Origin of the sequence: Sorangium sp. So ce834, from assembly GCF_051521425.1 — a bacterium.
Classification (GTDB): domain Bacteria; phylum Myxococcota_A; class Polyangia; order Polyangiales; family Polyangiaceae; genus Sorangium; species Sorangium cellulosum_D.
In genome coordinates this window covers 3,485,001-3,946,373 of sequence record NZ_CP150351.1, presented here as the reverse complement: position 1 = coordinate 3,946,373, position 461,373 = coordinate 3,485,001, and the positions used below count along the sequence as shown (strand labels likewise).

Here is a 461,373-nt window from a genome sequence, read left to right as displayed (position 1 = left end):
GCGGAAAGATCTCCTCTCGCGGCGGGCGACGCCATGGGGATATCCTGCGCCCAGAGAGCGGACGTAATCGGACGTGAGCGGACGATACGCGGACGACACGCGGACGACGACGGAGCGGAGGCAGGATGAAGAAGCTCATCAATGCGCCGGACGATCTGGTCGGCGAGGCGCTCGAGGGCATGGCGCTGGCCCACGGCGAGCTCCTCCGGGTGAACGCCGCGCCGCGCTTCGTCACGCGGGCGGAGGCGAAGGCCAGGGGCAAGGTCGCGCTCCTCTCGGGCGGCGGCAGCGGGCACGAGCCGCTGCACGCGGGGTTCGTCGGGCGCGGCATGCTCGACGCCGCCTGCCCCGGCGCCGTGTTCACGAGCCCGACACCCGACCAGATCTTCGAAGCGACGCGGGCCGTCGACGGCGGGGCCGGCGTGCTCCACATCATCAAGAACTACACCGGCGACGTCATGAACTTCGAGATGGCCGCCGAGCTCGCCGGCGAGGCGGGGATCGCGGTCGAGGGCGTGATCGTGAACGACGACGTGGCGGTCGAGGACAGCCTCTACACGGCGGGGAGGCGCGGCGTCGGGACGACCGTCCTCGCCGAGAAGATCTGCGGCGGCGCCGCCGAGGCGGGCCTGCCGCTCGGCGAGGTGGCGGCGCTGTGCCGGCGGGTCAACGCGCACGGCCGCAGCATGGGCATCGCGCTCTCCGCCTGCACCGTGCCGCACGCCGGCAAGCCGTCGTTCGAGCTCGGCCCGGGCGAGATGGAGGTCGGCATCGGCATCCACGGCGAGCCCGGCCGGCGTCGAGCCCAGCTGGAGCCGGCGGATCGCGTGACCGAGCTCCTGATGGATCCGATCCTCGACGACCTGCCGTTCAAGCCGGGCGACGGCGTGCTCCTGTTCGTCAACGGCATGGGCGGGACGCCGCTCATCGAGCTCTACGTCGTCTACCGCAAGGCCCACGCGATCGCGCGCGAGCGCGGCCTGAAGGTCGTCCGCAGCCTCGTCGGGTCGTACATCACGTCGCTCGAGATGGGCGGCGTGTCGGCGACCGTCCTCCGGCTCGACGACGAGATGATCCGCTTCTGGGACGCCCCGGTGCACACGCCGGCGCTCCGCTGGGGGGCCTGAGCCATGCAGACCCTGAGCGGCGAGCACATCGCGGCGTGGCTCGAGCGCGCGGCCGAGGTCCTGGAGCGCGAGAAGGCGTTCCTGACCGAGCTCGACGCGCCGATCGGCGACAGCGATCACGGGGTCAACATGGCGCGCGGCTTCGCGGCGGTGCGCGATCGGCTCGGCCGCCTCGATCGCGGGGACATCGGCGCGCTCCTCAAGGACGTGGGGATGACGCTGCTGTCGACCGTCGGCGGGGCGAGCGGGCCGCTGTACGGCACGCTCTTCCGCGACGCGGGCCAGCGCGCGGCCGGCGCCGCGGCGCTCGACCTGGCGGCCCTGGCGGGCTGCCTCGAGGCGGGCCTCGAGGGCGTGAGGCGCCGGGGGAAGGCGTCCCCCGGCGACAAGACGATGGTCGACGCGCTCGTCCCCGCGGTCGACGCGCTCAAGGCCGCGCTGAGCGCGCCCCAGGCCGCGGACGGCGCCGCGCTTCGAGACGCGCTCGGCCGCGCCGCCGACGCGGCGCGGGCCGGGGTCGAGGCGACCGTGCCGCTCGTCGCCCGCAAGGGCCGTGCGAGCTACCTCGGCGAGCGCAGCGCTGGGCACCAGGACCCCGGCGCCACGTCGTGCTGGCTCTTGCTGCGGAGCCTGGCCGCGACGGCAGGCGCATGAGCGGGGCGGCGGGCCGCGTCGGGCTCGTCCTGGTCTCGCACAGCCGCGCGCTCGCCGAGGCCACCGAGACGCTGGCCCGCCAGATGACCGGCGAGTCGGTCGCCATCGCGTGCGCGGCGGGCGCGGGCGACGGCGGCGCCGAGCTCGGCACCGACGCGACCGCCATCGCCGCGGCGATCGAGCGCGTCTGCGGGCCGGCCGGCGCCGTCGTGCTGATGGACCTCGGCAGCGCGATCCTGAGCGCCGAGACGGCGCTCGAGCTCGTCGATCCGGAGCTCGCCGCGCGCACGCGCCTCACCGGCGGGCCGATCGTGGAAGGCGCGGTCGCCGCCGCCGTGCGGGCGGCGGCGGGCGGCACGCTCGATCAGGTGGCCGCGGAGGCGCGGCAGGCGCTCGAGCCGAAGGCCGCGCAGCTCGGCGAGAGCGAGCGTCCCGCGGCGGCGCCTGCGGCGGACGCGGCGGGCGCGGGCGCTCCGGCCGTGACGGCCGACGTCGCGATCGCCGATCCGAGCGGCCTGCACGCCCGCCCGGCCGCGCAGCTCATCGCGCGCGCGGCGGCGTTCGACGCGGCGATCACCCTGGAGAACGTGACGGCCGGCCGCGGGCCGGTGGCGACCTCGAGCCTGATCGCGCTCGCCTCGCTCGGGGCGCGCCGCGGCGACGTGCTGCGCCTGCGCGCGACCGGCCGGCAGGCGGCCGAGGCGGTCGCGGCGCTCGCCGGGCTCGTGCGGCGCGCGGCGCCGGCGGGCGCGGCGGCGGCGCCCGCCACGTCGGGCCTCGCCACCCCCGTCGCGCCGGGCGTCGCGCTCGGGCCGCTCGTGCGGCTCGTGCGCGTGCTCCCGGACGTCCCCGAGACCACGGTCGACGACCCCGCGGCCGAGGCCGCGCGGCTGCGGCGGGCGCTCGAGATCGCGGCGCAGGACCTCGGAAACGCGCTCCGCGGCAGCGACATCCTCGAGGCGCACCAGGCGCTGCTCTGCGACCCGGCCCTCGTCGACGAGGCCCTGTCGCGCATCGATCGGGAGCGCTGCAACGCCGCCTGGGCCTTTCGCCTCGCCATCGAGGCCGCGGCGGCGATCTACCGACAGCTCGACGACCCGTACCTGCGGGCGCGCGAGGCGGACATCCACGACGTGGGCGCCGCGGTGGTGCGCGCCCTGCTCGGCGGCGCCGGGGCCACGCTGCCCGAGGGGCCGCCGGCCGTCGTCGTGGTCGACGACCTCACGCCGTCGGAGGCCGCGCGGCTCGACGCGGCGCGCGTGCTCGGGGTCATCGACCGGCGCGGCGGCCCGACGTCGCACGCCGCCATCCTGCTGCGCGCCGCCGGCATCCCCGCGGTGGCGGGGGCCGCGGCGCTGGTGCCCGACGCCGGCGGCGCGCGCGCCGGCCTGGACGGCGCGACCGGCGAGGTGTGGCTCGATCCCGATCCCGAGACCGCGACCGAGATCGAGCGGCGGCGGGCGTCCCTCCGCGCGTCGCGGCGCCCGCCGGGCGCCCGCGACGGCCGCCTGCGCCTCGCTTGCGGGCGCGAGGTCGAGCTGTGGGCGAACGTGGCCGGGCCCGCGGACGCGCGCGCCGCGCGCGAGGCCGGCGCCCTCGGGATCGGGCTGCTGCGCACCGAGATGCTGTTCCTGGGCCGCGTGGACGAGCCCGGCGAGGCCGAGCAGGCGGAGCTGCTCGCCGAGATCTTCGCGGTGTTCGCGGGCGCGCCGATCGTGGTCCGCACGCTCGACGCGGGCGGCGACAAGGCGCTGCCCTACCTCGAGCTCGACGCCGAGACGAACCCCAGCCTGGGCGTCCGCGGCGTCCGCCTCTCCCTGGCGCGGCCGGCGATGCTCGAGGCGCAGCTCCGCGCGATCCTCGTCGCCGGGCGCGGCCACGACGTCCGCGTGATGATCCCGATGGTCTCGACCGCCGCGGAGGTGGTCGCGGTGCGCGCCGCGCTCGAGCGCGCGCACGAGGCGCTCGCGGCCGCGGGCCTGCCGCACCTCTGGCCGGTGGCCACGGGGATCATGGTCGAGGTGCCGTCGGCGGCGCTGATGGCCGAGCGCCTCGCGCGGCAGGCCGATTTCTTCAGCATCGGCACCAACGATCTGACGCAGCACACGCTGGCGGCCGAGCGCGGCCACCCGCGGCTGCACGCGCTCTCGGATCCGGCGCACCCGGCGGTGCTGCGGCTCGTGCGCGCGGTGGTGGAGGCGGGGCACGCCGCGGGGCGGCCCGTCTCGGTGTGCGGCGAGGCCGCCGGCGATCCCGGCGTCGCGCCGCTCCTGGTCGGCCTCGGGATCACGCGGCTCAGCATGTGCGCCTCCGCGTTCGACGCGGTGGAGGACGCGCTCGCCGGGGCCTCGTTCGCGGAGCTCGCCGCCGTGGCCGAGGAGGCGCTCGCGGTCGACGACGCGGCGGCGGCCCGCGCCGCCCGCGCGGCGGCGCGGCGTCCGGGCTGACGGCCGGCGGCGCGGAGAGGTCCAGCGCGCAGCGCGCCGGCAGGGATCGCGCTCGGCGACCGCGACGCCGCGCCGACACAGCCGGACGTCGCGAGCCGCTTCTGCATCTGCTCCGCGCGGGAGTCTGCCCCGAGATCTACTCCTACGTTGGCAGCCTCCCGCTACCCCTGCGTATCAGGTGCAGGTTCGTCGCGGCGACGATCGAAGATCATCACAATAGACTCGGCCATCGCCCGCAGCTCCTGGGGCGGCTGGCGCGCAGTCGTCCACTCCTGCACCAAGGCGCCCAACCTACGGACGAGGTCACAGTCAGCCTGCTGCACGATCAGCGTCGTCGTTACCTCTCTTGACCGGATCGCATCGAAGGCATCTCCCATCGCGCGCAGAGCCCCTGACCACTCGTCCCTCGGGAGCTCGGACGACGGTGCGCCGACATCGAGCGCTTCCACGATCGCATGGAGGCAGTTGAGTCCCTCGGAGAGCGCCTGCGCTACTTGCCGTTCACGCGTCATTCGTCCGCCCCCTATTTCTCGAACGAGTATCGACAAATCCAGGTTCCGATCGGATTGATGATAGTACAGTTATCTCCATTTGAATACTGATAAGAACATGTCCACGTGGGCCTGCCTCCTTTACACCAGTACAGATCGCCGATTCCGCTGCTATGGCTATACGGATGCGATGCTCGATGAGGGCAGTAGGCGCCGATGGCCTCGCACTGCTCTACGCACCTATTGCTCCCGGGAGACACGCAAGAAACCTGAGCTGCCGCCTCAACGGCTTCGCTGCATTCGGAACGCTCCATCGCGTCTCGCGGCTCCGGCGGCGCATCTCCAAAGCCTCCGGCCCCACCCGAGGTGATGGTACCGGCGCCGACGCCTTCACCACGACCATCCCGCAGGTAGCACTCCCCCATGTCGTAGTTGCAACCGGCAAAGACGCCACAGAGCAGAATCAAACCGCCCTTCATCCCGCCTCCAGTCGCAGCACTGCATGAGGCGCGCGACGACAACAATATAGGGGGCCTCTGCGTGACGCAATGCGCACCTTAGAATCCGCCGGGGACGGTCGAAGCTGGTTGACTCCGCGCCGAGGAGGCCCCCTGACGAGTGACGCTGGTGCCTCGGTCCGTGGTCCTTCCCTGCTTCTGCGGACAGTGTCACGATGCCGCGAACGCGGCCACGTAGCTCTTCAGTTCGAGCACGACCGGGCTCATGTGGGCGAGCCGTGAATGCCGCCGTTTCAGATTATGGAAGCTGTCGATGTAGTCTCCGGCCGAGGCGATGGCTTCCGCGCGCGTCGACTAGGATCCGACCCCTGTTTCCAGTTCTCCTGGAGCATGGTCCGTAGCTCAAAGAAGTGTCACCGCGGTCGCCGGTCCGAAGCGTTATCAGGGCTCCGCTCATACCCACCTGGCCAGGCATCGCCGGGTACCTGGCCCGGCATCGCCCGGCACCTGACCAAGCATCGCCGGGTACCTGGCCAGGCATCGCCCGGTACCTGGCACGGCATCGCCCGGCACCTGACCAAGCATCGCCGGGTACCTGGCCAGGCATCGCCCGGTACCTGGCCAGGCATCGCCCGGCACCTGACCAAGCATCGCCGGGTACCTGGCCAGGCGTCCGGCACCGCCGCGGCGGCGCAACGCCACGGGCGCGCCGGCCACTCCGCGCCCTTTGCTACAGCGGCCCTGCCGGCAGCGCGTCCTCGTGCGTGGAGCGCGCGGTGGCGTCCTCGGCCGGCTGCGGCCCGCGGACGGGGTGGCCGAGCAGGCACGTGCCCTCGCCGGGCAGCTCCGTCGCCGGATCGCACTCGGCGAGCTCCCAGCCGCGCGCCTGCTCGGCGTCCGTCCCGGAGAGGTCGGCGCCCCGGAGGTTCGCGGCGCTCAGCTCGGCGCCCTCGAAGGTCGACTCGATCAGGGCGGCGCCCGAGAGGTCCGCCCCCACGAGGCGCGCATTCCGGAAGCTCACCTGCGTGAGATCGGCGCGGGAGAGGTCGAGCCCCGACAGATCCAGCCCGTCGAAGCTGCGATGGCCGCTCCGCGCGAGGAGGCGCACGGCCGCGGCCCTGTGCGCGGGGTCGCCCGAGGAGAGCGTGGCGCGTAGCCGGAAGACGGCGAGGCGCGACGGATCCAGGCCGTGGACGAGCGTCGCGGCGAGCGCGGCCAGCACGAGGCGGGCGCCGAGGGCGCGCGCGGCGCCGCGCTCGGCGCCGAAGGGCGGCAGCGCGAAGGTCAGCAGCGCCGCGCCCAGCGCGCCGCCGGCCTGCGCCGCCCAGAGGAGCCCGGGCGGCGGGACCTTCGCCAGCGCGACCGCGGCCGCCAGGGCGAGGAGCAGCGCGCCGCCGGCGAGCGCGAGGCGGACCTCGAGCGACCGCGCGAGCAGGGGCGCATCCGGCGCTGGGCGTGAGCCGGCGGCCACGGCGGCGCGCCGGGAGGCCCCGGCGGCCGCGCCGGGCCGGCGCGCATCAGGCGAACCGGTCAGCCGCTGCGATTCGGGCGGCGCCGACATCCGTTGCGAGGACGGCGCCGCCCCCAGCCGCTGCGAGTCCGGCGCTGCCCCCAGCCGCTTCGATTCCGGCGGCGCCGACATCCGTTGCGAGGACGGCGCCGCCCCCAGCCGCTGCGAGTCCGGCGCTGCCTCCAGCCGCCGCGGGTCCGGTGCCGCCCCCAGCCGCCGCGAGTCCGGCGGCGCGGTGCGGCGGCTCCGCTCGGCGCTCGCCGGGCCCGCGTCCGCGCTCACGAGCGCCTCGCGCAGCGGCGACGCGAACGAGGCGATGTCGTCGAACGACGCGCCCGCGCTCGCGAGCGCCAGGATGGCCTCCTCGTCGAGGCCGGAGCGCGCGCACGCCGCCGAATCGACGCGCGCGCCCGCGAGCGAGCTCGCCGACGAGAACGAGCGCGGGAGCTTCGCCCCGCGCAGATCCGCGGCCGTGAGCAGCGCCCCGCCGAGCAGCGCGCCCGAGAGATCGGCCCAGCGCAGGTCGGCGCCGGTGAGATCGGCGTTCACGAGCGACGCCGTGTCCAGCCGCGCCCCCGCGAGGTTCGCGCCGGGGAGCTTGGCCCCGTCGAGGCGCGAGCCGGCGAGGTTCGCGCCCTGGAGATCGGCGCAGGGCAGGTGCGCTGCCGCGAGATCCGCGCCGGGGAGCTCGATCGCGGTGCTCTCACCGCCGCGGCGCGCCGAGAGGGCGCCGAACAGCCTGTGCAACGCTGCGGTATCCACGGGCGCGCCGCCTACTCGTCCGGGTCGATGGAGCCGATCGCGCTCGCGAACACCACCTGCCCGTCCTTCATGTAGCCGTCCAGCGCGAACCACGCGTGGGTGCCGTCCGCGTCGAGATCGCCTCGCGCATAAGCGGCCCACCTCCGGTCCAGCGGCACGTCCTCCGGAAAGTGATTGACCGACACGGGCATGGGAGAGCCGCCGAGTCGATATCGATACTGGTACGACTGAGGGTGGTTGACCTCGAATCCAAGGCACATCCAGCCCGCCGTCGGGCTCCCGGTGTTGTAGTCCACGCCCGGGCGCGGGTCGGGCCGGTATTTGACGCCCTGCACGCGATAAAACGCGTTGGGCACCGTGACCGCATCGCTGCACAGCGGCTGGGACGCGGCGCCGTCCGACCTCGCCTGGAGCCGGTCGGCCGACGTGACGACCGCCCTGGCGATGCCGCCGATCGTCTGCTTGGCCTCGGCCGACGTGGCGAACACCAGATATTTCGACACCCCCTGGGTGGCGAGTGCGGCCAGGAGCGCCACGAGCCCGCCCACGAGCATCACCTCGACGAGAGTGAAACCACGTCGTCCCCGCCCCCGAGATGCCATATCGACTCCAGGTCGGAAATTCCTTACCACGATACACCTATAACCGGAGCCTTGCTCGCTGAACAGGCAGATCCCTGGGAGATGGGCCACAGCAAACGCTGTTTGGTCGGGTGTTGTGGGGAGCGCGGCCTTTCAGGCGGCGCCTCTCCCACGTCAGCCACAGCGAACGACGTTGGGTCGGGTGTCGTGGGGAGCGCGGCCTCAGAGGCGGCGCGATCCCAGGGGGGTCTATATGTGGAGAGGCGCGGCGGGCGAGCCGCTCGGAAAGGCCGCGAGCGCTGCGGCGGGACGTCGGCTCAGGCGCGCGGGCCGGCGGTCTTCGGCGGCGGGTCGCCGGCGAGGAAGGCCTCGAGCGCGTCGGCGATGCGCTCGCCCGTCTTGCCGTCCCACCCCTCGGGCACCGTGCCTCGCTTGCCGCGGCCGTCGAGGATGGCGTCGACCTCGCGCGCGATGAGCGCGGCGTCGAGCCCGACCACGGTGTTGGTGCCCTGCGTCACGGTGATCGGCCGCTCGGTGCCCTGGCGCATCGTGAGGCACGGGATCCCGAGCGCGGTCGTCTCCTCCTGGATTCCGCCGGAGTCGGTGGCGACGAGCAGCGCATTGCCCATCACGGTCACGAAATCGTCGTACCCGAGCGGCTCCATGATCCGGAGCCCCTTCGTCTCCCGGAGGCGCGACGACAGCCCGAACGACTCGGCGCGCGCGACCGTGCGCGGGTGGACGGGGAACACGGTCGGCAGGCGCTCGGCGATCGCGGTGAGCGCGTCGAGCGTCTCCGCGAGCCGCTCGGCGCTGTCGACGTTGGCGGGGCGGTGGAGCGTCGCGATCGCATACTTCTTCGGCTGGAGGCCGAAGCGCGAGAGCGCGTCGGTCTGCCGCTTCAGCGCGTAGTGGACCGAGTCGATCATCACGTTGCCGACGAACCGGATCCGCTCCGGGGCGATGCCCTCGGCGAGCAGGTTGGGGTGGGCGTCGTGAGAGGGCGTGAGCAGGAGATCGGAGAGCTGATCGGTGAGGACGCGGTTGATCTCCTCCGGCATGGTCCAGTCGCGCGAGCGGAGGCCGGACTCCACGTGGACGACGGGGATGCCGAGCTTCGACGCCGCGAGCGCGGCGGCGAGGGTGCTCGTGACGTCGCCGACCACGACGACCACCTTGGGCCGGTGCTCGATCAGGTCGGCCTCGGCGCCGACGAGGACCGCGGCCGTCTGCTGGGCGTGCGAGCCGCCGCCCGCCTTGAGCGTGTGATCCGGCGTCGGCAGGCCGAGGTCCCGGAAGAACACGTCGCTCATCGTCGTGTCGAAGTGCTGGCCTGTGTGGAGCAGCCGCATCGGGAGGCCGCGCGCCTTGAGGGCGCGGCAGATGGGGGCGAGCTTCATGAAATTCGGGCGCGTCGCGGCGACGAGGTAGATCATGTCGACCGAGGAGCATGCCGCGGTATGCGGCGCGGCACCAGCGTTTTGAGGGCGCCGGGAGGGCGCCGACGCGCGCCGAGATCCGTCGCTAGGCGCCGCGGTTCGCGACCGCGCCGTGGTTCGCCACCGCGCTCGCCACGCCGCCCACCTCGGACGCGGGCGTCTTCCGCTCGCGCTCCGCCGCCGACAGCCGCGCCCTTCGGGTGCGCCACCACCGCTCGGCGGTCATCACGGGCAGGATCGACATCGCCACCAGCGTCGCCTTGACCCACGCGTCGAGCGAGAGCGGCGCCGAGCCGAACAGCGTGTGCATGAACGGCGCGTAGACGAAGCAGAGCTGCAGCGCGAGGAGCGCGCCGATCCCCACGTAGACCCACGGGTTCGTGAAGAGCCCGATCTTCAGCATCGAGTCGCGCAGCGACCGGCAGTTGAGCACGTAGAAGATCTGGAACAGCACCACCGTCGTGACCGCCGCGGTCTGCGCCTCGCGGTAGGCGAGGTCCGAGACGACGCCGCCGCGCACCTCGGTGAAGTACTCGTAGAAGAAGAGCCCGATCGCGCCCGCCGTCATGAGCACCGCGACGATCGCCGTGCGCACGAGGACGAACCGGCTCAGGATCGGCTCGCTCGGATCGCGGGGCGGGCGGCTCATGACGTCCTTCTCCATCGCCTCGAACGCGAGCGGCAGGGACAGCGCCACCGTGGCCACCAGGTTGACCCAGAGGATCTGGACGGCCGTGATCGGCATGAGCGGCGCGCCCCCGACGATCGGGAACGTCATCACCGCCACGAGCAGGATCAGCGCCTCGCCCAGGTTCGTCGGCAGCACGAACGCGAGCGCCTTGACCAGGTTGTCGTAGACGCGGCGCCCCTCCTCGACCGCCGCCCGGATGCTCGCGAAGTTGTCGTCCGTCAGCACGACGTCGGCGGACTCCTTCGACACCGCCGTCCCCGTGATCCCCATCGCCACGCCGATGTTCGCCTGCTTCAGCGCCGGCGCGTCGTTCACGCCGTCGCCCGTCATGGCGACGACCCTCCCCTGGGCCTGCAGCGCCCTCACCAGGCGGAGCTTGTGCTCCGGCGCCACGCGCGCGAACACGTTCGTCGACGTCGCCGCCGCGCGCAGCTCGTCGTCCGACAGCCGCGCGAGCTCCGTGCCGTTCATCGCCCGCCCGCCCTCGCCCACGAGCCCGAGCTGCTGGCCGATCGCCCGCGCGGTCGCCAGGTGATCGCCCGTGATCATCTTCACCGTGATCCCGGCGTCATGGCACGCCTTGATCGCGTCGATCGCCTCCGGGCGCGGCGGGTCGATCATCCCCTCGAGGCCGAGGAGCGCGAACCCCTCCGGGAGGTGCGCCTCGTCGAGCGACGCCGCGCCGCGCTCCGCGGGCCGCGACGCGACCGCGAGCACCCGCATGCCCTGCGCCGCCATCCGCTCGACCTGCGCCATCACCTGGGCCCGCTCCGCGTCGCCGATGGCCGCGCGGCCGAGCACCGCCTCCGGCGCCCCCTTCATGAAGATCACCCGCTCTCCGCCGGGCGCCTCGTGGAGCGTCGCCATGAGCTGCCGCTCGGACGAGAACGGCACGGCGTCGATGCGCGGGTACTCCCGCCGCGTCCCGTCGACGTCCACGCCGAGCTTCTGCGCCGCGACCACGAGCGCGCCCTCGGTCGGATCGCCCTCGATGCCGCACGCCTCGCCGTCGCGCTTCATCCGCGCGTCGTTGCAGAGCAGCCCCGCGCGGAGCAGCGCGCGCACCGCCTCCGGCGCCTGGCCGTCCGGCGCGCCGCCGCGGCGGAGCTCGCCGACCGGGGCGTAGCCGACGCCGGTCACCTCGAGCACCTCCTCGGCCCCCTCGCCGGACGCTCCGGCGGAGGGCGTCCACAGGGCGCGGACCGTCATCTCGTTGCGGGTCAGCGTCCCGGTCTTGTCGGAGCAGATGACGCCCGTGCTGCCCAGCGTCTCGACCGCGGGCAGCTTCCGGATCACCGCCCGGCGCCGCGCCATCCGCTGCACGCCGATGGCGAGCGAGATCGTGATGATCGCGGGCAGCCCCTCCGGGATCGCGGCGACCGCCAGCGAGATGCCGGCGAGCATCGCGTCGACCGGCGGGTAGCCCCGGAGCAGCGCGACCCCGACGATGAGCAGCGCGACCGCCACGATCGCGATCGTCAGCACGCGGCCCACCTTGGCCATCGAGCGCGTGAGCGGCGTCTCGATCTCGGTCGCCTCGTGGAGCATCGACGAGATGCGCCCGAGCTCGGTCGCGGCGCCGGTGGAGACGACGACCGCGGTGCCCGTGCCGCTCGTCACGAGCGTCCCGCCGAAGGCGAGGTTCTTGCGGTCGCCGACGCCGGCGTCCTCGGGGACGACCGCGACGTGCTTGTCGGCAGGGACCGACTCGCCGGTGAGCGCCGACTCGTCCACGTGGAGGTTCTTCACCGAGAGCAGCCGCGCGTCGGCGGGGACCTTGTCGCCGGCCTCGAGCACCACCACGTCGCCGGGGACGACGTTCGCCGCGGGGATCACGCTCCGCTGGCCGCCGCGCACGACCGTGGCCGTCTGCGGCACCATGTCGACGAGCGCCTCGATCGCCTTGCCCGCGCGGAGCTCCTGCACGAAGCCGATCGCCGTGTTGAGCACCACGACGGCCAGCACGACCGCGCCGTCGATCGCCTCGCCCATCGCGATCGCGAGGGCCGCCGACGCGAGCAGCACGTAGATGAGCGGATCGTTGATCTGACGGAAGAGCAGCTTGAGCGCGCCGTCGCCCTTGGCGCGCTGGATCACGTTGGGCCCGACCTCCGTGAGCCGCCGTGCGGCCTCGTCGTCTGCGAGGCCCGCCTCGGCGCTCTCGATCTTGGAGAGCGCATCGCCGACAGACAGGTTGTGCCAGGCGATCGCGGCCGATGGGGGGAGGACGCGTTGGGACATGGAGTCATCTCCTGCGGTGTGCAGCCGCGCTGTGCGCGCTGCGCTCACCGGCTATGGCAGCCTCAGGTCACGTGGTTCGCACGCGACTGCGGCGTTGTCGGCACGCGCCATGCCAGCGCCTCGCCGGGCTGTTCAGCATCCCGACCAGCTTCCCCCTTGGCGTCACGCAGGGCCTTTTCACCCCGGTGAGGAATTTTGCCCCGCTCCGTGCACCCGCGCGTTTCCGTCACCGGGCGGTGACCGCGCGCGATCCGGCGGAGCTAGCCGCGCGCGTAGGCGAAGGTTCCGTCGATGTTGAGCAGCCGCGTGGCCTGGACGAGCTCGGCCACGGTCACCCCGAAGCGCTGGACGAGCCGGTCGGCGACCTCGCGGCGGAGGATGTCCCTGCGGAAGACGCGCAGCGGGCGCGGGGCGAAGTACCCCTCTCCTGCCCGCGCGACGCCGGCCTGCGCCGTCACGGCTGCCCCACCGCCCACCCCGGCAGGCGCTGGACCCCCCAGCGCACCGCCTTGAGCAGCCCGAGCGCCACCGTCTGCTCCACCGTGAGCGGGCGCTGCGGCTTCCGCCGCGCGAGGTAGTCGTCGAGGTAGCGCAGGAACTCGGGATCCGGCTCCATGCCGCCGACCTCGCGCCGGATGCGCCGGTACTTGCGCGTCTTCCAGATGAAGTTCTCCCAGCTGTCGAAGTAGTCGTGCCGCATCAGGAGATCCGGCACGTAGACGACCCGCATGTCGGGGAACGCCCTGGCGATCCGGTAGACCAGGTAGACCCCCTCGGCGCCGTAGAACTGGTCCGGGAAGCCCCCGGTCTCGAGGTAGATGCCGCGCCGGATCGCCATGTGCCCCTCGGTCGCGAGGACGTCGTCGATCATGTCGTCGCCGCGATCGTAGTGCCCCGCGAGCGTGCAGAAGTAGGGGTGCTCCTTGGGGATGATCCGGCCGCGCATCGCGGCGATGCGCGGGTCCTGGAAGACGCGGCAGACGACCTCGACGAACGTCGGCGCGATCAGGCCGTCGTCGTCGATGAAGGCGACGTGCTCGCCCCGCGCCCAGGCGATGGCCGCGTTGCGCGCGGCGTTCAGCGGGATGCCGTCGGTCAGGCGGAGCTCGACGTCGACGAGCGGCGCGGAGCGCGGCCTGAGGTGCTCGATGCCGCCGCTGTCGGCGAGCAGGATCTCGTACGGCACGTCGAGCGCCGCCGTCTGGCCGCGCGCGTGCTGGAGGCACTCGATGAGGTAGTCCTTCGCCTTGTACGAGATGATGATCAGCGTGAGCTTCGGCGACGGGACCTCGCGCCGCACGATGAGCTCCTTCACCTCGGGCGCGTACTTCGCGCGCCACGCCTCCTGGAGGGCGCGCTCGCCCTCGGGGAGCCCCGCTCGATCCTTGGGAAGATGGTCAGGCATCGCGGCTCGCATGCCACGGCGGCCGCCGCGCAGGCAAGGACGTCGAGCGGGCGCCGCGCGAGAAAGGACGGCGCGCGCGCCGCGCGCGGCCGCTGCGAGGAAACAGGGCGGCGCGCGGCGTCAACCCGCGCCGCGCGCCGCGACCTCGTCGAAGAGGCGCGCGAGCGCGCCCGCCGCTGCGCGCGCGCTCAGCCTGGCGAGCGCCGCGCCGTCGGGCTCGACGAGCGGCCGCCCGGCCGCGCGCGCGTCGACGGCGTCCTCGATGCGGCGCTCGATCCCCGCGGCGTCGCCGGCCGCGTGCGTCCAGCCGAGGCGCGTCGCCTCGAGGATGCGCGCGACCTCGGGGGACGGCGAGACCGCGAGCACCGGCGCGCGCGCGAGGAGGTAATCGTAGAGCTTGCCGGGCAGGAGGTACGGCTCGTCGCCGAAGCCGGTGAGCAGCGCGAGGTCGGCGCCCGCGACGAGGCCGAGCCCCTCGGCGTACGGCAGGACCGCGCGGTGCTCGAAGAGCCGCGACACGCCGAGCTCCTCGGCGAGGCGGAGATCGCTCCCGGCGACGCGCCCCAGGTTGAGCAGCCGGATCGCGCCCGGGCCGAGCGACCGCCGGCGCGCGACGGCCGCGAGCGCGCGGACGAACGGCGCGAGCGTGCGCTCGCTGTAGCAGTTGCCGAAGTGCACGAGCGTCACCGCCCCGTCGCGCCGCGGCGCGACCGCCGCGTCCGGATCGAAGCCGGTCCGGATCGAAACGACGCGGCGCGCGATGCCCCGCGCGGCGTACGCGTCGCGGGTCATCTCGGACGTCACCGTGAGCGCCGCGGCCGCGCCCACCGCGGCCCGCTCGACGAGCGCCACCGCGGCGCGGACCCACGCGGGCCGCGTCGCCATCACCGGACCGAACGACCACGGATCGCGGAAGTCGACGACGACCGGCCGGCCGACGGCCCTGCCGGCGAGCAGCCCCGCGAGCACCGTCTCCCAGGGCGCCCCGCTCGCGAAGATGACCTCGGCAGAGGCCTCGCGGGCGAGGCGCGCGATGCGGGCCGCGAGGGCCGGGATGCGGCCCGCGTCCGGGCCGATCACCCGGACGTAGCGGAGCTCGGCGGCGACGCGCGCGAGCCCCCGCCGGCGCGCGACCGGCAGCGGCGCCTCGGTCGGCGCCTCCACGGTGCCGTCGGAGCCGAGCGCGCGGCGCGGCATGCGCGCGAGCTCGGCGTCGGTGAGGTAGTCGCGGCGCACGTCGCACGCGGGCAGGTCGGCCTCCGCGAACGACGGATCCAGCCGCTCGCCGGGAGGCGGCCTCGCCGTGAGCACCGTCGCCGCCCAGCCGTGCTCCGGCAGAAATTTCGCGAAGCGGTACGCGCGCTTACCGCCGACGCTGAACCGCGGGGGAAAGTAGTAGCTCACGAGGAGCGCGCGCCTCATCGCCGCGCCTATATCACGGCCGAGCGGGGCCCCGCGCGGCCCCCGCGGGAGGCCGCCCCGCCCGCGCATGTGCTACCGAGCCGCCATGCGGGACGAGCAGCCCACCCCGGTCGAGCCGAGCGCGCCCCCGCGGGCGCCCGAGGCCGCGGGGACCGCGCCGGTCGTCGAAGACGCGCCGCGCCCCGATGAGGCGGCGGGCGCGTCGCTCGCCGACCGGATCGGGATGATCGTCGGCGGGCAGTTCGTGAACACGCTCATCGTCCTCGTGCAGGGCGTCGTCGTGGTGCGGCTGCTCGGCAAGTCCGAGTACGGCGCGCTCGCGTTCGCGACGATGCTGTTCATGACGGGGCGCGATCTCGCGCAGCTCTACCTGCCGGAGTCGTTCCTCTATTTCGCGCCCAAGGTGACCCGCCCCGAGCTCAGGGGGCTCGTGCGTCAGAGCCTGCTGCTCCTGCTCGGCCTCGGGGCCCTCTCCGCGCTCGCCTTCGCGGCCTTCGCCCTCGTCCCCGGCGTCTTCCTCGACGTCCGCGAGGGCGCGACGCCGCTCCTCCTGCTCATCGGCCTGATGAGCGTGATCGCCTACCCCGCGAGCGTCTTCGGCCCGCTCTTCATCGCCACGAACAACCACCGCAAGTCGGCGGGCGTCGCGCTGGTCGTCACGCTCTCGAGCGCGGCGGGCGCGATCGTCCCCGCCGCGCTCGGCTGCTCGGTGGCCTGGATCCTGGCCGCCCAGTGCGCGGCCCAGGCGCTCCGGCTCGGGCTCTCGTACCGGCTCTACGCGCGGCTGTTCCGGGACGTCGCGACGGCCCCTTTCCCCGGCGGCGTCCGGGCGCAGCTCGCCTACGCGCTCCCGCTCTCGGTGACCCGCTTCGCCAGCCTCTTCAACCAGAAGCTCGACAAGTTCGTCATCGGCCTCTTCTTCAGCGCGGGGCTCTACGCCGAGTTCGCCGTCGGCTCGCAGGAGCTGCCGCTCGTCAGCGTCCTCGCCTACTCCGTCGCCTCCACGATGCTCCCGGACCTCGTCGCCCGCGCCGAGGGCGGGCCGACGCCCGCGCAGGGCGCGCGGGCCGCGATCGCGCTGTGGCACTCGGGGATCCGCAAGACGACGCTGATCATGCTCCCGGTCGCGGCGTTCCTCCTCCTCTTCGCCGAGCCGCTCATGCGCACCGTCTACGGCGACGCCTACGCCGGCGCCGCGGTCCCGTTCCGCATCTACTCCGCGCTCCTGCCGCTGCGCGTGACGGCGTACGCCATCATCCTGATGGCGTTCGGGAGGACGTCGATGATCCTGCGGATCCAGGTGCTGTCCATGGCGTTCAACGCCGCGGCGAACCTGGTCCTCCTCCCCACGCTCGGCATGGTCGGCGCGCCGATCTCGGCCGTCCTGACCCAGGCGCTCGGGATCGTCGTCATGGTCGCGACCATCGCGCGCATCTCCGGGGTCGGCCTGCGCGGCGTCTTCCCGTGGCGCCACTACGGGCGCGTCGCGGCCACCGCGCTCGTCGCCGCGGCGCCGCTCACCGCGTTCCTGGTCACGGGCGCGGTCGACGAGCGCCCCGCGCTCTGCCTCGCGCTCGGCGCCCCGCTCTACGCGGGGCTCTACCTCGTGGCCGCGTGGGTCACCGGCGTGCTCGCCCCCGAGGACCGCGCGTTCGTCGCGCGCTGGCTCCGCCTCGAGCCGCTGCGCAGCCGCCATGGCTGACGCGCCCGCGAGCCCCGCGCCCGGGCGATCGACCTGGCCGCTCGAACCACGGTTCCCCACGTTCGCTGTCTCGGGCGGCAAACCGCGGATCCGGCCGTGGGATCCGCGCAGGCAGCCTGGAAGCGCGGGCAGCCTGGAAAGGCTGGCAGTGGTCCGATGGCCCCTCTCGTGGTTCCCGGCTTCGTGTGGATTTCCCGCCGATCGGTGTTCTAGGCTTACTCGCCGGCCTCATCGGCGCCTTGTGCGATGGAGACGACCATGAGCGAAGACCAGGCAGCCGGATTCGTCCTCCGGGTCATCTCGGGCCCCCTGGCCGGACAGACCGCGCACATCCCTGGCGACCGTCCGCTGCTCGTCGGCCGCGCGCCCGAATCGGATCTCTCGATCTCGAGCGACGGCGAGCTCTCCGCCCTGCATTTCTCGGTGGAGCAGATCGACGGCAGCTACCTGCTCCGCGACCTGGGGAGCCGCAACGGCACGCAGGTCAACCGCGAGCGCGCGCGCGAGGTGTCGCTCCGCGACGGCGACGAGATCCGCGCGGGGGCGACCCTGTTCGCGGTGGTGCGCCACGAGCCGAGCCGCCGCTATGCGCCGACCGAGCCGGCCCCGCCCTCGCGGCGGGCGCGGACCGAGCCCGTCCCGTCCTCGCGGCGGGCGCGGACCGAGCCCGTCCCGTCCTCGCGGCGGGCGCGGAGGACCGGGATCCCCGCGACGGGCTCGCCGTTCACCGCGTCGGCGCGGGCGCGGCTGCGGCAGGAGCGCTCGCCGCTCTTCGCGGTGCTCGACGCCGCCCGCGATCCGCGCATCCGGCTGCTCCTCGGCGAGGCGGGCGAGCAGACCGCCTCGCTCTACACCGGCTTCCAGGGCGAGATCCTCGCGGACGTCGGCCCCACGCTCGTGCACCTCCCGCCGGGGTCGACCCTGCTCGACGCGCTGGTCGACTGCGGCTGGGGCGACAGCTGGGGCGTCTTCCTGACGAGCAACCGCCCGTTCGGCGACGTGCGGAAGCACCTCCGCCGGTTCCTCCTGGTCGAGAGCGGCACGGGCAAGCAGCAGTACTTCCGGTTCTACGACCCGCGCGTGCTCCGCGGCTTCTTGCCCACGTGCGGTCCGCGCAAGATCGAGGCGCTGTTCGAGGAGATCGAGGCCTTCGCGATGGAGGCCGAGGATCCGGGCAAGCTGCTGCGCTTCACCGCGCAGGGCGGCAAGGCGATCCGCGAGGAGTCGGCGCTCGAGCGAGGGAGCTGAGGGCGGCGGACGCGCCGGGCGTTCAGCGCGGCGCGCCCCCGTCCTGAACGGGCAGGTCCCAGGCGATCACGCGCAGGAGCTCCGCCACGCTGAACGCTTGAGCGAAGCAGCCGCCGGGGTGGTGCGGCGCCTCCCCGGACGCGACCTCGGGCACCTGCCCGAGCGCGATCTCGTTCGCGGCGGCGGACGCCACGAGCCTGTGGAGCAGCGGGAGGACGTGCTCCCCGAGCGCGGAGGAGTGCCGGGCGGCGCGCGCGTAGAACCCGAGCAAGAACGGCCAGACCGTGCCCTGGTGATAGGCGCCGTCCCTCGCCTCGGGGCCGCCCTGGTACCGGGGCGCGTAGGCCGGATCGGCGGGCGAGAGCGTCCGCACGCCGACGGGGGTCACGAGCTCCAGGCGGGCCCGCTCGAGCAGCGCCGCGGCCTGCTCCGGCGTGAAGCAGGCGGGATCCACGGCCACGGCGATCACCGCGTTGGCGCGGATCGACGCGTCGCGGAACGCGCCCTCCCCCTCCGCGTTCTCCGAGACGACGTCGTACGGGTAGCTGGTCTCCTTGCACCAGAAGCGGGCGGCGAAGCCCCGGCGCGCCGCGCTCGCGGCCGCCTCCGCGCGCTCCGCGAGGCGATCGTCGCCGGCTGCCCGCGCGAGGCGCGCGAGCGTCTCCGAGCCCTTCGCCCACAGCGCCGTGAGCTCGACCGGGCAGCCCGCGCGCGGGGTGACCGCGCGGCCCGCGATGCGCGCGTCCATCCACGTGAGCCCGTCGATCGCACCCTCGCCGCGGCGGCCCGCGGCGAAGAGGCCGTCGGCCGTGATGTGGATGCCGTTGCGGGTCCCGCGCAGGGCGGCCTCGAAAGCGTCGCGGAGCGCGCCGAGCAGCTCGCCCGTGACGAACGGGTGCGCGTCGCCGATCGCGTCGGCGAGCAGGCGGGCGGCCTCGAACAGCCAGAGGGTTGCGTCCGCCGCGTGGAAATCCGGGGGCTCGCCCGCGTCGGGGAGCCGGTTCGGCACCAGGCCGTCCTGCATGGAGTCGATGATGGCGCGGAGGACGCGGATCGCCCCCTCGGTCTTGCGCGGCACGAGGTACAGGCCGGGCAGGGAGATGAGCGCGTCGCGGCCCCACACCTCGAACCACGGGTAGCCCGCGATGACGCTGGGCCTCGCGGCCGCGTCGGCGCGGAACGCCTCGGCCGCGATGCAGAGCCGCCGCTCCAGGAGCGGCCGCCGGGGCCCCGGGTCCTCGGCGCGGATCGCCGCGCTCGCCGCGGCGAGTAGGTTCTCCGGCTCGTCCTCGGGGAGCGCGCCCACCGCCACGAGCAGGTGGACGGGCTCGGGGCCGATCACCGTCTCGAAGTGGCCCGGCGTCCAGAGATCCTCGAGGAAGTCGAGGCCGCGATCCTGCTCGCCGAGGTACTCGAAGCGGCGCCACCAGTCCTGCGAGCCGACGAACGTGCCCTGGTAGCGGAAGCAGATCCGCGGCAGCGCGCGGTTCGGCTGCACCCGGACCTCGCCGATCGAGGGGCTCGGTCGCCCCGAGCCGGCCTCGGCGCGCGCGGCGCCGGCGCGCAGCTCGACCTTCTGGGAGATGCCGCCGTTCTCGCGGAGCAGCTGGTGCATGTGGCGCGCGGCGAGGAGCGGGCGCAGCGTCAGCATCACCGGATCCGCCCCGCTCCAGGCGTAGCGCAGGACGGCGGCGTTCTCGCCGCGCACGAGGCCGAGCGTCACCTCGAGCTCGCCGCCCGGGAGGGCGTACGCCCAGCGCGGGAGCGGATCCTGATCGAAGCGCTCGAGGTAGAACGAGCCGTTCTCCGGGTCGATGCCCGGGAACTGGTGCTTGGAGAGGTCCCACCGCGGCCACGCCGCCCGGCGCTCGGTCGGCGCGCCCTGCTGCCGGATCGGGCGGACGCTGGCGTCGACGTGCGAGAGCATCACGTGCCGGCGCCGCGGCGGGTCGAGCGCCGCGACGAGCAGCCCGTGGTAGCGGCGCGTGTGCATGCCGGCGATCGTCGAGCTCGCGTAGGCGCCCGCGCCGTTCGTGTGCAGCCACTCCTTGCGCGCGATCGAGAGCTGGCCGCGCACCTCGACGTGGGGCCAGGGCGACGCGTGCTCCAGCGCGGCGCCCTGGGCGCGCGACGCCGCGGGCGCGGGCGAGAAGGCTTCGTGAGGCGGAGCGTACCTCCGGGATCCGTCAGAGCTCATCGACCGCCGGTGGCCTTCCTGAGCGAGTCCTCGGCGGCGGCGCGCATCACCTCGACCGGCGCCGGGAGGCCGGTCCAGAGCGTGAAGGACTGCGCCGCCTGGCCGACCAGCATGCCGAGCCCGTCGGACGCGCGGAGCCCTCGCTCGCGCGCCATGCGGAGGAACGGCGTCACCGGCGGGTTGTAGACCACGTCGTAGAGGCAGGCGCTCGGCGAGAGCGAGTCCCACGGGATGATGCGGGTGACCTCCTCGCCCGGCGGCCCCCCGAGCATGCCGGCGCTCGTGGCCTGGATGATCAGGTCGGCGGCGACGGCGAACTCGCTCCAGTTGAGCCGCAGCGCCACCGAGGACTTGCTGCTGATCGACCGCTCGGTCGGGATCGGCCAGGGCGCCGTGAGCGCGCCGAGCTCGGACGCGCGCTGCCCCGCGGGCGACTCCAGCATCGCCTCGGTGCTCGTCCACGACCGGGTGGTCACGCTGATGAGGTGGTAGCCGAGCATCTTGCAGGCGGCGATCGCCGCGAACGCCGCGCCGCCCGCCCCGATGATCAGCGCGCGCTGGCGCGGGCTCGAGGGCGCGCCGCCCCGCCCCGCCGGATCGTCGCCCTGGGGCGGGGCGGATCGCAGGAGCAGGTCGAGCTCGTCGCGGAGCGCGATCACGTCGGTGTTGTGCGCGGTCACGCGCCGCGGCTCGGCCGCGCAGAGGACGTTCGCGACGCCGACGTCGACCGCGCTCGAGTCCACGTCGTCGACCATCGACATGATCGCGCGCTTGTGCGGGATGGTGACGTTCGCGCCCGCGATGAGGCCGCTCCGGATGTCGCTGACGAAGCGCGCGAGCTCCGCGCCGGTGGGCACGTCGAACGCGCTGTAGATGTGGGGCAGCTGGTGGGCCCGAAACGCGGCCGAGTGCATGGCCGGCGAGACCGAGTGGCCCACCGGGTGCCCGACCAGACCGAACATTCGCCGCTCAGGGTTCGACATGACGCCTCTCCTCCGGGCCGGCCTCCGCTCCGCCCTGCCCCGCCGAGACCTGGCCCGAGGCGCCCGCGCGACCGAAGGCCGGGGCGCGCTCGTCGGCCGCGAAGCCGAGCCCGAGCTGCTCGCACGCGGGCGCGCCGGGCTGCGCCCTGCGCCTCGTCGCGCGGCCGGCCGCCGGGGCGCGCGGCCCGCCGCTCTGGCGCGCGGGCGGGGCGGGCGCCGCCGCCTCGGCCGGCGCGGGCGCCGCGGGCGCCGCGGGCGCGCCGCGCTCGACGAGCGGCTCGTCCGGCCCCGCGGTGGCCACGACCCGCGCGAGCAGCGCGCCGTGGTGGACGCGCACCGTGATGGGATCGCCCGGCGCGACCTCGCGGTGATCGCGGACCGCGCGGCCCGACGGGTCGGTCGCGATGGCGTAGCCGCGCGCGAGCACGCGGAGCGGCGACATCGCCTCGAGCCGGGCGACGTCGCTCGCGAAGCCCTCCCGGAGCAGGGCGACGTGGCGGCGCGCGGCGGCGGCGAGGCGCACCGACAGCGGCCTGAGCGCGCCGCGCGCGCCGGCGAGCACCGCGCGCGGGTGGCGCGCGGCGAGCCTGCGCTCGAGGCGCTGGAGCCCGGCGCGGTCCTCCACGACGATCCGCTCCATCCGGCGCCGGAGCCTCGCGACGGCGTCGTCGATCCGCTGCTGCGGCTCGGCCAGGATCTGCGCGGGCGAGCCGAGCCGGGCGCGCTGCCGGTCGACGTCGGCCCGCGCGGCCCTGAGCCGGTGGGCGATCGCGCGGCGCATGCGGGCCTCGAGGTGCTCCAGCGCCGCGCGGCGCGCGGCCGCGTCCGCGACGAGCATCTCCGCCGCCTGCGACGGGGTCGCGGCGCGCGCGTCGGCGGCGAGGTCGGTCAGCGCGACGTCGATCTCGTGCCCGACCGCGCTCACGATCGGCACGCGCGCGGCCGCCACCTTCCGGACGACGATCTCCTCGTTGAACGCGCTGAGGTCGTCGGCGGAGCCGCCCCCGCGCCCCACGATGATCACCTCGATGCCCGGGAACTCCTCGAGCAGCGCGATCGCGCGGACGATCCGCTGCCCCGCGCCGGCGCCCTGCACCGGCGTGCGCGCGAGGATCAGCCGGGCGGCGCCGCGGCGGAACGCGACGGTCACGATGTCGTGGATCGCCGCCCCGTCGCCGCTCGTGACGACGCCGATGATCTGCGGATCGACCGGCAGCTTGCGCTTGCGCTCCGGCGCGAAGAGCCCCTCGGCGGCGAGCTTCTCCTTGAGGCGGAAGAGCGCCTCGAGGAGCGCGCCGCGGCCGGCGAGGCGCGCGTCGTCCGCGCAGAACTGGAGCCGGCCGCGCGGCACGTAGACCGTGGCGCGGCCGGTGAGCACGACGCGGGCGCCGTCGGCGAGCAGCTTGCGCGCGCGCGGCGCGGCGGTCCGGTACATCACGCAGTCGATCGCCGCCTCCTCGCTCTCGTCCTTGAGCGTGAAGTAGGCGTGGCCGCTGCCCACGACGCGCAGGCCCGAGATCTCGCCCTCGACGCGCACGTCGGCCGTCGAGCCCTCGAGGATCCGCTTCAGCCGGCGATCCAGCTCCGCGACCGAGACCACCTCCGGCTCGGCGCCCCTCTGCCGGCGCGAGGGCGGCGGGCTCGTGAGCTCGCGAGGCTCGGCGGCGGGAGGGGCCGCAAACGAGAGCTCGGGCGGGATATCGCGGCGCTGCACAGGGCAGACCTACCCTTTTGCTCGGCCTGGGGAAAGACTCTCGCGGGCCTGATCCCGCGTCGGGCCGCGACGAAGAACGCGCGGCTCCAGGTGGAGCACCCCATCGCCGAGTGGACGACCGGCGCCTGGATCGCGCGGCGTCGTCGCGCGCCCACGGCCGGCTGCTGCCGAGCACGCCGTCGCGGGCATCCGGGCGAGCCTCTTCTTTGACGGGATCTCCTCTCGCACCCCGAGTTCCAGGCCGGTCGCCGGCGACACGGGCTCCGCCGGCGAGCCCCCGCGGAGCGCTGCGGCGAGCCCCGCGGAGCGCTGCGGGGACCACACCGCGGTACCGTGAGGACGAGGCCTCGCTCGTCGCCGCGCTCGCCGTCGGGGCTGCAGGCCGAGCCGCCGCCTGCTCGCCAAGCGGCCCTCGATCCGGCTTCACCGCGACGCTCGCGGCGGGTCGTCCATCACGTTCAGGCGAAGCCTGCGCGGGAGCCCTGCGATGCCTCCGGGCCGTCAGGCGGCGCCGGGGCCCTGCGACCGGAGCGCAGCCTGCAGCGCCTTCCCGCGCCGCCCCGAGGTGGTGGCTCCGGCCAACGCGCCGCCTACGCGGCGCGTCGCCCCAAAGTCTCTCTCGCTCCGGCCCCGCTCGATGCTATCCTACCGCCGAACTTTCGGCTGGGGTGGAGGTGCGATGGGACGCGAGGCGAAGGGCCAGAAGGACCCTCTTGGGTCCGTCGCCACGCTCCCACCGATCGAGGCCCGCGCGCAAGAGCCTCCGCCTGCGACAGGCTGGCCGGCCGCTCCGCTCGCCGGACAGCCGGCGAGCGACGAGGCCGTGACGCCTCCCCCCGAGACGCGGTGGTTCGACGCCACCGCTCCCGACCTCTCGCCGGCGCGGGGAGCAGGCGCTCGACGGCTCTGGTCGATCCCGCTCCTCGTGGCCGCGCTCGTGCTGGTCGCGACCGCGCGCAGCGTGACGGTCCGCGTGCTCTTGCCGGTCGCGCTCGTCGCGGCGGCGGGGGCGCTGCTCGCGCGGGGGCGGCGGCACCTCCTGCCGGCAACGCAGGCGAGCCGGCGCGGGCTGAGCCTCGACGGCGATCGGCTGCTCCTCCGGGGCAAGGGCAGCGCCGGGGAGCACGTGCTGCTCACGACCCGCGAGCGGTTCGGCGTGACGCTCCTCGCGACGCCGCGCCGCGATCGCATCGTCGCCCTGCTCACCTCCAGCGCCGGGATGTCCTCCGTCGGGGCCAGCTTCGACGGCCCCGCGCGCCGCGCCTTCGCCGCGCTGCTCGACCGCGCGTCCGTCGTGGGCTCCGACGAGGTCGGGCTCGAGGCGATCGGCCCGGACGGCGAGCCGATCTCGCTCGGCCCCGCGGTGCTCGCCGCGCTGCTCGAGGAGCTCACGCAGCGCTCGCCCGGGTGCCTCGATCGCTTCCTCCTGACCGACGCGCGGGGCGCGACGCTCAGCCTCGACAGCCGGGAGCTCCGCGCCGGCGGCCGCGTCTTCGATCTGACCGCGCCGCTCGAGTGGCGCGCGTTCGTCTTCCAGGAGGCGCTCGGCCAGGCGGTCGCGGTGTACCAGGGGACGTGGGTGCGCCAGGGCACGAGCGAGATCTTCCTCGTCTGCCTGCTCCCTGCGATGACGCCGGCGCTCGACGGGCTGGGCGCGTCGGTCGGCCCGCTCGATCGCGGCGCGCTCCGCGATCTCCGGCTGATGCAGGGCACCCCGGAGAGCCCGCCGCCCGCCGAGCAGCGCGTCGCCATCGATCGCCTGCTGATGGTCCCGATCCGCTCCGCGCTGGACAAAGCGCCCCGGCCCGCCGCGCAGACGTACCGCGCGCGCGCATGAGAGCGGCGCCAGGCGCGCCCTGACGGCGCGTACGGCGCGATGGACACGGCGTACGTGCCGCGTCCCAACGTCCCGATGCGAGCGCGCCAGAGCGTCGGCCTTCGCTTGACGCGCGCGTGCGAGCACGGGTAAACCGCGCACGGTACCCAGGCGTTCAAGTCACCACGTCCCCTACGAGATCCGGAGGCGATCCATGGCCGTCGATATCCAGAGACTGTTCAACGAAGAGCTCCCTGCTGCCCTGGCGAAGCATTCCGACACGGCCAAGCAGATCGGCGGGAAGTACCAGATCAACGTGACCGGCGAGGGCGGCGGCGAGTGGCTGATCGACCTGTCCGACACCGGGCCGAAGCTCGCTTCGGGCAACCCGGGCGGCGCGGACGTCACGATCTCGCTCACCAGCGAGGACTTCCAGAAGCTGTACGAGAACCCGCAGGCCAACTCGATGCAGCTCTACTTCGCGGGCAAGCTGAAGGTCGCGGGCAACCAGATGCTCGCGATGAAGCTCCCGAAGCTCTTCCAGCTCAGCGCCGGCTGATCCCGGCGCCGGAGGCGCCCCGACTCCCCGGCGCCGGCGACGAGCCTCTCTTGGATCGCAGCCCCCTGCGATCACCTCCCCGATCTCTCGGAGCCCGCTTCAACGCCGCGCGCGGGCGCGACGGCGTCCGTTCTCTTCCCCCTCGATCCTCGACCCCTCTCGCGCCACGACAGGGAGGCCTCCATGCGCCCGCTCACCGATACGCGCATCCTCGATCTCTCGAGGCTCCTGCCGGGCCCCTTCGCGACCCTGGTGCTGGCGGATCTCGGCGCGACGGTGGACAAGATCGAGGACGTCGCCGGCGGCGACCTCCTGCGGCAGCTCCCCCCGCAGATCGCCGGTGAATCCGCGGCGTTCCAGCTCTTGAACCGCGGCAAGCGCAGCGCCCTGCTCGATCTGAAGAGGCCCGAGGGGCGCGACGCCTTCCGCCGGCTCGCCGCGACGTACGACGTGCTCTTCGATCAGTTCCGCCCGGGCGTGCTCGATCGGCTCGGGCTCGGCCACGCGGCGCTCCGCGCGGACAACCCGCGGCTCATCGTCTGCGCGCTGACCGGCTACGGCCAGACCGGCAGCCTGTCGGCGCGCGCGGGGCACGATCTGAACTACGTCGCGCGGGCGGGCGTCCTCGGCGCCCAGGGGCCCGCCGACGGCCCGCCGCAGGTGCCGGGCTTCCAGGTCGCCGACATGAGCGGCGGGATGTGGTGCGCGATCGCCATCCTCGCGGCGCTGCGCGAGCGCGACCGGACCGGGCGGGGCACGGTGCTGGACATCGCCATGACCGACGGCGCGCTCGGCTTCGCCCTCCCCACGCTCGCCGCGGCGCTCGCGGGCGGCGAGCCGGCGCTCCGCGGGCAGGACGCGGCGGAGCGCGCGCGCGCAGCGGGCGACGAGCCGCTCACCGGGGGGCTCGCGCCGTACAACACCTACCTCTCCAAGGACGGTCACGCGATGGCGCTCGCCGCGCTGGAGCCGAAGTTCTGGCGCGCGTTCTGCGAGGGCGCAGGGCTCGAGCCCGATCCGAGCGCGCTCGTCCCCGGACCGCACCAGGACGGGCTCAAGCGCGAGCTCGCCGCGGTCTTCCGGCAGCGGACGCGCGCGGAGTGGGAGGCGCTCGCCGCCGAGCGCGACTGCTGCCTCGAGCCGGTGCTCGATCCGCGGCGCGCCCCGTCCGATCCCCACCTCGCGTCGCGCGATCTCCTGTTCGAGATCGCCTCGCCGCGCGGCCCTGTCCCCCAGCTCAGGACGCCCGTCACACCGGCGGGCGCCGCGTTCGCGCCGGCGCCTCGCGCCGGGGAGCACACGCGCGCCGTGCTGCGCGACGCGGGCTTCTCGGACGGGGAGATCGACGCGCTGGTCCGCGCCGGCGCGGCGCGCGAGGCGGGCTGAGGATCGCGCCGCTCGGGGCGCAGTGAAGATCGCGGCGCGCGGCTCGGTGAAGGTGCGGCGCGCGGCGCGGCGAACATCGCGCGGCGCGCCTCCCTCGCGTCAGATCTTCTTCAGCTCGTCCACGAACTCCCAGTCGGCGATGAGGTGCTTCTTCAGCAGCAGCGACAGGAGCGCGGCGAACATCGCCTCCCAGCGCACGTTGTTGCCGAGGATCTCGCTCGCGTCGGCGCCGTGCGAGACGGCGCGGAGCGCGGAGACGAGATCGCGCGCCGTGAGGCCCGGATCGTCCGCGGCGGGCGCGGGCGGCGGCTCGGACTGGGCCGCCGCCCGCGCCGGGGCTGGCTGCCGCTGCTGGGCCTTGGTCCCGCGCGCGGGGAGCGTGATCGTCGTCCCGTCGAGGAGCGTGAGCGACACCATCCGCCGGCGACCGCGGCCCTGCGGCGCGGGGATGTTGCGCACCTCGCGCTCGCTCGGGGGCTCGTCGCCGTGGTCCGGGGCGCTCTCCGCGGCGGTGCGCGCGGCGCTCTCCGCGGCGGTGCGCGCGGCGCTCTCCGCGGCGGTGCGCGCGGCGGCGCTCTCCGCGGCGGTGCGCGCGGCGCTGGCGCGCCCGAGCACGGCGCCGAGGAGCGCGGCGGCCGGCGTGCTCGACGTGGGCGGCGCCTCCGTGCTCGGCGCGGCCTCGCTGGCGGGCGGCGTCAGCGGCCCCGGCGCCGAGCTCGGGCGCAGCGTCTTCCGGCGCTCCGACGGCGCGGCCTGCGCCGGCTGCGCCGGCTGCGCCGGCTGCGCGGATTGCGCGGCCTGCGCCGCCGCGAGCAGCTCGGGCGACGGCGCGACCTTCAGCGTCGGCCGCGAGCGCTGCTCGTCAGGACGGCCGCGGATCTGCCGCTCCTCCGGCCGCCCGCGGGCCTCCCGCTCCGCCGGCCGCGCCGCGGGGCGAGGCGGCTCCCAGGCGAGCTCGTCGTCGATGGCGCCCATGTCGCTGGCGTCGACCTCGGAGGTCTCGATCGCCGGCACCGCGTCGTCGACCAGCCGCGCCCCGGAGCGGAGCGCGGGCCTCGTCAGCAGCAAGGGCTCCGGCGTCGACGAGACCTCCTCCGAGTGCCTGGCGGTCTCCGGCGCGCCGAGCTCGGAGGACGGCGGCGGATCGACCGGGCGCGCCCGCGACGGCGGCTCGTTCGCCTGGGCCCGCTGCGCGGGCGCCGGCGGCGGCGCGGAGCGAGCGCGCGCCCCGTAATAGACCCGGATCGCGTTCCGGATGTCGCTCGGCGGAGCGATCATCGCGCGCACGGGCAGGCCCGAGAACGCCATGCACTCCTTCATGCCGTCCTCGTTCGTCGGATCGTCCATCGCGACGTAGAGCGTCTCGCCCTGGTTGCGGACGTGGCGCACGTAGATCGGGACGAGGCAGTAACGCTCGGCCACGTCGTGCGGGACGAGGTTGAGCAGCTGCCGCGAGAACTCGATGTGCAGCAGCGACACCCAGGGAACAGCGAGCTGGTGCGATAGGATCTGCGTCAGCTGGGTTTCGTTGATGAGACCTTGCTCGACGAGGAGCGTCCCCAACCGCCGGCCGTCCGTGCGCTGCAGCTCCAGGGTCCTCTCGAGGGCGTCCTGGGTGATCATCCGCGCGTCGACCAGGAGCTGACCGAGACGTAGGCGAGGCGTAACCATCGCGCCCGAGGTTACCCCAAGTGGGATCCAGGACCTAACAGACGGCAGGACGAGCCCCCCCGCCCCCCTCCGGGCGAGGCCCCGGGGCCCCAGGGAGACCTCGACTCCAATCGCTATCCCGAACGTGGTAAGGTCCCGCGCGTGTCCACAGTGGTCTGCCCGCAATGCGCGAATCCGTGCGAGCAGGCGCACAAATTCTGCCCGGTGTGCGGTTTCCCCATCTCGGAGTTCAACCGGACCTCCGACGACCCGCTGATCGGCACGACGCTCCCGGGCAACTACGTGATCCTGGAGCTCGTCGGCGTGGGCGGCATGGGCCGCGTGTACAGGGCCGAGCAGAAGGCCCTGGGGCGCACCGTCGCCGTCAAGATCATCCACCCCCACCTCCTCGGGGACGAGAGCGCGTCGGTCCGGTTCATCACCGAGGCGCGCGCCGCGAGCCGCCTCAACCACCCGAACTCGGTCGGGGTCATCGACTTCGGTAAGAACGGCGGGCAGCTCTACCTCGTGATGGAGTTCCTGCGCGGGCGCGACCTCGCCCGCGTCGTCTACGAGGACGGCCCGCTCCCCTTCCGCCGCATCGTCGACATCCTCTGCCAGGTGCTCGCGGCGCTCGCCGAGGCGCACCACCTCGGCATCATCCACCGCGATCTCAAGCCCGAGAACATCGTGCTCGAGCCGATGCGCTCGGGCGGCGACTTCGTGAAGGTCGTCGACTTCGGCCTCGCGAAGATGAAGGCGGAGGTCGCGACGACGAACATCACGAGCCCCGGCATCGTCTGCGGGACCCCGGACTACATGGCCCCCGAGCAGGGGCGCGGCGATCCGATCGACGCCCGGAGCGACCTCTACGCGTGCGGCGTCATCCTGTTCCAGCTGCTCACCGGCCGGCTCCCCTTCGAGGCCGAGTCGCCGACGCAGGTCGTGCTGATGCACCTCTCCTTGCCGCCGCCCGACCCCGCCCTGGTCGCGCCGGAGCGCGAGATCCCCGAGCCGCTCGTCGAGGTCACCCTGCGCGCGCTCGAGAAGGAGGCGGCGCGGCGCTACCAGACCGCCGACGAGTTCTCGGCGGCGCTGCGCGCGGCGGTCGGGACGTTCGACACGCCCTCCGGCCGCTTCTCGTTCGCCGAGGCGACGGTCATCTGCGCCTCGTGCCGCGCCATCGTGCCGCGGGGCCAGAAGTTCTGCGGCGAGTGCGGCGCCAGGATCGCGCAGGCGCAGGCGCACTCGCCCGCTCCGGCGCCGCGCGCCGCGCCCCAGGCAGCGCGGCGCGATCGCTCGTCGGCGGCGCCCCCGCTCCCGCTGCCGTTCGCGGCGCGCGAGGAGGATCTCGCGTGGCTCGACGCCTGCCTCGCCGACGTCGAGGGCTCGGTCGTCGCCGCGCGCATCGTCGGCGAGCACGGCGTCGGCAAGACCCGGCTCCTCCGCGAGTTCCTCGACGTCGCCGCGAGCCGGGGCGACATCGTGATCCAGACCGGCCCGGACCCGTGGGGCGCCGAGGTCGGCTACTACGCGCTCCGCTGGGCGATCGCCGGGCTCGCCGAGCTCCCGCACGACGGCGGCAACGCGTCGAACTGGAACGGCGCGACGCCGGAGGCGCGGCGCGGGCTGCTCGAGATCTTCGGCAAGGGCGACCGCGCGGCCGACGTGCGCAGGCACGCCTGGAACAAGCCGGCCGCGGGCGGCCTGTCGCCCGACGATCGGCGCTTCATCGCCGCGGAGGCGCTGCGCTGGGCGCTCTCGCGCGCGCAGCAGTCCGCCTTCCCGCACCGCGTCCTGCTCGCGATCGACGACCTGCACGCCGTCGACGGCGCGAGCCGGAACGCGTTCGCCGACGTGATCGCGGAGCCGCCGCTCGCGGCGCTGCTCATCGTCGCGAGCCACACGCCCGGCTTCGAGCCGGGGTGGGGCGGGGCCGTGCGCGCGCTCGGCGGCCTGCCGAAGGACATCGCGCTCTCGCTCCTCCGGAGCAGCGTGAGCCTCGATCACCGCGCCGCCCGCAAGACGCCGCAGAGCACGGGCGGGGCGCGGCCGTCGCCGCGGCGCGATCCTTCGGACGGCGCCACCGCCGATCACGTCGCGCTGGGCCTGCCGCCGAGCGCGGCGACCCCGGCCGGCCTCGGCGGCGACGCCGCGACGGTGCCGCCGCTCTACATCGATCAGCTGGTCCGCTACACCCTCGAGGGCGGCAGCGATCCGCCCGCGCGCATGGCCGACCTCGTCGCCGCGCGCATCGAGCGGCTGCCGCAGGACGCGCGCCGCACGCTGCAGGCGCTCGCCGTCATCGGGGACGCGGCGGACCGGGCCACGTTGCAGCGCCTCTTGCCGGACATCCGCGCCTTCGACGAGCTGCTCAACAAGCTCGCGGCGGCGGGCATGATCGAGGAGCACTCGAGCGGCATCCGCACCGCGCACCCGCTGCTCCGCGACGTGACGCTCGCGACGATCCCGGCCGGCGTCCGGCGCGATCTGCACGCCAAGGCGACGTTCGACAGCGCGGGCGATCCGCTCGCGCTGCCGCTCGAGGTGCAGGCGATCCACGCCTACCACGCGCAGAACGCGTTCGTCGCGCTGATGCTGCTCGAGCAGGCGGCGGATCGGTCGGCCGCGCGCGGGGACACGGCCGGCAGCGTGCTCGCGCTGCGCCGCGGCCTCGACCTGGCGCGGCGCGAGATCTTCCGGGGCGAGCTCGACGATCCGGTGCGCGCCGTCCTCATCTTCAGCCGCAAGCTGGGCGAGGCGCTCGCCCGCGCCGGCGATCTCACCGACGCCGACGGCGTGCTGCGCGAGGCGCTCGACCTCGCCGGCCCCGGCGGCCCCGACCGCGCGCTCGTCCTGGGCGCGCTCGCGCACGTGGCGCACCAGCGCGAGCGCACCAGCGAGGCGTCGATGTACCTCCGCGAGGCGATGGACCTCGCCCGGCAGGGCGCCGACAGCGACGTGGTGCAGTCGCTCGACAAGATGCGGCGCGAGTGGATGGCGCGCTGAGCGAGAGACGGTGAGCGGCGAGGAGCGAACGCAAGGGCCCCGAACTCCGGCGAACGCAGCGGCGCCTGCGGGGCGCGCGCCGTTCATCGCGCGGTGGGATCTCGACAAGACCTACCTCCGGACGGACTTCGACACGCTGCGCGATCTCGTGCGGACCGCGATCGAGCGGCCCGATCAGAAGCGCACCGTGCCGGGCGCCGGGTCGCTCCTGCGCGAGCTCGGCCGCGCGGGCGTCGAGACGCACATCCTCTCGGGCAGCCCGGAGCAGCTCCGCTCCCGCATCGAGCAGAAGCTGCGGCTCGACGGCGCGCGCTGGGCGTCGCTCACGCTGAAGCCCAACCTGCAGAACATCCTGCGGCTGCGCTTCCGCGCCCTGCGCGGCCAGCTCGGCTACAAGCTGCCCGCGCTGCTCCAGCGGCGCTGCGAGCTCCCGAGCCAGCGCGACCCGAGCGGCGCGCTGATCCGCGAGGTGCTCCTCGGCGACGACGCCGAGGCCGACGCGTTCGTCTACTCGCTGTACGCCGACGTCTGCGAGGGGCGGGTCACCCCGCTGGAGCTCGGCGAGGTGATGCGGCTCGGCCACGCCTATGACGACACCATCCTCGACGCGATCCGGTTCGCGAGCTACGTCGAGAAGGGCCCCGTCGTCGAGCGCATCCTGATCCACCTCGATCGGCAGTCATCTCCCTCGGATTTCCGGATCTTCGGCGACCGGGTCGTCCCCTTCTACAACTACCTGCAGGCGGCCTTCGTGCTCCACGAGGACGGCCGGATCGCCGCGCACGCCGTGCTCCGCGTCGCGCAGGACCTGGTCGTCGCGCACAACTTCGACAGCGTCGCGCTCGCGCGGAGCTACGTCGACCTGTCCCGCCGCGGGCACGTCTCGGGCAAGGGCATCGCGTCGCTCGAGGCCGCCTACGGCGAGCTCGCGCAGCGCAGGGCCGCGGGCGCGAGCGACCTCGGCGCGATGATCGCGGAGCTCACGCGGCTCTGCAGCGATCTGCGCCCCGCCGTGAGCCGGCCGCACGCGGCCATCGACTACCGCGCGCTCGCGGCCGGCCACAACCGCCGCTCGAAGCGCGGCCGCTGACCGCTCGCTTCACACCCAGGCGTTGTTGAGGATCTCACCGACGCCGCCGGCGCCCGGGACGATGTACTGGATGGCGTTCAGGCCGCGCTCCTCGTCCCAGTGCGTGCCCGGCTCGGTCTTGAGGACGCGCGCCGGCGAGAGGCCGCGATCGAGCCGGAGCGCGTAGATGATGGCGTCCGGGTGGGCCTCGGTGACGCGGCGGATGTACTCGGGCGTCACGATGAGGTGCATGGCGATGCACTTGGCCGGCCGCCCCTCGAGCGCGGTCTTGTAGTACGTCATGGCGCTGACCATCGACGTGCCGGTGGCGCCCATCGGATCGGGGAAGAGCACGTGGCGCCCCTCGACGTCGCGCCCGATCTTGGCGTCGTGCCAGGTGGCGCCGACCACCTCGCCGAGCTCGTTCGTCTGCCGGCTCATGAACAGGTGGTCCTGCCGCACCAGCGCCGGGTCGAGGACCTCGTTCATGAGCTCGTAGACGACCTGGGAGGGCATCGTCCCGGCGCGCGCGATGCCCACGGTGACGACCTTTGTCGCGCGGGACAGCGCGGTGCCGCGATAGACGGCCTCCGGGTGGGACGAGATCATCCGGGTCGGGACGTCGACGCGGGTGCGCTCCAGCTCGGCGGCGAGGACGGCGCGCGCCAGGGTCTGGTAGAGGAACCCGACGAGGCGCCCCACGTCGGGCTGAACGGTCTCCGGGGAGCAGGCGCGGGCCAGCAGAGTCCACGCGAGCGGGTCGTCGAGGAGGTGCACGCCCGGACCGTATCGGTGCGCAATTTCCGGGGGCCGGAATCGGCTCTCAGCGTACGCAACGTCGACCATCGTTTTTCTGTTACACTACCTGGCCCGGCGCGGGGTATTCCTCCGGGTGCGCGCCGGTGCTCTCCCCGGGAGCGAAGCGGTTTTCGAAGCGATGAGGGCGCCCGCCCAGCGGGCTGTCCGGTGGACTTGCAAAGGAAGGGATGTTCGGTGGATAGCGACCTTGCCGAGTCGGTTACGGCGCTCAAGGATGCCTTTGCCCGAAGAGGTATCCCTGCGAGGTTCGGAAAGGCGGCTCCAGCGGTGGTGGAAGAGCTGCGCAGGACGCTGCGGGTGCCCGCCAGGTACCGCGCTTTCCTGCAGGAGGCCGACCCGCTCGACGTCGAGACGGTGACGCCGGTCGAGCGCGTACGCCTCATCCCCTCGGAGAAGCTCGCGGCCGAGCAGCAGGCGAACGGCGGCGACAGCTCCCTCCCAGGCTGGCGCAAGAGCTGGATCCTCATCGCGCGCAGCGCGCTCCTGGGAGACCCTTACTTCCTCGACATCTCGAAGCTCGACGCCGAGGGAGACTGTCCCGTGTTCACCTGCATGACGGGGACCGACTCGCTCAAGCCGGAGCTCTGCGCGTCGAGCTTCCAGCAGTTCCTTCGCATCCTCGCGACCTCGATGGAGGTCGCGTCCGGCTTCGGCGAGAGCGGCCTCGACGACGACGACGAGGCCATCTTCCGCGAGGCGCTGGCGCCGAAGATCAAGACGATCGACTCCGCGGCCCTCCGCGCGGGTCACTGGACGTGACGCAGCGCCCGCGGCGCGCCGCGCGCGGCCGCCGCGGGTCGAGCTGACCGCGCCATGGCCAGGTGCCCGGTTTGCAACGCAGAGGCCCCGGGCTCTGCGCGGTTCTGTGTGGCGTGCGGCGCGCCGATCGCCGCGAGGGACGCCGTCGCCGCCCCTTCGGCACCTCCTCCGCCCGGCCCGCGGGCGACCGTCCCCGGGAAGCCGCTGCTGGAGGCGCTGCTGCCCGAGGATCCGTCGCGCCGGGTCAGCGCGCCGGCCTTCGGGGCCGGCGGCGCGAACGGGCCCGCGGCGGCGCCGCACGTCATCCCCGCGCCGCTGGCGGGCTCGCTCCCGCGGCGCTCGCCGGGGGGCCACCTGCCGGCGGGGACGCTCGTCGATCAGAAGTACGTGGTCGAGCGGGTGCTCGGCGAGGGCGGCATGGGCGTCGTCTACCTCGCCCGGGACGTCCACACCGGCCTGCACGTCGTCCTGAAGGCGGTGCGGCAGGAGCTCGGGCATCGGCCCGACGTGCGCGCGCGGACGCTCGCCGAGGGACGCGCGCTCGCGCAGATCGATCATCCGAACGTCGTCCACCTGAAGGCGGTGGTCGCGGAGCGGGACGAGCTCTGGCTCGTCATGCAGTACATCGACGGCGAGAGCCTCGAGCAGGCGCTCGCCAGGTACGCCGACGAGCGCCGGCCGATGCCGCTGCCCGAGGCGCTCTCGATCTTCCGGCAGATCGCCTCCGGCATCGCCGCCGCGCACCGCGAGGGGGTGATCCACCGCGATCTCAAGCCGGCCAACGTCCTCCTCCGCGGCAAGGACGGCGTCGCGAAGGTCACCGACTTCGGCATCGCGAAGGCCGAGGCGGACGCGCTCGCGGGGCGCGGGATGACCAAGGGGATCATCGGCTCGCTCTATTACATGTCGCCGGAGCAGGTCCTCGGGCGCCGCGATCTCGACAAGCGGGTGGACATCTACGCGCTCGGCGTCGTGCTCTACGAGATGCTGGTCGGGCGGGTGCCGTTCGACGCCGAGAGCGACGTCGAGATCATGCGGCAGCACGCGGAGGCGCCGCTCCCCAGGGTCAGCGCCGTGCGCCGCGACGTCCCTCCGGAGCTCGACGCGTTCCTCCAGAAGGCGTGCGCCAAGGACAGGGCGGATCGCTTCGCCAGCTGCGAGGAGATGCTCGCGGCGCTCGACGTGATCGCCCGCCCTCCGGCGCCCGCGACCTCGGCGCCGCTCGGCGCGTCGAGCCGCCCGCCGCCGCCCGCCGTCACGACGGTCGACGAGGTCCGCGACGCGGCGCGCTCGCCGGGCGGCGCGGCGCTGGCGAGCCGGCCGGCCCCGCCGCAGCGCGCGCGCGGCTCGTGGCTCGCGATCGGCGCCGGGGCGCTCGTGATGTTCGGCGGGGCTGCGGCGCTGCTCGCGCTGGGCGTGCTCGACAGGCCGCGCGACGTCCGCCGGAGGGGCGCCTCGGCGCAACCGCGCCCGACGGCCAGCGCGAGCAGCGCCGCCCCGGACGCGGGCGTGGAGCCGACGCACACGTCGCCGCTCGCCGGCCTGACGGGCCTGTGGGTCGGCAACGGGCGCGAGCTCGAGGCCGTGCTGGCCGGCGAGGCGCTCGAGTTCCGGGTCCGCCGCCCGGAGCAGTTCGCCCCGCAGGACTACGAGGAGGGCGAGGCCCGCTTCTCGCTGCGCGAGATCCCCGGCGAGAGCGGCGTGTTCGCCGTGGAGGACCGGCTCCGCTTCATCGCGCCCGAGTCGCGCCAGTTCGACCCGGCCCGCTCGCGCGGCACCTGCCAGGACGTCCGCAGCGACGTGGACGGCCGCCCCCTGCGCGCGAGCTTCGACGGCGCGCGCCTGAGCGTCGAGTTCGCGAAGATCGAGCCGACCACGAGCAACTTCGTCATCGAGCGCAACAAGGTCGTGAGCTGCGTCGGCCTCAGCGCCCTCCCCGCCACGCGCGTCGTGAGCACGCTGTCGAGGATGTGAGCCCGCTCAGAGCCCGCCGACGGCCGGTACTGGCTGCGGCTTTCCGGCGTGGATGACCGCGCAGCGGACGGTGGTGGACGACGTCGGCGCGCTCGCCCGCCCGCCCCCGAGGACGAGCGTGCCGAAGACGTCGCGCGCCGCCGCGTCGACCTCCGCGGCGCCGCGCGGCGGAACCGGGTTCCCGCTCGCGTCGAACACCGTCACGGCCTGCACGACGCCGCGGGCGATCTCGCTGTCCGGGAAGGACATCATCACCGTGATGCGGACGTAGGCCGACGCCCCCTCGACGATCCCGAAGCTGTGCGGCTTCTTCGCGAACGATCCGCAGAACCCGCTCGTGCCCATGCCGCCGTTCGGGCCGTAGTTCGCCGACGCCCACTGCCCGACGTTGACCGTGAGCCCGCTGTCGCCCGAGCCCTGCGCGTACTGGACGCACTGGGCGAGCGCGGGATCCCACATCGCGCCCGTCGGGCACTGCCCCACCTTGGCGCAGGCCTGGCCGGTCCAGACCTCGTCGCGCGCGCAGGTCTGCGAGAGCGGGACGCACGCGGCGGTCGGGCCGTCGACGATGAGCTGCTGGCCGGGCGGGCATCCGAGCTTCTGCCCGGCGCCGATGGCGACCCCGGCGTTCGTCGCCACCTGCTCGCGCGACACGCAGAGGCCCGTGCTCTGGTCGATCTCGTCGCCCGGCCGGCAGCGGTCGGGGGCGCACCCGCCGGCCTCGTAGTGGCGCCCCACGCCGCAGTAGGCGTTCGCCGCTTGAGGCGTGAGGCACTGGCCCGCGATCGAGAGGTAGCCCTTGAGGCAGCGGCAGCGGTTCTGCTTTGTGTCGAAGCCAGCCCCGTCGCTGCACGACGAGATCGAGCAGCGGCAGCTGCTGCCCTGGCAGATCTTGAGGAAGCAGGAGTTCTCCGGGCACCCGACGAGGACCAGAGGCGCGAGCGCGAGCAGCGCGATCGAGAGCGCGGCGGGGGCGAGGCCGAACGAGCCGGACCGCATGGGGCGACCCTACTCGATCCGCTCGGGCCGGCAAACTCGCGGAGCGACGCGCGCCCCGCGCGCAGCGCCGGGCGCGCCGCGCGCAGCGACGCGCGCCCCGCGCGCAGCGCCGGGCGCGCCGCGCCGCAGACGCAGCGCGCGGCCCGCCGTGCGCGGCCGACGTACCGGCGGCCGGGGTGCTGTGGTACGGGGTGTCGCCGTCCGCGCGGAGATCCCGCCGCGCCGGTCCACCATCAAGCCATGCTGCCCATCTACATCGAAGGTTCGCCTGAGTTCGAGTCCACCCTGTCTGCCCTGCGCACCCGCGGCACGGGCGATCTCGCGAACGTCACGCCGGCCGTGACCGAGATCATCGACAACGTGCGCCGCGGGGGTACGTCCGCCGTCCTCGGCTACATCGAGAAGTTCGAGCGGAGGACGTCGAAGGCGCTCGTCCGCCACGCGGGCCCCGAGGCGGAGGGCGGCTTCGGCGGAGCCGAGGCGCTCGCGCGGCTCCCGCAGGACGTCCGCGCCTCGCTCGAGACCGCGGCCGCGAGGATCGCGCGCTACCACGAGCGGCAGCGCGACGCAGGCGACCTCGGGCCCGCCGAGGCGGCGGCGAGCGGCCCCGCGCTGCAAGCCGGCTTCAGCTACGAGGACGAGGGCGTCCTCCTCGGCATGCGCGTGCGCCCCCTGCGCCGGGTCGGCGTCTACGCGCCGGGCGGCAAGGCCCGCTACCCGTCGAGCGTGCTGATGTCCGCCATCCCCGCCCGCATCGCCGGCGTGTCCGAGATCGTCCTCGCGAGCCCGTCGGCCGACGACGTCACGCTCGCGGCGGCGCACCTCTCCGGCGTGACGACCCTCCTCGACTCGGGTGGAGCGCAGGCGATCGCGGCCTTGGCCTACGGGCTCCCGGAGCTCGCGCCGGTCGACAAGATCGTGGGGCCCGGCAACGCCTACGTCGCCTGCGCGAAGAAGCTCGTCTTCGGCGACGTGTCGATCGACGGCATCGCCGGACCGAGCGAGATCCTGGTGCTCGCCGACGACGCCGCGGATCCGCGGCTCGTCGCGGCCGATCTGCTCTCGCAGGCCGAGCACGACGAGGCGTCCTACGCGCTCCTCGCGACGACCTCGGCCAAGCTGGCGGAGGCGGTCGCGCGCGAGCTCGACGCCGCGCTCCCCGAGCTCACGCGGCGCGCCATCGTGCAGGCGTCGCTCTCGACGCACGCCGCCGCGCTCGTCGTCGGCTCGCGCGCTCGCCTCGCCGAGGTCGCCGATCAGCTCGCGGTCGAGCACGTCGCGTTCCACGTCGCCGACGCCGAAGGGCTGTTCTCGGAGATCGGCACGCTCGGCGCCGCGCTCCTCGGCAGCCTCACCCCGGTGGCCGCGGGCGACTACCTCGCGGGGCCGTCGCACGTGCTCCCGACCGGGGGCTCGGCCCGCTTCGGGGCGCCGCTCGGCGTCTACGACTTCGTGACGCGCGCGAGCCTCATCCGGTACTCCGGCGCGGCGCTGCGGGCGCAGGGCCCGATCATCGAGAAGCTGGCGCTGGCGGAGGGCCTGCAGGCGCACGCCCGCGCCGTGTCGCTCCGCCTCTCGAGCACCGCGGCCGATCCGGCAGCGAAGCGCGCTCCGCAGTCCTGACGCCCCCGCGCCGCCGCCCCGCGCGCCGCGCCCTCGAGGGCGCGGCGCCGGGACGCGGCCCGGCGCGCTTCGAGCGCGGGCCCCGTCCTGCGTCTGTCCGCCCGCCCCCCTCGACCGCGGGCGCACGCTCGCCCGCGTCCCCTCGACCGCGGGCGCGCGCTCGCCCGCGGTCAGCCCGCGTAGGGCGGGCACACGCCGAGCGATCGAGCCGCGTCACGCGGCCTCGCGGCGACTCGCGCGTGGGCCCGGCTCACTCGACGCGGAGGTAGCCCGCGTTGATCATCTTCAGCACGGATTGCGCGGTCTCCAGATCCGTCGCGGGGCTCTTGTTGAGGACCATCGCGAGGTGCCCGTGGTTGTAGACGACCTGGAGGACGTCCAGATCGACGGGCGAGAGATCGCGGAGCAGCGGCTTGAGCGGCTGGGGGATGACCAGGCGCGCCGACAGATCCGGGAGCTGGTGGCGGATGTTGTTCAGCTCGTCGATCTGCCGGAGCCCCTCCATGAGGAGCTCCTGCACCGTCGCGCTGATCTCGCCGGTCATGACCCGCTCCTCGGCCGGCTCCAGGTCGAACGTCCCGCCGGCCCACGTGAGGATCCGGTAGACGCTCTTGAGCGGCGGGACGTCGGTCAGATCGTTGATCGTCGCAAAGGTCACGATGCCCTTGCGCAGGTAGATCTTGCCGACGTCGTCGTCGGAACGGACGACGAGGACTCCGCTCTTCTTCGATGTGCCGAAGAGCTGAAGCAGATCGGGGAGCGGGATCTCGTCGATCGACCCGGACATCGACCGGGTCTGACCGCTCCTGAGCGAGGGCTCGTCCATCCGGCGGCGCGCCGGGGGCGCGCTCGGATCCGTGGAGACGACCTTGAGGATGCTGGTGCCGATGAGCACCCGGTCACCCTCCTTCAGGGTCGTCTTCTTGATCTTCTCGCCGTTGACGAACGTGCCGTTCGTCGAGCCGAGATCCTCGATCACGATCTGCTGTTCGGTACAGGCAATCCGGGCGTGGCGCCGGGAGACCATGTCCTCGACGAGGACCATGTCGAGGTCGCTGGAGCGACCCACGACGATCTCCTGCTGCTCCCCGAGGGGAAATTCGCCGCCTTGGTACTTCCCGGAGATGAAGCGCAACGCCAGTTGCCGCGTTGCCGACACCTTGGGAGCGTGGTTATCCATCGCAGGGAGTAAAAACCTTCGAGCGCTACGCGAGCGCCAGCAGGGGGCAAAGTCTAGTTTCACCGAGCAAAGGTGGTCAAGAGATCCGGGCGGTTCTTTCAAATGAGTTGGCTCGTTCGTCCTGACGCAGCGCGCCGCGCCTCGCCCTCGCCCCTCGTCTCCCGTCCCCGACCGCCTCCCCAGCCTCTTCCTGACGCCGCCCTCCGCGCGGCGCAAGTGCGTCCAATCCGCGGGGAAAAGGCCGATCGGCGCCGACCGGGCGGCCGGCTCCGGGCCCTCTGGGCGAGAGGGCCGGGCCGCCTCAGCGAAGCGGACCGCCGCCGCTCGGCTCATTGCCCTTGCTTTCGGGCTCGGCATGTTGAACGGCCTCGGCGTGAGCTCCGAAGCGACGCAACGCACCCTCGCCGCAGGCGATCCGCTGGGCACGCACCGCGTGCTCGATCCACCGGGAGCCCTGCCGCAACCCGCAGAGCGGCTGGACGCTGACGCCTCGCGCAGCTTCGAGACCGAGATCGTCGTCGAGGTGCAGACGCTGAACATCGACGCCGCGAGCTTCCGCCAGATGGAAGAGGCCGCCGGCGGCAGCCCGGACGGCGTGGCGCGGCTCGTCCTCGAGACCGTCGCGCGCCGGGGCAAGCAGCACAACCCGGTCACCCGCTCGGGCGGCATGCTGCTCGGCGTCGTGCGCCGGGTCGGCTCGCTGGTGGAGCACCGCGGCGTCGCCGTCGGCGATCGCATCGCGACGCTCGCCTCGCTGTCGCTGACGCCGCTCTCGCTCCGCCGGATCGTCGCCGTGCGCCCCGCGTCCGCGCAGCTCGACGTCGAGGGCACCGCGATCGTCTTCGCGTCGGCGCCGCTCGCGCGGATGCCGACCGACATGCCCGAGCGGCTCGCCCTCGCGCTGCTCGACGTCGCGGGCGCGGCGCCCCAGGTGGCGCGCCTCGCCGGCCCGGGCGACAGCGTGGCGGTGCTCGGCGCGGGCGGGAAGTCGGGCCTCCTGTGCGCGGCCGAGGCGCGGCGGCGCGTCGGCCCCGGCGGGCGCGTGATCGGGGTCGAGGCGTCGGCCGAGTTCGCCGCCGACCTGCGCGCCCTCGGGCTCTGCGACCACGTCGCGGTCGCCGACGCGCGCGATCCCATCGCGGTGCGCGACGCCGTGCTGCCGCTCACGGGCGGCACGGGCGCCGACCTCACGCTCTCGTGCGTGAACGTCCCCGGGGTGGAGCTCAGCGCGATCGTCGCCACGCGCGACCGCGGCAAGGCGTACTTCTTCGCGATGAGCACGAGCTTCACCGCCGCCGCCCTCGGGGCCGAGGGGATCGGCAAGGACGTGGACCTCTACATCGGCAACGGCTACGCGCACGGCCACGCCGACCACACGCTCGCGCTCGTGCGCGAGCGCCCCGCGCTCGCGGCGCTCATGGCGTCGCGCTACGGCTGAGCGCGCGCTCGGCGGGAGCGCCGCGCCCTGCCGGGGGTCGCGGAGGCTTCAGCCGGGCCGCTCCTGAGGCGCCGGCTCGGCCGCCGGGAGCGCCGCCGGCGACGGCGCGGGCGGCGACGCGCCCAGCTTGTCGACGGCGGCCGGGAGGATCACCGCGAAGGTGCTCCCCTTCCCCTCGTACGAGCGGACCTCGATGCGGCCGCCGGCGCTCTGCGCGATGCGCTGGCTGATCGACAGCCCGAGCCCCGTCCCCTTGTCCTTCGTGGTGAAGAACGGCAGGAAGATGTTCGCGAGCACCTTCTGCGAGATCCCCGGGCCGTTGTCGGTGACGTTGAGCTCGACGAACGGCTCGTCCGAGCCGGAGCCGGGCCGCGTGCCGCGGCCGAAGCGGACGCGCGTGGAGATCACCACCTTGCCCCGGCCTTTCATGGCCTGGACCGCGTTGCGGAACAGGTTCATCAGCACCTGCCGCAGCTGCTCGGGATCGATGGCGACCCGGGGGAGATCGGGGTCCAGCGTGACCTCGACCTCGAGCTGGTCGTTCCTGCGCTCGATCGAGAGCACCTGGAGCGTGCGGCGCACGATCGCGTTCACGTCGGTCGGGACGACCGAGCCCTGCGCCGGCCGCGCGAGATCGAGCACCGAGCCCACGACGCGGTCGAGCCGATCGACCTCCTCGAGGATGATCCCGATGAACTCGCGCGACGCCGGATCGATCTCCGCCTCCGGCACGGGATCGGCGAGCAGCTGCGCCGCGCCCTTGATCGCGCCGAGCGGGTTCCTGATCTCGTGGGCGAGCCCGGCCGCCATCTGGCCGAGGAGCGCGAGCCGGTCTCGCTCCTTCATCTGCGCGTAGAGGCGCGAGTTCTCCAGGACGACGCCGATCTGCGCGGCGAGCGTCTCGAGCAGGGTGAGCTCCTCGGGCGAGAACGCGTCGCGCACGCGCGTGTCCGCCACGACGAGCAGCCCGATCGGCTCGCCCTGCTCGTCCCGCGCGCACAGCACCACGCCCGAGCAGAGGCTGCCGAGCACCTCGGCCGCCGCGAGCACCGCGTCCTCGGGGACCTGCGGCCGCACCTCGGTCCGCCGCGCGAAGTTGCCGTCGTCGGCCGCGTCGCTGCGGCTCCGGCGCGCCCGCCGCTCGCGCGCCTCGCGCTCGAGCTCCTCCATCGCGAGCGGCCCACGATCGAGGCGATCGAGCAGCGCCCGCGCCGTCGCCACCTCGATCCGCTCGGGGACGCGCGGCCCGAGCGACGCGAGCCGATCGAAGCCGGTCCCGTCCTGATCGCGCAGGTAGAGCGCCGCCGCCGTGACGCGGCGCGACTGCTCGAGCGCGCTCATCACGATCGCGCCCATCTCGTCCACCTCGAGCGTGTGCACGAGGCGCCGCCGGGCGTCCGCGAGCGAGCGATCGAGATCGAACCGCTCCCGCAAGAAGAGGCGCTGGAGCTGCTCCTCGACGCGCTCCCGCAGCGGATCGAAGAGCACCAGGATCACGATCGCGGCGAGCACCGCGTTCAGGTACATCGTGTTGAAGCCGCCGATGAACGTGAGCAGGAGATAGAAGATCAGCGCGATCAGGAACGCGACCGCCGTGGCGACCAGCAGGCGCGCGAGCATCTCGTAGGCGTCGAGGAGGCGCTCGTGCCGCAGGGCCTGGGCGAGCACGAACAGGAACACGATCGAGAGCGCGGCGCCGACGGGCGGCGGCTCCGCGCCGAGGAACCAGGCGAAGTCGGCGACGCTGGCGAGCGCGGCGAGCGCGCCGATCACCACGAGGAACCGCACGCGCCGCTGCGTCGCGCGCGAGGAGCTCTGCTTGCCGCGCTGGCCGAGCGTGTACAGCCCGGCGGTGAGCAGCGCGAAGACGTAGAGGAAGATGCAGCCGCGCGTGAGCCAGTCGAGCCACGAGCCCTGCTCCCGGCTCACCAGCACGAGGACGAACAGCGGGATGGCGAGCACCCCGGCGAACCGGAGCAGGCGCGAGCGGCGATCCCCGTCGTGGGGGATCATCGCCTCGAAGAGGTGCAGCGCGAACTGCGGGAGCAGCACGGCGAGGATCGCCGTGAAGCGCTCCCAGATGGAGGCCTGGAAGAAGCCGAAGAGCGACTGGGAGAGGTACCAGAGCCCGACGTCGGCGGCGAAGGCGGCGAAGAAGAGGTGCACGCGCCGGACACGCCCCCGCAGCAGCGTCGAGGCCGCGATGGCGAGGGCCAGGGCCCCGCAGACGAGGGTCGTCCGTGTGCGGAGATCGATCCCGAGCGGCGCCACGCGCGAAGGCTACCGCAGCGAGCCGCGCGGCAACCCCAAAACGAGCCGGGGCGCTAGTGGACCAGCGCGCTAGGGCGTCGCGCGCGGCCGCACAGGCCCGGCGGCGGCCTGCGGCTCAGCGCGTCCCGTCGCCGTCGCTGCTGCCCTGAGGGTGCCAGGGGAGCGGCTCCGGCATCTGCTTGTCCTGCGATCGCACGTACGTCCGCGTCCTCGATCCCTCATCGCCGCCGGCCGGAGGCGAGGCCTCGCGCAGCCGGAGCCGCGGCAGCGCCGCGCGTTCGGCGGCGGGGGCGGCGACGTCGCGCTTGATGTCGTCGCCGCCTGTGTCCGAGACGAGCGCCTCGTCGGAGCTCGTCGGCTCGAGCTCGCTCCACGCGTCGTCTGCCTGCTCGTCGCGCTCCCCGGGCGCGAACGCGCACCCCGCGAGCAGCGCAGGGGCCGACAGCGCAAGCGCGAGGCCCCCGGACAGCCAACCCCTCCTGCAACGTCGCATCACTTCAATCCTCCGACGTCCCGCCAAAGCCATACTGTTTCACAAGCTGCGAAAGACGTGGTCTCTTCATACCCAAGAGCACCGCGGCGCGCGTGATATTCCCGCGACTTTCGTCGAGCGCCCGGGCGATGCACTCGCGCTCGATCTCGCGCTTCATGTCGCTCAGGCTGACCCCTCCTCGGACATGCGCGTACGCGAGCTCCAGCGGCGTGCGATCCACGGGCGCCGACGGGGCCACGGGCGCCGACGGTGGGTGAGACTCGGGCTCCGCCCGCTCGGGCGCGGAGGAGCGAGGGCCGCTCGACGGCTCGACGGCAGGGAAAGCAGGCTGCATGCCAGCCCTCGGTGTCATCGGAGCGCTAGCCGGTTCCAGGGCCTCGAGGTCCCGCAGCCCCTCGACGTTCGCCGTGAAGTCCTCGAGCTCGATCACCTCGCCGTCCGCGAAGATCGCCGCGGCGCGCAACGCGTTCTCGAGCTCGCGCACGTTGCCCGGCCAGGCGTGCCGCGAGAGGGCCGAGATGGCCCTGCTGGAGAGGCGCTTCGGCGCCGTGCCGCGCTCGGCGGCGATCCTCTCCAGGATCGCGGCGGCGATCACCGGCACGTCGCGCGGCCGCTGCCGGAGCGCCGGGACCTCCAGGACGACCTGCCGGAGGCGGTAGTAGAGATCTTCCCGGAACTCGCCGCGCGCGACCATCGCGCGCAGATCGCGGTGGGTGGCGCAGAGGATCCGGACGTTGGCGCGCAGCGGGGTGACACCCCCGACCCGCTCGAAGGTCCTGTCCTGCAGGACGCGGAGCAGCGCGACCTGCGTTCGCGGCGAGATGTCGCCGATCTCGTCGAGGAAGAGCGTCCCTCCCTCGGCGAGCTCGAACCGCCCGCGACGGCGCGCCGCCGCCCCGGTGAACGCCCCCTTCTCGTGCCCGAACAGCTCCGAGAGCAGCAGCGTCTCGACCAGGGCGGCGCAGTTCACCTTGATCAGCGGCCCGACCCGCCCGCTCGCCTCGTGGATCGCCTCGGCGACGATCTCCTTCCCCGTGCCGCTCTCGCCGTGGATCAGCACGGTCGCGTCGCTCGCGCCGACCTTCTCGACCTGGTGGAGGAGGCTCAGCAGCGCCGGCGCCGTTCCCACCAGCCGCTTGATCGCGGGCACCACGGCGGACGACCGGTGCGCGCGCGCGGCGATCCGCGCGCACCCGGAGCACGCGCTCGATCCGCACAGCTCGCAGCCCCTCGGCTCCGCCTCGGCGGCGATGCGCGCCGACGCCTCGAGCCGGCCGAGCTCCGCGAAGAGCCGGCGCGCGAGGAACCTGCGCGCGATGTCGGGGGGCAGCGACGCGGCGATGCGATCGCGGAGGTGGATCGCCGCCTCGAGGTGCGACCGCGTGGCCGCGGCGTCGTCGTCGGGCGCGCGCGGCGGCCGATCCCCGGACGCCGAGGCGTGGTGGAGCAGCACGTGCGCCTCCAGGGCGCGCTCGCGGCCGTGGTCCTTCCGCGAGAGCGCGAGCGCCTCGGCGGCGAGCTGCCCGAACGGCTCGCCGGCGGCGCGCGCGCGGAGCGCCTCGAGGAGCGCGACCTCGGCGATGTGCCGATCGGACCTCGCCTCGGCGCGCGCCGCCTTGATCATCTGCGCGGCGAGCAGGAGGTCGCCATCGTCGAGCGCGATGCGCGCGGCCACGGCGTAGCACTCGCCGAGCTTCGGGCCGGCGCCGTACGCGAAGGCGGCGCGGAGCTCGTCCCCGGCCTCCTGGGTGCGGCCGCGCTCGAGGTGGATCTGCGCCGAGACGTAGGCCACGTGCGTGATCCACACGCCGGGGATGCCCGGGCCAGAGACCTTGCGCGCGAACGCGAGCGCCTGCTCGGCCTCCTCGAGGAGCCCGAGCTGGAGCCGGAGCTCCGCGAGGTTCGCGATGAGGTTCACGAGCGCGACCTTGTCGCCGATCTTGCGGAAGATGCCGATCGCGCGCTCGAAGAGGCGCAAGGCCTCCGGGTACTCGTGCTTCAGGTGGGCGATGACCGCGAGGTTCGTGAGCGCGTAGCCGGTCGCGACGCGCTCGCCGCGCCGCTCGCCGTCGTCGAGCACCGCCGAGAGCATCGCGCGCGCCTCGTCGAGCCGGCCGCTGGAGAGCAGCGCGATGGCGCGGTTCAGCCGGGCGCGCAGCTCGCTCACGTGCTCGCCGGCGCGCGCCGCCTCCCACGCGTCGGCCGCGAAGTGCCGCTCCGCCTCGGACCAGGCCTGCTGCGTGAGGAGCAGCTTGCCGAGGATGTTGCGCGCCTGGAGGCGCGTCGCGATCTCGCCCGCGCCGGCGAGCCCCTCCTCCGCGTGCGCCTTGGCCGCCGCGAGGTCGCCCGTCTTGCAGCAGAGCTCCGACGCCTCCACGGCGCCGCGCGCCCGCTCCGCGGGCGTGGCCGCGGCGGCCGCCGCGCGCGAGAGCACCATCGCGGCGGTCGTCAGGTCGCCGCGCGCGCTCGTCGCCCGGCCGTGCACGAGCAGCGCGGCGAACGACTCTCCCTCCCGCAGGGCCGCCGAGGAGAAGTCGAGCGCGAACTCGACGTCGCCGAGCCGGAGCGCGAGCTCCGCGGCCCGGAGCAGCCGCTCGCCGGGCGGCGAGCCGGGGAGCGCGCGCATCGATCGGGCCCAGCGCTGCCAGAAATCGGCGCGCGCCGACGGCTCGCCGACCGAGGAGATGGCGAGCGTCGCCGCGGCCTCGGCGCGGTCGGCCCGGCCCAGCGAGGCGAAGAGCTCGCTCGCGCGCGAGAGGCTCCACGGGTCGGACGGCTGCTCCTCGAGCGCCTCCGCGACCGCGAGCACGTCCTCCGGGCCTTCGCCGGCCGGATCGGCGGCCGCGCGCCGCGCCGTCACCCACCCGCGATCGTCGGCCTCGATCAGCCCGAGGCCCGCGAGCTCGTCGCCGGCGAGGGGGCACGCGACGGCCCCGGGCCCCTGCTCCGCGCGCCGCGGCGCGAGCCGGCCGAGCTGCGCGGACGGCCAGGGCCGCTGGCTCAGCGCGAGCCGATCGAGCAGCCGCCTGGCCTCGAGGCTCGGCTGCTGCGGCAGGGGGCGCGGCTCGGCCGGCGCGGCCAACACGGCGGAGCACCAGCCCTCGAGCGCGTCCAGCCGGTCGAGCTTCGCGACGACCCGGCGCTCCGCCTCCGCCGCGAACGCCTCCCAGAACCGGTGCAGGTCGTCGGGCGACGCGACGCCGTCGATCGCGATGGCGCTCGTCCACGGCCGCCGCGCCGCGTCGCTGCACACGATGACCAGCGCGGAGCTCGACCCTTCCGCGATGAGGCGGGAGACCTCCTCGAGCACGAGGCTCCCCCAGCTCGTGGGCTCCCCCTCGGCGACGAGGAGGATCGCGCCCTCCGCGGCGGCGCTGATGCCCTGCGCGACCGCGACCGGATCCGCGGAGGCGACGCCGCAGCGCAGCGCGAGATCGCGCCAGGGGTCCCGACCCGCGGCGTGCGCGGCCGAGATCAGCGAGCGCCCCACGCCTCGAGCGCGACGCGCGAGGTGGGAGCAAACCGCATCCAGGATCGGCCGCTGTCCATGGACGTGGAGCACCCCACGCGACGCGGCTTCACGGACGCGCTCATCGAGCGCCCGGAAACCCCCGGCATCGCTCGTGGTGGCAGAAGGAACGCAGGCTGCGGCAACAGATCCCAAGGCAATGGAAGCGTACCTCTCGGCTGGAGCACGCATCAACGGATCCTGCCGTCGAGCATCAATAAGTATCTGCCGCACCAATAGAAAATTTCAGTGCGACTACCTGGTTCCGTCCAGGACCTGCTGGATTGCGTCGAACGCGTCCGGAGGTGCTTCGCCCAGGGCGCGGGCCAGCGGGAGCTGCGTGGCCGCGGCGGCGACGTAGAACGGGACGAGGTGCGGCGCGAGCCGGCGGAGCGTCTCGAGGTGCCGCGCGACGCCGGGCGCGTCGCCGCGCCGGACCGGCCCCGTGAGCGCCTCGGGTACGCCGAGCACCTCGACGTTGTCCGCGACCGTGCGGAGCAGCGGGCCGAGCATCTCGGCGGCGGTCTTTCGCTCGACGCCGGCGCGCTCGAGCAGGTCGACCCCGGCGGCAGCGAGCGCCGCGGCGCCGTTGGCCACGAGGCCCGCGGCGGCGTGGTAGGCGACGCGGTCGAGGCCGGAGAACGTGCGCGGCGTCATCCCGAGCCGCACGCCGAGCGCGCGCGCGGCGCGCACGGCGGCGGGATCGCCGTCGATGTGGAGGTGGCCGCGCTCGAGGAAGGGCACGAACGCGGGCGAGGCGAACGAGATCAGCGGGTGCATCTGCGCGACCGAGACGCGGCGGCCCCGCACCGCCGCGAGCGCCTCCGGGCCGAGCGCGCCGGCGCAGTGCACCACCGCGACGTCCCGGTGGCCGACGAGCTTCCGGTCGCGCATCGCCTCGGCGGCGGGCGCGATGTCCCGATCGCGCACGGCGAGGATCACGAGGTCCGCCTCGATGCGCTCCGCCGGCAGCCCGTCCCGCGCGGGCCGCAGCGTGACCGACAGCCCCGCGTCGCGGCTCGCGCGCGCGAGCCCGCGGCCCACCTTGCCGGCGCCGTAGATGAACACCTCCGGGAGGGCGCTCTCGTCCCGGTGCATCGGCGACGGGCGCGTGCTGTCCATCTCGTTCATGCGCCGCTCCCGTAGAGGCCGTGCGCGAGCGCGTAGTCGAGCACGTCGCGCGGCACGCGCTGGCGGACGGCCTCCAGATCGCCCGCGGCGAACGCCAGGCGGATCTCGCTGCTCGAGATCTGCGGGAGGAGCACGTCCGCGGGGCGCAGGAGCGGGCGCGGGTCCGCCGCCGCGTCGAGGCGCTCCGCGGCGGTCGCGGCGAAGCCGGAGCGGCCGAGGACGATCGGCGGCGCGATCTGCTCGATGCGATCGAAGCGGTGCCAGCGCGGGAGATCCGGGAGCACGTCGGCGCCGACGAGCAGGCGCATCGCCCAGCCGGGGTGCGCCGCGGCGAGGTGCTCCAGCGTGCGCAGCGTGAGGCTCTCGCCGCCGAGCTCGCGCTCGACCGCCGAGACCGACACCCCCGGGAGCCAGCCGAGCGCGAGCTGGCACATGGCCAGGCGATGCTCGAACGGCGCGAGCTCCTTGGAGAAGGGGTGGCGGTAGACGGGGACGACGAGCACCTCGTCGATCGGCGCGACGGAGATCGCGTAGGTGGCCGCGAGCACGTGCGCCACGTGGGGCGGGTTGAAGCTGCCGCCGAAGATGGCGACGCGGCGCGCCTCTGACGCTGACCCGCGCGCGCGCACGCCCTTCGCGTCCGCGGCTCCCTCAGCCGTGCGAGCCACCCTGAACCCTCAGCTTGGGGCCGGCCGCGGGCGGACCCACGATCTCGCGCGCGGTCACCGCGCCGCTCGCGTTGATCACCTCGATTCGCACCCCGCCGTGCCCGTCGTCGAGGAGCGCCCGGCCGCCCTCGGAGCCGATCGGCCCGGGAGAGAAGAACGTCCGTGGGCCGACCTTCTTGATGAGCGGCTCGGAGCTCTTGCCGAAGACGAGGAGCGACGCCGCGACGATGTCCTCCTCGTCGAGCGCCGCCTTGTCGAACACGAACAGCGCGACGCGCCCGTCCAGGATCTCGATCGTGCGCTGGCCCGGCGGGAGGCTCATCAGCACCTTGAGGCGCAGCCGGGCCCGCTCGGACGCCACGAACGCGTCGATCTGCTCGGGCGTCGCGGCGGCGCAGCGCGCGGCCCGATCGAACAGGGCGCCCTCGGCGGGGTTCGCGCCGACCAGGCTCTGCGCCCAGCCCTCGACGACCCGGTCGAGCGCGTCGTCCTCGGCGACGTAGATGACCCGCTCGGCGTGGCCTTCGTCGAGCAGGTGCTGCACGCCACGAGCGAGCGCGGGCAGATCACCCTGTGCAGGGCCGAGGACGCCGAGGCGCATCGGCCACAGCATAGATCAGCGCGCGAAGCGGAGGGCACCTTCTCCGCGCCGCGCGCTCGCGCCGGCGACGCCGCGCGTTTTCCCTGCCGCTCCCTGCCGCTCCCTGCTGCTCACCTGCTGCTCCCCTGCCGCTCCCTGGCCGCTCCCTGGCCGCTCGTTTGCGGCTTCCCTGCCGCTTCGTTCCCGTGTTTTCCCAGGCCCGCGGCGCGCGCGCCCGGCGCGCGTCTGCTAGCGTCCGCCCATGTTTCGGCGAGGTCGCGCGCTCCGGGATCCGGTCACCATCACCCTCGACGGAGCGGACGTCCCGGCGGAGCGGGGAGAGCCGCTGGCCGTGGCGCTGCTCGCCTCCGGGCGCGTGACGCTCGCGCGGAGCCCGAAGCTGCACCGCCCGCGCGCGCCGACCTGCCTGCGCGGCGGCTGCGACGGCTGCCTGGCGCGGGTCGACGGGGTGCCCAACGTGATGACCTGCCTGCGGCCGGCCGCCGGCGGCGAGCGCATCGAGGCGCAGAACGTGGTCGGCTCGCGGGAGGCGGATCTGCTGCGGGTGACCGACTGGTTCTTCCCGCAGGGGATCGACCACCACCACCTGATGGCCGGCATCCCCGGGCTGTCCCGGGTCATGCAATCGATCGCGCGCAAGCTGGCGGGGCTCGGCCGGCTGCCGAGCGCGCCGCTCCCGCCGGAGCCCGCCGCGCGGCTCGATCTGGACGCGGCGGTGATCGGCGCCGGGCCCGCCGGCGTCGCGGCGGCCTCGGCGCTCTCGGCGCGCGGCCTGCGCGTCGCGCTGATCGATGACGGCGTCGCCCCCGCCGGGTCGCTCGCTGGGGCGCCGCGCCGGGCGGCGGAGCTCCGCGCGCGGCACCCGCTCGACGGGGTGCGCGTGCTCTGCCGGCACGTGGCCGCCGGCGTCTACCTCGGCGAGCTCCTGGTCGCCGGCGACGCGGGCGCCACCGTGATCGAGGCGCCCGCGCTGGTCTTCGCCACCGGGGCGCACGACGGCGTCGCGGCGTTCCCGAACAACGATCTGCCCGGGGTCTTCTCGGCGCGCGCGCTCTGCCGGCTGCTCGCCTGCGGCGTCGAGCCGACCGGCCCCGTCGCGATCGCGGGCGAGGGCTTCTGGGCCGACGAGCTCGCGGGCGCCCTCGGCGACCGGATCGCGGCGCGGATCCCGCTCGCCGCGCTCGCCGCGGTGAACGGGATCTCGCAGGTGAAGAGCGTGACCGTGCGCGGCGCGCCCTTCGCCCCGGGCAGCCCGACGAGCGATCTCAAGGTGGTGGCGCTCGCCGTGGAGGCGCCGGCCGCGCCCTCGTTCGAGGTCGCCGCGCAGGCGGGCGCCCGCGTCGAGGTCGACCCGCGCGCGGGGTACGCCGTGCGGGTCGACGCGCGCGGCCGGGCCGGCGACGGCGTGTGGGCGATCGGCGAGTGCACCGGCGCCGCGCTCGATCTCGACGGCGTCGAGCGGGCGGCGTCGCTCCTCGCCGACGACGTGCTCGCGGCGCGCGGCGCGGCCGCGTGAGCCTGCGATCGCCGGCGCGCGGCGCGCCGCGATCGCCGCGGCCCAGCTGCGCGGCGCGCCGCGATCGTCGCGGCGCGGCCGCGCGGCGGGTCAGCCCTCGATGATCAGATCGAAGAGGCCGATCCCGCCCGCGATGAACACGACGTCGAACACGCCCATGAGCGCCACGTAATCGGTGAGCTCGCCGAGCGTCGCGCCGCCGAAGAGCTCCCGCGTCCCCGCGACCGCGGCGAGCAGGGTCGGCGCGAGCAGCGGGAAGAGGACGCTCGCGAGCACGAGATCGCGGGCGCGCGTGCGCACGGTCATGGCCCCGAACAGGGTGCCGCTCGCGGCGATGCCCGGCGTCGCCGCGAGGCAGAAGAGCGCGAGCCCCGCGCCCGTCTTCGCGAGATCCACCGCGAAGAGGAGCGCCGCGGCCGGGATGATGATCGCCTCGACCGCGATCACGAAGACGCACAGCCCGAGCGCCTTGCCGGCGAACAGGGCGCTCCTCGCGATCGGCAGGACGAGCAGGCCCGAGAGCGCGCCGTCCTCGCGCTCCCGCTGCCACGTGCGGCTCAGCGCGAGCACCGACGCGAACGCCACGCTCACCCAGATCACGCCGGGCGCGACCCGCTCGGCCGCGTCCTGCCCGGCGTAGAACGCGAGCGACGCGATCACGGCGACGAGCACCGCGAAGAACCCGCTCGTCGTGACGATCTCGCCCGTGGCGAGCTCGATCGCGAGATCCTTCCGCGCGACGAGCATCGCCTGGCGCACCCACCCGGGCCGGCGCCTCGAGAGGGACGCCGGGCCCGCGGGCGCCGTGGTCTCGGAGAGCACGGCGCGGCTCAGAGGCTCAGGTACGTCTGATCCTTGAGCCCCCGCTCGTAGTCGGCGAGCAGCCGCATGCCCTCGGTCGGCTTGAGGAGGTCCTGCTTGATCGCGCCGTCCACCTGGGCCTTCACCTTCCCGACGAGATCGCGGTTGTCGTACTGGGTCAGCGCCAGGACCTCGTGGATCTTGTTCCCGGCGATCGTCTCCTCGATGTAGTACCCGCTCTCCTCGTCCTCATCGAGGAAGACGTGCACCTCGTTGACGCGGCCGAAGAGGTTGTGGATGTCGCCCATGATGTCCTGGTACGCGCCGGTCAGGAAGATGCCGACGTAGTACGGCTGCTCGCCCACGATCGGGTGCAGCGGGATCGTGTCCTTCACGTCGTTGAGATCGATGAACTTGCTCACCTTGCCGTCGGAGTCGCAGGTGATGTCGACGAGCGTGCTGTCCGCCGCGGGGCGCTCGTTCAGCCGATGGATCGGCACGATCGGGAAGAGCGCGCCGAGCGCCCAGTGATCGAGCAGCGACTGGAACACCGAGAAGTTGCAGATGTACTGGTCGGCGAGCTGCTTGCGGAGCTCGCCGAGATCGTCCGGCACCTCCTCGGGATCGAGCTCCGACGCGATCTTCTGCATGGCCTCGGCGATCTCCCAGAAGAGGATCTCGACCCGGGCCTTCACGTCGAGGTTGAGCAGGCCGAGCTCGAACATCTTCTGCGCCTCCTCCTTGATCTGGAGCAGGTCGTGCCACGACTCGCCGAGGTTCGGCCCGGAGAGGTTGTCCTTGATGTAGAGGAGGTTCTGGATGAGCTTGTGCTCCTCGGTCTGGATGTCGATCGGCGACATCGGCGTCTTCTCGATCGAGCCGAACGCCTGGACGACCAGCACCGAGTGGTGCGCGACGATCGCGCGGCCGGACTCCGAGACGATGTTCGGGTGAGGCACCCGCTCCTCGTCACAGATGTCCGCGATGTTGTGCACGATGTCGCGCGCGTACTCCTCGACCGAGTAGTTCATCGAGGAGTGGAAGGTCGAGCGCGAGCCGTCGTAGTCGATGGCGAGGCCGCCGCCGACGTCGATGTACTCGATGCGCTGCCCCATCTTGCGGAGCTTCGCGTAGTAGCGCGTCGCCTCGCGCACGGCGCGCTTGATGATCAGGATGTCCGGCACCTGCGAGCCGATGTGGAAATGGAGGAGCTTGAACGAGGCGCTCATCCCGGCCTCGTCCATGATCCGGATCGCCGCGAGGATCTCGGCGGTGGAGAGCCCGAACTTCGCGTTCTCGCCGCCGGACGTCTTCCACTTGCCCGCGCCCTCGGTGAGCAGCCGCACCCGGAGGCCGATCATCGGCTCGACGTTCATGTCCTTGGCGACGCGGGTGATCATCCGCACCTCGGAGAGCTTCTCCGCGATGAGGATCACCTTCTTGCCGAGCTTGCGCCCGATCAGCGCCGTCCGGATGAAGTTCTCGTCCTTGTAGCCGTTACAGACGATCAGCGACTCGGGGTCGTGATGGACCGACAGGCCGGCGAAGACCTCGGGCTTGGAGCCGACCTCGACGCCGTAATGGTAGGTCTTTCCCGCGTCGAGGATCTCCTCCACGACCTCCCGGAGCTGGTTCACCTTGATCGGGAACACGCCGCGGTACGTCCCGCGGAACTTGCTCTCGGCGATCGCCTTGTTGAAGGCCTCGTTGAGCGACCGCACCCGGTGGTGGAGCAGGTCCTGAAAGCGGATCAGGAGCGGCGTGCGGAGCCCCTGCTCGAGCGCCGCGTCCACGACGTCGCGGATCGCGATCTTGCTGCCGCGCTCCTGGAGCGGGGCGACGGTGAGGTTGCCGTCCGGGCTCACGTCGAAATAGCCGCGACCCCAGCGGTCGATCATGTAGAGCGACTTGGCGTCTTCCGTGGTCCAGACGCCGGTCTCGATCTCGTGCGCGCTGCTCACAGTCGTTCTCCTTGGCGGGGCTCGCGGCGGGCGACACCCACCTTTCTGGGAGGGCCCACGGGGGGCTTCAGGCTCATCAGGGGGACGTCAGATCGTCGGTCCGACGCTGGACGGCTGGACGCCGCGCGCTGGCGACGCGGCTCAATTACGATAGGAACGCCGGACCTTCAAGGGCGGGCAGCCCGGTCCGGTCCGGCATGGACGGCGCGCTCGACGAGCGAGCGGCTCAGGCCTGAGCCTTCGGGGTCGCCGAGGCGGCCTTCGCCCGCTTCGACGCCGACTGGTAGAGGTCGTAGAGGCGCGGCACCGGGTACGCCTCAAGGCGCTTCCTGTAGCCCTGGTCCTTCGACCGGTTCAGGACCGTCAGCGTCTCGTCGATGAGCTTCGCGCGCGTCCCGAACTTCTCCTTCACCGTGCTGAACGTCGCGTGCAGGCGGAGGAGCTTGGCGTTCGACACGTGCTCCAGGCCCTTGGAACCGCCCCGATCCGAGCTGACGCGCCCGAGCCAGAGGTCCTCGGACGCGAGCCCTTTCACGGCCTCGACGAGCTTCGCCTTGTCGCCGAAGCGCTCCTTCACGATCGCAAGCGGATTTTTGCTGGCCATTGCTGAGACTCCCACGGGCAGGCGGGGCCTGCGCCGGAAATGCGCGAGATGACTCGCGCGGCATTGAAGAGGGAGCGCGATCTAGCAGAGCGGCCCGGGTCACCGCAAGGGCGCGCCGCGGAGGGACCGCGCCGGCGCCGGAGGGCGCGACGGCGGGGAGGTACCGGCGCCGACGGCGGAGGGCGCGAAGACGGCGGAGCCCGCGCGTCGGCGCTGTGCTGGGCCGCGGATCATGGTACAGGGCGCGCCGATGCTCAACCTGGGGAGCTGGCTCGTGGCGCACGTCGACCGGCTCCGGCCGCTCCGGCCGCTCTCGGACGCGAGCGCCCGCCTCGCCGAGCCCTCGTCGGCCCTGGCGAGCACCCTGCTGAAGGCGCTGTTCCCGGTCGCCGCGTTCATCGCGCTCGCGCCCGTCCTCTGGCTCTTCTTCCGGCGCACCTGGCGGGAGCTCGACGTCGAGGCCCACGAGCACCAGCGGCGCACCCTCGCCGCCGGGGGCTACGATCGCCGCCCCGCGGTCCTGTTCACGATCACCGCGGTCGTGCTCATGCTGCAGCAGTACTACGGCGGCCGGGCGGTCTACGACGAGCACATCCGGCCGTGGCTGCGCGAGCTCGAGCTCGCCCAGGCGCTCTCGCCGGGCGGGGTGATCGTGCCGATCTCGCTCCGCCGCTACGGCGAGCTCTACAGCTACGTGTGGTGGTCGTTCACCCGCGTCTTCGGCTACGTGGCCATCCCCATGGTCGCGTGGAAGGTCTGCTTCCCCAGGGACAGCCTGCTCGACATGGGGCTGCGCGTCCGCGGGCTCGCGCAGCACGCGTGGATCTACGTGCTCTGCCTCGCCGTCGTGGTCCCGGCGGTGTTCATCGTCGCGAGCGCGCCCGACTTCGGGAGCTACTACCCCTTCTACAAGCAGTCCTCCCGCTCCTGGTTCGACCTCATCGCCTGGGAGGCGATGTACTTCGCCCAGTTCTTCGCGCTGGAGATCTTCTTCCGCGGCTTCTGGCTCGCCGGCCTCCGCCACACCCTGGGCTCCGGCGCGATCTTCGCGATGGTCGTCCCCTACTGCATGATCCACTTCGGCAAGCCGTACCTGGAGGCGGCCGGCGCCGTGGTCGCCGGGATCGCGCTCGGCTCGCTCGCGATGCGCACGAAGAGCATCTACTCGGGCTTCCTGGTCCACGTCACGATCGCGCTGCTCATGGACCTCGTCGCGCTGTCGAACCGCGGCGCGCTGCCGCGATCGTTCTGGGGGACGTGACGCCGGCGAGGCCGGCGCCGCCGGCCCTCGCGCGGCGGCTCAGCCGAGCGTCCGGGTCAGCTTGCGCATGATCTCGGCGCGGCTCCGGTCCCGGATCTCGCGCCGGTACAGCGCCTCCAGCCCGACGGCGGCCGCGCGCGCCGCGTCGCGGTGCTCGCCTTCCCAGGGGAGCACCGCGAGCCGCCGCCACAGGATCTTCTCCAGGAGCCGGGGCCTGCGCCTGGCGAGCGCGCCGCTCGCGAGCTCGATGACGCGGGCGGAGGCGGGGTCGGCCCGCATCGCGCGCACGAAGAAGCCCACGGCGGCGGTGACGCGGCGGCCGCCGCGCATCGCCTGCACGCCCGCGTCGCACAGCGCCTCGGCCCGCTCGCGCGGGGTCGCGGCGCGCCGCGCGCGCTCCCGCGCGGCCTGGACCTCGGCGCTCAGCGCGTCCCGGCGCCGCCGGGCAGGGCGCATCTTGATGACGAGGAACAGGATGAAGAGGGCCGCAACCCCCGCGAGCACGTGTCGCCAGCCGATCTCCATGGCGCCCGACTTAGTACAGCGCCCGGGACGTGCTCACCAGAGCGAGCTTCCGCGCGGACGCCCCGCGCGGTGGACGGCCTCGCGCGGCCGTCCTCGGAATGGCGCCGCGCGCCGCGGCGTTCGCCACGACGTTCCTTTGACGTTCCTTTCCGCCGCCACGGTGCGGTTTGCACGAGCAGGCGATCCCAACCTATGCTGAGCCGAGAAATGCCCGTCCAGTCGACCTCCGGCTCCTCCGTTCGCGCGCCCCTGCGGGCCCTCGTCGCCGCGCTCGGCCTCGCCGCCCTCGCGCTGCACCCGGGCAGCGCGCTCGCCGATATCTTCACGTACACCGACGCGGATGGAACGGTGCACTTCTCGAACCGCGCCGCTGGCGACGGGCGGTTCAAGCTGTACATCAAGGGCGACGGGCGTCGCCCCGGGGCGCGCCCCGGCGTCGCGCCGGTGGCCCCGAGCGACAAATCCCTCGAGCGGTTCAGCCGCTACGACACGTGGATCCGTCAGGCCGCGACGCTCTACCAGATCCCCGAGGAGCTCGTCCGCGCCGTCATCAAGTGCGAGAGCGACTACGATCCGCGCGCGGTCTCGCCCGTCGGCGCGCAGGGGCTGATGCAGCTGATGCCCGAGACTGCCCTCCGCATGCAGGTGCGCGACCCGTTCGACGCGCGGGAGAACATCTTCGGAGGAACGCGGTACCTGCGCATCCTGGCCAACCTCTTCAACGGAGATCTCGATCTCACCATCGCCGGGTACAACGCGGGCGAAGGGGCGGTGATGCGGTACGGCGGCATCCCGCCTTACGAGGAGACCCAGGCTTACGTGACGCGCGTGCGGACGTATTACGCGCGCTACCGCACCACCCGGGACACCACGGTGGCCTCCATCGAGCCCTGATCGGCTCGCCCGCCGCACCGCCCCTCCGCGCGCCAGCCGGACGCGCCGCTCGACCGCGCGGCGTAGCGCACACCGCCCCCGACAGGGGTACCGCGATGCTACGATCCCAGGAACGGCTGCCGCAGCCGCCGCCGGGCAGGCCCCGGGAAGCGCAGGTGCGGGCAGGCGGCCACCCCTCACGCTCTCTTTGCTCCGCACGGGCAAGGGTCCACGATATGACGACCACCTCGAGCCTCATCGAACTCACCAAGCGAAGCCCCGACATCGCGCCCCTCAAGCCGCCGGTAGATCCGGCGTCGCTCCAGCACACCCAGCTGCTCGAGGTGCCCGACTTCCGGAGGATCCCGGCGTACGCCGAGGTGACCGACGAGCAGTTCATGGATCACCGGTGGCAGGCGAAGAAGTCGATCACCCGCCCGGACAAGCTGCTCGACACGCTGCGCGGGATGGTGTCGGACGACTTCATCCGGGACGCGACCGAGGGCTTCGCGCACGCGCCCATGAGCGTCCGCGTCTCGCCGTACATGCTCTCGCTGATCGACTGGAACGATCCGTACGGCGATCCGCTCCGGACGCAGTTCATCCCGCTGGCCTCGCGCTTCCTGCCGGATCACCCGAAGCTCGGGCTCGACTCGCTGCACGAGCGCGCCGACGCGCCCGTCCCCGGGCTGACGCACCGGTACGCCGACAAGGCGCTGTTCCTCCCGCTCGACACCTGCCCCGTGTACTGCCGCTTCTGCACGCGCAGCTACGCGGTGGGCATCGACACGGGGGAGGTCGAGAAGACCCACTTCAAGGTCGACGAGGAGCGGTGGAAGCGCGCGTACGCGTACATCGCGTCGCGCCCGGAGCTGGAGGACATCGTCGTCTCCGGCGGCGACGCGTACAACCTGCGGCCAGAGCAGATCAGCGCGATCGGCGAGGCGCTCCTCGGGATGCCGAACATCCAGCGCATCCGCCTCGCCACCAAGGGCCCGGCCGTGATGCCGCAGAAGATCCTCACCGACGACGAGTGGATCGACGCGGTGACGCGCACGGTGGAGCTCGGACGGAAGCTGCACAAGGAGGTCGTGATCCACACGCACTTCAACCACCCGAACGAGATCACCGGCGTCACCCGCGACGCGATGAACAAGCTGTTCGAGCGCGGGATCACGGTGAGGAACCAGTCGGTGCTGCAGCGCGGGGTGAACGACACGCCCGAGACGATGAAGCTGCTCGTGAAGCGCCTGGGGCACCTGCACGTGCACCCCTACTACGTCTACATCCACGATCTCGTCCGCGGCGTGGAGGACCTCCGGACCACGCTCGCGACCGGGCTCATGATCGAGAAGCACGTGCGCGGCTCGACCGCCGGGTTCAACACGCCGACGTTCGTCGTCGACGCGCCCGGCGGCGGCGGCAAGCGCGACGCGCACTCGTTCGAGCACTACGACCGCACGACCGGGATCTCGGTGTTCGAGGCGCCGAGCGTCAAGCCGGGCCAGCGGTACACGTACTTCGATCCGATCGATCAGCTCCCGCCCGAGGGGCGCGCCCGCTGGGCGGACCCGGCGGAGCACCAGAAGATGATCGACGAGGCGCTCCGCGCGTCGCGCTGAGGCGGCACGCGCGCGCGGTGTGGAGGGGCCGCGCGCGCGGGCGCGGTGGAGGGGCGCGTGCGGCAGCGCTCGCGCGGGAGCTGGCGGCGGCGGCGCGCGCTCGCGCGGGAGCTCGCGGCGGCAGGCGCGCCCGCGAGGCCCTACTGGCCCTCGGCCTGCCCCGAGCCCTCGGCCGGCGGCGGCTCCGCGTAGCGGGCGAGCGCGCCGGCGAGCTCGCGCTTCACGCGGTCCACGAGGTCGGGCGGCTCGACCACGCGGGCGGTCTCGCCGAAGCCGAGCACCCACGTCGCGAGCTCGGTCATGTCGCCGATGTGCATCGTGAGCCGCACGCCGCCGCCGGGCAGCTGCGTGATCTCCTGGGAGGGGTGCACCTTGCGCGTCCGCACGAACTCGGTCACGCGCTCGTCGAAGTCGATCACGACGCGCCGGGGCTCGCCGCCGCGCCAGATGCCGAACTGGCCCTGGAAGTAGTCGTCGATGGAGAAATCAGGGGGCAGCTCGAAGCGCTCGGTGACCGCGCACTCCGTGTCGCGCATGCGATCGAGCAGGAACGTGCGCACCTCGCCGCGGCTGACGTGGAGGCCCACGCAGTAAATCGCGTCCTTGTAGAGGACGAGCGCGTACGGATGGATGAGCACCCGCTCCTCGCGCCCGTCCCGCGAGCGGCGGTAACGACACCGGAGCGGGCGCAGATCGGCGACGGACTGGAACAGGTCGTCGAGCTCCTCGGTCCGCGCGGCATAGTCCTTCGGGGCGAACGGGAGGTAGAGGAAGCGCTCCTCCAGCCGCGCGTCGGCGACGCCAGCGTTCGGGCCGCGCCCTGGCCTGCGCGCGACGCCGAGCAGCCGCTGCGCGGCGAGGTCGATCTCCTCGAAGAGCGTCGAGCCGCGCATCGGCTCGAAGAGGCGGCGGGCGGCGAGCAGGGCGTACGCCTGCGTCCGCCGCACCTCGACGCGCCGGGGCGCCTCGCTCGGCGAGAGGCGCCAGAGGCGAGGGCCGCCGGGGCGCGTGGCGACCGACACGAGATCGAGCTCGCGCTTGACCTCGACGAGGTAGCGCCGGAGCGAGCGCGGCGTGACGTTGAGCTCACGCGCGAGGTCGTAGATCGTCAGGCCGGCAGGGTGCTTCTGCAGCAGGCTGCGCAGCGAGTCGAGCCGCCGGTGCTGCGTGAACGGGCCGCGCGGCCGGCCGCGCCGCGGGCCGCCCTTGGCGTCGTCCTCGTCGTCCTCGTCCTCGTCGTCCTCCGGCGCAGGAGGCTTCTTCGAGGCGGCCGCAGGAGGGGGCGCGTCCGTCCGCGCCGGGGCCGCTGGAGGGCGCACGCTCGGCGGAGGGCGCACGCTCGGCGGAGGGCGCACGCTCGGCGGAGGGCGCACGCTCGGCGGAGGCGGGGCCGCCGTGCTCGGCCTGACGTCCGGCGCCGCGTCCCCCGTGAGCCGCGGCGTCACGCCCGCGCGCGGCTTCGAGGGCGGCAGCGCGCTGCTGGAGAACGGGTCGGCGGCCTGGCCGACGCGCCCGCGGGATGCGCTCGCGGCCCCGCTCGAGCCGGCGGCCCCCCGCGCGCGAGCGGGCGAGGTGGCCGGCGCAGGGGCACCCCCAGGGCCTGTGCGAGCAGCGCGCGCCATCAGCTCAGGGCTCTATCGCATCACCCCTTCCCATCCAAGATGTTTGTCCCGCGCTCCGCCGGCCGGACGGCGACCGCGGCGCGGGCGCACGAGGACTCGCGCATCGCGCGCCGCACGCCGGGCTCTGGCCGCGGGCCGCGCGGGTGCACGAGGACTCGCGCATCGCGCGCCGCATGCCGGGCTCCGGCCACGGCGCGGGGGGCTCGCGCGGGCGCTGCGCACCGACAAATCTGTTAGTTATCCTAACTTATCTACACGTGAGCCGCAGCGACGCAGCGACGCAGCGACGCAGCGGCGCGCTGGGCGCGCTGGGCGCGCTGGGCGCGGGGGCGCCCGGTCGGCGCGGCGGGCGGCTCACCAGGGACGATCGCGCATCGTCTTCTTGTACTGCTCCTTGTAGAGGTCGTGGCACTGCTTGCAGCTCGCCTTCGCGCCGTCGATGTCGCCGGCCGTCGCCTTGGAGGCGCCGGCCTTGGAGATCGCCGCCCAGCTGCCCATGCCCGGCGGCGGCTTGCCGGCCACGTACTGGAGCGCCGCCGCGATCTTCTCGCCGTCGCCGCTCGAGGTCGCCGAGGCCATCGTGCTCTTCATCCAGGCCTGCATCGGACAGAGCTTCTGGCCCTTCGCGCCGCACTCGAACTTCTTCTCGCCCGCCTGGGCCGCGCCGGTCGCCGCCGGCGCAGCGGCCGACGCCGCCGCGGTCGCCTTCGGGGCCGCCTCCGCCTTCGCGTCCGCCGCGGCCGCCTCCGCCTTCGCGTCCGCCGCGGCCGTCTCCGCCGGCGCGGCCGCCGCGGCCGCCGCGGCCGCCGAAGGTTCGGCGGTGGCGGCGGCCGGCGTCGTGGCCGGCGCGGCCGTCGTCGCCGCCGCGGCCGCGCTCTCGGTCGGCTTGCCCTCGGCCACCGCGCCCGGGGTCGTCGCGTCGTTCCCCTTGCTGTCGCAGCCGAGCGTGGCGAAGGACAGGCTCGCGAGCAACAGCGCGAGCGGGGTGATCGTTCTCCTCATGCAGTCTCCTTGGTGATGAACAGAAGCGCTCCTTCGAGCGCGACCGAGGGATGCGTGCCGCGGTCCCCGGCTCGACGCGCAGTGTAAACGGGTCGCCGTCCGTCCGCTGCGTTCGCGCGCCCCCCGGACGCCGCCCGCGCCCCCTCGATGCCGCCACCCGAGGGCCCGCCGCGAAGGTGCCGCCGTCAGAGGCGACGTCCGACGACATGAACCTCTCCGCCGGTCAGACCGCGCTCGATCCCCTCAGTCGCGCCCGGCGTCGCGGCAAAGGCCGACCACCGGAAGTTGTCGAGGAGGGCGACGGAGTCGTTCCAGGGATCATTTGTGTCCCAGATCACAAACCGTAGCTCCATGATCTCTCCGGGGACGACGTTGCCGTTCATGACCAGCCAGCCGGTCCCGCCGCCGGCGCGCTCGCTCGTGCCGCACCAGCCGGGCTCGCCCTCGATCTGCGCAGGTGGCCTCGTGATGTCGAACCCCGTCCCGAGGAGCTGACCGACGCCCGTGCAGGTGGTCGTCGAGCCGGCCTTGGCGCCGCCGCCGCACCCCGTCGGCCCGTTGACGCACTGGGTGAAGAGCCCGGTATCGCCGAATGCGAGGTTCACGCCCAGCGGGTAGACCGAGCCGCCGGCGGGCGGGGGATCGTAGAACGCGAGGTTCTTGTCCTCGGGGTTCGCCCTCTCGCCCGGAAAGGGCTCGAACGTGGAATCGAGGAGCGCGAGGAAGAAGTCGTTGAACCGGCTGCACACCCACTCCGGGTATTCGGACGAGAGAAAGAACGTCGAGACGCTGAACGAGCTCGCGTTCGTCGGCACGCGCACGCGCAGCCGCAACATCACGGGATCGTGGGCCGTCGTGCCGCCCAGCGGCTCCGGACAGCCGGGCGTGTTCGGGAGGCGCTCGCCGTTCGCCTCGATCCAGTCCGCGGGCATGCCGCTCGACGTCCCCATGTTCTGGCCGCCCTGGAACGGGGCGAAGCTCGGCCGCGTGTTGTTCGGCGACGCCTGGGCCGCAGCCACGCCCGTCGAGAGCACCGCGAGCCGCGCGCCCCGGAGCGGCAGGATGCCGGAGCCGAAGCCCCGCCGGATCGACCGCTGGGCCGCCACGGGCGCGCCGGTGCCGTCGGCGAGGCGGAAGCTCGCCGAGATGACGCCCCACGTGCGCCGCGACGCCGTCGTGGTGGCGCAGAGATCCATCGCCTTCGCGTAGTCGAGCGCGGTCGCCGAGTCGCTCGCGAGCCCCTCGTCGCAGGGCGAGGCGTTGTCGACCGCGCCATCGCAGTCGTCGTCGATCCCGTTGTCCGCCACGTCGAAGGCGCCAGGGTTCATGAGGGACGGAGGGCCGCACCCGTCCAGCGAGGAGTCGCAGCAATCGCCCTCGCAGATCGTCCACCCGTCGCCGTCCTCATCGGGCGGGTTGTCGACCGTGCCGTCGCAGTCGTTGTCGATGCCATCGTCGCACGCGTCGAGCTCCGGCAGCACCTGGCCGAGGCACGGCCCCCAACCGAGGCCGCTCGGCCTGCACGTGGAGACCCCGGGGGCGCAGGGACCGACCCCCTCGGAGCCGGGCCTCCCCTGGTAACACGCCCTCGTCTCGCCCGGCGTGCACGAGCACGGCCCGCGCGCCCCCTCGTCGTGCTCGCACCCGTCCGCCGGGTCCTCGTTGCAATCGAGGAAGCCGCTGTCGCAGGCGCTGAGCACGCAGCCGCCCGCGACACAGGCGCTCTCGCCGTGCGCCAGATCCGGGCACGCCCGACCGCACAGGCCGCAGCTCAGCGCGTCGGTCTGGAGATCCCGGCAGAGCCCGTCGCAGCACGAGGCGCCGCCGTCGCACGGACGCGTCGGCGAGCAGCCCTGAGCGCACTCGCCCTCTCCGGTGCACAGCGTACCAGGAGGGCAGTCGCCGTCCGTGACGCAGGCAACACAGGTGTGCTTGGCGGGATCGCAGTGGAGCGGAGCAGGGCAGTCGGACTGGGATTCACATCCGGCCACGCAGCGCTTCTCCTCGGGATCGCACACCTGGCCGGCCGGGCACGCGTCCGGGCCGGGGAGACACGCGACGCAGCTGCCCGTCGCCCGGTCGCAGAGCGGAGCGGCGGGATCCGCGGAGCAGTCGGTCGGGCACTCGGCCCCGCCCTCCCCTCCGCCGCCCAGGGGAACTCCCGGGGATCCGGCGCCGGCGGCGCAGGACGGCGCCGCCGCGGACGCGAGCGCGAGCCCCGCCAGGGCGACGAGCCCTCCGGTCCAGGCCAGGGGGCGGCGACGGACAGCGCAGGTTCTGGTCGACATCGGCGAGCTGCTCCCCTCCGCGGAGGCGGCGCACCCGAGGGGTGCCCGACCGCGAGGATCGTAGAATACCCCGCCGGCGCCGCGGACGATGACGGATCCGCGGAGATCGGCTGCGCCGCTCGACGGGCGATGGCGCGCGCGGCGCGATCCGCCGAGCTGGACGGAGGTGCGACCGAGACGGCGATCAGCGCGTGCGCTCGTACAGCGTGAAGGCGCCCTCGCGATCGATCCGGCGAAACGAGGTGTGCGCCGCGGTGAATACCGGCCTCTCCGGCCGCTCGTTGCGGAGGATCACGTAGTCGTACGCGACGCCGTGGACATCCGGCTTGAACCGCTCGCCGCGGTTCGACGGCGGCGCGGGGAGCCGGCGCTTCAGCTTGAAGGGGAAACCCACGTTGTGCCAGCCATCCGCGCTGAAGCCCCCGCGCATGACCTGCACCCACGAGGAGAAGTGGTTCGTGCCCTCGATGATCAAGGCCTCGTCGGTCCGCGGGGGCAGCGACACGAAGAGGACCTCGGCGCCCGGCGGGATCCGCGCCACCATGCGGGCAAACGGCTCGATCCGCTCGTCGAAGCTCGCGTATTTCTCCGAGAGGTGGAGCGGTAGCACGAGCGCGGCCGCCGCGGCAGGCGCCATCAGCAGGCGAGAGCGGCCCCGGAGCGGCGCCGGGATGGCCAGGAATCCGAAGAAGCAGATGAGCGGCGAGAAGCGCCCGCTCACGAACCACCAATCGAACGGGCGAGCGAGGTGCAGCGGCACGAGAAAATAGCAGGCCACCATCGCGGCGCAGAGGGCGAGGGAGCGGTGGTGGTGCAGCCGGCCGAGCGGCGAGCTGGCAGGCGGGACCGCGTCCCGTCCGGGGAGGAGCAGGCCGAAGCGCCGAGCCAAGCTCCAGAGCGAGAGCAGCGACGCCACCGCGAGCAGCACCCAGAAGAGCTGGGTGTCGAGATCGCCCGACACCGAGTCGAGCGTGTACTCGGGGAACGAGCGGAGCATCTCGTGCCAGGGGACCCAGGCGCCCTGGAACCGCGGGCCGCTCCGCAGGTCGACCATGGGGCTCTTGAAGGCGATGAGCTGCCAGGCGAGGAGCGCGACGGCGGGCGCGAAGAGCGGCAGCGCGCGGGCGATGCGAGACCACCGGGGCAGATAGCAGAGCATCAGCGCGGCGACGCAGACGTAATAGCCAAAGAGGATGAGCGGATGGCTGAGGCCGCAGCCGACGCTGAGCAGCGCCACGGCGGCGGCGCGCCCGGGGCTCGGCCGCTCGAGAGTTGCGTCGAGCGCGACGACGCCGGCGAGCAGCACCGCGATGCCGACGAGGAACGGCAGGAAGCCGCACGCCCACGAGAGGCTGAACGCCAGCGGGAAGGTGAGCAGCGAGAGCCAGGGGCTGCGCCGCGTCCGGTGCGCCCAGCCGAGCGCGGCCGCGGGGATCCCGAGCACATACCCGGAGAGCACGATCCGGTTCGCGTCCTCGAGATCGACGGCGTAGGCGAGGAGGTGCGTCAGGATGTGATAGGCGCCGTACGGGGCCGGACGGAGGCTGAGCTCGTAGAAGTCCCGGTAGCGAGTCCACGGCTCGTCGAAGTGGTGCCAGATATGAACGGCCGCGAGGTGGTTCGGCAGATCGAGCAGGGGCAGGAACCGCACGCGCCATATCGGCACGACGGCCGCGACGGCGAGGAGCGCGAAGAACGCGACGAAGACGCGATCGCTCGCCCAGCCGGGCCACCGCCGCGACGCGGGGGGCTCCGCCGCGACGTCGCGCCGGGGCGGCGCCGCGGCGGGCGTGAGGGCGCTGTCGGGCGGGCTCGAACCGGGCATTTCCATGAGAACGGTGGCCCTCCCCTTCCCTCCGCGCGCGGCGCGAGCTGCGGAGAGGCCCGCGAGGGGCTGCGAGCCTTACCACAGGACGCGGCGCCGATTGCAGCGCCGCGTGTCTTCCTCTAGTTTCCCGGCCACCTCGCAGGCAAACACGGCACGCGATGACACCCACCGGCCATCCGGAGCGGCACGGGGCGCTCCACGCAGCCCTCCAGGAGACCTGAAGCCATGAGGCACCTTGCTTGCGTCGCAGGCGGCGCCGCCGTCCTGCTCGCCCTCTCCTCGCCGCGCGCGCAGGAGCCCGCGGCCGAGGCGCCCGACGCCCCAGCGCCGGCCGAGGCGCAGGCGCCGAGCGGCGAGCCGGCCGATGAGCCGGAGCGCGCCGAGCCGCCCGCCGCCCGCCCGAGCGCGCCGGTGAGCCAGCGGCCGCGGCGGGACGCGCCGGCGCAGGCGTCGCCGGCGCCCGCGCGCGGCGACCTCCTTGCGCCGGGCTTCCGGGAGCGGATGCGCGTCGCGCTCGGGCCGCTGGAGGTCGCGCCGATCGCGCTGCTCGCGCTGCAGGCCGCGCCCTACGTGGGCGACGACGCGCTGAACCAGGCGGGGGACAGCGCCGAGCAGCCCGGCTTCCGGCTGCGCCGCGCCCGCGTCGGGCTGCGCGGCGACGTCGCGGGGCTCGTCCGGTTCGCCGTCTCGACGGAGCTCGCCGGGGGCGACGAGGGGACGGCGCGCATCCACGAGGCATGGGCCGGCGTCACGGCGGAGCGCGCGCTCGAGGTCTACGCGGGCGCGCGGACCGTGCCCTTCTCGCGCTCGGCGATGCTCGGCGCCGGCGACGGGGCGCTCACCGAACGGCCGCTCGCCGTCCGCGCGATGGCGCCGTTCACGCAGGTCGGGATCCAGGCCGAGGGGCACTTCCAGGACCGCGCCTTCAGCTACCACGCGGGCGTCTACAACGCCTTCCAGCGCGCCGATCAGTTCTACGCGGGTCACTCGGAGAGCCTCGCCCCCCTCGGCAACCGCTTCGAGGGGATCGCCTTCGCCGGCAGGCTCGCCACCGAGCCGCGAGGCCCGCTCGGCCGCACCCTCCAGGACGTCGCCCACTCGCCCTTCCGCCTCGGGGTCGGCGCCGACGGCTTCTTCAGCAACGGCGGCGCGCGCACGCTCTACGGCGCGAGCGCCGATGTCCTGCTGCACGCCGCGGGGCTGCACGCGCTCGGCGAGGTGCTCTGGACCGGGGCGAGCCCCAAATCGGTGCCCACCCAGCCGATCTCGCAGGTCACGTCGGTGTCGTCGCTCGCGCTCGTCTTCGAGGCAGGCTACATGATCGTCGCCCGGAAGCTCGGCGTCTCGGGTCGGGTCGAGTGGATCGATCCCAACGTCGATGTCGACGACGAGGGGGACAACGTCGCGCTCACGGGCGGCGTGAGCTACCATGCGTACGACGATCTGCTGAAAGCGCAGCTCGATTACACGCATCGCGAAGAGCTCGGCGGGCTCTCGCTGGCGAACGACGCCGTCATCCTGCAACTCCAGCTCTCGCTGTAGGAGAGATCGCTGTGCGGCGAACACACCGCTGGTTCACGAGGGTCGCGCTCCTCCCGCTCGCCGCCGCCGCGCTCGCCGCCCCCGCGCTGCCGAGCTGCGGGGGCGACCGGCTGCTCCGCGCAAAGCAGATCGAGCACCGGGCCGAGCTCGTCGGCGGCCCGGTGGCGATGGCGGACGTCGGCGACTTCCTGCTCGAGAACGACCAGATCCGCGTGGCCATCCTGGGCGGGCGGGACTCGCCCGGGCCGGGGATCTTCGGCGGCGCCATCGTCGACGTCGATCGGCGCCGCGGCCGGATCGGCGAGGAGGGCGGACAGGGGCGAGATCGGTTCGCGGAGATGTTCTCGCTCGCCAACCTGATCGTGCCCGACCCGACGGCGACCGACGTCTCGGTGCTCGCCGACGGCTCGGACGGCGCCGAGGCCGGGATCCGCGTCGAGGGAGATGGGGAGTTCCTGTTCGAGGCGATAGGCCTGCTCCGGGCGCAGGAGGACCTGCTCGGCCTCTTCTTCCCCAACGTCCGCTCCAGGATCCGCTTCCGGACAGACTACCTCCTTCACCCGGGCGATCGGTTCGTGACCGTGCGCACGGTGCTCCTGCTCGACGACAAGCCGCCGCCCGGCTGCGAGGCCCCGAGGAGCTGCGAGCCGTGCCCGGACGGGTACCAGCAGGACCCGGGCGGCTGCCTGACCTGCGCGTGCAGCGACGTCCTGCCGCTCGACAACGCCACGGCCCCCGTCTCGGTGCTCGGCGGCGTCCTCGGGGATCCGGCGGACCAGGCGCAGGAGGAGGCGGCGCGCCGCGCCGGCATCGTCGCCGGAGACTTCGTGTTCTTCGGCAACCAGAACGACGTCTTCGCGCCCGGCGCCGGCTTCGACGAGGACACGGCGGTCCAGGACGCCTGGAACGCCGGGCGGAACTCGTTCTCGGAGCCGCTCACGTTCGATTTCGTGGCCGCGGCGGGCGGGGACGTCAGCTACGGCTACTTCACCAAGGCGCAGGAGGGCGCGGCGCCGTCCGTGGTCAACGTGCCCCTCTTCGCGAGCGCGGCGACGGCGTTCGTGTCCGCCAGCCGATCGTGCCTGTTCAGCGAGGAGGACGACGCGGCGTGCGACGCGCACCGCGCGTTCAGCTACGAGCGCTACCTGGCCGTGGGCGACGGCGACATCGCGAGCGTGACCGACGTGATGCACCGGCTCCGCGGGACCGAGACGGGCACGGTCCACGGCCACGTGCTGTGGGAGAGCACGCTGGAGGCCGCGCCGAACGCGCGGGTGTTCGTCTTCTCCGATCCGGATCCGTCGCGGCCCTTCGGCTCGCTCGACGAGCTCGTGGCGGCCAACCGGGAGGCGCGCGGCGACGTGGGCCTCATCAACGAGGTCGACGCCGACGTCGGCCTCGATCCGTCCGAGGACGGCGATTTCCGCGCCGCCCTGCCGCCCGGCAGCTACGTGCTCGTCGCGCGGAACGCGGCGGGGACGGCGATGTCGGCGCCCGTCCGGGTGCGCCTCGGGGCCGGAGAGCAGGTCGCGGTGTCGCCGCGCCTGCCCACGCCGGCGACGGTGCGCTACCGCGTCGCGGACGAGGCCGGCCAGCGGATCCCGGCCAAGCTCGCCTTCATCTCGCTCGACGACGCGGGGCGGAGGCTCCCGGGCGACGGCCGGCGCAGGGTCTACCTCGGCGACGGCCGGCTCGGGAACGGCAACCGCGCCATCGAGGTCACGGCCACGGGCGAAGGAGAGGTCGAGATCGAGCCGGGGCGATACCAGATCACGGTGTCGCGAGGCATCGAGTACGGGATCTACGTGGAGCGCGACGTGACGCTCGCGCCGGGGCGCGCGTTCCAGCTCGACGCCACCCTCGTGCGGGAGGTCGACACGACCGGGTGGATGTCGGCCGACATGCACCTCCACTCCAGGCCGAGCTTCGACAGCGGCATGCCGCTGCCGCGGCGGGTCGCCACGGTGGCGGCCGAGGGCGTGGAGCTCGCGGTGTCGACCGACCACGACGTCGAGACGGATTACCAGCCGACCGCGCGCGCGCTCGGGCTCGCGCCCCACCTCGCCACCGCGATCGGGGCGGAGATCACGACGCTGGAGCAGGGGCATTTCATCGGCTTCCCGCTCAAATACGACGAGCTCGACGTCCCGACCCACGGCGCGCACGACTGGACGTGCGAGCCCGGCGGGACGATCCTCGACGCCATCCGCGCCTCGGGCGACGGCACCGTGGAGCCGCTGACGATCGTCGCCCACCCGCGCGACGGCTTCTTCGGCTACGTCGAGCAGCTCGGCGTCGACACCTACACGATGGATCGGACGCCGACGTTCCTCGAGGAGAACAACCCGGTGTTCCGGACGGCGAGCTGCGCGTTCGACGCGATGGAGGTCATCAACGGCAAGCGGTTCGATCTGGTGCGCACGCCGAGCGTGGCCGAGGTCGTCGACTGGAATCGCTGCCTCGCGCGGCTGAACGCCGCCCAGGGCGAAGGCGAGATCGAGGCGGCGTGCCCCGAGGTGGCGGGCTGGCTGCGCGCGCCTTGCGCGGCCCCCGGCGGGTCGGCGCCGGCGCCGGGCGGCGCCTCCGGCTCGCCCTCGAGCGCCGCGGTCGCGGTGGCCATCGCCGACTGCAAGCGCCGCGCGCGCACCGAGCTCGCGTGGGCGCTCACGAAGCGGATCCTCGCGCGAACGCCCGACGAGCAGGAGAAGAACTGGGGCTTCCCCGGCACGAGCCCCGACAGCCAGGAGCTCTGCGGGCCCGCTGCGCTCGGCGACGGGCCGATCGCCGCGGAGGCGCGCGACGAGCCCTGCACGTTCCGGGCGGGCCAGGTGGACGACTACTTCCGTTACCTCGAGCGGGGGTTCTTGCCGGCGCAGATCGCCAGCAGCGACGGCCACGACGGCTCGAAGGAGCCGGGCTTCCCGCGGACCTATTTCCGCAGCGCGACCGACTCCCCGGCGGCGCTCGAGACGCCGGCCGCGGTCGAGAGCCTGCGGGGCGCGCACGCCTTCGCGACGTACGGCCCGTTCATCCGGGCGACGATCGGCGGCAAGACCTACGGCGAGGTGGCGGGGGCGCGCGCCGGCAAGCCGCTCGAGCTCCTCTTCGATGTGCAGACGGCGAGCTGGTTCGGCGTCGATCGGGTGGAGATCTACCTGAACGGCAGGATGATCCGCCTGCTGGAGCCGGACATGCCGCCGAGCGCGCTCGTGGACGTGCGCGGCAAGGTCACCTTCACGGTGCCGGAGCGCGACTCCTGGGTGGTGATCATCGCCATGGGCCTCGAGGACAGGAACCTCATGAGCCCTGTCTCCCTCGACGTCCCGTTCGGGGAGATCCAGCTCTCGCGGCTGGCGAGCGACGGGTTCGGCAGGATCCCCGCGATCAGCGCTCTGTTCGCGCCCACGCCGACGGTGCCCGACTGGTCGCCGGTCCCGCCTTATGCGGTGACCAACCCGATCTACATCGATGTCGACGGCAACGGCCGCTACGACGCTCCGCTGCCGAGGCCCGACTTCTGCTCTCGCCCGTGCGATCCGGCGGTCCTCGATCCGGAGCAGTGCCCGGCGGAGCAGGATTGCCTGCTCGAAGAGCAGGTCTGCGGCTTCCCGATCCCCGGCAAGTGCGACCATCGCCGCCCGGCGCTCGGGCATCACGACGACTGAAGGCCGCGGCGGGCTGCGCTCGCCGCGCGCGAGCGCCGCCGTCCTGCTAGCGCCGCCCTCTCGCGAGCGCAGCCATCTCGCGAGCGCAGCCATCTCGCGAGCGCCGCCGTCCCGCGAGCGCAGCGCCCGGCGCGCGCTCGCGCGGCCGGCGAGGCCCGTGGGATCGCGGAGAGGGCGCCGGCGCGCACGTGGCGAGGCACGCGCGCGCCGGCGTCGACGGATCGCCGATCCGGCCGGCCGCTCCGGGCGGAGCTTACCGGCCCTCGATCGACTGCGACTTGATGTGGAACTCGACGCGCCGGTTGCGCTGCCGGCCTTCCGGCGTGTCGTTGGCCACGAGCGGCCGGCGGGAGCCGTAGCCCACGGAGGTGAGCCGCTCCGACTGGATGCCCTTGTTGATCAGGTAGACCCTGACCGCGATGGCTCGGTTGTGCGCGAGCCGGTCGTTGTAGTCGATCGTGCCCTGGTTGTCGGTGTGCCCTTCGATGCTGAGCAGCTTGATCTCCGGGTTCGCCTTGAGCAGCCGCACGACCTCGTCGAGGATCGGATAGCTCTGCGGGAGGATCCTGGAGCTGTCGAACTCGAACTCGACCTGCTTCATGATCTCGATCTCGGCGGAGCCGGAGATCCTGCGGATGTAGTACGGGCAGCCGTTCTTTTCGGGCTCGTCGACGACGACCTGCCCCGGCTCCTTCGGGCACTTGTCCTCCGCGTCGGGGATGCCGTCCTGGTCCGCGTCCTCCTCGGGGCAGCCGTCGCGGTCGTCGATGCCGTCCTTGTCCTCGGGCTCGTCGGGGCACTTGTCGACGACGTCCGGGATGCCGTCGCCGTCGCGATCGGGCATGTCCGGGCAGCCGTCGGCCGGCTTCGGCTGCTTGCCGTCCTCGGGGTCCTCCGGGCAGAGGTCGATGACGTCGGGGTAGCCGTCGCCGTCGGTGTCCTTCTCCTCCTCGATGACGTAGTTGAAGCCGGGGGACCGGGTGGCGGAGTCGGCGATGCTGAACGAGTAGCCGACGACGGCGACCCCCCGGAAATCGGGCGCGTAGCCGCCGCTCATCCGGGTGCCGACGCCGGCGCCCGCGTAGAGCGCCTTGTCCTTGGTAAGGGCCATCCGGCCGTTCAGCTGCCACTCGATGGGGGAGGCGTCGAGCTCGCCGAGCGTCTCCTCGCGGAGGCCGAACGAGCCGAAGACCTCGGCCCCGACGCGGATCGTGTCGTCGCGCAGCGGGACGTAGCCGCCGACGCCGTACGTGAGCTCGCTGCCGACGCGGAGCTCGTGGAGCCGCACGGGCGGCCGGATCGCGACGCCGGTGTTGAGGGTGACGAAGAAGTCCTTGAAGTCGTATTCGGCGCCGAGGCCGAACGCGCTGCTCACGGTCCGGTCGCCGCCGAAGGAGTAGACGTTGCCGACGGGCACGAAGACCGCGGCCGTGAGCCCCAGCCGGAAGCGCCGCTCGTCGAGCTCGAGCGCGACGAGGCGCGCGTCGAGCCGGAGGTCCATCGGGGTGGCGGTCTTCAGGTTGACGCACTGGTCCAGGCCGAGGGGCCGGTCGGGGTGGCAGGTCTGGTTGCCGTCCTGGAACGCGACGATCGGGAACGAGGCCTGGAGGGCGCCGCGGCCGAGGATCTCGACGCCGGCGTTCAGGTAGGTGATGAGCTGCGAGGTGACGGGCCCGTCGCCTTCGAGCTGCTCCTCGACGGCGAGGTCGTCAACGTAGTTGTCGTTGCGGAGCGGGTGGACCGAGACGCCGACCCCGAGCTGCCCGAAGAGGCGCGTCTTTTCACCCATGTGGGGGCGCCAGACCCCGATCCCGTCGTCGGGGGCGCCGGCCATCCTGAGGCGATCGAGGTAGAAGGTCCGTTCCTGCGCGCGCGCGGCGGAGGGCGCAAGCGCGACGAGGGCCGGTGCGGCCAGGGCTGCTGCGGTCAGCGCGCAGCGAAGGCGCGACGGGGGTCGCGGCTTACCGCCCGGCAGGGTTCTTCGATCCATCACGGTGAGCTGTCCTCCAAGCAACGCTCGAAAAACGAGGTTGACGCGGGCGTTCCGCCGCATGCGGGCCGGCGTCCGGGCGGGAGATTACTCGGGCCGGGGGAGGATGTCTCCTGGGTCGAACCAGGAGGTGCGAGGCGCCCGCCGGGGCGGGGCCGGCTGTGTCCGGGGCGCGCGGGGGCGGGTGGGGCGTCCTGGCGGGTCGCGGCACGCGGAGCGCGGCGCCGGTCGCGAGGGAGAAAGCACGATGCGTGCGTCACGCAGAGCGCTGCGGATCGCGACGCCGCCGGGGCAACGTCGCTGCTGCGGCTTCGCCTTGACGAAGGGAGGCGATGTGCTCCAGACGAGCGGGGGCGGCGGCGACGACGGCGCGGGTGATGGTCAGCAGGGACGCACACTCCCATATCTGAGCCGACCGATGCTATTGGTTGAAGTGGGACACCCGGCCGAAGCTACGCAGCGTCTACGCGGCAGCGTCCGCCGCTGAGAGCAAGCTCTCAACCTCAACGAGAACATACCGCATTAACTTCACCAAAACCGATGTTCACACGAGCGCAATCGAAGGCCAAGACTCGTCTAGCAACGACGCGACAATTGCTGATTTTTCTTGCATCAGCCCTGGCTACCGCCGGATGCGGGCTCGTTCTCGGGCTTGATGAGTTCGACGACGCTCCCGGCGTCGGTATGGGCGGCAGCAGCGCGAGCTCCGCAGCCGGAGAAGCGCCATGCGGCGATGGCGAGCGAGACTGCGTGGGTGACGTGCCGCGACAGTGCGCCTCGGGAGAGTGGGTCGCGCAGCGGCCGTGCAGCGGAGAGCAGCCGGTATGTTCACGAGGGCACTGCGTGGAGTGCCGCGAAGGAGAGCGCGGCTGCAGCGGCCGCACGCCGCGCCAGTGCGTTGATGCGTCCTGGAGAGACGAGACGCCCTGCGCAGCACCGTTTCCTGGGTGTCGGCTCGGCGCCTGTGTCGCGCCCAGCTGCCAGGGGTCGGGGCCAGGTGCGGGAGCCGACTGCGGACGCAGCTCAGGCGCCGACTGCTGCGGTGCCGCGAGCATTCCCGGAGGGACGTTCGATCGTCTCAATACTCCCATGTACCCGGCAACCGTCAGCGCGTTCCGGCTAGACATCTACGAGATCACCGTCGGACGTTTCCGCGCGTTCGTGGAAGCAGGAAAAGGCACTCAAGCCGATCCCCCGGTCTCCGGCGCAGGCACCCATCCACAAATTCGAGAAAGCGGCTGGAACTCAGGCTGGAACAGCGAGCTGGCTCCAGACAAATCAGCCTTGAAAGTGGCGCTCAGATGCGAATACTCGCACTGGACGGACTTTCCGGAACAAAACGAGCGCCATCCCATGACATGCATGACATGGTTTGAAGCGTTCGCTTTCTGCATATGGGATGGCGGGCGCTTACCCACCGAGGCGGAATGGAACTATGCGGCAGCAGGAGGCGCAGAGCAGAGGTTGTATCCCTGGGGAGAGTCAATCGACGCGTCGAAAGCAGCCTACAACTGCCTCGGCAATGGGGACCATGCAGCAGAATGCAGCATACAGGACTTCCTAGCCGTGGGGTCAAAATCTCCGGATGGTGACGCCAGGTGGGGCATGGCTGACATGGCGGGCAACGCAGGAGAGCTGGTATTGGACGTTGGCCAGCTAGGGCTTCCGAATCCGTGCAACGATTGTGCTCAACTTGAAGGTAACACGGCGAACCGTGTAGTCCGCGGGGGTACGGCGTGGACCAGCGGGCTATACGTTGCTACAGACGCTCAGTCAGCGGAAAATCCGCGCAACAGGAACGGCTTCGTCGGAGCACGCTGCGCGAGAGATCTCCCAGTCGATGCTGCTCCATGAAACGAGCTCGTGCCTCTATCCAGTACCGGTGCTCTGGTCGACCCGGACGGTGTGCAGCGGACCCCCGGCGAAGGAGGTCCCCTTCACGACGCCCCAATGTGATGCGCTAGGAGAGCAGCATCGAAGCGCTGCGCTAGTGCTTTCAGTGGTCGCTACTCACGCGTGTGTGAGACCCAGCCGCAGCACCGCTACTGCATGTAGCTCAGGTCATGGGGCCGCACGAACTACCCCGAGGCCGGTGCTTGATCGCCGGCCTCGAGGAGGCTCGTTCGTGCTCGATCACTCGTCGAACAAATCCTAATTGGCCGTGGGGGGTATCTCGACCTCATTGATTGGCAGGAACCCAGCACCGGCAGGATAAGCGTAGGAGACGCGATAATTCTGCTGGATCGCACCCCATCCCCAGACCGTGACGCCGAACGGAAGGTCGCTCCGCATCTCGTGTCGACCGTTGGCGCAATCGCCCACCGATTCGAAGTTCCCCGTCGTGAGATCGACGATGGTGTACTCGTAATCGCCGATCGGCTCCCACCCACTGAGCTTGCCGACGCAGTCCAGCTCTACGTCTGCGAATTCACCGTTCAACTTCGACCGGGTACGAACGACGGCGAGGCTCGTCTCAGGATAGGTCGGATCGGTAAAGAATACATAATAATCCAGAAACTGAGACGGCGGAACCACATTCACCCAATCGGGATCTCCGATGAACATGTACGGATCGCCGCTAGTCATATACTGACCAACATAGAAGGGATTATTCACCCCCTGGCTCCTGACAACAAAGGGTTCGCCTGTATCAAACTCATACACTTCGCCGAGGTTGATGGTATCCGGCGCGCCGTTCGGTTTGGACGGCTCCCAGATGAGCTCCGTACCGTCGACCATCCCTACGACGCGCCAGGGCGGCGACTCCTCGAGCTCAGCGACGCGGTTCTTGTAGCGAACCGCAACGTATTCGCTGCCAGTAGCCCTGACAGGGGCGATTTGCTGTTGACCTGAGTCACAGTCGCCACCGTTACTCGGCACGACCATACAAGCATGAGCTCCAAACACACCAATGGGCTTCGTCGACTGGATGGGGCTCCCGGTCAACTCCTCCGACTGGGTAATCTGCAGGAATTCACCAGCGTTCAACTTGTAAGTCTTCGCCTCGTTGCTGCTCGCTGGCTCGACGTTGGTACCTGCTTCGATGTCCACCTTCGGCAGGATGGTCACGTCGGTTTCATCCTGATGGGCGACGATGGCCAGCGAGGGATAGGCTCCAGGAAAATCGGGGGACTCTGATGACGAGTAGCCGTTGATGGCGACGTAGTTGGTATGCCAGGCGCTTGTCGGCAGGAGCAGGGTCGCGGAGGTCATGGCGGCCTGCCCCCCACCGTAGGGGAGCATCTGGTAAGCCACGACCGGATAGTCCGTCGTAATATGAAATGCGGTGCCGCGGCCGGTTCCCGCTACGCCAGTTTCCAGATCCAGCGCGCCGGTCTTGGGGCAATCCACAACGCTCGAGCCGGGAGACCGTCGCGAAAGGAAAAGGACGGCGACCTCACCGACACCAAGCCCAGTCTCCGGGTTGTAGGGATTATACTGAATATCCTGAATGGATCCCTGCCCGACCGGAATATAGGCGAACTTCTCTACCTGAAGTGGCTGTCCGCCGCGTTCGACACTGATATGAACCGGCAGCTCCCACGTGTTCGCAACGATCGCAGCGAAACAGGCGCCCTGCGTCGTCGGCCGGAGCGCCGTCTTCAGCGCCCAGTAGTCGCACCCGTACGAGCTCTTCGACTTCTCCGCCGCCTCGCACGGGTTCGGCTCGCACTTCGCGTTGACGCACCCGAACTCGGGCCCGCACTCCTCGATCGTCACGCCATTGCAGCTGATGACCTTCTTCAGATCATTGGAACACGTGTACTCGCACTGCCCCCCCTGACCGAAGGTCCCCGTGCTCCCCCCCTCGCCGCCCTGGCCGCCGGTGCCGCCGCCGCCCGTCCCGCCGGGCCCCGAGCCGCTGCCGGTGAGCTCTCCACGGTACGAGTCCGAGCACCCGGCGAACGAGCCCGTCACACCGGCTGTCGCTGCAAAAATACCCACAATCGCGTGTCGACGGTATCTAGCTATGTTCGCCATCTCCACAGGGCTCCTTCCCCCACAAGCATCCTGAAAAACTTCGCGAATGCGAGCCTAACACGGTTCGCCCGCCCTGGGGAGGCCCGCGAAAGCGCACGCGATTTTTCAGCGGCCTCATGAGAGAGGGCTCTAGCTTTCAGGAATGCAATGCGCGCCTGACCTCGCACCATCGCCCTCTAGCGCCAGGACGGACAGAGAGGCCCTGTTCAGCGAACCGACCTCCCACCGCTCCCCTCTCCATGGGTGGGACGAGGTGGTCCGGCCAATTCGACTCCCGCGACTTCCGCGTACCTCGCCCCTACTCCCGCTCAATGAGCGTCTTCGCTGTCCGTCGCAGCCCCCGCCCGGCCGCTGCCGAAGACGCGGAAGAGCACGTACAGCGAAGGGAACAGCAGCACGAATCCGACGCCCAGGACCCAGACAAGCAATCGCAACGTCCTCGGGTTCGCCGCCGCCCCCGCGAGCGTCACGTCCGGCACCACCAGGTACGGGTACTGCGAGGCAGCCCAGCCCAGCAGGATCAGCGTGACCTGCGCCGCCGCCGCGAAGCGCGCCAGACGGAAGCGGCGCGTCCACAGCCCGAAGAACGCCGCCGTGGCCGCAATGCCCGTGGTGACGTGGAGCGGCCACGTGATCGGATGATCCGTCAGCCCCTCTCGGATGAGCGGGGCGCCCTCGAACGAGGCCGCGAAGGACGCGAGCGCGAGCGCCGCGACCACGCAGCCCGAGACGAGCGCGCGGAGACGGAAATCGTCGACGAGCGCGGGCTCCGTCGCCTCGTTGGTCAGGTAGACCGCCGCGAGGAACGCAAAGAGCGAGAGCGCGAACAGCCCGACCATGAACGGAAACAGCGAGAGCCACGGCGCGAAGAAGCCGCTCGTCACCACCCCCGACGCCACCCGGATCCGCCCCGAGGCCACCGCGCCGACGATCATGCCGAGCAGCACCGGCGCGATCACGCTCGCCAGAGAGAAGAGCAGCCCCCAGCGCTTCTGCCGCCGATCGCGCCGCGAGTCGTAGCTGCGGAAGCTGAACGCCGAGCCGCGGAACACGACGCCGAGGAGGAACAGCGTGAGGGGGACGTGCAGCGCGACCGAGATCGCCGCGAACGCCGGAGGAAACGCGGTGAAGAGCAGCACCACGACAAGGATGAGCCACACGTGGTTGGCCTCCCAGATCGGGCCCATGACCCGCTCGATGAGCGCGCGCTGCTCCTGCTTGCGCGGGCCGGAGGCGAGCAGATCCCAGACGCCGCCGCCGAAATCCGCCCCGCCGAGCAGCGCGTACAGCACGAGCGCCGCCACCATCACCCCGCCGAGGAACCACTCAACGACCATCGGCCGCGCCTCCCCCGAGCGCGCGCAGCCCGCCGCCGCCCGCCGGCCCGGCCCCGCGCGGCTCGCCGCCGCCCGCCGCCCCGTCCCCCGGCGGCGCGGCGTCTCCCGTCACCGCCAGCGGCGCCGCACGGAGCTGGCGCACGAGCAGGTAGACCACCACGACGCCGAGGAAGACATAGAGCGCCGTGAACGTCCAGAAGGGCGCCTCGAGGTGCGGGAACGGGGTCACCGCGTCGCGCGTGCGCATCGCCCCCCGCACGATCCACGGCTGGCGGCCGAACTCCGTCACCAGCCAGCCGGCCTCCATCGCCACGATGCCGAGCGGGCTCGAAACGACCACCGCCCAGAGGAACGGGCGCTGATCCGGGATCCCCCGGCGGCGCCACGCGAGCGCCGCCGCGACAAGCGCGAGCAGCGCCATCGCGGAGCCCGCGCCCACCATCACCTGGAACGAGAGGTGCGTCGCCGTCACCGGCGGCCACTCGTCGCGCGGGATCGCGTCGAGCCCCGGCACCACCGCGTCGGGATCGGCGTGCAGGAGCATCGACAGGCCGCCCGGGATCTCGAGCGCGTAGTCGACCTCGCCCCGCTCCACGTCGGGCAGGCCGCCGACGAGCAGCGGCGCGCGGGCCGAGGTCTCGAAGTGCGCCTCCATTGCCGCGAGCTTGGCGGGCTGCCCCTCGCCGACCTCGACCGCCGCGAAATGGCCGACGAACGGCTGCGCCAGCGCCGTCACCCCGGCGATCGCGAGCGTCACCGCGAATGCCTTGCGGAACAGCGGGCTCTTTGGGTGCCGCAGGAGCACGAGCGCGTGGATCCCCGTCATCACGAACGCCGTCGCCTGATAGCACGCGAGGATGCCGTGCAGCGTCTCGTGCTTCCACGGCGGGCTGAACATCGCCGCCACCGGGTCGATGTCGGCCGGGCGGCCCCCCACCATCGTGAACCCGGCAGGATCGTTCATGCACGCGTTCACCAGGATCACGAAGAACGCCGAGAGCGCGCCGCTCAGCGCCACCAGCGCGCCCGAGAGCAGGTGCAGCTTCGGCGGGAGCTTGCCCCGCCCGTAGAGGTAGATGCCGAGGAAGATCGCCTCCGTGAAGAAGGCGAACCCCTCCAGCGAGAACGGGAGCCCGATCACCTCGCCGAACGTCCCCATGAAGCTCGGCCACAGGAGCCCGAGCTCGAACGAGAGCACCGTCCCCGAGACGGCGCCCACCGCGAACAGGATCGCCGTCCCCTTCGCCATGCGCTTCGAGAACTCGAGGTAGTCTCGATCGCCCGTCCGGTGCCAGAGCGCGTCCGCGATGACCATGATCAGGGGCAGCGCCACCCCGGCGGCCGCGAAGATCATGTGAAATGCCAGCGAGAGGCCCATCTGGGCCCTGGCATAGAGGAGGCTGTTCATGAGGCCCCGTACGGCTCCCTTCTCCGGCGCGACCGCGACCGGCGCCGCGTCCGCTCTCCCGCGGCGGCGGCCCGCGCGCTCCCGGCGACCATAGGGATGCGCGCGCCGGGGACAAATAGGGTCGAACACGGCTAAGCTCCAGGGCGATGCAGACCCTTGTCGAGCTCGTCGCGCGGAAGCGCGACGGCGGGCGGCTGTCCGAGGACGAGATCGCGCGGCTCGTCCGCGCCCACGGCGACGGCGAGCTCGCCGACTACCAGATGAGCGCGCTGCTCATGGCCGTCTTCTTCCGCGGCATGGACGACGCGGAGACCGTCGCGCTCACCCGCGCGATGCTCCACTCGGGCGACGTCCTCGACCTGTCCGACGTGCCCGGACGCAAGGTCGACAAGCACTCCACCGGCGGCGTCGGCGACAAGGTCTCGATCTGCCTCGCCCCCCTCGTCGCCGCCTGCGGCGTCCCCGTGCCGATGGTGTCCGGCCGCGGCCTCGGTCACACGGGCGGCACCCTCGACAAGCTCGAGGCCATCCCGGGGTTCGACGTGGCGCTCGACGCCGCGACGTTCGCGCGCGTCGTCCGCGACGTCGGGACGTGCATGATCGGGCAGACCGCGCGGATCGCGCCGGCGGACAAGCGCATCTACGCGCTGCGCGACGTGACGGCCACGGTCGAGTCGATCCCGCTCATCGTCGCGAGCATCCTCTCGAAGAAGCTCGCCGAGGGCATCGACGCGCTCGTGCTCGACGTCAAGGTCGGGCGGGGCGCGTTCATGAAGACCCTCGACGACGCCCGCGCGCTCGGGACCGCGCTCGTGCGCGTCGGGACCGCGGCCGGAAAGCGCGTCTCCGCGCTGCTCACCGACATGAGCGCCCCGCTCGGGCGCGCCGTCGGCAACGCCATCGAGACCCGCGAGGCGATCGAGGTGCTGCACGGCCGCGGGCCGGGCGACCTCGTCGCGTGCACGCTCGCCCTCGGGGAGGAGATGCTGATCGCCGGCGGCGCCGCGGCGAGCGCGGCCGAGGCGCGGCCGAAGCTCGAGGCCGCCATCTCGAGCGGCGCCGCGGCCGAGGTCCTCGCGCGGATGATCGCGGCGCAGAATGGCGATCCGGCCGTGGTGAACGACCCCGGCCGGCTGCCCGGCGCCCCGGTCGTGATCGACGTCGCGGCCGAGGGCGAGGGGTACGTCGTCGCCGTCGATCCGCTGGAGATCGGGCTCTCCGCGGTCGCGCTCGGCGCCGGGCGGACGCGCGCCGACCAGCGCGTGGACCCCGCCGTGGGCGTCGAGCTCGCCGCCGTGCGCGGCGATCGCGTGGGCCGCGGGGCGCCCCTCGCCCGCATCCACGCCCGCCGGGCCGACGACGCCCGCGCCGCGGCCGATCGCGTCCGCGCCGCCTTCCAGCTCGGCCCGGCGCCCGCCCCGGCGCCCGCGCTCGTGCTCGAGCGCATCGAAGCGTAGTCCGCTCGCGGCCGCCGCGCCGGCCCACTAAGCTCCCGGCATGCGGACCCCGCGGCGCGACCTCACCACGCTCGGCTACCGGCGGATCATCCAGCTCCTCGTCTACCTGGTCATCATCCCCGGCGTGCTCCTGTCGGGCGTCGGCTTCCTCCTCCTCGTGCTCGGCGAGGCCCAGTACAACCTCATCGTGGGGATCCTGGTCCTCACGTTCTGCGGGACGCTCGCGACCGGGGTCATCCTCGTCTGGGTCTTCCTCCGGCGCGAGCGCAACCTGTCCGAGCTCCAGGCCGATTTCGTGTCCAAGGTCTCGCACGAGCTGCGCACGCCGCTCACGTCGATCCGGATGTTCACCGAGACGCTCAAGCTCCGGCGCGGCGACGCGCACAGCGAGGATCGCTGCATCGACGCCCTCACCAAGGAGAGCGCCCGGCTCCAGCAGCTCATCGACCGGCTGCTCGACTGGGGGCGGATGGAGAGCGGCCGGCGCGTCTACGAGCTCTCGGAGCAGGACCTCGGGGTGGTCGTCCACGAGGCGATCCACGCCTTCGAGCCGACCCGCGAGAAGCGCAGCGTCGAGCTCGACGTCTCCGTCGACGCGAACCTCCCGCCCGTGATCTGCGATCGCAGCGCGCTCGTCGACGCGATCGTGAACCTGCTCTCGAACGCCTACAAGTACGGCGGTCAGCCGAGGAAGATCAGCGTCTCCGCCCATGTCAGCAAACGGTCGGCGCTGATCACCGTCCGCGACAACGGCAAGGGCATCGCCCGCAAGGAGCACAAGCGGATCTTCGAGAAGTTCTACCGGGTCGACGACCTCCTGGCCCGGCAGCAGGAAGGCTCGGGGCTCGGGCTGTCCATCGTCAAGCACGTCATCCGGGCGCACGGGGGTCGGATCCTCGTCGAAAGCGAGCCCGGGAAGGGCAGCACCTTCACGCTCGTGCTCCCGCTCCGGGGCTCGGCGAGGGCGACCGCCGCCGCGAGGCCGCCGGCCGTCGCCAAGGCGCCCCCCGAGGCGGCGGATCACGGCGTCAGGGCGGACGCATCGCCGTAGGCGCGGCCGCCTCCGGTCCGGACATGGACATGCTAGAGGACGTGCTCAGCATGACCCGGAACCCTCAGGCACCGGCCCGGACCGTCCTGCTCGTCGAGGACGATCCCAGCATCGCTATGGGTCTCGAGATGAACCTGACCGCCGAGGGCTACCGCGTCGAGGTGGCCGAGGACGGCGAGCGCGGGCTCGCGCTCGCTCGCGCCGGCGGGATCGACCTCATCATCATCGACGTGATGCTGCCGCGCCTGAACGGCTTCGAGCTCCTGCGCATCCTCCGGAACGAGCGGCGCACCCTGCCCGTGATCATGCTGTCCGCGCGCGGCGCCGAGATGGACAAGGTGATGGGCCTCGAGCTCGGCGCCGAGGACTACATCACGAAGCCGTTCAGCCTGGCCGAGCTGCTCGCCCGCGTGAAGGCGGTGCTCCGGCGCGACGCGATCGCGCGCGCGGACGGGGCGCAGCTGCGGGCCGGCGACATCGTGATCAACGCGGCGACGCGCGAGGTCCGCCGCGGCGAGGCGCTGCTCGAGCTCACGGCGACCGAGTTCGACGTCCTGCTCTGCCTCGCCGAGGCCGGCGGCCGGGTGCTGTCCAGGGAGCAGATCCAGGCCAAGGTGTGGGGCCCGACGCACCACGGCACCCCGCGCACCATCGACAACTTCATCCTCCAGCTCCGCAACAAGCTGGAGGACAACGCGACCGCGCCGCGCCACATCCTGACCGTGCGCGGCGTCGGCTACCGCTTCGTCCCCTGATCGCGGGCCTCGCCGGCCGCGTCGCGTCGGCGAGGGCGCGCTCGGCCGGCGCGCGCCCTCGTCGACGCGCGCGCCCTTCCGGGCGGAGCGCCCGTCAGGGCGCCTGACAGAACTTGTTGATGTTGTCGACCAGCGGGTCTTCCTGCTTGATCGCCTTCTCGATCGCGGCCTGGGCGGTGTTGCTCTTCTCGGCGTCGTTCGCGTCCGCGGCGGTCGCGAGATCGCGCGCCGCCTTGGCGACGTCCTTCGCCATGGCCTGGTACTCGCCCGAGAACTTCTGCAGCTCCGGGGTGGTCAGCTTCACCTGCGCCGCGTCGGCCGCCACCTTGTCCATCGCGTCGGCCATCGCCTTCAGCTCGCTCGACCCGCCCTGATCGGCGCCGGTCTTGGTGCCCTTCTCGATGCTCTGGACGCCCTTGTTGATGACCTCGATGAGCGCGTTGCACTCCGAGACCTTGTTCTGGCCGCAGCCGCCAGCGCCGGCGACGAGCCCGAGCGCGGCGACGAGCGCCGCGAGGGTGACCTGGGTGCGCATTCTGCTGTGTCTCCTCATGTGGTGAGCGAGGCCGGTCCGCCCATCCCTAAACGCCACGGCATGAACCCACATTTTGCGGGTATGTTTCAACATGGAATCGGCGTCCCGCGTCCGCGGGCGCCGCGCGGGTCATGCTCGAACCCGCCAGTTGCCCTGGAAAGTTCGGCCGATGTCGTCGGCTGTGGGATCCGTGATGATGAGCTCCGGCCGGCCGCCTTGCGCGAACACGATCGTGTTCTGCCGGAAGACGCGGCCGAAGGCGATCGCCTCGTCCCGGTCCATGCCGTGGACGAGCCAGGCCGGCTCGCGCCAGATGCCCTCCGGCTCCGCCTCGGAGCCGACGCACGGCTCGACCCGGTAGCACCCGAGGATCAAGAGATCGCGGAGGACGTGGTGGCGCTGATCGTTGACCCGGCGGGGGATCAGCATCGAGCGCGGGTTGTAGGCGGTGAGCACGGCGAACTTGCGGGTCAGGAGGTCGGGGAGCCCGGCCTGATCCTGGACGATCTCGCCGTCCAGCGAGACGCGCAGCGTCCCCGCCGCCGTGGGGAACTCGTAGATGGTCGAGAAGTACGACCGGAGGAGCGTCTGATCCATCGTGAAGCGGTGGGTGTGAGGGGGCCGCGGCGCTCGGCGCACCGGGTGCGTCGCCTTGCAGAGGGGCCCGTGGCGTGAGCGCCCGGGCCGCCGGGCGCGACGGCGGAGGGTTACCAGAGACGCGCGGCTCTGGCTACTCGCCGGCGTCCCGCGCCGCCGGCGGCGCGCCGGAGCCGGCGCGCGCTTCCCCTGCCCCGCCCGGTGCGCTAAGCGTTCCGCGCGATCGCCCGGCCTGCCCGCGCGGGCCGCGCCGGCCGCCCTGACCCCCTGCGCTCCGATGTCCCGATGATCGAGGTCGAGCACCTCTCCAAGTCCTACGGCGCCCACCTCGCGGTGAGCGACCTCTCCTTCCGGGTGAGCCAGGGCGAGATCGTCGGGTTCCTCGGGCCGAACGGGGCGGGCAAGAGCACGACCCTCCGCATCCTCGCGGGGTTCCTGGGCGCGACCTCCGGCCGGGTGCGGGTCGCCGGCCACGACATCGCCGAGGAGCCGATGCGCGCGCGGGCGTCGCTCGGGTACATGCCCGAGACGTCGCCGCTCTACCCGGAGATGCGCGTCGCGGAGTACCTCGCGTTCCGCGCCGAGCTGAAGCTCGTGCCGCGGCGCGCGCGCCGCGAGGCGGTCGCGCGCGCCCTGCGCGACGCGCGCGTCGAGGACGTCGCGAGCGTCATGATCGGCCACCTCTCGAAGGGCTACCGCCAGCGCGTCGGCCTCGCGGACGCGCTCGTCAGCGATCCGCCGCTGCTCATCCTGGACGAGCCGACGGCGGGCCTCGATCCGAACCAGATCCGCGAGGTGCGCGCGCTCGTCCGGAGGCTCGGCCGCGACCGCACGGTGCTCCTCTCGACGCACATCCTCTCCGAGGTCGAGGCGACGTGCACGCGCGCGGTCGTGATCGCCCGCGGCAGGCTGGTCGCGGAGGGCTCGATCGACGAGATCCGCGCGATGCGCCGCGCGTCCGGCGTGCGCGTCGCGGTGCGCGGCGCGGCGGACGCGGCGCTCGCGGCGGCGCGCGGCGCGGCGGGGGTGCGCTCGGCCGAGGCGGAGGCGGCCGGCGACGCGGCGCGGCTCACGGTCGAGTTCGACGCCGGCGCCGACCCGGGCGAGGCGACCGAGCGCCTCGTGAGCGCGCTCGTCGGCGCGGGCCTCGGCGTGCGCGAGCTCGTCCCCCGCGCTCCATCCCTGGAGCAGGTCTTCTCCGAGCTGACCGCCCAAGGCGACGCGCAGGGCGGCGCCGGCGAGCCGGGCGCGGCCGCGGCGGGCGACGCCGACGCGCGCGCCGGACGAGCGGCCCGGAAAAAGGCGAGCGCGGCGCGGCGCGGCGCGGGCGGCGCGGCGAAGGAGCGGCGGTGAGGGGCTTCTGGCCGATCTTCAAGCGGGAGCTCTTCTCGCTCTTCGTGACGCCGCTCGCGTGGGTGCTGATCACCACGTTCCTGCTCGTGCAGGGCGTGCACTTCTTCCTGATCGCGACCCAGTTCGCGGGCGAGGCGGAGCTCTCCGCCGACACGGGGCCCGTGCAGGTCTTCTTCGGCCAGACGATCCTGATCTACCTGCCGCTGCTCTTCGTGTGCCCGCTGCTCACGATGCGCCTCTTCGCGGAGGAGCGCCGGAGCGGCACGATCGAGGCGCTCCTCACGGCGCCGGTGGGCTCCGCGGGCGTCGTGCTGGCGAAGTACGCCGCGGCGCTCGTGACGTACATCGCGATGTGGGCGCCGACGCTGCTCTACGTGGTGCTCATCGCCAGGACGGGCGAGCTCGACTGGCGGGTGGTGGGGTCGAGCTACCTCGCCGTCGTCGCGGTCGGCGCCGGCTACCTCGCGATCGGGACGATGACGAGCGCGCTCACGAAGAGCCAGCTCATGGCCGCGGTGCTCAGCACGATGGCGGTGATGGGCCTGTTCATCCTCGGCATCGGGGAGTTCATCTTCCCGGACGGCCCGGCGCACGACCTCTGCTCCTACGTCTCGGTCTGGACGCAGATGAACGATTTCTCCCGCGGGATCGTCGACCTGCGCCGGCTCGTGTTCGACGCGACGGTGGTCGCGCTGCCGCTGTTCGTGACCGTGCGCGCGGTGGACGCGTGGAGGTGGGGCTGATGGGCGACGAGCGGCCCGATCCTCCGTCTGCGCACGATGAGAGCCCGCCTCCGCGGGTCCCTCCGGGTACTTCGCTCGGCGAGAAGCTCTCGACGAGCGTCGGGATCATCGCGGCGATGGTGCTCGCGGTGCTCGTCAACCTGCTCGTCGCCCGCCACTACAAGCGCTGGGACTGGACGCAGGGCGGCCTGTACACGCTGAGCGACGCGACCGTCTCGACGCTGCGCGCGCTCGAGGAGCCGATCCGCGTCTACGTCCTGCTCTCCGAGGCCGACCCCCTGACGCTCTCGGTGCGGCACCTGCTCGACGCGTACCGGGCCGAGACGACGCGGCTCGAGGTCGCGGTGACCGACCCCGACCGGCGCCCGGCGGAGTTCCTCGCCGTGCAGCAGCGCTACGGGGTCGTCGCGGGCAAGACCGAGGACGGGCGGATCGTCACGGACGCGGCGATCATCGTCGCGCGCGGGGACCGGCCCCATTTCCTCAGCGCGAGCGACCTCGTCGAGGTCGAGGACGAGGACGACCTGCGGGCCCGCCCGCGGCTCGAGCAGGCGCTGACCGGCGCGATCCGGAGCGTCCTCCGCAGCGACCGACCGAGGGTCTGCTTCGCGAGCGGCCACGGCGAGAAGTCGATCGACGTCGGCGGCGCCGACGGGCTCGCGGCGCTCAAGGACCGGCTCAACAAGAACAACTACGAGGTCGTGGAGCTCGGCGGCGGCCGCGGCGGCCACGACCACGGCGACCACGACCACGGCGACGAGCCCGGCGCCGCGCCGGAGGAGCCGGCGCCCGAGGCCGATCTCGGCCGCTGCCGCGTGCTCGTCCTCGCCGGACCGAGCCAGCCGGTGCCCCCCGGCGACGTGGCCCGCTACCGCGCGTTCATCGAGGAGGGCGGCAGCGCGCTGCTCGCGATCGGCCCGGTGCCGGACGAGAGCGAGCAGCGGTACGTGGACCTCGGGCTCGCGGGCCTGCTCGCCGTGGCGGGCGTCGAGCTCCGGTCCGACTTCGTGTTCGAGCTCGACCCGAAGCTCCGCTCGACGCAGGGCTTCGGCGAGACCTTCGCGCCCGTCGTGAGGCCGCACCCGATCACCGAGGGGCTCGTCAAGGCGGCCGACCAGGGGCTCGGCCCGGTGCTCACGGTGGCCAGCTCGCTCGGGCCCGCGGCGAGCGGGCCCGTGGCCCCGGCGCCGCTGCTCGTCACGAGCGACAAGGCCTTCGGCATGGTCGACTTCTTCGGCTGGGCCCGCGACCCGTCCGAGCCGAAGCCGCGCGACGGCGATCACCCGGGGCCGCTCACGGTCGCCTACGCCGCGGAGCTGCCGAAGCCCGCGGGATCCAGCGCCGCGCACGGGCCGCGCGTCGTGGTGATCAGCTCGCCCAGCGCGCTCTACAGCGCGAACTGGCAGAGCCCCGAGCTCCGCGGGACGGCCGTGTTCGTCGAGAGCGCGCTCTCCTGGCTCGCCGCGAGCCCGCCCATGCTCGACATCCCCGACAAGCCCGCGGTCACCGCGGGCCTCCGGCTCAGCGAGGACGCGCTCGCCGGCGTCTTCCGCTACGTCGTCGTCTACATGCCGCTCGCCGCGGCCCTCCTGGGCCTCGCCGTGCACCTCTCGCGGCGCGGCTCCGAGCGCCGCCCCGGCGGCCCCGACGACAAGCGCGGCCCCGGGTCGCCGGCCGGGCGCGGCGCGCCGGGCGGGGCCGAGCGCGAAGGGGCGCCGTGACTCGCATGCGGCGCCTCCGCCGGCACGCGACGACGCTGATCCTCGTCGCGCTCGCCGCCGCGGCGGCCGTCGCGCTCTTCGTGCTCGACCGGGGCGCGGTGTCGACCGACGAGGCCGAGCGCCGCAAGAAGCACCTGTTCGAGGCGTGGCGCCCCGACGAGATCACCGAGCTCACCGTGACGGTGGCGCCGCCCGGCGCGCCCCCCGCCGCGCAGCAGACCGCGCGGCTCACCCGCGGCGACGTCGACGACGCCGGCCAGCGCCCGTGGCGCGTCGAGATCGACGGCCAACGCTACCCCGCCGACGAGCCCACGGTCGATCGGCTCCTCGGCACGCTCGAGTTCGCGACGGCGGAGCGCCGCGTCTCCGCGGAGGCGAGCGACCGCGCCGCCCTCGGCCTCACCGCGCCCCGGCTCACGATCGCGCTCTCGATGGGCCCGCGCCGCGAGCGGCTGCTGCTCGGCGGCGGCGCCCCGACGCCGCCCGGCGCGGTCTACGCCGAGGTCGCCGGCCGCGGCGTCTTCGTCATCACGAAGCAGCTCGCCGCCGCCCTCGACGTGCCGCCGGATCGCTTCCGCACCCGGAGCTTCGTCCCCTACCTCCCGTCGGAGCTCTCGGGGCTCACGCTCGAGGGCGCGGGCGGCTCGCGGCGGTTCTCGCGCGCCCCGTGGGGCGGCGGCCGCGGCGCCGGCTTCCGCTTCGCCGAGGGCTCGCCCGAGGGCAGCGGCGTCCGCGTCAGCGCGCCGGCGCTCGAGCTCGTGCTCTCGGCGCTCGGCCGCATGCAGGCCGAGGCGTTCCTCTCCGACGAGGAGGCCGAGCAGGCCGCGGCCTCCGGCGGCCCCCGGGTCACGCTGACGCTCCTGCCGAGCGATCCCTCGGCGAAGCCTGGCGTGATCGACGTCGGCGGCGCCTGCCCCGACAGGCCCGACCACGTCGTCGCGGTGCGGCGCGAGCCCACGCGCGCGGCCGCGTGCGTGCCCGCGAGCGCGCTCGATCCGCTCACCGAGGAGGCGTCGCGCTTCGTCGACCTCGCCCTCGTCGCCGCGCCGCTCGACGAGGTCGCCGAGGTGAAGCTCTCGGCCGGCGAGCCCGGCGCGCCCTCGCTGGAGCTCGCGCGCGCCGGCAGCGAGTGGCACCTGCGCGCCCCCGAGGACCGCCCCGTCCCGACCGAGACGGGCCGCGCCCTCGTGCAGGCGATCCTCGACGTGCGCGCGGCGCGCCTCCTCCCCGCGGCGAGCGACCCGAAGGCGCTCGGCCTGGAGCCGCCGCGGGCCACCCTCCGCGTCGTGTCGACGCCCGCGGCGGCCGGCGAGGGCGAGCCGCAGGAGCGGATCGAGACGCTCGAGATCGGCGCCGAGCAGGCCGGCGTGGTGCGCGTCCGGCGGCTCGAGGACGGCGCGATCGCCGAGCTCCCGGCCGCGGCCGCCGGCGCGCTCCTCCCCTCCGCGGTCTCGCTGCGCTCGATGGAGGTGTTCGATTTCGCGCCGGATCAGGTCAGCGCGCTGCGGATCGAGCGCGCCGGCCTGGTCCAACGGCTCCGCCGGACGGGCGAGGGCGCGTGGCAGCTCGTCGAGCCGACCGGCGCGGGCCTGGCCGCCGACGGCGGGCTCGCGGACGAGCTCGCCGCGCAGCTCGCCGGCCTCAAGGCCGAGCGCTGGGTCGCCTCGGACGCCGCCCAGGGCTACGGGCTCGCCGCGCCCCGGCTCGTGATCGAGGCCGAGCTCACCGCGGCGCCGGAGGACGGCGGCGCGGCGTCGGGCACCGCGCGGGTGGAGCTCGGCGCGCACGCCGGTGCGGGCTCGTTCGCGCGCGCCGGCGGCGGCGCCGCCGTGTTCGTCGCGCCGCCGTCGCTCGAGGCCGCGGCCGGGCGCCTGCTGCTCCGCCGCGACGTCTTCCTCGTCGCGCCCGAGGACGTCGCGCGGGTGACGCTGACCCCGCGGGACGGCAAGCCGGTCGTGCTCGAGGGCTCTCCGCACGGCTTCACCGTCGCGGGGGCGGCCGATCCGGCGAGCGCCACCGCGACCGCCGCGCGCGTCCGGGACGCGCTCGCCGATCTGCGCGCCGAGGGCGCCGTGGCCCTGGGCTCGCCGGAGCGGCACCACGGCCTCGACCCGCCGCGGCTCCGGGTCGCCATCGAGCTGGCCCGGCCGCAGCCCGCGCCGGCGGGCGCAGGTGGCGCGGGCGCGCCGCGCTCGTCCGAGGGGTCGTTCACGATCGCGATCGGCGCGGGCGACGCTTTCCGCGGCACGAACGTCTTCTATGCCCGTCGCGACGGCGTGCGCGCGGTCTACGCCATCGCGCGGTCCCGGGTGAGGCCGCTGCTCGAGGCGGCGGGCGTCTCTGGCGCGGACTGAGCGGCCCTGCTCGGCGGAGCGGACTGTTTCGTACTATTTCGTTCTGGCGACCCAGCTGTGCTAGGCGACGTGGTGGACATGGCGAAGGCGGACATGGCGAAGCGGCAGCGCCCGCTGACGGTCGACATCCCCCGTCCCGGCGACGAGCAGCCGGTCTGGTCGCGGGTCGGGGTGATCGCGCTCGTGGGGTTCGTCGTGGGCGTCGCCTGGCCCAAGCTCGCCGGGGTCCGCATCGGCCCGAGCGTCCCCGGCGACCTCAAGCCGACCGCCGAGACGGCGGCCGCGGCGGCCGCGCCCCCTCCCGCGGCGGCCGCGCCCGGGACCGCGGAGCCCGAGGCCAAGCCGCCGGAGCCCGCGCAGAACCAGCAGCAGGTCGTGGTCGGCCCCGGCAGGATCACGCGCTGCTCCGACAAGAAGAACAAGAAGATCGAGGACTGCGGAGAGCTCCAGTTCGACCCGATCGCGCTGCCCCGGCTGAAGGAGCTGGCCCAGTGTCCGGCGGCGCTCGGCGCCGACGGCAAGCTCCCGATCGGCTTCGAGCTGAACTTCGAGAAAAAAGAGGTCCAGGTCGTCAAGGGGAAGAAGACGAGCCTGCCCGCCTCGACGGTCAGCGGCATTCTCCAGTGCGCCGCCCGCGAGTTCTCGAACGTCTCGCTCGAGGAGGTCCCGCACAAGTACCGCCGCTACTCCCTCGTTTACACCGCCACGTTCCACCCCCCCGGCGCGGCCGCGGAGGCCGCGAAGACGGAAGCCGGCGGCGAGGAGCAGGAGCGCGCCGCCGGCACGACCACGAGCGAGACCGCCGTGAGCGGCCTGGCCACGGTGAGCTGGGACACCGCGCTCGTCCGCGGGGCGCCCAAGGAGGGCGATGTGGTCATGCGCCTCGTGCGCGGCACGCGCGTCAAGCTCATTGGCCGGCAGAACGACTGGTACAAGGTCGAGCACCGGGGAAAGACGGGCTGGATGTACCGCGGCGCCATCGGCCTTTAGCCGTCCGGCGCGGGCGCTGCCCCGCGCGGGCGGCGTCGTCAGGCGCGGATTCCAGACCCACGACCGGGCGAGCGCGCGTCGGTTCGCGTAGAATGGCGGTGTCCGATGACGCGCAAGCTGTCGCTCCCGCTGATTTCCATGGGCCGCCCCGATCGCGCCGCGTCCGCCGCCGCGAAGCCCACGGTCGACGCGGTGCGCGAGCGCCTCGGCGGGCGCGCGTCGAGCGAGCCCGGGGTGGGCGAGCTGGTCCTGCTGACCACCGCCGCGGGCAAGGCGCTGCCCGGGGTGGTCCTCTTCCGGCGCGGCGCCGTGGTCGATGTGTGGATCGACGCTGCCGAGGCAATAGTTTCCGTCCAGGACACAAGCAAGCGCACCGTTCCTGGGCGTTCCGCGGCCCACCGGGGGCTGGTTCGCCGGGCCCGTCCTTCGGACCTCGCGCCGTTGCGCGCCCCTTCCCCGGAGTCGCTCGTCGCCGTCGCCGCGGACGCGCGCGTCTTTGCCGCCCTGAGCGAGGGTCAACGCATCCGGTTTCAAGACGGCAGCGATCTCGCCGAAGGCATGCTTGTCGAGAAATGCCGCTTCGGCGGGCTGGTGCAGCGCGACGACGGGGTCATCGTCGGCGTCGGTTTCCGCCGTCTCTGGCCGGCGCAGGCCGAAGGTGCCCCGCGGAACTGACATGCTCATGCGGGCGCGCCGGCCCCCTGGCGCGCCCGCGCGCAACCCACGTCCGGCTTGTACCTCCTCCGCGAACGCGATAAGAGGGGCGGCGTCATCGTAGCTCGCGCGCCGCGCGGCCAGGTTGGAGGAAACCGCCCTTGAAGCTCGCCCTCTCGTTCACGGTCGCCCTCGCGCTCGCCATGCTCGCGGGCTGTGGGGCCTCTCCCTCGGGTCTGTGCGAAGATAAGTGCGATTGCACCGGATCGTGCAGCGAGAGAGACGAGGTGGAGTGTATCGACGCCCTCGAGGACGCCGAGCGGACTTCCGAGTACGAAGGCTGCGAGGACCAGTTCGACGAGGCGATCTCCTGCATCGACGACGAGTTCGTGTGCGACGGACGTGACGTCGATATCTCCGGATGCAACCGGCCGCTGGAGAACCTCGGTCGGTGCGCCGGACCGCTCGTATCCCTCGCGGTTTACGCTCAGTTCGAGTGATTGAGCACGGGCTACGCGTGCCATGCGCGGCCCGCGTAGCCCCTTCAGCCCACCACGACGCGCCCCCCCTCGCCGGCGGTGGACCGTCCTGCCGGGCGCGCCCCTGCCGGCTGAGCCGTGCGCGTCGCTCGGCATCCGTCGATGCGCCCTCGCGTCGACTGCGACGCTGCCTGTAGAGCCCCAGCGGGCAAGAGGTGTGCTGTGGAGGTCCTCTCGGAGAGAGGGAACGCCGGAGCGCCCGGCCGCGCGCCGGGGACGCGAGAGGGGCTATTCGCCGAGGTGGGTGCGGACCTTCATGAGCAGCGTATCGCTGTCAAAAGGCTTGATGAGGTAGTCGGTGCATCCGTTGGCGAAGCCGATCTTGATGCTCGTCTGATCGCTCCTCGTCGTCATCATGATGATCGGCACGGTCTTGGTCGCGTCGAACGCGCGAAGCCACCTGCAGGCCTGAAAGCCGTCCATCGCAGGCATGACGACGTCCATCAGGATGAGGTCGGGCCGCTCCGACACGGCCTTCGCGATGGCCTCCTTGCCGTTGCGCGCGATGACGATGTCGTAGTCGTCCTCACCGAGCGTCAGCTGCTGTGACAGCAGCGAGGTCAGCGAGTCGTCGACGACGAGGATCTTCTTCTTTCGAGCGGTCGCGCTGGGTTCGCTACTTGGCGCGGACGGCCGGCTCCGCGGCGCCGAGTCGGAAGCGGAGGCCGTTTCCGGAGAGCTCTTTCGCGAGGAGTCGACACGACGATCGGCCATGAGGGAGCCTCCATGAGGAGGCGCCGTTCCCTAGGGCGCCTCCGGAGTGTTCAGGTTGCAACGAGTGGTCCCCCCGTCACCTTACCAGGATCGCTACCGCACAGGAACCAAGTTCCACTGTCACCTGATGTGGCCAAACCCGCGAAAGCACTCCTGAACCGTCCGCCGGGGCGCGCGCGGCGGATGCGCGGCGCGCCAACCGTTGAGACCGCCTGGCTCCCTGGACGAAAGGCCGAGTCGCCCAGGTGTCCACGGCAACTTCAACGCCGGACGGCGCAGAGGAGCACGCAGGGGTGTGACGAAGGGGCAGCGAGCGCCTGCTCGCCGAGACAAGAAAGAAAGGGTAGTGCCCAGGGACGGAATCGAACCGCCCACACGAGGATTTTCAATCCTCTGCTCTACCAACTGAGCTACCTGGGCTTGCTGCGGGCCCCGCGCTTGCGCCGGGGCGTCGGTCACGGGCGGGCTACGTTACGCGGATGTGGGCGTATGTCAAGGAATTCTTCGGCCCGTCCTGCTCGTGCCTCGTCGGAGGCCGAGGGAGCGCCGGCAAGCTGCCCGCGCGGCGCGCGGCGCGCTCACCCCCCGGGGTCTTCCGCTCCCGCCGCCGAGCGCGGCGCGAGCTCCTGCGCGGGCGCGGAGCGATCGACCAGGCGGAGGGCGGCCGCGAGCCAGGAGGCGCGCAGGTACGCGGCGGCCGCGAGCGCCGCGAGCTGCGCGGCGAACGCGGAGGCGACGCGCGGGCCGGTGCCGGCGCCGGCGAGGTGCACGCCCCACGCCCCGCCGGCGAGCGCCACGGCGGCGAGCGCGCCCCGGGACGCGCAGGCCCAGGCGGCCGCGAGCGGCGCGGCACGCAGCGCGTCGAGGCCCCGGGCGACGGCGGTGTAGAACCCCCGTTGCTCGGCGACGAGGGCGGCCCGCGCGAGGTCGTGGAGCAGGCCGATCGCCGCGACGTGCGCCAGCGCGACCGCGGCGACGGCCCCCGCCGCGAGGTCGCGGCTGCGCGGCACGGAGAAGAGCGCGGCGCAGAGCTTCGTCCCGGGGAGCAGGACGAGCGCGGCGGCCGTGACCTGCGCCGCGAGCGCGACGCCCCAGAGCAGCGCGAGCGGCCCGAGGGCGCGCGCGGCGCGGCCGCCCACGGCCTGCGCGGAGAGCGGCCCCGGCTGGCTGAGCGCGGCCAGGAGCAGCGCGAGCGGGACCAGCCCGAGCGCGGCGGCGAGCAGGGCGCCCCCGCCGAGCTGCGCGGCGAAGGCCCCGGCGGCGCGCGCCCCGAGGCGCGCGAGCTCGCTGAGCATGAGCCCGCCGGGATCGAACAGGATCGCATCGCCGCGCGGGTGGTCGCCGACCACCTGGGCCGCGAAGACGGACAGCGGCGCGGCGACGACCAGCGAGGCCAGCGCCCGGTAGCCGAAGTAGAGCCCGACCGCGCCGAGCCGCTCGTGCGCGGCGGGGCGCCGCGCGGCTGGCCGGGCGGACGGCGGATCGGCGCCTGCGGCCGCCGCCCCGCCCGGAACCGTCGCGCCCTCCTCCGCCGGCTCGCTCATGGCCCGAGGAGCGTGAGCGCGATCCCCACGGCGAAGCTCGCGCGCGCGAGCACGCTGGGCGCGAGGAGGTCCGGGTCCACCCGGAGCGCGTTGTTCGCGAGGTCCTCGTCGAGCAGCACCCGACGATCGGGGTCGATCACCACGGCGACGAGCGGCGAGGCGCCGGCGTAGGGGATCCTGGCGGCGCTCTCGTGCGCCGGCCAGGGGACCCGCTGCACGACGCCGTCCGCGCCGTGCAGGGCGACGTCGACGGGGAGCGCGAGCGGGCCGCGGCGCCGCACCACGGCGTGGCCGCGGTAGGCCGCTCTCTCGTGGCCGCCCTCGCCCGGAGCGGGCTCCGCGGCGTCGGCGGGCCACGAGTGGAACGTCGCGACCGCGTAGTCGACCCACGCGCGGTCGAAGAGCCCGGCGCGGAGCGCCTCGGCCGCCGGGTCGCCCACCTCCCGCCGCACGGCGTCGAGCAGCGCCTCGGGGCCGGGGTGACCGAACCGGTTCTCGCGCGCGTAGCGGCCCACGGCCCGTCGAACGAGGTCCTCGCCGTACACGCCGGCGAGGGTCGCGAGGAGGATCGCGGGCCTCCCGTACACGAGCCCGGCGTAGTCCGCCCCGTCGACGAAGCTCGTCGCCGGCTGCGCGACGGCGCCGCTCTGGCCCGACGCGAGCGCGTCGGCGCGGTACTGCGTCCGGAGGTCGATCTCGAGCCCCGGCAGCCGCGCCGCCGAGCCGTCGCCGTAGCGCGCGCGGAGCGCGCCGATCTCGGCGTAGGTGGTGAGGCCTTCGTCGAGGAACGGGTAGCGGTGCTCGTCCGTGGCGACGAGGCCGTAGAACCACTGGTGCGCGAGCTCGTGGATCGTGACCGCCTCGACGAAGCGCACGCCCGCCGCGGGCCAGAGCCAGCTGCCGCCGGTCGTGATGAGCGTCGGGTACTCCATCCCGCCGGCCTCTTCGGCGCCCTCCGGCGGGTGCACGATCGTGAGCGTGCCGTACGGGTAGCGGCCGAACGCCGCGCCGAGGTGCGCGAGGCCGAACCGGGCCAGGTCGATCTCGAGCGCCGCCTCGCGCTCGCTCCCCTCGGGGAAGAGGCACCGGATGGCGACGCCCTCGTCGGTCGTCGCGCGCACCTCGCGGAAGCGGTCCCACGCGGCGAAGGCGAAGTCGTGCACGTCCTCCTGCACGAACCTCCGGATCGCGCGGCCGTCCCGCCGCTGCTCCTCGACGAGCCGGCCGGTGGCGCCGACCGTGAACCCCTCCGGGACGTCGACGGTCACATCGTAGGCCCCGAAGTCGGCGTAGAACTCCGAGAGCCGGTGGAAGGCGAAGTGCGCCCAGGTCCCGTCGGGCTCGAGGCGCGCGATCTTCGGGAACCACTGCCCCACCATGTGAAAGCTCCCGTAGTGGCCCGTCCTGAGCGCGAGCGACGGCAGGCGCGCGTCCCAGGCGAGATCGATCGTGATCGCATCGCCCGGAGCGACGGGCCGCGGCAGCTCGACGCGGATGTCGGTCTCGTCGTCGGGATCGCCGGGCGTCGTGGGTTTCCCCTGGGGCCAGACGTCCGCGCCGTCCATCTCGCGGACCGCGAACCGTGTCACCTGGATATGCCCGTAATCGCTGAGGATCTCGTTGCCTCGAAAGCCCCCGATGGCCGACCTCAGGAACACGGTGCGCTGGTCCTTGAAGCCGTTCAGGTAGAGGTGGACGAACAGCTCGCGCTGCGGCTCGCGCGACGCGTTCCGCCAGACCAGCGTGCCCTCGCCGCGCATCGTGTGCTGCGCCGGATCGAGGGTCGCGCGCAGCGTGTAGCTCGCGATCGGATCGGCGCGCGGCGCGAGCTCGGCGTCGGCGGGAGGCGCCGGCACCGGCGGCGGCGTCGCGCGGGCGGCGTCCGCGGCGCCGGCGTGGCCGGCGCCGGCGGCGGGCGGCGGCTGCGCCGGAGCGTCGAGCGCGATCGCGGCGAGGAGGGGCGCGCCCGCGCGGCCCGCGAGCAGCGCGAGGAAGAGACCGACAGCGGCCTGGAGAGCCGTGCGCACCGGTGCACCCTAGCGAGCCAGCGTCATCGCGGAAAGGCGCGTCGGCGGACGCGGCGGCCCGCTCGGCGCGGTTCGAGGCGAGGCAGGGACCTCAGGCGACGCCGGCGCCTACACGCCGCAGACGATCCCCTCCTGCACGAGCTCGTACAGGAGCCGCAAGGCCTCGAGCGTCTGCATGCCCGACACGTCGAGGATCTCGTCGATCGAGCTGTACCCGTCGATGCACGACAGCAAGAAGCCCGCGCGGTGATCGAGGTTCAGCGAGCGGAGCTGGTCCGGCGGCACCGCGAGGCGGAGCACGCGCGAGCCGTCGCCGAGGCGCGACTGGTACATCTGGCGCAGCATCTCGACGCAGCTGTCGGCGTACTGCCGCGCCATCCAGTCCTTCGGGTTCTCCTCTAGCAGCCCCTCCGCGAGGACGAGCGCGCCGCCGAAGTCGCCCTGATCGAAGCGGTGCTGCATCTGCTCCCGCGGCCCCGGCGCGCTCATCTGGGGCTCGGTCGTCCGGGAATGAACCCCCTTGTCCACCCGCGCGACCACCGCCGGCGCGCGATCCGTCTCGGTCCGGCGCGGCGGGCGCGCCCCGCCCTGCGCGTCGCCGGAGACCCGGTACGAGGTGGAGCCGGCGAGCGCGCCCGTCCCGCCGCGGAAGGCGGGCTCGTCGTCCTCCACGATCAGGCCGTAGCGGAGCGTGCCGGGCGGCGGCGTGACCGGCTGCTCGTCCGCGGCGGGGATCGGCTCCTCGAAGCCGAGATCGAGCCGGAAATCGATGCCCAGCGGGCCGCCCTCGTCCGAGCCGTACCCGCGGCCCCGCGCGCTCGATGGGAGGTGGACGTCGCGCGCGTCGACCGGAGGGCCGCCGAAGACGTCGATCTCGCCGAAGCTGTGCGGGTACGGCTGGCTCGGCTCGCGCAGGAGATCGTCGTCGAGGTCCCGCCCGAACTCGTGGTCGCCCTCGAGCGACCCGAAGCCCATCCGGCCGCCGGGCCGCGACGGGACCCCGGGCTCGTCGCACTCCAGCCCGAGCCGCCCGGCCTCCAGGCCGGGCGCGCCGTGCCTGCTCGAGAAGCTGCTGCCGGGCGGCGGCTCCCAGGGGATCGTCCTGCGCGGCGGCACCGGCGGGTACTCCTCCGGTGGGGGCTCGGGCGGGCGCGGCCGCTGCGCGGTGATCTCGGAGCTCGAATGAGAGCGGCGGGTCATCATCTTTGCCACGTACTCGCTGACCGGGATCGGCGGCGGAAGGGTGATCTTGCCCTCGGAGTCCGGCGGCAGGGGCGAGCCGGAGGGCGGGGTCGCCCCCAGCCGGGACGAGCCCGGCTCCCCGCGCGCGAGCGCGGTGAGCGCGAGGATCTCCTCCGAGGCGACCGGCTGGGTGTCCTCGAGCTCGTCCACCTCATCGTGCCCCCAGGAGGAGTCCAGGGTCTTGGAGTCAGGCGGCACCGACCGCATCGTCTTCCCTCATCGCGGCCACCGTTCACCCCTGTGGCCTGGCTACGACACCCTTGAACATCCGGTGGGTGCGCGAGAGCGCCTCCATCTGCTCCTTGACCGCGGCCGCGTCGCGCCGGCCGATGGCCTGGCGCGAGCGGTCGACGATCCCGCGCGCCTTGCCGATGGCGTCGCGGCCGAAATCGCTGGACGCCACGATCTGCTCGACCTGCGGGAACATCCGCTCGATCTCGGCGATGAGCTTCTCGGCCTCCTGCCGGACGCCCTCGAACTGGTCGCTCGCGCGGCGATCGACGAGGTACTCCTTCGCGGCCTCCATCATCTCGCCGACCTCCTCCTTCGTGAGGCCGCTCGACGCGGTGACCTGGATCGACTGCTGCTGGCCGGTCTCGAGATCCTTCGCGCTCACGGAGACGATGCCGTCGCTGTTGATCTCGAACGTCACCTCGATCTCGACCTGGCCCTTCGGGGCGCGGCGCAGGCCCGTGAGGATGAACTCGCCGAGCAGCTCGTTGTCCGTCGCCTTCTGGTGCTCGCCCTGCATGACCAGGATCTTCACCGCGGTCTGGTTGTCGCGGCTCGTCGTGAAGATCTTCGACCGGCTCGTGGGGACGGTCGTGTTCTGGGGGATGAGCTCCTCGAAGTTCGACCCGAAGGTCATGATGCCGAGCGCGTGCGGCGTGACGTCGAGCAGGATCATCTGCTTCGTCTCGTCCACGAGGGCGGCGCCCTGCACCGCCGCGCCGAGCGCGACCACCTCGTCGGGGTGCACCCCCTTGCACGGCTCGCGCTCGAAGAAGTCGCGCACGGCCTCCTGCACCCGCGGCATGCGCGTCATGCCGCCGACGAGCACGACGTCCTCGATCTCGTCGCGATCGAGCCGCGCGTCCTCGAGCGTCTGGCTGCAGATCTCGATGCACCGCTCGACGAGGTCCTCGCACAGGTCCTGGAGCGTGGCCCGCGAGAGCGTGCGCTGGAGGTGGAGCGCCTCGTTCCGCGCGCTCGAGATGATGAACGGCAGGTTGATCTCGGTCTCGAGCACGCTGGACAGCTCGCACTTCGCCTTCTCGGCCGCGTCCTTGAGCCGCTGGAGCGCCATCCTGTCCTGCCGCAGGTCGACGTCGTGCTGCTCCTTGAAGCCCTGCACGAGCCAGTCGATGACCCGCGCGTCGAAATCCTCGCCGCCGAGGAACGTGTCGCCCGCGGTGGCGATGACCTTGAAGACGCCGCCCGCGCCGATCTCGAGCACGGAGATGTCGAACGTGCCGCCGCCGAGGTCGAAGACGGCGATCGTCTTCTCGACGTTCTTGCCGAACCCGTACGCGAGCGCCGCCGCCGTCGGCTCGTTGACGATGCGGATGACGTCGAGCCCAGCGATCTGACCCGCGTCCTTCGTCGCCTGCCGCTGGTTGTCGTTGAAGTAGGCGGGGACGGTGATCACCGCCTTCGAGACCGGCTCGTTGAGGTAGTCCTCGGCGAACAGCTTCATCTCCTGGAGGACCATCGCGCTGATCTCGGGGACCGAGTACGTCTTGTCGCGCAGCTGGATGCGGACGTCGCCGTGCGGGCCCTCGACGATCTTGTACGAGGCTGTCAGGATCGCGTTCTTCACCTGCGGGGACGACCACTTCCGACCGATCAGCCGCTTCGCGGCGTAGACCGTGTTCTCGGCGTTGGTGATCGCCTGCCGCTTCGCGATGTGCCCGCAGAGCCGCTTGCCGGCCTCGGTGATCGCGACCATGGACGGCGTCGTCTTGTACCCACCGCGATTCGGGATGACGGTCGGGACGCCCTCCTCGACGATGGCAACGCACGAGTTCGTGGTGCCAAGGTCAATGCCGATGACACGCTCCATCGATGCCGCTGCTCCTCTTGTGATCTTCGGCTTGTGATCTTCGGCCCGAACGGCCGCCGAGGTCACGATGCTAGACCGTTTCGCGGTGCCGAGCGGGCCAATCGTGCGCGGCCCGCTCCGGAAGGCGCCGCCGCCGGCCCGACCCGGCTGCGCCCCGCGGCGCTAGACTTGCTTCCCGTGCCTCTTGGCCTGGTCGCGCGTCTGGGCGATGAGGCCGCGCAGCCTGGCGTCGCTCCCCGCGAGCTCGGCAGCTCGGTCGAACTCGCCGTTCGCGCTCTTCGTGAGCCCCGCGGCCGCGTACGAGAGCGCGAGCGTCAGCCGGTATTCCACCGAGGAGGGCACGAGCTCCACCGCCCGACGCGCGAACTCCACCGCCCGACGCGTGTTCTCCCCGGCCTGGAGCGTCGCATAGGCGACCCGCTCGTGCGCGCTGGCGTCGTCGGGGCGACCGTTGCACACCTTCGCATAGCTCAGCGCCGCCTCGACCCAGCGCCCGTTCTGTGCCTCGTACTGGGCCTGCTTGAGGTAACCGTCCGCCAGCGCCACCGCCGCGAGGCGCTGCACGTCGGCCGACGCCTTCTGGAGCGCGGCGTCCTCTGGCGCGAGCGACGCGGCGATCCGGTACGCGTTGGCCGCGCTCGCGTAGTCGTTCCGCTCGAGCGCGCCCCGGGCCGCCTCGGAGTACCGCGCGATCTGGTTGCGGACGGCCTCGTTCCGGGCGGAATCGTAGCGCGCCTTGAGCACCTCGACCGCCCGCATCGACTCGGGCGAGCGTACGCCGCCCGGGGGCCTCGACACCGCCGCCCCCGCGGCCGGCGCCGTCGCCACCGACGCGGCCGGCGCCGTCGCCACCGACGCGGCCGGCGCCGTCGCCACCGACGCGGCCGGCGCCGTCGCCACCGACGCGGCCGGCGCCGTCGCCACCGACGCGGCCGGCGCCGTGGCCGCCACCGCAGACGCCGCAGCGGACGCGCCCGCCGGACCGCGCCGCAGGCCTCCAGTGAGCTTGCGCGCGAACATCTCGCGCCGATCCTTCGCGCTGGGGGCGGACGCGACGGGCATGGTCGCCGCCGCGCTCCGCGCCGGCGCGCCCCCCGGGTCCGGCGCGATCGCCGCCGCGCTCCGCGCCGGCTTGCCCGCGCCGTCCGGCGAGCTCGCCTCAGGGGACGGCTGCGCCGGCGCCGCTGCCCGGGCGAACGCCGCGGCGGGGGCCTGCTCCGCGGGGGTCCGCTCGGAGGAGTAACGCCCGGGCGACCCGACCACGTCGCGCGGATCGGCGAACGCGGCGCGCACCGAGGCGTCGACGGCGGTGGTGATCGTGGCGATGTCGCGGGGCGTCTGCTCGATCAGCGCCGCCATCGCCCGGTTCTTGTGGGTCTGCTCGAGGTACGCGTCGTACTCGGCGCGCCGCTGCTTCGACGTCAGCGTGTCGTGCGCCAGCGTGATGCGCGTGAAGATGGCCTCGATCTTCTGCTTGTACGAGCCGAGCTGCTTGCGGAAGTAGGTGTCCGGATGAAACTCCGGCGCGAGCTGGTAATAGGCGCTCTTGATCTGCTTCTTGTCCGCCTGATCCGCGACGCCGAGCAGCGCGTAATAGCTGAGATCCTCGAGCCGGTAGTAGAGGTCGAGGATCCGCCGCTTCCGGTCCGGGGCGAGCTCGACCGGCTCGTCGAGCTCGGCAGGATCGTAGAGCGGCGGGGACTCCGCCTGCTGGAGCGCGTCGCGGCCGAGCGGGAAGGGCTCGCCGCCGGACGCCATCGGCCGCTCCGTGTCCACCCCGCGCCGCGCGGCGTCGGCCGCGCCCCGCTGCGGAGGCGGGCCCGAGGGCTCGCCGTCCAGGAGGATCGCGCCGAACTCGCGCAGGCGGCGCAGCGCCTCGACGGTGTCGCCGTGCGACATGCCCGTGATCAAGGACAGATCCCGATCGGTCAGGACGCCGTCGATCCGGGACAGGAGGAACGCGTCCGCGGGTTTCAGCGGGAGCGATTTGACATCGTACCCGGGTTTCGGCCTTGGCACACGGAGCGTCATCGCGTCGGGCAGCGGCCCCCTCCGGCCGAGTCTAGCGAGGAACGCTCGCCCGTCGCAATTGGAGACCACGGCGGTCGCGCGCTTCAGCGCGGGTTTTCCTGGGCGCCCTTCAGGGCCTCGGTAATAACGTGATCCTGGATCGAGATCGCCCGCTCCAGCAGGCCGACCGCGCGCGCGCGGGCCTGTGCCGCCGCCTCGCGATCCCCCTTCTCGTCGAGCGCCTTCGCGCGGCGCTCCTCGACCACGCCCGCGACCTCGTAGAGGTGGCCCTCGTAATGAGAGGGCGCCGGCGCCAGCTTGAGGCCCGCGTCGACGTCGCGCGCCGCGGCGTCGAAGTCGCCGGCCTCGCTCCGGAGCTCCGCCAGCCGGGCGTAGGTGTCCGCGGTCACCTCGGCGGCCTCCGGCGGCGCGCCGGGCGGCCTCGGCGCGCCGATGAGCCCCTCGAGGGCGCGGATCGCAGCGACGGGATCGCCCGCTCCGAGCGACACGTCGGCGGCGTGGTGCGCCGCGCGCGCCCTGGAGAGGAAGGCGAGGAGCGTGGGATCGACGATCTGCGCCGGGGCGCACGCGCACGCCGGATCGCCCGGGGCCGCGCCGGCGCGCGCCGGCTCGTCGTCTCGAGCGCACCCGAGGTGCGCCGCCGTGAGGAGCCCCAGGAAGGCGGCGAGGAGGCGCGCGCTCCACATCAGCGCACTCCCCACGCCGCATAGCGGTTCTGGCGCAGATCCGACGCGCGCGCGGCGGCGATGCGATCGATCCGCTCGGTCTGGCCGCCCTCCCTCGGAAACGGCGCGGCCGGATCGAAGAGCGCGGTGGTCGATCGCGCCTCGATGAGCGGGAGCCGAGGCGCGGCCGCCCCGACCGGCGCGGCCCCCGCCCCGGGCGCGCGCGCGACCGAGGCGCGCTCTTCCCGGAGCTGGCCGAAGATCAGCGCGGCGGCGGCCGCCGCCGCGGCGAGGGTCGAGAGCGCCGCCATCGTGACCGGCGCGATGCGCCGGGCGCGCGGCGCGGGCGCGGCGCGGAGGGCCCCCTCGACGAGCGCGCGGTTCCGGAGCTCCGCGAGGGGCGCCGGGCGCCACGCGGCCCGGAGCGCGGCGGCGAGCTCCGCGAGCTCGTCGCGCGCGCCGGGCGAGGCGAGCTCGCCGGAGCTGCCGCCCCGCCCGGACCCGGCCCCGCCGGCGGCGCCGGGATCGAGCGCCTCGCGCAGGCGCTCGGCGGCGCGCAGCTCGGCCTTGGTCGGCGGCGCGCCCTCGTCGCCGAGCGCGCGCGCGAGCAGCGCTTCGTGGTCCGCCCGGTCGAGCCCTCCGGGCCGGGCCGCGGCCCGGAGGGCCGCCGCGAGCGGGACCTCGCCGCGATCGAGCGCCTCCGCGAGCTCCCGCGCGGCGCGGCGCTCGCCCTCGGACGCGGGCGCGAGCGGCTCCGCCTCGGGCGCGCGCGGCGCCGCCCCGGGCGCGACGAGCGCGAGCCGACGGCCGCGATCCGGGCCGGCGCGGCGCTCCACGGGCCCGTCTCCGGTCGGCGGGGGGCGCGGATCCGAGGGCCGCCGCGGCTTCATCGCGCCCCTTCCTTAAGCTCCGCGCGCGGCGCGGCAACCCCCGCGGCGAGCACCTTCTTCAGCGCGGTCATGGCGCGGTGCAGGACGACGTCGAACGTGGCCACGCTGACGCCGAGCGCGAGGGCCACCTCGTCGCGGGGCCGCTCCTCGAGCACCCGGAGCCGGATCGCCTCGGCGTAGCGCGGGTTGAGGCGCGCGAGCGCGTCCTCGACCCGCGCCCGCGCGTCGGCGAGGTCGCGCTTCTCGCAGAGCTCGACCTCGCCGCGGGCGGTGAGATCGGTCTCGGCGGCGTCGATCTCGCGCTGCAGATCCTCCGGCTCGAAGAGCGCCTCGCGGCGGCGCGCGCGGAGCATGTCGAGCGCGATGCGCAGCGCGATCACGCGGAGCCAAGGGTAGATGCCGCAGCTCTGCCACTGGAACTGGGAGAACCGCTCGACCACGCGCGCGTACGTCTCGGCCAGAGCGTCTTGCGCGGCCGCGTCGGAGCCGAGGCGGGGCAGGAGCACCGCGCGGTAGAGCGAGGGACCGTACTTGCGGAGCAGCTGGCCGAGCGCGGCGCGATCGCCCTGCGCCGCGCGCTCGCACTGCAGGCGCTCCGCCTCGAGATCGGGCCTCGCTGCTGCCGCCGCGGTCACGACGGTGACGATACCCGGACGTGGAGTGGTCCGCACCGGTGTCCACCTTGCGCCCGCGGCGGGGCGGCGCGCCCCCCGGCCGTGGAGAAGCGCGGGCGCGCCGCCCGGCCGGCGCCCCGCGCCGCCGCGCGGGCGCCACGCGGCGGCGGGGGCCGAGCGCGGGAGGGGTGCCGCATTCACACCTCGACAACGGCCCAAAGCCGTGGACCTTACGGCCCGAAGACTCCACATTGTGCCGGCCTCGGCGCGGAGCGCCCGATCGTGCCGGCCTTGGCGCGGAGCGTCCGCCGTGAAAGGAGCCCTCGTGACCCTCGATACAACGTTCAGGTCTCGCGCACGCCTCCGGGTCGGGCCGCGGGTCGGGACCGGCCTGTGACGGCGGGGCCGTCCGGCGAGCGGCGGCGCTCGCTGAACTGCGCGCGCTGCGGCGCCCTCAACGGGAGCGACTTCAGCCGCTGCATCCGCTGCGGCGCGCCGCTGCTCGCGCCCGCCGTCCACGCCCCGCCGGCGCGGGGGCTCCTCGACGGGCGGAGCCTGCTGGCGACAAAGATCCTCGGCGCGCTCACGTCGTTCGTCTTCGTCGGGCAGCTCGTCGCCGCGCATTCCCGGGATCTCGGCCTGCTCTCGGCGTGGGACGCGTCGAACTATCTCCGCTTCGGCGCGCTCCTCATCGTGCCCGGCGCCCCGTTCGAGCCGTTCCGCCTGCTCTCCGCGGTGTTCGTCCACATGGGCGTCCTCCACTTCGGCATGAACATGATGACGCTCGTCATGCTCGCCCGCGCCGCCGAGCCCGCCGTCGGCTCGGCGCGGTTCGCGATCGCCTACGTGCTCACGGGCCTGGTCGGCTTCGCCGCGAGCGCGGCGTGGAACGTCTTCGTGCAGCCCGAGGTCGTGTGCACGGCGGGCGCGAGCGGCGCGGTGTTCGGCGTGATGGGCCTCTTGCTCGGCTGGCTGCTCCGCCGCCGCGACCCGCGCTGGAAGGACCTCGCGCTCCAGGCCGTGTTCTACATCGTCCTCTTCGGCTTCGTCGTGAACGCGTCGAACACGGGCATCCGCATCAACAACGCGGCGCATATCGGGGGCCTGGTCAGCGGCGCGCTGCTCGGGCTGAGCTACGCCGGCCCGGCGCGGCGGAGGCTCGAGGGCGTGATGAACGTCGGCGCGCTCGCCGGCGTGCTCGCCTGCGTCGCCGCGCTCGGGCTCGCCCAGCGCTCGCCGCTCTGGCGTGCCGCGGCGTCGATCGACGGGCTCTCGCGGCTCGAGGCGCCAGGGCGCGAGGGGCGCGACGCGCCCGGGGGCGCCGCCGCGGGGAGCGCTCCGGGCCCCGCGGCCGGCGGGGCCGCCCGCGCCGGGCGCCCCTGACGAGGCGTGACGCTGATTGCCGCGCCCTGCCCGACCGTCTAAGCGCCATCGTCGCATTCACGTGGGGGCGGGCGGGACCGTCCGTTCCCTCTCAGGAGACGTCATGGTCCGAACCTCATCGCGCATCGCCTCGTGCGTGCTCGCCGCGTCCCTCCTCTGCGGCTGCCATGTCACCATCCAGAGCGGCAGCAAGCCGGCAGAGACGTCGCCGCCGCCCCCCCCTCCCCCCGCCAAGACGGCCTCCCGGTCGCGCAAGCCGGCCAAGCCCGATCCGGAGCCGGCGCGCCGCAAGACCGCGAAGTGGCGCCTGCCCACGCAAGGCGCCCCGCGCATCACCGCCCCGATCGCGTTCGGCAACGGGGAGGGCGGCGCCTTCCGGGGGCTCGCGTACGTGATCCCCGAGAACAGCCAGAAGCTCCCGAGCTTCGACGGGCTCGTGCCGTTCGCGGTGCTGTACACCGACAAGTTCGAGGTGAAGTCGCAGGACTTCTCCGGCGGCTTCCCGGGCGCGCTCGCGCAGAACGAGTGGTTCGCGATCCGCTTCGAGGGCGAGTTCAAGGCGCCCGAGGAGGGCGTGTACCAGCTCCGGCTCACCTCGGACGACGGCGCGATCCTCTACATCGACGACAAGCGCGTGCTCGCGAACGACGGGGTCCACAGCGCGAAGACCACGGACGGCGAGGCGCGGCTCACCGAGGGGACGCACCGGCTGCGGCTCGACTACTTCCAGGCGCAGCGGGGCCAGGTCGCGCTCATGCTGCAGATGGGCCAGAAGGACAAGCTCGAGCCGCTCGTCGGGGTCCGATGACGCTGGGCCACGCCGGGCCGGCCTGTCGGGGCCCGGCTGGGCCGCCCTGACGCGTGCCCGCGCACGCCCCGGCACCCTCGATCCCCTTTTCGTGTATCGTCGCCGCCGCCCATGGCGTCGGTGAACCCACTGTCGCGCGAGCTCGTCTTCAAGATCGTCTATTACGGGCCCGGCCTGGGCGGCAAGACGACCACCCTGGAGTACCTGCACGCCACGGCGAAGCCCGAGTACCGCGGCAAGCTCGTCTCGCTCGCGACGCCGGTCGACCGGACGCTCTACTTCGACTTCCTGCCGGTCCGGCTCCCCCAGCTGCGCGGGATGAACGTGCGGCTCCAGCTCTTCACGGTGCCCGGGCAGGTCTACTTCAACGCGACCCGCAAGCTGGTGCTCACGGGCGCCGACGGCATCGTGTTCGTCAGCGACTCGCAGGCCGTCCGCGCCGACGCGAACGTGGAGAGCCTGGAGAACCTGCGCGAGAACCTGGCCGAGCAGGGGCGGGAGCTGCAGCATGTCCCGCTCGTCTTCCAGCACAACAAGCGCGATCTGCCGGACCTCCTCCCCCTGGAGGAGCTCGACGCGATGTTGAATCCGTTCCGCGCCGTCTCGCTGGCCACCTCGGCGAAGACGGGGCTCGGGCTCTACGAGGGGCTCGAGGAGATCAGCGCCACGGTGCTGCGCGCCTTCGAGAGCCGCCTGCCCGACGCGATGGGGAGCGGGCTCGGCGGGTTCGACGCGATCGAGGGCGGGCTCGTCACCGCCCTGCGCGACGCGTCGCCGCCGCCGTCGGCGCCGCTCGACGCGGTGATCTCGCGGCTCGCTCCGCCCAGCAGGCCGTGGTCGACGATGCCCCCGAACTCGACGATCGGCGACCCGAGCGAGGGCGAGGCCGCGCCCGGCGCGGCCGCCCCGCCGAGCGCCGGCGCCGCGCCGCGCAGCGCGGGCGTCAGGGATCCGGTGAGCCGCGGGATACCGTCGTCGCTGCGGCTCGCCGCCCGGCGGCTCGCCGCGTCGGCGGAGGCGCCGGCGACGGCCCGCGCGGACGGCCCATCCGCGGCGACGAGGCACCTCGCCCAGCCGGGCCTCTCGTTCGTCGCGCTGTGGCCGACCGCCGAGCGCGAGGCGGTCGCGGAGATCGAGGCGGCCATCGCCGCCGAGCGGTACGCGGTGGCGCTCGAGCGCTGCGGCGCGCTCGTCTCGGGGATCCTCGCCAAGGCGGCGGAGCTCGCGGGCGCGACCGACGCGCCGCGCGACCCGGCGACGGTGCCGGCGCTGCTCGGCCTGGACGGGCGCCGCTACCTCGGCTTCCGCGCCGCGGTGCGGAGGGCGCACGCCGGCGGCGAGGTCACCGAGCGCGACGCGCTCAAGGCGTTCGCGTTCGTGATCGAGGCGCGGCTCGCAGAGAGCGCGATCTGACGCGGCAGCGGCGCCGCCGCCGTCACAGCCGATCGAGCGAGGCGACGCCGGAGTAGCGGCGCATCGACACGCTCATGAGCAGCGCGATCGCGACCATCACCGTGGTCACGCTCGAGCCGCCGTACGAGAACAGGGGCAGCCCGACGCCGACGACCGGCACCACGCCCGAGGTCATGCCGATGTTGATGATCGCGTGCCAGAAGATGATCGCCGCGCAGCCGACGCCGAGCACCGCGCCGAAGCGGTCCTTCGCCATCGACGCGATGCGGATCCCCCACACGACCAGGAACGCATAGAGGCACACGAGCACCACGCCCCCGACGAACCCCCACTCCTCTGCGAAGACCGGGAACGGGAAGTCGGAGAACTGATCCGGCAGGAAGAGGAACTGGTTCTGGGTGCCCCGGAGGTACCCGTTGCCGAACAGCCCGCCGTTGCCGATCGCGACCCGCGAGTGGTGGGCGTGCCAGCCGCGGTGCAGGAGGTCCTCCTCGGGGTGGAGGAACACGAGGACGCGGGCGCGCTGGTAGTCGAGCAGCACGTACTCCCAGACGATCGGGAGCGCCACGAGGATGGACACGACGAACAGCGCGGCGCTCCGCCACCGCACGCGCGTGAGCGCCGCGATCGTCAGGAAGACGAACACGAGGATGAGCGCCGTCCCGAGATCGGGCTGCTTCAGCACGAGCAGCGCCGGGACCGCGGTCAGCGCCGCCGGGATCGCCAGATCGCGCAGGGTGCGTCCCTCGTTGCGCGGGTCGTCGTGCAGGAACTTCGCCAGCGCGATGACCAGGAACACCTTCATGAACTCGCTGGGCTGGAAGCGGAACGCGCCGAACTCGATCCACCGCGCGGAGCCGCGCACGTCGCGCGCGAGCACGAACACGAGCGCCAGCGAGAAGACGCCGAACGTGTAGAGCACGTAGCCGAGGCGCTCCAGGTGCCGGTAGTCGATCGCGATCAGGACGCCGCCGATGATGCCGCCCATGAACAGCCAGTAGACCTGGCTGATGTAGAGCTCCGCGCGCGCCCCGGAGTAGACGCTCGTGGCGCTGTAGAGGTTGACGACGCCGAGCACCGCGATGGAGACCGCGGCGATGAAGAGCGGCCAGTCGAAGTGGTCGCGATCGCGAGAGGAGAGAGAGTCGCCCCGGATCATGGCGTGCGCCCCGACGCGGCGGGCGCGCGGCCCGCGCTGCTCTTGCCCGCGCGCGGCCCCTCGTTCGGGCCGCCGCGCCGCTCCTTCGCGAGCTCCTGGTACGCGCGGACGACCTCGAAGGCGACCGGCGCCGCGTGCTTGCCGCCCGTGCCGCCGTGCTCGACCAGAACGACCACGGCCACCTCGGGCGCGCGCGCCGGCGCGTAGCCGGCGAACCAGGCGTGCTCGCGGTTGAAATACCAGACCCGCTCGGCCTCGACGCCGCGCGTGAGCCGGTGCGAGACCTGCGCGGTCCCGGTCTTGCCCGCCATCTCGACGCCGGCGACGCGCGCCTTGAAGGCCGTGCCGCCCTCCTCGTTCACGCCGGCGACCATCGCCCGGTGCACGAGGGTGAGGTTCTCCGGCCGGATGTCGATCTGACGGCGCACGCGCGGCGTGAACTCCTGCACGACCGTGCCGGCGCTCGTCTCGACGGCGCGCACGATCTGCGGCTGGTAGAGCGTGCCGCCGTTCGCGAGCGCCGCGTACGCGAGCGCGAGCTGGAGCACGGTGACCGTCGTCGCGCCCTGGCCGATCGCCGCGTTCAGGCCGAACCCGAGGCGGAACTGGCCCTTGTTCCGGAGCGTCATCCACGCCCGGGTCGGCATCCTGCCGCCCGCCTCGGCGTTGATGCCGAGCCCCGTCCGCGCGCCGAGCCCGTAGCGCTGGCCCATCTCGGCGATGACGTCCATGCCGACGCCGTACTCCGCGGCGAGCTTGTAGAAGTAGACGTTGCACGACTCGGCGATCGCCTTCTGCATCGCGACCGGCCCGTGCACGTGCGTGCACCGGAAGGTGCGCTTGCCGAACGTCAGCGCGCCCCGGCACCGCGTCGACTGCCGGGGATCGATGAGCCCCTTCTCGAGCGCCGCCAGCGCGGTGAACGGCTTGAAGGTAGAGCCGGGCGGGTACGCGCCGGAGAGCGTCTTGTCGAGGGCGGGCTTCAGCGGATCGGAGTAGAGCCGCCGGAAGGCGTCGCGGATGACCTGCTTGCCCGAGCCGCCCGAGAGCGCGTTCGGGTTGTAGCCGGGCTTCGAGTAGAGCCCGAGGATCCTCCCGGTGCGCACGTCGACGACCGCGACGCCGCCGGCGAGCTCCCCGCGCATCGCCTTGTCGATCGCCTTCTGGATGTCGGCGTCGAGCGTCAGCCGGAGGTCGCGCCCGGGGATGGGATCGACCCGCCGCGGCTCCTCGATGATGCCGTCGCCGCCCGTCCGGCGCCGCCCCTTGGCGTCGACGAGCACCTTCTCCCAGCCGCGCGTGCCGCGGAGGTAGCTCTCCCAGGCGCGCTCGATCCCGGTCACGCCGATGCGGTCGCCCTCGATGTAGCCGACGCTCCGGAGCGACGCGAGCCGCTCGGCGTCCACCTCGGCCATGTAGCCGAGCACGTGCGAGCCGACCTCCTCGTAGGGGTAGTAGCGCACCGGGACCGGCACCACGTCGACTCCCGGCAGCTCGGCGTCGTGCGTGGCCAGGGTCGCCACGGCGTCGCGCGAGATGTCCTCCTTCAGCAGGATCTGCTGGTTCTTGCGCGGGCCGTCGTCGGCGCGGATCGAGGTGATGAGCGCCTCGAGCCGCGCCCGCTCCTCGATGCCGACGCCGAGGTACTCGACGACCTTCGGCCAGGTCGTCTCCATGTCGAGGCGCCGCGGAACGACGTACACGTTGTACGCGGGCCGGCTCGCAGCGAGCACCTTGCCGTTCTTGTCCCGGATGATGCCGCGCGTGGTCGCGAGCGTCACCCGCCGCACGATGTTCTCGCGGGCGATCGCCTTGTTCTCGTCGACCTCGAGGATCTGGAGGTAGAAGAGGCGCCCGACGAGCACCATGAAGCCGACGACCATGCCGAGCGCGATCCACCGGAAGCGCCGGCGGAACTCGCTCACGTCGGAGCGCTGGACGAGGAGGCTCACCGCGGGCTCTCCCCCGGCCGCGGGACGTTGATCGTCGCCTGGTGCACGCGCTCGGCCAGCCGGAAGACGAACGGCGCGAAGAGAGCGGTCGAGACCGCGTGCGGCGCGACGAGCAAGGCGAGCGCGCGGGGGCGCGCCGCGTCGCCCCCGAAGATGGCGGTGAGGATCACGATGAGCACCCCCTCGACGAGGCCGAAGACGAAGGCCAGGGCGATCTTCGTGAGCAGCGTCTGCGCGGCGAGCCGCACGCCGGCCGCCCGCGACACGACGAAGGTCGCCACGGTGATGAAGGTGAACAGACCGACGGGCGCGCCGGTGAAGAGATCGAGCAGGTAGCCGAGCAGGAACGCGAGCGCCGCGCCGCGCGCGATCGAGTACTCGTGCACCCCCATGAACACGACGAGCGGCAGGAGCAGGCTCGGCGTCGAGCCCGGGATGTTCAGCATGCCGATGAGCCGGAAGAGGTTCGACTGAACGATCAGCAGGGCGGCCCCCATCGCCAGGAACGCGGAGTTTCTCATCGCGTCACCTCCGCTGCGCCTGCGGCGGGGCCTCCTCCGGAGGCGTCGTCGTCACGATGAGCACCTCCTCCAGCCGGGAGAAATCGACGGCCGGGGCGACGTAGACCTGCTGGTAGATGCCGAAATCGCGGCGGATCACCTGCGTGACGGTCCCGACCGGGATCCCCTTCGGGAAGCGCCGGCCGACGCCGCTCGTCACGAGGAGATCGCCGACCTCGATCTCGTCGGTGCGCTGCACGTACTCCACGCTGCAGGAGTACTTGCTCTCGTCGCCGGTGCCGCGGACGAAGCCGCGCGCGCCGGTGCGCTCGACGACCACGTCGACGCCGCTGCCCCCGTCGACGACGAGCCGCACGTCGACGGTGTCGCCGGCGCTCTTCAGCGTCGTGCCGACCACGCCGTCCGCGGACAGGACCGGCAGGTTGGAGCCGATGTCCCGCGCCTCGCGATCGAGCGTGACCCGCACCACGCGGAAGAAATCGTTGGTGCTCTTGCCGACGACCTGGGCGCTCACCACGTCGGTGCGGAGGCTCTGGCGCAGATCGAGCAGCCGGCGCAGGCGCCGGTTCTCCTCCTCGAGCGCCTCGAGCTTCCGCACCCGCTCGCGGAGGCGGGCGATCTGCGAGGCCTGCCTGGCGTTGTCCTCCTTGACGTCGACCAGGTAGATGTAGTCGCCCCAGAGGTTCGAGATGCCGCGCGCCAGGGTCGCGGCCGCGTACTGGATCGGCGCCGCGATGCTGATGATGATCCGGTCGGCCCCCGTGTTCTGCTTGGGGTCGCGCATGCTCGCGCGCAGGAACCAGAACGGCACCGCGAGCGCCAGCAGCACGATCACGAAGTCGCGGTAGCGTTTCAGGTTCACCGTGGCTCCCGGACCCAGGTAGTACGGGGCGCCCCGCGAGGCCACCCCTGTCGTCGCCGCGCGCGGCGCGCGCCGCCTCGGGGCGCGCGCCGCAAGAGAGCCCCGCCGGCAAGCTCACGGGCAGGGCGTGAAACCAACCTTCAGCTGATCGTGACCTCTTTCAACAGCTCGAGGTGATCCAGCGCTTTGCCGCTGCCGAGCACCACGGCGCTGATGGGGTCGTCGCACACCATCACGGGCAGCCCCGTCTCCTCGCGGAGGAGCACGTCGAGGTTCTTGAGGAGCGAGCCGCCGCCGGTGAGCACGATGCCCTTGTCGACGATGTCGGCCGCGAGCTCCGGCGGCGTGCGCTCCAGCGCGATGAGCACGGCGTCCACGATGGCGTTCGTCGGCTCGCTCAGCGAGTCGCGGATCTCGTCGGAGTTGACGACGACCGTCTTGGGGATGCCCGCGACCATGTCGCGCCCCTTGACCTCCATCGTGAGCTGCTGCTCGAGCGGGTACGCGTTGCCGATCGTGATCTTGATGCGCTCCGCGGTCTGCTCGCCGATGGCCATGTTGTACTTGCGCTTCATGTAGGCCATGATCGACTCGTCCATCTTGTCGCCGCCGACGCGCACGCTCTGCGAGTAGACGATGCCGGCGAGGGAGATGACGGCGACCTCGGTCGTGCCGCCGCCGATGTCGACGACCATGTTGCCGCTCGGCTCGGTGATCGGCAGCCCGGCGCCGATCGCCGCCGCCATCGGCTCCTCGATCAGGAAGACCTCGCGCGCGCCCGCGCCCTCGGCGCTCTCCTTCACCGCGCGCTTCTCGACCTCGGTGATGCCGAACGGGACGCAGATGATGATGCGCGGCTTGACCAGCGTGCGGCGGTTGTGCGCGCGCGCTATGAAATACCGGAGCATCGCCTCGGTGATCTCGAAGTCGGCGATGACGCCGTCGCGCAGCGGCCGCACCGCCTGGATGTTGCCGGGGGTGCGACCGAGCATCTCCTTCGCCTCGCGGCCGACGGCGAGCACCTTCTTGCCGCCGCGAGCATCGCGCTGGACGGCGACCACCGAGGGCTCGCAGGACACGATCCCCTTGCCCTTCACGTAGATGAGGGTGGTGGCGGTGCCGAGGTCGATCGCGAGATCGTTCGAGAACAGGCCGTAGAGCCAGTCGAAGATCATCGCTTCGCCCTAACAATGGACAAGGTTAAGCCGAGCACCGCGAGGGCGCAGAGCCTGACCCGAGGCCCGCATGCGCGGGCCCCGGGCGGCAACGGCCAGCTGCGCAGCGTGCAGCCTGGCCTAGCCCTTCGAGATCTTGCCTTCTTTGTGCTCGGTGTGCTTGCGCTCGGTCGGGCAGAACTTCTTGATGACGAACTTGTCCGTCATCGTCCGCTTGTTCTTCGTCGTGTGGTAGTTCGCGCGGCCGCAGTTGCCGCACGTCAGCTTGATGATGTCGCGCATCGGAGGTCTCCGAAGACAGGGCCGACCTGTTTCACAGGCGGCCCTGGTTGAACCTAGGCACGGGCAGCACGGGGGCGCTGACACCGCAACCGGCAGGGCACCAGGGGTGCGTGAGCGGGGTCAGCGACGCCCGACCGCCCGTCTGGAGGGCGCCTACCCTACGGGAAACGGTGCAGTTGTCAACCGGGAGAGCTCATTCGTCGTCCCAGTCGTCCCCACTGCGGCCGCGATCCCAGTTCTTGTTGTTGGCGCGACGGCCGCCACCACCGCCGCCGCCGCCGCCGCCGCCTCCGGGAGGACCGTCGCCGTCATGACCGCCGCGCCGCCGGCGATCGTCGAACGTCTTGCGTGCAGGCGGCGGAGGCCCGCCGCCGAAGCCGCCGCCACCGCCGCCGCCGCCGCCGCCGAAGCCGCCGCCGCCGCCGCCGCCGAAGCCGCCACCACCGCCGCCGAAGCCGCCGCCGCCGCCGCCGAAGCCGCCGGGGCGCTCCTCGCGCGCGGGCCGCTCGCCCTTCGGGTGAGCGAGGTTGACGACGAGCCGCCGGCCGCGGACGTCCACGCCGCGCAGCGCATCGATCGCAGCGCGCGCCGCCTCGGCGCTGGCCATCGTCACGAAGCCGAACCCGCGCTTGCGACCGTCGGGATCCATGGGCAGGTGGACCCGCACCACCGGCCCCGCGCCCGTCGAGCCGATCAGCCCCTCGACCTCCTCGACGCTCGCGTCATAGGGGAGATTGCCGACGTAGAGGGTCCGATCGGGCGCCGCGGCCGGGCCGCCGCCCATACCGCCGCCACCACCGCCTGGGCCAGCACCGGGGCCGCCGCCGGGGCCGCCCATCGGGCGCCCCTCGCGGCGCGGCGGCTCGGCCTGGAAGGGGCGGACCGAGATGGACTTGCCGCCCTGAAAGGACCCGTCGAGCGACTCGCGCGCGGCGTTGGCTTCGCCGGTCGTCGAGAGCGTGACGAAGCCGAACCCGCGCGGACGACCTGTCGCGCGATCTTTCGGAAGACTGACCTCGACGACGTTGCCGCCGGTGGCCTCGAAGAGCTGCCGCAAAACGTCTTCGGTGATGGAGTCGGGCAAGCCCGCCACGAACAACTTACGCGAATCTTCAGCCATTGTAGAAAAACCTGGGGTTGGCCCCTGCGTTCCCTCTTATTTGGTCCACTCGCTCCGTGATCGATGTCGATGATGCGGAGCCTTTCGCGAGCGCGCCTCGATCGCCCCCCCTCTCGGCGGAAGGGGCAACCGAGCTCAATCGAGCGAAGGTCGGCGGGCCGACCCTCTGGTGCAAACTCCACCCCACGATATCTAGCGCCCCAGGCGCGTCAAGGGACCCGCCACGGGCGAGCGAGCCAAAAGAGGCCCGTACGAGCCGTCCTGACCCCCCGACGCGAAACGCGCAGCTCCGGCGGACCTGGAAGGCCGCTTCGCCCGCGCTCCGTCAGAGGCAGGCGGCGCCGGCGCAGGCAGGCGGCGCCGGACCGGCGTCAGGAGCGCAGCGCCCGGGAGGCCGCCGCGTCCGGCGCCGGCCGGATCACGAGGGCATCGCGCGGCGCGGATCTGTCCGATACGACGCGGAGACGGTGCGCAAGCCCCCGGAAATCCCGAGGATCCACGCGGGCGCCGCGCCGGCCCGCCCGGACGATTACCGGCCCGCCCGAGCGCGGGAGGAACGGGGCTCCTCGGTTTCATCGCCCTCGTCGTCTTCGTCGTCGTCGGATGCGTCGTCGTCCGCGACGCGCGGAGCGCCGTCGAGCGGGCCCACCCCGGCGCTCGACGGCTCGCCGCGCGCCGCCATGCGCAGGAAGTAAAGGCCCAGCGCGAACAGACCGAAGCACGCCCACTGCGCGGGGGTGAGGCCGCCGTAGCGCGGATCGCCGCCGACGAGCGTCCCCTCCCGCTCGCGCAGGAAGTCGAGGCCGAACCGCACCGGCGCATACGCGGTGCACATGACCCCGGTGTAGAACCCGAGCGGGCGATGAGGGTTCCGGCGCCAGAGCACCGCGAACGCGATCGCGAGCGGGATCGTGAGCACGCACTCGTAGAGGCCGAGATCGAACCGGCCGACGATACCGTTCCCGAGCGGGTACTTGACCGCGTACCACGCGTCGGAGAGGCGGCCCGGATGATCGTGGACCGACGCGCAGCCGGCGCGCCCGAAGACCCACGCGAGCGGAAACGCGCTGTTGACCACCTCGCAGTAGGGCAGGATCCTCTCGCGGCGGTAAAAGCGCCACGAGGCGGCGCCGAGCAGCGCGCCGGTGAAGCCGCCGAAGCTCGACAGGCCGTCCCAGAGCGCGAAGAGGTAGAGAGGATCGCGGGCGACGCGCTGCGGGTGGTAGAAGATCGCGTCGAAGACGTGGCCACCGATGAAGCCGGCCGCCACGACCCAGAAGATGAACTCGCTCATCTTCTTCTCGTCCAGCTTCCGCTCGCGCGCGTGCCGCGTGGCGACCACGGCGCCGATGTAGACGCCGAGCGCCACCAGCGTGCCGAACGGCTTGATCGAGGGCGGCTTCGCCGGATCGATCAGCTGGCCCACGAGCGGGATGTGCTCGAGGAACGAGAGCGGGATCTCGGGGAGCTCGATGTAAGGGATCAGAGGGCCGGACACGCCGCTCCCCTAGCGCAGCGGCGATGCGAAAGCCATCCAACGTCAACGACATCACCGTGACGCCGGGCGACGGAGCGCTCGCCCCTGATGCTCGCCCCTGATGGCCGAGGGCCGATGGACGGCGGCCGGCGGCGCGCACTCCGCGGCGCGGGCGGACAGGAAGCGCGGCGCGGGCGGACAGGAAGCGCGGCGCGGGCGGACAGGAAGCGCGGCGCGGGCGGACAGGAGGCCCGAGGGCCGCCCGCGCCCGGACGGCCGCGGCCTTCGCGGGGAGGCCCCGCGACGATCGCGCCGGCGTCACCAAGAGGTCGCCATTCGCCGGCGAGAGGCGTAGATCTGCCGCATGAGCCGCTCCCCCGTGCGCGTCGCCACGCTGACGCTCAGTGACACCCGCACCCTCGACGACGACGAGGGCGGACATCTCCTCGGCGAGCTCCTCAAGAACGCCGGCTTCACCGTGACGTCACACGCTGTCGTGCGCGAGGAGCCCGAGCTCCTGCGCGCGGCGATCGAGCAGATCGCGGGCGCGGGCTCCGCCGACGCGATCGTCACGACGGGCGGGACCGGGATCGCGCCGCGCGACAGGACCGTCGAGGCGCTCGCGCCGCTCTTCGAGAAGACGCTCGACGGCTTCGGCGAGGCGTTCCGGCGGCTGAGCTGGGACGCCATCGGGCCGAACGCGATCCTCTCGCGCGCCGCCGCGGGCGTCGTGCGCGGGCTCGTGGTGATCGCGCTGCCCGGCAGCCCGAAGGCGGTGGAGCTCGCCGTCACGCAGCTCATCGGCCCCGTCCTCGCGCACGCGGTCGCGCTCGCGTCCGGCAAGGGAGGCCACCACCACCGGCACGCGCAGCCGGCGAAGGACGGCGCGCGCGACGAGGGGCAGCGCGGATGATCCCCTTCGAAGAAGCGCTCGCGCGGCTGCTCTCGGCCGCGGTCCCGGTCGGCCCGGAGCGGGTGTCGCTCGACGACGCGGTCGGGCGCGTGCTCGCCGAGGACGTCGCCGCGGCCGACGCGATGCCCGCGTTCGATTACAGCTCGATGGACGGCTACGCGGTCGCCTCGGGCGAGCTCGCGGGCAGCGGGCCCTGGACGCTCCCCGTGCGCGGCGAGAGCGCGGCGGGCCGCCCGCTGCCGACGCTCACGCCGGGCACCGCGTGCCGGATCTTCACCGGCGCGCGGCTGCCGCCCGGCTCCGACGCGATCGTGCCGCAGGAGGACGCGGCGCGGAGCGGCGACGAGATCACCCTGAACGAGGCGCCGCGCGCCGGCGCCTGGGTGCGGCGCCGGGGCGCGGATCTCGCGGAGGGCGCCGTCGCCCTGCGGAGGGGCGCGCGCCTCACGCCGGGGAAGGTGGCGCTCGCGGCGGCGCTCGACCGCCCGAGCGTCCTCGTCGCGCGCCGCCCGGTGGTCACGGTGCTGTGCTCCGGCGACGAGCTGCGCGGGCCCGGCTCGCCCGGCCCCGCCGGCACCGTCGCGGAGTCGAACAGCTACTTCATCGCCGCGACCGCGCGCGCCGCGGGCGCCGCGGTCCGCGTCGCGCCGTTCGTCCCCGACGACGCGGCCCGCGCCGCCGAGGCCGTCTCCACGGCGCTGCGCGGCTCGGATCTGGTGGTGACCGTGGGGGGCGTGAGCGTCGGCGACCACGACGTGGTCCGCCCCGCCCTCGAGGCCGCGGGCGTGACGCTCGACTTCTGGCGCGTCGCCATCAAGCCGGGCAAGCCGCTCGCCGTGGGGCGCGCCGAGCTCTCGCGCGGCGGCGCCGTGCACGTGATCGGGCTGCCGGGCAACCCGGCCTCCGCCTCGCTCACGTTCGTCCTCTTCGGCGTGCCGCTCCTGCGCGCGCTGCAGGGCGACGCCGCGCCGCTGCCGCCGCGCGTGCTCGTCCGCGCGGCCGGCGCGCTGCGGCGCCAGACCGGGCGCGCCGAGTTCCTCCGCGCGCGCCTCGAGATCTCGAGCGGCGAGCTCGTCGCGCGCATCGCCGCGAACCAGGCCTCGGGCGCGGTCACGAGCTTCGCCGAGGCCGAGGCGCTCGTCCTCGTCCCGGCCGATCGGGAGCGCATCGACGAGGGCGATCGCCTCGAGGCCATCCGCCTCGCCGAGATCTGACCGCGCGCCGGGCGCGCCTTGACCCTCGCGCGCCCGCGCGCCGGGCGCGCCTTGACCCTCGCGCGCCCGCGCGCCGGGCGCGCCTTGACCCTCGCGCGGGGGCGCCCGAAGATGGCCGAAACATGCTCATCCTCGGGATCAACGCCTATCACGGCGACGCGTCGGCCGCGCTGCTCGTCGACGGACAGCTCGTCGCCGCGGCGGAGGAGGAGCGGTTCAGCAGGATCAAGCACTGCGCCGGCTTCCCGCGGCTCGCGGTCGAGTACTGCCTCGGCGCCGCCGGCGCGCGGGTCGAGGACATCGATCACATCGCGATCGGGCGCGACACGCGCGCGCACCTCGGCGACAAGCTCCTCTACGCGCTGACGCGGCGCTCGCCGGCGGGGCTCCTCAAGGGCGCGCTCGGCGCGAGCGCCCCGAAGGTGCACCTCGGCGCCGCGCTCGGCGTCGACCCGAAGCGCATCCGCGCCGAGTCGCACAACGTCGAGCACCACCGCGCGCACCTCGCCTCCGCGTTCTTCCCCTCGGGCTACGACGAGGCGGCGGTCGTCTCGATCGACGGCTTCGGCGACTTCGTGAGCACGATGTGGGCGCGCGGCCGCGGGAGCAAGCTGGAGATCCTCCGGCGCGTCGCCTTCCCCCACTCGCTCGGGCTGTTCTACTCGGCCATGACGCAGTACCTCGGCTTCCCCAAGTTCGGCGACGAGTACAAGGTCATGGGGCTGGCGGCCTACGGCCAGCCCGAGCTGCTCGACAAGCTCCGGCAGGTGGTGCGCGTCAAGGACGGGGCCTTCGAGCTCGGGCTCGAGTACTTCCAGCACCACACGAAGGGCATCTCCATGACCTGGGAGGGCGAGCCCCGCTACGGCACCATCCACTCCGAGCGCCTCGTCGAGCTGCTCGGCCCCGCGCGCAGCCCGAAGAGCCGGATGGAGGACCGCTTCAAGGCGGTCGCCGCCTCGGCGCAGGCGGCGTTCGAGGAGGTCTACTTCGAGCTGCTCGCGACCGCGAAGCACCTCACCGGCTCGCCGCGCCTCGCCCTCGCGGGCGGCTGCGCGTACAACAGCGTGGCCGCCGGGAAGATCCGGCCGAAGGGGCTGTTCGAGGACGTCTTCGTCCAGCCCGCGGCCGGCGACGCGGGCACGGCGCTCGGGGCGGCGCTCTACGTCCACCACCACAAGCTCGGCAACCCGCGCGCCTTCCACCAGACCCACAGCTACTTCGGCCCGGCGTTCTCGCAGGACGCCATCGACGAGCTGCTCCGGAAGGAGCAGGTCGCGTTCGAGACGCTCCCCGACGAGGACCTCATCCCGCGCGTCGCCAGGGCGATCAGCGAGGGCAAGGTGGTCGGCTGGTTCCAGGGCCGGATGGAGTACGGCCCCCGCGCGCTCGGCAACCGCAGCATCCTCTGCGACCCGCGGCGGCCGGACATGAAGGACGTCATGAACGAGCGGATCAAGCGCCGCGAGATCTTCCGCCCGTTCGCGCCGGCGCTCCCGCTCGAGCGCGTGGGCGACTACTTCGAGCAGACCTCGCCGGACCCGTTCATGGTCATGGTCTACAAGGTCAAGCCGGAGCGCCGCGACGAGATCCCCGCCGTGACCCACGTCGACGGCACGGGTCGCCCCCAGACGGTCACCGCCAAGGACAACCCGCGCTACCACGCGCTCCTCCTCGAGTTCGGCCGGCTGACCGGCACGCCGGTCCTCCTGAACACCTCGTTCAACGCGAGCGAGCCGGTCGTTTGCACCCCCAAGGAGGCGCTCGACTGCTTCCTCCGGACGAAGATGGACGTGCTCGTCCTCGAGCACGCCTACGTCGAGCGCGCGCAGACCCCCTAGCCGCGCTGCACAGCCCGGCGGCCCGCCAAAAGCGCGCAGGAAGCGGCCTGGAAATCTCAGGCGAAAGTTCCTGGTTGACGTGGAGCGTGGGGACGGCAAATGGGCGTCTCCGGCATGTGGAAGAACGGGACGGCGGGCGCGATGCCCACCTCGACGGAATGCCGGAGCAGGCGGCTCCAGCGACCGGAGGTGCTTGGACGCCCAGCCTCGATCATGATGCCGGCCCGCCGCGCAGCGCGCGCGCGGACCGGGTACCCCACGGGCCCACGGCGCAGCACGCGCTCGCGGCCCCTCCTGCGTAAGGGTCCGCGCCGCGGCGGCCCAGGCGGTCAAAGAGGATGGATGCGAATCGGATGAAGCTCGTACTCGAAGACGGCACGACCATGACGGGCCGGTGCTTCGGCGCCCCGCGCGCGGTGAGCGGCGAGGTCGTGTTCAACACCGGCATGACGGGGTACGTCGAGACGCTCACGGATCCCTCGTACAGAGGCCAGATCCTGACGATGACGTACCCGCTCGTGGGCAGCTACGGCGTGCCCGCGCCGCGGCAGGCAGGCAGCGTCGACGGGCCCTACGAGGCCGACCGCATCCAGGTGCAGGGGCTCGTCGTCCAGAACTACATCGAGCGCTACAGCCACCACGCCGCGGTCCGCTCGCTCGGCGCCTGGCTCGCGAGCGAGGGCATCCCGGCGATCACCGGGATCGACACGCGCACGCTGACGCGGCGGCTCCGGGAGGTCGGCACCATGAAGGGCTGGCTGTTCCCGGCCGAGATGGACCTGGATCGGGTGAAGCGCTCGGCCGAGGCCGTGGACATGCGCGAGGAGGTGTTCCGCCTCGTGTCGCCCCGCGAGCCGATCACGTACGAGGGCGGCCCCCTGAAGGTGCTCCTCATCGACGCGGGCGCGAAGGACAACATCGTCCGCTCGCTCCTCCGGCGCGGGGTCACCGTCGTCCGCGCGCCCTACCACGCGCCCATCGCCGAGCTCGCCGAGGCCGCGGACGGCGTCCTCATCGGCAACGGCCCCGGCGACCCGAAGGACCTCGGCCAGCTGGTCGCCGCGGTGCGCGGCCTGCTCGGCACGTACACGAAGCCGATCTTCGGGATCTGTCTCGGCAACCAGATCCTCGCGCTCGCCGCCGGCGGCGACACCTTCAAGCTGCCGTACGGCCACCGCGGCGTGAACCAGCCGGTGCAGGACCTCCTGAGCCGCCGCTGCTACGTCACGAGCCAGAACCACGGCTACGCGGTGAAGCACGAGTCGCTCCCCGCCGAGTGGGAGCCCTGGTTCGTCAACATCAACGACGGCACGAACGAGGGCATCCGCTCGCGGCTGCGCCCGTTCTTCAGCGTCCAGTTCCACCCCGAAGCGACGCCCGGGCCCGAGGACGCCGGCTACCTGTTCGACGACTTCCTCCGCCTCTGCGGCGCGATGAAGGGGTCGGCCGATTCGCGACTCAAATCCGCAGGGGCCGCCGGCGCGGATCCCCGCCCCACCTCCACCGCAGGAAGGAGCTGAGCCATGTACGGCGCCTATCTCCCCAAGAAACCCCGGCGCGTGCTCGTGCTCGGCTCCGGCGCGCTCCAGATCGGTCAGGCCGGCGAGTTCGACTACTCGGGGTCGCAGGCGATCAAGGCCCTCAAGGAAGAGGGGATCGCCACCGTCCTCGTGAACCCCAACATCGCCACCATCCAGACGAGCGAGGGGCTCGCCGACCGCATCCACCTCTGCGCGGTCACCCCGGAGTTCGTCGAGCGGATCATCGTCAAGGAGGAGGTCGACGCGATCGCCCTCTCCTTCGGCGGGCAGACCGCGCTCAACTGTGGGCTCGAGCTCCACGACGCCGGGATCCTCGACAAGTACGGCGTGCGGGTGCTCGGCACGCCGATCAAGGCCATCCGCGACACCGAGGATCGGCGGCTCTTCATCGATCGCCTCGACGAGATCGGCGTGAAGACGGCCCGGAGCCGCGCCTGCCGCACGCCGGCCGAGGCCATGGCCGCGGCGCGCGAGATCGGGTTCCCCGTGATGCTCCGCGGCGGCTACGCGCTCGGCGGCAAGGGAAGCGGCATCGTCGAGAGCGAGCGCGACCTCGACGACGCCGTGCGGCGCGGCTTCGCCGGCGGCGTGCCCCAGGTGCTCGTCGAGGAGTGCCTCCGCGGCTGGAAGGAGATCGAGTACGAGGTCGTCCGCGACGGTCGCGACAACTGCATCACCGTCTGCAACATGGAGAACCTCGATCCGATGGGGATCCATACCGGGGAGTCGATCGTCGTCGCCCCGTCGCAGACGCTGAACGACGAGGAGTACCAGCTCCTCCGCTCGGTCGCGCTGAAGACGATCCGCCACCTCGGCATCGTGGGCGAGTGCAACATCCAGTACGCGCTCGACCCGAACAGGGTCGATTACCGGGTCATCGAGGTGAACGCGCGCCTCTCCCGGTCGAGCGCGCTCGCCAGCAAGGCGACGGGCTACCCGCTCGCGTACGTCGCGGCGAAGATCGCCGTCGGCTACACGATGCCGGAGATCGCCAACGCGATCACCCGCAGGACGACCGCGTTCTTCGAGCCGGCGCTCGACTACCTCGTCTGCAAGGTCCCCCGCTGGGACCTCGGCAAGTTCCGCGGCGCCTCGATGCGGATCGGCAGCGAGATGAAGAGCGTCGGCGAGGTCATGGCCATCGGCAGGACGTTCCCCGAGGTCATCCAGAAGGCGCTCCGGATGCTCGACATCGGGGTGAAGGGGCTCGACCCGGACGCGTTCACCTTCAAGGACCTGCCCGACGAGCTGAAGAACGCCACGCCGCTCCGGATCTTCGCCGTCGCCCGCGCGCTGCAGGAGGGGATGTCGGTCGACGAGATCCACGATCTCACCAAGATCGACCGGTGGTTTTTGCACCAGATCGAGCCGATCGTGCGGATGCACCGGGACCTCAAGACGCTCCGGGTGGCCGCCCCGGCGCAGGCCGACAAGCCCGCGGCGGCGCAGGAGCCCGCGCTCGACGAGGCGACGCTCCGGGAGGCCAAGCTGCTCGGCTTCAGCGACCGGATGATCGGCACGCTGACGGGCGCGCCGCGGGGCTCGCTCCGGGAGCTCAGGAAGCGGCACGGGATCGTGCCGCACCTCGCGCAGATCGACACGCTCGCGGCCGAGTTCCCCGCCGAGACGAACTACCTCTATTCGAGCTACCACGCGTCGGCCACGGACGTCGCGCCGTCCTGGCGGAAGAAGATCATGGTGCTCGGGTCCGGCGCCTACCGCATCGGCTCGAGCGTCGAGTTCGACTGGTGCTGCGTCAACGCGATCCGCGCGGCCTCGGAGCTCGGCTACGAGACCATGATGCTGAACTACAACCCGGAGACGGTCAGCACCGATTACGACACGTGCGACAAGCTGGTCTTCGACGAGATCAGCCTCGAGACGGTGCTCGACATCTACGAGCGGGAGCAGCCGTACGGCATCGTGGTCAGCATGGGCGGGCAGGTCCCGAACAACCTGGCGCTCCGGCTGCACCAGGCCGGGGCGCGCATCCTCGGCACGAGCGCGGGGAGCATCGACGCGGCCGAGGACCGGAAGAAGTTCAGCGATCTGCTCGACCGGCTGGAGATCGATCAGCCGCGCTGGGCGCACGTCGTCGACGCGGCCGAGGCGGGCGAGATCGTGAACAAGCTCGGCGGCTTCCCCGTCCTCGTGCGCCCGAGCTACGTGCTGAGCGGCGCGGCCATGAGCGTGGCGCACGAGCCCAACGAGCTCGATCGCATCCTCGCCAGGGCCAAGGCGGTGTCCCCGGCCTACCCCGTGGTCGTCTCGAAGTTCGAGACCCACGCCCGCGAGGTCGAGATCGACGCGGTCGCCGACCGTGGGGAGATCGTCCTCTGGGCGATCAGCGAGCACGTCGAGAACGCCGGCGTCCACAGCGGCGACGCGACGCTCGTCCTGCCCCCGCAGTCGCTCTACATCGCGACGATCCGCAGGATCAAGCAGATCGCCCAGCAGCTGGCGCGGGCGCTCTCGATCACCGGGCCGTTCAACATGCAGTTCTTGGCCAAGCACAACACGGTGAAGGTCATCGAGTGCAACCTGCGCGCGTCGCGGAGCTTCCCGTTCGTGTCCAAGGTGACGGGGAACAACTTCGTCCGGGAGGCGATGCGCCGGATGCTCGGCGTGTCGCAGCCGGTCGAGAACCGCGGGCTCGATCTCGATTATGTCGGCGTGAAGGCGCCGATGTTCTCGTTCTCGCGCCTCGTGGGGGCCGACCCGATGCTCGGCGTGGAGATGGCGAGCACCGGCGAGGTCGGCTGCTTCGGGGACGACGTGCACGAGGCGCTGCTGCACGCGCTGCTCGCGACCGGGTTCCGGTTCCCGAAGAAGGGCGTCCTCCTGTCGCTCGGGCCGCTCGAGGACAAGTACTGGTTCGCGGACGAGGCGCGCATCATCGCCGAGCACCTGAAGCTCCCCATCTACGCGACGCCGGGCACGGCCGAGGCGCTCCGGGCGCTCGGGCTCGAGTGCACGAGCCTCGCGAAGCAGCTGGAGGAGGGGGAGACGGCGATGAGCGCGATCGAGCAGGGGAAGGTGGATCTCGTGATCAACATCCCCCGCGAGTACGACCAGCTCGGGCGTCCGGACGGGTACCTGATCCGGCGGCGGGCGGTCGACGCGAACATCCCGCTCATCACCGATCTCCAGCTCGCGCGGGCGGTCATCGAGGCGATGCGCGCGAAGCGGATCGAGGATCTGCGGACGCTCGCCTACGACGAGTACATCGCGCGGAGCCCGGTGGCGCTGCGCTGACGGGCAGGCCCGCGCGCCCTCGGAGGGGGCGCGCGGGCACGCCCCCTTTCCGAAGCACCACGAGACGGCTGCCGCGGCTCATCGAGCTCACCACCTCGGGAGCTACGCGAGCCAGCTGCGTTGAGCGAGCTTATCGCCCTCGCGGACTCGAGCGCGAGGGGATCGCCCTCAGTCGTTCGTGACGATGAACCAGCCGTTCACCATGCTGCCGGCGGTCGTCGAGCTCGCTCCCTGGATCGCGCTGCCCCCCTCATTGCGGAGGCACATGCCGACATTCCAGTTGCCCTCTGTCAACGAGGTCGTGCCAGAGACAGAGTAGGTGGTGCGCGTCGGCGTGAAATAGTGGTTCGCAAAGGCGCCTCCGAAGAAGTTGACGAGATCGCCCCCGACGCCCGCCTCGTCGACCGGCTGGTAACAGAGGCCGACCACGGCGAGGAGCGGTGCGCTGGACGGCGCCAGACCAAGGACCGCAGAGGCCGATCCGGTCACGCGCTTTCTCCCGGTGATGCCCACCGACCCCGGAGGACCGACGAAGACGTATTCGGGGCTGTTGCCAGAAAAAGAGGTGGCAATATTGCCCGCAATCGCGATCGTCGCGAGCACCCCCGACGGGCCGACTGGCCCCTGAGGGCCCTCGGGACCTGGCGGCCCAGGAGGACCCGGGTGACCCTCAGGGCCCACCTCGCCAGGCAGCCCCTGAGGCCCCTGAGGCCCCTGAGCCCCCTCGGGCCCAGGAGGACCCGGAGGACCCTCAGGACCCGCCTCGCCAGGCAGCCCCTGAGGCCCCTCCGGCCCAGGAGGACCCTGCGGCCCCGCGACCCCGGTCGGGTTCCCGACCCAGTTGCCGTTCTCGTCGATGACGACCTTGTCGCCGATCTTCACCAGCTTCGGCGTGATCTCACCAACGGCGTTGTTCGCGACCATCGCGTACGGAACGCTCCCGATCGCCGCGCGAGGCTCCATCTCCGGATCGTTCGCGACCTTGATTCCAAGGTAACGGACCGAGCCGTTGAAGACCTTCGCGGCCTGCTCCTCCGTGAAGTCGAGCACCGTTGAGAAATATCCGTCGTCGAACGAGATCGAGATCGTCTCGCTCCAGAGCGGCGCCTCGCCATCCTCGGGCGCCTCGGCGGCGTACACCGAGAACGTCACCTGGAGCGCGTCGTTGACCGGCTCTCCGTTCGCCGTGAAGAGCCGACCCTGGTGCGTGATCTGCGTCGGCACCGCGGCAGACGCGCCGCGCACGAGGCCGACCGAGGCGGCGAGGAGGACACAGATCGCGAGGACACGCCGTCCCATCCCGTTCATGGCAAGCTCCCATTCGCCCCGACCAGCCCGCCCTGCATGCGGTAGCTCGGCGAGGTCGTCTTTCCCTGATTCTGCGTCGGCTGACCGAGGGTGAAGACCATGCGGTAGCTCGGGCTGCTCACGACCTCGCCCGCGCTGACCACATCGCTCGCGGCGACACCCCGGTCCGCAACCTCAGCCTTACCCCCCTCCCCGCCCCCGCCATTCGACGCCACCGAAGGGCCAGCCCCCGCACCGCCAGCACCCCCGACCCCGCCACCGCCCGACCCGGCCCCGGTCACCGTCACCTCGTCACCGGCGCAGCTGCAGCCAGGAGACACGACAAGCGATGCAATAAACAGGCCAAACCAGGTAAAAAATTGCGGTCGCGCCATCAACGTGTTCCCCTCTGCTTCTGGGGCTTACGATCGGGAACAACAAGGTACGCGCGCCGCCACCAAGGTTCAATCGAATCCCGAACCCGCGTGAAGCATCGCCGCTTTACGTCGCGGTCGACGGGAGGCGCAACGAGCACGACAGGACGCCGGAACGCTCACGCCTCAAGAAGATGTCCAAGCGAGGTGCGTTACGAGAAACATCCGCTCTCCGGTGGAATGCTCTCGCTGCCTCTCTCCACCTCTGCGCCTGCGCGCGGCGTGGAGCCGGTCCAGCCATGAGCGCCAGAGCCGCCCATCGGTGTTCATCGGCGCGTCCGCCGCCCTGATTGCTGAGCACGCTGATCGCCGTCGCGCTCGCCGAGGCGGTCGACTCGCGCATCGACCCGCGCTGGACTCGAGGGCTCGCCGGCGCCCTGCTCATCGTCATGGGCGCCATCGACCTGCGCGGCGCGATCCGCCCGGCCGCGGGAGAGCCCGCGCCGACGCGGCGATGCCGCGCCGCTACAGCGCGCGACCGGGCGGGCCCACGCCGCCGATCCCGTCGACCGCGTCCGCCGGCGGGCCCGGCGCCCCGCCGGCGGCGGCCCGCAGCTCCTCCGAGACCGCCGCGGGGTTGAACGTCACGAACCACCGGAGCGACCACCAGAGCAGGTTGAACCAGGCCGGCGCAGGCAGCCGGCGCGTCACGCCGACCTCGGCGATCCCGGCCGCCGCGAAGAAGACCGGCAAGAGGGTGCCGAGATCCGCGCGGTAGTCCATCGCCTCGCGCACATCCGCGTTGATCCCGGCGACGGCGTGCGCGACGGCGCGCGCGACGCGCGTCGGGCCAGGGTGGCCCTCGGGCCGCGGGGCGGCGAGCGGGCGGCCGTCGTCGTCGCGCGCCGCGCCGACCAGCTCGGCGAGCCGGGCGCGCAGCCGCTCCGCGTCGAGGCCGCCGTCGAGGCGCTCGACGATCACCGAGCCCGTGATCGGTCGGACCTTCACGACCTCGCAGCCGGGATCGGCCGCGAGCTGCTCCGCGACGCGCTCGCACGCGCGACGATGGCCGGCCAGCGCCGGGGCGCGCAGGCGGACGCGCCGCTCCAGGGCGTGGACCAGGAGCACCGGCGGCAGCCTCATGACGACGGCTCCCCGTGGAGCTCGGAGGCGCCGTTGCTCCGGCGCGCGGCGCGCGCGCCCCGCTCCGCGCCGCCGGCCTTGTGCCGCACGCGCTCCGCGATCTCGGCCCAGAGATCCTCGGCGTGCTCCCGCTGGCGCTCGACCAAGGCGAGGCCGAGCCGGCCCAGGTGGAGCCCGAGCGCCGCGATCTCGACGACCACCGGCCGGAGGTGCTGCTTCTTGCCCATCAGGAGGACGGCGCTGCCGACCCCGAGGGCGAACGACGGTGGATGAAACCTCATGATGCCGTATCCCCCTTCCGCGAACAGGCGGCGCGCGCGGCGCGCGCACCGTCGTCCGAGGGCTCGACGTTGACGAGGCCGACGGTGTCGACCCGGTGGACGATGACGATCTCGCGGCCGGCGCCGGCGGCGCGCCCCAGGGAGCCGCGCGAGAGCGAGGGCAGCGCGCCCGCGATCACCGCGAGCGCGAGCTCGCCGGCGCCGAGGCGCGGCGCCCCGAGCAGGCGGCCGAGGGAGCGGGAGCCGAGCGCGAGCGCCTGGAGCGCGGCGGTCGCGGCGAGCGCGCGCGCGACGTGCGGGTTGTCCCGGCGCGCGATGGGCCCCGGAGCGCCCTCGGCGGCGCCGGCGCGGCAGGCGAGGATGTGGAGCAGCTGCGCGGTCACGAGCGCGGTGAACGCCCTCGACCCCGCGGTCGCGCGGCCGCCGAGCGCGTACGCCGCGAGCGAGGCCCCGGACATCATGGCCGCGTCGAGCCCCAGCGCGCGGAGGTCGCGGCGGCCGAGCAGCGGCGCGGCCGGGTCGCGCGGGGGGCGCCGCATGACGCCGGGCTCGGCAGGCTCCAGCGCGAGGGCGAGCGCGGGCGCGATGTCGGTGAGCAGGTTGATCCAGAGGAGCTCTAGCGGCGTGAGCGGCGAGGCGCCGGCCAGGGCGCCGGCCAGCATCGTGAGCACCTCGCTCGCGTTCGTGGCGACGAAGTACGCGATCGCGCGGCGGACGTTGTCGTGCAGCCGCCGGCCCTCGCAGACCGCCTCGGCGAGGCTCGGCAGGTCGTCCTCGGCGAGGACCACGTCGGCCACCGCCCGCGCGATGTCCGTGCCGCGCTTGCCCATGGCCACGCCGACGTCCGCGGCCTTGAGCGCGGGGCCGTCGTTCACGCCGTCGCCCGTCATGGCGACGATCGCGCCGCGCTGCTGGAGCGCCCGCACGATGTCGAGCTTCGCCTCGGGCGTGACCCGGCTGTGCACGGCGTCGGCGGGGATGCCGAGCGCGGCGCCGATCGCGCGCGCGGTCCGCTCCTGATCGCCCGTGAGCATCAGGGTGCGGATGCCCGCGCCGGAGAGGGTCGCGAGCGCCTCCCGCGCGCCTTCGCGCGCCGGGTCGCGGAGCCCGACGAGGCCGGCGAGCTCGAGCGGGGCGTCGTCGTCCGGCCGGCCGTCCCGCCGCCACGCGAGGGCGAGCACGCGCAGGCCGCGCGAGGCCATCGCGTCGTTCTGCCGGAGCACCTCGTCGCGGCTTGCGCCGCGCGGGGCGTCGCAGCGCGCGACCACCTGCTCGGGCGCGCCCTTCACGAGCTCGATCTGCCCGAGCTCCGGGTGATCGTGGACCGTCACCATGAACGCGCGCTCGGCCGATCGGCGCTCCTCGCTCACGCGCCGCGCCGCGAGGCGCCGCGCCGACACGGGGTAGCCGGCCGCGAGCGCGAACTCGACGAGCGCGCGCTCCGTGCCGCTGCCCTGGACGACCTTGCCGACGTCGCTCAGCTCGACGTCGGCGTTGAGCGCGGCGATGCGCGCGAGCGCGTGCACGCGCGGGGCGCTCACGGCGACCTCGCGCGCGTCCTCGCCGACGAGCGCGATCTCGCGCGGCGGCCCCGCGCCGCCGCGATCGCCGCCGCCGCGCTCGTCGCGCGCGGCGCGGGCGACCCGCAGGACGCCCTCGCCGGGGAGGAAGATCTCCGCGACCCGCATGCGGTTCTCGGTGAGCGTGCCGGTCTTGTCGGCGCAGACGACGCTCACCGCGCCGAGCGTCTCGGCCGCGGCGAGGCGGCGGATGACGATGCCGCGGCCGCGCAGGCGGCGGCTCGCCAGCGCGAGCGCGGTGGTGCCCACGGCAGGGAACCCCTCGGGGATGGCGGCGACGCCGAGGGCGACGGCGCTCCGCGCGAGCGCGCGGAGCGGCCGCCGCCGCGCGAGGCCGACGACCACCACCGCCGACGAGCTCGCGAGCGCGAAGGCCGCGAGGCGCCGGCCGATCCAGGCGAGCTCCCGCTCGATCGGCGGGGCGCGCTCGCCCTCGCGGGAGAGCGCGCGCTGGATGTCCCCGAGCGCGGTCCGCCCGCCCGTCGCGACGACCACCGCCGCGCCCTCGCCCGAGGCGACCGTGGTGCCCGCGTACACCATGCCGCGGCGCTCGGCGAGCGGCGCGCCGGCGTCGACCTTCGCGGCGCCCTTCTCGACGGGCTCGCTCTCGCCGGTCAGCGTGCTCTCGTCGACGGCGAGGTCGCCCGCGGCGACGACGACGCGCGCGTCCGCCGCGACCGGCTCGCCCGCGCGGAGCGCGAGCACGTCGCCGGGCACGATCTCCGACGCGGCGAGCCGCAGCTCGCGCCCGTCGCGCACGGCGCGCGCCCACCCGACCCGGAGCGCGCCCCAGGCGTGCAGGAGCTCCTCGGCGCGCGACTCGGTGTACGTGCCGATCGCCGCGTTCGCGCCGACGACGAGGAGGACGGCGCCCGCGTCGACCAGATCGCCGAGCGCGAGCGAGAGGCCCGCCGCGCCGAGGAGCAGCGCGGTGGGCACGGTGAAGAGCTGCGCGGCGAGGATCTCGAGCGACGAGCGGCTCGCGACGCCGGCGAGCTCGTTGGGGCCGACCTCGCGGAGGCGGCGCAGCGCCTCGGCGGCGGTGAGGCCCGCGGCCGGGTCGACGCCGAGCGCGCGGGCGACCTCGCTCGCGTCCTCCGCGTGGGCCCGGTCGACGGCGGCGCGTCCGTACAGATCACGCTCGACGGCCGGCGCGCGCTCGCCCCGCGCGGCCCACGCCGCCCCGCCGCCGCGCTCGCGCTCGGCCGCGCCCTCGCGGCGCAGGCGGCGGCACGCGCCGCGGACGAGCGCGCCCACGCCCTCGGCCAGGGCCAGCGCGGCGCGCCGCGCGGACGGCGGCGGCGGGGCGCCGGGCACGGCGTGGGCGGCGAGCACGGCGGCGGCCAGATGGGCCGCGTCCTCCCGCACGCGCACGAGCACCCGCCCGGTCCGCGCGCTCGCCCGCGCGGACGCGACGCCGGGGACCGCGGCGAGGTCGCGCTCGATGCGCGCGGCGCGCGCACCATCGCCGAAGAGGCCGGCCACCTCCGCGCGCAGCCGCGCGATCCCGGCGCGCCCGTGCAGATCGCGCCCAGGCGAGCGGCGGAGCCGCCGCGCGCTGGCGCCGCCGCGGCTCCTCCCCGCGCCGGCGAGACCGATCCAGCCCGTCCCCGAACGCCCCATGATCCTCCGCGCTGGGCTCTGGGCCTTTTCAAAGGTCGAGCCAGCGCCGGTGTGCGGGCGGGCCACATCGCTCGGCCGGGCCGGCGCGGCGGCCCGGAGCCCGGCGAGGCGCCGCCGAGGTGGTCGGCTTGTTGCGGTCAGGGCGCGGGGTTAGCGGGCCTGGCCGGGGTCGGGTCGCTCCCGGCCTACGTGGCCTCCAAGCACGGCCTGGTCGGGCTCAGCCGCGTTCCTCCTCTCCGACCGCGCGACGTACATCAACGGGCGCGCGATGGCCGTGGACGGCGGGTGGACCGCCTGGAGATCGATCGTCGAGGCGGCCCGCTCCCGCCTCCGCTCACCCCCGCGCCGCGATCGAGGCGAGGACGGTCTGCAGCGCGCTCGGCTCGATCGGCTTGACGAGGTGCATGGCGAAGCCGGCCTCCTGGGCCCGGCGTCGATCTTCCTCCCGGCCATAGCCGGTCAGCGCGATCATGAGCGAGGGGGAGGTGCCCGGGCTCCCCATCAGGGCGCGCGCCACGCCGTACCCATCCATCCCGCCGGGGAGGCCGATGTCGCACAAGACGACCTCCGGCAGGAACGCGCGGGCCGCATCGACGCCGGCGGGCCCGGACAGGGCCACCTCGACCCGGTGGCCCTCCATGGCGAGCAGCGCTTGCAAGGTCTCCGCGGCGTCGACGTTGTCCTCGATGATCAGGATGCGCAGCGATCGCGCCGCGAGGTCCGAGGCCGGCGCGGCGCCCCCGGAGGGCAGCGCGACCTCGCGCGAGAGCGGCAGGCGGAGGACCACCTCCGTCCCGCGGCCGATCCCCGCGCTCTCGGCCGAGACCGCGCCGCCGTGCAGCTCGACGAGCCCCTTGACCAGCGCGAGGCCCAGCCCGAGCCCGCCCCGGCTGCGGTCCAGGCTGCAGTCGGCCTGGCTGAACGGCTCGAAGGCGCGCGCCAGCATCGCCGCATCCATGCCGATGCCGGTGTCGCGGACGCGGATCGCGGCCGAGCTCTCCGGCGCCGGCGACAGGGCGACCGTCACCCGTCCGCCGGCCTCGGTGAACTTGCTCGCGTTGTGCAGCACGTTGCCGATGGCCTGCGACAGGCGGGTCGGGTCGCCGTGGATCCACAGCGGCTCGGCCGGGATCTCCAGCGCGAGCTCGAGGCCGCTCGCCTCCAGCGTGCTGCGGTAGTCCTCGGCGGTCTGCCGGAGCAGGTGCGCGAGGTCGCAGCGCTGCTTGCGCAGCTCGATCCGGCCGCGGGCCACGCGCGAGACGTCGAGGAGATCGTCGACCAGCCGGGCCATGTGCGAGACCTGCCGCTCGAGCACGCCGCACGCCCACGCGGTCGACGGCTGCTGGGGCCCGGACCGCCGCAGGAGCTCGGCGGCGTTGCGCAGGGGCCCGAGCGGGTTGCGCAGCTCGTGGGCGAGCATCGCCAGGAACTGGTTCTTGCGCTGGTCCGCTTCCCTCAGCGTGGCCTCGGCGCACTTCCGATCGTGGATGTCCGTGCAGGTGCCATACCACTTCACGATCTCGCCCGACGGCCCATGCACGGGCACCGCGCGGCCCAGGTACCAGCGGTGCTCGCGGGCAGCGAGGACCCAGAAGCGGTACTCGAGCTCGAACGGCTCGCCGGACAGGACCGAACGGCGCCAGCTGCCAGTGCACGTCGGGCGATCGTCCGGGTGCACGAAGGAGATCCAGCTGTCGCCGGTCGCCTCGCCCTCGCTCAGGCCGCAGATCTCGTACCACCTGCGGTTGTAGTAATCGACGCTGCCGTCCGGGCGCGCCGTCCAGGCGATCTGCGGCATGGCGTCGGCGAGCGTCCGGAACTTCGCCTCGCTCTTCCGGACCATGTCGTCGACCTGCTTCCTCTCGGTGATGTCGTGGGCGATGCTGATGACGAGCCGCCTGCCCGCCGCGTCCTTGCCCAGCGGCGCCCCGCGGAAGAGCCACGTGCGCTGCTCGCCGTGCGCCGTGATGACCGCGGCCTCGAGCTCGCCGGTGGAGGCGGCATCCAGCGCGTACAGGGCCTTGACCCTGGAGCGGATGGCGTCCTTCTGGGCCGGATGCGCCCTGTCGATCCACGCCTCGATGGTGGGGATCTCCTGGCTGGCGTAGCCGGCGATGTCGGTCCACGCGGGGTTGACGCTGACGACCTGGCCGTCGTCGGCGTGAATCATGATCGGGAACGGGATCGCCATCACGGCGCGACGGAATCGCTCCTCGCTCTCCTGGAGCAGGAGCTCGGCCTGCTTGCGCTCGGTGATGTCGATGACCGAGCCGACGTAGCCGAGGAACTCGCCGTCCGGGCCGAGCCGCGGCGAGCCCGACGCGATGCACCAGCGGTACTCGCCGTCGCGCCGGCGCAGGCGGTAATCCAGCCGGAAGGGCTCGCGCCGCGCCTCGGCCCGCCGGAAGACCTCCATCGTGGCCTGGCGATCCTCGGGGTGGATCGCGTCGAGCCAGCCGAAGCCGACGTAGGTCGCTGCGCCCTGATCCGTGAACTCGGACCACCACCGGTTGCCGTAAGTGGCGCGGCCGTCGGAGTCCGTGATCCAGATCATCACCGGCGATTGATCGGCCATGTTGCGGAAGCGCTCCTCGCTCTCCCGGAGGGCCAGCTCCGAGAGCTTCCGGGGAGTGATGTCCCCGACCACGCCCACCATCCGCAGCGGGCGACCGCCGTGATCCCGCTGCACCAGCGCGCGGCTGTAAACCCAGCGCACGCGCCCGTCGGCATGGAGGAAGCGGAACTCGACGGAGTAGTCCGTCTCGCCGCGAAACGCGCTCTCGACCTGCCCCCAAACCGCGTCCCGGTCGTCGGGGTGCAGGCGCCGCGCGAAATCGTCCACGGTGCCGCCGAACTCTGCCTCGTCGGCGCCCGCGCACTCGAGCGCCTCCTCCGACCAGAAGAGGCGCCCGCTCGGCACATCCCACTCCCAGATGCCGAGATGGCCGCCCGCGAGGGCCAGCCGCAGGCGCTCATCGCTCTCGCGCAGGCGCTCCTCGCCGGCCTGATCCAGGAGGGCGGCCCTGGGATGCAGCTCGGCCTCGCTCGGGCCGCGCGGCGCGCCCTCTCCTCGCGCCCGCTCGTCGATGTCGGTCGCCGTGCCGAGCCAGCGGCCCGCCCGGCCGCCCGCATCCTCGATGATGGGCTCGGCTCGACCGCGGAACCAGCGGTAGGCGCCGTCATGCCGCCGCAGGCGGACCTCCAGCTCGAGGGCCGCGCCCCGCTCGACGGCCGTCCGCCACGCCGCGATGCAGCGCACCGCATCCTCCGGATGGATGACGGCGGCCAGACCGAGGCGCATCACCTGGTCCGCGGCCGGGCCGGTGTACTCGCGAAAGCGGCCGTTGACGTAATCGCACGAGCCGCCGCTGCCGGCGACCCAGACCAGCTGCGGGATGCTGTCGGCGAGCAGACGGAACTGCGGATCCACCCGGCGCGGCTCGGCCCCCCGCGGCTCGGCCCCCCTCGGCTCGGCCCTGCGACCCTGCTTCGTGGAGATCACACTCATTCGATTCGCGTCGCGCGAGTCCGCCCGGCGTGACGGGCGAGACGCCGTGGACGCTTTGTCTGCGCTCACCTCGTTCCGCAAGGGCCGGAGACGCACCGCCGATGCGGAGTTCCCGGCACGCCATCCGGAGAGAGCTCAACGCAAAGGCGCAAAGGCGCAAAGGAACAAATATTATATATTTTTCGTCTTTGCGCCTTTGCATCGAACTTTCTCTTCGCTCGCGAGGCAGATCCCTGGCGGGGTTTCTGACGCACGGAACTAGCCGCGTCCGAACCGCTCCACGAACTGCCGGTGCGCCTCGAGCTCGGGCGCGTCTCCGCTCCAGAGCTCCTTTTCGCGGTAGCCGGTCGCCACGGACAGCACCTCGATCCGCCGCCCCTCGGCCCTGAACCGCACCCGCCACGAGGTCACGGCGAGCCGCATCGCGTCCCCGTCGGCGCGGATCCTCCGGTAAGGGTGCGGCTGCGGGCCGAGCGCGAGCGCGCGGTCCACCCGCTCGCGCAGCGCGACCCCGTGCGTCGCGTCGAGCCAGGCGGCCTGCTCGGCCGCGCGCTCGCCCCAGACCACCTCGAAGCCCGGCTCCGGATCCGCCGGCGCCTCGCCCGGCGCGAGCGGCGCGACCCAGCCGGTGCGCGCGTGCGGGTAGGCGTCGGCGTAGGGCACGTACGGCTTCAGATCGAGCACCGGGGTGCCGTCGATCATGTCCACGCCGCTCACGCGCAAGGTGAGGCCGTCCACCCCGAGGAGCTTGACCACGCTGAGGCCGATCGGGTTCGGGCGGTGCGGCGAGCGCGTCGACAGCACGCCGCGCCGCTTGCCGGCGCTCCGCGGCGGCAGGACCTTCGGGCGCCAGCCCTCGTTGAGGTGGAACCAGAAGACCACCCAGAGGTAGTCCCACCCCTCGATGTCGCAGAGCGCGTGCTCCAGGCCGCGGCCGGGCACGAGCTCGATCGTGCCCTCCGCCCCGGCCGCGGCGTGCGGCTGCCGCGGCGCGCTCACGCGGTCGGGGAACGGGGTGCGCACCACGCCGATGGGCGTGAACGTGACGGGCTTCAGCATCGCGCCGGAGCCTAGGGGATCGACAGGGTGGATGCGATCGGCGCCGTCGGTGGGCTCGACGTGATCGGGGCGCTCGGCGCGACCGGCGTGTTCGACGCGCTCGGCGCCGGCGGCCCGATCGCCGCCGCCGGCGTCACCGGAGCGGCACCTCGACGATCAGGACCGCCGGGCCCTCGAACGCCGCCCGGCCGCGCTCGATCGGCGCCCGCTGCGCCGCGCCGCCGAACCGCGGCTCCTCGCTGAACGCGAGCACCCGCGCCTCCGGGCGGCCGAGGTCCAGGGCGAGCGCGCCGCGGAGCGCGACGAGCGCGACCACCGCGGTCTCGCCGCCGCGGCGCTCGATCCGGACCGCGTCCGGGGAGAGCGCCTCGGCCGAGAACGCGTCGCGCGCGCGGCTCCGCAGCGCGGGGTGCGACGCGCGCAGGCCGAGGAGTTCGCGGGACCAGGCGAGCACGCCGGCGTGCTCCGGCCGCTGCCGCTCGGTCCAGTCGAGCTTCGAGCGCTGGAACGTCCGCGGATCCTGCGGATCCGGCACCTCCGCGCCGCCGAACGACGTGAAGTACTGGAACTCGCGCCGGCGGCCCTCGGTGACGAGCCGGCCGAGCTCGTCGTGGTGATCGGTGAAGTACTGGAACGGCGTCCGCGCGTTCCACTCCTGGCCCATGAACAGGAGCGGCGTGTACGGCGTGAGCAGGAGCAGCGCCGACATCGTCCGGAAGGCCGCCGGGCTCACCTTGTCCCCGAGCCGGTCGCCGAGCGCGCGGTTGCCGATCTGATCGTGGTTCTGGATGCAGTGCACGAACCGCGGCGGCGGCACCGGCTCGGCGGGCGTCCCGCGCGGCTTGCCCGAGTGCTTCGAGACCTGCCCCTCGTAGAGCCACCCCTTGCGGATCGTCGCGGCGATGTCCTCGGCCGTGCCCCGGTGATCCTCGAAGTAGCCGTCGCGATCCCCGGCGAAGAGCACGCGGAGCTCGTGGTGGAAGTCGTCGGCCCACACGCCGTCGAGGCCGTACCCGCCCTGCTCGACGGGCGTCACGAGGCGCGCGTCGTTCATGCTGTCCTCGGCGATCACCACGACGCGCCGCCCCTCGCCGGCCGCCCGCGCGCGCTCGGCGATCTCCCGGAGGATGTGGGGCTCGGTGTCGTCGAGGATCGCGTGCGTCGCGTCGAGGCGGAGGCCGTCGATGTGGAAGTCGCGGATCCACATCTCGGCGTTCGCGATGGCGAGCGCGCGCACCTGCTCGGCGCCCTCGCCGTCGTAGTTCACCGCGTCGCCCCAGGGCGTCATGTGGCGATGGGTGAAGTAGCGCTTCGCGTAGGCGCGGAGGTAGTTCCCGTCGGGGCCGAAGTGGTTGTAGACGCAGTCGAGGATCACCCCGAGCCCGGCCGCGTGGGCCGCGTCGACCAGGCGGCGGAGGCCCTCCGGGCCGCCGTAGGCCGCGGCCGGGGCGAAGAGATCGACCCCGTCGTACCCCCACCCGCGCTCGCCCGGGAAGCTCGCGACAGGCATGAGCTCGATGGCGGTGATCCCGAGCTCCCGCAGGTCGGCGAGCCGCCCGATGAGCGCGTCGAACGTGCCCTCCGGCGTCGCCGTGCCGACGTGCACCTCGTAGAGGACGAGCTCCTCGAGCGCGACGCCCTTCCACCCCGCGTCGGTCCACGCGAACGAGGGGTCGTCGACCGCCGACGGGCCGTGCACGCCGAACGGCTGCGCGCGCGAGTAGGGGTCCGGGAACGGCCCCTCCCCGTCGATCCGCACCTTGTAGAGCGCGCCCGCCCCGAGGCCCGGCGCCGTCGCCTCGAAGTAGCCGCCGCCGGTGGGGGTCGCGGGCAGCGCGCCCGTGATCTCCTCGCCGTCGTTGGCGTAGGTGACGATCTCGATCCGATCGTGGTCGGGCGCCCAGACCCGGAAGCGGACCGCGCCGCCCTCGAGCCATGCGCCCATCGTGCGAATCGCCTTCATGTCACTGACCTCGCTGGGTCGCCCGCACGAGCAGGGCGACGGGAAAATCGGAGAGCACGCGGTCGAGCGGGAGCACCGCGCCGTCCTTGGGCTCGGACGTCGCGACGGCATCGCGCGGCAAGGAAGCGGAAGGCGACGCCTCGATCTCGGCGCCGGTGAAGAGATCCGTGTAGAGGCCGGGCTCCACGTCGACGAAGGTCCCCGCCCACGCCTTCCCCGTCGGCGGGGCGCAGGCGCCGCCGAGCAGCCGCGCGCTGAACCGGGGCGCGATCACGACGGCCGAGCGCCCGTCCTTCGGGTCGCGACGCGCGAAGGCGACGACGTGCGTCTCGCGCTCGCCGATCACGGCGCGCGGGGCGTAGGCCCCGTCGGCGCCGAAGAGCGCCGGGTGCCGCCGGCGCAGATCGAGCGCCACGTGCGTGACGAAGAGCTTGATGCGGCCGTCGCGCGCCGCGCCGCAGAGCTCGCGCGCGAGCGCGAGGTCGCCGCCGTTCCACCGCGCGCGGATCTCCGCGAGCGCCTCCTCGCGCGACGCGTAGTCGACCGCGCGGCGGTTGTCGGGGTCGACCAGGCTGAAGTCCCACACCTCGTTGCCCTGGTAGATGTCCGGCACGCCCGGCGCCGTGAGCTTCAGGAGCGTCTGCGAGAGCGAGCCCCACATGCCGTGGTAGGCGACCACGCGCGCGAGCGGCAGGAGCGCGCCCAGGACGTCCGCGGACGCGATCGCCTTGCGCACGAACGCCTCGACGGCGGCGTCGTACTCGGGCTGCGCGTCGATCCAGGACGTGTTGACCTTCGCCTCCTTCGTGGCCTTGCGCATGTAGTCCACGAGGCGATCCGTGTAGGCCGAGAGCGCGTCGCCCTCGGGCGCCCGCGGGCCGCTGGAGGCGCCGAGCAGCGGCTCGATCGGCAGGCTCCCGAGGAGCGTCTGGTAGAAGAGGTACTCCTCGTTGCTGTCCGGCGCGAGGCGGCCCTCGATCTCGGCCTTGAGCGGCGCCGCGGCGGCGGCCGCGCGGTGGAGCGTCTCCTCCCACGCCGACGGGATCTCCGAGAGCACGCTGATCCGCGCGCGCACGTCCTCGCTCCGCTTCGTGTCGTGCGTCGACGTCGCGAGCATCGAATAGGGCCACGTCTTCTGCCGCTGCACGTTGGCGCGGTGGAACGCGAGCACGCTCGCGCCGTAGCGCTCGGGCTCGCCGCCGACCTCGTTGAGCGACACGAGCCGGTTGTAGATGTAGAACGACGTGTCCTCGAGCCCCTTGGCCATCACCGGGCCGGTGAGCTGCTGGAACTTCATCACGAACTCGCAGAAGGGGCGCCGGTCCCCGTCGCGGGACAGATCCGGGTCGAGCATCAGGACCGAGCGCAGGAACGTGAAGATCGTCGCCTCCATCGTCGGGTTGCGCCGGCGCGCGAGGGCGACCGCGCGGCCGATCGCGACCCGGTCGTGGTCCGAGATCGTCGGCGTCCGCTCGTTGACGTACGTGCGGTAGACCGGGAAGCACGCGATCACCTCGCGAAGGGCGTCGTTGAGCGAGCCCAGGGTGAAATCGCGGAAGCGGCGGTCGCGCTCGGTGAGCCGGTTCAGCGCGTGCGTGAGCACGTTGAGCTCGCTCGCCAGCGCCGTCCGCAGGATCACCTTCTTCTTCTCGTAGACGAGCGTGTCGAACTCCAGCTGATCGCCGATGAACCGCTCGTAGATCGCGGTCATCGACGCCTCGCTCGAGGAGTCGACGAAGAGCTCGCCCACCGCCGCCGTGAAGTCGTAGCCGCTCGTCCCGTGGATGGGCCACGCCTCGGGCAGCGTCTCGCCGCGGGCGAGGATCTTCTCGACGACGACGTACATCGGCCGCTCGATCGACGGGCCGCGCGCGCCGTGCGCCGCCCCGGCGGCCACGCGCTCCTCGAGGGCCGCGCGGATCGCCGGCTCCAGCTTGGCGAAGCGGGCGGCGGCCGGCGGCCTCCGGCGCGCTTCGTCGAGGCTGCGCGGCTCCGGCTCGCCCGCGGCCTCGGCGAGGAAGCGGCGGCGGCAGCGCTCGACCAGGTAGCCCCGCTGCAGGTCCTCGAAGTAGCCGATCGGGTCCCAGAGGCCGTCGGGGTGATCGATGCGCAGGCCCGTGACCTGGCCGCGCTCGCAGAGCTCGAAGACGAGCCGGTGCGCCTCGGTGAAGACCGGCCGGTGCTCCATCCTGATCGCCGCGAGCTCGTTGATGTCGAAGAACCGGCGGTAGTTGATCTCCTCGGCGGCGGTGCGCCAGAAGCTCAGCCGGTAGGCCTGCTCCTCGAGCAGCGCCTCGAGCGCGTCGAAGCTCCGCGGATCGCCCGCCTTGCCGTTGATGCGCTCGACGCCCTCCGCCACCGCCGCCGCGATCTCGGGCGAGTCCGCGACGAGCGTCGCGAGCCGCCGCTTGAGGACCTGCTTCTCGCGCCGCCGCTCGATCACCTTGGCCCGCTGCGTCTCCGTCCGCGGCGGCAGGTTGCGGAGCCCGGTCAGGATGCTCTGCAGCTCGAGGAGCGCGTCGTGCTCCTCGCCGAGCGCGGCGGCCAGGTTGGGCACGAGCGGCCCGATGACCATCCCGTACGTCCGCGGGTTCACCGGGAAGACGTGATCGAAGTACCGGAGGACGCACGCGCCGTTCTCGAACTCGATCTTGAGCTCGCCGCGCTCGAGCACGGGCCCGTAGTGGTCGCCGAGCACGGGGAGCAGCACCTTGTGCTTGAGCTCCGTCTTGAGCGGCGCCCAGTCGATGTCGAAGAACGGCGCGTAGAGCGAGCTCGGGCCGTTCTCGAGGACGTCGTTCCACCAGGCGTTGTCGGACGTGCCGACGCCCATGTGGTTGGGCACGAAGTCGAGCACGAGGCCCATGCCGTGCGCCGCGAGCTCGCCCGTGAGCCGGTCGAGGTCGTCGCGGCCGCCGATCGCGGGGTTCAGCGCGTTGTGATCGACGAGGTCGTAGCCGTGCAGGCTCTCCGGGCGCGCCTTGAAGAAGGGCGACGAGTAGAGATCGCTGACGCCGAGCGCGTCGAGGTAGGCGACGACGCGCCGCGCCTGCTCGAAGGTGAAGTCCTTGTTGAGCTGCACGCGGTACGTGGCGCGCGGCAGCCGCGGCGCCACGCCGTCGCACGCCGCCTCGACGAGCCGCGCCGCCTCTCGTGCGGCGCCGTCTGCTTGGCTGCTCATCTTCTGATCGTCCGACGCTTCCGTCATTCGTCGTGTGCCTCCCGCGCAGAATCTACTTCGAACAAGGCTTCGTGCAGGCAGCCATTTGTCACGGTCGCCACGCGATCCCGCGGCTGCGGATCGGCCGATGAAGGAATAACCTGAGGCTCATAGGGAATCGCAGCAGAGGCGCGCCCGTCGCCGCACGGACCTGCGCTGAGCCCAAAGCACCATTCTCTGGCGCGCCGTCGCGGCGCCCGGGCGGCGGCGCCCGCGCGGGCCGTCCTCGATCTCGATTCGCGTCCGCTCCTCTGCGTCATGACAGGTCTTCACTCCGGTGTGCCGGCGCGGAGCGCTCCGGCCGATGTGTGGCTTTTCGTCTCAGTGACGTTTTGCCTCAATGGACGCCCTCACCGGCCGCCGCAGCGCCGCGCCGAGCGGCAATCGAGGGCGCGCGAGCATGGCGCGCCCTGCGCGAGCGCGCCATGCTCGCGCGAATGGGACAACAGCGTGGCGCGCCGAGCTGGCAGGAGATCCGGCACATGGCGCGCGAGCGGTTCGGCGTGAAGACCTTCCGGCCGGGCCAGCGTGAGCTCATCGAGGCGGTGCTCGCCGGGCGAGACGCCCTGGGGCTCCTGCCGACGGGGGCGGGCAAATCGCTCTGCTATCAGCTGCCGGCGCTCCTCCTGCCGCGCCCGGCCGTGGTCGTCTCGCCGCTCATCTCGCTGATGCAGGATCAGCAGGAGAAGCTGGCGCAGGCGGATATCCCTGCTGCAAAGCTCAACTCCACGCTGACCACGGCCGAGGAGCGGGAGGCCGCCCAGGGGATCCAGAGCGGCGACCTCCCGCTCGTCTACGTGACGCCGGAGCGGCTCGAGAACCCGGAGTACATCGACCTGCTCCGGCGCTCGGGCGTGTCGCTCTTCGTGGTCGACGAGGCGCACTGCGTCTCGCAGTGGGGCCACGACTTCCGGCCTGCGTACCTCGGGCTCCGCGACGCGATCGCCGCGCTCGGGCGGCCGCCGGTGCTGGCCCTCACGGCGACGGCGACGCCCGAGGTGGCGAGCGACATCGTGGAGCAGCTCGACATGCGCGCCGCGGCCGTCGTGAACACCGGCATCGACCGCCCGCAGCTGTCGCTCGAGGTGATCCGCACGCCGAACGAGGAGAAGAAGCGCGAGCGGCTCCTGCGCGTCCTCGAGGAGGAGCGCGGCGTCGGGATCGCGTACACGGCGACGGTCCGGACCGCGAACGATCTCCACCGGTGGCTCGCGGATCAAGGGATCTCGGTGGGCCGCTATCACGGGCAGATGCGCCCGAGGGAGCGGGAGGAGGCCCAGCAGCGGTTCATGAGCGACGAGTACCGCCTCATCGTCGCCACGAAGGCGTTCGGCCTCGGCATCGACAAGCCCGATATCCGCTACGTCGTCCACTACCACTTCCCCGACTCGCTGGAGAGCTATTATCAGGAGGCCGGGCGCGCCGGGCGCGACGGCCGCCCGGCCCGCGGCGTCCTGCTGTACCGCGTGGAGGACCGGCGAATCCAGGCGTTCTTCCTCGGGGGCAAGTACCCGCGCCCCGACGAGAGCTACCGAGTCTACGAGACCCTCGGCCGCCTCGAGGCGCAGCGGGCCGAGGGCAAGAGGCGGGCGGGGGTGCCGGTGAAGGCGCTGGCGGAGGTCGCGGACCTGCCGGAGCGCAAGGTGAAGGTCGTGGTGGCGCTGCTCGAGGCCGCCGGCATCGTCGACCGGAGCCGCGGCGTGCGCCGGCTGCGCGACTTCGCCGACGAGGCGGAGCTCGACGCGTTCCTCAAGGCCTATGAGGAGCGGCGCGCGGGCGACCGCGAGCGGCTCGAGGCGGTGATGCGCTACGCCGAGAGCCCGGCGTGCCGGATGGCGGCCCTGAAGACGTATTTCGAGGAGCCCGGCGAGGCCGCGGCCGGAGAGGGCGCGCCCGACTGCGGCCGCTGCGACAACTGCCGGCACACGGCCGACTCGAACCGCGCCGTGGTCGACCGCCTGACGGCCTCCGCGACGCCCTGAGCCCTCCGCCGCCGCGGTGTTCCTCGCGGCGCCGCGCGCGGGCCCTCGCCTCCGCTCTCCCCTCCTCGCAGATGCGGTGACGGGCCGCTCGGCGCCCCGGCGCCGGCGCCCGCGACTTCCGTGTCGAGAAGTTTCCTGGTTCGGTGCCCGGCCGCGCCCCCTCGCCCGGTGAGAGGCCGAAGGCGCTAGGCGAGCTGCGATATGTTCGCATATGGCCCCGCCCGTGCGGGCGGCGCCAGACAGACAGACAGCGCTCGTCCTACAGAATCAGGAGATGCATTGATGACCAGCTCTTGGCGATTCGTCGCGCACTCAGACGCACGGCGCAGGGCCCTTCAGTATGCGAAACAGGCCGCGTCCGCGGACTGCTCGGTCCTCATCGTCGGGCCGACCGGAGCGGGGAAGGACATCCTCGCGCGCGACATCCACCATCACAGCAGGCGCTCGAAGCACCGGCTCATCACGGTCAACTGCGCAGCGCTGACGCAGACGCTCTTCGAGAGCGAGCTGTTCGGCCACGTGCGCGGCGCCTACACGGGGGCGACGGCCTCCAAGCGCGGCGTCGTGGAGCTCGCCTCCGGGGGCAGCCTGTTCCTCGACGAGATCGGCGAGCTGCCGACGGAGGCGCAGGCGAAGCTCCTCCGCTTCCTCGCGGACGGCTCGTTCTGGCCCGTGGGCGGCTGCGAGGAGAAGAGCGTGGACGTCCGCATCCTCGCCGCCACGAACCGCGATCTCGCCGCCGGGCTCGACACGACGTTCCGGTCCGACCTGTTCTTCCGGCTCAGCGTGTTCACGATCGTCGTGCCGCCGCCGAGCAGGGACGACTTGCGCGGCCTCACGCGGGTGCTCGCCGTGGAGCTGAGCGAGCGCTACCGCACGACCGCCTCCGCGCGCGAGGTGAGCGCCCTGGGCGAGCTCGCGAGCAGCGGTGTTTACAGGGGCAATGTCCGCGAGCTCCGCAACGCCGTCGAGCGGTACTTCCTCGTGCGAGACCCGGAGCGGAGCGTCGAGGAGAACTGGCGGGCCGCGTGCGCGCTCGACCTCCTGGCCCAGCAGAGCGAGCTCGCAGACGATGCCGCCGCGGCCCCGCAGATTCAACCGCAAGAGATCGAGAAGCTCGACGATCTCCTGTTCTTGAAGTGCGCGCGGGAGACGGGGAGCGCGCGCGAGCTGTCGCGCAGGATGAACCGCTCGTTACCGTACGTTTACAGCCGCCTGGCAAAGCTCGGCATCAAGCCGAAGGACCTCCAGAGCGCCGAGAGCCTCGAGCGCACCTCGGCGAAGATCCGCGCTTCGCTCGCCCCCTATCGCTCCACGTTTCTGCGTCTTCTTAAAGAGTTCTAACAAAACGATCGCGCTCGCTCGATGCCACCCGCCGGAATGCCCGCACGGCTCGCTGGTACAGCCTTTGCCGTAGGGACGAAAACGACGAACAGGACGGCGAACGTCCCAACCGAAGGATGGAGGAGCGCATGCTGACTCTGGGCCTCGCCGGAGGCTTGGATCCCGTCTACGACTGCCGTTACGACGCGCCGCAATACTTCACGTACGACGCGGCGGCCGTGCTGGTCGAGGACGGGCAGGTGGTGGCCGCGATCGAGGAAGAGCGGCTGAACCGCGTCCGCCGGACGAACAAGTTCCCGTTCGACGCGCTGCGGGCCTGCCTGCGGCAGCGGGGCGTCTCCCTCCAGGACGTGGACCGGATCGCGTATTACTCGAGCGAGGAGACGGCCAATTTCCTCGTCGGGCGCCTGCGCGCGGCGTTCCCCGAGCTCGCCGGCGTCCCCGACGCGCGCGGCCTGCTCCAGGCGGCCATCCAGCGAGAGATGAAGTGCGCGATCGATCCGGAGCGGATCGTCTTCGTGCCGCACAGGCTGACGCACGCGGTGAGCGCGGCGGCGATGTCGGGCTTCGAGCGGTCGCTCGTCTACGTCATCGACAACGAGGGCGGGGTCTTCACCGGGACATCGACCCGCGGCGCCCGATCGTGCCTCACGGAGCTCGCGGCCTTCCCGCCGCAGAAGTCGCTCGGCGAGCTGTGCCACCGCACGATCCGAGCGCTCGGGTACAGCCCCTTCGACGAGGCCGAGGCGATGGAGCTCGCCCCGCACGGCGACCCGGCCGTGCACCGCGCCGCGATGCGCGAGGTGTACAGGCTCCTGCCGGACGGCGACTACGACCTCGCGTTCCAGCACCTCGCGGCCGTGGTCTCGAAGGCGCCGGGCAGGCTGCGCGGCGAGCCGGTCGAGCAGGCGCACAAGGACGTGATCGCCGCGCTCGAAGAGGCGATCTCCGAGATCGTGCTCCACGTGCTGCGCCACCACCGCACCGCGAGCGGCGTCCGGCGGCTGTGCCTGGCCGGAGGGGGCGCGCAGATCTGCGCCGTCAACTCCCGGGTCCTCGCGAGCGGCCTGTTCGACGAGGTGTTCGTCCAGCCCGCCGCGCACGACGCCGGCTGCGCCCTCGGGGCCGCGCTCTACGCGGCCGACGCGGCGCCGCGCGGCGCCGCGCTCGATCACGTGGCCTGGGGGACGGACCTCGGCACCGCCGACGCGGTGCCCCCCGCGCTGCGCCGCTGGGGCGCCTTCGTGACGGCGGAGCGCAGCGCCGCGCCGGCCCGCGAGGCCGCCGCGCTCATCGAGGGCGGCGCCGCCGTCGGGTGGGCGAACGGCCGCTCGGAGATGGGGCTCGTGGCGCTCGGGCGCCGCGTGATCGCCGCGGATCCGCGGGACGAGCGGCAGCGGGCCGCGCTGAACGAGATGAAGCGGCGCGCGCCGCACCGGCCGCTCTCGGTCGCGATGCTCGCCGAGGACGCGGCCGAGTGCCTGATGCTGCCGTGCCCGGCCGAGCAGCTGCGCTGGAAGAGCTTCGCCCTCCGCGTCCGGCGCGAGCGCAAGGCGGCGCTCGCCGCGGCGCTGCACGCGGACGGCACGGTCCGCGCGCAGGTGGTGCTCGAGGAGGCGGATCCTCGGCTGTTCGCGCTGCTCGGCGCGTTCAAGGAGCGCTCCGGGGTCGGCGCGCTGCTCGTGACGTCGCTCGACGATGGGGCGGAGCCGCCGGCCGAGACGGTCGACGACGTTGTCGCGCTGCTCCTGACGAGCGGCCTCGAGGCCGCCTTCGTGGACGACGTGCTCGTCCGCAAGAAGAGCGCGTCGGTCGAGGACAGGCTCCGCATGGCCGTGTCGCTCCCGCGCTCGACCCAGGTGGTCCGCACGCACGGGTGGCACGACGGCGCGCGCCCGGGGGACGCGTGGGAGCTGCGGACGAGCTACGACCGCGGGCTCCGCCGCAAGATCTCCGGAGCTGCGTACGACGTGCTGGCGAAGGCCGACGGGAGCCGGCCCGTCGCGGCGCTGCAGGGCGGCGCGGGGGCCGAGGTCATGCGCGAGCTCTGGGCCCTCTGGACAGAGCGGCTCATCCAGCTCGCGCCGGCCGAGCGCGCGTGAGGCGCACATGAAGCGCACGCGTGAGGCGCGCGCGCCGGGCCGGGATCGCGGGGTTGAAACACGACGGATGCAAGGAGAAGAGCGGTGAGCTCGGATGACATGACCATGGGCGCCGGGCGCAGGGCGCGCCCGCGGATCGACCTCGAGCGGCAAACGGAGCTCGCGGAGGAGGCGCTGAAGAAGGCGCTCGCCGAGCGGGATCTGCCGGCCTTCTACCGGGTGTTCCGGTCGACGGATCTGCCGTTCTTGGGGCTCGTCTACGAGGGGGACGCCCCGGGCCTGTTCCGCGCGTGCGCGCACGTGCTGCACCGGCTCGGGGGCGTCTCCCCGGCGGTCGCGCTCGCGGTGGAGAACCACTTTTACGTGAGCTCCGCGATAGCCACCTTCCCCATCGGCGACGACGAGCGGCTCGACGCGCGGCGGCGCGCGCTGCTCGCCGAGATCGTCGAGAAGCGCCGGCTCGTCGCCAACACGAACTCGCGGGTGCACGGAGACCGCGTGGGCGCGGTGGGGACGCGGGCCCGGAAGGTCGCCGGCGGATACGTGGTGAGCGGCGCCGCGTCGTACACGTCGCTCGCGACCGAGGGGGATCTCCTCATCTTCACGACCGCGCTCGAGGAGGGCTTCCCCGCGGTCCTGATGACGCGGCCGCGCGGCAACGCGGCGGTGGAGATCGGCCCTTACCTGTTCCCGGACGCGATGATCGACTCCGATACGCGCCGGATCGTCTTCCACGACCTCTTCGTGCCAGAGGAGGACTTCCTGCTCGGCGGCCAGGCGCCGGAGGTGATTCAGCTCCTCCTGTTCGAGATGGTCTGGCACCAGGCGCTGATTCCATCGCTGTACCTCGGCGCCGCGGCCCGGGCGATCGAGGAGTCGCGCCGGTTCCTCCGGACGGTCCGCGCCCGGGAGGGCGGGCCGCTCGCCGAGCTGGACGGCATGGTCGTCGACGTCGGGCGCCTCGTGATCCGCTACCGCGCCGCGTGCGCGGCGGTCCGCGAGGCGGGCGAGGCGATGGGCGCGATCCGCGGCGCGCGGGACCGCGCCGAGCGGCTCCCGCGGCTCTACGACCTCGCCGGGGCGGCGAAGTACGTCGGGACGAGGTGCGCCGAGGAGATCGTCGCGGCGGCGCGCGGCATCGTCGGCGCGCGCGCGTACGCCGGGGACAGCGTCCTCGAGCGGCTGAGCAAGGAGGTCGTCTTCGGCCCGCTCGGACCGGAGGTGAACGCCGTCATCGAGCGCGCCCACGGGCGGCGCGCGCTCGGAGAGGGCGAGTTCGACGGCGCGGCGTCGTCGCCGTGGCTCGATGGCGCGATGAGCGCGAGCGGCAAGGAGGAAACATGCTGACGCTGGGGCTCTCTGGCGGGCTGAGCTTCGCCCACGAGGAGATGTACGACATCCCGCAGAGCTTCACGCACGACGGCGCGGCCGTGCTCGTGGAGGGCGGAGAGATCGTCGCGGGGATCGAGGAGGAGCGGCTCAACCGCATCAAGCACTCCAACAAGTTCCCGATCGAGGCGATCCGCTTCTGCCTCGCCCGGCGCGGCGTCGACATCGACCGGGTGGACCGGATCGCGTTCTACGCGAGCGAGGAGTACTGCAACGCGCTCCTCGGGCGGGTGCGCCTCCTGACCGGCGGCGCGCTGCCGCGCATCGACGCGCGCACGCTGCTCGCGGCGAAGCTCGGCCAGGGGTTCGGGCGCCCGATCGACCGGGACAAGATCGTCTTCGTCCCGCACCACCAGGCGCACGCGGCGAGCACCTACCTCCTGTCGGGCTTCGACGACAGCCTGATCGTGGCGATCGACGGATCGGGAGACTTCCTGTCCGGGCTCGTGGCCGTGGGCTCGGGCGACCGGATCGACGTGCTGTCGACGATGCCGGAGTCGAAGTCGCTCGGGAACTTCTACGTCGCGGTCATCAACCTCCTCGGTTACGGCGTGTTCGACGAGTACAAGGTGATGGGCCTCGCGCCGTACGGCGATCCCGCGCGGTACCGCGCGCAGATGAGCGCGCTCTACACGCTCCTGCCGGGCGGCGATTACGAGGTGTACCGCGACCGCGTGGGCGCGCTCGCGCAGGTGATCGAGGTGCGCCGCAAGGGCGGCCCCTTCACGCAGCAGCACCGCGACGTCGCGGCGTCGCTCCAGGAGGCGCTGGAGGCGATCGCGCTGCACGTGCTCCGCCACCAGCGCGAGGCGACGGGCAAGACGCGGCTCTGCCTGGCCGGCGGCGTCGCGCACAACTGCACGATGAACGGGAAGATCCTGTATTCGGGCCTGTTCGAGCGCGTCTTCGTGCAGCCGGCGGCGCACGACGCGGGCTGCGCGCTCGGGGCCGCGCTGTACACGAACCTCGCCGCGGGCGCCCTCACGTCGCGGCGGCGGCTCGAGCACGTGTTCTGGGGCAGCGACGTCGGCGGAGAGGCGGAGATCGGGCGCGAGCTCGCCGGGTGGTCCCGCTTCGTCCGGAGCGAGCGCGTCGCGGACCTGCCGGGGCGCGTCGCCGACGTCATCGCGGCCGGGGCCGCCGTGGGCTGGGCACAGGGCGGGTCCGAGTTCGGGCCCCGGGCGCTCGGACACCGCAGCATCCTGGCCGACCCGAGGCCGGCCGCGAACAAGGACCTCGTGAACGCGATGGTCAAGAAGCGCGAGGCCTACCGCCCGTTCGCGCCCGCCGTGCTCGCGGAGGACGCGCGCGAGTTCTTCGAGCTCCCGCCCGGAGAGGGCGAGTTCCCCTTCATGATCTTCGTGCTCAAGGTCCGGGAGGACAAGCGGAGCGTCCTCGGGGCGACGACGCACGTGGACGGCACGGCCCGCGTCCAGACGGTGTCACAGCGGTCGAACCCGCGGTTTTACGGCCTCCTCAAGGCGTTCAAGGACCGGACCGGCGTGCCGGTGCTGCTCAACACCTCGTTCAACAACAACGTGGAGCCGATCGTCGACTCCGCGCACGACGTGGTGACGAGCTTCTTGACGACCGGGCTCCATTACCTCGCGATCGGCGGCTACTTCGTCGAGAAGCGGCCGTGGACGTGGGAGGACCTCGCGACGCTCGCGCTCGAGATCCCGAGGCACGTCCGCGTGGACCAGATCCGCAGGTTCGTCGCGATGGATCGCGCGGCCTCGGTCTTCGAGCTGCGGAACACGTACGACGCCGGCGCGCGGGTGAGCGTGTCGCCCGACGTGGGCGAGGCGCTGATGCGCGCGGACGGCGCGCGCTCGATCGGCGAGCTGCTCGCGGAGGCCGGCGCCGGCGAGCCCGCGCGCATGCAGAAGGCGGTCCTGGAGCTCGAGGGGCTCTGGTCGCAGCGGCTCGTGTCGCTCCGCCCGCGAGAGGCCTAGTTCGTGAGTGCCTGTCCAGCGCCCAGAGGGTGGTAAAGCCTGCATGCTTCATCAAGAACAACTCCTGACGCGGGCGGCCACGCTCGTCAGCATGCTCCGCGAGACGCCGGTCGTGCGGCTCGACCACGAGCGCCTCGAGCTCTTCGTCAAGCTCGAGTACTGCAACGCGGTCGGGAGCATCAAGGATCGCCCCGCGCTCTGGATCCTGAAGTCGGCGATCGATCGCGGCGAGATCGACCCGCGGACGACGGTGGTGGAGTCGTCGTCCGGCAACTTCGCCATCGCGCTCGCCGCGTACGCGCAGCTCCTCGGGCTCGACTACATCCCCGTGATCGATCCCCACATCTCCTCGGTGAACGAGCACGTGCTCCGCTCGCTCTGCGCGCGGGTCGAGAAGGTCGAGGAGCGGGACGACACGGGGGGGTTCCTCAAGACGAGGCTCGCCCGCGTGCAGTCGCTCTGCGCCTCGCTCCCGCGGGCGTACTGGCCCAACCAGTACAAGAACCCCGACGGGATGATGGCCCATTTCCACACGACGGGCCGGGAGATCTGCGAGGCGTTCACGGAGCTCGATTTCGTGTTCGTCGCCGTGAGCTCGGCGGGGACGATCGCCGGGCTGTCGCGGCGGCTGAAGGAGCACTTCCGCGGGGTGAAGATCGTCGCGGTGGACGCGGAAGGGTCGGTGATCTTCGGCGGCCCGCCGCGGCCGCGCCGTATCCCGGGGATCGGCGCGGGGGTCGTGCCCGACCTCCTGCGAGAGGCGCTGATCGACGACGTCGTGATCGTCCCAGAGGTGGAGTCGATCGCCGCGTGCCGGACGATCCTCGACCGCCACCGGCTGCTCGTCGGCGGCTCGACGGGGACGGTCTACGCGGCGATCCAGCGCTATTTCGGCCGGGCGACCGGCCTCACGAGGCCGAGGGTCCTGTTCCTCTGCGCGGACCGCGGCGTGCCTTATCTCGACACCGTCTACAACCCTGCGTGGGCGTCGCGATACGCCGAGGGATGATCGATGCGCTTTGGTGTGGTCTCTGGCAATGTCATCCGTCGCCTCATCGAGGAGAGCCCCGAGGAGTGCGTCAAGGCGGTCGAGGGCGCGTACCTCGCCGGCCACCGCGGTGAGGTGGTCTGTCCGAACAGCTATTTCCTTCGCTTCCCCGACCGGCCGGACGCGCGGATCATCGCGCTCCCGGCCCACCTCGGCGGCGGAGAGCCCGTGTCGGGGATCAAGTGGATCGCCAGCTATCCGGCGAACATCCGGCAGGGCATCCCCCGGGCGTCGGCGGTGATCGTCCTGAACCGCGCGGACAACGGGTATCCGTTCGCGTGCCTCGAGGGCTCGATCATCTCGGCGGCGCGCACCGCGGCGTCCGCGGTCTCCGCGGCGGCGGCGCTGTCCGGGGGGCGGCGCGCGCGCGCGCTCGGCATCGTCGGGACGGGGCTCATCGCCCGGTACGTGGTCTCGTTCCTGTCGCGCCTCGGCTGGGAGATCCCCGAGGTGCTCCTGTTCGACACGAACCCCGCCGAGCCCGAGCGGTTCCGCGCGACCGCCTTCGACCCGGAAGATCGCCGCGAGATCCGCGTCGCGAAGGACCTGGAGACCGTGGTGCGGCGGAGCGATCTCCTCGTCTTCACGACCTCGGCGGCGACGCCGCACGTCCACGACGCGGGCTGGTTCTCCCACAACCCGGTCGTGCTGCACCTGTCGCTGCGCGACCTGTCGCCCAGCATCGTCCTCTCCTCGTTCAACGTGGTCGACAGCGTCGAGCACGTGCTGAGCGCCGGCACCTCGCTCCACCTCGCAGAGCAGGAGTCCGGCCGGCGCGACTTCGTCACGGGGACGATCGCCGAGGTGCTCCTCGGGCGGTGCGCGGCGCCGCGGACGAGGCCGATCGTGTTCTCGCCGTTCGGGATGGGGATCCTCGATCTCGCGGTGGCGCGGTGGGCCTACGCGCGCGCCGAGGCCGCGGGGGACGTGACGTGGATCGACGACTTCTTCGACATGACGCGCTGACGCCGGGCGGGCTTCGCAGAGGGCGAGAGAGCGCGGGAGCTTTTCGATGAGCGGTGTTTTGCTGGGTGAACTGGATCGCTGCGCGACCCTGGTTGATCTCCTTCGGCTGCGCGCCGAGGCCCAGGGCGATGCCCTGGTCTTCCGGTTCCTGACGACGGGAGACGTGGACGGCGGCTCCGAGGAGTGGACGTACCGCGATCTCCACGTCCGCGCGATGGGCATCGCGGCGTCGCTCCAGGCGGCCGGGGGCGCCGGGGAGCGCGCGCTGCTCCTCTATGCGCCGGGGCTCGATTTCATCGCGGCGTTCATGGGCTGCGTCTACGCCGGCGTCATCGCCGTCCCCACGTACCCGCCGAACCCCGCGCAGATGGATCGCACCCTGCCGCGGCTCCGCGCCATCGCCCGCGACGCGGGCGCGAGGTTCGTCCTCTCGACCGCGATGATCGCCTCCATGGCGGAGGCCCTCGGGCAGCAGGCGCCGGAGCTCGGAGCGCTCCGCTGGATCGCCACCGACGCGCTCGAGCCCGGCGCGGCCTCGGCGTGGCGGCCGCCGGCGATCTCTGGGGAGACGCTCGCGTTCCTCCAGTACACGTCCGGCTCCACCGGGCACCCCAAGGGCGTGATGGTGAGCCACGCGAACGTGATGGCCAACGAGCGCGCCATCCTCGCCGGCTTCGAGCACGACGCGGGCTCGTCGGGCGTCGGGTGGCTGCCGCTCTTCCACGACATGGGGCTGATCGGCAAGGTGCTGCAGCCGATCTTCGTCGGCTTCCCGTGCACGCTGATGTCGCCGCTCGCGTTCCTGGAGCGGCCGATGCGGTGGCTCAAGGCGATCTCGCGCTTCCGCGCCACGACGAGCGGCGGGCCGAACTTCGCCTACGACCTCTGCGCGCGCAAGGCGACGCCCGAGGATCTGGCGGCGCTCGACCTCCGCTCCTGGACGGTGGCGTTCAACGGCGCGGAGCCGGTCCGCGCCGAGACCCTGGACCGGTTCGCGGCCACGTTCGCTCCCTGCGGCTTCCGCCGGGAGGCGTTCTACCCGTGCTACGGGCTCGCCGAGGCGACGCTGTTCGTCTCGGGGGGCCTGCGCGCCGCGCCGCCCGCGTGCGTGAGCGTCGACGCCGGCGCGCTCGCGCGCGGGGTCTCGCTCGAGGTGGACCCGGCGTCGGCGGGCGCGGGCGCGCGGCGGCTCGTGTCGTCGGGGGCGCCCCGGGCGCGCGTGGCCGTCGTGTCGCCGGAGGGCGGCGAGCGCCTCGCGGACGGGCAGATCGGCGAGATCTGGGTCGCCGGCCCGAGCGTCGCCGGCGGGTACTGGGGCCGCGCCGAGGAGACGGCGCGCACGTTCGGCGCGCGCCTGCCGGGCGACGGCGCGACGCCGTACCTGCGCACCGGGGATCTCGGCTTCCTCTCGGGCGGAGAGCTGTTCGTCACCGGGCGCATCAAGGACCTCATCGTCATCCGCGGGCGGAACCTGTACCCCGACGACATCGAGCGCACGGTGGAGGCCGCGCACCCGCGCGTTCGCCCCGGCTGCTGCGCGGCGTTCTCGATCGAGGTCGGCGGCGAAGAGCGGCTCGGGATCGCGGCCGAGATCGACGCGCGGGGCGGGGGCGAGCCGCCGCCGGACGCGGTGGAGGCGGTGCGGTCCGCGGTCGCCAGGGAGCACGACGTGCAGCCGCACGCGGTGCTGCTGCTCCGGCCGCGCACGATCCCGAAGACGTCGAGCGGCAAGATCCAGCGGCACGCGTGCGCCCAGGGGTTCCGCGACGGGACGCTCGAGGCGCTCGTCGCGTCGCTGTCCCCGGCGGCGCCGGCCGGCGCGGCGGCGGCGCCGGCGCGGCCGGCGGCCGATCCGGCGCGGATGCTGCGGCTCGCGCTGCGCGCGGTGCCCGCCGCGGGGAGGGCGGCCCTGCTCGTCGAGGCGGCGCGCGAGGAGCTCGCCCGGCTCGCGCGGGTGGACGCCGGGAGCATCGCCCCGACCTCGAAGCTCATGGCGCTCGGGCTCGACTCGCTGGCGAGCATCGAGCTGCAGGCGCGCTTCGAGGAGCTGCTCGGCGTCCCGGTGCCGGCGCAGCTGCTGTGGCAGGCGGCCACGGTCGAGGATCTCGCGGCGGCGCTCGCGGGGGCGCTCGAGGCGCCGGCGCGGGCGGAGGCGCCCGCCGCGCCGCCCGCGGCGGCGGCGGGGGAGCCGGTCGAGCTCTCGTCCCACCAGCTCCGCCTCTGGTTCTTCTGCAAGTTCGCGCCGGAGAGCCCGCTCTATCACGTGGTGTTCGGCGCGCGGATCGTCGGCGCGCTCGACGAGGCGAAGCTCGAGGAGAGCCTCGCGGCCGTGGTCCGCCGGCACCCGGCGCTGCGCACGGTGTTCCGCGAGATCGCCGGGGAGCCGCGGCAGATCGTGCTCCCGGAGGCGGCGGTGCCCCTCGCCCGCGCGCGCGTCGAGGCGGCGGGGGCCGAGGAGCGCGAGGAGCGCCTGCGCGCGCTGGCCGCCGAGTGGGGGCAGCGGCCGTTCGCGCTCGACGAGGGGCCGCTGCTCCGGGTGTGCCTGGTCTCGCTCGGCGAGCGCCACCACGTCCTCCTCTTCGCGCAGCACCACCTCGTGACCGACGGCCGATCGATCGAGGTGCTCGTGCGCGACCTCGCGGCGGCCTACGCCGCGAGCGCGGCCGGCCGCGCCGGAGCGGCGCTGGGGCCGGCCCCCGGGTACGACGGCTATGCGCGCGCGCAGCGGGCCGCGCTCGCGCGCATGGACGCGGAGCGGGCGTACTGGAAGGCGCAGCTCGAGGGGCTGCCGCGGCTCGACCTCGGCGCCGAGCGGCGGCGCCCGGCGGCGTCGCCCTTCGCCGGCGGGACGGTGCGGTTCTCGCTGCCCGCGCCGCACGTCGAGGCGGCGCTCGCCGCCGCGCGGGCGGAGAACGCGACGCTCTTCGTCGCCCTCGCTGCCCTGTACGCGGCGCTGCTCCACCGCACGACCGGGCAGGAGGACCTCGGGATCGGCGTCGTCATCGCCAACCGCAGCCGCCCGGAGCACCAGGAGATCGTCGGCTTCTTCGCGAACACGGTCGTCCTGCGCGTCGATCTCTCCGGCAGGCCGACGTACCGCGAGCTCGTCCGCCGCGTGCGCCGGACCATGGCCGAGGCGATGGAGCACGCCGAGCTGCCGTTCGACGAGGTCGCGCGCGCCGCCGGCGCCGGGCGCCCGGGCGAGCGGGACGCGCTGGTCCAGGCGAGCTTCGTGCTGGAGAGCGTCTCGGAGCCGCCCGCGGGCGCCGAGGGGGCGCTGTGGCGGCCCGTGCTCTGGTCCCCGGACGGGGCCGTGGAGGGCACCGCGAAGTTCGACCTGGGGCTCAGCGTGGCCCGCTTCGATAGCGAGCGCGGCGAGCTCGCGGCCGCGCTCGAGTACCGCGAGGACCGCTTCGCGCGCGACGAGGTCGAGCGCATGGCCGGCCACCTGGCGGTGCTCCTCCGCTCCGCCGCCGAGGATCCGGACCGGCCGGTCGACGAGCTCGCGCTGCTCCCGCCGGACGAGGAGCGCACCCTGATCGCGGGCTGCAACGACACGGCGGCGCCCGTCCCGGAAGGCGTCTGCTTCCACGACCTCTTCCGGCAGCAGGCCGCCCGGACGCCCGACCGGATCGCCGCCGCCTGCGGCGACCTCCGGCTCTCCTACGCGGAGCTCGACCGCCTCTCCGATCAGGTCGCGCGCGCGCTCACGGCGCGCGGCGTCGGCCCGGATCGCCTGGTCGCCCTGCTGACGCGGCGCGACCTCGATTTCATGGTGCTCGCGCTCGGGGCCTTCAAGGCGGCGGGCGCGTACGTGCCGCTCGACCCGGCGCACCCGGTGCGGCGCAACGCCGACATCCTCACGCGCGCGGGCGGCCCTCCCCTCCTCGTGGGCGACGCGATCCCGGGCGCGCTGCGCGACGAGATCGTCGCCGCGTGCGCCGCCGCGCCGGAGGCGCTCTCGGCGGGCGAGCTGCTCGCCGAAGGCGCGGCCGCGCCCGGCGCCGCGCCCGCCCGCGCGCGGCCGGAGCACCTCGCCTACGTCATCTTCACGTCGGGATCGACCGGCGCGCCCAAGGGGGCGATGGTCGAGCACCGGGGGATGCTGAACCACCTCTTCGCGAAGGTGCGCTCCCTCGGGCTCGGGCCGTCGGACGTCGTCGCGCAGACCGCGCCGGTCAGCTTCGACATCTCGGTGTGGCAGCTGCTCTGCGCCCTGCTCGCGGGCGGGACGTGCCGGCTCGTGCCGGACGAGATCGCGACCGACCCGGCGCGGCTCCTCGAGGCGGTGGGCGACCTCGGCATCACCGTCCTGGAGATCGTGCCGTCGCTCCTGCGCGGGGCGCTCGACGAGCTGGAGTCGCGCCCGAGCTTCCGGCCGCGCCTCGACGGCCTGCGGTGGCTCGTCCTCACCGGCGAGGCGCTCCCGCCCGATCTCGCGCGGCGGTGGCTCGCGCTCTACCCGTGGATCCCGCTGATGAACGCCTACGGCCCGACCGAGTGCTCGGACGACGTCGCCCAGCACGTCCTCGTCGAGCCCCCGCCCGAGGACGCGGCGTACGTGCCGATCGGCCGCCCGATCCAGAACACGCAGCTCTACGTGCTCGATCGGCGGCGGCGGCCCGTGCCGCTCGGCGTCGCCGGCGAGCTGTACGTCGGCGGCGACGGCGTCGGCCGGGGCTACCTCCACGACCCCGAGCGCACCGCGGCGGCGTTCCTGCCGGATCCGTTCGCGCCCGGCGCGGGCGCGCGCCTGTACCGGACCGGCGACCTGGTGCGGCGCCTGCCGGGCGGCGATCTCGTGTTCCTCGGGCGGATCGACCACCAGATCAAGCTCCGCGGCTTCCGCATCGAGCTCGGCGAGATCGAGGCGGCGATCGCGCGGTGCGCGGGGGTCCGCGATGTCGTCGTTGTCGCCCGCGAGGACGCGCCGGGCGATCCGCGGCTCGTCGCGTACGTGGTCCCGGAGGCCCCGTCCTTCGACCCCGGCGCCCTCAAGGAGCAGCTCTCGTCGCGGCTGCCGGCGTACATGATCCCGGCGGCGATCGTCCCGCTCGACGCGCTCCCGCTGAGCGCGAACGGCAAGGTCGACCGCAAGGCGCTGCCCGCGCCGGCGTGGGGCGCCGCGGGGGAGCTCGCGGCGCGGACGGCGCCGCGCACCGGCCTCGAGCAGGCGATCGCCGAGGTGTGGCGCGCCGTCCTCGGGGTCGAGCGCGTCGGCGCGCACGACGACTTCTTCGCGATCGGCGGGCACTCGCTCTCGGCCACCCGCGCGGCGGCCCGCCTGCGCGACGTGCTCGGCGTCGACGTCGCCGTCCGGTCGATCTTCGAGGCGCCGACCGTCGCCCGGCTCGCCGCGCACGTCGAGCGGCAGGCCCGGGGGGGCGCGCGCCCTGCGCCCCGGCCGCTCTCGCCGGCGCCGCGCGAGGGCGAGGCGCCGCTCTCGTTCGCGCAGCAGCGGCTCTGGTTCCTCGATCAGCTCGAGCCGGCGAGCGCCACGTACAACATGCCCGCGGCGCTCCGCCTGCGCGGCGCGCTCGACCCGCAGGCGCTCGAGCGCGCGATCGCGGAGGTGGTCCGGCGGCACGAGGTCCTGCGCGCCGCGCTGCACGCCGTCGACGGCCGCCCGGTCCAGCGCTTCCACGGCGCGCCGGAGGCGTGGCCCCTCCCCCTCGTCGACCTCTCGGGGCTCCCCGCGCCAGAGCGGGAGGCGTCCGCGCGGCGCCGCGCGTCGGAGGAGGCCGCGAGGCCGTTCGATCTCTCGCAGGGGCCGCTCCTGCGCGCGGCGCTCTTCCGGCTCGCGCCCGACGACCACGTGCTGCTCGTCACGCTCCACCACATCGCCTCGGACGGGTGGTCGCTCGGCGTGCTCGCGGACGAGCTCACCGCGGCCTACGAGGCGTTCGCGCGCAAGGAGGAGCCGCGGCTCCGCCCGCTGCCGATCCAGTACGCCGACTACGCCGCCTGGCAGCGGCAGGAGCTCACCCAGGACGTGCTGGAGGCCGAGCGGGAGGTCTGGCGCCGCCGGCTCGACGGCGCGCCGCCGCTGGAGCTGCCCACCGACCGCCCCCGCCCCGCCGCGCGCTCGTCCCGCGGGCGCACGCACAGGTTCGAGCTGCCGCGCGACCTCACCGCCGCGCTCCGGCGCCGGAGCCAGGAGCTCGGGGCCACGCTGTTCATGACGCTCCTCGCCGCCTTCGAGGCGCTGCTCCACCGCTACAGCGGCCAGGAGGACTTCTGCGTCGGCACGCCGGTGGCGGGCCGCGGGCGGACCGAGCTCGAGCCGCTCATCGGGCTGTTCGTCAACACGCTCGTCCTGCGCGCGCGGCTCGACGGCGACCCGAGCTTCGAGGAGCTCGTCGGCCGCGTGAAGGCGGACGCGCTCGAGGCGTACGCCCACCAGGATCTCCCCTTCGAGATCGTCGTCGACGCGCTCGCCGTCGAGCGGGATCTCAGCCGGAACCCGCTGTTCCAGGTGATGTTCGCGCTGCAGAACGTCCCCCCGCCCGCGCTCTCGCTGCCGGGCGTCGAGGTGTCGCCGGTCGAGCTCGACGTCGAGCAGGCGCGGTTCGACCTGACGCTCTTCCTCACCGAGTCCGGCGACGTCATCGAGGGCGCCCTCGAGTTCGATCTCGACCTGTTCGACCCCGCGACCGTCGCGCGGCTCGCGGGGCACTACGAGACGATCCTGCGCGCCGCCGCCGAGGCGCCGTCGGCGCGCGTTGGCGAGCTCCCGCTCCTCACGCCGGCCGAGCGGAACGAGGTGCTCGTCTCGTGGAACGCCACGAGCGCGCCGCCGCCGCCCGCCGCGTGCCTGCACGAGCTCTTCGACGCGCAGGCCGCGCGGTCGCCCGACGCCGTGGCCGTGGTGTCCGACGACGGCGAGCTCACGTACGGCGAGCTCCGCCGCCGCGCCGACGCGCTCGCGCGGCGGCTGCGCGCGCTCGGCGTGCGGCCCGAGGTCCGCGTGGGCCTGTGCGTGCGGCGGACGCTCGACATGGTCGTGGCCCTCTGGGCCATCTTCAAGGCCGGCGGCGTCCACGTGCCGCTCGACCCGGGTTACCCGCGCCAGCGGCTCGCGGTCATCCTGGAGGACGCGGCGGCGCACCTGCTCGTGACCGAGCGCGCGCTCTCGGGGCTCGTGCCGGCGGGGTCGTCCGAGGTCCTGCTGCTCGACAAGATCGCCGCCGGCGCAGGGGACGAGGCCGGCGCCCTGATCGACGCCGGGCGGCCGGAGCAGGCGGCGTACCTCATCTACACCTCCGGCTCGACCGGCCGGCCCAAGGCCGTCGTGATCGAGCACCGCCAGGCCGTCGCGCTCGCGTGGTGGGCGCGGCGGGCGTTCTCGGACGAGGAGCTCGCCGGCGTGCTCGCGTCCACGTCCACGTGCTTCGACCTCTCGGTCTTCGAGCTCATCGTGCCGCTCTGCTGGGGCGGCAAGGTCGTCCTCGCCGACAGCGCGCTCGAGCTGCCCGCGCTCCAGCACGGCCGCGAGGTCACGCTCCTCAACACGGTGCCGTCCGCGGCGGCGGCGCTCCTCGCGGCCTCCGGCATCCCCGCGTCCGTGCGGACCGTGTGCCTCGCCGGCGAGCCGCTCCGCGCCTCGCTCGCGCGCGACGTGCTCGCGCTGCCGCACGTCGAGCGGCTCCTCAACCTCTACGGACCCAGCGAGACCACCACGTACTCGACCGGCGCGACCGTGACCGCCGAGGCGCGCCCGACGATCGGCCGGCCGATCGACCACACCCAGGTCTACGTGCTCGACGCTCGGAGGCAGCCGGTGCCCGTCGGCGTCGCCGGGGAGATCTACATCGCCGGCGCCGGCGTCGCGCGCGGCTACCTCGGGCGCGACGAGCTCACGGCCGAGCGGTTCGTCCCGTGCCCGCTCGACGAGGCCCGCGGCGCGCGCATGTACCGCACCGGCGACCGCGCGCGCTGGCTCGCGAGCGGCGAGCTCGAGTACCTCGGCCGTCTGGATCACCAGGTGAAGATCCGCGGCTTCCGCATCGAGCCGGCGGAGACCGAGGCTGCGCTCGCCGCGCACCCGGACGTCCGCGAGGCGCTCGTGCTCGCGCGGGACGACGGCCCCTCCGGCCGCTGGCTCGTCGCCTACGTCCTCGCCCGGCGGCCGATCGACGCGGAGGCGCTGCGGGCGTTCGTCGCCGAGCGGCTCCCGGAGCCGTTCGTCCCGTCCGCCTTCGTCGAGCTCGACGCCTGGCCGCTCAACGCCAACGGCAAGGTCGACCGCAAGGCGCTCCCGGCGCCCAGCCGGCCCGGCCCCGCGGCCCCGGCGCAGCGCGCGCCGGCGACGCCGACCGAGCAGGCCCTCGCCGGCGTGTGGAGCGAGGTCCTCGGCAGAGACGGCATCGGGACGACCGACGACTTCTTCGCGCTCGGCGGCCACTCGCTCCTCGCCGTCCAGGTCGTCGCGCGCGCGCGGCGCCTGTTCGGCGTCGACCTCCCGCTGCGCGCCGCCTTCGACGCGCCGACGATCGCCGCCCTCGCCGAGCGCGTCGATCGGGCGAAGCAGGACGGGCGCCGCGCCGCGCCCCGGCCGCTCTGCCCGGCGCACCGGGGCGCGGACGCGCCGCTCTCCCACGCCCAGCAGCGCCTCTGGTTCGTCGAGGAGCTCCAGCCGGGCACCGCGGTCTACAACATGCCGATCGGGGTCCTGCTCCGCGGCCCGCTCGATCGCGCCGCGCTCGAGCGGAGCCTCGAGCAGCTCGTCGCGCGCCACGAGGTGCTGCGCACCCGGTTCGAGGTGCGCGGCGGCCAGCCGCTCCAGGTCGTGCTCCCCGAGGCGCGGATCGAGCTGCAGCACGTCGACCTGTCCCGCGTCCCCCGGCAGGATCGCGATCGGGCCGCGCGGCGCGCGGCGGAGGAGGAGGCGCGCCGGCCGTTCGATCTCGCCTCGGGCCCGCCGATCCGCGCGGCGCTGATCCGCCTCGCCGACGAGGAGCACGTCCTCCTCGTCACCGCGCACCACATCGCCTGCGACGGCGGCTCGATCCCCGTCCTGTTCCGCGACCTGTCCGCCTTCTACGAGGCGGCGCGCGCGGGCCGCGCGCCGGATCTGCCGCCGCTCCCCATGCAGTACGCCGACGTGGCGATCTGGCAGCGCGCCCAGGCCGACGCGTGGCGCGGCCAGCTCGAGTACTGGAAGCGCGCGCTGGCCGACCTCGAGCCGCTGGAGCTGCCCACCGACCGGCCGCGCGGCGGCGCCCTCTCCCACCGCGGCGACACCGTCCCCGTGCGCCTGCCCGCGCCGCTCGTCGAGGCGCTCCGCGCGCTCGGCCGGCGCGAGGGGGCGACCATGTTCATGCTGCTCCTCGCCGGCTACGTCGCCCTCCTGCACCGGTACACGGGCCGCGCCGGCGTGGCCGTCGGCTCGCCGACCGGCGGCCGCACGCAGGTCGAGATGGAGCCGCTCATCGGCTTCTTCGTGAACATGCTCGTCCTGCGCGTGCGCGTCGACGACGACCCCACCTTCGCCGAGCTCGTGCGGCGGGTCCGGCAGGTGACGCTCGAGGCCCAGGAGCACCAGGACGTCCCGTTCGAGCAGGTGGTGGACGCCCTGCAGGTGAAGCGCGACCTCGGCCGCACGCCGCTCTTCCAGGCCGCCTTCGCGTTCCAGGGCGCGCCGGAGCGGCCGCGGGCGCTCGGAGGGCTCGAGGCCTCGCCGTTCGAGGTCGACACAGCGACCGCGAAGTTCGACCTCCTGCTCGCGCTGGAGGAGGGCGAAAACGACATCTCCGGCGGGATCGAGTTCAGCGCCGAGCTGTTCGATAGGTCCACGATCGAGCGCTGGCGAGGCCACCTCGAGACCCTGCTCGCGGCGAGCGCCGCGCAGCCCGAGCTGCGCGTCGGCGACCTGCCGCTGCTCGGGCGCGAGGAGCGCGATCTCGTCGCGCGAACGTTCAGCGACGGCGGCGCGGCGCAGCCCGCCCCTCAGGCCGCGTGCGCGCACCGCCTGTTCGAGGCGCAGGCCAGCGCGGCCCCCGAGCGGACGGCGCTCCTCTTCGAGGGCGCGCCGGTGAGCTACGGCGAGCTGAACCGCCGGGCCAACCAGCTCGCGCACCACCTCCGCGCCCGCGGCGTCCGGCGCGGCGCGCTGGTCGGCGTGTGCATGCCGCGCTCGCCCAACATGATCGTGGCGCTCCTCGCGGTGCTGAAGGCCGGCGGCGCGTACGTGCCGCTCGACCCGACCTACCCGCGCGACCGGCTCGCCCTCATGATCGAGGACGCGCGCCCCGCGCTGCTCATCGCCCAGCCGGAGCTCCTCGAGGCGCTTCCCGCGGCGCTCCCGCCGGTCGTGCGGCTCGGCGAGGGCGAGCCCGCCTTCCCGCACGAGCGGGCCGACGATCCCGACGCCGGCGCGCTCCCCGAGGACCTCGCCTACGTCATCTACACCTCAGGCTCGACGGGGCGCCCCAAGGGCGTGCTCATCGAGCACCGCTCGCTCTCCGCCTTCGCCGAGGCGCAGCGCAAGCAGCTCGGCGTCGAGCCGGGGACGCGCGTCCTCCAGTTCACCCGGCTCAGCTTCGACGTCTCCGTGATGGAGATCTTCGTCCCGCTCTCCGCCGGCGGCGTCGTCTGCCTCGCGCGCGCCGAGGCGCTCATGCCCGGGCCCGGGCTCATCGATCTCCTGCGGCAGGAGCGCATCCAGATCGCGATGCTGACGCCCTCGGCGCTCATGGCGGTCGGCTTCGACACGCTCCCCGACCTGCGCGTCCTGTGCGTGGCGGGCGAGGTGTGCCCGGTGGAGCTGCCGCGGCGCTGGGCGCGGGGCCGGCGGTTCCTCAACGGCTACGGCCCCACCGAGGCCACGGTGCTCGCGACGTCGGCCGAGTACACCGCCGACGTCGCGCGGCCCACGATCGGCCGCCCGCTGCCGAACACGCAGGTCTACGTGCTCGACGGCCGCGGCCAGCCGGCGCCCGTCGGCATCCCCGGCGAGCTCCACATCGGCGGCGTCGGCCTCGCGCGCGGCTACCTGAACCGCGACGACCTGACCGCCGCCCGCTTCGTGCGCGCGGCGTTCCCCGAGGCCGGGGGCGCGCGGCTCTACCGCACGGGCGACCTCGTGCGGTGGCTGCCGAACGGCGAGATCGACTTCCTCGGCCGGCTCGACGAGCAGGTCAAGATCCGCGGCTTCCGGATCGAGCTCGGCGAGATCGAGGCCGTGCTCGCGTCCCACCCGGACGTGGCCGAGGCGGCGGTGGTCACCCGGGAGCACGCGCCCGGCGACGTGCGGCTCGCGGGCTTCTTCATCCCGCGCGGCGGGCGCGCCGACGCCAACGCGCTGCGCCGGTACCTCGCCGCTCGGCTGCCCGACTACATGGTCCCGCCGGCGCTCGTGCCGGTAGAGCGGTGGCCGCAGACGCCGAGCGGCAAGATCGATCGCCGGGCGCTCGCCGCGTCCGCGCCCGCGGCGCTCGCGGCGCTCGCCGAGGGCGCGCACGTCCCGCCGCGGACCCGGATCGAGCTCGAGCTCTGCGCGCTGTTCGAGGAGCTCCTCGGCGCGCCCGGCGTCGGCGTGACCGACGACTTCTTCTCGCTCGGCGGGCACTCGCTGCTCGCCGTGCGGCTCATGACCGAGATCCGCGGCCGCTTCGGCCGCGATCTGCCGCTCACCAGCCTGTTCCGCGCGCCCACGGTCGAGGGCCTCGCGGCGCTCCTGCGCGACGGGGGCGGCGCGCCGCGGGGCCGCGCCTCGGTCGTGGTCCCGCTCCACACGCGGGGCGCGCGCCCGCCGCTCTTCTTCGTGCACCCCGTGGGCGGCAACGTCCTCTGCTACGCCGACCTCGCGGCCGCGCTCGGGGACGATCGCCCCTTCTACGGCATCCAGTCGTACGGGCTGGAGACCCCCCCGCGGCCGCTCGGCAGCGTCGGCGAGATGGCCGAGGCGTACTGCGAGGAGCTCCGCCGCGTCCAGCCCGAGGGGCCGTACCTCCTCGGCGGCTGGTCGATGGGCGGCGTCGTGGCCTTCGAGATGGCCCGCGTCCTCGAGCGCGGCGGGCGCCGCGTGGCCGCCGTCGTCCTCCTCGACGCGTACCTGCCGCCGTTCGACGAGCCCGGCGACGAGCTCCCGCCGATCGCTCAATTCGCCGCGGATCTCGCGGGGATCTCGGGCGCGTCGGCCGCCGCGGCGCTCGCCGAGCTGGGCGACGGCGCGCCCCACGCCGCGTGGCTGCTCGATCGCGCGCAGGAGCTCGGCGCCCTGCCCCGCGGCACCACGCTCGCCGAGCTCGAGGCGCTGCTCGACGTCTTCCAGCGGAACGCGGCGCTGCTCGCGCGCTACGCCCCCGGCGGGGTGTCGGCCCGGGTGGAGCTCTTCCGCGCCGAGGCCTCGCCGCGCCGCGACCCGCGCCCCGCCTGGTCCAGGTGGGCCCCCGGCCTGAGGGGCCACGTCGCGGCCGGCGACCACTACACACTGCTTCGCAAGCCGCACGTCGGCGCGCTCGCAGAGCGCCTCCGGGCGGCCCTGCTCGAGGCCGACGCCGGCGCGACCAGCGAGGGCGCCGCCCGGCCGCCGGGGTGATCGCCGCTCGCGCCGCCGCGCTTCACCGCCCTGCCGCGCCCGTCGCCGGCAAGGGCCTTTGACCGACTCGTCTCGAATCCATCAACCGAATCGAAGAGGACCATCATGCCCAACATCGCCGTGCTCACCAACGACCTTCAGTACGAGTTCATCGACAAGATGCCTGGAGGTCGCGAGCTCCTCTCCCGGGTGGCGCCGCAATTCAACATGTTCCTCGGCGCCATCCGCGCCCTGGGGCACGTCGTCGTCCACCTCCAGCTCATCAACGATCCGAACGATCCGCAGATCCAGCGGCGCTTCCGCGGCAAGGAGATCCCCGCGATCAAGGGGACGCCGAACGCCGAGCTGATCAAGGACTTCGTCCATCCGTCCGATCTCGTGATGGTCAAGGGCCGCGACAGCGGCTTCTACGAGACGCCCCTCGACGACAAGCTGAAGGAGCTCGGCGTCAAGACGGTGCTCGTCACGGGCATCCAGACTCAGATCTGCGTGCAGACCACGGCGGCGGACGCGTTCTTCCGCGGGTACAAGGTGTGGGTCCCCGAAGACTGCGTGTTCTCGCTCAAGGAGGAGGACAAGAAGCGCTCCCTCGAGTGGATGGCGTCGTACTGCGCCGCGATCGCGCCCGGCGCGGAGATCATCAAGCGCCTGCGCCAGAGCGACGACCTGCCGAGCCGGGAAGAGCTGCTCGGCTGACGGCGCGCGACGGGGCCGAGGGGCGGGCGGCCTCGTCTCTTTTACGCACGTTTACGCACCCCCCACCGCACACCTGCGGAATCAACGCTGGAGCCTCACATGACGAAAGAACACGCCAGAGAGAACGAAGAGGTCGTCCTCGACCACGGGACCGGCGCCCGCCTGAGCCGGGAGCTCGTCGAGCGGATCGCCGCGACGCTCGGCGACACGTACATCGGCGCGATGGAGGACAGCGCGATCCTCGACGTGCCCGCGGGCCGGATCGCCATGACCACGGACTCGTTCGTGGTCACGCCGCTGTTCTTCGGCAACGGCGATATCGGCAAGGTCGCCGTCTGCGGCACGGTCAACGATCTCGCGGTCAGCGGCGCCAGGCCGCTCTACCTGACCCTGGGCCTCATCATCGAGACCGGCTTCCCGATCGCCTCGCTGATCCGCGCCCTCGAGTCGGCGCGCGACGCGGCGAGGGAGGCCGGCGTGAAGATCGTCGCCGGCGACACGAAGGTCGTCGGCAAGGGCGAGGCCGACCGGCTCTTCATGAACACGACCGGCGTCGGCGTCTTCGAGCGCCCGCCGCTCGTGAGCCGCGCCGTGCGGCCCGGCAACAAGATCATCGTGAGCGGGCAGCTCGGCAACCACTCGATCCACCTGCTCTCGGTGCGCGAGGGGCTCGGCTTCGAGAAGCGGGTGCAGAGCGACTGCGCGCCGCTGAACGGGCTCATCGACGCCGTCCTCCGGGGCGTGCCCCAGGGCGCCGTCACGGCGATCCGCGACGTGACCCGCGGCGGCCTGTGCGCCGTCCTGCACGAGTTCGCCCGCGCCTCGGGCGCCGAGCTCTCGTTCGCGCGCGCGGCGCTGCCCGTGCTGCCGGAGGCCGTCATGGCCGCGGACATGCTCGGCATCAACCTCATCCACCTCGCCAACGAGGGGTGCCTCTGCCTCTTCGTGGAGGCGGACAAGGCGGGCGACGTGCTCGGGATCCTCCGCGCGCACCCGTACGGCCGCAACGCGGCGGTCATCGGAGAGGTCAAGAGCGCCCCGGCGCCGGCCGTCTCCATGACCGAGCCCGATGGGACCCAAACCCTGCTCGAGGAGCTCTATGGAGCCGAACTCCCGCGACTCTGCTGAGCCGCAGCCGGCGCTCGTGACCCGCCGTTTCCGGGTCTCGGGCATCGTCCAGGGCGTCGGCTTCCGGCCGTTCGTGCACCGGCTCGCGCGCGCCGTCGGCGCGCGCGGCTGGGTCCTCAACGACTCTCAGGGCGTGCAGCTCGAGCTGCAGGCCCAAGACGCGGAGATCCAGTCGTTCCTGCGCGCCCTCGTCGAGTCGCCGCCGCCGCTCGCGCGGATCACGGCCGTCCGCGAGGAGGCGCTGACCGAGCCCGCCCCGCGGTACGACGACTTCCAGATCCGCGGCAGCGTCGATCTGCGCTACACGGACACGCTCATCCCGCCCGACTCGGACGTCTGCGCCGACTGCCTGCGGGAGCTGCGCGACCCCGCGGACCGCCGGTATCGCTACCCGTTCATCAACTGCACCCATTGCGGGCCGCGCTACTCGATCATCTGCGACATGCCGTACGACCGGTCGCAGACCACGATGCGCAGCTTCCCGATGTGCCCCGCCTGCGCCCGGGAGTACGAGGACATCGAGGATCGGCGCTACCACGCCCAGCCGAACGCGTGCCCCGCGTGCGGCCCCCGGCTCACGCTCACCGATCGGCTCGGCGCCCCGATCGCCGCCGAGGATCCGGTCCGCTTCACGATCGCCCGGCTGCGCGAGGGCGCGCTCTTCGCGGTCAAGAGCCTCGGCGGGTTCCACCTCGTCGCGGACGCCCGCAACGAGGCGGCGGTGCGGGAGCTGCGCCGGCGCAAGCGCCGCGACGCCAAGCCGTTCGCGATCATGGTGGCCGACGCCGAGGCGGCGAGCCGCTATGTCGTGCTCAGCCCGCCCGAGCGGGCGCTGCTCGAGAGCCGGCAGCGCCCTATCGTGCTCCTGCGCCGGCGGCCCGGCTCCCTCCCCGACGCGGTCGCCCCCAGGAACCCGAGCTTCGGCGTCATGCTCCCCTCGACGCCGCTGCACTACCTCCTGCTCGAGGATCCGGCGCTCGACGTCCTCGTCATGACGAGCGGCAACCTGTCCGGGCACCCGATCGCGTTCGACAACGACACGGCGCTCGCGCAGCTGCGCGACATCGCGGACTACTTCGTCCTGCACGACCGCGACATCCGCACCCGCGTCGACGACTCGGTCGTCCGGCTCACCGAGGCGGAGGGCCTCGACGGCCCGCTGCTCTCCTTCATCCGGCGCTCGCGCGGCTACGCCCCGTACCCGATCCACCTGTCCCAGGGCGTCGGCGCCGTCGTCGCCCTCGGCGGCGAGCTCAAGACCACGGTCGCCGTCGGCAAGGACAACCAGGTCTTCATCAGCCAGCATATCGGCGATCTGAAGAACGACTCGACGTTCGGCGCCCACGTCGACTGCTCGTCGCACGTCCAGCGGCTCCTGTCCGTGCAGGCGGACACGGTCGCCTGCGACATGCACCCGGCGTTCCGCTCCACCCGGGCGGCGAAGGACCGGAGCGGCATGCAGGTCGCGTCGGTGCAGCACCACCACGCCCACATGGCGGCGTGCATGGCGGAGAACGGGCTGAACGAGCGGGTGATCGGCGTCATCTTCGACGGCTCGGGCTACGGCCTCGACAACACGATCTGGGGCGGCGAGTTCCTGGTCGGCGACTACCGCGATTTCGTGCGCGCCGGGCACCTCCGGCCGATGTACCTCCTCGGCGGCGACAAGGCGGTCAAGGAGCCCATCCGCGTCGCCATCTCGCTGCTCGTCGAGACGTTCGGGGACGCGCTCGGCGGGCTCCGCGTCCCCGCGCTCGCGGACATCGCCGAGGAGCGCCGCGACGTCTTCGTGAAGATGGCGCAGCGGCGGCTGAACGCGACGGCGACGACGAGCATGGGCCGGCTGTTCGACGGCGTCTCGTCGCTGCTCCGCGTCTGCCACGAGGTCGAGTACGAGGCGCAGGCCGCCATCGAGCTGGAGGCGCTGCTCGAGCGGGACTTCGGGACCGCGCCACCGCTCGAGTACGGGATCGAGGAGCGGGACGGCCGGCTCGTGGTCGACTACCGGCCGCTCGTACGGGATCTTTTGCGCGCGATCGAGGAGCCGGGCGCCACGCCCGCGCACCTCAGCCGCCGGTTCCACTCGACGGTTGTGGATGTGATCGCTAACGTGTGCTTGCGCCTGGCCGAGCGGTACGACGTGCGCCGCGTGGTCATGAGCGGCGGGGTCTTCATGAACGAGTTCGTCGTGATCAACGCGCTCCGCCGCCTTTCGCGGGAGGGGCTCGCGCCGCACTGCCACCGGCTGGTCCCGCCGAACGACGGCGGCATCTCGCTCGGGCAGATCCTCGTCGCGGCCGCCCGCGCGCGCGACGCCGCGCCGGTGCGGGGAGAGCGCCCCGCCACCCCCGATCGTCCATGAAGCTCGTCTCCTTCATCGCCGGCTACTCCCGGCGGATCCTCGTCCTCGCGGTCATCGCGGGGGTGCTCTGCGGCGCCTGCAACACGGCGCTGCTCGTGCTGATCAACCGGGCGCTCCAGGGCGAGCGCGGCGCGGTGATGTGGGGCTTCGCCGCCGTGTGCCTCTTGCTCCCGTTCGCCCGGTACCACTCGGAGATCCTGCTCACGCGCCTCAGCCAGGGGGCGCTCTTCGACCTCCGGGTGAAGATCTGCCGCAAGATCCTCGGCGCCCCGCTCCGCCAGCTCGAGGAGATCGGCCCGCCGCGGGTGCTCACGGTGCTCACGGACGACGTCCCGGTGATCACCGCGGCGCTGCAGCACATCCCGATCATCTGCATCAACCTGGTCGTCGTCGTCGGCGGCCTCCTCTACATGGGGTGGCTGTCGCCGATGATGCTGGCCTCGGTGATCGCGCTCATCGTCCTCGGCGTCGTCGGGTACCAGCTCCCGATGAGCCGGGCGACGCGCCACTTCCGCCGCGCGCGCGAGGCGACCGACGAGCTGATGAAGACGTTCCGCGCGCTCACGCGCGGCGTGAAGGAGCTGAAGCTCCACGCGCGGCGCCGCGAGGCGTTCCTCGCGACGTCGCTCGACGAGGAGGCGGGGGCGGTCCATGCGAGCAACCTGCGCGGCATGGTCGCGCTCACCGCCGCGAACGGGTGGGGCCAGGGGATGGTGTTCGCCATCGTCGGCGTGACGCTCTTCGTCCTGCCGCTCTTCCAGGTGGCGAGCGCGGAGACGCTCGTCGGATATGCGATCATCCTCCTCTACCTGATGACGCCGATGCAGGTCCTCATCGGCTCGCTCCCGGCGCTGAGCCGCGCGGGCATCGCCGTGCAGAAGGTCGAGGATCTCGGCGCGGGCCTCGCGGTCGACGCGGGCGAGGCCGAGGCGCCGGCCCCGCTCCCCGAGAAGTGGAAGCGGCTGGAGCTCGCCGGGGTCACCCACGCCTACCGGTCCGAGGGCAAGGACGACACCTTCACGCTCGGCCCCATCCACCTCACCGTGCGGCGCGGCGAGCTGATCTTCCTCGTCGGCGGCAACGGCAGCGGCAAGACGACCCTGGCGAAGCTGATCACCGGCCTGTACACGCCCGAGGCGGGCGAGATCCGGGTCGACGGCGAGGCGATCACGGACGAGAACCGGCAGGCCTACCGGCAGCTCTTCTCGGTGGTGTTCTTCGATTTCTACCTGTTCGAGCGCCTGATCGGGCTCGACTCTCCGGAGCTCACCCGGCGCGCGCGGGGGTATCTCTCTCGCCTGCAGCTCGATCACAAGGTGTCTGTCGAGGGGGGCGCGCTCTCGACGACATCGCTGTCGCAGGGGCAGAGAAAGCGCCTCGCGCTGCTCACGGCGTACCTGGAGGACCGGCCGGTCTACCTGTTCGACGAGTGGGCGGCGGACCAGGATCCGGTGTTCAAGGACGTCTTTTACCGCCAGATCCTCGCGGAGCTCCGGTCGAGCGGCAAGACGATCATCGTCATCAGCCACGATGAGAAGTATTTCGGGCTGGCGGATCGCGTGATCAAGATGGACTTCGGCCAGCTCGTGGGCGAGGCGCCGGCGGCGCGTTCGGACGAGACGCGCGCCAGCGCATGAGATAAAACCCGCCGCGTTCGTCGCGGGGCGGCGAGCCGACGGGAGGTGTCATGGAACCGCTGGTCCTGTATCTTGGTACGAAGACGTACTCGACATGGTCGCTCCGCGCCTGGCTCGCGCTGAAGCACACGGGCGCCCCCTTCTCGGAGGAGGTCATCGCGCTTTACCAGCCGGGCTCGCGCGAGGCGCTCCTCCGGCGCTCGCCGTCGGGGCGCGTCCCGGCGCTGCGGCACGGCGATCTCGTCCTCTGGGACTCCCTCGCGATCTGCGAGTACGTCGCCGAGCTCTTCCCCGAGGCGCGGCTCTGGCCGGCCGATCGCGCGGCGCGCGCGCTGGCCCGGTCGGTGTCGAGCGAGATGCACTCCGGGTTCGTGGCGCTGCGCAGCGCCATGTCGATGGACCTGCGCCGGGAGATCGCCCCGATCGCGCACGACGCGGCGGCGGACGCCGACATCAGCCGCGTCACGTCGATCTGGAACGAGTGCCGGGGGGCGCACCGCGACAAGGGAGAATATCTATTCGGGCATTTCACGATCGCCGACGCCATGTTCGCGCCGGTGGTCACGCGGTTCCGCACGTACGCGGTCCCGCTCACGGGCGCCGCGGCGGAGTACGCCGAGACGATGTGGCGGCACCCGGGGCTCGCGGAGTGGGTGGCCGCGGCGCAGGCGGAGTCGCTGACGGGGTAGCGTCTCGCCGGCCGACGAGTGGACAGCGCTACTTGCGCAGCTCTTCGATGGCCGCGGCGAGCTCCGCGGGGGGCAGATCGTCGGCGGCGCGCCAGGGCGGCATGCGCAGCGGCGAGGTCGCGGGCTCCTGCAAACGAAGGATGGCCGCGTCCTTCGTCTCCCGCGACATGCCGTCCAGGTTCTTCACGTTGAAGTTGGCACGGCTCAGCGCCGGGTTCACGCGACCATCGTGGCAGCGCGAGCAGAGCTGCGTGAGCACGGCGCGCCCGCTCGCCCCCGGCGGCGGCACCAGGCCCAGCTTCACCTTCGCGTCTGCGGAGAAGAGGTCGCGCGCGTCGAGCAGGGATTGTCGCGGGGCCGCGCCCGTCACAACGTCGAGGTAAGACCGGGTCCGCTCCGCGCGGAGCGCGGGATCCGTCACGTCCACGAGCGGGTAAGGCACCGAGATCGAATCGCCCGCCAGCGACACGGCGAACTGCTTCTCCCAGGTCGGGCTCGACGCGCCGCCCTTGATCTCGGCCTCGATGCGCGGGTCGAACGCGTTCGGCTGCGCCGACTGCCCCTCGGCGACGAGCAACGCCTCGAGGTGCGCGCCGCTGCCCTCGTCGATGGCATTCTGGATGGTCGCGATGGGGATGCCACCGTACTGCGCGTCGTGCGCGTGGGCTTCCACGAACTGCGCCGTGAGCACCCGATCGGACTCCGTGCGCTGCACGAAGCGCTGCGGGAACCAGTGCATCCAGGGGAACTCCAGCTCCTGCATGCGCAAGATCTTCTTCGTGCCGTGGCCGTCGGGCTGGTGGCACGAGCGACAGTCGAACGACGTATTCTCGACGTCCTCCTCGCTGTAAACGCTGAACGCGGTCCAGCCGTGCTCTACCTCTTCGGTGAGCAGGCTCGCGAGATCGCAGCCGCCGTCGTAGTCACACTGCCGCTCGAACGTGAACAGGTAGAAGTTGTAGTCGCCGGTCGAAACATCGCGGCTCGCGATCTCGACGAAGGGCTCGCCGCGGACGAAGCCGATCGCGGTCATTTCAGCAGGCTTCTCGCGCATCTCGGACACGCGCGGAAAGATGATGATGCGCGGATTGACGGCCGAGACGGCCCTCTTCACGAGCGAGGTGGAGTTGCCGGTGAGCGCGAAGGCGCGATGTTCGTCGAGCTTCGCGACCCTGAGCAAGCTGGCGAAGTCGGTGATGTTCGGCCGCGGCGTGGCGCACACCGCCCGGAAGAAGCTGTCGCCGCGCGGCGTGGCGCAGAACGCGCGGTACTGCGCCTCGCGCGTGGGCAGCATCCACAGCTCCGGGTCGGGGGCGCTCACGGGCGGCAGCGTGTCCCAGTCGATCGTCGCCTGGTCCGTGGCGAGCTCCTCGCCGATGTCGCCGACGACGCACGCGGTCAGCAGCAGCGAAGCCAGGCACAGGCTCGGAAGGTACTTCATGACGGCCTCCTGCGGCGGGCGCCGAACGTCATCAAACCAGCCGCGAGCGCGAAGGCCAGGAGCGGCGCGCGGCCATCGGAAGGCCCGCCCGTCGCGCTGCAGCCCAGGCCCAAGAAGCCACCGGCCTCGCTCGGCGCCGGCGGGTCCTCGCTCGGCTCCGCGTCGACGGTGCCGTCCAGCTGCAGCACGTAGGCGATGAGCTGCCCGAGCTCGGCTTCGCTGAGCCCGCTGATGAAGGCGTGGCGATCCTCGGGGTTGGCCGTGACGAGGACGTCGCGCAGCGTCGGCGCGGAGCCGTCGTGCAAGTACGGCGCCGACTCCCACACGCCGTTCAGCGTCGGCGTGTCGATGCCGAGCAGCGGCTCACCCGCGCGCATCCCGGAAGACGGCTTCACGGTGCCCACGTCGTGCAGCTTGCCGCGCGCGCTGTCGGTCCCGTCGGGCCCCGTGTGGCAGAAGTCGCAGCCCAGGCGCTTGAAGATGGCGCGACCCGCGACGCCGTCCTCGGTGAGCGAGCCGTCGGGGTTGCGAAAGGGGCTCGGGCGGTACGTGTCGAGCGAGCCGAGGAACGCCGCCAGCGCGTCGAGCTCGGGGCTCAGGCCGGCCTTCTTGTCCCCGCGCGGCGTACCGACGGTCCCCACGGCGAGCTGCTCGGCGGTCAGGAAGCCCTTCCCGCCGAACAGGTGGCGGATGTTGTCGTCCGAGTCCTGGATCTCGTCGAAGCTGCCGCTCCAGTTCACGTTGCCGTGGCCCGAGCCGCGCCGCCCCAGCAGCGAGACGGTGTTGCGAAGCCCCTCCCCCGCGCTGCCGAAGTCCCAGACCCGCCCGTCCTCCGCGCCGTCGAAGTGACACGACGCGCAGCTGATGTAGCCCTGATCGCTCATGCGGATGTCGGCCGAGTTGAAGAACAGCTGCTTGCCGCGCAAGACCTGCGGGTCGAGCTTCTCCGCGGCGACGGTCGGGATCTCGGCCAGCTTCTTGGTGATGAGGTCGTGCGAGCTGACGATATCGGCGACGTCGTAGACCGTCACCGTGCGGCTGAGCGACGCGTGTACGAACAGCTTGTCGGTCTCGGTCAGCGCCAGGCCCCGCGGAGCGAAGCCCGTCTCTTTCAGCGCGGTCACGAACTCGCCCGTGTAGGCGTCGCGGACCTCCACCAGGGCCGAGCCGGCGACGCTGACGAACGCATAGTCGCCGAGCGGCGTGAACACGACCTGGTTGGGCAGATTGCGATCGTCCAGATCGATGCGCCGCGCCACGTCCTCGACGCCCTCCGCGAGGTTCAGGAGCGCCACGAGCGGCCGCACCGTGTTGTCGTCGGTGAGATCGAGCTGATCGCGAAAAGGACCACGAAAGATGTTGTCCTTCTTGCCCGGCACCCACGCGAACGCGCCGTCGGGCGAGAGCCCCACCGAGAACAGGTAGTTCGGCAGGCCGCGCCCTTGTTGATCCGTGTCCTCCGTCGTGGTGTCCGCCGCGAGCGCGAAGCGCGCGCTCACCTGGAAGGTCGCCGCGTCGATGCGCGCCACCTCGCCGTGGCTGTCCTCGGAGATGAAGCGCGTGACGTAGATCTGCGAGCCGTCGTGCGACACCGAGACGCCCCGCGGCGTGCCGCCGAGCCAGAGCTCGGCCACGACGGCGCCGCTCGCCACGTCCAGCTTCAGCACCTTGCCGACCGCCATCAGCGTCACGTACGCGGCGTCCCCGATTGGGCTCATCGCGAGGCCCATCGGCTGCGACGCGTACGGCAGCGTGATCTCGCGCTCCACCGAGAGCGACGCGGTGTCGATGATGGAGACCGCGTGCGCGTCCCGGTGCAGCACCCACAGCTTGCCTTGCGCGGTGAGCGCGAGCCCGACCGGGCCGCGCGCCACCGGCACCTCCGCGAGCTTGGTCAGCGCGCTCGCGTCGAGCACGCTCACGCTGTCGTTCTCGTAATTGGCCGTGTAGACCTTCGCGCTCGGCGGGTCGTAGACGAGGTCGGTCGAGCCCGCCGCGCTGCCCGCGACCAGCGGCCGGTGCGCCGTGTGCACGAACGAGACGCTGGTGAACCCGACATCGTCTTTGACCGTCGCCAGCACCGGATAATGGCCGGGAGCGGCGTAGGTGTGCACCTGCTGCACGTCGTCGACCGTGAACTCGGTGCGCGTCTCATCTCCCATGTCCCAGCGCACCTGCACTGGGCCGACCGCGTCGCCGATCGTCAGATCGAAGGTGACGGCCTCGCCGGCGAGCGAGGGCGCGCGCTCGGCGACGCTGGCCGTGATGGCCAGCGCCTCGGCCGGCCAGGCCGCGACCGAGCAGATGCCTCCGAGCAGGCCGAGGAGCTTCGGGAGCGAGCGCATGACTCAGGGACCGGTCGTGAACGTCGACTTGAACTCGGCCGCGATCCCGTTCCCGACGAGATCTCTCATGCCGCCCTTCGGCAGGACGATCTCGTAAGTCGTGTTCGGCATCAGGTCCTCGTCGGGGTCGAAGTTGACGATGCCCATGTACAGGCCGAACTTGCCCTTCACCTGCTGCCCGCCGACCGGCCGGACGATGAAGCTGCCGTGGTGAACCGTGGCGATCTCGACGTTGTCGGTGAGGCTGAGGCCGATGCGCGACTTCCTGGACAGACCCGTCGCCCCGTTCTTCGGCAGCACCGTGTCGACCGTCGGGGGCGTGGTGTCCGGCTCGGTGGAGTGCGCGGCGATGACCATACCGCGGTAGGGCAGCTCGTCGTCGGCCAGCACCAGCAGGCTGCCGACCGGGATCGAGAACTGATCGTCCCCGTTCGTGAACTCGAGCCGGCCCCAGATGCGGCTCTCGATCGACATCTGCTTGACGTTGCGCACGTCGATCTTGGAGACGCCGGCATCCGGCCGCAGGTGACCCAGGAACATATAGCCGTCGGAGAAGCTCATGTACTCGGACCCGGCGGGGTAGCCCTTGGCCCTGAACGCCGAGTCGGGCAGCGTGGCGAGGGGTGCATTGGCCGCGCCGATGTCGGTGGGATCGGTCAGCACGTCCCACACGCGCAGCGGCGACTGCACGTAGATGTGCTTGCCGTACAGGCCGCAGATGTAGCTCTTGCTCGGGGCGATGAAGTCGAGCGCGACCGGGTTCATCGGATCGCTGATGTCCATCGTCGCGATGCCGCCGTTGTCCTTCGGCGTCGTGATGACGAGCGTATTGCCCACGGCCCACAGCGGACCGGCGCTCACGCCGCCGAACTGTGAGATCGGGATCTTCCTAACGAACTTCACGTCCTCGGGATCCGCGGCGTCCAGGATGTGCAGACCCGTGTTGGTGCCGCCGACGTAGATGACGCTGCCCTGCCAGTACATGCCCCAGACGGCGTCGGTGAAGTCTCCGTAGTTGATGCCCTCGAGCTTGACGAGCTTCACGTGACGAGGCGCGCGGGCGTCGGTGACGTCCCAGATATCGACGCCCGTGCCCGAGGTGGTGACCTGGTAGAATTTGTCACCATAGCGGCCGAGCGACGTCTGGTGCGACTCCGCCTCGCCGACGCCCTTGGGCCCTCCCCTGGGATCGAAGCCAGGGCTCAGCATGCGCGAGAGCAACTTCGGATTGGCCGGATCGGCGATGTCGTAGAAGACGATCTCGGCGTTGCCGGCGCCTTGAACGTAGCCGTTGATGACGATCGGCTGGTTCTGATGGTGGCCCGCCTCGACCGTCGGCGAGATCAGGCCGTCTCGCCATTTGTCGCGCGGCAGATTGACCTTGTTCGCCGGCATCGGGACGTTCGGTAGCTTGCCTTCCGGGGCGGTGATCATGTCCGGCTCGATGCCGTCCGGGCCGCCGCCGGTACCAGCCGCCGTGGTGCCTCCACCCGAGCCGCTCGTGGAGCTGCTGCTCGTGGAGCTGCCGCTCGTGGAGCTGCTGCTCGTGGCTCCCACCGTGGACATCGGCGCCCCGCCGCCAGCGCCCGTCACCACGGAGGTGGTGTCGCCGGTGCCGCCGCCATCTCCTTCCGGCGTCGGGCCGAGGTCGGCGCCGCCGGAGCACGCCGCGAGCAGGGCGGCGAACGAAGGAAAGCCGAGCCAACGCATTCGTATCGTCTTCGAACGCATCCCTATCCTCTTCTGTAGGCGTAAGTAATGATGGATGGCCAGCCTGCGAAAGCTTGACGCCGGCGGTATCCACCGCTGTCGCAGCGGACACGCCGGGCCCGCGGACACGCGAGGCGACCCGTTGAGAGCCAATGTTAACGTTAACATGGCCGATGTCAACCGCGAACGCTTGTTCTACGTTTCAAGGAGAAAATTATTGTTAACGTTAACATTCACGCACAGCAGCGCGCCCTCGCGCCGCGAGGGATGCCATGCACCTCATCGCGTTCGCCATGCCTCCTTCGGGCTGGCGCGCGTCGCCAGACGCAGACGACGGAGTCCAACGTTGGCAGGCGTGCTCGCGGGCTGGCGTGGGCGGGGCGCGGCGCGGGGGGCGCGGCGCCCGGCACCCGGTCGTCGAAGGTCACCCCGGCGGCCGCAGGAGAGGCCGCGCGGGGCGCGGGGGCGTGCTGGCCAGTCGGCTACGTCCGCGCCTTCACGCGCTTGACCTTCTTCTTCTCCTTGCGCTCCAGGAGCCGCAGCACCGCCACGGACCTGTCGACGAGCAGATAGCGCTCGCCCCCTGCCCTCGCCGGCACCGTGCGCGCCGGCTCCTCGGCGGTGCGGGTGTCGACGAGCACCTCCCACCGCTCGCCGAACTCGATCGCGGGCAGCACGAACTCCAGCGGCGAGTGGTTCGCGTTGATGAGCACGAGCAGCGTGTCGCCCGTGATCGGCTCGCCGCGCGGGCCGCACGACCAGAGGGCGTCGCCGCCGAGCAGGTAGCCGATCGCGCGCGCGTTCGGGTGGGTCCAGTCCTCCGGCGTCATCTCGGCGCCATCGGGGCGGAACCACACGATGTCCTTGAGCCCGCTCCCGTGCACGTAGCCGCCCGAGAAGAACGTCCGCCGGCGCAGCACCGGCTGGCTGCGCCGGAGGGCGATGAGCCGGCAGGTGAACTCGAAGAGCTGCCGCCGCCGCTCGTCGAGATCCCAGTCGTGCCACGAGAGCTCGTTGTCCTGGCAGTAGGCGTTGTTGTTGCCGAGCTGCGTCCTGCCGATCTCGTCGCCGGCGTTGATCATCGGCACCCCCTGCGACAGGAGCAGCGTCGCGAGGAGGTTGCGCTTCTGGCGCTCGCGCAGCTCGACGACCGCCGGGTCGCTCGAGGGGCCCTCGACCCCGTGGTTGTAGCTGTGGTTGTTGTTCGTGCCGTCCCGGTTGCCCTCGCCGTTCGCCTCGTTGTGCTTCTCGTTGTACGAGACGAGATCGTTCAGCGTGAAGCCGTCGTGCGCCGTCACGAAGTTGACGCTCGCGTACGGCCGGCGCCCGCTCGACGCGTACAGGTCGCTCGACCCGGTGAGCCGGTAGCCGAGGTCGGCCGCGAGCAGATCCCCCTTCCAGAAGCGGCGGACCGAGTCGCGGTAGCGATCGTTCCACTCCGTCCAGAGGACGGGGAAGTTGGCGACCTGATACCCGCCCTCGCCAACGTCCCACGGCTCGGCGATGAGCTTGACCCGCGAGAGGACCGGGTCCTGGTGGATGATGTCGAAGAACGAGCTCAGGCGGTCGAAGTCGTGGTGGCCGCGGGCCAGGGCCGACGCGAGGTCGAAGCGGAAGCCGTCGACGTGCATCTCGGTCACCCAGTACCGCAGGCTGTCCATCACCAGCTTCAGCGTCTGGTAATGGCGCGTGTTCACCGTGTTCCCGCAGCCCGTGAAGTCCATGTAGTAGCGCGGGTTGTGCGGCACGAGCCGGTAGTAGGCCCAGTTGTCGATCCCCTTCAGGGAGAGCGTCGGGCCGAGGTGGTTGCCCTCGGCGGTGTGGTTGTAGACGACGTCGAGGATCACCTCGATGCCGGCGGCGTGGAGCGCCTTCACCATCGCCTTGAACTCGGCCACCTGCTGGCCGAGCCGCCCGCTCGACGAGTAGCGGCCCGCGGGCGCGAAGTACGAGAGCGTGTTGTAGCCCCAGTAGTTGATGTGCCCGCGCTCCCAGATCTCGCGCTCGCTCGCCATCTCGTGCACGGGGAGCAGCTCGAGCGCGGTGACGCCGAGCTTCTTGAAGTGGGCGATCGACGCCTCGGAGGCGAGCCCCGCGTAGGTGCCGCGCAGGTGCGCGGGGACGCCGGGGTGCCGCTGGGTGAACCCCTTGACGTGCACCTCGTAGATGATCGTGTCCTGCCAGCGGGTCGCCGGCGGCCGGTCGCCGTCCCACGCGAAGCGGTGGTCGACGACGACGGACTTCGGCGCGCCCCAGGCGCTGTCGCGATGGCAGATCTCGAGGTCGTCGAGCACGGTCGGCGGCGGCGGCGTCGACGCGCCCTGCTTCACGCGCGGCTCGGCGGCGCGGCGATCGCTCGCCTTGCCCGCGCGGCCGCCCTCGCCCTTGTCGGCCGCCGCGCCGTCGCGCCCCGCCTCCTTGGGCCGGCCGGCGCCGCCGCCGTCGCCGCGCTCGGGGGGCCCGCCGCGGTCGTAGGCGTAGAGCGGCGCCTTCCAGTTCGGCTCGCCGGAGAGCGCGTACGCGTACGGATCGACGAGGAGCTTCGCCGGGTTGAAGCGTTGCCCGGAGCGCGGATCGTACGGCCCGTGCACCCGGTAGCCGTAGAGCTGGCCGGGCTTGAGCCCCGGCACGTACCCGTGGAAGACGTGGGCCGTTCGCTCGGGGAGCTCGATGCGCTCGCGCTCCACGACGTCGTCGACGGCCTCGAAGAGGCAGAGCTCGACCTTCGTGGCGGACTGAGAGAACAGCGTGAAGTTGACTCCCTCGCCGTCATAGACGGCGCCGAGGGGGGTCGGCGTGCCGGGCCATATGCGTCTGGTCATCGGAAAAACCTGTGGAGCCGCCCTATTCGCGAAATCGGCGCCGCTGTCGAGACACAAGCGCGGCCGGCTCGATTTTTCGCCCCCGGAGCCCGGATCGCCCGCCGGGATCAGGCGCCGCCCGCCGCCGGGATCGGGCGCCGCCTGCGCGCCTGCCCGGTCCCGCGCCGACGCGCGCAGGCAGGGCGATGACGCGGCGGCGCCGGGGCGGCCCGACGAGCAGATGGAGCATCGCCAAGCGCGCGAGCCGGGATAGACTCCGCCCCGAACGCCTGGAGCCAAGCGAAAAACGCCCATGTCTTCCCCCTCTGCCGAAAATCAGTCCCAGGGCTCGTCCCAGAGCTCGCCTCCTCCGTCCGGCGCGCGCCGTCGCATCTCCGGCGTGACGGTGCCGCTGTTCTCGCTCCGCAGCGATCGCTCGTGGGGCATCGGCGAGATCGGAGATCTCCCCGAGTTCGCCGCGTGGATGCGCGGCGCGGGGCTCCGCCTCGTGCAGCTCCTGCCGCTCGGCGAGGTGTCGGGCGGCGAGACGTCGCCGTACATGGCGCTCTCCGCGTTCGGCATCGACCCGATGTACATCTCGCTCTCGGCCGTGCCCGAGCTCCCGGCGGAGCTCTACGGCGAGGCGCTCGGCGACGACATGGCGGCGCTCGATCGCGCGAAGCAGAGCGCGCGCGTCGACTACGATCTCGTGCGCCGCGTGAAGGGGCGGGCGCTGCGCTTCGCCTTCGACAGGTTCGAGCGGGAGCACCACGCGAAGCAGACGCCGCGCGCGGCCGAGCTGGCCGAGTTCGTGAAGCGGCAGTCGGACTGGCTGCCCGACTACGCGCAGTTCCGCGCGTTCAAGGACGGCTTCGGCGGCGTCGCGTGGTGGGACTGGCCCGAGGAGATCCGCGAGCGGAGGCCGGAGGCGCTCGAGAGGCTGCGGCGGGAGCGCGCGCGGGACATCCTCTACTACGAGTACGTCCAGTGGCTCGCGCACGCGCAGTGGGAGGCGGCGCGCGCGGATCTCCGGGAGAAGGGGGTCGAGATCATGGGCGACCTCCCGTTCATGGTGTCGCGCGACAGCGCCGACGTGTGGGCGCACCAGGGCGAGTTCCGGCACGACATGTCGGTCGGCGCCCCGCCCGATCAGTTCGACACGGAGGGGCAGAACTGGGGGCTCCCGCCGTACTACTGGGCCCGGATGCGCGAGAACGGCTTCGCGTGGCTCAGGCGGCGCTGCCGCTACACCGGGCTGCTCTGCGACCGGTTCCGGATCGATCACCTGGTCGGCTTCTACCGGACGTACATCTTCCCGGAGCGCAAGAGCCAGGGGCAGGGCGGCGAGCGGCCCAGGGCGACGTTCGATCCGGCGGAGGAGCCGGAGCAGCGCGAGCACGGCGAGCGCGTGATGCGGGCGATGATCGAGGGGGCGGCGGAGACCGGGGCGCAGCTCGTGGCGGAGGATCTCGGCGCGGTGCCGCCGTGGGTGCGGGCGTCGCTGACGGCGCTCGGGGTGCCGGGGTACAAGGTGCTGATCTGGGAGAAGGACGACGTGGTGTTCCGCAATCCGGCGGAATACCCGCCGCTGTCGGTCGCGTGCTTCGGGACGCACGACACCGACTCGGTGGTGGCGTGGTGGGAGTCGCGGGACGACCGGGAGCGCGCGGGGGTGCTCGATCTGCCGCAGCTCGCGCCGCGGCGGCACGAGTTCGGGCGGGAGTTCACGAAGGAGACGCACCGGGCGCTGCTCGACCTGATCCACGGGTCGAAGAGCGAGCTCGTGCTGCTGCTCGTGCAGGACGTGCTCGCGACGCGGGACCGGATCAACACGCCGGGGACCGTGGGGCCGGAGAACTGGTCGCTGCGGCTTCCGGCGCCGCCGGCGGAGATGGACCGGGATCCCGAGGTGCGGGGGGCGCTCGGGCGGGTGCGGGAGAGCGTCCAGGCGAGCGGGCGCGGCTAGGTAGCGCCGGGGCCGGGTGAGCTGAAACGCCCGGCCCGAGGGGAGTGAGCTCGTGGGGGCGCGGCGCGGGGGCCCCGCCGAACTCGCCTGAGATGTGAGCCATCCGGCAAGCCGGATGGCTCACATCTCAGGCTCAAACATCGGCCCATCCCCCGCACCGCGCCCCCACGAGCTCACCCCCTCGGGCCTACCGATGTGCAGAGGGGCGGCGGACATCGGGCCCCTCGAGAGCACAGACCCTCGGCCATCGCGCGGAGCGATCGCGGACTTGCTTGACAGGCAACCGGATGGTTGCATATTGACATGCAACCGATCGGTTGCATGATGGGGCCGGTGAGCGGCTCGATGGACAAGGTCTTCAAGGCGCTCGCGGATCGGAGCCGCAGGAAGCTGCTCGATCGGCTGCACGCCGAGAACGGGCAGACGCTGGGGCAGCTCTGCGAAGGGCTGGACATGACACGGCAGGCGGTCAGCAAACACCTGGCCGTGCTCGAGGACGCGAACCTCGTCGTCGTCGTCTGGCAGGGGCGCGAGAAGCTCCACTACCTGAACCCGGCGCCGATCGGCGAGATCTACGAGCGATGGATAGGCAAATACGAGCGCCAGCGCGTGCGGGCGCTCGACGCGCTCAAGCGCGCGCTGGAGGGAGAGAGCAACGATGAGTAAGCCCGAGTTCGTCTACGTCACGTACATCGCCTCGACCCTGGACAAGGTGTGGGAGGCGCTGACCACCGGAGAGTTCACCCGGCAATACTGGGGCGGCAGGACCATCCAGTCCGAGTGGAAGCCCGGGTCCGCCGTGAAGCACGTCAAGGAAGACGGCTCCTCCGACTGGGAAGGCGAGGTCCTCAAGGCCGAGCCGCCGAAGGTCCTCTCCTACACATGGAGCAACGCGCACGGGGAACGCTCGTCGCGCGTCACCTTCGAGCTCGCCCAGTTCGGCGCGCACGTGAAGCTCACCCTCACCCACGACCAGTTCGAGGAGAACAGCAAGGTGCTCCCCGCCATCAGCAACGGCTGGCCCGCGATCCTCTCGAGCATGAAGAGCCTCCTCGAGACCGGGAAGGCCCTCTACCCAGAGTGGCGGTGACCCCGCCGGCATGTGGCCGCACTGCAAATCCATCGACCCGCTGGAAACGCCGGTCCGCCCCGCGCGCCGGCGGTTGGGGAGCCCACGCGGCCTGACTCGCTGCGTCGTGGTGGCATGATTCACGAGGTCGTGAAGTACATACCGGCGAAACATTCCGGAAAACTGCCTCCTCTTACCTTCGCCGTCGAGGAGGCCACCAGTGAACGAAATCAACGCCTCGGACACCACCTGGCTCCTGGTCTCGTCGGCAATGGTCCTGCTGATGACGCCAGCGCTGGCCCTGTTTTACGGGGGCATGGTCCGAACCAAGAACACGCTCAGCACCTTCATGCATAGTTTCTTCGCCATGGGCATCGTGACCGTGGCGTGGGTGACCATCGGGTATTCGATGGCGTTCGCCGAATCCAAGGGCGGGCTGATTGGCGGCCTCGATCACGCGTTCCTGAACGGCGTCGGCACCGAGCCGCGCGCCGGGATGACCGTGCCTCACCTCCTGTTCATGGCGTTCCAGATGATGTTCGCCATCATCACGCCGGCGCTGATCTCGGGCGCCTATGCCGAGCGCATCAAGTTCTCGTCGTATGTGGTGTTCACGCTGCTCTGGTCGCTCGCGGTCTACAGCCCCATCTGCCACTGGGTCTGGAACCCGGGCGGCTGGCTCCTCGCGCGCGGCGCGCTCGACTTCGCCGGCGGCACCGTGGTGCACCTCGCCTCGGGCGCGAGCGCGCTCGTGATGGCGATCGTGATCGGCAAGCGCAAGGGGTACCCGACGCGCAAGATCGTGCCGCACAACCTCACGATGACGCTGCTCGGCGCCGGCCTGCTGTGGTTCGGCTGGTTCGGCTTCAACGGCGGCTCCTCGCTGGCCGCGAACGGGCTCGCCTCCGTCGCGTTCGTGAACACGCACATCGCGGCCGCCATCGGCGCGCTCGCCTGGGCGCTCATCGAGGCCGTGCGCTTCGGCAAGCCGTCGCTCCTCGGCGTGGCGTCGGGCCTCGTGGCGGGCCTCGTCGCCATCACGCCGGCCGCGGGCTTCGTCGGGCCGATGGCGTCCGTCGCGATCGGGCTCGCGGCGGGCGCGGTGTGCTACGGCGCGGTGATGCTGAAGGGCAAGCTGGGCTATGACGACAGCCTGGACGCGTTCGGCATCCACGGCGTGGGCGGCCTGCTCGGCGCCCTGCTCACCGGTGTGTTCGCCTCGAAGGTGTGGAACTCGGCCGGCCAGGACGGCCTCATCAAGGGCAACTCGGCGCTGCTCACCGAGCAGGCGATCGCCGCCTTGGTCGCGGCCGCCTACGCGGCGCTGGTCACCTTCGTGCTCGTGAAGGGCATCAACGCGGTGATGGGCTTCCGGGTCGATACCGAGACGGAAGACGAGGGCCTCGACGGCGTCCTCCACGGCGAGGAGGCCTACGCGCTCGGCGAGGGCAGCGCTCACGCCGTCGAGTCGATCCCCCCGACCTCCTCCGCGCCCGCCCCGTCGCCGGTCCTGGCGCGCGAAGGCGCCTGATCCAGCGCAGCGGAAGCGCGCCCGCGAGGGCCGCCTGGCACCTGCCGGGCGGCCTTCGCCGCTTTGTCCCCCCCCCCGCCCTTCGCCAGCAGCGGCGCGAGGCGCCGGAAGGGCGCGCCGCCTCAGCTCGCGGCGCGCAGCCACTGCCGCGAGAGCTCGAGCACGCGCGCGTTCTCGGGGATCTCCCCGAGGAAGCTCCGGCGGTGCGCGGCGGGCAGCCGCTCCGCCCGCGCGCGCAGCCGCTCGCCCACGCCGGCGACCACCGCGCACGCGGCCTCCCGCTCGCCCGCCGCGTGGAGCGCCTCCGCGTGGACGAGGTGCGCGAACGTGCCCTTGTAGCCGGGCGCGCCCCAGCGATCGTGCGCCGACACCACCTCCGTCGCCGTGGCGAGCGCGTCCTCGACGCGGCCCGCGGCGAGCTGGATCGAGGAGAGCAGCGCCCGCGCGCCCGCCTGCTCCAGCGGCAGGAACGCGAGCAGATCGATCGCCGTCAGCGCCTCGCGCTCCGCCGCCTCGAGATCGCCCTCGCGGCGGAGCAGGCTCGCGAGCGCCCAGCGCGCGAACCCCTGCTGCAGCGGGTTGCGCCGCTCCAGCCCCATGCCCAGCATCGCCCCCGTCTCGGCCCGCGCCCCGTCGAGCGCGCCGCGATCGATCAGCATCTCGATGCGCAGGAACGTCCGCAGCCACGACACCGGGCCGAGCTCCTCGCCCGCGGACATCGTCTCGAACAGCTCGCGCTCCGCCCGGTGGAGATCGCCGAGCAGCCGGGCGTTCATCCCGATCGCCACCTGCGACACGATCGACCCGCGCCAGTAGCCCGCCTGCACGAAGCTCGCGCGCGCCGCCTCGGCCTGGCACAGCCCCGCCCACAGATCCCCGTCCCGCCACGCCTCGTGGAACGCCTGCGCGATCTGCAGCCACCCGCGCGCCACGGGCTCGCGATCGGCGACCGGCTCCGCCACCGCACGCACCCGCCGCGTCAGCGCCTCGGCGAGCCGGAACTCGCCCAGCTGGGCCGCGTAGTAGCTCCCCACCCCGAGCGCGAACGCCGCCACCCCCGTCGCCTCCGGCGCGAGCTCCACCGCCTGCAGCGCGCGCATCGTCGCCGTGAACTCGTCCATCCGACCGAGGTGGATGTCCGCGGTGATCTTCGCCGGCACCGTCCGCACCCACGGCATGCTCCCGGGCATCAGGAAGCGCTGCGCCTGCTCGAGGTAGAGCAGCGCGTAGTCCCACTCGCTGCGCCACGCGTGCACCTCCGAGAGCACGCCGAGCAGGCTCAGCTGCACCGCGTCCGGCACGCCGCACTCGAGCCCGCGCCGGGCGCGCGCGATCGCCGCGTCCGCGTCGCTCCCCCGCAGCGCCTGCTCGGCCGCGCGCAGGTAGAAGCTCCCCGCGCGCAAGAGGTCGAGCCCCCGCTCGTAGTGCTCGGCGAGCGTCGTCGGCTCGCTCGCGCCGTTCTGCTCCAGGAACGCCGCGGCGAGCCGGTGCCCGAGGACGCGATCGGTGTCCGTGAGCATCTCGTAGGCCCCCTCCCGCAGGAGCGCGTGCCGGAACATGAACTCCTCGTCCCCGGGAAACCGGCTCTCCGTGCGGCGGACGAGCACCTCCCCGTCGCAGAGCTCCGAGAGCACGTCGTGCGGAGCGGCCCACGGCTCCGCGCTCCCGAGCAGCGCCTCGACGCCGCCCCGCCAGAAGACGTCGCCGAAGACGCTCGCCGCGCGCAGCACCTTGCGCGCCTCGCCGTCGAGCGCGGCGAGCCGCGCCTGGACCATCGCCAGCACCGTCTCCGGCAGCACGTCGCCCTTGCCCTCGGCCACGGCCCGGATCAGCTCCTCCAGGTAGAACGCGTGGCCGTCCGCGTGCGCCACGAGGCGCGCCACCGTCGCCGCGTCCAGCTCCTCGCCGAGCGCGTGGCGCACCAGGCGCTCGCACGCCTTCTTCGGCAGCTTCGCGAGGTGGATCACGCTGAGCGCGCGCCCGCTCCAGAGCGACGGGAACAGCTCGTGGACCTCGGGGCGCGCCAGCCCGAGCACCATGAACGGCTGCTCGCCGAGCGCGCCGAGCACCGCGTCGACGAAGCGCACGGTCGGCAGATCGCCCCAGTGCAGGTCCTCGAGCACGAGCAGGACGGGGTGCGCCGACGTCTCGGCGGTGAGGAAGTCCTCCCACGCGCGGCGCATCTGCTTGCTCATGGTCTCCGCGTCGTCGCGGGCCGCCCGCAGGAGCGCGCTCTCGGCGCCCGGGAACGGGACGCCGGCGATCTCCCCGAGGAACACGGCCACGCGCTCGCGGTCGGGGCCGGGGACGTGCCGCGCGACCCGCGCGAGGATCTTCTGCTGGCGGGCAGCGGCCGCCTCGCCGCCGTGGATGCCGCACGCGCCGCGGATCGCCTGCCCGAGCAGGCCGAACGCCGAGCCCACGCGCAGCGCGTCGCCGCAGCCGGTCCAGATCTCGACCGGGCCGCCCTCGGCGCGGAGCGCGCGCGTGAACTCGTGGGCGATCCGGGACTTGCCGATGCCGGGGGGCGCCGTCACGAGCACGGCGCGGGCGACCGGCATCTCGACGCACTCGGCGAAGATCGTCTGCAGCGTGAGCAGCTCGCGATCCCGCCCGACGCACGCGCTCGCCCTGCCGAGCAGCGTCTGCGCGCCGCCCGCGCGGTCGCGCTCGCCGTGGAGCTCCCGCCGCTCGCCCTCGCCCGACACCTCGAACCGCGCGCCGAGGAGCCGGGCCGTCACGTCGTCGATCGCGATCGGCGGCGCGCGCGTGTCGAGGTGCCGCTGGGCCGCCCGCCGCGCCGCGCAGGCGCCGAGCAGCCGCGCGGCCCGGTCGATCGCCTCCCCCATCGGCAGCTGCCGCGCCATGTGCGCCCGGCCCGTGGAGAGCGCCATCGGCCGGGTCGGGGCCAGCTTCCGCAGCGCCAGCGCGCAGCGCGCCGCGTGCGCCGCCTGATCGGTCGCGTCCCGGCTCGCGACGATGGCGATCACCGCCGAGCCGTCGGCGAGCGCCTCCATGTGCCCGCCGTGCGCCTCCACGACCTGCCGCAGCTGCGCGTCCACGGTCACCTGCAGCGTCTGATCGGGCGGCGCGGTGTCGGCCTCGGGCTGCGCGGGCTCCTTCCCCACGAGCAGCACGGAGAGCAGCCGCAGCTCGCTCGAGGTGAGCGCCTCGGGGCGCTCCGACGCGGCCCCGCGCGGCGGCCCGCAGCCGGCGGACCGCAGGGTGCTCAGGATCACGGCGACGGTCGCCCCGTCGCTGAGGCGCTCTTCCGGCTCCTTCGCGAGCATCAGGTGGATCACCGCGTCGAGCTGCGGGGGGACCTCGGGGCGGAGCGAGCGGACCGCGGGGACCTCGCCGAACAGGATCTTCGCGAGGATCGCGGGGATGTTCTCGCCGACGAACACGGGGCTGCCCGTGAGGCACTCGAAGAGCACGCAGCCGAGGGCGAACACGTCGGCGCGCGGCGTGAGCGCGTTGTACCCGACGCGCGCCTGCTCCGGGGCCATGTAGGCCGGCGTCCCGAGGGCGACCCCCGTCAGGGTCATCGGCGTCGCGTCGAGCCGGCGCGCGATCCCGAAGTCGAGGATCTTCACCTGGTCTATCTGCCCGTCGACGAGGAACAGGTTGCTCGGCTTGAGATCGCGGTGGACGACGTCGTGGGCGTGCGCGGCCGCGAGCGCCTCGCCGGCCTTCACCCCGAGCGTCAGCGTCTCTTCGACGCTGAGCCGGCCGCGCAGGAGGCGCCGCGCGAGATCCTCGCCTTCGAGCCACTCCATGGCGAGGTAGGACTTGCCCGACGAGGCCCTCCCGTGGGCCACGTGCCGCACGATGCCCGGGTGGGAGAGCTCCGACAGGAGCCTTGCCTCCCGCTCGAACCGCGCCTCGTGCGCGCCCTCGCCGAGCACCACCTTGAGGGCGACCGTCTCGCCGGTCGCCCGATCGCGGGCCCGGAACACCTCCCCCATGCCGCCGGAGCCAGCGAGCGTGAGGAGCTCGAACCGCTGCCCGACGACGTCGCCGACACGCATGAAAGAAGTATTGCCCGGTTGCCGATGCGCTGTCCAGCGCGCGAGAAGGAGAGTCGGTTCCTCGCGTGGTTCGCGCGGCTCGCGTGGCTATGGTTGCGATCCTCGTATGATTTCTCGCTCTACGTCTCTCGTGCTCGACAATCACGCTGGCAGCCGACATGCACGTTCATGACGTGCTTATGTCCAGGCGTGTCCACGCCGAGCGACGCGCGAGCGTGGGAGTCCACAGCGCTGCGCGCGCGCTCAGCGCGGGCCGCGGAGGGTCACTCCGAGCCTCGGCGACGGCCCGGATCCGGCCGCGCGCCGCGCGGCGGCGCCTCGCCATTACGTCTCGTGCGGAGCGCGCGGAGCCCCTCGGACGCGAGGCCCTCGAGCGCGGACGACAGCGACTGATGCGTGGACAGATCGCCGAGATCGATATCGAGGGCGACCAGGCTCATCGCGATCTCCGGGCGCACGCCGACCAGGATCACACGGGCGCCGAGCAGGGCAGCCGCGCGGTGGATCTGCTCCAGCGCGTGGGCGGCCGGGGCGTCGAGACGCGGGACGCCGGTGATGTCGAGCAGCACGCAGCGCGCCCGGTGCCGGTTCACGCCCTCGACCACGCGCTCGAGCACCTCCCGGGCGCGGCCGGTGTCGAGCTCGCCGATCAGCGGGACGAGCAGGACGCCGCGCAGGAGCGGGATGAGCGGGCAGCCGAGCTCGCGCACGGCCGCCGAGAGCGCGCGCTCGCGCAGATAGGCCTCCTCCAGGCTCGCGTGCTGATCCGAGAGCGACTGCAGCAGCGCGTCGCGCTCGAGGGCCGCGCTGAGGAGCGCGCCCCAGATCGCGACGGTGCCCTCGTCGCCGGCGCTCTCGATCGAGCCCGGGCCGACGATCGCGAGGACCCCCCAGTCGCGGTGGAGCGTGCGAATCGGCTGGAGGGTCACCATGAATGGGCCGCCGGCGGTCGAGGGCGGCAGCAGCTCGGCGGGCGGGAAGGCCTCTCGCGCGTAGACGTCGCCGAGGGCGGGAGTCGGGGTGCCATCGCGGCTGTAGGCGCCGGTGACGACGAGGCGCTCGCGGGTCATCGGGTCTTCCCAGAGCCCGAGGCACCCCCAGACCGCGGTGGTCGAGTCGAGCCACGAGAGCGAGCGGGACTCTTCCTGGGTGCCGCCGAGCAGCGCGAGGCTCACCTCGTGATCGGACCGCACGACCACGCCGAGCTCCTCGACGAACTGCCGCTCGGCCTCGATCCGCGCCAGGGTGAGCGAGAGGCGCAGTCGCTCCAGGAACTCCTCGACGCGCGCCTCGGCCGACTCTGAAGCTCCCGCGGTCCGCCCCGCGCGCGGGCCGCGGTGCCGGCCGAGGAGGCGGGCGATCCCCATCAGGCTCTCCACGTCGGGTGTGAGGCGGACGGCCTGCTGACAGGCCTCGTCGATCGCGCCCGACGGAGGGGGGCTCGTGCCCTCGAGCGCCGCGAGGTGCCCCTCGATCACCGCGGCGACGCCGGGCCACACGGCGGCGGGGGGCGTATCGGACGGGAGCGGATGGCCGATGAGCAGCTCGACCATCTGCCGGGCGAGGACGCCGCCGGCGACCTCATCGGGCGCGCCGCCCCGCCGGTGCAGGAAGCTCTGGAGCATGTTGCACCCGCAGGTCCGCCGCGGGACGAACGAGGTCGGCGCGAGCACGGGCCCGGGCGGGACGGCCTCGCCGGCGAGCTGCGCCAGCACGAGATCGCACGCGATCTTCCCGAGGCCGTCGAACCGCTGGCGCACGGTGGTCAGGGGTGGGGTGGACCACTGGGCCTCGGTGATGTCGTCGAAGCCGACGATCGCGAGATCGTCGGGGATGCGGCACCCCGCGGCCTGGAGGACGGACATCATGCCGAGCGCGTTCTTGTCCGTGGCGACGACCGCGGCGGTGAATTCGCCCCGGCGCGCGAGGATGGCCTCTGCGGCCCTGGCGCCGCCGGATTGCCAGTTGTTCTCGGCCTCGAAGACGAGCCCGGGGTCGAAGGGGATCCCGCTCTCGGCGAGCGTCTCCTTGTAGCTCTCGAAGCGCTCGCGGATGTCGTCCTGGTCCATGAAGCCGACGTAGGCGATGCGCCGGTGCCCGTGCTCGACAAGGTGGCGCACCGCGGCGCGCATGCCCTTGCGGTTGTCCGGCATCACGGTCGGGCAGCCCGCCTCCGGGGCGCAGGTGCTGATCGTGGCGAGCGGGACGCGCGTCGCCGCGAGCCGCTCGATGCCGTCGGTGGCGAGCACGACGATCCACCCATCCACCTGGTCCCGGGCGAGCGAGGGAGCCTGGATGAAGTCGGGGGTGCCGCATATCACCACGACGCGGTGGCCGCGCTGCTGCGCTGCTTGGTGGACGCCTTTGAGGATGGCGCTGAAGTAGAAGCCGTCGAGGAAGGGCGTGAGGACGCCGATGGTGGTCGGGCGGGAGGGCATGGGGGGTGCGGACGCGCCTGGCGTCCGCATCGTCGCGGTCCGGGCGTGGGCCTCGTCGGTGCTCATCCTACCGGACATCGCACCACCGGAGGAACGCCCGCGGCGGCGAGATCGCCTCGCGCGCCGAGCGCAAATCGTGCTCCCCGCCCGCGGCGCGAAGCGCGCAGCGCCGCGCGGAACGCCGGGGCACTCGCCGCCTCGCCGGCGTCGGCGCGCGGCCCGCGAGCCTTCCCCATCCGAGTCTCCTCGTGTACACGCGATGGAAGCGAACCAGCATCGGCGCCCGTAAATCCTGTGTGACTTGTGATCCACCCGCGTGTACACAGGCCCCCTACAATTTGGCGACTGAGCTAACATTTCTCTCCGTGATGACGCGCCGCACCCCACGAAATCGCCCCCTCCCCCGCCGCGAGCCCGGTCCGCCGGCGCGAAGGGGGCGGCGGTGAGCGGTCCGGCCGTACGTACGCTGATGTCGGTCCTCGGCGCCTGCGTCGCGCTCGCCCCGGCCGGGGCGCGGGCCGAGGAGTGCGACCGCGGGGCCGCCGACGTGTCGTGGGTGCGCCTCGCGGGCGCGGAGGCGCAGTGCCCCACCGCGGCCCAGTTCCGCGCCGAGATCTCGCGGCGGCTCGGGCGCGATCTCGTCACCACGGGCAAGGTCGCCTCGATCGAGGCCGTGGTGCAGGGGCAGCCCGGCGCCTGGTCGGCCACGATCCGGACCCAGCTGTGCGACGGCGCCCCGCCGACCGTCCGCGAGTTCTCCGACCACGGCCAGAGCTGCGGCGGGATCGTGGCCGCGGCGGCGGTGCACATCATGCTCACCACCGATCCCGAGGCCGCCCTCTCCCCCCCGGCCGAGGCCCCCCCGCCGCCGGCCGCCGCGCCAGCGCCGCCGCCGGCCGCCGCGCCAGCGCCGCCGCCTCCGCCGGCCGCCGTGCGGGCGCCGAGCGCGCCGGCGGCCGTGCGGTCGCCGGAGCCGCCGTTCCCCTGGCCGGCCGAGACCCGGGCCGCGCCGCCGCCGGCCGAAGATCCGCCGTCCGCCGGGCTCTCGGTCGCCTGGCGCGGGTTCGCCTCGGTGGGCCTGGTCCCCTCGCCCGGCGCCGGCGTCGCCCTCTCGGGCGAGTGGGCGGTCCTGCCGCGGTGGAGCCTCGAGACCGGGGCCCTCTGGCTCCCGGAGCAGCACGCGACCCAGCGGACGTTCGCCTTCGGCCTCACGGCGGGCTGGCTCGGCGGCTGCCTGGAGGCGGTCCGGAGCCGATCGCTCGCCCTCGGGCTCTGCGGCCGCGTGGTGGCGGGCGCCATCTACGCGGTCGTCTACGGGGACGAGCAGATCACCCCGACGATCCTGCCGACCGACGTCGGCTCGCGGGCCTGGGTCAGCCTCGGGGCCGGCACGCGGCTCGGCGTCCGCATCGTCGGGCCGCTCCGGCTCGAGACCGGGATCGATCTCTTCGTTCCGATGACGCGGTACAGCTTCCAGCTGCAGGACGGGCAGCCGGCGGGCTTCGAGCAGCCCGCCGTCGGGGGCGCGGCGTTCGCCGGGGTCGGGGTCACGTTTTGATGAAGGATCCCACGGCTGGCGGCATTCACCGGACCGTGGAGCAAGCTTTACGAGCAGAGGTCCTGGGCGGCGCCAAGCCGTCGCCGCGGAGCCTCGTCGCCCTACACGCCGAGCACGGCGGATTCGTCTGGGCCACCCTGCAGCGGTTCGGCATCCAGCATCCGGATCTGGAAGATGCCTTCCAGGACGTCTTCATCGTCGTCCAGCGGCGGCTCCCGTCCTTCGACTGGGCCTGCCCCATCACGACCTGGCTCTTCGCCATCTGCCGCCGCGTCGCCGCGTCGCACCGCCGCCGCGCGCACACGCGGCGGGAGCGCCTCGGCGAGGTGGTGGACGACGTGCCGGACTCCGCGCGCGGCCCCGAAGAGATCACCTCCCAACATCAGGCGAGATTGCAGCTCGATGGCATCCTCGAGGCCATGGATCTCGACCGAAGAGCCGTGTTCGTCATGTTCGAGATCGAAGAGATGCCCTGCAACGAGATCGCGAGCCTGGTCGGCGTCCCGGTCGGCACCGTATACTCGCGCCTCCACGCGGCACGAAAAGAGTTCGCGACGCTGTTGAAGAAGAGCGAGGCCGAGCGCGCCCGCAGGGGGGTCCAATGAGCGATCCGAAGCGATGGAAGCAGGAAGGTGGCGGCGCCCCGCTGGGAGCGCGCGAGCTCCTCCTCGCCGCCTCGCGCCCGCGCCCGATGACCTCCGCCGAGCTCGCGCGCACCGCGGCCCGGGTGGCGCCGCTCGCGACGAGCGCGGGCGCCGGGGCGACGGTGCCGATGTGGATCAAGGGGATCTTCCTCGCGGTGGGCCTCGGCGCCGGCGGTGCCGGGCTCTACGCCTCCCTCGACGACGGCCGGAGCGCCGCCGCGCCGGTCGCGCCGCTGACCGACCTGCCGCTGGAGCAGCTGTTCTCGAGCGCGCGGGGCGGCCTGCCCACCGCCGCGCCGCCGCCCGCGCCCGAGCCGGCGCCCGCCCCCGCGCCGGCGGCGGAGCCGGCGCCCGTCGCCCGCCGGGAGGCGCCGCGGAACACCCGGCCGGCCGCGCCGGCGCCCGACGCGATCGCCGCGGTGGACAACGACGACCTGGTCCGGGAGTCGAACCTCGTCGACCAGTCGCGGGCCGCGCTCGCGCAGGACCCGGCGGCCGCCCTCGCCGCGCTGGCCCGGCACGAGGCCGATTTCCCCCGGGGGCGGCTCGCGGAGGAGCGGGAGTTCATCGCGATCCGCGCGCTGATGCGCCTCGGGCGCGCCGACGAGGCGCGGGCGCGCGCGGCGGCGTTCATGGCGCGCTACCCGTCCAGCTCCTTCACCGAGCCGGTGCGCCGGATCGTCAGCGCGGCGCCGTGACGCCGTGACGGGCCGAGGGCCGCGAGGCCGCGGCGCCATGGCGGGCTGAGAAGAGCGAAGCGCCCCTCACGATTTCGTGAAGGGCCAGCGAGCTCGGCAGCATTCACGGGGCATGCGGCGATCGTCGACGAGGTTGGGCCGGCGCGCCGGGCCTGGCGGCCAGGTTGGCCCACCCGGGGCGGCCGTCGTCCGCCCGGCGGCCTCCGCGCCCCCGCCCGCCGCGTGCGCGGCCGACGCCGCCGTCGTCGGCCGTGAAGCCGAACCCCGCCGACGACGGCCATGGCGGCGAGATCCGTACACCGCCCCATGAACGTGGGCGATCGCGGGACAGGCATCTTCCTGGACGCGGAGCTCTTCCCTATCGACGACCGCGGCTCGGGCAGCGAGCGTCGCGCGTTACTAGCGCTTCACATACGAGCTCCCTGCGACGTTCGAGCACATGAGCGGCGATTCCCTCGTCTACGCGAGCGATGGTGGTCTGTTCATCGATGGCCGACAGGCGCCGCGCGCGCGGCGCCTGGCATGTCACGAACACGACATCGGATAAGGCTTGATCGGGACGTAAATACCACTAATATTCAGCCCGCGTTCACGGGCAGCCGCTCCGGGAGATGACGGCGTCTTTTCGCCTCATCGCAGAGCCGTAGGCTCGACGCTATCCATGCACGTCGTGCCCCGCTCGGGCGCGCGATCGATTCGTGTCTTCGTAGGCCGACGCGCGCGCTCGCCCGCGGTCGTCGGGCTCTGTCCGCACGTTCATCCATCACCCGGGAGCGCGCGCGCTGCAGCGCGGGCTCCGTCGTTTGTCGTCGTCGTTCTCAGGAGGTTTCATGTTCTCTAAGCCGTCGAGTTCGAGCAGTCCGGTGCGCCCTCATGTTGGTTCTGCCCCCGCCGGAGCGCTCCGGCGGGCGCGGCGCGCCGCGCTGGTCTCGCTCGCGATGCTGCCGGTCTCCTGCGCGGATCTCTCGCCGACGGGCGGCGATCCGGCCGATCTCGCGGAGGGCGACGTCGCGTCCGCCGCACAGGAGCTCTCCCTGGCGTTCCCGATCGAGGGGCGCAAGTCGCTCGTCGTCACGAACGCCGATATCCTCAGCGCGTTCACGCTGAAGGACGTGCTCCAGCAGCTCATCGATCAGGCGGGCGTCAGCCTGACGCCCCTCCAGCTGTTCCAGCAGCTCATGGACACGAACCGGAAGGCCGCGGACGGGCTCGGGCTCGGCCCGAACTGCGATGACGTGGTGATCCCCGGCTCGGACGGGTCCATCAACGGCTGGCCGATCGACTGCCCCCGCGCCGTGGGCTTCGAGGCCGACCGGGATCCCTTCGCCGACGAGACCGCGGACAACGCGTACGTCGCCACGACCCTGTCGAACCGCTTCGACCTCGCCCCGCCGGACGGCGCCAACTGCGGTGAGTACCGCGTGGTCTTCGCGAGGCGCTCGGGCATGACCCCGGGGGCGTTCCAGCTGCGCAACTTCATCATCTTCGAGGCCCGGCTGCCCAACCCGACGCCGAGCCTGGGCCGGGAGGGCTGCCGCCCGATCGTCGATTTCTGGTACGGCCTGTCGGACCCGTCGAAGAGCCTCGCGACCCGGAAGGACGCGCTGCACGACTTCTACTTCGACGGGCTGCCCGGGTTCGAGCCCGTCATCCACATCGATCACTACGGTCAGAACACAGGGCCGTTCGGCGGCCAGATCCGGACCAACGAGTTCCTCTTCGCCCCCGAGGTCGTCGGGGATCCGCCCGTGCCCTTCACGACGTGGAACCTGCGGGAGTTCAGGCTCCTGCACAGCGGCTCCGGGACGAGCGCCACGCTGGTCGCGACCCCGTCGTTCGTGAAGGACACCCCGGCCGCGCCGCTCTTCGATCCCGCGTCGACCGACGCGCGCGCCGTCACCTTCCGGAGCACGTCGTTCCCGAGCCTGGTGGAGCGGCTCGCCGCGGCGGACGACATCAACCGCTTCGCGTTCGAGCCGGGCTACCCGACGACCATGAACGCCGGGGAGAGCCAGATGATCGGGCTCCAGAACAACTACTTCGCCACGTTCGGCAGCGGGACCTCGGCGCTCAGGACCAGCATCCAGAACAAGCTCACCGCCATGGGCAGCACGCTCACGCCGGACCAGATCGTCGGGCGCGCGTTCTCGCTGTCGTGCAGCGGGTGCCATGAGCCCATCGGCGACGCCACGGGCTCGCCCACCGTCGAGCTCGACCTCGGCACGACGGATACGCTGGCCAAGACGGCCCCGTTCGTCCAGACGACCGAGCAGCTCGAGAGCGACCCCATCGAGGGCGGGCAGCGCTTCGCCATCTCGGAGGCGCTCACCGAGGTGTTCATCCCGTTCCGTGAGGACGTGATGGCGGACTTCCTCCTCAACAACCCGATCCTCGGGTTCGAGAAGCCGGGCGCGTGGACGTCGACGCAGGCCCAGCTCTCGGTGCACACGGGCCGGGTCGTGGAGGGCATCTCCTCCCTCCAGATCCTGACGCCGGGCACGTTCCACGCGATCGTCAGCCCGAATTTCAGCACCGCGGGCCTCACGATCGGCGACAAGATCACGGTCGACCTCTTCGTGTCCCCCGCGCAGCCGAACCCGAGCTGGGTCGGAAACCTCGAGGTGCTGATCTCGATCCCGTCGGCCGGCATCAACAACCAGTGGGCCGGGAACGTGCCGCTCACGCCGATCACGCGGGGATCGTTCCAGAGGATCCAGTTCGCCTCGCTGCCGACGGCGACAAAGAACGCGCTGAGCGCGACGCCGCGGCCCACCGATGTGAAGCTGCAGTTCAACTTCAACGTGACCAGCGACTCGGGCCCGTACTACCTGGACAACGTCCGGTTCGAGAATTAGCGGGGGCGGGCGCTCGCGCACGCGAGCGCGCGCTCAGGAAGAGGCGCCGGTGCTCTCCCCCCCCGACCGGCGTCCTCTTCCTTTTTTCTTTTGTGGCCCGACCGTCGACCCTCCTCACGCGCGCCCGCGCCCGGCCACGCCGCGAGGCGCTCGCTCACCAAGGAAGCTTCGCGCAGGATTTCGCTTCCCGGTGAACAGGGCCGGCCAAATCCGTGCTCTCTGCCGATCGGATGAAGGATAGCCGCGGTCGCCACATCCAGGGATCAGGTGGCATGATCGACGACCGGGACGGCGCGGCAGGCCAAAGCAGAAGCGGTGCCAAGGCCCGATGGGGCGCCGTGCAGGTGCATGTAGGCGCCAGGGAACGCCATGACAATCACCGTTTCCGCAGGCTCACGCGCAGGAGGGCCGCAGCAGCGATCCGTCGGGCACAATCCGCCAAGACGGACAAATCATCCGTTATAGTAGACAAGCGCCGTGGGCTTTGTTATGACGCGCTCATGTCAGGCATTGCCATCATCACTGGAAGTGTTTCCGCCCGTTCGAAGACCGCCGCGCTGGCCGCCCGGATCGCGGCGCGGCTCGGGCGCGAGGGGTTTCGCGTCACCACCGTCAACGTCCGCGATCTCCCCGCCGAGGACGTCCTCTTCGGCCGCGTCGATTCGCCCGCCGTCGCGGACGCGGCGAGGATCGTCGCGGAGGCGTCCGGGGTCGTCATCGCGACGCCCATCTACAAGGCCTCGTACACGGGCGCGCTCAAGGCGTTCCTCGACCTCCTGCCGCAGTTCGGGCTCGCGGGGAAGGCCGTGCTGCCGCTCGCCACGGGGGGGACGCTCGCGCACGTGCTCGCCATCGATTACGGGCTGCGCCCGGTCCTCCAGTCGCTCGGCGCTCGGCACGTGCTCCCCGGGCTCTTCCTCCTCGACAAGGCGCTCCGGCTCGGCGAGGACGGGGCGCTCGAGATCGATGACGAGCTCGGAAGCAAGCTGGAAGAGGTCGTGAGGCCCTTCATCGACAGCGTGCTCCGCGAAGGCCTCCCGCTCCCGGCGCGCGACGTGGCCGCCTGAGGTCCGGCCGGGGAGGAGGGCGGCGCGCGGCGCCCTCCGGTTCGATCGCACGGAATCGCAAGACACCCGCCAACAATTCCCGGTGCTTCGAGGTAGACCATGCGCTTGCTCACCCTCCCCACCCCGGAATCGACCACGGCCCCGACCGAGCGCGCCACGGCGCTCGCCTTCGAGGATCGCCGATCGCACCAGCTGCTCCAGCGCGTGAAGCAGGCGGCCGCGGGCGACGCGGCCGTGCTCCTCGCCGGCGAGACCGGGACGGGAAAGGAGATCCTCGCGCGCTACGTGCACGAGCTCGGCGCGCGCCGCAGCCGGCCGTTCATCGCCGTGAGCTGCGCGGCGCTGTCGCCCGCGCTCGCGGAGAGCGCGATCTTCGGCGTCGAGCAAGGGAGCGGCGCGAGAGGCCCCGCCCCGAAGCGCAGCCTCGTCGAGGCCGCCGAGGGCGGCACGCTCTACCTCGACGAGATCGGGTATCTGCCGCTCGGCGCGCAGGCCGGGCTGCTGCGCTTGCTGCAGGATCGCGAGGTCGTCCGGCTCGGCGCGCGGCAGCCGGTGCCCGCCGACGTGCGCGTCATCGCCGCGACGAGCGTCCCGCTCGAGGACATGGTCGCCGTCGGCAGGTTCCGTGAGGACCTGCTCTCCCGGTGGAGCGGCGCCGCGATCGCGGTCCCGGCCCTGCGCGAGCGGCCGGGCGACATCCTCCCGCTCGCCCGGCATTTCGTCGCCGTGTACGGGCGCCGCCTCGGCCCCGCGCCGTGCGTGCTCGCGTCGTCGGCGATGGAGCGCCTGCTCGCGCACCCGTGGCCGGGCAACATCCGCGAGCTGGAGCACGTCATTCAAAAGGCGCTCCTCGTCTGCCGCGCCGGCCGCGTGACAGGCAACGATCTGCGGCTCGCGAGCCTCCCCCCGAAGGCGCCTCCGCCCCCGCTCCCCGGCGCATCGAGCGGAGTCGACGCCTGGATGGCCACGCTCGAGAGCGCCATCACCGCCCTGTTCGAGGGCGACCTTCCCAACGTGCACGAGCGCGTCGAGGAGATCGTGATCCGCGCCGCCTACCGCCGCTGCGAGCGCAACCTGGGGCACACGGCGAACCGGCTCGGCGTCAGCCGCGACCTCGTGCGCGCGCGCCTGCTGCAATCCGGCGAGCTCGCGGCGCCCCCCACGTCGGAGTCCCCGGCCACGCCGTCGAGGGCCGGGGAGGCGCGCGCGGCGGTGCGAGAGCTCCTGGCCCCCGAGCCCTGACCGCGCGCCGCGCGCGCGCACGGTCGGCGCCGCCCGGAGCAGCCCGGCGGCGCGCGCGACGCGGCGCTCTGGCCGGCTCAGCTCTGCGACCGCTGGGGGAGGATGTCGTTGGCGATCACCTCGCCGAACGGCCCCGTGAGGTTGGTGCGGACGTCAGGCCCCTTCCGCGCGATGGAGAGCCGCGGGAAGAGCAGCTCGGCGACGCGATAGGCCTCCTCGAGGTGCGGATAGCCCGACAGGATGAAGGTGTCGATCCCGAGCTCGCCGTACTCCCGCATGCGGAGCGCGACCGTCTCCGGGTCGCCCACGAGCGCGGTGCCGGCGCCGCCGCGCACGAGCCCGACCCCGGCCCAGAGGTTCGGGCTGATCTCGAGCGCCTCGCGCCGCCCGTCGTGCAGCGCCGCCATGCGCCGCTGGCCCTCGGAGTCGAAGCGCGCGAACGCCTGCTGCGCCGCGGCGATGGCGCGGTCGTCGAGGTGCCGGATGAGGTCGTTCGCCGCGGCCCACGCGGCCTCGGCCGTCTCGCGCACGATGACGTGCAGGCGGATCCCGAAGCGCACCTCGCGCCCCTCCGCGGCCGCGCGGCGGCGCACGTCCGCGATCTTCTCGGCCACGGCGGCCGGGGGCTCGCCCCAGGTCAGGTAGACGTCGTGGTGGCGCGCGGCCAGCGCGTGCCCCGCGGGCGACGATCCGCCGATGTAGAGCGGCGGGTGCGGCGCCTGGATCGGAGGATACAGCAGCTTCGCCCCCTTGACGCGCAGGTGCTTGCCCTCGAAGTCGACCGTCTCGCCGGCCATGACGCGGCGCCAGATGGTGAGGAACTCGTCGGTCACGGCATACCGCTCATCGTGTCCGAGGAAGACGCCGTCGCCCTCGGCCTCCGCGGGATCGCCGCCGGTCACCACGTTGAGGATCAGGCGGCCGTCGGAGAGCCGGTCGACCGTGGACGCCATGCGGGCAGCCCACGTGGGCGAGACGATGCCCGGCCGTAGCGCGACGAGGAACCGCAGCCGCTGCGTGAGCGGGATCATCGCCGACGCGACCGCCCAGGCATCCTCGCAAGACCTCCCGGTGGGGAGCAGCACGCCGTAATAGCCGAGGTCGTCGGCGGCCTGCGCGATCTGGCGAAGGTAGGAGAGCGAGACGGGGCGCGCCGCCTCGGCGGTGCCGAGATAGCGGCCATCGCCGTGCGTCGGGAGAAACCAGAAGATGTTCATGAAATCGTGGGCTCCTCGCCCGTGGATCACCGGGCCGGCGGCCCGCAGGCACGTTTCGCGCCGCAGCCGCGATGTCATGGGATTCCGGCCGAGCGCCGGCCGCCGTCCGGGAGCGCCTGCGCGCACCGCGCCCCTGCCGCTGCTGCTGGAGCAGCAGTTGCTGCTGGAGCAGCAGCGCGCGCGCAGCGTCTGCTGCTGGAGCAGCAACGCCGGACAGGCTTCATGGCGCAACGACCGAGTCCGGGCGGGCTTCACGGTGGCACGGCTCGTGCCTAGTTGTAAGGCCATTTCCGACTTTAGCCAGTGATGTGCCCATGGCGCGCGACGTCGCGACATCGCATGTCCACTGAGGCCGAGGCATGCAGGGCGAAGTGGCTCACGCAAGCAATGGACAGGCGCCTCCGGCGCCGGGCGGCGCGCTCGAGGTCGCCGACGATCTCGCGCGCGCCTTCGCCGCGACGGCCGTCGAGCGGGACAAGCGCGGCGGGACGCCCAAGGAGGAGCGCGATCGGCTGCGGCGGAGCGGGCTCTTGTCGCTCTCGGTGCCTGCGTCCCTGGGCGGCTGGGGAGCGCCCTGGAGCGTCGTGCTCGAGGCGGTCCGGCGCATCGCCCGCGCCGACAGCGCGGTCGCTCATGTGTTCGGCTTTCATCACCTGATGCTCGCGACGCTGCGGCTGTTCGGGAGCGCGGACCAGGCGAGCCGGCTCCAGGCCGCGACCGTCTCGGAGCGCTGGTTCTGGGGAAACGCGCTGAACCCGCTCGACACGCGCGCGCGCCTCGTGCGCCGCGGCGACGGCCTCGCCGTGCGCGGCGCGAAGAGCTTCTGCTCCGGGGCGAGCGACTCGGACATGCTCATCGTGTCGGCGCTCGACGACGCGACATCCAAGCTCGTCGTCGCCGCCATCCCCACCCGTCGGCCGGGGATCCGGGTGCTCGACGACTGGGACAACATGGGACAGCGGCAGACCGACAGCGGCACCGTCGAGCTCGACGACGTCGAGGTGCGGGCGGACGAGCTCCTCACGACGCCGGGGCCGCTCGGCTCGCCGTTCGCCTCGCTGCGCCCCTGCCTCGCCCAGCTCGTGCTCGTGAACGTGTACCTCGGCCTCGCCGAAGGGGCCTTCGAGGAGGCGCGGCGGTACACGAGCACGCGGCGGCGCCCGTGGATCGCCGCCAAGGGGACGCCCGCGACCGAGGACCCGTACGTCCTCCTCCGGTACGGCGACCTGTGGCTCGCCCTCGAGGGGGCGCGGCTGCTCGCCGATCGCGCCGGGGCGGCGTTCCAGGCGGCGTGGGAGCAAGGGGATCGGTTGAGCCCCGAGCAGCGCGGCGGGTGCGCGATCGCCGTCGCCGCGGCGAAGGTGGCGACCTCGCGCTCGGGGCTCGATATCACGAACGGCATGTTCGAGGTGATGGGGGCGAGCGCGACGGCCGCCAGCGCCGGGATGGACCGGTTCTGGCGGAACCTGCGCACCCACACGCTGCACGACCCGGTCGATTACAAGTCGCGCGAGCTCGGCGCCTATGCGCTGAACGGCGCGATCCCGGAGCCGAGCTTCTACTCGTAAGGGAGCGCGACACGACCGGTCCGGGCAGCGAGCCCTCCCGGGATGGCGACGTCGGTGCGCGGCGCGCGCGCCGCGGGGCGCGGCCGGGGCCGGCGCTCGCCGGACCGGATCTTGGCAAGAGCGATCGGCGCGCGTGCGCCGCCATGAGGAGAGAGAGAGATGGCGAGACGAGATGATGCAGCGATCCGCGAGCGCGTGGGGGCGATCGTCGCCGCCGTGATCGCGCCGAACGCGGAGCGGATCGATCGCGAGGGGATCTTCCCGCGCGAGAACCTCGACGCGCTCGCGCGCGAGGGGTGGAATGGGGTGCTCCTGCCCGAGGAGCTCGGCGGCCTCGGGCTGGGCCATACGGCGTTCGCCATCGCGGCCGAGGAGATCGGGCGCGCCTGCGCGTCGACCGCCCTCGTCTACGTCATGCACATCGGCGCGGCGCAGACGATCGCGCTCTACGGCAACGACGACCAGAAGGAGCGGTGGCTCAAGCCCGCCCGGCAAGGGCTCGTCGGCACCTACTCGACGAGCGAGAAGGCGTCGGGCGGCCACTGGTGGTTCAACTTCAGCGAGGCGGCGCGCGACGGGACCGATTACCTGATCTCCGCCGAGAAGTCGTTCACGACCAGCGCCGGGAAGGCCGACTATTACGTCCTCCAGACGCGCACGCCGGGCGCGAAGGGGCCGACCGACATCACCTTCTTCATCGTCGACGGGAAGCGGCCCGGCATCGAGGCGGGCCGCTGGGACGCCCTCGGGGTGCACGGCAACCACAGCGGGCCGCTCCGCTACACGAACGTGCCCGTGCCGCGCCGGGATCGGCTCGGCGCGGAGGGCCAGGGCAAGGACATCATCTATCACGGCGTCTCGCCGGTGTACCTCATCGGGCTCGGCGCCGCGTGGCACGGCGTCGCCCGCGGCGCGCTCGCGACCGTGACCCAGTACGCGCTCGGCACGGTGCACCGCGACTTCAATCGCCGGCTCGCCGATTACCAGGTCCTCCGCCAGCAGCTCGGGGAGGCCAAGGTCCTCGTCGAGAGCCTCCGCCCCTGGCAGGCGGCGCTCGCCGAGCAGCTCGACGAGCTCCAGGCGGCGGGCAAGCCGCAGGGCGAGCTGCTCATGCCGCTCACGGAGTTCAAGGTCCACGCCGCCGAGGTGGCCAACAAGGTGGCGCGCCTCGCGCTCGACGTGAGCGGCGGCTACGGCTACCGCCGCGGGCCGCTCGAGCGCGCCTTCCGCGACGCGCGCGCCGCGATCGGCATGGGGCCGTCCAACAACATCGCGCGCGAGTGGATCGGCAAATCCCTCGTCGGCTTGCCGCTCGAGCTCTTCGAGGCCGGCGGAGAGTGAGCCCCCGCGGGCACGCCTGGAGGAATGAAATCATGAGTGATCACGGAAATATCCCGCTGACCGCGCTGGCCTCGACGGCGCCTTCGCGCGGCCCTGTGAAGTTCGCGTACTGGGTGCCGAACGTCAGCGGCGGCCTCGTTGTGAGCAAGATCGAGCAACGGACGCACTGGGGCATCGACTACAACCGCAAGCTCGCCCGGCTCGCCGAGAACAGCGGCTTCGAGTACGCGCTCAGCCAGGTCCGGTACATGGCGAGCTACGGCGCCGAGTATCAGCACGAGTCGACGTCGTTCAGCCTGGCGCTCTTGCTCGCGACCGAGCGGCTCAAGGTGATCGCGGCGGTCCACCCGGGGCTTTGGCACCCCGGGGTGCTCGCGAAGCTCGGCGCGACCGCCGACGACCTGTCGGGCGGGCGGTTCGCCGTCAACGTCGTGAGCGGCTGGTTCAAGGGGGAGTTCACCGCCCTCGGCGAGCCGTGGCTCGAGCACGACGAGCGATACCGGCGCTCGGAGGAGTTCATCCGGGCGCTCCGGGGCATCTGGACCGAGGACAACTTCTCGCTGCGGGGCGACTTCTACCGGATCAACGACTTCACGCTGAAGCCGAAGCCGGTGCAGAAGCCGCACCCCGAGATCTTCCAGGGCGGGAACTCGAAGGCAGCGCGGCAGATGGCCGCCCGCGTGTCCGACTGGTACTTCATGAACGGCAACTCCATCGAGGGCGTCCGCGCGCAGGTGACCGAGATCCAGGAGCACGCGGCGCGGGCGGGGCGCCGCGTGAAGTTCGGCCTGAACGCCTTCATCATCGCCCGCGACACGGAGGAGGAGGCGCGGCAGGTCCTGCGCGACATCATCGCGCACGCGGACGTCGAGGCGGTGAACGGCTTCGGCGACGCCGTGCGGCAAGCCGGCCGCGCGTCGCCCGAGCGCGAGGGCATGTGGGCCAACTCCAATTTCGAGGATCTCGTGCAGTACAACGACGGCTTCCGCACGGGCCTCATCGGCACCCCCGAGCAGATCGCGCGGCGGATCGTGGCGTATCAGGCGGCCGGGGTCGATCTGGTGCTGGGCGGGTTCCTGCATTACCTCGAAGACGTGGAGCAGTTCGGGAAGAAGGTCCTGCCGATCGTCCGCGAGCTCGAGGCCGACGAGGCGCGCAAGGCGGCCTGACGGCGGCCGGCGCCCGCGCGGGCGCCGGCGCCTTCAGGCGAGCTCGGTCCGGGCGGCGCGGGCGCCCCGCGGGCGGTCGGCCCGCGATCAGCCCTCCTCGTCGCCCGGACGGCGCACCATGCACCCGTACATGAACGGCGGATAGTCGGCGTCCTCACCGTGGTTGCGCCAGGCGGCGACGGGGGTGATTCCATCGCTCGTCAGCCGCCACGGGCCGAGCAGCCGGCGGATGGCCTCCGGGGCGCGCATGTGAAACCGGAGCCCCGGCGCCTCGAGCAGCTCGACGATCCGCGGGTACCGGAGGCACATCTCGCTGTCGAAATCGAGCGCCATCAAGCTGCCGGCCGGCGCCAGGTCGTAGAGCGACGCGAACGTCGCCGCCAGCTCCTCGTCGGCGATGAAGGCGGCGACCCCGACGAACACGATCCCGAGCCGCCGGATCGGCCCGAGCGCGCGCTCGACCGACGCCCGATCGAGCGTGGTCAGGTCCGAAGCATCGCAGTAGGCATACGCGGCGTTCGGCAGGCCGGCGAGGATCCGCTGCCCCATCGCGATGTTGATGCGATCCACGTCGGTGTAGAGCACCCGCGCGTCCGGCACGGCCTCGTGGACGTTCCCGGAGGTCGGCAGCCCGGCGCCGAAGACGAGGAATTGATCGACCCCCTCCGCGCGGATCGCCCTCGCGGCGCGCCCGATGTACGCGCGCAGGACGCGGAAGATGCCGCGGAAATCGCCGTACGCGGCCTCGTATTCCTTCGCCGCCTCGACGTCGACCGGCAGGTAGTGAATGCCGCCGAGCCAGTAATCGATCATGCGCGCCGCGTTCGCGTGAGCGAACCGGCGCATGGCTGCTGAACCGCTCATCATCTGTCATCTCCGCGTCGCGCGCCGGCCGGCCCCGGTAAGGCGCCTCATCGGCGCGCGACCAAAAGGACGCCATCGTCGCCGATCGTGCTCGGCTTCCTCGCGAAATGGGCCCGCAGCTCGCCTGCGAGCCGCCTCTTCATGAGCTCCGCCGCCGGGTGCCGGTCGTACCAGAACCGCTGGAGGACCTCCGCGGCGCTCGCTATCCTCTCCTCGAGATCGGCCTCCTCGCAGCGGAGCTCGACGTTCACCCTCGTCATCTCGATGCTCCTGAAGCCGCGGTCGAAGAGCACCTCCGCGGCCGTCGCGAGCAGGTATCCCTGATGATCGGCCGCGTCGCCGGCCACGGCGCAGCAGTTCCTGTTCAGCAGGCCGATCATCTCGTTGTCAGGGGCCCCCTGCACGATCAAGATCCTCGACCCGCGCTCGTCGCACACCCGGATCATCTCCTCCACGGCCCTCACGACGTCATCGACGTAGTGGAGCACCCAGGTCGATACGACCGCATCGAACGTGTCGTCCTCGATCGGCAGGCGCTCGGCCTTGCCGCGCAGCACGCGGATCCTGTCGCCCGCTCGCCCCTCCCCGATCGCGGAGGCGCTCGCCGCGTCGGGCTCGACGGTCGTGCACCCGCCGAGCGCCTCCGCGATGCGCCGCACGACCACCCCGGTCCCCCCGCCGATATCCAGGATCCTCGTGCACCCCTCCAGCCGGTCGAGGATGGGCGGGATGTCGTTGCGGACGAACCGGTGCGACGCGAGGGCCCAGGCCTGGTGGGTCAGCCGATGCGGCCGGCGGAGGCGCGCGGGCATCGCCTCCGGCGCACCGCAAAGAGGATAACGGCTGACGTCGAACCCGATCATGGCCTCTCTTGTCGGCGTCACGACGCGCCGCCCCGCGCTCGGATCTCGTGGATGACGTGCGCGTGAGGCCCGTCGTCGTCGCGGCGCACGATCCGGGACGTGTACCCGAGCCGCGCCGCGATCGCGCCCGGATCGTTCTCTGCTCCCGCCATCTGCGAGAAGGGCATGAGAATGACGGAATCGCGCCCCACGAAGCACCTCGCCTGGATCAGGAACCGCTCGATGATGGCGCGGCCGCCGTCGCGCTTCATGCCGAAGACGCCTCCCGGGGTCGTGCTGGGATAGAAGGGCTGATTGAACACGATGAGATCGAACGTCGTGGAAGCCGCGATCGACGCGAACAGATCGCTCTCCACCGCGCGAACCCGGAGCGGCGGGTTCCTCGCCACGTTCGCCATCGTGCACGCGATCGCCGGCGGATGGTTGTCCACCGCCCAGACCTCTCTGGCTCCGTTCTTGCTCAGCACCAGGGCGAGGTACCCAGAGCCGCAGCCCATATCGAGGGCGCGACGAGGCGTGTACCGCCCGAGGACGGCCGCGAGCCGACGTGGCGAGTAGCCCAGATCGGGAGGAAAGACGTCTTCTGCGACCCAGATCCGAAGTCCGTCGACGTCGATCGCGTACGGCTGCCGGCGGCGAAGCGCGCGGAGCTCGGCGTCGCGTCGAGTGTGCTCGCTCGACAACATGCCTCATCCATATAAGTACGAGATGCGCCGCAACAAGAGAGGATGCGCGACTTCGTGCGTGCGCGAGGGCGATTGTGGGTCGCGAGGTGCGGCGTCGCGTCCTGGTCGGTTGCTCAGGACAGACGGCGAGCCCTCCTGCTCTGCTCCAGCGCGTAAGCGATCCCGCTCTGCAGGGTCCCCTTCGTCACGATCGCCCCGAAATCGATGTCCAGCGCGACCAGCGTCTGCGCGACGTCGCCGCGGACGCCCGTGATCACCGCCTGCGCGCCGAGCAGCCGGAGGGCGTTCGCCGTGCGGATGAGCGAGGCGGCGACGCTCGTGTCGATCGATTTCACGCCGGTGATGTCGAGGATCACGACCTGCGTGCTGTTCGCGTCGACCCCTTGCAGCGCCGTGTGCAGCACCTGCTGGGCGCGCGCCGCGTCCATCGTCCCGATGAGCGGCATCACCATGATGCGATCGGTGATGGGGATGAGCGGCGTGGACAGCTCGGCCAGCCTGTCGTTCTGGACCCGGATGATCTCCTCCTGGAGCGACGCCCGGGTCTGCTCGGAGCGCGCGCGCTCGGCGAGCTCGAGCTCCAGCCGCTCGCCGGCCACGCGCAGCTCCTCGGTGCGGTGCTGCAAGTGCGCGTAGAGCAACGCGTTCTCCACGGCGATGGCCGCCTGCGACAGGAGCAGCCCGAGGAGCTCTATCCGCGCCGCCGTGAAGGCGTTGCTGACGGCGTTGTTCTCCAGGTAAAGCACGCCCGTGAGCCGGCCCCGGTGGACCATCGACATGCAGAGGACCGACCGCGGGCGGCTCGCGACGATGTACGGATCGGCCGCGAAGCGCGCGTCCTCGGTCGCGTCGCCCAGGACGACCGGCTCCCGGGTCCGGGCGACGTACTGCACGACCGAGACGGCGATGTCGGCGCTGTCCTCGACGGGCGTCGTCATGCCCGTGCGGATCGCGTCGGGATCGACGGTCGCGAGCGCCTCGACCACGAGCCGCTCGCCGCGATCGAGGACGAGCGCGCCCCGCTGCGCCCCCGCGTTCTCCACGGCGATCCGCATCAGCTGCTCGAGCACGTTGTCGAGCTCGACCTCGCCGGCGATCACCTGCGCGGCGCGGATCATCGCGGTCACGTCGAGCACCCCTTTGCGCCCGGTGCTCGCGGTCGAGGAGCTCGACACGGTGAAGGACACCGGCGAGCCCGCGCGGTCCGAGCCGGCCGCGGGCTGGAGGGCGAGCGCTGGATACCTGTCCACGAGGGCCTGCGCCTTGGCCGTGGCCCCCCAGCGGATATACCCGTAGCACGCGCTCGCCAGGTAGAACCGCGCCGTCTTGCGCCTGCCCTTCGCGAGGTGGAGCTTCGCGCAAAGCTCGCTCGCGAGCGCCTCGTCCCTGACGAACCCGCTCTCTTGCGCGGCCTCGATCGCCTCTTCATAGCGCGCCATCGATCCGAGCTCGTCGCCGGACGCGCGGGAGCGCTCGGCGACGACCAGGAGGTGCTTGTGCCGGTAGTTCTCCGGGCAGCTCTCCGCCCAGCGCGCGAGCCTCGCGTGATGCTCCTCGAGCATCGCCGCGCTCCGCGCCGGCCCCTCCGGCGCGGCCTCGCCCAGGGCGAGCAGCGTCAAGCAGATGTAGAACGACAGCTCGGTCGTGGAGAAATACCCCATGCTGCTCGCGAGGGCCCGCTCGGCCGCGAGCGCCTCCGAGAGCGCGGCGGCGTACTCCTCGTCCAGGAACAGGAGCTGTAGCTTGACCACGTGATACCAGAAGGCCGTGAACATGGCGCTCGGCGCGCCGAGCGTCGCCGCGAGCGCGGCCTCGTCGAACTCGTCGTCGCCGAGCGAGGCGCCGCCGTCGGTGCGCCCCTCGAGGCAGGCGACCATCTGCCGCGCGACGGAGAGGAAGGCCGTCGACAGGGCGTTCTTGGTCCGCGCCATGAGGCCCAGGAAGCGGTCGATCTCCTTCCTGACCGACGCGAGCTCGTCGCCGAGCCCGAGCCGGGCCATGACGATCGCGTTGCACGTGTACGAGAGGTAGGCGAAGTCCGCGGACACCATCCCTGCCTCGAGCGCGCTCCGGAGGTGCTCGACCGTCTCGCGGAGCGGGGAGAAGAAATGCGCGTAGACGCCGAACGTGAAGTGGATCTTGCAGGCCAGCTCGACGTTGTCGAACCTCCGGTTGAGCTCGATGCCGAGCCGCCCGAACCGCCGCGCCTCGTCGTACCGGTCGCGCAGCACCGCCATGTAGAGGCCGTACAGCACGAAGCCGAACGCGGACACCTCCGAGTGCCCGCGCCGGAGCGAGAGGTTGACCTGCTTCGCCGTGACGAGCGCCGCGAGCCTCGCGTCGGTGAGGTACGCCGGCGAGGAGAGGTTCGTCAGGAGCTTCAGGACGACCAGCGTCTCTCGGTCACGGAGCGCCGGGGCGGAGGCCAGGTCCTCGATCCGCCGGCCCCCGAGGTTGACGGGCACCTCCGCGAGCTCCGCGTCGAGCGCCGCCTGGACCTGGTCCTCGGAGCGAGGCAGCTCGATCCCGAACAGCGCGAGGCCCGCGCGCCCGACGCTGATGCAGTCCGCGACCTTGAACAGGGTGAGGTAGAGGACGATCCGCAGGTTGTGGACCTGCGCTCGCTCCAGGGTGGAGCTCGCGCGGGACAGCAGGAGATCGAAGAGCGACTCGGCGCGATCGAAGTGACCGCACATGTACTCGCACTCGGCGCGCGTCACGGAGAGCGCGAACATCAGCTCGCCGTCGCGGGCCCACGCCTCCTCGCCGAGCAGCGACGCCCCGACCGCGAGGTAGCCGGCGGCCGCCTGGTGGGCGTTCGCCGCCTTCGCCCTCCTCCCCGCGGCGAGGTTCAGCCTGGCGAGCTCCGCGCGCTCGCCCGGATCGGAGATCAGGTCGGCGGCGAGGTTCATCTGGTGGACGACGGCGAACAGGGCGTCGTCGCGCGGGCTCGCGCCGGCCTGCGAGAGGAGCAGCCTGCCGATCCGGAGGTGCGCCGCCCTCCGGCGCTCGTCGTCGAGCAGCGAGTAGGCGGCCCGCTGGACGCGATCGTGCAAGAACCGGTAGGACACGTTGAACCTGGTCGAGGGCACGTCGTCCGCCGCGTCGCCGCGCGAAGAGTCGTGGACGAAGCGGTACTCGGTGCCCGTGGGCTGGATGAGCCCGTCCCGTAAGGCCTCCCAGAGATCGCCGGCCGTGTCTCGGCGCGATCGATCGCAGATCGCCGAGAGCACCTCCAGCTCGAACTCGTGGCCCAGGCACGCCGCGAGCATCAGGGCGCGCTGGGTGTCCGGCGCGAGCTTCTGGAGCTTGCCCGCCATCAGCGCCACCACGTTGTCCGTCATCTGCATCGCCTGGATCGTGGCGAGATCCCATGTCCAGGCGCGGGAGCGCGCGTCGAAGCGCAGGAGATCGTCCTGGCGGAGCGACCGCAGGAACTGGCTCACGAAGAACGGGTTGCCGCGGGTCTTGTCGAAGACGACCTCCGAGAGCGGCGCCGCCTGCTCCGCCGCGCAGTCCAGCGCCTCGGCGACGAGCTGAGCGACGGCGGACCGCGGGAGCGGCTCGACGGCGATCGCGTGGACGGCGACGCTCGCGCTCCGCAGCGCGTCGACCAGCAGGCGCAGCGGGTGGGCCGCGGCGATCTCGCCCTCCCGGGTCGTGCCGATGACCAGGAGATGCGCGGTGCCCGGCCCGGTCATGAGCGTGTGGATCAGCGTGAGCGAGGCCGCGTCCGCCCACTGGAGGTCCTCGAGCGCGAGCACGACCGGGTGCTCCCGCGTCGCGAAGACGCGCAGGAAGTTCTGGAACACGAGGTTGAACCGGTTCTGGGACTCGGTAGGTCCGAGCTCGGCCACGGCCGGCTGGGGGCCGATGACGAGCGCGAGCTCGGGGACGAGGTCGAGGAGCACCTGGCCGTTCGGGCCGAGCGCCTCGAGCAGCCTCGCCTTCCAGAGCTCGAGGGCGCTCGTGCGCTCGGCCAGGAGGCTCCGGACGAGGCTCCGGAGCGCGCTCGCCACGGAGGCATACGGCGTGCTGCGGCCGATCTGCTCGAACGCGCCTTCGATGAAGTACGCGCGGCGGTGCGCGATCGCCTTGTGAACCTCCTGCACCAGCGCGGATTTGCCGACGCCCGCCTCGCCCGAGACCAGGAGGAGCTCGACCGCGCCCCGGCTCGCGCGGTCGAACGCCGCGAGGAGCGTCGCCGTCTGCTCTTCGCGACCGTAGAGCTTCTGGACGATCCGGAGCTCGCCGACGCGGTCGTAGCGCCCGAGCGCGAACGGCTGTATCTCGCCGGTCGCCTCCAGCTGGCGCAGGCACTCCTCGAGATCGGCCTTGAGCCCGGCGCCGCTCTGGTAACGCGCCTCGGCGGTCTTGGCGAGGAGCTTCATCACGATTTCGGAGACGATCTGCGGCAGCTGCGGGCTCACCTCCGCCGGCGGCGCCGGCCTCCTCGCGATATGGTGGTGCACGAGCTCCAGCGCGTCGTTCGCCTGGAACGGGAGCACGCCGGTGAGCATCTCGTACAGGGTGACGCCGAGCGAGTAGAGATCGCTGCGGTGATCGACCACGCGGTTCATCCGCCCGGTCTGCTCGGGCGACATGTACGCGAGCGTCCCCTCCAGCGCCTCCGGCGCCAGCGCGGCCTGGCTCTCGCGCGACAGCCGCGTGGCGATGCCGAAGTCGATCAGCTTGACCTGCATCGTCTCGGGGTCGACGAGGATGTTGTGCGGCTTGATGTCCTTGTGAATGACGTGGCGCTGGTGGACCGAGTCGATGATGTCGGCGACCGACGCCGCGATCCGCAGCGCCGACGCGAGGCTGAGCCGCTGCGACCGCATCATGTCGCTCAGCGACCGCCCGCCGCTGTCCTCCATGATCAGCGCGAGGCCGTTCCCGTGCTTCCCCACCTCGAGCACCACGGGGATGCCCGGGACGCGGAGGTCCCGCATGAGCGCGTGCTCGTGCCGTATCTTGGCGAGCTCTCGCGGATCCGGGTACTCGCTCTTGAGGAGCTTCACCGCGACAGGCAGCCGATCCGCGTTGCGGTGACCACGATAAAGAACGGACGTGATGCCCTCGTAGATCTTTTCCGTGGCAGTGTAGTCCTGAAGAATCAGCATGTAATGAGCCCCTCTGGGCCATCGTACAGCAGCCGAACGCTTGAGTTCCACCTGCCCTGTTGAACAGCGCTGTGTGAAGAGGCGACGGAATGAGGTGTGGAGTCGGGCCGCGTCGCTCCCCGCGCGCGCTCGATCGCGTTTGACTGCGACGGTCTCGGACCGTCCACTACGAAACTGGCGACGCGCCGCGTGAATCGCCTTACCATGCGCGGCATGTCCAACCAGCAACCCGAGCTCGCCCCGGTCCCGCCCGAAATCAGGGCGGGACGGGCGAGCCGCGCCCTCGACGCGCTCGAGCGGGCGGGCAACAAGCTCCCCGACCCGGCTCTGCTCTTCGTCGTGCTCGCCGCCGTGGTCGTGGTCCTGTCGGCGGCGCTCGCGCCGCTCCAGTTCAGCGAGATCGACCCGAGGACGAAGCAGCCGCTCGTGATCCAGAGCCAGCTCTCGGGCAAGGCTGTCACCGAGTTCCTCGCGAGCATGGTCCCGACCTTCACGGGCTTCCATCCGCTCGGCGTGGTGCTCGTGGCCTTGCTCGGCGTCGGGATCGCCGAGCACTCGGGGTTCATCAACGCCGGCCTCAAGAAGCTCCTCGCGGTGACGCCGAGGGCGTTGCTCACGCCGATGCTGATCGTCGTGGCCATCGTCAGCCACACGGCGGCCGACGCGGGCTACGTGCTCGTCATCCCGCTCGGCGCGGTCATCTTCCACACCGCGGGCCGGCACCCGCTCGCCGGCATCTCCGCCGCGTTCGCGGGCGTCTCCGGGGGCTTCAGCGCCAACTTCATCCCTTCCAGCCTCGACCCGCTGCTGCAAGGGCTGACCCAGGCCGGCGCCGGGATCCTCGATCCGAAGCGCGCCGTCAACCCGCTCTGCAACTGGTTCTTCTGCAGCGCCTCATGCCTGCTGGTCGTCGGGCTCGGCTGGTTCATCACCGACCGCGTGATCGAGCCGCGCATCGCCCGCACGCCCGTCGACGCCGCGCCGGAGCAGGAGCCTCGCGCGGCGGACCTCACGCCGCGCGAGGCGCGCGCGCTCTGGGCGGGGCTCGCGGCGATGGCGATCTGCATCGGCCTGCTCGTCGCGGCGAGCGCGCCCGCGTCGTCGCCCCTGCGCGCGCCGGGCGGTCAACTGACGATCAGCACGGCGCCGCTCATGAACGCGATCGTGCCGCTCATCTTCCTGTTCTTCTTGATCCCCGGGATCGTCTACGGCTACACGGCCGGCACGTTCACGAGCCACCGCGACGTGATCGGCGGGATGAGCAAGACGATGGGCACGATGGCCTATTACCTCGTCATGGCCTTCTTCGCCGCGCAGTTCATCTACCTGTTCAACAAGTCGAACCTCGGCGCGCTCGTGGCGCTCAAGGGCGCCGCGGCGCTGCAGGCCATGGCGCTCCCGAGCACCGTGACCATCGTGGGCATCATCGCCCTCACCGCGACGGTGAACCTCTTCATCGGCTCCGCGTCGGCGAAGTGGGCGCTGCTCGCGCCGATCTTCGTGCCCATGCTCATGTCGCTCGGCATCTCGCCGGAGCTCACCCAGGCGGCTTACCGCGTCGGCGACTCGACCACGAACATCATCACGCCGCTCATGGTGTATTTCCCCTTGGTGGTGGTCTACTGCCAGAAATACGTGAAGGGCACCGGGATTGGCACGCTCATGGCGCTGATGCTGCCGTACTCCGTGACGTTCCTCGTCGCGTGGAGCCTGTTCCTCCTCGCCTACTGGCAGCTCGGGCTCCCCCTCGGGCTCGACGCCCCCTACGTCTACCCCTGAGCGCCTGCGCCCCCCGGGCCGCGCCGCCCTCTCCGCCGCGCACGCGCGGCGGAGAGGGCGCAGCCGCGCGCACCCACCTCTGCGCCTTCGGTGCGCCTCGGCGCGGCCGAGATTTCGACGAACGCGCATCGATTGCGTGCCCCGCGCGACAGATGCGCACGCGATGCGGCCTCAGCCGTCAGAACCACGTGGGCTCGCGTATTTAGCCGACGGCGCGCGGCGTGCAAGCACGGACGGTATGCAGGGCCGGACGGCAAAACGAGGAGGGTGTTTGTATGAGCTCAATGCATCGCGGTGCGGCAACGAACGCTGTCGTGGTGTCCTCGACGCCCCTCCTGACCGGCGGCGGGTCGGTCGTTCCTAACGCAACGGGGTGTGCGCCCGCTGACAAGGATGCCGAGCCGCCAGCCTCGGTCGCGCGCGCGCTGGCCGCCGCAGCGCAGGCCCAGGGCGCTGAGCGCTCCGAATCCTGGGAGCTGTGCGGCGTGCTGCTCGCCGTCGCCACCGGGTGGCTCGCCTGGTCGCTTCCCGCGCCGAACGCGCGCGACGTCCTGCTCGTCGCGCTCTGCTTGACGCTCGTCACGCTCGAGTACCGCCGCGCCGGGGCGCGGTTCCGGAAGGCGATCGCCGCGGCCGCGGGGGCCCGCGGGTTGACCGCCGGCGAGGCGGCGCGCGAGGCGCGGCGGCTCGACGCGGCCTTCCGCACGGCCCGCGCCGCGGGGCAGGCCGCGCCGGACGCTGACGCAGAGCGCCGCTGAGCGGCCGCCTCCCCGCCAGCTATCCGCACCGCGGGCGCCAGCCGCCCCCCACGTCACGCTCGCGGAACTCGGCGCGCAGCTCGCTGCGCGCGTCGGCCGCGAGCAGCTCGCACGGGTCGAAGTAATGCGGCGTCCGGGCCTGCGCGGCGATGGGCGGCAGCGCGCCGGAGAACTCCGGCACCCCGGGGCAGCGATGGTGCCAGAGGGCATAGCGGTCCGGCACCTCGCCGAAGCAGAGCACCTCCTTGACCCCGCCGTTGCAGTTGGTGCTCACGACGAGCACCGGACCGGGCAGCGGCGCGAAGCGATGAATCCGAATGACCACGTCGTGGTGGAACTCGCCCTGCGTCCAGTGCGCCAGGAGGTCGAACTCTCCATGTCGATCCCGGACCTCCTGCAGCAGCGAGCCGAGATCCAACGCATCGGCGAGGGCTTGAACACACGCATTCCCCATGGCGCACGCTCCTTCACGGCAGGCCTTGCTCACGTTGTAGCACAGCGCCCGCCCGGCCACCGGACCTGAGCCGCACGACCCCCTCGCGAGGCGCGCGCGACGACGGTGCGACGCGATTCCACTGAAATCAGGAGCGCTGATGGCCACCGGTCAGGCCTCGCCGCGGCCCCGGCGAGGATCGACCTCACGGCCGCCGGCGCCGAACGCCGCTGGCGGACGCGCCCGCTTTTCATGAGATACTCGATCGCGCATGACACCGGGGGAGCGCTTGGGGGCGCGCTACACGATCGAGCGGCAGGCCGGCAAGGGCGGCCTCGGGACCGTCTACCGCGCGCGCGACGTCGAGAGCGGCGCGCCGGTGGCGATCAAGGTGCTTCGGGAGCCGACCGAGGAGAAGCGCAGCCGGTTCGCCCGCGAGGCGCGCGCGCTCGCCGCCCTGTCGCACCCGAGCATCGTCCGGTACGTCGCCCACGGGACGACGCCGGACGGCGAGCTCTACCTGGTGATGGAGTGGCTCGAGGGGGAAGATCTCGGGGCGAGGCTCGCCCGGGGCCGGCTGGAGGCGACCGCCGCGCTCAGGCTCCTGGTCCGGGTGGCCGACGGGCTCGCGTTCGCGCACGCGCAGGGCATCGTCCACCGCGACATCAAGCCCCAGAACATCTTCCTCCCGGGCGGAGAGATCGAGCGGGCGACGATCGTCGACTTCGGCCTCGCGCGCCTCGAGGACGCGACGTCGTCGCTGACGCGCACCGGGGCGACGGTGGGCACGCCGTCGTTCATGGCGCCCGAGCAGATCATCGGCGATTGCGAGGTCGACGCCCGCGCGGACATCTACTCGCTCGGGTGCGTCCTGTTCGCCTGCCTGACCGGTCGGCCGCCCTTCGCCGCGCCGCACCCGCTCGCCCTGCTGGCCAGGGTGGTCTTCGAGGACGCCCCGCGCCCGAGCGCGCTCGTGGCCGGGCTGCCGCGGGAGCTCGACGCGTTCGCGACGCGGCTGCTCGCCAAGCGGCCGGGCGATCGCCCCGCCGCGCGGGCCGCCGTCGACGAGCTGCGCGCGCTCGCCGAGCGCGTCGCCGAGTCGTCCTCGACCGCGCCCGCCTCGGTCGCCGGCCTGACGCGCCGCGAGCGGCGCCTCGTCAGCGTCATCCTCGCGTCCGAGGCGCCCGGCGGCGGCCAGGTCCCCGCGCGCGCCGACTCCCTCGAGCTCACCGCCTCGCTCAGCGACTCCCCGCTGCTCAGCACGCTCTTCAACACGTCGCAGGCGCTCCGGCAGGTCGCCGCCCGGCACGGCGCGCAGCTCGAGCTGCTCCGGGACGGCTCCCTCGCGACCGTCCTCGCCGGCTCGGGCTCGCCGACGGATCTCGCCGTGAGCGCCGCGCGCTGCGCCCTCGCCCTCCGCGACCTCCTGCCGCACGCGCGCGTGGCGCTCACGACCGGCTGGGACGAGCTCGAGAAGACGCAGCCGATGGGGCAGGTCATCGACCGCGCGAGCGCGCTGCTCGCGGCGAGCTCGGCCGGCGCGGCCCCCGTGTTCCTCGACCGGATGACCGCGGATCTCCTCGGCGACCGCTTCGAGGTGTCCGTCGAGGGCACGGGGCTCGCGCTCGTCGGTGAGCTCGAGCCCGCGGACGAGGCGCGCAAGCTGCTCGGCAAGCCGACGCGGTGCGCCGGGCGGGAGCGCGAGCTGCTCCTCCTCCAGGCGACGTTCGACGAGTGCGTGGCCGAGTCCGAGGCCCGCGCGGTGCTGGTCACGGCCGAGGCCGGGGTGGGCAAGTCGCGCCTGCGCCACGAGCTGGTGCGGCGCCTCGCCGGCCGCGGGGAGCCGTTCGAGCCGTGGATCGCGCGCGGCGACCCGATGCGCGAGGGCGCGCCGTTCGGCATGCTCGGCCAGGTCGTGCGGCGCGCCGCGCGGCTGCTCGACGGCGAGCCGCTCGACGCGCGGCGGCAGAAGCTCGCCGCGCGCGTCGCGGCGACCGTCGCCGAGCCGCTGCGGCGGCAGGTCGCGGAGTTCCTGGGCGAGATGGCGGGCACGCCCTTTCCGGCGGACGACAGCGTGTTGCTCCGGGCGGCGCGGCAGGACGCCAAGCTCATGGGCGACCAGATGCAGGCGGCGTGGGTGGAGCTCGTGCGCGCCGAGTGCCGCGCGCGGCCGCTCCTGCTCGTGCTGGAGGACCTGCACTGGGGCGACCGGCCCACGGTCGAGTACGTCGACGCGGCGCTCCGCCTCCTCGAGGGCGAGCGGCTGATGGTCCTGGCGCTCGCGCGCCCCGAGGTGCGCGAGGCCTTCCCGGCCCTGTGGAACAAGCGGGCGCTGACGGATCTGCGGCTCACGGCGCTGCCGCGGAGGACGTGCGAGAAGCTCGTGACCGAGGCCCTCGGGGGGCTCGACGCCGAGACCGTCGCGCGGATCGTCGATCGCTCCGGGGGGAACGCGTTCTTCCTGGAGGAGCTCGTGCGCGCCGCGGCGGAGGGCCACGGCGGCGGCGTCCCGGAGACGGTGCTCGCGATGATGCAGTCGCGCCTGGAGGGGCTCGCGCCGGACGCGCGGCGGGTGCTGCGCGCCGGCAGCGTGTTCGGGGGCGCGTTCTGGCGCGGCGCGGCGCGCGCGCTGCTCGGCCCCGAGGCGGACGAGGCGCTCGTCGACGACTGCCTGGCGGAGCTCGCGCGCAGCGAGCTCATCTCCCGGCTGCACGAGTCGACGCTCCAGGGCGAGGTGGAGTACGCCTTCCGGCACGCGCTCGTGCGCGAGGCGGCCTACGAGATGCTGACCGAGGAGGACCGGCGGCTCGGCCACCGCCTCGCGGGCGCGTGGCTCGAGCAGGCCGGCGAGACCGACGCGATGGTGCTGGCCACGCATTTCGAGCGCGGCGGCGAGCTGGAGCGCGCGGTCGGGTGCTACCGGCGGGCGGCCGAGCAGGCGCTCGGGGGGAACGACTACGCGGCGGCGATCGAGCGCGCCGAGCGCGCGGTCGCGTGCGGCGCGGCCGGCGAGGCGCGCGGCGAGATCGAGACGATCCGGGCGGAGGCGTGCCGCTTCCGGGGCGACAGCGCGGCGGCCGAGCAGCACGCGACGGCCGCGATGCGGGCGCTGCCCGAGGGGGGCGCGTGGTGGAGCCGCGCGGTGGGGGTGGCGCTCTGGACCTTCCAGCTGGCGGGGCGTGGGGCGGCCGTCATCGCGCTCGCCAGGCAGCTGTGCGCGCGGTGGTCGGAGGAGGCGGTGACCGGGCCCCAGCTCGTCTCCATGGCGCAGGCGGCGCTGGCCCTGCACTACATGATCGGCCAGAGCGAGGAGACGGAGGCGCTGTGCCGCCGGCTCGACGCGACCTTCGACCGTTTCCGGCACGACCCGACCGTGAGCGCGACGGTCCTGCGGCTGCAGACGCACCGCGCGATCCTGTCCGGGGATCTCGGCTCCGCCCGCGAGCTCGGGGAAGCGTCGGTGCGCTGCTACGAGGCGGCGGGCGATGTGCGCAACAGTTGCGTCGCGCGCGGCAACGCCGGCCATTTCTGCAACGAGATCGGCGCGTACGCCGAAGCCGTGCGCCTGCTCCGCGCCTCGCTGGCCGACACGGAGCGGCTCGGCATGCCGTACATGGCGGCGTTCGTGAAGGAGAACCTCGGCCGCACGCTGCTCCACCTCGGCGATCTCGACGAGGCGCGTGGTCTGCTGGACGACTCGCTGCGGTCGTTCGTGGCCTCAGGCGACCGGCGCATGGAGGGCGGCACCTACGTTTACCTTGCGGAGGCATCCCGCCTGGCGGGAGATCTCGCCCGCGCCGAGGCGGAGGCGCGCCGCGGCTGCGAGCTCCTCGCCGAGTGTCCGCCGCTCATGCCGTGCGCCCTGGGCACGCTCGCGGGGGTGCTGCTCGCCGCGGGGCGCGCCGCCGAGGCGCTCGAGGCGGCGGACCGGGCCGCAGAGCTCGCCGCCCCGATCATCGCCTCGCAGGGCCACCTCGAGGAGGGCGAGTCGCAGATCTACCTGGTGCGCGCGGAGGCGCTCGCCGCGTGCGGCGCGCACGGGGAGGCCCGCCGCGCGATCGCGATCGCCCGCGACCGGCTGCTGGAGCGCGCGTCGAAGATCGCGAACGCCGCGTGGCGGGCGAGCTTCCTGGAGAACGTCCCCGAGAACGCCCGCACGCTCGCGCTCGCCCGCGCGTGGCTGGACGAGCAAGACGGCGCGCCGCTCGGGTAGGCGCCGCGGCCGGCGGGGCCGCCGTCCTGCCGCCGCCGGCGGCGGGGGCTCGCCTCGCTCCTGGCGAGGGCTCGACGTGGGTGGCAGGAGCGTCGCCCGGGCTCGTTCGTGGTTGGAGGAGAGAGGGAACCACAGAGAGGCACAAAGGAGAGAGAGCGCCGTCTTCTCACGCCTTTTATCTTTCCTTTTTGCGCCTTTGCGCCTTCGCGTCTTTGCGTTGAACTCTCCCCCACGAGATCGAAGTTTTCAGCCCAGCAAAACACATCAAGCGATCCAGCAAACCATGGTTGCCAGCCGCTCGATCCGCGACGCACCGGCGAGCCCGCAGGCCATTGCCCTACCATGCACCACAAATTCAGCCGCTCCGCCGATCTTCACAGCGACATGGTCCCGTGAGCGCGAGCGCTCGACACGCGCTTTCCTCACCGCGGACTCCCGCGCTTGCGTCCGAGAGACGCGCCGCGTATCGTCGGCAGTTCGAGAGCCCTCCGCGGCGGTGAAAGCGCGCGGGCCAGCCGAGATCACGCTGTGCAACCGCCCTGGCCCCTCCCAAGTGTCGCCCTGACGCCGGCCTCCTGCGGGGCCGTGCTGTGGCGCATGCAGGGCGCAGAGCGGCTCACCGTCATCGTCAAGGCCACGTTCGCCCTCGTCCCCGACCGGCTCGCGGAGCTCGCCGCCCCGGCGCCGCTGCTCCGCTCGGACCCGCTGCGCGAGGGGCGCGGCAGCCTGGAGGAGGCGTGTGAGACAGCGCCCTACCTGCCGGGCGCCGGGGTCCTCGTGCGCGGACACGCGGCCGCGCCCGCGGGGACGACCGCGACCGCGCTCTCGGTGCGGATCGCGCTCTTCCGCGAGGATCGCTGGGTGCTCGACAAGGAGCTCCACGTCTACGGCGAATCCACGCGAGAGGCGCTCGAGCGCCTCCACGGCGACGAGTGGATCTTCCTCCAGGGGCTGCACCCGCACGCGCCGTGGATCCGGTCCAGGCTGCCGTCGGCGCGCGCGCTCGCGCGGCTGCATCGGATCGGGCCGGGAGGCGACGACCCGGGGCAGCCGATCGAGCTCGTCGCCGACACGCTGACCATCGACGCGGATCGCCTGCTCTGCTCGCTGATCTGGCGGGGGAACGCCGCCCTCCTGCCGGGCGATCAGCCGGCCCGGATGCGGGTGGTCGCAGGCGTCGAGATGCCCGGGAGGCCCCTCGCCTGGCCCTCGGCGGCGGGTGTCGAGCCGCCGCTCGCGCCCGTCGCGATCATGGATCCGGGGGGTGCGCTCGCGCCCCGGGGGGCGGCGCTCCCGGCGGGGCACTGGAGCGCCGTCACGCAGCAGGTGACGAAGCTACCTGGGCTGCCCCCGTTGCCGTTCTCGCAGCGGCAGGAGCCGCACTGGAGCGCCGTCACGCAGCAGGTGGCGCCGCTGCAGCCGCCGCCTCCCCTGCCCTTCGTGCAGCGACAGGAGCCGCACTGGAGCGCCGTCACGCAGCAGGTGGCGCCGCTGCAGCCGCCGCCTCCCCTGCCCTTCGCGCCCGCGCCCGAGCCGCCGCCGCGCTCGGAGCCTGCCCCGGGCTCCGTGCCGTTCGCGATGCCCTTCGCCGCATCGGGGACCCATGCCGCGCCGCCGCCCCGGGTGCAGCCGCCGCTCGCCAGGCTCGACCAGACGCACCCCGTCATCGACCCGCCGCCTGGCGAGGCGGGCGCCGTCACTGGACCGCCGCCCTCGCAAGCGCAGCCGTTGCCCGCTCCGGTCCACGAACCCGGCCCCGCAGCGGACGAGACGCGCTCTCCGGACGCCGCGCCGCCCGCGGACGAGATGCCCGCGCCCGCCGGCGCCACCGCGCCCGTCGACGCGGCTCCCGCCGATGTCGCGCCCCCTGACGCCCCCGCCGCGGACGCCTCTCCCGCCGACGCCTCTCCCGCGGACACCTCCCCCGCCGAACCGCCCTCGCCCGAGCCGGAGGCGCGCGGCCTGCGCGCGGTGGTGCTCGCCCGCCTCAAGAGCGGCCAGCCGCTCTACGACCTCGAGCTCGCGGGCGCCGAGCTCGAGGGCATCGACTGGAGCGGCGCCTCCCTCGAGCGCGTCAACCTCGCCGGCGCGACGCTCGCCCGGTGCAACTTCACCTCCGCGCGCCTCGCCAGGGCGAACCTGAGCGGCGCCGACCTCACCGACGCGCGCTTCACCGACGCCGACCTGACCCGCGCCGATCTCTCCCGCGCCACGCTCGACCGCGCGCAGCTCTCCTCGGCGACCCTCAGGAGCGCGGACCTCACCTCGGCCAGGGGCGCGCACGCGCGCTTCGACGGCGCGTCGCTGGACGGCGCCGACCTGCGGCAGGCGCGCCTCACCGACGCCGTCTTCGACGGGGCCAGCCTCGCCGACGCCAACGCGACAAAGGCGGAGCTCTCCCGATCGAGCTTCGCGAACGCGAGCCTCGCCGGCGCCATCCTCCGCGCGGCGAAGCTCAAGGAGGCGAGCCTCCCCCGCGCCAACGTCGATGGCGCCGATCTGCGCGAAGCGGACCTCGCGGGCGCCAACCTCTATGGGGTCAAGCTCGCAAACGCGAAGTCGAGCGGCGCCATCCTGCGGTCCATCGTAGAAATACCGCCGGAGGGAGAGGACATTAACGTTTCTTCACAAGGTTGACTCGCGGACTCCTTTACGTCTAGCTCCATGGAACGCGCTCCCTCGGGAACGAAGGCGGAGCATTCACCCCCTCGCACCCTGGAAGAGACACGACCATGAGCGACCTCATCACGTTCTCCTCGAGCATCCTGCAAGGCCCGACGCGCGTCGTCGGCTTTCGCGGCGTGGAGGCGATCTCGCGCCCGTATCGGTTCGAGATCTTCCTGTCGGTCCCGAGCGAGGGCGAGGACGACACGGACTTCGCCGAGATGGTCGGGGCCAAGGCGCGGCTCTCGATCGACCGCCAGGACGACACGAATCCGCCCTACGTGTTTACCGGCGTGCTCGCCGGCGTCGACCTCGTGCACGAGTTCGGCGGCCGCGCGCTCCTGCGGGCGGTGCTCGTGCCGCGGCTCTGGGGGCTCACCCTCTCGAAGCACAGCCGCATCTTCACGAAGAAGACCGTGCCCGACGTGATCAAGCTCGTGCTCGAGGAGAACGGCATCACGGGGAGCGACGTCGAGCTCAACCTCGGCAGCTACGAGACCGAGGAGCACATCTGCCAGTACCGCGAGAGCGACTTCGACTTCGTCTCGCGCTGGATGGAGCGGGAAGGCATCTTTTACTATTTCGAGCACACCGAGGACGGCGAGAAGCTCGTCCTCTGCGACGACAAGAGCTACCCCGCGGGGCCGCTCGGCGCGCCGGTCCGCTACCACCCGCAGACCGGCGAGGACCGCAGCGCCTCGGCCTCGTTCCGCACCTTCTCCTGCCAGCACGGGGCGCTGCCGTCGCGGGTGAAGCTCAAGGACTACGACTACGTCCGGCCGCACTTCCCCCTCGCGGGCTCGGCCCCGGTGTCCCAGTACGGCACCGGCGAGATCAGCCTCCATGGCGAGCGCTTCTTCAGCGCCGACGCCGGCAAGCGGCTGGCCCAGCTGCGCGCGGAGGAATACCTCGCCCGCGAGGCGGTCTATCAGGCCACCGGCGCGCGGCTCCACCTGCGCTCCGGGTATACGTTCGAGCTCGAGGACCACCCACGCGCGCGGTTCAACACGAAGTACCTCGCGGTCGAGCTGCGCCACCACGGCAACCAGTCCGCGGGGCACGGCGACTTCGAGGAGCTCGCCGGGCTCACGCACGAGGAGGTCTATTTCGTCGAGGTCGCGGCCATCCCGGCGTCGACGCAGTTCCGGGCGGAGTCGCGGACGCCGTGGCCGCGCATCTACGGTTACGAGAACGGCACGGTCGACGGCTCCGCGGCGAGCGAGTACGCGCAGATCGACGAGCACGGGCGCTACCTCGTCAAGCTCAAGTTCGACGAGGCGAGCCCGCGCGACGGCAGCGGCTCCACGTACGTGCGCATGATGCAGCCGCACGGCGGCGGCGTCGAAGGGTTCCACTTCCCGCTGCGCCGGGGGACCGAGGTCTTGCTGAGCTTCCTCGGCGGCGACCCGGATCGGCCGGTGATCTCCGGCGTGGTGCCCAACGTGCTCACGCCGAGCCCGGTCACGAGCGGCAACCACACGAAGAACGTCATCCAGACCGGCGGCAGGAACCGCCTCGAGCTGGAGGACCAGGCCGGGGCTCAACGCATCACGCTCTCGACGCCGTACTCGAACACGTACCTGCGCATGGGCGCCCCCAACGACAGCCACGAGCTCATCGCCAAGACCGACGCCAACAGCGTGTGGGACTCCGGGAGCAACTTCGACGTGAACGTCGGCAAGCAGGGCGGCGGCAACTGGTCGGTCAACGTCCGCGACCACGTCACGATGGACATCGAGGCCGGCAACTACATGGCCAAGGCGAACGCGGGGGGCATGGAGTTCTACGCGGCGCAGAAGGTGACCTGGGAGAGCGCCGGCGAGGGCAAGGCCATCCTGGGAGACAAGACCGATCTGATCAAGGGCAACCACACCGTCTTGCGCATGGGCGAGTTCCTGGTCTGGACCGGCGGAACGGTGACCACGGCGACGTACGGCGACAGCACGACCTACACGGTCGGCAACGTGAAGACGGTGAACTACTCCAACACCGAGGAGACCAAGCAGGGCAATTTCAAGAGCGTCGTCCACGGGAACACGAACGACGAGAAGCACGGTAATTTCAAGACGACCACGAAGGGCTCCGTCGTCTCGCAGACCGTCGGCTCGACGGTCGACACCAAGCTCGGCATGTTCATCTCGGTCGCGGCCGGCTTCGTCTTCGACATGAAGGCCACCGCGAACATCAACATGTCCCTCGGCGGGGCGTTCGAGCTGAAGGCGGCGTGGAACATGGAGACGACGCTCGGCTTCAAGCTGACGGTGAACGCGGCGGGCTCGAACGAGAACACCCTCGGAACCAAGGTATCGACGAACGCGGGCGTGACGCTCGACATGAAGTACGGCACCACGGTGACGGCCAAGGCGGGGGCAGAGCTCGTGATGGAGAACGCGCGGCTCATCAAGCGGAACGTCACCATCGAGTCCCTGCCCACATCCATCCGTTCGCGGGCGCTGTCGCTGCAAAAATCCGGATTCACTGTCATCTGACGGACGGCGACGGGCGCCGAGGCGGAGCAGGGAGCGACACGTGACATGATGAGGAAGCGATCCGGCGCCGGGGACCGCCCGTCGGTGGGAGCGATGCCCGACCTGGCAGGGACGCGGGAGGCGCTGCGCGGCGCCGACGTGGAGCTGGAAGCGACGCTCCAGCGGGCCCTGTCCGAGGGGCCGGCCGATCCCCGCGCGGCGCTCGCGGACGCCGTCCGGGCGCTGCGGCAGGCCGCGATCCCTGCGCAGAACGGGTCCTCGCGTCGGGGCGGCGGCGCGCCCGCGGCCGGCGCCGGCGGCGCCCTCCTGCGCGAGATCGCCGCAGGCGCGGCGCTCGCGGCGGCGCACCGGGCGACCGAGGAGCCGGCAGATCCAGAGAGCGTGGCCAGGGGGCGCCGCGCGCAGGCGGCCCTCTCGGCCGCGCCCGCCCTGACGGAGCGGCTCGTCCCCGCGGAGGTGCTGGAGGCGCGCGCGCCGCGGGCCGAGCCGTCCCTGCGCGCTGCGGTGGAGCGGGCCGCCGCTGCTGGCGAGTCGCTCGCCCGCCGGGAGCTCCAGGACGCCGACCTGCGCGGCTTGGTCCTGTCCGGGGTCGACCTGAGCGAGGCTTCGCTCGAGGGCGCGAACCTGTCCGGCTGTGATCTCTCCGGGGCGAACCTCGCCGGGGCCGATCTCACCCGCGCCCGGCTGGCGGGCGCCCGGCTCCCGAACGCCAGCCTGCGTGGAGCGCGGCTCGCGGAGGCCCAGGCCAGCGGCGCGGTGCTGAGCGGCGCCGATCTCCGGGGCGCGGTGCTCCAGAGAGCGTGGCTCGAGGGGGCGCGCCTGTCCGGCGCCGATCTGCGCGGCGCCGATCTCTTCGGCGCGATCGCGCGGGGCGCCGATCTCGACGGCGCCCGCGCGGACGCTTTGCTCTTCTCGCACGTCGACCTCACCGGGGCGCGCTTCACGCGCGCGAACCTCGAAGGAGCGGTCTTCTTCCGGTGCGAGGCGGCGGGGGCGGACTTCGCCGAGTCGCTGCTCGAGGGCGCCACGCTCACCGGCGTCCGCGCCGAGCGCGCCAGCTTCCGCAAGGCCCGGGCGCGCGCGCTCCGGGTGGATCCGGCGTCCACGCTTCGCGGCGCCGACCTCTCCGAGGCGGCGCTCGATGGGGCGCGCCTCCGCGGGATCGACCTGGAAGGCGCGCGCCTCGACGGGGCCTCGGCGGACGGCGCCGACCTGCGGGGATCGCGCCTGCGCGACGCGAGCCTCACCGGCCTCGCCGGCCACGCGAGCCTGGATGGAGGCCGACCGTGACGCGCGTCGTGCGGCCCATTCGCCTCTCTCTCAACCAGCGCGTCGTCACGATCCGGCGCGCGCACCACCTCAGCGTGGGCCTGATCATGTACTTCCCCCTCGAGGCGCCGGAGGTGGCCTTGCCCGAGGTCGGGATGTGGCAGCAGGTCGCCAGGGCGCTGGGCAAGGACGCGATCCTCGACGAGGGGTTGCCCAAGCCGCGGGGCGAGGTCCTCGTCTTCGGCCGGGCGTACGCCCCCGGCGGGAGGCCGCAGCCGGCGTTCTCGGCGCGGCTCCAGGTGGGCCGCGACGAAGCCCCCCTCGTCGACAAGAGCCTCTATGTCATCGGCAAGCGGCGCTGGCAGCGCGGCGGCCCGACCGAGCCCGAGCCCATCACCGAGATGGACCTCGCCTGGGAGAACGCCTTCGGCGGGCCCGACTACCCGCCCAACCCGAAGGGCATGGGGCTCGCTCCCGTCGACGAAGACGGGGCCCGGGTGCACCTGCTCCCGCGCCTCGAGCACCCGCAGCACCTCGTGACGTCGCCCGGCGATCGGCCGGCGCCCGCGTGCTTCGGGGCGCTCGACCCGACGCTCGCCGGGCGCATGGCCAAGATGGGGACCTACGGATCGAAATGGGTCGAGCAGGACTTCCCCGGCTTCGCTCGGGACCTCGATCCCGAGTACTTCCAGGTGGCCCCCGAAGATCAGCGGCTGCCCGGCTATTTCGAGGGGGGAGAGCCCCTCGTGCTGGAGAACATGCACCCCACGAAGGCGCGCCTTCAGGCCAGGGTGCCCAGCGTCCGCGCGCGCTGCTTCATCCAGCGCGAGGGGGACGCCGCGGCGCGCGGGGATGCGCCCCTGGAGGAGGTCGCGACGCGCCTGGAGACCGTGATCCTCCTCCCCAACGTGGAGCGGGGCGTCGCGATCTTCCGTGGCGTGATCGACGTCGCCGAAGACGACGCGGCGGACCTGGCCGTGCTCCTCATCGCCCTCGATCGCGCCGACGCCCCGAGGCCGGTCGAGCACTACCGCGAGGTGCTCGCGCGGCGGCTCGACAAGGAGAGGGGCCATGTCCACTCCCTGCGCGACAAGGATCTGCTGCCGCAGGCCGATCCGGGCGCGCCGGCCGTCTCCTTCCCGGACGACCGCCTGAGCGACATGGACGAGCTGCTCGCGCGGCGCGGGCACATGGAGCGGCGATCGCGCGCGCGCGCGCAGCGCGAGCTCGATCGAGCGCGCGCGGCGGCGGTGTTGCTCGGCCAGGAGCCGGACGAGGCGCTGCCGGCGGAGCTGCCAGCCGCCCCGGAGCCGCCCGGGCTCGACGAGATGGCCGAGTTCGTGGAGCGCATGGAGGCCGAGGCGGGCGCGCTCGCGAACGAGGCGGAGGCGGAGAGGCTCTCGGCCGAGGAGCAGGCGCGGAGGGCGTGCGCCGACCAGGGCATCGACTTCGACGCGATGGTCGAGAAGGGCCGGCGCGAAGGGGGCGGCCCGCCGACGTTCCGCGCAGCGGAGGAGATCGCGCGCCTCCGCGAGCTCGCGGAGGCGGGCCGCGTGGGGGGCGTTCCGATGGAGGACCTCGAGGCGAAGCTCGCGGATCCGGCCTTCCTCGACGGCCTGCACCGCACCGAGGCGGCGCTGCTCACGTCGTACCGCGCCTCCGCCCACCTGCTTGCGCCCGCCGCGCCGCGGGGCGAGGCGGCCCAGTCCGCCCTCCGCGCGGACGTCGAGCGCGCCCTCGCGGAGGGCGCGTCGCTGGCGCGGCGCGATCTGACCGGCGCCGATCTGCGGGGCCTGCGCCTCGCGGGCGCGGACCTCCGCGAGGCGCTGCTCGAGGGCGCCGATCTCACGGCGTGCGATCTCGCGGGGGCCGAGCTGTCGGGCGCGGTGCTCGCGCGCGCGCGGCTCGAGCGCGCGGCGCTGACCGGCGCCCGGCTCGTCGAGGCGAACCTCGGCGAGGCCGAGCTGGCCGGCGCGATCTTCGAGGGCGCCAGGCTGTCCAGGGCCAACCTCCACAAGGCCCGGCTCGCGGGGGCGCTCTTGTCGAACGCCGACCTCGAGGGCGCAGATCTCTACGAGACGGTCCTCTCGGGCGCGGATCTCCGCGGCGCGGACGCGGACGACGTGCTCTTTTTCCGGGTCGATCTCTCGGAGGCGCGCTTCGCGGGCGCGAAGCTCCGGAAGGCGACCTTCTTCCAGTGCACGGGCCGGACGATCGATTTCAGCGACGCGCTGCTCGAGCAGGCGACCTTCGTGCAGATGCGCGTGGAAGGCGCGTCTTTCCGGCGGGCCCGCGCGGCGAACCTGCGGCTCGTGCCCGCCTCCGCGCTGCCGGGCGCGGACTTCTCGGGGGCCGAGCTCGCCGCGGCGCACCTGCGCGGCGCCGACCTCGCGGGCGCCAGCTTCGAGGGGGCCGCGGCCGACGAGGCGGATTTCAGCGAGGCGAACCTGCGCGGCGCGCGCCTCGCGTCGCTCCGCGGCAAGGGAGCGCGGTTCATCCGGGCCGATCTGACCGACGCGGACCTCTCGAGCGCCAACCTCATGGACGCCATGCTGCAGAAGGCCAAGCTCGCCGGGGCGAACCTCACGCGGACGAACCTCTTCGCCGCGAACCTCCTCCAGGCCAAGGGGGACGAGCGGACGACCTTCGCCGACGCCCACATCAAGCGCGTGCTCTTCACGAGGCAGGACGGATGAACCGCGACGAGTTGACCGAGAGGGTCGAGGCAGGCGAGCCGATCATCGAGGAGAGCCTCGCCGGGCTCGACCTCTCCGGGCTGGACCTGTCGGGGGTCCTCTTCGAGAAGGTCTCGTTCCGGGGCGCGACGCTCGCGGAGGCCAACCTGGAGGAGTCGGTGCTCAGCGCGTGCGACCTCGCCGGCGTCGACCTCGCCGGCGCCAGGGCGCGCCACAGCGCCTGGACCCGGTGCGCGCTGCTCGGCGCCTCGTTTGCCCGCGCCGATCTCCAGTCCGCCGACTTCGTGGAGTGCGACGCGTCGGGCGCCTCGTTCGACGGCGCCGGGCTGACGCTCGGGAACATGGTGAAGGGGCGCGCCGACCGGGCGAGCTTCCGCGCGGCGAACCTCGACCGCTTCGCGTTCGTGGACACCGAGGTGGCAGGGATCGTGCTCGAGGAGGCGAGGCTCCATCAGGCGTGCCTGCTCAACACCGACCTGTCCACGGCGCGGCTGCGCGGCGCCTCGATGCACATGACGGTGCTCGCCGGGGCGCGCCTGCGCGGGCAGGACCTCTCGGGCATGAACCTGACGATGGCGCAGCTCGTGGACGCCGATCTCGCCGGGTGCGACCTGCGGAGCGCCACGCTGATCCAGGCGAACTTCAAGGGCGCAGATCTCACGGCGGCGAAGCTCGACGGCGCGAGCGCCGAACGGGCCATCTTCTTCGGCGCACGGCTCGCGGGCGCGTCGGCCGCGGCGCTCCGGGCGCGCCAGGCGATCTTCATGGAGGCCGAGCTCGAGGCGGCGAACCTCGGCGACGCCGACCTCTACCAGGCCATCTTTCAGCGGGCGAAATGCCCGCTGGCGAGCCTCCGCGGCGCGGATCTCACCTACGCGGACTTCTCGCACGCGAGCGTCGAGAAGGCCGATTTTTCGCACGCGAAGCTCTTTCGCGCTCGCTTCCACCAGGCGCGGGACGCGGGCGCGGTCTTCACGAGCCGAGCCGCGGCGCTCGGCGACGACCAGGAGCTCCTGGAAGCCGAGCGCTGGACGCCGTGAGGGGATCCTCCTTTATCGACAGCGGGAGACAAACGATGCGAGACAATCTGGCGAGACAGCGGATGGAGACCCTCGCGACTCAGGAGGTCGGCGCGGTCATCGGGGCGATGGGCCGGACCTTCCAGGTGCGCGTCGGGTCGGGCGACTACGCGGCGAAGCGCGCGGTGAGCTGCCTCGTCGAGCCGGAGCTCGGCGATCGCGTCCTCGTCGCGCTGCACGACGGGGGGTGCCACGTGCTCGCCGTGCTCGACCGCGAGCGCGAGGCGCCGACGCGCCTCGTGGCCGAGGGGGATCTGCAGGTGAGCACCCCGGGCGGGCGGTTCACGGTCACCGCGGCGGAGGGCGTGAGCATCGTCACGCCGGCCGAGGCGGCCGTGGCCGCGGGCAAGGTGCGGGTCGCCGCCGACGAGGGCTCGCTCGCCCTCGGGGCGCTGACCTACGTCGGCGAGCAGCTCGTCGCGCAGGTGCGCCGGGTGAAGACGGTCGCGCGGTCGGTCGAGTCGGTCGCGGACCGCTGGGTGCAGCGCCTCGACCGGGCGTACCGCTTCATCGCCGAGTCGGAGCAGGTGCGGACGCAGTACTATGAGGTCAAGGCCAAGGCGGCGGTGAACATCAAGGCGGAGGCGACGCTCGTCTCCAGCGGCGAGCTCACCAAGATTGACGGTGGGCAGATCCACCTCGGCTGACAGGAGGCACCGATGTTCGCGAATTCGCAGATGGGAGGCATGGCCCTCGGGGGGCCGGACGTGTGCCTGACGCCTCCGGCGCACCTGCCGGTGCCTTATCCCAACCTGGCGGCGCAGCCGATGGGGGTACCGGCGGTCTACAACGTGCTGCTCACGTGCGCGCCGGCGCACAACATGACGACGCAGGTGCCGCTGACGAACGGCGACAACGCCGGCCTGGAGACGGGCGTCGTCTCGCACACGGTGATGGGCCCCTCGCGGCACGTCACCGCGGCGTTCACCGTGCTCGTGGGCGGCGCGCCCGCCACGCGGATGACGAGCATGACGATGCAGAACTCCGTCAATGCGGTCGGGGTCAGCCTCGTCCCGAGCCAGGTCAAGGTGCTGCTCCTCGCGCCATAGCCCGCCCATGAAAGAGCACAACCGGCTCCGCATCGAGCGCCTCACGGCCCGCTACGCACGGCGCATCGAGGGGGCGCGCGCCCCCGCGGAAGCCGATTTCATAAGTGAATTCGTAGACTTGCGCGAGCGCGTGCTCCGCCCCCCGATGGAGGAGTTCGCCGCCGAGCTGAGGAAGGCGGGCCACGCGCCGCGCATCGTGATCGACGAGGGGCACGACACGCCGAGCATCGAGCTCGCCCTCGGCCTGCGCGAGGCCAAGGCGAGCCGCAACGTGGTCGGCTTCTGCGTCATCCGCTGGACCGGCTATCCGCTCCAGATCCTCGCCTACCTCGAGGTCAACCCCACGCCGTTCGATCTGGAGCGGTTCGCCCGCGCCGCGGACATCGGGCCCGACCGCGTCGAGCAGCTCCTCGTCGAGGCGATCGAGCAGATCATGGTCTGCAACGCGCCCTGAGCGGGGCGGGAGCAGCGGAGTCAGCAGGAGGCGACGGGCAGAGCTCGACGCGGGAGCGAGGGCGCGGAGCCAGCGGCCGGCCGTTCAGCGACAGGGGTGGGTTTCGGGGCTATGCTCCGCGGATGAGTACCCAAGAGCTCAGCGCGGCGAACTTCGAGCAGACGGTCGAGTCGAACGACATCGTCCTCATCGACTGGTGGGCGCCCTGGTGCGGCCCTTGCCGGGTCTTCGGGCCCGTCTTCGAGAAGGCCTCCGAGAAGCACGCGGACATCGTGTTCGGGAAGATCAACACCGACGAGCAGCAGGAGCTGGCCCAGGCCTTCGGCATCCGCTCGATCCCGACGCTGTTCATCTTCCGCGAGAAGGTCCTCCTGTTCGCGGAGGCGGGCTCACTGCCCGCGTCGGCGCTCGATCAGGTGATCGAGAAGGTGCGCTCGCTCGACATGGACGAGGTGCGCGCGAAGATCGCCGAGGAGGAGGCGAAGGGCGCCGCCGACGGAGGCCAGGCCGCCGAAGGGTCTTGAGGGCCAGGCGGCCGCGAGGGGGCGCCGGGCGCCGGCGGGAGCGCCGGAGTCGTTCTACCGGGATTGGCGCGCTGACGCCGCGAGGAACGCGGCCAGCCGCGACGCGGCGTTCTCCCGGAGGTTCATGAAGAAGAGCTGGAACTCGATCGCGTGGTAGTTCTCCTCGCCGAGCACGCGATCGAGGATGCGGCTCGGCAGGTCCCGGGGCGTTTCGCCGACGTCGTGCACGATGAGCGTGCCGTCCACGCACTGGGCGTCGCCCGCGAGCCTCGCGCGCGGCGCCCTGTCGTCACTCTCGAGGAACACCGCGCCGAGGTTCAGGTCCGCGGGCGCGCGGGCTCCGTCCGTTCGCCATGACAGCGGGTTGGTGCAGAGCCGCTCCCGCGGGTCCGGCCGGTGCATCTCGAAGTCGCTCGGCACGTACGCCGCCCCGCGCGCGTTCCACGCGACGGCGCAGCGGACGTCGTCGGCCGCCCGGCACGGTGGAACGTCGGGCGCGCGCTCGCGCAGCCCGTCGACGGTGACGGCGCCGCCGATGAGGTAGGCCGCCACGAGCTGGTCCCGGAGCGCGGAGCCGGAGATGGCCTCGCGCAGCAGCCGCTCGGCCATGACGGTCCCCTGGCTGTGGGCGGCGAGGAGGAACGGACGGCCGGCGCCGCGCCTCGCGTTGAAGGCGTCGAACGCCCGCCGGACATCGCCGTAGGCCACGTCGATCGCGCGGTCCCCGTCGGCGGAGGATCGCGTGAACGCCATGCCGTTCGCCTGCCGGTACCGGGGCGCGTACACCGCGCAGCAGCCGTTGAACGCCGTCGCCTGGATCCCCGTGGCGCCTCGATCGGTGGCGTCGTTGACGGCTGTGTCGTTCGTGTCGGCGTTCCAGGAGCGGCCCACGTAAGAGGTCGAGTGAACGTAGAAGACGTCGGCGGCGGCGCGGCGCTGGTCGACCGCCGGCGCGGCGGGCGGCGCCGCGTCGCCGGCGTCGTCGCGCTCCGGGAGCGCGCTCCAGCTCCGCGGCTCCGCGTAGTCCGGCGCGGGCGGGAGCGCCGCCGCGTCGAAGGGAGCCCCCGGCGTCAACGCGCTTCGAGTCAGCGCGCCGACGTTCAGCGCCGCGATCGCCCCGCAGGCGATGACGCCCAGCGCGACCCGGAGCGCGATCCTCACCGATCTCTTCATGGGGATACCTCGCCTCGGGGCATCTAGACTACGTGGTGGTCTTGGCGCCGCGGTAGTCGGTGGCCCCGGGGATGGCGGGCAGCCAGGGAACGCGGTGCACGGTCCAGAGCTGGAACGACGGCGGCGGCAGATCGCCCGGCCGGTCCATCGTGCCGAGGAAGATGTCGAGCTCCCGGGCCCCGTCACGGCGCCAGAAGAGCGACGAGCCGCAGGTCGCGCAGAACTGGCGGACCGCGAGGCTGGACGACCGATAGGTCGCGGGGGCGCCGGAGAGCAGCTCGAACTGCTCGTCGGGATAGGTGGCGAACGACGGCATCGGCGCGCCGGTCTGGCGTCGGCACTGGCTGCAGTAACAAACGTTGACGCTCACCGGCGCGCCGCGGGCGCGGTAGCGGATCGCGCCGCACAGGCAGCCGCCGGTGTGGTGAGCCTCGGTCATGGACGTCGCCTCCTTGCTCCTGGAACTCGCGCTCGCCAGCCTGGCCCCTGCCGGCGCACCGCGCAACCGGCGCGCGGCGCGGCGGCGGGGCGGCGCGGCGGCGCGTCACGCAGCGACGCGGAGCGGCCGGCAGAGCGCGAGACCGAGGGCGCAGCCGACGGCGTACAGCGCGAAGTCGGCGGGATCGAACCCGCCGTTCGCGCCGAGCAGGAGCCGCCCCGGGGTGGTGCTGCGCGCGGCCCACAGCCAGGGCAGCTCGCTCAGCTGGAGCAGCTCGATCGCGCACGTCGCGGCGAAGACCGCGAGCGAGAGCCGGTGGGTGCGGGCGGAGATCCACACGAGCTGCGCCGCGGCGATCCACACGACCTCATAGAGCACGGCGCCGGCGCTGTTGCGCAGCCAGACCGGACCGCCGTGGAACCGGGCGATGAGGCCCACGGGAACGACGGCGACGATGAGGAGGGCCAGCGCGAGGCGCTTGCGGGCGGCTTCCGGCATGCGCCGAGCCTAACCGCAGCCTCTCCGCCAGTGCAGCTCCCGGCAGCCGGCCGTTTGGAATTGACAAGCAAAATGTAAACGCTCACAATGCGGTCCTCAAGGGCATCTTTGCTTCGCACCGATCGTGGCAGAATGATGCCTGACCGACGCGGAGGCTCGCGTGATGTCCCGCGAGACGCGAGCCATGGGCCGAGTTCCTTACCTCACTGGCCGGTTCGACCGGCTCGGATCTGCACCGTTTGCAGCAGGAGCGACGATGAAGCTTGCGAGGTTTGCCGCCGCCGCGGTGGCCATGGCCCTGGCCGCGGGCATGAGCGCCTGCGACTCCAGCGAGAAGACGGCCGACAAGGGTGCGTCCGGCGCCAAGACGAGCGCCCTCGTCGGCGTCAGCATGCCGACCAAATCGTCGGAGCGCTGGATCTCCGACGGCAACAACGTCAAGGCGACGCTGGAGAAGCTGGGCTACCAGGTCCACCTGCAGTACGCGGAGAACGACATCCCGACTCAGGTGAACCAGATCGAGACCCAGATCACCAAGGATGCCAAGCTGCTCATCATCGCCTCCATCGACGGCACGGCGATCACCACGCAGCTGCAGCAGGCGGCGGACAAGAAGATCCCGGTCATCGCGTACGACCGGCTCATCCGTAACTCGCCGAACGTCGACTACTATGCCACCTTCGACAACTACAAGGTGGGAGTGCAGCAGGCCACTTCGCTCCTCGTGGGCCTCGGGTTGAAGAAGGAGGACGGCTCCGACGGCGCCGCCCAGGGTCCGTTCAACATCGAGCTGTTCGCCGGCTCGCCCGACGACAACAACGCGACCTTCTTCTTCAACGGGGCCATGGACACGCTCAAGCCCTACATCGACAAGGGCACGCTCGTCGTCAAGAGTGGTCAGAAGGACTTCAAGACCGTGGCCATCCTCCGGTGGGACCCGGCGACCGCGCAGAAGCGCATGGAGGATCTGCTCACCACGACGTACACCGGCGGCGCGAAGGTCGACGGCGTGCTGTCGCCCTACGACGGGCTGTCCATCGGCATCCTGTCGGCGCTGAAGAGCAACGGCTACGGCGCCGGCGGCCAGAAGTACCCGATCGTCACCGGGCAGGACGCCGAGAAGGCGTCGGTCAAGTCGATCATCGCCGGCGAGCAGTTCGCCACCATCTTCAAGGACACTCGCCAGCTGGCAGAGGTCACCGTGAAGATGGCCGACGCGGTGCTCAAGGCCGGCAAGCCCGAGGTGAACAACACCAAGGACTACGACAACGGCAAGAAGGTCGTGCCGTCGTACCTGCTCGAGCCGATCATCGTGTACAAGAGCAACTACAAGAAGGTGCTGATCGACAGCGGTTACTACAAGGAGGACGAGCTCAAGTAGCCGCGTCGCGGCACCGGCCGCGCAGGGCCGGCCGGCCTCGAGCGGCGCGATCGCCGCAGGCCGGCGGGCCGCCTGGGACCGCAGCCGGGCCAGCGCCGCCCGGCTCGCGCGCGCGACCCCCCTCAAGGAGGCAGACCGGGATGGCCGACGACGCGATCCTCGAGATGCACGGAATCACCAAGACGTTCCCGGGTGTCAAGGCGTTGCAAGACGTCAGCTTGTCGGTGCGCCGCGGCGAGATCCACGCGATCTGCGGCGAAAACGGCGCCGGCAAGTCCACCCTGATGAAGGTGCTCTCGGGCGTCTACCCGCACGGCTCGTACGCGGGTGAGATCTACTTCGACGGCGAGCTCTGCAAGTTTGGCAGCGTGCGGGACAGCGAGAAGCGCGGCATCGTGATCATTCACCAGGAGTTCGCGCTGAGCCCCCACCTGTCCATCGCCGAGAACATCTTCCTCGGCAACGAGCGGGTCCACCGCGGGCTGATCGACTGGAACCGCACCAACGCGGAGGCCGAAGTCCTCCTCGCCCGGGTCGGGCTGCCGGAGAACCCGGTGACTCCGGTGATGGACATCGGCGTGGGCAAGCAGCAGCTGGTCGAGATCGCCAAGGCGCTGTCGAAGCGAGTCCGGCTGCTCATCCTCGACGAGCCGACCGCCGCCCTCAACGACGACGACTCCGCGCATCTGCTCGACCTGATCCGGGGGCTGCGCAATGACGGCATCTCCTGTGTGATCATCTCCCACAAGCTGAACGAGATCGAGGCCATCGCCGATTCGACGACGATCCTGCGCGACGGGCGGACGATCGAGACGCTGGACATGAAGAGCGGTCAGGTGACCGAGGACCGGATCATCGCCGGCATGGTCGGCCGGGATCTGGAGCACCGCTTCCCGCCGCGCGAGCCCAAGATCGGCCCCGAGGTGCTGCGGATCGAGGACTGGACCGTGCACGACCCGACCCGGCACGGGCGGGTGGCCGTGTCGGGCGCGAGCCTCATGCTGCGCGCCGGTGAGATCGTCGGCCTGGCCGGCCTGATGGGAGCGGGCCGCACCGAGCTGGCGATGAGCGTGTTCGGGGGCAGCTACGGCGTCCGCGCCGGCGGGCGGATGTTCAAGAACGGCGGCGAGATCCGCCTGCGGACGGTGAGCGACGCGATCGATCAAGGCATCGCGTACGCGACCGAAGACCGGAAGGCCTATGGCCTGAACCTGATCGAGGACATCAAGCGCAACGTCTCGGCGGCCGCCCTGCGGAAGCTCGCCGACCTGGGCTGGGTCGACGACAACGAGGAGTACCGCGTCGCCGACGAGTACCGCAAGCGCCTGAACATCAAGGCCCCCAGCGTCCTCACGGTCACCGGCACGCTGAGCGGCGGCAACCAGCAGAAGGTCGTCCTGGCCAAGTGGATGTTCGCGGACCCCGACGTGCTGATCCTGGACGAGCCCACCCGCGGCATCGACGTCGGCGCCAAATACGAGATCTACACGTTCATCAACGCGCTCGCCGACCAGGGCAAGGCGATCCTGGTCATCTCGTCGGAGCTGCCCGAGCTGCTCGGCATCTGCGACCGGATATACGCCATGTCGGCCGGGCGGATCACCGGTCAGCTCGCCCGCGCCGACGCCACCCCGGAACGGCTGATGCAGTACATGACCAAGGCAAAGGAGTAGCGGCGAGATGGCCAGCCTCGCGCCCACCGGCAGCACGGCTCCCACAAGCAAAGCCCTGCCCGCCGACATGCAGTCACCTCCCGAGCGACCGCTGAACCACCGGTTCTCGATCAACCTGCGGCAGAGCGGCATCTACGTCGCTTTCGCGCTGATCGTCGTGCTGTTCACGGGCCTGACCGGCGGTCAGCTGCTGGCGCCCCAGAACATCTCGAACATCATGGTCCAGAACTCGTACATCCTGATTCTGGCCATCGGGATGATCCTGATCATCATCGCCGGCCACGTCGACCTGTCGGCCGGCTCGGTCGTGGCGGCGACCGGCGCGGTCGCGGCCGTGCTGATGGTCGAAAACCACGTGCCCTGGCCCCTGGCGGCCGGCATCACCCTAGTCGTGGGCGCCCTGATCGGCGCCTGGCAGGGCTTCTGGGTCGCCTACTTCCGCATCCCGGCGTTCATCGTGACGCTCGCCGGCATGCTCCTGTTCCGCGCCGTGACCCTCACGATCCTGGGCAACCAGGGCATCGGCCCGTTCCCGGACGAGGTGCGCACGCTGGCCAACGGCTTCACCGAGGGGTACCTGGGCAACATTCGCCTCGGGGCGCTCGGCGGGGCCGACGTGGTCACGCTGCTCGTCGGGGCGGCCGGCGTGGTCGGCATCGTGGCCACCCAGTGGCGCGCCCGGGCCGCCCGGCTCGGCTACAGGCAGCAGGTGGACGCGCTGCCGGTGTTCGTCGCGAAGCTCATCGCCGCGTCGGCCGTGGTGATGTTCGTCCTCGTGCAGCTGGCCCGGTTCAAGAACCTGCCGTGGGTGCTGATCCTGCTGACCGCCCTGGCGCTGGGCTACACGCTGCTGACCAACCGGACGATCTTCGGCCGCCACATCTACGCGGTGGGCGGCAACGTGCACGCCGCGATGCTGTCCGGGATCAAGGTCAGTTGGGTCACCTTCTGGATCTTCGTGAACATGGGCGTTCTCGCCGCGGTCGCGGGGATCATCTTTGCCGGGCGGCTGAACCAGGCGGGCCCGACCGCTGGAATCAACTTCGAGCTGGACGCGATCGCCGCGGCCTTCATCGGCGGCGCCGCCGTGCAGGGCGGCGTCGGCAAGGTGGCCGGCGCGATCACCGGCGGTCTGATCATGGGTGTGATCAACAACGGCATGTCGCTGATCGGCTCCCCGTCCGAGCGGGTGATGCTCGTCAAGGGCCTGGTGCTGCTCGCCGCGGTGGCCTTCGACGTGTGGTCGAAGCGACGCGCCGGGGCGACCCGCTGACCGCCCGCGCCCCGCTTCACTCCATCACGCGCCGCCGCGCGCGGGGCGGAGCGCGAGCGGCGCGGTGCCGGTGAGCAGCCCCGCCGCGAGGGCGACCACGCCGCCGAAGCCGACGCAGGCGCAGCCGAGGGCGCCCGTCAGCGCGGCGACGCCGCACGCCGAGGCCCAGGAGGCCCCGAGCCGGTCCGACCGGCGCAGCGCGCGCGAGAGCAGCACGCCGGCGGCGACCCCGCCCGCCATGCAGGCCGGAACGCAGATGGAGACGCACCCCTCCGGCGTGCAGAGGTGACCGTAGACGCGCGCGGCGTGCGCCGCCGCGAAGGGCACGAGCCCCGCCGCGACGCCGGGGAGCACGCCCCGGCCGAGCTCCCGCCCCCGCCACGAGAGCAGCGCCGCGGCGATGTACAGCGCCGCGCCGATGATCGCGGTGGTGAGCGGACGGTCGCTCATCAGCGCGGCGACGAGCGCCACTGCGAGCGTCGGGGTCGCCGCCCAGGCCGCCTGTCGCGCCCTCCCGCGCTCGTAGGCACGATAGGCCCTCTCCTTCAGGCCGGCGAGCGCCTCAGGTTCCATAAATCCTCCTCCACGCCTCCCGGAGGCGGGCAAATGCGCGCTCGCGGCGCTTGCGAAACGCCGCGCCCGAGACCGAGGGATCGCGATCGCCCTCCAGCAGCGTCGCCCTCAGCGTCTCGCGATCCGCCTCGGCCAGCGCGCCGAGCACCTCGCGCGCCGCGTCGTCCAGATCCCGCGCGATCGCCGCGTCCTCCGGCGTGGGCATGTCGGCCGCGAGCGATGGGAGGTGCTCGTCCGGCGCCTCCCGCGAGCGGGTCCGCCGCCGCCGCGCCGTGCGGCACTCCCACGCTGCGATGGCGAGCGCCCAGGTGAGCGCGTCCGCCTCGGGATCGAACGAGCTGGCGCGGTCGAACACCTTGAGGAGCGCCTGCTGCGCCGCGTCCTCCGCGTCCGCGTCGCCCCCGAGCATGCGGCTGCAGAACGCGCTGATCGCCGGCCAGAGGGCGGCATAGACAGGGTCGAACGCCGCGCGATCGCCGTCGGCGAGGCGCCTCATCGAGGCGTTGAGCAGCGATCGCGCGCGCGGTTCCAAGGGGCTGGGGCCTCAGCCGCAGGGGCAGTCCGGGCACGGGCAATCCGCGCACGGACAGCCGCCGGCGAGCTGCGTTCCAGCATAGGCCATCGCCGGGATGCCGAGGACGGCCGCGAACAGGGTCACCTTGAGCCAACGACGCATGGGAGGTCTCCTTGTCTTCTCCGGCCGGCTGTCCTCACCGGCCTTCCTCGGCTCTAGGCGCGAGCGGGGCCGAGCGTGACACCCGCGCGATCGAAATCGTGGCGACCGGACGCGACCTCACCGACGCGGTGGCGAGGAGCTGCGCCGCCGGCCCGTCGCGGCATCGGCAGAACATTCCGCCGGGCAGGCTCGGCGTGCTAGGGTGGCGCGCCTATGTCCGGCCGCTCGTGGTTCGCTGCCCTCGGCGTGCTCTGCCTCGCATGCACGCCGTCGCGGCACGACGCCGGCTCGGGCGCCGACCCGGCCGGGCGCGCGGGTGTCGCGGTCGCAGAGCCCTCCAGCGAGCGCCCGGCGGCCGACCCCGGCGCCGCCGGGCCGATCGTCACCCCCGAGCCGCCGAAGGCTCCGGCCGCCGCGGCCCCGCTCGCCGCGGTCGAGGCGGCGCCGGCGGCTCCCTCCCGCGTGTACGCGAAGAGCCGCGAGGTGTGGATCCGGTCCGCGCCGAGGCCGAAGGCCCAGTGGATCGGTTATCTCTCGATCGGCGGGTCGGTCCGCCTGAAGAGCCCCGAGCCCGTCCGGGCCTCCGGCGATTGCCCGGCGTTCTACGCCGTCGAGCCCCGCGGCTACGTCTGCGTCGACGGCGAGCGCGCCACCCTCGACGCGGCCGATCCGATGCTGAAGACGCTGAGCGAGCATGCCCCGCTCGTCGATCAGCCCCTGCCTTACCGCTACGGCGAGTCGCTCGGCCTCAAGCGCCTCTTGAACGTCGAAGGCATCGACGCGCCGGCGTGGCCCGCGGGGATGCACGATCTGCGGCACATGCAGGTCCGCCCGCGCTCGTCGGTCGCATGGACGAAGGAGGTCGAGGCCGGCGGGGCGACGTGGCTCTGGGCCTCCGATCTGACGTTCGTGCCGAAGGATAAGGTGAAGCCGTATGAGCCCGCCACCTTCGAGGGGGTCCACCTCGGCGCCGACGAGCGGCTCCCGCTCGTGTTCTTTCGGCGCAAGCCGCGCCCCAAGTACCGCCTCACCGAGGAGAACCAGCTCGCGAAGACGGACGCCGTGTGGGAGCGCCTCGACCGGGTCGGGCTGACGGGCAAGTCGCGGCAGGTCGGCAAGCTGACGTATCTCGAGACCCGCGACGACGGGCACTGGGTGCTCGAGCGAGATGCGGTGGTGATCAAGCCACGGAAGTCGAAGAACCCGTGGGGGCGCCGCATCCAGCTCGGCGGCGCGGCGCCCGCGGCGCCGGCCGAGGGGCCGAGGAACACGTGGATCGAGATCGCCGCGCTCGAAGGCTGGCTCATCGCCTATGAGGACGACCGGCCCGTCTTCGCCACGCTCATCTCGGCCGGGCGCAACGGGGCCGACGACCCGGAGAGCGTCGAGCCGTTCGTGCCGCCCTCCACGACCCCGCTCGGCCAGTACCGCATCAACCGCAAGTGGGTGACGAAGACGCTCATCACCCCTCACGTCGACGAGGACGACTGGATCGAGGCGGAGGTGCCGTGGAGCCAGCACTTCTTCAGCAAGTACCTCCTCCACGCGGCGTACTGGCACAACAACTGGGGCGACGGGCAGAGCGGCGGCTGCGTGAACCTCTCGCCGGTCGACGCCAAGTGGCTGTTCCACTGGACCGAGCCCCCCGTGCCGGAGGGGTGGTACGCGGTCCAGGTCACGCGCAAAGACCCGTCGACGCGCGTCGTGATCCACCGCTGATCGCCGCGGCCGAGCGCGCGGCGCGCCGCGCGGGCGCCCGCGCCGACGGCTACTTCACCGGGACGCAGCCCGCGTCGCCCGCCTCGCCCGCCGCGGCCATGCGCCGCATGCAGAGCTTGAGGCCGGCGCGGAGGTTGCCGACGGTCGTGACACCGGACAGGTCGAGCCCGAGCGCGATCATCGTCTGGGCCACGTTCGACCGGATCCCGGTGACGATCCCCTCCGCGCCCAAGAGCCGGATCGCCTGGATCATCTCGATGATGTACCCGGCCGTGCGCGTGTCGACCGCGTCGACGCCCGTGAGGTCGAGGATCGCGTAGCGGGCGTCCTTGTCCACGATCGCCGTGAGCAGGTTGTCCATCACCTCGGCGATCCGCAGGCTGTCCACCACGCCCACCATGGGCAGGGTCAGCACCTTGTCCCAGACCTCGATGATCGGCGTCGAGAGATCGCTGATGACCCTCTGCTGCTTCTCGATCAGCTCGAGCTTGTTCCGGAGGTCCTGCTCTCGCTGCCTCGCCGCGGTGGCGTCCATGGTGATGCTGACCGCGCCGGGCTCTCCGCCGAGGCGCACGGGGACGAACCATGTCTCCCAGGTGAGGCCGTGCGCCTCGGTCACGGCGTGCGACCCCTTCCCCTCGATCGCCTGCCGTATGGCCTCCGCCGCCCCCGGCGACCCCGCATAGAGCTCGTAGACGCTCTTGCCGAGGAGCTCTCCCGGCCGCACGCCGCCGGAGACCTCCAGCCCCTTGCCGTCGTGGAACCTGAAGATCCCCTCGCGATCGTACCTGCACACGGAGACCGGGAGATTGTCGAGCACGGCCCGGAGGAGCAGCTCTGCCTCTCCGAGCTCCGCCTCGGGCTCATTCTGGATCTCCGCACCCGCCGCGGCCGACGCCTCGTCCCCCTTCATGAGAGCTTTTTACCCCGCCCGCGCGCTGGCCGTCGAGCGTTTGTCGACAGCGGACGGCAAGTTTCGTGAACCCACCGGGGGAAACATCGCACCGTTTGCTGAGCCCGCTTGGCCCTCGAAGACGCGATTCCCGGTGAAGCTGTCGAGGCGTGCGGTCGCCGTGGCGCCGCGCCGCGGGGCCGGGCCCGGCGCGGGTTGACATGGTGTCCGAAACACACTAAGCTTCGTGTCCAGCTCACACGGAGGTCCGAATGTCCGTCGCGTACGAGCACCCACGGCCGGCATTGACGGTGGATTGCGTCGTGTTCGGCCTCGATGAGGAGGATCTGAAGGTGCTCCTCATCCGGCGGGAGCTCGAGCCGTTCCGCGGCCGGTGGGCGCTCCCGGGCGGCTTCGTGCGCGTCGACGAGTCGCTGGACGACGCCGCGCGGCGGGAGCTCGCCGAGGAGACGGGGCTCTCGGGGGTGTACCTGGAGCAGCTCTACACCTTCGGCGCGCTCGGGCGCGACCCGCGCGAGCGCGTCGTGTCGGTGGCGTACTACGCGCTGGTCAAGCTCGGGGATCACCGGGTGAAGGCGGCGACCGACGCCCGCGAGGCCGCGTGGTTCTCGGTGGACGACACGCCGGCGCTCGCCTTCGATCACGAGGAGATCTTCTCGACCGCGCTGGAGCGGCTGAAGGGCAAGGTGCGGTATCGGCCGATCGGGTTCGAGCTGCTGCCGCCGAAGTTCACGCTGTCGCAGCTCCAGCGGCTCTACGAGAAGATCCTCGAGCGCCCGCTCGACAAGCGCAACTTCCGCAAGAAGGCCCTCGGCACGGGGCTGCTCGTGGAGCTCGACGAGGTCGAGCAGGACGTCGCCCACCGGGCGGCGCGGCTCTACCGGTTCGACCGGCGGAAGTACGAGCGGCTGGAGAGGGACGGGTTCAACTTCGAGATCTGACGCCGGGGCCGGTGGGCCAGGTCAGCCGCGTCTTCGCAGGAAAGCCCGGACGAGGGCGGGGACGCCGAAGGCGAGGAGGACGTGAATCACGGCGGCGCCGGCGCAGAGCGCCGCTGCCCGGAGCGGCGCTCTGGATTCGAGCGTCACGATACGGAGCACGTAGCCGAGCAGCGGGACGAACGCGACCGGGGACGGCCCGCGGTGACCCATGATGCGCCGGATCGACAGAAACAGCGAGTACAGGTCGAGCATCAAGCACAGGCCGAACAGCACCCATACCGCGATGTCGGCGACTTTGAGGAAAGAATGCATGGTCAACACATGGTGCCGGAGAGCCAGTCAGGGCTGGTAGATACGCTGGCCGATGACGTGCTTGATCGAGCCGAGCACCCAACCCTCCCTCGTGATGGGCGACACGAGAGAGCCGGCGGGCACCTGGGTCGTGAGCGAGTTGCCATACTTGTAGCCCTGCTGGGCGACTCCCGCCAGCAGCCAGTTGCGCCAGGTCGCTCCGCCCAGCATGACCCAGGAGCCAGAACGGAGGCCGGCGGCGATGTTCGCGGCGGTGTTCCAGTGAGAGACCGTCACCATCGAGCCCTGGGTCGCCGCGGCGATCGAGGTGCCCGTCAGCGCGCCGATGCCGGCTCCCATGAGGGCGCCGCCGATAGCGGACCTGCCCACGCTCGCCCAGTTGACGCACCCGAAGTTGCCGCCGTTGTCCAGGAGCTGAAATCCAAGATCCAGCCCAGCGCCGATCACGCCACCGCCCACCGCCCACCAGATCCGGCCATCCGGATCGATGTTGTTGATCGGATCCTGTCCCGCGTACGCGTACAGGTTCGTATCGCCGCCGCCGAACCCAAGCGGGTCCTTCGCGGCCCACCGTCCGGTCTCCGGATCGTAGTCTCGCGCCCCGAAGCGCACGAGCCCCGTGTCGGCATCATAGAGGCCTCCCGCGAATCCGAACGGCGTGAAGCCCGGGCTGGTGTCGACGAGCACGCGTCCGAACTCGTCGAAGTCCATCCGCTGCGCCACCGAGCCGGTCGCCGAGTCGACCACGAGCCGCGGGCTCCCGAGGTGATCGGTCAGGATACGGTACGTCGCTGCACCCTTGACCATCAGGTCCGGCACGTTGCGGTCTCGCCCGTAGACGAAGCGCGCAACCACGTTCCCCGCGCCGTCGAGCTCCGCGACCGGCTGGAGCTCGCTCCGGTACAGGAAGCCCTGGACCTTGATCCCGTTCTTCTGCTTCCAGACGCGGTGGCCCTCGCCGTCGACCAGGTAATCGATCACCGTACCGTCCGGCAGCTCGACATGTCGCAGGTTGCCGAGCGCGTCGTACCGGTTATGAACGTGGTGTGACCGCCGCCCCGCATTCGCTCTCGGTACGTTGGTGTGCAGCAGCGGCTGTCCTGGCGACGAGCGTCGCGCGACTGGAATCACAGCGGCTCGGGCGGTGGCCAAGGCGGAGGAGCGCGAGCGCGCGGCAAGCAGGCTGCGCCGACTGGAGGCAGCGTCTGCCGCGCGCCGGCGTCCGGCGGCCCAGGCGCGCCGGCGGGATGAGCGACAAGCAAGCGCCCGGAGCGTCGCGCCTCGGCCGCCGGACGCCCCGATCAAGAGGAGAGGCGAGCAGGGATCGGCAGGAAGCGAGCGCGTTGCGGGACGCACGCCAGCGCCCAGCTCATGCGTCAAAAAGGTTGCAAAGATTTCGTCCCATGCTGGCCTTCCTCGCACCGGGCATGGGACGGGGTGAGACGCTGTCTCCCCAGAAAGTGCGGTGCGAGGGGGTCGTTCACCCCGGGGTCGGTCGCTTTCGCGTATGGGCCATGAGCCCGCTGTCATATGTGACCGCCCCACCGGCCCACCCGGTTGAGCCTCGAGCTCGGATAGGTAGGTGCCGTACGACCCGTTGTTCCGTCGGCGTGGTGGCCAGTCGACCGCGAAGGTCAACCACCTCGCCGGGTCCTCATCGAAGGACTCGCTCGCCTGGGCACCCGGGCAGCACGACCCTCCTCGCACCGCTGGAGAGAGCGTATGGACTCTGTCGGCCTGGATGTCCACAAGGATGCGGTCGAAGCGGCCGTGATCGACGAGGCAGGCAAGCTGCGCCGTCGCGTCCGCTTCCCTTGCACCCGCGAGGAGCTCGTACGGTTCGCCAAGCGCTACCTGGGCCCGAACGCCCGTGTGGCGCTGGAGGCGACGAGCCACACCTGGACCATCGTGGAGGTGCTCCGCCCGCTCGCGGCCGAGATCGTCGTCTCCAATCCGCTGCGCACGCGGGCGATTGCCGACGCGAAGGTCAAGACCGACAAGGTCGACGCGCTGGTGCTGGCGCAGCTGCTGCGCGCCGACTACCTGCCGCGGGTGTGGCAACCCGATCAGGCGACGCAAGGACGGCGCCGGCTGACCAACCGTCGAGCGTCGCTCGTGGCCGACAGGACGCGGGTGAAGAATCGCATTCACGCCGTCTTGCACCAGCGTCTGATTCACCCGATGGTCAACGAGCTGTTTGGAACGAAGGGACGCGCCTGGCTGGAGACGCTGGAGCTGGATGGCGCAGGTCGCGCCGCGCTCGACAGCGAGCTGCGGCTGCTCGGACAGCTGGAGTCGGAGCTTTCGCGGCTCGACGAGGAGCTGGCCGTCGACGGGTACGACGAGCCGCGCGTGCGGCTCTTGATGACGCTGCCGGGCGTGGACGTGGCGGTGGCGCAAACGCTCTTGGCGGCGCTCGGAGACATCCAGCGCTTTCGCTCGCCCGACCACGCTGCGAGCTACCTCGGGCTGGTGCCCTCGACCTATCAGTCGGGCGATCCCGAACACGTCTACCACGGGCGCATCACCAAGCAGGGCAAGGGGCAGGCGCGCTGGATGCTGGTGCAAGCCGCGCAGCACGTCGGCAACCACCCAGGACCGCTCGGCAACTTCTTTCGACGGCTCGCCAAGCGCAAGAACCGCAACGTGGCTGTGGTGGCCACCGCGCGCAAGCTGGTGACCATCGCCTACCACATGCTCAAGAACAACGAGCCGTATCGCTATGCGGTGCCGCGCTCGACCGACACCAAGCTGGCCCGGATGCGCGTGAAGGCGACCGGCGAGCGGCGCCGGACCGGGCTGCCAAAGGGACAGCCGCGCCCCAAGGCGTACGGCTCGGGCGTGCGCACCCGCACCGTGCCCGCGCTCGATACGATCTACGAGCGCGAGGGGCTGCCGCCGATCGCGCCGCTGTCCGACGGCGAGCTGCGGATGCTGCGCCAGCAGAAGGTGCTCAAGCACGTCGCGCAGACCAGCCGCCCTCAGCGGCTGCCTCGTCGCGCAGCGACCCCCGCGCGGCCCGAAGCTGCTGGGGCGGCAGCCTCGTCTCTGCGGTCCGCCCGGCCGGCATCCGCCCGGCAAGCGCCAGCGACGACGCGGCGGGCCAAGTCCGCGCAGGCCCCTTCTCCCGGCCGGAGGTCGACGTGAATCGTTGTCCCGAGCTTGACACGTTCATAGGTACGCGAAGGTCGCGGATCCTCCCGTGCTGGCGTCGGTGACGCTCGTCCGATCGCCCGCCGGGCTCGCCCCGTAGGTCTTGGTCCCGTACGTCAGGAGCCGATCCTGGTCGTCGTACGTGCCCCCCTCGGTCCCTGCCGGCGACGTGCGGGTGAGGCGATTCCCGTTCGCATCGTAGTCGTAGTGCGCCGCGAGCACGCCGTCGCGAACCACGTCGGTCAGCCGGCCGGCGGGGTCGTAGTCGTAATCGTACGAGTGCGTCTCTCCCAGGATCGTCTCCGTCCGCTGGTCGATGCGCCCCAGAGCGTCCGGGGTGTAGCTCACCGCATACAACGTCGAGCCCCCCGCCTGCGCAACGTAGGACTGCACGCCGCCATAAGCGTCGGGAGTCACGGTGTCGCTGATGACGCCGACGCTGCTCCCGGTGTACAGCCCGTTCTGCGGGTGCCAGTGCAGCGTGAGGCTGCCGGCCTGGGTGAGGAAGCCGTCCGCATCGTAACCGAAGCTCAGCGCTGCGCCGCTGTTGACGGCCTCGCTGGCGAGCCGGAGGTCGTTGTCATACGTCCAGTGCACCGCCCCGAGGCCGGTCCCCGTCCCGGTGCTCGTCCATGTCCGGCTCGTCAGGAGCACGCCGTCATAGCCGTAGGCGACGGAGACGCCGGAGGGGCCGGCGATGCTGTCCAGGTTGCCTGTCGTGGGATGGTAGCCGTACTCGATGGTGCCCATCCCGAGCGGCATCGTTACGCTCGTGTGTCGTCCCGTGACAGGATGCCGGGCGTACACCGTCGCGGGCTCCCCGGGCCGGGTGGAGCTGGTGAGCACGCGATCGCGGTCGTGATCCCACGATGTCGTCCTGTCGATGGCTCCGGCTTCTGGAGCCACATACTCCTCCAGCAGATCGGCTGGGCTGAATCCGAGCGTGTGCGCTGGCCGGTCCGGCGGCGTCACCGTGTGCAGGAGCCCACCAGGGTAGAAGCTGAGCCCGAAGAGCTCGTTGTCGGGCCGCGTCACCTGCGTGGGCCGGCCGACGGGGTCGTGCGCCATCGAGGTCGTCTGGGCGAGCGGGTCCGTCATCGTGGTGAACCACCCGTTGTCCTCGTAGGTGTACGCCCACGTCCTGGCGCCCTGGGCGACCGTGTGGAGCCGACCGTCCGGGTGATAGGTGATCGCGATCGGCAGGATTCCCGGAAGCACGATCTCGGCCACCCGGCCCTCTGCGTTCAGGATGGTCGTCTGCTGCCGCCCGGTCGGCAACGTGGAGACGACGCTGCTGGACGCCTTGTCGAACACCTCCGTGAAGGTGTTGTTGTTGACGGCCACAGTCTCTATGAGCGAGGTGATGTTGAGGTCGTTGGGCGGGGACACCGAGCGTGTCCGGGTGAGCTGCAGTTGTCTCCCGAGAGGCGTCGTGACGACCTCCCTGTGAGCGATGGGCGACTGCATGCCGAAGCGCGGATCGCCCGTCAGCTCCGCGGAGAGCACCGTGCCATCCGGCGACGTGATCGTTTGCGAGCCGCTCGCGTCGGTCTGCACGACGATCGGCAGCCCGTCCCAGCCCGTGTGCGTGCGCCGCTCGCCGCCGGCGGCGAGCTCCTCGATCGCGTGCGTGCGCGTCCGGCCCTCCGCCGTGGTGAGCGTGACGGAGTAGCCCGAGCTGGTGTCCGTCCGGCTGAGCGTCTGGAAGCCGTCCGCCGGATCATCGTCCCTGATGAGGCGCCCCTCGTCGTACTCGAACTCGTGCAGGCGTCCGAGCGGCTCGAGCATCGACATGAGGAGGCCCGTGCCCGGGTAGTACTCCAGCGTCGTCGTCTCGTTCGCGGGGTTCGTCAAGGTCCAGAGATAGCCCTCGGCATCCATCGCGAGCGATGTGGTCTGCAAGGTGGGCGCGACGATCGCCGTCGCGACGCCGCTCGCGTTGCGCTGGATCGACGTCACCTGGCCGTCCACATCGGTGACCGTCGTCAATCGGCCTTCGGGGTCGTAGCCGAACTGGTAGCGCGTGCCCCCGAGCAGCGCGTCCTTCGTGGCGAGGTGGCGCCCCCGCTCGTCGAACACGTAGTACTCCGCGCCGTCCTCGCTCGGCACCGTGATGTTGCCGGGAGCCACGCCCGGGAAGGGGGCCTTCAAGCGGACGATGAGCGAATTATTTGCCTGGACCCCGTCGGCGATGAAGATCTCCCCGTTCGGCGTGACAGCGAGTCCACGCGGCATGATGAACCAGGCCTTGGTCGCCGGCCCGTCGAGCCCGCAATGCGGGGACGTGGACGTGCACAGCGTCGGAAGGGTGCCGCGGTTGCCCGCGATCGTGGTGATGATGCCGTCCGGCGAGATGCGGCGCAAGGTGGGGTAGTCGTGATCCGCGATCCTCTGGGTCGTGAAGTAGATGCTGCCGTCGGGTCCGAGCGCGAGCGCCTGCGGCGATCCGAGGAATGCTGACGTCGCCGGGCCCCCGTTGCCCGTCTGCCCTGTGCTTTCGCCCGCGAGGCCCCCGACCGTGGTGAGGGCTCCGTTGAGGTCGACGCGCCGGATAAAGTTTCCAGCAGAGCCGATCGCGCCGCCGGATTCGGCGAGGTAGAAGCCGCCGTCAGGCGCAGCGGCGACGGCGGTGATCCACGCGAATTGAGCCTCGGTGGCCCGGACCCCATCGACGGAGTGGCCTACCTGTCCCGTGCCCGCCACCGTGCTGATGATCCCGTCGGGGGTCACCATGCGGACACGCGTGTGCATGGCCATGTACAGCGTGCCGTCCGGCGCGACCGAGATGGCGTGGACGCTATCGCCGAGGGGAACGGAGGTTGCGGCCACGTTGTCGAGCATGACAGGGGTCGTGCTGCAGCTTTGGTTCCCCCAGATCCCGGCGACGGTCGAGATGATGCCGTCCGGGGCGACGCGCCGGATGAGGCAGTTGTCCTTGAAGTAGATGCTTCCGTCAGGCCCGATCGCCATGGTCCCCGGGCTAAACAGGAGCGCGCTCGTGGCGGGCTGATTGTCCCCGTTGTATCCGCGCTGATTGTAGACGCCGGCGACGGTGCTGATGATCCCGTCGGGGCCGATCTTCCGGACGCGCGCCGTGAGCACGTCGGGGAAATACACGCTGCCATCGGGCCCCACCGCGACACCGAGCGCGAGGCCGATGTACGCGGACGCGGCGTTGATGCCGTCAGCGGCGGCGGCGCTGCTCGCGGCGATCTCGCCCGCCACCCGGCGGAGGCTGTTCGGCAAGTCGCGACCCGTGCGCCGCTCGCCGTCGCCTCGATAGAGGATCGAGGTGACGGGATCGTACGCATGGTGCTCGCTGAGGCTCAGCCCGCCGAGCGCGTCGGCGTCGTTGTGCCAGGCGCCCAGGATGCTCTCCCATCGCCGGTGCAGCGTGATGTCCTGCCGCGTCATGTTCCCCGAGATCCGGTCGCCGCCCAGGCGGCCGAACGAGCTCCCGCTCCCCGATCCGACGAAGGTGCCGCTCAGGTTGGGCTTCTTGTACTCCCCCTCGTAGGTGTAGCCGATATCCACAACGACCGGCTGCTTCCCCGCGATGTCGCGGCCGAGAGCGTCCTTGCCGTCCCACTCGAAGACATACTCCTGGTTGGGCGCGCAGGGGCACGACTGGGCGTACCCGAAGCTGCGCCCGGCGATGGTCACGCCGACGCCGATCCGCAGGAGCTTCGAGTGGACCGTCGCCTTGGTCAGCGGGATCGGGAGGCGGTACAGGTCCCTTCGCCCCAGCGTCCGGTCGCTCTGGTAATGCAGGCTGAAGGGCGTGCCGCTCACGGGCAGCCGCTCGCCGAGGACCTGGCTCTCGCACTCGATGATCGAGCCGGTCGCCTTGCAGGTGTTGCACGGAAGGTCGGTCGCCGCGCCGGAGCCGTCGGGCGGCGGGACCGCGTCGTCCGGCGGCCCGAACGGCCAGTTCGCGTCCCACGGCGTGAAGTGCGTCACCTGGACTCGCCAGAGGCTCGTCCCCGCCGTGTACAGCGCGCCAAGCTGCTCGAGCTCCTCGGCGGTGATGCCCAGCTCGTCGAGCGCGCTCGCGTCGTCCGCCACGTCGTCGCCGTCGACGTCCAGCGACGCCACGCCGCCGCTCACGTCGAGGATCTCGATGACGCGCCCGTCCTCCGACGGAATCCATATCCCCTGCTGCGCATCGTAGTACCCGAGCGGGACAGGCGTCCCGACAGGAAAGCTCAGGAAGTTCTCGACGTAGAACGGGACCGGCTGCGTGAACTCGACGTTCGTCGCCCCGGCGGCGACCGCCTCGTCGAGCCCGAGCTCCACCGCATAGGTGTACGCGCTGGCCGCTGGCAGCGTACCCGGCATGGCCTCGGGGCCGTTCGGGCCGACCGTGTACTCGGTGGCGCGCACGTGTACCTCGGCCGGCAAAGCCACGGTCGTCATGGCCCCCGGCGGGCCGTTCGGGTCGGGCACGGTCATCGTCCCCGAGGTGCCCGGGGGGAAGAGCAACGTCGCCTGTCGCGTCCCGCTCTCGTCGGTCTGCACGCTCCCCCGCGCCACCTGGATCTCCGTCGCGCTGCCCAGCTCGACGGGCGTCACCACCGGATCGCGCTCGATCAGCACCACGTCGGGCGCGTCGGACCAGCGTTGCCAGGAGGTGGCCACTTGCCGCTGGGACGGCAGGTATCCGGCCTTCTCATAGCTGATCGTGAGCGGCTGGCCGCCGCGCACGACCAGCTCGAACGCCCCGTCGGCGCGCGTGAGCACCCGACCGAAGCTCTCGGCGTCCTCCACGTCGTGGCCCAGCACGCTCACCTGGACGCCCGAGATCGGGACCCCCGCTCTCGTGGCGACCTTGCCCTTGACGACCGCGACCGTGCCCGGGGCGAACGTCGCGGTCACGCCCGTCTGCGGCGCGCTCGGCCCCTGGTAGATGCAGCCCACGGCATCGATCAGCCGCGTGGCCACGGTCTGGTCCAGCGCCGGACAGGCGACGTGCGTCACGGCGCCGGTCGCCGGATCGCACATGTCGATCGTGCTCGGATCGCTATCGTCGGTCGAGATGGGCGTATGCAGAATACCCAGCACCGGGTCGCAGGTATCGGTCGTGCACGCATCGCCGTCGTCGAGCGTGCCGGTGCAGGTCGACTCGGTCGTGTAACAGACCTCCAGGCTCGGCCGCCGGCTGACCGTCGGCTCCTCGCTGCTCGGGAAGCTGGTGGTGAGGACCGGCGCCTCCTCCAGGAGGACGCCGTGGTTCGGGACGGTGCCCGCGAGCCACGCCGCGGCGAGCGAGGTCAGGTCGGCCGACCGGATCCCGGCACCGGGCAACGATTGGAACGACGCCGCGATCGCCGAGTCGAAGTCGCTCCCGTTCCCCAGGCTCTGCCAGGTCACCGTCGACTCGGTCCACGGCGAGAGGATGCGGTGGATGTTGATGGTGCTCGAGCTCGTGGTATCCCGGAAGATCTGCTCGAGCCGCAGCGTCGCGGAGACGACGTTCGCCCCGGCGGGCACCGGCGAGAGATCGAAGCGGAGGACGGCGTGCCGCACGCCGAACTCGGCCAGGGTGCCCGTGCGGAGGAGCACGGTCGAGTCGCTCCAGGTCGGGAAGGTCTCCCAGATGGTCGCGTCCTCCACCGCGCCGGCCGTCCCACGCTGGATCGTGACACAGGTCGGGTCCTCCAGCGCGAGCTTCGCGGTGCCGTGGAGCTCCTCGTTCGGCGAGCCCGAGCCGCAGCCGGCGCCGAACGCGATGGCGCTCAAGAGGACGCCGTTCGCGAGGAGGGGGTACCTCCGCCGGTACCTGTTCCGCGGCTCGAAGATCTCGAGCGCTTGAAGGGAGGCTCGTCGATGTCGTCTCGCGAGCAATCTAGCTGCTATTTTAGTCGCCATTGCACCTCCGCAGCGCGGAGCGCGTGCGTCACAGCAATGCGACATGCGCGCGCCGGCCTCGCTCGCGCCCGCGGTCACCTCGGTCGGTCACGCCCAGTGGCATTGACGCGCGAGGGGCACACGAGCGCCCTGAGAACATCCAGCGCGCGACCGAGCAACCCATGTACCAGCCGGCTCTCCTTCCCCCGCTCGGCATCGGCGACGCTCGATCGTCCTTCGTCCCGAGCACACGCTCAGCGGATGACCGTTACCACAGCAAACGTTCACGGGCACGCGTGCCAGGGTGCCAGGGTGCCAGGGTGCCAGGGTGCCAGCGTGCCAGCGTGCCAGCGTGCCACCGCGGGACGGGGCGATGGTCGCGCGCCCTTCGATGCCCTGGACCCCACAGGACCGCGAGGGCGACCCGGCTGGCGCGCCCGGGGTTGACATAGTGTCCAAACAACACTATGCTTCGTGTACCAGTAACACGAAGACCCACTACTTCGGGCCGGCGCCCGCGGAGACGCGGGCGACACGTCGACGCTCGCCTTCGATCGCCAGGGGACCTCCTCGTCGGCGCGCTCGGAAGCGCTGCTCGCTCTCGGGCTCTCAGCGCGCCCTCGCCGGGCGCAGAAGGGATGTTTATGTCTCGCGAGGCCGCTTTCTTTGCTGACCTGGGGGCAGGACCACGCCTCGAGATCGCCGGCGGCACCGTGACCGGGACGGACCACCTCGCGTTGGGCCGGCCCAACCAGGATGCCTTTGCCTTCCGGGCCGAGGGCGGCTGTCTTGCCGCGGTGGTCTGCGACGGCTGCGGCAGCGGCGCGCGCAGCGAGGTCGGCGCCGCGCTCGGGGCAAGGCTCGTGACCGAGCAGGTGCTCGGCGCGCTCCGGCGGGGCGGAGATCTCGAGTCGCCGGAGACCTGGGAAGAGGTGCGGCGCGGTGCGCTCGCGCCGCTCAGAACGATGGCGGTCGGCATGGGCGGGAGCCTCGCCGAGGTCGTGTCGACCTACTTCCTCTTCACCGTGGTCGGCCTCGCCATCTCCGGGGACAGGGCGTGCGCGTTCTCCCTCGGCGACGGCCTGATCGCCCTCGGCGACGACCTCCTGCGGCTCGGCCCTTTCCCGCGGAACGAGCCCCCGTACCTCGCGTACGGCCTGCTCGATCGCCCGCCGGGCGGCGAGGCGCCGCGCTTCACCGTGCACCGCGCCTTCCCGTCGAGCGCCCTCAGGACTGCCCTGCTCGGCACGGACGGCGCGATCGATCTCCTCGAGTCGTCGTCCCGGCAGATCCCGGGCGGCGGCGGCGCGGTCGGCCCGCTCTCCAGGTTCTGGGAGGACGATCGCATGTTCGCCAACCCGGACGCGGTGAGACGGCGGCTCGCGCTCATCAACCGCGCGGTGACGCGGCCTGTATGGAAGGAAGAGCGGATGGAGCGCGAGGGCGGGCTGCTGCGCGACGACACGACGCTCGTCGTCGTGCGGAGGGCGCAGAGCGCGCGCGACTGACCCGCGGCCCTGCGCGACTTCGCGGGGCGACAACACGGCTTTTCGTACGCCCGGAGGAGGCGAAGGTGGACGTTTATCTCGGTGCAAAGCGGGTTCGGCTCGACCCTCGGACCTCGATCGGCAAGGGCGGAGAGGCGGACGTGTTCGACCTGCGCGACGGCCGGGCGCTCAAGGTCTGGAAGACGCCCGATCACCCGGATTACGCCGGACAGGACGCCGAGCAGCGCGCCGCGCAGGACCGCATCGAGCGCCACCAGGACAAGCTGCGCGCCTTTCCCGGCGCGCTGCCCGCCCAGGTGATCGCGCCCGTCGAGCTCGCGACCGACAAATCGAAGAAGCGCATCGTGGGCTACGCCATGCGCCTCGTGCGCGGCGCCGAGCCGCTCCTGCGGTACGGCGAGCCGTCGATGCGCCACGGCGGGCTCTCGTCGGCCGCGATCTCCGAGGTGCTCTCCGGGCTCCACCGGACCGTGGAGGCGATCCACGCCCGGGGCGTGGTGATCGGCGACTTCAACGATCTCAACGTCCTCGTCGCCGGCGGCGAGGCGTTCGTCATCGACGCCGACAGCTTCCAGTTCGGCCCGTTCCTGTGCCAGGTGTTCACCGAGCGCTTCGTCGATCCGCTGCTCTGCGACCCTTCCCTGCCCCGGCCGGTGCTGGGGCGGCCTTATTCGCCCGACTCCGACTGGTACGCGTTCGCCGTGATGGTCATGCAGAGCCTGCTCTGCGTGGGGCCGTATGGCGGCGTCTTCCGGCCGCGGTCCGCGGCGGCGCGCGTGCCCGAGTGCGCGAGGCCGCTCCGCCGCATCACCGTGTTCGACCGCGAGGTGCGGTATCCGAAGCCGGCGATCCCCTACCGCGTGCTGCCCGACGATCTGCTCGACGCGCTGTACCGCATCTTCGTCGAGGATCAGCGCGGCGCCTTCCCGCGCCGCCTGCTCGAGGGGCTCGCGTGGACGCGGTGTGCGTCGTGCGGCGTCGAGCACGCGCGCCCCGCCTGCCCGACCTGCGCGGCCGCGGCGTCGGCGGCCGTCAAGGCGTCGACGGTGGTCCACGGCGAGGTGCTCGCGACGCGGCTCCTGAGCACGCGCGGGGTGATCCTCGCCGCGTCCGCCGGACCGGGCGGGCTCGCTTATCTCGTGCACGAGGGCGGGCGATTCCTGCGGGAGGACGGGTCGGTCGTCCTGTCCGGCGCGCCCCACCCCGCGATGCGGTTCGCGGTGCAAGGGAGGGCGACGCTGATCGGCCGCGGCGGCGAGCTCGTGGTGCTCTCGCCGGGGGCGCCGCCCGAGCGGATCCCGGTGGATTGCCTGGGGACGAGCCCCGCCTTCGGCGTGAGCGAGCGCGCCCGCTACTGGATCCGCGGCGGGAAGCTCCTGCGCAGCGGCAGGCCGGGCGCCGCCGCGCTGTCGGGCGAGGCGGGCGCCGTCCCGATGGGCGATGTCCTCGCCGGGCAAACGGTGTTCTGGGTCGGGCCCCGCTTCGGGCTCGGCTTCTACCGCGCCGGGAACGTCTCGATCGCGTTCGTCTTCGACGCCGAGCGGCCGGGCCTCAAGGACACGGTCAAGCTGCCTTTCCCCGGCGGCAAGCTCACCTCGGCCACGTGCGTGTTCGACGGGGCGGCGCCGCGCGCCGGCCGCGGGCGCGCGTGGCTCTTCCTCGCGGCCGAGCTGGCCGGCCGGACCGTGCACCGGTGCATCGTCGTGGCCGAGGACGGCGCCGTCGAGGCGGTCGCCGACGGCGAGGGGGGCGACGGCTCGTGGCTCGGCGCGCTCACGGGCAAGTGCGCGGCGTCCGGGTTCCTGCTCTCGGCGACCGACGGCGGCGTCGTCCGCGTCGAGGTCCGAGGGGGAGCGCTCGTGGAGACGCGGCAGTTCCCCGGGACCGAGCCGTTCGTCACCCAGGCTTCCCGGCTGGTCGTCGGGCCAGAGGGCCTGTTCGTCGTCGACGCCCAGGCGATCACCTTGCTTCGCATCGCGTGAATTCGATTCTGAGCCGATCGGCCCGCTCCCGCGGGCCGCACGAGAGGAGAGAGAGACCATGAAAACGACAGAGCTCCCGCTGCCCGCCTTCTACGATCCGAGGAACGCCGAGCGGTGGGGTTACCACCCCGACGAGACGGCGCTCCACGGCGCCGCCGCCGCGTGGCGGAAGGCGCACGGCGTCAAGCCGTCGGCCGCGGACGCGCGGAACGTGCACCTCCTGCTCATCGACGTGCAGAAGGACTTCTGCTTCCCGCAGGGCTCGCTCTACGTCGCCGGCAGGAGCGGCACGGGCGCGGTCGACGACAGCCGGCGCATCGCCGAGTTCGTCTACAAGAACCTCGCGTCCATCACGAACATCACGGTCACGATGGACACCCATTTTGCGTACCAGATCTTCTTCCCGTCCTTCTGGGTGGATCGCGAGGACCGGCCGCTCTCGGCGCACCGCGAGATCACGACGGCGCAGATCGACGCGGGGGAGGTGCGGCCGAACCCGGCCGTGGCGCGGTGGCTCTGCGGCGGGAGCTATCCGTGGCTGATGAAGCAGGTCCGGTACTACTGCGAGGAGCTCGAGAAGGCGGGCAAATACAAGCTGTACCTGTGGCCGCCGCACTGCATCCTCGGCAGCGACGGCCACGCGCTCGCGGGCGTCGTGCACGAGGCGCGGATGTTCCACGCGTTCGCGCGCGGGGTGCAGTCGTGGGTGGAGGTCAAGGGCGGCAACCCGCTCACCGAGAACTACTCGGTGATGCAGCCCGAGGTCTTGACGCGCCACGACGGCCAGCCGCTGGCGCAGCGGAGCACGCTCTTCCTGAAGACGCTGCTCCACGCGGACGCGGTGCTCATCGCCGGCCAGGCGGCGAGCCACTGCGTGCGCAGCTCGATCGAGGACATCCTGACCGAGATCGCGCTCACCGATCGCGCGCTCGCGAAGAAGATCTACGTGATGACGGACTGCATGTCGCCGGTCACGGTGCCCGACGGCAAGGGGGGGTTCATCGCCGACTTCACGGCCGAGGCGGACAAGGCGCTGAGCCGGTTCGCCGCCGCCGGGATGAACCTCGTGAAGAGCATCGACCCGATCGAGCGATGGCTCGTCTGAAGCAAAGAAGAGAAGAGAGGCGATGAACATGAGCAAAGACGACGGTAAGATGATGAATGGCGGTGGCTCGCTCGACATCGAGCAGCTGTTCGAGGCCGCGCGGGACGAGGGCGCGCTCTCGCCCGAGGCGATGCAGGCGCTGCACATCACGGATCTGGGCGCCCAGATCCAGGCCGGCTTCGGCGTGCAGGTGGACGACGTCGCGTCGTCGGAGGTGGTGCTCGTCACCGTGATGCCCGACGACTCGGGATCCATCAAGTTCGCCGGCAACGCCCGGGCGGTCCGGGACGGGCACAACCTGGTGGTGAGCGCCCTCGCCGACTCCAAGCAGCGCGACTCCATCCTCGCGCACAACCGCTACCTGAACGGGACCGTGCTGTATCCGTATTGCCCGATCGGCCAGGCGGTGAAGATGGACACGAAGAACTACGACCCCGAGCTCGGCACGCCGCTCTACGACCAGGCGGTGGTGCTCCTGGGAACCGTGATCGCGAAGGCGCAGGAGTTCGCGCTGAGCGGCGTCCCGGCGCGCACGGTCACGCTGATCATCTCGGACGGCGCCGACGCGGGATCGACGTGGGCCAGGGCCAAGGACGTGTGCGCGCTCGTCCGCGACATGCGCCGCGCCGACGCCCACATCGTGGCGGCGATCGGCATCGACGACAAGAACACCGACTTCCGCGCCGTCTTCCGCGACATGGGGATCGAGGACCGCTGGATCCTGACGCCGAAGAGCGACGCGGCCGACATCCGCAAGGCGTTCGCGCTGTTCTCGCAGTCGGCGGTGCGCGCCAGCCAGGGCGGCGCGTCGTTCTCGAAGACGGCCGCCGGCGGCTTCGGCGCATGAGCCGCGTCAGGCCGCGGCCGCCCAGGGAAGGACACCGTAACGGCGGCGCAGCTCCTCGACGTCCACATCCATGACCGACCAGAAATCCCAGTCGTCCATCAGGTCGATGTTCATCTTCGTGCCTCGAACGAACGAGCGCACGAGATCGTCGGCGAGCCCCGGCGTCGCCAGCATCCCCTGCTGCGAGGGCGCGAGCACCGTGAGCTTTATCCCTTGCTGGAGCTGGACCAGCAGGAACACCAGGATGCCGAACGGGTTCTCGCGGCGATACCCCGCCTGGAACGCGATCGTCAGCGCCTCGCTGCGGAGGTCGGTGCCGTAGCCGGCGAGGATGTGGCTGAGATCGTGGGTGAGCACGCCCTCGGGCACGCCGCGCTTCTCGCCGGGAAAGGAGAAGCCGTTCTCTCGATAGAAGGTGAAGAGCGCCTTGCCGAGGGTGCCCTCCGGGTACCCCTCGAGGGCGCGGTAGCGCGCGGCAACGGGCTCGTTCTCCAGGAGGCCGGCGAAGCTCGCGAGGTTCTTGGCGAGCCCGGAAACGCCGCCTTCGTCGAGCATGCGCCGCACGCTCTTGCCGAGCAGCGCGTTGCGGCTGATGTCGACGCGCAGGAGGAGCAGCCGCCGCTCGTAGAGGCGCTGGAGCTGGCGGACCGCGGGCGGGCGCGCCCCGAGCGCCGCGGCGAAGCGCTCGACCTCGAGCAGCTCGCGCTCGTCGATGCGCTCGCCGCACAAGGTCATCGCGCAGAGCCCGCTCACGAGCTGCTCGCGGAGCGCGGGCTCGCGAACGGCGGCCGCGAGCTCCTCGGGCGCGATCGGGGCGAGCGCGTCGATGTCGTGCGCCGTGTGGAGGAGGTGCCGCTGCACCGCGGCGATCGCGTCCCGCCGCGGCCCGTCGAGGGGACCGGCCGAGGTGAGGACGCCCTTGATGGCACGCAGACCCGCGTGGGCCTGCTCTTGGCTCGGAATGAGGTAGGTCATGCCGGAGAGGATGAGGACGAGGGCGCGTCCCGTCCTTGACCGGCGGCGCCAATGTGTTGACCGGGCGCGCCGCCGGGGCGGCTCGCAGGCAGGGGCGCCGGGAGGGTCTCTCTCCACGTCGCTGTCCCATTGTTCTGTCCAGGGAGCATGCGCCCGCCGTGGCAGCTTTGCGCCGTGGGCTCACCGTAGCCAGATCGCGACACACCGCGCGCGGGGCGGCCGTGGTACGGTGGGCGTCGCTTCTCCGCCGCTGCTGGGCACGCGCTCGTGCCCCGCAGATCGCGGAGCGCGGATCGACAGAGGGCCTCGATCGCGCAAGCGGGTGGCGACGCGCGCCTTCGCCGCGACAGCCTGCGATCGACAGGAGAGATGAGGGGGGTGGCCATGAGGTTTCAGGTTGCTTGTACGAACCGTGACAATCTTGAGCTCGATCGCGAGCTTGGACGCGCAGAGGCGGTGAGCGCCGACCGCGCGGACAGCGGCGATGTGCCGTTCGCGGTCCCTCGACAAACCCGGGTCATCAAGGCGAGCCGGGGCAGCGCCGGAGAACAGACGATGCTCGACGGTCGGGAGGCCCCGAGCGCCCGCGGGATCGTCGAGCACCTGCTCAAGAGCAGGCCGGGGGAGTACGACAGCCGGGCGGCGCAACTCCTCGCCACCGCGTCGGCGTGGGCGTACTCGGATATCGACACCTTCACCAGGATCATGGGCCGCCGGGGCCTCCAGGGGGCGACGTGCGTCGAGGTCTCGCTCACCAACGAGGAGCTCTTCGTCGACACAAGCGCATACCTGGTCCAGAGCCCGTGCAAACAGCTGGCGATCCTCTGCTTCCGAGGGACGAGGCTGAGGAACGTGATCACCTGGCTGACGGACGCCGCCGTGAAGCCGGAGCCGTTCCACGCGGCGGGGACGGTGCATGGCGGCTTCTACCGGGCCGCCCGGGCCGTGTGGTCGCCCCTCCTGGTGATGCTGAGGGGCGCGCTCCACGGGCGCCGCGTCGACGACGAGCTCTCGCGGGAGATCGAGAGGACCGCCGTCCGCTCGGTGACGCTCGACGGGCTCGTGCGCAGCGTCGACGAGGCGCGGCTCGACAAGGTTCTCGAGGAGGTGCGCGCGGTCAAGAAGCTCATCGTGCAGGACGCCAAGGAACGGCTGCTGGACAAGGTCGCTCCGGAGAGCGCCGGCAGAGGACGGCCGGAGGACGCTTCCATGGCGCCCGGGTGTGACGAGAGCACCTCGTCCGCGCCGCCGGCGGCCCTGGCGCCCCACGCGGCCGCTGGACACCTGCGCGCGCGTGAATCCGGACCGAAGCGCGCAGAGGAGCCCACGCTGAAGGCGCTCTACATCACCGGCCACAGCCTGGGAGGCGCGCTGGCGGTCCTCGCCGCGTCGCAGCTCTTCATGGCCAACGAGGCTCCAGAAGACGCGGTGGAGGACCTCCAGGCGCTGCAGGGGTGCCTGCGCGGCGTCTACACCTTCGGGCAGCCGATGGTCGGCAACAAGGTGTTCGCCGACAAGCTCGGCCGGTGCTTCGGGGACCGGCTGTTCCGCCATATCTACGGGGTGGACGTGGTGCCGTCGCTCCCGCCGATCTCGACGGGGCCGTTCTCGCATTTCGGCCAGGAGCTGCGCGCCAACGGCGCCGGCTGGGGCGAGCACGCCGGGAAGGTGAACCAGACCTGGTCCGCCACCTTGGGCCTCGCGCTCGGGGTTGCGGCCTTCGTCATCGAGCAGCTGCCTTTCCTCCACTGGATCAAGCTGCGCTTCTCGCTGGCCGACCACTCGCCGCTCACCTACCTCCGCGTGTCCCAGCGGAGGGACTCGGTGACCGAGTTCGACTGATTGGGCCCGCCTCCGCGCCGTCAGGCGGAGCGGCGGTACGCGGCGGGGCTGTGCCCGGTCCAGCGGCGGAACGCGCGCGAGAAGGCGCTCACCTCGGAGAAGCCCAGCAGGAACGCGACCTCGGAGATGGTGCGGCCCCGCTCACGCATGTGGGCGATCGCGAGCTTGCGGCGCGCCTCGTCGAGGACGCCCTTGTAGCTCTCGTCCTCGTCGCCGAGCCTCCGCTGCAGCGTCCGCGCGCTCATGCCGAGGGCGCGCGCGGCGTCGGCGACGTCGGGGACGCCGCGCCCGAGCGCCTCGAGGAGGTGGCGCTCGAGGGCGCCGCGCACGCTCGGCTCGGCCGGCAGGCGGGCGAGCAGCTCGTCGGCGTGCCGGCGGAGGACCGCGCCGAGCGCCGGGTCCGACCGCAGCGTGGGGGCGTCGAGGAACGCGGCGTCGAAGAGGATCGCGTTCTCGTCCGCGCCGAAGGCGAGCGGCGCGGCGAGGAGGCGGTCGTACTCGCCGCGCTCCGCCGGGGCGGGATGGGCGAGCGTGATCCGGTGCGGTGTGAAGGACAGGCCGGTGAGGGCGCGGGCGCGCAGGACCCACAGGCCCACGATGAAGCTCGAGAGCTGCGGCGGCGCGACGGCGGACGAGAAGCGCTGCGTGACGCGGGCGCGCGCGCCGTCCACGGAGAGCCGCACGTCCGAGGCATCGTGGATCAGGCGCTGATAGCGCAGCACGCAGCCGATCGCCTCGCGCACGGTGGCGCACTGGGCGGTGACGAAATCGACGACGTCGAACAGCTGGCCGACGAGCAGCTCGGCCGCGTGCAGGCCGAACGCCGGGTCGCGCGCGAGCTCGGGGACGCGGGTCCACGCGCGGACGACCGTGTCGTGGGGGACGCGGGCGGTGGGATCCTCGAGCTGGGCGGGGTCGACGCCGGCGACCGCGAGGGCCTCGCGCGGGTCGACGCCGGCGCGCGACGCGGTGAGGACGCAGAGTCGGATGGCCTTGATGCAGCCGGTGGGGCCCATGGCGCTCGCTCCCTGTCGTATCCGATCTTGCGCCCGCCATCACGACGGCGCGCCGTCGCGCGGGGGACGAGGCCGGCGCGCGGAAACTCTCCCCCTCCTCTGGCTTTTTCCGGGTCTCCCCCTCCCCTTGCGGTCCGCGGTGGCGCCTGGTAGCCGTGCCCGTCCTGCGGCCCTCCGCGCGCCTCATCGCCTCGCGGCGGCGCCGGTGCGCGCGGGGCTCCGAGGTGATTTCCGATGGCGGTCGTGCGGTGGAGAGCGTTGGAGCGGCGCGTGATTCAGCACTCGCCGTGGCGGAGGATCGAGGACGTCACCTTCGAGCTCCCGGACGGGCAGATCCGCACGTTCTCGCTCAAGAAGGAGGGGCGGGCCGTCTGCGTCCTCGCCATCTCCCGCGAGAGGCGGGTGATCCTGGCGCGCCAGTACAGGCCTGGCCCCGATCGGATCCTCGACGAGCTCCCCGGCGGCGGCGTCGAGCCGGGCGAGACCCCGGAGGACGCGGCCGCGCGCGAGCTGCTCGAGGAGACCGGGTATGTCGCCGGACGGCTCCTGCCGCTCGGACGCCCGCTGGAGTGCGCCTACTCGACCATCGAGCGCCACGCGTTCCTGGCCGTGGACTGCGCGCGCGGGGGGGCGCAGGCGCTCGACGAGACCGAGTTCATCGACGTGATCGAGAAGCCGATCGAGGATTTCGTCGCGCAGCTCAGGGAGGGCGCCTGCACGGATCCGGAGGTCGGGTGGATGGGGCTTTACGAGCTGGGCTGTCTGAGGGCGAACGCCTGATCCGCGCCCGCCTCCCGCGTCGGGGGCGTTGCGAGCCCTGCCGGGCGCCGGCTGGGCTATGCTGGAGCGCATGCGCAGGCACGACCACGTCCTCCTCGCTCCCGGCGCAGACGCGTCCGGTCGCAGGCTGAAGGCGCCCTCGTCCAGCCCGGCGCGCCTGCGCGTCGACGACCGGCTGGCCCCGCCCGAGACGCGCGTTGAGTACCTCGACGGCGCCGAGATCTTCGCCGCCCCGGCCGACACGCCGCATGCGACGCAGCATTTCGATCTGACCTACGTCCTCGGCGCCCACGTCGCCCCGGGCTACCGGGGCGCCGTCGACATGCTCACCCGGGTCGACGAGGGCAGCGATTACGCGCCCGACGCCAGCGTCTTCGCGCAGAAGCCCGACCGGGGGGGCCACCGGCGGCTGGAGGAGCTGGCCTTCGAGGTCAGCGACAAGCAGGCCCTCGCCGTTCCGACCAGCAAGGCGCGCCGGCTGATCGATCGAGGCGTGCGGCGGGTGTTCTGCATCCTGGTGAAGCAGCATCGGGTGCTCGAATGGTCGCGCGAGACCGATGGCTGGCGGACGCTCCCGAAGGATGCGGTCATCGAGGACCCGTGCCTCGTGCGCCCGCTGCCGCTCCAGGCCTTGCTCGACGCCGCGTCCTCGGACGACGCCGTGGCCCGCGCGCTGCTCCAGAAGCGCGTGCCCGCGCTCGAGGCGGCGCTCGCAGAGGGCGAGGCGCGCGGAGAGGCGCGCGGCGTGGCGCTCGGAGAAGCGCGCGGCGTGACGCTCGGCGAGGCGCGCGGAGAAGCGCGCGGCGAGGCGCGCGGCGAGGCGCGCGGCGCGCTGCTCGGCGAGATCCGGATGGCGCAGGAGGCCATCACCACGGTGCTCCAGGCGCGCGGGGTGGCCGTTCCGACCAAGGTGGCGCGCACGATCGCCGGCTGCGACGACCCGAGCAAGCTGCGTCGATGGCTCAAGCGCGCGGCCACCGCGGCGACGGCGGCCGAGGTCGTCGCAGGCGCCCGGCGCAAGCGCTGACGGTCGGTCGTCAGTCGGCGCCCCCGCCGCGGCGGACGAGCTTCTTCTCGCTCGTCCGCCGCTTCTCGTCGAGCCGCCTCGCCTTCGACGCCCGCGTCGGCCGCGTCGGCCTCCGCAGCGCCGGCACCTCGAGCGCGCGCAGGATCAGCGCGCGCAGCTTCTCGCGCGCGTCGTCCAGGTTGCGCTGCTGATCGCGCGTCAACTGGCTCACGATGAGCAGCCGCCCTTCGGCGTCGAGGCGGCCGCGCGCCAGCGCGCGCAGCCGCGCCTTGGCGCCCTCGTCGAGCTCCGGCCATGCGGCGAAGTCGAAGCGCAGCTCGACCTTGGAGGCGACCTTGTTGACGTTCTGGCCGCCGGGCCCCGACGCGCGCACGGCGCTCCAGCTGAGGAGCGCGGCCGGGGCGGTCAGCGCATCGTTGACGACGAGGGGGTGGGACACGGCGGCTCGCTCCGCCCTGCGGCAGGCGCGAGCGCCGCGCGGGGCACCTGACGCGTAGCACGCGCGGGCCCGCGGCGAGAGCGTCGGCTGCCCGCCTCGAGAGCGTCGGCTCCCCGCCGGGCGCCGGCTCCCGGCGGAGCGTCAGCTCCCCGCGGCCTCGCCGGGGTCCCCCGGCCGGGGCGGGACCTCGACCAGCCGCGCCTCGTCGCGCTTGCTCAGCTTTGCGCCTTGCCGCGAAGCGCCGTAGACGTTCGCCCCGTCGAGCTCCGCGTCGCGCAGGTCCGCCCCGTCGAGCCGGGCGAAGGAGAGGTCGGCCCCGCGCAGCCGGCTGGCGCGCAGGTTCGCGCCCGAGAGATCGGCGCGCACGAGGCGGCAGCCGCCGAGATCGGCGCGGTGGGCGAGCACCCGACCGAGCGACGCGCCGTCGAAGCGAGCCTCCGCGAGCCGCGCCTGCCGCAGATCCGCGCCGGTCAGGCGGGCGCCCTCGAGATCGGCGCCGCTCCCCTGCGCGCGCTGCAGGTTGGCGCCCGTCAGGTCGGCGCCCGCGAAGACCGACGAGGCGCAGCTCGTGCGCGACAGGTCGGCGCCGGTCAGGTCGGCGCCCGCGAAGCGCGAACCGTCGAGCTTTGCGCCCTGCCAGACCGATCCGGACGCGGCCGCATCCTGGAACGAGCACCCCGTGAGCTCCGCGCTCGGCGCGCGCGCGTTCCCGAGCCTGGCCCGGTCGAACGCGGCGCCGGCGCCGCGCGCGTCGTCGAGGCGGGCTTCCAGGAGCGACGCGCCCGTGAACCGCGCTGCCGCGAGCGAGGCGCCGGAGAGGTTGGGGGCGAGCAGGTCCGCGCCCTCGAACGAGGCGCTGTCCCAGAGCCCCCGCGCGAAGCTCGCCCGCGCGCCGGTCACGGCCGCGAGGCTCGCCCCTGCGCCGCGGGCCGAGGCGAGGATCGCCTCGTGCAGCGTGGCGCCGTCGAGCCGCGCGCCCTCCAGCACGGCGCGCGACAGGTCGGCGCGGGTCAGATCCGCGCCCGAGAGGTCTGCCCCGCCGAGATCCGCGCCCGCGAGCTTCGCGTCGGCGAGGCGCGCCCCGGCGAGCTTGCTCCCGCGCAGGCTCGCGCCCTGGAGGTCGAGCGCGGACAGCGAGGCGCCGCTCAGGTCGAGCCCGCTCAGGTCCGCGTGCGCGAGCTCGAGCCCTCCGAGCAGCTCGCCGGCCCGCAGCCGCGCGATCACCTCGGCCCGCAGGCGTTCATCCGCGGGGTCCACGGCGGCGGCGCCCGCGGCCGGTGCCGCGCCGGCGGCGCCCGCGGCCGGTGCCGCGCCGGCGGCGCCTGCGAGGTCCGGGGGCGCCACGACGCCAGCCGCCGGGGGATCGGCGGCCCGGGGCACGGCCGCCCGCGGCGCCACCACCGCCGGCGGAGCGCCCACGCCGGCCGGCGTGCTCCCGGCCGACCCAGCTGCCGATGGCCCCAGAGGCGCAGGCGCGTCCTCGGTCTCCGGCACGAGCTCCTGCTCGTCCGGCGGCTCGACGTCGATGAGCACGGTCGCGCTCTCGTCGATCGATCGGAGCAGCGCGGCGGGCCTGGGCTGCAGCGCGGGCTCCGGGGGAGCCCACGGCGCTCCCGGGATGGGCGCGGCCGGCTGCGCGGGCGGCCCGGGCGGCGCCAGCGCGAACGGCGCGAGCGGCGCCTGCAGCTGCGTCGCCAGCTCCTCCGGGTCCTGCATCCGCGTCTCCTCGTCCACGAGGGTGGCGCCCGACCATCGCGACGGCCGCGACCCCCGCGCGGCGCTCGCGCCGGGCGAGGCCTGCGCCTGGGCTGCCGCGCTCACCGGCGAGAACGGCAGCACCGGCGCGCTCGACCTCGACGCGCCGCCGACGGGCAGCGTCGTGCCGAGGTCGTCAGGCGCGCTCGACCTCGACGCGCCGCCGACGGGCAGCGTCGTGCCGAGGTCGTCCGGCGCGCTCGGTCGGCCGTGCAACGAAGGCGCGGCCTTCTCCAGGCTGGGCCACGAGAGCGGACGGCCCGGCATCTCCAGGCCGGCGCACACCCGGATCGACGCCCGCTCCTCGGCGCGCTCGAGCGCGAAGCTGCCGCGCCACACGATGGAGCAGATCTGGCGATCCACATCGATGACGAGCATGTCGGCGGCCAGATCGACGGGCCGCCCCTGCCCGCCCCCGCCCGCCGGATAGCGACGCGCCAGCGCCCGCGCCGAGGGGAGCTGCGTCTGCACCCGCGGCAGCTCGGGGTGCAGCCCGTCGAGCACGAGCCACTCGTCCCCGTGCAGGAACGGCAGCTGCTGATCGGGCGGCGCCGCGTGAAAGTAGCGCCAGTCGAAGCCCGCCGTCGGCCCGGCCTGCTGCGGCTCGCCGCCCCGCGGCTCCGCGCCGCCGAGCAGCCGCTGTCGCGCGGGCCACCGCGGCGAGATCGGCCCCATCCCGGCCGGCCGCGTGGGCTGAACGGGGTCGAGCAGGTTCGGCAGCGCCGGCGCGGCGCTGGACGCGGCGCCGACCCCCACGGGGTTGTCGGACACCCCGGGCCCGCCGAAGGCGCGCTCGTAGACGAGCGGCATCCGCTGGAACGGCTGCGATCTCCACGGCGGGACGGGGGCGCGATCCCCGACGATCTTGATCCGCTTGTCGAGCAGGCGCGCCTCCCCGCGGTAGATCGCCAGCCGGGTGATCATCGTCGCGACCGGCTGCCCGCCCGGCGCGCACGCGTGGCCGGTCAGCACCACCCCCACGCTCGGCAGGTACGGCGCGACCTCGCTCGCCGCCTCGAGCGAGCCCGAGGGGCCGTGACGGTCCTCGCGCACGATCGGAAGCGGCGCGATGGGCCAGGCGAGGCGATCGTGCGCGAGGGCCAGCGTGGCCTTGACGATGACCGTGACCCGCTGCGCGCTCCCGGCCTGCCACAGCACCGAGCCGCACGAGACGGCGTTCAGCGCGACGACTTGGACAGGCCACGGCGAAGTCACGTGCGGCGGATCGGGCCCGGCGAGGCAGACGCGAGGGCGAGCGTCCACTTTAAGCCCGCCGCCCCGCGGACGACAAGCGCGAGGCGTGGCGGGCTGCCTCGATCCGCGCCCGATCGAGGCACGAGGCGACACGCCGCACGCCGCGCGGCGCCGCCTTCCTGCGGAGCGCTGCGGGGCGGGCCAGCCCACACCCAGGCCCTGAAGTCCCCGGCCGCGCCGCTCGCCGCGGCCTTTCCGCCCTCCGCGCTCAGCCCGCGGCCATCGCGGGCGCGGCGGCGCCGTCGCGCCGCACGCGGCGGTGGATGAGCTCCTCCAGCCAGCGCTCGAACGCCTTGCCCTCGCGCTCGTCGGGGTCGTCGCGGATCACCTCCACGCCCTTCTCGGCGCGGCCGCCGCTGCGCTCGACGACGGTCTCGACGAGCGAGGTCCACGTGTACGTCTGGATCGCCCCGCCCAGCGTCTCCATGATCAGGAGGTCGGCGAGCGTCGAGGCGCGGTTCCACGTCTGCACCTCGAAGCGGACCGCCCCATCGTCGCCGGGCGCGGGCTCGGCCAGGAAGCGCACGGCGCCGGCCAGCGGGTGGCCCTCGAGGGTGGCGAGGGTGATCGCGCGGGGCGAGACCTCCTCGACGCGCACCTGGACGTGCCCGCGCAGCGGCAGGGCCATCGTGAGCGTCGCGCCCGGCGCGATGCGCGTCGGGCTCTCGGGCTCCGCGCCGACGATGACCGTCTTGCGCGGGGTCAGCGCCGGGAGCTCGTCGCGCACGAGGGCGATGAGCCCCTCGGCGTCGAGGCGCGCGCCGCGGATCACGGCGCGGTAGATCTTGCGGTGCATCGGGCCGAGCCCCTCGGACGGGAGCCGCTCCGGGAGCGAATCGCCGAGCTTGGCCAGGCTCTCGTCGAGGGGCGTCCCCTTCACGCCGAGCACGTCGAGGGCGCTCTCGCGGCCCTCGGGGATGACGTTGCCCTCGGTCACCATCGTGATCTGGTCGGCGTTGACCGGCGTCTCGATGCCGAATTTCGCCGCGAGCTTCGCCCCGGTCGACTCGATCCACGCCGGCAGCGGGATCCGGGTCGGGTGCCGGTCGGTCATGGCCTCGAAGCGGTCGAGCACCTTGTTCATCGAGGTCAGCTCCGGGCCCGCCAGGTCGAGCTCGCGCCCCGCCAGGTCGGCGCGCTCGGCCGCGATGGCGAGCGCCTCGCCGCAGTCCTCGCACCAGATCGGCTGGAACGGATCGTCGCCCTTGCCGACGAGCGGCACGACCGGCAGCGTGCGCACCATCTTGAGCAGGAGCGAGATCTGCTCGTCGCCCGGCCCGAAGACGTTGCCGGGTCTGATGATGATCCACTCGCGCGAGAAGGTGCGGGCGATCTCCTCGCCCGCCTTCTTCGAGCGATGGTAATCCGACTCGCCGCGATCGGCGCCCAGCGACGAGACGTACACGAAGCGCTGGACGCGCGCTCGCTCGGCCTCGGCGACGATGTTGCGTGTGCCCTCGACGTTCACGCGCTCGAACGTGACCTCCGGCGGCCGCTCGGCGACGGTCGCCGCCAGGTGAATCACAGCGTCGCACCCGTCGGCGGCGCCGCGGATCGACGCGGCGTCGCCGATGTCGCCGTCGAACGCCTCGACGTCGCCCTCGAACGGCTTGCGATCGTCGCTCGCGTGGCGCGACAGGAGCCGGACGCCGTGCCCTCTCCGCAGGAGCCGCCGCACCACCTCCGGGCCCACCACCCCCGTGCCGCCGGTCACCAGAACCTTCATCGTCCGTTCTCCTTTGCACCCATCGGACGGGCCAGGACAGGCGAAGGCCGTGCCAGCCCCAGCTCGCAGCGTGCCCGGGGCTTGCTTGCAGGCGGGGCATGAGCCCGCGCACGACCGGCGCGCAGCGCCCCGCCGCCTCCTCGCCGCGCGCCGCAGGCGCCTCGCAGGGGCCGCTCGTCACGCCCGACGGCCGCTACCTGATCGTGCGCGGCCGCCTGTGGCGTCGGGCCGACCCCGCGCTGCCGGAGGAGGCGCGGAGGCGCCTCGTCTCCGAGCTCATGGCGGCGCGGCGCGAGGTCGGCCGCGCGCTGCGCGCGGGCGACGCGGGGGCGCTGCGCGCGGCCCGCCGTCGCGTGAACGAGGCGAAGATCGCGCTGGGCGAGCGGGGGCCGCCGTGGTGGAGCGACGGCGCGCCCGACGAGAACCGCCGCCTCGTCGCGTCCACGAGCTATGCGCGCTGGTACGACGCGCTCTGCGAGGAGGAAGGGCTTGCGCGGTAGCGTCGCCCGTGCAGGGCGAGCCTGCCGCTTCCCCTATCCTGCGAGGATCTCATCGAGCGAGCTGGCGCTCATCGCTCGCAGCAGCCAGCGCTGCAGCGTCGCTGGGTCCTGACAGGCCCAAAGGCGCGCGCGCGGCTCGTCCGGGCACGGGATGCCGCGCATGGCGAGCGCGGCCAGGAGGGCCTCTCGCAGGCCCGTCATGGCCGCCTCGGCCTGCGCCTGCGCCTGCTCGGCCTGCGCCTGCGCCTGCTCGGCCTGCGCCTGCGCCTGCTCGGCCCTCGACTCCAGGCTCTCCATCATGCCTTTCAAGCGGCCGATCAGATCCGCGGAGCCGAACAGCTCGGCCATGCCGTAGAAGAACTGCAGCCGGTCGCCGACGACCGCCAGATCGAGGCCCAGCACCGCCGAAGCGTAACGCCCCATCTGCGGCACGATGCGCTGGTAGCGCGCGGCATCCGGCGCGGGCAGCCGATAGCCGTGGACCTGCTGCCGGAGCCGGTCGTAGACGAAGTACTCCGGGATCCCCAGGCGCGCGTAGCGCTCGACGTTGGCGACGAGATCCTTCTTCCGGTCCCCCTGATGCAGCACCTCCAGCACCAGGCTCAGCCCCCTGCCCTCGTCGGCCACCACCCACGCCATCCGCGGGTCATCCTCGGGCTGCGGAACATCCAGCACCGCGAGGATGTCCGGCGCGAACACCTCCTCGCCCGGGTACAGGACCGCCAACTCCTCGGCGAGATAGATGGCGCGCCCCGTCGTCCCGAAGTGCAGGGTGAGCATGTCAATCGCGCGCCCCTTGGCCTTGTGGTGGGGCCGCCCCTCGGCCATCGCGCTCTTCGGGTCCGACAGCGCGTCGAGGATCTTCACCAAAAGGGCCTCGCGCTCCGCCGGCGTCATCGCGCGCCATTCGGCCTCCGTCGGAGCGATCGGCGGGGGGACGGGCGGCCGCGGCGTTCCAGGGGAGGGCAGGACCATGCCGAGGACCTTAGCACCCACCTCGCCGCGCCGGTCATCGGCGTGACCGGGCTCGCTCGCCCGCCCTTGCGCGCGCGCCGCTCAGGACGCCTTGCGGCGCGCCGACTCCCACCCGCGCCGCACGGCGCTCTTGGCCTCGTCCCACGTGCGCCCGCTCTTGAGGTCGTTCCACTCCTCCCGGAGCTTGCCCTCGACCCGGTCGTCCCAGTCGCGGTGCTCGCTGTACTGGCTCGCCGCGCCCCAGCCGTAGCGCAGCCCCGGCTCGACGTCGTCCCAGTCGCTGTTCGGCACGTGCCGCGGCGGGATCGGCTGCTTGCCGAGCGCCTGCTTCACCGTGTCGTCGATGTCCTGGTTGAGCTCCTGCCCCTTGTCGTTCGTGAAGTCCGCCTTGGTCTGCTCCCAGTCGCGGCGCAGCGCTTCCTTCACGCGCTCCCAGCCGGACGTCTTGTGCTCATCCCACCACCTCGGATTGATCGACTGCGTCATGGGGTCCTCCATCGGTTGCGCTGAAAGGGGCCAGCACGGAGGCCGAGCCCGGCGCGTGGAGGGGGGCCGATACACGAACGGTGCCGCAGCGAGCGCACGCAGAAATGACCAGGAAATACAGACGTTTACAGCAGCGCCCTGGCCGCCGCCGCGCCGTCGCTCCGCGGCTGGAAGAGGCGCCCCCCGCGGCAGGCAGCCACGCATGAGACAAGCTGCCTCAGCGCACCCCCCGGGGGCTCCGCGCAGCCCCAGCGCGGGGCGCGACGCGCCGGATCACCCGGCGGGGCGCGCGCCCTCGTCCCACGCCGGCAGCGCGCAGCGGAGCGTCGCCCCCTCGCCGGGGCCGCGCTCGGCCCACAGCCGGCCGCCGTGCGCCTCGACGATCGAGCGGCTGATCGCCAGGCCCACGCCGAGCCCCCGGGCCTTCGTCGTGAAGAAAGGCTCGAAGATCCGCTCGAGATCCCCGGCCGCGACGCCCTCGCCGGAGTCCGTCACCGAGAGCTCGACGCGGCCTCCGCCGCCCGCGTGCGTCCGGACCACCACGCGGCGCGCCTCGGGCGGGCGCGAGGAGACCGCATCGAACGCGTTGACCAGCAGGTTGCCGAGCACCTGCTGCAGCCCGGCGCCGTCGCCCCGGACGCGCGGCAGGCCCGGCGCGAGCTCGCTCCGCACGGTCGCGCCCGCGCGGAGCGCGGCGCCGGCCAGGAGCCGGCGCACCTCGCGGACGAGCTCGTTCAGGTCCAGCGCGGCCGCGCCGAGCTCGCCCTCGCCGAGCCGCGCGCGCATCCGCTGGATCACGTCCGCGGCGCGGCGGTCGTCCGCCGCGATGTCCTCGAGCGCGGCGCGCACCTCGACGAGGTCCGGCGGGGTCCGCGCGAGCAACCGCTGCGCCGCCTGCGCGTTGCTCAGGATCGCGGCGAGCGGCTGGTTCAGCTCGTGCGCGATCGACGCCGCGAGCGCGCGCATCGCCGACACCCGGCTCAGGCCCGCGAGCTCCTCCCGCGCCGCCTGCGCCTCGCCCTCGGCGGCCCGGCTCAGCGCGATCGTGCGCTCCAGGCGCCGGATCTCCGCGCGGAGCGCCTCCGTCCTCCGCGTCACCTCGAGCTCCAGCGAGGCCCGGGCGCGCGCGAGCTCCTCGTGCATCTCCGACATCGCCCTCGCCGCCGCGCGCGCGGCGAGCTGCGCCCGCACGCGCGCCACGAGCTCCTCGCGGACGAACGGCCTGGCCACGCCGTCGACCGCGCCGAGCTCGATGCCCCGCGCCCGGCCCGCCGCGTCGGCGAGCGCGGTCATGAAGAGGATCGGGATCTCGTGCGTCGCCGGGTCCTCCTTGAGGCGCCGGCAGATCTCGAACCCGGAGAGGCCCGGCACCGCAGCGTCGAGCAGGACCAGATCGGGCTCCTCGCAGCGGATCTGCTGGAGCGCCGCCTCCCCATCGCCGACCTCCGCGACGTCGAACGGCTGGCCCGCCAGGGCCGCCGAGAGCAGCCCGCGGCTCTCGGGATCGCCGTCCACGAGCAGGACGAGCGGCGGTCGGGCTCGCGCCAGCCGGGAGCCCGACGCCAGCGGGTCGGCGCGCGCGTCGAGCGCCTCGCCGCCCTGGACCCCCTCGGCGACCTGGGCGCGGGATCGAGGTGCTGCCATGACAGACAGTCTGTGCCACGCCTCCCCCGCGGTCGACCATGGGACCTTGGTCTCAGGGCGCGCCCTCGCGCCACACCGGCAGCGCGCAGCGGAACGTCGCCCCCTGGCCGGGGCCGCGCTCGGCCCACAGCCGGCCGCCGTGCGCCTCGACGATCGAGCGGCTGATGGCGAGGCCGACGCCGAGCCCATGGGCCTTCGACGTGAAGAACGGCTCGAAGATCCGCTCGAGGTCCGCCGGGGGGATCCCCTCGCCGGAATCTGCCACCGAGAGCTCGACGCCGCCGCCGGCCGTGCGGGCCCGCACCACCACGAGGCGCGCCTCGGGCGGACGGCGGGAGACCGCGTCGAGCGCGTTGACGAGGAGGTTGAGGAGCACCTGCTGGAGCTGGATACCGTCGCCCCGGACGCGCGGCAGGCCCGGCGCGAGCTCGATCCGCACGGTCGCGCCCGCGAGGAGCGCCGCGCTGGCCAGGAGCCGGGCCACCTCGCGGACGAGCTCGCCGAGGTCCAGCGCGACCGCGCTGAGCTCGCCCTTGCGGAGCATCGCGCGCATCCGGTCGATGACCTTCCCGGCGCGGCGGCCGTCCGCCGCGATGTCGTCGAGCGCGGCGCGCGCCTCGGCGATGTCCGGCGGGGCCTGCCCCAGGAGCCGCCGCGCCGCCTGCGCGTTGCTCAGGATCGCGGCGAGCGGCTGGTTCAGCTCGTGCGCGATCGAGGCCGCGAGCTCGCTCATCGCCGACACCCGGTTGAGGTGGGCGAGCTCCTCCTGGGCCTTCCGCACCTTCAGCTCGGCGGCCCGGTTGAGCTCGAGCTCGCGCTCCAGGCGCTGGTTGGCCGCGCGCAGCTCCTCCGTCCGCCGCGCCACCTCGAGCTCCAGCGACGCCCGGGCGGCCGCGAGCTCCTCGTTCTTCTCCGACAGCGCCCGCGCGGCGGCGTGGATCGCGAGCTGCGTCCGCACGCGGGCGACGAGCTCCTCGCGGACGAACGGCTTGCTCACGTAATCGACCGCGCCGAGCTCGAGCCCGCGCACCCGGCTCGCCGTGTCGGAGAGCACGGTCATGAACAGGACGGGGACGCCGCGCGTCGCCGGATCTTCCTTGAGCCGGCGGCAGACCTCGAAGCCGGAGAGGCCTGGCATCACGGCGTCGAGCAGGACGAGATCGGGCACCTCGCGCCGGACCTGCCGCAGCGCCATCTCCCCGTCGATGGCCACCGCGAGGGTGAGCGGCTGGCCCGCGAGGGCCTCGGAGAGCAGCTTGAGGCTGCTGGGGTCGTCATCCACCAGCAAGACGAGCGCGTGGCGGTCCGACGCCATGGGGAGAGCAGATGCCAGCGCGCCGTCGGGTGCGTCAAGCGCTTCGCTGCTCGGCCCGCCTGCCCGCGGTTGACGCCCTCGGTGGGTTCGGCGTGAAATGCGGCGCTGCCATGCACGTGACCGGGCCCACAGTGTTTGTGGTGGACGACGACCCCTCGGTGCTGCGCGCCCTCGAGCGGCTGCTGCGCTCGGCGGGGTATGCGGTGGAGGGGTACGCGTCGCCCGAGGCGTTCCTGGAGCGCGCCCCCGCGGAGCGGCCGGGCTGCATGGTCGTCGATCTGCGCATGCCCGGCCTGGGCGGGCTCGAGCTGCAGGACGAGCTCTCGCGCCGGGGCTGCCCGCTGCCGGTCGTGTTCCTGACCGGCCACGGCGACGTGTCGAGCTCGGTGCGGGCGATGAAGGCGGGCGCGGTCGACTTCCTCACGAAGCCCTGCGACGACACCGACCTGCTCGCGGCGGTGGAGCGCGCCATCGCGCGCGACGCCGAGGCGCGCGCCGCGCGGGGCGAGCAGCAGGCGCTGCGGACGCGCTTCGAGGCGCTCACCCCGCGCGAGCGCGAGGTGTGCCTGCGGGTCGCGCAGGGCCTCCTGAACAAGCAGATCGCCGACGAGCTCGGCGCGGCCGAGAAGACGATCAAGGTGCACCGCGGCCGGGTGATGGAGAAGCTCGGCGTGGAGTCGGTGGCGGAGCTCGTGCGGCTCGTGGACCGGCTCGAGCAGGGGCCGTGATCCCGCGAGCGGACAGGCTCGATCGATCCGGGGCTGCAGTGACTTCACACGGGCCGCCGAGGGGCGCGCATCCGGCTACTCGACCTTGCTGTCGAACACGACCTCGCCGCCCACGTTCACGGCGCCCCGTCCCCACCGCGACCCGCGCCTCAGCTGCTGGCCACGAACCGCACCCGCTCCACCCCCTCGATCATCTGCAGCGCGAACTGCGCCCCCGTGGAGGGCAGCTCCGACCGCCCCGGCGCCAGCAACGCCTTCATCCGCGTCGCCAGCTCCGCGATGTCGACCACCGCCTTGTCCGCGTGGCGCCACGGGACCGTGACGGTCTCCGGCCGGCTGGCCCCCGACGCGTCCCGCGGGTTCTTCGTGTACGCCTCGCCCTCGGCCTCGTTCGCGTCGAGCCCGTAGTGCAGCGCCTCCGGCGCCTGGAACACGTCCAGCGTCTTCACCTCCCCGGCGAAGAGCGCGAGCAGCGTGTCCTCGGCGAGCCGATCGAACCGCAGCGGCGTCAGCGCCTGGGACGTCGGGGGGATGCTCATGTCCGGCAGCCGCTCCGCGTAGCCCTCCACGAGCAGGCTCGGCCAGCCCGAGACCACGCTCGAGCGCATCAAGAGCCCGGTCACCCGCGGCCCCTCCGACCTGCTCGCGCGCAGCGTGCGCGCGTGCTCCACGTCCGCGTTCGTCACCCGGCCCACGCTGCGCGCCCCGTCGAGCAGGCACTCCACCCAGGCCGGGTCCACGCTGAAGAAGCGCAGCCCCTCGACGGGCAGCAAGCGCTCGTCCGGCACCAGGTAGCTGAAGGGGAGCCCGACCAGGAGCTCCAGGTCCGCGAGCCACTCGGCCACGACCTCCGGCATCTCCACCGCCTCCGACCGCGCTCGCCGCAGCGGCAGGCGCCGCGCCGCCCGCTGCCGCATCGCGTGCCGCTGCTGCGCGCTCTCCCGCGTCCAGCGCAGCAGCTCCAGCGCCACGCGCGTGTTCGCCAGCGTCCGCAGCCGCCCTAGCTCCCACGCGGCCGCGTAGGACACGTCGAACATGCCCGTCTCCGGGTCGTAGCGCACGAGCTCGTCCGCGCACTCCGCTGGCAGCGTGACCTCCTCCGCGCTCACCCCGGGCACGAAGGGGCCGCGGTAGAACGACACGCTCTTGCTCGCCCGGCGCATCCGGTGCGGCAGCGGCACGTAGCCCTGCTCGAGATACGCCGCCGCCGGGCTCGCGGGAGGAAGCGCCTCCGGCACCGGCGCCCGCAGCTCGGCCGGCTGCCGGTCGAGCCCCTTGAGCAGCGCGCTGAAGCTCTGCTCCGGGTCCACGCTGTCGAACTTCCAGCTCGCGAGGCTCACCAGCCGGATCCAGTCGTTCGGCTCGGCGCCCTGGGCGTCGAAGGCCCCGTTCGGGTAGCGCTTCTCCAGCGAGACCAGGTGCACGGTGCTCGTGCCGTTCGGCTCGGGCAGCCGATTGCAGATCACCGTCGCGTCCAGGTCCCCCTCGGGCGTCTCGTCGGCCGCGACGCGCTGGTGCGCGTGCGCGAGCAGCGCGAGCTCCTCCGCCGTCGGCAGGAGCGGCTCGAGCGTCTTCCACTGCACGTCGATCACCGTCACCTCGTCCGACGCCTGCTGCCCCTCCTCCAGCCGTATGCGCTCGGTGGGGAAGCGCGCCGTCGCCGCCGGCGTCTGGAGGAGCTCGCCCAGCGTGATGGTCTGCACCCGCGGCTTCTCCACGCCCTCGTCGGCGAAGTCCGACGCGCGCAGCAGGAGCAGCGCCATCCACGAGCGGTCCTCGTCGACGAGGCCCGGCAGGCGCTCCCAGGGGAGCGTGCTGCGGCCCAGCGTGACGTGCGGGAGCACGTTCGCGTGCTCCCCCACGCTGCCGGGCGGAGGGAACATCGCGACGATGTCCTCCGGCCCGAGCGGGCCGAAGCGCTCCCCCAGGACCGCGAAGCTGAGGTGCTTCGGGTAGGTCTGCTGCGGGATCTTCGGGCTCTGCACGATCTGCTGGATCTCGATCTTGTACGTCCCGCTCTCCAGCGCCGGCTGATGGAACTGCCGGAACTCGATCCTCCCGTCCTCGCTCGGCGTCCGGAGCGACCCGCGGACGCGCAGCCCCGACCCTCGCAACGCGCGCAAATTGACAGACGGCATGGCTCTCCCTCGTCGACCTGTGGTGGGCGCCGCCTACGCGGCGGCGCTCGTGTCCTTCACCTGCGGGGCGCGCACGAACGTGCCGGCGACGCCCGCGTCCAGCACGACGTCCGCGGCCGGGTCGAAGCCCAGCGCCGCGAGCAGCGCGTCCCTCTCCGCGTGGCCGGCGATCGAGCGCTGGATCGCCTCGCGCCGCTCGTCGGGCTCCCCCGCGGCCGCGCGGAACGCGGGCAGCGCCGCGAAGGCGTGGTCGCCGCCAGCGCTCTCCGGCTCGAAGAGCAGGGGCTTCACGGGCACGGCGTCGGTGACGTCGCCCCTCGGCGGCTGCGCGGGCTCGATGCGCAGGCCGCTCAGCGCGCCTTCGACGAACTTGGTCCCGTTGACGTCGGGGAAGCGCAGCCGGTCGCCGCTCATCTGCGGCTCCCCCCACATCGCGGCGGGCGCCCTCCGCTTCAGGGCGGAGAACTTGAACTTGTCGGGCTTCACGTCCACGTCGTCGTACCAGATGGACACGCGGAGCTCGCTCCGGAGGTCGCCCGCCGTCACGCCCATGGGCGCCACGCCGAACGCGCCGTTTCCCGTCGTCGGCTCGTCCTCCGCCGGGTGGAAGGCCTCCTTGATCGGGATCACCGAGTCGGTCGTGAGCGCGACGTCCTTCGGGTTGACCACCCACAGCGCCTCGCCCGTGACCGTCTTGATCTGCCGCATCAGGCCCTCGGCCACCGCGATGCTGCAGACCTCCTCGCGCGCGGGCAGCAGCGAGGCGCGGAACTCGTCCCAGCCGATGGGCGTCGGCGCGAACGCGTCCCGGTTGCCGAACCGGACCGTCACCGAGAACAGGAAGACCTTGAGCTTGGCGTAGCCGCCGAGGTCCGGGCCCCACACGTGCAGCTCGGCGCCCAGGCTGGCCGAGAGGGGGCCCAGCCCGAACTTGAAGTGCTGGCGGAGGTGCACGTCGTAGCAGTACGGCTTCCAGCAGATCAGGAAGTCGGCGCCCATGCGGAAGGATGCCCAGGCGGGGCCGGCCTCGAAGTCGGCCGCGAAGCTGCCGCCCGCCATCACCGCGTGCGCGCACAGCGCCATGTAGGCCTCGCCCCGGAGCGACAGCGTGCTCCCCAGCCGCAGGTCGAAGCCGACGCGCGGCACCGTGGGGTAGTGCTTCGGGACCTTGAACGACGGGTGGTAGCCGCCGATCGACAGCACGAAGTCGCCGGCCTTCTCGCCCGCGAACCAGGTGGCGAAGGCGAACCCGCCCGTCAGCCGGCACGACGGCGACAGCAGGTACGACGCGTCCGTGAGCTGCCCCTGCACGAGGAGGGTCCCCTCGGACGGGGCGAAGCGCGCTTGCAGCGCCGTCTCCATCACCACGAGCGGCTCCGGGACCCCGAACGGCACCTCCAGCCGCGTCAGGCCGAGCAGGCCCAGCTCGAAGCGGTCGCCGAGCTCCACCGTCAGCAGCGCGAACCCCTCGAGCATCTTGAACGAGGTGAACTTGACCCCGATCGCCAGGAAGCCCGCGTCCGGCGCGATCCGGATGTACCGGGAGAGATCGCGGAGCTGGCCCGCGGCGACCACGCCGGGGTCCTCGGTGTCGTCGTCGCCGGAGCCGTCCATCGCCTGGGCCACCAGCGGGAAGCGCGCGACGTCCTCCAGCCGCGGCTCCTCGAGCGAGCGCCCGTAGCCGAAGCCGGCCGAAAGGCCGGTCACGAAGAAGAACGGCGGGCCGCCGAGCGGGTACTTGAGCGTCGCGTACAGGAACAGCGACGGCTTGTCCTCCACATAGGCATACGCGCCGATGGCCGCGAGGCCGAGCGACGCGGGCGGCTTGCCGCCGCTCGCCTTGAGGCGGAGCTCCAGCGCGGCCATGCCCGCGTACTCCTCGAAGCCGTCGCGCTCGCTGCGCAGGAACGCGCCGCCGACGCGCAGCGCGTCGTTCTCGTAGGCGAGGCCGAAGCCGTCGAGGCGGAGCTCCGGGTCGCCGCCGGGCAGCGGGAGGCGCACCGAGACCCCGTTCAGCAGGAGGCGGAGGGGGCCCACCGAGATGACGATCTCCGGGACAAGCTCCGCGGCTCCGTCGCCGTACGTCAGGCCGAGCCGCGCGAAGTGCACCGGGCCCACGGCGCGCTGCACGTCGATCCAGGCGCCGTTCTGGCCCACGGTGACGAGGGCGTCGTCCGGCGCGCTCCGCGGCGCCCGCCCCGCCGCCGCGAGGAACGGGTTCGATGATCCGGAGCGCGGCCGGAGCGGCGTGTACCACGTCCGCCGGACGTCCCCGAACGCGGCGTACCCGACGAGGTGCGCCCCGCGCGTGAGGTCCTGCGCGCCGGAGCTCGACGGCCGGATCAGGAACGGCGAGCTCAGCTCCTCCAGCACCCCGTTCAGCGCCTTGAGCTCCTTGTGCGTGAAGTCGTGCGTCGTCGCGAGCAGCTCCAGCGTGAAGTCGGCCTGCGCCTCCCCGTCCTCGAAGTACAGGCCCACGAGCGGGAGCTGCCCGAGGTTCACGCCGGCGTGGAAGCCCACGCCCACGAGGATCCTGCTCCCCAGGCCGCTGCCGGCGCGCCCCGAGAGGACCGCGACGACGTTGCCCCCGAGGGGGATCGCGAGCTCCTCCGGGATCAGCGCGGCGAGGCCCGGCGCGACGCCGCCGAACAGCGCGTGCAGGGGGATGGACGGCTCGCCGGTGACGTTGAGCTGGGCGACGTACATGTCGCCCATCTTGCTGGTGAACTGCCCCTCGAACGCGAGCCGGACGTCGTCCGAGACCGGGACGTCGATCTTGCCCCCGTACTCGGCGGGGCGCTTCCCCCCGGTGATCTTGTCCGGCTTGATCGCGATGTTCATCCCGAGGATCAGGTGCTGGGCCTCGCCCTCGTCGTCCTCGGAGACCTTGATGCCGATCGCGAAGGCGATCTCGTACTGGTTCTTCTGGGTGTTGGCGTAGAACTCCGCGCTTTGGAGCGGGAGCTGCTCGTCGAGGGTGCCCAGGAAGCCGGGGAAGAAGTCCACCTGGAACTGGGCGTGCAGCGCCTCGCGCAGCGTCCGGATGCTGGCGAGATCGTCCTCGCCGATCACGATATCGAGGGCCATGGTCTGCCTCCTGGGTCCGCTGGCTGGGGGTCAGTATTTGATGATGTAGTTGACGACCAGGTACGGCGGCATGTTGTTGTGGGCCCGCCCTCCGCCGGCGCTGGCGAGCGTGATGCCCGTCGTTGCGCTCTCCGTTCTGGCGTAGCCGTCGGGACCACTGTCATCCCCGTCTGAATGTGTCGAATTGTCCCCGCTCCCGTGATACACAGGGCTGCGATGAGAATGCCCTGGATCTGTCAGTGTGTGGTTGTGGTTCGGCATCTCGTCGATGGTCAGGGTATGCGTGGCCGATCCCCCGCTCGCTGCCAGCGCGAAGCCTGAACCGACCCCGACCGGGACTCGAGTCTTCAGGTCGGGGACATTGAAGCTCGACCCGGAGCCGCCATACTTGGTACCTATCGCGGCAAACAGCTCAGCGTACTCCGTGCTCGACACCGATCTTCCATCACACACCATCCATCCCTCGGGGGCCGCGCTGCCGCCGTAGGCGACGATGGTGCCCACCGGGACCAGGAAGCCGGTCTTGTCCTTGGCCCTCCCCTCGGGGGTGAGGCGCAGCGCATCGACGCGCTGGCTCCCTTTCTGGGTGCGAAGGACGAGCCCGATGTCGCGCGTCGAGCTGTCGTCGCATGCCTGAAGATAGGCCAGGCTGCTCGTGGCGCGCTCGCGCAGCTGGACGTCCCCGGGGAGTTCGACCCTGGCCTGGGATCCGGTGCGGGCGTCGGCCCACAAGACGGGCTCGTTGCTGGCGCCGCTGGTGCCGTGGATCGTCAGCTTGCCGGGCGCCGTCGGTGTGCCGACACCAAGGCGCATCTTGCCGTTGCTGAGCAGCTCCATCAGCGGCTCCTCCGCCCCTTGCTTGAAGAACTGCGCGGCCTGGTCCTCCCCGCTCCTGTCCGCATCGGACCGGAACCTGAGCGGACCCGTGTTCTGGAGCTCGCCGCTGTCCAGCCGCAGGTCTCCGTTGCGCACGTGGAGCCTGGCGTCCGGCGCGCTCCCCCCGATCCCGATGCTGTCGCCCTTTTCACCCCGGCCGAAGATCAGCGGCGCCTTCTCGATCGGGCAGAGGATCTCCCCGTCCCAGTAGCCGGGCACGGCGCTGTAGCGGAGCTCGAGGTCCGCCGTCCCGCTCGGGTGCAGCGTCGCGAGGTTGCTCAGCGTCAGCGTAAGCGACTCCTGCGGCGCGAGCTCCACGGCGCTCCCGGGGGTGAGCACCCACTCCAGCAGGTCGCCGCCGGCGTTCTCCGTGGGACCCGAGGCCGTCCAGCCGGAGAGCGCGATAGACACGCCGTTCACCTGGTCCTTGGTGCCGAGCGCCCACGGCTGCGCCGCCGAGGTCCCCACGGGCAGCGCCACCACCAGGCGGGATGTCCGCTCCGGCTGGTTGGCGTCGTAGACGAAGCGGAGCTTCTGCTGGCTCCTCGGCGAGGCGCTGTTCACAAGGCGCAGGGTCAACGTGTTCGTCTGGTTGTCCACGTTGAGCACCCGGCTCGGCCCGTCGAAGCGTACCCGCAGCGGGATATCCGGCCTCCCTCGTCTGTCGCGCACCCCGAGGCGGAGCGTCTCTTCCAGGAGGTAGTCCCCGCCCTGCCCGGGGCCGCGCAGGTTGAGGGGAAACACATTGGCAGCGGCGAAGCTCTCCACGACGGCGATCTTCGGCCAGGAGAGGCCCAGGACCACCTCGGCGCCGGCGTCGGGCGTCGCGGACACGCCCTGGAGCAGCACCACCAGCCCGTCTCCCGGCGCGATCTGGACGTCCGGGCTGCACCAGGCCAGGTACAGGTCCGTCGTGCCGTCCTGGCGGTCGACGCGCTTCACATCCCAGTCCGCCCCCTCCACGCGCGTCTCCCGCGTGGCCAGCGCGCCCGCCGGGAAGCGCAGCCGGAAATGGTGCGCGCCCGCCCCCTCGCCCGCGGACGGCCGCTGGCGCAGGAGGATCGTCACGTCGGTCAGGAGGTTGAGAATGTCGAGCTGGAGCGCCTGGCCGGAACCGAGCTTCTCGATGAGCAGCACGTTCTCCAGGCGCTCGCCGCGGGCGTTGAACAGCTCGTAGCTGGCCTTGAACCCGAACGGCATCTTCTTTTCAGTCTGTGACGTCATCGTCGTTCCCTCTTCCTTGGGTTGCCGGCTGGGGTCAGGCCTTGATGATGTGGTGGAGGGGCTGGTTCGACTGCGCCGGAGCGCTGGTGCTCAGGTCGGGGACACGGAACTTGCCCTCCCCGGCGTCGCCATAGGTGGTGCCGAGGAGGTCAGACAGCTCCTGGTGGTCCTTGCTGCTATGCTCGGCCCCGTCGCACATCAGCCATCCCTCGGGGGCGGGAGGCGCGCTGCCGGCGTAGGCGACGACGGTGCCCACCGGGACCACGAGGCCGGTACCGTCCTTGAACCTGCCACGCAGGAGGCGCAACGTCCCGTCGCCGAGCAGCTCCATCAGGGGAACCGCGTCGTTCTGCTTGAGGAAGCGGGCCACGGTATTGCCCCCCTCCATGTCGGAACGGAACGAGAGCGAGTACGCGCTCTGGAACTCCGCATAGGGCCGCCACAAGCGCAACTTTCCGGAGAAAAACAGCGTCATCAGCCACGCATCGTCTTTGTTGGTGAACTGCGCGACGGCGTTGTCCTCGAGGGTCTTCGCAAAAGACCGGAACTTGAACGCCTGGGCATGCTGGATCTCACCGGTATCGATCATCATGTCGCCCCTGTGCAGGTGGAGCGCAGCGGATGGCTCGGCATGTCCGATCCCGACGTTCGTGTAGGTGTCGACCCGACCGAAGCGGAGCGGCGACTTCTCGATCGGGCAGAGGATCTCCCCGTCCCAGTAGCCGGGAACGGCGCTGTAGCGGAGCTCTAGATACGCGGTCCCGCTCGGGTGCGTCGTCGCCATGTCGCTCAGCGTCAGCGTGAGGGACTCCCGCGGCGCGATCGCCACGTCCTTCGTGGGGGTGAGCTCCCACTCGAGCAGGTCGCCGTCGGCGCTCAGCGTGGGCCCGGAGACCGTCCAGTCGGCGAGCGTGATCTTTGTACGTTCTACAAAAGAGTCGTAACCAAGCGCCCATGGCTGCGCCTCGGGCGTCCCCACGGGCAGCGCCACGACCAGGCGGGAGCTCTTCGCGGGATCGCTCGGGTCGCGGTGGAAACGGAGGACCTCCTGGCTTTGCGGCGAAGCGCTGTTGACCAGACGAAGGGTCAGCGTGGTGTTCGGGGTCGTGGCGATGTTGATCACCTGATTGGACCCCTCGAAGCGCGCCCGAAGCGGGATGTCCGGCCTCCCCCGCCGGTCGCGCACGCCGAGGGCGAGCTGCTGGGCCAGGGAGCAGTCCGAGCCCGCGCTGCCCTCGGGCGGGACGAGGTGGAAGACGTTGGGATCGTCCGGGCCCTCCGGCACGACGAGCGCCGGCCAGGAGAGGTCCACGGCCACCTCGGCGGCGGCCTCGGGGCTCGCGTACAGTCCCTGGACCAGCAGCATCAACCGGTCTCCCGGCGCGATCCGGACGTCCGGGCTGCGCCAGGCCAGGTACACGTCCGTCGCGCCGTCCTCGCGGTCGACGCGCCGGATGTCCCAGTCCGCCCCCACCACGCGCGTCTCCCGCGCGGCCAGCGCGCCCGCCGCGAAGCGCAGCCGGAAGTGGTGCGCGCCCAGCACCTCGCCCGCGGACGGCCGCTGGCGCAGGACGATCGCCTCGTCGGTCAGGAGGTTGGCGATGTCGAGCCGGAGCGTGTGGCCGGCGCCCGGGTTCTCGAGGAGCAGCGTGTTCCGTAGCCGCTCGCCGCGCGCGTTGAACAGCTCGTAGCTGACCTCGAACCCGAATGGCATCTTCTTGTCGGTCTCTTCCGTCATGATGTCTTCCCTCTCCTCCAAAGGTCGCGCGCCCCTCACTCGCTCGCCGTGGGCCGCAGCATCAGCCACCCCTCGCGGAGCTCCTGCGGCGCGGCGAACGCGGCGCGGGCGTTCGGCGGCGCGAGCTCGCTCGTCTCGGCCCAGTCGCCGCCGGCCTCCTGCGTCACCCACGACCACGCGTGCCCCGGCTGCCGCGGCACCTCCAGCCGGAGCGCCCCCCGGTCCGTGAGCAGCGGCGCCGTCAGGAAGCTGACCTCCATCGCGTCGAGCGCCTCGCGGTAGTGCGCCGGCGCCAGGCGGAGCTGCGAGCTCGGCAGCACGCCCGTGGTCGCGTGCACCTGGCCCCCCGGGTCGAGCAGCATCGTCACGCGCTGCTCCGGCCCGCTGGGCGTCCGCTCGACGTGCAGCGATCCGTCGGCGTAGGTGCGGATCTTGTCGTGCCCGACCGCGCGGAGCTGCGGCGAGTAGAACACCCCCTCCGCGTACGACCCGTCGTCCTGCTCGAGGAAGTAGCCCACGAGGCCGTCGTCGAGCTGCGCGAACTCGCCGAGGCGCACGGGGATCTTCACCTGCTCCAGCCCGCGGGTCGTGGTCGTGCCCTCGCCCGCCACGTCGGCCACCGCGCTCGGATCGAAGGCCGGCGGGCCCTGGAGCTCCAGGGCGAACGCGGCCCGCACCACCGCCACGGGCCGCGCCACGAGCAGCGCCCGGCTCGGGTTCGCGGCGGACGCCTCGGGATCGATGGTGTCGAGCGCCGTCCGCTGCGCCGAGAGGAAGAGGCGTAAGAACTCCGGGCCCTGAGCGCGCACGTGCTTGACCACCCGATCGAGGTGAGCGTTCGGGAGCTGGAAGTCGCCGCGCGCGTCCATCCGCACCCGGCCGCCGCTCTCCGGCGCGGTGCGCCACGTGCCGCCGCGGTCGACGGCGCCGAGCGCGCGGCCCTCCTTGTCGTAGACGGCGAGCGCGCCGTCGAGCGTGTTCACCAGCAGGAAGCCGCAGACCGGGTTGAACGATGGGGCTTCGGGTCGCCTGCCGGCGCCCTCCGCCCCAAACCCCGGGTTGGTCTCCGGGTGCTCGCTCGTGCGCTGGCGCGCGCCCTCGGCGCCCTCCAGCGGCTCCGCCGGCAGCCACTCGAAGCGCAGGCGCGCCGGCTGCGCCAGCCGGGGCGTGAGCAGGACGTGGTAGAGGAGCCCGCCAAGCGGCGTCTGGTCGGTCGTGGTGATGACCTTCGCGGCGCCGGACGTCTCGAGGTCGACCACGTCCTTCGCCTGCCCGAACGTGTCCACCAGCCTGAGGCCGGTGATTGACATCGCCCCGGCGCGCAGCGGGTTGAAGCGGTCGAACGCGAGCGGCCGGCGCTGGATGCTGCGGCCCATCGCGTCGCGCGCCGTGTCCGTGTAGAAGAGATCCTCCGAGTCGTCGCGCGCCGTGGGCAGCGCGATCTCGAGCTGCATCGTCGGCTCGCGGAGGAGCAGCACCTTGTTGAAGTTGCCGAGCGACTGGGCCAGGCACGGCGCCCGCTCCAGCGCCTCGTAGGCCCACAGCGCGGTGAACACGGGGTCCTCGATCCCCGGCGCCGGCGTCGTCTGCCCGAGGTACCAGGCCTTGATCTCGGCGAAGTGCTGCTCGAGGTAGCCCTCGCCTCGCTCGTCGTCGGGGACGCCGTGCGCCTCGCAGTAGTCCTGGACCACGCCGTGATCGAGGTAGTGGACGAGGCGCTCGCGCACCTCCAGGCCGGCCGACGGCGTCAGCAGGCTGACGCCCGTGTAACCGCTGACCATCGACGAGAAGCTGTCCTCCTGCCCCGGCAGGAGGGCGTGGTCGACCGCCTGCGTGTCGAGCTTGTAATGCGCGCGCACGAGCTCGGGGTCGTAGTCCCCGTTGGCGTCGCGGCCGCAGGAGGCGACGTGGAAGGACCAGTGCATCAGGAACGGGTTCCACGGCGGCTCCGCCCAGACGCCCCCCTCGTCCGCGCCGAGCCCCGCGAGGTAGGCCTGCAGGGCCGCGACGGTGGCGTCCGGCAGCGCCGCGAGGTCGAGCGCCTCGTCCACGCGGTCGCACGGGAGCAGGTCGTCGGCGGCGGCGCTGCCCTTCCAGATCGCGCCTGCCGCCGCCTCGCCCGTGACGAGCAGGACCGGGTCCGCCGGCTCGAAGTAGGGCGCCGCCGGCAGCGCGCGCACGACGAACGGCGCGGCCGCCCCCGCCTCGGTCGCGTTGTACGCCAGCACGGCCGATTGCAGCGCCTCGAGCGCCGCCGCGAGCCGCCCCGCGATCGACGACGCCGACGGCGGGATCTCCAGCAGGAGCCCCTCGGCGTCCGCGCGCACGGGATAGACGACCCCGCGGTCGTGGATCTCCCACGCCTCGTCTCGCTGCAGCACCCTGACCGTGTGATCGGCGGACAGCCTGAACGCTTCGTCGATGCAGTTGGGGAACTCGACGGGCCAGACCCAGTAATCGTCGCCCGACTCGTCCAGGTCGAAGGGGGCCCCCGCGTTGAGGCTCGCTACGTAGTCGGCGTAGTAGCTGCTCAGGCGGGAGACGATCCTGTGAGCCACGGGCTCGACGCGGGCGCGGAAGCCGCCGGCCGCCCCGTCCTGCTCGAGCGCCAGCTGCCCCAGGGAGGTGCGCCGGCGCCGCACGGGCACGACGTAGCCCTCGAAGAAGTTGACGCCCACGACCTCCTTCGCGTTCACGAGGGCGTGCCAGCGGACGTACATCCGCTGGCGCAGGTGCTCGAGCTCCTCGAGCGCGCGCTGGTGCTCGTCCTGGAGCGTGTTCAGCGCCTCGAGCTGGCCCGCCCACGCGGCCGGCTGCGCCCGCGCCGCGCGCGCCGGCGCCCGGCGCAGCCGCGCGAACAGGTCCCCCGCGCCCTCGGTCTCCGGCAGCACCGCCCACCGGACGCCGGCCGCGTGCGAGGCGAACCCCCGCTCGTGGCGCGCCTCGTAGAGGATCGCGTCGAGGTCGAGCCGGTGCCCCTCCAGCCGATCCGCGAGCTGCAGCGCCTCGAGCTGGTCCTCGACGAGGCGGCGCTTCGCGAGGGACTCCTCGTTGGTGTCGGGCGCGTGGAGATAGGCGAGGTAGGCGGCCAGCGCCTCCGTCTCGGTCTGCCCCACGGCGAGCGCGGGCGAGGGCAGGTCGCGCACCACGTCGCGCGCGGCCCGCGCGCCCGGCGCGAACGTGAGCCGCGCGTGGAAGAGCGTCGCCTGCGGCAGCGCCTCGCCCGGCGGGGCCGCCGCGAGCGTCCACTCGAGCTTCTCCTCGAGCAGCGCCTTCAGCTTCGCCGGCGTGTCGGCCGCGGCGAGCAGCGGGGCCAGGCAGTCGCGCCGCGGGTCGCCGTACCAGCCGATGACGTCGTAGCGCAGCCCCGGGGGCGGCGTGCGCGTCGGGAAGTCCGCGTCCCGGAACCCGAACACGGTGCGGCAGTTCGGGTAGAACGACGCGAACGTCGCCCGCACCGGATCGAGGACCGCGACCTCCGTCTCGGGCCCGACGGCCGTGAGCGCCGCGAGGTGCTCGTGCTTCGGATCCGCGCGCGTCGTGCGCCACTCCGCGAGCGGCAGGGCGCGCCCGAGGAAGCGGTAGCGGTACCCCTCTCCCGGCGCCGGATCGGGCACGGCCATCACGTTGACCGGCGCCTCCCCCTCGCTCTCGATGTCGTCGCCCCAGCCCTCCGGGTAGAGGTAATCGCTCTCCACCACCCACTGCCGCTCCGGCTCCCCCCCTCCGCTGCGCAGGACGAGCCAGCGGTTCGGCACCTCGGGGAACCGCGTCCCCTGCGCCTCGTGCTCCCCCCGGGCCAGGGCGTCCGGCAGGAGCCAGTGCAGGTGGATGCCGGGCAGGAGCGGCAGGTCCCGCGAGAACGGCGGCGCGAGGATGTGCTCGCTCAGGTTGGGGTTGTCGTCGTAGTCGACCCCTCCGGCCCTGAACGGCAGCCGGCGGTAGTCCGCCATGGCCCGGACCACACGCCTCCTGTCCCTGGCGGCGTCGTCGTCGCCGTCGTCCAGGCACATGGCCTGTAGCCGGAGAGGAACCCGGAGAAAGCGCTGCGCGTTGCTCGTTGCCGTCATGTCTGCCCCGCTCCGCGATCCGTCGATCGGGGTTGTTGGTGAAGCGTCGTCTGGTGGGCCCCGCCCTCGCCCCGAACGCAGGGCGGCGACCGGCGAGGTGCGCTGTCCGCGCATCGCCGAGGCGCGTTGTACGTAGCCGCGGGCGCCGGGCCGCTTCTATGGGACCTTGGTCCCATGGCGGTAAGCGCCGCACCACCGCCGCGCTGCCCTCGACCCACCGGAAACGGTCCGGGCAAGGCTCCCGCGCTGCCCTCGACTCACCGGAAACGGTCCGGGCAAGGCTCCCGCGCTGCCCTCGACCCACCGGAAACGGTGGAGGAAATGCTGCCGCGCTGCCTTCCTGCCACCGGACACGGTCCACGCAGGGCTGCCGCGCTGCCTTCCTGCCACCGGACACGGTCCGCGCAGGGCTGCCGCGCTGCCCTCGACCCGCCGGAAACGGTCTGAACAGCTTGGCTGAGCTTGTCCTCCGGGACCGGAACCGCTCCTGGCAGGGCTGCCGCGCTGCCCACGCGTAAGCTCACGAGTTCTGGCGGCCCGCCGTCAGGATCTTGCCAGGCGCGTTGACGCATGGAGACGCGTCGTTATGCCTGCCCGAAACGTCCGGCGCGAGCCGGGCGCTCACAACAACATCCATCGCGGGGGTAGAGGGCGTGTCCTTTCCTGTCCTCCACAGCTCGGCGACGGAGACAAGCGAGAGGTAATCCCCTCATGGCGAAATCTTCTTCGGTCAAGAAAAGGCCCGCTCCCAAGAAGCCCTCGGCCCCGCCCCAGGCGGCGGCGGCCTTCGACAAGGCGCTTCCCGAGATCGAGGCCCTGAGCCCGGATCGGCTCATCCCCCTGAACCTCGACGTGCCCCGCGTGGTCTCTCAGGTGCTCGGCGTGCTGCCTGGCCTCCGCGCGCTGCGCCCCGCCGTCGCGGAGCACCTGCCGACGTTCGAGCTCGCGCGGCTCGATCGGCTCGAGACCTACGCGCTCGCCGCCTGGTATGCGCACCTCCTGTGCCTGTCCAGCGGAGATGCCGAGAGCGCGGTGAAGCCGCTCCTCGCCGAGGCGGCTCGGCTGCGCGAGAACCTGCTCGGCGACGCCGAGGCGCTCGCTCGCCGCGGCCTGCTCGACGCAGAGGCGGTCGCGGACATCCGCGCGGGGCAAGGGCACATCGACACGGCGAACGACCTCGTGGCGCTCTCGGCGCTCTTCAGCGCGAGCTGGTCCGAGATCGCCGGCAAGACGGCGGCGACCGAGGAGGAGGTGAAGCGCGCCGGGGAGGTCGGGCCGCAGCTGCTCGCCGCCCTCGGAATCAGGGAGCACGGCAAGGGACCCGGGCCGACCGAGGCCGCGGACAAGCGGGCCCGCGCCTTCTCGCTGCTCGTCCATGCCTACGACCAGGTCCGCCGCGCCGTCGCCTACCTGCGCTGGGACGAGGAGGACGCCGACGCGATCGCCCCGTCGCTCTACAAGGGGCGCACGAGCCGCGCGACGTCGTCCACCGACACCACGACGACGCCGCCGGACGAGGCGCCGGCCGGGCCGACGGCGCCGCCCGGCACGCCAGCCCCCGTCACGCCGGCCGGCACGGCCGCGCCGCTGGCCCCCGGCGCCGCGCCGGCCGTGGCCGTGAGCTAGACCCTCCCCAGACCGCAGCGACGCCGGAGCCAAGCTCAGCTCGCCCGCCCAGGCCGCCTCCGGTTCCCGGAGGGCCGCTCGACCGGTCCACGACGATCGCCAGTTGCGAGCACGGCGTCCCGGCCCGTGCGCCGGCGGTGCGTTTCCACAAACGGACCGGGAAAGCTCCCCGCAATTCTAGGTATGAGCAGATCCCGCGACGGCATCTGGAATTCCATTCACGCTGCCGCGACGGAGGTTCTCCCCCGGTTGCTGCGACGCCTGGGGGTCGCCGAGGCCGACATCGATGACCTGCAGCAGGAGGTCCTGCTCGCGGCGTACAAGAGCCTCGACCGCGTGCGCGGCGCGGCTCGACGAGGCGGCGAGGGTGTGGGTCGGACGGTCCGTGCGGTCAGCCGCCACGCCGGCGCAGCTCGGCCTCGAGCTCGGCGATGCGCCGCTCCGCCGACGCGCGGGCGGCCTGCTCGGCCTCTGCGCGCCGGCGCTCGGCCTCCGCGCGCCGGCGCGCGGCCTCCTCGGGCGTGAGGACGAGTTCCGCCCCGTCGGGGGTGCGGGCGAGCCGAAGCGCCGCCGGCTGGCCCGCGGCCGGGACGACGACCCAGTGCAGATCGAGCACGGTGCACGGGCTGCGCTCCCCCTCGACGACCCGCTCGACCAGATCGCCGTCGATGCGATCCCAGACCCGCAGCCGCTCCCCGGGCGCGGCCTCAGGATCGAACGCGACGAGCTCCAGCACGCCGAGGTCGTGGTACTTGCCGAGCTTCTCCGCCCAGGTCTGCGGATCCGCGTCGTGCTCGCTCACGATCTCGACCGCGAGCTCCGGGGCCCCACGCTCCCACGTCTTCCAGGAGCCGAACGGCGTGTCCGGGGTGCCTAGCCGGACGAAGGCGTCCGGCGCCAGGCACCGGCTCGGATCCGACGCGGACCAGTAGACGAACTGGTCGGAGCCGATCGCCGCTCGATCCGCGAAGGTCTTGAGCACGAGGTAGAGCAGGGTCCTCAGATCGAGGTGGCGCTTGGTCTCCGGCACGAAGGCCTCTTCCGGGAAGTGGAGCGGCGAGGGCGCGCGAACGTGACGGAGACGACGCGCGTGCACGGCGGGTTGCATGGGGGGAGTATAGCCTCCCCGGTCACACCGTGCGGAGCAGCATCGCCGGGGCGGCTCGAACGGTCGCCCAGATGCGCCCGCCTCGGAAGGGCGCCGCTCTGCTGCCGGCTTGAGGGCGTCGTATCAGGCGGTGGCCTCGGCGAGATCGCGCTCGAACGTCGGTGCGGCTTCGGCCTTCGCCTGCGCCTCCAGCCAGGCGGCTTCGTCGAAGGTCTTGCTCGCCATTGCGCGCTCGATGGCCTGCGTCTCTCGAAACTCCCGCGCCTCGGCCGCCAGCGTCCACGTCACCTCCAACGACATCCGTTCGATCTCCTGGCGGATGTCGTGGAGCGGCACACGGAAGAACTCCTTGCGGGGGTTCACCTTGTTCACCTGGTTCCGGACGAACCGCTGGTGAAGCACGCGCTCGAGGGACGGAGCATCCTGGCTCGAGATCATCGCGTGCACGTCGAACTCGAACGGCACGCTCGCGTCGCCCAGCTCACGGACCCGGTCCAGGGGCTCGAGCCTCCGCGTCATGCCGATCTTGTAGACGTGCTCTCCGAACGAACCGACATTCGAGATGATGTAGACGTGCCCGGCCTTCGTCTGCTGCGCCATCGAGATGGCGCGCTGGTTCTTCTCCTCCGCCGCGCGGAGCCGTTCGGAGAGCTCGAGGAGCTTCTGCTCGTACCTGACGCGCTCTTCGTCGTTCGCCTTCTCCACGTCCCGACGCGCCTTTTCCATCGCCTTCCGGATCGTCTCCTCCTCCTTCTCGGCCTCCTTCTTCGCCTTCTCGAACTCGCGCTGCGCTCTCTCCTCCTCGCGGATACGCTCCTTGATCTGCCGCTGCTCCTCGCGCTCCTTTACCTTCAGCTCCTGCGCGACCACGGCCCATCGGAGCTCCTCGAGCCGAGCGTCGAGGTACTCGGGCAGGATCCGCGCCTCGCGGAAGGCGCGCCCGCCCTGGTTCACCAGCATGAACGCGTCCCGGATCTTCTGCTGCAAGGTCCCGAAGTTGTCGTGCCGAACGTCGGCGAGGATCGTGTCCACCTTGCCGTTGAATGCGTCGAGCACGAAGGCGATGGCGGTCGTGCGCCGGTTCGCCTCCGCGTACTCGCACGTCGCCGCCAGGCCGTCGCTGATCATGTCGCGGCACTTGCCGCGGGCCGCCTTGAGGCGCTGTCCTGCCTCGGCGAAGCCGAACTCCTCGGCGAGCTCGTCCAGCAGCCCCGCCGTCGGCATGACGTAGCGATCGCCGTAGCCCTCGATCACGTTCTTCATCGCCTGCGCGGTCTGCTCGAGGCGCTTCGCTTCCCGTTGCGCGGTGAGCGCAGCGCCGGCGATCTCCTCGGCGCGCCGGTTCGCGCTGTCCACGATGCGCGCCGCGTCGGCAGAAGCCTGGGCGAGCGTCGCTTGAACGGAGGCGCGCGCCGCCGCCTGGGCGGCCTGCGCCTCCGCCGAGACCTGCGCCTTCAAGGCGTCGGCCGCGGTGTGTGCTTGCGCGTGCGTAGCGCGCGCGTCGGCGAGGAGGCGATCGGCCTCCCGTCGGGCGCCGGCGGCGACCTCCGTCGCGGCGGCCTGCGCGTGCGCTCTGAGCTGCGCTGCCCACGTCTCCGTCTGCGCTCGTATCCCCGCGGCGGCGGCTTCGGCGTCGACAACGGAGGCGCGCGCCGCCGCCTGGGCGGCCTGCGCCTCCGCCGAGACCTGCGCCTTCAAGGCGTCGGCCGCGGTTTGTGCTTGCGCGTGCGTAGCGCGCGCGTCGGCGAGGAGGCGATCGGCCTCCCGTCGGGCGCCGGCGGCGACCTCCGTCGCGGCGGCCTGCGCGTGCGCTCTGAGCTGCGCTGCCCACGTCTCCGTCTGCGCTCGTATCCCCGCGGCGGCGGCTTCGGCGTCGACGATCGTCTGGTAGCGGCTCAGACGCTGGAGTTGCTCCTGCAGGCTCGCGACGTGCTGGCAAAGACCTCCGTTCGTGTCGAGCGCCCGCTTCAGCTCGCCGTTCACCTGCTGGAGGGAGCTCTCCATTTGACGGAGCGAGCCCGCCGCTTGCCTGAGCGAGCCGCTCGTCTTGTGCTCCTTGGACGCGAAGAACGCCGCGGTCGCGAGCGCGACCACGAACAGAACGATGAGAACGAGCTCCACGATGCCCCCTCTGCGGACGGCAGTACGCCGCTCTTCCAGAGTACGCGACCGTCGTATGACGCGTCCCGGCTCGAATCTGATGACGGCATATCTTTGTCACTCGCGGGGGCATCCCTCAACACTCTTCACGACATCAGGGGCGTCCCACATCGCACCAACACACCCGCCATCGCCGGCAACCCGAACATCAACCCGGAGGAGCTCCTCACGGTGAAGGCCTACAGCGTGTGGCCCCACATCCACGAGCGGGCGCGCGTCGAGCTGGCCAAGGAGGACTCCTGGGGCGGGCTCAAGGGGAACGAGCAGCTGCGCCCGGAGCCGAACCCCAGCAAAAAGGCGTTCTTCGACCAGCTCGAGCTCATGAATCCCGCCCTCCGGATCCTCGCCCCGATCCGGATCTCCCAGGGCGCGAAGGATCAACGCATCCGGGCGGACTTCACGAGGACGCTCCATCACCAGCTCGCCGCGCTGAACGGCCCCGTCAACGTGACCTACAAGGAGTACGAAGAGGTCTCCGCGACGCACGATCCGGTGGAGCTCGGCTTCCACTTCGGCCTGATGGACACGGACCTCCCGAGCCTGACGAGGTGGCTGGAGGAGCGGTTCGCCGACGTCGAGCCGGAGGCGCCGACGGCAAGCCCCCGGTGAGCGGCAGGGGCGGCCCGCTGGAGGCCGCGCCGGGCGCAGGCCGGGCTCGGGTCGAGGTCGCCTCGAGGCCGCTCAGGCCGAGCGGCAGAACGCCACGGCCGAGGCGCCGCGGACGGAGCCGGCAGAGCAGCTCATGCTGGCCTCGGAGGCTCCGGGGCCAGCTGGTGGCGCGCTTCCCGCGCTTGCGGCCCGCCCACGCCTTCACCTACCCTCTCGCCCATGGCCAATCCGACCGCACTCCTCGAGACCTCCCTGGGCAACATCAAGATCGAGCTCTACCTCGACAAGATGCCCGTCACCGCCGGAAACTTCCTCAAGCTCGCGAAGAGCGGGTTTTACGACGGGCTGCACTTCCACCGCGTCATCGACGGCTTCATGCTCCAGTTCGGCTGCCCGCACAGCCGCGATCCGAAGAGCCGGCTGGCGGGCACGGGCGACGGGCCCGACGGCTGCATCAAGGACGAGCACCCGGCGGGCGCCAAGCTCTCGAACGAGCCCGGCACGCTCTCCATGGCCAACACGGGCGCCCCCAACAGCGGCTCGTGCCAGTTCTTCATCAACACGGTCCACAACGCCTACCTCGACTGGTTCACGCCCGGCCCCTCGAAGCACCCTGTGTTCGGCCGCGTGATCGAGGGCATGGACGTCGTGCACAAGATCGAGAAGTCGCCCACCGACGGGAGCGATCGGCCCGTGACCCCGATCCGCATGAACCGCGTCACCGTGCAGGACTCCTGATCCGCGCGGCCGCAGCCGCGGCGCACGCTTCCTGCCCCATCCCCCAGCCAGGACGCTCAGCGCCGGCTCCGCGCTCTCGTAGCGCCTCGTGAGCCAGCCCTTCCCGACACCTCACATCGTCTGCCTGCGACGCGCCCATGGGACCAAGGTCCCATGGCGCGATCCCAGCTCCCGCGACTAGATCCACCGGGCCGCGCGACGGTGCGCGGAGGCATCGATTCCCATGCAGCGATCGCGCCCTTGAGCGCGCTGCCGCCCGGGACGTGCGCTCCGCCGGGCCGCGGCGCGCGGTCCATTTCCCCAGCGTTCACGGGAGCGCGCCTCGGCGCGCCAGACGAGCAACCATCGAATTCAAGGAGACGAGTCCATGACGAGCAACAGCACGCCGATCATCAACACGGTAGAGGGCCCGGTCCAGGGCGTCGTCGAGAGCGAGATCCTCGTGTTCAAGGGCATCCCGTACGCAAGGCCGCCCGTGGAGGGCCTGCGCTGGAGGGAGCCCCAGCCGGTCGAACCCTGGAAGGAGACCCGCAAGGCCGACACGTTCGGCAAGGCCTGCCTCCAGCCCACCTATCCCTCGATGGATGGCGCGGGCAGCGTGGGACCGCAGAGCGAGGATTGCCTTTACCTGAACGTCTGGACGAGCGGCGTGGACCCCGGCGCGCTCAAGCCCGTCATGGTGTGGATCCACGGCGGCGCCTTCAAGATCGGCGTCGGCAGCGACAAGATCTACGGCGGGGGTCCGCTGGCCAGGAAGGGCGCGGTGGTGGTGACCTTCAACTACCGCGTGGGCCTCCTCGGGTTCTTCGCCCACCCGGCCCTCGACAGGGAGCTCGGGCCGGTCAACTTCGGCCTGCTCGATCAGATCGCCGCGCTGGAGTGGGTGCAGCGCAACATCGCGGCGTTCGGCGGCGACCCTGGCAACGTCACGATCTTCGGCCAGTCGGCGGGGGCCGAGAGCGTCCTCGCCCTGTTCGCCTCCCCGCTCTCGAGGGACAGGAGCCCGGCCCTGTTCCACAAGGGCATCGCGCAGAGCCCTTACGCGATCCCGGAGCAGACCCGGGTAAAGGCGTCCGAGCTCGGCGTGAAGGTCGCGTCGGGGCTGTTCGGGCTGAGCGGCGCCAACGCCACGGCCGAGGAGCTGCGGGCGGTGCCGGCCGAGAAGTTCACCGAGAAGCTCATGCCGACCCCGGAGAACCCGCTCGGCCAGGTGCCGTTCCTGGGGCCGAGCCCGGTGCGCGGAGACACGGTCCTGCCGACGGGGCTCAGGGCCACCTTCGAGGCCGGGGAGCAGGCGAGAAAGCCGCTCATCATCGGCAGCAACAGCGACGAGGCGAGCGTCCTCGAGGCGTTCGACATGGATCCGGCGGCCATCATGCAGATGATCATCGACGCGGGAGGGGAGGACGCCGAGAACGCTTTGGAGATGCTGAAGGGGCTCTACCGCAGCGACCCTGAGGTGACCGAGGAGGACCTCAAGGACCCGAGCCGCTTCGCCGGCCTGGTGCTGCGCGACATGCTGTTCACCGCGCAGGCCCGGTGGCTCGCGGACAAGCACTCGAAGGTGGCCGACACGCGGTGGTACTACTTCAGCTACGTGCCCGAGGGGGATCGCCAAGACCAGCCCCACGGCGTCCCGCACGGCGGCGAGATGATGTTCCCGTTCGGGGGCATCAAGCCCAGGTTCACCGCGGCCGATCGGGCGATGTCCGAGAAGGTCAGCAAATACTGGTTCTCCTTCGCGAACACCGGTACGCCGGAGGGCGAGGTGGCGTGGCCCAAGCACGAGACGGGAGGGTTGCTCATGCGCGACAAGACCCTGAAGCTCGGCGAGACGATCGAGGTCGCGTACGACTTCAGGAAGATGCGCCTGGACGCGCTCATCGCGCAGTACCCGAAGCTCGAGGCGGCGCTCGCGGCGGGCGCTGGCTCGAGGGGCGGGTCGCGGTAGGGGGCTCGCCGGCCCTCGCCGACGCGCTCCCGAGCTGCGCTCGGTGCTGGTCCAGCGCGACGTTCACGAGATCGGGATGAAGGACGTCGCTGACCTCGAACCGCCAAGAACGCCAAGGACGCCAAGAAGATAATCCTATCTTGGCGTCCTTGGCGCCTTGGCGGTCGACGTCTCGCTCGCCCTTCAGCCGCCCACGGAGGCGAGGCTCTTGGGATCGAGGCCGCCCTTCTTGACGATGAAGGCGGCGATCTCCTCGACGCCCTTGTTCTCCTTCAGGTTGGTGAAGAGGAACGGCCTGTCTCCCCGCATCTTCCGGGCGTCCCGGTCCATCACCTCGAGGCTCGCGCCGACCATGGGCGCGAGATCGATCTTGTTGATGATGAGCAGGTCCGACCGGGTGATCCCGGGGCCGCCCTTGCGCGGGATCTTGTCGCCGGCCGACACGTCGATGACATAGAGGGTCAGATCGGCGAGCTCCGGCGAGAAGGTCGCGGCCAGGTTGTCCCCGCCGGACTCGACGAACACGAGGTCGAGCGGGGCGAGGCGCTGCGCGATCTCCCGCACGGCCGCCAGGTTGATCGAGGCGTCCTCGCGGATCGCCGTGTGAGGGCAGCCGCCGGTCTCGACGCCGACGATGCGCTCGGGGCTGAGCGCGCCCGAGCGGGTCAGGAACTCGGCGTCTTCCTTCGTGTAGATGTCGTTGGTGACCACGGCGACGCGCCACTCGTCGCGCATGCGCTTGCAGAGGCGATCGACGAGCGCCGTCTTGCCGGAGCCGACCGGCCCTCCGATACCGACGCGGAGGGGACCGTGAGTGCTTGCTGTCATGATCGAAACAACCTCGTGTGTTGGGTTTCGTGGTGCATCGACGAGAGATCGACCCCCGGCGTCGCGGCGCCGATGCGATCGAGCGGCGTGTCGCGGGCGCGCCGGGCGGCGGCGACGATGACCGGCTGGAGCGCCGCCACGACGCGCTGGCCGTCCGTCTGGCCGAGCGGGACCAGGCGGATGCCCGCCGAGACCAGGCTGGAGCCGAAGGCGTGCAGGTACGCCGTCAGGGTCGGATCGAGCGGGACGCCGTGCGCGGCCGCGGCGAGCCCGACCGCGACCGGGAAAGGCGCCTCGCCCGCGTGGCGCTCCGCGAAGGCGTCGAGGCGCGGGTGCGGCCAGGCGGCGCGCGTGATGGCGAGGAACGCGGCGCCCTGCTGCGCGCTCTCCAGCGCGAGCTCGCGGGTGCCCCGCAGCGCCGCCCCGAGCTCGGCCACCTCGTCGAGCTCCCGGTCGTGCTCCGCGCGGTAGGCGGCCGCCAGGAGGGCCGCGTCGACCCGGCCCGAGCCGTCGCCGAGGATCGCCGCGACCCAGACCCGGAGCTGCTCGGCCGTGCTCACCAGGCCTGCCTCCACCGCCCACTCCAGGCCGTGGCTGTAGCTGAAGCCGCCGACCGGGTAGGCCGGCGACATCCAGCTCATCAGGCGATAGAGCGCGTCATCGCCCACGGAGGTCACCCGTGTCGGTCCTCGTGACCGTGCCCATGGCCGTGACCGTGACCGTGGGAGTGCTCGTGCTCATGGGAGTGCCCATGATCGTGGGAGTGCCCATGATCGTGGGAATGCCCATGCTCGTGGGAATGCCCATGCTCGTGGGAATGCCCATGCTCGTGGGAATGCCCATGCTCGTGAGCATGCGAGTGTCCATGCCCGTGCGGCGCCTTCTGGTCGTACGCGCCGCGCTCCGGCGTGAACGGCGCGCGGAGCGGCGTCGCCTCGGCGCCGAGCCCCCGGACCATGTCGACGATCACGTGGTCGTACCGGATGAGGATCCGCGCGCCGTCGAAGGCGGCCGGGATATGACGGTTGCCGATGTGCCAGGCGATGCGCGGCAGATCCGCCGCCTCGCGGCACGTGACCGCGACGAGCTCCTCGTCCGCCGCGCGGACCAGGAGCCAACCGCCGTCCTCGAGGCGAAGGCCGTCCCCGTCGCCGAGCACGGTCGCCTCCGGCAGGTCGAGCAGGAATTCCCACCCCTCGTCGGTCGCGAGCCGGATCCGCCGGCGGTGCCGGTCGTCGTAGGCGAGCGTCACGCGCGCCTCGGCGGAGATCTCGGGCGTGCTGCCGCGGGGGATGACCTGGATGGCGCGTCGCATGTCAGAACAGGAAGTAACGCTGGGCCATGGGGAGCACCTCCGCCGGCTCGCAGGTGAGCAGCTCGCCGTCGGCCCTCACCGTGTAGTGCTCCGGGTCGACCTCGATGCGCGGCGTGGCGCTGTTGTGGATCATGCTCGCCTTCGAGATCCCCGACCGGGTGTTCTCCACCGCGACGAGCGGGCGCGACAGCCCCGCGGCCGCCCCGACCCCGCGCGCGAGCGACGCCTGGCTGACGAACAGGACCGAGCTCTCGATCGCGCTCCGGCCATAGGCCGCGTACATCGGCCGGTAGTGCACGGGCTGCGGCGTCGGGATCGCGGCGTTTGGATCGCCCATCGGCGCCATGACGATCGAGCCGCCCTTGAGCACCATGTCCGGCTTGACCCCGAAGAAGGCCGGCGACCAGATCACGAGATCAGCGAGCTTGCCGACCTCGACCGAGCCGATGTGCCGGCTGACGCCCTGGGCGATGGCCGGGTTGATGGTGTACTTCGCGACATACCGCTTGGCGCGGAAGTTGTCGTTGTTCTGCCTCTCCTCCGGCAGCTTGCCGCGCTGGCGCTTCATCTTGTCGGCGGTCTGCCAGGTCCGCAGGACGACCTCGCCGATGCGCCCCATCGCCTGGCTATCGCTCGACATGATCGAGATGGCGCCGAGGTCGTGCAGGATGTCCTCGGCGGCGATCGTCTCCTTCCGGATGCGGCTCTCGGCGAACTTCACGTCCTCCGGGATGTCCTTCTTGAGGTGGTGACAGACCATGAGCATGTCGAGGTGCTCGGCCACCGTGTTCTTGGTGAACGGCCGGGTCGGGTTCGTGGACGCCGGCAGCACGTTGGGCACCCCGACCAGCGCGATGACGTCGGGCGCGTGGCCGCCCCCGGCCCCCTCGGTGTGGAACGAGTGGATCGTCCGGCCCTTGAAGGCCCGGATCGTATCCTGGACGAAGCCGCCCTCGTTCAGCGTGTCGGAGTGGATCGCCACCTGGACGTCGTACGCGTCGGCCACGGAGAGGCAGTTGTCGATGGCCGCGGGCGTGCTGCCCCAGTCTTCATGGAGCTTCAGCCCGCAGGCGCCAGCCTCGATCTGCTCGATGAGGCCCGCGGGCCGGCTCGTGTTCCCCTTGCCGAACAGGCCGATGTTGATCGGCAGCGCCTCGGCGGCCTGGAGCATGCGCCGGAGGTGGAAGGGGCCGGGCGTGCACGTCGTCGCGGTCGTGCCCGCCGCCGGCCCGGTGCCGCCGCCGATCATCGTGGTCAGGCCCGAGCAGAGCGCCTCCTCGACGAGCTGCGGGCAGATGAAATGGATGTGCGTGTCGATGCCGCCGGCGGTGACGATCTTCCCGGCGCCCGCGATCACCTCGGTGCCGGGGCCGATGACGATGGTCACGCCGTCCTGCACGTCGGGGTTGCCGGCCTTGCCGATGGCGGCGATCCGGCCGTCCTTGAGGCCGATGTCCGCCTTGACGACGCCCCAGTGGTCGAGGATGACGGCGTTCACGATCACCGTGTCGACGGCGCCCTCGGCCCGCGTCCTCTGCGACTGGCCCATGCCGTCGCGGATGACCTTGCCGCCGCCGAACGAGACCTCCTCTCCATAGCCGTGGAGGGCGGTGAGGTCGTGCTCGACCTCGATGAAGAGGTCGGTGTCGGCGAGCCTCACCTTGTCGCCGACCGTCGGGCCGTACAGGCTCGCGTAGTTGAAGGGAGTGATCGTGGAAGCCATCGCCCGGGTCTCCTAGAGTGAACCGTTGATCTTCCCCTGAAATCCCACGACGACACGGGCGCCGCCGTAGGCCACCAGGGGCACGTCCTCGTACGTCTGGCCCGGCTCGAACCGCCTCGCCGTGCCGGCCGGGATGTCGAGCCGCATGCCGCGCGCCCTCTCGCGGTCGAACTCGAGCGCCCCGTTGACCTCGTAGAAGTGGTAATGACTGCCCACCTGGATCGGCCGATCGCCGGTGTTCTTGACGGTGACCGTCACGCTCGGCTTCCTTTCGTTGAGCACGATCAGGTCTTTTCTTCTGCTGATGATCTCTCCGGGGATCATGGAACCTCCTCCTCGCCTCTACGGCTTGTCGTGCTCGTTCTGGGGCGCCGACGTGACCCCGAGCCGCGGGCCGATCGGGTTGTGGACCGTGACGAGCTTCGTGCCGTCGGGGAACGTCGCCTCGACCTGGACGTCGTGGATCATCTCGGCGACGCCCTCCATCACGTCTTCCAGGAAGACCACCCGCGCGCCCCTGCGCATCAGATCCTCCACGGAATGGCCGTCGCGGGCGCCCTCCATCACGAAGTCGGAGATGAGCGCGATCGCCTCCGGATAATTGAGCTTGACGCCGCGCTCGAGCCGCCGGCGCGCGACCATCGCGGCCATGGAGATCAGCAGTTTGTCCTTCTCTCGCGGGGTGAGATTCATCGACTCCTCCTCAGATCGACCAGAAACGCGGCATGCGCGCCGGATGGCCCGAGCGCGCCGCCCTGAGCCACGAGACCAGCTCGGCGAGATCGCGCCGCACGTGCGCCGGCTCCGCGCCGAGCGCCCGGGCCACGAGCGCCCCGCCGACGAGCGTGACGCCCGCGCGGGACGACCCCCGCGAGAGCCGCGCGCGCGCCTCGTCGACCCACGCCGCCGCGTCGTCGGCGACGAGCAGCAAGAGCCCCGCCGCCGTGGCGCCCCCGAAGCCCGCGGGATTCGCGATCTGCGCGGCGACGTCGCCCGAGAGGCCGAGCGCGTCCGCCCACGTGAGCCGCCCTCCGCGCCGGAGGCGCCACACGTCGTGCAGCGCGCCGGCCGTGAAGCGCTCGCCCCGCGCCAGCCGGCCGAAGACGACGAGATCCAGCGCCAGGAGGCTCCCGCCCGGCGCGACGTCGAGCTCGACGCGCCGCTCGAGACGGGCGCTGTCGAACAGGATCGTCTCCTGGGGCAGCCACTCGAGCTCGGCGCCTTCCTCCACGCGGAGCTTCAGCGAGAGGCAGCTCGGAGCGCCGAGCGACGGATAGATCTTCTCGGCGGCCTGGCTCGTCACGGTCGCCGTGGCGCCGCGGGACGCCTCGATGGAGACGCGGAGGACATCGCCTCCGGCCGTCCCGCCGGAGGTCGTGATGAACACCCCGAGCAGCGGCTCGTCCGGCTCCTGCCGCGGGAAGAGCATGCGGCACGGGGCGCGGTGCGCGACGTGCACCGGCCTCGTGCGATCGTGCCGCTCGAAGCGGACCTCGAGAAACCCGTCGTCCCGCTGCAGCCCCAGGCGTCGCTCGGGGTAATCCGTCGGATCAGCCAATGAGAGCCCCTGTCGATCGTGCAAAGTGCCCCGCCTCGCCGCTCGCCGATCCGGCCTCGGGCTTGTACTCCAGCCCATGCAGCGCTGTCCATAGGACTTTGGTCCCATGCCGGTCGCCCCTCTCGGCGAGCGGGCCAGCCGCGCGCACGCGACGCTCGCGCTCGCCGCGACGTGCGATGCGCAGCCGGTGCTCTGGTGTCAGGAGGCCGAGGATCGAGCCGTATGTCCATCGTGTAGCCGCCCGGTCACGGTCCTGTCATCCTCGACAGGATCATCCCCAGCACGGCGTTTCCCAGGCTCGCCTCCGGCCCCGCGATGGAGAAGAATTCGAGCCACAGAGGCGCAGAGGGCACAGAGGAGAGAGAGATATATAGCCTTTCTCTCTCTTCCTCTGTGCCCTCTGCGCCTCTGTGGCTCATTCTCTCATTTTCTCATGAAACCAGGGATGAGCTCGGGCGATGCCTCGAGGGGCCAGATCCGTCGCCGCGAACTCGTCTAGAGTGCGGCCGGCATGCTCGGCCAATCCCCCTTCCCCTGCGGGCGCCTGCGCGTCGGCCTCGCGCTCGGCCTCGGCGTGGCCCTGGCGCCCGCGCCCGCCGCGGGCGACCTCCTGGCGCGCGGCGCGCCAGCGATGCGCGTCTTCGACGTGGAGGACGGCATCCCCCAGATCACCATCAACGCGATCGCCTTCGAGCCCGGCGGCCGCCTGTGGATCGGGACCCAGAACGGCGCGGCCTCCTATGACGGGCGCCGCTTCACGCCCCTCCCCCTGCCGACCGGCGGCGGATCGAGCTGGGTGCAGGCGGTCGCCGTGGGATGGGACGGCGCGGTCTGGTTCGGGATGATGACCGGCCAGGTCATCCGCTACGCCGAGGGGCGCTTCACGCGCTTCGGGGCCGCCGAGGGGCTCGCGGGCGAGAGACCGATCCGGGCGCTCCTCGAGGCGCCCGCGGGCCCAGGGCGCGCGCTCTGGGTGGGCACGATCGACGGCCTCTACCGGCTCGACGGCGAGCGGTGGGCGCGGGTCGACCTGGGGCCCGGGTTCGAGCACCCGGATGTCCGCTCGCTGCACGCGGCCACGCTCCCGGGCGGGGCGCAGGGGCTCTGGGCCGGCACCGGCGACGGCCTCTTCCGCTGCGACGCCCGGGGCTGCGCCCGCTTCGCGAGCACCGCCGACGGGCTGCCCAGCAACGTGGTCATGAGCCTGCTCGAGACCTCCGGGGAGGCGGGGAGCCGCGTACTCTGGGCAGGCACGAGGGGCGGCGTCGCCCGGCTCGCGGATGGGCGCTGGGAGAGCTTCACCCCGGCGACCGTGCCGGAGCTCTCGCAGCCCGTGCGGGCGCTCGCCGAGACGGTGAGCGGCACGGGCGCGCGGACGCTCTGGGCCGGCACCTACGGCGGCGGCCTCGCGCGGCTCCAGGGCGGGACGTGGACGGCGCTGACGAAGGCGAGCTCGACGCTGCCGGACGACCACGTGATGGCGCTCGCGGCGGCCGGCGCGGCGCACGGCGGCCGGACGCTCTGGGTCGGCACGAACGCCGGCGGCCTGGCGCGCCTGCGGCACGACGGGTGGGTGGGGTTCACGCAGCGGAACGCGGGCCTGTCCGGCAGCATCACCTCCATCGCCGAGGTGCGCGCGCCGGGAGCCGAGGGCGGCCCGCCCGCGCTCTGGGTGGCCGTGAACGACACCGTGGTGCGATCGTCGGAGCAGGGCTTCGCGCCGCTCGACGCGCCCGAGCTCGCCGGCAAGCTCGGCACCCTGGTGACCTTCCTCCTGCCGTCTTCGCGCGAGCCCGGGGTGGTCTGGATCGGCAGCGACGTCGCCGGGGTCCATCGCTGGGCCGATGGGCAGCTCACCACGTACACGAAGCAGAGCTCGCCTCTCCCCGGCGTCGGCGTGCAGGCGCTGTCGGAGTCCCTGGACGGGCGCGCGCTCTGGATCGCGACGGACACCGGGGCCGCACGCCTGGACGCGGGCGGCGCGTGGCAGGTCTTCACGAAGGCGCAGGTGCCCCTCGCGGACGATCACGTGACCGGCGTCCTCGAGACCGCGGCCCCGGGCGGGAAGATCTCCACCTGGTTCGGCACCATGAGGGGGCTCTCGCGGCTCACGGACGGGCAGTGGCGGAGCTACACGGCCGCGGACGCGCCGCTCGCCTCGAACGCGGTCGCCGCGCTCACCGAGATCCGGGACGCGCGCGGCCGGCGCGTGCTCTGGATCGGCACCCAGGGCGGGATCTCGCGCTACGACCTCGACGCGGAGGCGTGGCTCGAGCCGCTGAACGAGCGGACCCGGCCGGCGCTGCCGGACAGCATCGTCTACGGCGTGCGCGCGGACGCGCAGGGGCGGATCTACGCGTTCACCGACCGCGGCGTCACCCGCTTCACCCCGCGCGCGCCCACGCCCGACGACCCCGCCGAGCTCGCCGCGTACACCTTCACCACCGACGACGGGCTGCCGAGCAACGAGTGCAACCAGAACGGGTCGTTCATCGACGGCCGGGGCCGCGTCTGGGCGGGCACGACCGGCGGGGTGGCGGTGCTCGATCCGGCCGAGGAGGTCCCGGACGTCGCGCCGAAGCCGCTCGCGCTCGACGCGCGCGCTCAACGTCCGCGCGGCGCGCTCGCCCTCTCGCCGGGCGCGTCGCTCGCCTGGGACGAGAACACCGTCGCGTTCGAGTACGCGCTCCTGAGCCTCTTCCACGAGCGCAGCACCCGCTACCGCACCCAGCTCGTCGGCTTCGACGCGGCGCCGAGCGCGTGGAGCGCGGACGCGAGCGCGCGCTACACGAACCTCGCGCCCGGCCCGTACACCTTCCAGGTCTGGGGCCGCGATCACGCCGGCAACGTGGCCGGGCCCGCGGCCGTCGCCTTCCGCGTCCGGCCCGCGCCGTGGCGCACCGCCTGGGCGTACCTCGGCTACGCGGCGGCGCTGTCCGGGCTCGCCTACGCCGGCGTGCGGCTGCGGCTCCGGGCGCTCCGGAGGCGCACGCGCGAGCTGGAGCTCCTCGTGGAGCAGCGCACGGCCGAGCTCAAGGCCGCCAAGGACGCCGCCGACGCCGCGAACCAGGCGAAGACCACCTTCCTCGCGAGCATCAGCCACGAGCTGCGCACCCCGCTCAACGGCATCCTCGGGTACGCGCAGCTCCTCCAGCGCTCCGGGCGGATCGCCGCCGAGGATCGGGCGAGCGTCGACGTGGTGCGCCGGTCGGGCGAGCACCTGCTCACGCTGATCGACGACGTGCTCGACCTCGCCCGCATCGAGGCCGGCCGGATGGATCTCGCGCCGGCGGACGTCCACCTGCCGTCGCTCGCGCGGACGGTCGCGGAGCTGTGCAAGGTGCGGGCGGCGCAGAAGGGGCTCGCGTTCGAGCTCGAGGTCGCGGAGGGCACGCCGGCGTGGGTCCGGGTCGACGAGAAGCGGCTCACGCAGGTGCTCCTCAACCTGCTCGGCAACGCCATCAAGTTCACGCGCGCGGGGCGGGTGACCTTCCGGGTCGCGCCGCGCGACGGGCGCGCGCGCGGCGGCGTCGTGCTCCGCGTCGAGGACACCGGCCCGGGCATCGCGCCGGCGGATCTCGCGCGCATCTTCGAGCCGTTCGAGCAGGCCGGCGAGCGGCGCGCGCAGGGCGAGGGCGCGGGCCTGGGGCTCGCGATCACGCGCCGCATCGTCGACCAGATGGGCGGCCGCGTCGACGTGGAGAGCGCGCCCGGCGAGGGCAGCGCCTTCACGGTGGCGCTCGATCTCCCCGTCATCTCCGGCGAATCGCCGGCGGGCGAGCGGCGCGGGGCCGAGGCGATCGCGGGCTACGAGGGAGCGCGCCGGTCGATCCTCGTCGTCGACGACCACGAGGACAACCGCGCCTTCCTGCGGGACGCGCTCGCCCCGCTCGGCTTCGAGGTCCTGGAGGCCGCGGGCGGAGCGGCGGCGGTCGCGCTGGCGGCCGGGCGCAGGCCGGACCTCGTGTTGATGGATCTGCGCATGCCCGACCTCGGCGGCGACGAGGCCGCGCGCCGCATCCGCCGGCTCCCTGGGCTGGCGGAGGTGCCGATCCTGGCCACGTCGGCCAGCGTCGAGGCGCCCGAGCGCGCGCGCAGCGCGGCCGCCGGCTGCGACGGCTTCCTCCCGAAGCCGATCGAGCTCGGCGCCCTGCTCGAGCTCCTGGAGCGCCGCCTCGCGCTCACCTGGATCCACGCGTCGACCGGCAGCGCGCGCGGCGTGGATGGCGGCGGCGGCGCGCCGTCGCGTGCGCCGGTGGTGCCGCCGCCCCCGGAGGAGCTCGCGCGGCTCGCCGAGCTCGTCGACCGGGGTCGCATCCCGGATCTCGTGCAGCGCCTCGCCGCGCTCGAAGCGGAGGACCCGCGGCTCGCGCCGTGGCTCCGGGAGGTGCGCGGGCTGGCCGAGGCGTTCCGGATCCACGAGCTCGGCGCGCGGCTGGCTGCGCCCGGCGAGCCGCCGGCGCCGCGGTGAGGGGAGCGCCGAGGAGAGCGCCCCGGCTCACTGACCAGGAGAAAAGCGCTCGGCCATCCACGCCTGCCACGAGGGCTCGGCGCGGGCGGCCCCGGCTTTGGCCTGGTCGCCGTACAGGAAGAGGCGGATCGGCAGGAAGATCTTTCCGGCCATGGGGAGCGCGAAGATGTGGGCGATGCCGGGCGCCGGCTCGTCGAGCCGCAGGAGCAGCTCCGGATGCTCGCTCGGCCCGACGCTCTCGACCACGCCGGCGAGGGGCGGCGCGCCGGCGGAGGTGCTCACCCGCTGGCCCTGGGCGGCGCCCGCGAGCCCGAGCGGACCGACAAGCGCGTCCCACGTCGCGGTGAGCGGCGCGGGGCCGGCGCCCATCACCTGGAAAGCCACGCAGGGCTCTCCGCGGAAATGGGCGAGATAGAGCCGCAGGATGCGGAAGAAGGCGACCCAGCCATGCTCCTGACCCTCGAACTGGTTGTCCCAGTCGTCGGTGCTCGCGAACCAGCTGTGCACCACGCGCACGACGCAGCTCCCGCCGGACCGCGCCTCGACGACCCACTCCGTGGCGACGGCCGGGCTGCCCGGCCCCATGGCCTCCGGGCTCTCGGCGGTGAACCGGCGCGGCGGATCCCAGGCCGTGATCTTCGACACCGAGTCCATGCTGTTGCCCGGGCCGAAGTGAGACACGGCGGCGCCGCCCTCGCGCTCCTCCACCTCGCTCGGCACGAACCACGACGAGATCCCGGGCCCGGTCGCGATGGCGCGCCACACCTCCTCGGGGCTGCCGGGAACCTCGACCTCCGCTTGGACGCTCCGGCGGCCGGACGCGTCTTTCTTCACTGGCATGTTGGCTCCTTTCGAGATGTCGCGATCCGGGAGCCGAGCTCCGCGAGCAGCCGGCCCTCGACGAGCTCGATCGCCGCCGTGGCCGCGGCCGGATCTCGACGACGTCAACGTCAGCCACTCGGTCAGGCTTAGCGTTGACAACTTTTCTTGTCAATGACCTCCGGGCGTTCCTCGGCCCGGCGGTCCCCGCGAGGGCGGGGCCGCGCGCGCGGCGCGCGTCACGCGCCGCCGGCGCCGGGGAACAGCCCGGGCTCGATCTCCCGGTAGATGGCGGCGAGGCGCTGCGCCCAGGCCTCCACGCCCTCGTCGCTCAGCAGCCCGTCCTGGCGGATCTCGAGGAGCACGCACGGCAGGCCGCGGGCCTCGCCGTGCACGGGGATCCCGTAATCGCCCCCGTCGGTCACGCGGTACGGCTCGTTGTCGCCGACGCAGAGCCCGGGCTCGCGGCGCATCGCCTCGAGGAACGGCGCGGCGAGCCGCCGGTCGCGGCCGTAGAGGACGGCGGCGTGCCAGGGCCGGTCCTGGCCGGGCATCGACGGCGTGAAGCTGTGGACGCTGAGGATCGCCGTGCTCTCCCGGCGATCCCGCCGCGCGTCGAGGAGCGCGTCGATGGCGCGGTGGTAGGGCCAGAAGCATGCGTCGGCGCGCGCCGTGGCCTCCGCGGCGTCGATGGCATTGCCGGGGATGGGCACGCCGCAGCTGATCTCGGGGATGGAGGTCGGCGAGCCCAGCGGCCGGTTGCAGTCGATGACCAGGCGCGAGTAGCCGGAGAGCACGAGCGCCGCGTCGAGGAGGGCGGACAGGCGCCGCGCGAGGCGCGCCGCGCCGATGTCCCAGCCGGTGTGCTGGCTGAGCGCTTCCTCCTGCGCGCCCAGCGCGGCGAGGCGCCGCGGGACCGCGTTGGAGGCGTGATCGCAGAGCAGGACCGCGCTGGATCGACCCTGGGGATTCACCACCTCGAACGCAGGCGGCTCGTCGGGCGCGAGGATGCGCAAATCAGGCGGAGGGGGGCTCATGGCGTCTCGCCCGACACATAGCAGACCCGAGCGCCGCCGCGCCGCGCGCGATCGGGAGCGAGCGCGCGCGCCGGGAGCGCGCCGGCCGCGATCAGGGCGGCGCCGTCATGCAGGCGCGCAGCGCGGCCTTGGCGCGGTGCAGGAGGACCGCGACGTGGCCGGCCGAGATGCCGAGCGCCCGCGCCACGTCCTCCCCCGGCTGCTCCTCGAGCATGCGCAGGGTCACGACCGCCTTCTGGATCTCGCAGAGCTCCTCGACGCACGCGCGCAAGCGCACGTGCTCCTCCGCGCGCGCGATCGCCTCGTCGGTCGCCGGGACGACCCCCGCGGCCTCCGGGTGCGCGTCGAGGTCCTCGTGCGGCCGGGCGCGGAAGTGCCGGCGGCGCCGGTTGCGCGCGGCGTTCCGCACCATGCCGGCGAGCACGCCTCCCCACGCGCCGGCGTCCTCCGGGAGCTCGCCCCGCTGCGCGAGGATGAGCAGCGTGCAGAGGCCCTCCTGCACGCAGTCGACCGCATCCTCGGGCGTCACCCCCTCGGCGCGCGCCAGCGCGGCGAGCGCCGCGCGCTCGACGCGCACAAGGTGCGACACGCGACCCAGGATGTCGTCCGCGTCCTTGATGGCTTCCATGGTCTACGGAGGTCAGGTCTCGAGCCGCGCCCACATTACACCGGCGAGGGCTGTAATGGTTGCCGGTCTCGAGACCTGCCAGGGCATGGAGGCTCGCGCAATGACCATGAATCCCGTCCACGAGATCAACGAGCTCGACTTCAACGCCGAGGTGCTGGAGGCCGGGGTGCCCGTCCTCGTCGAGTTCACCGCGGAGTGGTGCCCGCCGTGCCGCGCGCTCGCGCCGATCCTGCACAAGGTGGCGGAGGAGGGCGCAGGGCGCCTGAAGGTGGTGGCGGTGAACGGCGACCGGAGCCCGGCGCTCGCCCGCCGCTTCGGCATCCGCGGGCTCCCCACGGTCGTCGCGTTCGCCGGGGGCAAGGAGGTGGCGCGCCACGTGGGGCTGACCACGAAAGAGAAGCTCCTGAAGCTCGTCGAGGGGCGAGAGCTCTCCGCGGGGGCGCGGGGCGACCGGGCGCCCTCGCCGCTCTGAGGGCGTCCCGCCGGCGCTGCCCTGGCCCGATCCTGCCGCGGCGGCTCGGCCCGATCCTGCCGCGGCGGCGGGTCCGCGCTCGAGCTCGCTCCGGGGGTCGCGCCGGCGGCGCGCCCCGCCCGCGCTCTAACGTCGTTGCCGGTCGTGCGGTCGATGCGTGCCGCGCTGCCCCTCGTTGCCCCGCTGCCCCTCGTTGCCCCGCTGCCCCTCGTTGCCCCGCTGCCCCTCGGCGGCGGGGAAGCTGACCCGGCGCGTCGCCTGCTCGGTCGCGGAGACCTCGAACGGTCCGACCGGCAGCGGCTCGCTGACCGGCTTGCCGTTCTCGTCGACGAGCGTGATCGTCCCGACGTAGTCGTCGGCGGCGACCTGGACGCTGGTGTCGAACCGCTCGCACGGGACCACCTGCCTGGTGACCTGGTTGTTCTTCGTGTCGATGAGTATCAGCTCGACCGCGCTCGCGCCGTACGCCTTGCACTGAGAGGCGTTGGTCTGGTCCTCGATCGCCCAGTGGACGGTGACGAATCCCATCTTTTCAGGCTCGGTCTCTCCTGGCCGTGTCTCTCCAGGCTCCGTCTCGTCGCTCGTGTTGTGCATGCACGCGCCCATCATCGCTGCGCATGCGCATAGCCCTGCCACAGAGTAGATACTTCGCATTCCTAACCTCGCTGTGCTCGGCGCAGATCCCGGCGCCGCGCTCCGCGCCAGCAACGCGGGTGCCACGCGGATCTCGCGGCGCGGCGGCGGGCGCTCGTCCGCCGGGCGCGCGCCGCGGGTTTGCCTGGCTCGCTGGACGCCGGCGCGCGCCGGGCCCACCCCGTCGGGCCGGCGGGCGCGGGGTTCGGCGGCGCGCACGCGCTGCGCGGTGGCGGGCGCGAGCACGGCAGTCGTCCGGCGAGCGCGCGGGCGGGCGCGCAGGACTACGCTTCTGGGCCGGCGCCCACCGCGCCGCGCCGATCAGCGGAAGTCGTCGATGTTCATGTTGAATCGCCGGATCCACCGGTGCACCTGCGCGCGATCTCTCCCGAGCTCGCGCGCCACCGCGGCGACGTTGCCCCGCTGCTGCACCAGGAGCTCCCGCAGCACCTTCTCGTCCGGGGAGATCCTCGGCGGCAGCGTCGCCCGCGGCGCGTACGCCCCCTCGCCGGCCGACATCGCCGCCTCGTCCTCCGGGGCCAGCGTCGCGCGGGCCTCGTCCGCGGGCGACGGCTGCGAAGCCGAGCTCCGGGCGCCGTAGCTCCGCATCGTGCGCCGGATCTCGTCGCTGAGGTCCTCGACGTCGAGCTCGGCGCCGCGATCCCTCGCGGCCCAGCGCTTGATGTGTGCCTCTAGCTCTCGCACGTTGTAGGGGAAATCGTGGTGGAGCAGGCCCGCCATGAACGCCATGCTGGGCCGCACCACGGGCCGACCGTGGCGCCTCGCGAGCGCGACGCACAGCGAGAAGATGTCTTCCTTGCGCTCGCGCAAGGGCGGCAGGGTGATGCGAAACTCGTTCAGGCGAGCGAACAGGTCGGCGCGGAAGGCGCCCGTCTGCTGGAGCGCGTCGAGGTCGCGGTGGGTGGCGGCGACGATCCGCACGTCGACCTGCTCGGGCTGCGACGCGCCGAGCGGCGTGATCTCCTTCGACTGGATCACCCGGAGGAGCTTCGCCTGGGCTTCCAGCGGCATATCCCCGATCTCGTCGAGCAGGAGCGTGCCCTGGTGGGCCGCGCGGAGGATGCCCACCCGGTCGCGGTCGGCGCCCGAGAAGGCGCCGCGCTGGTGTCCGAAGAGCTCCCCCTCGATGAGCGCGGCGGGGATCGCCGCGCAGTTGACGGCCTGGAGCGGCCCGCGCCTGCCGCTCCAGTCGTGGAGCTGCTCGGCGAAGATCTCCTTTCCGGTCCCGCTCTCGCCGAGGATCAGCACCGACAGCCCGCTGCGCGCGATCTCGCGCAGGCTCCCGGCGAGGCGCTGGCTCTGGTGGCCGCCGACGATCCGGCTCGTCGAGGTGCGCGGCCGGGCCCCCGCCGGCGCGTCCGGATCGTCGAAGTAGGCGCCGTCGATGCGGTAGTGCGCGTAGCTCTCGGCGTCGCTCTCGACGAACTTGAAGATGGCGTCGCCGATCCGGAGCTCGTCGAGGTGCGCGAGGACGGCCTCCGTGACGAACTCGCCGTTGTGCAGCGTGCCGTTGCGGCCGCCGAGATCGAAGAGCCGCCACACGCCCCCGCGCCGCTCGATGCGGGCGTGGTGGCGCGACGCGGTTCGCGTCGGTATGTAGATGTCCGCGCTCGGGTCGCGGCCGAGGACCGAGCCCGACTCGGGCAGGGCGTACGCGGGGCGAAACTGCTCGTAATTGGGCGCATAGAGCAGCACGATGCCCGCCCCCGAGCTCACGCGCCCGGCGGTCGGCGCGCCAAGTCGCATCGACGCCGTTGTGCTCAAGGTCGCCGTCGATGCGCTTCTGTCGCCGGACATTGTGTGGGCGATGCTACCAAACCTCCTCCGCGCGGCGCGTGATTTGTTCTGGGCACACCCGCTCTCGTCGCGTCGGATCCGTGCGTTCCGCGCGACACCGCTCGTGCGGGACACTTTTTACTACATCGACGCACAGAGCCAGGGCCGCCAGGTCTTCCGGGCGGCCCCGCTGGCGGGGGCGGCCGACGTCGTTGTCGGCATTCACTTTCCTTGATAAAGGCTCGCCCCCCGGGCCATCCAGGAGGGCCGTGGGCGTCCCTGCCTCGGCCCCTCCGGATGACCCTCCAGCAGATTTTCGAAGAGAACGCGGCCTACGTCTGGCGCGTGCTGCGAAGGCTCGGCGTTCGCGACGCCGACGTCGAGGACGTCTGCCAAGAGGTGTTCCTCGTGGTCCACCGGAAGCTCGCCACCTTCGATGGCAGCTCGACGCTGCGCACATGGCTCTACGGCATCTGCCTGCGGCTCGCGTCGGAGTACCGGCGGCGGCCGCACCGGAGGCGCGAGGAGGTGGCGGGCACCGTCCCCGAGCAGATCATGGCGGCGCCGCAGGACGAGACGCTCGACCGCCGCCGCGCGCTCGATCGGCTCGACGCGGCGCTCGATCAGCTCGACGACGACAAGCGCGCGGTGTTCGTCCTGTACGAGATCGAGCAGCTGCCGATGGCGGAGATCGCGCAGGCGGCGGGGTGTCCGCTGCAGACGGCGTACTCGCGGCTGCGCGCGGCGCGGGCGCAGATCGAGGCGGCGATGCGCCGGCAGGAGCTCGTCGCGGCGCCGGCCGGGGCCGCGCGGATGACCGCGAGGAGCAGCGCATGAGCGACGAGCTTCCCAGGTTGATCGACGCGGACGACAGCCCGGACGCGCTCCGGCTCGGCCTCGAGGCCGCGCGGCGCGACGGGCCGGACGAGGCCCGGCTGGCGCGGCTCGCGGCGCGGCTCCCGCTCGGGGGGCCAGGCCCGTCGGGCGGCTCGGCCGCGCCCGCGGGCGGCTCGGCCGCGCCCGCGGGCGGCTCGGGCGCGCCCGCGGGCCTCGCTCCAACCGTGGCCGCCGCGCCGCCGACGGCCCTCTCCGGCCTGGCGATCGGCGCGGCCGTGGGCGCCGTGCTCGTCGGGGCCGTGTGGCTCATGCCGTCGCGCTCGCAGCCGCCGCCCGGGCCGCCCCGCGCCGCGGCGGTCGCGACCGCGCCGAAAGCGGCGCCCACCGCCGCCCCCGTCGCGGAAGCGCCGGCGGTCCCCGCGGGCGCCCCCCCTGCGGCGGCGCGGGCGCGCGAGCCGGATCCGGCCCCGCCGCGCCCTCCGGCGAACGCGCCGGCGCCCGCGCGCGCGCCCGCCCCGGCGACCGACGCGAAGGTGGCGGGGGATCCGGCGCAGGCGGCGCTGCCCGACGCCGAGACGGAGACCGGCCTGCTGCAGCGCGCGCAGGACGCGCTCGGCGTGCGCCCTGCCGAGGCGCTCGCGCTCACCGACGTCCACCGCGCGCGCTTCCCGCGCGGCGCGCTCTCCCAGGAGCGCGAGGTGATCGCGATCGGCGCCCTGAAGGCGCTCGGCCGCGGCGGCGAGGCGCGCGCCCGCGCGGATCGCTTCGTCGCGGAGCACCCGAGCTCGGCCTACCGCCGCCGGATCGAGGTCCTCGTGCCGGAGCTGAGGAGCGACCCGCGATGACGGGAAGGCATGGGAACGTCGAATTTATTTCGCGCAGCATAAAGGTGAGAACGCACATGACACTCCAGCGAGTCCTCTTGACTTCAACCCTCGTGCCAGCATGCGTCGCGTTCGCGGCGTGCAGCGTCGACCTCTCAGACGGCCCCGGCGTAGATAACGGCGGATCGACGAGCACGAGCGGAGCGGCCACCAGCGGAAGCGCCAGCGGAGGAACCAGCGCCGTCAGCTCGACCACCGGAACCGGCGTTGGCGTCACGAGCGGCACGGGCGGCGGGGGCGCGGGCGCCGGCGGCGATGGAGTCGGGGGTACGGGCGCCGGCGGCGATGGAGTCGGGGGCACGGGCGCCGGCGACGGCGGGGGGGCCACGACGGGCACCGGCGGCGAGGGCGGCTCCGGCACGGGCGCCGGCGGCCCTGGCGGCGCCGGCGGCGAGGGCGGCTCCGGCACGGCCTTCGCGGAGGATGAAGGGACCGACTGCGTGGTTCCCAGCCTGCCGGACTCAGGCGCTCTCCCCACCGTCGCCAAGCTGCCAGACCCCTTCAAGAAGCTCGACGGATCGCGCATGTCGACCAAGGCCGAATGGCGCTGCCGGAGGCAAGAGATCAAGAAGCAGGCCGAGAAGTACATTTACGGCACGAAGCCGCCGAAGCCTGACAGCGTCTCCGGGACCGTCACCAACACTCGCATCACGGTCAACGTATCTCACGGCGGCAAGAGCACCAGCTTCAATGTCAGCGTCGAGCTGCCCACCGGCGGCACAGGGCCTTACCCGGCGATCATCGGCCTCGGGGGAGGCTTCCTTGGATTCCCGTTGAACGCCAGCCTCGTCAAGGGCGAGGGCGTCGCCGTCATCACCTACGATCCCTACGCGGTCGGGGCCGAGTCCGGGGCGTCGCGCACCGACAAGCGAGGGGCGTTCTACGACATCTACGGCTCGAACAGCACCACGGGCCTCCTGGCCGCGTGGTCCTGGGGCGTCAGCCGGATCATCGACGTCATCGAGGCGTCGGGCGGCGAGATCCTCGCGGCGGACGCCATCGGGGTCTCGGGGTGCTCTCGCTTCGGCAAGGGCGCGTTCACGATCGGCGCCTTCGATCAGCGCGTCGCGCTGACCCTGCCGATCGAGTCTGGCAGCGGCGGCGTGCCGATCTGGCGCGGGATCCCCGGGGAAGGTGCCCAGAGCCCGAGCAGCGCCTATGGCGAGACCTACTGGCTCGGCGACGCGTTCAGCGCGTTCACCAGCAGGGTGACGTCGCTGCCGGTGGACACGCACGAAGTGGTGGCCATGGTCGCGCCGCGCGGGCTCTTCATCATGGATAACCCGCACATCGCGAACCTCGGCCCCAAGTCCGCGCACGTGGCCGTCTTGGCCGGCGCAGAGGTGTACAACGCGCTCGGCGCGGGCAGCAACATCTCCTACATCTCCGCCGTGGCGGACGGCACCCACTGCGCGCAGCGCTCCGAGTGGAACGAGCCCTTGCGGAAGAGCATTCGCAAGTTCCTGAAGAAGACCGAGGACAGCCCCCGCGTCATCTCGGCGGCGAGCCAGGCGACCGGCAACCTGTCGGAGTGGAGGGATTGGGCCACTCCGCCCCTGGATTGAGCTTCATCGGGCGAAAGCGACCAGCGCGAGCACCAAACGCTCCCAGACGCTCTCTCTATCAGAACACGCCTCCGCTTGTGCGCCTTCGCGCGACGACACGCATTGGCCGCCTTCGCGTCGCCCTCACATGACGCTTGAAATTCAGGAGCGGCGCCGGCATGTTGGCACGCCGGTCGAGCGCGGGCCGTCGCCTCCGTCGGTTCACGTCGAACCGCGAGCCCCCCCGCGATCCCTGGCCGCCGATGCCCACGCCCGACAACCCCCGCGACAGCCGCCGAGAGGCCGCCCTCGGCGTCGTCTACGGCGTCGCGGCGTACAGCGCCTGGGGCATCGTCCCCGTCTTCTGGAAGCAGCTCCGCCACGTCGGCGCGGTCGAGATCCTGGCCCACCGCACCGTCTGGAGCCTGCTCGCGTTCGCGGTGCTCACGCTGGCCACGGGGCAGCTCCGCGCGCTCGGCGCGGCGCTCCGCGACCGGCGCGTCGTCGGGGCCATGGCGGCCACCGGCGCGCTCGTCTCCGCGAACTGGGTCCTCTTCATCTACGCCGTCTCGGTGGGGCGCGTGCTCGACGCGAGCCTCGGCTACTTCATCAACCCGCTGCTCAGCGTGCTGCTCGGCATGGTGTTCCTGCGCGAGCGGCTGCGCCCGGCGCAGTGGATCGCGCTCGGCCTCGCCGCCGCGGGCGTCGTGCACCTCGCCGTGCGCGCGGGCGCGGTCCCCTGGATCGCGCTGGCCCTGGCCGGGACGTTCGGTGTCTATGGTCTCCTGCGGAAGGTCGTCGCCGTCAACTCGCTCCCTGGCTCCACCCTCGAGACGCTGTTCATCGCCCCGCTCGGCGCGGCCTACCTGGCCACCCTCCACGCCCAGGGCGCCGGCGCCATCGGCCGCGTCGACCTCCGCACCGATCTCCTCCTCGCCGCGACAGGCATCGTCACCGCGCTGCCGCTCGTCTGGTTCACGAACGCGGCCCGACGCCTGTCGCTCACCACCCTCGGCTTTCTCCAGTACCTCGCGCCGAGCGGCCAGTTCCTGCTGGCCGTCCTCGTCTACGGCGAGCCGTTCACGGCCACGCAGGCCGTGAGCTTCGCCTGCATCTGGACCGGGCTCGCCGTGTTCAGCGCCGACGCCGCGCTGCGCGCGCGGGCCTCCTCCGTCGCGCGCACCTCGCTCGGCATGTAGAGACCCATGAGCTTCGAACCGACCGCACCGCTCGCCGACCTCTCGCAGATCCCGGCGCACCTCGCCGGCCCCGCGGCCTGGTACGGCCCCGAGATGGCGCGGGGCGACGGCTGGATCGAGCACCTCACGCCCGCGGAGATCGAGGAGGTCGAGGCCGCCGTCCGCCGCTTCGGCGAGACGGGCGCCGATCCGGCGCGGATCCGCGGCGAGGACTTCCCGCTGCCGACGCTCGCCGCGCGCCTCCGCCGCGTGCTCGCCGAGGTGCTCGACGGCCGCGGCTTCGCCCTGCTCCGCGGGCTGCGCGGCGGCTGGCTCGACCGCGGCGGCCGCGGCGACCTCCGCGCGGCCGCGATCGCGTTCCTCGGGATCGGCAGCCACCTCGGGAGCGCGCGCTCGCAGAACGCGCGCGGGCACGTCCTCGGTCACGTGAAGGACCTCGGCCTGTCGAGCCAGGACCCGAGCGTGCGCGTCTACCAGACGCGCGAGCGGCAGACGTTCCACACCGACTCGTGCGACGTCGTGGCGCTGCTCTGCCTCCGGACCGCGCGGGCGGGCGGGCTCTCGGCGCTGGTCAGCTCGGTCACGCTGTACAACGAGATGCGGCGCGCGCGCCCGGACCTCGCGGAGGCGCTGTTCGCGCCGATCGAGACCGACCGCCGCGGCGAGGTGCCGGCGGGCGAGAGGCCGTATTTCCGCATCCCCGTGCTCAACTGGCACGCTGGGCTCCTGTCCGCGATCTACCAGCGCCAGTACATCGAGTCGGCGCGCCGCTTTCCCGACGTCCCGCCGCTCACGGCGCGTCAGGTCGAGGCGCTCGACCTGTTCGACGCGCTCGCCAACGACCCTGCGCTCCACATGACCATGGAGCTCCGCCCGGGCGACATCCAGCTCGTGCACAACCACACGCTGCTGCACGATCGCACGGCGTTCGAGGACTGGCCGGAGCCGGATCGCAGGCGGCACCTGCTCCGCCTCTGGCTCGCTCCGCCCGGGGCGCGGCCGCTGCCGCCGGTGTTCCGCGAGCGCTTCGGCTCGCTCACCCCCGGCGACCGCGGGGGCATCGTCGTGCCGGGCGCGCGCCTCCACGCCCCGCTCGATCCGGCGTGAGCGCCGGGTGACGGGCGCGGGCGCCAGCGAGCCCTCACGGCGGCCTGTCCGGATCGGGAGCTGCTGACGCGCCTCGCCTCTCGGCTCGCCGGCGCTCGGCGGGGCGTCCCGCCGCCGCGAGCGCGCGCTGCTCGCTCAGGGCGCCTGCGCTCCGCAAGGCAGCTCACGCCGCATGCGCGCGTTGCCTGCTCAGGGCGCCTGCGCTCCGCAAGGCAGCTCACCGCCGCGTGCGCGCGTTGCCTGCTCAGGGCGCCCGCGCTCCGCAAGACAGCTCACCGCCGCGTGCGCACGCCGCGCCCACATGGCGCCGGCATGCGCCTCGCAGCCCCCCCCTTCCCCATGGCTCCCTTGCCTCCGGCCCGAGCGGCAGAGGAATGCTCCGGCGGCGATCCCAGGCCCGCGCCGGTCGGCGGGGCGCTCGTCCCGGCCGCTCCGCCCGCCGCCCTGAACGCGCCCGCCGCCCGCCGTGCGCGGTGGAGGGCCCTGCTCCACGCGGGGCTCGCGGCGTTCGGCCTGGCCGCCCTGGCCGCGCTCATCCGCCACGTCGGCGCGGCGGAGATGCTCGCCGCGGTGGTCCGCGCCGCGCCGTTCTTGCCGTTCCTGGTCGCCCTGGAGGCGGCGCGCGTCGGCTGCGAGACGCTCGCGACCGGCCTGCTCTGCGCCCCGCGGCGCGTCCGGGTCGCCGAGCTCGTTCGCATCCACGCGGTCACCTACCCGGTCATGGCGCTGATGCCGGCCGGCCGCGCCGCGGGCGAGGCGGTCAAGGCCGCGCTGCTGTCCCCGTACGTCGGCGCCCCGCACGCGGCGGCGATCGCCACCGCGAACCAGTCGCTCGCGCTCCTCTGCGCGGCCCCGCTGTCGCTCCTCGCGGCCGCGGCGCTCTTCCGGATCGGCGGCGGCGCTTCCCCGTTCGCCCTCGGCGTGCTCGCGCACGCCGCCCTCCTGGTCGCGAGCGGCCTCGGCGTCGCCTTCGCGGCGCGGCAGCGCGCCGCCTCGGCGTGGATCACCCGGCGGTTCGCCCGCGCCGGCCAGCTCACCGCCGCCTTCCAGGAGGCGGTGCGCGAGCGCCCGCCCGTCCCGGGGTGGCCGTTCGCCGCTGGCGTCGCGGGCCGCGCGCTCCAGGCGGCGCAGTACGCCGTGCTCCTCGCCGCCGTCGGCGCCGAGAGCGGCCCCCTCCGCGCGCTCGCCGCGTACGGCGTGGGCGCGGCGGGCACGGCGGCCGGCGACCTCATCCCGGGTCAGATCGGCGCGACCGACGGCGCCTTCACGCTCGCCGCCCCGCTGCTCGGGCTCACCGCGAGCTCCGCCATCGCGGTGTCGCTGCTCGTGCACCTGCTCCAGGCGGCCTTCGCGCTCGCCGGGATCGCCGCCGCGCTGGCGTGGCGGCGCAGCCCTCCGGCGCGGTGAGCCGGGCTCGGGTGGGGGCCAGGGAGGTCGCGCGCGCCTCCGGCGGGAGATCAGCGGCGCTCGCGCTTGAGGCGCTCCAGCTCGGCGAGGGCCTCGGCCAGCCGCCGCTCGGCCTCGTCGGCGCGCTGGCGCTCCTCGTCGGCGCGCTGCTGCGCCTCGCCGGCGCGCTGGCGCTCCTTGTCGGCGCGCTGCTGCTCCTCGTCGGCGCGCTGCCGCTCCTCGTCGAGCCGCCGTCTCTCCTCATCGAGGCGCAGCTCGGTCCGCTCGATGCGCGCCTCGAGGTCGCCCACCATCGTGCCGAGCCTGTCGAGCAGCTCGCGCGTCTCCGGCAGCGCATGTTGCCCGTGAAAGAAGCGCAGCCGATCGCCGTCCAGGCCGAGGTCCAGGGCGAGCACCGCGCTCGTGAGCCGCCCCTCCTGCGGGACGATCGGCTGGTAGCGCCCGCTGCCCTGGACGAGCCGGAAGCCGCGGAGCTGGCGACGGCGCCGGTCGAAGACGAAGTACTCGGAGATGCCCAGCGACGCGTAGCGGGCGACGTTGTCCACGAGATCCTTCTTGCTCCTCCCGCTCCAGAGGATCTCCAGCGCCAGGTCGACGCCCTTTCCCTCGGCGCTCACGGACCAGTGGGCCCGCTCCTTCACCTCCACGTCGAGCACGGCGATGAGATCCGGCGCGAACATCCGCTCTGCCGGGTAATAGACCGGCAGCTCGCACGCGAGGTACACGCGCCGCCCGATACGCTGGAAATACCCGCCCAGCGTGTCCCGGGCCGCCACCTTCGGGTTGAAGTGGAAGTCGCCCTCGGGAGGGCTCGCCTCCGAGACCTCGAACTCCGACGGGAGCGTGTCGAGGACGCGCTGCCGCTCCTCCGGCGTCATGCGATCCCAGAGCTCCTGCGGGGGAGCCCGAGGATCGTCGGGGTCGATCTCCCAGGACGTCGGCGCGCGCTGCATGGTCCGATCATAGCGAGCCTGCGCACGCGCCACCACGGCACGCGCCCGGCCTCGGCCCCTCGGGGGCGCCCGGACCGCGCCGAGCAAGCGCCGCGCTCACCCGCTCGCGCGGCCTTCGCCGGAGGGGTCCGGCACCTCCGCGCGTGCTCTGCATTGCGTCCCGGGAGGGGTCCGGCACCTCCGCCAGCGCTCTGCATTGCGGTCCGAAGGGGTCCGGACCCCCCTTCTGGCACAAAAAGGAGGGGGAGCACGGGGTCGTTGGCACAGAATTTCATCAAAGAACGCGATTTCTGGCACAATCTTGCCCTGAAAATCGCTCCGCCGAGCGTTCTCGAGGGGTCCGGACCCCGGTGTGTCGCAATGCATTGCGTTTGTGCCGGTGCCGGACCCCCCTCCCCTGGCACAGAACAACGCCGTTCTGGCACAGAACCAGGGCGCGCTGCTCCGTCCGGAGGCCGTCCGGGCGTCGGTACCCCAACCTGGGTCGGTACCCCAACCTGGGTCGGCTCCCTCGTCCCCCAACCCGGGTCGGCTCCCTCGTCCCCCAACCCGGGTCGGCTCCCTCGCCCCGCCGTCCGCTCCCCCATCCCTCCACCGGCCGCCCGGCAGCCGCCTCCCCCTGCGCCTCGCGGCGAGGCAGCGCTCGCGACCGCGCCAGATCGCTGGCCACCCTCCGGGGGTTCGTCCTAGGGTGTGCACGTCATGACGGAAAAGACCGGCGGCCCTGGACGGGACGTGCTCACCCAGAAGGAGGCCGAGGAGCGCGCCGCGCGCATCGGCAGCGCGCGCTACGAGCTCTCGCTCGACCTGTCGCGCGGCGACGACGGCTACCGCGGCGAGGCGATCGCCTACTTCGACGTCCGCGGCCGCGGCGACACCTTCATCGACTTCCGCGGCCGGCGCATCGAGCGGCTCGAGATCAACGGCGTCCCGGTCGAGCCCGAGTGGTCCGACTGCCGCATCCGCCTCCCGGGGCGGCTGCTCGACCCGGAGACGCGCGTGCGCGTCGTCTACGAGAACGACTACGACCACACCGGCGACGGCTTCCACCACTTCCGCGATCCGGAGGACGGCGAGGACTACCTCTACTCGGACCTCGAGCCGTTCAGCGCCCACCGCCTGTTCCCCTGCTTCGACCAGCCGGACATCAAGGCGAGCTACCGCCTCTCCGTCACCGCGCCCGACGACTGGGAGGTCATCGGCAACGCCCGCATCCGCCGCACCTTCGACGCCGGCCCGGGGCGCTCGACGCGCGTGTTCGAGGAGACGACCCGGTTCAGCACCTACATCTTCGCGCTGATCGCCGGCCCCTACAGCGGCGTCCGCGACGAGCACCGCGGCATCCCGCTCGGGCTCTACTGCCGCAGATCGCTCGCGAAGCACCTCGACCCGGACGAGCTCTTCACGATCACCAAGCAGGGCTTCGACTTCTACCCCGAGTTCTTCGACTACCCGTACCCCTTCACCAAGTACGATCAGGTCTTCGTCCCGGAGTTCAACGCCGGCGCCATGGAGAACGCCGGCGCCGTGACCCACAGCGAGCGGATGATCTTCCGGGACCCGCCGACCGACCACCAGCGCCTCACGCGCGCGGAGGTGTTCCTCCACGAGATGGCTCACATGTGGTTCGGCAACCTCGTGACCATGCGGTGGTGGAACGATCTCTGGCTCAACGAGAGCTTCGCCACGTACATGGCCTTCCTCGCCATGGAGCAGGCGACCCGGTTCCAGCCGACCGTGTGGAAGGCGTTCAACGTCATGAAGAGCTGGGCCTACCGGCAAGACCAGCTCGTGACGACGCACCCCATCGCCGGGGAGCTCGCGGACACCGAGCACACGTTCCTCAACTTCGACGGCATCACCTACGGCAAGGGCGCGGCCGCGATGAAGCAGCTCGTCGCCGCGATCGGCCTGCCCTCGTTCCGCGACGGGATGCGCCGGTACTTCAAGCGCTACCAGTACGGCAACGCGACCCTGCGCGAGTTCCTGTCCGCGCTCGAGGAGGGCTCCGGCCGCGACCTCGGCGCCTGGTCGCGCGTCTGGCTGGAGCAGGCGTCGCTCAACACGCTGACCGCCGAGTGGGAGCCCGACGGCGACCGCATCGGCCGGCTCCGCGTGCTGCAGACGGCCCCCGAGGACTACCCGACCCTCCGGCCGCACCGCATCGACGTGGCGCTCGCGCGCGAGGAGGGCGGCGCGCTCGTGGTCGACGCGGTGCCCGCCGAGATCGACGGCGCGGCCACCGACGTCGCCGCGGCGCGGGGGCAGCGCGCGCCGCTCTTCGTGTTCCCGAACCACAACGACCTCACGTTCGCCAAGATCGCGCTCGACGCGGGCTCGCTCGCGTTCGTGCGCGAGCACATGGGCCGCGTCGAGGATCCGCTCCTGCGCCAGCTGCTCTGGTCGTCGCTCTGGAGCATGGTGCGCGACCAGAAGCTCGCCTCCCCCGCGTACCTCGCGCTGGTCAGGGACAAGCTGCCCGCCGAGCCGGACCTCTCGCTCGTCGAGCCCGTGCTCTCGAACGCGGTGATGGCCCTCGCGCGCTACGTGCCCGACCCGACGCGCGAGGCCGAGGCGAGCGCGTTCACCGGCCTCGCCCTCGCGGCGCTCCGGGCGGCCCCGCGCGGCGACGCGCAGATCGTGTGGGCGCGGGCGCTCCTCAACGCGGCCTACGCCGCGCCGGATCTCGCCCTGGCCGCGCGCCTCGTGGACGGCGAGATCGAGGTGGAGGGGCTCGAGATCGACCAGGAGATGCGCTGGACGGTCGCCGTGAAGTGGATCGCGCGCGGCATGGCCGGCGCGGACGCGCGGCTCGCGGCCGAGCGCGAGCGCGACCCGTCCGATCGCGGCCAGCGCGCGGCGCTGCGCGCCGAGACGGCGCGCCCGGATCCGGCGGCGAAGGCCGCGGCGTGGGAGCGCTTCCACGAGGGCGGGTACGGCTCGCTGCACCTGACGAGCGCGGCCATGTCGGGCTTCAACTGGTCGTTCCAGCGCGCGCTGCTCGAGCCGTACGTGCAGGGGTTCTTCGAGCGGGTGCAGCAGGTCTTCGAGACGCGGACGCACGAGCTCGCGTCCGCGTATTTCACCCACCTGTTCCCGTCGTACCGCGTCGATCGGGAGCTCCTCGCCGCCGCCGAGGCGCGGCTCGCCGCGCTCCAGCAGGCCCCGGACGGCGCGGCGCCGCGGCTGCCGATGCTGGTGCGGATGCTGCGCGAGGCGATCGACGACCTCACGCGGGCGATCGGCTGCCGGGAGCTCGCGGCGGCGAGCGCCCCCCAGGGCGCCCTCGCGGGGAGCGGCGGCGCCCCGCGCTGAGCGGGCGGCCGGGAGGGCGGCCTCGAGGCGACGATGATCGTGCAGCTCGGCAAGGCGTCCGTCACGTGGACGCGCGCGGACCTCGAGGCGAAGCTCGCCGGCCACGCGCGCGTGCTCATCGACGTCGGCACGGGGGACGGGCGGTTCGTGTACCGGTCGGCCGGCGCCCACCCGGACACGTACTGCATCGGCGTGGACCCCGCGGGCGAGCGGATGCGCGAGGTGTCGTGGCGCGCCAGCCGCAAGCCCGCCCGCGGCGGCCGGCCGAACGCGCTCTTCGTGGTCGCGTCGGTGCAGGCGCTGCCCGAGGAGCTCGCCGGGCTCGCCCACACCCTGACCCTGAACTTCCCCTGGGCGTCGCTGCTCTCGGCCCTTGTGCTCCCCGAGGCGCCCGTGCTCGAGGCGCTGCGCCGGCTCGTCCGGCCGGGCGGGGAGCTCATCGCGCTGCTCAACCAGAGCGTCTTCGACGACCGGCCCTACGCGGCGCGGCTCGGCCTCCCCGAGCTCTCGGACGCGTGGATCGACGACGCGCTGCGCCCCGCCTACCGCGCCGCGGGGTTCGAGATCCGGGCGAGCGAGATCGTGGACGGGGAGGTCCCGCACCAGACGAGCTGGGGGCAGCACCTCACGCTCGCGTCGGGCCGGAGGACGCGGCTGCTCACGGCCGAGGCGATCGGCGGATCGGCCAGCGCTGCACCAGGCTAGGGCCGCGCGTCAGCAGCGCGCCGAGGGCCCGGCGGTCGCTCACGACCGATGGGCGTCATCAGCGTTTCCGGCAGGATCCATCCCGCGCTTCACGGGTCCGCTGCTGGAGCCCCCGCTTGTGACGGGGACGAAGCCGAAGAATATTCTCGCCGTCGGTCTCTCCTCCTCGTGATGGTTTTCTTCGCCAAGTCGCCCACGGGCGCCCGGTGAGGCCGAGTTGCAAGCTTTACATAAGCCCTTGGCATCGCTGAATGTTCCGGATCAGGATCACTATCTGTGCGAGCAGTAGAAGGTGACTGTATGAAGACCCACATGCTCCAGGCGTGCGCGCTCGTCCTCCTGTTGCTGCTGTCTTCTACGCTCCTGCCCGCCTGCGCTGCGGTGGAGCTCAACCCGGGCGCGGAGCGGGTCATCGTCACCAGGCAGCCGGCCCCGCAGGGCTGCCGGTTCCGCGGGACGGTGATCGGCGAGCAGGGCGGCGCGCTCTCCGGATCGTTCACCAGCAACGCGAACCTGCAAGAGGGCGCGGTGAACGACATGAAGAACAAGGCGCACGAGATGGGGAGCAACTACGTCGTCCTGGAGAACACGAGCACCGGGAACACGATCTCGGGAGACAAAGACAGCATCTCCGGCCAGCAGACCGACGTCACCCACATGGGCAGCGCCTACAGGTGCCCGCCCCGGCTCGTCGGCCTCTGAATGGCTGATCCCGAGTCGGATCGGCCATTCAGGCCCCGGCGGTCGCGGCATCACCGCGGCCCGCGCGAAGCGATCGTCGACGCCAGCGCTCCCGCCGCTCCCCACCAGCATTGGCAATGTGGCGCATCACGTCCCAAGTTCCTGGCTCATGAGTCATCCGGAGGCGGGTTCCCGGGGGTCCCCTTCCGGGCGCTCCTGGTCCCCCCACGCGGTCGGCTCGCTCTCGGCCAGCCGGCCGCTCCCCTGCTCGATCAGCTTCTTCTCGTACCAGGGTAGCGCGGCGTGCGCGCGGAAGAAGTAGGCGATCGCGATGACGCCGAAGAGTGGCAAGGCCACGTAGGCGATGGAATGGGCCGTCACGTCGGGGCCGATCGTGCTGGCTGACGGCCACGACGGGACGTAGCGCGCCTCCAGCAGTGGCCCGCCCCCGCGGACCCGGTCGACGTCGGCATAGGACACCGCGTCCGAGAAGGCGACACCGTGAGGGCCCAGCATCGTGACGTCGAAGCTGCCGCGGTCGTCATCGCTCTCCCGCAGCTGCGTCACGCGGACCTCCACCGTCTCCCCCAGCCAGCGGCGCGCGTGGAAGGGCGCGAACGCGGCGTTGAACGCGAGCGACGCGACGCCCGCGGTGATGGCCCACCGCAGGTGGAACGCTGCCTTGCGCGCGAACTGCTCTCCGAACGGCTCGGACGAGAGGAGCATGCGTCGCCTGCGCGGGCGCACGAGCACATATCCCTGCGCCCTCTCGCGGTACCCCAGGGGGGGCGCCTCGGGATCCGGCGCGCGCCGGAGCTCGCCGAACGCGAAGGCCTTCTCGCCGGGCACGAGCTCGGCCACGCGGACGCGCCGGGTGCGATCGACCCGGATCATGCCGTCCAGCGCGTCGACGAGCATCACGTCCTCGCCCGGCTCCACACGGACGCGAGCGCCGGAGGCGTGGCGGAGGTAGAAGGGGTGGGCGCGGACCTTGCGGCCGGTCTCGGTCCACTCGTGCCTCCAGCTGACGGACCACCCGTGCCTCCAGCTGACGGAGCTCGCGAGCTCGGACCCTTTCTGCTCGACCTCGACGCGCACGGCGACGTCGGCGCCCTGCTCCCGCTCGACGGTGCCCAGGACGACGCCCTCGCCGGGCGCGAGCGCGACGTTGGCCCTGAACGAGGCGTCGGCCAGCGCGGTGGCGCGGCGCAGCCGGAGCGACAGCCGGAGCGCGAGGACGGCGAGGGCGAGGAGGCCGGCCGTCGCGACGACATCCACCAAGAGCGACGACATCACAGGGTCCAGGTGGTTGTAGCTCACGAGCAGCACGATCCGATGTCCCAGTGTCCACCATGAGAGCGTAATCCGCAGCGCCCGCGCGACAACCCCGGAGCCGCCCCGGCGTCGGCCCCGGGGAGCGGAGAGCCGAGCGCGTCTTCGCGAGCCGGACGAGCGGCCGTCGTCGCGCTTGACGTTCCCAGCATCGCAGTCCATCCAGACTCCCGCACGCGAGGGGGCGCGGCGCCGAGCGCTACGCGCGCGGGCGAGATCTCTTTCCATGCTCACGTTCGAGAGCGGGCAGATCATCCGGGGGAAATACCGGCTCGAGCGTGTCCTCGGCACAGGCGGCATGGGCGTCGTCATCGCCGCCCGGCACCTTCGCCTCGAAGAGCCCGTCGCGATCAAGCTCCTTCACTCGTGGCTGGCCCAGCGCCCCGACGCGATCGAGCGTTTTCTTCGCGAGGCGCGCGCCGCCTCGAGGCTCACGAGCGATCACGTCGTCCGCGTCTTCGACGTGGATCTCCTCGAGTCCGGCGCTCCGTTCATCGTGATGGAGTACCTGGAAGACATGGATCTGCGCGCGCTCCTGGGCGAACGTGGTCCGCTCCCGATCGGCGAGGCGGTCAGCTACGTACTCGATACGTGCGAGGCGATCAGCGAGGCGCACGCGCTCGGGATCGTCCACCGCGATCTCAAGCCCCAGAACCTCTTCGTGGCGCGCCGGCGCGACGGCTCCGTGCGCCTCAAGGTGCTTGATTTCGGCATCTCCAAGATCGTCCCTACGCCGGGGGCGACCGGCGACGGCTTCATCACCAGCACGGATGTCATGCTCGGCTCGCCGCTGTACATGGCGCCGGAGCAGCTCGGCTCGCCTCGGGCGGTCGACGCGCGCGTCGACATCTGGGCGCTCGGCGTCGTGCTGTATCAGCTGCTCACCGCGAGGATGCCTTTCGAGGGAGGGAGCTTCTTCGAGACCGCCTCGGCGACCTTGCAGGCCGGCGCCGGCGGGTTGCGGTGCCAGGGCGCGCAGGATCCGGCAAGGATGCAGCTCGTCTTCGTCCGCTCGCCGGACGTCTCCCCGGGGAAGAACGTCACGTTTCACGTCTGGCTCCCTGCCTCAAGCCGCATCGTCTCTGTGCAGCCGTATCTCTTGATGAAGGACGGGCTCTGGGAAGGCGACTATCGGTTCATGAGCAACCTCGACGGCGACGCGTGGAACGAGTTCACCGTCCGCTACCGCTCGGGCTCGCCTCCCATCGAGCAGCTGGGGGTCGAGTTCGTGATCGACCCGAGCGCCGCCTGGTCGGGCGTCTGTTACATCGACTCGGTGGGCTGGTGAGCTGAAGCGCTGCAAGAGCTGCGTGCCCGCCAGCGCCGCAGCGGGCGACGCGGCGCTCGGGGCGGGCGCGGAGCTGCCGGAGTGCGCGGAGCGCCGTGAGCAAGAGATCCTTCGCGAGGCGCTCCGGATTGCCGCGAGGCATTCATGCAATGGGCCACGACGGGCGACCGCAGCGGGCACCTCGCGCGTTCTTTGGCCGAAACCGAGGAGGAGGGCAACGAAGGCGAGGCGGCGTTCGATATCGATTGCTTGCTCCGCAAGCACTACGACGAGGCGGTCCTGCTCGCCGGGCACGAGGCTCTCGTGGGCGCCGGCGAAGGCGACGCGCAGCCTTGTTATGGCGACTCGGGCAGCCCGCTCGTGCGTACCGAGGGCGGTAGGCTGCGCGTCTACGGCGTGGCCTCCGGCGTGATTCGGACGAACCAGCTCGCCTGCGATTACGGGACCGTTTACGCGACGCTCGGCCCCGACGTGCTCGCGTTCGCGAAGAAGGCGAGCACCTGGTCCGATCCCTGCGGAGACACCAAGATCGACGGGGTTTGCGAGGGTTTTACCGCCGAGCGCTGCACGGCGCTCGACGAGGGGCCGCGCCGGGTGACGAAGACCGACTGCAGTCTGCTCGGCCAGACCTGCGGGCGAGACGGAACCGGCGCAGTCGCTTGCGTGGATCCGGGCAACTGAAAGGAGTGCGGCGGCGGGGAGTGGCAAGGACATCGTCCGCTCCAGCTCGATGCAGCAACGCCCTCCCCCCGCCGGCCCTCTGGGTACCCGCTCGGTGAAACCCGCCTGGGGACGGCCGCTCGGGTCTGCTCGGCGATGCGTCCCGCCAGGGATCGCTGACGCGCGGAGCTAGGCCGGCGGGGCCCCGGCCGGCTCGACGCGGACCGGGACGCCGTTCAGCGCGGCGGTGCCCGAGAGCGCGTCGATCGCGAGGTCGTCCGTCAGATCGTTCACGCTCTCGCCGGCGTGCCGCCGCGCCGTCTCGAGCCGGACGCCGTCGCGGCCGTGGCCCCAGCCGTGCGGGGCGCTGACGACGCCGGGCATCACCTCGTCGGTCAGCTCGACCTCGAGGTCGATGCTCCCGACCCGCGAGCGCACCCGGACCCGCTGCCCGGCCGCGATGCCGCGGCGGGCGGCGTCCTCCGGGTGCATGAGCAGCGTGCACCGGTTCCTGCCCTTCACCAGGCGACGGCTGTTGTGCAGCCACGAGTTGTTGCTCCGGAGCTGGCGCCTGCCGATGAGCTGGAGGTCGTACCCCGCCTCGCCCCGCTGCCCCGGCTCGCCCGCCTCCCCCGCCCCGCCCGCGGCCCGGCCGAGCGCCCCGCGCTCCTCCTGGCCGAGCGGCCCGCGCTCCTCGCGGCCGAGCGCCGCGCGCGCCCGCTCGAGATCGGCGACGAGGACCTCCGGCGCGAGCTCGATGCGCCCGGACCGCGTGAACAGCCGCTGCGGCAGGCACGGCACGAGCGGCCCGAGATCCACGCCGTGCGGCTCGCGCTCGAGCCTGCGCAGCGAGAGGCCGCCCGACAGCGGGCTCACGCCGGCGCCGTAGGGCCCGAAGCGGAGCGCGGCGTCGAGCAGCCGCGTCGGCGGGAGCGCCCGCGACAGGAGGCGCGCCGCGCGGCCGGCGAGCGGCGCCGCGGGCCCGGGCGCCGCGAGGCGCGCCCCGAGCTCGACGAGGATCTGCCAGTCGTGGCGCGCGCCGTCCGCCGGGGCGAACAGCGCGGGCGCGTACTTGGCGGTGTTCCGCACCGCGAACGCGTGGAACGCGAGGTCGTAGTGATCGCGCTCCAGGGGGCCGGTCGGCGGCAGGATCACGTGGGCGTGCCGGGTCGTCTCGTTGATGTAGAAGTCGATGCTGGCCATGAAATCGAGGCCGGCCAGCGCGCGATCCAGCGTCCGGCCGTTCGGCGTCGACAGCACCGGGTTGCCCGCCATCGTGAGGAGCGCGCGGATCTGCCCCGGGCCCTCGGTGAGGATCTCCTCGGCGAGCGCGGCGGCGGGGTACTCCCCGGCGAACGCGGGCAGCTGGCGCACGCGGCTGCGGCTCCGGCCGAAATCGCCGCGCTGGCCGAGCAGGTCCTGGATCGCGACGACGTCGACGGCCGGCCGGGCGAACATCGCCCCGCCGGGGCGATCGAGGTTGCCGGTGACCAGGTTGAGCACCGCGATGAGCCACGTGGTGAGCGCGCCGAACTCCTGGAGGCAGGCGCCGATCCGGCCGTAGCAGACGGCCGGGCGCGCCGCGGCGAAGGCGCGCGCGAGCTCGCGGATCTGCGCCGCCGGGATGCCGACCCTCGCGGCGACGCGCTCGGGGGTGAAGTCGCGGACGAGCCGCTCGATGTCGGCGATCCCGTTCATGAAATCGCCGAGCCGGCCCGGCGCGACGAGCCGCTCGGCGAAGAGGGTCGAGAGCAGGCCGAGCATCAGGAAGACGTCGGTCCCGGGGCGGATGAAGTGGTGGCGATCGGCGATCTCCGCGGTCTCGGTGCGCCGCGGGTCGACGACCACGATCGTGCCGCCGCGCGCGCGGATCGCCTTGAGCCGCCGCGGCATGCCGGGCGCCGACATGAGGCTGCCGTTCGAGACGACCGGGTTGGCCCCGACGATGAGCAGGAACGAGGTGCGGTCGATGTCGGGCACCGGGACGAGCAGCTGGTGCCCGAAGAGGAGGGTCGAGACGAGGTGGTGCGGCAGCTGATCGACCGAGTTCGAGGAGAAGCAGCTCCGCGTCCGCAACGCCTCGAGGAACGGGATGAGGTAGAGGAGCGACGCGTAGTTGTGCGCCCTGGGATTGCCCAGGTAGACCGCAACGGCGTCCCTGCCGTGGCGCCGCTGGGTGTCGCGGAGCCGCCCGGCGACCTCGTCGAGGGCGTCGTCCCACGAGATGCGCTGGAACCCGGAGGCGGTGCGCCGGACCGGGGCCCGGAGGCGATCGCCGTCCTCGTGGAGGTCCTGGAGCGCGAGCGCCTTCGGGCAGATGTACCCTCGGCTGAACGGGTCGCGCTCGTCGCCGCGGATCGAGGTGATCCGGTCGCCGTCGACCTCGATGTCGATCCCGCACATCGCCTCGCAGATGTTGCAGGTGCGGTGGTGCGTGCGCGCGGTCCCGTGGCTCGGCATGGCGCGCGAGGCTATCAGCGCCCAGCGCGGCCCGCGAGCGACAGCGCTCGACCTGCGCGGGCGCGACGGCGCGAGGCGGGACGATGCTCACGTCGGCGCTCGCTCGCGGCGTCAACCTCGGGTTGACGCTGTGTACAGGCGGGCGCGACGGCGGCGCGCGGGACGGAGAAGGGCGCGCCGACGGACGAGGGGGATCGCCGTGCGCGCTTGGCGAGAGGCTCGGCGCTGTCGTAGATCTGCGGCGCGCGCTGGCGAGGTTGCGTGTGGCCCGCGCGTTGCTCGCGTCGCTGAGGCGTGGAGACGACCATGACCGACCGCTATGCCATCATCGGTAACCCCATCGCCCAGGCCAAGTCGCCGGCGCTGCAGACGGCCTTCGCCGAGCAGTGCGGGCAGGACATGGAGTACGGCGCGATCCTCGGCGAGCTGGACGGCTTCGCCGCCGCCGTGCGCGAGTTCCAGAGGAGCGGCGGCAAGGGCATGAACATCACCATGCCGTTCAAGCTCGAGGCCTTTGCGCTGGCCGACGAGCTGACGCCGCGCGGCCGCGCGGCGGGGGCGATCAACATGTTCACCTTCCGCGCCGACGGCACCATCCTCGGCGACAACACCGACGGTGTCGGCATCCTGCGCGACATCACCTGCAACCTCGGCCGCGAGCTCATGGGCGCGCGCGTGCTGCTCCTCGGCGCGGGCGGCGCGGTGCGCGGCGTGTTGCTGCCGCTCTTCGAGGAGCGGCCGGCCGAGGTCTTCATCGCCAACCGCACCGCCGGCAAGGCCGTGGAGCTTACCGCCGAGTTTGGCGCGCAGGCGGGCGCCGCCCGGCTCGCCGCCGGCGGCTTCGCCGATATCGTCGGGCGGTTCGACGTGGTCATCAACGGCTCCGCCTCGTCGATGACCAACGAGGTGCCGCCCCTGCCCGACGGCGTGTGGGACGAGAGCTCGCTGGCCTATGACATGGCCTACAAGAAGGAGCCGACCGCCTTCGTGCGGGCCGCGCGCGCGGCCGGCGTGAGGCAGACCGCCGACGGCCTCGGCATGGTGGTCGAGCAGGGCGCCGAGTGCTTCACCCTGTGGCGCGGCGTGCGGCCCGACACCGCGCCGGTCATCGCCGCGCTGCGGGGGACCTGAGAGGAGCCGTCTTCCGGGGGGAGCTCCGCCGTGCGCGACCTGGGTCGGGTTGCCCAACCTCAACCTGGGTCGGGTTGCCCAACCTCAACCTGGGTTGCCCAACCTCAACCTGGGTCGGGTTGCCCAACCTCAACCTGGGTTGCCCAACCTCAACCTGGGTTGCCCAACCTCAACCTGGGTCGGGTTGCCCAACCTCAACCTGGGTCGGGTTGCCCACGGGTCGGGGTTGCCGCTGGCGCGTCCTGGCACAGAACGCTCACCGGACAGCCGTGTAAGTGCCGGAAATCGCACGATTCTAGCTCGGTACGGTGCATGCATCGTGGCGCGCCCGGCCGCGTCCGACATGGGCACGTGAGGTCCCGGCGGCCAAGGAGACTCCATGCGCAACCGTTTCCGCTTCGCTTTCATGGTGGGAAGCCTTCTGGCTCTGGCGGCGTGCTCGGGCGGCGTGAGCTTGGACGACGGCAGCGACGGCGAGATCCCGGGCAGCGGCGCCGGCGCTGACGTCGGCGGCGCCTCCGGCTCGGCCGCTGCGGGCGGTGTGTCGGATGGGGGCGACTTCTCCAGCGGCGAAGGCGTCGGCGTCGGCGCCGGCGGCGGCACCGGCGTCGGCACCGGCACCGGCGGCGGCGGTGGTGCCGGTGGCGGTGGCACCGGCGGCGGCAACGTCGAGCCTGGCACGCTCACCGCGGGCGTCTGGGACGACAACCGCAACTTCGACTTCTTCCTCTCGTACCGGAGCACGCTCTACGCGCAGCAGCTCCCGGGCTTCTTGCCCTTCACCGAGGCCGACCACCAGGCCGCCCACAGCCTCTTCGCGGCGCCTCCGGGACCGAAGGACACGCTCGACGTCTCGCTCATCATCGACACGACCGGCAGCATGGGCGACGAGATCACGTATCTCCAGACGGAGTTCATCGCCCTCTCGGAATCCATCTTCGCCAAGTACCCGAACGCCGCGCAGCGCTGGTCGCTCGTCGTTTACAAAGACACCGAGGACGACTACATCGTCCGGTGGTTCGACTTCCGCGCCGATCCCGACGAGTTCCAGCAGAAGCTCGCCGAGCAGACGGCCGGCGGCGGCGGCGATTTCCCCGAGGCGCCCGACATGGCGCTCTCCAAGGCGGCCGACCTCGCCTGGCGCACCGGCAACGACACCGCGCGCCTCGCCTTCTGGGTCGCGGACGCGCCGCACCACGACAGCAACGCGGGCGCCATGGCAGAGGGGATACGAGCCCTCAAGGACCTCGGCGTGCATGTCTATCCCGTCGCGTCGAGCGGCGTGGATGAGCTCACCGAGATCACCATGCGCTCAGCCGCGCAATTGACGGGCGGCCGATACCTCTTCCTGACCGACGACTCCGGGGTCGGCGGTGCCCACAAGGAGCCGACGATCCCCTGCTACTACGTGACCAAGCTCGATCGCGCGATCCTGCGCATGGTCGACATCGAGCTCTCCGGCGTCTACCGCGAGCCGGAGCCGTCCGAGATCCTCCGCACGGGCGGCGATCCCGAGGACGGCGCGTGCGAGCTCTCGTCCGGCAGCGAGGTGCTCGCGTACTGAGCCCGAGGCCGCTCGCCGCTCGCACGCATCATCACGCCGCCGCCGCGCCGCCGGCCGCGGCGCGGCGGCGCCCTACGGCGACGATGCGCCGGCGAGCGGCAGCTCCATGACCACCTCCGGCCCGTCCATGCGGCCGTTGGGTCGGAAGCCCAGGCTGCGGTAGAACCCCTCGGGGCTGCCGGGGCCCGGCACGTAGGACAGCAGAAGCGACGAGAAGCGCCCCAGGCGCCGCACGTGCTCGATCACCTGCAGCATCGCCGCCCGGCCAATGCCGCGCCGCTGGAAGCGCTGGTCGATCATGAAGCGCCACACGCCTACCTCGGGCCGCTCCGGCGGCGGGGAGACCATCGACTGGTCCTCCAGCATGACGAAGCCCGCGGGCTCGTCGCCATAGTAGATGGCGCGGTACCAGGCCTCCGGCGCGAAATGCGCCTGGGCGAGCGAGACCGCGTTGGTCGCGACGAAGCCCTTCTGGCTCTCGGCCACGGAGAGCTCGAGGATGGCGCCGAGGTTATCGCGGGTGATCTCGCGCAAAGTAACGGGCGGCGTGGCGTCAGGCATGGCGTCTTCCGGCAGAAGCGAGGCGCTGGCTCGGCGCAGCGCTCGTCGCGCGGCAGGGTACCACGGAGCTCACGACGGGCGGATCGGCTCCGCGAGCCAGCGAACCAGCGCCTCGGCCTCGAGATCGAGCAAGGCGTCCTCGACCTCGCCCGGACCGATCGCGCGGGCTCGCTCCACGATCGAGCGCTCTTCCTCGGCCGTCGGTCGTCGCCCGATCCGCCGCGCGAAGAGGCGGCCGAGCAGCGCGGCGATCGCCTTCTCCTCGCCGCGCTCCTCCCCGCGCTCCTCTCCTCGTCGCTCCCCGCGCTCCTCTCCTCGTCGCTCCCCGCGCTCCTCTCCTCGTCGCTCCCCGCGCTCCTCTCCTCGTCGCTCGGCCTCGATGATCATCTCCCCGATGATCGGCGTGCGACGGAGCAGCCCCTCTTCCTCGTCCTCGACCATCATGATGAGCTCCTTCAGCAGATTATGCCGCCAGGGATCGATCGTCGCCATCACCAGGAGCGCCGTGTACAGCTCGGCCCGCTCCTCCGCGGTCCTCGCGCTCGCGTGGATCTCCGCGACGACCTCCCGCAGCGCCGCCGCGGTCGCATTACGTGCAAGCGGGGCGAACACCAGCCAGAGCACGCTGCCGCGCGCCCGCAGCTCGGAGACCGTGCGCTGGTAGACGGCGTCGATCCGGAAGCGCGCGCCGCTGAACGGCCGCCCCGGCCAGGCGATGCGGCGCTTCCCGGCGTTCGGCAGGCGCCGCCTGCGCCCCGAGAGGACCACGGCGACGCTCTCGATCGGCGGCACCGGCTCACCGGGGGCTTCGAGGCGGAGCGCGGCGAAGAGGAAGCCGAGGTACTCGAAGATGCGGTCCGGAACGTCGCCCCGGAGCGCGAAGCAGAACTCGACATGCAACACCCGCGGCTCGCCGCCGACCCGAAGGCGAAGGGCCTTGTCGAGGCGGCGCTCGAGGTTCGTGACCTGGCTGTCGAGCCACCCGAGGACCTCGATGGGGCCCTCGGGGACCAGGGCGCGCACCAGGTCCTCGGGGTGCCGTCGGGCGAGGTGGCGCAAGGCGATGTCGGCGTCTCCCATCCGCGGCTCCCATGGCAGAGGCCGTACCAGGGGCTCAGACGGCTGAAACCAGGGGCTTCCAGGGTCAGGCGCGATGCCGGCGGGGTGGCGGCGCCATGGCGGGTGGCGGCCTGTCGAATGGCGCCGCGAGGAGCGCCCCAGACCCGGCAACTCCTGGAATACCGCCACCGCGCGGTGTCGTTGTTGCGGGCGCCCGATGAACCCGCGAACACCGACTCTCGTTCTGGCCGCCGCCCTCCTCGCCGCGGCCTGCTCACCCCCCTCCAGGCAACCCGCGCCGGACGAGCGGAATGCCGGAGCCGAGGAGACCGCGACGCCGCCGCCGTCTCCACCCCGAGCGCCGTCCACGACGCCGCCGTCCCCGAAGCTCCGCGCGGTCCTGCGCGCCGGCGGCGCCCTCGTGCGCGCGCCGCGGGGCGACGCGCTCTACCTGGCCGACGAGGACCACCGCGTCGTCCGCCGCATCCCGCTGCCCGTGGACGTGAGCACACCGCCCGTCGCGATCGCCATGCCAGGGCACCCCGCGCAGGTCCTCGCGCTCGACGACCGCGTGCTCGTCACGATCCGAGACCCCGGGCTGCTGCTCGTCATGCGGCCGGATCCGACCGCAGGCCTCCTGGAAATCGCGCGCGTGTCGCTGCCGGCCGACGCCTGGGGGCTGGCCATCACGCCGGACGAGCGCACCGCCATCGTCACCAGCGCCTGGACCGCCAAGGTCTCCGCCGTGGATCTCGCGTCCGCCTCGAAATCGTGGTCGATCGACGTCCCCCGCGAGCCCCGCGGCGTCGTGGTCCGCGAGGACGGCGCGGCCGCGTACGTCACGCACCTCACGTCCGCGGCCCTCACCCGGATCGAGCTGCGCTCTCCTCCCAAGGCGCGGTCGATCGCGCTCCCGCCGTCTCCGTACCGCGCCCCGCCGGACGAGCCGCGCGCCGCTTCCCTCGGATACGCGGCCGCGCTCTCCCCGGACGGCCGCCGCCTGTTCGTCGCGCGCCACGCGCTCGGCGCGATCGGCGAGCTCTCGTGGTTCGGCGCCGCCACCGTCGACGCCCTGCAGACAGGCAACGACGAGCCCCTCGCGCCCCGCCGCCGTGAGGGCGCCCCGAGCCGGGTCGCGCGGGACTTCGAGCTCGACATCGCCGGCGACCCGGAGCTCGAAGCGCCGAAGACCGACCTCGCCCCGTTCGTCCAGCCGCGCGCCCTCGTGGTCCGCGAGAGCACCCGCACGCTGCTCGTCGCCAGCGAGGGCACCGACGCCCTGGTGGAGCTCGACGCGCTCTCGATCGATCCGGCGCTCCGGCCCCTCGCCACCTACCGGCTCAGCAGCTCGCCGGCGACCGTCGCCGCGGCGCCAGGGTCCCTCGACGCCCTCTCGCGCGATGTCGGCGTCGCGACCCTGTGCGGCGCGCCGAGCGGCGTGGCCCTCTCCGGGGACGAATCCATGGCGTGGGTTTACTGCCGCTCGACCGACACGCTCGCCATCGTCCGCCTCGACGAGCACAGGGCGGGCGCTCCCTACGAGCCGGGGCCCGTGCCGTTCATCCGGCTGGCGGAGCCTCCGCTCCTCGAGCAGGCCGCCGTCGGCCGGAGGCTCTTCTACAACGCGACCGACTGGCACACGAGCGGCGGGCTCGGGTGCGCCGGGTGCCACCCCGACGGGCGCGACGACGGCCACGTGTGGCACGAGGTCAGCGGCGGCGACTTCGCCAATTTCTTCGGATCCGCCGACAACCGGCCGATGGAAGGGCTCGCGGGCGGCGTGGCGCGACAGACACCCATGCTCGCAGGGCGCGTCTCGGCCGTGGGCCCTTATGGCTGGAACGCCCAGAGCGAGAGCCTGGCCGCGCGCATCCTGGAGGGCTTCGGCCTGCATCGATGGGGGATGGGCGGCGCCAAGGACGGCGCGCTCGGGCTGCGCGCGACCTACCTCGCCAGCTTCCTCCGCGAGGGCCTCGCGCCCCCGCCGCGGGAGGATCGGCCGCTCACGCCGCAGGAGAAGCACGGATTCGCGCTCTTCACGAGCGAGGCGGCGCAGTGCTCCCGCTGCCATGTGCCCGAGACCGAGTACACCGACCGGATGGGCTACCCGATGCCGCGCTTCGTCGCCCAGCCAGGGTTTTACAGGGAGAAGAAGGACCAGGCGTTCAAGACGCCATCGCTGCGCTTCGTCGCCGGGACGGCGCCCTATTACCACGACGGCTCCGCGAGGACGCTCGAAGAGCTCGTCGAGAACAACGAGGATCGCATGGGCCGCACCAGCCACATGTCGAAGAAGGACAGGGCGGCGCTCGTCGCCTTCTTGAGGACGTTATGAAGAAGCTCCTTTGGATCGGGACAGCCCTGCTCGGCGCGCTCGCGCCGGCGCAAGCCGCGGAGCCGCAGATCGCCCCGCCCGCCACGCCGGACGGCGCCGCGGCAGGACCTCGGGCGGAGACGGGCGCAGCCCTCCCGGATGGGGGAGACGGCGCGGCGGGCGGCGGAGAGGGCGCGGCGGCGCCCGCGGTGCGCGCGCTGGAAAAGGCGCCGCCCGCGCCCGAGCGGACGCCGCGGCCCGCGATGGCGGAGTGGGACGGCGCCGAGCCGGTGCAGCTCGCGAGGGACAAGAGCGGCGCCGCGTGCAAGGCGCGGATGCGGCGCGAGTGGCTGCGCATCGACTGCACCGCGCACTCGCTGGCCGCCGTGAGGACGCTCGGAGCCAGCGCCGGCGAGGAGTGGTTCCGGCTGGACCAGAAAAACGGCGAGGAGCTCGCGAGCGGCGTCTCCGTGGTCTTCCCGGTCCGCCGCGGCGACCGGAGGGTGATCGAGATCCTCACGGGCATGTGGGCGTATCGCGGCGAGCTCGGGATCTCGACCAGCTTCGTGATCTCCGAGCAATGGCTCGACGGCGACGCCGGGCCGCTCGTCAGCGTGCTGTGAGCCCGACGCGGGCCGCGGAGGGCGCTCGCGCTCGGACAGGCTTGCCCGGGCGCGCGCGGCGTGCCTTGATCGGGCGCGTGACGACGGGGTTCTTCGAGGCGCGTGGGTTGCGTTTCCGGCTCGATCGCCAGGGGGCCGAGGTGAGCGGGGGGCCGGCGCGCCCGGTCCAGGCCAGGATCGAGCCCGACGAGGCAGGCCTCGACGGCGACGAGCCGCTGGCCGAGCTCCTCGGCCGCCGGCTGTCGGCGCTGCTCGGCGCGCCGGTGAGCGACGAGGAGGGGATCTTCGACCTGGCGGTCGAGCGCGATGGCGCCGTGGTCGCGGCCGTGCAGCTCTCGTGCGGCGAGGACGACGAGGACGTGCTCGAGCTGCTCGGCGAGCGGGCGCCCTCGCTGCCGGTGCGCGCGCTGGTCGAGGCCCTGGTCGAAGCGCTGCGCGGCCCGGGGTGACGCGCGCGGCGTCCAGCTCACCGGGCGCCGGCGGAGGCTTTCAACGCCGGGCGGCACGGGGGCTCGGGTTCAGCGCATGCCCCTCATCGAGCTCGCGGACCACGACCGCGGCGCCGCGGCTACGCCCCTGCGCCGTGCGCCGCCTCCCGCTCGGTCACCCGGCGGACGGTCTGCGCCGTGTTCTTGTCGTCCTCGCGCTGCGCGATGTCCGACAGGCTGATGATGCCGACCAGCCGGCCGTCCGCGTCGGTGCACAGGACGCGCGACTTGTGGTGCTGCCCCATCAGCTGCTCGGCGCGCTGCACCTCGTCATCGGGCCGGCACGCGACCACCGCGCGGGTCATGACGTCGCCCGCCTTCGTGCTCAGCGGGCGGCTATCCGCCAGCACCCGGATGGCGAGATCGCGGTCCGTGAGCGTGCCGAGCACCTTCCCGTCGTCGTCGCAGACAGGCAGGAAGCCGACGTTCGCGTCGCGCATCTTGCGCGCGGCCGTCTGGATCGTGTCCCCGGTCATGACGCACTGGATCTCCCTCTTCATGATCTCCTTGCACAGCATGGTTTCCTCCTTCGGCTCCGTTTGCAGCGCTCGGTTGCGTCACCGCGCACACCCGGACCTTAGGAGACCGGCGCCGGCAGGGGATGGAGCAGCGGGATGAATGCGGCGTCGGGCACCGCTTGACGGAGCGCCCGGCCCGGCGAGCGCTCCGAGCCACACGGCGGCGGCGCCGCGCGCCGCGGCGAGAGGCATACTGGGACGCGAGGCACCATGTCGGAGCGGATCACGAGGGCGGTCATCCGCCGGGCGCAGCCCGCAGACGCAGCGACCATCGCGCGCGTCGAGGTCGACTCCTGGAGGGCGGCTTACCTCGGCCTCGTTCCGGCGGCCGACCTCAACGCCCTCTCCGTGCCGGCGCGCGAGGCGAGCTGGCAGCGGATCCTGTTCCACGGCGCCGCGACCGGCACGCGGGCCTGGGTGCTCTGCGTCGACGACGACGCGCTCGGCTTCGCGAGCGCCGGACCGACGCGCGACGACGACGACGATCCCCGCGCGGTGGGCGAGCTCTACACGATCTACCTCCTGCCCGCCGCGTGGGGCCGCGGCCTCGGCGCCGCGCTGCTCGACACCGCGCAGGCCGACCTCGCGCGGCGCCGCCACCGGACCATGACGATCTGGGTCCTCGAGGGGAACACCCGCGCGCGCCGCTTCTACGAGCTCTCCGGCTTCACCCGCGACGGCGCGCGACGGAGCGCGCGCGTCGGCGCGGGCAGCCTGCCGGAGGTCCGCTACCGGCGCGCGCTGTGACGCCGCCTACCCGCGAACGCCGCGGCGCCCGCGCCCGCCGGAGCGCCCCGGCCCCGTCCGGCGCGCAGCCCGGTCCCGAGCGCTAGGCGAAGCGCACGACGATGCTGCTGTAGCCGCCCCGCGGGTCGTGCTCGGAGGTGACCTTGCCCCACGGATACTCGTACGGCGGCGCGCCTAGCATCGATTCAAGCCACGCGTCGTGGCTCGCCTTGCGCTCGGCCTCCTCCTTCTCGGACCAGTCGTTCCAGAAGGCCTTCGACTCCGCGCCCACCTCGAAGAGCTCGACCGACGCGAGCTTGCCGCTGCAGAAGTGCAGCGTGATCCGGAAGGTGCGGAAGCCGATGCGCTGGCGCGCCGTCCGGTAACCGCTCCACGGCTGCGCCTGGCTCAGGGCGTTGGCCGTCCGCGCGAGCGGCGACGACAAAAACTGCGCTTCCGAGTACGAGGGGCCGATGCGGAGCCCGGACGCGAGCTCGATCTCGCCTGTCTGCCGATGGATCATCCAACCCTCCGACCGCTCGGGGCAGCATACACCACAGCTCCCGGCCCCGTGTGGCCGGTCACGCCACCCCGGCGACCGGACTCGGCCGTTCCTCGAGCGCGAGCGACTCCGCCTCTCCTCAGGTGGGTGCTCGCCGGAGACTCGCCCCCTGCCGGATCCACCGCCGCTCCGCGGGAGATCGCGAGGACCGCCGCGCATTTCGCGCACTGCGACCGTCGCCGCACCTGTCCCCCTGTGTCGACACGACGCCCACGCTGTCGCTGCGACCCGCGACGTGCGCTTTTACCAGGGGCGTAAAGCTGCGCAGGCAACGCGGCTTTTCCCACTTGTGATGAGCGGAGACCCGGTAATATCGGCCACGGTTCGCGCCGCCCCATCCGAGGTCATTCGAGGTCTTCTTGCCGCGCTGCCCATCCTGCCATCGCCGACTTGCAGCCCTCGCCCCCTGCCCAGCGGACGGCGCCCTGGCGCCGCTCCGCGCCCCGCCCGTCGAGCTCGGCCCCGAGACGCCGCCGTCGCTCGCGGGCTTCGTCATCGGCCAGCCGCTCGCCGCGGGCGCGTTCTCGATCATCTGGGACGCGACCCGGCTGGAGGACGGCGCCCCCGCCGTGCTCAAGGTCAGCAGGGCCCACTCGCTCCTCGCGCGCGAGCGCTTCCGCAGCGAGGCGTGGGCGCTCGAGCAGCTCGGCCCCCCGGCCTCGCCGCGCCTGCTCCAGAACGGCGTGCTCGAGGACGGCCGCGCGTACATCGCCATGGAGCGGCTCGAGGGCGAGACGCTGGCCGCCCGCCTCGAGGGCCTGCCCGCCGCGCTCGACCTGCGCTCCGCCCTCGACGTCGCGCTCGCCGTGCTGAGCTGCCTCCAGGTCGTGCACGAGCGCGGCCTGGTCCACCTGGACCTCGCGCCCGAGAACGTCTTCCTCGAGCCCGGCGGCGGCGCGCGGCTCCTCGACTTCGGCCTCGCGCAGCGCGATCGCGGCGTCGTCTGCCACCCGGCGGACAGCGCGCTCACCACGCTGGGCGCCATGCTCGGGACGCCCGAGTACGCGTCGCCGGAGCGGCTCAGGGCCGAGCCGATCGACGGGCGCGCGGACCTCTACGCGTTCGGCGCGCTCCTCTTCGAGCTGCTCACGCTCCGCCCGCCGTTCGCCGGCGATCGCGAGGACGTCGCGCAGGGGCACCTCGGCCGGCGGCCCCCGCGGCCGAGCGAGCTCACCGCGGCCGCCGCCCCTGTCCCCCCGGCCATCGAGGCGCTCGTCCTCGCCTGCCTCGCCAAGGAGCGGGCGCTCCGCCCCCGCGACGCCGCCGGCCTGCGGGCCGCGCTCGCGTCGGCGGGCGCCGCCGGCGCCGCGGAGGTCGCGGGGGACGACGCCGCGATCTCCGCGGACCGGCACGACACCGTGGTGCTCGCCCTGGAGGCCCGCGGCGCCGAGGCCGAGGTCCGCGCCGCCGTGGCCCGGCACGAGGGGCACCTCGCGCGGCAGCGCGGCTACCGCTTCGTCGCGATCTTCCCGGGGCCGAAGGAGGCCGCGGCCGAGCGCGCGCTGCTCGCGGGGCGGGAGATCGTCGCGTCGGTCGGCGCGCCGCTCGCGATCCACGTCGCGCCGCTGAAGCTCCGGCGCGAGGCCGACGGGGGCCTGGCCGCCACCGGGCTCGCCGTGGAGCGGCCCGAGGCGTGGCTCCCCGCGGATCCGTGGCGCGGGATCGCGCTCAGCGCCGAGCTCGTCACCGCGCACCCCGGCTTCGACGTCGCCGCGGCGAGCGAGGACGGCCGCTACTTCTTCGCGCAGGAGGCGCCCCTGTCCGCGGGCGATCGCGACGCCGCGCGCGCCGCGCCGCCGCCGCTCGTCGGCCGCGGCGACCCCCTGAGCGCCCTCGAGGGGAGCCGCGAGCGCGCGCTCGCGGGCCTCGGGCCCGGCCTCTGCGCCCTCGTCGGCGAGCGCGGCCTCGGCAAGTCGCGGCTCGCCGAGGAGATCGCCGAGAGCAGCCGGCGCGCGCACCCCGGCGCACTGGTGATCGCGCTGCGCGCCGAGCCGGACCATCCCGGGCGCGCCGCCGGGGGCCGGCCCGGCCAGGCCGCGGCCGCCCTGCTCGCCGCGGTGCTCGGCGCGGAGGGCGGCGCGCTCGCCGCGCCCCGCGACCCGCGCGCGCTCTGCGTCGAGCGGCTCGGCGAGCCGCTCGGCGGCGACGTGTGGCCCGCCGTGGCCGCCTCCCTGGGCTGGCTCGACGGCGCGCCCGACCTGCCGCCGCCGGCGCGCCGCGGCAGCGTGCTCCGCGCGATCGCCGAGGGGCTGCGCCGCCGGGCGGCCGAGCGCCCCGTCGTCGTGATCGTCGACGACGCGCACCTCGCCGACGGCGCCGCGCTCGACGCGCTCGACCTCGCGACGCGGCGCGAGGCGGATCTCCCGCTCTGGGTGCTCCTCACCGGCGCGCCGGAGCTCGCGGCGCGGCGCCACGCGCTGAGCGCCCGCGACCACGCGCGCGACCGGGTCGCGCTCTCGCCGCTCGACGACGCCGCCGGGCTCCTCCTCTGCGCCGAGCTCCTCCGGCCCGCGGAGCACCCGCCCAGCGCCGCCCTCCGCCGCCTCTGCGCGTGGGCCGGCTACAACCCCCGCTGCCTCGTGGAGCTCACCCGGGCGATCAAGCGCGCGGGCCTCGTGCGGCTGCGGGCGCGGTCGAGCAGCTACCAGCTCGCGACCGCGGAGCTCGACAAGCTCCCGCCGTCGCCCGCGTGGCAGTGGTTCGCGGCGCGGCAGCTCGAGGCGCTCCCGCCGGAGCTCGGCGCGTGCGCGAGGCTCTGCGCCGTGCTCGGCTTCGAGCTCTCGGAGGACGTGGCCGCGGGCGTGCAGCGGGCGCGCGAGCTCGAGGGCGAGGGCGCTCGCGGCGACGGCGTCGACGTCCCGAGCGGCCTGCGCGCGCTCGCCGCGCGGGGGATCCTCGTCCCCCGCGGCGCGCACGACGCCGCGCGCGAGGGCACCCCGTGCGGGGGCGCCCGCTACGCCTTCCGGAGCGCGCTCTTGCAGGAGGCCATCTACGCGCTGCTCACCGAGGAGCAGCGCGCGGGGATGCACCGGCACGCGCTCGCCGTCTGGGAGCGCCTGGCCGAGGCCCAGCCGAGGGCGCCGGACCTGCTCGAGCCGATCGCGCGGCACGCCGCGGCCGCCGGCGCGCGCGCCCGCGCGGCGCACGCGTACCTGCTCCTCGGCGACATGCACCGCGACCGGCACAACAACGCCGTGGCGGAGGGCCACTACTCGTCCGCGCTCCTCTGGGCCGACGGCGACGATCAGCGCCAGCGGTACCTCGCGCTCCTCGGCCGCGCGCGCGTGCGCTACCGCGTCCTGCGCACCGGCGAGGCGCTCGACGATCTGCGCTCGGCGGGCGCGCTCGCCCGCACCATGAAGGACCCGCGGATGATCGCGGAGGCGCTGCTCGAGGAGGCGACGGCGCTCGACTGGGCCGGCGCCTGGGAGGAGTCGGCGGCGCGGGTCGAGGAGGTGATCCCGCTGCTCGACGTCCGCGAGGATCACGCCGACGCCGGGCTCGCCGCGCGCTTCGAGGTCGCGGCCGGCCGCTCGTCGTTCCGCAAGGGCAACCTGGAGGACGCCCTGGAGCGGCTGACGCCCGGCGTGGAGCGGGTGCGCGAGGCCGATCACGACACGCACGTCATCGGGCTGACGCTCCTCGCGTGCGTGCTCGTGCGGTGCGGCCACCTCGACGAGGCGGAGCAGCGCTTCGACGAGGCCGTGCGCGCCTGCGAGGAGCGGGGCGACCGGGTCCACCTCGGCGCGGCGCTCGTCCGGCGCGCGGAGCTCTGGCCGGCGCTCGACGCGCCGGATCGCGGGATCGCCGACCTCAAGCGCGCGGTCCAGCTCGCCCGTGAGGAGGCCAACGCCTGGGCGGAGCGCGAGGCGACGATCAAGCTCGCGGAGCAGCTCTACCTCTGGGGGCGCGAGGATGAGGCGCTGCCCCTCGTGCGGCAGGTGCGCTCGCTGGACGAGCAGTTCAAGGACCGGCCGGTCTACAGCAGCGCGCTCCTGCTCGCGCGGATCCACGCGATGCGCGACGAGCACGCGGACGCGAGCCGGCAGCTCCGGTGGCTCCGGGCGCAGGGCGCGGTCGCGGACCTGCCGCCCTACGCCCAGGCGCTCCTCGGCGTGATGCAGCTCGCCGTGAAGGATCCGAGGAACAGCATGGAGAGCGCGCGCACGCGGGCGGCGTTCCGCGAGGAGGGCGAGCCCTCGGGCGAGCTCGGCGGCGGTCTGAGCGCCGACCAGCGGGTCGAGCTGCTCTACTGGCGCGCGCGGGCCCTGCTCGACGCCGGCCGGCCCGAGGACGTGGCGCTGCTGCTCGCGCGCATCGCGCCGCTGCTCGCCGAGAGCCGGGCCTGGCGCCCGCGCTTCGCGAAGCTCCGCGCGGGGTACGGGCAGCTCGCGGGGTAGCTCGCGGGCTCACCTCGGATCGATGCGGAACACCTCCCCGGTGATCATCACCACGTACAGCTCGCCGGCGGCGTCCTCGCCGAACGAGGCCGCCGGCAGGCTCGACGCGAGGTCGCCCGTGATCTCCACGTGATCCCGCACGGCGCTGCCGTCCCACCGCAGCGTCCAGAAGCGGTGCGTCCCGTAGTCGCCGTAAACGTACCTCCCCTGGAGGCACGGGATCGCCGAGCCGCGGTAGACGTAGCCGCCCGTGATCGAGCCGCCCTCCCCGCTCGAGTGGCTGTGCTCCACGGCGGGCGCCACGCCGACGCGCGAGCACCCGGAAGAGACGCAGTGGTCGCCCTCCATCGTCGGCCAGCCGTAGTTGCGCCGCCCGGTGCGGGCGGGCTCGATGTTGAGCTCCTCCCAGGCGTTCTGTCCCACGTCGGCGATGTAGAGGTCTCCCGTGCGCCGGTCGAAGCTGAAGCGCCACGGATTGCGCAGGCCGTAATCCCACACGAGCGGGTTCACGCCTGCGCCGGTGAGGTTGCCGGACGGCCCGAGCCCGGTATTCACGTCGATCCGCAGGATCTTGCCGAGGGGCGACGAGAGGTCCTTGGCCGGAGAGGTCGAGTACGGCGTCACGGCCGAATCGCCGACCGACGCGTAGAGATGGCCGTCGGGCCCGAACGCGAGCGTGCCGCCCGCGTGGTTCCAGCCGCCGTGCTTCGCGTCGAGGAGCGTCCGGACAGGCACGCTCCCGGCCGAGGTGTCGGCGACATCGGGGTTCGTGGGGGAGCGGCGGAGCTCGGCGATCGTGACGTTGCCCCTGGGAGCCGCGGTGTAGAAGAGCCAGAACCTGCCGTTCGTCGCGTAGCTCGGGTGGAACGCCATCCCGAGCAGCCCGCCTTCGGCGGTCGGGCTGGGCGTGCACACGAGCGGATGTGCGCTCGCCGGGCGCGACGGCGGGCACGAGGTCCCGCCCCGGATGTCGAGGAACGGCGCGGCCAGGAGGACACCGTTCTTGATGAGGCGGACGACACCATCCTTTTCGAGGACGAACATCCTCGAGGTGTCGCCCGGCGGGCTCGTGAGGAAGAGCGGCGCTTCCAGGCCCGACGCGACCTGCGTGAGCTTCAGCCGCGGCACCCCGGCGCACGCGGCGCCGGAGCCGCCGCTGCCGCTGCTCGCGCCGGTGCTCCCGCCCGCGCCGGTGCCGGCGCTCCCGCCGCCCGCGCCGGAGGTCGCGCCGCCGGCGCTCGCGCTGCCGCTGGCCGCGCTGCTGCCGCTCGCGCTGCTGCCGCTCGCGCTGCTGCCGCTCGCGCTGCTGCCGCTCGCGCTGCTGCCGCCGCTCGCCGTCGCTGCCGGCGGCCGCACGTCCTCGATCCAGGCGCGGACCGCCGCGAGCCCCGCCGCGTCGGCGACCTCCGACCCGATCGGCGGCATCTGCGCCCTGGAGCCGCGGTGCGCCATCCGGCGCACCACCGCGCTCGACTCGGGGTCTCCCGCCGTGATCCGGTGGACCACGCCGGTCTCCCAGAAGCTGGGCCTCACGCCCACGCCCGTCGTGTACGTGTCGGTGCTCTCCACCGTGGTGTCCGCCGCGAGCAGGCGAGTCCGCAGGGTCGCGACGCCGGTGTCGTTGTGGCAATTGCCGCAGTTCGCGTGGAGATAGCCGAGCGCCGCGGCCGCGGTGGCGTCGCCCGGCGGGCGGAACCCTCCCGGCATCGGGACGGTGAGCCACCCGGCGTTGCCCAGCGACCGGATCGTCTCGCCCGGCCCCGCATGGCTCAGCTGCAGCGCGCTGAAGCCGAGGACGCGCTCCGGGAGCTTGCCGTGGCACTCCCAGCAGTCCGCGGTCCGCGGGATATCGTGCTTGGTCCCGCGCGCGTCCTCGACGCCGTCCTCGACCAGGAACGCGTCGCTCCCCGACGGATCCCACGCATAGGCGGCGAACACCCAGTCGTCGATCCCCGGCCCGAACCGGTGGATGAGCCGCGTCTCCACGGCCACGCCCTCGGCGCGGAACTCCTTCCAGAACCGCGTCCCCACCGGCAGCGACCAGTGATCCATGTCGCTCGTGTCGATCGTCGAGCAGCGCGGCAGGTACACGAAGCGCCGCTTGGCCGCCCCGTCCGACCAGAGCTCGTACGCAGGGCGGAACTCGAGCGTGTTCGCGGCGCGCGACCGGGTCGCGATGTCGGCGTAGAGCCCCGTCTCGGAGAGCCGATCGGGCGGCACCGGATCCGGCGGGAGCGCGGCCGGGTCCGCGCAGGGGTCGCCCGCCGAGCTCGATGCGCCGGTCGAGCTCGACGTCGCGACGCTCGACGCGGCGGTGCTCGCGGCGCCCGTCGTCGCGCCCGTGCAGGGCGCGCAGCGCGGCCCGCCGCAGTCGATGCCCGCCTCGAGGCCGTTCATCACGCCGTCCGCGCAGGTCACGTAACAGACGTCGAGCCGGGGGCGCTCCTCCGCGCGGTCGATCTCGCTGCTCCTCAGGTTGGTGGAGCGCCCCGGCGCCTCGTCGAGGAGCACGCCGTGGTTCGGCGCGGTCCCGAGCACCCACGCCTGGACGAGCGACGACACGTCCGCCGCGCGGGCGCCCACGCCCGCCTCGGCCGCGATCGTCGCCGCGCTCTCCAGCGCGAAGCCGCCGTCGCCGAGGCTCCGCCACGCGACGGTGCGCTCCTCCCACGGGATCATGACGCGATGTACGCTGATCGCGCTGCTATCGACCTTGTACGTCTGATGAACGATCATCGAGGCAGAGACGACCGTCGCGCCCGTGGGCACGGGAGAGAGGTCGAACTGCACGACGGACCGGCGGCGGCCGGCGCTCCCGGCGGATCCCGTCGAGAGGTTCGGAGAGGCGGAGTCGCTCCACGCCGGAGCATTTTGCCACAGTGTCGCATCTCTCACCGTGCCCGGCCTTCCATGCTGGTCCGGCCTCCCACGCTGGATCGACACGCACACCCTGGCTTCGCTCGAGAGCGCCGCGCGCGCCGCCCCGAGCGCGGGCGAATCGCCGAGATCGCCCTCCCCCACGTCGTCGACGCCGCCGGTTCCATGCGCGATGTCGCGCTCCGCGCCGGGCCCGGTGCTACAATTGACGGTCGCGGCGGCGGCGCCGGCGAGGGCGCCGCGCATCACGAGAGAGCAAACGCGCGATCGCGCCGCCCCGCGGCGAGATCGGCAGTCGGATCGCCCGGGCAGCCCGGGCGCGAGGGGTCGTTTCATACAGCAAGAACCTCCTTGTGGGGTTGCCCGACGGGATCTCTCCCGCAGGTGACGGCGGTTGTGCGCGAGGCGCTCGGTGGCCCGACCGGATCCACGGACACACCTCACCATCGGTGGGCGCCGAGATCGCATCAACGAGCGTGCCACTCGGCTCGGCTCGGCTCGGCTCGGCCAGGCTCAGCGCAGCGCACCGCATCGCACCCCGTGGGGCGCGGTGCTCGCCGGCCTGCGAGGCACATCACCCCCCGCGGACGCGGTTGGATTCCGCGCGAGGGCCGCGTAGAATTACAGATTGTGTCATCCTCCGAACCAACGCAGAGCGCTTCGCTATTCCTCTGCATCACCTTCTTTCCGAGCGAGCGCCTGGCGACGGCGGTGCTGCGGCTGGTGTCCAGCTTCTGCGGCGCGGTGCTGGACGACGCGAACGTGAGCTCGCGGTTCTACATGGCCGCGCACGAGCTCGCCGAGAACATCACCAAATATTCCACCGGCCCTCGCGTCAGCCTCGAGCTCGCGCTGGAGGAGGACGAACGATCGCACATCATGAAGATCCGCGCGCGCAACGAGGCTTCCCCGGAGCGCCTGCGGGAGGTCGAGAAGCGCCTGCTCGATCTGAAGACCGCCAGCGACCCGCTGAAGCACTACGACGAGCTCATCACGGAGACAGCGATGGTCGAGGGCGTCTCCGGCCTGGGCCTCGCGCGCGTCCGCGCCGAGGGGGGGCTCGACGTCGACTACAAGATCGAGGGCAACGAGCTCACGATCATCGCGCACGCGCCGCTCGAGCGGTGGAGGCCCCATGAGCAGCTTAAGGGTTGAGCCCGTCGTCACCGAGAGCTTCGGCATCGAGCCGACGCTCGCCGGCGATCGGCTCAGCATCAAGCTCATGGGGACGGGCGACATGGCGGCGGCCGGGCCGCTCGCCAGCTATTGCAGCGAGGTCCACCACGAGGTGAAGCGCCTCTCGCTGACCACCGTCGAGTTCGACATACGCGCCTTGTACTTCCTGAACTCGAGCTGCCTGAAGGCGTTCATCGCGTTCATCTGCGGCATCTCCGCCCAGGGGCTCGGGTGCGAGATCAAGTTCCTCACGGACGCGAGGCTCGGGTGGCAGCGGCGCAGCCTGGCGGCCCTCCAGCGCATGTCCCCGAGCCTCGTGTCCATCGACGAGAAGTGAGCCGGGAGCGACACCGGATGCCGGCGAAGCGGCCCACGATCGCCCTCCTGACCGACTATCTCTGCGGCGAGTACCAGTCGGAGGCGCGCTTCGGGGTCGAGCGCGCCGCCGAGGCGCACGACGTCAACCTCGTCATCGCCTTCGAGGAGACGCGCGCCCGCCGGGGCTACTCCCTCCTGGACGCCCGGGGCAGCATCTACTCGTTCGTCGGCGCGGCGACCGTCGACGGAGCGGTGATCATGTCGTCGGCGCTCACGAACCCCCTCGGCGCCGACGGTATGCACGAGTTCTGCCGATCGTACGCGCCCCTGCCCGTCTGCAGTGTCGGGGTCGCGCTGGAGGGCATCCCGAGCGTCGTCGTCGACAACGCGCTCGGGGGAGAGGTGGCGGTCGCGCACGTGGTCGACGACCACGCGCGCCAGCGCGTCGCGTACATCAGCGGGCCGCCCGGCAACGCGGAGGCGGTGCTGCGCGCCCGGGCGTACCGGAGGGCCCTCGAGGCGCGCGCGCTCCCCTACGACGAGCGCCTCCTCGTGGTCGGCGATTTCCTGATCGACGGCGGTCGCCGCGCGATGCGCGAGCTCCTCGCGCGCGGGGTCCGCTTCGACGCGGTCATCGCCGGCAACGACAACATGGCCCTCGGCGCGATGGACACGCTGAAGGCGCACGGCATCGGCGTCCCCGGCGACGTCCTCGTGTGCGGGTTCGACGACGTCGCCGTGTCGCGCGTCGCGCGGCCGTCCCTGACGACCATCCGCCAGCCGATCAAGGAGCTCGGGGCGCTCGCGGTCGAGACGGTCCTGCGCCAGCTCGCCGGCGAGCGGGTGCCGGAGTGCAGCCTCCTCCCGGTCGAGCTCACGCGGCGCGAGTCGTGCGGCTGCGGCTACTACGCCGCCCTCCCGCGCGCGTCCGCCGAGGCGCCCTCGCGCCGCGCGCCGCGCTCCATCGCCGAGCAGCGGGAGGACCTCACGCGCGCGCTCGAGCGGGCGGTGACCGCCTCGGCCCCGTCGCTCAGGGACTGGCCCCGCGAGCTGCTCTCGGCGCTCGAGGAGGAGCTCGCCGGGCAGGAGGGCCGCTTCCTGCGGGCGCTCCAGGACCTCCTCGACGCAGCGGGGCGCGAGGGCGTCGCGCTCGATCAGTTCCAGGGCGCGATCACGCTGCTCCGCGCGCGGGTCCGCCGGGCGCCCGCCGGCGTCGCCGAGGAGGACCTCGAGCGGCTCTGGCACACCGCGCGCGTCCTGATCGGCCACGCCTCCGTGCGCGCCGAGGGCGAAAAGCGGCTGCGCCTGGAGCGAGCCTCGATCGACCTGAGCTGGACCGGCATGAGCTTCTCGACCAGCCTGAGCATGCCCACGCTCCGCCGCACGCTCGCCGCGGAGCTGCCCAGGCTCGACCTCAGGCACGTCGCCGTCTCGCTCTACGACGACCCGCAGCGCGCCACCTTGCGGTCGCTCTTCCTGATGGAGAGCAGCCGCGAGGTGGAGCCGCCGCCCGCGAGCTTCGCGTCCTCGAGCCTCGCGCCGCCCGGGTTCCTGAGCTCCGCCGAGCGATGGAGCGTCATCGCGATGCCGATCACGTTCGGCGAGGCGGAGCACTTCGGCATCGCGCTCGTCAACAGCGGCGCGAACGAGATCGTCTACGACGCCGTGCGCCTCCAGATCGGCTCGGCGATGAAGGCGGTCATGATGCACCGCGAGATCGTCCGGCAGGTGGAGATCCGCGAGCGGCTGGAGCAGGAGCGGGTCCGCCAGGAGAGCGTCGTCGCGGAGCGCATCCAGACCACGCTCGTCCCGCCGCGGCTGCACGTCGAGGGGCTTGAGCTCTGCGCGGCGATGAGGCCGGCCGCCGAGGTCGGCGGCGACTACTACGACGTGATCGCGACGCCGGAGGGCGGGTGGCTCGGCATCGGCGACGTCGCGGGGCACGGGCTCGCGGCGGGCCTCATCATGCTGATGATCCAGAGCATGGTCGCGTGCATGGCGCGCAAGGACCCGACCGCCAGCCCGGGCGAGCTCATCTCCGCGCTCAACCGGGCGATCCACGAGAACATCCGGGATCGCTTGAAGCGCGACGAGCACGCGACCCTGCTCCTGCTCCGCTACGAGCGCGGCGGGCGGGTGACGTTCGCCGGCGCGCACGACGACATCGTCGTGTGCCGCGCGGGCACGCGGCGCTGCGAGTGCGTCGCGAGCTCCGGCGTGTGGATCGGCGTCCTGCCGTCGATCGACGCGATGACCCGGGACGCCGAGCTCCTCCTCGAGGACGGCGACCTCCTCGTGCTCTACAGCGACGGGGTGACGGAGGCGCGGAACGCGCAGCAGGAGCAGTTCGGCCTGGAGCGGCTCTGCGCCGCCGTCGAGGCCTCCCAGGACGCGCCCGTCGACGTCATCCGCGACCGCCTCCTGAGGGACGTCGAGAGCTGGTGCGCGAGCCCGGACGACGACATCACGCTCCTCGTGGCGCGGCACCGCGCGCCCCCGGGCGCCGCCTAGGGCACCGAACAGGCAGAAAGCCAGCTAAATCAACAGGTTCCGGCACCCGCCGGCTCCGCCGAGGAGCACGCTGGAAGAGCACGGCACGCGCGAGCGGAGAGACCGCAAGGGCGCAAGGGACGCAATGAGATAGAATTGTATTCTTCTCTTCCCCTTGCATCCCTTGCGTCCCTTGCGGTCCTCTTCGAGTCGACGGCCGCCGCCGGATGTGGTGGAATTCGCCGTATTCCCTTGAGCAGCCCGCGCCGGTGCCGGGCGCCGGGCCGCCGCGGTGGACCGCGCTCGGCGCGGCGAGACGGCGACGGGGCGGCCCAACCATCGAACGAGGTACCCTCATGAGCCGCGCTTCCTTCGCGAAGCCCCGGATGCCGATGACCGGGGAGGAGTTCCTGGCGAGCCTGCGCGACGAGCGCGAGGTCTGGGTCTACGGTGAGCGCGTCCGCGACGTCACCGCGCACCCGGCGTTTCGCAACGTCGCGCGCATGCTGGCCCGGCTCTATGACGCCTTGCACGACCCGGACACACAGCCGGTCCTGACGGCGCCGACGGACACCGGTTCAGGCGGGTGTACGCACAAGTTCTTCCGCTCGCCGAGGAGCGTGGAAGATCTGCGGGGAGCGCGGGACGCCATCGCCACGTGGGCACGCATGTCCTATGGATGGCTCGGACGTAGCCCAGACTACAAGTCGAGCTTCCTCGCCACGCTCGACTCCAACGCCGAGTTCTATGCTCCCTACGAGGCGAACGCGCGGCGCTGGTACCGGGAAGCCCAGGAGCAGGTCCTCTTCTTCAACCATGCCATCGTGAACCCGCCCATCAACCGCGGGCTGCCCCCCCACGAGTCGCGCGACGTCTTCGTCCACGTCCAGAAGGAGACCGATCGCGGGATCGTCGTGAGCGGCGCCAAGGTGGTGGCGACGGGCTCCGCCCTCACCAACTACACGTTCATCAGCCAGTACGCGACGCTGCCCATCCAGGACGAGGCGCTCGCCCTGGCCTTCATCGTGCCGACGGGCGCCCGCGGGGTGAAGCTGCTCTGTCGGCCCTCGTACGCGATGACGGCCGGCGTCATGGGGAGCCCGTTCGATTACCCGCTCTCCAGCCGCTTCGACGAGAACGACGCGATCCTGGTGCTCGAGGACGTCCTCGTGCCCTGGGAGGACGTCCTCATCTACCGCGACATCGAGCGGGCGCAGCAGTTCCTGCCGCGCTCGGGCTTCGCCCCGCGCGCCTTCTTCCATGGATGCGTCCGCCTCTCGGTGAAGCTGGAGTTCATCGCCGGGCTCCTGCTCCGGGGCGTCGAGGTCATGGGCAACAAGGACTTTCGCGGCGTCCAGGCGGAGGTGGGCGAGGTCATGGCCTGGCGCAACGTCTTCTCGGGCCTGGCCGACGCCATGGTCCACGCCCCGACGCCGTGGAAGGACGGCACGGTGCTGCCCAACGCGGAGTACGCGATGACCTACCGGGCCCTCGCTCCCTCGATCTACCCGCGGATCAAGGGGATCCTCGAGAAGGTCCTGGCCAGCTCCCTCGTGTACGTGCCGTCGCACGCGATCGACTTCGAGGTCCCCGAGCTCCGCCGGCACCTCGACCGGATCGCCCGCGGCTCGGACGGCAGCTCCGCGCTGGAGCGCGCCAAGCTGATGAAGCTGACGTGGGACGCCGTGGGCACCGAGTTCGGCGGGCGGCACGAGCTCTACGAGCGGAGCTACGGCGGCAACGAGGAGAACTGCCTGGTGGAGCTGCTGCACACCGCCGCCGCCGCCGGCGCCGCGGAGCGGTGCAAGGAGCTCGTGGCCCGGTGCATGGCCGACTACGACGAGAAGGGGTGGACCGCGCCGGACCTGATCGACGCGAAGGACATCAGCCTCTTCGGCGGCCGCGCCGGAGCGCCGCGGTGATCACCGGGGCGCGGGGCCCGGCCGCGCGGCCGCCCGCGCCTCCGAGAGGGCGCGGTGCACCGCGGCGACGAACGCCGGCGGGAAGAGCTCGGGGTCGGTGAACCACGACGCCACGCTGGCGACCGCGCTCCGGGCGCCGGAGCGCTCGTCCGCGACCGCCCCGGCGAGCAGCCACCCGGTGCCGAGGGCGAGCCGCGTCGGCGGCAGCCCCGCCTCGCGCGCGAACGACCGGGAGATCGCGCGGCAGACCTCGTCGGGCAGGTGCGCGCGCCGGACCTCGCGCAGCAGCTCGGCCGCCTCCAGGAGGCGCTCGTAGGACGCGGCGCGCCGGGGGATCGCGCGGCAGAGCGTGCGGTGGAGGACCCGGAGGTGCCGCTCCAGGAGCACGCTCGGCATGCCGCGGTTGGAGAGCAGGCCCGCGAGCCAGCGGATCTGGCGCTCCACGACCGGGCGCGTGTGGGTCGCGAGCGTGACGAGGAACGCGCTGTCGCTCCCGGTGAAGCGCCGCCCCCGCTCGCCGTAGCGAAACCCGTAGTACGGCGAATCGCCGAGGGAGAGCTCGCCCGCGCGCAGCGCCGCGGCGACCTCGCGCGGGTCGTCGGGGACCGGGGTCGAGCCTGCCTCGGGGTTGAGCGGGTGGCCTGGCATCGGAGCGGAGCGCGGCGCGCGGGCGGGTCGTCAGCCGGTGACGCGCCCCTCGATGATACCGCCGTCCGCCGTGATGGCGACGACCACCTCCGAGTCGACGAACAGCGACACCACCGGGCCGACCCAGGCGTCGTTCTCCCAGACGCACTCCCACGTCCCCGCCATCGGCGGGATGCCGCCGCGCCGCACCCAGATGCGGCCCGCGCTGCCCGCCCAGGCGCGGCCCTCCGCGTCGATCGTCGCGGCCGACAGGGCGCGGCGCGGCTCGATGTGCTCCGTGAAGACGCTCTGCCCGTACCGCCAGACGACGCTCCCGTCCGCGCCGACCGCGATGCCCACGCCGAGATCGGGCCGCCCGGCGCAGGCGACGAACGCCCGCGCCGGCGGCGCGGGGATGCGCTCCATGTGCCAGTCGAGCGGCGCGTAGAGCGCGACCAGCCCCTCGCCCGCGGTCGACCGGCCGACGAGCAGCCACCGCTCGTCCTCGACGCGCGCGACCGCGGCGAGGAGCGCGACCCCCTCGGCCGGCATCGGCCGCAGCCAGCGCTTGGCGATGAAGGCGTGCAGGAGCGGCCGCGGATCGTTCGGCGTCGTCGAGACGAGGATGCCCATGTCCTCGAGGTCGCCGCTCAGCGCGACGTGGCTCTGCGGCTCGCCCGGCAGCTGGAAGACGCCCGTGACGCCGCCCGTCGTGTACACCGCCAGCGTCGAGCCGTCGCCGCCGAGCAGCCAGCGGCCGGGGCCGATCCGGTGCACGAAGCGCACGCCCTGCGGGCTCGGGAGCCCGCCGGACGACGCCTCGCTCCAGCTCGTGCCGTTCCAGAAGAGCAGCCCGCCCGTCGCCGCCGCGAGGCACCGGCCGTAGCCGTCCCAGGCCACGCTCCGGATGACCGACTCGAGGCTCGGGTGGTGGAGCACGCTCCACGTCCAGCGCTCGATGATGATCGACGGCCGAGGCGGCGGCGCCTCCCGGCTGAGGCGCGGCGGCGCGCTGATGAGCTCGGCCTCGATCGCGCGATCCGGGCTCGGGCGATCGACGGCGCGATCGGCGGCGGGCGCGGCGGCGGCCTTCGGCTGGCGCGGCGAGAGCAGCGTCTGGCCGAGCTCCCCCTTGAGCTGCACCGGCGCCTTCACGTGCGTCGACGGGATGGTCATGGGCGCCATCTCGTCGTGGGCGCGCGTGCGCTGCTCGCCCGCGCTCGCCACGATCCGCTGCTCCAGCGCGGAGACCGGCGAGGCGGGGCGGAGGTACGGCGAGAGCATCGCGGCCACGGCCACGGCCTCCTGGAGGCGCTCCTGCGCCTCGCCGGCGGAGGCCCAGCGGAGCGCGAAGTCGATCGACTTGCACGCCTGGTCGTTGCCGCGCAGCGCGGGGTGGAGCCACCGCGTCTCGAGGATGCTCCGGCGCGTGCGCGCCATGGCCGCCATGAGCGCCTGCGCCTGCGACTCCGCGACGATGTACTGCTCGCCCGTGAGCAGGAAGAAGATGACGGACGCGAGGTTGAAGATGTCGGTCCACGGGCCGATCGTGCTCGGATCGGCGGACAGCATCTCCGGCGGCGCGACCCCGGTGTTGCTGACGACGCCGGCCATGATCGTCTCGCGGATGCCGCGCGGCCGCGCCATGCCGAAGTCGCTGATCTTGAACAGCTCCTCGTCGCCGGAGCCGCAGCACAGGATGCTCTCCGGCGTGAGCTGCCGGTGGACGACGCCCACGTCGTGCACCGCCGACAGCCCGCTCGCGATGCACTCGATCGCGCGCGTCGCGCGCGCCGGATCGAACGCGTGGCCCGTGGCCTGGATGGTCCCCTGCACCCGCTGGCGGAGCGTCACGCCCTGGATGCCGCCGTGCACGTACTCGATCGTGATCCAGGGCAGGTCGAGCGTCTTCGTGCCCCGGCGGACCGCGAAGGTGCCGGTGTCGATGAGCCGGACCACGAAGGGGGTCGGGGGGACCTGCTCGTTGAGGCGGCCGAGGGACACCGCCTCCTTCTTCACGATGACGGCGGCCGACGGCCCCATCTGCCTGAACAGCGACGGCCTCAGGATCTTGACGACGACGGGGGTCTCGCCCTCGGGCGCGATGCGGACCGCGTAGTACGAGACGAACATCGTCCCGGCCCCGGCGCGCGACACGATCCGGTAGCCGATGCTTGGCGAGAGGTCGCTGGGGATCGTGGCCCCCTGCAGTCCTCCGAGGGCCTCTTCATCGCTGGGTATTGTGAGCACGTGAACGACCATAGCGCACCCGGCGCGCCGTGGAGCAACTTGACGAAGGGGGGCAATGCGGCCCGCTCCGACGTCGCCCGCGCGTCGCCCGCGCGGCCTGCCGCCGCCCCCTGTAAGGCCGCGTGGGGCTCGCGCGTTGCACGGCCATGAAGAACCAGAGCTCTCTGTCGCGCCGGCTGTGCCTCGCCGGGTTCCTGCTGTCGACCGCGCCCCTGCTCGCCGCTTGCGCGGCGCAGGCGACGCCGCCTCAGGCCGTCCATCCGGAGTCCCACACCATCACGGTCGTCGGCCAGGGCGACGTCCACGCGAAGCCCGACGTCGCCCGCGCCCAGCTGGGCATCGAGGTCCTGGCGCCCACGGTGCACGAGGCGACGAAGATGGCCGCCGCGCGCATGACCGAGATCCTCGCGGCGCTCAGGAAGCTCGGCCTCGCGGACAAGGACATCCAGACCAGCAACTACTCCATCCAGCTCATGCGGCAGGCCGACGTGCCGCCCTGGATGCTCCCCCCGCAGCCCCTCGCGGCGCCTGCAGCGGCCGCGGCGCCTGCAGCGGCCGCGGCGCCCGCGCCCGCCGCGGCCCCAGCGGCGCCCGCGGGGCGCGGGCCGAAGCCGACGCCGCCTCCCGCCCCGAAGCCGCCCGCGCCGCCCGATCTGGCGCCGGCCCAGCCGGCGCCTCCGACGTACTACTATCAGGTGAGCAACACGGTGATGGTCGTCATCCGCAACCTCGATCAGGTCGGGGCGGTGCTCGACGCCGCCGTGGCCACAGGCGCGAACAACGTGTGGGGCGTCACGTTCGGCATCGACAAGACCGAGCCGCTCGAGGCGCAGGCGAGGGAGAAGGCGATCGCGGACGCGCGGGCTCGCGCCGAGGCGCTCGCCCGGCTCCAGGGCGTCTCGCTCGGCCCCGTCGTCGCGATCAGCGAGATCCTCGATTCCGGCCCGCGCGGCCCGATGCCGATGTACGCCCCCCGCGCCGCCTCCGGCGGGTTCGCGGCGGACATCGGCACCCCCGTCGCGCCCGGCGAGGTTCAGCTCGGCACGCAGGTGAAGGTCATCTACGCCCTGGAGAACGCGCCGGCGAGCCCGCGCAAGTGATCGCCCGACCCGGGCCTCCGCTCCTCGCCGGCCATCGCGCGCGCTCACCCCGCGGGCCGAGCCGCGGCGTCCGCCGCTGAGCGGCCTGCGCTTCGCCCGCCGGCAGGCCGGCGCGGCCGCGGCTCGCCGCAGCGGTCGGATTACAGCGATACCCAACCCGCGCGTCGCCGCAGCGGATAGAGTTCCAGCGTCCAGCTTCGGACCCTACACCGCTCCACCCTCACCAGCGCCACCATGACCGCTCCGCCCTGCCCTTCCATGCTCCGCGCTGCCGTCCGTGCGGCGCGCCCACGCTTCGCTCGCTTTGCTACCGCGCTCGCGCGCTCGCTCGGGGCCGCGGCGCTCGCCGCGTCGGCGACAGGCTGCCTCGTGCTCTCGCCGCCGGAGTACGATCACGCCGAGAGGACGCCGCCGGTGCTCACGGCGGTCTTCCCTCCCCCGCACAGGCCCGTGCACATCGACCAGATGGGCAAAATCCAGGATTTCAGCGCGACGGTGCTGTCCGAGGACAACGGCGACCCCGTGGAGGTGTACATGTACATCGATTATGGGAAGCTCACCTCGGACAAGTACCCGTACCGGAGGCGCGTCCAGCAGGATTCGGTCTCGGCGGGGACCATCGCCGGCGGACAGCGCCCCCTCAGGGCCAGGTTGGACCTCAACATCGATTCTCTCCCGGACGACGCAACGACGCCGGAGCGGGAGTGTCATACGATCACCGTGATGGCGTCGCACGCCTTCAACACGAAGAAGTGCAGTTGCCCGGACGACCCGGACGACATGAGCTGGATCACCTGGCAGATCATCAACTGCGACCCGAACGAGCCGACCTGCCCCACGTCGTGTCCTGCGCTGAATTGCGAGGCCACTCAGTGCCTCTTCTGCGATGACCCCTCGATCGAGACCAAGTGCGCGAACCCCTGACGCCCCGCGGGAGGACGGCGCCAGCCCCCGACGCCGCCCGGCGTGGTACATGGGGCCGATGAACGCTCCCCCTGACGTCCAGCCCTCCCTCGCGCCGACCGGCGGGGTCGTGCGGCCCGCGCGCCGGCCGCCCGGGTGGGTCGCCCCTGGGCCGCGTCCGGTGACGCCGGAGCGGCCGGAGGTCTGGCCCGGCCCCGGCGAGGACCTCTGCTACCTCTCCGGCGATTTCCGCATCCTCCAGCGGCTCGACGGCCACCGCTGGTCGGCCGACGATTTCATGACCGCCTGTTTCGCGGCCGAGCAGGTGGCGCACGCGCCCCCGCGCCGCGCCGTGGATCTCGGGTGCGGCATCGGCACGGTGCTCCTGTTCACCGCGTGGCGCTTCCCGGACGCGCGCTGCGCGGGCGTGGAGGCGCAGGAGGTGAGCATGGCGATGGCGCGGCGATCGGTCGCGTGGAACGGCATCGACGACCGCTGCGAGGTCCGTTGGGGGGACCTGCGCGATCCCGCGGCGCTCGACGGCCTCGGGCCCGCGGACCTCGTGACGGGGACGCCGCCCTACTTGCCGGTCGGCACAGGCATCGAGTCCGATCGGGTCCAGTGCGGGCCGTGCCGCTTCGAGCACCGGGGCGGCGTGGAGGACTATTGCCTCGCGGCGGCGCGGCTGCTCGCGCCCGGCGCGCCGTTCGTGGCCTGCGCGGCGGCGCGGCAGCGGGGCCGCGTCGAGGCGGCGGCGGCGGCGGCCGGGCTCGCGCTCGAGGCGTGGCGCGACGTCGTCCCGAAGGAGGGCAAGGCCGCCCTCTTCTCGATCTACGCCCTGCGCCGCGCCGGGGCCGCGGCGCCGTGCCGCGACGAGCCGCCGCTCCTGCTGCGCGGCGGGAACGGACGCTTCACGGAGGAGTTCGACGCGCTCCGCCGGACGATGGGAATCCCGGTGGTGAGACGTGACGACGTGACCACGTAACGGCGTGACGGCGTGACGGCGGGTCCGCGCACTACGGATCTCGAAGTTCTCCAGCATACGAGTCCGGGATCGGCCGCTTCGGCGTGGACTGCTCTCGCGGTTCTTCGCCCCTGCCGCGGGCGTCAACGAGGATCCGGTCACCGGCTCCGCGCACTGCTGCCTGACGCCGTTCTGGGCGGCGCGCATCGGCAAGGCGGAGATGCTGGCCTATCAGGCCTCGGCGCGCGGCGGCGTGGTGCGCGTGCGCCTGCGCGGCGATCGCGTCGAGCTCGGCGGCCAGGCCGTCACCGTCCTGGAGGGCGAGCTGCGCGCCGAGCCGAACATCCGGGGCGAGGGCTCTCCCTCGGACACCCCTCCTCCGCGCTGATCCTCTCGCGCGATCGTCAGCTCGGCTGCGACACGAGCGGCAGGGGCACGGTCTGCGCCCGGAACAGCGGCCGTCCGTCGCGGCCGAGGAGCGCGTCCTTGGCCGGCTGGCCCTGCGCCGGCCGCTGCTTCGCCGGGCGCGCCGGCTTGTCTCCGGGCCCCGCCGCTGGGGCGGCGGGCGCCATCTCGACCGGGGCTTCCCATGCGTTCCGGGTCCCGCCCGCCTCGTTGGCCTGGAAGAACACGGCGCGGAGCGCCCTCCCCTCGACGTCCGTCTCGACGGCCATCATCCAGAACCACGGGCCGTCCGGCTCGGTCTCTTGCCCCATGAACGAGAAGGCCATCTGTCGCGGCTCGCCCCGCCGGCCGTGCTCGCTGCGCGCCGCCTCGAGGTGCCTCTGCGAGGGCTTGTCGGCCGGACCGCGGTACACGCGCACCGCGATCCCCTCGATATGGGGCATCAGGTACAGGCCGTCCCGGTGGACGGTCAGCCACGGGTGCTTCCCGCTGTCTGCCAGCTTGCAGAGGGCGTGACCGAACCGCTCGTGCGCCTTGCAGCCGATGCCCCAGCTCGTATCGCCCTCTTCGCGGTTCGCCTCGCGGAACGCCTTGTTTCGGACATCGACCGCCGTCTGCGCCAGGAGGACGAGCCGGCTCTCGTGCAGGGCGGGGTTCAGCTCCCAGGGAAGGGCGACATCCATCGGAGCTGGCACGGTACGCGCGTTCACTGAAAAGTCAACCGGTCCCGGCGGTCGTACCGTACGCCCGCGAGGTGGCTCCGCGCGCCGCGGGCGGCGCGGCGGTCGGTCTGCCGGGCGGCGCGCGTTCTAGCACGGCGCACGGCGCACGGCGCATGGCGCCGCTGCGCCGCTGCGCCGCTGCGCCGTGGCGCCGTGCTAGAGCGCGCTCCGCGCGCGCCTGCGTCGCGTGCGAGGAGGTGTCCTTGGGAGAGGCGATCGTCGGAGGGAGCGCCGCGGAGCGGCCGCTGGTGGGCGTGGGCGTCATGCTGGTGCGCGACGGGCGCGTGCTGCTCGCGCGGCGGCGCGGCAGCCACGGCGACGGCAGCTACTCGTGGTGCGGCGGCCACCTCGAGCTCGGCGAGTCGTTCGAGTCCTGCGCCATCCGCGAGGTGCGCGAGGAGAGCGGCCTCGTGGTCAAGAAGCTCTCGTTCCTGTGCCTGAGCAACATCCTCGCCTACGGGAAGCATTACGTGGACATCCAGCTCCTTGCGGAGGAGTTCGAGGGCGAGCCCGAGGACCGCGAGCCCCACAAGATCGCCGGCTGGGGCTGGTACTCGCTCGACGCGCTGCCCGAGCCGTTGTTCCGCCCGGTGGAGCTCGCCATCGCGAGCTACCGCAGCGGCCGCCGCTACAACCCCTGATCCCGCCTGTCGCGCCCGCGCCTGTCCCAATCTTGGAGAGGCGAGTATCCCGAGGATCCGTCTCGCAAGGATCCGGCGGCTCCTCCCCGCCGGGGCCGTGCGGGCGTACTTCCTCGCCGCCGCACGACCGGACCGAGAGAATGCAGCAGAAAAGAACGATGCCCACCCCCCGTCGGTGCTCGGCGCTTCGCGCCTGCGCGCCGCCGGCCCCTCCCATAGCCCGCGCTCCGCGCGGGCTGGGAGGGGTGCGTCCGTCACCAGCCTCTCGCGTCGTGCTCATGCGGGTTGACCGCTTGGCCGTGGTCCTCATCTCGATCTCTCCTTCCTACTCACCGTTCATCGAAGCGGCGAAGCCACGCCTGGCTGCGCTCCAGATCGAACCGGAGCCCCGGACCGGCGTATTGAAAGGGCCGGTGCTTCGTGATGCGGATCGGCTTCAGGTACTTCGACAGCTTGACGTACAGCTCCGGCCAGACGTTGCGTTCCGCGTCGCCGAGCTGCGGACGCGAGCCCGCCTGGATCAGGATCCCGCGGCAAAAACGGCGAACAACGAACCTGCTATTCAACGCACCCACCTCGCCGCCGCGCATGTCGCCGCCGCGCACGTCACCCGCCTCCCAGCCGCGCCAGCACGCATGTCACGTTGTCCGGCCCGCCGTGCTCGTTCGCGAGGTCGACCAGCAAGCTCGCCGCAAGGCTCAGCTCCCCGTGCGCCCGGAGCACGCCCGCGATCCGCTCTTCCGGCACTGGCCCCCACAGCCCGTCCGAGCACACGAGGAACACATCCCCCGGCGCCGTCGCCTCCACCCGCGACTCGATCGCCACGCTCTCATCGCATCCCAGCGCCCGCGTCACCGCGTTCGCCCGGTCGCTCAGCGCCTCGAGCGTCTCCAGCGCGCCGTCGCCGTCCCGGAGCAGCTCCTCCAGCAGCGTGTGGTCCTGCGTCAGCCGCTCCAGCTTCCCCTCGCGCATCCGGTAGACCCGCGAGTCGCCCACGTGCGCGATGTACGCCATCCCCGGCCCCAGCAGCACGCCCGCGAAGGTCGTCGCCATCCCGCGCATCTCGTCCTGCTGCTGGCTCGCCTCGTAGATCGCCCGGTTGGCCCGCCGCACGCTCAGCACGAGCCGCACCTCGTCCTGATGGCGCGGCCTCGCCGCGCCGTAGGGCCACGTGTCCTCGAGATCCTCCCCCTCCTCGAAGCAGCTCTTGACCACCTCGATCGCCATCCGCGACGCCACCTCGCCCGCCGCGTTGCCCCCGAGCCCATCGGCCACCATGAACAGCCCCAGGTACGGCAGCGCCGCGAAGCTGTCCTCGTTGCGGCTCCGGCGCCGCCCCACGTCCGACTGCGCCGCCGCCTCGATGGCGAGCTGTGGATACACGATCGTCCTCCTCGCGTGCTCGTCGATGAGACGAGCCGAGCCAAAGGCGCGCCGCGCGGCGCTGCGCGGCGCGCGTTTCCCTGATTGGTGAGGCCGCGCCGCGCGCGGCCCTCTCGTTACGTCACGTCACTGCGTCGCTGCTTCGCCACGTCACCGCAGGCGCAGGGCCACCAGCGCCACGCCGCACAGGATCATCAGCACCAAGACCGCCGTGCCGAGCGACGCCACGAGCGACCTGTGCTTGTCGGCCACACACGCCGCCGGCACCGCCCTCACCCACGCCTCATCGTCCTCCGCCTCGGCCTCTGGCTCGGCGGCGGCCAGCTTCTCCGCCCAGCCTCTCATCTGGACGAGCGCTCTCTGGACGTCGGCGTCGTCCGCCAACATCGACAGCAGGACCTCGTGCGGCGTCATCGTCTTGGAAGCCCTCATCCCTTCAGCCTCCACACGGCGACCGCTTCGCGAAGTCCCAGCAGCTCCCTTCGCTCCCCGGCGCTCCGGCGTTTTCCATCGCGCCTCCAGGGCCGGCGTTGCCGCCGAGGCCGGGTGTACCCGCGGCGAATTGCACCGCAGGCGCTTCGCTGGGCGTCACCGCATACGCAAGGCCTACGGCATAGCCGCCCCGGCCGCCACCGCCCACGCCACCTGGGCCGCCTGCGCCACCCTTTCCGCCATCGCACCCGGCTTTGCTGGGTGCCGTTCCCGAAGCCGTCCCACCCGCGGCCCCATTGCCGCCAGCGGCGCCGCTTTGCCCCGCCGCCCCGGCGCCTCCGTTGCCGCCCTTGCCCACCGCGACCGTCACCCCGGTCAGCTTCAGCCGGTTGCCCAGGCTCACGATCCCCACGCTCGAGCCGCCCGCCTGCCCGCCGCCGCCTCCCTTCCCGCCGCAGCCCCCGGCTCCGCCGCCTCCGCCGCTGGCTCCCACGCCGTCGATGGTGTCCGGTCCGAGCTTGCAGAACAGCCCCGCCTTCGCCCCGCCGCCCCCGCCTCCGCCTTGGCCCCGGCCGCCGGTTTTGCCCGGGTCGCCGTCGCCACCGCTCAGGCCCGTCAGCGCCAGCGTCGCGCCCGTCCCGCCGACGCCGGCAGGGCCAGCGGTGCCGCTCTTGCCGTCATTTCCTCTCTCACAGTCTTGAGACGCCGTTTCCCCCACGCCTCCGAGGCCTTTACGCATCGGATTCTCCTCCGGCACCGGCCCGCCATCCTCCCCCGCCTGCCCGTTGCCCTCGTCCGTCTCTCCGCTCCCCCCCAGCCCCCCGCGCCCGCCGGCCGTCTCGCCGTCCTCGCAGCTCGTCACGCCCGCGGCCCCGCCCAGCACCGCGTTCTCCGCCACGCACGCGTTCGACGCGCCCCCGGCCTCCGCGCTCGCCCCGGCCACCGGCGCCTCTTCCGGCGTCGTCCCTCTCGCCCCGTCCTTGCCGTTGCCCGCGGTCACCTCCACCTCCGCGAGCTCCGCCTCCACGTCGGCCACCACCACCCCGATCGACGACCCGCCGTCCTGCTTCGCATCCGCCGCCCGGATCGCGAACCCTTCCACCCGCGCCCCCTCCGCCCCTTCCCCGAGCGTCAGCGCCACCTTGTCCGCCGGCCCCGCGAGCGCGCTCTTCCTTCCCTCCTCCAGCGTCCACCCCGCGCAATCGAAGCTCCCGATCACCTCGAGCCCCGCCTCGACCTTCACGCTCTCCTCGAACGCTGCCTCCCCCTCCGTGCACGCGTACACCCGCTTGCCCTCCGCCGCCGCCTTCTCGATCGCCTCCTGCAGCGACCCGTACGGCCTCTGCCGCGTCCCCGCTCCTCCTTCCTCAGCCCCCGCCCGCGCGAACACCCCGCACGCCTCGCTCACCACGCTCGGGTCCTCCCGCGGATCCGCCTCGCAAGGATCCGGCGGCTCCTCCCCGCCGCTGCCGCCCGTACCGCCGCCGCACACCCCGCCCGGGTACTCCGCGCAGTCGTTGTAATCCACGCCGAACACGCACCCCGTGCCGGGCACCATCGCCGCCCCGAAGGCCACCGCCGTGATGCCCATCAGCCCGCGCCAGTGACGCATGCGTCGCTCCTCCTCACGCCCCGCTTCGCCCCTCACCACGTCCCCCGGATCAAGAGCGCGCCGCCGCCGGCGGTCACGACCGGCGCCGCCGTCACGGCGCGCGCCGTCGCCACGCCCTGGCGCGGCGCCCCGCCGCCCCAGAGCGCGTACGCCCCGGTCGCGAGCCCGACGGCCCCGGCGCCCACGAAGGTCCACAGGGCGGCGTTCTTCAGGTCCGCCGCGCCCTCCAGCGCGTCGCGCAGCCCCGCGCACTTCGGCGAGTCCACCGCGCACGCCGCCGGGCCGCCTTCGCGCACCAGCGCGTCCCGCTGTTCGTCCGCGTCGCCGTCCCGCCCGACCGCGAGCGCCGTCAGGATCACCCCCGCGATCACGCCCGCGCCGGCGACCGCCCCGCCCGCGATCAGCACCTCCGGCCGCGGCCCGACCGTGTCCGCCCCCGCGCGCGGCGCGGGCACCGGGGCCTCGGCGCGCGGCGGCGCCGGCGCCGGCGGCGCGGGCCGCTCGGGCGCCGACGGCGGCAGCAGGGTGAGATCCGCCGTGTTCACCTCGCCGGCAGGGATCTCCAGCGTGACGCGCGCCGGCTCGTGGCCCGCGAGCCGCGCCTCCACCGCGATCGTCCCGGGCTTCACGAACACCTCGTGCCGGAACGGCGTGCGCCCCACCGCCGTCCCGTTGAAGGACACCTCGGCCCCGTCGACGTTCGCCTTGACGACGATCGACCCCACCTCCTTTCGCACGGCGCGGAACTGCGCACGGACCTGCTCGTGCTGCGCCGCATTGCCCGTCGCCGGGAAGCTCCGCAGGCAGAACGCGAGGTGCTCCGCCGCCTCCACCTTCATCCCGCGCTGGAGCTCCGCGTTGGCGAGGTTCGCCGCGATGTCGTAGCTCTGCTTCAGCGACCACGCCGTCCGGTACTGCTCGTACGCCGCGTCGAGCTTCCCGAGCCGGTACAGCTCCTTGCCCCGCGCGAACGCCGCGTCCGCGTCGCGCGACGCCTGCGCCGCCTCGGCGCTCGCGGGCCCTGCCTGCGCGCCCGCCGGCGCTGCCTGCGCGCTCGCCGGCGCTGCCTGCGCGCTCCCCGCCGCCCCCTGCGCGCGCGCCGCCGGCGGCGCCGCGGCCACCGCGCCTGCCACCAGCACCAGCCAGCCCGCCGCACGGGCCCTCCTCGCTCTCGCCTTCATCTCAGAACACCTCCGGTGGCAGGGAACCCGGACCCGCGCTGCTGTCCGCCGGCGGCGCCCCTGCGGGCGCGGAGCTTACTCCGGCGGGCGTGGCATTGGGCAGGGCGACGTGGCCCGGCGGACGAGGCGCAGGCGCGTCCGCCGTTCGCCTCGGAGGCACCGGCGCGCTCGCCGCCGGCGCGCTCGCCGCCGGCGCACTCGCCGCCGCCGGCGCGCCGCTGCTCGCGACGCGCCCTCCGCCTTCGCTGCCCGCCGCCGGCGCGCTCGATCGGCCAGACCCCCCGTCGCTCGCGCCTCGCTCGGCGCCCTCGCGCCCCGCTGCCGCGGGCGCAGCCCCCGCCCCCGCGCCCATCGGCTCGAGCACGGACGCGACGGCGCTCGGCGCGCCGCCCGCCGCCGCCTGCCGCGGCACCGGCCGCGCGCCGGCCGCCGCGCCCGCGGACGGATCGCGCCCCGCCGCCGCCGCGGGCGCCGGCTCGCCGCCGCGCGGCGCGCGCGCCGCCGGCCACAGCGCGACCGCGCCGCCGATCGCCGCGAGGACCGCGAGCACGACCGCCACGACGCGCAGCCGCCCGCGCGGCCGGCCCGCGGGCGCGCGCCCCGCCGCCGCGGCAGCGCCGGGCCCTTTCTCGCCGCCCGCCGCGCCGGCCGCGGGCTTGGCCGCCTTGCGCGCGGCCCTGCCAAACCAGCGCCGCGCGACCGGATAGAACGGATCGCCGCCCTGCCCATCGTGCCGCAGGTCCTCGATCAGCCTGTCGAGCCTGGGATCGTCGCCGGGCTTCACCACCGGCCGCTTCGGGTCGTCCGTACGCATCGCTTCCCTCGTTCCTCGCTCACTCGCGCGGCGGCATCTCCGTCACGCCGCCCTCGAGGAGCGCCGCGGCCAGGTGATCGAGCAGCGCGTCGTGGCGGCGCCGCGCCGTGGACAGCGACACGCCGAGCCCCGCCGCCACCGCATGCATCGCCAGCCCCTCCACGTAGCGCAGCGCGTACAGCCGGCGATCCTCCTCGCCCAGCGCGTCGTACACCCCGCGGACGCTCTCGATCGCCCGGCGCCGGTCCTCCGCGTCCACCGCCGCGTCGTCGAGGGTGTCCCCGGCCTCGACCACCCCGAGGACCATCGACGCGACGACGTGCCTCGCGTACTTCGCGAGCCGGTCGCTGTTCGTCGCGTCGTCGTCCCAGACCACGTCGAACCGATCGGAGGTCTCCGCGACGAACGAGCGCGCCGCCCAGCTCGCCGCGCGGTACAGCCGGCGCTGCTGCCGCTCGCGGTGGAGGCAGTCGCGGATCTCGCCGTCGATGAACCCGTAAGCGTAGCTCGTGAAGCGGATCCCGAACGCCGGTTCGAAGCGCGACGCCGCCACCACCGCCCCGTAGTGCCCCCACGCGAGGAGCTCTTCCTTCTGCTCGGGCCGCGCGTGGGGCGCGAGGAACGCCACCCTGGCCCGGACGATGCCGATCGCCTCCTTCACCAGGGCCTGCTGCTCGGGGCTGAGCGGCTCCGGAGGCATCGCGCGGAGCCGGCTCATCCCTGGCTCCCGCCACGGCGCCGCCCCTTGCCCCGGGCGTCACCGCGCTCGGCTCCCTCGGCGTGCGCGGCGACGCCCCGCGCGAGCTCGTGGCTCTCGTCGGGCGGCGGCCGGCGCTGGAGCGACTGGAGCAGCGCGACCGGATAGGGGTGCGCCGACATGAGCGCCAGCGCCTCCTCGCGCATGTGCTCGATGAGCTCCGGCGACAGCTTGCCCCGGTACGGCGCGAGCGCGCGCTCCACCGCCTCCACCAGCACGGGATCGAATTCGCGCGTCGTCTTCATCGTGGGCCTCTCTCGGGACCGTCCAGGGTGTCGGCCGTCTCTGCGCCGAACGCGCCATCCCGGACCTCTCCTGCAGTTATCCGGCGATCCTCTCGGGATCGCTCATGAAGGCCGGACCGGCGCGCCTCGTTCCCGGCGTTTCCCGGCCGGCCTTGGCGCTCGGCCGGGTCGCTACTCCAGGAATTCGTCATAGAAATGGGGGTCTCGAACGATCCGCCGCCTCGGCTTCGGCTTGGCCCCCGCCGGCGTCGCGGTCGGCTCGACGGCCGGCGCAGCCGTCGAGGTGGCGGATGCCGGGGTCGCGGCGGCTGGCTCCGGTGTCGTGGCCATCCCGCCTTCGCCCCGCCGAGTTCCGGCGGCACCTGCCGCCGCCGGCTCCTCGGCGCCCGCGCTCGCGCTCAAGGACGGGTCCGCAGCGGGATGGGCGGCCCCCGCCGTCTCCACGGATCCGATGGGCGCGAACGGCTCCGGCGCCGCGGCGCCGTTGGACGGCCGTTCCGGCGGACTCGCCAAGGTGGGCGCGTCGACCGCCCTCGCCTGCGTTGGCTCCGCCGGCGGGGCGCCCTGCAGCCGGAGGATGACGTCGAGGAGGAGCAGGCTCACCGCCGTCCCTAGCGCGAGCCCGATCGTTACCGTGCGCGCCGTGACCCGCGCCCGCGGCGGCGCTCCGGCCGCGCCGCGCGCGCTCGCCGCCTCAGCTCGCGCCGCGACCGGACCCGCCGCGGCGGTCCGCCCCGCGCCCGCGCGCGAGCCGCCGGCAGGCGGCGCTGCGCCCAGGCGAAAGGTCCCGGCGCCCGCCGCCGCGCGCGGCAGCGGAACGGTGTTCTCCACCGGGACCCACGCCGCCCGGGCCTGCTCCGGCGGCGGGTCCGGCGCGCGCTGCGCGAGCGCGGCGACGCAGCTGGGGTCGCGCAAGCGCTCCGGCAAGCGCTCGGTCATGACCCACCCGGCGCCCGCCTGGCCCGGATCGGCATCGCCGCCGACAGGATGGCGGCCGGCCCGAGCGTCGCCCGGCGCCGCACGCGCCCCCGCTCCGCCCGGCCGCATCGCCGGCGCGGCCGCCGGAACGGCGCCCGCCTCGACACGCCCCCGAGACGGCCGCTCCGGCGCTGCGGGCCCCGTGGTCGTGGCCGCCTTCTCGTTGCCCCACCGCAGGACCTCGGACATCTCCGGCTCGCCGGGGTTGGTGTCGCGCGATCCCAGCGCGTCGCGCGTGAGGAGAAAGGCGTCCCAGAGCGCCTCGGCGAACGCCAGCCCGTCCCGGTGCCGCTCGCGCGGGACCTTGGCGACGGCCCGCGCGATCACGTCCGAGATCGGCTCCGGCACGCCGATCCGCGACAGCGGCGGCGGCACGTCGTTGAGGTGCCTGGCGAACAGGGCGTCCATCCGGCCGGCGGCGCCGGCATCGCCGAACGGGTGGAACCCGGCGATGGCTTCGTAGGCGATGAGGCCGAGCGCGTACACGTCGGTCGCCGGCGTCGGCACGTCGTCCCGGATCTGCTCGGGCGCCATGAAGAGCGGAGAACCGTGGGTCTGCGCGTCGAGCGTGTCCGGGGTGCCGCTGAGCCGCGCGAGCCCGAAGTCGAGGAGCTTCACGTCGCGCGGCTCGCGCAGGATGAAGAGGTTCTCCGGCTTGATGTCGCGGTGGACGCCGCCGAACGAGTGCAGGTGCCCGGCGCCGAGCGCCGCGGCGCGTAGGGTGGCGCACGCGAGCGGCAGCGAGAGCGCCCTCCGCCGGCGGAGCTCCTCGCGGAGCGTCACGCCGTCGAGCAGCTCCATCCGGTACCAGGCGGTGAGGTCGTCGGCGAGGCCGACCTCGTGGACCTGGACCACGTTCGGGTGCCGCATCCGCGCGAGCACCTCCCCCTCCCGCAGCAGCCGGCGGCGCTGGCCCGGATCGTCGAGGAACTCGGATCGCACGATCTTGAGCGCCCACAGCTGCCCCTTGTCCGTGACGGCGTATACCGCCCCCATGCCGCCCTGCCCGAGGAGCCGCTCGACGCGGAAGCGCCGCAGGAACCAGGTGCCCGGCTGGAGGAGCGGGGGACGGCTCCGGCCGGCCACCGCTGGGGGAGTCTCGCCGCCGCGCGCCTCGGCGACCTCGTCGTCGTCGTCCCGTGACCTCCGCTTCACCGTGTCCCTCCGCGCTCCGCGCCGGACGCCGCCAGGACTGCCCGGCGCCGCGAGCCATGCCCTCCCACGGTCCCGCGTCGCTTCCATGCTGGTTATCCGGAAACGGTCCGCGAGGTGCTCACGTCGCGGAAGCCCGCGCGAGGCTCCAGGGCGGCGCTCCAGCACATCCAGGCCTCGGGTCGCGCCGGCGCGGCGTGGGACGCCATGGGTTCCGGGAAGCAGCCGGCTGCCTCCGGCACATCGTTCCCGAGCCCGGCAGGGCAGCTGGCTGCCTCCGGCACATCGTTCCCGAGCCCGGCAGGGCAGCTGGCTGCCTCCGGCACATCGTTCCCGAGCCCGGCAGGGCAGCTGGCTGCCTCCGGCACATCGTTCCCGAGCCCGGCAGGGCAGCTGGCTGCCTCCGGCACATCGTTCCCGAGCCCGGCAGGGCAGCTGGCTGCCTCCGGCACATCGCTCCCGAGCCCGGGAAGGCAGCCGGCGCGGCCAGAATACCGCGCTACCCGATGCAGAAGAGCAAATCAGCGACGTTGACGGCCTGACCGGGGTGATTATCCCAGGCGGACCGCCCGGCGCGCGCCGGACGGTCGTAGCGAATCCAGCGCGGGGGACAAAGAGCACGACAGGGCTCTTCGCCTCTCCGCGCCCGACATCAACGAGAGGTGCTCCCCTCATGACCAAGCCTTCTGCTCCGCTCAAGAAAAAGCCAGCTCCCAGGAAGCCCGCGGCGCCGCCCCAGGCGGCGGCGGCGTTCGACAAGGCCGCGCCCGAGATCGACGCGCTGGAGCGGGACGCGCTCATCCCCATCAACATCGATATCCCGCGCGCGGTCTCTCAGGTGCTCGGGGTGCTCCCGGGCCTGCTGGCGCTGCGGCCCCTCATCGCCGAGCGATTGCCGACGCACGATGTCGGGCTGGTCGACCGGCTGGAGACCTACGCGCTCGCCGCTTGGTATGCGCACCTCGCGTGGCTGTCCAGCGGAGGACCGCAGAACGGGCTGAAGCCGCTCCTCGAGGAGGCGGTGCCGCTGCGCGCGAATCTCCTCGGCGACGCAGAGGCCCTGGCCCGCCGCGGCCTGGTCGACGCGGAGACGGTCGCGGACATCCGGGCGGGGAACGGTCACATGGACACGGCGAGCGACCTCGTCGCGCTCTCGGCGCTGTTCAGCGGCAGCTGGTCCGAGATCGCGGGGAAGACCGCCGCGACCGAGGACGAGGTGAGGCGCGCCGGCGAGCTCGGGCCGGAGCTCCTCGCCGCCCTCGGCGTGAGGGAGCACGGCGCCGCCCCGGGCCCGAGCGACGCCGCGGACAAGAGGGCGCGCGCGTTCACGCTGTTCGTGAATGCGTACGACCAGACCCGCCGCGCCGTCGCCTACCTCCGCTGGAACGAAGGAGACGTCGAGGCGATCGCGCCGTCCCTCTACAAGGGCCGCGGCGGTCGCGGGGCGTCGTCGCGCGACACGGGCGACGCGCCGCAAGAAAACCCACCGGCGCAGCCGGACGCCGCGCCGGCGTCGCCCGACACGGCGGCGCCTGCAGCGGCCGGCGCGCCGGCCGCTGTGCCGCCCGGCTGAACCGCCGCCGCTGCGCGCCCCCGTCGCCCCCGCACCCCCGGCAGACGGGCCTCGGCCAGCGCTCCATGGCGCGGACCATCCCTCCGGGTTTCGCCGGCGCTCGGATGTGACCGGTGATTGAAGCGCCGTGGAGGGACAGGTACTGCTCCTCCCATGGCCCGCACTGCGCCCGTGCCGAACATCCCCGCGATCCCGGGGATGAACCCCGGCGCCTTCATCCTGGGAGGGGGCGGCGGAGGCGGCGGCGGCACCGGACCGGGCGGCGGTGGGGGCGGCGGGGGCCACGGGGCAGGTGGCGGCAGCGGCGGCAGCAGCGCGGGCGGTGGGGGCAAGAGCGCACCGGATCCGAACCGGTATCCGGAGTGCGGGACGGTCTCGCACCCCATCGATGTCGTCACGGGCCGCGTCTTCACGCACGCGGTCCCGATCTGCGATCTGCCGGGGCCGCTGCCGCTCGCGTGGGAGCGCTCGTACAGCGCCGCAATGGCCGATCGCGACGCCGGGCTCGGTCACGGTTGGGGGCACAGCCTCGGCTGGGAGATCGAGGTGCGGAGCCGTCGAGTCGTGGTGTGGACCGGGCTGGGCACGGCGGTGGATCTCCCGAAGCCCGCCGAGGGCGAGGCGGTGCTCGGCAAGTGGGGCTACGGGTTGCGGCGCGAGGCGGACGGATGGCTCCTGGACGCAGGCGACGGCGTGAAGCGGCGTTTCGCCTGCGTGCAGGACGGCGGCCGGCGCGTGCGGCTCACGGCCGTGGAGGACCGCAACGGCAACCGCATCGCGCTGGTCTACGACGAGAAGGATGGCCGGCTGGTCGAGGTGACCGACAGCGCGGGCCGGCGGGTACGGCTCCGCGACAGGACGTCGGGCGAGCAGCGGGTGACCACGATCGAGGTGCAGCTCGACCCGGAGCGCGGCGACTGGCTCGCGTTCGGCACGCTGACGCGCGACGGCCGCGGCGATCTGGTGGCCGCGAGCGACGCGGACGGCCACGGCTGGCGCTATGCTTATGACGAGCGGCACCAGCTCGTCGAGGACGCCGACCGCAATGGGCTGACGTGGCACTTCGTTTATGACGGCCAGCGCCGCGGCATCGAGGCGTGGGGCGACTACCCTGGCAAGGTCGACCCGAGCCTGGCCGGCGAGCCGCCGGAGGTCCTTCACGACGGGGAGACGCGGTGGAAGGGGATCCACCACTGCAAGGTCGACTATTGGGACATCGGCTTCACCGAGGTCGTCGACTTCAGCCAGACGCGGCGCTTCCACGGCAACGAGCACGGCACGCTCGACAAGCAGGTGATCGGCGGCGCGGTCGTGACGGCGACCTACCGCGACGACGGCTGGATGACGTCGCGCACGAGCGAGCGCAACGGGGTCGAGCTCTTCGAGCGCAACGCGCGCGGGAGCGTCATCCGGTATACCGATCCGCTCGGACACGCGACGACGATCGAGCGCGACGCGAACGACCTGCCCGTCGAGATCGTCGACGCGAAGGGCGGCGTGCACCGGTTCGAGCGCGACGCGCGGGGGAACGTGACGCGCTATGTCGACCCCACGGGCGCGGCGACGTTCCGCCGGTACGACGCGCGCGGGCTCGTGGTCGAGGAAATCTCGCCGAGCGGCGAGCGCACGGCGTTGTCGTACGACGCGCACGGCAACTGCGCCGAGGTGACGCTCGCCGGCGGCGCCACGTGGCGCTTCCGGCACGACGCGCTCGGGCGGCGCGTCGCCGTCATCGACCCGTTCGGCGCCGAGACGCGGTACCGGTGGTCGGCGCGCGGCGACCTGACGGCGGTCACCGACCCGACCGGCGCGACCACGCGCTACGCCTACGACGGCGAGCAGCACCTGACCGAGATCGCCGACGCGAACGGCGGGGTCACGTCGTTCGTGTGGGGCGGCTACCACAAGCTGTGCGTGCGCCGCGACCCGAACGGCCACGAGGTGCGGCTCGGGTACAACCCCGAGGGCGAGCTCGTCGAGGTGCGCAACGAGCAGGGCGAGGTGCACGCGCTCCGGCGCGACGGCAGCGGCAAGGTGCTCGAAGAGGTCACGTTCGACGGGCGGGTGCTCCGCTACGGCTACGACGCGGCGGGCGACCTGATCCGGCGGTCGCACGGCGAGCGGGACCTGGTGCGGCTCGCGTACGACCCGGCCGGCCGGCTGATCCGCCGCGAGCACTGGGACGACTCGGCCGAGGAGCTGGAGTACGACGCTCTGGGCGACCTTGTGGGCGTGACGTGGCCGGGCGGAGAGATCCGGCTCGACCGCGACGCCGCTGGACGCGTGGTGCGGGAGCGCCAGATCGTCGCTGGCGTGGAGCACCGGGTCGAGAGCATCTATGACCGGGAAGGCGAGCGCGTTCTGCGCAAGACCTCGCTCGGGCACACCGAGGCGATCGAGCGGGGGCCATCCGGCGAGCGGCGCCGGACGGTGCTGGACGGGCGCGTCGTCGTCGACCACGCGAGCGATCTCCTCGGGCGGGAGGTGGCGCGTGCGCTGCCGGGCGGGGGGCGGATCGAGAGCGCGTACGACGTCTTCGGTCGCGTCGAGCGGCGGCGCACGGTGGGCCCGGCCCGCGAGGTGCGCGTGGGGCCGGGCGAGCCGGCGTGGGTCGGGCCGCGGCCGGCGAACGTCACCCTGGACATGGCGTATCGGTACGATCCTGTGGGCGAGCTGAGCGCCGCGTGGGATCAGGGGCGGGGGTGGACTTCGTATCGATATGATCCCGTGGGACAGCTCCTCGCGCGCGCGCCGGAGCAGGCCCGGGCCGAGGTGTTCCGCTACGACCCGGCGGGGAACAGCTACGAGGCCGGCCCGGGTGCGGTGCCGAGGGAGCACGGGCGCGGCAACCGACTCGTCCGCAAGGGGAACACCCGGTACCTGTGGGATGCCGAGGGGCGGCTCGCCGAGAAATGGGAGGAGGATCCGGCGACCGGCGCGCGGCGGGCCTGGAAGTACACGTGGGACCTCGCCGGGCTCCTGGAGAGCGTGACCACGCCGGAGGGCGAGCGGATCGAGTTCCGATACGACCCCTTCGCCCGGCGGGTGGAGAAGCGCGTGGGCGAGGCGCCGGCGAGCTCTCTGAATGCCTTCAGGCCGCGCTCGGTGACGCGGTTCGTGTGGGACGGCGACGTGCTCGTGCACGAGATCTCCCAGATGGCGCAGCCGGACGGGAAGCTCTCGGCGGTCGAGGTCAAGACCTACTGCTTCGAGGACGGCGGGTTCGCGCCGGTCGCGCACAGCGATGGCGGCGGGTGGTTCCATTACGTGAACGACCCGATCGGGACGCCGGAGCGGCTCGTCGACGACCGCGGCGAGGTCGCCTGCGAGCTGCGGCGCGAGGCGTGGGGTCGCACGGAGACGGCGCCGGGGGCGAGGACCTCGACGGCGATCAGGTTCCCGGGGCAGTACGAGGATCCGGAGACGGGGCTCTGTTACAACAGGTTCCGCTACTACGATCCGGACGCGAGGCGGTTCATCAGCAGCGATCCGATTGGGTTGCTCGGCGGTATCAATACCTATGCCTACGTTCGGAACCCGCTGCGCTGGCTCGATCCCCTCGGCCTCGCCGACCCCGGCCTTCCCGAGCTGGTAGCGGCGTTCGAAAAGACGTATCCAGGTAGACCATACAGCTCCGGGCATTTGCGAAAGCATTCTGACGGACGAGACCTGGAGATCGATTTCGAGACCGACAATGCGATCATTGAGGTAAAGGGCGGCGCAGGCAAAGGGCTGGGGCGTCAGGTCAAGGATCGGCGCGACTGCAAGATAAACCCGCAAGGCAAGCCAGTCATCGGATACTCTGCATCCAGCCTCGGCAAGCACTCTCGCTCGGAGATCGAAAAGCAAGGCGGCATCGCGGCGGACAGAAGAGATCTCGACGTGCTCATGGCAGCGATCGCGCCGGATCCCAAATGAACAAAGGAGAGCAACATGAGATCTTTCTATGTATTCACCCAGGCACCAGACGAGGCACTCTCCACATGGCTTGACTCGACAGCGCAACGCACGGCTGGCACCTGGCAATGGATCTATCCGAACGCAGCCAGGAAAGTCCTCTACATCGAGCTCGCGGAAGATCTCTATGACGAGCTGGAGCCCGAGACCGCGCAAGCACTGCTCGATCGTTTCGGGGGAGAGCGCCCCCGAAGCATCTGCATCGACGTATCACGTAATCACTCAGCAGAGCACGACGTCAAGGCGTTCGCGACAGCCATGCTCCGTCAGTTTGGCGGGGTCGCCATGGATGACGAGAGCGATCACTGTTGGACGGCCGAGGCCATCGAAGCCGGCGACACTCACCATGGCCATCGCTTCTTCGGCATGCCCGGAGCGGCGTGAGCCACGCCATGTTCACAACGGTGCGCTGCATGGCCGAATCGTCGGTGTAGGCCGCTCCCGGCTCGGCGTTCCGCCATGGCATGCCCTGTCACCCCCGGTCCGAACAGCGGCCGGCAAGAAGCCCCGCGTCCTCGCCCAGGGCGCAGGTTTCCTCGCAACCCGGATCCCCTCCGATCCGCCCGGCGGTGCTGGAGAGCGCCCCGCGCCCCCGGTGGCGCTCACCATCGCGCGCGACCGCACCGGCCGCCAGACCCCCGCTCGGCGCCTGCCGCCCGGCGCCCCGCCGCGCGGCGCCGAGCCTCGCCCGCGGCACTATTGACTACAGTTCAATAGCTGCTATGAACACGGACCGGCACCCGTGCCCTGAGCGCGCTGCTTCGCGCCCGGCGCGGGCTCCACCGGCGCCGCGACCGGCGCTGCTGGGAGCAATGGCGAGGAAGGAGAGCTCGATGATCACCGCAGAGGCGCCCCTCAAGCCGCGTAAGCCGCCCGTGTCGTTCGAGCAGGGCCTCACCCGCCACTGGCTCGGCGGCCACGTGGTGCCGACCCACGTGGCCAACGCCGTCAACCTGCTGTTCCCCGCGGGCGAGCGCTTCTTCATCCGCAGCGTCGCGCGCTACGCCGACCGCGTCGAGGACCCGGCGCTGCGCGCCCAGGTGAAGGCGTTCTTCGGGCAGGAGGGGCACCACGCCAAGGCGCACGAGCGGTTCTTCGACCTGCTCCGCGGGCAGGGCTACGAGATCGACCGCTTCCTCCGCGCCTACGAGCGGGTCGCCTACGACGGCATCGAGCGCGTCTGCTCGCCCGAGCTGCGGCTCTCGGTCACCGCGGCCCTCGAGCACTACACCGCGATCATGGCGGAGGACGCGCTCCAGGCCGGGACGCTCGACCTCGCCCACCCGACCGCGAGGGAGCTCCTGCTCTGGCACGCCGCCGAGGAGATCGAGCACAAGACCGTCGCGTTCGACGTGCTGAAGCTCGTCAACCCGAGCTACGCCCTGCGCCTCCTCGGCTTCGCGCTCGCCACGGTCACGCTGTCGATGTTCTGGCTCTCCGCCCTGCTCGTGCTGCTCGCCCAGGAGCTCCCCCGCCGCGACGAGCGCGACGCGCGCGCGGCGTCGACGACAGCGCGCCTCCCGCCCCTCCGGCACAGGTCCGTCCTGAGGGGCGTGTTCCTCCGCGGTATCCGCGAGTACGTGCGCCGCGACTTCCACCCTTCCCACAACGACAACATCCACCTCGCGCGGGCCTACCTCGCCGGGATCGGGGCCGCCTGAGCGCCGCGCGGACGTCATGAGCGGTCGCGACCAGCGCGCCTGTGCCGATCGCTCCGGGCTCCGCGAGCACATCGCCTCCCGCCCCCGCGCCCCGTTCTCCAGGACCCTTTCCAGGTGCTCCGCTCAGTCCGCGTCAGCGAGCGCCGCTGCCGAGGCTGCCCCGCCTGGCGCCGCTCCTCCCGCGGGGCGCCCAGCCACGCTGGCGCGCGCCGCTCGGCGCGAGGGGCCAGCCGCGCTGAGCAGCGTGGCATTCCGACACACTCTCGACATCGCGCTTGACGCCGCGCGGGCGCATGCACAGCCATGGCGGCGGACGTGACGCGCCTGCGACGCGTCCACAGTCCGTCGCGTGCACGCCGCTTCGCAGCTGCAGCACGTGTCGCTCTTCGTTGATAGGCATGAGAAGGGCACGTATCATGCGCTCCATGGCAGATGCGGCGGGCGGCCCGCCTGGCTTCAGTTCCGGAAGCGAGAACGGCGGCGATCCCCCGGCGCCCCTCGTGCCCGACGTCGCGGATACGCTGCCGGGCGTCGACACCGTCGTGCGCGACCGGTCCCCCATGCGGGTCGAACCGCCGGTCGAGCGCCACGGCGACAGCTCGACGCTGAGCGACGAGGACCTCGCGCTGGCCGCCACCCGCTCGAGCATGCACGAGGGCGGAGGCCACGTTCAGGTGCCTCCCGATGGCACTTTACTGGGAGGGGTCTATCGCATCCTCGGTCGGCTCGGCGAAGGGGCGATGGGCGTCATCCTCCTGGCGCGCGACGAGCAGCTCCAGCGCGACGTCGCCATCAAGCTGCTCCGGCCGGAGCAGCTCGACAACGCGCAGATGCAGGCCCGGCTCCTCGCGGAGGCGCGGGCGATGGCGCGCGTCCACCACCCCAACGTCGTCGAGATCTACGCCTTCGGGGAGTACGTCAACGCACCGTACTTCGTGATGCAGTACGTGCCCGGGGTCACGCTCGACACCTACGTCCACAGCAAGGGCGGCCGGCTCGGGCTCGACGAGGCGCTGAGCATCCTCGACCAGGCCTGCCTCGGCGTGTCGGCGATCCACGCCTCGGGCATCGCCCACCGCGACGTCAAGCCGAGCAACATCCTCGTCGGCCAGGCCCTCCGCATCGTGGTCGCCGATCTCGGCCTCGCGAAGCGCATCCCCCGCGGCGACCGGGTCGAGCTCGCCTTCTCGGGCACCCCGGCGTACCTGGCGCCCGAGGTGGCGCTGGGCCGGCAGCTCGACCCTGCGCTGCTGCCGCGGATCGACGTCTACGCGCTCGGGGTGGTCGCCTACTACCTGCTCGCCGGCCGCCTGCCGTTCCAGAGCACGAGCACCGTCGATCTGGTGATGCAGCACGCTTATCAGCCGCCGATCCCGCCGAGCGAGCTCTGCCTGGACCTGCCGGCGTCGTTCGACGCGCCGGTGCTCGCGGCGCTGGCCAAGGAGCCCGACCAGCGCATGGCGAGCGCGGACGCCCTGCGCGAGGCGCTCCTCGACGCCCGCAGCGCCATGCCGACGTACGCCCGGACGACGCGCGTCATGGTGGCCGACGACAGCCCGTCGTTCCGCACCTTCCTCGTCAGCGTCCTCGCGCAGGCGCTGCCCGGCGCCGTCATCGAGACCGCGCCCGACGGCACGGCGGCGCTCGCCGCCATCGAGGCGAACCCCCCGTCGCTCGGCGTGTTCGATCTGGACATGCCCGGCCTGGACGGCATCGCCCTCACCGCGGCGGTGCGGAAGCTGCCGCGGGGGGACTTCCCGATCATCGTGGCGACCGGGACCGGGGGCGCGGCGGACTGGCAGTGCCTGTCGCGCCTCGGCGCCTCGGCGTTCCTCGTCAAGCCGTTCGACGCGGGGCAGCTCATCACCCTGGCGCGCGCGCTCGTCGGCGTCGCGGACGAGCAGAAGCGCAAGCAATGAATTTCAGAACGGGGACCATGCCCACGGCGCCGGGGCTTTCGGCGCGGGCGGCATGGCGCGTCGCGTGCCGGCGCCAGCTCGCCGGTGTACCGGCGGGTCGGCGACGTCGAGGCTCCTGATGAACGACAGCGAGATCAAGGTCCTGGTGGTCGATGACGACGAGGTCGATCACCTCGTCACGCGCAGGCTCCTCCGCGAGGTGTCCCGGACCCGTTACGACGTCACCTGGCTGAGCACCTCGGACGAGGCGATCGAGGCGCTGCTCGCCGGCGGCTACGACGTCTGCCTCCTCGATTACCGGCTCGACGCCCGCACCGGCCTCGACGTCGTGCACGAGGCGAACCATTTCGGCTGCGCGATCCCCATCATCATGCTGACCGGGGTCGGCGACGAGGAGATCGACATGGCCGCGATGAGCGCGGGCGCGGCGGATTACCTCGTGAAGGGGCGGTTCGACGCGCAGATCCTCGAGCGCACGATCCGCTACGCCATCGAGCACAAGCGGAGCCAGCTCAAGCTCAAGCAGTACGCCGACACGCTGGAGGAGAGCAACCGGCAGCTCCTCCAGATGCACGAGGAGCTCGCGGCAAAGAACGCCGAGCTCGTCCGGCTGAACGAGGAGAAGAACCGCTTCGTCGGCATGGCGGCCCACGACCTCCGGAACCCGCTCGGCGTCATCCTGGGCTACAGCGACTTCATGCTGATGACCCACCGCCGCGGGGAGCAAGCGTCGCTGCTGCGGGAGGACGGGGTCGAGATCATCCAGATGATCCGGAGCTCGAGCAAGTTCATGCTCTCGCTCATCAACGACCTGCTCGACGTGTCGATGATCGAGCTCGGCAAGCTGAACCTCGACCGGAAGAGCACGGATGTCGTCCAGCTCGTCGAGTCGAACGTGGCGCTCAACATGGTGCTGGCCGGGCAGAAGAGCATGAAGCTCCTCGTCGAGAGCGACGAGGGCGTCCCGCGGGTCGACGTGGACGTCCACAAGCTGGAGCAGGTGCTCAACAACCTGATCAGCAACGCGATCCACTACTCCCCGCCGGGCACGACCATCCTCGTCCGGGTCGAGAGCGCCCCCCCCGCCGCCGAGGGCGCCGCCGAGGTGCTCCTGTCGGTCCAGGACGAGGGGCCCGGGATCGCGCCGGAGGACATCGGCAAGCTGTTCCGCCCGTTCGGCCGGGCGAGGACGGTCAGCACCGGCGGAGAGCGCTCGACGGGCCTCGGGCTCGCCATCGCGCAGCGCATCGTCGAGGGGCACGGGGGGCGCATCTGGGTCGAGAGCGTGGTCTCGAAGGGGGCGACGTTCTTCGTGGCCCTGCCGGTGACGTCGGCGCCCGACGCCGAGGCGGCCGCCTAGAGCGGCGGTCACCCGCTTCGGATACGGGCCCATCTCGACGTTTTCGGTGCTCAGCGCACCGGAGTGCGCTTCCGCGCCGAAAACGCCGAGCTGGACCCGTCTCCTGTGCGGGTGAACGCCGCTCTGTAACGCAGGGCGAAGAACGCTCTGGAGGGGATCAGGGCTCCTGCGGGAGCTCCGCGTAGTCGAGGTAGTCGAAATCGGCGGGGAGGCCGCTGCCGGTGAGGTCGTGGGCGCACAGCGCCGCGAAGGCGCCGGTGAAGCCCAGGCCGCGCGAGGTGCGCTCGTCGGACAGGAGCGACGCGTCCAGCGCCGGCCCGAGCGGGTCGAAGCGCTCTCCGTCGCTCGACGACGAGAACTGGAGCGCCTTGCCGGAGAGCTCGAAGCGGAGGTGGACGCGCGGGGCGGAGCAGGCGACCGGGCGCGCGAGCCAGGTCAGCCGCCCGTGCTCGCTGCCGAGGAGCGCGATCGAGCGCCCGGCGCGCTCGTCGTGGCTGAGCAGCGCGTAGAAGAAGCTCTCGTCGTCGTACAGGCACATGAGCCCCGCCATCTGCTGGAACGAGGCGGGCTCGAGCTCGAGGCAGGTCTCGACGCGGCAGCGGAGCGACTGGATGCGGCGGCCGACGACGCTCTGCCGGTGCAGCGACTGCGGCGACTCGCGGCCGCGGACGCGCAGGTAGCCGGGGCGCTCGCGCAGCGACACCCAGCTCTCGTCGGGCACGTCGCGCAGCGCCTGGTACGCGACGCCCAGCGCCGCCCGGTCGAAGTGGTCGCGCGCCGGGGGCTCCTCGAAGGGGTGGTCCGGCAGGCGGGGCGCCGGCACGCGGACGGCGGGCGCGGGCGGGCGCGGCGCCTCGAGCGCGAGCCAGCCGTCGTCGGTCCAGCGCACCCGCTGGATCGCCGTCTCGCGGCCGAGGATGCAGCGGCGCTCGCCCGGGAGCGGCCGCCCGACCAGGTGGGCGAGGTACCACTCGCCCGTGGTGGTCTCGACCAGGCAGCCGTGCCCGGCCTTCTGCAGCTCGACGGCCGGGTCGTGGACGGAGGTCAGGAGCGGGGCGCTCGGGTCGACCTCGTACGGGCCTTCGATGCGGCGGGAGCGCGCCACGACGGCGGCGTGCTCGTAGCTGGTGCCGCCCTCGGCGACGAGGAGGTAGTAGTGGTCCCCGCGCCGGTAGAGGTGCGGCCCCTCGGTGCAGCCGCGGCCGCTGCCGGTGAAGATGAAGCGGCGCTCGCCGACGAGGCGGCGCCGCTCGAGGTCGAGCTCTTGCAGCACGATGCCGGGGAACGGGTTGTTGCCGGGGCGGTGGTCCCACACCATGTTGACGAGCCACGCCCGGCCGTCCTCGTCGTGGAACAGCGACGGGTCGAAGCCGCCGCGGTTCAGCGCGACGGGCTCGGACCACGGCCCCTCGATGCGGCTCGCGGTGACATAGTAGTTGTGCGCGTCGACGAAGCCGCGGCCCCAGGACTTCACGTCGGTGTAGACGAGGTAGAACACGCCGCCGGCGTGGGTGAGGCAAGGCGCCCAGACGCCGCCCGAGCGGGGGTTGCCGAGCAGGTCGAGCTGCGAGCGGCGGTCCAGGGCATAGCCGATGGGGTTCCAGTGGCGGAGATCGCGGCTGTGGTGGAGCCGCACGCCGGGGAACCACTCGAAGGTCGAGGTGGCCAGGTAGTAGTCCTCGCCCACCCGGACGATGGAGGGATCGGGGTGAAAGCCCCGGAGCACGGGGTTCTCGATGAAGGTCGGTTCGCTGGTCATCGCGGGGCTAGAATCCGAAGGAGGGAAGTGGGGCGCGGTTCGACGGCCGCGCTCGGGGCGCGCGGGGTCGTGCGCGGGCATCTTGCAGCGGGGCGGCTGGGCGGCGCAATGGGAACACGGCGGGGCGGCCAGACGACGTGCGCGCGGGGCATGACGTCGCGGTGGCCATCCTCGAGGAGCCCGCCACCATCCAGCCGCTGCCCGAGAACCGGGCGCCGGCCGATAACCGAGGACAGGGGCGGCGAGACGGTCCAGCGGATCGGCTTTGGCGATGATGAGGAGTTCAACGGGTCGGACGGAGTCCCGGGTCGCTTCCTCCTCACCGGGCGACGCGACCGCATGGCTCGCTCGCTGCCGCTCGATGTGAGCACGGCGTTCCTCATGTGAGACGCCGGGCGCTCCGCTCCGTCCAGATCCACACGAACGTACGTCCCGACGCCGTCCTGCGTCACGGGGAGATCCGCTTTCGCCTCCGTCGTGTCACCGCATTCCGCGTTGAGGATGTCATCCAGAACGTGGATAATCCGCGCCATGCAACTTCACGGCTCATGGTAGCGCGCGGCCGCGGACGCCGGGGGGATCGCAGGCCGCGCCGTGCCGGACGCGCCTCGATCGCTCGCCGGGGAACCGAGGTTCCGTCGACCGCGGACCGGGGCGTTCAGACCTCGGCTCAGCCGTGGAGGACACATCGATGTGCGCAGGCTCCGTACCTCGCGCGAGGTACTAGGGAGGAGTAGGCAGTGGCGAAGAGAGCTCGATTCAGAGGCATGCTTTCGGCGCAGGCCAGGGTGATGGCCGCGCTCCTCTTGCTGTACGGACAGGGATGCGGGGGCGACGAGAACAAGCCCGATCCGCAGGAGCAGATTCCGCCGGAAGAAGAAGAGAACGAGAACCCGCCGCCCGAGGAGGAGGAACCCGAGGAGGAGCAGCCCGAAGAGGAGGAGCCCGAAGAGGAAGAGCCCGAGGAGGAGGAGCCCGAGACCCCACAGGGGCCCACCGAGTTCGTCTCGGCCGACGATCCCTTCACCGAAGGCTTCCTCGGCGAGGAAGAGGAAGAAGAGGAGGAGGAAGAGGAAGAAGAGGAGGAGGAAGAGACCCGCGAGATCGAGGAGGGCGACATCTACCGCGTCCTCGGCGGCGGGCAGCTCCTCAACCTCAACCCCTACCGCGGCCTGCAGGTCATCAACATCCAGGACCCGTCGAACCCGAAGTTCCTCGGCCAGCTCCAGGTCGCCGGCACCCCGGTCGAGATGTATGTCGTCGGCGATCGCGCGGCCGTGCTCCTCAACGACTGGGCCGGCTATCAGCTCAAGGCCGATGGCCTGACCGTGGAGCGGCGGACCGGCGGGACGGTCCTGTTCATCGACATCGCCGACCGCACCGCGCCCAAGATCCTGTCGCAGTACCCGGTCGCGGGCCGCATCATGACGAGCCGCCTCGCGCGCGGCACGAGCAAGACCTCGCTCTACATCGCCTCGAACGGCTCGGAGCTCGAGGAGGTCGCCCCAGGCCAGTTCCGGTGGGTCAACAAGACCCTGGTCAGGAGCTTCGATGTCGGCACCGACGCGCTCACCGAGCGCCCCGGGCTCGAGCTCGGCGACGCCGTGACCGCCATCCACGCCGAGGCGGACGTGCTCCTCGTCGCGCGCAACAGCTTCAGCTGGTCGGACGAGCCCAGCACGATCTCGGTCATCGACATCTCGAACACCGACGGCTCCATGGAGCTGCGCGGCAGCGTCACCGCGGCGAGCTACGTGCGCTCGCAGTTCCACATGGACTTCCGCGACGACATGCTGCGCGTCTTCTCCGGCCCGCGGTGGGCGAGCGGGGCGCCCAGCTACCTCGAGACGTGGAACGCGGCCGACCGCGACGACATCACGCCGATCGACAGCGAGGACTTCGGCGCCGAGCAGTCGCTCTACGGCGCCGTCTTCATGGACGACAGGGCGTTCGCGGTCACCTACCAGCGCCAGGATCCGTTCCACGCCTTCTCCATCGATCCAGCCGGGAACGTCACCGAGGAGAGCGAGTTCATCGTGTCCGGGTGGAACAACTTCTTCCGCCCCGTCCTCGGCGGGACGCGCCTGATCGGCATCGGCGTGAACGACACGAACGGCCGCCGCCTCGCCGCCAGCCTCTACGACATCACCGACCTGACCAGCGCGGACCCCCTCGTGGCGCGCGCCGAGGTCGACAGCGCCCCCGACGGCTGGAGCTGGTCGGAGGCCGACTGGGATCACCGCGCGTTCACCGTGCTCGACAACGCCGTCGAGGCCGTGGCGCCGACCGGGGAGCCCGAGACGGGCCTCGTGCTGCTCCCGTTCTCCGCGAGCAGGGTCGTGGACAACTACCGGCGCCCGTTCTCGGGGGTGCAGATCTTCACCTTCTCGGACACGACGCTGACCCGCCGCGGCCTGATGGAGCACGGGACCCCCGTGCGCCGCACGTTCCGCGCCCAGGACATCGCCACGGCGAACGTGTCCGACGAGCACCTCTCCCTCTACGCGCAGGGCGATCTCGACACCCCGACCAGGCTCGGGCAGCTCGAGCTCGCGCCGGACTACCAGAAGGTCTTCGCGTTCGGCAGCCACCGCGTGCGCGTGAAGCTGCCGTACGACACCTACTGGATGCCGTACGAGAACCGGAAGCTGAAGGCGGAGGTCGTCCCGAGCGACGGGGTGACGCAGCTCGAGCAGCCGGTGGCCACCTTCGATCTGCCGCTCAACGCGCAGCTCCACCAGGTGGGCGATCTGCTCGTGTCGCTGACCACCACGTTCGAGAACTGGGTGGGCAAGGTCGTCCATCTCCAGGTGATCGACCTGTCCGATCCGACCGCGCCTCGTCTGGCGGGCACGCTCGACACGAGCGACCTCCCCGCGATCGGCGGCTACTACGGCGGGGGGAGCTCGTTCCCGACCGTGCACGCGGGGCGCGACGCCCTCGCCTTCCTGCGCGTCATCGGCCACATCGAGGATCTCGGGGTCGGCTGGACGTGCCGGACGAACGCCATCCAGACCCCGAACTGCTTCGGGCAGGAGGGCTGCACGTACATGGCCGGCGATCGGCAGTGCCGCAGGATCGGCAACGACGAGTACTGCAACGGCGGGTTCGCCGAGTGCACGGACCACGTCGGCGCCGACACGACCTGCACGCCCGTCGAGGTCGACCGGAACGACATTCCGGGGGTCACGTCGACCTACTGCTACGAATACGTGCCGCGCCGCAGCTGGGCTCAGATCGAGATCAGCGTGGTCGACCTGTCCGATCCGGACAGCCCGACCGTGAGGCCCGCCGTCACGCTGCCGGACGACAGCGAGACCGTGAACGTCCTCAACGACGACGGGGAGCTCTACTTCAACATCAAGCGCTCGATCGGCGCGCCGGACGATCCGCGCCCGCACACGCAGTACTTCCTCACGCACCTCGACCTGTCCAACCCGGCGCAGCCCGCGCTCGATCCGGGGATCAACGTGCCCGGCGAGATCATCTCGATCCAGGGCACGTCGATCTACGCGCGGGACAGGGTGTGGGGCCAGCAGTTCATCGAGACGGCGCTCGCGCGGCTCAAGCTGCACGAGGGGCTCGCGTACCTCCAGGAGTACCAGCAGTTCCCGAACCGCCGGGTCAACGCGATCTCCATCGACGGCCGCGGGCTGCCGGTGCTGAGCCACAGCCTGATCTGGCAGCCGGTCTACGGGATTTACTACGGCTGGGATCCCAACCAGAAGCTGACCACGCTGTCGCCCCTCGCCCCAGGGGAGGAGCCGCCTCCGCCGCCGGAGGACGAGAACGAGAACCCGACGGTCCCCGAGTTCGACCAGCTCTCCACGGTCCGCCTCGCGTCGTGGGCGTCGCTGCGCCACACCACCGACATGCGCGCGCTGTTCGAGGTGCCCGGCGGCGTGCTGGTCATCTCCCTCGAGCAGCCCGAGGCGCCGAAGGCGCAGGCGTTCTTCCAGACCTGGGGCTGGCCCGAGAGGTTCGTGGCGAGCGGTGAGGAGGTCCTCTTCGCCGCCGGCCGGTTCGGGATTCACCAGCTCGACCGAGAGACCGTCAACCTCGTCCCCTACCTCGGCGAGTAGCCGAACGCAGACCGAGCCGGCCCGTGCGATCCCGCCGGGCCGGCTTCAGAACCCGACCATCAAGAGGTGCGCGCGCACCTCGGCGCCGAGGCGGAGATCGGCGATCTCGGCGGCGAGCGGATCGCCGCCGTCGCCCGCGCCGAGCCGGGCGATCAGGCGCGCCTCGGCGCCCATCCCGTACCAGCCGTCGAAGAGGTGCACCCCCGCGCCGACGTGGGCCCCGAGCAGGGCATCGGGCGTCCTCGCGAGCTTCGTGATCGGCGCCCAGACATCGAGCCCCGCGCGCGCGAAGCCGTGAGAGCCCGTGAGGCTGCCCTTGCCCGATACGAACGAGTAGGTCGCCGCGGGGTGAACGCCCAGGGTCGCGAAGTCGAGGGCGCCGTGCGCCATCCGCAGGATCGAGGGATCGAGCGCGAGCCCCCACTGCCGGCCGAGCCGCACGCGCACGTTCGGACAGTAACCGAGGTGCGCCGGCCTCCCCCGGCCGGTCCACACGCCGACGCATGCGCCGAGGACGCCGAGCTCGACGCGGGGGAACGTGACCGGCCTTGGCGCGACCCACCGGGTCACGGGAGAGGGGATCTGCAGGTAGGGATCGGGCTTCGCGCGCTCCTCGGCGAGGAAGCTCGCCTCGAGCTGCGCGCGCGCCCGGGCCTCGGCTTCGAGGCGAAGGCGCGCCTCCCAGCGGTAATACGCCTCCCACTCGAGGCGCGCCTGCGCCTCGAGGCGGGCGCGGGCCTCGGCCTCGGCGCGGGCCTGGGCCTCCAGATCCACGGCGGGCGGCTGCACCTGCACGGGGGGCGGCTCGATCCGCACGGTGCCGCCGATGCACCAGGGCGGGACGCAGGGATTCGACTGGGCCGCGGCCGCCTGCGCCCAGGCGATGGCGCAGAGCGCGAGCGCGAGCGCGACGAAGCGGCCCATCGCGCGGCGGAGGTGGAGGCGGAGGAGAGGGCTGCGCCGGCGCATCAGAACCCCACGCTCGGGCCGAACAGGAGCTCCACGCCGGCGTGCGGCCCTCTCATGGCGGCGATCGCGCCGCCGAGGCCGCCGCGGACGAGCCCGCGCCCTTCCAGGAACCACCCCACGAACCCGCCGCGCCCGATGCGCGCGGCGCGGAACTGAAACCCGAGGCCGACGTGCCCGCCGAGGATCACCTCCGGCGGCTGCGCGCCGTCATCGAACGGGAGCGTCACCTCGAGCCCGGAGCGCAGGTAGAGGTCGATGCGGTCGCGCCGACCCCAGAGGAAGACCGCCGAGGGCTCGAGCGTCACGGCGCCGACGCGGGCGAACCCGGCGGGATCGACGGAGGCGTACGCGGCCGCGATCTCGACCGCGAGCGGCTCGCCCGGGCGCAGGCGCGCGCCCAGGCCGACCCCCTCCTGCGCATACGCGTCCTCGCCGAACGTGGCGAGCATCCGCCCGGCGGCGGACACCTCGAGCAGGGGCAGCCGGATCCGGACGGGGTTGGGCTCTCGCTCCACCCCGCGCTCGATCCAGGCGCGACGGCGCTCGTCGTCGACCTGCTGCGCCGCGGTCGCGCGCGCCTGCGGCTCGAGCCGCGCGCGCGCTTCGGCTTCGAGCCGAGCGCGCGTCGCGAGCTCGACCTCCGGCGTGAGCGGCGGGGGTCGCGGGGGCGCAGCCGGCGCGGGCGGCGGGCACGTTCCTGGAAAGCAGGGGAGCTGCGCGAGCAGGGCGCGCGGCGCGAGCAGGACCGACGCGAGCGCGAGCGCGGCAAGTGGACGGGGGACCATGGGCACGCGAGATCGACGCCTCGACCGGGCGGACGTCGAAGGTGGCTCACGCCGGTCCGTGGGCACGGGGAGGAGCACGCATGTTGGACGATCGACGCGCGGGGATTCAAGCGCGCGCGGAGGGGCGAGCATCAACGCGACGATCGCCGGGCGCGCGGAGGGGCGGGGCGAGGGCGCCCTGCCGCGCGAGGGAGGCGGTGGGATCCGGTTTCGCGGAGCGCCGGACAACGCTATGGAGGAGCCCCATGGTCGAGCAAAACACAGCGGAAAGCGGGGACGGGCAGCCGGAACGCGCGGAGCCCGTCGCGGAGCGCGCCCCGGACCAGGAGGCCCGCGAGGCCGCCGGAAGGGCGGCGGAGGGCGGCGGGGAGGCCTCTCCCGACGGCGCAGCGGCATCCGCGACGACGGTCGCAGCCGCAGCAGCGGTGGCCGCGGAGACGGCGCCCGCCGCCGCGGAGGGCGCTGCTGCAGAGTCCGCCGCCGCAGAGTCCGCCGGCACGGCGCCCGCCGCCGCAGAGTCCGCCGGCACGGCGCCCGCCGCCGCAGCGCCCGCTCGCACGCGTCCGCCGCGGGTCATCGACATGCGCCGGCCGCGCACACCAGCGCCCGCGCAGGAGCCGCCGCCGCGGCGCCCGGCACGCGCGGGGGAACGCGGACCGGACGAGCATGGGGCCCGCGAGCGCGGGCCGGGTGAGCGCGGCGCGCGCAACGGCGGCGCGGCAGAGCGCGCGCGCGACGGCGGCGCGGCAGAGCGCGGCTCGCCGGACAGGACCAAGGCGCCGCGCGAGGGGGCGCCCCACCGCGGACGGCCAGGCGCCGACCGCACCGGCGGCGCTGCCCAGACGCGCGCGCCAGCGCCCGGCGCCGCGCCGGGCGCGGCCAGGCGAGAGCGCCGCGCGGCCGCCGCAGCGGAGCCTGCGCCGAGCGGCGCTGGCAAGGCGGAGCCCGCCGCGGCGAAGCGCGCGGCTGCCGGCGAGGGGCCCGACGCTCCCCGCAAGGCGGCCCGGCAGCCTCAGCAGCGCGCCGAGACTCACAAGGCGGCCGCGGCTCCGCCGCCGGCACCGGAAACGGCGGCGCCCTCCGAGCCGCGCCGGGAGGCCGCGTGGGTGCCTCCTCCTCCGAGCCCCGCGTTCCCGCGGAAGAAGAAGCCGGCGATCACCGCGAAGGAGGCGATGAAGGCCAAGGTGCAGGCGCGGGCCGGCAAGAAGGCGGCGAAACCCACGCCGAACCAGGCGGCGGAGCGCGCGACGGACCAGGCCGCGGAGGCCGACCGCGAGGAGCCGAGGGCATCCGCCGCGGCGAAGCCCCGCGACCGCGGCGCAGCAAAGCCCCGCGACAACGGCGCCGCGAAGACCCGCGACAACGGCGCAGCAAAGCCCCGCGACAACGGCGCAGCAAAGCCCCGCGACAGCGCGGACGCGAAGCCCCGCGACGCCGCGCCCAAGTCGGTACGCCGCGACCAGGCGGCGACGCCGGAAGCGCCGGCCAAGAAGCCCGGGCTGCTCCGGCGGCTGCTCAACCTGTTCCGGAGATCCGGCTAGCTCTGGCCGTCAGAAATCCCGCCAGAAAAAACGGCCGATGACGAGCGGTCGCTGGAAACAATAGCAATTTTGATAGTTTCCGCCCGTCTCGCCGCCGAGGGCGGCCCCGGTGTGGCCCAACGGAGCGCCCTCCGCCGCCGCGTCGCCCGCGGTGAAGGGCCGGCGGCATCACCGATCGGGGTCGGCGCCTGGCCCGGCGGCAGAGCGGCGAGCGAATCTCCTTCGCTCGCCGCCCGTTGCCGGGCCGTTCGATGCGCTGCCGCCTGTGTCGGGATCGCGCCTGCGTCCCGCGCTCTGCCGGCCAAACAACTCGGCTCAGCTGCCCGGCCCGGCTTTGCGGGCCGGGTCAGCTGCAGCCGAGGGTTCGGCTGCCTGCTCGTCCTTCCCTCGAGCCAAGATGAGAGCGGCACAAAGCGTACAGCGTAGGTGCGGCGAGCTTCGGTCAATACGACAACGGTCCCCGGCTGAGTCCGAAGTCCACCACGAAGCCGCCTTGGGAGATGCTCACATCGGCCTGCTGTGGTGCCAAGATGATCGTGGCCATCTTCCGCACCTCGGGAACGTCCACTGCATGGACGGCACCGCGTAGCACTGCTCGCGATCGTTCAGACGAGCGCGCCCGAGTCCCCCACGCTGGCCCCCCAGAACTCGCCTTGGCTCACCTGGACGATGACGAGGGTCGTCTCGCCGCATCTCGGCTCCGCTTCCAGCTCGCCGTCAAGGCGGGAGATCTCTGTTTCGCCGATATCCTACGCGCGGCACGGCGCGCGATGGAAGGGCTTCGATGTTCTGGATGCGCCCAATCACCCATAGGTGACCCGAAGGCACCGCAGATGAAGCACCACTGGAATCCACCGCGTCCGCTTCACGGGCGTGTCATGCGAACGTCATCGTCGACTGGCAGGATGCGCTCATTCCGTATGAGCAAGATGACGCTGTATACGAGCGACGACGAAACGCACCAGCCCGAGGGCGAGCTCTGCTGGACGGCGCTCGTCGAATACGATCCTCGAGATCGGGACAGCGTGCGCAGGGCGCGAGAAGCGGTGAGGGACCATTTTTCGCTCACATACCTGCCGGTCCTGTGCAGCGAGCCAGAGCCGAGCTGGCTGGAGAGCCTGCTCGGAGCCATCCAATCAAGATTCCCCGCGCGGCGACGAAGGCGCGTACCGTCGCGTGCTTGGTGACGCCCAGATCCTTCGTTTCGATGGAGAGCTCGCCGCGCCCCTCTTCAACAGATAAAACCTCCACCCCACGCGGGGGTCTCGGCGACAGCGAGGGTTTCGTCCGTGGTCGCCGCCGCCGTGTCCCTTGGGCATCCGGATCGGGATCGTCGAGGTGGCCACGATGCGAGCACGGCATCGGCACGCTCAACCGCGGCCTCCTCACGCGCCAGCTCGGCCCGGCGTCGCTCGCGCTGCACCACCGCATCAAGGCCGGCCCTTCGCGCCCAGAGCCGAGGTGCTCTATTCCAGCAACACCGGCTCGACGTCGAGGTTGTACGTGACATCCAGCTCGAACCCCGCGTCCCGATTCTCGGCATGGATAACGATCGTGTGCTCGCCTGGCGAAAGCGGCGGGAGCAGCACGTAGATCCCCTCGTCGACGCTGGGTGAATATATCCCGGCGGGCACGTCTCCCCCGCAGAATGCGTCGAACAGGTTCTCTTCGGGCACCGTGATCTCGAAGGCGTCGGACCGGACGTGGCGCTCATGCCTGACCCGCCGGCCGTCGACCGTGGCGTACGCGTTGGTTATGCCTTCGATGAACGGATGTATACCCGCGAACAGCTCGTCGACGCTCAAGTTCTCTGAGCCCTGTCCGCACACGTTCGGGCTATTCCAGGCCAGGATGTTCACGATCGGAAAGAATATCTTCTTGTTCTCGGGCACGGTGCAGCTTCGGGTCACCTCTCCTCCGAGGGCCGCGCCGGCCAGGAACCAGACATCGCCCCGCTGCCCGACCATGCAATTTTCCCCGGTCGTGTCGGTCAACGGGTTGTCGGGGGTCGGTATCGACGTTGCCCATTGCCACCACTGGGCGCTCAGGTCGCGGTAGGGTCTGGGGCCGGCGGGCCCCGTTCCGGTCGGAGCCATGACCCCGAAGCCGAGCACGATCATCGCCACGAGGTTCCTCGCGCTGTTCTTCATGGCGCTCTCCTTCTCAACGAGGGACGGAGCCATGCTCTGTCCTAAACGTGGACACGCTTGAAAACGTCAAACGAAGGATTGTCTCCCAGCGACAACGATACCCACAGCGTAGCCATGTGCAATCGGGTAAACCTGCCACCCGAACACGATGACAGAGAGACAGAAGGACCCCCGATGTCTCTCCTCTGTCCCCGTCATCGCGCGAAGCCTCTCCGGACGGAGGACACCATCGCTCTCCTGATGCCGTCGTGCTTCAGGAGGCCACGGCGGGTCACGGCGGTGACTTCGCTCACAGCAAGGTCAGCCGACATCTTGAGTTCTTTCGATCATCGAGCAGTCCGGCGCGGGCCTCACGCGCGCCGGCACCTCCGTCTCCTTCGCCCGTGACCAAGACGTCGACGATGACGTGCTGGTCCTCGGGCGAGGCGAGGCCGCGGGCGGTGCTCCTGACACCGAAGATTGCGCTTGCCAAGCCGCGCTACGAGGGCATCATGGCCCCGGCCCCCCACAAGGGCCGCAAGCATGCCCTCGCAGACCGTCGCGACCAAGCTCGCCCCGCCGGACGCTGAGCAGCAGAAGGCGCAAGCCATGGAGCCCTGGCTCTTCCCGGTGTTCTTCCTCTCGGGCTCGGCAGCGCTGGTGTATCAGGTCGTCTGGCAGCGCGCGCTCTACGCGATCTACGGTGTCGACATCCTGTCGGTCACGATCGTCGTCACCGCGTTCATGCTGGGTCTCGGCCTCGGGAGCCTCGCGGGTGGGGTGCTCTCGCGCCGGCACCCGCGAGCCGCGGTGACGCTGTTCGCGGTCGCCGAGCTCGGGATCGGCCTCTACGGCGCGTTCAGCCTCCCCCTCTTCGCCCTGATTGCGCGCGTCACGCGCGGCATTGGCCATGTCGCCACCGGTGGGGTGGCCTTCCTGCTCGTGGTGCCCCCGGTCATGCTGATGGGGGCCACACTTCCCCTCCTGGTCGGGCACGCCACGTCGCGGTCGCAGAACGTCGGTCGCTCGCTAGGCAACCTCTACTTCACCAACACGCTGGGCGCGGCGTTCGGCGCCTTCCTGGCGGCGCGCTACCTGCTAGGCGGGCTGGGCCTCCGGGCCACCACGGAGGTCGCCGCGACGCTCAACGTCCTCCTCGGTGTGCTCGTGATGGTTCTGCGCCGGCGGCGTCGCGGCGAGCCATGAGGCTCCTCGTCGCCGTCCTCGTCGCCACGCTCGGCGGCTATCTCGCGCTCTCGCACGAGGTCCTCTGGGTCCGCGTCTACAGCTTTGCGACCGAGGGCGAGCCGGAGGCCTTCGGCCTTCTGCTCGCGGCCTACCTCGCCGGTCTGGCCGGCGGCTCGCTCCTCGCCGGTCGCTACTGCCGGAGCGCCGCGGCGGAGCGCTCCGGGCAGCTCTACCGCGTGGGCGGGGTGATCGGCGCCGGGGCGCTCGCGGCCTTCCTCGTGGCCCCCGCCGTCGCGCACCTCGCCGGCCGCGGCGTGGATCCGGCCTCGACGCTGCCTGTCTTCGCGCTCGCCAGCACCTGCCTCGGCGCGGGGTTTCCGCTCCTGTGCCACTTCGGGATCCCCGCGGACGAGCTGGCCGGCGCGCGGCTGTCCTACGTCTACGTCGGCAACATCGCGGGCTCGACGCTGGGCAGCCTGGTCACCGGCCTCGTGCTGCTGGATGTCTCGCCCCTGCGCGAGCTCAACGTGGCGCTCGCGATCGCGGGCGCCGCGCTCGGCGCGATGCTCATGCTCTCCGCGTCGAGGACGGCGCGCTCGCGCGTGTTCTGCGGCGCGCTCCTGGCCGCCGCCGTCGCGTCCTTCGTGGGGTCGGCGCCAACGCTCTACGGCGACCTCTACGAGAAGCTCCTTTACGGGCCGGAGTACCGCGAGCACGGTCGCTTCGCCGACGTCATCGAGCGTCGCGAAGGCGTCGTCACGGTCTCCCGGTCGGGCACCGTGTACGGCGGCGGATCCTACGAGGGCATCGCCAACGTCAGCCCGCTGCCGGACAAGGACGAGAATCGGGTGCTGCGGGCCTACCTGGTGTCCGCGTTCCACCCCCAGCCGCGCGACATCCTCATGATCGGCCTCGGATCCGGCTCCTGGCTCCAGGTGCTGGCGAACGACCCCGACGTCGAGCACCTCACCGTCATCGAGATCAACCCCGGCTTCGTCGAGGCGGCGCGGCGTGCGCCCGTCGTCGCGAGCGCGCTGGACAACCCCAAGGTGGAGCTCCTCATCGACGATGGCCGGCGCTACCTGGGGCGGACCTCGCGGCGCTTCGACGTCATCGTCGAGAACACCATCGTGCACTGGCGCTCGTATGCCTCGATGTTGCTCTCCCGAGAGATGATGGAGCTGTCCCGCCGGCACCTGAAGCTTGGCGGCGCGCTCTACTACAACACCACCATGTCCACCGCGGCTCAGAAGACCGGGGCGACCGTGTTCCCCTACGCCGTCCGCTACCAGAACATGCTGATCGCGAGCGACGGTCCGATCACCATCGACCGCGCGCGCTTCGAGAGAAAGCTCGACGCCTGGCATATCGACGGCCGTCCCGTGCTGCCCGCCGGCAGCCGCGCCGCGCAGCTCGATCTGCTGAAAGAACAGGACTGGCGCGGCGGGCCCACGTGGGAAAGCCGGGAGTCGATCCTGCAGCGGACGCAGGGCGACCCGATCATCACCGACGACAACATGGCGACCGAATGGTGGGCGTTCGACACGTACCCCTAGCCGGCCTGAGCTGGCCGATGCTCGAGCGGCAGCTCGGGCCGGACGGCCGCCGCGACATCGAGCTCGCGACGGCGCGGGCGGTCCCCGTCGACCTCGCCAGCGACGTGCGCCTGACGGCGGTCCGTCACCCGCGCCGCTGAGCGCGATCGCTGGCGCCAGGGAGACGGAAGCGGAAAAGAGCTCGGATTCCCCTCGACGACCGTCTTGAATGCGCCACGTTCGCTCCGCCGACCCCCGTAGGAGGGGGCCGGACGCGACGGGGGGACTCCATGCAGCCGCAGATGACGCGCGTCTCGACGGAGGCGCTGAAGGACCTGCCCACGCCCGTGCGCCGCCGCGTGGATGCGGCGGATGTCTGGGCCCCGGAGGGCTACGAGGTGGAGCCCGTCGTGGCGGGTCTCTCCTTCCCCTGCGCCCTCTGCTTCGACGACGACGGCACGCTCTTCTTCGCCGAAGGCGGCAGCACCTGGCCAACCCGGCCTTACATGACACCGCGCATCTGGCGCATGGCCCCGGGACGCGCCCCGGAGGTCTTCGCGGTGGAGGACCTGGGCGGCCCCCGCGGCATGGCGGCCCGCGACGGCTATCTCTACGTCTCGCTCAAGGGCGGCTACAACATGCGGGTCACGCGCCACGACCTGCGGACCAGGGAGCGTGTCGTCCTCGTGGACGGGATCCCCTCGGGCGGCTGGCACGAGCCCGGGGGGCCGGTCTTCGGGCCGCACGACGGGAGGATGTATTTTGGCCAGGGCTCCGTGGGCCTGCAGGGCGTCGTCGTGCCCGAGGGCTTCACCGTGGACCTCGCCAAACACCCCCACGCGCACGACGTGCCGGGCCAGGACGTCACGCTCACCGGCAATACCGTATGGGCGCGCGACCCACGCCTGCCCTTCCCCTACTATGCCGAGACCGGCCCCTTCCAACCCTTCGGCACGCCCGTGACGAGGGGCCAGGTCGTCAAGGGCCAGCTCAAGTGCAATTCGGCCGTCTGGCGCTCCAGGCCCGACGGGAGCGAGCTCGAGCTCCTCGCCTGGGGCATCCGCAACCCCTTTGGGCTCGCCTTCGGGGAAGACGGCCACCTCTACGCCACCGACAACGACTTCGAGGAGAAGGGCGAGCGCGCCATCGGCGAGGACCCGGACCGCATCTGGCGGATCAGGAACGCTCGGGTCCCGCCCGGAGAGGTCAAAGAGCCCGAGTGGTTCGGCTATCCGGACCTCTGCGGCGACGGCCTCCCCGCCTGGCACGAGCTCCATCGGCCGAACCGGGGGAAAGCGGCCGAGCCCTTCCTCGAGGACGCGCCGCCTTGGGCCGGCCCCGCCGTCTTCCTCTTCCCGCCGCACACGGCGCTCGGGAAGCTCGCCTTCAGCCGCTCGGATGCGTTCGGCTTCCGCGGCCATGCCTTCGTCTGCCAGTTCGGCACCTATGCGCCGCTCAACACGAACCGCGAGGCCGCGCTGGGCCGGGGCTTCCAGGTCGTCCGCTGCGACATCGCGGCCGGCACCGGCGAGCCCTTCCTGCGAAACCGGGCTCCCGGTCCCGCGTCCGGCACCCCAGGCAGCGGTGGAATCGAGCGGCCCGTGGATTGCGCGTTCAGCCCGGACGGCAAGAGCCTCTATGTGCTCGACTTTGGCAACAACACGGCAACGCGCAGCTACGTGGTCGCCTACGCCCATACGGGCGTGATCTGGCGCGTGACGAAGCGGTGAGGGAGGGAAATATGGCGGATGCAATCGAAGCGGCCGATCCCGAGGGCGCCGAGCCCGCGGCGATCGAAGGTCCCTACCTCCTGAATCTCGACCATGAGACGTGGGACGCGCACCTCGATCGTGCGGCCCGCTGGCTCGCCCATGTCATCACGGCGCAGGCGGCCTTCCGCAATGCCCTGGAGATCGCCGTCCCCAAGGTCGAGGAGCCCAACATCCGCCAGTTCCTCTCGGAGATCCTCGACCGCGCGCGGCGGCACGAGGAGGTGGCCCACCGCCTTCCCCGCACCATCGGCCGCGAGGCGGCGGACGGGACGCGCGGCCTCGCGGGCGTCGCGATGGACGTGGCGCGCAAGGCGCTCGACGCCATCGAGGGCGTCGCGGGGGGCGCCAAGGGCAACTGGAAGGACCTCCACCACCTCCTCATGCTCAACCTCGACGCCATGGGCGCCTTCGCCATCGCCGAGCAGCTGGGCCTCGCCCTCGCCCATCACGAGCTGCGCGACCTCGCCTTCGAGGTGGAGGCCGAGAAGTCCACCGACCAGCTCATCCTCAAGGAGCTGATGCTGGAGATGGCGGCGGTCTCGATCCTCTACGGCGAGCGGGTCTGAGGCGGGGCCGCGCCGCGCTGGGGGGGGTCCTCGGCCGGCGCGGACGGCCGCGCCCCTCGGCGGCTGGCGCCGGCGCTCCACGGCGCCTTCGCGTGAAGGCCGGCCCGGCGCAGGGCGCGCGGCGCAGGAGCTCAGCGCCCGCCGAGCAGCCGCCCGCGCACATCGACGATGCCCGTGGGCCCGCGTCGCGTGTAGGTCACGAACGCGTTCGCCGGACCGCAGGTGCTGATGCGCGGCCACCCTTCCGTGTCCGGATCCGCGGAGACCGTGAACAGCGCCGGCGCCTCCTCGCTGCCCAGGATCTCGGCGCCGAGCACATCGAGCCCGTCCGCGCCGGCGGCGTTCGCCCACACCGCCACGGAGCGCGCGCCGTCCGAGGCGATGGCCGGGTTTGTCTCGCTCCAGGTCCTGGGCGTCCGGTTGATCAGGGCGAGCAAGGCGCCGCCGGGCTGAAGCACGGTCCCGTCGGAGCTGATCTCGGTCGCGTAGAGGCCGATCTTATCGGTGTTCTCTTCCTCCCAGACGAGCAGGCTGCCGGTGCCGTGCCGCGTGATGGCCGGAACGGCCGGCGCCGTCGACATAGCGTCCTGATGCGAGATGCGGAAGCCCGTGAGATCCAGCCATTCCCCTGACGGGCGCACCCGAGCTCCGTAGAGCGTACCGACAGGCCCGTACTCGTTCCAGCTGTCGTACGCGGTCCACGTGAGCAGGTAATTCACGCCGTCGAAGCCGAGGGAAATGGAGCGTCCGCCGATCTCCGGAGGGCTTGCCGGCAGCAGCTCGGGCACCCCTGCCTGATCCAGACGGACGAGCTCGACCTCGCCTAGCTCGTTCATCGTCGCGATCATGACGCCGTGCCCGTCCGAGGCGACGCTCATGTTGTCGTGCACGGGCCTGCCTTCCGATTCCGACTCTGGCAGCGGGATCGGGGCGTTATCCAGGACCACGCCCCCGGGGCTCAGCCTGACCGCATAGGCCTGGCTGAAACCGCAGCAGTCCCATATCGTCCAGAGGATCACGGTGTTTCGACCATCGAAGACGGGGCGCGGCACAGCGTCGGTCCAGCCCACCGCGTTGGCCACGAAGATGCCCGCAGGATCGAGCAGATCCCCCGACGGGCTGACGCGGGCCGCGTAGATGCTGCGATCCTTGTTGCGCTGGTCCGACCAGACGACGACGTAGTTCTGCCCGTCGAAGGTCACGGCCGGCGTGAACTGGTTCGCTGGGGAGATGGCGACGGGCACCGGGCCGGACGCGTCGCGCGGAGCCCCGTGCAGCGCCACGCCGAAGATGTCCCAGGTCGACGAGCCGTCCAGCCACCAGGCCTCCTGCATCCAGACCACGAAGGCGCCGTCGGGACCTGCCGCGATGGCTGGGTCGGTGTACATGGGCGAGTCGGAAGCCAGGACCACGCCCCCGGGATCGAGCACCGCGCCGGTGGTGCGGCTCACCCGGGCTGCGCGGAGGTCGACCGTGCTGGAGGCATCGTCCTCGCTGGGCGTCGCCCAGACGACGACGAGATCATCGCCGTTGGCTGCGGCCGCAACGTTTGTGTCGCTCCCGCTCTCGCCCGCGTGGACCAAGAGCCCCTCGGGATCGAGCACTTCGCCGCCGATCGTCACGCGCGTCGCGCGCACGCCGTCGCCTTTCCACACGATCCAGTACTGCTCGCCGTCGAAGGTCGCGACCGGCTGCCATTCGCCGCCGGTCGCGACCGGGGCGCCGCCGGGATCGAGCGCCGCGCCCTCGGCGCTGATGCGCGTGGCGAGGAGCACGCCGTCATTCTCCCAGGCGAGGAGCGCGCTCGTGCCATCGGTCGCGAGAGCCACGCGGCCATCCGAGGGCCAAGGGCGCGAGCCGAGCGAGGTCGAGCCGACCGAGACGCCGCCTGGATCGAGGACGTCGCCGGAAGGCGAGATGCGGGCGAACCGGACGTCATCGCCATCCGCAGTCCAGGCCACCACCGTCGTTGCTCCGAGCGAGACTGCAGTGGGCCAGGAGTCGGGCTGGTCGGCGCTGCTGATGACGAAGCCGCCGGGATCGAGCACCACGCCGTCGGGGCTGATCCGGGCGGCGCGGATGTCGCTCGCCGGGGACGGCGCTCCCCAACCTCGGGTGTCATCGGCCCAGGCGACGACGTAATGGGTCCCATTGAACGTGACGGTCGGTACGCCCTCGTCGCTGGGCCCGGCGGCGATGACCAAGGGCTCGGGGTCGAGCACCGTGCCATCGGGCGCGATGCGCGCGGCGAGAAGGTCGGTTCCGTATCTGTCCCAAGGCTCGTCGGCCCAGACGAGCAGGAAGTTGATCCCGTCCGAGGCCAGCGCCGGGGTGAGCTCCATCCCGGCGCGCGGCGTAGTGGCAGGAAGGCTGATGTCCAGCTCGGGGAGAACCGCGCCCGCGCTCAGCCCAGGGCAGGGATCGTGCGGCGCCCCGCCGCCGCCGGAAGCATCGCCGCCGCCGCTAGAACTGGAGGTGCCGCCGCCGCCGGAAGCGTCGCCGCCGCCGCCAGAAGCGTCGCCGCCGCCGCCCGAGGTGCCGCCGCCGCCGCCGGAAGCGTCGCCGCCGCCGCCCGAGGTGCCGCCGCCGCCGCCGGAAACGTCGCCGCCGCCACCGGAGGTGCCGCCGCCGCCGGAAGCGTCGCCGCCGCCACCGGAGGTGCCGCCGCCACCGGAAGCGTCGCCGCCGCCAGAGGTTCCGCCGGAGATCTGGCCACCGCCACCCGAGGTTCCGCCGCCGCCAGCGGCAGCATCGGACGCGTCCGTCGGCTCGCCCGCGGAACAGGCGATGAGCAGCGCTGTCGCGCCGCAGAGCCGGGCGAGGGGTGAGGAATAATCAGAAAAGGTGCGCCAAGAGAGGACCGACCGAGAGCGCGCAGGACATGGTACAGTGGCCGCGTTGCAGCGTGGATGAAGCGAACGCTTGTTCATGAAACCTCTTGAAGAGCCGCTTTGGTAGACTCACCGCAGAGCGCGAAGAGCCATCCAGGTTCCAAGATTTCAGCAACTGCGTCATGTCGATATAGCGTCGTTTCTCCGAGCTGACCAGATCGCCTAGAGAATCTTCTGTCAGCTGAGAGGTCAGGAAGGCGGCGCCTGCGGCAAGTCACGGCCTGCGACAAGATCTTCGCCGCGGTCGCCGGCGTCGGCGCCGGCTGCAGCGCGCTCAGAGCAGGCGCACCCGGATCGCGTGCGGGTCGGCCCGCTGCACGCCGCCAGCGTCGATGTTGGTGATCGGCGTGATGCGCTTGAGCTTGCCGCGCTTCCCGCCGCGGGTGACCTGGACGACGCCGACCCCGGGCGTGCTGCCCACCGACGCGTGCGGATCGCCGCTCAGCGGCGTCGGGCCGCGCAGGGTCACGAAGATGCGGTTGCCCGAGGGCGAGAGGTCCATGAGGTCCGGCGCAGGATCGCTCGACAGCGGGCCCTTCAGGTCGACCGTGGCCACGTGCGCGTTGGTGTTGACGTTGAAGACCTCGGCCACGCCCTGGATCCGGTCCAGCACCCAAATGGTGCGGCCGCGCTTCGTCAGCAGCATGCCATGGGCGTCGCGGTCCGGGGAGCCGTCGGTGAACACCACCTGGGGCGGCGGGGTGTTGACCGGGTTCGTCGGCGCATAACCGGAGAGCGGGAATCGGTACACGTCGAACTGATCGAGGTTCGCCGCCGTCCCCCCGCCGGAGTTGATGAACATCGCGCCGCCGGCCTCGACGCCGCCGCACCCGTTCCCGTGCACGGCGCCGACGTCGTACTCGCCCACGATCTGGATCGGCGTCGCCGCGGGGTCGACGACGAACAGGCCCCCTCCGCGCAGCGTGATGAAGCCGTGGGCGCCCGCTCCGTCGATGATGGGGCAAATGGGCGCGTTGTCGGGCCGGATGCCCGGGAACTGGCAGGGATCGCCGCTCGGCGCGACGCACGTGGCCAGGTTGAGCTTGGCGGCGGGGTCCCACGCGAAGGTGCCCGCGGCGTAATCGGTCGAGATGCGCTCGAGCAGCTTGCCGTTCTGGTTGGCCACCAGGATGTACGAGTCGTCCGGCGCCGGCACCGCGGCGTGCGCCTGCCGCGCCCCGTCCGCGCCCGCCGACGCGCGGAGGCACGCGACCGGCGCGCGGGTCGCGGCGTCGAAGATCACGACGTGGCCGCTCGCCACGAAGGACAGCACCGCGTGGGTGCGCGCGGCGTTGAAGAAGATCATGTGCGGCCGGACCGGATTGGCGCCGGTCTGGTCGAAGCACAGCGACGCGGTGTCGCCCCCGAGGTCGATGACCTCCGCGACGGCCGGCGTGACCCCGCGGCCGGTCGAGAGCGCCTGGCCATCGTAAATGTAGAGCGTGCCGCCGTACGTCAGCCCGTTCGTGTCGGACTGGTCGATGGCCCAGACCTCGAAGGGCTGCTCGTCGATCGCCGCCTCGAGGGCCGCCTCGGTGTCGGTCTCGGCGGCGGCCTCGGTGGACTCGAGCTCGGTCGAGCCGACCTGCTCGGCGCAGGCGGATAACAGGCAAAGGGAAACCGTCGCCCCAAGAAAGGGGCCGAGTGAACGCTTCATGGCTCGCTCTCCCAGCGTTGGCAAAGGCCGATGGCGCTCGTCCACCAGCCCGCGGCGGACCGCGGCCGGCATCGACGAGCATTGGGAGAGGAGCATTACATCGCGGGAGCGTTCGCCGCAAGACACATTGCCTGGAGCGGGGTCACGCGTCGCGCGTCGTCCGGCCCGTCGTCCCCGCGTCCGCCGGCGCGCTCCTCGGTGCGGCGGCGACATGCGCGATCGCCATCCCGGCCGCCATGGCCAGGACGAACGCGAGGACGGCGCCGGAGCCGGTCGCGAGCGAGACGAGCGCCGGCCCGGGGCAATAGCCGGCGAGCCCCCAGCCGACGCCGAAGAGCGCGGCGCCGCCGAGCAGGCGCGCGTCGACCCCGGTGCGGGTCGGCAGGGACAGGCGATCGGCGAAGAGGGGAAAGCGCGGGGCGCCCTCGGAGGCGGCGCGCTGCTGCCGGCGAAGGGCGCGATAGGCGAGGAGGTGCACCGAGATCGCGCCCGCCATCACGAACGCGAGGCTCGGGTCCCAGCCGCCGGCGACGTCGAGGAAGCCGACGACCCTGGACGGCTGCGTCATGCCGGAGACGCCGAGCCCCACGGCGAACAGCGCGCCGGCGAGCAGCGCGAGCGCGTTCTGCTTCACCGCGCCGCTCCGAGCCCATGAAGGCTGACGTAAACGGTGACGGCCGCAGTCGCCATGAACGTCATGGTGGCGACGAGCGAGCGGAGCGACAGGCGGCTGAGGCCGCAGACGCCATGGCCGCTCGTGCACCCGTTGCCGAGCCGCGCGCCGAGGCCGACGAGCAGCCCCGCGGCGACCAGGAGGCCGAGCGAGCGGCCGTCGCCCGCCGGCGGAAAGGCGGCGGGATGCGCGGCGGCGAGCGCGAGGCCGCCGAGGAGCAGGCCCACGACGAACGCCGCGCGCCAGGCGGCGTCGCCCCGCTCGCGGAAGAGGAGCCCTCCGAAGATGCCGCTGATGCCGGCGACCCTCCCGTTGAACAAGAGGAGAAGCGACGCGCTGAGGCCGATGAGGGCCCCGCCGACGAGCGGGCCAGTCACGGTGAATTCATACACGATGAGACCTCGTGGGGTGACTCGTGGGGTGAGCGGCCGACAGCATAGCAACGCGCGGCGCCCGTCCTCCAGGCGAAGCCAGGCCCGGCGCTCCCGGCCGCGCGGACATGCCGAGATCCGGATCGTCGCCGGCCCCCCCGAGCGCGTCGGACACCGCAGGTGGGGCTGGGAGCGGGCGTGTCGCACACGGCGCCGGCGCGGCCGGCGCGGGTGGCGTCGAGGGCAAGGATTCTGCCGGGGCCCGGGGGTGCTGGTGTATACTCATCGGCCGATGGCCCAAGCAGGCTGGGAAGCGGTGGAACCGGCTCCGTCGCGCAGGATTCCCCGGGTCGGGGACATCATCGGCGGCAAGTACCGCGTGGAGCGGGTGCTCGGCCGCGGCGGCATGGGGCTCGTCGTCTCGGCGCACCACGTCTCGCTCCGCCACCGCGTCGCGCTGAAGTTCCTGCTCCCCGAGGGGCGCACCACGCCGGGCGCGCTCGAGCGCTTCTTCCGCGAGGCGCAGGCCGCGGCGGCCATCGCCAGCGAGCACATCGCGCGCGTCATCGACGTGGGGCAGACCGACGAGGAGCTGCCCTACTTCGTGATGGAGCACCTGAGTGGCATCGATCTGGAGGCGCTCGTGGAGACGCGGGGCCCGCTGCCGGTCGAGCAGGCGGTGAGCTACGTGATCGAGGCGTGCGACGCCCTCGCCGAGGCGCACGCGCTCGGGATCGTCCACCGCGACCTCAAGCCGGGCAACCTGTTCCTGGCGAGCCGCGCGGACGGCTCGACCCTGATCAAGGTGCTCGATTTCGGCATCTCGAAGGCGTCGGAGGCGGGCGCGCTCGGCCTGAACGCCAAGCTGACCACCTCGTCCGTGGTGCTCGGCTCTCCCCGCTACATGTCGCCGGAGCACATCCGCAACACCCGGACCGTGGACGCCCGCAGCGACATCTGGGCGCTCGGCATGACGCTCTACCAGCTCCTGACCGGGCGGCTGCCGTTCGAGAACGATGCCGTCTCGGCGCTGTTCGTGAGCATCGTCACGGACCCGCCCGTGCCGCCGCGCGCGTATCGGCCCGAGATCCCGGTCGAGCTCGAGTACATCCTCCTGATGTGCCTCGAGAAGAACCCGGCGCGCCGCCCGCAGACGGTCGCCGAGCTGGTGTCGCTGCTCGAGCCGCTGGCGTCGGAGCGCGCGCGCCTGACGGCGGCGCGCATCCTGCGCAGGGCCATGGGGAACGAGACCGTGGATGCGCCGCCGGCGCCGGACCGCCCGAGGGTGGTCGACGAGGACGCCCCGACCCTGACCGGGTCGCGCAGCGTTGCGCCGGGGACGTGGTGCGTCGCGGCCGAGCGGGCGCAGGGGTCGGCGCCGCCCACGCAGCCGTCCGCGGCCGACCCGCCGCCCGCGGCGATCGCGGCGTCCGTGCCGCCCATGGCGGGCCCGTCGCCCGCGGAGACGATCGCGGCGTCCGTGCCGCCCGCGGCGGGCCCGTCGCCCGCGGCGTCCGTGCCGCCCCCCGGCGCCGCGTCGACCGCGATGGCGCCCCACCCCGGCGAGCCCCTGGCGCCGGCGGCGGCGCCGTCCGAGCGGCACGGGCGCGATCCCGCGGGGGACGCCCGCGGGCGCCGCGGCCGGCGCAGCGCGGCCTTGCCCGCGGCGGCGCTCGCCGTGCTGCTCGGGGGCGCGGCGGCGCTCGCGTGGCTGGGGCGCGGGGCAACGCAGGTCGCGGGCGCGCCGCCCGCCGGCGAGGCGGCCTCGCGGGACGCGCCGGGGCGGGACGCGCCGGCGGCGATGCCCGCGGCGGACGAGGCGCCCGAGGCCTCGCCCCTCCCGCCGTCCGCGATCCTCGCGCCCCCTGCGGCGGCCGTGGCCGCCGCGGCGAGCGGGTTCGCTGCGGCCGGCGCCGCGCTCGCGCCGTCGAGCTCGGCGCGGCCCGCGCGCCCGCGCGCCGTGCTCGCGCCGCCAGCGGCGCCCACGGCCGGCGGCGAGCCCGCGGCCGGCGGCGAGCCACCGGCCGGCGGCGACGCGCCGGCGACGAGGGCGGTGCGCCTGCGCGAGCACCGCTAGCGTCATGCCGAGCGCGCCCTCGAGCACGCGCGCGCGCTCTCGGCGGCGCGCTCGCTGGTCTTGCCTCGCGGCGCTGCCCCTCCTCGCGGGCGCGCTGCTCCACGCCCCCGCCGCCCGCGCCGACGGCGAGGGCCAGGCCGACGAGGCCGACCTCCACTTCGAGCTCGGCCGCGACAGCTACAAGAAGGGGCAGTTCCGCGCGGCCCTCGAGCATTTCCTCGCGTCCAACCGGCTCGTGCCGAACCGCAACGTCGTCTTCAACATCGCGCTCACCTACGAGGAGCTGGGCCGCTTCGCCGACGCGCACCGGTACTACGACGACGCGCTCGAGGGCGAGACCGACCCGGAGATCGTCGCCGAGGCGCGGGCCGCGCTCGAGCGGATCGCGCCGCGCGTCGCCGCGCTGCAGATCGTCACGTCGCCGCCGGGGGCCACGATCTACGTCGATCGGAGGGACCTCGGCGCCCGCGGCACGGCGCCGCGCCGGCTCGCCCTGGCCGAGGGGCGCTACCGGATCCTCGTCGAGCTCGCGGGCTACGAGCCCGTGGCGGTCGAGGACACCGCGGTGAAGCTCGGCCAGACCAAGGAGGTGCTCATCGTGCTCCGCCGCATCGTGGGCACGGTCCGGGTGGACGTGCGCGGCGCGAGCGAGGCCACGGTCCACGTCGACAACGAGGGCGCGCCGCCCGCCTGCGCCGCGCCCTGCGATCTCGACCTGCCGCCGGGCCGCCACGTGCTCTATTTCTCGCGCGCCGGCTACCAGGCGGCGCCGCAGCCGCTGACCGTCGCCGCGCACGAGACCGTGCCGATCACGGCGACGCTCAGCCCGCTCACGGGCTCGATCCTCGTGCGCGCCAGCGAGCCCGACGCCCTGGTCGAGATCGACGGCCGGCCGATGGGCTTCACGCCGTCCGTGATCCAGGGCGTCCCCGTGGGCCGGCGCCGGGTGCGCGTCAGCCTGCGCGGCTTCGCGCCGGTCGAGCGGACGATCGAGGTCGCGGCCGGCCAGCAGGCGGCGCTGCGCGATCTCGCGCTGGAGCCGATCCGCGAGGTGTCGTCGGCCTCGCGCGTCCTCGAGCGGGTGGAGGACGCGCCCGCCTCCATCAGCGTCATCGAGCAGCAGGAGCTGCGCGCCTTCGGGTACCCGACCATCGCCGAGGCGCTGCGCGGCACGCGCGGCGTCTACCTCTCGAACGACCACGTGGTCTACTCGGCCGGGATCCGCGGGCTCGGCGAGCCGCTCGACTACGGCAACCGGCTCCTCGTCCTCTCGGACGGACACTCGACGAACGACAACGTCCTCAACGCCTCGTTCGTGGGCTCGGACGCGCGCGACGACCTCCACGACGTGGACCACATCGAGGTCGTCCGCGGCCCGGGCTCGCTGCTCTACGGCACGGGCGCCCTCTCCGGCATCGTCAACCTCGTGCCGCGCGGCCGCGACGAGCCCACGGGCGCGCACGTGGCGGCCGGCACCTACTACGACGGCGTGGGCCACGCGCGCGCCGGGTTCCACTACAATGCTGGCCCGGACGCGGGCGTGCGGGCCAGCGTCACCGGCGCCCGCTCCGACGGGCTCGACGTGCCGGTCGCCCTGCGGGACCCCCGGGGCGGCCCGCCCGTGCCGATCGCCGAGCGCACCGAGAGCTTCCGGGCCGGCGGCGCTTCCGGGCGCGCCTGGTACGGGCCGTTCACGGCGCAGTGGATGTACCACACGCGCGAGCAGCGCATTCCGACCGGCTACGTGGGCACGCGGCTCAACGACCTGGGGACGAGCTACGACGACACGCACATGATGGCCGAGGTGCGCTACGAGCCGCGGCCCGCGCCCGACCTGCAGCTCATGGCGCGCGGCCACGTGAACCGCTTCGTCTGGCGCGGGGTCTACCGGTTCGACGAGGCGACGATCTTCGAGCAGCAGCACGGCACCTGGCTGGGCGCCGAGCTCCGGGCGGCGTGGACGCCGCTCGCCGGGCTCCGGGTCACCGGGGGCGGCGAGGTGCAGGGGCACCCCGAGGCGACGCTGCGCGGCGTCTTCGCGGACGGGCGCGTCCGCACCAAGCGCGAGCCGTTCGGCTTCGGCGCCGGGTACCTCATCGTCGACGGCTCGCCCGCGCCCTGGGTGCGCTTCTCGGCGGGCGCGCGCCTGGACGTCTACAGCACGTTCGGGCCCATCTTCGTGCCGCGCGCCGCGGTCATCTTCCGGCCCGCGCCCGGAGGCGTGCTGAAGATCATGGGCGGGAGCGCCTTCCGCGCGCCGAGCGTCTCCGAGCAGTACTACGAGGACGGCGAGACGCAGGTGCCCGCCGTCGACCCCACGGCAGGCCTCACGCTCGAGCCGGAGTCCCTCCATTCCGCCGAGGTCGAGTACGCGCAGCGCATCGGCGACGCCTGGATCGCGCTCGGCGCCGTGCACGCGAGCCTGCTGTCGGACCGGATCTCCCTCGAGGACCACGGCGGGCTGCTGCGCTACGCGAACAGCGAGCGCGACGCGTTCGTCGTGGGGGGCGACGTCGAGCTCCGCCGCGAGTGGCGGCAGGGCTGGATGCTCTCGGCGATGTACGGCTACCAGCGCGCCCAGCAAGGGGGCGGAGGGCGGCTCATCAACGCCCCGGAGCACCTCGCGTCGTTCCGCGGCGTCGTCCCGGTGGTGGAGCGGCTCGCCGCCGCCGCGCTGCGGATCAACCTGGACGCGCCCCGGCGGATCTCCCGCAGCGCGGGCGGCGAGACCCGGGGCGCCGTCGTCGCGGATCTCACGTTGTCCGGCGAGCTCCAGCGCTTTCACACGCGCTACGTGCTCGGCCTCTACAACGCGATGGACACGCGGTACGACTACCCGGCCGCGGAGACCTACCTCTCGTCCACGAGCCGGCAGAACGGCAGGACGTTCCTCGCCGAGATCACGGTCAGCTATCCGTAGCTCAGCCCGTCGGGAAGCCCGCCAGAAAGACCGGCCGGATGCGAGCTCGCGCGGAACCCCATTGGACCTCTTGTTCTCCCAGCAGGCAGCAGCGTTGCCGTTGCCGGCGGACTGGAGGCCGCAGTCCATCCATGAGGAGGTCCAACAGGCGGCTGGCAAGAGCTTCTCGCTGGGGCTTGGGGGCCACCGTGAAGATGCCGACGAGACTCGCGGCGATGTCTTCGGCGGTGACGTCTCGGCGGAGGTCATCCACCGCGCGGCCGGCGTCGAGGATCGTGGTGATGGCCGCGAGCAGCTCGATCCGGGTCTGGTCGTGGGCGATCTCGCCGGTCTCGATCATCGCCAGCAGTGTGTCGAGCATGCCGTTCTTTGTCGCGATCCAGTCGCCGAACAGGTCCATCCAGCGCCGCATCGCCACGGCCGGCGGCAGCTGGTCGAGCAGCTCGCGGGCGCCGGTCGTCAGCCGCACGACCTGGCTCCGGTAGACCGCATCGACCAGCGACTCTCTGGTGGGGAAGTGCCGGTAGAGCGTGGCGATGCCGACCCCGGCCTCGCGGGCGATCGCACGCATCGACGGCTCGGTGTCAGCCGACGCGAACACGCGGGTCGCCACCGCGAGCAACTGATCGCGGTTACGGGTTGCGTCCGCCCGCGGTGCGCGGCCCTCCGCCTCCGTCAAAGTCACCGCGGCCGGGCTGAACCCGATGGACTGGTTCATGACCGCTGATGCGGACACCGCCGTCCGGTTCGGCTTGAGCCTGCCGGCCGGGTTCGGGACCGACTACGCGGGAGTCGTCGACCAGGTCGGTGACGGGGTGACCGGCTTCGCACCTGGCGACCGGGTGTTCGGCGGCGCCCTGTCCCGCGCGGTCGCCGACTTCGTGGTGGTCGACCCGACCGGGGGCATCGCGGCGAACGAGGCCCATCACACCCCCGACGGCGTCGACGACCGCACCGCCGCCACCCTCACGATCGCCGGACGCACGGCATCCGCCGCCCTGGCCGTGGTCGAACTTGGGCCGGACGACACCGTTCTGATCGGCGGCGCGGCGGGCGGAGTCGGGGTATTCGTCGTCCAGATGGCCCGGATCGCAGGGGCGCGCGTGATCGGGACGGGATCGGCGACATCGGCCGATTTCCTGCGCGCTCTCGGAGCCGAGCCGGTCGCCTACGGCGACGGCCTGGCGGACCGGGTCCGTGCCCTCGCTCCCCGCGGTATCACCGCTGCGTCGACCTTCATGGAACGGAGACAGCGCACGCCGCGAGGGCGCTCGGCGTCCCTGACACGCGCATCACGACCATCGCCGCCCAGGTCGACGGTATCACACCAGCCAACGGCGCCAACGCCGCCCCCGGCGCCCTGGAAAAGCTCGCTCGCCTGATTGCGACCGGCCGACTCCGGGTACCCATCGCCGCAAGCTTCCCGGTCGAGCAAATCCGCGCCGCGGTCGAGCTCCAGGCCGGCCGGCACGTGAAGGGCAAGGTCGTTCGGCCGCCTCTCGTACCGACGAGTTGCCCGCGCCCTGCCGTCGCTCTCGCATCCCACGGGCAAGCCTATGTCCGCGGCCCGCTCCGCGTCAGGATGCAGGTCGCCGAACGGATACGTGGTAGGCTACGAACGCCCGCGCGCAGCGCACGTACTCACTGCACGTCGACGGGGCATAGCCCCGGAGCTGGAGGTCCTCGATCATCTTGTCACGACGCTTTCCCATGGCACGTCTCCTGGCCGGCCGGCATTGGCGTTGCCGGGCCGCTCAGGGTCGCCCACCAGGGGAGCGCCGTGCAGGATCGTGGGCTGCACGCGGGATCTCGCTCGACGAGGTTGCTGCCCAGGCTCATCCGACCGTCGCGCTGCAAGGCCGACGTCTCAGGAGCCCCGATCAGGGCAGGCACGTGCGTGGTCGTGGGCTATACGCGGGCCCTCACGCGGCGAGACGGCAACGCCGTCTCATCCGACCGTCGCAGGGGGCCACCACAGCCGCGGCGGAGCGGCTTCGTCCAACATCATCCTCTTCTGAACGGACGCCCGGGGCCCGACACCGCGGCCCCGGGCTCTCCCCGCCCCGCGACGATCGACAGCTCCGGCGCGAGGCCGCTGTCGCCCCCGGAGAGGGAGCCGCGCTCTCGGTGTGATATCGGCGCCCCCTCACGATCGAGGAGCTGGCGCGCCGGTGAGGAACGGATTCGAGCACGAAGAGAGGAGGTCTGAAGTGAAGAACTGGTATGTCATCGTGCTGGGCCTGGGCTGCAACGGTTGTATGCTGCTGCCAGGCGACGGTGACACGGTGGGCTCCACCGCGGAGCGGGTCACCTTCATGGGCTTCACGCTCGCGGGCGGACAGCGCGTGGTCGTGGAGGCATTGCGCTCGGGCGAGGTCTTCGAGGTCGGGTCCGACCTCTCGGACATGGAGCCGCTGCATTACGACGATTACGAGCTGCACCGCTGGAGCCTGAGGGCGCAGATCCCGAGTCGGGCGTGGAACGCGCGAGGGCTTAGCGGGAACTTCGCGAAGGTCCGGGCGCGCGTGATCGGTGTCGGCATCGACGGGGCGGACGTCGATGCGAGCTCGTTCCTGCCCAACTGGGAAGCATGCCTCACGGCCCATCCGGACGTGAATGGATTCGTCGCCAGCTGCAAGTCGCCGCACGCGCCCTTCGCGTTCGTCTACACGAGCGACTTCCCCTCCCAGGCGGACTTCAGGATCTTCAGCATTCACCATGCGGGCCGCCTCGAGGTCGACGTCATAAACGGGGGGCGTACCGGCTTCGTCACGCGGCTCGAGTGCCACACGTTGGGGGCGCATGTCTCGGCCTCGTTCTCGGAGCTGTTCGAGCCCGGCGAATGGCGAACGCTCACGGTGGGCATCGTGCCGACGCCTGGCAGCGATCTCGTGTGCACGGTGACCGGTACCAACCTCGACGGGACGCCGGAGGCGAACACCGCGAACAACACGCGGACGCAACGTTTCTGAGGCGAATGGAGCGCCGCCTCGCCTCCGCCGGAGGCGCGCGGCGCGCGCGCCGCGCGTCGACACCGGCCGCGGCGGCTCCAGTACGGACGGCGCATCGGGCTCGGGGGGCGAGCGCACGATCTCCCCATCCTCGCAGTAGTCCGCCGTGCACTCGTTGCTGTCATTGGGCGGCATAGGTTCGCCCGTGGTGATGTGCGCCATGAGGCAACCGACGGGCTCGGCGCGACCGCGGCGCTCCAGGCGGCCGGCGTCGGGGCCGCGGACGAGCGGGCCGGGCGCGACCTGGGGCGGCAGTTGTACGAGATGCTCACCCGGGGCGGCGCGTAGGTAAAAGAAGCCCGGATCGCAGCGCGAGGAAGCGTAGCGCAGCAAACCGAAAGGGGGGGACCGCGAGCGTCGTGATGGCTCGGTCCTGGGTCGAAAGAGCGTGGTCCGGGCGGCGCCGAGCGCGCTACGGGGTTCCCGTGCCGCCGGAGGGTTCGGAGCATCCGCCCGACGGCGTGCTCTATGACCTGACCGACCTCACGCGTTCGCAGGTGACCGAGTTCGTTCCACACGAGCTCGGTGCCGTCTTCGTGATAAGCCCCGTCGAGGAAGACCACGTGCAGATGCGGATTGAGCCGCATGTCGCCGGACGTGCGTTGCACGACGGTCACCGCGCCGCTCTTGACCGCGCCGCACGCGCCTCGGCGCGCGGCGCGCTCTTCGTAGAACCGCTCCACGCTCTCGACGAAGAGGCGGGTCAGCACGCCGAACAACGCCCCGTCCTGGGCGAGCCTGCGCCGCCACGGAAACGGAAACGTCAACACCCACGGACGGTGCGCCACCTCGGGCAGGACGTCCTCGATCAGGTTCGCCGCCGTGACACACATGCGTCGGCCCAGACACGACGGGCAGAAATCGCGTCCTTTACAGCTGAAGGCCACCAGCCGACTCTCTTCGCAGCGCTCGCACCGGAGCCGCGCGAACCCGCGGCAGAGCAGCCCGCAGTCGAGGTAGGCTTCGAGCTCCTTCTTCGCGTGCTTGGGTATCCGGACGGCGATGGCGCCGTCGTCGATGGCCCCGTACAGCGTCTCCACGTTGTCGCGCACGATCTCGTAGAGCGTCGTCTTCTCGGGGCGACGGCGCTCGTAGACGACGCCCGTGGTGCGAGCCGCGCTGGCCACACGGCGCCGACACCGCACGCCGCACGCCACGCGGTGAGGGCGCGTTTTCGCCGCGAAGGAGCCGCTTCGCCACTCGTTTTCCCACCGCTCCCCGTGGCGTCCGCAGTTTCGCCATGGCGTCGCCATGCAGCATCGCGGCGAGAGGGTCGTCGCCTGCGCACGCCGCCGCGCTTGCCTCCCGGCACAGGCCTCGTGCTTGCCGGGCTCATCCCGGTTGCGCGGATGGATGGGGAGGCGTCGGGGGCAACGGCGGGTACGGTGGTGGTGGCCTCGGCCCCGCTCGCTCAGGGCGAGGGGCGGCCCCGAGGGGCCGGCGCGGCCTTCAGCCAGCGCGCGGCGGCCGTGGCGATGGCGTCGCGCTCCCCGTCGAGGTCGATCGCGAGCGGCCGCCCCGCGGCCGCGGCCATCCCGTGCCCGACGACGTAGCGCGCCAACGGGTAGTCGTGGGTGAGCATGCCCGCGACCTTGGGGAGGGCCGGCGCGCCGATGCGCTCCAGCAGGGTCACCGCGGCGACCACCTGCTCGTGCGGGTGGCCGCGCGCGATCGTGGCCTCGAGGGCGTTCACCTGGAGGTCGGGCCCGTAGAGCGCCCGCAGCGCCTCCGCGCGGTAGCGCTTGCCCCACCACCGCTCCATGTCGCCGATCAGGCTCGCGACGCTCCGGTCCGCGTGGCACAGCGCGCACTCGATCGGGCGGTCGCCCTCGACGCGCGCGCGATCGGTCGGCGAGCCGACGCGGTGGTAGCGCGTGAGCTCGTAGGCGAGGCCGAGGTTCTTGCGGGGCATGTGGCACGCGAGGCACGCGCTGCCGGCGCTGTCCGGCGGGTGGTGCGTGTGCGCCTGCAGCGCCGCCCCACCCTGGTAGGCGGCGTGGCAGCGGACGCAGGTCGCGTTGCCCGCCACGGTCCCCATCCGCTGGAGCGCGCCGCGGTCGTCCTCGGCGTGCGGGTCGTGGCAGTCCGCGCAGCTCATCGCGTTCGCGCAGCCGCCCAGCAGGAAATCGCGCGCCTCGCCCGAGTTGATCGAGCTCCCCCCGGCGTCTCCGTTGCGGCGGCCGCCCTCCCAGGTGTACGGGTACACCGAGAGGAGCACGCTGTGGCAGCGCGCGCAGGCGCGGTTCAGCGCGGCCGCGCGCGTCGACGCCCGGCCCTCGGGCTCCCGCACGGAGAGGAGCTGGCTCTGTACCTCGAAGCTCGGCCGGCGGGACGGGTCGCGGGCGTGCTCGGCGCAGCCGTTGTGGCACGACTCGCACCCGATCCCGATCTCGATCAGATCGCCCTCGTCCACGTGCCGCAGCGACGCCTTGCGCGCCGCCTCGATGAGCGCGGGCAGCGGCTCCTCGTTCGGGGTCCCGCGCCGCGGGGCCGCGCCCTGGACGTGCCCGATCTCGTCCTCCAGCGCCCTCCGCAGCCCGTCCGGATCGGTCACGTCCAGCGTCCACCGGCGCGAGGCCGGCAGGAGCCGGTCCGGCACCGCCCCCTGGTAGGGCGCGCGCCGGTCGAGGAGGTCGTCGTAGAGGCTGGCGAGGTACGGCGCGGTGTTGTGGCAGTAGATGCACGTCTGCCGCCACGACGTGCCTGGCCGGAGCTCGCTCCGCTCCGGGACCATGACGGAGTAGCCCTTGTACCGCCACGTCTTCTCGGAGATCAGCCACGACACCGGCATGACCGGCTCGGCGCGCGGATCGCCCGCGGGGCGATCGTGAGGGCCCACGCCGGTCACCTCGACGCCGACGTAATCCTCCCGGTAGCGCCCGCCGATGACCTTGGTGATGCGAAAGATCTGCTCCCCGCCCGACGCCCTGGCGAGCCGGATGTACCGCTGGCCGCCGTGCGTCTCCATGGTGGCCGTGTCGCCCTTGAACGAGAAGGTCGCGCCGTCGAAGGGCGCCTGAATTTCCTGCGGGCCCGCGCGCCGCGTCATCCGGTGCATCGGCGACCGGCGCCACGCCTCGTGGGTCTCCGCGTGGCACGCCGCGCACGCCGCGGAGCCTGCGTAGTCTTGCCGCAGCAGGTTGCTCGCCTGCGCCGAGGGCGGGGGCGACGCCGAGGGCGGAGGCGACGGCGAGCGCTGAGGGCCGGGCGAGAGCGCGGCCGCGCACCCGGCGAGCGAAAGCGCGCCGGCGAGCGCCCACGTCCAGCGGCCGGCGGAGAGGTCGAGATCCACGGCGCCAGTCTAGTACTACAGCCGCACGTCGGCGCCCATCGAACGAGCTGGGCGCCACCAGTGTGCGGACGAGCCAGGCGTCAACATCGTCCGCCCGCGCATCGAAATCCGCGGAGGTTTCGCGATGTGCGGCTGTAGTACTGGTACCGCGTCGCCCAAGGACGAATTTGCGGTGGCGAACCGGTGCGATCCGTCGGTCTCCCCGGGATCCTGGGGGGTCGGAGTTTCACCGACTCGAACCACGCGCGCGTCGCTCATCCTGGCGCGCTCCGCGAACTGATTGACGGCCATCGAGCTGTACTCCTTGGCCGTGTACATGCGACCGTCGAACTCGGTCCCGTTCAAGAGCGCGATGGTGCGCTCCCGGTCATTGGCCCCTCCGGCGCTGAACACGACCGAAGGGTACCCCGCGACGCGGAACAGCACGTTGTTGTCCGTCGTGGTTTCGACGCCGCCCTCGGCCTTCCCGCGCACCTGGACGAAGCTCGGTAGATCCGAGAGCTCGGCAACCTTGGGTGGACTGAGCTCGACCGCCTGTTCCCGGGAGCGGAGCCAATAGTTCGTCCCCACGGCGCACAAACAACCCGAAGGCAGCAGGGGTAAGCCGAGCGCGATGGATGGCCTGGTGCGCGCCGTCTCGTACAGCTATGCTGTAGCTGACAGAACATGTTTGACGGGAAATACCGCGCTCAGGGCTGAGCGCGGCCGCGAGGCGAACCGCTCGTCAGTCGTCTTTCGCGGGCGAGAGAGGCATGACGCGCTCGGACTCCTCGATTTCTCGCTTGGGTGGGTTTTTGACGGAAAGCGTGCTGTCGATGAGGACGGCTCGACGCGGGCGCGGCGCGCTGACCTGCGCTTTGCAAAGCTCCTCCACGACGCGGCCGCGCAGCGCATCGTTCACTTCCTTGTTCTTGCCGGGCGGCACGCGCGCGCTGATACGCAGGACGATCGATCCCTCGTTGAGCTCCTCCACGCCGACGTCCACCTGCCCCGGAGCGCCCGTCTGCAGCTCGACCTCCTTTTCGGCGACCCTCGCGAGGAGCTCACGCACCCGCTGCACGTCCTCCTCGTAGGGTACGTGCACGTCGACCACCGCGTTCACATAGGATCGCGAATGGTTCGCGACCTTGCGCACCTCGCCATTCGGGATCGAATGGAGCACGCCGAGCTCGTCGCGGATCTTCGTGATACGAACGCCGATCTCCTCCACGCGCCCCTGGATGCCGCCGATCTCCACGAGATCCCCGACGAGGAGCAGGTTCTCGAAGAGGATGAAGAAGCCGGCCACGATATCCCCCACGAACGTCTGCGCGCCGAAGCCGATGGCCACGCCGATGACGCCGGCGCCGGCGAGCAGCGGCGTGGGGTCGATGGAAGCCTCACGCAGCCCCAGCACGAGAGCCGAGAAGTAAATCGCGTACCGCACGAAGCCCATGGCCACGGGGACCAGGGTCTTTCGTTGCTGGAGCGTCTGGGGGTTCTCCTCCGCCACCTTCCCGAGGAAGAGGTCGTTGATGAGGAGCACGCAGATCTCGACCAGGACCCGGCTCGCATAAACGATCGCGATGATCCGGAGCCCGACCCGCCCCGCCTGTGAGAGCCACGTGTCGGGCGTGAGCGCGTCCGCGACCCACGTCGCCGCCGTGATGTACACGCAATAGTCGACGACGCGCTTCGTGATCCCAAGCAGGTGCGACAGGTTCCCGAGGTACCTGAGCGGGCTTTCGAGGCGGGCGAGCCTCGTGGAGTTGTCGAAGATGACGTCGAGGAGGAGGTATCCGATCCCCGTCGCGAGGCGGCTCACGTAAAACGCGCCCAGCGTGTAGCTGGCGAGCAATACGGTGCGCTGGGTTCCCGGCGCGAGCGCGAGCTTCTCGGTGAGGAGGACCGCGGCGGCGCTGAGGACGACCACGCGCAGCGCCTTGCGCAGGCGTACCGTGACCTCGGCGACCGACTCGCGCCGCTTCTCCAGCCAGCCCGAGCGCGCGACCGCCTGCCCCAGCGCGTCGGCGAGCCCCCGGGCGAGGGCGTCGACGAAGAGCGCGCCGACGGCGATGCCGAGCGCGGTGAGCAGCCGCACCTTGGCGAGCGCGGGATCGTCTCCGGCGAGCCCGACGAGCGCGCTCTTCACCACGTCGAGGGCGCGAATTCCGCGAACCGTGGCGAACGCCGCGCCGCCCATGAGCACGGCCCCGACGAGCGCGACCCAGACGAGCGCGCGGCGACGGACGCGACGCCGGAACGCCTTGCGCTCGTCGGCCGTGACGTGCTCCAGCGTCGGCGAGCGCAAGGCGAAAGCGTAGCCCCGATGGATCAGCCTAACGACGAGCTCCGAGAGGAGCAGGAGCACCACGATCGCGATGCACAGCGCGACGAGGTTGTGGAGGAGCAGGTCGAGATGCAGAGTCATAGGGGCCGTCGAGACTACCGCCCGATCTGGACGTTCTCAAGGACGCCGAGAGCGTCGGGCACCAGCACCGCGGCGGAGTAATAGGTACTCACGAGGTACGAGGTAATGGCCTTCGGGTCGGTATCCATCTTGCGGGCCGAGACACCGGGCTCGATCTCATCGGGGAGGCCCGTGCGGTGGAGGCCGATGACGCCCTGGTGCTCCTGCCCCGTGCGCATGACGAGGATGGAGCTCGTGTCGTCCTGGTTGATCGGGATCTTGTCGCAAGGCAGGATCGGGACGCCGCGCCACGCCGTGACTTTCGTGCCGGAGAGCACGACGCCGGTCGGGTAGATGCCGCGGCGACTGCACTCCCGGTGGAAGGCGGCGATCGTGCGCGGGTGCGCCAGGAAGAACTGCGACTTGCGGCGCCGGCAGAGGATCTCGTCCATGTCGTCGGGCGTCGGGCGGCCGCTCCGGGGATGGAGGCGCTGCTTCAGGTCGGCGTTGTGCAGGAGGCCGAAGTCGCGGTTGTTGATGAGCTCGTACTCCTGCCGCTCGCGCAGGGCCTCGACGGTCAGGCGGAGCTGCTCCTGGAGCTGATCCATCGGATCGTTGAAGAGATCCGAGACGCGCGTGTGGAGCCGGAGGACCGTCTGCGCGACGCTGAGCTCGTATTCACGCGGCGCGGCATCATAATCGACGAACGTCCCCGGGAGCGCGTGCTCGCCCTTGTGACCGGCGGTGATCGCGATCGCCGCCTGTCCGACCTTGTCCTGCGGCTTCTTCAGCCGCTCCTTGAGCGACTCGACGTGCGCGCGGAGCGCCGGGGATCGCGAGATCAGCTCCTCGAAGGCGCGCTGCGGGAGCTCGAGCACGATGCACGGCGTGACGGCCTTGACCGAATACGTCCAGACGTCGCTCGATTCGATGACGGACTGATCCCCGAAATGGTCCCCATCCGCGAGGACGTCGAGGATCGTGTCGGCGCCGTACTTGCCGACGCCGAGCTTCTGGGCCTTTCCGTGCGCGAGCAGGAAGATCGTCTCCGCGGGTCTTCCGCGTTCGGCGATCAGCGCGCCGGGCTTGTACTCCCGCTGGATGAACCGGCTCGCCAGGGCGTCGAGCACGGCGTCGTCCGAGAAGCCTTGCAAGAGCGGCAATTCGCAGAGCTCCTGCGGGATCACCTGCACCTTCGCCCCGACGTTGCCGAAGCTCAACCGCCCGTCGCCGACGGCATAACTCAGGCGGCGGTTCACGCGATACGTGCCGCCCGTGACCTCGATCCAGGGCAAGACCCGCAGGAGCCACCGGGGGGTGATCCCCTGCATCTGCGGATGCGACTTGGTCGTCGTCGCGAGCTTTCGCGCCCCCAGCGTCCCGAGGCTCGAACGCTCTACCTCGTTCCCGATCCCAGGTATTTCGGCGTTTGCCATGATGTACCTTTCCTTCTGCGCGCTTCGGAGAGCAGAGCGCTCCGCGTATCCCCCGCGTTTGCACGGGGCACACGCGGAGCGCCTACCGCTCGCGGCTCATTCGTAGGCGCGTCCGATCTCGACGCTCTCCAGGACGCCGAGCGCGTCGGGGACCAGCACGGCCGCCGAGTAATAGAGGCTGACGAGGTACGACATGATGGCCTTGTCGTTGATCCCCATGAAGCGCACGTTGAGGCTCGGCTCCACCTCGTCCGGAATGCCGGCGTGGTGCAGGCCGATGACGCCCTGGTTCTTCTCGCCCGCGCGCACGAGCAAGATCGAGGTCGTCCGCGCCTCCGAGACCGGGATCTTGTTGCACGGGAAGATCGGCACGCCGCGCCACGCCGGGACGTGGTTGCCGTTCACCTCGACGCTCTGCGGATAGATGCCGAGGCGGCTGCACTCATGGCCGAACGCCGCAATGGCGCGCGGGGGCGCGAGGAAGAACGACGGCTCCCTCCAGACCGTGGCGAGGAGCTCGTCCATGTCGTTCGGCGTCGGGGGGCCGCTGTGGGTGTGGATGCGCTGCTTCAGGTCGGCGTTGTGCAGGAGGCCGAACTCGCGGTTGTTGATGAGCTCGTGCTCCTGGGTTTCCTTCAGGGCCTCGATGGTCAGGCGGAGCTGCTGCTCCGTCTGGTTCATCGGCTCATTGAACAGATCCGCGACGCGCGTGTGGATCTGGAGCACGGTCTGCGCCACGCTGAGCTCGTACTCGCGGGGCGAGGTCTCGTAATCGACGAACGTGCCGGGGAGGACGTGCTCGCCGGAGTGGCCCGCCGCGATTTCGATCGCCGCCTCGCCCGTGTTGTCCTGCTTCTTCGTGGCGAGCGCCTTGAAGCTCTCGAGGTGCTCCTTCAGCGACGGGTACTGGGCGACGAGCTCCTCGAAGACGTTCTGCTGGAGCGTCAGCACCGTGACCGCCGTGACGGCCTTGGCCGTGAACGTCCAGTGATCCTGCGTCTCCAGGAGCGCCTGGTAGCTGTAATGGTCGCCGTCCGCGAGGACCGCGAGCACCGTCTCATCGCCGTACTTGCCCGCGCCGATCTTATTGATCTTGCCGTGCGCGATGAGGCAGATGTGATCGGCCTCCTTGCCGCGCTCGGTGATGACGTCTCCGGGCTTGTATTCACGCTGCACGAAGCGGTTCGCCAGCGCGGTGAGGACCTCGACGTCCTCGTAACCGCGGAGGAGCGGCAGCTCGCAGAGCTCCTGCGGGATGACGTGGATCTTCGCGCCGGTGCTCGTGAACGTCACGCGCCCGTCGCCCACCGCATAGCTCAGGCGGCGGTTCACGCGGTACACGCCGTTGACGTGCACCCATGGCAGGAGCTTGAGCAGCCACCGCGACGAGATGCCCTGCATCTGCGGCGCCGACTTGGTGGTCGTGGCGAGCTGCCTCGCGGCCGCCGTCGCGAGGCTGGTCTGCTGCTGGTCGATCGAACCCGAATTCCCTGAGATAGACATGAGTCCCTCTTTCCCGGACGGTTAGGACCGCCCGTGCTTCACCGGCACGGACCGGGCCGTACCCATCGAAAGATCCACCTTCGCAGCAGGAGCCGCGGCACCGGCTTTTCCGGCGCCGAAGAAACTGCTGATGCGCGCCGCAGAGGCGCCAAACCCACGCGCGCCCTCGATCGCCCGTTCGATCGGGTGGCGCTCGAGCTCCGCATCCACGTACCGGCTCGTCGCGACGTGCCAGTGGAGGACGCCAGCCATGTACGATCGCTGCTTCTCGACGTATCCGAGCACGGCCTCGCGGGCCGCCTTGTCGAGGTCGAATTCGTCGAGGATGCGGGGCAGCTCGGTCGCGACGATGTGCTCGAACTCCAGCACGCGCGCCGTGATCAGGTCATTGACGACCTCCTTGGCCCGCTGCGCGTCGCATTCGAGGAACCGCTCGACGACCAGCACGAGGTTGCTGAGCTCGCCCTCGAACTCGATCTCCTTGCGGTACGAATAGAGATCGTTGATCCAGCCGCCCACGTCGGCCGTGGTGTTGTCGAGCCCTCGCATCGTCCGCGTGCGGAAGACCTCGGCCGGGACCACATCGCCGAGCGTGAGCTTGGACAGGCCCATCGTGAGATCGGCGCCGAACGTCTTGCGGCGCATCTCGACGTAATCGACCGGATCCGGGATCCGGTTCTGGGCCTGGTTCAGGAGTTCCCAGAGCCAGCTCCCGGTCATGGTCTCGACGCTGCGGCGGAGCGTCTGCCGCGAGCTCATCGACATGGGGGAAGCTGTACGGATCCAGAGATCCAGCAGGCCGCTCTCCACCGGGTTCTCGGGCGCCGGGGCGCCCGCGCAGTCGAGGGGCATGAACATCGAGAGCCGGGCATTGAACCGTTTCGCGCCCGCCATGTCCCGCGTGGCGCCGAACACGAGCGGGAAGTAATCGTCGCCGTACGTCCCCCAAGTCAGCCAGCCCGAGCTCAGATCGAGCTCGTGCGGGGACGCATCCGGGTGAATGCCCGCGGCGCAGATGGGAAAATCGAAGCCGATGAACCTGCGCTCGTCCCAGATCCCGGAGCCGAAGACGCCCGGCACCACGTCGAGCATCGCGAACTTGCGGGCCCACTCGAGGGTGTTCCGGCGCGCCGCGGGCAGGTGTGGGCTCAAGCGGAGCTTGAACGGCATGTGAATCTTCGGGAGCGGCATCCTGCCCACGGGCCGGAACGGGGCGTGGGTGAGGGTCTTGATCCGCTGCAAACCCAGGGCGCCGGGCGTGAGCCTGATCCGGAACGCCGAGGTGCCGAGCCCCGTCGGCGCCCCGAGGAAATCGGGGGCGCTCGTGGATTTGTCCGCGTTTCCATTCATATAGCGGCTCGACCGCATGTGCCATTCGTGGCCGCCGGACTGCCAATCCTGCAGCCCCTTCACGTACTTGGCGACGTCGAGGGCTTGCGCCGGCGTCAGCCCGTACTCCACGCAGAGCGCCGGCACCTCGACGAGCGCCGTGTTCTCGAATTGCTGGAGCCGCGACGTCAGGATCTCGTTCGTCAAATCGGCCGCTCTTTGCGTGGGGACGCCGAGGAAACGCTCGAGGACGAGCACGCAGTTGGCGTTTTCCCCTTCGTCCTCGACCTCCCGCTGGTACGAGAACAGGTCATTTCGCAGGTGGACGCCGTCCGAGAACGTGTCGCGCAGGACCTCGAGGGGGCGCGTCGCGGCGACGGCGGCCGGGACCTCCGCGCCCACGGCGATCTCGACGAGGCCCGCGGACCAGGGCGCGCCGCCGACCTTGCGTCGCATCTCGATGTATTCAACCGGGTTCGCGACGCGGTTCTCCTGGATATTGGCGAGCTCCCACATGCATTCGAGCAGCAGGTTCCTCGTCGCCGCGAGGAAACGCTCGCGCCAGTGGGTCGAGGTGAGCGGGACGGTGCGCGCCCAGAGGTCCGCGAGCGCGCGCTCGACCACGTTCGTCGGCTCCGGCGGCGTCCCCGTGGGCACGACGGGCATGAAGAGCGGCAGGCGGTCGAGGTACGCCTTCGCGCCGCGCATGTCCTTGGTGCGCTTGTAGATTTCGAGGAAATGGTCGTCGAAGAAGAACACCCAGACATACCAATCCGTGATCAGATTGAGCTCGGGCGCGGGCGCGTCGGGGTGGGTGTACGCGCAGAGCAGCGCGTAATCGTGCGCGTCGAGGTCGCTCTCGGTCCAGATGGGTTTTCCATGCGGGTTCTCCTCCAGGATACCCATCTCGTAGGACCAGGCCTTGGCATGCGCGCGCGCACCCTCGAGGTGCGGATTGATGCGCGCCGGATACGGCATGTAGAAGGCGGGCAGCGTGAAAGGTTGCATGTTCGCTGACTTCTCTCGCGCATCGACGATATGGACGACGCGGGCGACCTGAACGTCTTTGGCGGTGTGCATCCCGGACGCAGCTCGGCCGCTCGCACGCAGGCGTGCGACGATCCGTTTTGGGGGCTCGTCCATGCAGACCGACCGGGGTCTTTCGGGCAGGGCGGATCTAGCTCGGCTCAGCGGCTTCGCCAAATAAACTGGGGACCAGCCCGAAACCCCCGCGGCGCAAAAGCCGCCGCTTGGTGCGGAGCCGTTCGGGCGGCAACGCCGCGGCGACCACCCGCGCCGCGCGGATCGGCCCCAGCCCCGGCACGGTCATCGACCGGGCCACCTCGGATTGTGAGCCGCCGACAGCAACCACGCCTCCGCCCGCTCGCGTGCTATCGCCGCCCCCCCGTGTCAGAGAAGTTGTCGCCTCATTTGACCCTCTGTAAGCGGATCAGATGAGGCGGCAACTTCTCTGACACGGGGGGACCTCCATCTTGACCTCCAGCGCGAAAGGCGCCGGGGAGCGTCGCGAAGGGTGATTCTAGCTGGCGTGCTCGCTCCTTGCGGAGACGGCAACAATTCGGGGTGCCTGATGCGACGCTCGGGTCCGTTTTTTTTCGGGCTCACGACACCACTAAGCGTGGATTTCGCGCCCATGGGGCACGAGTGGGCTGACGGCGACGTGCGAGCATCGTTCCGCCGAAGAATGCGATGCCAATTACACATTGGTGCACCCACAGCGTCACGAAGGCACACGCCCCCCTTACCCCCGCGATGATTTCGGCTGGTCCGGACTCAATTCAGCCAGCGGGCGAGCTGCGAGCGCTCCGGCACGTGCAGGGTCGTGCCCCGACCCGACCGGGCCAACCTTCCCGGGACGAGGATGAGCGCGCGGCGCAGCCACGGCGTTCGCCAGCTCGCCAGGTGCGGAACGTGCTCCAGCACAAAGCGGCGCATCAGGTTGGCGGTGAGCAGCTTCAGCAGCAGCGCGGCATGATTGGCGTTGAAGCAGTGGCTCGGCACGCGACCGCATCCCCACCCGTGCTTGAGATCGCCGATAAGCGGCTCGATGCCCGCGCGCAGGTCATATCGCCCCGCGACGTCCTCCGGCGCTTCGACCGGCTCGTTGGTCAAGAAGACCTGCACCGTGTAGTCGAGGCCTTCCCAGAGGTAGATCTGCTTGCCGTTCTCCCGGTCGCGTGTGCGTACGGCGATGACGCGGACCCCATCCGGCCATTCGCTGCGCCGGAAGGGGACCTCGGCCACCTGCCGTCGAGGACGACCGTCGGCATCCCGGTCGATGGTACGCCATCCAGTGGCGTGTGCGACCATGCCCACCAGATCGGGACTCATCCGCGCCTTGGTGAGGAAAAAGCATCCCTTCGCGGCAACGGCGTGCATCAAGGCGCTGCAATCTCCCGCGCCATCGATCCGCACGTAGATGACCGCGCTCGGCGCTGCGGCGCGCGCCCGGTCGATGCATTCCTCGACGAAAGGTACATCGGCTTCGCCGAAGCTCGTGTCGCCAGGTCGCAGCTTGGCTCCGACGATGGCGTCGGCCTCGGCGATGCGCGCCAGGATCGGATGATAGCTCGGTCGACCGTGGTATCGCGGATTCGGGCCCGGAAGCGCCCCCTCCTGCATCCCGAAGAGCGGCTCCACGGTCGTGTCCACGTCGATGTGCACGAACCGATGCTTTCGGCGAGCAACGAGGGCGAGCCCGTGGTCGACGACCATGCTGTGCAGTGCTTCGAGCGCCTCCTCATCGAAGCGGCACAGGTCCCGGTAGACGGTGTCGATGCTGGGGACGACCCCGCCTGCCAGACGCGCGAAGAGCGGATCGACGGCGAGCGCCTCGATGCCGAAGACGCGCTCCTCGCCGGCGAGCGCGCTGTCCATCAGCAGGCGCATCTGCGCGGCCATCGGGTAGATGACCGAGCGGCCCGTCTTGAGCCGGGAAAACCTGCGGCTCAGGGCCACGTCGACGCCGAGCTCGCGGAGGAAGGCGCCGAACGGGGCAAGCCCTGCGACGCCCGTCAGGTTCTTCTCCGTGGGCTCGACGTGAATCCTGGAAGGGTCTGGCCGCCGGATTCGCTCCTGGTGCCGCCCGTCGCCTTTCCTCTTGAACCCGAGCTCGCGTCGACGCACCTTGGAGGTGCTCGGCGTGCGTCTTCGTTTGGTCATAGCAACCCGGGCGGGTCGCCACGCCGAGCCTTTCTTTCAAGGCGTTCCTTTTACTGCGCCGGATTTCTCACGCCCCAGATCGGCATCGTAGGCGCGAAATCCACGCTAAGCGTCGACCTTGGCCCGACGCGATCCGCGCCCGCAGTCTACCGGCTTTCATGCTTCGCGGGTGCGCCCCTGCGCATGCCCGTTTTTTTAGGATCTCGCGCTCCATCTACAGCCGCTCCACGTCGCGGCGCAGCCGCTGCAGCTCCTCACGCTCCGGCGTCGCCAGCGCCCCCGGCGGGCCGTGGCCCGCGTCCGTGTCCGCGTGCTTGATCCAGTCGCGCAGCGCCGTCTCGGTCAGGTCGAGGTCCTTCGCCACCTGGCCGATGCTCCGGTCGCCCGCCTTCGCCATCCGTACCGCCTCCGCCTTGAACTCGGGCGCGAACGCCCTCCGCTTTCTCCGTCCCATCCCTGTCTCCTCGTGCCTCCGGGGGTGTCTGCGGAAGCGGGGTAGGACCACTCCAGAAAAAAGATGGGTGGCACCTGTAGAGCGTCAGTAAAAAAGGGTTACTGTCGCTTGACACGCCGAGGATTCCTGCCCTGTCATCGTGTCCGTGCCCTGCCTCGAGGCGACCCCTCATGGCCCGCGGTGCTTGACCGCAGCGTATCGGCCACCCAGGTTCACCGTGCGAGCGGGACGAACCGTGACGGACGCCGGCCGCGTGTGGCTGAGAGAGGTCTTGATCGGTTCTTTTATAGCCCCGACGCGGAGGAGGAAACATGAACAAGGCAACAAGTGTCATTGCACTGCTCGTCGCTTCGACATCGGCGTCGCTCATCGGCTGTGCGGCCGACGTGGCCGATACGGAGGTAGATGAGACGATGAGCTCGGCGCCTGAACAGGAAACGAGAGGCCAAACGGACGACGGGACGATGAGCGAAACAGCGGACGTGGCATGTCCTCCAGGCTACACATACCTGGCCTTCGTGAACGCGTGCGTCGCCTACCCTTACACCATTAACACGACTCCAGGCTACGCCCGCTGCGCTAATGGAGCTGTCATAAGCGCTTACGGCAGGGTGTTCTGCCTGCCCGTGCCGGTGGGGACTCCAGGTCCTCGGTGAGGTGGCGGTGCGGGACCCGAAGAAGACGGTGAGCCCGGCGGAGCGGCCGTGAACCATTCCGGCGCTCGCGGCGCCGTCGATCGGGGGAGGAGGCGTTCAAGCGGTTCGGGCTTCAATCCTCGACTGCGGAACTCGTCCCGGGATGACAGAAGTTTCTTTTATGCGGATCAGCCACTCTCCTGAAAACGCGATGCGTGCAACCGCGGCGGAGGCGCTCGCCGAGCCCCCGGCTCGCGCTCGATATGTCGGCGCTTCAGCCGTCCGTCACGTAGCAAGCCTTTCTTACGCCGGGGGCAGGGTCGCCGAAGGTGGCATTGTTACAACTCACGCCATTGGTCGCCACTCGGTAAGACCACCTGTCGCCATGGCCGTATGCTATTCTGCGCGTTCCATCGAAGCCGCACCACCCATCCTCGTCCCCGCACTTGACCCAAGCTGCGCGTACGTAGGCGGACCTTTCCGAGTCGTCGGCCTCGCCCCGAGCTTCCCTGGTCTGGGCACCGTTGTCGTTTGAAGTCGATGCGGGAAGTGGGTCTCGCTTCGACTCCGATCGTGAGCTGGTTTCATTGGCGCAGCCGTTCAATACGGACAGAGATGCGAATCCGCCGATCAGCAGCAACATCGACTTTTTCATATATTCCTCCTGGAACGACCGTTCGTGTATTCCACAGCGAACTAGTAGTGAAATGTGTGCAGCGCCCGTGCCAGCTAGTCGATGGAACGTAGCTGCCATCCCCTCGCAATGGTCGTGACCACTTGCGGTTCTCGCCGGAGTCGACCCTGCTGGACCCGGGGCGACGTCGACCCGACCTAGTGGATCGGGGTCGGGTCGGCCAAGGGGATCGGGGTCGGATCGGCCAAGGGGAGCGCGTAGGTAAAAGAAGCTCTCGCGGCCGCCGGGATCCACGATCCGCGCGACCCGCGCGTGCGTGGTGTACTCGTAATCCGTGCGCAGGCCGAACGGGTTCAACACGGCGCTGACGAGATCCCAGGAGCTGATCTCGACGCGGTGTTCCCGCCCGTCGCGGTCGACGTAGCGTACATTGTTTCCGCTGGCGTCATAGGACCAGCTCTCCCGGTGCCCCCGGCGTGTACGCGCTCTATCACGCGCCCGAGCACATCGCGAACGGTCGCTTCCACGGCGTCGAGGGTGGTGCCTCGGCATTGATCGGAGCTCGATCTTCTGCGGGAATTTGAGCCACGGGCGGGTCGTTCCGGGCCGCCATGGGCGACGACAGTCGGGCTGAGGCAAGGAACTGGGCTTACGAGGAGTTCGGACACGCGGAACTGGTCGATGCGCGCCGCACGATGCGCCTGGTGCGCATGGCAACCGCCGCGGCCCTCCGGCCCGGCGACACGGTTCTCGAGGTGTTCCTCAGCAGCGCGGAGCGCCAGGCCGCCTACGACTTCCTGGCCACCCCGGACATCCGCCAGGACGACCTCCTGACGGCCATGGCCGTAGCGACGACGAGCCGATGCGAGAGTCATCCCTTTGTTTTCGTGGCCGTGGACGGCACCAGTCTCACCAAGGAGACGCGGTACTGGCTGGGCGCGATCGAGGCGAGTACCGGCCGGCTCGCAGGCCTGCAGACGAGCGCGTGGTTCCTTCTGGCACGACGCCGTGACCGAGAACCCGGCCCTGGGCTCGACCGAGGTGTGGGAGATATACAACTTCACCGTGGACGCGCACCCGATCCACGTCCACGAGCTCCACTTCGCGATCGTCGATCGCCAGCCGTTCGACGGCGCTCCGCGCCCGCCCGAGGCCGGGGAGGAGGGCTTCAAGGACACCGTCATTGCGCTGCCGTTCGAGATCACGCGCTTCAAGATGAAATTCGAGAGTCCTGGCCGGTTCGTGTGGCACTGCCACATCCTCGAGCACGAGGACAACGAGATGATGCGGCCTTGTCCGATCGGGCCCATGCCCGCCGACATCCCGAGGCGCTGAGCCTGCCAGCGCGCGGCCTGCCGAGCGGCTACGCCGCCGCGGGATCGCTCGCCGGCTCCCCCCACCCACGGCGCGAGCCGCGCCGTCCGCGCTCCCTGGCGCACCGCGCGTCGGCCGAGACGGACTCGATCTGCACGAACAGCGCTCGATCGCAGCGCATAGATGGTGATTCGGGACCTGCTCGTGAGCGCACAGGAACCCTAAATCCGGAGCTTCCTGCATGGCTCGGATCGGCGCGGCCGTCATGATGGTCGCACGCTCGCGTCGCCGATTGCGGCGCAAGGAGATCCGATGTCTTCACTGAATCGACGACTGCTCTTGAAGTACGGTCTGACCGCGACGGGCGGGCTCCTTCTGTTCCGACGCGAGGGCGTCGCGCTCGCGAGCGTCGGCGAATGCGCCTTCGTCCCGGAGTCGGCACCGACGCTGCGCGGCCGCGATATCCCCAAGTACAGGCTGCCGCTGCTCATTCCGCCCGTCATGCCCGAGGCGCGGGGGCGCATCGGCCACGACGCTCCCGTCGACCAATACGAGATCGCCGTCCGGCAGATCAGGCAGCGCGTCTTGCCGCCGGATTTCCCCCTCACGACGGTGTGGGCGTACGGCTCAGCCCGGCATCCGGAGACGTTCTCGTATCCAGGGTGGACCATCGAGGCCAGGTGGCGGAAGCCGGTGCGCGTGACGTGGATCAATGACCTCACCCACCCGCGGACTGGCCGCTTCCTCCCGCACCTGTTCACCGTCGACCCGACCCTCCACTGGGCCAACCCGCCCGGCGGGGTGGACGGCCGCGACATGGCCCCCAGGTTCAGCGGCCCTTGCCCGCCGGATCCTTACCGGGGCCCGGTGCCGATCGTCACCCACCTCCACGGGGCGACCCCGGTCGAGCAGGAGAGCGACGGCTACCCGGAAGCGTGGTTTCTGCCGAAGGCGGAGAACATCCCGCGCGGCTTCGCGAGGACCGGGACCTTCTACGACATCTTCCGGAGGACATCACGGCTCGGGCGCCTGTGGGAGCCAGGGACGGCCGTCTTCGAGTACTTGAACCGCCAGCGGCCGACGACGCTCTGGTACCACGATCACACGCTCGGCATCACCCGGCTCAACGTGTACGCCGGGCTCGCCGGCTTCTACCTGATCCGCGGCGGTCCCGACGATCTGCCGGAGGGGGTGCTGCCCGGACCCGCGCCGAGGCCGGGTGACTGTCCGGGCGCCGAGGTGTTCGAGATCCCGCTCGTGATCCAGGACCGCTCGTTCAACGCCGACGGCTCGCTCTTCTACCCGAAGAGTCGCGGGCTTCCGCCTGAGCTCGCCGAGGACCTGTACAAACCGAACGGCCCCGTGGCGCCGTACTGGGTCCCCGAGTTCCTCGGGAACGCGATGCTGGTCAACGGCCGGACGTGGCCTTTCCTCGAGGTCGAGCGGCGCCGCTACCGGTTCCGCGTCCTGAACGGCAGCAACACGAGGCTCTTGATCCTGAGGCTGAGCAACGAGCTCCCGTTCTGGGTGATCGGCTCCGACGAAGGCTTCCTCCCGAGGCCCGTGCAGACCAACGAGCTCCTCATTGGACCGGCCGAGCGCTGGGACTTCATCGTCGATTTCAGCCGCGTCCCGGTCGGCACCGAGATCCTCCTCCTCAACGTCGGACCGGAGACGCACGGCGGCATGCCGGGCATGTCCGCCGTGGCCGACCCGAACACCACGGGCCAGGTCATGCAGTTCCGGGTGAAGGAGGCGACGAGCAGGGACACGAGCACGCCTCCCGAGCGGCTCGCGCTGCCGGCGTTCGATCCGCTCGGAGACGAGGAGGCGATACGCCGCGTGTCCATGAACCAGGAGGTGCTGGAGGGCGTGGGCACGATCCGGAACCTCCTCGGCATCGTCGACGCCGCGGGCAGGCCGGTGCCGCTCCACTGGGACGATCCCATCACGGAGAAGCCCGATGTGGACGAGATCGAGCTCTGGGAGCTCTACAACTTCACCGGGGAAGACCACCCGATCCACCTCCACAACGCGCGGTTCCAGGTCGTCAACCGCCAGGTGCTCGACCAGTCCGCGCCGCCCGAGCCCCCGTTTCCCGGGGAGGAGGGCTTCAAGGACACGGTCGGCGCGCTGGCCGGTCAGATCACGCGCATCAAGGTGAAGTTCGGCAGCCCCGGGCGGTTCGTGTGGCATTGCCACATCCTCGAGCACGAGGACCACGAGATGATGCGGCCTCTCCTCATCAAGCGTTGATGACGAGATCCCGCTCGTGATCCAGGATCGCACGTTCAAGGACGACGGCTCGCTCTACTACCCGGAGAAATACGGTCACGACGCCCCGGCCTTCGGGACGGCCCCCGCGCACGACGAGCCGCCGCCGATCTGGGTGCCGGCCTTCGTGGGCAACGCCATGGTCGTCAGCGGCCGGACGTACGATCCGCCAGCTGCTCCAGCACACGACCGGCCTCTATAACTACACCGGTGCGGTGGCCGCGCTGCGCTCCGCCGACGAGTACATGCAGCATCGGCTCGACGACGTGGAGCCGGAAGATCTCGTGGCGCTCGCCATGGAACACGAGCCGTATTTCGCTCCGGGGTTGCAGTGGGCCTACTCCAACACGAACTACCTGATGGCGGACCTCCACGACACGGTCCCGGCGCCGGCCCTCGACCCGATCGCGCCTGGCACCCGCTCCGCGCTCACGCCCCGCCGCCTCGGCGCGATCCTCGAGAGCGGCGCGCTCGTGCACGTCGGTGTCATCGGCGAGGGCGCGCCGGGCCTCACGCGCAACGAGCACCCCTTCGCCGCCCCGATGCGCGCGACCGGGGGGCTCGTCTGGACGGCGCGCGCGAGCGCCAGCCCCGGCGACGCCGGCGCCATGCGCCGCGTTTACGAGGAGTGGGAACGCCCGCTCCGCATCGACCGCCTGGACGTGCGGTTGCCCGGCGTCGATCCCTCGGAGGTCGGCTTCGGCGAGACCACGGTGGACGAGGTGGTCGACGTCCCCGCGGTCAGGGTCGCGGGGAGCCATGCCGCGGCGGTGCGCCGATGCCTCGGCGAGGCCGCGTGGTCGCTCGCGTTCCCGGGGGAGTTCAGGGAGCAGCTCGCCAGCTATGACATCGAGGTCTCTCGCTGAAGCGCCCGTCCGGCGTCCGTCCTACCCCGGGCGCCGATGAGGAGGGACGACCGACGGCGGCAGATACCCGCGCCGTCGCGAGGATGCCGCCCGCGAGGTCGCGACCCACCGCGACGCTCGCGCGGAGCCCGCGAGAGGGTCGCGACCGCTCGATTTGTATGAAAAAATTCAAATCTTTCGATCGGGACCTCGTCGCGGGCTCGAATTCATCCTCCGCGATTTGTCGCGACCTCCCCTCGGCCTCGTCACGAGCGCCGGCGTTGGTCGCGACCTCCGCGCCGCCTCGTTTTCAGCCGGACGGGTTGGTCTCGCGCGCCGCGCCCCGCCGCAAGCCGATGACAGGTGACGCGCGCTCGGATGCGCCGTTCGGGGTACTAGAGCGGTTTTCGTTCGGGTTCGGTGCAAGCAGAGCACGTCCGGTAGGGTGATGGCACGCAGGCTGCGTGGGCTACGCCCATGGGACCGTACAGTGTCGACCTGCGACAGCGGATCGTTGACGCCTACCGCAACGGCGAGGGAAGCATGCGAGAAATCGCCGCGCGTTTCGCCGTCGTTCTCAGCACTGTGCAGGAGTATCTCAGTCTCGAGCGGTCGACTGCGAGCGTAGCGCCTCGTCCGCACGGTGGCGGAAGGGCCTCGAAGATCGACGAGGCCGGAGCGCAGCAGCTACGAGCGCTCGTCGACGAGAAAAACGACCGAACCCTGGATGAGCTCATCGAGCTGCTGGAGCATCGCACGGGGGCGCGCGTGAGCCGCCCGACGATGTGCCGCGCGCTGATGCGGCTCGGTTTGACACGAAAAAAAAGACGCTATGTGCAAGCGAACAGGACAGGCCCGATGTCCAAGTCGCGCGTCGGAGGTTCCGCCGCCGAGCGCGGGCGGCGGGTGCGCGTCGGCTGATCTTCGTTGACGAATTCGGCGCTCATCTGGGCATGGCGCGCCGTCATGGGCGTGCGCCTCGTGGGAGGCGCGCGTACGGCAAAGTCCCCGCCAATCCGGACCCGAACATCACGCTGGTGATGGGGCTTGGCTTGCGAGGTGTCGTCGCACCGTGGGCCTTCAAGGGGCCGATGAACGGTGAGCACTTCGACGTTTACGTGCGCCAGGTGCTCATGCCCGAGCTGAAGCCCGGAGACGTGGTCATCGTCGACGGCCTTGGCGCGCATCGCCTACGTGGCGTGCGCCAGGCGCTTCGTACCCGAGGCGTCCGCTACTGGATTCTGCCCGCCTACTCGCCGGACTTGTCGCCGGTGGAGAACTGCGGCTCCAAGGTCAAGGAGGCACTTCGCGCCGCCGCTCCGCGCACCGTGCCGGCGGTTTACGACGCGATGGTCCGGGGGGTCGACAAGGTCTTCCGACAGGACGCGCAGGGCTGGTTCGCGCTGAAAGGCTACGTCCGACGACCTCGTCGTCCTACTCGGCGGCGCCCAGTCCGGTCGCAGGCTCCTGCGCGCGTTGGTCGAGCCCATGCCCCGCCGAATGCTGGGTGTACCGCACTCGAACGAAAACCGCTCTAGTCGTCAAGGGAGACCTCACGAAGCGGCTCGCCTCCATCGATGTAAAGGCGGCCCCCCTCGCGCAAGGCGCTGCGAATCCGCTGCCTGGCGATACGCCCAACCTCCGGGTGACGGCCGTCGAGCGCGCCAACCCGGACCGCGAACGCAATGTCATAAGGCCTTTCGCCCTCCTCCAGCTCGAGCTCCTCGATCGCCACATGGCGAAAGCTCAGATGGCCAGAGGTTAGCTCAGCCGCTGATCCCGCCATGGCCTGCGCGATCGCCTTGGCCGAGCGGTCGATCGCCAGAACATGCCCCCCGCCGATTCGCCTGGCAACAGCGCGCGCCGCAACCCCAGGGCCGCAACCGATCTCCAGGACACGAAGCCCCGGCCTCAACGGTAGGGCTTCCACGATCGCTGCAAGTCTGGACGACAGCTCACGGGGCATTCGGGTCAACCTTGCGACGCGCGGCGTCCCATGGCCGCGAGCGCCGCGGCCGCCGCGAGCTTGTGTTTCGCTTGCCATGGCGGTCCGATCGATCGGCCCATCGCGTGCAGGAAGGCGTCGACGTCCTCGAGGCCGAGCGTCGCCGCCGCCTCGCGAAACACGCGCTCGCGGTCGTACCAATGCACGGACCAGCCGCGCGCCTCGGCTGCGGCCGCGAGGGCCTCGCGATACATGACGGAGTCGGCGACGGTCTGCGCGCGATTGTCGGCGATCCGCTCCTCGGTCGTCGGCGGAAGCGTGGGGCACACGCGGATCGCGATGCCCGCGATCGGCGCGGGCACCGCTGCGGCCAGCGCCTCGAGGCCCTCGCGCGCGCCGCGCGCGGCCGACGCGCGCACGCGCTCGACGAGCGCCACGGCGTCGGCGAGCGAAATCGGCCGCGCCCACGGGCTGTCGAGGTAACGGCCGACCGCCCACGACCCTTCGTGGTGATGCGGGTGCGTCGGCAGGCCCTGATCGGTGAGGTCGACGCGCCGGCGATCGAGGAGCTCGCCGCCGGGCGCGACAGTGACGAGCACCGCCGAGTTGCCGTGCTCGGCGACGCCGACGGTCGCGGCTCGCTGCGTGCGCTCTCTCGCCATGGGGTTCTGAAGATCTGACCAACGATCCGTCGACGGGTCAACCGAAGCCGCCGGACCAGGTCTGTCTAGATCGTCACCTTTTGTGACGTCCCCACGGCGAACCGCCCTTCAGTCGATCGCGAAGGTCGACAGGCGGGCGGCTCCACGGAACACGAGGTAGACGTCGCGTCGCCCGTAAGCGCCGTCGAGCTCGGCGTTCGCGGTGGCGTACGCGTACACGTCCCCCGTGCTCGGCACGACGGCGGTCCCCACCAGCTTGCCGCGGACCGGATCGTCGAGCCGGATCTCGACGAGCGCGTCGCCCGCCTCGACGCGGGCGAACCCGCCGCTGAAGTGGCTGGCGCCGCTGCCCAGCTCCACATCGGAGAAGCGGAGCCAGTCGCCCGCGGTGGCGCCTACGGCGTCGCCCCACTCCTTGCTCTCGTCGACCAGCTCGACGCCGGCGTAGTCGTCGAAGTCGACGGCCCGCGTCTCGCGGGCGAGGTCGCGCGCCGGGATGCGCTCGCCGCGCACGCGCACGGTCGTGCGGCGGCGGATGTCCGCCGAGGAGGAGCCGACCATCAGCTCGACGCCGGACGCCTCGAGGACCCAGCGGCCCCGCGTCACGTCCCAGTGGGCGAGGTCGGAGGCGGCGAAATCGAGCTCGACCGTCCGCGTCTCGCCCGGCGCGAGGTGGATCCGCCGAAACGCCCGCAGCTGCTTGGAGGGCTGCGGATCGCGCGACGGCGGCTGGCGGCTGTAGAGCTGAACGACCTCGTCGCCGGCCCGCAGGCTCCTGTTCGTGACGTCGACGCGCACCGAGATCGTGTCGCCGGCCTCGACAGACCGGGCGCTCAGCTGGAGGTTGTCGTACCCGAAGGTCGAGTACGACAGCCCGTACCCGAACGGATAGAGAGGATCACCGTCGAAGTAGAGATAGGTCCGCCGCGCCTTGATGATGTCGTACTCGAGGATGTCCGGCAGGTCGTCCGCCGAGCGGTACCAGGTCTGGGTCAGCCGCCCGGCAGGGTTGTGATCGCCGAAGAGGACGTCGGAGATGGCATGGCCGGTCTCCTGGCCCGCGTGGGTGGTCCACAGGATGGCGGGGACGTGGGACTTCTCCCACGGGATGGTCATCGGATAGCTGGTCTCGAGCACGACGATGGTGCGCGGATTGGCGGCGACCACCGCCCGCACCAGGGCGGACTGCCCCTCGGCCAGCGCCATCGTCGTGCGGTCGTGATCCTCCCGCCCGTTGATGAACGGCATGCTGCCGACGACGACCACGGCGGCATCGGCGCCCGTCGCCGCGCGCACGGCTTCGTCGACGCCGCTCCGGACCACGTCGACCTCGAAGCGAGCCGCGTCGGCCGCCTCGGTCGCGGTCAGGGCGAGCGCGCCGTCCTCGGCGATGGTCAGGTAGACCTCGGGGCCGGCCCAGTCGAACGCCTTCTCGTATCCGGCGTAGCGGATGACGTGCGTGCCGTCGCCCTGCGGCTCGAGGACGAACTGCTGCTGGACGAACCAGTCGTACGGCTGGGCGGCCCGGTTCGCGAAGTTGGCGCCGAAGTTGAAGCGGTCGACCACCTTGCCGTTGGCCGCGCTCCGCAACGTGACGATGCCCTGCCCCCAGTCGAACACGTCGAACTCCTCGGTGGGACCCGCGCTGGCCGCGCTGACGCGGAGGATGTCCCCGTCGTCGTCCGCGCCGGCGGTCACGTAACGGCCGCTCGCGACGTCGCGCAGCACGATCCGGTCCACGCCCTCGCTGGAGACGACAGCGGCGCCGCCGAGCCGCTCGCGGATGCCGTCCACAGGCGTGACCCGGTACGGGAGCGCCCCGGAGTACCAGTCCGTGTAAAGCGTGTCCGCGAGGGGCCCGACGACCGCGATCCGCCGCGTGGTCGACGGGTCCAGCGGCAGGAGGCGACGCTTGTTCTCGAGCAGCACCATGGCCTCGTCGGCGGCCCGGCGGGCCAGCTGGCGGTGCGCCGGGCTGTCGATGACGTCGGGCCCGATGCCGGCGAAGGGGCCGCCCTGCGGATCGAAATCGCCGAGTCGGAGGCGGACGGAGAGGACGTGCTCGACGGAGGCGTCGACGTCCTCCTCGGCGAGGAGCCCTTGCGCGAGCGCCGAGCGGAGGATCGCGAGGGTGGGCGCGCTGTCGTTGTTGTCGACGGTGAAGCTGTCCACGCCGGCCAGGAGCGTGGCCGCGAAGGCCTCCTCGCTCGTGGCGAAGTACCGCTGCGAGCTGGTCAAGTTGGAGGGAGCCCAGGCGTCGGACACGTTGTAGAGCGTCTTCTGCGTCCAGCTCCGCACGACGTCGCCGACATCCGGGTTGACGGTGGCCGGTCTGCCGTTCACCAGGTTGTAGGACGTCATGACGCCGGTCACGGCGTCGGCGGCGATGGGCATCTTGAAGGCCAGCTCGTCATACTCGTGCTTCACGCGGGGGCGCAGGCTCGACGACGTGGTGTCACGATGGATCTCGTTGTTGTTGGCGAGGAAGTGCTTGAGGACCGGCGCGGTCTTCAGGTAGAGCGGGTCGTCCCCCTCGAGGCCGCGCCCGTAGGCGGTGGCGATCACACCGGAGAGGAGCGGGTCCTCGGAATAGCCCTCCTCGTTGCGCCCCCAGCGCGGGTCGCGCAGGAGGTTGACCACGGGCGCCCATACCTGCAGACCCCAGACGCGAGGGGCGAGCGCGTGATAGCCGCGGACCTCGTCTCCGACAGCCTCGCCGACCTGCCGGATGAGCTCCGGGTTCCACGTCGTCGCCAGGCCGATCGCCTGCGGGAACACCGTGCCGGTCGCCGTCACGACGGCGCCGCCGTTGTCGCGATCGGTCGACCAGCCCACTCCATGCAGCGCCTCGGTGCCGGCCTTGAAGTCCGGAACGCCGAGCCGCGGAATGGCAGGCTGGAACTGGTGCAAGAGCGAGAGCTTCTCGTCGAGCGTGAGCCGGTCGAGGAGGTCGTGGACGCGGACCTCGATCGGCAGACCGGGATCCTGGAACGGCAGCATGTCACCCGCGCTCGAGGCCGAGGGGTGAAACGCCAGCGCGATGGCGAACGAAACGGAAGCAGCGATTGAGCGAGATCTCTTCATCGGTCGTTTCCTCTGGGGCCGGGCGCCGTGGCTCAGCCCTTCTCTTCCAGCGTGATGACCAGCTCGCGGCCGGCCGCCCTGACCAGCGCTCCCCGCGGGTGCTCCGCGCGCTCCCCGCCTTCGACGGCCACGACGCGGCGGTTGACGAGGAGGACGTTCCAGGCACCCGGGGCGCCCGCGGCCTGCACCCGCACCACCGGGCCGCGCCGGGACGTGGTGAACGTCGTGCCCGCGTCCCCGTCCGCGCCCGGGATCACCGTGGTGACGCGGGCGCCGTCCGCCGGCTCGTACACGCGCAGCGTCACGCCGTTCGCATGGTCGTAGTCGGGACGGTCCTCCACCGCGCCCTCGGGGATCACCGCCCCCGGCCGGACGAGCAGCGGCGCGCTGTCGAACCCGTGGCGCTCGCGCACCCAGCGGCCGCCCTCGACGCGCTCCCCCGTGAGATAGTGCGTCCACGCGCCGCGCGGCACGTAATAGGAGACCTCCCCGTCGGCGGAGAAGACGGGCGCCACGAGCAGGTCGTCGCCCAGCATGTACTGCCGCTCCAGGTGCGTGCAGGCCGGGTCGTCCGGGAACTCGACGACCATCGCGCGCATCATCGGCGAGCCCTCGCCGTACGCCTGCCGCGCGGCCCCGGCCAGGTAGGGCATCAGCCGCATCTTCAGCCGGGTGAAGCGCCGCAGCACCTCCACACACTCCTCGTCGAACAGCCATGGCACCCGGTAGGAGCCGCTTCCGTGCAGCCGGCTGTGCGACGACAAGAGCCCGAACGCGATCCATCGTTTGAACACCGCCGGGTCGGGGGTGCCCTCGAACCCGCCGATGTCGTGGCTCCAGAAGCCGAAGCCCGTCATGCCCAGCGACAGGCCGCCCCGCAGGCTCTCCCCCATCCCCTCGAACGTCGACTCGCAGTCTCCGCCCCAGTGCACCGGGAACTGCTGCCCGCCCGCCGTGGCCGAGCGGGCGAACACGACCGCCTCGCCCTCGCCGCGCCGCTTGCGCAAGAGCTCGAACACCGTCTGGTTGTAGAGGTGGGTATAGTAGTTGTGCGCGCGTTCGGGGTCGGACCCGTCGTGGTAGACGACGTCGGTGGGGATGCGCTCGCCGAAGTCGGTCTTGAAGCAGTCCACGCCCATGTCGAGCAACGCGTCGAGCTTGGCGGCGTACCACGCGCGGGCCTCGGGGTTGGTGAAGTCGACAATGGCCATGCCCGGCTGCCACAGGTCCCACTGCCACACGTCGCCGTTCGGGCGCCGCAGCAGGTAGCCGCGCGCCCTGCCCTCCTCGAACAGCGGCGAGCGCTGCCCGATGTAGGGGTTGATCCAGACGCAGATGCGCAGGCCGCGCTCCCTGAGCCGGCGCAGCATCCCGGGCGGGTCGGGGAACACGCGCGGGTCCCACTCGAAATCGCACCACCGGAACTCGCGCATCCAGAAGCAGTCGAAGTGGAACACGCTGAGCGGCAGGCCCCGCTCGGCCATCCCGTCGATGAACGAGGTGACGGTCGCCTCGTCGTAATCGGTGATGAACGAGGTGGACAGCCACAGCCCGTACGACCAGCCCGGCACCCGCGCGGGCCGCCCGGTGAGCGCGGTGTACTTGCGCAGGATCTCCCTCGGCGTCGGCCCGTAGATGAGGAAGTAGCGCATCGATTGGCCCTCGACGCTGAACTGCGTCCGCGACACCGCCTCGGAGGCCACCTCGAACGACACGCGCCCGGGATGGTCGACGAATACGCCGTAGCCCGCGTTGGTGAGGAAGAACGGCGCGTTCTTGTACGCGTGCTCGCTGGACGTGCCGCCGTCGTTGTTCCAGATCTCCACGACCTGGCCGTTCTTGACCAGCGGCCCGAACCGCTCGCCGAGGCCGTACACGAAGTGGTCCACGCCTAGGTGGAGTTGCTCGCGCACGTAGTGGCGGCCGTCGTCGGTGTCGATGATCGCCATCGCCTTCCGCGCGCTGCCGGTGAGGCGGCGGCCCCCGGCCAGGAAGTCCAGCCTCCACCCCTCGCCGCGCCCGACCCGCACCGACAGCGCGCCGGAGGTCAGCGTGGCCGCGTCCTCGTCCACCGTCACCTCCCCGGTCGGGTCGGTGGCCAGCTCGAACGCCGGGCCGCGGGGCCGCTCGCCCGCGAAGTGCGTGATGGTGACGCCGATGACGTCCGGCATCGGGGATGCGCAGGTGACGGTCACCACCGGCCCCTTGAGCAGGTCGCCGCGGTGCCGGATCCGCTGGACGGGCGCGTGCACGACGAACGACGCCGGCCCGGCGTCGACGTCGAGGACCTCCATCGGGTAGACCGCGTGCACACCCTTGCACATCTCCCAGTAACCGTCAGTGAACTTCATTCTTTGATCGCTCCTGCTGTGAGTCCGCGCGATAGCGTGCGCTGGAAGATGAGGTAGAAGACAACGGTCGGCAGCAGGCCGAGCAGCGCGGCGGCGCTGGACATGGTGGCGTCCATCAGCCGCTGTCCCTGCAGCACGCCGAGCGCGACCGAGACCGTCTGGTTGTCGTTGGAGATGAGGAAGATGAGGGGGATCAGGAACTCGTTCCAGGTCCAGATGAAGAAGAAGACGAGCATCACGGTCAGCGTGGGCCGCACGACCGGCACGACCACCCGCCACAGGATCTGCCACCGGCTCGCGCCGTCTATCCGCGCCGCATCCAGCAGCGGCCGGGGGAACGCCGCCATCACCGACGACAGCAGGTAAGTGCCGAACGCGCTCTGGATGACGGTGAACACGATGATGACGCTGACCCGGGTGTCGTAGAGCCCGAGCTTGTTGGCCAGGTAGTACAGCGGGTAGACCAGCGACTCCTGCGGCAGCGTGTTGGCCATCAGCAGCAGGACCAGCACCCACATCCGGCCCTTGATCCGGCCGATGCCCAGTGCGTAGGCGTTCAGCACCGACAAAAGGACCGCCAGCACGGCCACCGAGCCGCTGATGAGCAGGCTGTTGAGCAGCACGTGGCCGAAGCCGACGCGCTCCCAGAAGTCCCTGATCCCCTCGAGATGGAATCCCTCCGGCGGGGCGAGCGGGCCGTTGGCGGTGTACTCCGCCGGCGTCTTCAGCGCGTTGAAGACCACCACGGCAAAGGGGATCAGCATGATCGCGGCCATCGCGGCCAGCGCCGCCAGCACCGCGTAGGCCGACGGACCCCGGCGGCGCCGCCGCGGCCGGCTGCGCGCGGGTGCGCTCACCGGGCTTTTGGCCAGCGTCGTGGTCACCGCTCCTCCCCCAGCTCACGGCCCTGCAGCCGCAGAAAGACGATGGTGAGCGCGATGACGATCAGCGTCAGCACGGTGGCGATCGCCGAGCCGTAGCCGACGTCGGTCTTCTCGAAGAAATGGACGTAGGAGTAGTAGGACGGCACGTTGGTCGCGCCTCCCGGGCCGCCCCTGGTGAGCACGAAGATGTGCGGGAATGCCTTGAGCGCGGCGATCGTCGTCCACAGCAGCACCACGAAGATCTCGGGCCTGATCTGCGGGATCGTGATGTACCAGAAGCGCTGCGCCCACGAGGCCCCGTCGATCTCGGCCGCCTCGTAGAGCGAGGGGTCCACGCGCTGCAGCCCGGACATGAAGATCACGAGGGGGAATCCGATCTGGATCCAGACCATGACCCCCATGACGCTCCACAGCGCGGTGGCGGGATCGCCGAGCCAGTCGTGCGCGAGCGAGCCGAGCCCGATCGCGTGCAGCAGGACGTTCACCGCGCCGTTCTCGGGGGCGAGCAGCCAGCTCCACACGATGCCCGCGATGACGATCGGCAGGACCTGCGGCAGGTAGATGCAGGCGCGCAGGGCGCTGGCGGTGCGCGGGCCGAAGTGCCGGTCGATCAGGTCGGTCAGGACGGAGGCCAGCACGAGCCCGATCATCGTCGGGAGGATCGCCATCCCGACGATGACCAGCGCGTTGTGCCGGAACGACGCCCAGAATTCGCCGTCCGTCGCCAGCTCCCGGTAGTTGTCCAGCCCCACCCACGTCGGGGTGCCGACGCCGGCCCACTCGGTGAAGCTGGTCCCGATGTTCATCAGGAACGGCACCCCGATGACCCCGGTGAACAGCAGCAGCCCGGGGATCAGGTAGGGCAGGTAGACGAGCCGGTCACGCCCTGTCAAGCTGCGTGCTGTCACTTGGGCAGGCCACTGTCGTAGGTCTTCTGGAGGCCGCTGAGCACCGACTGCGGCGAATCGCCGTTCATGAGCTTCTGGGTCTGCGAGACCCACTGGTCGTAGAAGCCCGGGGCCGGCCAGTCCGGGTAGTACGCCAGGCCGTTCGACTGGGCGAGGGTGTTGAAGCCGTCGATGAGCTTCTTGGCCCTGGGCTCGGTGATGGCCGAGCTGTCGGCCGCCACCGGGACGCCGCCCGCGTTGCCGAGGATGTTCTGGATCTTCTTGTTCAGCGTGATGTCGATGAAGTCGTAGGCGAGCTGCTTGTTCTTCGATCCCTTCGGGACGACCCACAGGTTGCCGCCCGAGCCGAGGGTCATCTTCGCGCCGGGCCACACGAAGATGTCCCAGTCGAACTTGGCCTCCTTGGCCACGCGCCCGAACCACCAGTTCCCGGAGAACATCATCGGGAACTTGCCGCTCATGAACGCCACGCCGGCGTCCTCGCCCTTGGTGCTGACCGAGCTCTTGGCGATGTAGCCCTTCGTCACCCAGTCGGCGAACGTGGTCGCCGCGTACGTCCATGCCGGGTCGGTGAAGTCGGTCTTGCCGGTGTAGCGCTGGAACGCGTTCACCCACGGCTCGTCGGCCTTGTCCAGCGCGAGCTGGTAGACGTACTGCTGCGCCATGTACTCGGCGCCGGCGTTGGCCAGCGGCGTGACGCCCTTGGCGACGAACGCGTCCATCACCTTGGTGAGCTCGTCGAACGTGGTCGGGACCTTGACGTCGTATTTCTTGAACAGGTCCTTGTTGTAATAGACCTGCGTGTACTCGGCGTACGTGGGCACCCCGTACCACTTGTCGCCGCCCATGATGCCCTTGTCGTCGTACTTGGCGACGACCTGGACGCTCGGGCTGATCAGCTTGTCCCAGCCCCGCTTTTTGACCTCGGGGGTGATCTCCTCGAGCAGGCCCTGCCTGGAGAGCAGCCCGGCGGTCGCGTTGCCCTTGTTGTACTCCATGACGTCGGGGGCGCTGTTGGAGTTCACGATCATGGGCGCGGTCTTCTGGATCTGCTCGAAGCCCTTCAACTCGAGCTTGACCTTCACGCCCGGATGGGTGGCCTCGAACTCCTTGATGGCCTCGTTCCAGGCCACGCCCATGCCGCTCTCGGGAGCCTCGTAGTGCCAGACCCGCAGCTCCTTGCCGCCGGAGTCGCCGCCGTCGCTGCGGCCGCACGCGACCAGCGTCAGGGACCCTGCGGCGAGCACGGCGAGCAGCGCTGCGCCCGTGACTCTCTTGATCATAAATTTCCTCCGGGGTGAGAAACGGGCATCGGCCCTCCTTTTCGAAGCGCTCCGAGCGCAGGGATGATAGATCGCATGTGAACGTTAACACAACAGGGAAACCAGACAAACGCTCGTCGCATGTTCACCCGGGAGAATGTGGGTGGCCGTCGCCACCAGGCGCACCGGGAGGCAGCACCCATGAAGATCGTGGGGAGAGTGAAGCCGCCAAGGCACCGAGAGAACACAGGGATATCGCTTCTCGCGGCGTCCTCGGCGCCTCGGCGGTTTGTCGTTCTCTCGTCCTCGTCCGAGCACCGATTGGCCGCCTGTAGCTCTCCCATCCGAGCGCCGCACCAGGGTGGCGCCGGTAGGACGCCGCGCGGTCCGGTGGATCCAGGAGAGCGATGCGACGCAAGCCATCGATCGTGCTCTCCTCGGCGGCGCTCCTCCTCGCGACCGCCGGGGCCGGCGGCGCCCTCGCCAGCCCGCGCCCGGCCGCGAGCGGGCCGGCGAGGACGCGGTCGTCCATGGACGGCCGGCGCCGCGTCGCCGTCGAGCGGCTCGGGCCGGCACAGCGCTGGGCGCGTCGGGCGGCGCGCTCTCGCCGGTGCGGCTCCACTCCCCCGGCGGCCGCACGGTCCAGGCGAGCGTGGGGTCCGGCGGCGGCAGCGACAGCACCGTCTTGGCCTTGGCCGGCGCTGTCGGGGATGGCGGCCGAGATGGCACAGGACCGGAGCAGGCGTGGACCAGCGCTACAATGGTTCACGCGGCGATGAAATTGAATTACATCTTTGGATACCGCAGCAAAACCCATAACCTCACAACAGAATAATATGGATCTGGGATTAGAGAACAAAGTCGTCATGGTCACCGGGGGCGCCAGAGGTATCGGAGAAGGTATCGTACGAGCGCTCGCAGAGGAGAAAGCCATCCCGGTAATCATTGGACGCGATGAGAGCGACAATTCAAAGGTATGCCGATCGATCGTTTCGCAAGGATCCAGGTGCGGATACGTGACCGCCGAGCTCACGTCAAATGACGGATGCAGACGGGCCGCCGAAGAGACAATTTCAAAATTCGAGAGGATCGACGCGCTCGTCAACAACGCAGGCGTAAATGACGGCGTGGGCCTGGCCTCGGGGAGCTATGAAAAATTCATCGACTCGCTTCACAGAAACCTGATTCATTATTATTTGATGGCGCACTATTCGTTGCCGGAATTGATTCGCAACAAGGGTTCGATTGTCAACATCGGATCGAAGACAGCCGAGACAGGGCAGGGCAATACGTCGGCATATGCGGCCTCCAACGGCGGGCGGAACGCGCTCACGCGCGAATGGGCGGTGGAGCTTCTGCCCTACGAGGTTCGGGTAAACTCTGTAATCGTCGCAGAATGTTATACCCCGTCATATGACACCTGGATCAAGACCTTTCCTGACCCGGAAGAAAAATTGAAGCTAATAAACGAAAGAATTCCATTGGGGAAACGGATGACCACAAAGGAGGAGATCGCCGCGATGGCGGTTTTTTTGCTCTCACAAAAATCCTCGCACATCACCGGGCAGCTCATTCATGTGGATGGAGGATATGTGCACCTCGATCGGGCACTGCTTTAATTTGATGCGTCAAGCTCCTCGACGCGGGCGCGCGAACGGTGGTCGGCTCCACCGGGGGCTCTGCGCCACGACCGTCGACGGCAAGCTCTTGAGAAGGGCTAGCTCCGCGTCGCCCAGCGATGAGGCAGCCCCGGGACCGGAGCCGTCCGGGGCCAGGTTGAACGCCGTGCCGACCTTGCCGCCGGAGTCGCCGCCGTCGCTGCGACCGCACGCGACCAGCGTCAGGGACCCTGCGGCGAGCACGGCGAGCAGCGCTGCGCCCTTGACTCTTCCGATCATAAATTTCCTCCGGGACAAGAAACGGACATCGGCCCTCCTTGTCGAAGCGCTTCGGGTTGCCAGGATGTTTACCCGCATGTTAACGTTAACACAACCGGTTAAGTCAATGAAAGTTCGCTGACCACGCGTTCATCGAGGCGGAGCGGTTGCGCCGAAGATGTCATCACGCTGCGCCGTGGAGTCAGGCTTACCCGCGTTATGACGGCTCTCTCTTGCGTTGGAGCAGATGGATGAACGTACGACTCGTTGCAGGTATTTTCGTGCTGGCGCTGTCGGCAGCCGCAGGATGCGGAGACGATGACGGCCACGGCGGCGCCGGCGGCAATGGCGGCTCCGGCGGCGCTGGCGGTGCCGGAGGCGTCGACGCCACGAGCACCGGAACTGGCACCGGCGGCGCCGGCGGCGCAGAGCCCACCGGCACCGGCGGCGCCGGCGGCGCCGGCGGCGCCGGCGGCGCAGAGCCCACCGGCACCGGCGGCGCCGGCGGCGCAGAGCCCACCGGCACCGGCGGCGCCGAACCCACCGGCACCGGCGGCGCCGAACCCACCGGCACCGGCGGCGCCGGCGGCGCCGAGCCCACCGGCACCGGCGGCGCCGAGCCCACCGGCACCGGCGGGGCCGAACCCACCGGCGGCGGCGGCGGGGCCCAGCCCACCGGCACCGGCGGCGCCGGCGGGGCCCAGCCCACCGGCACCGGCGGCGCCGGTGGCGCCGAGCCCACCGGCGGCGGCGGCGGGGCCGAACCCACCGGCACCGGCGGCGCCGGCGGCGCCGGCGGCGCAGAGCCCACCGGCACCGGCGGCGCCGGCGGCGAGCCCACCGGCACCGGCGGCGGGCCGGCGGGCACGCTGTACGAGGCCTGCGCGATGGACGCTGAGTGCACCGAGGGCATCTGCCTCTCCGAGGAGGAATTCGGATACCCGTCTGGGCTCTGCTCGGCCCTGTGTGATCCCGCGGCCGAGCCAACGCCGGGCGGAGAGTGCGACGGCGGGATCTGTCTCGATCTCTTCGATGGCGAGGGCGCGTGCCTGGCGCTCTGCAGCGCGTCGTCAGAGTGCCGCGACGGGTATGCCTGCGAGGACGTCGGCGGCGGCATCCGGGCCTGCGTCCCGAGGTGCACCTCGAACGCGCAGTGCCCCTCGCGCGGCGCGTGCGACCTCCTGAGCGGCGTCTGCACGCTCGGCGAGACGGATTGCACGAACTACGAGGACGACGACGGGGACGGGTCCTACGACTGCGCGGACACCGACTGCGCCGCGACCTGCACCCCGATCGCCGAGGCCGCCTGCGCGAGCGCGACGCCCATCGTCGCGACGACGATCCACGGCGACACGTCGGGGAGCACGAGCGGGCTGGAAGGGACCTGCTTCCTCGGCAACACCGGGCACGGACCGGAAGAGATCCACCTGTTCACGCCGCCCACCGGGCAGTCGGGCATGCTCGTGGTCGAGCTCGAGTCGCCGACCGATCACAGCGTCTACGCCCGCAGCGCGTGCGCGGACATGCGCTCCGAGATCGACTGCTCCGACGAGAGCTCCCCCTACGACGGTCTGCCCGACGAAGAGCGGATCGAGATCTACGTGCGCGACGGCCAGACCGTGCCGATCGTCGTCGACGCCTACGAGCCGGGGGAGGCCGGTCCCTACACGCTGAACGTCAGCTTCACGCCGATCGTCTGCGGCGACGGGACCGTCGACTCGACCGAGGCGTGCGACGACGGCAACACGACGAGCGGCGATGGATGCTCCGCCACGTGCGCCTACGAGCCCGACGCGCTGTGCGAGGACGCGGCCGAGCTCGTCATCGGCGAGAACGCGGGCAGCACGGCGGCCGGTACGGCGGCGTTCGAAGGCAGCTGCCTCGGATGGGACCTGCCGGAGGCGATCCACAGGTTCACGCCGCCGAGCGACGGCACGCTCACGCTGACGCTGTCCGCGGAGGCCGACCTGGGCTTCTACGTGCGCGAGAGCTGCGCGGACTTCGGCTCCGAGATCGAGTGCGCCGACGACGGAGGCCGCGGCGATGACGAGACGCTCGCGATCGATGTCACCCGCGGCGAGCCCGTGTTCGTCATCGTCGACACCTACATGCCGATCGGCGGAGGCCCCTACACGCTCACCGTCGCCTTCACCCCCGCTCCCTGAGCGCCCGCGCGCCGTCCGACGCGCCAGGGTGCCCTCTCAGGGCTGCAGGACGGGGACGCCGGAGAGCCCGTCGGCCGCGCGCCCGCGCCGCGGGAGCGGCGCGCCGGGGGCATCGACCGAGACCGGCGTATCGCCGGTCTCGAGGTCGATCTCGCGCTTCGGCGCGGCGGGCCGGGGCGCCCTCGAGTCGAGCAGCGCCACGCGGCGGTATCCGAGCTCCACGAGCTCGCGGGCGGCGACGGCGAGGTCGAGGCCCGCGGTGGGCTCGGCGCCGGGGTCGGCCGAGGGCGGGATGTAGACCACCGCGCCCGCGCCCGCGGCCTCGATGTCCCGCAGGGCGCCGAACAGGTCCGCGTCGCCGAGGAGGTCCGAGACGAGCGCCGCGCGGTGGGTGTACACGACGGCGCGGCCGTCCGCGGGCGGCGGCGCGCCGTGCGTCAGGAGGAGCAGCTGCCGGCCCTGGCGCAGCTGGAACGTGTGCGCCCGCCACTCGCCGCTCAGGCCCGCGGGGTGGAACGGCGCGGTCCGGACGCGCGCGGCGACGTCCTCGCGCTGCACCCGGTGGCGGATGACGTCCCCGATGGTGACGATCGGCAGCCCGTGCCGCGCCCCGAAGCGCGCGAGGTCCCGCCGGCGCGCCATCGTGCCGTCGTCGTTCATGATCTCGCAGATGACGGCCGCCGGGCTCGCCCCGGCGAGCCGCGCGAGGTCGACCGCGCCCTCGGTGTGGCCTTCGCGCTCGAGCACCCCGCCGCGGCGCGCGCGGAGCGGGAAGACGTGCCCCGGCGACACGAGGTCGCGCGGCGACGCGTCCCGGGCGATGGCGGCCGCGACGGTGCGCGCCCGGTCGCGGGCGCTGATGCCGGTCGAGACGCCCTCGCGCGCCTCGATGCTCACCGTGAACGCCGTCGAGCGGCGGGCGCCGGCCCGGGTCGCCATGAGCGGCAGCCCGAGGCGGTCCACCTGCTCCTCCGTGAGCGCCAGGCAGATGAGCCCCCGGCCGTGGGTCGCCATGAAGTTGATGGCCGCCGGCGTCGCGCGCTCCGCCAGGACGACGAGATCGCCCTCGTCCTCGCGCTCCTCGTCGTCCACGAGGATCACCATGCCGCCGGACCGGAGCTGCTCGACGGAAGCCTGCACACGCACCGCTGATGACGAAACTGCCATGGGGCGGCCCGACACGCACGAGGCGTGCCACGGGCCGGCCGCGCTCGATCCTGCCTCGCCGGCGGTGGTCGGATCGGACGCCGAAGGCGGGAGGCGGCCAAGTCCCATCCGCGAGGAGTCCGGCCGGAGATCCGGAGAGAGATTCAACGCAAAGGCGCAAAGGCGCAAAGGCGCAAAGAGAAAATTAAGTATTTTTGCGTCTTTGCGCCCTTTGCGCCTTTGCGTTGAAACTTCTCTTCCCTCGCGAGGCAGATCCCTGGAGAGACTTCTGCGCCGCCGTGCTGGCAAGCCGAGGTGCTGCTGGAGCAGCAACGGATGCGCATCGGGTGCTGCTCCAGCAGCGGCTCGCGCCGGCGGCCTGCGATGCGCCGGCGCGGCGAGCGGCGCGGTCACGCGCCCGGAGCGGCGGCCGGCGGCGGCGACAGCCGATCGATCTCGTGCAGATCGGCGTCGGTCAGCCGGAAGCCCACGGCGGCGGCGTTCGCGCGCACCTGCTCCGGCGTCGTCGCGCCGGCGATCACGGAGGCCACCGCCGGGCGGCTGGCGAGCCACGAGAAGGCCAGCTCCAGCAGGGTGCGGCCCCGGGACGCCGCGTGGGCGCCGAGCGCGGCGGCGATCTGCCGGTTCCGGTCGGTCAGGAAGCGCGCGGTCAGCGGCGCGTCCGGCGCCGAGAGCCGGGCGCCGGCGGGCGCCGCGCCATCGGCCTGGTACTTCCCGGAGAGAAGCCCGCTCGCCAGCGGGAAATACGGCAAGAACGCGATGCCGCGGCGCTTGCTCTCCGCCAGCACGTCCCGCTCGGGCTCGCGCTGGAGCAGGCTGTACTCGTTCTGGACGCTCACGAAGCGCGCTCCGCCCGGGCGGACCGCCTCCTCGGCGCCGCGGATCTGCGCGGCCGAGAAGTTCGAGCTGCCGATCTCGCGCACCTTGCCGGCGCGCACCAGGGCGTCGAGCGCCTCCAGCGTGTCCTCGATCGGCGTCTCGGGGTCGGGGCGGTGCAGCTGGTAGAGGTCGATCCAGTCGGTGCCCAGCCGGCGCAGGCTGTCCTCCACCGCGCGCCGGATGTAGGCCGGCCGCGCGCCGCCCTTGCGCTCGTCGTCGAGCCGGACGCCGAACTTCGTCGCGATGATCACCGAGCTCCGCCGGCTGCCGAGCGCCCGGCCGAGCAGCTCCTCGCTGCGCGTGCCGCCGTAGATGTCCCCCGTGTCGAAGAAGTTGATGCCGGCGTCGATCGCCGCGTCGACGACCGCCGCCGTCCTCTGCTCGTCGATGCGGCCGCCGAAGTTGTTGCACCCGAGGCCCACGACCGACACCTCGAGCGATCCGATCCGTCGCTTCTCCATCGGGTCGCGGGATTGCACGGCCTGTGCCGCCGACGGGCGCGGCGGGCGGGGCGGCGGCCCTGGGGCCCGTCGATCGCCGGAGGCTGCTCTGGCCGCGGCGCAACAGCAGGCCAGCAGCCGTGCTCGCCGGGCAGCAGCGGCGGTGGCCGGGAGGCGGCGAACCGGAGGTGAGGTGGTGGGGATGCGCGGACCGCGCGTGGTCGGTAGCCCGGCACGGCTTCTGCCTGGGAGCCCGCATGACCACCAGCATCCGTCTCACGCTCGACACCCCGGAGCTCGCTCAGGCCTACGAGACCGGCAGCCACCGACAGTTCAACCACGGCAAGCTCCTCGTCGCGGCGCTCGGCGTGCGGCGGGGCCAGCGCGTGCTCGACGTGGGCGCGGGGACGGGCCGCCTGGCCGCGTACGTCGCGGAGCTCGTCGGCGCCGAGGGCAGCGTGGTGGCGATCGATCCCCTGCCCCTGCGCGTGGACATCGCCCGGCAGAAGACGCGCGACAACCTCGCGACCGCGGTCGGGCGCGCCGAGGACCTCTCCGCCTTCGCCGCGCACAGCTTCGACGTGGTGTACCTGAACAGCGTCCTTCACTGGCTGGACCAGGGCCAGAAGGAGCGCGCGCTGCGCGAGGCGGCGCGCGTCCTCAAGCCGGGCGGCAAGATCGGGTTCAGCACCGGATCGCGGGAGAAGCCGCACCAGCTCGACCCGATCCAGCGCAAGGTGCTGGCGGACCTCGGGAAAGAGGCGCAGGGCACGATCCCGCACAAGCTGACGGTCGACGAGGTCCGGGAGCTGCTCCAGCGCACGGGGTTCATCGTGGACACGGTGGAGATCCGCACCTTCGTCGACCACGCCGCCGACGTCGACGAGATCTTGCGGCAGAGCGGGTCGGGCTCGTTCGGCAACCACCTCTCCCACCTCACCTCCGAGGAGAAGCGCGAGGTGCGCGACCGGCTCGCCAGGGAGCTCGAGGCGTGGCGCACGCCGCAGGGGATTCGCCTCGAGCGGAACCTCATCTTCGCGATCGCCCACACGGCGGGCAACTAGCTCCTACGCGCGGCTCACGGCGCCGCGCACTCGAACGACGCGGCGTCGTTCGGATCTCCCGTCCCGCGATATCTCGCGAAGGTCGGATACCTGCAGAGCGGTCGAGTGCGCCCCGGCACGCCGGCGAGGTCCGTGACGACCTCGTCGTCGCCAGGGTCCTTGCCGGTCTCGACCCACCTCTCGAGCGCGCCGAGGCCGTCCCACGACACGTGGAAGACGGTGCTGGCGGCGTGCTGGAACCCCGGCACCTCGTAGTAGCGCAGCATCGCGTCGGTGGCCGCCGCGCCGACCGACGCCTGCAATGCCTCCACGTAGCGCTCCGTCGTCCGCGGGCTCGTCAGCATGTCGCCGGTGCCATGAAGCAGCAGGAGCTTCCCGCCCCGCGCGGCGAAGCCGCCCAACTCGGCGTCGCCCACGTCGGAGCGCGGACAGCTGCTGCACGCGCGCGGCATAGGGGCCGAACGTCCGCGCGTCGAAGGTCCGGTAGTCGAACGACTGGTCGCCGACGACGACGTGGCGCATGAAGCTGTCGACGAGGGCCGCCGCGAACGAATTGGTGAGCGGATCGACGGGGAAGCTCGGCGCGCGCGAGCCAAGGTCGACGGCCTGCACGTGCGGCTCGAGCGGCGAATCGGTCCCGACGCCCTGTGCAGCCGAGTACACGTTGTAACCAGCGAGCTCGGTGTCGCCGCTCGCGAGCGGCGACACCAGGCGTACCGGCGCGTCGATGGCCTCGAAGGCCTGAATCTGCGCGTCGGACAGGCACGCGTCGCCGGCGTCCGCACCATCCGCGCACCGCAGCGCCGTCACGTCGAATTGCTCATTGCAGCGCACGACGTCGCCGACCACGCCGTCGGCCAGACCATCGAGGGCATCGCATTTGGCCAGCACCGCCTCCCATACGAGCTTGCGCTTCGCCGCGTCCGGGAACGCCCCTGGCGCCGACAACGCCCCCAGCATCGCGGTGAGGCCGAGCATCACATTCGTCACGTTGCGCGCCGGGTACAGCACGAGCGCTCCGTCCCAGTCGGCCGGAGAGCGCGCCGCCGCGAAGAGCGCCTCGCGTCCGCCCGTCGAGCTCCCCACCGCGTAGAAGCGCGCCGCGTCGAGCCCGTAATACGCCCGGATGATTTGGCCCGCCACGTCCCGCACCTTCTTGGGGGCGTCGGAGAGCCAGTTGCGATAAGCCTCCTCGTTGGCGAGCGCGGAGGCATCCGCCCCGGGCGAGGCGGCCGTCGATTGGTGTCCACCATCGCTCGCGAACACGGCGTACCCGCGCGCGAGCGGCGCCGGTGCGAGCGCGTTGAGCGAGTTGCCCGTGACGTCGGGGATGACGCCGTCGAAGCCGCCGCCACCGAGCCACAGCGCCTTCTCGTTCCACGGAGTCGGGAGGGCTACCGCCAGGAGGATGGGCGGTGCCTTCGGATCGACGGGGAACACCTCTGCGGAGACAAAGCAATGCGCCGGCTCCGTGACCTGCCCGTCGGTGCGCGCTGGGACCTCCACCGCTGACACGACGTTTGCGCCGCTCGTGGGCAAGCCAATCTGAGCCGCCGTCAAGCGCATCCCCGCGAGCCCGGCGCAGCTCCTGGACTGGGCGTTCTCTCCAGGCTGGTCGTCTCCGCATCCCAAGAGCGCGCCCGTTGCCATCCATGCAGCGCACAGCGCATGAATCCCGCGTCCGATCTTCATGCCGTCACTATCGCCCTGGGTCCGATGACCGTCAATGCGCATGCATGGCAATCCGGTTTCCATCCATGAAAACCGAACAGGCGGAGCCGCGTGGCTCGATCGAGCAGTTTTACGAGCACACGCTCGCTGCGCGCGATCGGACGCCGGTGGCGAGCCACATGGGCCTGCGGGTCCTCGTGACCCACAGGTTCGGGAGGTTCGCTGCCCGCACCGGCGCAGGCGCTCCGCGGGCGCCGCCGTCGCCGTTGCGGGCTTCCCGCGCGCCCGGAGATGTAGTACTCAGAACCCATAGACATGGCTCATCTCGCATCCGTCCTCTTGCCGGTGTGCACGACCTTCCGGTACGCGGTCGCGCTCGCTCCTGGGGCGCCGGCGGACTACGAGGTCGCCGCCGAGCTCTGCGTGCCGCAGGACAGCCCGCGGGACACGGTGCTGCTCACCGTGCACGGCACCACGTACTCGAGCGTGTACTGGGATTTCCCGTACCAGCCGGAGCGCTACTCGTTCGTGCGCTACGCCAACGCGGCGGGCTACGCCACGCTGAACTTCGACCGCATCGGCACCGGAGACAGCGACCGCCCGCCCTCCCTTCAGGTCACAGCGACCGCGCAGGCTTACGTCCATCATCAGCTCGCGGAGGCGCTCCGGAGCGGCGAGCTCGGGCACGCATGGAGCCGGGTGGTGCTCGTCGGCCACTCGCTGGGATCCATCATTTCGGTCCAGCAGGCCGCGACGTACCACGACGTGGACGGCGTCGTGGTCACGGGGTTCTTGCACACCTACGGCCCGGGGTTGCCGCAGCTGCTCCTGAACGCCCATCCGGCCGCGCTCGACCCGAGCTTCGCGGGCTCCGGCCTCGACCTCGGCTATCTGACGACGCGGCCGGGCACCCGCGGTTCGACGTTCTATTACCTCCCGAACGCGGATCCGGCGGTGATCGCCCAGGACGAAGCGACCAAGGGGCTCGGCACGTCCGGCGAGCTCGCCGAGTTCGCGCTGGTCGGCACCGCGCTCACGAGCCTGCAGGTCGACGCGCCGGTGCTCACCGTCGTGGGACGGCACGACACGATATTCTGCGGGATCGCGCCGTGCGGCACCCTGTTCAGCGGGACCACGCTGGAGCCGGCCGCCTACGCGCCGGCCGCGGAGCTGGAGATCGTCGTCGTGCCCAACGCGGGGCACGATCTGAACCTGCAGATCAACGCGCCAACCACGTACGCGGCGATCCGCGGCTGGCTCGACGAGCGCTTCCCGCCGCTCGGGAACTAGGGTTCTCGCCCCGCCAGGGGGGAGCGCTCGATCGCCTCTCGGCTCCGGCGGCGCGACGCTCCCGCCCGGGAGCTGCGCCTGCGCCTGCGCGGGCGCGGACCGCAGCGCGCGGCCCGCGCGCGGTCACCCCTTCGCCTTGCCGTTCGCGTCCCACTCCGCCCAGAAGCGCTCCAGGCCGAGGTCCTTCAGCGCCCGGTTCAGGAAGCGACGATCGGTCCAGGGCTCGACGTCGAAGGTGTTCCGGATCAGACCGAACTTCTTCGAGTCGGCGACCGCCGACTTGTACCGGGCGATGACGTACTCGTCGAGCAGCGGGCTCGCGTTCTGCTTCATGTCCTCGCCCTGCTGCGCTTCCTTGTAGTTCGCGTAGGGCGTGCCCGACTTCGACCACAGCTGGAAGACCTGATTGCGGTTCTTCTCGTCCGCGACCCACGCCGACGACTTCACCGCCAGCGTGATGATGCGCTGCACGATCTCGGGGTGCTCGTTGATGAAGTCCTCCCGCGCGATGATGCCCGAGTTGCTCGGGTAGGTCGGCGAGTCGCCCTTCGTCGTGTACACGATCTTCGCGATGCCCTGATCGCGCAGCGAAAGAAAGTCCGTGCCGCCGAACGCCGCGTCGATGTCCTTCGTGGCCAGCGCCGCCTTCGACGTGGACGTGTCCATGTTGATGGAGCGAATGTCCTTCTCGGTCAGCCCGTGCCCCTCGAGGATCCGGTTCGCGGACAGCTGCGTCGCCGTGCCCTTGGCGTAGGCCACCTTCTTGCCGCGCAGATCCTTGACCCCGTTGATCGGCGAGTCGGAGGGCACCACCAGATAGGCGTGGCCGCGCCGGCTGGCGCTGCCCAGGAGCCGCGTCCGGAGGCCGCTCGCCCGGCCCACCACCGAGGGGAGGTGGCCGTGCGTCCAGATGTCGAGCAGGTTGTTCGCCACCGCCTCGTTCACGGCCGGACCGGCGCCGCGGAAGAAGTTCCACTTCACCTCGATGCCGTCCTTCTTGAACTCCTCGGCGAGGCTGCCCTGAAGGTGCAAGAGGGAGAAGAAGCTGCCCCCCGTGACGGGGCGATTGCCCACGCCCACGCCCGGCACGCCGACGCGGATCACACTGGGCCCAGCAGCACGGGCCCTGCCTGCGAGGAGCGCTCCGGACACCGCCGCCGCAGCGCCCCCCAAGAACTGACGTCTATCCATGGCACGCCGATGTGCACCGGACATGCCATTCGCTGGTTATCCCTGAAATCAGCGCTCCTGCGCGCCACGCTGCTTCCAGGGGAGCACCCGATCCGCAACGATGCTGGCGGGCGGTCCATCGCGCAGGCCGGCCAGGGAGCCGCGCCCGGCCGCGCGCGCCCCGCTCGCCGCTCGCCGCCGGTCCGGGCGCCGCGGCCTCAGCCGCCGAGCCCTCCCGGCCGCGCGCTCGCGAAGACGGCGACGTTCCGCGGCGTCACCTCGGGGTCGAAGACGATCGCCGCCTCGACCTCGTGCCCCTGCTCGCCGAGGGCCATCGCGCGGTCGAGCGAGACCGCGACCTCGGTGAGGCGGGCCAGGAGAGAGCGCGGCAGCGTGAGCCGGCGCATCCGGCCGAACGCCGCGCGCGCCGCGCGCTCGCGCTCGCGGAGCTCGGCGTCGGTCGCCGGCGGGAGGCCCCGCAGCGCGAGCGCCCGCGCCGCGAGCTCGCGCAGCCCGCCGTGCGCGCGCCGCCGGTTGATCCCGCGCATCTCCTCGCCGAGGGCGACGTCGAGCCCGCGGCAGCGGAGCAGCGAGAGCAGCGCGTGCCGCCGCTCGCGCGCCGCGAGCTCCTCGTCCAGGCTGGCCTCGACCCCCGCGCGCCGCGCCGTGAGGTTGGTGAGGCCCAGCGCCTCGCGCCGGAGGACGAGCCCCGCCGCCCTCGCCGCCGCCGACAGCGGCGCGCGCGCCGGCGCGCCGATCTTCTGCAAGCAGCACGAGACGAGCGCGAGGTCGCAGCGCGCCGCCGCCGCCGCGGTCACCATGCGATCGCCGAGCTCCCCGCACGCGTGCAGGCCGACCGGCAGGTCGTCCGGCGCGAACGCGAGCGCCTCCTGGAAGGCGTCGAACGCGACGAAGCGGGCCCGGCCGCCGGCGGCCAGCGCCGAGGCCGTCGCGACGCGGTCGGGCTCGCGCTCGAGGCCGAGCGCGTCGCGGTCGAAGCGCGCGGCGGCGAGGCGGGTGAAGTGCCCGTGCCCCGCGCCCACGTCGACGAGGCGGCGGGCGCGGGCGGCCATGGGCGCCACCGCGCCGAGCAGCGCCTCGAGCTGGAGCCGCTTGCGCGCCGGCACCGCCCGGAGCTCGTCCAGCGACGCCGGCGGGAGCGGCTGGACCGGCCGCCGCGGCAGCCTCGCGGCCTCGTCCGCGGCGCGCGCCAGGGCCGCGAGGCTCGCCGGCGCGCCGCCGAGCCCGGCGATGCACGCGGCGAGCCCGTCGCCCTCGCAGCGGGCGAGATCGGCGTCCGTGAGCGAGAGGAGGAAGCCCGTCCAGCCCCGCGCCTCGCACCAGGCCGGCGGCGCGCCCTCGTCGACGCGCGCCCCGACGATGTCGAGCGCCGGCACGAGCACCTCGAGGGCGCGCGCGAGGCGCTGGGCGACGGTGGGCGGCCTGGGCGACGGGAGCATGCGCGAACCGGAGCGGGGCAAGCAGTACCGGATCCGCGCGACGAGGGCGAGGGCAGGCCGAACCCCTACGAGGACATCGGCGTGAAGAAGGGGCGGGACTGATCCCGCCCGGCCGAGCGCGCGGCCGGAGCCATCCGGCGGGCGCGGGCTCTCCTGCCCGGCGGCGCATGGTAGCGTGGGAGCGCCATGCGCCTGCTCGCCCTCGCGTCTCTCTGCCTCTGGACGTGCGGTTGCGCCCCAGCCCTCTCGACGTTCCAGCCGGCCCACGTGGCCGACAAGGGCCATGTCCAGGCCGAGCTCGGGCTCGACGTCTCGATTCCGACCGGCACCATCGCCTCGCTCATCGACGCCGGCGTCGTGCTGGCGGACGTCGCGGAGTCCCGGGAGCTGTCCGAGCGCGAGCGGCAGACGCTCTTCGAGGCGGGCGGCGCGCTCACGCTGAACCCGCCGTCGGCGACGCCGCACCTCGGGATCGGCTACACCGCGCTCGACCGCTGGGAGCTCAACCTCCGCTATACCGGCAGCGCGCTTCGCCTGGGCACCCGCTATCAGCTCCTGAAGCGCGACAAGGACGGCGTCGACCTGACGGCCGGCGTCGGCGTCGGGCGTTACGTCTTCGGGCTTCCTGTCGCGAGCGTCCTCGGCATCGTCGAGCTCGAGGACTTCACGCGGTGGCAGATCGATCTGCCGATCCAGGTCGGGACGGCGGGCACGTGGTACCGGGTCTGGGGCGGCCCTCGCCTCATGCTCACGACGTTCGACGCCGCCCTCACCGCGGACCTGCCCGCCTTCACCGGATACCCGGGCGAGCGCGAAATCGCCGCGCTCTCCGGCGTCGGGCTGTACCTGGGCGGTCAGGCCGGCGTCGCGTTCGGCTACAAGCACGTGTTCCTGGGCGTCGAGCTCACGCTCGCGGAGATCTTCACGGGCGGCGAGCTCTCCGTGCTCGGGGAGCGGGTGGTCGCGGTGGATCTCGACAGCTTCATCATTTACCCGGCGGTGGGGCTGATGGTTGAGTTCTAGTCGGCGCTCCAATGTCGCAATCACCCCTCCTGACGCCGCGGACAGGGGGGCGCGCGCGTTCGTCAGGGTGGCTAGCCTCGTCCTGCGCGATCGCATCAACGCGCATTTCCGGGCGCGGCGTCGACGCGACGCTGAAGCACCTCGACCCGAGCTATCGACTCCGCGGCGTCCCCGCGTCCCCCTCGGACAGCGTGTTTTGCTGGAACGGGGCGCGACGCGCTCGTGGCATGATGGCCCGCATGAACATCTCGTCGCTCTCGCGCCCGCTCGTGCTCGTCGTCGGTCTCGCCGGTCTCGCCGGCTGTCACAAGGAGGCCCCGGCGCAGGCCCCGCCGCCGGTCGACGCCGCGCCTCGGATGCAGGACCCCGCCGCCGGGACCGGCGCCCCGGCGGGCGACGGCAGCAGCGCCGCGCCGGGCGACGGCAGCAGCGCGGCGACGACCGAGCCCCGGTGCGAGGCGGACGCCGACTGTGTGGTCTCCTGCGCGCGGGTCGGACAGTGCTGCGACCAGCTGTGCCCGCCGTGCGACCAGGCGTACCACCGCGATGCGCTCGCCGCGCTCCAGCAGTGGCGCGCCGAGCGCTGCGCGGCCGAGAGCTGCCCGGTCGCCAAGTGCATGGCGCCGAAGGAGGACTCGGTCGCCCGCTGCAAGGCGGGGCAATGCGTGGTCGAGCGCGTGCCGCACGTCGACCGGTGATCCGCCGCCCGCGCGATCGCCGCTGAACGGCGCGGCCGAGCAGCGCCTCGCGGTGCGTTTCGCCACAGACCGCACCTGCGCCACACCGATCGAGCTCGACGCCATCGGACAGCCCATCTCCGGCGTCCTTCACGCCGAGATCGCCAGCGCCTGGCCCTGCGCTTGCATTGCGTGGGGTCCGGGAACATCGCGATCCCGGCGGCGGACGTCTCTCCAGCCCACGGCTGGAACGTGGAGAATCGTGGATCGGCTCTCGCCGAGGTCGCAGCGGGAGGTCCCTTGGGCATCGAGATCCAGCAAGACCATTTCAAGACCGTCGATTACGGGCTCTTCAAGGCGCGCCTCCAGCAGAACCTCACCGCGCTCGAGATGGTGCTCAGCCGGCCGGGGTTCGGCCTCGGCGACGCGACGATCGGCGCGGAGCTCGAGCTGTTCCTCGTCGACCGGGAGGCGCGCCCCGTGCCGCTCGGGCCCGAGATCGCGCGCGCGGCGGCGAGCCCGATGATCACGCCGGAGATGGGCGCCTTCGACATCGAGCTCAGCACGCAGGCGGTGCCGCTCGCCGGCCGGCCGCTGTCGGCCCTGCGCGAGCAGATGCGCGCGACCGTCGAGGCGATCCGCGCGCGCGCCGCGGCGCGGGGGGCGCGCGTGGTCCCGGTCAGCATCCTGCCGACCTTCCGGCGGCAGGACTTCAGCCCCGCGACGATCACGAACCTGCCCCGGTACCGCGCGCTCGCCGCGGGGCTCTGCCGGCTGCGCAAGGCGCCGTTCCACATCCGGATCGACGGCGCCGAGCCGCTCGAGCTGATGTCGGACGACCCCGCGATGGAGGCGGCGAACACGGCCTTTCAGGTCCACCTCCGGGCCTCGCCCGACGCGTTCGCGCGGCTGTTCAACGCGGCCATGATGATGACCGCGCCCGTCCTCGCGGCCGCGGGCAACTCTCCCACCTTCCTCGGACACCGGCTGTGGCACGAGACGCGGGTGGCGGTGTTCAAGCAGGCCGGCGACGACCGCCCGCCGGAGACCGAGACGGACTGGAAGAAGCCCGCCCGCATCGGCTTCGGGACCGGCTGGGTGCGCGACGGCGCGGCGGAGCTCTTCATGGAGAGCGTCGCGCTGCACGAGCCCATCCTCCCCGTGTGCAGCGACGAGGACGTCATCGCGTGCGCGCGAGCCGGCGGCGTGCCCCAGCTGCACGAGCTCCGCCTGCACCACGGCACCGTCTGGAAGTGGAATCGACCGGTGTACGACCCGGCCGGCGGCGGTCACCTGCGCATCGAGCTGCGCGCCATGCCGTCCGGGCCCACGCTCGACGACATGCTCGCGAACGGGAGCTTCCTGCTCGGGGGGATCCTCGCCCTCGCGCCGACCGTCGGAGAGCTCCTGCCGTCGTTCCCCTTCGGGCTCGCCGCGCGGAACTTCTACCACGCCGCGCAGCACGGCCTCGACGCCGAGCTGGTCTGGCCGGAGGGGCCGGGCGCCGCGCCGAAGGGCGTCCGCGCGCGCGATCTCCTCCTCTCGCTCCTGCCGCGGGTCGAGGAGGGCCTCGTGACCGCGGGGGTCGACGGCGCGGAGGCCCGCCGCTACCTGCAGATCTTCGAGGCGCGGGTCGCCAGGGGCGTCACCGGGGCCGTGTGGCAGCTCCGCGCGCTTTCGGCCCTGGAGCCGCGCGCGCCGTCGCGCGAGGAGGCGCTCCGGCGGATGCTCGAGCGGTACATGGCCGAGGTCGACTCCGGCAACCCCGTGCACGCCTGGGCGCTCCCGGGCGCCGGCTCGACGTGAGGTCGCCATGAGCCGGGACGCCACGAGCTCGCTCGCAGCGCAGATCGACGCGCGGCTCTCCGCGCCGGGGGCGATGGACGCGGCGCGGTTCGCGTCGTTCCTCGAGGGCCAGCGGAGGCTCGGGCTCACGCACGGCGACCGCGCGCTGTGCCGCCACCTCAGGCCCCACCTCATCGCGGAGCAGGACTACGCCGTGGTCGCGCGCGCCGTCGAGCGGATCGCCGCCGCGCTCGAGCGCGTCGCGCGGCGGGCGCTCGTCGACGCCGCCCTCGCCGAGGAGCTGGGGCTCTCCGCGGACGAGCGCGCCCTCGCGGCCCTCGATCCGGGCGAGGGGCCGTTCCTCACGGTCGGCCGGCTCGACATGCTCGTCGCCGAGGGCGGCTTTTCCTTCATCGAATACAACGCCGACTCCCCCGCTGGCATCACCGATCAGCTCCTCATCGAGCGGACGTTGATGGAGCTCCCCCACCTCTCGCCGCTCCGGGGCCTGCAAGGCGTGCGCACGCCCGCGCCGCACCGGGCGCTCCTGCGCGCCCTGCGCGAGGGGTACGCCGCGTGGGGCGGGCGCGAGCCGAGGCCCACGATCGCCATCGTCGACTGGAAAGCCGCCGACACCTTGGCCGAGTTCAAGGCGCTCTCCGACCTGTTCTCGGCCGAGGGGCACCGGACGCGGATCCTCGATCCGGACGAGCTCGAGCGCGACGGAGACCGCCTCTCGGCCGGCGGGGAGCCGATCGATCTCGTCTACCGGCGCGTCATCACGCAGGAGCTCGTCGCGCGGCGCGGCGTGGATCACCCGCTGATCGGCGCCTACCGCGACCGCGCGGCGTACGTGGCGAACTCGTTCCGGACCAAGCCGCTCAACAAGAAGGCGGCGTTCGCGGTGCTGAGCGCCCCCGAGTTCGCCGATCTGTTCTCGCCCGAGCAGCGCGCGGCCATCGCGGAGCACATCCCCTGGACGCGCCGGGTGCGGGCGGGCCGGACCTCGTGGCGCGGGCGCGACGTGGACCTCCTCGAGCTCATCGCCGCCGAGCAGGAGAGCTTCGTGCTGAAGCCGAACGACGATTACGGGGGCAAAGGCGTGCTGCTCGGGTGGCAGACGCCTGCGGACGCGTGGAGAGCGGCTGTCCGCGACGCCGAGGCGCAAAGCGCGATCGTGCAGGAGCGCAGCCGCGCGCGCACGGCGCGCATGCCGACGTTCCGCGACGGCGGCGTGGTCGAGGAGGACGTCTACTTCGACCTTGGCCCCTTCGTGTTCGCCGGCCGCATGGAGGGCGCCATGGTGCGGCTCTCGGCCTCCGCGGTGAGCAACGTCTCCGCGGGTGGCGGGGTCACCGGGCTCTCGATCGTTGACGATGCGCGTTTGAAACGAGAGGAGATTCGCCATGTGTGAGCTCCTTGGCACGGTATCGAACGTGCCGACGGACATCGTGTTCTCGTTCACGGGGCTCGCGCTCCGCGGCGGGCAGACGGGGCCGCACGCGGACGGCTGGGGCGTATCGCTCTATGATGGGCTCTTCGCGCGGACGTTCCTCGAGCCTCACCCGGCGTTCTCGAGCCCGCTCGCGCGGTTCATCCGCGAGAACCCGATCCACACGGCCCTCGCCATCGCGCACGTGCGCAAGATGACGCGCGGCGGAGCGGCCTTGAAGAACACGCACCCTTTCATGCGGGTGCTCCACCGGCGGCACATCGTGTTCGCCCACAACGGCACCTTGCCCAACGTCCGGGATCGGCAGCTCCGCCTCGAGACGCCCATCGGGGACACCGACAGCGAGCATGCCTTCTGCGTCATCCTCGAGGAGCTCCGGGCCGCCTACGGCGCGCAGTACCCGAGCGACGGGCGGGAGCTGGGGAAGATGCTCTATGAGCTGGGAAACGAGCTCGGCAGCGACGGCGTGTTCAACTTCCTGCTCGCGGACGGCGAGCACCTGTTCGCCCGCTGCGGCGACCACCTGTCCTGCATCCTCCGCCGCGCCCCGTTCGGCGAGGCCACGCTCGTGGACGCCGACCTCAAGGTGAACTTCAACGACGTCCACGGCCTCGAGCCCGACGCGCGCATGGCCGTGGTGGCCACCGAGCCGCTCACGCGCGACGAGCTCTGGAGCAAGGCGACGCCCGGCACGCTCTGGGTCTTCCGCGCCGGCGAGCTCGTGGCGACCTACCCCGAGGCCGCGGCGCGGGGCTCGAGCGCGGAGATCGCCGAGCCCGGCCCTCCGGGCTGAGACGCCGTGTCCGCGGCGCGACGTCAGCCGCGCGGCGGCGCGACGTCAGCTGCGCGGCCGCGCGAACAGGCCGCGGAAGAAGTCGCCCACCGTGTGCTCCTTGTAGTCGCGGAACTCGCCGGCATCGAAGTAGACGCCGCCGCACACGCTGCAGCTCTCGTACCAGATGTGCGGCTGCTGCGGGTCGACCATGCGCACCATCGGCGTCGTGCAGCGGGGGCACGGCACGCGCCGGATCTGGTTGTTCTTCCGCCCGACCGCGGGGTCGCCGGTGTCGATCTGCTGCGAGCCGTCCATCGCCTTGAGCGACTCCTTCTCACGGCTGTCGAACCAGATTCCGCCGCACGCGGTGCATCGGTCGACATCGATCCCGCCGAAGGTGACGACATCCATCGAGGCGGTGCATTTCGGGCAGTTCACGTCGCGCTCCAGTGCGGCCGGCGCCGCGGTCGGACGCGATGCTATCAGACGAGCCGGATCGCGGGAAGCGCCGGCGTCACGTGTAGCACGCCGGCGCGAGCCGCAGCGCCTGGACGAGCGCCGGATCGTGGCCGAGGAGGAGCGCGCCGCGGCGCTCTCGCTCGATCTGCTTGAGGCGACGGATGCTGGCGAGCGCGGCCTCGTCGTCCACGCTCTCGCCGGGGAGGATCTCCTCGGTGAAGTTCTCGGCGAGGTCGCCCGCGTCGCCGACGAGGACGACGGTGCCGGTGTCCCTCAGCTCGACCACCACGGACTGATGGCCGGGCGTATGCCCGCGCGTCAGCACGACCTCGACGCCCGGCATCGCCTCCCAGTCTCCCTCGACGAGGTCCCAGCGCAGGCCGGGCAGGTCGTAGTCGCGCTCGAACCAGGCGGGCCCGTGGTCCGGGCCGAAGGCATAGGCGTGCTCTCGCCGCTGCACGGAGACGCGCGCGTCCTGGAACATCGCGAGGTTCCCGGCGTGGTCCAGGTGCATGTGCGTGAGGATGACGTGCTTCACGTCGGCGGGGCGCACCCCGATCCGGTCGAGCTGACAGGCGAGCTCGTGCTCCGGGAGGATGACCGGCGGGCGAATCCCCTGCTTCGTATAGTGCTCTTCGCGGAGCGCCGGGTCGTGGACGAGCGCGCTGTTCAGCCCCGTATCGACGAGCACGAGCCCCCGCGCGGTCTCGAGCAGATAGGCCGACACCGGCTCGGCGAGGATGAAGCGCCCCCCGCGATCGCGCGTCGAGACCGTCTTCTCGAGGATCTCGTACCCACAGAGCAGGACGTAGAGCCTGGAGACCTCGGTGGTCATGGCGCGATCTCCCTCGCGGCGCCGGCTCGCGAGCGGGCCTGTTCAGCCCGGCCGAGCCGCGCGCCCGCGTCATGCGGCGGGGTGTGCCAGCTTCGAGTACTTCGTGCAAAAGAACATGTACACGCCGTAGGCGCACAGGCCGGCGGCGACGAGCACGAGCAGCATGGGCCCGAAGGGCGACGCGGCCACGGTCGAGAGCGCCTCGCCGACGCCCTTCGATTGCCCCGGATCGTGGGCGATCGCGGCCTTGATCAGCGCCGCGCCGATGATCCCGAAGACCACCCCGCGGGAGACGAGCCCGACCCGGGCCATGCGGAAGACCCACGTGCGCTCGGGGGGACTCATGCCTTGCGTGCTGAGGTCCCGCGCGAAGCGGGATTTCATCGCCTTGCGGAGCTGCTGGACGGCGACGGCGATCACCACGAGCCCCGCGATGCCGACCAGCACGCCCCCGAACGGCTGCTCCATCACCTTGCCGACCCAGGTCCGGGACCCGTCGCCGCCGCCGCCGCGGCCGAGCGCGAGCTGGAAGGCCGTGATCGCGAGGCCCGCCGAGATCGCGCCGCTCACGGCCCAGCCCACGCGCTCGGCCTTCCCCTTCGCGTCGCGGCCCACGTGGCCCGGGTCCTTGAGCGCGAGGACCTCGCGCCACAGCGCATATCCGACGAGCCCGATCCCCACGACGATCAGCAGCGCTTGCCCGAACGGCTGTTCGCCGAGGACCCCGACCGCCTCGTGCCCGCCGGCGGTGCGCCCGCCGGCGCCGAAGGCTGCCTGGAGCGAGAGGGCGCCGATCAGCACATAGACGAGCCCCTTGGCCGCAAATCCGAACCTGGCCAGGGTGCGCACCCAGCCGCTATTTTCAGGCTCGGTGAACATGTTCTTCCCCACCGGAATTTCCATGGCTTCAGCTCTCCTGGGCGAACCTGGTGCAGCGGGCATGCCACCGGGCGAGCGGGGCGCTTCGAGCGCTGGTGCGGCGTGCGTCGTGCGGTGTGGGGCGGGCCGCCACGCCTTGGCTCCAGAGTGCCTCACCCCCCTCGCCGAGCGTCGGTAACGTGCTTCGCCGCGCGCCGAGGCGTCGCGCAGCGGGCGCAGCGGTGCTGGCGGGCCCTGGGAGACGAGGGCGGGTGAGCGCACACGCGCTCTCTGGATCGCGGGGATTTTCGGCGAGAAACCGGAGCGCTGGATGGAGGGGAGTCCTCTGGCAGCCTGCAAACGAGCCTGCGTCCACCCTCGTCCGCGCTGGATCTGCGGTGGCCCACGCCGCGTGGTAGAGCATTGACACCCCGTCGCCGTTTGGGGTCTTCTCGCGCGCGATCTCTTGCCGCGCGGGCCGCCCTGGCCCTCCGAGCTGGCCGCGTCGGCCCTCTGTCGTCCCTGCTTCAGCCGTTCGGCCCCTCGATGACCCAGACCTCCCCTGACGTAGCGCCCGAGCCCGCGCCTGACGAGCCGCAGCGCGCTGGCACGCCCACGGCGCTGGCCGCCCCAACGCCTTGGGGCGCGCGCGCCGAAAGCCTCCGTGCGCGCGTCCTGCCGTGGCTCGAGCGCCTCCCGCGTTTCGCCGTCGTGTTCCTGCGCGTGGTCGTCGCGCTGGCTGCGGCGGGCGCGATCGGCACCTACCTCGTGCTCGGGATCATCCACCTTCGTTTTCCGTTCGAGATCGAGTGGATGGAGGGCGGCCTCGTGGACGAGGTCCGCCGCGTGCTCGCCGGGCAGAAGCTCTACGTCAAGCCCACGGTCGAGTACGTCCCTTTCCTGTACGCGCCGCTCTATTTCTATGTTGCGGCCGCGTTCTCGAAGGTGCTCGGCGTCGGCTTCTTCTCGGCGCGGCTTGTCTCGTACCTCGCCTCGATCGCGGGGATCGCGCTCATCGCGCGCATCGTCCACCGCGAGACCGGCGGCAAGCACGTCGCCCTGCTCGCGGCCGGCGTCTACGCGGCCGCGTACCCGCTCTCCGCCGGCTTCTTCGACATCGCGCGGGTCGATTCGCTGTTCGTGCTGCTGCTGCTCGCGGCGCTCTACGTCGCGCGGTTCGGCCGCTCCACGAGCTCTGCCGTGGCCGCCGCGGCGCTCTTCACGCTGGCCCTGCTCACCAAGCAGTCGGCGTCGGTCATCTTCGTCCCGGTCGCGGCGTACCTCGTCCTCACCGAGTGGAGGCGCGGCCTCGTCTTCGCTGCGTCTGGCGCTGCGATGATGGTCGGCAGCGTCGTCGTGCTCGACCGCATCCACGACGGCTGGTTCTGGTGGTTCGTCTTCTGGCTCCCGCGGCAGCACCCCTGGGTGGAGCGGATGTGGGTCGATTTCTGGCTCGAGGATCTGATGCGGCCGCTCTCGGTGAGCTGCCTCCTCGCGCTCTTTTATGTGATGGTCGATCGCCGGGTCTTCACCTCGGGCGACGCGCGCGCGGCGGCACCTGGCGACGCTCGTGGCGATGCGGAGCCGGCGGCCCACGGCTCGGCCTTCGCCCTCTCCTTCCGCAGCGGCCGGTACTTCTATCTCTTTGCCGCCGCGGGGATGCTCGGCGCTTCCTGGGCGGGGCGGCTCCATGCGGGCGGCTGGCCCAACGTCATCATGCCGGGCTTCGCGATCCTCGCGATCCTCTTCGGGCTGGGGGTCCACGCTGCGATCGTCGCCGCAGCCGAGCTCTCGGCGCCCCGGCGGCACCGCGTCGAGGCGTTCCTCCTCGTGCTCGCGGCCGTCCAGTTCGCCTGTCTCGCCTACGACCCTTCTCGTTACGCTCCGAAGCCCCTGGATGCGAAGGCGGGAGAGCACCTGCTCGACAAGATTCGAAAGGTCGAGGGCGAGGTCTTCATCCCTGCGCATGGCCACCTCGCGACGCTCGCGGGCAAGCGCTCTTACGCCCACGAGATGGCGATCGCGGACATCCTCGGGATCAAAGGCGGCCCCGCGGGCGCCGAGCTTCGCGCCGACATCGAGAAGGCGATCTTGCAGAAGCGGTTCGGCGCGATCTTCTCGGACACCGACTTCTTCAAGAAGGAGATCCAGCAGGCCTATCGCCAGGAGGGCAAGGTCTTCGAGGACAAGAAGGTGTTCTGGCCCGTGACCGGCTTCCGCGTTCGCCCCGAGCGCATCTACGTGCCCAAGAGCAGCGGTTCCGCAGGCCCGAGCCTCCCAAGGCGGTAGGTCCGCCCCTCCCAGGGCGGCACACCCGACCCTCCCAAGGCGGCACACCCGCCCCTCTCAAGGCGGTAGGCCCGAGGCGAGGGTGCTCGTCG

The 461,373-nt window shown here is 72.4% G+C and carries 320 protein-coding genes, 1 tRNA gene and 9 pseudogenes; 163 read left to right on the top strand and 167 right to left on the bottom strand.

Going from position 1 to position 461,373, the window contains the following annotated elements:
• Positions 1–125: 125 nt before the first annotated feature.
• From dhaK to ptsP, 3 genes are read left to right on the top strand one after another with little or no spacing between them, the layout of a single operon-like run.
• Positions 126–1,127, top strand: coding sequence for a dihydroxyacetone kinase subunit DhaK (gene dhaK / locus WMF20_RS14395; protein ID WP_437614062.1), 1,002 nt, complete (start codon positions 126–128; stop codon positions 1,125–1,127).
• 3 nt (positions 1,128–1,130) lie between these two features.
• Positions 1,131–1,781, top strand: a complete 651-nt coding sequence (dhaL, locus tag WMF20_RS14390) for a dihydroxyacetone kinase subunit DhaL (protein WP_129574884.1) — start codon at positions 1,131–1,133, stop codon at positions 1,779–1,781.
• A complete protein-coding gene (gene ptsP, locus WMF20_RS14385; protein ID WP_437614059.1) occupies positions 1,778–4,228 on the top strand; it encodes a phosphoenolpyruvate--protein phosphotransferase in 2,451 nt (816 codons plus the stop codon). Before dhaL ends, ptsP begins: the two co-directional genes overlap by 4 nt.
• Positions 4,229–4,389: 161 nt before the next feature.
• Here the strand turns inward: ptsP and WMF20_RS14380 are convergent, their stop codons facing one another.
• From WMF20_RS14380 to WMF20_RS14340, 9 genes and pseudogenes are all read right to left on the bottom strand, one after another.
• Positions 4,390–4,740: a hypothetical protein gene (locus tag WMF20_RS14380; protein WP_129574882.1), complete on the bottom strand. Its 351-nt coding sequence runs from the start codon at positions 4,738–4,740 to the stop codon at positions 4,390–4,392.
• Positions 4,741–5,387: 647 nt separating this feature from the next.
• Positions 5,388–5,516 (bottom strand): annotated as a pseudogene (locus tag WMF20_RS14375) (hypothetical protein); the annotation flags it as partial.
• Between the two features lie 391 nt (positions 5,517–5,907).
• Positions 5,908–7,449: a pentapeptide repeat-containing protein gene (locus WMF20_RS14370; RefSeq protein WP_437614057.1), complete on the bottom strand. Its 1,542-nt coding sequence runs from the start codon at positions 7,447–7,449 to the stop codon at positions 5,908–5,910.
• A gap of 11 nt (positions 7,450–7,460) precedes the next feature.
• A complete protein-coding gene (locus WMF20_RS14365; RefSeq protein WP_437617121.1) occupies positions 7,461–8,003 on the bottom strand; it encodes a Type II secretory pathway pseudopilin in 543 nt (180 codons plus the stop codon).
• A gap of 344 nt (positions 8,004–8,347) precedes the next feature.
• Positions 8,348–9,466 carry a non-hydrolyzing UDP-N-acetylglucosamine 2-epimerase gene (gene wecB / locus WMF20_RS14360; RefSeq protein ID WP_020734948.1) on the bottom strand — a complete coding sequence of 373 codons (1,119 nt, stop codon included), beginning with the start codon at positions 9,464–9,466 and terminating at the stop codon, positions 8,348–8,350.
• A gap of 88 nt (positions 9,467–9,554) precedes the next feature.
• Complete coding sequence (locus WMF20_RS14355) at positions 9,555–12,401, bottom strand: cation-translocating P-type ATPase (RefSeq protein ID WP_437614054.1); 2,847 nt, start codon at positions 12,399–12,401, stop codon at positions 9,555–9,557.
• 260 nt (positions 12,402–12,661) lie between these two features.
• Positions 12,662–12,859: a hypothetical protein gene (locus WMF20_RS14350; protein ID WP_437614052.1), complete on the bottom strand. Its 198-nt coding sequence runs from the start codon at positions 12,857–12,859 to the stop codon at positions 12,662–12,664.
• The gene (locus tag WMF20_RS14345) at positions 12,856–13,806 is read right to left on the bottom strand and encodes a glycosyltransferase family 2 protein (RefSeq protein WP_437614050.1); all 951 of its coding nucleotides are present in this window, start codon (positions 13,804–13,806) and stop codon (positions 12,856–12,858) included. The genes WMF20_RS14350 and WMF20_RS14345 overlap by 4 nt, the downstream gene beginning before the upstream one ends.
• Positions 13,807–13,926: 120 nt before the next feature.
• Positions 13,927–15,228, bottom strand: coding sequence for a glycosyltransferase (locus WMF20_RS14340; protein WP_437614048.1), 1,302 nt, complete (start codon positions 15,226–15,228; stop codon positions 13,927–13,929).
• Between the two features lie 85 nt (positions 15,229–15,313).
• Here WMF20_RS14340 and WMF20_RS14335 point away from each other — a divergent pair, with 85 nt between their 5' ends.
• Positions 15,314–16,930, top strand: a complete 1,617-nt coding sequence (locus WMF20_RS14335; RefSeq protein WP_437614046.1) for a lipopolysaccharide biosynthesis protein — start codon at positions 15,314–15,316, stop codon at positions 16,928–16,930.
• A 258-nt stretch (positions 16,931–17,188) separates the two neighbouring features.
• Entirely contained in the window at positions 17,189–18,178 is a 990-nt protein-coding gene (locus WMF20_RS14330; RefSeq protein WP_437614044.1) for a DUF4123 domain-containing protein, read from the top strand.
• A gap of 22 nt (positions 18,179–18,200) precedes the next feature.
• Here WMF20_RS14330 and WMF20_RS14325 read toward each other — a convergent pair whose 3' ends face one another.
• Genes WMF20_RS14325 through xseA form a run of 3 tightly spaced genes read right to left on the bottom strand, consistent with a single transcriptional unit; the run spans position 18,201 to position 23,072 of the window.
• A complete protein-coding gene (locus WMF20_RS14325; RefSeq protein ID WP_437614042.1) occupies positions 18,201–20,375 on the bottom strand; it encodes an amylo-alpha-1,6-glucosidase in 2,175 nt (724 codons plus the stop codon).
• On the bottom strand, positions 20,372–21,358 hold the full coding sequence (locus WMF20_RS14320; protein WP_437614040.1) for a shikimate dehydrogenase family protein: 987 nt from the start codon (positions 21,356–21,358) through the stop codon (positions 20,372–20,374). Before WMF20_RS14320 ends, WMF20_RS14325 begins: the two co-directional genes overlap by 4 nt.
• Complete coding sequence (gene xseA / locus WMF20_RS14315; protein ID WP_129574872.1) at positions 21,345–23,072, bottom strand: exodeoxyribonuclease VII large subunit; 1,728 nt, start codon at positions 23,070–23,072, stop codon at positions 21,345–21,347. Before xseA ends, WMF20_RS14320 begins: the two co-directional genes overlap by 14 nt.
• Positions 23,073–23,895: 823 nt before the next feature.
• Here xseA and WMF20_RS14310 point away from each other — a divergent pair.
• The 3 genes from WMF20_RS14310 (at position 23,896) to WMF20_RS14300 (ending at position 26,833) form a co-directional block, all read left to right on the top strand.
• Positions 23,896–24,909 (top strand): IMP dehydrogenase, encoded by a 1,014-nt coding sequence (locus WMF20_RS14310; protein ID WP_437614037.1) that lies wholly within the window; start codon positions 23,896–23,898, stop codon positions 24,907–24,909.
• Positions 24,910–25,102: 193 nt separating this feature from the next.
• Entirely contained in the window at positions 25,103–25,447 is a 345-nt protein-coding gene (locus tag WMF20_RS14305) for an SCP2 sterol-binding domain-containing protein (RefSeq protein ID WP_437614035.1), read from the top strand.
• 183 nt (positions 25,448–25,630) lie between these two features.
• Positions 25,631–26,833, top strand: a complete 1,203-nt coding sequence (locus WMF20_RS14300; RefSeq protein ID WP_437614033.1) for a CaiB/BaiF CoA transferase family protein — start codon at positions 25,631–25,633, stop codon at positions 26,831–26,833.
• A 99-nt stretch (positions 26,834–26,932) separates the two neighbouring features.
• On the opposite strand, the gene WMF20_RS14295 is transcribed toward WMF20_RS14300, so the two are convergent.
• Entirely contained in the window at positions 26,933–28,504 is a 1,572-nt protein-coding gene (locus WMF20_RS14295) for a hypothetical protein (protein WP_437614031.1), read from the bottom strand.
• A gap of 141 nt (positions 28,505–28,645) precedes the next feature.
• Between WMF20_RS14295 and WMF20_RS14290 the strand changes: the two genes are divergently transcribed.
• Together WMF20_RS14290 and WMF20_RS14285 are read left to right on the top strand one after the other, a co-directional pair.
• Positions 28,646–31,492: a protein kinase domain-containing protein gene (locus WMF20_RS14290; protein WP_437614029.1), complete on the top strand. Its 2,847-nt coding sequence runs from the start codon at positions 28,646–28,648 to the stop codon at positions 31,490–31,492.
• Positions 31,493–31,502: 10 nt separating this feature from the next.
• A complete protein-coding gene (locus WMF20_RS14285) occupies positions 31,503–32,582 on the top strand; it encodes a hypothetical protein (protein WP_129574866.1) in 1,080 nt (359 codons plus the stop codon).
• Between the two features lie 9 nt (positions 32,583–32,591).
• Here WMF20_RS14285 and WMF20_RS14280 read toward each other — a convergent pair whose 3' ends face one another.
• Entirely contained in the window at positions 32,592–33,407 is an 816-nt protein-coding gene (locus tag WMF20_RS14280; RefSeq protein WP_437614027.1) for a uracil phosphoribosyltransferase, read from the bottom strand.
• Between the two features lie 240 nt (positions 33,408–33,647).
• On the opposite strand from WMF20_RS14280, the gene WMF20_RS14275 reads away from it, so the two are divergent.
• Both WMF20_RS14275 and WMF20_RS14270 read left to right on the top strand, forming a co-directional pair.
• Entirely contained in the window at positions 33,648–34,139 is a 492-nt protein-coding gene (locus WMF20_RS14275) for an SMI1/KNR4 family protein (RefSeq protein ID WP_020734930.1), read from the top strand.
• A gap of 54 nt (positions 34,140–34,193) precedes the next feature.
• Positions 34,194–36,113 (top strand): protein kinase domain-containing protein, encoded by a 1,920-nt coding sequence (locus tag WMF20_RS14270; protein ID WP_437614025.1) that lies wholly within the window; start codon positions 34,194–34,196, stop codon positions 36,111–36,113.
• A gap of 6 nt (positions 36,114–36,119) precedes the next feature.
• Here WMF20_RS14270 and WMF20_RS14265 read toward each other — a convergent pair whose 3' ends face one another.
• On the bottom strand, positions 36,120–37,112 hold the full coding sequence (locus tag WMF20_RS14265; protein WP_129574864.1) for a hypothetical protein: 993 nt from the start codon (positions 37,110–37,112) through the stop codon (positions 36,120–36,122).
• A gap of 240 nt (positions 37,113–37,352) precedes the next feature.
• Between WMF20_RS14265 and hisD the strand changes: the two genes are divergently transcribed.
• Positions 37,353–38,735, top strand: a complete 1,383-nt coding sequence (gene hisD / locus WMF20_RS14260) for a histidinol dehydrogenase (RefSeq protein ID WP_437614024.1) — start codon at positions 37,353–37,355, stop codon at positions 38,733–38,735.
• A 250-nt stretch (positions 38,736–38,985) separates the two neighbouring features.
• Here hisD and WMF20_RS14255 read toward each other — a convergent pair whose 3' ends face one another.
• Positions 38,986–39,915: a DUF4388 domain-containing protein gene (locus tag WMF20_RS14255; protein ID WP_129574862.1), complete on the bottom strand. Its 930-nt coding sequence runs from the start codon at positions 39,913–39,915 to the stop codon at positions 38,986–38,988.
• 355 nt (positions 39,916–40,270) lie between these two features.
• Here WMF20_RS14255 and WMF20_RS14250 point away from each other — a divergent pair, with 355 nt between their 5' ends.
• Positions 40,271–41,353 (top strand): L-erythro-3,5-diaminohexanoate dehydrogenase, encoded by a 1,083-nt coding sequence (locus WMF20_RS14250; RefSeq protein WP_437614023.1) that lies wholly within the window; start codon positions 40,271–40,273, stop codon positions 41,351–41,353.
• 48 nt (positions 41,354–41,401) lie between these two features.
• On the opposite strand, the gene WMF20_RS14245 is transcribed toward WMF20_RS14250, so the two are convergent.
• From WMF20_RS14245 to WMF20_RS14220, 6 genes are all read right to left on the bottom strand, one after another.
• On the bottom strand, positions 41,402–43,624 hold the full coding sequence (locus tag WMF20_RS14245; protein WP_437614022.1) for an ATP-binding protein: 2,223 nt from the start codon (positions 43,622–43,624) through the stop codon (positions 41,402–41,404).
• A 115-nt stretch (positions 43,625–43,739) separates the two neighbouring features.
• On the bottom strand, positions 43,740–44,117 hold the full coding sequence (locus WMF20_RS14240; protein ID WP_437614021.1) for a hypothetical protein: 378 nt from the start codon (positions 44,115–44,117) through the stop codon (positions 43,740–43,742).
• Between the two features lie 4 nt (positions 44,118–44,121).
• Positions 44,122–47,607: a sigma 54-interacting transcriptional regulator gene (locus WMF20_RS14235; RefSeq protein WP_437614020.1), complete on the bottom strand. Its 3,486-nt coding sequence runs from the start codon at positions 47,605–47,607 to the stop codon at positions 44,122–44,124.
• Between the two features lie 273 nt (positions 47,608–47,880).
• Positions 47,881–48,756 (bottom strand): DUF2520 domain-containing protein, encoded by an 876-nt coding sequence (locus tag WMF20_RS14230; protein WP_437614019.1) that lies wholly within the window; start codon positions 48,754–48,756, stop codon positions 47,881–47,883.
• Complete coding sequence (gene nadD, locus WMF20_RS14225; protein ID WP_437614018.1) at positions 48,753–49,424, bottom strand: nicotinate (nicotinamide) nucleotide adenylyltransferase; 672 nt, start codon at positions 49,422–49,424, stop codon at positions 48,753–48,755. The genes WMF20_RS14230 and nadD overlap by 4 nt, the downstream gene beginning before the upstream one ends.
• Entirely contained in the window at positions 49,408–50,025 is a 618-nt protein-coding gene (locus WMF20_RS14220; RefSeq protein WP_437614017.1) for a hypothetical protein, read from the bottom strand. The genes nadD and WMF20_RS14220 overlap by 17 nt, the downstream gene beginning before the upstream one ends.
• Before the next feature lie 241 nt (positions 50,026–50,266).
• On the opposite strand from WMF20_RS14220, the gene WMF20_RS14215 reads away from it, so the two are divergent.
• On the top strand, positions 50,267–51,541 hold the full coding sequence (locus WMF20_RS14215) for a 2Fe-2S iron-sulfur cluster-binding protein (protein WP_437614015.1): 1,275 nt from the start codon (positions 50,267–50,269) through the stop codon (positions 51,539–51,541).
• A 90-nt stretch (positions 51,542–51,631) separates the two neighbouring features.
• Here WMF20_RS14215 and WMF20_RS14210 read toward each other — a convergent pair whose 3' ends face one another.
• From WMF20_RS14210 to WMF20_RS14200, 3 genes are all read right to left on the bottom strand, one after another.
• The gene (locus tag WMF20_RS14210; protein ID WP_437614013.1) at positions 51,632–52,363 is read right to left on the bottom strand and encodes a heme exporter protein CcmB; all 732 of its coding nucleotides are present in this window, start codon (positions 52,361–52,363) and stop codon (positions 51,632–51,634) included.
• An 8-nt stretch (positions 52,364–52,371) separates the two neighbouring features.
• A complete protein-coding gene (gene speA / locus WMF20_RS14205; protein WP_129574854.1) occupies positions 52,372–54,303 on the bottom strand; it encodes a biosynthetic arginine decarboxylase in 1,932 nt (643 codons plus the stop codon).
• A gap of 226 nt (positions 54,304–54,529) precedes the next feature.
• Positions 54,530–54,907, bottom strand: a complete 378-nt coding sequence (locus tag WMF20_RS14200) for a hypothetical protein (protein WP_437614011.1) — start codon at positions 54,905–54,907, stop codon at positions 54,530–54,532.
• A 232-nt stretch (positions 54,908–55,139) separates the two neighbouring features.
• Between WMF20_RS14200 and WMF20_RS14195 the strand changes: the two genes are divergently transcribed.
• On the top strand, positions 55,140–56,168 hold the full coding sequence (locus tag WMF20_RS14195; protein ID WP_437614009.1) for a CPBP family glutamic-type intramembrane protease: 1,029 nt from the start codon (positions 55,140–55,142) through the stop codon (positions 56,166–56,168).
• Positions 56,169–56,207: 39 nt separating this feature from the next.
• Here the strand turns inward: WMF20_RS14195 and WMF20_RS14190 are convergent, their stop codons facing one another.
• Positions 56,208–56,693: a hypothetical protein gene (locus tag WMF20_RS14190; protein WP_437319901.1), complete on the bottom strand. Its 486-nt coding sequence runs from the start codon at positions 56,691–56,693 to the stop codon at positions 56,208–56,210.
• Between the two features lie 192 nt (positions 56,694–56,885).
• On the opposite strand from WMF20_RS14190, the gene WMF20_RS14185 reads away from it, so the two are divergent.
• Both WMF20_RS14185 and WMF20_RS14180 read left to right on the top strand, forming a co-directional pair.
• A complete protein-coding gene (locus WMF20_RS14185) occupies positions 56,886–57,587 on the top strand; it encodes a transglycosylase SLT domain-containing protein (protein WP_437614007.1) in 702 nt (233 codons plus the stop codon).
• Between the two features lie 215 nt (positions 57,588–57,802).
• A complete protein-coding gene (locus WMF20_RS14180) occupies positions 57,803–59,188 on the top strand; it encodes a KamA family radical SAM protein (protein ID WP_129574849.1) in 1,386 nt (461 codons plus the stop codon).
• Between the two features lie 140 nt (positions 59,189–59,328).
• On the opposite strand, the gene WMF20_RS14175 is transcribed toward WMF20_RS14180, so the two are convergent.
• From WMF20_RS14175 to WMF20_RS14160, 4 genes are all read right to left on the bottom strand, one after another.
• The gene (locus tag WMF20_RS14175) at positions 59,329–60,633 is read right to left on the bottom strand and encodes a helix-turn-helix transcriptional regulator (protein WP_437614005.1); all 1,305 of its coding nucleotides are present in this window, start codon (positions 60,631–60,633) and stop codon (positions 59,329–59,331) included.
• 531 nt (positions 60,634–61,164) lie between these two features.
• On the bottom strand, positions 61,165–61,812 hold the full coding sequence (locus WMF20_RS14170) for a hypothetical protein (protein ID WP_437614003.1): 648 nt from the start codon (positions 61,810–61,812) through the stop codon (positions 61,165–61,167).
• Positions 61,813–61,997: 185 nt separating this feature from the next.
• Positions 61,998–64,100, bottom strand: a complete 2,103-nt coding sequence (locus WMF20_RS14165) for a hypothetical protein (protein ID WP_437614001.1) — start codon at positions 64,098–64,100, stop codon at positions 61,998–62,000.
• Positions 64,101–64,284: 184 nt separating this feature from the next.
• The gene (locus WMF20_RS14160; protein ID WP_437613999.1) at positions 64,285–65,931 is read right to left on the bottom strand and encodes a hypothetical protein; all 1,647 of its coding nucleotides are present in this window, start codon (positions 65,929–65,931) and stop codon (positions 64,285–64,287) included.
• 222 nt (positions 65,932–66,153) lie between these two features.
• On the opposite strand from WMF20_RS14160, the gene WMF20_RS14155 reads away from it, so the two are divergent.
• Both WMF20_RS14155 and WMF20_RS14150 read left to right on the top strand, forming a co-directional pair.
• Positions 66,154–67,470 (top strand): porin, encoded by a 1,317-nt coding sequence (locus tag WMF20_RS14155; RefSeq protein ID WP_437613997.1) that lies wholly within the window; start codon positions 66,154–66,156, stop codon positions 67,468–67,470.
• Between the two features lie 11 nt (positions 67,471–67,481).
• A complete protein-coding gene (locus tag WMF20_RS14150; RefSeq protein ID WP_437613995.1) occupies positions 67,482–71,135 on the top strand; it encodes a PHP domain-containing protein in 3,654 nt (1,217 codons plus the stop codon).
• Positions 71,136–71,388: 253 nt separating this feature from the next.
• Here WMF20_RS14150 and WMF20_RS14145 read toward each other — a convergent pair whose 3' ends face one another.
• Positions 71,389–73,125 carry an OmpA family protein gene (locus WMF20_RS14145; RefSeq protein ID WP_437613993.1) on the bottom strand — a complete coding sequence of 579 codons (1,737 nt, stop codon included), beginning with the start codon at positions 73,123–73,125 and terminating at the stop codon, positions 71,389–71,391.
• Between the two features lie 1,053 nt (positions 73,126–74,178).
• Here WMF20_RS14145 and WMF20_RS14140 point away from each other — a divergent pair.
• The gene (locus WMF20_RS14140) at positions 74,179–74,979 is read left to right on the top strand and encodes a formylglycine-generating enzyme family protein (protein WP_437617120.1); all 801 of its coding nucleotides are present in this window, start codon (positions 74,179–74,181) and stop codon (positions 74,977–74,979) included.
• Positions 74,980–75,276: 297 nt separating this feature from the next.
• Here the strand turns inward: WMF20_RS14140 and WMF20_RS14135 are convergent, their stop codons facing one another.
• The 3 genes from WMF20_RS14135 to WMF20_RS14125 all read right to left on the bottom strand — a co-directional run bounded on the left by WMF20_RS14135 (position 75,277) and on the right by WMF20_RS14125 (position 79,851).
• Positions 75,277–77,106 (bottom strand): IgGFc-binding protein, encoded by a 1,830-nt coding sequence (locus tag WMF20_RS14135; protein ID WP_437613991.1) that lies wholly within the window; start codon positions 77,104–77,106, stop codon positions 75,277–75,279.
• Positions 77,107–77,414: 308 nt separating this feature from the next.
• Positions 77,415–78,443 (bottom strand): cytochrome d ubiquinol oxidase subunit II, encoded by a 1,029-nt coding sequence (locus WMF20_RS14130; RefSeq protein ID WP_129574842.1) that lies wholly within the window; start codon positions 78,441–78,443, stop codon positions 77,415–77,417.
• Positions 78,433–79,851 carry a cytochrome ubiquinol oxidase subunit I gene (locus WMF20_RS14125; protein ID WP_129574841.1) on the bottom strand — a complete coding sequence of 473 codons (1,419 nt, stop codon included), beginning with the start codon at positions 79,849–79,851 and terminating at the stop codon, positions 78,433–78,435. The genes WMF20_RS14130 and WMF20_RS14125 overlap by 11 nt, the downstream gene beginning before the upstream one ends.
• A gap of 146 nt (positions 79,852–79,997) precedes the next feature.
• On the opposite strand from WMF20_RS14125, the gene WMF20_RS14120 reads away from it, so the two are divergent.
• From WMF20_RS14120 to WMF20_RS14110, 3 genes are read left to right on the top strand one after another with little or no spacing between them, the layout of a single operon-like run.
• A complete protein-coding gene (locus tag WMF20_RS14120) occupies positions 79,998–81,308 on the top strand; it encodes a thymidine phosphorylase (protein ID WP_437613988.1) in 1,311 nt (436 codons plus the stop codon).
• 40 nt (positions 81,309–81,348) lie between these two features.
• Positions 81,349–82,359, top strand: coding sequence for a sensor histidine kinase (locus tag WMF20_RS14115; RefSeq protein ID WP_437613986.1), 1,011 nt, complete (start codon positions 81,349–81,351; stop codon positions 82,357–82,359).
• A gap of 50 nt (positions 82,360–82,409) precedes the next feature.
• Positions 82,410–83,114, top strand: a complete 705-nt coding sequence (locus WMF20_RS14110) for a response regulator transcription factor (RefSeq protein ID WP_437613984.1) — start codon at positions 82,410–82,412, stop codon at positions 83,112–83,114.
• A 94-nt stretch (positions 83,115–83,208) separates the two neighbouring features.
• Here WMF20_RS14110 and WMF20_RS14105 read toward each other — a convergent pair whose 3' ends face one another.
• Positions 83,209–83,649: a hypothetical protein gene (locus WMF20_RS14105; RefSeq protein WP_020734897.1), complete on the bottom strand. Its 441-nt coding sequence runs from the start codon at positions 83,647–83,649 to the stop codon at positions 83,209–83,211.
• A gap of 129 nt (positions 83,650–83,778) precedes the next feature.
• Positions 83,779–84,246: a DUF3293 domain-containing protein gene (locus tag WMF20_RS14100; RefSeq protein ID WP_061616525.1), complete on the bottom strand. Its 468-nt coding sequence runs from the start codon at positions 84,244–84,246 to the stop codon at positions 83,779–83,781.
• Between the two features lie 285 nt (positions 84,247–84,531).
• On the opposite strand from WMF20_RS14100, the gene WMF20_RS14095 reads away from it, so the two are divergent.
• From WMF20_RS14095 to WMF20_RS14065, 7 genes are all read left to right on the top strand, one after another.
• Positions 84,532–85,599 (top strand): ABC transporter ATP-binding protein, encoded by a 1,068-nt coding sequence (locus tag WMF20_RS14095; protein WP_129574837.1) that lies wholly within the window; start codon positions 84,532–84,534, stop codon positions 85,597–85,599.
• The gene (locus WMF20_RS14090; RefSeq protein WP_437613982.1) at positions 85,596–86,342 is read left to right on the top strand and encodes an ABC transporter permease; all 747 of its coding nucleotides are present in this window, start codon (positions 85,596–85,598) and stop codon (positions 86,340–86,342) included. Before WMF20_RS14095 ends, WMF20_RS14090 begins: the two co-directional genes overlap by 4 nt.
• On the top strand, positions 86,342–88,063 hold the full coding sequence (locus WMF20_RS14085; RefSeq protein WP_437613980.1) for a GldG family protein: 1,722 nt from the start codon (positions 86,342–86,344) through the stop codon (positions 88,061–88,063). Before WMF20_RS14090 ends, WMF20_RS14085 begins: the two co-directional genes overlap by 1 nt.
• Positions 88,064–88,068: 5 nt before the next feature.
• Positions 88,069–90,417: a DUF4340 domain-containing protein gene (locus tag WMF20_RS14080; protein WP_437617119.1), complete on the top strand. Its 2,349-nt coding sequence runs from the start codon at positions 88,069–88,071 to the stop codon at positions 90,415–90,417.
• Between the two features lie 78 nt (positions 90,418–90,495).
• The gene (locus WMF20_RS14075) at positions 90,496–91,407 is read left to right on the top strand and encodes an SH3 domain-containing protein (protein ID WP_437613978.1); all 912 of its coding nucleotides are present in this window, start codon (positions 90,496–90,498) and stop codon (positions 91,405–91,407) included.
• 105 nt (positions 91,408–91,512) lie between these two features.
• Positions 91,513–92,082: a hypothetical protein gene (locus WMF20_RS14070; protein WP_437613976.1), complete on the top strand. Its 570-nt coding sequence runs from the start codon at positions 91,513–91,515 to the stop codon at positions 92,080–92,082.
• 140 nt (positions 92,083–92,222) lie between these two features.
• Positions 92,223–92,561: a hypothetical protein gene (locus tag WMF20_RS14065; protein ID WP_129574832.1), complete on the top strand. Its 339-nt coding sequence runs from the start codon at positions 92,223–92,225 to the stop codon at positions 92,559–92,561.
• A gap of 267 nt (positions 92,562–92,828) precedes the next feature.
• On the opposite strand, the gene WMF20_RS14060 is transcribed toward WMF20_RS14065, so the two are convergent.
• From WMF20_RS14060 to WMF20_RS14015, 10 genes are all read right to left on the bottom strand, one after another.
• Positions 92,829–93,314 (bottom strand): response regulator, encoded by a 486-nt coding sequence (locus tag WMF20_RS14060; protein ID WP_129574831.1) that lies wholly within the window; start codon positions 93,312–93,314, stop codon positions 92,829–92,831.
• A gap of 347 nt (positions 93,315–93,661) precedes the next feature.
• A tRNA-Phe gene (locus tag WMF20_RS14055) sits at positions 93,662–93,734 on the bottom strand.
• A 158-nt stretch (positions 93,735–93,892) separates the two neighbouring features.
• Complete coding sequence (locus tag WMF20_RS14050) at positions 93,893–94,858, bottom strand: hypothetical protein (RefSeq protein ID WP_437613973.1); 966 nt, start codon at positions 94,856–94,858, stop codon at positions 93,893–93,895.
• On the bottom strand, positions 94,855–96,885 hold the full coding sequence (locus WMF20_RS14045; protein WP_437613971.1) for a M1 family metallopeptidase: 2,031 nt from the start codon (positions 96,883–96,885) through the stop codon (positions 94,855–94,857). Before WMF20_RS14045 ends, WMF20_RS14050 begins: the two co-directional genes overlap by 4 nt.
• Before the next feature lie 108 nt (positions 96,886–96,993).
• Positions 96,994–98,325 carry a hypothetical protein gene (locus tag WMF20_RS14040; protein WP_437613969.1) on the bottom strand — a complete coding sequence of 444 codons (1,332 nt, stop codon included), beginning with the start codon at positions 98,323–98,325 and terminating at the stop codon, positions 96,994–96,996.
• 34 nt (positions 98,326–98,359) lie between these two features.
• Positions 98,360–100,189, bottom strand: coding sequence for a molecular chaperone DnaK (gene dnaK / locus WMF20_RS14035; RefSeq protein ID WP_020734883.1), 1,830 nt, complete (start codon positions 100,187–100,189; stop codon positions 98,360–98,362).
• Between the two features lie 162 nt (positions 100,190–100,351).
• Entirely contained in the window at positions 100,352–102,208 is a 1,857-nt protein-coding gene (locus WMF20_RS14030) for a J domain-containing protein (protein WP_437613967.1), read from the bottom strand.
• 95 nt (positions 102,209–102,303) lie between these two features.
• The gene (locus WMF20_RS14025) at positions 102,304–102,906 is read right to left on the bottom strand and encodes a hypothetical protein (protein WP_437613965.1); all 603 of its coding nucleotides are present in this window, start codon (positions 102,904–102,906) and stop codon (positions 102,304–102,306) included.
• Positions 102,906–103,775 (bottom strand): hypothetical protein, encoded by an 870-nt coding sequence (locus WMF20_RS14020; RefSeq protein ID WP_437613963.1) that lies wholly within the window; start codon positions 103,773–103,775, stop codon positions 102,906–102,908. The genes WMF20_RS14025 and WMF20_RS14020 overlap by 1 nt, the downstream gene beginning before the upstream one ends.
• Complete coding sequence (locus WMF20_RS14015; protein ID WP_437613961.1) at positions 103,772–104,446, bottom strand: RNA polymerase sigma factor; 675 nt, start codon at positions 104,444–104,446, stop codon at positions 103,772–103,774. The genes WMF20_RS14020 and WMF20_RS14015 overlap by 4 nt, the downstream gene beginning before the upstream one ends.
• A gap of 336 nt (positions 104,447–104,782) precedes the next feature.
• On the opposite strand from WMF20_RS14015, the gene WMF20_RS14010 reads away from it, so the two are divergent.
• From WMF20_RS14010 to WMF20_RS14000, 3 genes are all read left to right on the top strand, one after another.
• Positions 104,783–105,772 carry a rhomboid family intramembrane serine protease gene (locus WMF20_RS14010; protein ID WP_437613959.1) on the top strand — a complete coding sequence of 330 codons (990 nt, stop codon included), beginning with the start codon at positions 104,783–104,785 and terminating at the stop codon, positions 105,770–105,772.
• Between the two features lie 103 nt (positions 105,773–105,875).
• Positions 105,876–106,580 (top strand): PA14 domain-containing protein, encoded by a 705-nt coding sequence (locus tag WMF20_RS14005; RefSeq protein ID WP_437613957.1) that lies wholly within the window; start codon positions 105,876–105,878, stop codon positions 106,578–106,580.
• Between the two features lie 111 nt (positions 106,581–106,691).
• Positions 106,692–107,993 carry a GTP-binding protein gene (locus WMF20_RS14000; RefSeq protein ID WP_129574821.1) on the top strand — a complete coding sequence of 434 codons (1,302 nt, stop codon included), beginning with the start codon at positions 106,692–106,694 and terminating at the stop codon, positions 107,991–107,993.
• A gap of 22 nt (positions 107,994–108,015) precedes the next feature.
• On the opposite strand, the gene rodA is transcribed toward WMF20_RS14000, so the two are convergent.
• From rodA to WMF20_RS13960, 8 genes are all read right to left on the bottom strand, one after another.
• Positions 108,016–109,152, bottom strand: coding sequence for a rod shape-determining protein RodA (gene rodA / locus WMF20_RS13995; protein ID WP_129574820.1), 1,137 nt, complete (start codon positions 109,150–109,152; stop codon positions 108,016–108,018).
• Positions 109,149–111,104, bottom strand: a complete 1,956-nt coding sequence (gene mrdA, locus WMF20_RS13990) for a penicillin-binding protein 2 (protein ID WP_129574819.1) — start codon at positions 111,102–111,104, stop codon at positions 109,149–109,151. The genes rodA and mrdA overlap by 4 nt, the downstream gene beginning before the upstream one ends.
• The gene (locus WMF20_RS13985) at positions 111,101–111,625 is read right to left on the bottom strand and encodes a hypothetical protein (protein WP_437613954.1); all 525 of its coding nucleotides are present in this window, start codon (positions 111,623–111,625) and stop codon (positions 111,101–111,103) included. The genes mrdA and WMF20_RS13985 overlap by 4 nt, the downstream gene beginning before the upstream one ends.
• A 4-nt stretch (positions 111,626–111,629) precedes the next feature.
• The gene (mreC, locus tag WMF20_RS13980) at positions 111,630–112,487 is read right to left on the bottom strand and encodes a rod shape-determining protein MreC (RefSeq protein WP_148313566.1); all 858 of its coding nucleotides are present in this window, start codon (positions 112,485–112,487) and stop codon (positions 111,630–111,632) included.
• 140 nt (positions 112,488–112,627) lie between these two features.
• Positions 112,628–113,662 (bottom strand): rod shape-determining protein, encoded by a 1,035-nt coding sequence (locus WMF20_RS13975; protein WP_020734872.1) that lies wholly within the window; start codon positions 113,660–113,662, stop codon positions 112,628–112,630.
• A gap of 120 nt (positions 113,663–113,782) precedes the next feature.
• The gene (gene rpmG, locus WMF20_RS13970) at positions 113,783–113,944 is read right to left on the bottom strand and encodes a 50S ribosomal protein L33 (RefSeq protein WP_012235039.1); all 162 of its coding nucleotides are present in this window, start codon (positions 113,942–113,944) and stop codon (positions 113,783–113,785) included.
• A gap of 193 nt (positions 113,945–114,137) precedes the next feature.
• Positions 114,138–115,064, bottom strand: a complete 927-nt coding sequence (locus WMF20_RS13965) for an RNA recognition motif domain-containing protein (RefSeq protein ID WP_437613952.1) — start codon at positions 115,062–115,064, stop codon at positions 114,138–114,140.
• 529 nt (positions 115,065–115,593) lie between these two features.
• Entirely contained in the window at positions 115,594–116,562 is a 969-nt protein-coding gene (locus WMF20_RS13960) for a prolipoprotein diacylglyceryl transferase (RefSeq protein WP_129574817.1), read from the bottom strand.
• A gap of 343 nt (positions 116,563–116,905) precedes the next feature.
• Between WMF20_RS13960 and WMF20_RS13955 the strand changes: the two genes are divergently transcribed.
• The 5 genes from WMF20_RS13955 (at position 116,906) to carB (ending at position 125,305) form a co-directional block, all read left to right on the top strand.
• Complete coding sequence (locus WMF20_RS13955; RefSeq protein ID WP_129574816.1) at positions 116,906–117,454, top strand: MogA/MoaB family molybdenum cofactor biosynthesis protein; 549 nt, start codon at positions 116,906–116,908, stop codon at positions 117,452–117,454.
• Complete coding sequence (locus tag WMF20_RS13950; RefSeq protein WP_437613950.1) at positions 117,451–118,668, top strand: molybdopterin molybdotransferase MoeA; 1,218 nt, start codon at positions 117,451–117,453, stop codon at positions 118,666–118,668. The genes WMF20_RS13955 and WMF20_RS13950 overlap by 4 nt, the downstream gene beginning before the upstream one ends.
• Positions 118,669–118,790: 122 nt before the next feature.
• Entirely contained in the window at positions 118,791–120,509 is a 1,719-nt protein-coding gene (locus WMF20_RS13945; RefSeq protein WP_437613948.1) for a carbamoyltransferase family protein, read from the top strand.
• Between the two features lie 353 nt (positions 120,510–120,862).
• Positions 120,863–122,029, top strand: a complete 1,167-nt coding sequence (carA, locus tag WMF20_RS13940) for a glutamine-hydrolyzing carbamoyl-phosphate synthase small subunit (RefSeq protein ID WP_437613946.1) — start codon at positions 120,863–120,865, stop codon at positions 122,027–122,029.
• A gap of 3 nt (positions 122,030–122,032) precedes the next feature.
• Complete coding sequence (carB, locus tag WMF20_RS13935) at positions 122,033–125,305, top strand: carbamoyl-phosphate synthase (glutamine-hydrolyzing) large subunit (protein ID WP_437613944.1); 3,273 nt, start codon at positions 122,033–122,035, stop codon at positions 125,303–125,305.
• Positions 125,306–125,473: 168 nt separating this feature from the next.
• On the opposite strand, the gene WMF20_RS13930 is transcribed toward carB, so the two are convergent.
• The 8 genes from WMF20_RS13930 to treY form a co-directional block, all read right to left on the bottom strand.
• Positions 125,474–126,613, bottom strand: a complete 1,140-nt coding sequence (locus WMF20_RS13930) for a collagen-like protein (protein WP_437613942.1) — start codon at positions 126,611–126,613, stop codon at positions 125,474–125,476.
• A gap of 878 nt (positions 126,614–127,491) precedes the next feature.
• Positions 127,492–128,109: an HMA2 domain-containing protein gene (locus WMF20_RS13925; protein WP_129574811.1), complete on the bottom strand. Its 618-nt coding sequence runs from the start codon at positions 128,107–128,109 to the stop codon at positions 127,492–127,494.
• The gene (locus WMF20_RS13920; RefSeq protein ID WP_129574810.1) at positions 128,106–128,390 is read right to left on the bottom strand and encodes a hypothetical protein; all 285 of its coding nucleotides are present in this window, start codon (positions 128,388–128,390) and stop codon (positions 128,106–128,108) included. The genes WMF20_RS13925 and WMF20_RS13920 overlap by 4 nt, the downstream gene beginning before the upstream one ends.
• Positions 128,387–131,593 carry a cation-translocating P-type ATPase gene (locus WMF20_RS13915; RefSeq protein WP_437613939.1) on the bottom strand — a complete coding sequence of 1,069 codons (3,207 nt, stop codon included), beginning with the start codon at positions 131,591–131,593 and terminating at the stop codon, positions 128,387–128,389. Before WMF20_RS13915 ends, WMF20_RS13920 begins: the two co-directional genes overlap by 4 nt.
• Positions 131,594–131,927: 334 nt before the next feature.
• Positions 131,928–135,101, bottom strand: coding sequence for a hybrid sensor histidine kinase/response regulator (locus tag WMF20_RS13910; protein ID WP_437613937.1), 3,174 nt, complete (start codon positions 135,099–135,101; stop codon positions 131,928–131,930).
• Positions 135,102–135,359: 258 nt separating this feature from the next.
• Entirely contained in the window at positions 135,360–136,160 is an 801-nt protein-coding gene (tsaA, locus tag WMF20_RS13905) for a tRNA (N6-threonylcarbamoyladenosine(37)-N6)-methyltransferase TrmO (RefSeq protein ID WP_129574809.1), read from the bottom strand.
• Between the two features lie 133 nt (positions 136,161–136,293).
• Positions 136,294–138,123, bottom strand: a complete 1,830-nt coding sequence (treZ, locus tag WMF20_RS13900) for a malto-oligosyltrehalose trehalohydrolase (RefSeq protein WP_437613934.1) — start codon at positions 138,121–138,123, stop codon at positions 136,294–136,296.
• Between the two features lies 1 nt (position 138,124).
• The gene (treY, locus tag WMF20_RS13895) at positions 138,125–141,331 is read right to left on the bottom strand and encodes a malto-oligosyltrehalose synthase (protein ID WP_437613932.1); all 3,207 of its coding nucleotides are present in this window, start codon (positions 141,329–141,331) and stop codon (positions 138,125–138,127) included.
• 449 nt (positions 141,332–141,780) lie between these two features.
• Between treY and WMF20_RS13890 the strand changes: the two genes are divergently transcribed.
• From WMF20_RS13890 to WMF20_RS13830, 13 genes are all read left to right on the top strand, one after another.
• On the top strand, positions 141,781–143,325 hold the full coding sequence (locus WMF20_RS13890; RefSeq protein WP_437613930.1) for a RecQ family ATP-dependent DNA helicase: 1,545 nt from the start codon (positions 141,781–141,783) through the stop codon (positions 143,323–143,325).
• 282 nt (positions 143,326–143,607) lie between these two features.
• Complete coding sequence (locus tag WMF20_RS13885; RefSeq protein WP_129574806.1) at positions 143,608–144,669, top strand: sigma 54-interacting transcriptional regulator; 1,062 nt, start codon at positions 143,608–143,610, stop codon at positions 144,667–144,669.
• A 128-nt stretch (positions 144,670–144,797) separates the two neighbouring features.
• Complete coding sequence (locus WMF20_RS13880) at positions 144,798–146,771, top strand: carbamoyltransferase C-terminal domain-containing protein (protein ID WP_437613927.1); 1,974 nt, start codon at positions 144,798–144,800, stop codon at positions 146,769–146,771.
• Between the two features lie 84 nt (positions 146,772–146,855).
• The gene (locus tag WMF20_RS13875) at positions 146,856–148,118 is read left to right on the top strand and encodes an acyl-CoA dehydrogenase family protein (protein ID WP_437613925.1); all 1,263 of its coding nucleotides are present in this window, start codon (positions 146,856–146,858) and stop codon (positions 148,116–148,118) included.
• On the top strand, positions 148,112–150,115 hold the full coding sequence (locus tag WMF20_RS13870) for a carbamoyltransferase family protein (protein ID WP_437613923.1): 2,004 nt from the start codon (positions 148,112–148,114) through the stop codon (positions 150,113–150,115). The genes WMF20_RS13875 and WMF20_RS13870 overlap by 7 nt, the downstream gene beginning before the upstream one ends.
• A gap of 43 nt (positions 150,116–150,158) precedes the next feature.
• A complete protein-coding gene (gene sbnA / locus WMF20_RS13865; protein ID WP_437613921.1) occupies positions 150,159–151,124 on the top strand; it encodes a 2,3-diaminopropionate biosynthesis protein SbnA in 966 nt (321 codons plus the stop codon).
• Positions 151,125–151,139: 15 nt separating this feature from the next.
• A complete protein-coding gene (gene sbnB / locus WMF20_RS13860) occupies positions 151,140–152,129 on the top strand; it encodes a 2,3-diaminopropionate biosynthesis protein SbnB (protein WP_437613919.1) in 990 nt (329 codons plus the stop codon).
• A 58-nt stretch (positions 152,130–152,187) separates the two neighbouring features.
• Entirely contained in the window at positions 152,188–164,670 is a 12,483-nt protein-coding gene (locus tag WMF20_RS13855; RefSeq protein WP_437613917.1) for an amino acid adenylation domain-containing protein, read from the top strand.
• Positions 164,671–164,775: 105 nt separating this feature from the next.
• Positions 164,776–165,366 (top strand): cysteine hydrolase family protein, encoded by a 591-nt coding sequence (locus WMF20_RS13850; protein ID WP_020734848.1) that lies wholly within the window; start codon positions 164,776–164,778, stop codon positions 165,364–165,366.
• A 99-nt stretch (positions 165,367–165,465) separates the two neighbouring features.
• Entirely contained in the window at positions 165,466–166,494 is a 1,029-nt protein-coding gene (gene hypE, locus WMF20_RS13845; protein ID WP_437613915.1) for a hydrogenase expression/formation protein HypE, read from the top strand.
• Positions 166,466–168,856: a carbamoyltransferase HypF gene (hypF, locus tag WMF20_RS13840; RefSeq protein ID WP_437613913.1), complete on the top strand. Its 2,391-nt coding sequence runs from the start codon at positions 166,466–166,468 to the stop codon at positions 168,854–168,856. Before hypE ends, hypF begins: the two co-directional genes overlap by 29 nt.
• Positions 168,853–170,493, top strand: a complete 1,641-nt coding sequence (locus WMF20_RS13835; protein ID WP_437613911.1) for a cyclic peptide export ABC transporter — start codon at positions 168,853–168,855, stop codon at positions 170,491–170,493. The genes hypF and WMF20_RS13835 overlap by 4 nt, the downstream gene beginning before the upstream one ends.
• 50 nt (positions 170,494–170,543) lie before the next feature.
• A complete protein-coding gene (locus tag WMF20_RS13830) occupies positions 170,544–171,182 on the top strand; it encodes a glutathione S-transferase family protein (protein WP_129574797.1) in 639 nt (212 codons plus the stop codon).
• A 28-nt stretch (positions 171,183–171,210) separates the two neighbouring features.
• On the opposite strand, the gene WMF20_RS13825 is transcribed toward WMF20_RS13830, so the two are convergent.
• The 4 genes from WMF20_RS13825 to glgX all read right to left on the bottom strand — a co-directional run bounded on the left by WMF20_RS13825 (position 171,211) and on the right by glgX (position 179,500).
• Positions 171,211–172,623, bottom strand: coding sequence for a c-type cytochrome (locus tag WMF20_RS13825; RefSeq protein ID WP_437613909.1), 1,413 nt, complete (start codon positions 172,621–172,623; stop codon positions 171,211–171,213).
• Positions 172,620–174,968 (bottom strand): PKD domain-containing protein, encoded by a 2,349-nt coding sequence (locus WMF20_RS13820; RefSeq protein WP_437613907.1) that lies wholly within the window; start codon positions 174,966–174,968, stop codon positions 172,620–172,622. Before WMF20_RS13820 ends, WMF20_RS13825 begins: the two co-directional genes overlap by 4 nt.
• A gap of 3 nt (positions 174,969–174,971) precedes the next feature.
• Entirely contained in the window at positions 174,972–176,699 is a 1,728-nt protein-coding gene (locus WMF20_RS13815; RefSeq protein ID WP_437613905.1) for an Ig-like domain-containing protein, read from the bottom strand.
• A gap of 461 nt (positions 176,700–177,160) precedes the next feature.
• The gene (gene glgX, locus WMF20_RS13810) at positions 177,161–179,500 is read right to left on the bottom strand and encodes a glycogen debranching protein GlgX (protein ID WP_437613903.1); all 2,340 of its coding nucleotides are present in this window, start codon (positions 179,498–179,500) and stop codon (positions 177,161–177,163) included.
• Between the two features lie 292 nt (positions 179,501–179,792).
• Between glgX and WMF20_RS13805 the strand changes: the two genes are divergently transcribed.
• From WMF20_RS13805 to WMF20_RS13790, 4 genes are all read left to right on the top strand, one after another.
• The gene (locus tag WMF20_RS13805) at positions 179,793–181,445 is read left to right on the top strand and encodes a 4-alpha-glucanotransferase (RefSeq protein WP_437613901.1); all 1,653 of its coding nucleotides are present in this window, start codon (positions 179,793–179,795) and stop codon (positions 181,443–181,445) included.
• A gap of 345 nt (positions 181,446–181,790) precedes the next feature.
• Positions 181,791–182,111, top strand: coding sequence for an ArsR/SmtB family transcription factor (locus WMF20_RS13800; RefSeq protein WP_129581359.1), 321 nt, complete (start codon positions 181,791–181,793; stop codon positions 182,109–182,111).
• The gene (locus tag WMF20_RS13795) at positions 182,104–182,535 is read left to right on the top strand and encodes an SRPBCC family protein (protein ID WP_129574792.1); all 432 of its coding nucleotides are present in this window, start codon (positions 182,104–182,106) and stop codon (positions 182,533–182,535) included. The genes WMF20_RS13800 and WMF20_RS13795 overlap by 8 nt, the downstream gene beginning before the upstream one ends.
• A gap of 199 nt (positions 182,536–182,734) precedes the next feature.
• Positions 182,735–184,045, top strand: coding sequence for an ammonium transporter (locus WMF20_RS13790; RefSeq protein WP_437613899.1), 1,311 nt, complete (start codon positions 182,735–182,737; stop codon positions 184,043–184,045).
• Positions 184,046–184,167: 122 nt separating this feature from the next.
• Here WMF20_RS13790 and WMF20_RS13785 read toward each other — a convergent pair whose 3' ends face one another.
• Positions 184,168–188,076 carry a protein kinase domain-containing protein gene (locus tag WMF20_RS13785; RefSeq protein ID WP_437613897.1) on the bottom strand — a complete coding sequence of 1,303 codons (3,909 nt, stop codon included), beginning with the start codon at positions 188,074–188,076 and terminating at the stop codon, positions 184,168–184,170.
• 263 nt (positions 188,077–188,339) lie between these two features.
• Entirely contained in the window at positions 188,340–190,514 is a 2,175-nt protein-coding gene (locus WMF20_RS13780) for a substrate-binding domain-containing protein (RefSeq protein WP_437613895.1), read from the bottom strand.
• 442 nt (positions 190,515–190,956) lie between these two features.
• Between WMF20_RS13780 and WMF20_RS13775 the strand changes: the two genes are divergently transcribed.
• From WMF20_RS13775 to WMF20_RS13750, 6 genes are all read left to right on the top strand, one after another.
• Positions 190,957–192,072 (top strand): hypothetical protein, encoded by a 1,116-nt coding sequence (locus WMF20_RS13775; protein WP_437613893.1) that lies wholly within the window; start codon positions 190,957–190,959, stop codon positions 192,070–192,072.
• Positions 192,072–192,677, top strand: a complete 606-nt coding sequence (locus WMF20_RS13770; protein ID WP_129574788.1) for an RNA polymerase sigma factor — start codon at positions 192,072–192,074, stop codon at positions 192,675–192,677. The genes WMF20_RS13775 and WMF20_RS13770 overlap by 1 nt, the downstream gene beginning before the upstream one ends.
• Positions 192,674–193,414 (top strand): hypothetical protein, encoded by a 741-nt coding sequence (locus tag WMF20_RS13765; protein WP_437613891.1) that lies wholly within the window; start codon positions 192,674–192,676, stop codon positions 193,412–193,414. The genes WMF20_RS13770 and WMF20_RS13765 overlap by 4 nt, the downstream gene beginning before the upstream one ends.
• 863 nt (positions 193,415–194,277) lie before the next feature.
• Complete coding sequence (locus WMF20_RS13760; RefSeq protein ID WP_437613889.1) at positions 194,278–196,269, top strand: hypothetical protein; 1,992 nt, start codon at positions 194,278–194,280, stop codon at positions 196,267–196,269.
• Between the two features lie 500 nt (positions 196,270–196,769).
• Entirely contained in the window at positions 196,770–197,336 is a 567-nt protein-coding gene (gene ssuE / locus WMF20_RS13755; protein ID WP_129574785.1) for an NADPH-dependent FMN reductase, read from the top strand.
• A 99-nt stretch (positions 197,337–197,435) separates the two neighbouring features.
• Positions 197,436–198,578 carry a sigma 54-interacting transcriptional regulator gene (locus WMF20_RS13750; protein ID WP_437613886.1) on the top strand — a complete coding sequence of 381 codons (1,143 nt, stop codon included), beginning with the start codon at positions 197,436–197,438 and terminating at the stop codon, positions 198,576–198,578.
• A 77-nt stretch (positions 198,579–198,655) separates the two neighbouring features.
• On the opposite strand, the gene ssuD is transcribed toward WMF20_RS13750, so the two are convergent.
• Entirely contained in the window at positions 198,656–199,795 is a 1,140-nt protein-coding gene (ssuD, locus tag WMF20_RS13745; protein WP_437613884.1) for an FMNH2-dependent alkanesulfonate monooxygenase, read from the bottom strand.
• Between ssuD and WMF20_RS13740 the strand changes: the two genes are divergently transcribed.
• From WMF20_RS13740 to sfnG, 4 genes are all read left to right on the top strand, one after another.
• Positions 199,788–200,102: a hypothetical protein gene (locus WMF20_RS13740; RefSeq protein WP_437613882.1), complete on the top strand. Its 315-nt coding sequence runs from the start codon at positions 199,788–199,790 to the stop codon at positions 200,100–200,102. The genes ssuD and WMF20_RS13740 overlap by 8 nt on opposite strands.
• A gap of 52 nt (positions 200,103–200,154) precedes the next feature.
• Positions 200,155–201,363 carry an acyl-CoA dehydrogenase family protein gene (locus tag WMF20_RS13735; RefSeq protein WP_437613880.1) on the top strand — a complete coding sequence of 403 codons (1,209 nt, stop codon included), beginning with the start codon at positions 200,155–200,157 and terminating at the stop codon, positions 201,361–201,363.
• Positions 201,364–201,522: 159 nt separating this feature from the next.
• Positions 201,523–202,704 carry an acyl-CoA dehydrogenase family protein gene (locus tag WMF20_RS13730; RefSeq protein ID WP_129574780.1) on the top strand — a complete coding sequence of 394 codons (1,182 nt, stop codon included), beginning with the start codon at positions 201,523–201,525 and terminating at the stop codon, positions 202,702–202,704.
• Between the two features lie 32 nt (positions 202,705–202,736).
• Positions 202,737–203,873, top strand: a complete 1,137-nt coding sequence (gene sfnG, locus WMF20_RS13725) for a dimethylsulfone monooxygenase SfnG (RefSeq protein WP_129574779.1) — start codon at positions 202,737–202,739, stop codon at positions 203,871–203,873.
• A gap of 87 nt (positions 203,874–203,960) precedes the next feature.
• Here the strand turns inward: sfnG and WMF20_RS13720 are convergent, their stop codons facing one another.
• The 4 genes from WMF20_RS13720 to WMF20_RS13705 form a co-directional block, all read right to left on the bottom strand.
• Positions 203,961–204,719 carry an SAM-dependent methyltransferase gene (locus WMF20_RS13720; RefSeq protein WP_437613877.1) on the bottom strand — a complete coding sequence of 253 codons (759 nt, stop codon included), beginning with the start codon at positions 204,717–204,719 and terminating at the stop codon, positions 203,961–203,963.
• A 65-nt stretch (positions 204,720–204,784) separates the two neighbouring features.
• Positions 204,785–205,600 (bottom strand): class I SAM-dependent methyltransferase, encoded by an 816-nt coding sequence (locus WMF20_RS13715; RefSeq protein WP_207217855.1) that lies wholly within the window; start codon positions 205,598–205,600, stop codon positions 204,785–204,787.
• A gap of 17 nt (positions 205,601–205,617) precedes the next feature.
• Positions 205,618–206,286, bottom strand: coding sequence for a methyltransferase (locus WMF20_RS13710; RefSeq protein WP_437613875.1), 669 nt, complete (start codon positions 206,284–206,286; stop codon positions 205,618–205,620).
• Positions 206,287–206,399: 113 nt separating this feature from the next.
• Positions 206,400–211,409 carry an AAA family ATPase gene (locus WMF20_RS13705; protein WP_437613873.1) on the bottom strand — a complete coding sequence of 1,670 codons (5,010 nt, stop codon included), beginning with the start codon at positions 211,407–211,409 and terminating at the stop codon, positions 206,400–206,402.
• Between the two features lie 213 nt (positions 211,410–211,622).
• Between WMF20_RS13705 and WMF20_RS13700 the strand changes: the two genes are divergently transcribed.
• Together WMF20_RS13700 and WMF20_RS13695 are read left to right on the top strand one after the other, a co-directional pair.
• Positions 211,623–213,188, top strand: coding sequence for an AbgT family transporter (locus WMF20_RS13700; protein WP_437613871.1), 1,566 nt, complete (start codon positions 211,623–211,625; stop codon positions 213,186–213,188).
• A 317-nt stretch (positions 213,189–213,505) separates the two neighbouring features.
• Positions 213,506–213,946, top strand: a complete 441-nt coding sequence (locus WMF20_RS13695) for a hypothetical protein (protein ID WP_237245308.1) — start codon at positions 213,506–213,508, stop codon at positions 213,944–213,946.
• A gap of 19 nt (positions 213,947–213,965) precedes the next feature.
• Here WMF20_RS13695 and WMF20_RS13690 read toward each other — a convergent pair whose 3' ends face one another.
• Entirely contained in the window at positions 213,966–214,400 is a 435-nt protein-coding gene (locus tag WMF20_RS13690) for a hypothetical protein (protein ID WP_437613869.1), read from the bottom strand.
• Positions 214,401–214,650: 250 nt separating this feature from the next.
• Between WMF20_RS13690 and WMF20_RS13685 the strand changes: the two genes are divergently transcribed.
• The 10 genes from WMF20_RS13685 to trxA all read left to right on the top strand — a co-directional run bounded on the left by WMF20_RS13685 (position 214,651) and on the right by trxA (position 230,816).
• On the top strand, positions 214,651–218,592 hold the full coding sequence (locus WMF20_RS13685; protein ID WP_437613867.1) for a protein kinase domain-containing protein: 3,942 nt from the start codon (positions 214,651–214,653) through the stop codon (positions 218,590–218,592).
• 597 nt (positions 218,593–219,189) lie between these two features.
• Positions 219,190–221,229 (top strand): pentapeptide repeat-containing protein, encoded by a 2,040-nt coding sequence (locus tag WMF20_RS13680; protein ID WP_437613865.1) that lies wholly within the window; start codon positions 219,190–219,192, stop codon positions 221,227–221,229.
• Positions 221,230–221,324: 95 nt separating this feature from the next.
• Entirely contained in the window at positions 221,325–223,745 is a 2,421-nt protein-coding gene (locus tag WMF20_RS13675; RefSeq protein WP_437613863.1) for a type VI secretion system Vgr family protein, read from the top strand.
• A 93-nt stretch (positions 223,746–223,838) separates the two neighbouring features.
• Positions 223,839–225,035, top strand: a complete 1,197-nt coding sequence (locus tag WMF20_RS13670) for a pentapeptide repeat-containing protein (protein ID WP_437613861.1) — start codon at positions 223,839–223,841, stop codon at positions 225,033–225,035.
• The gene (locus WMF20_RS13665) at positions 225,032–227,710 is read left to right on the top strand and encodes a DUF2169 domain-containing protein (protein WP_437613859.1); all 2,679 of its coding nucleotides are present in this window, start codon (positions 225,032–225,034) and stop codon (positions 227,708–227,710) included. The genes WMF20_RS13670 and WMF20_RS13665 overlap by 4 nt, the downstream gene beginning before the upstream one ends.
• Positions 227,707–228,750, top strand: a complete 1,044-nt coding sequence (locus WMF20_RS13660) for a pentapeptide repeat-containing protein (protein WP_437613857.1) — start codon at positions 227,707–227,709, stop codon at positions 228,748–228,750. Before WMF20_RS13665 ends, WMF20_RS13660 begins: the two co-directional genes overlap by 4 nt.
• 62 nt (positions 228,751–228,812) lie before the next feature.
• Positions 228,813–229,436 (top strand): DUF3540 domain-containing protein, encoded by a 624-nt coding sequence (locus tag WMF20_RS13655; RefSeq protein ID WP_020734807.1) that lies wholly within the window; start codon positions 228,813–228,815, stop codon positions 229,434–229,436.
• A gap of 12 nt (positions 229,437–229,448) precedes the next feature.
• Positions 229,449–229,838, top strand: coding sequence for a DUF4150 domain-containing protein (locus tag WMF20_RS13650; RefSeq protein ID WP_437613855.1), 390 nt, complete (start codon positions 229,449–229,451; stop codon positions 229,836–229,838).
• A 130-nt stretch (positions 229,839–229,968) separates the two neighbouring features.
• Positions 229,969–230,292, top strand: a complete 324-nt coding sequence (locus tag WMF20_RS13645; protein ID WP_437613853.1) for a hypothetical protein — start codon at positions 229,969–229,971, stop codon at positions 230,290–230,292.
• A 122-nt stretch (positions 230,293–230,414) separates the two neighbouring features.
• Positions 230,415–230,816 carry a thioredoxin gene (gene trxA, locus WMF20_RS13640; RefSeq protein WP_129574766.1) on the top strand — a complete coding sequence of 134 codons (402 nt, stop codon included), beginning with the start codon at positions 230,415–230,417 and terminating at the stop codon, positions 230,814–230,816.
• A 54-nt stretch (positions 230,817–230,870) separates the two neighbouring features.
• Here trxA and WMF20_RS13635 read toward each other — a convergent pair whose 3' ends face one another.
• The 3 genes from WMF20_RS13635 to WMF20_RS13625 form a co-directional block, all read right to left on the bottom strand.
• The gene (locus tag WMF20_RS13635) at positions 230,871–231,989 is read right to left on the bottom strand and encodes a DUF3089 domain-containing protein (RefSeq protein ID WP_437613850.1); all 1,119 of its coding nucleotides are present in this window, start codon (positions 231,987–231,989) and stop codon (positions 230,871–230,873) included.
• A 28-nt stretch (positions 231,990–232,017) separates the two neighbouring features.
• On the bottom strand, positions 232,018–232,428 hold the full coding sequence (locus WMF20_RS13630) for a GFA family protein (protein ID WP_437613848.1): 411 nt from the start codon (positions 232,426–232,428) through the stop codon (positions 232,018–232,020).
• Positions 232,429–232,533: 105 nt separating this feature from the next.
• The gene (locus WMF20_RS13625; RefSeq protein WP_129574763.1) at positions 232,534–232,926 is read right to left on the bottom strand and encodes a DUF2809 domain-containing protein; all 393 of its coding nucleotides are present in this window, start codon (positions 232,924–232,926) and stop codon (positions 232,534–232,536) included.
• A 256-nt stretch (positions 232,927–233,182) separates the two neighbouring features.
• Between WMF20_RS13625 and chvE the strand changes: the two genes are divergently transcribed.
• The 3 genes from chvE (at position 233,183) to mmsB (ending at position 237,253) form a co-directional block, all read left to right on the top strand.
• Positions 233,183–234,307, top strand: coding sequence for a multiple monosaccharide ABC transporter substrate-binding protein (gene chvE, locus WMF20_RS13620; RefSeq protein ID WP_437613846.1), 1,125 nt, complete (start codon positions 233,183–233,185; stop codon positions 234,305–234,307).
• A gap of 140 nt (positions 234,308–234,447) precedes the next feature.
• A complete protein-coding gene (gene mmsA, locus WMF20_RS13615) occupies positions 234,448–235,980 on the top strand; it encodes a multiple monosaccharide ABC transporter ATP-binding protein (RefSeq protein WP_437613844.1) in 1,533 nt (510 codons plus the stop codon).
• A gap of 7 nt (positions 235,981–235,987) precedes the next feature.
• Positions 235,988–237,253, top strand: a complete 1,266-nt coding sequence (gene mmsB / locus WMF20_RS13610; RefSeq protein ID WP_437613842.1) for a multiple monosaccharide ABC transporter permease — start codon at positions 235,988–235,990, stop codon at positions 237,251–237,253.
• A gap of 24 nt (positions 237,254–237,277) precedes the next feature.
• On the opposite strand, the gene WMF20_RS13605 is transcribed toward mmsB, so the two are convergent.
• Genes WMF20_RS13605 through WMF20_RS13595 form a run of 3 tightly spaced genes read right to left on the bottom strand, consistent with a single transcriptional unit; the run spans position 237,278 to position 238,502 of the window.
• Positions 237,278–237,826, bottom strand: a complete 549-nt coding sequence (locus WMF20_RS13605; protein ID WP_437613840.1) for a hypothetical protein — start codon at positions 237,824–237,826, stop codon at positions 237,278–237,280.
• Complete coding sequence (locus WMF20_RS13600; protein WP_437613838.1) at positions 237,816–238,358, bottom strand: RNA polymerase sigma factor; 543 nt, start codon at positions 238,356–238,358, stop codon at positions 237,816–237,818. Before WMF20_RS13600 ends, WMF20_RS13605 begins: the two co-directional genes overlap by 11 nt.
• 12 nt (positions 238,359–238,370) lie before the next feature.
• Positions 238,371–238,502 (bottom strand): hypothetical protein, encoded by a 132-nt coding sequence (locus tag WMF20_RS13595; RefSeq protein WP_257792777.1) that lies wholly within the window; start codon positions 238,500–238,502, stop codon positions 238,371–238,373.
• A gap of 213 nt (positions 238,503–238,715) precedes the next feature.
• On the opposite strand from WMF20_RS13595, the gene WMF20_RS13590 reads away from it, so the two are divergent.
• Entirely contained in the window at positions 238,716–240,221 is a 1,506-nt protein-coding gene (locus WMF20_RS13590) for a L,D-transpeptidase (protein WP_437613836.1), read from the top strand.
• A gap of 49 nt (positions 240,222–240,270) precedes the next feature.
• On the opposite strand, the gene WMF20_RS13585 is transcribed toward WMF20_RS13590, so the two are convergent.
• The gene (locus tag WMF20_RS13585; RefSeq protein ID WP_129574757.1) at positions 240,271–241,134 is read right to left on the bottom strand and encodes an STAS domain-containing protein; all 864 of its coding nucleotides are present in this window, start codon (positions 241,132–241,134) and stop codon (positions 240,271–240,273) included.
• Positions 241,135–241,385: 251 nt separating this feature from the next.
• Between WMF20_RS13585 and WMF20_RS13580 the strand changes: the two genes are divergently transcribed.
• Positions 241,386–242,075: an NUDIX hydrolase gene (locus WMF20_RS13580; RefSeq protein ID WP_437613833.1), complete on the top strand. Its 690-nt coding sequence runs from the start codon at positions 241,386–241,388 to the stop codon at positions 242,073–242,075.
• Positions 242,076–242,096: 21 nt separating this feature from the next.
• On the opposite strand, the gene WMF20_RS13575 is transcribed toward WMF20_RS13580, so the two are convergent.
• Both WMF20_RS13575 and WMF20_RS13570 read right to left on the bottom strand, forming a co-directional pair.
• Positions 242,097–242,387 (bottom strand): hypothetical protein, encoded by a 291-nt coding sequence (locus WMF20_RS13575; protein ID WP_437613831.1) that lies wholly within the window; start codon positions 242,385–242,387, stop codon positions 242,097–242,099.
• 27 nt (positions 242,388–242,414) lie between these two features.
• A complete protein-coding gene (locus WMF20_RS13570; protein ID WP_437613829.1) occupies positions 242,415–243,368 on the bottom strand; it encodes an RHS repeat-associated core domain-containing protein in 954 nt (317 codons plus the stop codon).
• Between the two features lie 741 nt (positions 243,369–244,109).
• Here WMF20_RS13570 and WMF20_RS13565 point away from each other — a divergent pair.
• Positions 244,110–245,534, top strand: coding sequence for an IS110 family transposase (locus WMF20_RS13565; RefSeq protein WP_437606630.1), 1,425 nt, complete (start codon positions 244,110–244,112; stop codon positions 245,532–245,534).
• A gap of 24 nt (positions 245,535–245,558) precedes the next feature.
• Here WMF20_RS13565 and WMF20_RS13560 read toward each other — a convergent pair whose 3' ends face one another.
• Complete coding sequence (locus WMF20_RS13560; RefSeq protein WP_437613827.1) at positions 245,559–251,384, bottom strand: DNRLRE domain-containing protein; 5,826 nt, start codon at positions 251,382–251,384, stop codon at positions 245,559–245,561.
• 641 nt (positions 251,385–252,025) lie between these two features.
• On the opposite strand from WMF20_RS13560, the gene WMF20_RS13555 reads away from it, so the two are divergent.
• From WMF20_RS13555 to WMF20_RS13540, 4 genes are all read left to right on the top strand, one after another.
• A complete protein-coding gene (locus tag WMF20_RS13555) occupies positions 252,026–252,895 on the top strand; it encodes a protein phosphatase 2C domain-containing protein (protein ID WP_437613825.1) in 870 nt (289 codons plus the stop codon).
• A 65-nt stretch (positions 252,896–252,960) separates the two neighbouring features.
• Positions 252,961–254,877, top strand: a complete 1,917-nt coding sequence (locus WMF20_RS13550; RefSeq protein ID WP_437613823.1) for a hypothetical protein — start codon at positions 252,961–252,963, stop codon at positions 254,875–254,877.
• Positions 254,878–254,935: 58 nt separating this feature from the next.
• Positions 254,936–255,982, top strand: a complete 1,047-nt coding sequence (locus tag WMF20_RS13545) for a nicotinamidase (protein ID WP_437613821.1) — start codon at positions 254,936–254,938, stop codon at positions 255,980–255,982.
• A gap of 22 nt (positions 255,983–256,004) precedes the next feature.
• Complete coding sequence (locus WMF20_RS13540) at positions 256,005–256,829, top strand: hypothetical protein (RefSeq protein ID WP_437613819.1); 825 nt, start codon at positions 256,005–256,007, stop codon at positions 256,827–256,829.
• A 6-nt stretch (positions 256,830–256,835) separates the two neighbouring features.
• On the opposite strand, the gene WMF20_RS13535 is transcribed toward WMF20_RS13540, so the two are convergent.
• Positions 256,836–257,804, bottom strand: a complete 969-nt coding sequence (locus tag WMF20_RS13535; RefSeq protein ID WP_437613817.1) for a hypothetical protein — start codon at positions 257,802–257,804, stop codon at positions 256,836–256,838.
• A gap of 456 nt (positions 257,805–258,260) precedes the next feature.
• On the opposite strand from WMF20_RS13535, the gene WMF20_RS13530 reads away from it, so the two are divergent.
• Positions 258,261–259,646, top strand: coding sequence for a lipase family protein (locus WMF20_RS13530; RefSeq protein WP_437613815.1), 1,386 nt, complete (start codon positions 258,261–258,263; stop codon positions 259,644–259,646).
• Positions 259,647–259,666: 20 nt separating this feature from the next.
• Here the strand turns inward: WMF20_RS13530 and WMF20_RS13525 are convergent, their stop codons facing one another.
• Complete coding sequence (locus WMF20_RS13525) at positions 259,667–260,662, bottom strand: AraC family transcriptional regulator (protein ID WP_437613813.1); 996 nt, start codon at positions 260,660–260,662, stop codon at positions 259,667–259,669.
• Positions 260,663–260,932: 270 nt separating this feature from the next.
• Here WMF20_RS13525 and WMF20_RS13520 point away from each other — a divergent pair, with 270 nt between their 5' ends.
• Both WMF20_RS13520 and WMF20_RS13515 read left to right on the top strand, forming a co-directional pair.
• Positions 260,933–261,442 (top strand): NUDIX hydrolase, encoded by a 510-nt coding sequence (locus WMF20_RS13520; RefSeq protein ID WP_237245305.1) that lies wholly within the window; start codon positions 260,933–260,935, stop codon positions 261,440–261,442.
• Between the two features lie 70 nt (positions 261,443–261,512).
• Complete coding sequence (locus WMF20_RS13515; protein ID WP_437613810.1) at positions 261,513–262,469, top strand: Uma2 family endonuclease; 957 nt, start codon at positions 261,513–261,515, stop codon at positions 262,467–262,469.
• Between the two features lie 10 nt (positions 262,470–262,479).
• On the opposite strand, the gene arfB is transcribed toward WMF20_RS13515, so the two are convergent.
• From arfB to WMF20_RS13500, 3 genes are all read right to left on the bottom strand, one after another.
• Complete coding sequence (gene arfB / locus WMF20_RS13510) at positions 262,480–262,908, bottom strand: alternative ribosome rescue aminoacyl-tRNA hydrolase ArfB (protein WP_129574743.1); 429 nt, start codon at positions 262,906–262,908, stop codon at positions 262,480–262,482.
• A 141-nt stretch (positions 262,909–263,049) separates the two neighbouring features.
• Positions 263,050–265,878, bottom strand: coding sequence for a DUF2169 family type VI secretion system accessory protein (locus WMF20_RS13505; RefSeq protein WP_437613808.1), 2,829 nt, complete (start codon positions 265,876–265,878; stop codon positions 263,050–263,052).
• A 247-nt stretch (positions 265,879–266,125) separates the two neighbouring features.
• Positions 266,126–267,643: a DUF1990 family protein gene (locus tag WMF20_RS13500; RefSeq protein ID WP_437613806.1), complete on the bottom strand. Its 1,518-nt coding sequence runs from the start codon at positions 267,641–267,643 to the stop codon at positions 266,126–266,128.
• A 98-nt stretch (positions 267,644–267,741) separates the two neighbouring features.
• Here WMF20_RS13500 and WMF20_RS13495 point away from each other — a divergent pair, with 98 nt between their 5' ends.
• Complete coding sequence (locus WMF20_RS13495; protein ID WP_437613804.1) at positions 267,742–268,143, top strand: hypothetical protein; 402 nt, start codon at positions 267,742–267,744, stop codon at positions 268,141–268,143.
• Between the two features lie 33 nt (positions 268,144–268,176).
• Here WMF20_RS13495 and WMF20_RS13490 read toward each other — a convergent pair whose 3' ends face one another.
• From WMF20_RS13490 to WMF20_RS13475, 4 genes are all read right to left on the bottom strand, one after another.
• The gene (locus WMF20_RS13490; RefSeq protein WP_437613802.1) at positions 268,177–269,118 is read right to left on the bottom strand and encodes a Uma2 family endonuclease; all 942 of its coding nucleotides are present in this window, start codon (positions 269,116–269,118) and stop codon (positions 268,177–268,179) included.
• Positions 269,119–269,199: 81 nt separating this feature from the next.
• On the bottom strand, positions 269,200–269,604 hold the full coding sequence (locus WMF20_RS13485) for a hypothetical protein (protein WP_437613800.1): 405 nt from the start codon (positions 269,602–269,604) through the stop codon (positions 269,200–269,202).
• A 273-nt stretch (positions 269,605–269,877) separates the two neighbouring features.
• Positions 269,878–271,248, bottom strand: a complete 1,371-nt coding sequence (locus tag WMF20_RS13480) for a hybrid sensor histidine kinase/response regulator (protein ID WP_437613798.1) — start codon at positions 271,246–271,248, stop codon at positions 269,878–269,880.
• 52 nt (positions 271,249–271,300) lie between these two features.
• Positions 271,301–272,563: a hybrid sensor histidine kinase/response regulator gene (locus WMF20_RS13475; protein WP_437613796.1), complete on the bottom strand. Its 1,263-nt coding sequence runs from the start codon at positions 272,561–272,563 to the stop codon at positions 271,301–271,303.
• Between the two features lie 110 nt (positions 272,564–272,673).
• Between WMF20_RS13475 and WMF20_RS13470 the strand changes: the two genes are divergently transcribed.
• On the top strand, positions 272,674–273,291 hold the full coding sequence (locus tag WMF20_RS13470; RefSeq protein ID WP_437613794.1) for a response regulator transcription factor: 618 nt from the start codon (positions 272,674–272,676) through the stop codon (positions 273,289–273,291).
• Between the two features lie 149 nt (positions 273,292–273,440).
• Here the strand turns inward: WMF20_RS13470 and WMF20_RS13465 are convergent, their stop codons facing one another.
• The 5 genes from WMF20_RS13465 to WMF20_RS13445 are packed head-to-tail and all read right to left on the bottom strand — an operon-like array spanning position 273,441 to position 286,424.
• On the bottom strand, positions 273,441–275,429 hold the full coding sequence (locus tag WMF20_RS13465; protein WP_437613792.1) for a hypothetical protein: 1,989 nt from the start codon (positions 275,427–275,429) through the stop codon (positions 273,441–273,443).
• A gap of 33 nt (positions 275,430–275,462) precedes the next feature.
• A complete protein-coding gene (locus tag WMF20_RS13460; RefSeq protein ID WP_437613790.1) occupies positions 275,463–278,516 on the bottom strand; it encodes a DUF6603 domain-containing protein in 3,054 nt (1,017 codons plus the stop codon).
• A 30-nt stretch (positions 278,517–278,546) separates the two neighbouring features.
• Positions 278,547–280,616, bottom strand: a complete 2,070-nt coding sequence (locus WMF20_RS13455; protein ID WP_437613788.1) for a phage tail protein — start codon at positions 280,614–280,616, stop codon at positions 278,547–278,549.
• A gap of 34 nt (positions 280,617–280,650) precedes the next feature.
• Positions 280,651–282,354: a phage tail protein gene (locus WMF20_RS13450; RefSeq protein WP_437613786.1), complete on the bottom strand. Its 1,704-nt coding sequence runs from the start codon at positions 282,352–282,354 to the stop codon at positions 280,651–280,653.
• 35 nt (positions 282,355–282,389) lie between these two features.
• Entirely contained in the window at positions 282,390–286,424 is a 4,035-nt protein-coding gene (locus WMF20_RS13445; protein WP_437613784.1) for a hypothetical protein, read from the bottom strand.
• 711 nt (positions 286,425–287,135) lie between these two features.
• On the opposite strand from WMF20_RS13445, the gene WMF20_RS13440 reads away from it, so the two are divergent.
• On the top strand, positions 287,136–288,050 hold the full coding sequence (locus WMF20_RS13440) for a hypothetical protein (protein ID WP_437613782.1): 915 nt from the start codon (positions 287,136–287,138) through the stop codon (positions 288,048–288,050).
• 391 nt (positions 288,051–288,441) lie between these two features.
• Here the strand turns inward: WMF20_RS13440 and WMF20_RS13435 are convergent, their stop codons facing one another.
• Positions 288,442–289,080, bottom strand: a complete 639-nt coding sequence (locus WMF20_RS13435; RefSeq protein WP_437613780.1) for a Uma2 family endonuclease — start codon at positions 289,078–289,080, stop codon at positions 288,442–288,444.
• A gap of 201 nt (positions 289,081–289,281) precedes the next feature.
• Complete coding sequence (locus WMF20_RS13430; RefSeq protein WP_437613778.1) at positions 289,282–291,279, bottom strand: DUF4041 domain-containing protein; 1,998 nt, start codon at positions 291,277–291,279, stop codon at positions 289,282–289,284.
• A gap of 210 nt (positions 291,280–291,489) precedes the next feature.
• On the opposite strand from WMF20_RS13430, the gene WMF20_RS13425 reads away from it, so the two are divergent.
• From WMF20_RS13425 to WMF20_RS13415, 3 genes are all read left to right on the top strand, one after another.
• The gene (locus WMF20_RS13425) at positions 291,490–291,927 is read left to right on the top strand and encodes a hypothetical protein (RefSeq protein WP_437613776.1); all 438 of its coding nucleotides are present in this window, start codon (positions 291,490–291,492) and stop codon (positions 291,925–291,927) included.
• Between the two features lie 219 nt (positions 291,928–292,146).
• Positions 292,147–292,665, top strand: a complete 519-nt coding sequence (locus WMF20_RS13420) for a peptidylprolyl isomerase (RefSeq protein WP_437613774.1) — start codon at positions 292,147–292,149, stop codon at positions 292,663–292,665.
• Positions 292,666–293,032: 367 nt separating this feature from the next.
• Positions 293,033–294,616, top strand: coding sequence for a carboxylesterase/lipase family protein (locus tag WMF20_RS13415; RefSeq protein WP_437613772.1), 1,584 nt, complete (start codon positions 293,033–293,035; stop codon positions 294,614–294,616).
• A 183-nt stretch (positions 294,617–294,799) separates the two neighbouring features.
• Here the strand turns inward: WMF20_RS13415 and ureG are convergent, their stop codons facing one another.
• The 7 genes from ureG to WMF20_RS13380 are packed head-to-tail and all read right to left on the bottom strand — an operon-like array spanning position 294,800 to position 300,040.
• The gene (gene ureG, locus WMF20_RS13410; protein WP_437613770.1) at positions 294,800–295,444 is read right to left on the bottom strand and encodes an urease accessory protein UreG; all 645 of its coding nucleotides are present in this window, start codon (positions 295,442–295,444) and stop codon (positions 294,800–294,802) included.
• Positions 295,441–296,085: an urease accessory protein UreF gene (locus tag WMF20_RS13405; RefSeq protein WP_437617118.1), complete on the bottom strand. Its 645-nt coding sequence runs from the start codon at positions 296,083–296,085 to the stop codon at positions 295,441–295,443. Before WMF20_RS13405 ends, ureG begins: the two co-directional genes overlap by 4 nt.
• 32 nt (positions 296,086–296,117) lie before the next feature.
• Positions 296,118–296,759 (bottom strand): urease accessory protein UreE, encoded by a 642-nt coding sequence (locus WMF20_RS13400; protein WP_437613768.1) that lies wholly within the window; start codon positions 296,757–296,759, stop codon positions 296,118–296,120.
• Between the two features lies 1 nt (position 296,760).
• The gene (gene ureC, locus WMF20_RS13395; protein WP_437613766.1) at positions 296,761–298,482 is read right to left on the bottom strand and encodes an urease subunit alpha; all 1,722 of its coding nucleotides are present in this window, start codon (positions 298,480–298,482) and stop codon (positions 296,761–296,763) included.
• Positions 298,483–298,494: 12 nt separating this feature from the next.
• Positions 298,495–298,806 (bottom strand): urease subunit beta, encoded by a 312-nt coding sequence (locus tag WMF20_RS13390; RefSeq protein ID WP_437613764.1) that lies wholly within the window; start codon positions 298,804–298,806, stop codon positions 298,495–298,497.
• Positions 298,807–298,824: 18 nt separating this feature from the next.
• Complete coding sequence (locus tag WMF20_RS13385; protein ID WP_129574718.1) at positions 298,825–299,175, bottom strand: urease subunit gamma; 351 nt, start codon at positions 299,173–299,175, stop codon at positions 298,825–298,827.
• 10 nt (positions 299,176–299,185) lie between these two features.
• Entirely contained in the window at positions 299,186–300,040 is an 855-nt protein-coding gene (locus WMF20_RS13380) for an urease accessory protein UreD (RefSeq protein ID WP_437613762.1), read from the bottom strand.
• 511 nt (positions 300,041–300,551) lie between these two features.
• Here WMF20_RS13380 and WMF20_RS13375 point away from each other — a divergent pair.
• Complete coding sequence (locus tag WMF20_RS13375; RefSeq protein ID WP_437613760.1) at positions 300,552–304,511, top strand: ATP-binding protein; 3,960 nt, start codon at positions 300,552–300,554, stop codon at positions 304,509–304,511.
• A gap of 27 nt (positions 304,512–304,538) precedes the next feature.
• Here the strand turns inward: WMF20_RS13375 and WMF20_RS13370 are convergent, their stop codons facing one another.
• From WMF20_RS13370 to WMF20_RS13360, 3 genes are all read right to left on the bottom strand, one after another.
• A complete protein-coding gene (locus tag WMF20_RS13370) occupies positions 304,539–305,351 on the bottom strand; it encodes an SRPBCC family protein (RefSeq protein ID WP_437613758.1) in 813 nt (270 codons plus the stop codon).
• A 218-nt stretch (positions 305,352–305,569) separates the two neighbouring features.
• A complete protein-coding gene (locus tag WMF20_RS13365) occupies positions 305,570–306,367 on the bottom strand; it encodes an N-formylglutamate amidohydrolase (RefSeq protein ID WP_437613756.1) in 798 nt (265 codons plus the stop codon).
• A 91-nt stretch (positions 306,368–306,458) separates the two neighbouring features.
• The gene (locus tag WMF20_RS13360; RefSeq protein WP_437613754.1) at positions 306,459–306,995 is read right to left on the bottom strand and encodes an RNA polymerase sigma factor; all 537 of its coding nucleotides are present in this window, start codon (positions 306,993–306,995) and stop codon (positions 306,459–306,461) included.
• A gap of 100 nt (positions 306,996–307,095) precedes the next feature.
• Here WMF20_RS13360 and WMF20_RS13355 point away from each other — a divergent pair, with 100 nt between their 5' ends.
• Complete coding sequence (locus WMF20_RS13355) at positions 307,096–307,467, top strand: thioredoxin family protein (protein WP_437613752.1); 372 nt, start codon at positions 307,096–307,098, stop codon at positions 307,465–307,467.
• Positions 307,468–307,593: 126 nt separating this feature from the next.
• Here the strand turns inward: WMF20_RS13355 and WMF20_RS13350 are convergent, their stop codons facing one another.
• Positions 307,594–307,995, bottom strand: a complete 402-nt coding sequence (locus WMF20_RS13350) for a hypothetical protein (RefSeq protein ID WP_437613750.1) — start codon at positions 307,993–307,995, stop codon at positions 307,594–307,596.
• Between the two features lie 426 nt (positions 307,996–308,421).
• On the bottom strand, positions 308,422–309,867 hold the full coding sequence (locus tag WMF20_RS13345; RefSeq protein ID WP_437613748.1) for a sigma 54-interacting transcriptional regulator: 1,446 nt from the start codon (positions 309,865–309,867) through the stop codon (positions 308,422–308,424).
• 10 nt (positions 309,868–309,877) lie between these two features.
• Here WMF20_RS13345 and WMF20_RS13340 point away from each other — a divergent pair, with 10 nt between their 5' ends.
• The 7 genes from WMF20_RS13340 to WMF20_RS13310 all read left to right on the top strand — a co-directional run bounded on the left by WMF20_RS13340 (position 309,878) and on the right by WMF20_RS13310 (position 316,875).
• Positions 309,878–310,132 (top strand): hypothetical protein, encoded by a 255-nt coding sequence (locus tag WMF20_RS13340; protein WP_437613746.1) that lies wholly within the window; start codon positions 309,878–309,880, stop codon positions 310,130–310,132.
• 62 nt (positions 310,133–310,194) lie between these two features.
• Complete coding sequence (locus tag WMF20_RS13335; protein ID WP_129581350.1) at positions 310,195–310,734, top strand: sigma-70 family RNA polymerase sigma factor; 540 nt, start codon at positions 310,195–310,197, stop codon at positions 310,732–310,734.
• Positions 310,731–311,579 carry a hypothetical protein gene (locus tag WMF20_RS13330; protein ID WP_437613743.1) on the top strand — a complete coding sequence of 283 codons (849 nt, stop codon included), beginning with the start codon at positions 310,731–310,733 and terminating at the stop codon, positions 311,577–311,579. The genes WMF20_RS13335 and WMF20_RS13330 overlap by 4 nt, the downstream gene beginning before the upstream one ends.
• Before the next feature lie 56 nt (positions 311,580–311,635).
• On the top strand, positions 311,636–313,183 hold the full coding sequence (locus WMF20_RS13325; protein ID WP_437613741.1) for a glucuronyl esterase domain-containing protein: 1,548 nt from the start codon (positions 311,636–311,638) through the stop codon (positions 313,181–313,183).
• Positions 313,184–313,341: 158 nt separating this feature from the next.
• On the top strand, positions 313,342–314,361 hold the full coding sequence (gene rarD, locus WMF20_RS13320) for an EamA family transporter RarD (RefSeq protein WP_437613739.1): 1,020 nt from the start codon (positions 313,342–313,344) through the stop codon (positions 314,359–314,361).
• 6 nt (positions 314,362–314,367) lie between these two features.
• Positions 314,368–315,468, top strand: a complete 1,101-nt coding sequence (locus WMF20_RS13315; RefSeq protein WP_437613737.1) for a TauD/TfdA family dioxygenase — start codon at positions 314,368–314,370, stop codon at positions 315,466–315,468.
• Positions 315,469–315,807: 339 nt separating this feature from the next.
• On the top strand, positions 315,808–316,875 hold the full coding sequence (locus tag WMF20_RS13310; protein WP_437617117.1) for a lysylphosphatidylglycerol synthase domain-containing protein: 1,068 nt from the start codon (positions 315,808–315,810) through the stop codon (positions 316,873–316,875).
• A gap of 50 nt (positions 316,876–316,925) precedes the next feature.
• On the opposite strand, the gene WMF20_RS13305 is transcribed toward WMF20_RS13310, so the two are convergent.
• Positions 316,926–317,828, bottom strand: coding sequence for a Uma2 family endonuclease (locus WMF20_RS13305; RefSeq protein ID WP_437613735.1), 903 nt, complete (start codon positions 317,826–317,828; stop codon positions 316,926–316,928).
• Between the two features lie 702 nt (positions 317,829–318,530).
• Between WMF20_RS13305 and pepN the strand changes: the two genes are divergently transcribed.
• From pepN to WMF20_RS13290, 3 genes are all read left to right on the top strand, one after another.
• A complete protein-coding gene (gene pepN, locus WMF20_RS13300) occupies positions 318,531–321,143 on the top strand; it encodes an aminopeptidase N (RefSeq protein WP_437613733.1) in 2,613 nt (870 codons plus the stop codon).
• 33 nt (positions 321,144–321,176) lie between these two features.
• A complete protein-coding gene (locus WMF20_RS13295; protein ID WP_437319716.1) occupies positions 321,177–321,848 on the top strand; it encodes a class I SAM-dependent methyltransferase in 672 nt (223 codons plus the stop codon).
• Positions 321,849–322,148: 300 nt separating this feature from the next.
• A complete protein-coding gene (locus WMF20_RS13290) occupies positions 322,149–322,550 on the top strand; it encodes a DUF4156 domain-containing protein (protein ID WP_437613731.1) in 402 nt (133 codons plus the stop codon).
• 153 nt (positions 322,551–322,703) lie between these two features.
• Here the strand turns inward: WMF20_RS13290 and WMF20_RS13285 are convergent, their stop codons facing one another.
• Positions 322,704–323,849 (bottom strand): hypothetical protein, encoded by a 1,146-nt coding sequence (locus tag WMF20_RS13285; protein WP_437613729.1) that lies wholly within the window; start codon positions 323,847–323,849, stop codon positions 322,704–322,706.
• Positions 323,850–324,087: 238 nt separating this feature from the next.
• Between WMF20_RS13285 and WMF20_RS13280 the strand changes: the two genes are divergently transcribed.
• A complete protein-coding gene (locus tag WMF20_RS13280) occupies positions 324,088–325,149 on the top strand; it encodes a serine/threonine-protein kinase (RefSeq protein WP_437613727.1) in 1,062 nt (353 codons plus the stop codon).
• Positions 325,150–325,293: 144 nt separating this feature from the next.
• Positions 325,294–325,830, top strand: a complete 537-nt coding sequence (locus WMF20_RS13275) for a trypsin-like serine protease (protein ID WP_437613725.1) — start codon at positions 325,294–325,296, stop codon at positions 325,828–325,830.
• Positions 325,831–325,998: 168 nt separating this feature from the next.
• Here WMF20_RS13275 and WMF20_RS13270 read toward each other — a convergent pair whose 3' ends face one another.
• Complete coding sequence (locus tag WMF20_RS13270) at positions 325,999–328,269, bottom strand: molybdopterin oxidoreductase family protein (RefSeq protein ID WP_437613723.1); 2,271 nt, start codon at positions 328,267–328,269, stop codon at positions 325,999–326,001.
• A gap of 306 nt (positions 328,270–328,575) precedes the next feature.
• Between WMF20_RS13270 and aroE the strand changes: the two genes are divergently transcribed.
• Together aroE and WMF20_RS13260 are read left to right on the top strand one after the other, a co-directional pair.
• A complete protein-coding gene (aroE, locus tag WMF20_RS13265; protein WP_437613721.1) occupies positions 328,576–329,400 on the top strand; it encodes a shikimate dehydrogenase in 825 nt (274 codons plus the stop codon).
• Between the two features lie 379 nt (positions 329,401–329,779).
• Complete coding sequence (locus tag WMF20_RS13260; RefSeq protein ID WP_437613719.1) at positions 329,780–330,964, top strand: vWA domain-containing protein; 1,185 nt, start codon at positions 329,780–329,782, stop codon at positions 330,962–330,964.
• A 72-nt stretch (positions 330,965–331,036) separates the two neighbouring features.
• Here the strand turns inward: WMF20_RS13260 and WMF20_RS13255 are convergent, their stop codons facing one another.
• On the bottom strand, positions 331,037–331,525 hold the full coding sequence (locus tag WMF20_RS13255) for a GNAT family N-acetyltransferase (protein ID WP_129574695.1): 489 nt from the start codon (positions 331,523–331,525) through the stop codon (positions 331,037–331,039).
• 69 nt (positions 331,526–331,594) lie between these two features.
• Complete coding sequence (locus tag WMF20_RS13250; RefSeq protein ID WP_437613717.1) at positions 331,595–332,605, bottom strand: hypothetical protein; 1,011 nt, start codon at positions 332,603–332,605, stop codon at positions 331,595–331,597.
• Positions 332,606–332,801: 196 nt separating this feature from the next.
• On the opposite strand from WMF20_RS13250, the gene WMF20_RS13245 reads away from it, so the two are divergent.
• From WMF20_RS13245 to WMF20_RS13235, 3 genes are all read left to right on the top strand, one after another.
• Positions 332,802–334,919, top strand: coding sequence for a hypothetical protein (locus WMF20_RS13245; RefSeq protein ID WP_437613715.1), 2,118 nt, complete (start codon positions 332,802–332,804; stop codon positions 334,917–334,919).
• Complete coding sequence (locus tag WMF20_RS13240) at positions 334,916–335,521, top strand: hypothetical protein (protein WP_437613713.1); 606 nt, start codon at positions 334,916–334,918, stop codon at positions 335,519–335,521. Before WMF20_RS13245 ends, WMF20_RS13240 begins: the two co-directional genes overlap by 4 nt.
• 77 nt (positions 335,522–335,598) lie before the next feature.
• Positions 335,599–335,970 carry a hypothetical protein gene (locus tag WMF20_RS13235; RefSeq protein ID WP_437613711.1) on the top strand — a complete coding sequence of 124 codons (372 nt, stop codon included), beginning with the start codon at positions 335,599–335,601 and terminating at the stop codon, positions 335,968–335,970.
• 119 nt (positions 335,971–336,089) lie between these two features.
• Here the strand turns inward: WMF20_RS13235 and WMF20_RS13230 are convergent, their stop codons facing one another.
• Entirely contained in the window at positions 336,090–336,527 is a 438-nt protein-coding gene (locus tag WMF20_RS13230; protein ID WP_437613709.1) for a CBS domain-containing protein, read from the bottom strand.
• A 210-nt stretch (positions 336,528–336,737) separates the two neighbouring features.
• Between WMF20_RS13230 and WMF20_RS13225 the strand changes: the two genes are divergently transcribed.
• Positions 336,738–337,274, top strand: coding sequence for an N-acetyltransferase family protein (locus WMF20_RS13225; protein ID WP_437613707.1), 537 nt, complete (start codon positions 336,738–336,740; stop codon positions 337,272–337,274).
• Between the two features lie 82 nt (positions 337,275–337,356).
• On the opposite strand, the gene WMF20_RS13220 is transcribed toward WMF20_RS13225, so the two are convergent.
• Positions 337,357–337,776 carry a hypothetical protein gene (locus tag WMF20_RS13220; RefSeq protein WP_437613705.1) on the bottom strand — a complete coding sequence of 140 codons (420 nt, stop codon included), beginning with the start codon at positions 337,774–337,776 and terminating at the stop codon, positions 337,357–337,359.
• 398 nt (positions 337,777–338,174) lie between these two features.
• Here WMF20_RS13220 and WMF20_RS13215 point away from each other — a divergent pair, with 398 nt between their 5' ends.
• Positions 338,175–342,215, top strand: a complete 4,041-nt coding sequence (locus tag WMF20_RS13215; RefSeq protein ID WP_437613703.1) for a serine/threonine-protein kinase — start codon at positions 338,175–338,177, stop codon at positions 342,213–342,215.
• 9 nt (positions 342,216–342,224) lie between these two features.
• On the opposite strand, the gene WMF20_RS13210 is transcribed toward WMF20_RS13215, so the two are convergent.
• Positions 342,225–345,338, bottom strand: a complete 3,114-nt coding sequence (locus tag WMF20_RS13210; RefSeq protein WP_437613701.1) for a PQQ-dependent sugar dehydrogenase — start codon at positions 345,336–345,338, stop codon at positions 342,225–342,227.
• 384 nt (positions 345,339–345,722) lie between these two features.
• Here WMF20_RS13210 and WMF20_RS13205 point away from each other — a divergent pair, with 384 nt between their 5' ends.
• From WMF20_RS13205 to WMF20_RS13190, 4 genes are all read left to right on the top strand, one after another.
• Positions 345,723–346,247 carry a hypothetical protein gene (locus WMF20_RS13205; RefSeq protein ID WP_129574686.1) on the top strand — a complete coding sequence of 175 codons (525 nt, stop codon included), beginning with the start codon at positions 345,723–345,725 and terminating at the stop codon, positions 346,245–346,247.
• Positions 346,228–346,605 (top strand): hypothetical protein, encoded by a 378-nt coding sequence (locus WMF20_RS13200; protein WP_129574685.1) that lies wholly within the window; start codon positions 346,228–346,230, stop codon positions 346,603–346,605. The genes WMF20_RS13205 and WMF20_RS13200 overlap by 20 nt, the downstream gene beginning before the upstream one ends.
• A 17-nt stretch (positions 346,606–346,622) precedes the next feature.
• Positions 346,623–349,097, top strand: coding sequence for a SpoIIE family protein phosphatase (locus tag WMF20_RS13195; RefSeq protein ID WP_437617116.1), 2,475 nt, complete (start codon positions 346,623–346,625; stop codon positions 349,095–349,097).
• A gap of 335 nt (positions 349,098–349,432) precedes the next feature.
• The gene (locus WMF20_RS13190) at positions 349,433–350,998 is read left to right on the top strand and encodes a 4-hydroxyphenylacetate 3-hydroxylase N-terminal domain-containing protein (protein WP_129574684.1); all 1,566 of its coding nucleotides are present in this window, start codon (positions 349,433–349,435) and stop codon (positions 350,996–350,998) included.
• Here WMF20_RS13190 and WMF20_RS13185 read toward each other — a convergent pair whose 3' ends face one another.
• Together WMF20_RS13185 and WMF20_RS13180 are read right to left on the bottom strand one after the other, a co-directional pair.
• Positions 350,999–351,646 carry a hypothetical protein gene (locus tag WMF20_RS13185; protein ID WP_437613698.1) on the bottom strand — a complete coding sequence of 216 codons (648 nt, stop codon included), beginning with the start codon at positions 351,644–351,646 and terminating at the stop codon, positions 350,999–351,001.
• Between the two features lie 30 nt (positions 351,647–351,676).
• Positions 351,677–353,875: a serine/threonine protein kinase gene (locus WMF20_RS13180; RefSeq protein WP_165373958.1), complete on the bottom strand. Its 2,199-nt coding sequence runs from the start codon at positions 353,873–353,875 to the stop codon at positions 351,677–351,679.
• Positions 353,876–354,021: 146 nt separating this feature from the next.
• Between WMF20_RS13180 and WMF20_RS13175 the strand changes: the two genes are divergently transcribed.
• The 4 genes and pseudogenes from WMF20_RS13175 to WMF20_RS13160 form a co-directional block, all read left to right on the top strand.
• Positions 354,022–354,975 carry an SIMPL domain-containing protein gene (locus WMF20_RS13175; RefSeq protein WP_437613696.1) on the top strand — a complete coding sequence of 318 codons (954 nt, stop codon included), beginning with the start codon at positions 354,022–354,024 and terminating at the stop codon, positions 354,973–354,975.
• Between the two features lie 234 nt (positions 354,976–355,209).
• Positions 355,210–355,899 (top strand): hypothetical protein, encoded by a 690-nt coding sequence (locus WMF20_RS13170; RefSeq protein WP_437613694.1) that lies wholly within the window; start codon positions 355,210–355,212, stop codon positions 355,897–355,899.
• Between the two features lie 58 nt (positions 355,900–355,957).
• Positions 355,958–356,863: a tRNA1(Val) (adenine(37)-N6)-methyltransferase gene (locus WMF20_RS13165; protein ID WP_437613692.1), complete on the top strand. Its 906-nt coding sequence runs from the start codon at positions 355,958–355,960 to the stop codon at positions 356,861–356,863.
• Between the two features lie 91 nt (positions 356,864–356,954).
• Positions 356,955–357,230: pseudogene (locus tag WMF20_RS13160) on the top strand (PhzF family phenazine biosynthesis protein); the annotation flags it as partial.
• A gap of 16 nt (positions 357,231–357,246) precedes the next feature.
• Here the strand turns inward: WMF20_RS13160 and WMF20_RS13155 are convergent.
• The gene (locus WMF20_RS13155) at positions 357,247–357,930 is read right to left on the bottom strand and encodes a hypothetical protein (RefSeq protein ID WP_437613690.1); all 684 of its coding nucleotides are present in this window, start codon (positions 357,928–357,930) and stop codon (positions 357,247–357,249) included.
• 242 nt (positions 357,931–358,172) lie between these two features.
• On the opposite strand from WMF20_RS13155, the gene WMF20_RS13150 reads away from it, so the two are divergent.
• Positions 358,173–358,610, top strand: coding sequence for a nucleotide triphosphate diphosphatase NUDT15 (locus tag WMF20_RS13150; RefSeq protein WP_129574677.1), 438 nt, complete (start codon positions 358,173–358,175; stop codon positions 358,608–358,610).
• 329 nt (positions 358,611–358,939) lie between these two features.
• Here WMF20_RS13150 and WMF20_RS13145 read toward each other — a convergent pair whose 3' ends face one another.
• The 9 genes from WMF20_RS13145 to WMF20_RS13105 form a co-directional block, all read right to left on the bottom strand.
• Positions 358,940–359,215, bottom strand: a complete 276-nt coding sequence (locus tag WMF20_RS13145) for a type VI immunity family protein (protein WP_020734672.1) — start codon at positions 359,213–359,215, stop codon at positions 358,940–358,942.
• A 1-nt stretch (position 359,216) separates the two neighbouring features.
• Positions 359,217–359,993 carry a PP2C family protein-serine/threonine phosphatase gene (locus tag WMF20_RS13140; RefSeq protein ID WP_437613688.1) on the bottom strand — a complete coding sequence of 259 codons (777 nt, stop codon included), beginning with the start codon at positions 359,991–359,993 and terminating at the stop codon, positions 359,217–359,219.
• 150 nt (positions 359,994–360,143) lie between these two features.
• Positions 360,144–360,425, bottom strand: coding sequence for a hypothetical protein (locus tag WMF20_RS13135; protein ID WP_437613686.1), 282 nt, complete (start codon positions 360,423–360,425; stop codon positions 360,144–360,146).
• A 4-nt stretch (positions 360,426–360,429) separates the two neighbouring features.
• Positions 360,430–362,037 carry a hypothetical protein gene (locus WMF20_RS13130; protein ID WP_437613684.1) on the bottom strand — a complete coding sequence of 536 codons (1,608 nt, stop codon included), beginning with the start codon at positions 362,035–362,037 and terminating at the stop codon, positions 360,430–360,432.
• A 32-nt stretch (positions 362,038–362,069) separates the two neighbouring features.
• Entirely contained in the window at positions 362,070–363,218 is a 1,149-nt protein-coding gene (locus WMF20_RS13125) for a PEGA domain-containing protein (RefSeq protein ID WP_437613682.1), read from the bottom strand.
• 1 nt (position 363,219) lies between these two features.
• Entirely contained in the window at positions 363,220–364,032 is an 813-nt protein-coding gene (locus WMF20_RS13120; protein ID WP_437613680.1) for a hypothetical protein, read from the bottom strand.
• Positions 364,033–364,051: 19 nt separating this feature from the next.
• Positions 364,052–364,750: a sigma-70 family RNA polymerase sigma factor gene (locus WMF20_RS13115; protein WP_437613678.1), complete on the bottom strand. Its 699-nt coding sequence runs from the start codon at positions 364,748–364,750 to the stop codon at positions 364,052–364,054.
• Positions 364,747–365,034, bottom strand: a complete 288-nt coding sequence (locus tag WMF20_RS13110) for a hypothetical protein (protein ID WP_061621355.1) — start codon at positions 365,032–365,034, stop codon at positions 364,747–364,749. The genes WMF20_RS13115 and WMF20_RS13110 overlap by 4 nt, the downstream gene beginning before the upstream one ends.
• Positions 365,035–365,205: 171 nt before the next feature.
• Positions 365,206–367,167 carry a serine/threonine-protein kinase gene (locus WMF20_RS13105; protein WP_437613676.1) on the bottom strand — a complete coding sequence of 654 codons (1,962 nt, stop codon included), beginning with the start codon at positions 367,165–367,167 and terminating at the stop codon, positions 365,206–365,208.
• 670 nt (positions 367,168–367,837) lie between these two features.
• Between WMF20_RS13105 and WMF20_RS13100 the strand changes: the two genes are divergently transcribed.
• From WMF20_RS13100 to WMF20_RS13075, 6 genes are all read left to right on the top strand, one after another.
• The gene (locus WMF20_RS13100) at positions 367,838–368,737 is read left to right on the top strand and encodes a hypothetical protein (protein ID WP_129574669.1); all 900 of its coding nucleotides are present in this window, start codon (positions 367,838–367,840) and stop codon (positions 368,735–368,737) included.
• A 153-nt stretch (positions 368,738–368,890) separates the two neighbouring features.
• Positions 368,891–372,655 (top strand): RHS repeat-associated core domain-containing protein, encoded by a 3,765-nt coding sequence (locus WMF20_RS13095; protein ID WP_437613674.1) that lies wholly within the window; start codon positions 368,891–368,893, stop codon positions 372,653–372,655.
• A gap of 15 nt (positions 372,656–372,670) precedes the next feature.
• Positions 372,671–373,078 (top strand): hypothetical protein, encoded by a 408-nt coding sequence (locus WMF20_RS13090; protein WP_437613672.1) that lies wholly within the window; start codon positions 372,671–372,673, stop codon positions 373,076–373,078.
• Positions 373,079–373,527: 449 nt separating this feature from the next.
• On the top strand, positions 373,528–374,355 hold the full coding sequence (locus WMF20_RS13085) for a metal-dependent hydrolase (protein ID WP_437613670.1): 828 nt from the start codon (positions 373,528–373,530) through the stop codon (positions 374,353–374,355).
• A 416-nt stretch (positions 374,356–374,771) separates the two neighbouring features.
• Complete coding sequence (locus tag WMF20_RS13080) at positions 374,772–376,274, top strand: protein kinase domain-containing protein (protein WP_437613668.1); 1,503 nt, start codon at positions 374,772–374,774, stop codon at positions 376,272–376,274.
• Between the two features lie 118 nt (positions 376,275–376,392).
• A complete protein-coding gene (locus WMF20_RS13075) occupies positions 376,393–377,634 on the top strand; it encodes an ATP-binding protein (RefSeq protein WP_437613666.1) in 1,242 nt (413 codons plus the stop codon).
• 157 nt (positions 377,635–377,791) lie between these two features.
• Here the strand turns inward: WMF20_RS13075 and WMF20_RS13070 are convergent, their stop codons facing one another.
• Complete coding sequence (locus WMF20_RS13070) at positions 377,792–379,393, bottom strand: glycoside hydrolase family 43 protein (protein ID WP_437613664.1); 1,602 nt, start codon at positions 379,391–379,393, stop codon at positions 377,792–377,794.
• Between the two features lie 767 nt (positions 379,394–380,160).
• Between WMF20_RS13070 and WMF20_RS13065 the strand changes: the two genes are divergently transcribed.
• Complete coding sequence (locus WMF20_RS13065) at positions 380,161–383,475, top strand: beta-propeller domain-containing protein (RefSeq protein WP_437613662.1); 3,315 nt, start codon at positions 380,161–380,163, stop codon at positions 383,473–383,475.
• Positions 383,476–383,520: 45 nt separating this feature from the next.
• Here WMF20_RS13065 and WMF20_RS13060 read toward each other — a convergent pair whose 3' ends face one another.
• Positions 383,521–384,444: a hypothetical protein gene (locus WMF20_RS13060; protein ID WP_437613660.1), complete on the bottom strand. Its 924-nt coding sequence runs from the start codon at positions 384,442–384,444 to the stop codon at positions 383,521–383,523.
• On the bottom strand, positions 384,444–385,229 hold the full coding sequence (locus WMF20_RS13055) for a hypothetical protein (RefSeq protein WP_437613658.1): 786 nt from the start codon (positions 385,227–385,229) through the stop codon (positions 384,444–384,446). The genes WMF20_RS13060 and WMF20_RS13055 overlap by 1 nt, the downstream gene beginning before the upstream one ends.
• Positions 385,230–386,335: 1,106 nt before the next feature.
• Here WMF20_RS13055 and WMF20_RS13050 point away from each other — a divergent pair.
• Positions 386,336–386,770 (top strand): hypothetical protein, encoded by a 435-nt coding sequence (locus WMF20_RS13050; protein ID WP_437613656.1) that lies wholly within the window; start codon positions 386,336–386,338, stop codon positions 386,768–386,770.
• Positions 386,771–388,236: 1,466 nt separating this feature from the next.
• On the opposite strand, the gene WMF20_RS13045 is transcribed toward WMF20_RS13050, so the two are convergent.
• The gene (locus tag WMF20_RS13045; RefSeq protein WP_437613654.1) at positions 388,237–388,920 is read right to left on the bottom strand and encodes a hypothetical protein; all 684 of its coding nucleotides are present in this window, start codon (positions 388,918–388,920) and stop codon (positions 388,237–388,239) included.
• Positions 388,921–389,442: 522 nt separating this feature from the next.
• Here WMF20_RS13045 and WMF20_RS13040 point away from each other — a divergent pair.
• The 5 genes from WMF20_RS13040 to WMF20_RS13020 all read left to right on the top strand — a co-directional run bounded on the left by WMF20_RS13040 (position 389,443) and on the right by WMF20_RS13020 (position 393,960).
• A complete protein-coding gene (locus WMF20_RS13040) occupies positions 389,443–390,105 on the top strand; it encodes a fused MFS/spermidine synthase (RefSeq protein ID WP_437613652.1) in 663 nt (220 codons plus the stop codon).
• A complete protein-coding gene (locus tag WMF20_RS13035) occupies positions 390,102–391,643 on the top strand; it encodes a spermidine synthase (protein ID WP_437613650.1) in 1,542 nt (513 codons plus the stop codon). The genes WMF20_RS13040 and WMF20_RS13035 overlap by 4 nt, the downstream gene beginning before the upstream one ends.
• A 17-nt stretch (positions 391,644–391,660) precedes the next feature.
• Positions 391,661–391,783 carry a hypothetical protein gene (locus WMF20_RS13030; protein ID WP_437613648.1) on the top strand — a complete coding sequence of 41 codons (123 nt, stop codon included), beginning with the start codon at positions 391,661–391,663 and terminating at the stop codon, positions 391,781–391,783.
• Between the two features lie 141 nt (positions 391,784–391,924).
• Complete coding sequence (locus WMF20_RS13025) at positions 391,925–393,352, top strand: PQQ-dependent sugar dehydrogenase (RefSeq protein ID WP_437613646.1); 1,428 nt, start codon at positions 391,925–391,927, stop codon at positions 393,350–393,352.
• A gap of 11 nt (positions 393,353–393,363) precedes the next feature.
• Entirely contained in the window at positions 393,364–393,960 is a 597-nt protein-coding gene (locus WMF20_RS13020) for a hypothetical protein (RefSeq protein WP_437613644.1), read from the top strand.
• 131 nt (positions 393,961–394,091) lie between these two features.
• On the opposite strand, the gene WMF20_RS13015 is transcribed toward WMF20_RS13020, so the two are convergent.
• From WMF20_RS13015 to WMF20_RS13000, 4 genes are all read right to left on the bottom strand, one after another.
• Positions 394,092–396,890, bottom strand: a complete 2,799-nt coding sequence (locus WMF20_RS13015; protein WP_437613642.1) for a hypothetical protein — start codon at positions 396,888–396,890, stop codon at positions 394,092–394,094.
• A gap of 235 nt (positions 396,891–397,125) precedes the next feature.
• Positions 397,126–398,508 carry a hypothetical protein gene (locus tag WMF20_RS13010; RefSeq protein WP_437613640.1) on the bottom strand — a complete coding sequence of 461 codons (1,383 nt, stop codon included), beginning with the start codon at positions 398,506–398,508 and terminating at the stop codon, positions 397,126–397,128.
• Positions 398,509–398,650: 142 nt separating this feature from the next.
• Positions 398,651–399,142: a DUF6691 family protein gene (locus WMF20_RS13005; RefSeq protein ID WP_437613638.1), complete on the bottom strand. Its 492-nt coding sequence runs from the start codon at positions 399,140–399,142 to the stop codon at positions 398,651–398,653.
• Positions 399,139–399,573: a YeeE/YedE family protein gene (locus WMF20_RS13000; protein WP_437613636.1), complete on the bottom strand. Its 435-nt coding sequence runs from the start codon at positions 399,571–399,573 to the stop codon at positions 399,139–399,141. Before WMF20_RS13000 ends, WMF20_RS13005 begins: the two co-directional genes overlap by 4 nt.
• A gap of 295 nt (positions 399,574–399,868) precedes the next feature.
• On the opposite strand from WMF20_RS13000, the gene WMF20_RS12995 reads away from it, so the two are divergent.
• Together WMF20_RS12995 and WMF20_RS12990 are read left to right on the top strand one after the other, a co-directional pair.
• Positions 399,869–401,629 carry a serine/threonine-protein kinase gene (locus tag WMF20_RS12995; protein WP_437613634.1) on the top strand — a complete coding sequence of 587 codons (1,761 nt, stop codon included), beginning with the start codon at positions 399,869–399,871 and terminating at the stop codon, positions 401,627–401,629.
• A gap of 4 nt (positions 401,630–401,633) precedes the next feature.
• Positions 401,634–404,549 (top strand): TonB-dependent receptor domain-containing protein, encoded by a 2,916-nt coding sequence (locus WMF20_RS12990; RefSeq protein ID WP_437613632.1) that lies wholly within the window; start codon positions 401,634–401,636, stop codon positions 404,547–404,549.
• Between the two features lie 103 nt (positions 404,550–404,652).
• Here the strand turns inward: WMF20_RS12990 and WMF20_RS12985 are convergent.
• Positions 404,653–405,228: pseudogene (locus WMF20_RS12985) on the bottom strand (TetR/AcrR family transcriptional regulator); the annotation flags it as partial.
• On the opposite strand from WMF20_RS12985, the pseudogene WMF20_RS12980 reads away from it, so the two are divergent.
• The 3 genes and pseudogenes from WMF20_RS12980 to WMF20_RS12970 all read left to right on the top strand — a co-directional run.
• Positions 405,224–406,038 (top strand): annotated as a pseudogene (locus WMF20_RS12980) (NADP-dependent oxidoreductase); the annotation flags it as partial. The pseudogenes WMF20_RS12985 and WMF20_RS12980 overlap by 5 nt on opposite strands.
• Positions 406,039–406,759: 721 nt before the next feature.
• A complete protein-coding gene (locus tag WMF20_RS12975) occupies positions 406,760–407,521 on the top strand; it encodes a hypothetical protein (protein WP_437617274.1) in 762 nt (253 codons plus the stop codon).
• Between the two features lie 192 nt (positions 407,522–407,713).
• Positions 407,714–407,848, top strand: a complete 135-nt coding sequence (locus tag WMF20_RS12970; protein ID WP_437617273.1) for a hypothetical protein — start codon at positions 407,714–407,716, stop codon at positions 407,846–407,848.
• Positions 407,849–408,045: 197 nt separating this feature from the next.
• Here WMF20_RS12970 and WMF20_RS12965 read toward each other — a convergent pair.
• The 9 genes and pseudogenes from WMF20_RS12965 to WMF20_RS12925 all read right to left on the bottom strand — a co-directional run.
• A pseudogene (locus WMF20_RS12965) lies at positions 408,046–408,813 on the bottom strand (transposase zinc-binding domain-containing protein); the annotation flags it as partial.
• A gap of 158 nt (positions 408,814–408,971) precedes the next feature.
• Positions 408,972–410,852 (bottom strand): cytochrome c3 family protein, encoded by a 1,881-nt coding sequence (locus WMF20_RS12960; RefSeq protein ID WP_437613630.1) that lies wholly within the window; start codon positions 410,850–410,852, stop codon positions 408,972–408,974.
• Positions 410,853–410,867: 15 nt separating this feature from the next.
• Positions 410,868–411,422, bottom strand: coding sequence for a hypothetical protein (locus WMF20_RS12955; RefSeq protein WP_437613628.1), 555 nt, complete (start codon positions 411,420–411,422; stop codon positions 410,868–410,870).
• A gap of 154 nt (positions 411,423–411,576) precedes the next feature.
• The gene (locus tag WMF20_RS12950; protein ID WP_437613626.1) at positions 411,577–413,262 is read right to left on the bottom strand and encodes a mechanosensitive ion channel family protein; all 1,686 of its coding nucleotides are present in this window, start codon (positions 413,260–413,262) and stop codon (positions 411,577–411,579) included.
• A 14-nt stretch (positions 413,263–413,276) separates the two neighbouring features.
• Complete coding sequence (locus WMF20_RS12945) at positions 413,277–414,677, bottom strand: family 2B encapsulin nanocompartment shell protein (RefSeq protein ID WP_437613624.1); 1,401 nt, start codon at positions 414,675–414,677, stop codon at positions 413,277–413,279.
• A gap of 96 nt (positions 414,678–414,773) precedes the next feature.
• Positions 414,774–416,180, bottom strand: a complete 1,407-nt coding sequence (locus tag WMF20_RS12940; RefSeq protein WP_437613622.1) for a family 2B encapsulin nanocompartment shell protein — start codon at positions 416,178–416,180, stop codon at positions 414,774–414,776.
• 21 nt (positions 416,181–416,201) lie between these two features.
• Entirely contained in the window at positions 416,202–418,517 is a 2,316-nt protein-coding gene (locus WMF20_RS12935; protein ID WP_437617115.1) for a family 2 encapsulin nanocompartment cargo protein terpene cyclase, read from the bottom strand.
• Between the two features lie 786 nt (positions 418,518–419,303).
• Positions 419,304–420,692 carry an IS1380 family transposase gene (locus WMF20_RS12930; RefSeq protein WP_437606646.1) on the bottom strand — a complete coding sequence of 463 codons (1,389 nt, stop codon included), beginning with the start codon at positions 420,690–420,692 and terminating at the stop codon, positions 419,304–419,306.
• 217 nt (positions 420,693–420,909) lie between these two features.
• A pseudogene (locus WMF20_RS12925) lies at positions 420,910–421,146 on the bottom strand (transposase); the annotation flags it as partial.
• 1,880 nt (positions 421,147–423,026) lie between these two features.
• Between WMF20_RS12925 and WMF20_RS12920 the strand changes: the two are divergent.
• The 7 genes and pseudogenes from WMF20_RS12920 to WMF20_RS12890 form a co-directional block, all read left to right on the top strand.
• Positions 423,027–423,215, top strand: a pseudogene (locus WMF20_RS12920) (IS4/Tn5 family transposase DNA-binding protein); the annotation flags it as partial.
• A gap of 190 nt (positions 423,216–423,405) precedes the next feature.
• A pseudogene (locus tag WMF20_RS12915) lies at positions 423,406–423,750 on the top strand (multicopper oxidase domain-containing protein); the annotation flags it as partial.
• A 291-nt stretch (positions 423,751–424,041) separates the two neighbouring features.
• Positions 424,042–425,985 carry a multicopper oxidase family protein gene (locus tag WMF20_RS12910; protein ID WP_437613620.1) on the top strand — a complete coding sequence of 648 codons (1,944 nt, stop codon included), beginning with the start codon at positions 424,042–424,044 and terminating at the stop codon, positions 425,983–425,985.
• A gap of 16 nt (positions 425,986–426,001) precedes the next feature.
• On the top strand, positions 426,002–426,205 hold the full coding sequence (locus tag WMF20_RS12905) for a hypothetical protein (RefSeq protein ID WP_437613618.1): 204 nt from the start codon (positions 426,002–426,004) through the stop codon (positions 426,203–426,205).
• Positions 426,168–426,869, top strand: coding sequence for a serine hydrolase (locus WMF20_RS12900; protein ID WP_437617114.1), 702 nt, complete (start codon positions 426,168–426,170; stop codon positions 426,867–426,869). The genes WMF20_RS12905 and WMF20_RS12900 overlap by 38 nt, the downstream gene beginning before the upstream one ends.
• 456 nt (positions 426,870–427,325) lie before the next feature.
• Entirely contained in the window at positions 427,326–427,769 is a 444-nt protein-coding gene (locus tag WMF20_RS12895) for an IS630 transposase-related protein (RefSeq protein WP_437605435.1), read from the top strand.
• A 32-nt stretch (positions 427,770–427,801) separates the two neighbouring features.
• Positions 427,802–428,386: a transposase gene (locus tag WMF20_RS12890; protein ID WP_437605434.1), complete on the top strand. Its 585-nt coding sequence runs from the start codon at positions 427,802–427,804 to the stop codon at positions 428,384–428,386.
• On the opposite strand, the gene WMF20_RS12885 is transcribed toward WMF20_RS12890, so the two are convergent.
• On the bottom strand, positions 428,383–428,814 hold the full coding sequence (locus WMF20_RS12885; RefSeq protein ID WP_437613616.1) for an SAM-dependent methyltransferase: 432 nt from the start codon (positions 428,812–428,814) through the stop codon (positions 428,383–428,385). The two genes, WMF20_RS12890 and WMF20_RS12885, sit on opposite strands and share 4 nt — an antisense overlap.
• A gap of 5 nt (positions 428,815–428,819) precedes the next feature.
• Positions 428,820–429,230 carry a hypothetical protein gene (locus WMF20_RS12880; RefSeq protein WP_437613614.1) on the bottom strand — a complete coding sequence of 137 codons (411 nt, stop codon included), beginning with the start codon at positions 429,228–429,230 and terminating at the stop codon, positions 428,820–428,822.
• A gap of 69 nt (positions 429,231–429,299) precedes the next feature.
• Here WMF20_RS12880 and WMF20_RS12875 point away from each other — a divergent pair, with 69 nt between their 5' ends.
• The gene (locus WMF20_RS12875; RefSeq protein WP_437613612.1) at positions 429,300–429,473 is read left to right on the top strand and encodes a hypothetical protein; all 174 of its coding nucleotides are present in this window, start codon (positions 429,300–429,302) and stop codon (positions 429,471–429,473) included.
• A gap of 90 nt (positions 429,474–429,563) precedes the next feature.
• On the opposite strand, the gene WMF20_RS12870 is transcribed toward WMF20_RS12875, so the two are convergent.
• From WMF20_RS12870 to WMF20_RS12850, 5 genes are all read right to left on the bottom strand, one after another.
• Complete coding sequence (locus WMF20_RS12870; RefSeq protein WP_437613610.1) at positions 429,564–432,539, bottom strand: glycoside hydrolase family 3 C-terminal domain-containing protein; 2,976 nt, start codon at positions 432,537–432,539, stop codon at positions 429,564–429,566.
• A 32-nt stretch (positions 432,540–432,571) separates the two neighbouring features.
• A complete protein-coding gene (yicI, locus tag WMF20_RS12865; protein ID WP_437613608.1) occupies positions 432,572–434,890 on the bottom strand; it encodes an alpha-xylosidase in 2,319 nt (772 codons plus the stop codon).
• Positions 434,887–435,666, bottom strand: a complete 780-nt coding sequence (locus tag WMF20_RS12860) for a carbohydrate ABC transporter permease (RefSeq protein WP_437617113.1) — start codon at positions 435,664–435,666, stop codon at positions 434,887–434,889. The genes yicI and WMF20_RS12860 overlap by 4 nt, the downstream gene beginning before the upstream one ends.
• Positions 435,667–435,770: 104 nt before the next feature.
• Complete coding sequence (locus WMF20_RS12855; RefSeq protein WP_437613606.1) at positions 435,771–436,667, bottom strand: carbohydrate ABC transporter permease; 897 nt, start codon at positions 436,665–436,667, stop codon at positions 435,771–435,773.
• An 11-nt stretch (positions 436,668–436,678) separates the two neighbouring features.
• Positions 436,679–437,965 (bottom strand): ABC transporter substrate-binding protein, encoded by a 1,287-nt coding sequence (locus tag WMF20_RS12850; protein ID WP_437613604.1) that lies wholly within the window; start codon positions 437,963–437,965, stop codon positions 436,679–436,681.
• 815 nt (positions 437,966–438,780) lie between these two features.
• Here WMF20_RS12850 and WMF20_RS12845 point away from each other — a divergent pair.
• The gene (locus WMF20_RS12845; protein ID WP_437617112.1) at positions 438,781–439,563 is read left to right on the top strand and encodes an SDR family oxidoreductase; all 783 of its coding nucleotides are present in this window, start codon (positions 438,781–438,783) and stop codon (positions 439,561–439,563) included.
• A gap of 9 nt (positions 439,564–439,572) precedes the next feature.
• Here WMF20_RS12845 and WMF20_RS12840 read toward each other — a convergent pair whose 3' ends face one another.
• On the bottom strand, positions 439,573–439,842 hold the full coding sequence (locus tag WMF20_RS12840) for a hypothetical protein (RefSeq protein ID WP_437613602.1): 270 nt from the start codon (positions 439,840–439,842) through the stop codon (positions 439,573–439,575).
• A 230-nt stretch (positions 439,843–440,072) separates the two neighbouring features.
• Here WMF20_RS12840 and WMF20_RS12835 point away from each other — a divergent pair, with 230 nt between their 5' ends.
• Positions 440,073–441,986, top strand: a complete 1,914-nt coding sequence (locus WMF20_RS12835) for a DUF4215 domain-containing protein (RefSeq protein WP_437613600.1) — start codon at positions 440,073–440,075, stop codon at positions 441,984–441,986.
• A 36-nt stretch (positions 441,987–442,022) separates the two neighbouring features.
• Here WMF20_RS12835 and ribB read toward each other — a convergent pair whose 3' ends face one another.
• Both ribB and WMF20_RS12825 read right to left on the bottom strand, forming a co-directional pair.
• Complete coding sequence (gene ribB, locus WMF20_RS12830) at positions 442,023–443,126, bottom strand: 3,4-dihydroxy-2-butanone-4-phosphate synthase (protein ID WP_437613598.1); 1,104 nt, start codon at positions 443,124–443,126, stop codon at positions 442,023–442,025.
• A gap of 416 nt (positions 443,127–443,542) precedes the next feature.
• The gene (locus WMF20_RS12825) at positions 443,543–444,493 is read right to left on the bottom strand and encodes an aldo/keto reductase (protein WP_437613596.1); all 951 of its coding nucleotides are present in this window, start codon (positions 444,491–444,493) and stop codon (positions 443,543–443,545) included.
• Between the two features lie 236 nt (positions 444,494–444,729).
• Between WMF20_RS12825 and WMF20_RS12820 the strand changes: the two genes are divergently transcribed.
• A complete protein-coding gene (locus WMF20_RS12820; protein WP_437613594.1) occupies positions 444,730–445,536 on the top strand; it encodes a class I SAM-dependent methyltransferase in 807 nt (268 codons plus the stop codon).
• A 14-nt stretch (positions 445,537–445,550) separates the two neighbouring features.
• On the opposite strand, the gene WMF20_RS12815 is transcribed toward WMF20_RS12820, so the two are convergent.
• Together WMF20_RS12815 and WMF20_RS12810 are read right to left on the bottom strand one after the other, a co-directional pair.
• Positions 445,551–445,988 (bottom strand): tannase/feruloyl esterase family alpha/beta hydrolase, encoded by a 438-nt coding sequence (locus tag WMF20_RS12815; protein WP_437617111.1) that lies wholly within the window; start codon positions 445,986–445,988, stop codon positions 445,551–445,553.
• A 76-nt stretch (positions 445,989–446,064) separates the two neighbouring features.
• A pseudogene (locus WMF20_RS12810) lies at positions 446,065–447,102 on the bottom strand (tannase/feruloyl esterase family alpha/beta hydrolase); the annotation flags it as partial.
• Positions 447,103–447,522: 420 nt separating this feature from the next.
• Between WMF20_RS12810 and WMF20_RS12805 the strand changes: the two are divergent.
• Entirely contained in the window at positions 447,523–448,497 is a 975-nt protein-coding gene (locus tag WMF20_RS12805; RefSeq protein WP_437613592.1) for an alpha/beta hydrolase, read from the top strand.
• A 123-nt stretch (positions 448,498–448,620) separates the two neighbouring features.
• Here WMF20_RS12805 and WMF20_RS12800 read toward each other — a convergent pair whose 3' ends face one another.
• Positions 448,621–449,601, bottom strand: a complete 981-nt coding sequence (locus tag WMF20_RS12800; protein WP_129574612.1) for an ABC transporter substrate-binding protein — start codon at positions 449,599–449,601, stop codon at positions 448,621–448,623.
• A 284-nt stretch (positions 449,602–449,885) separates the two neighbouring features.
• Entirely contained in the window at positions 449,886–451,127 is a 1,242-nt protein-coding gene (locus WMF20_RS12795) for a methyltransferase (protein ID WP_437613590.1), read from the bottom strand.
• A 186-nt stretch (positions 451,128–451,313) separates the two neighbouring features.
• Here WMF20_RS12795 and WMF20_RS12790 point away from each other — a divergent pair, with 186 nt between their 5' ends.
• The 5 genes from WMF20_RS12790 (at position 451,314) to WMF20_RS12770 (ending at position 456,858) form a co-directional block, all read left to right on the top strand.
• Positions 451,314–452,150 (top strand): hypothetical protein, encoded by an 837-nt coding sequence (locus WMF20_RS12790; protein ID WP_437613588.1) that lies wholly within the window; start codon positions 451,314–451,316, stop codon positions 452,148–452,150.
• Between the two features lie 239 nt (positions 452,151–452,389).
• The gene (locus tag WMF20_RS12785) at positions 452,390–452,848 is read left to right on the top strand and encodes a hypothetical protein (RefSeq protein ID WP_237245288.1); all 459 of its coding nucleotides are present in this window, start codon (positions 452,390–452,392) and stop codon (positions 452,846–452,848) included.
• A gap of 279 nt (positions 452,849–453,127) precedes the next feature.
• Positions 453,128–454,633, top strand: coding sequence for a hypothetical protein (locus WMF20_RS12780; protein WP_437613586.1), 1,506 nt, complete (start codon positions 453,128–453,130; stop codon positions 454,631–454,633).
• Between the two features lie 7 nt (positions 454,634–454,640).
• Complete coding sequence (locus WMF20_RS12775; protein ID WP_437613584.1) at positions 454,641–456,026, top strand: hypothetical protein; 1,386 nt, start codon at positions 454,641–454,643, stop codon at positions 456,024–456,026.
• Entirely contained in the window at positions 456,019–456,858 is an 840-nt protein-coding gene (locus tag WMF20_RS12770) for a class II glutamine amidotransferase (protein WP_437613582.1), read from the top strand. The genes WMF20_RS12775 and WMF20_RS12770 overlap by 8 nt, the downstream gene beginning before the upstream one ends.
• A gap of 45 nt (positions 456,859–456,903) precedes the next feature.
• Here WMF20_RS12770 and WMF20_RS12765 read toward each other — a convergent pair whose 3' ends face one another.
• From WMF20_RS12765 to WMF20_RS12755, 3 genes are all read right to left on the bottom strand, one after another.
• The gene (locus WMF20_RS12765; protein ID WP_129574606.1) at positions 456,904–457,278 is read right to left on the bottom strand and encodes a zf-TFIIB domain-containing protein; all 375 of its coding nucleotides are present in this window, start codon (positions 457,276–457,278) and stop codon (positions 456,904–456,906) included.
• 76 nt (positions 457,279–457,354) lie between these two features.
• Complete coding sequence (locus tag WMF20_RS12760; RefSeq protein WP_437613579.1) at positions 457,355–458,134, bottom strand: N-acyl homoserine lactonase family protein; 780 nt, start codon at positions 458,132–458,134, stop codon at positions 457,355–457,357.
• A 69-nt stretch (positions 458,135–458,203) separates the two neighbouring features.
• On the bottom strand, positions 458,204–459,037 hold the full coding sequence (locus WMF20_RS12755) for a DUF1206 domain-containing protein (protein ID WP_437613577.1): 834 nt from the start codon (positions 459,035–459,037) through the stop codon (positions 458,204–458,206).
• A 666-nt stretch (positions 459,038–459,703) separates the two neighbouring features.
• Between WMF20_RS12755 and WMF20_RS12750 the strand changes: the two genes are divergently transcribed.
• A complete protein-coding gene (locus tag WMF20_RS12750) occupies positions 459,704–461,281 on the top strand; it encodes a glycosyltransferase family 39 protein (protein WP_437613575.1) in 1,578 nt (525 codons plus the stop codon).
• The last annotated feature ends 92 nt before the right edge of the window (positions 461,282–461,373 follow it).

What these genes read in the sequence shown, in the direction of transcription:
- dhaK (WP_437614062.1), top strand. Translation starts at nt 126, where the DNA reads ATGAAGAAGCTCATCAATGCGCCGGACGATCTGGTCGGCGAGGCGCTC.
- dhaL (WP_129574884.1), top strand. Translation starts at nt 1,131, where the DNA reads ATGCAGACCCTGAGCGGCGAGCACATCGCGGCGTGGCTCGAGCGCGCG.
- ptsP (WP_437614059.1), top strand. Translation starts at nt 1,778, where the DNA reads ATGAGCGGGGCGGCGGGCCGCGTCGGGCTCGTCCTGGTCTCGCACAGC.
- WMF20_RS14380 (WP_129574882.1), bottom strand. Translation starts at nt 4,740, where the DNA reads ATGACGCGTGAACGGCAAGTAGCGCAGGCGCTCTCCGAGGGACTCAAC.
- WMF20_RS14365 (WP_437617121.1), bottom strand. Translation starts at nt 8,003, where the DNA reads ATGCTCGTGGGCGGGCTCGTGGCGCTCCTGGCCGCACTCGCCACCCAG.
- wecB (WP_020734948.1), bottom strand. Translation starts at nt 9,466, where the DNA reads ATGATCTACCTCGTCGCCGCGACGCGCCCGAATTTCATGAAGCTCGCC.
- WMF20_RS14355 (WP_437614054.1), bottom strand. Translation starts at nt 12,401, where the DNA reads ATGTCCCAACGCGTCCTCCCCCCATCGGCCGCGATCGCCTGGCACAAC.
- WMF20_RS14345 (WP_437614050.1), bottom strand. Translation starts at nt 13,806, where the DNA reads ATGCCTGACCATCTTCCCAAGGATCGAGCGGGGCTCCCCGAGGGCGAG.
- WMF20_RS14340 (WP_437614048.1), bottom strand. Translation starts at nt 15,228, where the DNA reads ATGAGGCGCGCGCTCCTCGTGAGCTACTACTTTCCCCCGCGGTTCAGC.
- WMF20_RS14335 (WP_437614046.1), top strand. Translation starts at nt 15,314, where the DNA reads ATGCGGGACGAGCAGCCCACCCCGGTCGAGCCGAGCGCGCCCCCGCGG.
- WMF20_RS14330 (WP_437614044.1), top strand. Translation starts at nt 17,189, where the DNA reads ATGAGCGAAGACCAGGCAGCCGGATTCGTCCTCCGGGTCATCTCGGGC.
- WMF20_RS14325 (WP_437614042.1), bottom strand. Translation starts at nt 20,375, where the DNA reads ATGAGCTCTGACGGATCCCGGAGGTACGCTCCGCCTCACGAAGCCTTC.
- WMF20_RS14320 (WP_437614040.1), bottom strand. Translation starts at nt 21,358, where the DNA reads ATGTCGAACCCTGAGCGGCGAATGTTCGGTCTGGTCGGGCACCCGGTG.
- WMF20_RS14305 (WP_437614035.1), top strand. Translation starts at nt 25,103, where the DNA reads ATGGCCGTCGATATCCAGAGACTGTTCAACGAAGAGCTCCCTGCTGCC.
- WMF20_RS14300 (WP_437614033.1), top strand. Translation starts at nt 25,631, where the DNA reads ATGCGCCCGCTCACCGATACGCGCATCCTCGATCTCTCGAGGCTCCTG.
- WMF20_RS14295 (WP_437614031.1), bottom strand. Translation starts at nt 28,504, where the DNA reads ATGGTTACGCCTCGCCTACGTCTCGGTCAGCTCCTGGTCGACGCGCGG.
- WMF20_RS14280 (WP_437614027.1), bottom strand. Translation starts at nt 33,407, where the DNA reads ATGGTCGACGTTGCGTACGCTGAGAGCCGATTCCGGCCCCCGGAAATT.
- WMF20_RS14270 (WP_437614025.1), top strand. Translation starts at nt 34,194, where the DNA reads ATGGCCAGGTGCCCGGTTTGCAACGCAGAGGCCCCGGGCTCTGCGCGG.
- WMF20_RS14265 (WP_129574864.1), bottom strand. Translation starts at nt 37,112, where the DNA reads ATGCGGTCCGGCTCGTTCGGCCTCGCCCCCGCCGCGCTCTCGATCGCG.
- hisD (WP_437614024.1), top strand. Translation starts at nt 37,353, where the DNA reads ATGCTGCCCATCTACATCGAAGGTTCGCCTGAGTTCGAGTCCACCCTG.
- WMF20_RS14255 (WP_129574862.1), bottom strand. Translation starts at nt 39,915, where the DNA reads ATGGATAACCACGCTCCCAAGGTGTCGGCAACGCGGCAACTGGCGTTG.
- WMF20_RS14250 (WP_437614023.1), top strand. Translation starts at nt 40,271, where the DNA reads ATGTTGAACGGCCTCGGCGTGAGCTCCGAAGCGACGCAACGCACCCTC.
- WMF20_RS14240 (WP_437614021.1), bottom strand. Translation starts at nt 44,117, where the DNA reads ATGCGACGTTGCAGGAGGGGTTGGCTGTCCGGGGGCCTCGCGCTTGCG.
- WMF20_RS14230 (WP_437614019.1), bottom strand. Translation starts at nt 48,756, where the DNA reads ATGAACGAGATGGACAGCACGCGCCCGTCGCCGATGCACCGGGACGAG.
- WMF20_RS14220 (WP_437614017.1), bottom strand. Translation starts at nt 50,025, where the DNA reads ATGCGCCTCGGCGTCCTCGGCCCTGCACAGGGTGATCTGCCCGCGCTC.
- WMF20_RS14215 (WP_437614015.1), top strand. Translation starts at nt 50,267, where the DNA reads ATGTTTCGGCGAGGTCGCGCGCTCCGGGATCCGGTCACCATCACCCTC.
- WMF20_RS14200 (WP_437614011.1), bottom strand. Translation starts at nt 54,907, where the DNA reads ATGGCCAGCAAAAATCCGCTTGCGATCGTGAAGGAGCGCTTCGGCGAC.
- WMF20_RS14195 (WP_437614009.1), top strand. Translation starts at nt 55,140, where the DNA reads ATGGTACAGGGCGCGCCGATGCTCAACCTGGGGAGCTGGCTCGTGGCG.
- WMF20_RS14190 (WP_437319901.1), bottom strand. Translation starts at nt 56,693, where the DNA reads ATGGAGATCGGCTGGCGACACGTGCTCGCGGGGGTTGCGGCCCTCTTC.
- WMF20_RS14185 (WP_437614007.1), top strand. Translation starts at nt 56,886, where the DNA reads ATGCTGAGCCGAGAAATGCCCGTCCAGTCGACCTCCGGCTCCTCCGTT.
- WMF20_RS14180 (WP_129574849.1), top strand. Translation starts at nt 57,803, where the DNA reads ATGACGACCACCTCGAGCCTCATCGAACTCACCAAGCGAAGCCCCGAC.
- WMF20_RS14170 (WP_437614003.1), bottom strand. Translation starts at nt 61,812, where the DNA reads ATGAGGAGAACGATCACCCCGCTCGCGCTGTTGCTCGCGAGCCTGTCC.
- WMF20_RS14165 (WP_437614001.1), bottom strand. Translation starts at nt 64,100, where the DNA reads ATGTCGACCAGAACCTGCGCTGTCCGTCGCCGCCCCCTGGCCTGGACC.
- WMF20_RS14160 (WP_437613999.1), bottom strand. Translation starts at nt 65,931, where the DNA reads ATGGAAATGCCCGGTTCGAGCCCGCCCGACAGCGCCCTCACGCCCGCC.
- WMF20_RS14155 (WP_437613997.1), top strand. Translation starts at nt 66,154, where the DNA reads ATGAGGCACCTTGCTTGCGTCGCAGGCGGCGCCGCCGTCCTGCTCGCC.
- WMF20_RS14145 (WP_437613993.1), bottom strand. Translation starts at nt 73,125, where the DNA reads ATGGATCGAAGAACCCTGCCGGGCGGTAAGCCGCGACCCCCGTCGCGC.
- WMF20_RS14135 (WP_437613991.1), bottom strand. Translation starts at nt 77,106, where the DNA reads ATGGCGAACATAGCTAGATACCGTCGACACGCGATTGTGGGTATTTTT.
- WMF20_RS14130 (WP_129574842.1), bottom strand. Translation starts at nt 78,443, where the DNA reads ATGGTCGTTGAGTGGTTCCTCGGCGGGGTGATGGTGGCGGCGCTCGTG.
- WMF20_RS14125 (WP_129574841.1), bottom strand. Translation starts at nt 79,851, where the DNA reads ATGAACAGCCTCCTCTATGCCAGGGCCCAGATGGGCCTCTCGCTGGCA.
- WMF20_RS14120 (WP_437613988.1), top strand. Translation starts at nt 79,998, where the DNA reads ATGCAGACCCTTGTCGAGCTCGTCGCGCGGAAGCGCGACGGCGGGCGG.
- WMF20_RS14115 (WP_437613986.1), top strand. Translation starts at nt 81,349, where the DNA reads ATGCGGACCCCGCGGCGCGACCTCACCACGCTCGGCTACCGGCGGATC.
- WMF20_RS14110 (WP_437613984.1), top strand. Translation starts at nt 82,410, where the DNA reads ATGACCCGGAACCCTCAGGCACCGGCCCGGACCGTCCTGCTCGTCGAG.
- WMF20_RS14105 (WP_020734897.1), bottom strand. Translation starts at nt 83,649, where the DNA reads ATGCGCACCCAGGTCACCCTCGCGGCGCTCGTCGCCGCGCTCGGGCTC.
- WMF20_RS14100 (WP_061616525.1), bottom strand. Translation starts at nt 84,246, where the DNA reads ATGGATCAGACGCTCCTCCGGTCGTACTTCTCGACCATCTACGAGTTC.
- WMF20_RS14095 (WP_129574837.1), top strand. Translation starts at nt 84,532, where the DNA reads ATGATCGAGGTCGAGCACCTCTCCAAGTCCTACGGCGCCCACCTCGCG.
- WMF20_RS14085 (WP_437613980.1), top strand. Translation starts at nt 86,342, where the DNA reads ATGGGCGACGAGCGGCCCGATCCTCCGTCTGCGCACGATGAGAGCCCG.
- WMF20_RS14080 (WP_437617119.1), top strand. Translation starts at nt 88,069, where the DNA reads ATGCGGCGCCTCCGCCGGCACGCGACGACGCTGATCCTCGTCGCGCTC.
- WMF20_RS14075 (WP_437613978.1), top strand. Translation starts at nt 90,496, where the DNA reads ATGGCGAAGGCGGACATGGCGAAGCGGCAGCGCCCGCTGACGGTCGAC.
- WMF20_RS14070 (WP_437613976.1), top strand. Translation starts at nt 91,513, where the DNA reads ATGACGCGCAAGCTGTCGCTCCCGCTGATTTCCATGGGCCGCCCCGAT.
- WMF20_RS14060 (WP_129574831.1), bottom strand. Translation starts at nt 93,314, where the DNA reads ATGGCCGATCGTCGTGTCGACTCCTCGCGAAAGAGCTCTCCGGAAACG.
- WMF20_RS14050 (WP_437613973.1), bottom strand. Translation starts at nt 94,858, where the DNA reads ATGAGCGAGCCGGCGGAGGAGGGCGCGACGGTTCCGGGCGGGGCGGCG.
- dnaK (WP_020734883.1), bottom strand. Translation starts at nt 100,189, where the DNA reads ATGGAGCGTGTCATCGGCATTGACCTTGGCACCACGAACTCGTGCGTT.
- WMF20_RS14025 (WP_437613965.1), bottom strand. Translation starts at nt 102,906, where the DNA reads ATGTGGAGCGCGCGCCTCCTCGCCGCCTTCCTGGGGCTCCTCACGGCG.
- WMF20_RS14020 (WP_437613963.1), bottom strand. Translation starts at nt 103,775, where the DNA reads ATGAAGCCGCGGCGGCCCTCGGATCCGCGCCCCCCGCCGACCGGAGAC.
- WMF20_RS14005 (WP_437613957.1), top strand. Translation starts at nt 105,876, where the DNA reads ATGGTCCGAACCTCATCGCGCATCGCCTCGTGCGTGCTCGCCGCGTCC.
- WMF20_RS14000 (WP_129574821.1), top strand. Translation starts at nt 106,692, where the DNA reads ATGGCGTCGGTGAACCCACTGTCGCGCGAGCTCGTCTTCAAGATCGTC.
- rodA (WP_129574820.1), bottom strand. Translation starts at nt 109,152, where the DNA reads ATGATCCGGGGCGACTCTCTCTCCTCTCGCGATCGCGACCACTTCGAC.
- WMF20_RS13985 (WP_437613954.1), bottom strand. Translation starts at nt 111,625, where the DNA reads ATGAGAAACTCCGCGTTCCTGGCGATGGGGGCCGCCCTGCTGATCGTT.
- WMF20_RS13975 (WP_020734872.1), bottom strand. Translation starts at nt 113,662, where the DNA reads ATGATCTTCGACTGGCTCTACGGCCTGTTCTCGAACGATCTCGCGATC.
- rpmG (WP_012235039.1), bottom strand. Translation starts at nt 113,944, where the DNA reads ATGCGCGACATCATCAAGCTGACGTGCGGCAACTGCGGCCGCGCGAAC.
- WMF20_RS13965 (WP_437613952.1), bottom strand. Translation starts at nt 115,064, where the DNA reads ATGGCTGAAGATTCGCGTAAGTTGTTCGTGGCGGGCTTGCCCGACTCC.
- WMF20_RS13955 (WP_129574816.1), top strand. Translation starts at nt 116,906, where the DNA reads ATGAGCCGCTCCCCCGTGCGCGTCGCCACGCTGACGCTCAGTGACACC.
- WMF20_RS13950 (WP_437613950.1), top strand. Translation starts at nt 117,451, where the DNA reads ATGATCCCCTTCGAAGAAGCGCTCGCGCGGCTGCTCTCGGCCGCGGTC.
- WMF20_RS13945 (WP_437613948.1), top strand. Translation starts at nt 118,791, where the DNA reads ATGCTCATCCTCGGGATCAACGCCTATCACGGCGACGCGTCGGCCGCG.
- carA (WP_437613946.1), top strand. Translation starts at nt 120,863, where the DNA reads ATGAAGCTCGTACTCGAAGACGGCACGACCATGACGGGCCGGTGCTTC.
- carB (WP_437613944.1), top strand. Translation starts at nt 122,033, where the DNA reads ATGTACGGCGCCTATCTCCCCAAGAAACCCCGGCGCGTGCTCGTGCTC.
- WMF20_RS13930 (WP_437613942.1), bottom strand. Translation starts at nt 126,613, where the DNA reads ATGAACGGGATGGGACGGCGTGTCCTCGCGATCTGTGTCCTCCTCGCC.
- WMF20_RS13925 (WP_129574811.1), bottom strand. Translation starts at nt 128,109, where the DNA reads ATGAGGCTGCCGCCGGTGCTCCTGGTCCACGCCCTGGAGCGGCGCGTC.
- WMF20_RS13920 (WP_129574810.1), bottom strand. Translation starts at nt 128,390, where the DNA reads ATGAGGTTTCATCCACCGTCGTTCGCCCTCGGGGTCGGCAGCGCCGTC.
- WMF20_RS13915 (WP_437613939.1), bottom strand. Translation starts at nt 131,593, where the DNA reads ATGGGGCGTTCGGGGACGGGCTGGATCGGTCTCGCCGGCGCGGGGAGG.
- WMF20_RS13910 (WP_437613937.1), bottom strand. Translation starts at nt 135,101, where the DNA reads ATGAGTGTGATCTCCACGAAGCAGGGTCGCAGGGCCGAGCCGAGGGGG.
- tsaA (WP_129574809.1), bottom strand. Translation starts at nt 136,160, where the DNA reads ATGCTGAAGCCCGTCACGTTCACGCCCATCGGCGTGGTGCGCACCCCG.
- treZ (WP_437613934.1), bottom strand. Translation starts at nt 138,123, where the DNA reads ATGAAGGCGATTCGCACGATGGGCGCATGGCTCGAGGGCGGCGCGGTC.
- treY (WP_437613932.1), bottom strand. Translation starts at nt 141,331, where the DNA reads ATGACGGAAGCGTCGGACGATCAGAAGATGAGCAGCCAAGCAGACGGC.
- WMF20_RS13890 (WP_437613930.1), top strand. Translation starts at nt 141,781, where the DNA reads ATGGGACAACAGCGTGGCGCGCCGAGCTGGCAGGAGATCCGGCACATG.
- WMF20_RS13885 (WP_129574806.1), top strand. Translation starts at nt 143,608, where the DNA reads ATGACCAGCTCTTGGCGATTCGTCGCGCACTCAGACGCACGGCGCAGG.
- WMF20_RS13880 (WP_437613927.1), top strand. Translation starts at nt 144,798, where the DNA reads ATGCTGACTCTGGGCCTCGCCGGAGGCTTGGATCCCGTCTACGACTGC.
- WMF20_RS13870 (WP_437613923.1), top strand. Translation starts at nt 148,112, where the DNA reads ATGCTGACGCTGGGGCTCTCTGGCGGGCTGAGCTTCGCCCACGAGGAG.
- sbnA (WP_437613921.1), top strand. Translation starts at nt 150,159, where the DNA reads ATGCTTCATCAAGAACAACTCCTGACGCGGGCGGCCACGCTCGTCAGC.
- WMF20_RS13850 (WP_020734848.1), top strand. Translation starts at nt 164,776, where the DNA reads ATGCCCAACATCGCCGTGCTCACCAACGACCTTCAGTACGAGTTCATC.
- hypE (WP_437613915.1), top strand. Translation starts at nt 165,466, where the DNA reads ATGACGAAAGAACACGCCAGAGAGAACGAAGAGGTCGTCCTCGACCAC.
- hypF (WP_437613913.1), top strand. Translation starts at nt 166,466, where the DNA reads ATGGAGCCGAACTCCCGCGACTCTGCTGAGCCGCAGCCGGCGCTCGTG.
- WMF20_RS13835 (WP_437613911.1), top strand. Translation starts at nt 168,853, where the DNA reads ATGAAGCTCGTCTCCTTCATCGCCGGCTACTCCCGGCGGATCCTCGTC.
- WMF20_RS13830 (WP_129574797.1), top strand. Translation starts at nt 170,544, where the DNA reads ATGGAACCGCTGGTCCTGTATCTTGGTACGAAGACGTACTCGACATGG.
- WMF20_RS13825 (WP_437613909.1), bottom strand. Translation starts at nt 172,623, where the DNA reads ATGAAGTACCTTCCGAGCCTGTGCCTGGCTTCGCTGCTGCTGACCGCG.
- WMF20_RS13820 (WP_437613907.1), bottom strand. Translation starts at nt 174,968, where the DNA reads ATGCGCTCGCTCCCGAAGCTCCTCGGCCTGCTCGGAGGCATCTGCTCG.
- WMF20_RS13815 (WP_437613905.1), bottom strand. Translation starts at nt 176,699, where the DNA reads ATGCGTTCGAAGACGATACGAATGCGTTGGCTCGGCTTTCCTTCGTTC.
- glgX (WP_437613903.1), bottom strand. Translation starts at nt 179,500, where the DNA reads ATGACCAGACGCATATGGCCCGGCACGCCGACCCCCCTCGGCGCCGTC.
- WMF20_RS13805 (WP_437613901.1), top strand. Translation starts at nt 179,793, where the DNA reads ATGTCTTCCCCCTCTGCCGAAAATCAGTCCCAGGGCTCGTCCCAGAGC.
- WMF20_RS13800 (WP_129581359.1), top strand. Translation starts at nt 181,791, where the DNA reads ATGGACAAGGTCTTCAAGGCGCTCGCGGATCGGAGCCGCAGGAAGCTG.
- WMF20_RS13795 (WP_129574792.1), top strand. Translation starts at nt 182,104, where the DNA reads ATGAGTAAGCCCGAGTTCGTCTACGTCACGTACATCGCCTCGACCCTG.
- WMF20_RS13785 (WP_437613897.1), bottom strand. Translation starts at nt 188,076, where the DNA reads ATGCGTGTCGGCGACGTCGTCGGGCAGCGGTTCGAGCTCCTCACGCTC.
- WMF20_RS13780 (WP_437613895.1), bottom strand. Translation starts at nt 190,514, where the DNA reads ATGCCCTCCCGCCCGACCACCATCGGCGTCCTCACGCCCTTCCTCGAC.
- WMF20_RS13770 (WP_129574788.1), top strand. Translation starts at nt 192,072, where the DNA reads ATGAAGGATCCCACGGCTGGCGGCATTCACCGGACCGTGGAGCAAGCT.
- WMF20_RS13765 (WP_437613891.1), top strand. Translation starts at nt 192,674, where the DNA reads ATGAGCGATCCGAAGCGATGGAAGCAGGAAGGTGGCGGCGCCCCGCTG.
- ssuE (WP_129574785.1), top strand. Translation starts at nt 196,770, where the DNA reads ATGTCAGGCATTGCCATCATCACTGGAAGTGTTTCCGCCCGTTCGAAG.
- WMF20_RS13750 (WP_437613886.1), top strand. Translation starts at nt 197,436, where the DNA reads ATGCGCTTGCTCACCCTCCCCACCCCGGAATCGACCACGGCCCCGACC.
- WMF20_RS13740 (WP_437613882.1), top strand. Translation starts at nt 199,788, where the DNA reads ATGTTCATGAAATCGTGGGCTCCTCGCCCGTGGATCACCGGGCCGGCG.
- ssuD (WP_437613884.1), bottom strand. Translation starts at nt 199,795, where the DNA reads ATGAACATCTTCTGGTTTCTCCCGACGCACGGCGATGGCCGCTATCTC.
- WMF20_RS13735 (WP_437613880.1), top strand. Translation starts at nt 200,155, where the DNA reads ATGCAGGGCGAAGTGGCTCACGCAAGCAATGGACAGGCGCCTCCGGCG.
- WMF20_RS13730 (WP_129574780.1), top strand. Translation starts at nt 201,523, where the DNA reads ATGGCGAGACGAGATGATGCAGCGATCCGCGAGCGCGTGGGGGCGATC.
- sfnG (WP_129574779.1), top strand. Translation starts at nt 202,737, where the DNA reads ATGAGTGATCACGGAAATATCCCGCTGACCGCGCTGGCCTCGACGGCG.
- WMF20_RS13720 (WP_437613877.1), bottom strand. Translation starts at nt 204,719, where the DNA reads ATGCGCCGGTTCGCTCACGCGAACGCGGCGCGCATGATCGATTACTGG.
- WMF20_RS13715 (WP_207217855.1), bottom strand. Translation starts at nt 205,600, where the DNA reads ATGATCGGGTTCGACGTCAGCCGTTATCCTCTTTGCGGTGCGCCGGAG.
- WMF20_RS13710 (WP_437613875.1), bottom strand. Translation starts at nt 206,286, where the DNA reads ATGTTGTCGAGCGAGCACACTCGACGCGACGCCGAGCTCCGCGCGCTT.
- WMF20_RS13705 (WP_437613873.1), bottom strand. Translation starts at nt 211,409, where the DNA reads ATGCTGATTCTTCAGGACTACACTGCCACGGAAAAGATCTACGAGGGC.
- WMF20_RS13700 (WP_437613871.1), top strand. Translation starts at nt 211,623, where the DNA reads ATGTCCAACCAGCAACCCGAGCTCGCCCCGGTCCCGCCCGAAATCAGG.
- WMF20_RS13690 (WP_437613869.1), bottom strand. Translation starts at nt 214,400, where the DNA reads ATGGGGAATGCGTGTGTTCAAGCCCTCGCCGATGCGTTGGATCTCGGC.
- WMF20_RS13685 (WP_437613867.1), top strand. Translation starts at nt 214,651, where the DNA reads ATGACACCGGGGGAGCGCTTGGGGGCGCGCTACACGATCGAGCGGCAG.
- WMF20_RS13680 (WP_437613865.1), top strand. Translation starts at nt 219,190, where the DNA reads ATGCAGGGCGCAGAGCGGCTCACCGTCATCGTCAAGGCCACGTTCGCC.
- WMF20_RS13675 (WP_437613863.1), top strand. Translation starts at nt 221,325, where the DNA reads ATGAGCGACCTCATCACGTTCTCCTCGAGCATCCTGCAAGGCCCGACG.
- WMF20_RS13670 (WP_437613861.1), top strand. Translation starts at nt 223,839, where the DNA reads ATGCCCGACCTGGCAGGGACGCGGGAGGCGCTGCGCGGCGCCGACGTG.
- WMF20_RS13660 (WP_437613857.1), top strand. Translation starts at nt 227,707, where the DNA reads ATGAACCGCGACGAGTTGACCGAGAGGGTCGAGGCAGGCGAGCCGATC.
- WMF20_RS13655 (WP_020734807.1), top strand. Translation starts at nt 228,813, where the DNA reads ATGGAGACCCTCGCGACTCAGGAGGTCGGCGCGGTCATCGGGGCGATG.
- WMF20_RS13650 (WP_437613855.1), top strand. Translation starts at nt 229,449, where the DNA reads ATGTTCGCGAATTCGCAGATGGGAGGCATGGCCCTCGGGGGGCCGGAC.
- trxA (WP_129574766.1), top strand. Translation starts at nt 230,415, where the DNA reads ATGAGTACCCAAGAGCTCAGCGCGGCGAACTTCGAGCAGACGGTCGAG.
- WMF20_RS13635 (WP_437613850.1), bottom strand. Translation starts at nt 231,989, where the DNA reads ATGAAGAGATCGGTGAGGATCGCGCTCCGGGTCGCGCTGGGCGTCATC.
- WMF20_RS13630 (WP_437613848.1), bottom strand. Translation starts at nt 232,428, where the DNA reads ATGACCGAGGCTCACCACACCGGCGGCTGCCTGTGCGGCGCGATCCGC.
- WMF20_RS13625 (WP_129574763.1), bottom strand. Translation starts at nt 232,926, where the DNA reads ATGCCGGAAGCCGCCCGCAAGCGCCTCGCGCTGGCCCTCCTCATCGTC.
- chvE (WP_437613846.1), top strand. Translation starts at nt 233,183, where the DNA reads ATGAAGCTTGCGAGGTTTGCCGCCGCCGCGGTGGCCATGGCCCTGGCC.
- mmsA (WP_437613844.1), top strand. Translation starts at nt 234,448, where the DNA reads ATGGCCGACGACGCGATCCTCGAGATGCACGGAATCACCAAGACGTTC.
- mmsB (WP_437613842.1), top strand. Translation starts at nt 235,988, where the DNA reads ATGGCCAGCCTCGCGCCCACCGGCAGCACGGCTCCCACAAGCAAAGCC.
- WMF20_RS13605 (WP_437613840.1), bottom strand. Translation starts at nt 237,826, where the DNA reads ATGGAACCTGAGGCGCTCGCCGGCCTGAAGGAGAGGGCCTATCGTGCC.
- WMF20_RS13595 (WP_257792777.1), bottom strand. Translation starts at nt 238,502, where the DNA reads ATGCGTCGTTGGCTCAAGGTGACCCTGTTCGCGGCCGTCCTCGGCATC.
- WMF20_RS13590 (WP_437613836.1), top strand. Translation starts at nt 238,716, where the DNA reads ATGTCCGGCCGCTCGTGGTTCGCTGCCCTCGGCGTGCTCTGCCTCGCA.
- WMF20_RS13585 (WP_129574757.1), bottom strand. Translation starts at nt 241,134, where the DNA reads ATGAAGGGGGACGAGGCGTCGGCCGCGGCGGGTGCGGAGATCCAGAAT.
- WMF20_RS13580 (WP_437613833.1), top strand. Translation starts at nt 241,386, where the DNA reads ATGTCCGTCGCGTACGAGCACCCACGGCCGGCATTGACGGTGGATTGC.
- WMF20_RS13575 (WP_437613831.1), bottom strand. Translation starts at nt 242,387, where the DNA reads ATGCATTCTTTCCTCAAAGTCGCCGACATCGCGGTATGGGTGCTGTTC.
- WMF20_RS13565 (WP_437606630.1), top strand. Translation starts at nt 244,110, where the DNA reads ATGGACTCTGTCGGCCTGGATGTCCACAAGGATGCGGTCGAAGCGGCC.
- WMF20_RS13555 (WP_437613825.1), top strand. Translation starts at nt 252,026, where the DNA reads ATGTTTATGTCTCGCGAGGCCGCTTTCTTTGCTGACCTGGGGGCAGGA.
- WMF20_RS13545 (WP_437613821.1), top strand. Translation starts at nt 254,936, where the DNA reads ATGAAAACGACAGAGCTCCCGCTGCCCGCCTTCTACGATCCGAGGAAC.
- WMF20_RS13540 (WP_437613819.1), top strand. Translation starts at nt 256,005, where the DNA reads ATGAACATGAGCAAAGACGACGGTAAGATGATGAATGGCGGTGGCTCG.
- WMF20_RS13535 (WP_437613817.1), bottom strand. Translation starts at nt 257,804, where the DNA reads ATGACCTACCTCATTCCGAGCCAAGAGCAGGCCCACGCGGGTCTGCGT.
- WMF20_RS13525 (WP_437613813.1), bottom strand. Translation starts at nt 260,662, where the DNA reads ATGGGCCCCACCGGCTGCATCAAGGCCATCCGACTCTGCGTCCTCACC.
- WMF20_RS13515 (WP_437613810.1), top strand. Translation starts at nt 261,513, where the DNA reads ATGCGCAGGCACGACCACGTCCTCCTCGCTCCCGGCGCAGACGCGTCC.
- WMF20_RS13500 (WP_437613806.1), bottom strand. Translation starts at nt 267,643, where the DNA reads ATGAAGGTTCTGGTGACCGGCGGCACGGGGGTGGTGGGCCCGGAGGTG.
- WMF20_RS13495 (WP_437613804.1), top strand. Translation starts at nt 267,742, where the DNA reads ATGAGCCCGCGCACGACCGGCGCGCAGCGCCCCGCCGCCTCCTCGCCG.
- WMF20_RS13490 (WP_437613802.1), bottom strand. Translation starts at nt 269,118, where the DNA reads ATGGTCCTGCCCTCCCCTGGAACGCCGCGGCCGCCCGTCCCCCCGCCG.
- WMF20_RS13485 (WP_437613800.1), bottom strand. Translation starts at nt 269,604, where the DNA reads ATGACGCAGTCGATCAATCCGAGGTGGTGGGATGAGCACAAGACGTCC.
- WMF20_RS13480 (WP_437613798.1), bottom strand. Translation starts at nt 271,248, where the DNA reads ATGGCAGCACCTCGATCCCGCGCCCAGGTCGCCGAGGGGGTCCAGGGC.
- WMF20_RS13475 (WP_437613796.1), bottom strand. Translation starts at nt 272,563, where the DNA reads ATGGCGTCGGACCGCCACGCGCTCGTCTTGCTGGTGGATGACGACCCC.
- WMF20_RS13470 (WP_437613794.1), top strand. Translation starts at nt 272,674, where the DNA reads ATGCACGTGACCGGGCCCACAGTGTTTGTGGTGGACGACGACCCCTCG.
- WMF20_RS13465 (WP_437613792.1), bottom strand. Translation starts at nt 275,429, where the DNA reads ATGCCGTCTGTCAATTTGCGCGCGTTGCGAGGGTCGGGGCTGCGCGTC.
- WMF20_RS13460 (WP_437613790.1), bottom strand. Translation starts at nt 278,516, where the DNA reads ATGGCCCTCGATATCGTGATCGGCGAGGACGATCTCGCCAGCATCCGG.
- WMF20_RS13455 (WP_437613788.1), bottom strand. Translation starts at nt 280,616, where the DNA reads ATGACGTCACAGACTGAAAAGAAGATGCCGTTCGGGTTCAAGGCCAGC.
- WMF20_RS13450 (WP_437613786.1), bottom strand. Translation starts at nt 282,354, where the DNA reads ATGACGGAAGAGACCGACAAGAAGATGCCATTCGGGTTCGAGGTCAGC.
- WMF20_RS13445 (WP_437613784.1), bottom strand. Translation starts at nt 286,424, where the DNA reads ATGACGGCAACGAGCAACGCGCAGCGCTTTCTCCGGGTTCCTCTCCGG.
- WMF20_RS13440 (WP_437613782.1), top strand. Translation starts at nt 287,136, where the DNA reads ATGGCGAAATCTTCTTCGGTCAAGAAAAGGCCCGCTCCCAAGAAGCCC.
- WMF20_RS13420 (WP_437613774.1), top strand. Translation starts at nt 292,147, where the DNA reads ATGGCCAATCCGACCGCACTCCTCGAGACCTCCCTGGGCAACATCAAG.
- WMF20_RS13415 (WP_437613772.1), top strand. Translation starts at nt 293,033, where the DNA reads ATGACGAGCAACAGCACGCCGATCATCAACACGGTAGAGGGCCCGGTC.
- ureG (WP_437613770.1), bottom strand. Translation starts at nt 295,444, where the DNA reads ATGACAGCAAGCACTCACGGTCCCCTCCGCGTCGGTATCGGAGGGCCG.
- WMF20_RS13405 (WP_437617118.1), bottom strand. Translation starts at nt 296,085, where the DNA reads ATGAGCTGGATGTCGCCGGCCTACCCGGTCGGCGGCTTCAGCTACAGC.
- WMF20_RS13400 (WP_437613768.1), bottom strand. Translation starts at nt 296,759, where the DNA reads ATGCGACGCGCCATCCAGGTCATCCCCCGCGGCAGCACGCCCGAGATC.
- ureC (WP_437613766.1), bottom strand. Translation starts at nt 298,482, where the DNA reads ATGGCTTCCACGATCACTCCCTTCAACTACGCGAGCCTGTACGGCCCG.
- WMF20_RS13390 (WP_437613764.1), bottom strand. Translation starts at nt 298,806, where the DNA reads ATGATCCCCGGAGAGATCATCAGCAGAAGAAAAGACCTGATCGTGCTC.
- WMF20_RS13385 (WP_129574718.1), bottom strand. Translation starts at nt 299,175, where the DNA reads ATGAATCTCACCCCGCGAGAGAAGGACAAACTGCTGATCTCCATGGCC.
- WMF20_RS13375 (WP_437613760.1), top strand. Translation starts at nt 300,552, where the DNA reads ATGCTCGGCCAATCCCCCTTCCCCTGCGGGCGCCTGCGCGTCGGCCTC.
- WMF20_RS13370 (WP_437613758.1), bottom strand. Translation starts at nt 305,351, where the DNA reads ATGCCAGTGAAGAAAGACGCGTCCGGCCGCCGGAGCGTCCAAGCGGAG.
- WMF20_RS13365 (WP_437613756.1), bottom strand. Translation starts at nt 306,367, where the DNA reads ATGAGCCCCCCTCCGCCTGATTTGCGCATCCTCGCGCCCGACGAGCCG.
- WMF20_RS13360 (WP_437613754.1), bottom strand. Translation starts at nt 306,995, where the DNA reads ATGGAAGCCATCAAGGACGCGGACGACATCCTGGGTCGCGTGTCGCAC.
- WMF20_RS13355 (WP_437613752.1), top strand. Translation starts at nt 307,096, where the DNA reads ATGACCATGAATCCCGTCCACGAGATCAACGAGCTCGACTTCAACGCC.
- WMF20_RS13350 (WP_437613750.1), bottom strand. Translation starts at nt 307,995, where the DNA reads ATGGGATTCGTCACCGTCCACTGGGCGATCGAGGACCAGACCAACGCC.
- WMF20_RS13345 (WP_437613748.1), bottom strand. Translation starts at nt 309,867, where the DNA reads ATGCGACTTGGCGCGCCGACCGCCGGGCGCGTGAGCTCGGGGGCGGGC.
- WMF20_RS13335 (WP_129581350.1), top strand. Translation starts at nt 310,195, where the DNA reads ATGACCCTCCAGCAGATTTTCGAAGAGAACGCGGCCTACGTCTGGCGC.
- WMF20_RS13330 (WP_437613743.1), top strand. Translation starts at nt 310,731, where the DNA reads ATGAGCGACGAGCTTCCCAGGTTGATCGACGCGGACGACAGCCCGGAC.
- WMF20_RS13325 (WP_437613741.1), top strand. Translation starts at nt 311,636, where the DNA reads ATGACACTCCAGCGAGTCCTCTTGACTTCAACCCTCGTGCCAGCATGC.
- rarD (WP_437613739.1), top strand. Translation starts at nt 313,342, where the DNA reads ATGTTGGCACGCCGGTCGAGCGCGGGCCGTCGCCTCCGTCGGTTCACG.
- WMF20_RS13315 (WP_437613737.1), top strand. Translation starts at nt 314,368, where the DNA reads ATGAGCTTCGAACCGACCGCACCGCTCGCCGACCTCTCGCAGATCCCG.
- WMF20_RS13310 (WP_437617117.1), top strand. Translation starts at nt 315,808, where the DNA reads ATGGCTCCCTTGCCTCCGGCCCGAGCGGCAGAGGAATGCTCCGGCGGC.
- WMF20_RS13305 (WP_437613735.1), bottom strand. Translation starts at nt 317,828, where the DNA reads ATGCAGCGCGCGCCGACGTCCTGGGAGATCGACCCCGACGATCCTCGG.
- pepN (WP_437613733.1), top strand. Translation starts at nt 318,531, where the DNA reads ATGACGGAAAAGACCGGCGGCCCTGGACGGGACGTGCTCACCCAGAAG.
- WMF20_RS13295 (WP_437319716.1), top strand. Translation starts at nt 321,177, where the DNA reads ATGATCGTGCAGCTCGGCAAGGCGTCCGTCACGTGGACGCGCGCGGAC.
- WMF20_RS13290 (WP_437613731.1), top strand. Translation starts at nt 322,149, where the DNA reads ATGAAGACCCACATGCTCCAGGCGTGCGCGCTCGTCCTCCTGTTGCTG.
- WMF20_RS13280 (WP_437613727.1), top strand. Translation starts at nt 324,088, where the DNA reads ATGCTCACGTTCGAGAGCGGGCAGATCATCCGGGGGAAATACCGGCTC.
- WMF20_RS13275 (WP_437613725.1), top strand. Translation starts at nt 325,294, where the DNA reads ATGCAATGGGCCACGACGGGCGACCGCAGCGGGCACCTCGCGCGTTCT.
- WMF20_RS13270 (WP_437613723.1), bottom strand. Translation starts at nt 328,269, where the DNA reads ATGCCGAGCCACGGGACCGCGCGCACGCACCACCGCACCTGCAACATC.
- aroE (WP_437613721.1), top strand. Translation starts at nt 328,576, where the DNA reads ATGACCGACCGCTATGCCATCATCGGTAACCCCATCGCCCAGGCCAAG.
- WMF20_RS13260 (WP_437613719.1), top strand. Translation starts at nt 329,780, where the DNA reads ATGCGCAACCGTTTCCGCTTCGCTTTCATGGTGGGAAGCCTTCTGGCT.
- WMF20_RS13255 (WP_129574695.1), bottom strand. Translation starts at nt 331,525, where the DNA reads ATGCCTGACGCCACGCCGCCCGTTACTTTGCGCGAGATCACCCGCGAT.
- WMF20_RS13250 (WP_437613717.1), bottom strand. Translation starts at nt 332,605, where the DNA reads ATGGGAGACGCCGACATCGCCTTGCGCCACCTCGCCCGACGGCACCCC.
- WMF20_RS13245 (WP_437613715.1), top strand. Translation starts at nt 332,802, where the DNA reads ATGAACCCGCGAACACCGACTCTCGTTCTGGCCGCCGCCCTCCTCGCC.
- WMF20_RS13240 (WP_437613713.1), top strand. Translation starts at nt 334,916, where the DNA reads ATGAAGAAGCTCCTTTGGATCGGGACAGCCCTGCTCGGCGCGCTCGCG.
- WMF20_RS13230 (WP_437613709.1), bottom strand. Translation starts at nt 336,527, where the DNA reads ATGCTGTGCAAGGAGATCATGAAGAGGGAGATCCAGTGCGTCATGACC.
- WMF20_RS13225 (WP_437613707.1), top strand. Translation starts at nt 336,738, where the DNA reads ATGTCGGAGCGGATCACGAGGGCGGTCATCCGCCGGGCGCAGCCCGCA.
- WMF20_RS13220 (WP_437613705.1), bottom strand. Translation starts at nt 337,776, where the DNA reads ATGATCCATCGGCAGACAGGCGAGATCGAGCTCGCGTCCGGGCTCCGC.
- WMF20_RS13210 (WP_437613701.1), bottom strand. Translation starts at nt 345,338, where the DNA reads ATGCGCGGCGCCCTCGCCGGCGCCGCCGCCGCGACCGTCAATTGTAGC.
- WMF20_RS13200 (WP_129574685.1), top strand. Translation starts at nt 346,228, where the DNA reads ATGAGCAGCTTAAGGGTTGAGCCCGTCGTCACCGAGAGCTTCGGCATC.
- WMF20_RS13195 (WP_437617116.1), top strand. Translation starts at nt 346,623, where the DNA reads ATGCCGGCGAAGCGGCCCACGATCGCCCTCCTGACCGACTATCTCTGC.
- WMF20_RS13190 (WP_129574684.1), top strand. Translation starts at nt 349,433, where the DNA reads ATGAGCCGCGCTTCCTTCGCGAAGCCCCGGATGCCGATGACCGGGGAG.
- WMF20_RS13185 (WP_437613698.1), bottom strand. Translation starts at nt 351,646, where the DNA reads ATGCCAGGCCACCCGCTCAACCCCGAGGCAGGCTCGACCCCGGTCCCC.
- WMF20_RS13175 (WP_437613696.1), top strand. Translation starts at nt 354,022, where the DNA reads ATGAAGAACCAGAGCTCTCTGTCGCGCCGGCTGTGCCTCGCCGGGTTC.
- WMF20_RS13170 (WP_437613694.1), top strand. Translation starts at nt 355,210, where the DNA reads ATGACCGCTCCGCCCTGCCCTTCCATGCTCCGCGCTGCCGTCCGTGCG.
- WMF20_RS13165 (WP_437613692.1), top strand. Translation starts at nt 355,958, where the DNA reads ATGAACGCTCCCCCTGACGTCCAGCCCTCCCTCGCGCCGACCGGCGGG.
- WMF20_RS13155 (WP_437613690.1), bottom strand. Translation starts at nt 357,930, where the DNA reads ATGGATGTCGCCCTTCCCTGGGAGCTGAACCCCGCCCTGCACGAGAGC.
- WMF20_RS13135 (WP_437613686.1), bottom strand. Translation starts at nt 360,425, where the DNA reads ATGAGGGCTTCCAAGACGATGACGCCGCACGAGGTCCTGCTGTCGATG.
- WMF20_RS13130 (WP_437613684.1), bottom strand. Translation starts at nt 362,037, where the DNA reads ATGCGTCACTGGCGCGGGCTGATGGGCATCACGGCGGTGGCCTTCGGG.
- WMF20_RS13125 (WP_437613682.1), bottom strand. Translation starts at nt 363,218, where the DNA reads ATGAAGGCGAGAGCGAGGAGGGCCCGTGCGGCGGGCTGGCTGGTGCTG.
- WMF20_RS13120 (WP_437613680.1), bottom strand. Translation starts at nt 364,032, where the DNA reads ATGCGTACGGACGACCCGAAGCGGCCGGTGGTGAAGCCCGGCGACGAT.
- WMF20_RS13115 (WP_437613678.1), bottom strand. Translation starts at nt 364,750, where the DNA reads ATGAGCCGGCTCCGCGCGATGCCTCCGGAGCCGCTCAGCCCCGAGCAG.
- WMF20_RS13110 (WP_061621355.1), bottom strand. Translation starts at nt 365,034, where the DNA reads ATGAAGACGACGCGCGAATTCGATCCCGTGCTGGTGGAGGCGGTGGAG.
- WMF20_RS13100 (WP_129574669.1), top strand. Translation starts at nt 367,838, where the DNA reads ATGACCAAGCCTTCTGCTCCGCTCAAGAAAAAGCCAGCTCCCAGGAAG.
- WMF20_RS13095 (WP_437613674.1), top strand. Translation starts at nt 368,891, where the DNA reads ATGGCCCGCACTGCGCCCGTGCCGAACATCCCCGCGATCCCGGGGATG.
- WMF20_RS13090 (WP_437613672.1), top strand. Translation starts at nt 372,671, where the DNA reads ATGAGATCTTTCTATGTATTCACCCAGGCACCAGACGAGGCACTCTCC.
- WMF20_RS13085 (WP_437613670.1), top strand. Translation starts at nt 373,528, where the DNA reads ATGATCACCGCAGAGGCGCCCCTCAAGCCGCGTAAGCCGCCCGTGTCG.
- WMF20_RS13080 (WP_437613668.1), top strand. Translation starts at nt 374,772, where the DNA reads ATGCGCTCCATGGCAGATGCGGCGGGCGGCCCGCCTGGCTTCAGTTCC.
- WMF20_RS13075 (WP_437613666.1), top strand. Translation starts at nt 376,393, where the DNA reads ATGAACGACAGCGAGATCAAGGTCCTGGTGGTCGATGACGACGAGGTC.
- WMF20_RS13070 (WP_437613664.1), bottom strand. Translation starts at nt 379,393, where the DNA reads ATGACCAGCGAACCGACCTTCATCGAGAACCCCGTGCTCCGGGGCTTT.
- WMF20_RS13065 (WP_437613662.1), top strand. Translation starts at nt 380,161, where the DNA reads ATGCTTTCGGCGCAGGCCAGGGTGATGGCCGCGCTCCTCTTGCTGTAC.
- WMF20_RS13060 (WP_437613660.1), bottom strand. Translation starts at nt 384,444, where the DNA reads ATGCGCCGGCGCAGCCCTCTCCTCCGCCTCCACCTCCGCCGCGCGATG.
- WMF20_RS13055 (WP_437613658.1), bottom strand. Translation starts at nt 385,229, where the DNA reads ATGGTCCCCCGTCCACTTGCCGCGCTCGCGCTCGCGTCGGTCCTGCTC.
- WMF20_RS13045 (WP_437613654.1), bottom strand. Translation starts at nt 388,920, where the DNA reads ATGAAGAACAGCGCGAGGAACCTCGTGGCGATGATCGTGCTCGGCTTC.
- WMF20_RS13040 (WP_437613652.1), top strand. Translation starts at nt 389,443, where the DNA reads ATGCCCTCGCAGACCGTCGCGACCAAGCTCGCCCCGCCGGACGCTGAG.
- WMF20_RS13035 (WP_437613650.1), top strand. Translation starts at nt 390,102, where the DNA reads ATGAGGCTCCTCGTCGCCGTCCTCGTCGCCACGCTCGGCGGCTATCTC.
- WMF20_RS13030 (WP_437613648.1), top strand. Translation starts at nt 391,661, where the DNA reads ATGCTCGAGCGGCAGCTCGGGCCGGACGGCCGCCGCGACATCGAGCTC.
- WMF20_RS13025 (WP_437613646.1), top strand. Translation starts at nt 391,925, where the DNA reads ATGACGCGCGTCTCGACGGAGGCGCTGAAGGACCTGCCCACGCCCGTG.
- WMF20_RS13020 (WP_437613644.1), top strand. Translation starts at nt 393,364, where the DNA reads ATGGCGGATGCAATCGAAGCGGCCGATCCCGAGGGCGCCGAGCCCGCG.
- WMF20_RS13015 (WP_437613642.1), bottom strand. Translation starts at nt 396,890, where the DNA reads ATGAACAAGCGTTCGCTTCATCCACGCTGCAACGCGGCCACTGTACCA.
- WMF20_RS13010 (WP_437613640.1), bottom strand. Translation starts at nt 398,508, where the DNA reads ATGAAGCGTTCACTCGGCCCCTTTCTTGGGGCGACGGTTTCCCTTTGC.
- WMF20_RS12990 (WP_437613632.1), top strand. Translation starts at nt 401,634, where the DNA reads ATGCCGAGCGCGCCCTCGAGCACGCGCGCGCGCTCTCGGCGGCGCGCT.
- WMF20_RS12950 (WP_437613626.1), bottom strand. Translation starts at nt 413,262, where the DNA reads ATGACTCTGCATCTCGACCTGCTCCTCCACAACCTCGTCGCGCTGTGC.
- WMF20_RS12945 (WP_437613624.1), bottom strand. Translation starts at nt 414,677, where the DNA reads ATGGCAAACGCCGAAATACCTGGGATCGGGAACGAGGTAGAGCGTTCG.
- WMF20_RS12940 (WP_437613622.1), bottom strand. Translation starts at nt 416,180, where the DNA reads ATGTCTATCTCAGGGAATTCGGGTTCGATCGACCAGCAGCAGACCAGC.
- WMF20_RS12935 (WP_437617115.1), bottom strand. Translation starts at nt 418,517, where the DNA reads ATGCAACCTTTCACGCTGCCCGCCTTCTACATGCCGTATCCGGCGCGC.
- WMF20_RS12930 (WP_437606646.1), bottom strand. Translation starts at nt 420,692, where the DNA reads ATGACCAAACGAAGACGCACGCCGAGCACCTCCAAGGTGCGTCGACGC.
- WMF20_RS12910 (WP_437613620.1), top strand. Translation starts at nt 424,042, where the DNA reads ATGTCTTCACTGAATCGACGACTGCTCTTGAAGTACGGTCTGACCGCG.
- WMF20_RS12895 (WP_437605435.1), top strand. Translation starts at nt 427,326, where the DNA reads ATGGGACCGTACAGTGTCGACCTGCGACAGCGGATCGTTGACGCCTAC.
- WMF20_RS12890 (WP_437605434.1), top strand. Translation starts at nt 427,802, where the DNA reads ATGGCGCGCCGTCATGGGCGTGCGCCTCGTGGGAGGCGCGCGTACGGC.
- WMF20_RS12885 (WP_437613616.1), bottom strand. Translation starts at nt 428,814, where the DNA reads ATGCCCCGTGAGCTGTCGTCCAGACTTGCAGCGATCGTGGAAGCCCTA.
- WMF20_RS12870 (WP_437613610.1), bottom strand. Translation starts at nt 432,539, where the DNA reads ATGAAGAGATCTCGCTCAATCGCTGCTTCCGTTTCGTTCGCCATCGCG.
- yicI (WP_437613608.1), bottom strand. Translation starts at nt 434,890, where the DNA reads ATGAAGTTCACTGACGGTTACTGGGAGATGTGCAAGGGTGTGCACGCG.
- WMF20_RS12860 (WP_437617113.1), bottom strand. Translation starts at nt 435,666, where the DNA reads ATGGCCGCGATCATGCTGATCCCCTTTGCCGTGGTGGTCTTCAACGCG.
- WMF20_RS12850 (WP_437613604.1), bottom strand. Translation starts at nt 437,965, where the DNA reads ATGATCAAGAGAGTCACGGGCGCAGCGCTGCTCGCCGTGCTCGCCGCA.
- WMF20_RS12845 (WP_437617112.1), top strand. Translation starts at nt 438,781, where the DNA reads ATGGATCTGGGATTAGAGAACAAAGTCGTCATGGTCACCGGGGGCGCC.
- WMF20_RS12840 (WP_437613602.1), bottom strand. Translation starts at nt 439,842, where the DNA reads ATGATCGGAAGAGTCAAGGGCGCAGCGCTGCTCGCCGTGCTCGCCGCA.
- WMF20_RS12835 (WP_437613600.1), top strand. Translation starts at nt 440,073, where the DNA reads ATGAACGTACGACTCGTTGCAGGTATTTTCGTGCTGGCGCTGTCGGCA.
- WMF20_RS12825 (WP_437613596.1), bottom strand. Translation starts at nt 444,493, where the DNA reads ATGGAGAAGCGACGGATCGGATCGCTCGAGGTGTCGGTCGTGGGCCTC.
- WMF20_RS12820 (WP_437613594.1), top strand. Translation starts at nt 444,730, where the DNA reads ATGACCACCAGCATCCGTCTCACGCTCGACACCCCGGAGCTCGCTCAG.
- WMF20_RS12815 (WP_437617111.1), bottom strand. Translation starts at nt 445,988, where the DNA reads ATGCCGCGCGCGTGCAGCAGCTGTCCGCGCTCCGACGTGGGCGACGCC.
- WMF20_RS12805 (WP_437613592.1), top strand. Translation starts at nt 447,523, where the DNA reads ATGGCTCATCTCGCATCCGTCCTCTTGCCGGTGTGCACGACCTTCCGG.
- WMF20_RS12795 (WP_437613590.1), bottom strand. Translation starts at nt 451,127, where the DNA reads ATGCTCCCGTCGCCCAGGCCGCCCACCGTCGCCCAGCGCCTCGCGCGC.
- WMF20_RS12790 (WP_437613588.1), top strand. Translation starts at nt 451,314, where the DNA reads ATGCGCCTGCTCGCCCTCGCGTCTCTCTGCCTCTGGACGTGCGGTTGC.
- WMF20_RS12785 (WP_237245288.1), top strand. Translation starts at nt 452,390, where the DNA reads ATGAACATCTCGTCGCTCTCGCGCCCGCTCGTGCTCGTCGTCGGTCTC.
- WMF20_RS12775 (WP_437613584.1), top strand. Translation starts at nt 454,641, where the DNA reads ATGAGCCGGGACGCCACGAGCTCGCTCGCAGCGCAGATCGACGCGCGG.
- WMF20_RS12770 (WP_437613582.1), top strand. Translation starts at nt 456,019, where the DNA reads ATGTGTGAGCTCCTTGGCACGGTATCGAACGTGCCGACGGACATCGTG.
- WMF20_RS12760 (WP_437613579.1), bottom strand. Translation starts at nt 458,134, where the DNA reads ATGACCACCGAGGTCTCCAGGCTCTACGTCCTGCTCTGTGGGTACGAG.
- WMF20_RS12755 (WP_437613577.1), bottom strand. Translation starts at nt 459,037, where the DNA reads ATGGAAATTCCGGTGGGGAAGAACATGTTCACCGAGCCTGAAAATAGC.